Annotated in this window: 395 protein-coding genes, 2 tRNA genes, 17 pseudogenes and 1 other annotated feature (2 of these 415 running past the window's edge); of the genes and pseudogenes, 209 read left to right on the top strand and 205 right to left on the bottom strand. The window is 67.4% G+C overall.

Annotated features, from left to right (window positions below; all coding sequences use genetic code 11):
* Nucleotides 1-1,189 carry the 5' portion of an AlbA family DNA-binding domain-containing protein gene (locus tag V5F59_RS01015; RefSeq protein WP_393979493.1) on the bottom strand. The gene continues 158 nt to the left of window position 1, outside the view, so only the first 1,189 of its 1,347 coding nucleotides appear in the window; its start codon is at nt 1,187-1,189; the stop codon falls past the left edge of the window.
* Between the two features lie 384 nt (nt 1,190-1,573).
* Nucleotides 1,574-2,389, bottom strand: coding sequence for a 2-keto-4-pentenoate hydratase (locus tag V5F59_RS01020; RefSeq protein ID WP_393979495.1), 816 nt, complete (start codon nt 2,387-2,389; stop codon nt 1,574-1,576).
* Nucleotides 2,390-2,434: 45 nt separating this feature from the next.
* Between V5F59_RS01020 and V5F59_RS01025 the strand changes: the two genes are divergently transcribed.
* Both V5F59_RS01025 and V5F59_RS01030 read left to right on the top strand, forming a co-directional pair.
* Nucleotides 2,435-2,584, top strand: a complete 150-nt coding sequence (locus V5F59_RS01025) for a hypothetical protein (RefSeq protein ID WP_393979775.1) — start codon at nt 2,435-2,437, stop codon at nt 2,582-2,584.
* Nucleotides 2,585-2,596: 12 nt separating this feature from the next.
* A pseudogene (locus V5F59_RS01030) lies at nt 2,597-3,822 on the top strand (IS3 family transposase).
* Nucleotides 2,880-2,991, top strand: a sequence feature (AL1L pseudoknot). It overlaps the preceding pseudogene by 112 nt.
* A 1-nt stretch (nt 3,823) precedes the next feature.
* On the opposite strand, the gene V5F59_RS01035 reads toward V5F59_RS01030, so the two are convergent.
* The 6 genes from V5F59_RS01035 to V5F59_RS01060 form a co-directional block, all read right to left on the bottom strand.
* A complete protein-coding gene (locus V5F59_RS01035; RefSeq protein ID WP_393979497.1) occupies nt 3,824-4,024 on the bottom strand; it encodes a hypothetical protein in 201 nt (66 codons plus the stop codon).
* A gap of 219 nt (nt 4,025-4,243) precedes the next feature.
* Nucleotides 4,244-5,116, bottom strand: a complete 873-nt coding sequence (locus V5F59_RS01040; RefSeq protein WP_393979499.1) for a hypothetical protein — start codon at nt 5,114-5,116, stop codon at nt 4,244-4,246.
* Entirely contained in the window at nt 5,109-5,990 is an 882-nt protein-coding gene (locus tag V5F59_RS01045; RefSeq protein WP_393979501.1) for a DUF6895 family protein, read from the bottom strand. Before V5F59_RS01045 ends, V5F59_RS01040 begins: the two co-directional genes overlap by 8 nt.
* Before the next feature lie 581 nt (nt 5,991-6,571).
* The gene (locus V5F59_RS01050; protein ID WP_393979503.1) at nt 6,572-6,787 is read right to left on the bottom strand and encodes a hypothetical protein; all 216 of its coding nucleotides are present in this window, start codon (nt 6,785-6,787) and stop codon (nt 6,572-6,574) included.
* A gap of 202 nt (nt 6,788-6,989) precedes the next feature.
* Nucleotides 6,990-7,607: a hypothetical protein gene (locus tag V5F59_RS01055; protein ID WP_393979505.1), complete on the bottom strand. Its 618-nt coding sequence runs from the start codon at nt 7,605-7,607 to the stop codon at nt 6,990-6,992.
* Nucleotides 7,594-8,229: a papain-like cysteine protease family protein gene (locus tag V5F59_RS01060; protein ID WP_393979507.1), complete on the bottom strand. Its 636-nt coding sequence runs from the start codon at nt 8,227-8,229 to the stop codon at nt 7,594-7,596. The genes V5F59_RS01055 and V5F59_RS01060 overlap by 14 nt, the downstream gene beginning before the upstream one ends.
* 247 nt (nt 8,230-8,476) lie before the next feature.
* Here V5F59_RS01060 and V5F59_RS01065 point away from each other — a divergent pair, with 247 nt between their 5' ends.
* On the top strand, nt 8,477-8,608 hold the full coding sequence (locus tag V5F59_RS01065) for a DUF2274 domain-containing protein (protein ID WP_393979509.1): 132 nt from the start codon (nt 8,477-8,479) through the stop codon (nt 8,606-8,608).
* A 355-nt stretch (nt 8,609-8,963) separates the two neighbouring features.
* On the opposite strand, the gene V5F59_RS01070 is transcribed toward V5F59_RS01065, so the two are convergent.
* Together V5F59_RS01070 and V5F59_RS01075 are read right to left on the bottom strand one after the other, a co-directional pair.
* Entirely contained in the window at nt 8,964-9,785 is an 822-nt protein-coding gene (locus V5F59_RS01070) for a class I SAM-dependent methyltransferase (RefSeq protein WP_393979511.1), read from the bottom strand.
* Between the two features lie 336 nt (nt 9,786-10,121).
* The gene (locus V5F59_RS01075; RefSeq protein WP_393979513.1) at nt 10,122-10,307 is read right to left on the bottom strand and encodes a hypothetical protein; all 186 of its coding nucleotides are present in this window, start codon (nt 10,305-10,307) and stop codon (nt 10,122-10,124) included.
* Here V5F59_RS01075 and V5F59_RS01080 point away from each other — a divergent pair.
* The gene (locus V5F59_RS01080; RefSeq protein ID WP_393979515.1) at nt 10,299-10,472 is read left to right on the top strand and encodes an SDR family oxidoreductase; all 174 of its coding nucleotides are present in this window, start codon (nt 10,299-10,301) and stop codon (nt 10,470-10,472) included. The genes V5F59_RS01075 and V5F59_RS01080 overlap by 9 nt on opposite strands.
* Before the next feature lie 22 nt (nt 10,473-10,494).
* On the opposite strand, the gene V5F59_RS01085 is transcribed toward V5F59_RS01080, so the two are convergent.
* Nucleotides 10,495-12,030 carry a winged helix-turn-helix domain-containing protein gene (locus tag V5F59_RS01085; protein WP_393979517.1) on the bottom strand — a complete coding sequence of 512 codons (1,536 nt, stop codon included), beginning with the start codon at nt 12,028-12,030 and terminating at the stop codon, nt 10,495-10,497.
* Between the two features lie 125 nt (nt 12,031-12,155).
* Here V5F59_RS01085 and V5F59_RS01090 point away from each other — a divergent pair, with 125 nt between their 5' ends.
* The 12 genes and pseudogenes from V5F59_RS01090 (at nt 12,156) to V5F59_RS01145 (ending at nt 26,371) form a co-directional block, all read left to right on the top strand.
* Nucleotides 12,156-13,166 carry an ABC transporter substrate-binding protein gene (locus V5F59_RS01090; RefSeq protein WP_393979519.1) on the top strand — a complete coding sequence of 337 codons (1,011 nt, stop codon included), beginning with the start codon at nt 12,156-12,158 and terminating at the stop codon, nt 13,164-13,166.
* 177 nt (nt 13,167-13,343) lie between these two features.
* A pseudogene (locus V5F59_RS01095) lies at nt 13,344-13,481 on the top strand (replication initiator protein A); the annotation flags it as partial.
* A gap of 473 nt (nt 13,482-13,954) precedes the next feature.
* Nucleotides 13,955-14,449, top strand: a complete 495-nt coding sequence (locus V5F59_RS01100; RefSeq protein ID WP_393979521.1) for a DUF2840 domain-containing protein — start codon at nt 13,955-13,957, stop codon at nt 14,447-14,449.
* Nucleotides 14,446-15,006: a S26 family signal peptidase gene (locus tag V5F59_RS01105; protein ID WP_393979523.1), complete on the top strand. Its 561-nt coding sequence runs from the start codon at nt 14,446-14,448 to the stop codon at nt 15,004-15,006. Before V5F59_RS01100 ends, V5F59_RS01105 begins: the two co-directional genes overlap by 4 nt.
* Nucleotides 15,007-15,042: 36 nt before the next feature.
* On the top strand, nt 15,043-15,369 hold the full coding sequence (locus V5F59_RS01110; protein ID WP_393979525.1) for a DUF736 domain-containing protein: 327 nt from the start codon (nt 15,043-15,045) through the stop codon (nt 15,367-15,369).
* A gap of 5 nt (nt 15,370-15,374) precedes the next feature.
* Nucleotides 15,375-16,367 (top strand): lytic transglycosylase domain-containing protein, encoded by a 993-nt coding sequence (locus tag V5F59_RS01115; RefSeq protein ID WP_393979527.1) that lies wholly within the window; start codon nt 15,375-15,377, stop codon nt 16,365-16,367.
* A 241-nt stretch (nt 16,368-16,608) separates the two neighbouring features.
* A complete protein-coding gene (locus V5F59_RS01120; protein WP_393979529.1) occupies nt 16,609-18,345 on the top strand; it encodes a relaxase/mobilization nuclease domain-containing protein in 1,737 nt (578 codons plus the stop codon).
* A gap of 751 nt (nt 18,346-19,096) precedes the next feature.
* Nucleotides 19,097-21,307 (top strand): multicopper oxidase domain-containing protein, encoded by a 2,211-nt coding sequence (locus tag V5F59_RS01125; protein ID WP_393979531.1) that lies wholly within the window; start codon nt 19,097-19,099, stop codon nt 21,305-21,307.
* Nucleotides 21,308-21,526: 219 nt separating this feature from the next.
* On the top strand, nt 21,527-21,940 hold the full coding sequence (locus V5F59_RS01130) for a PIN domain-containing protein (RefSeq protein WP_393979533.1): 414 nt from the start codon (nt 21,527-21,529) through the stop codon (nt 21,938-21,940).
* Nucleotides 21,941-22,084: 144 nt separating this feature from the next.
* On the top strand, nt 22,085-24,100 hold the full coding sequence (locus V5F59_RS01135; protein WP_393979535.1) for a conjugal transfer protein TraG: 2,016 nt from the start codon (nt 22,085-22,087) through the stop codon (nt 24,098-24,100).
* Nucleotides 24,101-24,103: 3 nt separating this feature from the next.
* Nucleotides 24,104-24,547 carry a ribbon-helix-helix protein, CopG family gene (locus tag V5F59_RS01140; protein WP_393979537.1) on the top strand — a complete coding sequence of 148 codons (444 nt, stop codon included), beginning with the start codon at nt 24,104-24,106 and terminating at the stop codon, nt 24,545-24,547.
* A gap of 816 nt (nt 24,548-25,363) precedes the next feature.
* On the top strand, nt 25,364-26,371 hold the full coding sequence (locus V5F59_RS01145; RefSeq protein ID WP_393979539.1) for a helix-turn-helix domain-containing protein: 1,008 nt from the start codon (nt 25,364-25,366) through the stop codon (nt 26,369-26,371).
* A 1,334-nt stretch (nt 26,372-27,705) separates the two neighbouring features.
* On the opposite strand, the gene V5F59_RS01150 is transcribed toward V5F59_RS01145, so the two are convergent.
* Nucleotides 27,706-27,864, bottom strand: a complete 159-nt coding sequence (locus tag V5F59_RS01150; RefSeq protein ID WP_393979541.1) for a hypothetical protein — start codon at nt 27,862-27,864, stop codon at nt 27,706-27,708.
* 270 nt (nt 27,865-28,134) lie between these two features.
* Between V5F59_RS01150 and V5F59_RS01155 the strand changes: the two genes are divergently transcribed.
* The 4 genes from V5F59_RS01155 to V5F59_RS01170 all read left to right on the top strand — a co-directional run bounded on the left by V5F59_RS01155 (nt 28,135) and on the right by V5F59_RS01170 (nt 33,938).
* On the top strand, nt 28,135-29,151 hold the full coding sequence (locus V5F59_RS01155) for an AraC family transcriptional regulator ligand-binding domain-containing protein (protein WP_393979543.1): 1,017 nt from the start codon (nt 28,135-28,137) through the stop codon (nt 29,149-29,151).
* Nucleotides 29,152-29,506: 355 nt separating this feature from the next.
* Entirely contained in the window at nt 29,507-31,573 is a 2,067-nt protein-coding gene (locus V5F59_RS01160) for a hypothetical protein (protein WP_393979545.1), read from the top strand.
* 9 nt (nt 31,574-31,582) lie between these two features.
* Entirely contained in the window at nt 31,583-32,293 is a 711-nt protein-coding gene (locus V5F59_RS01165) for a hypothetical protein (RefSeq protein WP_393979547.1), read from the top strand.
* A 613-nt stretch (nt 32,294-32,906) separates the two neighbouring features.
* Nucleotides 32,907-33,938 (top strand): response regulator, encoded by a 1,032-nt coding sequence (locus tag V5F59_RS01170; protein ID WP_393979549.1) that lies wholly within the window; start codon nt 32,907-32,909, stop codon nt 33,936-33,938.
* Between the two features lie 506 nt (nt 33,939-34,444).
* Here the strand turns inward: V5F59_RS01170 and V5F59_RS01175 are convergent.
* The 3 genes from V5F59_RS01175 to V5F59_RS01185 form a co-directional block, all read right to left on the bottom strand.
* Complete coding sequence (locus V5F59_RS01175) at nt 34,445-35,092, bottom strand: FABP family protein (RefSeq protein WP_393979551.1); 648 nt, start codon at nt 35,090-35,092, stop codon at nt 34,445-34,447.
* A gap of 379 nt (nt 35,093-35,471) precedes the next feature.
* Nucleotides 35,472-36,560 carry an Acg family FMN-binding oxidoreductase gene (locus tag V5F59_RS01180; RefSeq protein ID WP_393979553.1) on the bottom strand — a complete coding sequence of 363 codons (1,089 nt, stop codon included), beginning with the start codon at nt 36,558-36,560 and terminating at the stop codon, nt 35,472-35,474.
* 485 nt (nt 36,561-37,045) lie between these two features.
* Nucleotides 37,046-39,079 carry a DUF6600 domain-containing protein gene (locus V5F59_RS01185; RefSeq protein ID WP_509211154.1) on the bottom strand — a complete coding sequence of 678 codons (2,034 nt, stop codon included), beginning with the start codon at nt 39,077-39,079 and terminating at the stop codon, nt 37,046-37,048.
* Between the two features lie 1,309 nt (nt 39,080-40,388).
* Here V5F59_RS01185 and V5F59_RS01190 point away from each other — a divergent pair.
* From V5F59_RS01190 to V5F59_RS01250, 13 genes are all read left to right on the top strand, one after another.
* Nucleotides 40,389-40,646: a hypothetical protein gene (locus tag V5F59_RS01190; protein ID WP_393979557.1), complete on the top strand. Its 258-nt coding sequence runs from the start codon at nt 40,389-40,391 to the stop codon at nt 40,644-40,646.
* A 370-nt stretch (nt 40,647-41,016) separates the two neighbouring features.
* Nucleotides 41,017-41,904, top strand: a complete 888-nt coding sequence (locus tag V5F59_RS01195; RefSeq protein ID WP_393979559.1) for a LysR family transcriptional regulator — start codon at nt 41,017-41,019, stop codon at nt 41,902-41,904.
* Nucleotides 41,905-42,132: 228 nt separating this feature from the next.
* Nucleotides 42,133-43,089, top strand: coding sequence for a P-type conjugative transfer ATPase TrbB (trbB, locus tag V5F59_RS01200; protein ID WP_393979561.1), 957 nt, complete (start codon nt 42,133-42,135; stop codon nt 43,087-43,089).
* 50 nt (nt 43,090-43,139) lie between these two features.
* On the top strand, nt 43,140-43,421 hold the full coding sequence (locus tag V5F59_RS01205) for a TrbC/VirB2 family type IV secretion system protein (RefSeq protein ID WP_445329487.1): 282 nt from the start codon (nt 43,140-43,142) through the stop codon (nt 43,419-43,421).
* Nucleotides 43,421-43,684, top strand: coding sequence for a VirB3 family type IV secretion system protein (locus tag V5F59_RS01210; RefSeq protein ID WP_393979563.1), 264 nt, complete (start codon nt 43,421-43,423; stop codon nt 43,682-43,684). Before V5F59_RS01205 ends, V5F59_RS01210 begins: the two co-directional genes overlap by 1 nt.
* Before the next feature lie 8 nt (nt 43,685-43,692).
* A complete protein-coding gene (trbE, locus tag V5F59_RS01215) occupies nt 43,693-46,152 on the top strand; it encodes a conjugal transfer protein TrbE (RefSeq protein WP_393979565.1) in 2,460 nt (819 codons plus the stop codon).
* Complete coding sequence (gene trbJ, locus V5F59_RS01220; RefSeq protein WP_393979567.1) at nt 46,149-46,886, top strand: P-type conjugative transfer protein TrbJ; 738 nt, start codon at nt 46,149-46,151, stop codon at nt 46,884-46,886. Before trbE ends, trbJ begins: the two co-directional genes overlap by 4 nt.
* A 10-nt stretch (nt 46,887-46,896) precedes the next feature.
* Nucleotides 46,897-47,166 carry a putative entry exclusion protein TrbK-alt gene (gene trbK-alt, locus V5F59_RS01225; protein ID WP_393979569.1) on the top strand — a complete coding sequence of 90 codons (270 nt, stop codon included), beginning with the start codon at nt 46,897-46,899 and terminating at the stop codon, nt 47,164-47,166.
* Nucleotides 47,163-48,542 (top strand): P-type conjugative transfer protein TrbL, encoded by a 1,380-nt coding sequence (gene trbL, locus V5F59_RS01230; RefSeq protein ID WP_393979571.1) that lies wholly within the window; start codon nt 47,163-47,165, stop codon nt 48,540-48,542. Before trbK-alt ends, trbL begins: the two co-directional genes overlap by 4 nt.
* Nucleotides 48,539-49,228 (top strand): conjugal transfer protein TrbF, encoded by a 690-nt coding sequence (gene trbF, locus V5F59_RS01235; protein WP_393979573.1) that lies wholly within the window; start codon nt 48,539-48,541, stop codon nt 49,226-49,228. Before trbL ends, trbF begins: the two co-directional genes overlap by 4 nt.
* A complete protein-coding gene (gene trbG, locus V5F59_RS01240; protein ID WP_393979575.1) occupies nt 49,225-50,247 on the top strand; it encodes a P-type conjugative transfer protein TrbG in 1,023 nt (340 codons plus the stop codon). Before trbF ends, trbG begins: the two co-directional genes overlap by 4 nt.
* The gene (locus tag V5F59_RS01245) at nt 50,244-51,443 is read left to right on the top strand and encodes a TraB/TrbI/VirB10 family type IV secretion system protein (protein ID WP_393979577.1); all 1,200 of its coding nucleotides are present in this window, start codon (nt 50,244-50,246) and stop codon (nt 51,441-51,443) included. Before trbG ends, V5F59_RS01245 begins: the two co-directional genes overlap by 4 nt.
* Nucleotides 51,440-51,673 (top strand): DUF2274 domain-containing protein, encoded by a 234-nt coding sequence (locus V5F59_RS01250; RefSeq protein ID WP_393979579.1) that lies wholly within the window; start codon nt 51,440-51,442, stop codon nt 51,671-51,673. Before V5F59_RS01245 ends, V5F59_RS01250 begins: the two co-directional genes overlap by 4 nt.
* Before the next feature lie 6 nt (nt 51,674-51,679).
* Here the strand turns inward: V5F59_RS01250 and V5F59_RS01255 are convergent, their stop codons facing one another.
* From V5F59_RS01255 to V5F59_RS01275, 5 genes are all read right to left on the bottom strand, one after another.
* On the bottom strand, nt 51,680-52,867 hold the full coding sequence (locus V5F59_RS01255; protein ID WP_393979581.1) for a Fic family protein: 1,188 nt from the start codon (nt 52,865-52,867) through the stop codon (nt 51,680-51,682).
* Nucleotides 52,868-53,178: 311 nt separating this feature from the next.
* Nucleotides 53,179-54,468 carry an integrase gene (locus V5F59_RS01260; protein WP_393979583.1) on the bottom strand — a complete coding sequence of 430 codons (1,290 nt, stop codon included), beginning with the start codon at nt 54,466-54,468 and terminating at the stop codon, nt 53,179-53,181.
* Nucleotides 54,469-55,297: 829 nt separating this feature from the next.
* On the bottom strand, nt 55,298-55,912 hold the full coding sequence (locus tag V5F59_RS01265; RefSeq protein ID WP_393979585.1) for a hypothetical protein: 615 nt from the start codon (nt 55,910-55,912) through the stop codon (nt 55,298-55,300).
* A gap of 929 nt (nt 55,913-56,841) precedes the next feature.
* The gene (locus tag V5F59_RS01270) at nt 56,842-57,924 is read right to left on the bottom strand and encodes an acyltransferase family protein (RefSeq protein ID WP_393979587.1); all 1,083 of its coding nucleotides are present in this window, start codon (nt 57,922-57,924) and stop codon (nt 56,842-56,844) included.
* Between the two features lie 38 nt (nt 57,925-57,962).
* On the bottom strand, nt 57,963-58,697 hold the full coding sequence (locus V5F59_RS01275; RefSeq protein WP_393979589.1) for an SGNH/GDSL hydrolase family protein: 735 nt from the start codon (nt 58,695-58,697) through the stop codon (nt 57,963-57,965).
* A 328-nt stretch (nt 58,698-59,025) separates the two neighbouring features.
* Here V5F59_RS01275 and V5F59_RS01280 point away from each other — a divergent pair, with 328 nt between their 5' ends.
* The 4 genes from V5F59_RS01280 to V5F59_RS01295 are packed head-to-tail and all read left to right on the top strand — an operon-like array spanning nt 59,026 to nt 62,730.
* A complete protein-coding gene (locus V5F59_RS01280; protein WP_393979591.1) occupies nt 59,026-60,036 on the top strand; it encodes a succinylglutamate desuccinylase/aspartoacylase family protein in 1,011 nt (336 codons plus the stop codon).
* A gap of 4 nt (nt 60,037-60,040) precedes the next feature.
* Nucleotides 60,041-61,432, top strand: coding sequence for an MFS transporter (locus V5F59_RS01285; RefSeq protein WP_393979593.1), 1,392 nt, complete (start codon nt 60,041-60,043; stop codon nt 61,430-61,432).
* Entirely contained in the window at nt 61,429-61,812 is a 384-nt protein-coding gene (locus V5F59_RS01290; RefSeq protein WP_393979595.1) for a RidA family protein, read from the top strand. Before V5F59_RS01285 ends, V5F59_RS01290 begins: the two co-directional genes overlap by 4 nt.
* A 45-nt stretch (nt 61,813-61,857) precedes the next feature.
* The gene (locus V5F59_RS01295) at nt 61,858-62,730 is read left to right on the top strand and encodes an MBL fold metallo-hydrolase (RefSeq protein WP_393979597.1); all 873 of its coding nucleotides are present in this window, start codon (nt 61,858-61,860) and stop codon (nt 62,728-62,730) included.
* A 25-nt stretch (nt 62,731-62,755) separates the two neighbouring features.
* Here V5F59_RS01295 and V5F59_RS01300 read toward each other — a convergent pair whose 3' ends face one another.
* Nucleotides 62,756-63,634, bottom strand: coding sequence for a LysR family transcriptional regulator (locus V5F59_RS01300; protein WP_393979599.1), 879 nt, complete (start codon nt 63,632-63,634; stop codon nt 62,756-62,758).
* A 173-nt stretch (nt 63,635-63,807) separates the two neighbouring features.
* Nucleotides 63,808-64,641, bottom strand: a complete 834-nt coding sequence (locus V5F59_RS01305; protein WP_393979601.1) for a GntR family transcriptional regulator — start codon at nt 64,639-64,641, stop codon at nt 63,808-63,810.
* Between the two features lie 288 nt (nt 64,642-64,929).
* Here V5F59_RS01305 and V5F59_RS01310 point away from each other — a divergent pair, with 288 nt between their 5' ends.
* The 9 genes from V5F59_RS01310 (at nt 64,930) to V5F59_RS01350 (ending at nt 75,268) form a co-directional block, all read left to right on the top strand.
* The gene (locus V5F59_RS01310) at nt 64,930-66,207 is read left to right on the top strand and encodes a 3-isopropylmalate dehydratase large subunit (RefSeq protein WP_393979603.1); all 1,278 of its coding nucleotides are present in this window, start codon (nt 64,930-64,932) and stop codon (nt 66,205-66,207) included.
* Between the two features lie 11 nt (nt 66,208-66,218).
* Nucleotides 66,219-66,701, top strand: coding sequence for a LeuD/DmdB family oxidoreductase small subunit (locus tag V5F59_RS01315; RefSeq protein ID WP_393979605.1), 483 nt, complete (start codon nt 66,219-66,221; stop codon nt 66,699-66,701).
* Entirely contained in the window at nt 66,694-67,563 is an 870-nt protein-coding gene (locus tag V5F59_RS01320; protein WP_393979607.1) for an isocitrate lyase/PEP mutase family protein, read from the top strand. The genes V5F59_RS01315 and V5F59_RS01320 overlap by 8 nt, the downstream gene beginning before the upstream one ends.
* 93 nt (nt 67,564-67,656) lie before the next feature.
* Nucleotides 67,657-68,451: an SDR family NAD(P)-dependent oxidoreductase gene (locus tag V5F59_RS01325; protein ID WP_393979609.1), complete on the top strand. Its 795-nt coding sequence runs from the start codon at nt 67,657-67,659 to the stop codon at nt 68,449-68,451.
* 37 nt (nt 68,452-68,488) lie between these two features.
* On the top strand, nt 68,489-70,525 hold the full coding sequence (locus V5F59_RS01330; RefSeq protein WP_393979611.1) for a hydantoinase/oxoprolinase family protein: 2,037 nt from the start codon (nt 68,489-68,491) through the stop codon (nt 70,523-70,525).
* A 1-nt stretch (nt 70,526) separates the two neighbouring features.
* The gene (locus tag V5F59_RS01335; RefSeq protein ID WP_393979613.1) at nt 70,527-72,275 is read left to right on the top strand and encodes a hydantoinase B/oxoprolinase family protein; all 1,749 of its coding nucleotides are present in this window, start codon (nt 70,527-70,529) and stop codon (nt 72,273-72,275) included.
* Between the two features lie 62 nt (nt 72,276-72,337).
* Nucleotides 72,338-73,324 carry an NAD-dependent epimerase/dehydratase family protein gene (locus V5F59_RS01340; RefSeq protein WP_393979615.1) on the top strand — a complete coding sequence of 329 codons (987 nt, stop codon included), beginning with the start codon at nt 72,338-72,340 and terminating at the stop codon, nt 73,322-73,324.
* A gap of 49 nt (nt 73,325-73,373) precedes the next feature.
* Nucleotides 73,374-74,603, top strand: coding sequence for an ABC transporter substrate-binding protein (locus V5F59_RS01345; protein WP_393979617.1), 1,230 nt, complete (start codon nt 73,374-73,376; stop codon nt 74,601-74,603).
* 83 nt (nt 74,604-74,686) lie between these two features.
* Nucleotides 74,687-75,268, top strand: coding sequence for a cysteine hydrolase family protein (locus V5F59_RS01350; protein ID WP_393979619.1), 582 nt, complete (start codon nt 74,687-74,689; stop codon nt 75,266-75,268).
* A gap of 186 nt (nt 75,269-75,454) precedes the next feature.
* On the opposite strand, the gene V5F59_RS01355 is transcribed toward V5F59_RS01350, so the two are convergent.
* The 12 genes from V5F59_RS01355 to V5F59_RS01410 all read right to left on the bottom strand — a co-directional run bounded on the left by V5F59_RS01355 (nt 75,455) and on the right by V5F59_RS01410 (nt 89,315).
* Nucleotides 75,455-76,801: an ABC transporter ATP-binding protein gene (locus tag V5F59_RS01355; RefSeq protein WP_393979621.1), complete on the bottom strand. Its 1,347-nt coding sequence runs from the start codon at nt 76,799-76,801 to the stop codon at nt 75,455-75,457.
* 11 nt (nt 76,802-76,812) lie between these two features.
* Nucleotides 76,813-78,549, bottom strand: coding sequence for an ABC transporter permease (locus tag V5F59_RS01360; RefSeq protein ID WP_393979623.1), 1,737 nt, complete (start codon nt 78,547-78,549; stop codon nt 76,813-76,815).
* A gap of 675 nt (nt 78,550-79,224) precedes the next feature.
* The gene (locus tag V5F59_RS01365) at nt 79,225-80,457 is read right to left on the bottom strand and encodes a S1 family peptidase (RefSeq protein WP_393979625.1); all 1,233 of its coding nucleotides are present in this window, start codon (nt 80,455-80,457) and stop codon (nt 79,225-79,227) included.
* On the bottom strand, nt 80,454-80,873 hold the full coding sequence (locus V5F59_RS01370) for a hypothetical protein (RefSeq protein WP_393979627.1): 420 nt from the start codon (nt 80,871-80,873) through the stop codon (nt 80,454-80,456). Before V5F59_RS01370 ends, V5F59_RS01365 begins: the two co-directional genes overlap by 4 nt.
* A gap of 170 nt (nt 80,874-81,043) precedes the next feature.
* Entirely contained in the window at nt 81,044-81,781 is a 738-nt protein-coding gene (locus V5F59_RS01375; RefSeq protein ID WP_393979629.1) for a TetR/AcrR family transcriptional regulator, read from the bottom strand.
* Nucleotides 81,782-81,825: 44 nt separating this feature from the next.
* Nucleotides 81,826-82,728 (bottom strand): sugar phosphate isomerase/epimerase family protein, encoded by a 903-nt coding sequence (locus V5F59_RS01380; protein WP_393979631.1) that lies wholly within the window; start codon nt 82,726-82,728, stop codon nt 81,826-81,828.
* 3 nt (nt 82,729-82,731) lie between these two features.
* Nucleotides 82,732-83,925 carry a dihydrodipicolinate synthase family protein gene (locus V5F59_RS01385; protein ID WP_393979632.1) on the bottom strand — a complete coding sequence of 398 codons (1,194 nt, stop codon included), beginning with the start codon at nt 83,923-83,925 and terminating at the stop codon, nt 82,732-82,734.
* 8 nt (nt 83,926-83,933) lie between these two features.
* A complete protein-coding gene (locus V5F59_RS01390) occupies nt 83,934-85,118 on the bottom strand; it encodes a Gfo/Idh/MocA family protein (RefSeq protein ID WP_393979634.1) in 1,185 nt (394 codons plus the stop codon).
* Nucleotides 85,115-86,530 carry an enolase gene (locus V5F59_RS01395; protein ID WP_393979636.1) on the bottom strand — a complete coding sequence of 472 codons (1,416 nt, stop codon included), beginning with the start codon at nt 86,528-86,530 and terminating at the stop codon, nt 85,115-85,117. The genes V5F59_RS01390 and V5F59_RS01395 overlap by 4 nt, the downstream gene beginning before the upstream one ends.
* A gap of 16 nt (nt 86,531-86,546) precedes the next feature.
* Entirely contained in the window at nt 86,547-87,371 is an 825-nt protein-coding gene (locus tag V5F59_RS01400; protein WP_393979638.1) for an ABC transporter ATP-binding protein, read from the bottom strand.
* A 46-nt stretch (nt 87,372-87,417) separates the two neighbouring features.
* On the bottom strand, nt 87,418-88,419 hold the full coding sequence (locus V5F59_RS01405; RefSeq protein ID WP_393979640.1) for an ABC transporter substrate-binding protein: 1,002 nt from the start codon (nt 88,417-88,419) through the stop codon (nt 87,418-87,420).
* Between the two features lie 86 nt (nt 88,420-88,505).
* Complete coding sequence (locus V5F59_RS01410) at nt 88,506-89,315, bottom strand: ABC transporter permease (protein WP_393979642.1); 810 nt, start codon at nt 89,313-89,315, stop codon at nt 88,506-88,508.
* Between the two features lie 437 nt (nt 89,316-89,752).
* Between V5F59_RS01410 and V5F59_RS01415 the strand changes: the two genes are divergently transcribed.
* The 4 genes from V5F59_RS01415 (at nt 89,753) to cydC (ending at nt 95,350) form a co-directional block, all read left to right on the top strand.
* Entirely contained in the window at nt 89,753-90,484 is a 732-nt protein-coding gene (locus tag V5F59_RS01415; protein WP_393979644.1) for a thioesterase II family protein, read from the top strand.
* Complete coding sequence (locus tag V5F59_RS01420; protein WP_393979646.1) at nt 90,481-91,206, top strand: 4'-phosphopantetheinyl transferase family protein; 726 nt, start codon at nt 90,481-90,483, stop codon at nt 91,204-91,206. The genes V5F59_RS01415 and V5F59_RS01420 overlap by 4 nt, the downstream gene beginning before the upstream one ends.
* Before the next feature lie 680 nt (nt 91,207-91,886).
* Nucleotides 91,887-93,650: a thiol reductant ABC exporter subunit CydD gene (cydD, locus tag V5F59_RS01425; protein WP_393979648.1), complete on the top strand. Its 1,764-nt coding sequence runs from the start codon at nt 91,887-91,889 to the stop codon at nt 93,648-93,650.
* Nucleotides 93,647-95,350, top strand: a complete 1,704-nt coding sequence (cydC, locus tag V5F59_RS01430; protein ID WP_393979650.1) for a thiol reductant ABC exporter subunit CydC — start codon at nt 93,647-93,649, stop codon at nt 95,348-95,350. The genes cydD and cydC overlap by 4 nt, the downstream gene beginning before the upstream one ends.
* A gap of 12 nt (nt 95,351-95,362) precedes the next feature.
* On the opposite strand, the gene clcA is transcribed toward cydC, so the two are convergent.
* From clcA to V5F59_RS01450, 4 genes are all read right to left on the bottom strand, one after another.
* Nucleotides 95,363-96,787: a H(+)/Cl(-) exchange transporter ClcA gene (gene clcA / locus V5F59_RS01435; protein WP_393979652.1), complete on the bottom strand. Its 1,425-nt coding sequence runs from the start codon at nt 96,785-96,787 to the stop codon at nt 95,363-95,365.
* Between the two features lie 95 nt (nt 96,788-96,882).
* Entirely contained in the window at nt 96,883-98,631 is a 1,749-nt protein-coding gene (locus tag V5F59_RS01440; RefSeq protein ID WP_393979654.1) for an ABC transporter ATP-binding protein/permease, read from the bottom strand.
* A gap of 594 nt (nt 98,632-99,225) precedes the next feature.
* On the bottom strand, nt 99,226-99,438 hold the full coding sequence (locus V5F59_RS01445; RefSeq protein WP_393979656.1) for an alkylphosphonate utilization protein: 213 nt from the start codon (nt 99,436-99,438) through the stop codon (nt 99,226-99,228).
* Entirely contained in the window at nt 99,439-101,067 is a 1,629-nt protein-coding gene (locus V5F59_RS01450; protein WP_393979658.1) for an acyl-CoA synthetase, read from the bottom strand. It abuts the gene before it with no gap.
* 298 nt (nt 101,068-101,365) lie between these two features.
* Here V5F59_RS01450 and V5F59_RS01455 point away from each other — a divergent pair, with 298 nt between their 5' ends.
* Complete coding sequence (locus V5F59_RS01455; RefSeq protein WP_393979660.1) at nt 101,366-103,282, top strand: propionyl-CoA synthetase; 1,917 nt, start codon at nt 101,366-101,368, stop codon at nt 103,280-103,282.
* 269 nt (nt 103,283-103,551) lie between these two features.
* On the opposite strand, the gene V5F59_RS01460 is transcribed toward V5F59_RS01455, so the two are convergent.
* Both V5F59_RS01460 and V5F59_RS01465 read right to left on the bottom strand, forming a co-directional pair.
* Nucleotides 103,552-103,863 carry a cyclin family protein gene (locus V5F59_RS01460; RefSeq protein ID WP_393979662.1) on the bottom strand — a complete coding sequence of 104 codons (312 nt, stop codon included), beginning with the start codon at nt 103,861-103,863 and terminating at the stop codon, nt 103,552-103,554.
* Between the two features lie 94 nt (nt 103,864-103,957).
* Nucleotides 103,958-104,278, bottom strand: coding sequence for a hypothetical protein (locus tag V5F59_RS01465; RefSeq protein WP_393979663.1), 321 nt, complete (start codon nt 104,276-104,278; stop codon nt 103,958-103,960).
* A gap of 342 nt (nt 104,279-104,620) precedes the next feature.
* Between V5F59_RS01465 and V5F59_RS01470 the strand changes: the two genes are divergently transcribed.
* From V5F59_RS01470 to V5F59_RS01480, 3 genes are all read left to right on the top strand, one after another.
* Entirely contained in the window at nt 104,621-105,322 is a 702-nt protein-coding gene (locus tag V5F59_RS01470; RefSeq protein ID WP_393979665.1) for an outer membrane protein, read from the top strand.
* 168 nt (nt 105,323-105,490) lie between these two features.
* Nucleotides 105,491-106,405 (top strand): MBL fold metallo-hydrolase, encoded by a 915-nt coding sequence (locus V5F59_RS01475; RefSeq protein ID WP_393979667.1) that lies wholly within the window; start codon nt 105,491-105,493, stop codon nt 106,403-106,405.
* Nucleotides 106,406-106,436: 31 nt separating this feature from the next.
* Nucleotides 106,437-107,195 carry an SOS response-associated peptidase gene (locus tag V5F59_RS01480; RefSeq protein WP_393979669.1) on the top strand — a complete coding sequence of 253 codons (759 nt, stop codon included), beginning with the start codon at nt 106,437-106,439 and terminating at the stop codon, nt 107,193-107,195.
* On the opposite strand, the gene V5F59_RS01485 is transcribed toward V5F59_RS01480, so the two are convergent.
* Nucleotides 107,170-107,949 carry a DUF1499 domain-containing protein gene (locus V5F59_RS01485; RefSeq protein WP_393979671.1) on the bottom strand — a complete coding sequence of 260 codons (780 nt, stop codon included), beginning with the start codon at nt 107,947-107,949 and terminating at the stop codon, nt 107,170-107,172. The genes V5F59_RS01480 and V5F59_RS01485 overlap by 26 nt on opposite strands.
* Before the next feature lie 30 nt (nt 107,950-107,979).
* Nucleotides 107,980-108,732, bottom strand: a complete 753-nt coding sequence (locus tag V5F59_RS01490) for an HAD family hydrolase (RefSeq protein ID WP_393979673.1) — start codon at nt 108,730-108,732, stop codon at nt 107,980-107,982.
* Between the two features lie 243 nt (nt 108,733-108,975).
* On the opposite strand from V5F59_RS01490, the gene V5F59_RS01495 reads away from it, so the two are divergent.
* The gene (locus V5F59_RS01495) at nt 108,976-110,199 is read left to right on the top strand and encodes an extensin family protein (protein ID WP_509211155.1); all 1,224 of its coding nucleotides are present in this window, start codon (nt 108,976-108,978) and stop codon (nt 110,197-110,199) included.
* Between the two features lie 401 nt (nt 110,200-110,600).
* Here the strand turns inward: V5F59_RS01495 and V5F59_RS01500 are convergent, their stop codons facing one another.
* Nucleotides 110,601-111,203, bottom strand: a complete 603-nt coding sequence (locus V5F59_RS01500) for a L,D-transpeptidase (protein ID WP_393979677.1) — start codon at nt 111,201-111,203, stop codon at nt 110,601-110,603.
* 318 nt (nt 111,204-111,521) lie between these two features.
* Here V5F59_RS01500 and V5F59_RS01505 point away from each other — a divergent pair, with 318 nt between their 5' ends.
* Together V5F59_RS01505 and V5F59_RS01510 are read left to right on the top strand one after the other, a co-directional pair.
* A complete protein-coding gene (locus V5F59_RS01505; protein ID WP_393979679.1) occupies nt 111,522-111,731 on the top strand; it encodes a hypothetical protein in 210 nt (69 codons plus the stop codon).
* Between the two features lie 291 nt (nt 111,732-112,022).
* Nucleotides 112,023-112,997, top strand: coding sequence for a magnesium transporter CorA family protein (locus V5F59_RS01510; protein ID WP_393979681.1), 975 nt, complete (start codon nt 112,023-112,025; stop codon nt 112,995-112,997).
* A gap of 35 nt (nt 112,998-113,032) precedes the next feature.
* On the opposite strand, the gene V5F59_RS01515 is transcribed toward V5F59_RS01510, so the two are convergent.
* Together V5F59_RS01515 and pdxH are read right to left on the bottom strand one after the other, a co-directional pair.
* Nucleotides 113,033-113,782, bottom strand: a complete 750-nt coding sequence (locus V5F59_RS01515; protein WP_393979683.1) for an SDR family NAD(P)-dependent oxidoreductase — start codon at nt 113,780-113,782, stop codon at nt 113,033-113,035.
* 102 nt (nt 113,783-113,884) lie between these two features.
* Complete coding sequence (gene pdxH, locus V5F59_RS01520; RefSeq protein WP_393979685.1) at nt 113,885-114,526, bottom strand: pyridoxamine 5'-phosphate oxidase; 642 nt, start codon at nt 114,524-114,526, stop codon at nt 113,885-113,887.
* Nucleotides 114,527-114,609: 83 nt separating this feature from the next.
* Here pdxH and V5F59_RS01525 point away from each other — a divergent pair, with 83 nt between their 5' ends.
* Nucleotides 114,610-115,053 (top strand): RT0821/Lpp0805 family surface protein, encoded by a 444-nt coding sequence (locus tag V5F59_RS01525; protein ID WP_393979687.1) that lies wholly within the window; start codon nt 114,610-114,612, stop codon nt 115,051-115,053.
* 154 nt (nt 115,054-115,207) lie between these two features.
* Nucleotides 115,208-116,170 carry a DnaJ C-terminal domain-containing protein gene (locus tag V5F59_RS01530; protein ID WP_393979689.1) on the top strand — a complete coding sequence of 321 codons (963 nt, stop codon included), beginning with the start codon at nt 115,208-115,210 and terminating at the stop codon, nt 116,168-116,170.
* Between the two features lie 114 nt (nt 116,171-116,284).
* On the opposite strand, the gene V5F59_RS01535 is transcribed toward V5F59_RS01530, so the two are convergent.
* Nucleotides 116,285-116,359: transfer RNA gene (locus V5F59_RS01535), tRNA-Thr, on the bottom strand.
* Between the two features lie 502 nt (nt 116,360-116,861).
* Here V5F59_RS01535 and V5F59_RS01540 point away from each other — a divergent pair.
* Genes V5F59_RS01540 through V5F59_RS01550 form a run of 3 tightly spaced genes read left to right on the top strand, consistent with a single transcriptional unit; the run spans nt 116,862 to nt 119,794 of the window.
* On the top strand, nt 116,862-118,028 hold the full coding sequence (locus V5F59_RS01540; protein ID WP_393979691.1) for an ABC transporter ATP-binding protein: 1,167 nt from the start codon (nt 116,862-116,864) through the stop codon (nt 118,026-118,028).
* 10 nt (nt 118,029-118,038) lie between these two features.
* On the top strand, nt 118,039-118,956 hold the full coding sequence (locus tag V5F59_RS01545; RefSeq protein ID WP_393979693.1) for an ABC transporter permease subunit: 918 nt from the start codon (nt 118,039-118,041) through the stop codon (nt 118,954-118,956).
* 22 nt (nt 118,957-118,978) lie between these two features.
* A complete protein-coding gene (locus V5F59_RS01550; RefSeq protein WP_393979695.1) occupies nt 118,979-119,794 on the top strand; it encodes an ABC transporter permease in 816 nt (271 codons plus the stop codon).
* Nucleotides 119,795-119,836: 42 nt separating this feature from the next.
* Here V5F59_RS01550 and V5F59_RS01555 read toward each other — a convergent pair whose 3' ends face one another.
* Genes V5F59_RS01555 through V5F59_RS01575 form a run of 5 tightly spaced genes read right to left on the bottom strand, consistent with a single transcriptional unit; the run spans nt 119,837 to nt 127,224 of the window.
* Nucleotides 119,837-120,328: an META domain-containing protein gene (locus tag V5F59_RS01555; protein WP_393979697.1), complete on the bottom strand. Its 492-nt coding sequence runs from the start codon at nt 120,326-120,328 to the stop codon at nt 119,837-119,839.
* On the bottom strand, nt 120,325-122,391 hold the full coding sequence (locus tag V5F59_RS01560; RefSeq protein ID WP_393979699.1) for a hypothetical protein: 2,067 nt from the start codon (nt 122,389-122,391) through the stop codon (nt 120,325-120,327). The genes V5F59_RS01555 and V5F59_RS01560 overlap by 4 nt, the downstream gene beginning before the upstream one ends.
* A gap of 28 nt (nt 122,392-122,419) precedes the next feature.
* Nucleotides 122,420-125,266, bottom strand: a complete 2,847-nt coding sequence (locus V5F59_RS01565) for a DUF4159 domain-containing protein (RefSeq protein ID WP_393979701.1) — start codon at nt 125,264-125,266, stop codon at nt 122,420-122,422.
* Nucleotides 125,266-126,201: a DUF58 domain-containing protein gene (locus V5F59_RS01570; protein ID WP_393979703.1), complete on the bottom strand. Its 936-nt coding sequence runs from the start codon at nt 126,199-126,201 to the stop codon at nt 125,266-125,268. Before V5F59_RS01570 ends, V5F59_RS01565 begins: the two co-directional genes overlap by 1 nt.
* A gap of 21 nt (nt 126,202-126,222) precedes the next feature.
* Entirely contained in the window at nt 126,223-127,224 is a 1,002-nt protein-coding gene (locus tag V5F59_RS01575) for an AAA family ATPase (RefSeq protein WP_393979705.1), read from the bottom strand.
* Between the two features lie 238 nt (nt 127,225-127,462).
* Between V5F59_RS01575 and V5F59_RS01580 the strand changes: the two genes are divergently transcribed.
* The 4 genes from V5F59_RS01580 to V5F59_RS01595 are packed head-to-tail and all read left to right on the top strand — an operon-like array spanning nt 127,463 to nt 130,318.
* Complete coding sequence (locus V5F59_RS01580; RefSeq protein ID WP_393979707.1) at nt 127,463-128,134, top strand: DUF1285 domain-containing protein; 672 nt, start codon at nt 127,463-127,465, stop codon at nt 128,132-128,134.
* The gene (locus tag V5F59_RS01585; RefSeq protein WP_393979709.1) at nt 128,131-128,826 is read left to right on the top strand and encodes a CoA pyrophosphatase; all 696 of its coding nucleotides are present in this window, start codon (nt 128,131-128,133) and stop codon (nt 128,824-128,826) included. Before V5F59_RS01580 ends, V5F59_RS01585 begins: the two co-directional genes overlap by 4 nt.
* On the top strand, nt 128,826-129,086 hold the full coding sequence (locus V5F59_RS01590; protein WP_393979711.1) for a DUF6111 family protein: 261 nt from the start codon (nt 128,826-128,828) through the stop codon (nt 129,084-129,086). The genes V5F59_RS01585 and V5F59_RS01590 overlap by 1 nt, the downstream gene beginning before the upstream one ends.
* Complete coding sequence (locus tag V5F59_RS01595) at nt 129,083-130,318, top strand: CCA tRNA nucleotidyltransferase (protein ID WP_393979713.1); 1,236 nt, start codon at nt 129,083-129,085, stop codon at nt 130,316-130,318. The genes V5F59_RS01590 and V5F59_RS01595 overlap by 4 nt, the downstream gene beginning before the upstream one ends.
* Nucleotides 130,319-130,456: 138 nt before the next feature.
* On the opposite strand, the gene V5F59_RS01600 is transcribed toward V5F59_RS01595, so the two are convergent.
* The 3 genes from V5F59_RS01600 to V5F59_RS01610 all read right to left on the bottom strand — a co-directional run bounded on the left by V5F59_RS01600 (nt 130,457) and on the right by V5F59_RS01610 (nt 132,273).
* Complete coding sequence (locus V5F59_RS01600; protein ID WP_393979715.1) at nt 130,457-130,675, bottom strand: DUF2158 domain-containing protein; 219 nt, start codon at nt 130,673-130,675, stop codon at nt 130,457-130,459.
* Between the two features lie 138 nt (nt 130,676-130,813).
* Entirely contained in the window at nt 130,814-131,749 is a 936-nt protein-coding gene (gene hemF, locus V5F59_RS01605) for an oxygen-dependent coproporphyrinogen oxidase (RefSeq protein ID WP_393979717.1), read from the bottom strand.
* A 62-nt stretch (nt 131,750-131,811) separates the two neighbouring features.
* Nucleotides 131,812-132,273 carry a tRNA (cytidine(34)-2'-O)-methyltransferase gene (locus tag V5F59_RS01610; RefSeq protein WP_393979719.1) on the bottom strand — a complete coding sequence of 154 codons (462 nt, stop codon included), beginning with the start codon at nt 132,271-132,273 and terminating at the stop codon, nt 131,812-131,814.
* Nucleotides 132,274-132,732: 459 nt separating this feature from the next.
* On the opposite strand from V5F59_RS01610, the gene petA reads away from it, so the two are divergent.
* The 4 genes from petA to V5F59_RS01630 all read left to right on the top strand — a co-directional run bounded on the left by petA (nt 132,733) and on the right by V5F59_RS01630 (nt 136,133).
* Nucleotides 132,733-133,260, top strand: coding sequence for a ubiquinol-cytochrome c reductase iron-sulfur subunit (gene petA / locus V5F59_RS01615; RefSeq protein ID WP_393979721.1), 528 nt, complete (start codon nt 132,733-132,735; stop codon nt 133,258-133,260).
* A gap of 37 nt (nt 133,261-133,297) precedes the next feature.
* Nucleotides 133,298-134,572 (top strand): cytochrome b, encoded by a 1,275-nt coding sequence (locus tag V5F59_RS01620; protein ID WP_393979723.1) that lies wholly within the window; start codon nt 133,298-133,300, stop codon nt 134,570-134,572.
* Between the two features lie 22 nt (nt 134,573-134,594).
* A complete protein-coding gene (locus tag V5F59_RS01625; protein ID WP_393979725.1) occupies nt 134,595-135,437 on the top strand; it encodes a cytochrome c1 in 843 nt (280 codons plus the stop codon).
* Nucleotides 135,438-135,596: 159 nt separating this feature from the next.
* Nucleotides 135,597-136,133, top strand: coding sequence for an adenine phosphoribosyltransferase (locus tag V5F59_RS01630; RefSeq protein ID WP_393979727.1), 537 nt, complete (start codon nt 135,597-135,599; stop codon nt 136,131-136,133).
* Between the two features lie 175 nt (nt 136,134-136,308).
* On the opposite strand, the gene V5F59_RS01635 is transcribed toward V5F59_RS01630, so the two are convergent.
* Together V5F59_RS01635 and V5F59_RS01640 are read right to left on the bottom strand one after the other, a co-directional pair.
* A complete protein-coding gene (locus V5F59_RS01635) occupies nt 136,309-137,268 on the bottom strand; it encodes an NAD(P)H-dependent flavin oxidoreductase (protein WP_393979729.1) in 960 nt (319 codons plus the stop codon).
* A 121-nt stretch (nt 137,269-137,389) separates the two neighbouring features.
* The gene (locus V5F59_RS01640; protein ID WP_393979731.1) at nt 137,390-138,304 is read right to left on the bottom strand and encodes a diacylglycerol/lipid kinase family protein; all 915 of its coding nucleotides are present in this window, start codon (nt 138,302-138,304) and stop codon (nt 137,390-137,392) included.
* A 106-nt stretch (nt 138,305-138,410) separates the two neighbouring features.
* Between V5F59_RS01640 and V5F59_RS01645 the strand changes: the two genes are divergently transcribed.
* From V5F59_RS01645 to V5F59_RS01665, 5 genes are all read left to right on the top strand, one after another.
* Nucleotides 138,411-138,812, top strand: a complete 402-nt coding sequence (locus V5F59_RS01645; protein ID WP_393979733.1) for a hypothetical protein — start codon at nt 138,411-138,413, stop codon at nt 138,810-138,812.
* Between the two features lie 199 nt (nt 138,813-139,011).
* A complete protein-coding gene (locus tag V5F59_RS01650) occupies nt 139,012-140,232 on the top strand; it encodes a GGDEF domain-containing protein (protein ID WP_393979735.1) in 1,221 nt (406 codons plus the stop codon).
* A gap of 276 nt (nt 140,233-140,508) precedes the next feature.
* Nucleotides 140,509-141,030: a hypothetical protein gene (locus V5F59_RS01655; protein ID WP_509211156.1), complete on the top strand. Its 522-nt coding sequence runs from the start codon at nt 140,509-140,511 to the stop codon at nt 141,028-141,030.
* 17 nt (nt 141,031-141,047) lie between these two features.
* Complete coding sequence (locus V5F59_RS01660; protein ID WP_509211157.1) at nt 141,048-141,647, top strand: hypothetical protein; 600 nt, start codon at nt 141,048-141,050, stop codon at nt 141,645-141,647.
* A 38-nt stretch (nt 141,648-141,685) separates the two neighbouring features.
* The gene (locus V5F59_RS01665; protein WP_393981793.1) at nt 141,686-142,315 is read left to right on the top strand and encodes a YcgN family cysteine cluster protein; all 630 of its coding nucleotides are present in this window, start codon (nt 141,686-141,688) and stop codon (nt 142,313-142,315) included.
* A gap of 172 nt (nt 142,316-142,487) precedes the next feature.
* Here V5F59_RS01665 and V5F59_RS01670 read toward each other — a convergent pair whose 3' ends face one another.
* The 4 genes from V5F59_RS01670 to V5F59_RS01685 form a co-directional block, all read right to left on the bottom strand.
* Nucleotides 142,488-145,331, bottom strand: coding sequence for an EAL domain-containing protein (locus V5F59_RS01670; RefSeq protein ID WP_393982120.1), 2,844 nt, complete (start codon nt 145,329-145,331; stop codon nt 142,488-142,490).
* Nucleotides 145,332-145,750: 419 nt separating this feature from the next.
* Nucleotides 145,751-146,356, bottom strand: coding sequence for a hypothetical protein (locus tag V5F59_RS01675; RefSeq protein WP_393981795.1), 606 nt, complete (start codon nt 146,354-146,356; stop codon nt 145,751-145,753).
* Between the two features lie 151 nt (nt 146,357-146,507).
* The gene (locus V5F59_RS01680) at nt 146,508-147,890 is read right to left on the bottom strand and encodes a PP2C family protein-serine/threonine phosphatase (protein WP_393981797.1); all 1,383 of its coding nucleotides are present in this window, start codon (nt 147,888-147,890) and stop codon (nt 146,508-146,510) included.
* Between the two features lie 47 nt (nt 147,891-147,937).
* The gene (locus V5F59_RS01685) at nt 147,938-148,372 is read right to left on the bottom strand and encodes an ion channel (protein ID WP_393981799.1); all 435 of its coding nucleotides are present in this window, start codon (nt 148,370-148,372) and stop codon (nt 147,938-147,940) included.
* A 237-nt stretch (nt 148,373-148,609) separates the two neighbouring features.
* Between V5F59_RS01685 and typA the strand changes: the two genes are divergently transcribed.
* Nucleotides 148,610-150,439, top strand: coding sequence for a translational GTPase TypA (gene typA, locus V5F59_RS01690; RefSeq protein ID WP_393981801.1), 1,830 nt, complete (start codon nt 148,610-148,612; stop codon nt 150,437-150,439).
* A 70-nt stretch (nt 150,440-150,509) separates the two neighbouring features.
* Here the strand turns inward: typA and V5F59_RS01695 are convergent, their stop codons facing one another.
* The gene (locus V5F59_RS01695) at nt 150,510-151,616 is read right to left on the bottom strand and encodes an NAD(P)/FAD-dependent oxidoreductase (RefSeq protein ID WP_393981803.1); all 1,107 of its coding nucleotides are present in this window, start codon (nt 151,614-151,616) and stop codon (nt 150,510-150,512) included.
* A gap of 143 nt (nt 151,617-151,759) precedes the next feature.
* Between V5F59_RS01695 and V5F59_RS01700 the strand changes: the two genes are divergently transcribed.
* The 4 genes from V5F59_RS01700 to V5F59_RS01715 are packed head-to-tail and all read left to right on the top strand — an operon-like array spanning nt 151,760 to nt 155,118.
* On the top strand, nt 151,760-152,137 hold the full coding sequence (locus V5F59_RS01700) for a gamma-butyrobetaine hydroxylase-like domain-containing protein (protein WP_393981805.1): 378 nt from the start codon (nt 151,760-151,762) through the stop codon (nt 152,135-152,137).
* Complete coding sequence (locus V5F59_RS01705) at nt 152,134-153,870, top strand: fumarate reductase/succinate dehydrogenase flavoprotein subunit (protein WP_393981807.1); 1,737 nt, start codon at nt 152,134-152,136, stop codon at nt 153,868-153,870. Before V5F59_RS01700 ends, V5F59_RS01705 begins: the two co-directional genes overlap by 4 nt.
* A 31-nt stretch (nt 153,871-153,901) precedes the next feature.
* Nucleotides 153,902-154,135 (top strand): 4Fe-4S dicluster domain-containing protein, encoded by a 234-nt coding sequence (locus tag V5F59_RS01710; RefSeq protein WP_393981809.1) that lies wholly within the window; start codon nt 153,902-153,904, stop codon nt 154,133-154,135.
* A gap of 8 nt (nt 154,136-154,143) precedes the next feature.
* Nucleotides 154,144-155,118 (top strand): HEAT repeat domain-containing protein, encoded by a 975-nt coding sequence (locus V5F59_RS01715; protein ID WP_393981811.1) that lies wholly within the window; start codon nt 154,144-154,146, stop codon nt 155,116-155,118.
* A 90-nt stretch (nt 155,119-155,208) separates the two neighbouring features.
* Here V5F59_RS01715 and V5F59_RS01720 read toward each other — a convergent pair whose 3' ends face one another.
* Entirely contained in the window at nt 155,209-156,228 is a 1,020-nt protein-coding gene (locus V5F59_RS01720) for a TRAP transporter substrate-binding protein (protein WP_393981813.1), read from the bottom strand.
* Nucleotides 156,229-156,473: 245 nt separating this feature from the next.
* Between V5F59_RS01720 and V5F59_RS01725 the strand changes: the two genes are divergently transcribed.
* The 6 genes from V5F59_RS01725 (at nt 156,474) to glpK (ending at nt 163,912) form a co-directional block, all read left to right on the top strand.
* Nucleotides 156,474-157,340 (top strand): IclR family transcriptional regulator, encoded by an 867-nt coding sequence (locus tag V5F59_RS01725; RefSeq protein ID WP_393982121.1) that lies wholly within the window; start codon nt 156,474-156,476, stop codon nt 157,338-157,340.
* A gap of 77 nt (nt 157,341-157,417) precedes the next feature.
* A complete protein-coding gene (locus V5F59_RS01730; protein ID WP_393981815.1) occupies nt 157,418-159,067 on the top strand; it encodes an acyl-CoA synthetase in 1,650 nt (549 codons plus the stop codon).
* 120 nt (nt 159,068-159,187) lie between these two features.
* Nucleotides 159,188-159,949 (top strand): SDR family NAD(P)-dependent oxidoreductase, encoded by a 762-nt coding sequence (locus V5F59_RS01735; protein ID WP_393981817.1) that lies wholly within the window; start codon nt 159,188-159,190, stop codon nt 159,947-159,949.
* A 32-nt stretch (nt 159,950-159,981) separates the two neighbouring features.
* Entirely contained in the window at nt 159,982-160,743 is a 762-nt protein-coding gene (locus tag V5F59_RS01740) for an SDR family NAD(P)-dependent oxidoreductase (protein WP_393981819.1), read from the top strand.
* A 153-nt stretch (nt 160,744-160,896) separates the two neighbouring features.
* The gene (glpD, locus tag V5F59_RS01745; protein ID WP_393981821.1) at nt 160,897-162,402 is read left to right on the top strand and encodes a glycerol-3-phosphate dehydrogenase; all 1,506 of its coding nucleotides are present in this window, start codon (nt 160,897-160,899) and stop codon (nt 162,400-162,402) included.
* A 22-nt stretch (nt 162,403-162,424) separates the two neighbouring features.
* Complete coding sequence (glpK, locus tag V5F59_RS01750) at nt 162,425-163,912, top strand: glycerol kinase GlpK (RefSeq protein WP_393981823.1); 1,488 nt, start codon at nt 162,425-162,427, stop codon at nt 163,910-163,912.
* 138 nt (nt 163,913-164,050) lie between these two features.
* Here glpK and V5F59_RS01755 read toward each other — a convergent pair whose 3' ends face one another.
* Nucleotides 164,051-165,934, bottom strand: a complete 1,884-nt coding sequence (locus tag V5F59_RS01755; RefSeq protein ID WP_393981825.1) for a TRAP transporter large permease — start codon at nt 165,932-165,934, stop codon at nt 164,051-164,053.
* Nucleotides 165,935-166,407: 473 nt separating this feature from the next.
* Between V5F59_RS01755 and V5F59_RS01760 the strand changes: the two genes are divergently transcribed.
* The gene (locus V5F59_RS01760) at nt 166,408-167,112 is read left to right on the top strand and encodes an SDR family oxidoreductase (RefSeq protein WP_393981827.1); all 705 of its coding nucleotides are present in this window, start codon (nt 166,408-166,410) and stop codon (nt 167,110-167,112) included.
* A 344-nt stretch (nt 167,113-167,456) separates the two neighbouring features.
* On the opposite strand, the gene V5F59_RS01765 is transcribed toward V5F59_RS01760, so the two are convergent.
* The 11 genes from V5F59_RS01765 to pcaF (V5F59_RS01815) form a co-directional block, all read right to left on the bottom strand.
* Nucleotides 167,457-168,764: a dicarboxylate/amino acid:cation symporter gene (locus V5F59_RS01765; RefSeq protein ID WP_393981829.1), complete on the bottom strand. Its 1,308-nt coding sequence runs from the start codon at nt 168,762-168,764 to the stop codon at nt 167,457-167,459.
* A gap of 55 nt (nt 168,765-168,819) precedes the next feature.
* Entirely contained in the window at nt 168,820-169,629 is an 810-nt protein-coding gene (locus tag V5F59_RS01770; RefSeq protein ID WP_393981831.1) for a bestrophin-like domain, read from the bottom strand.
* A 167-nt stretch (nt 169,630-169,796) separates the two neighbouring features.
* Nucleotides 169,797-170,594 (bottom strand): 3-oxoadipate enol-lactonase, encoded by a 798-nt coding sequence (pcaD, locus tag V5F59_RS01775; RefSeq protein ID WP_393981833.1) that lies wholly within the window; start codon nt 170,592-170,594, stop codon nt 169,797-169,799.
* Between the two features lie 35 nt (nt 170,595-170,629).
* Nucleotides 170,630-171,664: a cyclase family protein gene (locus V5F59_RS01780; protein WP_393981835.1), complete on the bottom strand. Its 1,035-nt coding sequence runs from the start codon at nt 171,662-171,664 to the stop codon at nt 170,630-170,632.
* A gap of 142 nt (nt 171,665-171,806) precedes the next feature.
* Complete coding sequence (locus V5F59_RS01785; protein ID WP_393981837.1) at nt 171,807-172,532, bottom strand: SDR family NAD(P)-dependent oxidoreductase; 726 nt, start codon at nt 172,530-172,532, stop codon at nt 171,807-171,809.
* Nucleotides 172,529-172,831, bottom strand: coding sequence for a YciI family protein (locus tag V5F59_RS01790; protein ID WP_393982122.1), 303 nt, complete (start codon nt 172,829-172,831; stop codon nt 172,529-172,531). The genes V5F59_RS01785 and V5F59_RS01790 overlap by 4 nt, the downstream gene beginning before the upstream one ends.
* A gap of 163 nt (nt 172,832-172,994) precedes the next feature.
* On the bottom strand, nt 172,995-173,654 hold the full coding sequence (locus V5F59_RS01795; protein ID WP_393981839.1) for a 3-oxoacid CoA-transferase subunit B: 660 nt from the start codon (nt 173,652-173,654) through the stop codon (nt 172,995-172,997).
* Complete coding sequence (locus V5F59_RS01800; RefSeq protein WP_445329489.1) at nt 173,651-174,325, bottom strand: 3-oxoacid CoA-transferase subunit A; 675 nt, start codon at nt 174,323-174,325, stop codon at nt 173,651-173,653. Before V5F59_RS01800 ends, V5F59_RS01795 begins: the two co-directional genes overlap by 4 nt.
* 31 nt (nt 174,326-174,356) lie before the next feature.
* Nucleotides 174,357-174,632, bottom strand: coding sequence for a muconolactone Delta-isomerase (catC, locus tag V5F59_RS01805; protein WP_393981843.1), 276 nt, complete (start codon nt 174,630-174,632; stop codon nt 174,357-174,359).
* A 149-nt stretch (nt 174,633-174,781) separates the two neighbouring features.
* A complete protein-coding gene (locus V5F59_RS01810) occupies nt 174,782-175,951 on the bottom strand; it encodes an ABC transporter substrate-binding protein (protein ID WP_393982123.1) in 1,170 nt (389 codons plus the stop codon).
* A gap of 126 nt (nt 175,952-176,077) precedes the next feature.
* Complete coding sequence (gene pcaF / locus V5F59_RS01815; protein WP_393981845.1) at nt 176,078-177,283, bottom strand: 3-oxoadipyl-CoA thiolase; 1,206 nt, start codon at nt 177,281-177,283, stop codon at nt 176,078-176,080.
* Nucleotides 177,284-177,544: 261 nt separating this feature from the next.
* On the opposite strand from pcaF (V5F59_RS01815), the gene V5F59_RS01820 reads away from it, so the two are divergent.
* Complete coding sequence (locus tag V5F59_RS01820) at nt 177,545-178,564, top strand: 3-hydroxyacyl-CoA dehydrogenase (protein ID WP_393981847.1); 1,020 nt, start codon at nt 177,545-177,547, stop codon at nt 178,562-178,564.
* Nucleotides 178,561-179,337, top strand: coding sequence for an IclR family transcriptional regulator (locus V5F59_RS01825; RefSeq protein ID WP_393981849.1), 777 nt, complete (start codon nt 178,561-178,563; stop codon nt 179,335-179,337). Before V5F59_RS01820 ends, V5F59_RS01825 begins: the two co-directional genes overlap by 4 nt.
* Before the next feature lie 8 nt (nt 179,338-179,345).
* Here the strand turns inward: V5F59_RS01825 and V5F59_RS01830 are convergent, their stop codons facing one another.
* From V5F59_RS01830 to V5F59_RS01875, 10 genes are all read right to left on the bottom strand, one after another.
* The gene (locus V5F59_RS01830) at nt 179,346-180,353 is read right to left on the bottom strand and encodes an ABC transporter substrate-binding protein (protein WP_393981851.1); all 1,008 of its coding nucleotides are present in this window, start codon (nt 180,351-180,353) and stop codon (nt 179,346-179,348) included.
* A 135-nt stretch (nt 180,354-180,488) separates the two neighbouring features.
* Nucleotides 180,489-182,153 carry a thiamine pyrophosphate-binding protein gene (locus V5F59_RS01835; RefSeq protein ID WP_393981853.1) on the bottom strand — a complete coding sequence of 555 codons (1,665 nt, stop codon included), beginning with the start codon at nt 182,151-182,153 and terminating at the stop codon, nt 180,489-180,491.
* A complete protein-coding gene (locus V5F59_RS01840) occupies nt 182,150-183,880 on the bottom strand; it encodes an L-aspartate oxidase (RefSeq protein WP_393981855.1) in 1,731 nt (576 codons plus the stop codon). The genes V5F59_RS01835 and V5F59_RS01840 overlap by 4 nt, the downstream gene beginning before the upstream one ends.
* Complete coding sequence (locus tag V5F59_RS01845) at nt 183,877-184,488, bottom strand: fumarate hydratase C-terminal domain-containing protein (RefSeq protein WP_393981857.1); 612 nt, start codon at nt 184,486-184,488, stop codon at nt 183,877-183,879. The genes V5F59_RS01840 and V5F59_RS01845 overlap by 4 nt, the downstream gene beginning before the upstream one ends.
* A gap of 13 nt (nt 184,489-184,501) precedes the next feature.
* On the bottom strand, nt 184,502-185,374 hold the full coding sequence (locus tag V5F59_RS01850) for a fumarate hydratase (protein ID WP_393981859.1): 873 nt from the start codon (nt 185,372-185,374) through the stop codon (nt 184,502-184,504).
* Nucleotides 185,375-185,383: 9 nt separating this feature from the next.
* Complete coding sequence (locus V5F59_RS01855) at nt 185,384-186,115, bottom strand: sulfite exporter TauE/SafE family protein (RefSeq protein ID WP_393981861.1); 732 nt, start codon at nt 186,113-186,115, stop codon at nt 185,384-185,386.
* A gap of 2 nt (nt 186,116-186,117) precedes the next feature.
* On the bottom strand, nt 186,118-186,492 hold the full coding sequence (locus V5F59_RS01860) for a succinate dehydrogenase, cytochrome b556 subunit (RefSeq protein ID WP_393981863.1): 375 nt from the start codon (nt 186,490-186,492) through the stop codon (nt 186,118-186,120).
* Nucleotides 186,489-186,833 carry a succinate dehydrogenase/fumarate reductase transmembrane subunit gene (locus V5F59_RS01865; RefSeq protein WP_393981865.1) on the bottom strand — a complete coding sequence of 115 codons (345 nt, stop codon included), beginning with the start codon at nt 186,831-186,833 and terminating at the stop codon, nt 186,489-186,491. Before V5F59_RS01865 ends, V5F59_RS01860 begins: the two co-directional genes overlap by 4 nt.
* The gene (locus tag V5F59_RS01870) at nt 186,830-187,615 is read right to left on the bottom strand and encodes a succinate dehydrogenase/fumarate reductase iron-sulfur subunit (RefSeq protein ID WP_393981867.1); all 786 of its coding nucleotides are present in this window, start codon (nt 187,613-187,615) and stop codon (nt 186,830-186,832) included. The genes V5F59_RS01865 and V5F59_RS01870 overlap by 4 nt, the downstream gene beginning before the upstream one ends.
* Nucleotides 187,616-187,796: 181 nt before the next feature.
* Nucleotides 187,797-188,810 carry an ABC transporter substrate-binding protein gene (locus V5F59_RS01875; protein ID WP_393981869.1) on the bottom strand — a complete coding sequence of 338 codons (1,014 nt, stop codon included), beginning with the start codon at nt 188,808-188,810 and terminating at the stop codon, nt 187,797-187,799.
* A 219-nt stretch (nt 188,811-189,029) separates the two neighbouring features.
* On the opposite strand from V5F59_RS01875, the gene V5F59_RS01880 reads away from it, so the two are divergent.
* On the top strand, nt 189,030-189,782 hold the full coding sequence (locus V5F59_RS01880; protein ID WP_393981871.1) for a GntR family transcriptional regulator: 753 nt from the start codon (nt 189,030-189,032) through the stop codon (nt 189,780-189,782).
* A gap of 35 nt (nt 189,783-189,817) precedes the next feature.
* Here V5F59_RS01880 and V5F59_RS01885 read toward each other — a convergent pair whose 3' ends face one another.
* The 3 genes from V5F59_RS01885 to V5F59_RS01895 form a co-directional block, all read right to left on the bottom strand.
* The gene (locus V5F59_RS01885) at nt 189,818-190,711 is read right to left on the bottom strand and encodes an ABC transporter permease (RefSeq protein ID WP_393981873.1); all 894 of its coding nucleotides are present in this window, start codon (nt 190,709-190,711) and stop codon (nt 189,818-189,820) included.
* Entirely contained in the window at nt 190,704-191,474 is a 771-nt protein-coding gene (locus tag V5F59_RS01890) for an ABC transporter ATP-binding protein (RefSeq protein WP_393981875.1), read from the bottom strand. Before V5F59_RS01890 ends, V5F59_RS01885 begins: the two co-directional genes overlap by 8 nt.
* Before the next feature lie 558 nt (nt 191,475-192,032).
* Nucleotides 192,033-192,830 carry a GntR family transcriptional regulator gene (locus V5F59_RS01895; RefSeq protein WP_393981877.1) on the bottom strand — a complete coding sequence of 266 codons (798 nt, stop codon included), beginning with the start codon at nt 192,828-192,830 and terminating at the stop codon, nt 192,033-192,035.
* A gap of 174 nt (nt 192,831-193,004) precedes the next feature.
* Between V5F59_RS01895 and V5F59_RS01900 the strand changes: the two genes are divergently transcribed.
* Complete coding sequence (locus V5F59_RS01900) at nt 193,005-193,940, top strand: hydroxyacid dehydrogenase (protein ID WP_393981879.1); 936 nt, start codon at nt 193,005-193,007, stop codon at nt 193,938-193,940.
* Nucleotides 193,937-194,953: an Ldh family oxidoreductase gene (locus V5F59_RS01905; protein WP_393981881.1), complete on the top strand. Its 1,017-nt coding sequence runs from the start codon at nt 193,937-193,939 to the stop codon at nt 194,951-194,953. Before V5F59_RS01900 ends, V5F59_RS01905 begins: the two co-directional genes overlap by 4 nt.
* A 468-nt stretch (nt 194,954-195,421) precedes the next feature.
* Here the strand turns inward: V5F59_RS01905 and V5F59_RS01910 are convergent, their stop codons facing one another.
* From V5F59_RS01910 to V5F59_RS01950, 9 genes are all read right to left on the bottom strand, one after another.
* On the bottom strand, nt 195,422-196,702 hold the full coding sequence (locus tag V5F59_RS01910) for a UxaA family hydrolase (RefSeq protein ID WP_393981883.1): 1,281 nt from the start codon (nt 196,700-196,702) through the stop codon (nt 195,422-195,424).
* Nucleotides 196,703-196,710: 8 nt separating this feature from the next.
* Nucleotides 196,711-196,998 carry a UxaA family hydrolase gene (locus tag V5F59_RS01915; RefSeq protein WP_393981885.1) on the bottom strand — a complete coding sequence of 96 codons (288 nt, stop codon included), beginning with the start codon at nt 196,996-196,998 and terminating at the stop codon, nt 196,711-196,713.
* Between the two features lie 524 nt (nt 196,999-197,522).
* A complete protein-coding gene (locus V5F59_RS01920; protein ID WP_393981887.1) occupies nt 197,523-198,518 on the bottom strand; it encodes an alcohol dehydrogenase catalytic domain-containing protein in 996 nt (331 codons plus the stop codon).
* Between the two features lie 21 nt (nt 198,519-198,539).
* The gene (locus V5F59_RS01925) at nt 198,540-199,301 is read right to left on the bottom strand and encodes an SDR family NAD(P)-dependent oxidoreductase (RefSeq protein WP_393981889.1); all 762 of its coding nucleotides are present in this window, start codon (nt 199,299-199,301) and stop codon (nt 198,540-198,542) included.
* A 3-nt stretch (nt 199,302-199,304) separates the two neighbouring features.
* On the bottom strand, nt 199,305-200,618 hold the full coding sequence (gene hpsN / locus V5F59_RS01930) for a sulfopropanediol 3-dehydrogenase (protein WP_393981891.1): 1,314 nt from the start codon (nt 200,616-200,618) through the stop codon (nt 199,305-199,307).
* Between the two features lie 47 nt (nt 200,619-200,665).
* Nucleotides 200,666-201,772: an ABC transporter substrate-binding protein gene (locus tag V5F59_RS01935; RefSeq protein WP_393981893.1), complete on the bottom strand. Its 1,107-nt coding sequence runs from the start codon at nt 201,770-201,772 to the stop codon at nt 200,666-200,668.
* A gap of 114 nt (nt 201,773-201,886) precedes the next feature.
* Nucleotides 201,887-202,678: an ABC transporter ATP-binding protein gene (locus V5F59_RS01940; protein ID WP_393981895.1), complete on the bottom strand. Its 792-nt coding sequence runs from the start codon at nt 202,676-202,678 to the stop codon at nt 201,887-201,889.
* A 9-nt stretch (nt 202,679-202,687) separates the two neighbouring features.
* Nucleotides 202,688-203,470 carry an ABC transporter permease gene (locus V5F59_RS01945; protein WP_393981897.1) on the bottom strand — a complete coding sequence of 261 codons (783 nt, stop codon included), beginning with the start codon at nt 203,468-203,470 and terminating at the stop codon, nt 202,688-202,690.
* The gene (locus tag V5F59_RS01950) at nt 203,467-204,252 is read right to left on the bottom strand and encodes an ABC transporter permease (RefSeq protein WP_393981899.1); all 786 of its coding nucleotides are present in this window, start codon (nt 204,250-204,252) and stop codon (nt 203,467-203,469) included. Before V5F59_RS01950 ends, V5F59_RS01945 begins: the two co-directional genes overlap by 4 nt.
* A gap of 243 nt (nt 204,253-204,495) precedes the next feature.
* On the opposite strand from V5F59_RS01950, the gene V5F59_RS01955 reads away from it, so the two are divergent.
* Nucleotides 204,496-205,524: a LacI family DNA-binding transcriptional regulator gene (locus tag V5F59_RS01955; RefSeq protein WP_393981901.1), complete on the top strand. Its 1,029-nt coding sequence runs from the start codon at nt 204,496-204,498 to the stop codon at nt 205,522-205,524.
* A 208-nt stretch (nt 205,525-205,732) separates the two neighbouring features.
* A complete protein-coding gene (locus V5F59_RS01960) occupies nt 205,733-206,668 on the top strand; it encodes a dihydrodipicolinate synthase family protein (protein ID WP_393981903.1) in 936 nt (311 codons plus the stop codon).
* 75 nt (nt 206,669-206,743) lie between these two features.
* On the opposite strand, the gene V5F59_RS01965 is transcribed toward V5F59_RS01960, so the two are convergent.
* Entirely contained in the window at nt 206,744-207,973 is a 1,230-nt protein-coding gene (locus V5F59_RS01965) for an ABC transporter substrate-binding protein (protein ID WP_393981905.1), read from the bottom strand.
* A gap of 160 nt (nt 207,974-208,133) precedes the next feature.
* Here V5F59_RS01965 and V5F59_RS01970 point away from each other — a divergent pair, with 160 nt between their 5' ends.
* From V5F59_RS01970 to badI, 4 genes are all read left to right on the top strand, one after another.
* The gene (locus V5F59_RS01970; protein ID WP_393981907.1) at nt 208,134-208,568 is read left to right on the top strand and encodes a MaoC family dehydratase; all 435 of its coding nucleotides are present in this window, start codon (nt 208,134-208,136) and stop codon (nt 208,566-208,568) included.
* A 330-nt stretch (nt 208,569-208,898) separates the two neighbouring features.
* Nucleotides 208,899-210,089, top strand: a complete 1,191-nt coding sequence (gene aliB / locus V5F59_RS01975; RefSeq protein ID WP_393981909.1) for a cyclohexanecarboxyl-CoA dehydrogenase — start codon at nt 208,899-208,901, stop codon at nt 210,087-210,089.
* A gap of 52 nt (nt 210,090-210,141) precedes the next feature.
* The gene (locus tag V5F59_RS01980; RefSeq protein WP_393981911.1) at nt 210,142-211,770 is read left to right on the top strand and encodes a cyclohexanecarboxylate-CoA ligase; all 1,629 of its coding nucleotides are present in this window, start codon (nt 210,142-210,144) and stop codon (nt 211,768-211,770) included.
* Between the two features lie 46 nt (nt 211,771-211,816).
* Entirely contained in the window at nt 211,817-212,614 is a 798-nt protein-coding gene (badI, locus tag V5F59_RS01985; RefSeq protein ID WP_393981913.1) for a 2-ketocyclohexanecarboxyl-CoA hydrolase, read from the top strand.
* A gap of 31 nt (nt 212,615-212,645) precedes the next feature.
* On the opposite strand, the gene V5F59_RS01990 is transcribed toward badI, so the two are convergent.
* Entirely contained in the window at nt 212,646-213,119 is a 474-nt protein-coding gene (locus V5F59_RS01990) for a MarR family winged helix-turn-helix transcriptional regulator (protein ID WP_393981915.1), read from the bottom strand.
* 132 nt (nt 213,120-213,251) lie between these two features.
* On the opposite strand from V5F59_RS01990, the gene V5F59_RS01995 reads away from it, so the two are divergent.
* Both V5F59_RS01995 and V5F59_RS02000 read left to right on the top strand, forming a co-directional pair.
* Complete coding sequence (locus tag V5F59_RS01995; protein ID WP_393981917.1) at nt 213,252-214,019, top strand: glucose 1-dehydrogenase; 768 nt, start codon at nt 213,252-213,254, stop codon at nt 214,017-214,019.
* 180 nt (nt 214,020-214,199) lie between these two features.
* Nucleotides 214,200-214,985, top strand: a complete 786-nt coding sequence (locus tag V5F59_RS02000) for an enoyl-CoA hydratase/isomerase family protein (RefSeq protein ID WP_393981919.1) — start codon at nt 214,200-214,202, stop codon at nt 214,983-214,985.
* 79 nt (nt 214,986-215,064) lie between these two features.
* On the opposite strand, the pseudogene V5F59_RS02005 reads toward V5F59_RS02000, so the two are convergent.
* The 3 genes and pseudogenes from V5F59_RS02005 to V5F59_RS02015 form a co-directional block, all read right to left on the bottom strand.
* Nucleotides 215,065-216,209: pseudogene (locus V5F59_RS02005) on the bottom strand (aldehyde dehydrogenase family protein); the annotation flags it as partial.
* Between the two features lie 594 nt (nt 216,210-216,803).
* The gene (locus V5F59_RS02010; RefSeq protein ID WP_393981921.1) at nt 216,804-218,450 is read right to left on the bottom strand and encodes a PEP/pyruvate-binding domain-containing protein; all 1,647 of its coding nucleotides are present in this window, start codon (nt 218,448-218,450) and stop codon (nt 216,804-216,806) included.
* Nucleotides 218,447-220,384 (bottom strand): hypothetical protein, encoded by a 1,938-nt coding sequence (locus V5F59_RS02015; RefSeq protein ID WP_393981923.1) that lies wholly within the window; start codon nt 220,382-220,384, stop codon nt 218,447-218,449. Before V5F59_RS02015 ends, V5F59_RS02010 begins: the two co-directional genes overlap by 4 nt.
* Nucleotides 220,385-220,601: 217 nt before the next feature.
* Between V5F59_RS02015 and V5F59_RS02020 the strand changes: the two genes are divergently transcribed.
* From V5F59_RS02020 to V5F59_RS02050, 7 genes are all read left to right on the top strand, one after another.
* Nucleotides 220,602-220,964, top strand: coding sequence for an ArsR/SmtB family transcription factor (locus tag V5F59_RS02020; protein ID WP_393981925.1), 363 nt, complete (start codon nt 220,602-220,604; stop codon nt 220,962-220,964).
* The gene (locus tag V5F59_RS02025) at nt 220,957-221,508 is read left to right on the top strand and encodes an arsenate reductase ArsC (protein ID WP_393981927.1); all 552 of its coding nucleotides are present in this window, start codon (nt 220,957-220,959) and stop codon (nt 221,506-221,508) included. The genes V5F59_RS02020 and V5F59_RS02025 overlap by 8 nt, the downstream gene beginning before the upstream one ends.
* An 8-nt stretch (nt 221,509-221,516) precedes the next feature.
* A complete protein-coding gene (gene arsC / locus V5F59_RS02030; protein ID WP_393981929.1) occupies nt 221,517-221,939 on the top strand; it encodes an arsenate reductase (glutaredoxin) in 423 nt (140 codons plus the stop codon).
* Between the two features lie 27 nt (nt 221,940-221,966).
* A complete protein-coding gene (arsB, locus tag V5F59_RS02035; RefSeq protein ID WP_393981931.1) occupies nt 221,967-223,022 on the top strand; it encodes an ACR3 family arsenite efflux transporter in 1,056 nt (351 codons plus the stop codon).
* A complete protein-coding gene (gene arsH, locus V5F59_RS02040; protein WP_393981933.1) occupies nt 223,019-223,738 on the top strand; it encodes an arsenical resistance protein ArsH in 720 nt (239 codons plus the stop codon). The genes arsB and arsH overlap by 4 nt, the downstream gene beginning before the upstream one ends.
* A gap of 14 nt (nt 223,739-223,752) precedes the next feature.
* Complete coding sequence (locus V5F59_RS02045; RefSeq protein WP_393982124.1) at nt 223,753-224,952, top strand: MFS transporter; 1,200 nt, start codon at nt 223,753-223,755, stop codon at nt 224,950-224,952.
* 223 nt (nt 224,953-225,175) lie between these two features.
* Nucleotides 225,176-227,260: a c-type cytochrome gene (locus V5F59_RS02050; RefSeq protein ID WP_393981935.1), complete on the top strand. Its 2,085-nt coding sequence runs from the start codon at nt 225,176-225,178 to the stop codon at nt 227,258-227,260.
* 279 nt (nt 227,261-227,539) lie between these two features.
* Here the strand turns inward: V5F59_RS02050 and V5F59_RS02055 are convergent, their stop codons facing one another.
* From V5F59_RS02055 to dsbD, 3 genes are read right to left on the bottom strand one after another with little or no spacing between them, the layout of a single operon-like run.
* The gene (locus V5F59_RS02055; protein ID WP_393981937.1) at nt 227,540-228,238 is read right to left on the bottom strand and encodes a L,D-transpeptidase; all 699 of its coding nucleotides are present in this window, start codon (nt 228,236-228,238) and stop codon (nt 227,540-227,542) included.
* Complete coding sequence (locus V5F59_RS02060; protein ID WP_393981939.1) at nt 228,235-228,897, bottom strand: DsbA family protein; 663 nt, start codon at nt 228,895-228,897, stop codon at nt 228,235-228,237. The genes V5F59_RS02055 and V5F59_RS02060 overlap by 4 nt, the downstream gene beginning before the upstream one ends.
* A 26-nt stretch (nt 228,898-228,923) precedes the next feature.
* Complete coding sequence (gene dsbD / locus V5F59_RS02065) at nt 228,924-230,861, bottom strand: protein-disulfide reductase DsbD (protein WP_393981941.1); 1,938 nt, start codon at nt 230,859-230,861, stop codon at nt 228,924-228,926.
* Nucleotides 230,862-230,966: 105 nt separating this feature from the next.
* Here dsbD and V5F59_RS02070 point away from each other — a divergent pair, with 105 nt between their 5' ends.
* A complete protein-coding gene (locus tag V5F59_RS02070) occupies nt 230,967-231,629 on the top strand; it encodes a response regulator (RefSeq protein ID WP_393981943.1) in 663 nt (220 codons plus the stop codon).
* On the top strand, nt 231,626-232,933 hold the full coding sequence (locus V5F59_RS02075) for an ATP-binding protein (RefSeq protein ID WP_393981945.1): 1,308 nt from the start codon (nt 231,626-231,628) through the stop codon (nt 232,931-232,933). Before V5F59_RS02070 ends, V5F59_RS02075 begins: the two co-directional genes overlap by 4 nt.
* 32 nt (nt 232,934-232,965) lie before the next feature.
* Here V5F59_RS02075 and V5F59_RS02080 read toward each other — a convergent pair whose 3' ends face one another.
* The 5 genes from V5F59_RS02080 to V5F59_RS02100 all read right to left on the bottom strand — a co-directional run bounded on the left by V5F59_RS02080 (nt 232,966) and on the right by V5F59_RS02100 (nt 236,538).
* A complete protein-coding gene (locus tag V5F59_RS02080; protein WP_393981947.1) occupies nt 232,966-233,346 on the bottom strand; it encodes an alpha-isopropylmalate synthase regulatory domain-containing protein in 381 nt (126 codons plus the stop codon).
* Nucleotides 233,347-233,378: 32 nt separating this feature from the next.
* Nucleotides 233,379-234,074: a nitroreductase gene (locus V5F59_RS02085; protein WP_393981949.1), complete on the bottom strand. Its 696-nt coding sequence runs from the start codon at nt 234,072-234,074 to the stop codon at nt 233,379-233,381.
* Complete coding sequence (locus V5F59_RS02090) at nt 234,071-235,372, bottom strand: RsmB/NOP family class I SAM-dependent RNA methyltransferase (RefSeq protein ID WP_393981951.1); 1,302 nt, start codon at nt 235,370-235,372, stop codon at nt 234,071-234,073. Before V5F59_RS02090 ends, V5F59_RS02085 begins: the two co-directional genes overlap by 4 nt.
* 22 nt (nt 235,373-235,394) lie before the next feature.
* On the bottom strand, nt 235,395-236,069 hold the full coding sequence (locus V5F59_RS02095; RefSeq protein ID WP_393981953.1) for a 5'-methylthioadenosine/S-adenosylhomocysteine nucleosidase: 675 nt from the start codon (nt 236,067-236,069) through the stop codon (nt 235,395-235,397).
* A 124-nt stretch (nt 236,070-236,193) separates the two neighbouring features.
* A complete protein-coding gene (locus tag V5F59_RS02100; protein ID WP_393981955.1) occupies nt 236,194-236,538 on the bottom strand; it encodes a hypothetical protein in 345 nt (114 codons plus the stop codon).
* A 171-nt stretch (nt 236,539-236,709) separates the two neighbouring features.
* On the opposite strand from V5F59_RS02100, the gene V5F59_RS02105 reads away from it, so the two are divergent.
* Nucleotides 236,710-237,306 (top strand): low affinity iron permease family protein, encoded by a 597-nt coding sequence (locus V5F59_RS02105; RefSeq protein WP_393982125.1) that lies wholly within the window; start codon nt 236,710-236,712, stop codon nt 237,304-237,306.
* Here the strand turns inward: V5F59_RS02105 and V5F59_RS02110 are convergent.
* A complete protein-coding gene (locus tag V5F59_RS02110; protein ID WP_509211158.1) occupies nt 237,189-238,907 on the bottom strand; it encodes an O-linked N-acetylglucosamine transferase family protein in 1,719 nt (572 codons plus the stop codon). The two genes, V5F59_RS02105 and V5F59_RS02110, sit on opposite strands and share 118 nt — an antisense overlap.
* Nucleotides 238,908-239,343: 436 nt before the next feature.
* On the bottom strand, nt 239,344-241,041 hold the full coding sequence (locus V5F59_RS02115) for an O-linked N-acetylglucosamine transferase family protein (RefSeq protein ID WP_509211159.1): 1,698 nt from the start codon (nt 241,039-241,041) through the stop codon (nt 239,344-239,346).
* A gap of 245 nt (nt 241,042-241,286) precedes the next feature.
* On the opposite strand from V5F59_RS02115, the gene V5F59_RS02120 reads away from it, so the two are divergent.
* A complete protein-coding gene (locus V5F59_RS02120; RefSeq protein WP_393981957.1) occupies nt 241,287-241,817 on the top strand; it encodes a gamma carbonic anhydrase family protein in 531 nt (176 codons plus the stop codon).
* Nucleotides 241,818-242,119: 302 nt separating this feature from the next.
* Here the strand turns inward: V5F59_RS02120 and V5F59_RS02125 are convergent, their stop codons facing one another.
* The gene (locus V5F59_RS02125) at nt 242,120-242,791 is read right to left on the bottom strand and encodes a transglutaminase-like cysteine peptidase (protein ID WP_393981958.1); all 672 of its coding nucleotides are present in this window, start codon (nt 242,789-242,791) and stop codon (nt 242,120-242,122) included.
* A 197-nt stretch (nt 242,792-242,988) separates the two neighbouring features.
* On the opposite strand from V5F59_RS02125, the gene V5F59_RS02130 reads away from it, so the two are divergent.
* From V5F59_RS02130 to V5F59_RS02140, 3 genes are all read left to right on the top strand, one after another.
* Entirely contained in the window at nt 242,989-243,339 is a 351-nt protein-coding gene (locus tag V5F59_RS02130) for a hypothetical protein (RefSeq protein WP_393981959.1), read from the top strand.
* A gap of 70 nt (nt 243,340-243,409) precedes the next feature.
* Entirely contained in the window at nt 243,410-244,165 is a 756-nt protein-coding gene (locus tag V5F59_RS02135; protein WP_393981960.1) for a rhomboid family intramembrane serine protease, read from the top strand.
* 225 nt (nt 244,166-244,390) lie between these two features.
* Nucleotides 244,391-244,822 carry a CBS domain-containing protein gene (locus tag V5F59_RS02140; protein ID WP_393981961.1) on the top strand — a complete coding sequence of 144 codons (432 nt, stop codon included), beginning with the start codon at nt 244,391-244,393 and terminating at the stop codon, nt 244,820-244,822.
* 155 nt (nt 244,823-244,977) lie between these two features.
* Here V5F59_RS02140 and V5F59_RS02145 read toward each other — a convergent pair whose 3' ends face one another.
* The 3 genes from V5F59_RS02145 to V5F59_RS02155 form a co-directional block, all read right to left on the bottom strand.
* Nucleotides 244,978-245,616: a peroxiredoxin gene (locus tag V5F59_RS02145; RefSeq protein WP_393981962.1), complete on the bottom strand. Its 639-nt coding sequence runs from the start codon at nt 245,614-245,616 to the stop codon at nt 244,978-244,980.
* A 368-nt stretch (nt 245,617-245,984) separates the two neighbouring features.
* A complete protein-coding gene (pncB, locus tag V5F59_RS02150) occupies nt 245,985-247,277 on the bottom strand; it encodes a nicotinate phosphoribosyltransferase (RefSeq protein WP_393981963.1) in 1,293 nt (430 codons plus the stop codon).
* Between the two features lie 150 nt (nt 247,278-247,427).
* Nucleotides 247,428-247,715, bottom strand: a complete 288-nt coding sequence (locus V5F59_RS02155; protein ID WP_393981964.1) for a YARHG domain-containing protein — start codon at nt 247,713-247,715, stop codon at nt 247,428-247,430.
* A 179-nt stretch (nt 247,716-247,894) separates the two neighbouring features.
* Between V5F59_RS02155 and gcl the strand changes: the two genes are divergently transcribed.
* From gcl to V5F59_RS02180, 5 genes are all read left to right on the top strand, one after another.
* Nucleotides 247,895-249,670 (top strand): glyoxylate carboligase, encoded by a 1,776-nt coding sequence (gcl, locus tag V5F59_RS02160; RefSeq protein ID WP_393981965.1) that lies wholly within the window; start codon nt 247,895-247,897, stop codon nt 249,668-249,670.
* A gap of 159 nt (nt 249,671-249,829) precedes the next feature.
* Nucleotides 249,830-250,609, top strand: coding sequence for a hydroxypyruvate isomerase (hyi, locus tag V5F59_RS02165; protein WP_393981966.1), 780 nt, complete (start codon nt 249,830-249,832; stop codon nt 250,607-250,609).
* An 86-nt stretch (nt 250,610-250,695) separates the two neighbouring features.
* Nucleotides 250,696-251,574: a 2-hydroxy-3-oxopropionate reductase gene (glxR, locus tag V5F59_RS02170; RefSeq protein ID WP_393981967.1), complete on the top strand. Its 879-nt coding sequence runs from the start codon at nt 250,696-250,698 to the stop codon at nt 251,572-251,574.
* A 279-nt stretch (nt 251,575-251,853) separates the two neighbouring features.
* Nucleotides 251,854-253,371, top strand: a complete 1,518-nt coding sequence (gene pyk, locus V5F59_RS02175; RefSeq protein ID WP_393981968.1) for a pyruvate kinase — start codon at nt 251,854-251,856, stop codon at nt 253,369-253,371.
* 175 nt (nt 253,372-253,546) lie between these two features.
* The gene (locus V5F59_RS02180; RefSeq protein WP_393981969.1) at nt 253,547-254,014 is read left to right on the top strand and encodes a CYTH domain-containing protein; all 468 of its coding nucleotides are present in this window, start codon (nt 253,547-253,549) and stop codon (nt 254,012-254,014) included.
* Nucleotides 254,015-254,108: 94 nt separating this feature from the next.
* Here V5F59_RS02180 and V5F59_RS02185 read toward each other — a convergent pair whose 3' ends face one another.
* Nucleotides 254,109-254,999, bottom strand: coding sequence for a uracil-DNA glycosylase (locus V5F59_RS02185; protein WP_393981970.1), 891 nt, complete (start codon nt 254,997-254,999; stop codon nt 254,109-254,111).
* Nucleotides 255,000-255,109: 110 nt separating this feature from the next.
* Nucleotides 255,110-255,490, bottom strand: a complete 381-nt coding sequence (locus V5F59_RS02190; protein ID WP_393981971.1) for an ester cyclase — start codon at nt 255,488-255,490, stop codon at nt 255,110-255,112.
* A 277-nt stretch (nt 255,491-255,767) separates the two neighbouring features.
* Here V5F59_RS02190 and V5F59_RS02195 point away from each other — a divergent pair, with 277 nt between their 5' ends.
* Nucleotides 255,768-257,441, top strand: coding sequence for a 4Fe-4S dicluster domain-containing protein (locus V5F59_RS02195; protein ID WP_509211160.1), 1,674 nt, complete (start codon nt 255,768-255,770; stop codon nt 257,439-257,441).
* Between the two features lie 41 nt (nt 257,442-257,482).
* Here V5F59_RS02195 and rsmA read toward each other — a convergent pair whose 3' ends face one another.
* The 8 genes from rsmA to msrB all read right to left on the bottom strand — a co-directional run bounded on the left by rsmA (nt 257,483) and on the right by msrB (nt 268,207).
* Nucleotides 257,483-258,337 carry a 16S rRNA (adenine(1518)-N(6)/adenine(1519)-N(6))-dimethyltransferase RsmA gene (gene rsmA, locus V5F59_RS02200; protein WP_393983021.1) on the bottom strand — a complete coding sequence of 285 codons (855 nt, stop codon included), beginning with the start codon at nt 258,335-258,337 and terminating at the stop codon, nt 257,483-257,485.
* Complete coding sequence (gene pdxA / locus V5F59_RS02205) at nt 258,334-259,410, bottom strand: 4-hydroxythreonine-4-phosphate dehydrogenase PdxA (protein WP_393983020.1); 1,077 nt, start codon at nt 259,408-259,410, stop codon at nt 258,334-258,336. The genes rsmA and pdxA overlap by 4 nt, the downstream gene beginning before the upstream one ends.
* Nucleotides 259,410-260,315 carry a SurA N-terminal domain-containing protein gene (locus V5F59_RS02210; protein ID WP_393983019.1) on the bottom strand — a complete coding sequence of 302 codons (906 nt, stop codon included), beginning with the start codon at nt 260,313-260,315 and terminating at the stop codon, nt 259,410-259,412. The genes pdxA and V5F59_RS02210 overlap by 1 nt, the downstream gene beginning before the upstream one ends.
* Nucleotides 260,316-260,711: 396 nt before the next feature.
* Nucleotides 260,712-263,186, bottom strand: coding sequence for an LPS-assembly protein LptD (locus V5F59_RS02215; RefSeq protein ID WP_393983018.1), 2,475 nt, complete (start codon nt 263,184-263,186; stop codon nt 260,712-260,714).
* Nucleotides 263,187-263,260: 74 nt separating this feature from the next.
* Nucleotides 263,261-264,358, bottom strand: coding sequence for an LPS export ABC transporter permease LptG (lptG, locus tag V5F59_RS02220; protein ID WP_393983017.1), 1,098 nt, complete (start codon nt 264,356-264,358; stop codon nt 263,261-263,263).
* Nucleotides 264,355-265,524 carry an LPS export ABC transporter permease LptF gene (gene lptF, locus V5F59_RS02225; protein ID WP_393983016.1) on the bottom strand — a complete coding sequence of 390 codons (1,170 nt, stop codon included), beginning with the start codon at nt 265,522-265,524 and terminating at the stop codon, nt 264,355-264,357. Before lptF ends, lptG begins: the two co-directional genes overlap by 4 nt.
* 132 nt (nt 265,525-265,656) lie before the next feature.
* The gene (locus tag V5F59_RS02230) at nt 265,657-267,753 is read right to left on the bottom strand and encodes a S9 family peptidase (RefSeq protein ID WP_393983015.1); all 2,097 of its coding nucleotides are present in this window, start codon (nt 267,751-267,753) and stop codon (nt 265,657-265,659) included.
* Nucleotides 267,743-268,207, bottom strand: coding sequence for a peptide-methionine (R)-S-oxide reductase MsrB (gene msrB / locus V5F59_RS02235; protein ID WP_393983014.1), 465 nt, complete (start codon nt 268,205-268,207; stop codon nt 267,743-267,745). The genes V5F59_RS02230 and msrB overlap by 11 nt, the downstream gene beginning before the upstream one ends.
* 486 nt (nt 268,208-268,693) lie before the next feature.
* On the opposite strand from msrB, the gene V5F59_RS02240 reads away from it, so the two are divergent.
* Nucleotides 268,694-269,110 carry a Ros/MucR family transcriptional regulator gene (locus V5F59_RS02240; protein ID WP_393983013.1) on the top strand — a complete coding sequence of 139 codons (417 nt, stop codon included), beginning with the start codon at nt 268,694-268,696 and terminating at the stop codon, nt 269,108-269,110.
* Nucleotides 269,111-269,187: 77 nt separating this feature from the next.
* Here the strand turns inward: V5F59_RS02240 and V5F59_RS02245 are convergent, their stop codons facing one another.
* Complete coding sequence (locus V5F59_RS02245; RefSeq protein WP_393983012.1) at nt 269,188-270,801, bottom strand: phosphoenolpyruvate carboxykinase; 1,614 nt, start codon at nt 270,799-270,801, stop codon at nt 269,188-269,190.
* 211 nt (nt 270,802-271,012) lie between these two features.
* A complete protein-coding gene (locus tag V5F59_RS02250; protein ID WP_393983011.1) occupies nt 271,013-271,732 on the bottom strand; it encodes a HugZ family pyridoxamine 5'-phosphate oxidase in 720 nt (239 codons plus the stop codon).
* Between the two features lie 432 nt (nt 271,733-272,164).
* Between V5F59_RS02250 and V5F59_RS02255 the strand changes: the two genes are divergently transcribed.
* The 6 genes and pseudogenes from V5F59_RS02255 (at nt 272,165) to V5F59_RS02280 (ending at nt 274,466) form a co-directional block, all read left to right on the top strand.
* Nucleotides 272,165-272,241: transfer RNA gene (locus tag V5F59_RS02255), tRNA-Arg, on the top strand.
* Between the two features lie 238 nt (nt 272,242-272,479).
* Nucleotides 272,480-272,760 (top strand): annotated as a pseudogene (locus V5F59_RS02260) (IS3 family transposase); the annotation flags it as partial.
* 59 nt (nt 272,761-272,819) lie between these two features.
* Nucleotides 272,820-272,897, top strand: a pseudogene (locus V5F59_RS02265) (hypothetical protein); the annotation flags it as partial.
* Between the two features lie 63 nt (nt 272,898-272,960).
* Nucleotides 272,961-273,380, top strand: a pseudogene (locus V5F59_RS02270) (DDE-type integrase/transposase/recombinase); the annotation flags it as partial.
* A 44-nt stretch (nt 273,381-273,424) separates the two neighbouring features.
* Nucleotides 273,425-273,628 (top strand): annotated as a pseudogene (locus tag V5F59_RS02275) (integrase); the annotation flags it as partial.
* 80 nt (nt 273,629-273,708) lie between these two features.
* A pseudogene (locus tag V5F59_RS02280) lies at nt 273,709-274,466 on the top strand (IS5 family transposase).
* A gap of 588 nt (nt 274,467-275,054) precedes the next feature.
* Here the strand turns inward: V5F59_RS02280 and V5F59_RS02285 are convergent.
* The 4 genes from V5F59_RS02285 to V5F59_RS02300 are packed head-to-tail and all read right to left on the bottom strand — an operon-like array spanning nt 275,055 to nt 278,838.
* On the bottom strand, nt 275,055-275,978 hold the full coding sequence (locus V5F59_RS02285) for an IclR family transcriptional regulator (RefSeq protein WP_393983009.1): 924 nt from the start codon (nt 275,976-275,978) through the stop codon (nt 275,055-275,057).
* 44 nt (nt 275,979-276,022) lie between these two features.
* Complete coding sequence (locus V5F59_RS02290) at nt 276,023-277,213, bottom strand: acyl-CoA dehydrogenase family protein (RefSeq protein ID WP_393983008.1); 1,191 nt, start codon at nt 277,211-277,213, stop codon at nt 276,023-276,025.
* A 51-nt stretch (nt 277,214-277,264) separates the two neighbouring features.
* Nucleotides 277,265-278,044, bottom strand: coding sequence for an SDR family NAD(P)-dependent oxidoreductase (locus V5F59_RS02295; RefSeq protein WP_393983007.1), 780 nt, complete (start codon nt 278,042-278,044; stop codon nt 277,265-277,267).
* Complete coding sequence (locus tag V5F59_RS02300; RefSeq protein WP_393983006.1) at nt 278,044-278,838, bottom strand: enoyl-CoA hydratase-related protein; 795 nt, start codon at nt 278,836-278,838, stop codon at nt 278,044-278,046. Before V5F59_RS02300 ends, V5F59_RS02295 begins: the two co-directional genes overlap by 1 nt.
* A 114-nt stretch (nt 278,839-278,952) precedes the next feature.
* Here V5F59_RS02300 and V5F59_RS02305 point away from each other — a divergent pair, with 114 nt between their 5' ends.
* Genes V5F59_RS02305 through V5F59_RS02375 form a run of 15 tightly spaced genes read left to right on the top strand, consistent with a single transcriptional unit; the run spans nt 278,953 to nt 297,707 of the window.
* A complete protein-coding gene (locus V5F59_RS02305; RefSeq protein WP_393983005.1) occupies nt 278,953-280,170 on the top strand; it encodes an ABC transporter substrate-binding protein in 1,218 nt (405 codons plus the stop codon).
* 40 nt (nt 280,171-280,210) lie between these two features.
* On the top strand, nt 280,211-281,089 hold the full coding sequence (locus tag V5F59_RS02310; protein WP_509211161.1) for an ABC transporter permease subunit: 879 nt from the start codon (nt 280,211-280,213) through the stop codon (nt 281,087-281,089).
* A gap of 28 nt (nt 281,090-281,117) precedes the next feature.
* On the top strand, nt 281,118-282,104 hold the full coding sequence (locus V5F59_RS02315) for a branched-chain amino acid ABC transporter permease (RefSeq protein ID WP_393983003.1): 987 nt from the start codon (nt 281,118-281,120) through the stop codon (nt 282,102-282,104).
* Between the two features lie 5 nt (nt 282,105-282,109).
* Complete coding sequence (locus tag V5F59_RS02320) at nt 282,110-282,847, top strand: ABC transporter ATP-binding protein (RefSeq protein WP_393983028.1); 738 nt, start codon at nt 282,110-282,112, stop codon at nt 282,845-282,847.
* Entirely contained in the window at nt 282,840-283,574 is a 735-nt protein-coding gene (locus V5F59_RS02325; protein WP_393983002.1) for an ABC transporter ATP-binding protein, read from the top strand. The genes V5F59_RS02320 and V5F59_RS02325 overlap by 8 nt, the downstream gene beginning before the upstream one ends.
* Nucleotides 283,571-284,392 (top strand): alpha/beta fold hydrolase, encoded by an 822-nt coding sequence (locus V5F59_RS02330; RefSeq protein WP_393983001.1) that lies wholly within the window; start codon nt 283,571-283,573, stop codon nt 284,390-284,392. The genes V5F59_RS02325 and V5F59_RS02330 overlap by 4 nt, the downstream gene beginning before the upstream one ends.
* A complete protein-coding gene (locus V5F59_RS02335; protein ID WP_393983000.1) occupies nt 284,389-285,174 on the top strand; it encodes an enoyl-CoA hydratase/isomerase family protein in 786 nt (261 codons plus the stop codon). The genes V5F59_RS02330 and V5F59_RS02335 overlap by 4 nt, the downstream gene beginning before the upstream one ends.
* Nucleotides 285,175-285,176: 2 nt before the next feature.
* Nucleotides 285,177-286,352, top strand: a complete 1,176-nt coding sequence (locus V5F59_RS02340) for a CaiB/BaiF CoA transferase family protein (RefSeq protein ID WP_393982999.1) — start codon at nt 285,177-285,179, stop codon at nt 286,350-286,352.
* Nucleotides 286,353-286,361: 9 nt separating this feature from the next.
* Nucleotides 286,362-287,531 carry an acyl-CoA dehydrogenase family protein gene (locus V5F59_RS02345; protein WP_393982998.1) on the top strand — a complete coding sequence of 390 codons (1,170 nt, stop codon included), beginning with the start codon at nt 286,362-286,364 and terminating at the stop codon, nt 287,529-287,531.
* On the top strand, nt 287,528-289,636 hold the full coding sequence (locus tag V5F59_RS02350; RefSeq protein WP_393982997.1) for an acetate--CoA ligase family protein: 2,109 nt from the start codon (nt 287,528-287,530) through the stop codon (nt 289,634-289,636). The genes V5F59_RS02345 and V5F59_RS02350 overlap by 4 nt, the downstream gene beginning before the upstream one ends.
* Nucleotides 289,626-290,996 (top strand): MmgE/PrpD family protein, encoded by a 1,371-nt coding sequence (locus V5F59_RS02355; protein ID WP_393982996.1) that lies wholly within the window; start codon nt 289,626-289,628, stop codon nt 290,994-290,996. The genes V5F59_RS02350 and V5F59_RS02355 overlap by 11 nt, the downstream gene beginning before the upstream one ends.
* A gap of 36 nt (nt 290,997-291,032) precedes the next feature.
* Nucleotides 291,033-292,160 (top strand): NADH:flavin oxidoreductase/NADH oxidase, encoded by a 1,128-nt coding sequence (locus tag V5F59_RS02360; protein ID WP_393982995.1) that lies wholly within the window; start codon nt 291,033-291,035, stop codon nt 292,158-292,160.
* A 6-nt stretch (nt 292,161-292,166) separates the two neighbouring features.
* On the top strand, nt 292,167-293,564 hold the full coding sequence (locus V5F59_RS02365; RefSeq protein WP_393982994.1) for an MmgE/PrpD family protein: 1,398 nt from the start codon (nt 292,167-292,169) through the stop codon (nt 293,562-293,564).
* The gene (locus V5F59_RS02370; protein ID WP_393982993.1) at nt 293,564-295,687 is read left to right on the top strand and encodes a 3-hydroxyacyl-CoA dehydrogenase NAD-binding domain-containing protein; all 2,124 of its coding nucleotides are present in this window, start codon (nt 293,564-293,566) and stop codon (nt 295,685-295,687) included. The genes V5F59_RS02365 and V5F59_RS02370 overlap by 1 nt, the downstream gene beginning before the upstream one ends.
* Before the next feature lie 46 nt (nt 295,688-295,733).
* On the top strand, nt 295,734-297,707 hold the full coding sequence (locus tag V5F59_RS02375) for a CoA transferase (RefSeq protein WP_393982992.1): 1,974 nt from the start codon (nt 295,734-295,736) through the stop codon (nt 297,705-297,707).
* A 654-nt stretch (nt 297,708-298,361) separates the two neighbouring features.
* Here the strand turns inward: V5F59_RS02375 and V5F59_RS02380 are convergent.
* From V5F59_RS02380 to V5F59_RS02405, 6 genes are all read right to left on the bottom strand, one after another.
* Nucleotides 298,362-299,201, bottom strand: coding sequence for a universal stress protein (locus V5F59_RS02380; RefSeq protein WP_393982991.1), 840 nt, complete (start codon nt 299,199-299,201; stop codon nt 298,362-298,364).
* Between the two features lie 44 nt (nt 299,202-299,245).
* A complete protein-coding gene (locus tag V5F59_RS02385; RefSeq protein WP_393982990.1) occupies nt 299,246-300,472 on the bottom strand; it encodes a multidrug effflux MFS transporter in 1,227 nt (408 codons plus the stop codon).
* 76 nt (nt 300,473-300,548) lie between these two features.
* Nucleotides 300,549-301,508, bottom strand: coding sequence for an efflux RND transporter periplasmic adaptor subunit (locus tag V5F59_RS02390; RefSeq protein WP_393982989.1), 960 nt, complete (start codon nt 301,506-301,508; stop codon nt 300,549-300,551).
* Nucleotides 301,508-301,714 (bottom strand): DUF1656 domain-containing protein, encoded by a 207-nt coding sequence (locus V5F59_RS02395; protein WP_393982988.1) that lies wholly within the window; start codon nt 301,712-301,714, stop codon nt 301,508-301,510. The genes V5F59_RS02390 and V5F59_RS02395 overlap by 1 nt, the downstream gene beginning before the upstream one ends.
* Before the next feature lie 19 nt (nt 301,715-301,733).
* A complete protein-coding gene (locus V5F59_RS02400; RefSeq protein WP_393982987.1) occupies nt 301,734-303,797 on the bottom strand; it encodes an FUSC family protein in 2,064 nt (687 codons plus the stop codon).
* Nucleotides 303,794-304,279 carry a MarR family winged helix-turn-helix transcriptional regulator gene (locus V5F59_RS02405; protein WP_393982986.1) on the bottom strand — a complete coding sequence of 162 codons (486 nt, stop codon included), beginning with the start codon at nt 304,277-304,279 and terminating at the stop codon, nt 303,794-303,796. The genes V5F59_RS02400 and V5F59_RS02405 overlap by 4 nt, the downstream gene beginning before the upstream one ends.
* 225 nt (nt 304,280-304,504) lie before the next feature.
* Here V5F59_RS02405 and V5F59_RS02410 point away from each other — a divergent pair, with 225 nt between their 5' ends.
* Nucleotides 304,505-305,512: an MBL fold metallo-hydrolase gene (locus V5F59_RS02410; RefSeq protein ID WP_393982985.1), complete on the top strand. Its 1,008-nt coding sequence runs from the start codon at nt 304,505-304,507 to the stop codon at nt 305,510-305,512.
* A gap of 125 nt (nt 305,513-305,637) precedes the next feature.
* On the opposite strand, the gene V5F59_RS02415 is transcribed toward V5F59_RS02410, so the two are convergent.
* The 3 genes from V5F59_RS02415 to V5F59_RS02425 all read right to left on the bottom strand — a co-directional run bounded on the left by V5F59_RS02415 (nt 305,638) and on the right by V5F59_RS02425 (nt 307,932).
* On the bottom strand, nt 305,638-306,297 hold the full coding sequence (locus V5F59_RS02415) for a TetR/AcrR family transcriptional regulator (protein WP_393982984.1): 660 nt from the start codon (nt 306,295-306,297) through the stop codon (nt 305,638-305,640).
* A 70-nt stretch (nt 306,298-306,367) separates the two neighbouring features.
* The gene (locus V5F59_RS02420; protein ID WP_393982983.1) at nt 306,368-306,754 is read right to left on the bottom strand and encodes a Zn-ribbon domain-containing OB-fold protein; all 387 of its coding nucleotides are present in this window, start codon (nt 306,752-306,754) and stop codon (nt 306,368-306,370) included.
* Nucleotides 306,751-307,932, bottom strand: coding sequence for a thiolase family protein (locus tag V5F59_RS02425; RefSeq protein ID WP_393982982.1), 1,182 nt, complete (start codon nt 307,930-307,932; stop codon nt 306,751-306,753). Before V5F59_RS02425 ends, V5F59_RS02420 begins: the two co-directional genes overlap by 4 nt.
* 130 nt (nt 307,933-308,062) lie before the next feature.
* Between V5F59_RS02425 and V5F59_RS02430 the strand changes: the two genes are divergently transcribed.
* On the top strand, nt 308,063-308,914 hold the full coding sequence (locus V5F59_RS02430; protein ID WP_393982981.1) for an alpha/beta fold hydrolase: 852 nt from the start codon (nt 308,063-308,065) through the stop codon (nt 308,912-308,914).
* Nucleotides 308,915-308,988: 74 nt separating this feature from the next.
* Nucleotides 308,989-310,143 (top strand): acyl-CoA dehydrogenase family protein, encoded by a 1,155-nt coding sequence (locus tag V5F59_RS02435; RefSeq protein WP_393983027.1) that lies wholly within the window; start codon nt 308,989-308,991, stop codon nt 310,141-310,143.
* 139 nt (nt 310,144-310,282) lie between these two features.
* Here V5F59_RS02435 and V5F59_RS02440 read toward each other — a convergent pair whose 3' ends face one another.
* Both V5F59_RS02440 and V5F59_RS02445 read right to left on the bottom strand, forming a co-directional pair.
* Complete coding sequence (locus V5F59_RS02440; RefSeq protein WP_393982980.1) at nt 310,283-311,131, bottom strand: HpcH/HpaI aldolase/citrate lyase family protein; 849 nt, start codon at nt 311,129-311,131, stop codon at nt 310,283-310,285.
* A gap of 9 nt (nt 311,132-311,140) precedes the next feature.
* Nucleotides 311,141-312,424, bottom strand: coding sequence for an acetyl-CoA hydrolase/transferase family protein (locus V5F59_RS02445; protein ID WP_393982979.1), 1,284 nt, complete (start codon nt 312,422-312,424; stop codon nt 311,141-311,143).
* A 198-nt stretch (nt 312,425-312,622) separates the two neighbouring features.
* On the opposite strand from V5F59_RS02445, the gene kce reads away from it, so the two are divergent.
* The 4 genes from kce (at nt 312,623) to V5F59_RS02465 (ending at nt 319,077) form a co-directional block, all read left to right on the top strand.
* Complete coding sequence (gene kce / locus V5F59_RS02450) at nt 312,623-313,552, top strand: 3,5-dioxohexanoate:acetyl-CoA acetone transferase (protein ID WP_393982978.1); 930 nt, start codon at nt 312,623-312,625, stop codon at nt 313,550-313,552.
* Between the two features lie 233 nt (nt 313,553-313,785).
* Nucleotides 313,786-315,603 (top strand): flavin-containing monooxygenase, encoded by a 1,818-nt coding sequence (locus V5F59_RS02455; RefSeq protein ID WP_393982977.1) that lies wholly within the window; start codon nt 313,786-313,788, stop codon nt 315,601-315,603.
* A gap of 437 nt (nt 315,604-316,040) precedes the next feature.
* The gene (locus tag V5F59_RS02460) at nt 316,041-317,504 is read left to right on the top strand and encodes a porin (RefSeq protein ID WP_393982976.1); all 1,464 of its coding nucleotides are present in this window, start codon (nt 316,041-316,043) and stop codon (nt 317,502-317,504) included.
* Between the two features lie 325 nt (nt 317,505-317,829).
* Nucleotides 317,830-319,077: an ABC transporter substrate-binding protein gene (locus V5F59_RS02465; RefSeq protein WP_393982975.1), complete on the top strand. Its 1,248-nt coding sequence runs from the start codon at nt 317,830-317,832 to the stop codon at nt 319,075-319,077.
* A 73-nt stretch (nt 319,078-319,150) separates the two neighbouring features.
* On the opposite strand, the gene V5F59_RS02470 is transcribed toward V5F59_RS02465, so the two are convergent.
* Entirely contained in the window at nt 319,151-320,023 is an 873-nt protein-coding gene (locus V5F59_RS02470; RefSeq protein ID WP_393982974.1) for a cyclase family protein, read from the bottom strand.
* Between the two features lie 186 nt (nt 320,024-320,209).
* Between V5F59_RS02470 and V5F59_RS02475 the strand changes: the two genes are divergently transcribed.
* The 12 genes from V5F59_RS02475 (at nt 320,210) to bktB (ending at nt 334,433) form a co-directional block, all read left to right on the top strand.
* Entirely contained in the window at nt 320,210-321,040 is an 831-nt protein-coding gene (locus V5F59_RS02475) for an enoyl-CoA hydratase/isomerase family protein (protein WP_393982973.1), read from the top strand.
* Nucleotides 321,037-322,026, top strand: a complete 990-nt coding sequence (locus V5F59_RS02480) for a hydroxymethylglutaryl-CoA lyase-like TIM-barrel protein (RefSeq protein ID WP_393982972.1) — start codon at nt 321,037-321,039, stop codon at nt 322,024-322,026. Before V5F59_RS02475 ends, V5F59_RS02480 begins: the two co-directional genes overlap by 4 nt.
* The gene (locus tag V5F59_RS02485) at nt 322,001-322,759 is read left to right on the top strand and encodes an enoyl-CoA hydratase/isomerase family protein (protein WP_393982971.1); all 759 of its coding nucleotides are present in this window, start codon (nt 322,001-322,003) and stop codon (nt 322,757-322,759) included. Before V5F59_RS02480 ends, V5F59_RS02485 begins: the two co-directional genes overlap by 26 nt.
* Before the next feature lie 80 nt (nt 322,760-322,839).
* Nucleotides 322,840-323,907 (top strand): CoA transferase, encoded by a 1,068-nt coding sequence (locus tag V5F59_RS02490; protein WP_509211239.1) that lies wholly within the window; start codon nt 322,840-322,842, stop codon nt 323,905-323,907.
* Nucleotides 323,908-323,923: 16 nt separating this feature from the next.
* Nucleotides 323,924-325,573: an AMP-binding protein gene (locus V5F59_RS02495; RefSeq protein WP_393982970.1), complete on the top strand. Its 1,650-nt coding sequence runs from the start codon at nt 323,924-323,926 to the stop codon at nt 325,571-325,573.
* Nucleotides 325,574-325,826: 253 nt separating this feature from the next.
* Nucleotides 325,827-327,356 carry a class I adenylate-forming enzyme family protein gene (locus tag V5F59_RS02500; protein WP_393983025.1) on the top strand — a complete coding sequence of 510 codons (1,530 nt, stop codon included), beginning with the start codon at nt 325,827-325,829 and terminating at the stop codon, nt 327,354-327,356.
* Between the two features lie 218 nt (nt 327,357-327,574).
* Nucleotides 327,575-329,596 carry an ABC transporter permease subunit gene (locus tag V5F59_RS02505; RefSeq protein WP_509211162.1) on the top strand — a complete coding sequence of 674 codons (2,022 nt, stop codon included), beginning with the start codon at nt 327,575-327,577 and terminating at the stop codon, nt 329,594-329,596.
* Nucleotides 329,596-330,363 carry an ABC transporter ATP-binding protein gene (locus V5F59_RS02510; protein ID WP_393982968.1) on the top strand — a complete coding sequence of 256 codons (768 nt, stop codon included), beginning with the start codon at nt 329,596-329,598 and terminating at the stop codon, nt 330,361-330,363. The genes V5F59_RS02505 and V5F59_RS02510 overlap by 1 nt, the downstream gene beginning before the upstream one ends.
* Nucleotides 330,356-331,054, top strand: a complete 699-nt coding sequence (locus V5F59_RS02515) for an ABC transporter ATP-binding protein (protein WP_393982967.1) — start codon at nt 330,356-330,358, stop codon at nt 331,052-331,054. Before V5F59_RS02510 ends, V5F59_RS02515 begins: the two co-directional genes overlap by 8 nt.
* A gap of 159 nt (nt 331,055-331,213) precedes the next feature.
* On the top strand, nt 331,214-331,981 hold the full coding sequence (locus V5F59_RS02520) for an SDR family NAD(P)-dependent oxidoreductase (protein ID WP_393983024.1): 768 nt from the start codon (nt 331,214-331,216) through the stop codon (nt 331,979-331,981).
* Nucleotides 331,982-332,107: 126 nt separating this feature from the next.
* Nucleotides 332,108-333,190: a 3-hydroxyacyl-CoA dehydrogenase gene (locus tag V5F59_RS02525; protein ID WP_393982966.1), complete on the top strand. Its 1,083-nt coding sequence runs from the start codon at nt 332,108-332,110 to the stop codon at nt 333,188-333,190.
* Nucleotides 333,191-333,248: 58 nt separating this feature from the next.
* Entirely contained in the window at nt 333,249-334,433 is a 1,185-nt protein-coding gene (gene bktB / locus V5F59_RS02530; RefSeq protein WP_393982965.1) for a beta-ketothiolase BktB, read from the top strand.
* 48 nt (nt 334,434-334,481) lie between these two features.
* Here bktB and V5F59_RS02535 read toward each other — a convergent pair whose 3' ends face one another.
* Entirely contained in the window at nt 334,482-336,767 is a 2,286-nt protein-coding gene (locus V5F59_RS02535; protein ID WP_393982964.1) for an FAD-dependent oxidoreductase, read from the bottom strand.
* Between the two features lie 223 nt (nt 336,768-336,990).
* On the opposite strand from V5F59_RS02535, the gene V5F59_RS02540 reads away from it, so the two are divergent.
* Genes V5F59_RS02540 through V5F59_RS02555 form a run of 4 tightly spaced genes read left to right on the top strand, consistent with a single transcriptional unit; the run spans nt 336,991 to nt 339,840 of the window.
* Nucleotides 336,991-338,043 carry an AI-2E family transporter gene (locus V5F59_RS02540; RefSeq protein WP_393982963.1) on the top strand — a complete coding sequence of 351 codons (1,053 nt, stop codon included), beginning with the start codon at nt 336,991-336,993 and terminating at the stop codon, nt 338,041-338,043.
* Between the two features lie 15 nt (nt 338,044-338,058).
* Complete coding sequence (locus V5F59_RS02545) at nt 338,059-338,754, top strand: DUF1538 domain-containing protein (RefSeq protein WP_393982962.1); 696 nt, start codon at nt 338,059-338,061, stop codon at nt 338,752-338,754.
* Nucleotides 338,751-339,560, top strand: coding sequence for a DUF1538 domain-containing protein (locus V5F59_RS02550; protein WP_393982961.1), 810 nt, complete (start codon nt 338,751-338,753; stop codon nt 339,558-339,560). Before V5F59_RS02545 ends, V5F59_RS02550 begins: the two co-directional genes overlap by 4 nt.
* Nucleotides 339,511-339,840, top strand: a complete 330-nt coding sequence (locus tag V5F59_RS02555; protein ID WP_393982960.1) for a P-II family nitrogen regulator — start codon at nt 339,511-339,513, stop codon at nt 339,838-339,840. Before V5F59_RS02550 ends, V5F59_RS02555 begins: the two co-directional genes overlap by 50 nt.
* On the opposite strand, the gene V5F59_RS02560 is transcribed toward V5F59_RS02555, so the two are convergent.
* Nucleotides 339,813-340,772 carry a universal stress protein gene (locus V5F59_RS02560; RefSeq protein ID WP_393982959.1) on the bottom strand — a complete coding sequence of 320 codons (960 nt, stop codon included), beginning with the start codon at nt 340,770-340,772 and terminating at the stop codon, nt 339,813-339,815. The two genes, V5F59_RS02555 and V5F59_RS02560, sit on opposite strands and share 28 nt — an antisense overlap.
* Nucleotides 340,773-340,974: 202 nt before the next feature.
* On the opposite strand from V5F59_RS02560, the gene V5F59_RS02565 reads away from it, so the two are divergent.
* On the top strand, nt 340,975-343,797 hold the full coding sequence (locus V5F59_RS02565) for a cation-translocating P-type ATPase (protein ID WP_393982958.1): 2,823 nt from the start codon (nt 340,975-340,977) through the stop codon (nt 343,795-343,797).
* 187 nt (nt 343,798-343,984) lie between these two features.
* Nucleotides 343,985-344,344, top strand: a complete 360-nt coding sequence (locus V5F59_RS02570) for a DUF5615 family PIN-like protein (protein WP_393982957.1) — start codon at nt 343,985-343,987, stop codon at nt 344,342-344,344.
* A gap of 36 nt (nt 344,345-344,380) precedes the next feature.
* Here the strand turns inward: V5F59_RS02570 and V5F59_RS02575 are convergent, their stop codons facing one another.
* On the bottom strand, nt 344,381-344,539 hold the full coding sequence (locus tag V5F59_RS02575; protein WP_393982956.1) for a hypothetical protein: 159 nt from the start codon (nt 344,537-344,539) through the stop codon (nt 344,381-344,383).
* Nucleotides 344,540-344,783: 244 nt separating this feature from the next.
* On the opposite strand from V5F59_RS02575, the gene V5F59_RS02580 reads away from it, so the two are divergent.
* From V5F59_RS02580 to V5F59_RS02590, 3 genes and pseudogenes are all read left to right on the top strand, one after another.
* Nucleotides 344,784-345,272, top strand: a complete 489-nt coding sequence (locus V5F59_RS02580) for a hypothetical protein (protein WP_393982955.1) — start codon at nt 344,784-344,786, stop codon at nt 345,270-345,272.
* A 94-nt stretch (nt 345,273-345,366) separates the two neighbouring features.
* Nucleotides 345,367-346,449 (top strand): annotated as a pseudogene (locus V5F59_RS02585) (helix-turn-helix domain-containing protein).
* Nucleotides 346,450-346,494: 45 nt separating this feature from the next.
* Nucleotides 346,495-347,386 (top strand): annotated as a pseudogene (locus V5F59_RS02590) (IS1 family transposase).
* A 71-nt stretch (nt 347,387-347,457) separates the two neighbouring features.
* Here the strand turns inward: V5F59_RS02590 and V5F59_RS02595 are convergent.
* The 7 genes from V5F59_RS02595 to V5F59_RS02625 all read right to left on the bottom strand — a co-directional run bounded on the left by V5F59_RS02595 (nt 347,458) and on the right by V5F59_RS02625 (nt 354,137).
* Nucleotides 347,458-349,125, bottom strand: coding sequence for an amidohydrolase (locus V5F59_RS02595; RefSeq protein WP_393982954.1), 1,668 nt, complete (start codon nt 349,123-349,125; stop codon nt 347,458-347,460).
* 68 nt (nt 349,126-349,193) lie between these two features.
* Entirely contained in the window at nt 349,194-350,438 is a 1,245-nt protein-coding gene (locus V5F59_RS02600; protein ID WP_393982953.1) for an ABC transporter substrate-binding protein, read from the bottom strand.
* 31 nt (nt 350,439-350,469) lie between these two features.
* On the bottom strand, nt 350,470-350,760 hold the full coding sequence (locus V5F59_RS02605; protein WP_393982952.1) for a DUF3303 domain-containing protein: 291 nt from the start codon (nt 350,758-350,760) through the stop codon (nt 350,470-350,472).
* 17 nt (nt 350,761-350,777) lie between these two features.
* The gene (locus V5F59_RS02610) at nt 350,778-351,749 is read right to left on the bottom strand and encodes a branched-chain amino acid ABC transporter permease (RefSeq protein ID WP_393982951.1); all 972 of its coding nucleotides are present in this window, start codon (nt 351,747-351,749) and stop codon (nt 350,778-350,780) included.
* 4 nt (nt 351,750-351,753) lie between these two features.
* Entirely contained in the window at nt 351,754-352,641 is an 888-nt protein-coding gene (locus V5F59_RS02615) for a branched-chain amino acid ABC transporter permease (protein ID WP_393982950.1), read from the bottom strand.
* A gap of 7 nt (nt 352,642-352,648) precedes the next feature.
* Nucleotides 352,649-353,353, bottom strand: a complete 705-nt coding sequence (locus V5F59_RS02620) for an ABC transporter ATP-binding protein (RefSeq protein WP_393982949.1) — start codon at nt 353,351-353,353, stop codon at nt 352,649-352,651.
* Nucleotides 353,346-354,137: an ABC transporter ATP-binding protein gene (locus V5F59_RS02625; protein ID WP_393982948.1), complete on the bottom strand. Its 792-nt coding sequence runs from the start codon at nt 354,135-354,137 to the stop codon at nt 353,346-353,348. Before V5F59_RS02625 ends, V5F59_RS02620 begins: the two co-directional genes overlap by 8 nt.
* Before the next feature lie 170 nt (nt 354,138-354,307).
* On the opposite strand from V5F59_RS02625, the gene V5F59_RS02630 reads away from it, so the two are divergent.
* A complete protein-coding gene (locus tag V5F59_RS02630) occupies nt 354,308-355,102 on the top strand; it encodes an IclR family transcriptional regulator (protein WP_393982947.1) in 795 nt (264 codons plus the stop codon).
* A gap of 75 nt (nt 355,103-355,177) precedes the next feature.
* Here the strand turns inward: V5F59_RS02630 and V5F59_RS02635 are convergent, their stop codons facing one another.
* The 3 genes from V5F59_RS02635 to V5F59_RS02645 are packed head-to-tail and all read right to left on the bottom strand — an operon-like array spanning nt 355,178 to nt 357,543.
* Entirely contained in the window at nt 355,178-356,695 is a 1,518-nt protein-coding gene (locus tag V5F59_RS02635) for an aldehyde dehydrogenase family protein (RefSeq protein ID WP_393982946.1), read from the bottom strand.
* 8 nt (nt 356,696-356,703) lie between these two features.
* Nucleotides 356,704-357,015, bottom strand: a complete 312-nt coding sequence (locus V5F59_RS02640; RefSeq protein ID WP_393982945.1) for an EthD family reductase — start codon at nt 357,013-357,015, stop codon at nt 356,704-356,706.
* A gap of 3 nt (nt 357,016-357,018) precedes the next feature.
* Nucleotides 357,019-357,543: a flavin reductase family protein gene (locus tag V5F59_RS02645; protein ID WP_393982944.1), complete on the bottom strand. Its 525-nt coding sequence runs from the start codon at nt 357,541-357,543 to the stop codon at nt 357,019-357,021.
* Nucleotides 357,544-357,817: 274 nt separating this feature from the next.
* Between V5F59_RS02645 and V5F59_RS02650 the strand changes: the two genes are divergently transcribed.
* A complete protein-coding gene (locus V5F59_RS02650) occupies nt 357,818-358,852 on the top strand; it encodes an Lrp/AsnC family transcriptional regulator (protein ID WP_393982943.1) in 1,035 nt (344 codons plus the stop codon).
* Nucleotides 358,853-358,882: 30 nt separating this feature from the next.
* On the opposite strand, the gene V5F59_RS02655 is transcribed toward V5F59_RS02650, so the two are convergent.
* From V5F59_RS02655 to V5F59_RS02665, 3 genes are read right to left on the bottom strand one after another with little or no spacing between them, the layout of a single operon-like run.
* Nucleotides 358,883-360,313, bottom strand: coding sequence for a cytosine permease (locus V5F59_RS02655; RefSeq protein WP_393982942.1), 1,431 nt, complete (start codon nt 360,311-360,313; stop codon nt 358,883-358,885).
* The gene (locus V5F59_RS02660; RefSeq protein WP_393982941.1) at nt 360,310-360,468 is read right to left on the bottom strand and encodes a hypothetical protein; all 159 of its coding nucleotides are present in this window, start codon (nt 360,466-360,468) and stop codon (nt 360,310-360,312) included. The genes V5F59_RS02655 and V5F59_RS02660 overlap by 4 nt, the downstream gene beginning before the upstream one ends.
* A 33-nt stretch (nt 360,469-360,501) precedes the next feature.
* The gene (locus tag V5F59_RS02665; RefSeq protein WP_393982940.1) at nt 360,502-361,578 is read right to left on the bottom strand and encodes an LLM class flavin-dependent oxidoreductase; all 1,077 of its coding nucleotides are present in this window, start codon (nt 361,576-361,578) and stop codon (nt 360,502-360,504) included.
* A 283-nt stretch (nt 361,579-361,861) separates the two neighbouring features.
* Between V5F59_RS02665 and V5F59_RS02670 the strand changes: the two are divergent.
* Together V5F59_RS02670 and V5F59_RS02675 are read left to right on the top strand one after the other, a co-directional pair.
* Nucleotides 361,862-362,111 (top strand): annotated as a pseudogene (locus V5F59_RS02670) (IS3 family transposase); the annotation flags it as partial.
* A 320-nt stretch (nt 362,112-362,431) separates the two neighbouring features.
* Entirely contained in the window at nt 362,432-364,624 is a 2,193-nt protein-coding gene (locus tag V5F59_RS02675; protein WP_393982939.1) for a multicopper oxidase domain-containing protein, read from the top strand.
* A 581-nt stretch (nt 364,625-365,205) separates the two neighbouring features.
* On the opposite strand, the gene V5F59_RS02680 is transcribed toward V5F59_RS02675, so the two are convergent.
* From V5F59_RS02680 to V5F59_RS02705, 6 genes are all read right to left on the bottom strand, one after another.
* Entirely contained in the window at nt 365,206-366,210 is a 1,005-nt protein-coding gene (locus tag V5F59_RS02680) for an LLM class flavin-dependent oxidoreductase (protein ID WP_393982938.1), read from the bottom strand.
* Nucleotides 366,207-367,223: an ABC transporter substrate-binding protein gene (locus V5F59_RS02685; protein ID WP_393982937.1), complete on the bottom strand. Its 1,017-nt coding sequence runs from the start codon at nt 367,221-367,223 to the stop codon at nt 366,207-366,209. The genes V5F59_RS02680 and V5F59_RS02685 overlap by 4 nt, the downstream gene beginning before the upstream one ends.
* Complete coding sequence (locus V5F59_RS02690; protein ID WP_393982936.1) at nt 367,202-368,026, bottom strand: ABC transporter ATP-binding protein; 825 nt, start codon at nt 368,024-368,026, stop codon at nt 367,202-367,204. Before V5F59_RS02690 ends, V5F59_RS02685 begins: the two co-directional genes overlap by 22 nt.
* Nucleotides 368,026-369,087, bottom strand: a complete 1,062-nt coding sequence (locus V5F59_RS02695; protein ID WP_393982935.1) for a FecCD family ABC transporter permease — start codon at nt 369,085-369,087, stop codon at nt 368,026-368,028. The genes V5F59_RS02690 and V5F59_RS02695 overlap by 1 nt, the downstream gene beginning before the upstream one ends.
* Nucleotides 369,088-369,901: 814 nt before the next feature.
* Nucleotides 369,902-370,651 (bottom strand): SDR family oxidoreductase, encoded by a 750-nt coding sequence (locus V5F59_RS02700; RefSeq protein ID WP_393982934.1) that lies wholly within the window; start codon nt 370,649-370,651, stop codon nt 369,902-369,904.
* A 114-nt stretch (nt 370,652-370,765) separates the two neighbouring features.
* Nucleotides 370,766-371,683 carry an AraC family transcriptional regulator gene (locus tag V5F59_RS02705; RefSeq protein ID WP_393983023.1) on the bottom strand — a complete coding sequence of 306 codons (918 nt, stop codon included), beginning with the start codon at nt 371,681-371,683 and terminating at the stop codon, nt 370,766-370,768.
* 153 nt (nt 371,684-371,836) lie between these two features.
* On the opposite strand from V5F59_RS02705, the gene V5F59_RS02710 reads away from it, so the two are divergent.
* The gene (locus tag V5F59_RS02710) at nt 371,837-373,222 is read left to right on the top strand and encodes a transposase (protein ID WP_509211163.1); all 1,386 of its coding nucleotides are present in this window, start codon (nt 371,837-371,839) and stop codon (nt 373,220-373,222) included.
* 145 nt (nt 373,223-373,367) lie between these two features.
* Here V5F59_RS02710 and V5F59_RS02715 read toward each other — a convergent pair whose 3' ends face one another.
* The 3 genes from V5F59_RS02715 to mhpA form a co-directional block, all read right to left on the bottom strand.
* A complete protein-coding gene (locus V5F59_RS02715) occupies nt 373,368-374,195 on the bottom strand; it encodes a DNA-binding transcriptional regulator (RefSeq protein ID WP_509211164.1) in 828 nt (275 codons plus the stop codon).
* 149 nt (nt 374,196-374,344) lie between these two features.
* Nucleotides 374,345-375,190, bottom strand: coding sequence for a fumarylacetoacetate hydrolase family protein (locus tag V5F59_RS02720; protein ID WP_509211165.1), 846 nt, complete (start codon nt 375,188-375,190; stop codon nt 374,345-374,347).
* 74 nt (nt 375,191-375,264) lie between these two features.
* Nucleotides 375,265-376,794, bottom strand: coding sequence for a bifunctional 3-(3-hydroxy-phenyl)propionate/3-hydroxycinnamic acid hydroxylase (mhpA, locus tag V5F59_RS02725; protein WP_509211166.1), 1,530 nt, complete (start codon nt 376,792-376,794; stop codon nt 375,265-375,267).
* A gap of 168 nt (nt 376,795-376,962) precedes the next feature.
* Between mhpA and V5F59_RS02730 the strand changes: the two genes are divergently transcribed.
* Nucleotides 376,963-377,790 carry a 3-keto-5-aminohexanoate cleavage protein gene (locus V5F59_RS02730; RefSeq protein WP_509211167.1) on the top strand — a complete coding sequence of 276 codons (828 nt, stop codon included), beginning with the start codon at nt 376,963-376,965 and terminating at the stop codon, nt 377,788-377,790.
* Nucleotides 377,791-377,875: 85 nt separating this feature from the next.
* Here the strand turns inward: V5F59_RS02730 and V5F59_RS02735 are convergent, their stop codons facing one another.
* Complete coding sequence (locus tag V5F59_RS02735) at nt 377,876-378,844, bottom strand: VOC family protein (protein ID WP_509211168.1); 969 nt, start codon at nt 378,842-378,844, stop codon at nt 377,876-377,878.
* Nucleotides 378,845-378,937: 93 nt separating this feature from the next.
* Nucleotides 378,938-380,266 carry an MFS transporter gene (locus V5F59_RS02740; RefSeq protein ID WP_509211169.1) on the bottom strand — a complete coding sequence of 443 codons (1,329 nt, stop codon included), beginning with the start codon at nt 380,264-380,266 and terminating at the stop codon, nt 378,938-378,940.
* Nucleotides 380,267-381,300: 1,034 nt separating this feature from the next.
* On the opposite strand from V5F59_RS02740, the gene V5F59_RS02745 reads away from it, so the two are divergent.
* The 7 genes and pseudogenes from V5F59_RS02745 to V5F59_RS02775 form a co-directional block, all read left to right on the top strand.
* A complete protein-coding gene (locus V5F59_RS02745) occupies nt 381,301-381,930 on the top strand; it encodes an NAD(P)H-dependent oxidoreductase (protein ID WP_509211170.1) in 630 nt (209 codons plus the stop codon).
* Between the two features lie 40 nt (nt 381,931-381,970).
* Entirely contained in the window at nt 381,971-383,335 is a 1,365-nt protein-coding gene (locus V5F59_RS02750) for a glutamine synthetase (protein ID WP_509211171.1), read from the top strand.
* 76 nt (nt 383,336-383,411) lie between these two features.
* Nucleotides 383,412-384,131 carry a creatininase family protein gene (locus V5F59_RS02755; RefSeq protein WP_509211172.1) on the top strand — a complete coding sequence of 240 codons (720 nt, stop codon included), beginning with the start codon at nt 383,412-383,414 and terminating at the stop codon, nt 384,129-384,131.
* A gap of 13 nt (nt 384,132-384,144) precedes the next feature.
* Complete coding sequence (locus V5F59_RS02760; protein WP_509211173.1) at nt 384,145-384,750, top strand: TetR family transcriptional regulator; 606 nt, start codon at nt 384,145-384,147, stop codon at nt 384,748-384,750.
* A 149-nt stretch (nt 384,751-384,899) separates the two neighbouring features.
* Entirely contained in the window at nt 384,900-386,003 is a 1,104-nt protein-coding gene (locus V5F59_RS02765) for a putative urea ABC transporter substrate-binding protein (protein ID WP_393982397.1), read from the top strand.
* 219 nt (nt 386,004-386,222) lie between these two features.
* A complete protein-coding gene (locus V5F59_RS02770) occupies nt 386,223-387,035 on the top strand; it encodes an ABC transporter permease (protein WP_393982396.1) in 813 nt (270 codons plus the stop codon).
* A pseudogene (locus V5F59_RS02775) lies at nt 387,032-387,763 on the top strand (ABC transporter ATP-binding protein); the annotation flags it as partial. The gene V5F59_RS02770 and the pseudogene V5F59_RS02775, both read left to right, overlap by 4 nt.
* A gap of 294 nt (nt 387,764-388,057) precedes the next feature.
* Here the strand turns inward: V5F59_RS02775 and V5F59_RS02780 are convergent.
* Complete coding sequence (locus V5F59_RS02780; RefSeq protein WP_509211174.1) at nt 388,058-388,939, bottom strand: GyrI-like domain-containing protein; 882 nt, start codon at nt 388,937-388,939, stop codon at nt 388,058-388,060.
* A 44-nt stretch (nt 388,940-388,983) separates the two neighbouring features.
* Complete coding sequence (locus V5F59_RS02785; RefSeq protein ID WP_509211175.1) at nt 388,984-389,772, bottom strand: alpha/beta fold hydrolase; 789 nt, start codon at nt 389,770-389,772, stop codon at nt 388,984-388,986.
* Nucleotides 389,773-390,303: 531 nt separating this feature from the next.
* On the opposite strand from V5F59_RS02785, the gene V5F59_RS02790 reads away from it, so the two are divergent.
* The 3 genes and pseudogenes from V5F59_RS02790 to V5F59_RS02800 all read left to right on the top strand — a co-directional run bounded on the left by V5F59_RS02790 (nt 390,304) and on the right by V5F59_RS02800 (nt 391,295).
* On the top strand, nt 390,304-390,435 hold the full coding sequence (locus V5F59_RS02790) for a hypothetical protein (protein ID WP_509211176.1): 132 nt from the start codon (nt 390,304-390,306) through the stop codon (nt 390,433-390,435).
* Between the two features lie 45 nt (nt 390,436-390,480).
* Nucleotides 390,481-390,621, top strand: a pseudogene (locus V5F59_RS02795) (transposase); the annotation flags it as partial.
* Between the two features lie 215 nt (nt 390,622-390,836).
* Entirely contained in the window at nt 390,837-391,295 is a 459-nt protein-coding gene (locus V5F59_RS02800; protein WP_509211177.1) for a winged helix-turn-helix transcriptional regulator, read from the top strand.
* Nucleotides 391,296-391,628: 333 nt separating this feature from the next.
* Here V5F59_RS02800 and panB read toward each other — a convergent pair.
* From panB to V5F59_RS02885, 17 genes and pseudogenes are all read right to left on the bottom strand, one after another.
* Nucleotides 391,629-392,450 (bottom strand): annotated as a pseudogene (gene panB, locus V5F59_RS02805) (3-methyl-2-oxobutanoate hydroxymethyltransferase).
* 168 nt (nt 392,451-392,618) lie between these two features.
* Complete coding sequence (locus tag V5F59_RS02810) at nt 392,619-393,611, bottom strand: ABC transporter permease subunit (protein ID WP_509211178.1); 993 nt, start codon at nt 393,609-393,611, stop codon at nt 392,619-392,621.
* A gap of 21 nt (nt 393,612-393,632) precedes the next feature.
* Nucleotides 393,633-394,514, bottom strand: a complete 882-nt coding sequence (locus V5F59_RS02815) for an ABC transporter permease subunit (protein ID WP_509211179.1) — start codon at nt 394,512-394,514, stop codon at nt 393,633-393,635.
* A 9-nt stretch (nt 394,515-394,523) separates the two neighbouring features.
* On the bottom strand, nt 394,524-395,237 hold the full coding sequence (locus V5F59_RS02820; protein WP_393981769.1) for an ABC transporter ATP-binding protein: 714 nt from the start codon (nt 395,235-395,237) through the stop codon (nt 394,524-394,526).
* Nucleotides 395,238-395,239: 2 nt separating this feature from the next.
* Entirely contained in the window at nt 395,240-396,022 is a 783-nt protein-coding gene (locus tag V5F59_RS02825) for an ABC transporter ATP-binding protein (RefSeq protein ID WP_393981767.1), read from the bottom strand.
* A 27-nt stretch (nt 396,023-396,049) separates the two neighbouring features.
* The gene (gene pcaF, locus V5F59_RS02830; protein ID WP_393981765.1) at nt 396,050-397,255 is read right to left on the bottom strand and encodes a 3-oxoadipyl-CoA thiolase; all 1,206 of its coding nucleotides are present in this window, start codon (nt 397,253-397,255) and stop codon (nt 396,050-396,052) included.
* Nucleotides 397,256-397,327: 72 nt separating this feature from the next.
* Entirely contained in the window at nt 397,328-398,794 is a 1,467-nt protein-coding gene (paaH, locus tag V5F59_RS02835) for a 3-hydroxyacyl-CoA dehydrogenase PaaH (RefSeq protein ID WP_509211180.1), read from the bottom strand.
* A 50-nt stretch (nt 398,795-398,844) separates the two neighbouring features.
* Entirely contained in the window at nt 398,845-399,843 is a 999-nt protein-coding gene (locus tag V5F59_RS02840) for an NADPH:quinone oxidoreductase family protein (protein WP_393983172.1), read from the bottom strand.
* Nucleotides 399,844-399,853: 10 nt separating this feature from the next.
* Nucleotides 399,854-400,969, bottom strand: coding sequence for a CaiB/BaiF CoA transferase family protein (locus tag V5F59_RS02845; protein WP_393983173.1), 1,116 nt, complete (start codon nt 400,967-400,969; stop codon nt 399,854-399,856).
* A 2-nt stretch (nt 400,970-400,971) separates the two neighbouring features.
* The gene (locus V5F59_RS02850) at nt 400,972-401,625 is read right to left on the bottom strand and encodes a 3-hydroxyacyl-CoA dehydrogenase family protein (RefSeq protein WP_393983174.1); all 654 of its coding nucleotides are present in this window, start codon (nt 401,623-401,625) and stop codon (nt 400,972-400,974) included.
* A gap of 4 nt (nt 401,626-401,629) precedes the next feature.
* Nucleotides 401,630-402,505, bottom strand: coding sequence for a 3-hydroxyacyl-CoA dehydrogenase family protein (locus V5F59_RS02855; RefSeq protein ID WP_393983175.1), 876 nt, complete (start codon nt 402,503-402,505; stop codon nt 401,630-401,632).
* An 8-nt stretch (nt 402,506-402,513) separates the two neighbouring features.
* Nucleotides 402,514-403,680: an acyl-CoA dehydrogenase family protein gene (locus V5F59_RS02860; RefSeq protein ID WP_393983176.1), complete on the bottom strand. Its 1,167-nt coding sequence runs from the start codon at nt 403,678-403,680 to the stop codon at nt 402,514-402,516.
* Nucleotides 403,681-403,688: 8 nt separating this feature from the next.
* Nucleotides 403,689-404,432, bottom strand: coding sequence for an SDR family NAD(P)-dependent oxidoreductase (locus V5F59_RS02865; protein ID WP_393983177.1), 744 nt, complete (start codon nt 404,430-404,432; stop codon nt 403,689-403,691).
* Nucleotide 404,433: 1 nt separating this feature from the next.
* On the bottom strand, nt 404,434-405,198 hold the full coding sequence (locus tag V5F59_RS02870) for an enoyl-CoA hydratase/isomerase family protein (protein ID WP_393983178.1): 765 nt from the start codon (nt 405,196-405,198) through the stop codon (nt 404,434-404,436).
* A 1-nt stretch (nt 405,199) separates the two neighbouring features.
* Nucleotides 405,200-406,885, bottom strand: a complete 1,686-nt coding sequence (locus tag V5F59_RS02875; RefSeq protein ID WP_393983179.1) for a class I adenylate-forming enzyme family protein — start codon at nt 406,883-406,885, stop codon at nt 405,200-405,202.
* 10 nt (nt 406,886-406,895) lie between these two features.
* Complete coding sequence (locus V5F59_RS02880; RefSeq protein ID WP_393983180.1) at nt 406,896-407,675, bottom strand: enoyl-CoA hydratase-related protein; 780 nt, start codon at nt 407,673-407,675, stop codon at nt 406,896-406,898.
* A gap of 54 nt (nt 407,676-407,729) precedes the next feature.
* Nucleotides 407,730-408,986 (bottom strand): CoA transferase, encoded by a 1,257-nt coding sequence (locus V5F59_RS02885; RefSeq protein WP_509211181.1) that lies wholly within the window; start codon nt 408,984-408,986, stop codon nt 407,730-407,732.
* Nucleotides 408,987-409,156: 170 nt separating this feature from the next.
* Between V5F59_RS02885 and V5F59_RS02890 the strand changes: the two genes are divergently transcribed.
* Nucleotides 409,157-410,791, top strand: a complete 1,635-nt coding sequence (locus V5F59_RS02890) for a sigma 54-interacting transcriptional regulator (protein ID WP_509211182.1) — start codon at nt 409,157-409,159, stop codon at nt 410,789-410,791.
* A 69-nt stretch (nt 410,792-410,860) separates the two neighbouring features.
* Here V5F59_RS02890 and V5F59_RS02895 read toward each other — a convergent pair whose 3' ends face one another.
* Nucleotides 410,861-412,078: an ABC transporter substrate-binding protein gene (locus tag V5F59_RS02895; RefSeq protein ID WP_393983204.1), complete on the bottom strand. Its 1,218-nt coding sequence runs from the start codon at nt 412,076-412,078 to the stop codon at nt 410,861-410,863.
* 482 nt (nt 412,079-412,560) lie between these two features.
* On the opposite strand from V5F59_RS02895, the gene V5F59_RS02900 reads away from it, so the two are divergent.
* The 11 genes from V5F59_RS02900 to V5F59_RS02950 all read left to right on the top strand — a co-directional run bounded on the left by V5F59_RS02900 (nt 412,561) and on the right by V5F59_RS02950 (nt 426,347).
* Nucleotides 412,561-413,781, top strand: a complete 1,221-nt coding sequence (locus tag V5F59_RS02900; RefSeq protein ID WP_393983183.1) for an ABC transporter substrate-binding protein — start codon at nt 412,561-412,563, stop codon at nt 413,779-413,781.
* A 93-nt stretch (nt 413,782-413,874) separates the two neighbouring features.
* Nucleotides 413,875-414,840 carry an NADPH:quinone oxidoreductase family protein gene (locus V5F59_RS02905; protein WP_393983184.1) on the top strand — a complete coding sequence of 322 codons (966 nt, stop codon included), beginning with the start codon at nt 413,875-413,877 and terminating at the stop codon, nt 414,838-414,840.
* Nucleotides 414,837-415,631 carry an enoyl-CoA hydratase/isomerase family protein gene (locus V5F59_RS02910; protein ID WP_393983185.1) on the top strand — a complete coding sequence of 265 codons (795 nt, stop codon included), beginning with the start codon at nt 414,837-414,839 and terminating at the stop codon, nt 415,629-415,631. The genes V5F59_RS02905 and V5F59_RS02910 overlap by 4 nt, the downstream gene beginning before the upstream one ends.
* Nucleotides 415,632-415,800: 169 nt before the next feature.
* Entirely contained in the window at nt 415,801-417,009 is a 1,209-nt protein-coding gene (locus V5F59_RS02915; RefSeq protein WP_393983186.1) for an ABC transporter substrate-binding protein, read from the top strand.
* An 88-nt stretch (nt 417,010-417,097) separates the two neighbouring features.
* Nucleotides 417,098-418,306, top strand: coding sequence for an ABC transporter substrate-binding protein (locus V5F59_RS02920; protein WP_393983187.1), 1,209 nt, complete (start codon nt 417,098-417,100; stop codon nt 418,304-418,306).
* A 68-nt stretch (nt 418,307-418,374) separates the two neighbouring features.
* Nucleotides 418,375-420,069: a class I adenylate-forming enzyme family protein gene (locus tag V5F59_RS02925; protein WP_393983188.1), complete on the top strand. Its 1,695-nt coding sequence runs from the start codon at nt 418,375-418,377 to the stop codon at nt 420,067-420,069.
* A 14-nt stretch (nt 420,070-420,083) separates the two neighbouring features.
* Nucleotides 420,084-420,860: a glucose 1-dehydrogenase gene (locus V5F59_RS02930; protein ID WP_393983189.1), complete on the top strand. Its 777-nt coding sequence runs from the start codon at nt 420,084-420,086 to the stop codon at nt 420,858-420,860.
* 22 nt (nt 420,861-420,882) lie between these two features.
* The gene (locus V5F59_RS02935; RefSeq protein WP_393983190.1) at nt 420,883-421,758 is read left to right on the top strand and encodes a MaoC family dehydratase; all 876 of its coding nucleotides are present in this window, start codon (nt 420,883-420,885) and stop codon (nt 421,756-421,758) included.
* A gap of 39 nt (nt 421,759-421,797) precedes the next feature.
* Nucleotides 421,798-423,762, top strand: a complete 1,965-nt coding sequence (locus V5F59_RS02940) for an AMP-binding protein (protein ID WP_393983191.1) — start codon at nt 421,798-421,800, stop codon at nt 423,760-423,762.
* 47 nt (nt 423,763-423,809) lie between these two features.
* Entirely contained in the window at nt 423,810-425,021 is a 1,212-nt protein-coding gene (locus V5F59_RS02945) for an ABC transporter substrate-binding protein (RefSeq protein ID WP_393983192.1), read from the top strand.
* Between the two features lie 174 nt (nt 425,022-425,195).
* Nucleotides 425,196-426,347: a benzoate/H(+) symporter BenE family transporter gene (locus V5F59_RS02950; protein WP_393983205.1), complete on the top strand. Its 1,152-nt coding sequence runs from the start codon at nt 425,196-425,198 to the stop codon at nt 426,345-426,347.
* Nucleotides 426,348-426,662: 315 nt separating this feature from the next.
* On the opposite strand, the gene V5F59_RS02955 is transcribed toward V5F59_RS02950, so the two are convergent.
* From V5F59_RS02955 to V5F59_RS02975, 5 genes are all read right to left on the bottom strand, one after another.
* Nucleotides 426,663-427,373: an ABC transporter ATP-binding protein gene (locus V5F59_RS02955; RefSeq protein ID WP_393983193.1), complete on the bottom strand. Its 711-nt coding sequence runs from the start codon at nt 427,371-427,373 to the stop codon at nt 426,663-426,665.
* Nucleotides 427,366-428,121 carry an ABC transporter ATP-binding protein gene (locus V5F59_RS02960; protein WP_393983194.1) on the bottom strand — a complete coding sequence of 252 codons (756 nt, stop codon included), beginning with the start codon at nt 428,119-428,121 and terminating at the stop codon, nt 427,366-427,368. Before V5F59_RS02960 ends, V5F59_RS02955 begins: the two co-directional genes overlap by 8 nt.
* Nucleotides 428,121-429,164, bottom strand: a complete 1,044-nt coding sequence (locus tag V5F59_RS02965; RefSeq protein WP_393983195.1) for a branched-chain amino acid ABC transporter permease — start codon at nt 429,162-429,164, stop codon at nt 428,121-428,123. The genes V5F59_RS02960 and V5F59_RS02965 overlap by 1 nt, the downstream gene beginning before the upstream one ends.
* Nucleotides 429,165-429,357: 193 nt before the next feature.
* The gene (locus tag V5F59_RS02970; RefSeq protein ID WP_393983196.1) at nt 429,358-430,242 is read right to left on the bottom strand and encodes a branched-chain amino acid ABC transporter permease; all 885 of its coding nucleotides are present in this window, start codon (nt 430,240-430,242) and stop codon (nt 429,358-429,360) included.
* A 30-nt stretch (nt 430,243-430,272) separates the two neighbouring features.
* Nucleotides 430,273-431,574, bottom strand: a complete 1,302-nt coding sequence (locus tag V5F59_RS02975) for an ABC transporter substrate-binding protein (RefSeq protein ID WP_393983197.1) — start codon at nt 431,572-431,574, stop codon at nt 430,273-430,275.
* Between the two features lie 364 nt (nt 431,575-431,938).
* Between V5F59_RS02975 and V5F59_RS02980 the strand changes: the two genes are divergently transcribed.
* The 6 genes from V5F59_RS02980 to V5F59_RS03005 all read left to right on the top strand — a co-directional run bounded on the left by V5F59_RS02980 (nt 431,939) and on the right by V5F59_RS03005 (nt 438,070).
* A complete protein-coding gene (locus V5F59_RS02980) occupies nt 431,939-432,811 on the top strand; it encodes a MaoC/PaaZ C-terminal domain-containing protein (RefSeq protein WP_393983198.1) in 873 nt (290 codons plus the stop codon).
* Nucleotides 432,812-432,851: 40 nt separating this feature from the next.
* A complete protein-coding gene (locus tag V5F59_RS02985) occupies nt 432,852-434,498 on the top strand; it encodes a class I adenylate-forming enzyme family protein (RefSeq protein ID WP_393983199.1) in 1,647 nt (548 codons plus the stop codon).
* Between the two features lie 149 nt (nt 434,499-434,647).
* A complete protein-coding gene (phbB, locus tag V5F59_RS02990; protein WP_393983200.1) occupies nt 434,648-435,367 on the top strand; it encodes an acetoacetyl-CoA reductase in 720 nt (239 codons plus the stop codon).
* Between the two features lie 49 nt (nt 435,368-435,416).
* On the top strand, nt 435,417-436,409 hold the full coding sequence (locus V5F59_RS02995; RefSeq protein ID WP_393983201.1) for an NADPH:quinone oxidoreductase family protein: 993 nt from the start codon (nt 435,417-435,419) through the stop codon (nt 436,407-436,409).
* A 69-nt stretch (nt 436,410-436,478) separates the two neighbouring features.
* On the top strand, nt 436,479-437,393 hold the full coding sequence (locus V5F59_RS03000) for an NAD-dependent epimerase/dehydratase family protein (RefSeq protein WP_393983202.1): 915 nt from the start codon (nt 436,479-436,481) through the stop codon (nt 437,391-437,393).
* A gap of 188 nt (nt 437,394-437,581) precedes the next feature.
* Nucleotides 437,582-438,070: a type II 3-dehydroquinate dehydratase gene (locus tag V5F59_RS03005; RefSeq protein WP_393983203.1), complete on the top strand. Its 489-nt coding sequence runs from the start codon at nt 437,582-437,584 to the stop codon at nt 438,068-438,070.
* Between the two features lie 188 nt (nt 438,071-438,258).
* On the opposite strand, the pseudogene V5F59_RS03010 reads toward V5F59_RS03005, so the two are convergent.
* The 4 genes and pseudogenes from V5F59_RS03010 to sucC form a co-directional block, all read right to left on the bottom strand.
* Nucleotides 438,259-439,704: pseudogene (locus tag V5F59_RS03010) on the bottom strand (NAD(P)(+) transhydrogenase (Re/Si-specific) subunit beta).
* Between the two features lie 10 nt (nt 439,705-439,714).
* Complete coding sequence (locus tag V5F59_RS03015; protein WP_393983206.1) at nt 439,715-441,289, bottom strand: Re/Si-specific NAD(P)(+) transhydrogenase subunit alpha; 1,575 nt, start codon at nt 441,287-441,289, stop codon at nt 439,715-439,717.
* Between the two features lie 497 nt (nt 441,290-441,786).
* Entirely contained in the window at nt 441,787-442,668 is an 882-nt protein-coding gene (gene sucD, locus V5F59_RS03020) for a succinate--CoA ligase subunit alpha (RefSeq protein WP_509211183.1), read from the bottom strand.
* Nucleotides 442,668-443,141, bottom strand: a pseudogene (gene sucC / locus V5F59_RS03025) (succinate--CoA ligase subunit beta); the annotation flags it as partial. The gene sucD and the pseudogene sucC, both read right to left, overlap by 1 nt.
* 23 nt (nt 443,142-443,164) lie before the next feature.
* Here sucC and V5F59_RS03030 point away from each other — a divergent pair.
* The 3 genes and pseudogenes from V5F59_RS03030 to tcuA all read left to right on the top strand — a co-directional run bounded on the left by V5F59_RS03030 (nt 443,165) and on the right by tcuA (nt 446,763).
* Nucleotides 443,165-443,809 (top strand): hypothetical protein, encoded by a 645-nt coding sequence (locus tag V5F59_RS03030; protein ID WP_393983207.1) that lies wholly within the window; start codon nt 443,165-443,167, stop codon nt 443,807-443,809.
* A 58-nt stretch (nt 443,810-443,867) separates the two neighbouring features.
* Nucleotides 443,868-444,663, top strand: a pseudogene (locus V5F59_RS03035) (SDR family NAD(P)-dependent oxidoreductase).
* 699 nt (nt 444,664-445,362) lie between these two features.
* Nucleotides 445,363-446,763 carry an FAD-dependent tricarballylate dehydrogenase TcuA gene (tcuA, locus tag V5F59_RS03040; protein ID WP_393983208.1) on the top strand — a complete coding sequence of 467 codons (1,401 nt, stop codon included), beginning with the start codon at nt 445,363-445,365 and terminating at the stop codon, nt 446,761-446,763.
* A 28-nt stretch (nt 446,764-446,791) separates the two neighbouring features.
* On the opposite strand, the gene V5F59_RS03045 is transcribed toward tcuA, so the two are convergent.
* Nucleotides 446,792-447,472: a GntR family transcriptional regulator gene (locus V5F59_RS03045; protein WP_393983209.1), complete on the bottom strand. Its 681-nt coding sequence runs from the start codon at nt 447,470-447,472 to the stop codon at nt 446,792-446,794.
* 86 nt (nt 447,473-447,558) lie between these two features.
* Between V5F59_RS03045 and tcuB the strand changes: the two genes are divergently transcribed.
* Entirely contained in the window at nt 447,559-448,677 is a 1,119-nt protein-coding gene (tcuB, locus tag V5F59_RS03050) for a tricarballylate utilization 4Fe-4S protein TcuB (RefSeq protein WP_393983210.1), read from the top strand.
* A 13-nt stretch (nt 448,678-448,690) separates the two neighbouring features.
* Complete coding sequence (locus V5F59_RS03055) at nt 448,691-449,665, top strand: quinone oxidoreductase family protein (protein ID WP_393983211.1); 975 nt, start codon at nt 448,691-448,693, stop codon at nt 449,663-449,665.
* A gap of 18 nt (nt 449,666-449,683) precedes the next feature.
* Here the strand turns inward: V5F59_RS03055 and V5F59_RS03060 are convergent, their stop codons facing one another.
* The 5 genes in view from V5F59_RS03060 to V5F59_RS03080 are tightly spaced (at most 33 nt apart) and all read right to left on the bottom strand, a layout consistent with a single transcriptional unit that may run on beyond the window.
* Nucleotides 449,684-450,340: a glutathione S-transferase family protein gene (locus tag V5F59_RS03060; RefSeq protein WP_393983212.1), complete on the bottom strand. Its 657-nt coding sequence runs from the start codon at nt 450,338-450,340 to the stop codon at nt 449,684-449,686.
* A 6-nt stretch (nt 450,341-450,346) separates the two neighbouring features.
* Nucleotides 450,347-450,640 (bottom strand): putative quinol monooxygenase, encoded by a 294-nt coding sequence (locus V5F59_RS03065; protein WP_393983213.1) that lies wholly within the window; start codon nt 450,638-450,640, stop codon nt 450,347-450,349.
* 33 nt (nt 450,641-450,673) lie between these two features.
* Nucleotides 450,674-451,570 (bottom strand): NAD(P)-dependent oxidoreductase, encoded by an 897-nt coding sequence (locus tag V5F59_RS03070; protein ID WP_393983214.1) that lies wholly within the window; start codon nt 451,568-451,570, stop codon nt 450,674-450,676.
* Nucleotides 451,563-452,396 (bottom strand): sugar phosphate isomerase/epimerase family protein, encoded by an 834-nt coding sequence (locus tag V5F59_RS03075; protein ID WP_393983215.1) that lies wholly within the window; start codon nt 452,394-452,396, stop codon nt 451,563-451,565. The genes V5F59_RS03070 and V5F59_RS03075 overlap by 8 nt, the downstream gene beginning before the upstream one ends.
* Before the next feature lie 32 nt (nt 452,397-452,428).
* Nucleotides 452,429-453,265: the 3' portion of an NAD-dependent epimerase/dehydratase family protein gene (locus V5F59_RS03080; RefSeq protein ID WP_393983216.1), read on the bottom strand. Its footprint extends 45 nt past the window's final position; 837 of the gene's 882 nt are visible here — the last part of the coding sequence; its start codon lies off the right edge, out of view; the stop codon is at nt 452,429-452,431.

Below are 453,265 nucleotides of genomic sequence, written 5' to 3' on the forward strand. Positions count from 1 at the left end.
CAAGGGTGTCCTGGTGGGAGACGTAGCCTTCGTCAATCAGTCGACGCCCTTCGACGTTGGTTAGGCTGCGCCCCGCCAGGCCGCTCCACTTCACAGAGAACACGATTTCTGCGTCAGGCCGGCCGATAGCCGCCGCAAACCTGGCGGCCTGAAGGAGGCAGTCACCGATGCGCCAGACCGGCAAGGTGACATCGAACACCGTGCCGGGCTTCATGCGCTCGGGGTAGCTGTCCTCATCGAACCCCCGGATCAGCACCGCTTCGCCGATGGGGCTCACCCGCCAGAAGTCGGCATGGGCCGGGTCGTCCACCATGCGCCGGGCGTCTTCGGCGGCGATAAAACATTCGACCGCCCCGTCCTTCACATAGGGCTTGATACCGTCGCGAGTCGGTACCCAGAACGGCGACCAGCCTGTATGCCGCGTAGTCGCGCTGTTGATAGCCTCCAGCAGATCAGAGGCTTCGATGGGAGTGGTCTGACCGACGAGCTTGTATGCCACCCGGTAGAAGCCTGGTGGGAGGAGCTTCTCCATCGTCGGCGAGATGGGCGCCCGCGCGATCCAGCGCTCCAGGCCGTCATCGGCCCAGGCGGCGAGCTGCGCTTCTTCGCTAGGCGGCAGCGGGAGGCTTTGCATCTCGCGCCCGTCAAGGATGCCACGAATGGCGTCTAGGAGATCATCGCGACTTGCTCGTACGCATCGGTCGATCAGTTCGCGCCATTCCGCCGCCGTTCCGGGTTCGGCGCTCTCCGGCTTAGGCCGCCGGATGTAGACACGCCCAACCAACAGCGTCTTTTGATCCGGGCTGCCCTTCTTAGCTTGGATAGGCGTTCGATGACCGCCGGGGACTTGGACGACGGGGTACACACCTGCGCCGCCATTAACTTGGTAGACCGCGACTTGAATGGCCGGCTCGGCGTAGGTGGCGGCGATGCCGGCGATGATGTCCTGCTTGTAGCCCGCCAAGATGACCGGGCGACCTGGCGCCTCCTCGAACTTGCCGGCCTCGGTCTCTCGCATCCCGAGGATGATGAACCCGCCGCCATGGTTGGCTAGGGCGATGATGGTCGTTGCCAGGGTGGCGCAGTCGCCCTTGTTCGTGAGGTCCAGCCACGACTTTATCTCGACGCCCAGGTCTTCCCTGGGCGAAGTGACAAGCGCCTCCAGCTGTGCAGTCAGCGGTTCGGCCACGGGTCCCACCTTGTTTGGTTTCGCCATCTTATAGCGAGTCGGCTGTCAGGTGAGCCGCTGGCGGGTGGAGTTGCCGAGGTTTTCTGCCGAAGAGTAAGACCAACACGGTTTCGCTTGGCAGGGCGTCATGCGCGAAGCGTCGCCGCGGGCCAACCCAAATTCAGTACTTAAGTAGAAAACCAAATTCGGCATTTCGGCTTGGCGCCAATGTCTGCAAAAGGCGCTGAGCATACAAGGGTCGAACTGCTTGCGACCCGCATTTGTGACATCTAGCCTAAGTGTCACGTCACCCCGTATCTGCGCTTGACACGGGTCGCTGGAGGATGGTGGAAGGCCTGAGCTTGGATTGCTTCCGCATCGACGAGAGTGGTCTTTGTCATCCCGTTAGCTAAATCTAATGGAGATTTCTTCGAGCGGAATACCTAGAGCCATTGTAGTCCAGCATTCTCTGGGATTGATCGGCATCGCCAAGGTCAACGTTCCGGTCGAAATACTCTCGCCTGCGCGCAATGGCGGGTTATGTAGATCATTCGCGAGCAATTCAACGAGATGACGCAGCGCCACAAGCGGACTGCCGAGCACCAGCGCGCCACCGCCGCTCTGCATCAGTTTGTTATTGCAATATAGGTCAACCTCGAATTTGGTCAGTTCGCGTTGCCACTCCGCTTTGCGCGGCGCGATTGCGTGGCGCTTTCCAATCAGTAAGGCCCCATGCAGGCCGTTCGCAGCGACTGTGTCTGCAGCCGCGAACGTCCAAGAAGGAAAAATCGACTGCACAATCTCATAACCAAGAGCCACCCACTCAACACAATCGACCAGCGCGCTGTCGCTCATAGCGGGCGTTGGCGCCGCCTTCAGGCCAAACATAATCTCAGGTTCAATGCGGGGCTCGGAAAACTCACTCAGGGATAAAACCTGCATGTCCGCGAGTTCGAACGTCGTTCGGCTAGTGGTGTATCCCCAAATTGGGGATCTAATTCCGAATTCCGTCCACATCTTGCGGTTTGTAAAGCCGACTTTTCGACCAGTTATTCTTTCACCGTCGGCTTCGAAGGCCGCGCGGAGCAGTGGAGTAACCAGATAGGCTTGCTCTATCGTGAATCCGCCCGGCCGGGACGAAAAAGTCCGAATTTGAGAATGGTTGGACAGAGAGGCGATGACCTCTTTGGCAACCACTTCGATGTCGGTTTGCGCCGTCATCGGAGAACTTTATATCATGGAACGTATCTGCGGGAGACCCAGGAGATGGTGTTCGACGCCGATGATCGGGCCTTCGCCTTCTTCAACAGCTCCCGGCCGCTCCAAACACGCAGCAGCCCTGACCCGTTAGAGAACGGTGAGGTGGTCCCGATTGAACTGAACCGTCCCGGCTTTGCCGGAGGCCCCAACTCCTGAGAGGATGGGGCTATGACGAGCAAGACGACGAACAAGTTCTCGCCCGAGGTGCGCGAGCGGACTGTGCGGCTGGTGCTGGAGCACGAGGTTGAACACCCTTCGCGTTGGTAGGCGATCGTGTCGATTGCGGCGAAGATCGGCTGCTCGGCGCACTCACTGAACGAGTGGGTGAAGAAATCCGGGTCGATGCCGGCAAGCGGGCCGGCGTATCGACGGACATGGCGGCGAGGCTGGAGGCCCTCGAGCGCGAGAACCGCGAGCTGCGGCAGGCGAACGAGGTCCTGCGCAAGGCATCCGCGTATTTCGCCCTGGTGGAGCACGGCCGCCGGTCGAAGACATGATCGCGTTCATTGACGATCATCGCGGCGCGTATGGGGGCGATCTGCAAACTGCTGCCGATCGCCCCATCGACCTACCATGCTCATGTCGCCCAGCGGCTCGATCCGTCAAAGCTGTCGGCACGAGTGAAGCGGGACGAGGCCTTGCGGCCGGTGGTGGCTCGGGTCTTTGCCGGGAACTTCGAGGTCTATGGTGCGCGCAAAGTCTGGCGACAGATGATGCGCGAGGGGTTCGACGTGGCTCGCTGCACGGTCGAACGGTTGATGCGGGGCATGGGTCTTGCCGGCGTGATCCGGGGTAAGCCGGTCCGTACGACTATGCTGGACAAGGTGGCACCGTGCCCGTTCGACCATGTGAACCGGGTTTTCCATGCCCCGGCGCCGAACAGGCTGTGGCTGTCGGACTTCAACTATGTCAGCACCTGGTCTGGCTTCGTCTACGTCGCATTCGTGATCGATGCCTACGCCCGCCTCATCGTCTGCTAGCGGGTGAGCGGGACGGCTCATGCCGGCTTCGTGCTGGATGCTCTTGGGCAGGCGCTTCACGAGCGACGGCTCGTTCATCGCGGCGCTCTGGTGCACCATAGCCACCGCGGCTCGCAATATGTCAGCATCCGCTACACCGAGCGCCTGGCCGAAGCCGGTATCGAGCCTTCCGTCGGCAGTGTCGGCGACAGCTACGACAACGCCCTCGCCGAGACGATCAACGGCCTCTACAAGGCCGAGCTTATCCCTCGGCGTGGTCCCTGGCGCTCCTTCGAGGCCGTGGAGTTCGCGACACTCACCTGGGTCGATTGGTTCAACCATCGCCGGCTGCTGGAGCCCATCGGCAACATTCCGCCGGCTGAAGCCGAGGAGCGCTACTACGCCATGCTCGAGGAGCAGGAAATGGCGGTGTGACTTAAACCAAATGACCTCCGGTGAAGCCGGGCGGTTCAGTGTGGTCGATCACGGCGATCTGCGCATTGTCAAGGATCACCGGGAGATCCTCCGGCAAGACGTTCGGGTCGCGGTGCACGGTCAAGGGCGGATCACCAGCACGGTGGAGGCGCTCCATGACGTCCGCAAGGATCGGGCTGGCATCGACAAAAACGGCACGCATGCGACGCTCCCCTGAAGCCAACAGGCTCGATATAGCCAGGCGGGAAGGTATGTAACCATGGAGATCCGCGCGACCAAAAATAACCGGAGCGGGAAGGGGGCCGGACGAAGCGGGAAGGACGGGAAAGGTCCGTTTTCAGCTGATGCTTGAGCACCAGCTTCTGGTTGAGCAGGACTTCCCCGAATACGAAGCGTTGGTTCCCTCCGCGTCCCTTTTCGCTTATCGCAGCAGCGACGGCGCGTTTCGCTGCGAGGGCTTGCCTGCCGATCCGGACGGAGGCACCACGTCCATGAACAAGCGATAAGGTGTGCTGACCTCAGCGATCGCCCAAAGGCACTCGAACGCCCGTCGTAGCTCGTCTCCGGGGGCTTTCGGATCAGCTCCAAAATGTCCTACCGATTCCTGCCTAGCACAGATGGCATCGAACAAGTGATGCACCTCAGCGCTGCCTTCATTCGCAGGCGTGACATAGTTGAGGCAGCGCAGCGCGCGCGCGCTGCTGGCAATATCGTTGCGGGACATGGCGCGGGACGCCCCGGCGTAGAGAAGAGCACGCGGGACCGGGCCGATGTCCGCAGCTCTCATGCCGAATGCCGAATCCCCTTCGATTTGCCCCAGGATCTGCCCGAAATTGCTTGCGTAGTGATCGATCGTGCCGAGATCGAAGGGCGCGCCTGCACTGACATTGAGCTGCCTTCGAATCAGCAGATCAAACGCTGGTACCTGCCAATGAAACAACGCCCCACTATTGATGGCTTCTTCGATGTCAGTGAGGTATTCCATCGCCCTGGCGGCAAGCGGCACACCTTGTCCCTCGATCAGCCGGATCGCTAACGTGAGCTGAATGGGATTGCACTGATACAAGTCGGCATCCGAACAATTTCGGATTGCGTGTGAACACTTCTGCACGATCATTTTGAGAATGTTGCCGTCCGAAGGTGAGATCTTTTCGATCAGCAGCGCCGTGAGCGTACCAAGCAGCATCTGCGGCAGTGGAAATTCCGCGTCTGTTTGAAATAGCGGAACGAGCCAATTGCGAACGCCATGCCACAACCCCGGTAGCCACGCCTGTCGCATATCCGTGTTAGACATGGTGCTGTGCATAGAGGTTGGATGCGATGATACTCACCAGAGTTTGATGATAGTGCCGCTCGAACATGCCCAGTGGGCTGGCGTCCGACTGATCGCTCTTCATCTGGATGCGACGCGGCACATCGATTTCGCCCGATGGACGCTGATGCTGCAAAATCTGTCGCCAGGCGAAATCGCGCATGAGCGAGTGGTCCGCCCCGATGCATTCATAGCCAATGAGAAACTCCCCCGTCAGGTCCCAGTCTCCGTCGATCAGGCAGGCTGCTGTCACGTGATCGAGATATATGGACAGTGGCCTGTGATCCGGCAGTCGTGTGAAAAAGCCGCGATTGTCGCCAAAATCGCCAAAGAAGAAGATTAGATGACTGAGTGCATACAGTTCATGATTTGAGAGGCAATGAATTGGCGGTCTTGAGCCAAGAATCGACCGTAAGTAAAGATCTTCAGAGCTTGGGAGGCTGTGCTGAATGCCACATAGATCCAGAAAATATGTCAGGCTTAGAATGCTCCATGGCGTTTGATCGCGAACATGAAGCATGTCTTGCCTCAATACGCGCATTAAATCGTCCCGAAACCTATCGCTGTTCAGTCCATTGACCTCTAGTGCCGGCGTGACCCCCGAAAGGAACCGTAAGCAGGACGGCAGATCTTCGGTTGGTAGCCTAATTTTGCCGACTGCCGCGTCAAAAGCTGAGAGGATTTCCTGGTAATCCTCCGAACGAGCGAACTGGCCGCTACGCCCGCAGAGCATCAACATCAATCCAATCTCGGCTAAGAGCTTATAACTGCTAACGCGTTTGGTGTCTTGCTGTCGTTCGTCTGCTCGCAAGGCGATGTCTAGCAGATGCTCGGCGTTCGACGAGAGCCAGCGCATGCATCCCGTCGAAAACGACGCGACCGATGCCGTAAGGTCATCGTCATGTGTGAACATGCGAGGTGGTGAAACTATTTTCGGGTGCCCGCACATTGCCGATGCGCCTGGAATGTTACGATTACGCACAACAGGCATCCGTTGCGCGTCGTCGAACTCTCGAAAGAGGCACTTGAGGTAACACCGCTACTGTCGCGCCCCACACGACCGAAAGCCGCCTCCGGACAAGAATGCAGCCCGCGCATTCAATCACGGACTACCTTCATTCCAATTCGCAATTGCGGTGATCAGGTAAAGAACCGAATTTTCGCCCTGTTTTGAATCAAGGCCAAAATCGTTCGCGAAACATTGTGCGCAAGCCCCACGCCAACCGACCAAATATGTGGCTGAGGTTTTTTGAATTCACGAATCTGGAATGATGTGGCTCTCTTGTTTTACTGCGGCGGAACAGCGTGGCTCTGTGGCCCTGTCGATTACACAGGTTGACTTTTCGGCCGCCGATTTACGTGCGGCAGCCGAACGTGTCATGAATTCAGTCGGCCGGCATCATGCATCACAGCGGAGCCGTTCACCGATCCTGCTGGTTAGGATTGTTCTTGGTGGTTATACACGCACCACCGCCCAACGATAGTGCCGGACGAAGCCGCTCCCAAGTCCGGGTCCAGATTGGTGGCCAGATTGGCCGCCTCAAATTCTGCTGGCAGGTTTTTGACAATGCCGTTGGCAAGGCTCTCCAAATCGACAACGCCAGCCTTCACCAATGCAACAAGTACAGCTGTTTTCTTTTCTGCGTCGGTCATAGGTCCCTCCATAACGACAGTTCGTCGCAAATAAGTGAACCACTAAACAAAATGATATCATAGAAACCGATGAACGCAAGGGCAATATCGATCCCGCGACCCGAGATCATTTCCGTTTTGATTGAATCAGAATCGGGCTCCAGCTTCTTGATGATCGCATTTTCTTACTACGAAACCGGCGTCCGGTTCGCTCGAAAACACGCTAGGGCTCGAGGCCTTGAATGGGCGGAAATGTGCGAAGCCGGCGACGAAACTCTGCTGGCGTCAAAAGCTGTTCATTGGCAATGGGTAGCCCGCCAGCCATGGGGGTCACTATGAGTACGCCCGTTAACTCGTCGTCCGCAAAAAGGCCAAGTGCGGTAAGTTGGTAAGCTGGCGCGGTCAATACCCGTACCATCGGCTCACCTGAAACATTGGCGTTGATCCATGCGAGGCCATCGCGAATTCGGCCGGCGATGGCCGAGCTCGACACCGCCGTGATCTGCACGGCCTTGTCGTCACGCCCTGTCCCTGTGGCGTGGCGCACATAAGCGACAGCCTCTTGGGGTGTTGGTGCTCCGCCGGCCGTTTCGCCGTTGCTTGCGCGCGTCTCCACGATGGAAATGGTCTGTCCCGTCGCCCGCAACAACGGTTTCGCGTCGCTATCGCTTTCAGCAGCCACCCACTGCGGCGTGATCAGTTGTTCAGCAATAGAGTTACCAAGAACCATTGGCGCGCCGGGCCCGCCGAGATTCGGCGTTTGCAATTGCAGCAGCAGATGCGCCGCTTCTTCCGCTACCTTTTTCCTCTCATCATCGCTGATGTTGTCAAATTGTACCATCGGAAGGTGTCTCCTGCTGCTTGCGGAGGTCCGTCCAACAATCAAACCACTGGCCCCTGTCGTATGCTGTCTCCAGCTGCGAAAATGGGACGATCACATCTCCCGTATCGGGCCACGGATCGCTGACTCGAACCATTTGCGATTTCATGCTGACGCCCCTCACGAGCGCGACATGCCCACCACCACCAAGCCAGGAGAAGGCCACCTCAACCGGGCAACCAAGTGTTGCGATCTGATCGGCCAGCGTCGCGAAGTCTATTTTTCGCCCCCGATGCTGAGATTGAATGCCGAGGGCCGCGTAAAGCGGACTGACTTGCGAGACCTTGATGGTTTTATTGCAGGGGGTTTGTGCCCAGAAAAACGCGGACCCGCTGTTGGCCGTCGCGCTGTTTTCCGTCGGCGCACCGTCGCAGCATTGTTGAGCTGAGAAGTGCGTCGAAACCAACTGGCAGATCTTTATTGAACTGTTCAGAAGAAAATGCGCCACCATGACCGTACAGGTCGCCCAGCACCAGTTGGAAGCAGGTTGCTGGGCGTAAGGCACGTCGAGGATGCGGTCAGCCGACTCTCCGCTCCCGAGATTGACGCTTGGTAATTCGAATTCGATCGGCTTCTGCGCCATGTGCGCCTCCCTGACCGACGAGGCTGCGAGGACCACCAGCGACAACTATACGAAGTGAGGCTAGCCGACGCCTCTTCCCTAGCACGCTAAAAGATAGAACCTCCGATTGACAGGTGTCAATCTGCGAACTCAGGTTCGTGGGAGGATATTCCGTCGCCTGACGGTTGATCTGGGTGGGCTGGCGCAATTCGAGTATTGTTAGGCGCAGACAGATCACGCTCAGACGAATAATTCCGACCACGAACATATGCTCGGAGAGCCGGCTACCGTCCATCGAGATCTCGGCGCCTACACTGAGATCGTGGCTCGAGGTGGCGGTGACGCCGTGTCGCTTGATCTGGTCAAGCTGACCACGCCTGTGCTCCAGCGGCTCATGTAGGGCGACCGATGGCCTTGTAACCCATTGCCTCTGAGCCGTGGAGGGTTATTCCCACATTGGTTCTTTCAATGTGTTTTTCGTTGAAATGACCATGGCGGGGAGATCTCGGGCGACATAAATCAGATCTACGCCATTCTGCCTCCGCATTGATAAGCGGCGGCGTGGCTTACCCGCCAGCGCCTGGCCCCAGTGCAACGCGTTTTTGCTGATCCAGTCAGCCTATCGCGCTCGGGCCGGAGCGGAGCGATGGAGCTCATTGCGGCCGCCTCTGCCTTCGGCAGGACAGCAACAAGCACCGCGAGCGTGGCGATGGTGCCGAGGGACCCTGTGGCGAGGAAAGGTCGACATCCACTGATCAAGCCTCGCAAACGTAGCTAACCGTGCGGATCCGCCTCTCGCGAAGATTGGCGACCTGATTGCGAGCCATCTCGGCAAAGTCGTCGCCCAGAAATGCCTGGAATGTCACTCCCGGCGCCGTGCCCGCAGCGCGCTGCGCCACCCCCTCGAACCAGCGCTGGCTTTCTTCAGTCGAATCCGTGACCGCAACGATGCCAAATCCAGCATCGCTCAAAAGTCGCGGCATCTCCTCAGGCGTTGCGAGATGGCTGATCGAAGGGGCGCGCGCCCAAGGCACGGGATAGAGGACGTCGCCGCCTTCGCCTTGAAGAATGTCGTAGACGACGAAACGACCACCGGGTTTCAGGACGCGCCGCGCCTCCACATACACATGGTCTTTGCGGGCAATGTTCATGGCCACATGTATGGTCATTGCAGCATCGAAGACGCCGTCATCGAAAGGCAGATGGGTGGCATCGCCCTGGCGGAACTCTACGCGGTCAGCGAGCCTCACCCAGCTACTCATGATCGCGGCGGCATCGCAGAACGCCTCGGTCAGATCTATGCCCGTAACGTGGCACCCATAGGCTTCGGCGACGGTGCGTGCCGGTCCGCCCAACCCGCTGCCAATGTCCAACACGCGAGATCCTGAATTGACGTTCAAAAATGCAGCCAACTCCAGAGTCGCTTTTCTCCCGCGCACATGAAACTCGTCAACGCTCGCGAGGTCCCCTGCAGCAAGTCGCTCAAGATCCTTCCCGGCCGCCCGCAGTCTCTCCGCAATAGCTCGGGCGAGATCCCCACCGGCCACATAGTGACGAGATACCGCATTTGTCGGCATGGCCGGATCCCCAGAGGCGTTTCCCATTATTAAGCATATCAATATTCAACACAGGTCGCATTCCGGACCATGCTCGCACACCACGCTATTTGCACGTGGGCCACGGCCTGCGCGACCCCTGAGGTGGAAATGAAGTGAAGCACTACAGCGGGCGCCCAGGTGTCCCGGGCCGCTGGCCGCTGCCTCAACCAAGTTATGCTCCGGCGTCCGCTCCAGCCCTGACCGGGGCGAACGGGAGCCTGGCGGCTCCCTCCCCGCAGGTTGCCCGGCTCCACCAAAAGGGTATGAAACGACACGCACAAAAGCCTTACCCTTCAAAGCGACGCGCCGCCTGGTTCAGCTCACCGTTCGCATCAGCTTGTCCAGGGCGATTTTCATCGCCTCGGCCCCGGCCTCCATCAGAGGACCGATGTCGCGGATCGCGTCCCACACCTCATCGGCTGGGGCACACGTCAGAATTTCCTTCCGAATCGTTGCAATGAGATACCACCCATCGTTCTCAAGAGTGTTGAAGTGGTCCATTCGCGGAATCGCTCACGCGCGGAGCTGCCGGGCGAGAAGCAACCGAGCCTTCGCATGGCGATGCCGGAGGATGTCGGGTCTCTTGTGCTCTGGCTTACCTATCCGGCGGCCCATAACGTGACGGGCGCGGCGATCCCGATGGACGGTGGCTGGACCTCGCAATAACGAGCATGAGCCCTTGGCAACATCACCTGCGCCAACCGGCCTTCGCCAGTCCCTCCATCAGATGCTCGTGATCGGCTGGGCGGAAATAGGCAGGCGGCTTACCCACATAGGTTGCCAGAGATGGGCCATGGTGTCGTTGCAGCGCCTCAACGACGCGTGCGCCTTCCGCCGTGAGGCCGAGTTGACCAAGCGAGGCCGCCATCCATCGGTAGGCCATCGGTACGGCCGGATAGTCGCGGATCGCCTGCCTGGTCACGCGCAGGGCGTTCTCGTAATCCGTCTCGAAATAAAATGCGGCCGCGAGCTGAGACAATCTGATGGGACGTGCGGGGTCGCGCGGGCTCAATTTCAGGAAGTTTTCCAACGCCGCACGCCCTTCGGGCTGTCTGCCGGAAAACACCAGGGCGGCGCCCTGGACTCCATAGGCATCCGCGCAGTTCGGGGTTGCGACCAAAGCGGCTTCCGTTTCGCCAACAGCTCCCTGGTTGTCGCCTCTCAGGTGCAATACGAGCGCAAGGCGCGCCCGAGCGCTCGCATTGCGGGGATCAGACGCCAGAGCCTTGAGCGTCAGTTGCTCGCTGCGATGACACGCATCCGTGATCGAGGCGCGGCCGAATGCCGAGGCCTCCATCAGATGCGACCAGGCGAGACCATCTAATCCCGGCGAATAGTCCGGCTTGAGAGCCAAGGCTTGCTGGAAGAATTGTCGAGCCGCTATGCAACCCTCCGCCGAATGCCGCAGCATCTGAGCGATGCCGCGCTGGCAGGATTCCCAGATGTTCAGGCTTTCCGGCGGCAGACGTGCGACCCGAGCACGTTCCATTTCGAGAATCGCTGGCGCCAGCTGCAGGACGACGGTCGCCGTGATCTCGTCGAGGACGTCGAGCCCATCTGCGGCAGTACAGTCATATCGCGAAGACCATAGCTGTCGGGCGGTCTTTGCCTCGACTAACCGGCAGGTGACGCGGACGCGACCGTTGCTGCGGCGGGCTCCTCCCTCCAGAACGTAGCTGACGGCGAGGTCGGCGCCGATCGCTCGGATATCGGTAGCGCCGCCCTTGTAGGTGAAGCTCGAATTGCGCGCGATGACCAGAAGCCAGCGCAAGCGCGCCAGTTCGGTCAGGATTTCGTCGGCAAGCGCATCCCCGAAAAAATCCTGGGCAGGATCCCCGGACAGATTCTCAAACGGCAGGACCGCGATCGACGGCAGCTCGCTCGCCACCGCATGCGATCGGGCGGGCTGCGAGCCTTCGACATGCACGTCGCCGACGAAGCGAAAGCCCTTGCGCGGAAACGTTCTGATCCACCGCTGCTGCCGTCCGTCGTCGCCCAGCAGGCTCCGCAGGACGTTGAGCCGTGTCGTGATCGCGGCGTCGCTCACGGCGCGTCCGCTCCAGACGGCAGCAGCGAGATTCTCCTTGGTCACGACTTCATGCCGATGCTCGATCAGATAGGCAAGCAGATCGAGCACCTGAGGCGCCGTTGGCCGGGCCAGTTCCCGGTGGCGAAGCTCATATCGGGCCGTGTCGAACGTAAAGTCGTCGAAGACGTACCGCATCGGCGCACCGCAAGCGTGATATCGTTCATGCTAGGACGACGGCGCGAATATTAGGAAAAGTTAGATCGCGGTGAAGTTGAACCCACTCCGCAGGTCTATCGTTCGACCTTTGCGAGGAGGCTCACATGATCGAACGCCGCCAGTTCATGATCTCTGCGGCCGCGTTTGGCCTGTTGTCTGGTCCCTTACGCGCCCAGGCGCCAGCCAAAGCCATCAAAATCGGGCTTCTCATCAATGGCGGGCCGGGGCCGAGTCCCGGCGGGAAGCCCGTCATCGAGACTTTCCAGTCCGAGTTCGCGAAACTGGGATATGTGGAAGGCTCCAGCTTCGCGCTGGAGCCCCGCTATGCCAGAGGTCAGCTCGACCGATTGCCCGCGCTCGCGACCGAGCTGACGCAACTCGGCGTCGACGTGATCCTCACGCTCGGCGGCCCCGCATCGCGAGCCGCGAAAGACGCGACATCGACGATCCCGATCGTGTTCTCGATCGTCACCAATCCCTTGGCGCTGGGCCTCGTCGCTAGCATGGAGCGGCCGGCCGGCAATGTGACGGGGATCACCAGTCTCGACCCGGAGCAGGCTGACCGCCAAGTGGCACTGTTACGCCGCGTACTTCCGAACCTCACCTGCGTTGGCATTCTGAGCGACGATACCATTCCAGGCGCCGATGCCAGCGGCCTTGCGCCGATCGAGCGCGCGAACGCGGCCGCGGCGCGCAAACTCGGCATCGAGCCGATTGTCCGCAAGGTTGCGGGCGGCCCCTCTCCCGACTATGCCACGGTACTCGACGACATGCAGAAGAACGGGGCAGAAGCACTTCTGGTGCTGGAGGTACCGATGCCCCTGCGTGACGGGAAAATTGTCGCGGAGGCCGCCGCAACGCGGCGAATGCCCACGATCTTTCCTGGCGGCGAATTCCACACCGGGGGATTGATCTCTTATGGAACGAGCGTCCGCAATACATGGCCCCGCATGGTCGAGCTGGCGGACAGGATTCTGAGAGGGACCAAGCCGGGCGAAATTCCCGTCGAAACGGAGTCGCGACGGGTGCTCACCGTGAATCAGAAGACCGCGAGTGCGATCGGGCTCACCATTCCCGACGAACTGCTCAAACAGGCCGATCGGATCATTGATTGAGGATAAGCAATTGGGATATCCGGCAGTTTCGATCAAACAACCGGCTCATCGTGGAGGCGACTCTGCCCATGTGGGGCGGTCCATCACGAAGCGATAGGAGGTCCGTACGTACCACTTCGCGGCGTGAATCGCGCCGATCAACTTGAAGCCGGCGTATCGAAACTAATGTTTGGCTGCTTTCGCTTCGAGTTGCGCGCCATCGTCGAACGCCAGCCGTTGCCCGGCTATCGCCTCGCGCTCATCGACGATCCGGACGGCCGCCGGCGCCTGACCTTCCAGCCAGACGGCCGCAAGCGGACGAGGGCTGCGCCATGATCGCGCCGATGCTTCCGCTCCCCGGCAACGGTGGAAAGGCTGTGGACGGCGCCGTACGATCGGGAACGCGGGAGCCCGTCTTTTCAGGAACACGAACCCCGTACTATCCGGAACGCAAACACCCCGTAAGCATCCGATACGAAAAGCGGAGTCGGCCCCCTCTAACTTACCTAACAAGAATCCTACGGATTCTTCCTAACGCGATCGGCTGCATCGCGGATCTGTTGACGCCTGGTAGGCACCGCCATGCGCTTCGCATGTGTCTTCGCAGAGGCGTGACATCGCATCATGGCGAACCGCGCCGGCGCCTGCCGCGCCCTGATCGCGGATCACGGTCCCTCGACCTGATTCCGCACGAGCTGCCCGCCCTGCCAAACCTCCGGCCGCCGCTCTCTCGGCAGCGAGATCGACGCCGCCATGGCGATGCGAGCGCGGGTGCGTCTCGCCGTGCTTTTCACAGATGGAGCGCCGCAATGACGACACACATGCAAGCCGGGGACACTCCCAGCGTCCACACGCTGGTCCACCTGACCTGGTGCGAGAATCGCATCGAGCATTGGATCCGCTTCGGCCGGATCGCCGGGGAGCAGCGCCTTGACCGCCATCGGCGGATCGTCTCGTTCGCACCGGACAGCATCTTCGCCTGCGTCCGCTGGGCCGGCAACGCGCACGGCACCATCACCTCGCGCATCGACATCGTGCGCGCGCCGGCACCGGGCGAATCCTGCCAGACGCTGGCTTTCGTGCAGCCCGGCGGCGACATTCTCTTGCGCGTCGCAGGCTGGCCGAAGGTCGAGACGGTGCTGGGGGCGATCAATGCCATCGAAGCCCAGGGCATTGCGGCCGCAGACGTCGCGCCCGACCACTGGCGGCACATCCACACCCGCGTCGCCGTCACCGAGCCGTTCCGTACCTATACGCCCGAGCAGCATCGCGCCTGGCTGCGCCGCCGTGGGCTGCGGACTTGACCGGCCGCCGCCTGACGCTCGCCGCCATGATCGCTGGCGTGACCCTCGTCGTCGCGCCGGCCTGGAGCCGGCCCGACATCCGTTTCATCTGGAATGCCTCCGCCAGCGTGCCGATCGGGCTTTACCGGATCGTGTCCGGCGATCCCGTTGGCGTCACCGATCTTGCCGTCGTCATGCCGCCCGAGGGGCTGGCCGCCTTCCTCGACGCGCGTGGCTACCTGCCGCGCGGCCTGCCGCTCATCAAGCGCGTGCTGGCGCTCGGCGGCACCGAGGTCTGCCGTTCCGGCGCGGAGATCATCGCCTATGGCATGGCCTACGGGCAGGCGCGCCTGCGCGACACCCGCGGCCGTCCACTGCCTGTCTGGCAGGGCTGCCGGATGCTGCACGCCGGCGAAGCCTTCCTCATGAACAGGGACAGCCCCGACAGCTTCGACAGCCGGTATTTCGGGCCGCTTCCCCTTTCCACCGTGGTGGGCCGGGCGATCCCGCTCTGGACCCCCCACGACCCCGATCCGGCTACGGACGCCTTCCGCGCGCCGCTCCCCGACGCGCCATGACGGCGTGTGCCTCCAACCTGAGAAAGGCCCCACGACATGCCCCAGATCGGTACTTTCACCCGCAACGGCGACGGCTTCTTCGGCCGCGTCCGCACCCTCACACTTGACGTCGAGGTCGCCATCCTGCCGGCCGATGGATCGGATGCGGAGAATGCCCCCGACCATCGCGTCTTCTTCGACGGGCTGGAGGTCGGCGCCGCCTGGGACCGCACCGGCGAGAAAGCGGGAACCTACCTCTCGATGACCATCGACGATCCCGCCTTCGCCGAGCCGATGCGCGCCCGGCTGTTCGAGTCCGACACGCGGAAAGACACCTGGACCCTGCATTGGTCGCGCCGGACGAAGCGCGACGGCGAGGGGTGACCGGCATGGGCTCCCATCGCTTTCACGACCTCTCAGTTCCAATCCCTTCGATCGGTCGAACGCGGATCAATCCCCTCGACCCGATCACCTGTCGGGCGGCCGTCACGCGCAGGGGAGGTCAAGGGCGGCGGCCTGTTTTCCGGGAGGCGGGCACGTCGTCCGACATGGCCCGTCCGGAAAACGTCAGCCGCCGGCGCAGCCTTGCCCTGGACCGCAGCGCGCATGATGGCAGGCTGGTGGCGCGGCGGGACGGTGGGGCCTGCGCTGCCCGGCCAGTGATCGCGGCACTGCTCGTTGCCTGCGCCATGATCGCGGGCCTGCCGTCCGGCGTGATGGCCGAACCGCCTTCCGGTCGCCCATCGGCAGCCGCAGCATCCTCCGATCCCTGGGCCGTACCCATTGCCGAGGCGGCCGAGCGCTTCGCCATTCCCGAGCGCTGGATCCGCGCCGTGATGGCGGCCGCGAGCGGCGGCGATGCACGGGCGTTGTCGCCTCGGGGCGCCATCGGCCTGATGCAGGTCATGCCCCTCACGTGGGAGGCGCTGCGCACCAAGTACGACCTCGGTGACGACCCCTGGGAGCCCAGCGCCAACATCCTCGCCGGGGCCGCCTTGTTGCGGCAGATGCACGATCGCTATGGCGCCGTCGAGGCGATGCTTGCCGCGTACGATGCGGGCCCGGAGAGCTATGACATGCACCGTAGGACCGGCCAGGCGCTGCCCGCCGAGACCGTTGCCTACCTTGCGAAGGTCATGCCGATGATCGGTGGGGAGACGCCGGATCGACCAGCTTCTGCCCATGGTGAGGAGTTGTCCTGGCAGCGTGCGCCGCTTTTCGTCGTGCGCCCGGCTGTCACCGGTGGTGACCATTCCGCGGACGCCGAGCCACCGTCCGCCCGAGCATCGAACGACCGAGTGATCATCGATCTGTCGGCGCTCATGCCGCCATCCCCTGGCCTGTTCGTGCGCAAGCCGGCAGTGGAAGGGGAGGGGCGATGAAATGCGTGCTTTCCCGCTTTGCATCCAGTGTCGTCGCAAGTCTTGCGGGGAACTGCGGGGCAGCGGAAGAGCCGACCGACGGAGGGCGGGATAAAAAGCCACACATCGCGGCTCGGTCGGTTTGTGGTCGTTCCTGGATTTGCAGGGATTTGCCGCACATTGCAGCTCAGATTTGCGATGTGCGCCCCTTTCGATTTGCGAATGATTTCAGTGAAGCCTGCACATCACGGGCAGAAGCACCGTGAGCGGTGACGACGACTTCCGCGTCCGACCTGGCCGCATCCGCTCCTCGAAGGTGCAGCGGGCCAAGCCCTTCGTCGCCCAGGCGCTCGCCGCCGCGCAGAAAGCCGGCGGGCGCATCTCCCGCTCCGGCAAGATCACCTCCGGCTCAGGCTCCCGCTTCGGGCGCGGCCGTACCGCGAGCGTGCACGCCAACCGCCTTATCACCGGCCGCTCGCGGGGTGCCGTCATCAAGACCCGTGTGGTCCGGCACACCGCCCGGTCTGCGCCGCTCGGCGCCCATCTGAACTACCTGCGGCGCGAGGGGGTCACCCGCAACGGTGAGATGGCCCGCATGTTCGGCTCCGGCACCGACGATGCCGACGTGAAGGACTTCGCCGAGCGCTGCCAAGACGATCGCCACCATTTCCGCTTCATCGTCTCCCCCGACGATGCCGTGGAGATGTCCGACCTCCGGGGCTTCACCCGCGATCTCATGGTGCAGGTGGAGAAGGATCTCGGCACCAGGCTCGATTGGATCGGGGTCGACCACTGGAACACGGAGCACCCCCATGTCCATGTCATCCTGAGCGGCCGTACCGATGACGGCTCCGATCTCGTCATCGCCCGCGACTACATCAAGGAAGGGATGCGCAACCGCGCCCAGGATCTCGTCACCCAGGAGCTCGGCCCCCGCACCGACCGCGACATCCGCCGGTTCCTCGAACGCCAGGTCGACGCCGAGCGCTGGACCCAGCTCGACCGCCAGCTCAAGCACGATGCGGATCGGCATGGACTGCTCGATCTCGCGCCGCTCCCCGACCAGAAGCCGGACGCGTACTTCGCCCTGAAGGTCGGCCGGTTGCGCCAGCTCGAACGTCTCGGCCTCGCCGAGCCCGTCGCCCCCGGCCGGTGGATCATCGCCGAGGAGGCCGAGGCCACCTTGCGCGCGCTGGGCGAGCGCGGCGACATCATCAAGCGCATGCACCGTGCCCTGACCGAGCAAGGCATCGACCGCGGCCTCACCGACTACGTCCTCTCCGGCGAGGCCCATGGCGAGCCGGTCATCGGCCGTCTCGTCGACCGCGGCCTCGACGACGAGCTCGCCGGCACCGCTTTTGCCGTGGTGGATGGCATCGACGGGCGCACCCACCACATCCGCTTTCCCGCCCTCGACGCCGCCGGCGACAGCACCCCCGGCTCCATCGTCGAGCTGCGCCGCTATGAGGATGGCGAGGGCCGCACCCGCACCGCGTTCGCCGTCCGCTCGGACCTCTCCATCACAGCTCAGGTCACGGCGGACGGCGCCACCTGGCTCGACCGCCGGCTCCTCGATCGCGACCCGGTGGTCCTCGGCGGCGGCTTCGGCCAGGAGGTGCGGCAGGCGATGGAGGCCCGCGCCGATCATCTCGTCTCCGAAGGCCTCGCCCGGCGCGACGGCCAGCGCATCGTCTTCGCCCGCAACCTCCTCGCTTCGCTCTGCGAGCGAGAGCTGGACGCCCTCGGTCAGAGGCTCGCAGCCGAGACCGGCACGCCCTTCCAGAAGCCGGCCGCCGGGGATTATGTCGCCGGCACCTACCGCCAGCGCTTCGCGCTCGCTTCCGGTCGCTTCGCGCTGATCGACGACGGGCTCGGCTTCAAGCTCGTGCCGTGGACCCCCTCCGTCGAGCGGCACATGGGCCGGCATATCTCCGGCGTCGCCCGCCCGGACGGCGGCATCGATTGGTCGTTCGGCCGCAAGCGAGGGCTGGGGCTGTAAATGAAATCCGGGTGGCTTTTGCTCCGGAGCTCCTTATCGCCGCAGTGGGCCGGGTGCCGCTCGACGACCATGGCATCGTGTAGCATCCGCGCGACCCCGATCAGCACCGGCGGGGCCAGGCGATAGAGCAGGAAGTTTCGCGGCCGGCGGTGAGCCCCGCCTTCGTGCCCCGCACGGCGACGGCTGTGGCACAGAGGATAGCTGCGCATATGCGCGCCGAGTTCGGGGCGGTCGACACTACCGGCCTTTCGCGGCTTGACGGCGATGTCATGGGTTGGGCGTGAGTGCGCAGTTTGACGATTCTGGGTGAGGATTGCATCAGCCGGTCGGGCAGAGAGGTTCATTTCGGCCATTCTTGTGGGCGCCGTGGGTCCTTGATACACGCACCCGGATATGCAAACTTTGCTGCCACAACCGTGTGCAAAGTCACAGATTTCTGACAAGTCCAGATAAGTTAGCGTGCAGCAACGTTCTCCAAAGGCGTGATGTCGAGCGGCTTTGAACGGAGGGATAGATATGCTCGCGTTTCTGTCTCGCCCGCCAAGGAAGCCGATTTCGCTGCGCACGTAGCCGAAAGGCTGCGGCACGGCGCCGGCAAACTCGCCGCCATCGTCTTCGACCACCCACGGGCATGCTCGCCGGTGGCGCCGATTCCCACGATCTCGATGCCTCACATGAGGCGGCCGTTTTCAAGCCAGCTCAATTGACGTGAAGACCTGTCTCGGTTCCCCGACATAGAGGAACGCCGGCTATGCTGAAATTCATTTACGCAACTATCGCATTGACCTCTCTGGCCATTTGCATCCCGCAGGCGAATGCGGATTCCATCCCGCAGCTGCAGATCTTCGCGAGCCCAAATGACGTTCTTGAGGTAACCCTCGTCGCGGAGCCGCGGGAGGTCATGATCGGCGGCACTCCAGTAACGACGAACCTATTCACCGTATGCTCAGGACGCGGCCTGACCGAGGCGCAATTGTCAGACTGCAAGGCTAATCAACCGAACCCCTATGGCGGCGCAGTTTTCAAGCTGAAGCCCCGGGGGCGGTTCAAGGTCACCCTGATCGATCGCACCAGTGAACCGCTCAACACCCACACGCACGGGCTTTACACCCCGGCTTGGGGCAAGCGCCCGGAGGATCTCCTGCCAGGAGTCCCCTTCTCCGGAAGCTACGGTGATTTCGTCTTCGTTTCTGTCGCCCCCACCGGTGCCGCGCCTGCGGGGCCCGGAGCGATGACGCATCATCCGATGAACACATCGGGCAACTCCCTCGAATACGATATCGAGATTCCGAGCTGGCACCCGCGTGGCATGTTCTGGATCCACCCGCATGTGCACGGGATGAGCGCCCAGCAGGTGTCGGACGGCATGGCGGGGTTGATCGAGATCGGGGATATCGACGAGTACGTCTGCATCAAACCTTCGCCCGACGGAAAATCCTGCCAGAGCGGCGGGGCGCCAAGCGAGGATCACAATCTCGTCGTCCGACAGATCATCCTGAAGGACATGCAATTGGCCATGCAGAACGGGACTCTGCAGCCGCAGCGCAAACAAGATCCCAGCTTCTGCGCGGGCACGGCAGCAGACATCACGGATCACGGGTACTGCGACGGTGCGGGTGGCGGTCGCTGGGTGTTCACGATGAACGGCGTCAACAAGCCGCGCTGGGAGGTCCCCGCTGGCAAGTCGGAAATCTGGCGCATCCAGAATGCTTCGGCGAACATCACCTACAGCCTGTGCCTGACTGCGGACGGATGGCCGACAACCATACAGGTGCCTACACCCGGGGAGGTATGTGCGCACGCAATGCCCTTCCAGGTGCTGTCGCTCGATGGCGTCTCCTTTGGTGACGATGCAGGTGCGGGCACGTTCACAAGCCCCACCCGGCTCCAGCGTCACGCCCTGCTGATGCCGGGAAGTCGAATAGAGATCCTCGTCGCGTGGAGGGACCCGTCCACCTGCGCGAGCGTGGAAACCACCGATACATGCCCGGCATCCGCCCCGTCCTCGGACAAGGTCGTCGTTCTGCAGAACCTGTCCTTCAAGTCGGGTGGTGATGCCTGGCCTCGGATACGGCTCGCCGAGGTGGATTTTCCCAAGTCGGCCACGGCAGGTCCCGGCGTGGTCGCGACGCGCCAGCTGCCGGATCAATCGCGGCGGCTGCTACGGGCGCCCTTCGCGATCCAGCGTGGGCCTCTCGGTCCGCCCCAGCTTTGCCGCAGCGGGACTTTCAAGGCCCTCGCCGATGGCGAGAAGCGGCGCATCTATTTCGGTATCGTCAAGGATAGTGGGGAGGAGGTGTTCCTCCTCGGGCACACGATCATCGACCAGAACGGCGAGCAGCGCGACGAAGCCGGGAATCTTGTGAAGGAACCAATCTTGCGGCCCTTCGGCAGCGCCACGAGCGGCGGCGTGGACCTTGCCGACCTGTGCGTCCCGGCCGAGGCGGTCGAGCAATGGCAGTTGGTGAATCTCTCCGCGGAGGTCCACAACTTCCACATTCACCAGAACAAGTTCTCGGTAGAGCCGTGCACAGCAGGCGACGCGTGTGATGACGCGACCGGAGCCGCGGTCCATTCGATCGATCCCATCGACCACGTCAGCCTGGCCAGCGTCATTGTCGATGCGCCGAAATCACCGAACATCGGGTTCCCGTTGCACGACACGATCATTGTCCCACGGGGGGCCGCGATCGGGTGCGAGACACCTGATGTGGAGCAGAACGGCTTCATCCAGCATGCCGAGGGTTACTCGGCATCCGATCGTAAATACAAATATTTGGACCAGAAAGGCTGTCTGGTCGACGTGAAGAATAAGGATGCCCCTGCGGGTTGGATAAATATCAAGATCCCGTTCGACCGCTCGACCAGCCCGGGGCGCTACGTATTCCACTGCCACATCCTCGAACATGAAGATCGCGGCATGATGGCTTCCATCAGGGTTCTGCGGCCGGATCAGCAATGATCGTGCATCATAGCTACAACGGCGCTCTGCACCGAGCCGTGATTGTTTGCATCCGCTCCCGCGAGGGTCGGAAGTTGGCGCGCAAGGTAAGAGCGGCTTCATTTTAATTCGCCTCATAATGTGCGTATGCGGAGCCCTGACCCGACCTTTCGCCGGCGAGGTTGAGGGGGTGAAGCACATTGGCCGACACAATGTTGGTATCGAGCCGCTACCAACATTGTGTCGGCTGATGCGCCATCCAAGCGACAGGTCGGGTCCGAGGCTTTCGCATCTTGGGTCCGCGCTTACAACGATGCTCTCCATATCTCGGCAGTCACCATCGCCGAGATCGAAGCCGGCATCGCCCATGCCGTTCGCATCGGCGCCGCGACCAATGCAGGACGGTTGCGCAACTGGCTCGATGCGGTTGAGCATCTCTGTGGTGGGCGGATCCTATCCTTCGGCGTTAAGGAGACCCGCGAGGCCGGCGCCATGCTCGACCGGGCGCGCGCCCACGATCCGGGTTTCGAGGACATCGCCATCGCGGCAGTCGCTGCGGTGCGCGGCTTCACGGTCCTCACCGCAAATGAACGGCATTTCGCCTCCCTTGGCGTCCTGTTCATCAATCCATTGAAGCAACTCCCGGCAGGCTGATCCACGCCGATCGACGCCACCGCGTCCCGCAAGTATTTTCCCCCTCTCTTTCGCTCCCCTTCGATTCGTCGCCGACCTGCCATTGCAACCCGTTTGGCCCGGGGTCTTTCTTCGCTCTGTCGCGCATGAAGGAGCCCAGCCGCCGTGTCCGCCAGCCGTGTCCTGTGGGGCCAGATCGCAATCGTGTTCGCGATCATCCTCGCCGCCATCTGGGGTGCGACGCAGTGGACCGCGTGGCGGCTCGGTTTCCAGGTGCAGCTCGGCGCGCCCTGGTTCGAGCTGGCTGGCCTACCGGTCTTCCCGCCGCCAGCCATCTTCTGGTGGTGGTATCTCTACGACGCCTATGCCCCTGGCATCTTCCTGGAGGGCGCGGCCATTGCCGCCTCTGGCGGCCTCCTCGGCGCTGCCATCGCCATCCTCATGTCCATCATGCGGGCGCGGGAGGCGCCGGACGCCCGCACCTTCGGCTCCGCCCGCTGGGCCGGACGGGAGGAGGTCGAAGCCGCGGGCCTCCTCGGCGCCGACGGCGTGGTGCTTGGCCGCTATGAGCACGACTATCTCCGCCACGACGGCGCCGAGCACGTCCTGTGCTTCGCCCCGACCCGGAGCGGCAAGGGCGTCGGCCTCGTCGTGCCCACGCTCCTCACCTGGCCGGGAAGCGCGATCGTCCACGACATCAAGGGCGAGAACTGGGAGCTGACCGCGGGCCTGCGCGCCCGCATCGGCTGCGTGCTCCTGTTCGATCCCACCAACCTGGCCTCCGACGCCTATAATCCGCTCCTTGAGGTGCGCCGGGGCGAAAGCGAGGTGCGGGACGTCCAGAACATCGCCGACGTGTTGGTGGATCCGGAGGGCTCGCTGGAAAAGCGGAACCACTGGGAGAAGACCTCTCACGCCTTGCTCGTCGGCACCATCCTGCATGTGCTCCATGCCGAACCCGACAAGACGCTCGCCGGCGTCGCCGCTTTCCTCTCCGATCCGCGCCGCTCCATCGAGGCGACGCTCAATGCCATGATGGCGACGCCCCATCTCGGCGAGAAGGGACCGCACCCGGTGGTCGCCAGCAGTGCCCGGGAGTTGCTCAACAAGTCCGACAATGAACGGTCAGGCGTCCTGAGCACGGCCATGTCCTTCCTCGGCCTCTATCGCGACCCGGTGGTGGCCGCCGTCACCCGCCGCTGCGACTGGCGCATCGCCGACATCATGTCTGGTGCGACGCCGGCGACGCTCTATCTGGTGGTCCCACCGTCCGACATCTCCCGTACCCGGCCCCTTGTGCGCCTCCTGCTCAATCAGATCGGCCGCCGCCTCACCGAGGACCTCCACGCCAACGACAAGGCCCATCGCCTGCTTTTGATGCTCGACGAGTTCCCGAGCCTCGGCCGGCTGGATTTTTTCGAGAGTGCGCTCGCCTTCCTCGCCGGCTACCGGATCAAGGCGTTCCTCATCTCCCAGTCCCTGAACCAGATCGAACGCTCCTACGGCGCCAACAACGCCATTCTCGACAATTGCCACGTCAGGGTGTGCTTTTCCGCCAACGACGAGCGCACGGCCAAACGGGTGAGCGATGCGTTGGGCACCGCCACCGAGACGCGGACCATGCAGAACTACGCCGGCCACCGCCTCGCCCCCTGGCTCGGCCACCTCATGATCTCGCGCTCGGAGACCGCCCGTCCCCTGCTCACCCCCGGCGAGATCATGCAGCTCCCGCCCGACGAGGAGCTCGTCATGGTGGCCGGCAGCCCGCCGATCCGCGCCAGGAAAGCGCGCTACTATGAGGATGTGCGTTTCCGGGAGCGCCTGCTCCCCGTGCCTGCGGCCCGCAGCGCCGCCATGCCCCCGAAGCCCGATGATTGGTCGGCATTAAAACCCATCACGCCGCCACGGGGCATCGCCTCTACCGCCTCGCCCCTCGATCCTGCCGCTCTCGCCGCGTCGAAGCCCGATGACGATCCGGCCAATTCCGGCCTGCGCCGCGAGCCCGGCCTCGAGCCGCACAAGGACATCGCGCCGGAGCCGTCAGGCGCTCCCGCCAACGAGTTCGATCCCGACGCCGATGCGCCGGAGCGCACCGCTGTTGCCGGCCGCACCGTGGTCCGCACCATGCGGCTCGTGGCGCGGCAGGCCGCCATGGACCCCGGCGACGGCGTGGAGCTGTGAGCCATGAGCGAACGCCCCGACAAAAAGGCCCGGCTGTCCGTCTATCTCGATCCGGACCTCATGCGTCTCCTGGCAGATTTTGCCGACCGGCGCGGCCAGTCCCGCTCCCTGATCGCCGAGGCGGCCATCGCCTCCTTCCTCTCGCCTGATGCCGACGAGCGGCAGGAGGCGGCGCTCGCCAAACGACTCGACCGGATCGACCGCAACCTCCAGCGCCTGGAACGCGACATGGGCATCGCCAACGAGGCCTTCGCCGTGTTCATCCGCGCCTGGCTCACCGCCACCGCGCCGCTGCCGGAGACCGCCCAGGCCGTCGCCCGCGCCAAGGGCGGCGAACGCTACGACAAGTTCATGGAAGCCCTCGGCCGCCGTCTCGCCAAAGGACCGCGGCTTCGGCAGGAAGTACCGGAGGATGTCCGCATACCGATGCCCGGCTCGGAGGAGTGATCGCCAGAGTGTCAAGCGGTGCGGAAACTCAGCATTGCAGCGCTCCAGGGAGACAATATCAACGGCCCTCCTGACGGACCGATGTGCACTCATCCGACCATGACTCTCACCGGGTTTCGCATCGGTATCTCAGTCTAAGTGGGCCCCGACCCCATGACCCGATGGCGATGAGGGCGGCCCACCCGCCACGAATGGCAAGGAACCCCGGTCCCGCAGGGGCGATCGGCTGCTCCGCACTGGTCGCACAGGTTGCAGCCCGCAGTCGGGGGCTCTGACGAAACGTGGCGATGCGACCAGACATTTACGTGATGCGCGGGGTTCCGCGCTCTTGGTCGGGTCAGGGGGTTTGAAGAAGAACATGAAATAGAGATAGTATATCAGACATACGCAGACAGTTGATCGCGGTGTATTATCGCCGAGCTGTCGACCGGCCCGCTCTTGGTCGATTACAAGAAGGAAGGAGAGGAGGCCGCCGACGAGGTTTCTCGCAACCGGCTCCCCACGGGCATGAACCTTCTTCGAAGCGGTATCGCGTGAGTTTGCCTGTTTCGTCGCAGCCAGAGATGCGCCTCGGGGCGAGGACTGCCTCTCTTCAGCGGGTTGGCGCGAAATGGGAAGTTTTCGATTTGGGCAAATGCTAGCGTTTCACGAGAGCCGCGACCAACCGGCTGCCGATGCGATCCAAGGGGAGCCGCCCGAATGAACCTTCTCGGCGAGTAACTCGTCTACCAACGGTTTTCGACAACCTCTTGGAAGCACACGACGCCCGATGACTCAACTGGTTTTAGGACAGGCTCGTTTTAGGACAGTCTCTTAGTGTCAGAAGAAGTGTTTCTATCGACAGATATTGTTGAAAAATCCTTGCGCACAGATATGTGCCGGGAATTGTCGCGGCCATTTTTTGAAGTGATGCCACAGGATAACGGACCACGCCAGCTAGAGCTTTCCCTACGCTCGCACTTGATTGGTCAAACGCTGATCATTTCAACAAACCACAGTCAGCAACGAATTTCACGGGATCGTTGCCATATCATTCTCGGGCTTGACCAGTATTTTGTCTTCCTGATGTTGGGCGGTGTAGTTGATAACGATTTTGAGGGTGGCGCCGTTTCAATAAATTCCGGCGATATTTGCTTTGCTGATCTCAGCCGGTCATTCAGAGGCGAAGTTGGACAGGGCTCTGCACTGTCGCTGATGTTGCCACGAGCCGCACTCGACAAGGCGACAGGAGGTCGGGACCTGCATGGATTCGTTCTCAAGAAAGGCGAGCCGATCACCCAATTTCTAACCGATTTTATGGTCAGTTTCGCCAATCTGCCAGATATTGCCGATGGAACAGAGGCGCAGGCCATCGAGGAAGCCGCCATAGCGCTCATTGGGGCTTGCATATCGCGCCGGGCGCCGCCGCAGGATCCAGCTTTGAATAACGTGCTGCGTCATCGCCTGCTGAGTTTCGTCGAGGAGAATCTGGCGGCGCCGGATCTTGGCCCAGCCCTGCTGATGCAACGCTTTCATGTCTCGCGGGCTCACTTGTACCGGATGTTTGAAGCTGAAGGCGGTGTTGCAACCGTCATACGCGAAAAGCGGCTCGACGCGGCGTTTCGTGCGTTAATTTCCCCCTCAGGTCGCAGTTCGTCCATTGCTCAAGTCGCGTACACCTTCGGTTTTTCGAGCACGCCCCAGTTTCACCGCGCCTTTCAGGCGCGATTTTCCATGACACCGCGCCAAGCGCGCAATGAGGCGTCGTTAGCCTCGTCGAGCGTCCTGCCTCCAGCAATGAATTGGTATGAGTATTGTGCGCGACTGACACGAAAATCGTATTAATCAAAGCCCATTACCCCACTTGCGGCGTCCGCTGAACACGATGCACCAAGGCTGATCGACGAGTCGGTTCTAAGCGAAACGGGAGTGATCGACGAAGTCGTCGCAGAATTGGAAAACACGACTTGAGAGCCGATTGCTGCGCATAAACTGTAGGACATTCTCGACGGGGTTAAGCTCGTGCCATTTCGGAAGTGAGGTGATGGGGTGGACGGCCCCCTCGGTGCAAGGGGCATCTTCAGGGCGATGCGTACTGGTCGGGTGCATCCATATGTTCGGCCTGTTCTCGCAGCACCACATCGCTGTTGGCCCTGATGAATTCCGCAGACCGCATCCCTAATCACGTCATCGCGCTCGAGACGTTCTGCTTCCCTGGGTTCGTGCGATCCTCGGTCTGACCGGTCTGTCATCCCCGCTGAGCTACACTCTACACCCCCCTGCCGATATTCAGTGTGCGGCGAGGACAGCGATCACGCCGCCGCTTAGGCCGCTTGCGCGCCATCACTGCCCGGGCGATCCGCGCTGTCTTATTGGCCCGTGCCACGGTGGGGATCTTCACCGGCTCGCGCGTGAGCAGCTGAGCAGCCCATGGCTGCCGGGCCTTATCCTTGCGTGCCATGCGCATCACCGCCGTGGCGCCGACGACAAGCAAGCAACGTAGGTAGTCACGTCACCAGCAGCGGCAACAAGGTAGTGGGTCTATCAGAAAAGGTACGCACGTACATGTCACATGAGACATGACGTAAAGAAATTTGGGATGCTGCGCTATGCTCTGACTTGGTCACCGCATGCGAGCTTGCCCGTGCAACGCTGTTAAATGGGGGCCGCAAAATAGTGTGATTCATTCGCATTCCCACAAGAACGGGAATCCCTCTTAAGCTGATTTTCAAAACAACATTTAAAGACGAGTATTATTCTATGGAATCCAGTCGACCAGGGGGCGGGGGACGCATCGATGAAGGCCCCTCCGCGGCTATCTTCGGCCTCGTGGCATGCGCCGTGTCCGGCGCAATAATCGGGTTTCTCTTGGCCGGATACGTTCCGCTGGCGGCCGGGGTCTTCGTGGCCTTGCTGTTCGGGCTGGTCTTCGGCTGGTTGATTTGGGGGCGTGGCGGATGACCGCCGCCCGTAGTCCAAAGGGGCAGGCCAAGCCCAGGCTGCCGAGTGGCGCCGCTCACCTTCGATGCGGCTTACATCAGCGTTCTTCAGAAAGGCGGGGCTCAAGCTGAAGGCCGTCGCCGCTATGCCGTTCACCGTGTCCCTCTAGGGGGACTCGGCGGCTTACCTGCGTGTCAGCGCGCTCGCGTTGTAGCGTCGGCCACGGGTGGAACGGCCGATCAATCGCGCCCTGTGCGGGCTTTGCCGATGACCATGACTCTATCCATCCGCCTTCCCATGGAGCGGCGTTTCAAGCGGTTGATGCAGAGGCAGAGGAACGCGCCGAAGACGACGGAAGCCACCGACCACGCAGCTAGGATGTAGGAGAAGGTACTCATGATACCACATCGTCCTTACCGAGGAATAACACGGCGTCGTCGGCCACGTTGATAGGCGAAAGTCCGAAATTGAATGCAGAAATATATGAAAAACAACTGAAATTATATACTAATTTATATGCATGTCTGGATGAATTATTACTTTACGAATCAATAAATAATTACAGATATGCACGGAATTCCGCTTTCAGTGCGAGAAATGCTAGCAGCGCTGGCCATTGAAGCTACCCATTTTGCGCCACGGATGCTGCTTTTCGAGGGCATTACCATATGACCACAATTCCTGTGATCTCTAGCTATGTCTTGAAGGGCTTGCCTGCGTTCGTGCGCCAAGAAATCGGAGAGGTGGCGCTGCAGCGGGCCAATCGCGCCGGAAGGTTCGACGCCGAGATGATCGAGGGCAAGAATTACTTCATCCCTCAGCTGGCAGTGTTAGAATTCGCGAATACCATCGCGAGAGCGGCCGGCGAGCCTAACTTTGGGCTTCTGATTGCCCCCAGCATGGATGCCTCTAGCTATGGCAACTTCGGACGGTATGTGTTCGGAGCCGATACGCTCGGCCATGCCATCGCGCGCAGTATTGCAACCCTTTGCTACCATAGCACGTTCGATAAATTGTCGCTGACGGCCTTGGGTGAGCATATGCGATATGGTTGGACATGCGCGTCGGCTAACTCCGAAGGTTACCCCACTGTTGCATGCGCTGCGGCCGGCGAGATGTTGAGCCTCTTCAAAGCATATTTACCAGCCAGTTGGCGGCCGGTATGCATCGAGCTTAATATCGAAACCCCACACCAGATTTCTCTTTTCGAAGACACATTTCAGTGTCCCGTCCATTTCAATGCATCTGCGGTAGCAATCGTCTTTGAACGACGCCACCTGATGGCCACGTCAACCCGCACATCCCAGCCCATGGTGACCATAGAGGATGTCGTGCGCGACTGGCCTGATGGCGCGCCACGAAGTCTCCTCGCGGTCACCATCGAACAAATCCGCACTCAGGTATTCATTGGCAGCGTGTCGATTGACGATATAGCGTGGTCGATGGACACCAGCGTTCGCACCCTGCAGCGAGAACTTAATCGCGCCGGCACGGACTTTCGAAGCCTCACGAGTGTTGTGAGAATTCAGCGCGCGACCGAGTTGTTGCGACAGACGGGTAGCTCAATCACCCATATTTCGGCGGAGTTGGGATATTCCTCCCCGGCCCATTTTACGCGGGCCTTTCGCAAGATGACGGGCGTAGGACCGCGCGAATTTCGCGCGAGCAAGCAACATGGCGACTGAAGTTGCTGCACGCACAGATGCAATCTGATGCCAACACCTCGCGTCGTCGCTGCGCTACTTCAGGAGTCTGGAATACGCAACAGTGGCGCAAAATGGGTGGTCTCGATATTCGAATCCGGTTCTATCATATGCGACCAATCGCTGGCGAACCGATCTGCAAGTTACTGCCGATCGCTCCATTGGTCTAACAAGCGCATGTTGCCGGGCTGCTTGGTCCGTCGAAGTGTGCCGCAATGGAACTATGTCTGGTGAATTTAGTGCGCGTTTGCGATGCGACGAGCTAACGGACGTTAGCATTAAAGGCGTTTGGCCTCGCGCTTACACATGAATTGTGTATTCGTGGATGGGGGAAAGAATGAAACTCTATACTCGTGTGGCGGCCACTCGAAATTTCGTGTCCGTTTGCAGCGCGCTGGTCATGACCGGTACGGCGCCGGTTCAGTTGGCACTTACCACTGTGAGCGTTGGGGCTCTGAGCGTCGCTCTGCCTTTTTCTGCTTCTGCCGCCACCTGCATCACCAGCGTGACGCCGACTTTCACCGATGTCGTGGCCAGCGTCGATGCGAACAAGGGTAAGGCCATCACAGCCGTCACACCTGGCTTCGGTGATGCGGTGACCGGCGTTACCACCTCCACCACCTCCGGCTCGTTCCTCACCGGAGCGTCGCTGAACAAGCAGACCGGATCGGCCCTGACCGACGTCACCACTACCTCCGGCTCGTTCCTCACCGGAGCGTCGCTGAACAAGCAGACCGGATCGGCCTTGACCGACGTCACCACCACCTCCGGCTCGTTCCTCACCGAAGCGTCGCTGAACAAGCAGACCGGATCGGCCCTGACCGACGTCACCACTACCTCCGGCAGCTTCCTCACCGGAGCATCGCTGAACCAGAAGACGGGAACGGCGGTGACCGACGTCACGTCCACCTCCGGCAGCTTTCTGACCGGAGCGTCGCTGAACCAGAGCACCGGCACCGCCGTCACATCGGTGACGCCTCAGACGACGGACGTCTCGGTGGTGACCAATGCGAGCACGGGAACTGCGCTGGACGCCCTGGACTTCTATCAGGTTGGTGGATCGGACCAAATCAGGCTCAAAAATCCGCCTGGCGTTCTGGAGCAGGCGACGATCCCCGTCATTACCGGGGACCTTTCGACGGCCACCGTCGTGACCAGCGTGGATACCTCCACGGGCAGCTTCCTCACCAGCGACACAACCCTCTCTACCACCTCCAACTCGGCGCTGACCGGCATCGGGAAGACCTCCGGCTCCTTCCTCACCAGCGACACCACCCTCTCTACCACCTCCGACTCGGCGCTGACCGGCATTGGGAAGACCTCCGGCTCCTTCCTCACCAGCGACACCACTCTCTCTACCACCTCCGACTCGGCGCTGACCGGCATCGGGAAGACCTCCGGCACCTTCCTCACCGGCGACACCTCCCTCTCCACCACCTCCGACTCGGCGCTGACCGGTATCAAGAAGACCTCGGGCACCTTCCTCACCGGCGACACCTCCCTCGGCACCACGTCGGACACCGCGCTCACGGGCGCCAGCACGACTACGAAGAGCGGGAAGTTCGTCAACAGCGTTGACACCCAGTCGGGCGATTTCCTGACCAGCCTCTCGTCGTCGAAGGCGTCAGTGGTGAGCAACGTCACCGCGGACAACAGCGGCGCAAGCGCTTCGGCGACCTCGCTGGGCTGTGGTGTCAACGCCACCGCCAACGGCGCCAATTCCACGGCGCTCGGCACCAATGCCAATGCTGGTAATTCTGATAATGCGACGGCCGTGGGCGCGGGTAGCACTGCGGGCACCAACGCCGTGGCTCTCGGTACCAATTCGCGCGCGACGGGCACGGGTTCCACGGCCATTGGCTACGGCGCAAAAGCGGAAGGCGCGAACTCCACCGCCATTGGCAATGGCGCCTCCACCGGCAGCTATACAAACGCCACTGCGATTGGCGCAGGTGCCACGGCGACCCGCAACAATCAGGTGATGATCGGTACCGCCTCCAATACGTACACGGCGCCCGGCATCACCTCCAATGCCAGCCGCGCTGCTCAGAGCGGGCCGCTCCAGGTGGTCACCACGGACGCAGGCGGTAACCTCGCCTCTGACGGGGGCTACATTTTCAACAACCTGAACACACTCAACAACACCGTCTATAATTTGAGCCAGGATATCCGGCGCCTCGATGGCGGCGTCGCTATGGCCATGGCCCTAGGTGGCGTTTACCTCCCGGAACACCAGAACGTGGCGGTGCATGCCAATCTGGGCTTCTATAACGATGCGCTGGCTGTCGCGTTCCAAGGCGTGCTGCGCATCAACGAGACGCTCACGGCCAACGGCGGCATTGCCTTTGACACCAGCGGGCGTGGCGGCGTCGGCGGACGGGTCGGCATCTCTGCAGGCTGGTGATTCCGGCTGATGGCTCGACGACCCATCTTAAATGGCAGGCGGCGCTCTCTGCGCCGCCTCTGTCATTTCATTCTTGCTTTGGCAGGCACGGGGCTGCTGCTCGCGCCATCAACGTTGTCTGCGCAGGTGGTCCCCTCTGGACAGAATGCCCCGGTGCAACTGCCTCCAGCCGCAGCGCTCCCCGAAAAACCACCGCAGATCCCGCCTCCCGAGCAATTAGTTGCTCTCGTGCGAAATGTTCTGCTTTCGGTGAACGACGCCAATCTGACTGGCAACTATTCAGTTCTGCGCGATCTCACTGCGCCGGAATCCCAAAAATTCAATACTGCAGAAAATCTCGCCAGCAGCTTCGGGCCGATCCGCCAGCAGAAGACGGACATCGCGATCGTCGCGGTCGCGACACCGGAATTCAAGCAGTTGCCCACGATCACGCCCAAGGGCCTGTTGCGGGTCAACGGCGAGTTGGTCACTGATCCGCGGGTCACCTTCGATCTATTCTTTCAGAGCGTAGAAGGGCGGTGGCGGCCCTACGCGATCGGAATCGGCGTGGTGCCGGTCCCCCTTGAAACGCCGAAGCCAATGCCCCAGCCCCAACAGGTGTCCAAGCCCGCGCCGCCGAAGAAGCCGCCTTCACAGTCGCAGCAGAAGCCACCCGCCCCCAAGCCACCACCGAAAAAGCCTATTCCGCCACCCGCCGAGAGCCCCCAATCGGAAGAATAGGGGGTGTGGAAGGATTCTGCGCTGTTAAGCTCGAGGAATTCCTTTTTCGTGGCACAGCGAGACGCGACTCGCCAACGCCATCGCTCAGCGGCTGGTCGCCGCAGCTGGCACGTATCCGCTGCCCACGACCAAGCACATCGAGGATGTGGATGGGGAACAAGTCATTTTCAGCCTGCACGGCCGCACAGGCGCCGCCGGCAATTTGGCCCTGATGCCGGTGTCGCAGCTGGCCGGCCGGCTGGCTCGCGAGGGGCAACGCGGCCAGGTATTGGGCCAAATGCCAGAGCTGCGCGCCCTGTGGCAAGCAGCCCGTCAGGCATTGGCGCAACACTCCCCTCCGTGGGTCCGGAGGAAGCGGCCGCGGATTCCATCCTGACCCGGCTCGGCACCCGCTCGGTGTCTTCCGACGACCTCCGACGCGCGATGCAACCTTTGTTGGCCCTGCTGGAACGCAACGAATTGGACCCTGAAGCCCTCGAACGCGTCTGTCTCGCCCTCGAATCGAACCCGTAGCGAAAGGAGGCCTCGCCTTGTGTGCCGCCACTGCGTCTTTCGAGTTTGAACAGGCCCATGCCTTGTTGCAAGCGTTGATGGCCTCCCGGGGAAGCCCGGCATGACGGCCACGGGCCACCTGACCGACGCCAAGCCTACGATATTGGCGGTCGATGACGAGCCTGCCAATCTGCAGGTGCTACGCCACATTCTCCAGCCGAGCTATCGCCTGCTGTTTGCTAGGAGTGGCGCCAGTGCATTGGAGTTGGCGCGGGCCAATCGCCCGGATCTCATCCTGCTGGACATCGTGATGCCCGGGATGTCCGGCTACGAGGTGTGCACAGTCCTCAAGCAAGACCCGCATACGGTCACCATTCCAGTGATCTTCGTGACTGCGCTGACCGAAGCGGGGGATGAACAGCAGGGACTGGAAATGGGCGCGGTCGACTACATCGTCAAGCCTTTCAGCCCTAGCGTGGTCCAGGCCCGCATACGCAATCATTTGCCCTCGGTGCAGGTCGGGCAACTTGAAGAGGCGCATCTGCAGATCATTCGATGCCTGGGTACAGCGGCCAAATACAAGGACAACGAAACCGGCCGACACGTCGTCCGCATGAGCCACGTCGTGAAAATGTTGGCCCTGGCCGCAGGCTATGGCGAGCACGTCGCCAACGAGCTGCTCCATGCGGCACCCATGCATGACGTCGGCAAGATCGGCATTCCCGATGCTATACTTCAAAAGCCCGGCCGCCTCACTGAGGAGGAATGGGCCATCATGCGCCAGCACACCGTCATCGGCGCCCGCATCCTGGGTGACCACCCTTCGGGCCTGCTCCGGTTGGCGGCAACGATCGCGCTGTACCATCATGAAAAATGGGATGGCAGCGGTTACCCTCAGGGACTGACCGGGCAGGCGATTCCCCATGCGGCCCGCATTGTCGCGCTGGCAGACGTCTTCGATGCCCTGATCAGTGTGCGTCCATACAAGAAGGCCTGGACAGCCGAACGGGCGCTGAACCTGATCCGCAGCGAGAGCGGCAAGCATTTCGACCCAGACCTTGCACGTTTGTTCATCGACTGCACGCCTGAGATCGTACGCATCTACGAAACATGGGCCGATGCTCAGCAAACTGCCGGGCAGCCCCTCCGATGAGGGCCTAGACGATTGCAAGTCCGGAATACACCGCCTTGCCAAATCAGAAGGTGTGAAGATGGCGACTGGGAGTGGGAAACTGCACTCCGAATATCGAGCCCTGGGGTTGTCCTGCGGTGAATTCAACAACGGGTTGTTTCTGCAGGTCGGCTTTGCAGCTTCAATACCAGAAACAAACCCGGCACCACTTTGAGGTTGGGTCACAGCGCGGTGAGGATATGCCAGGAAAGGAGAACCCACCGGCAGCAGCGCGCAAATCCAGAAGTCCGAGCCTTGTCGGCCACGAAGATGCCTGCTGAGCCGAACAATGGATTGATGGTGCGCAGAAATCCACCATGAGCACCGCTCCGTCTCTATCATGAGCGCGGAAGAGATGATCCGTAGAGCGCGTCCGTTGACACGGTGAGCGGGTCTCTCGCCGGAGGCTTTTGATCGGCGGGCTATCGATAACATTCCCGTGGCGGCGGTAGGAGCCACCGTCACGGAAGCGTTTATTCCATCTTACTTTATTTTCCGGTTTTCAGCAGACTGACGAGCGGATTCGACACAGGCGGGGCGACCCGCCGCAAGGTATTGGTGTCGGTGTGATTGAATGGCGGTGTTTTGCCGTGGACCGCCAGATCTATGCGCGTCACATAGGTCCAGCTGCCGTCGTCGTTGAAGGTGATGTCGATGCGGTAATAGTCGGTACGAAACGCTTCTTCGAGGAACGTGGTCGAGCAAATCCCGAAGCGAGTGTCACCGCGCTTGGCTTCCACCGAAATGCATTTATCGTCGGCGGCGGCCATCCCCCCCGCCAGCACAACCTGGCCACGCGGAATGGCGATGGTCTGCATGATCAATCCGGTGGCCGGTTCCCAAAGCCAATACCCGACCTGATCGTGGAAGGTGATCGCTTCCTCCGGGGTGTTGATATGGATGTGGTATCTCAGCCCGTAGAGGAGTTGGGGACCATTGGTCTGAGGGTCGATCGGATCCATCTGGATGCGTTCGCGGAACACGCGCCGCTCTGGGCCAGCTGCTTTTGGGTTGATGTCCACTCCTTCATCGGACTGCCACACACCAGCCAAGTGTCGCAGTGGTCCCAGATTTTGCAGCGTATCCGGCGAAAAATCACTAGGTTCGGTAAAGATGTCGTCTGGAATATTCGACATTGGCTCCTCATATGGCAACCATTTGAAGCATGTATGCTCCGTAGCAAATCCCGTAGCTTACCGGAGCGGCCGGTCATGGCTAGCGTTTAGAGCGAATTCAGCCTGGATAAAAATTGTGCAACATCAGGCCGTCGCGTGCCGGGAGATCGACGAGGTGCTCGAATTTTTCCTTCAAGAAGTGACTCAAAGAATGCTCCTCCTCGCTTATGGCCGGATCGTCGCGCCGTCAACGGCTCTGAATTTGCCAACAATGGTGAGAGCGTTCGGCGCAAGGTGCTCGCGGGAGTAGACTATCTGATGTGAGCCGGTGGAGCTGTGTCTCATCGCACCGTTCATGGCCCGGCCGATTCAGCAATCGATCAGCGCGGACGTCGATGGATCAGAGCAGAACGGCTCTGACCGGCCGGCGCAGTGAGAAAGGGGTCACGGGTCCATAACCGAACCGCATCACGAGATCGGGGCGCTTGCCTGATGCGCCGACGATTTCGGCCAGTTCCGGCCGAAACCTGGCGACTTCGACCGGCTGATTGACGAAGGAACAGCGCAGTCCGAGGCTGGTTGCGGCAAGGGCGAAACGCTGGCAGGCACGGCCTACCGCAATCCAATGGGTCTTGTCCTCGCGATCGCCGACAAAGACGGCGATGCCTGCTGAGCTGTCGATCCAGCGTCGATATTTGTTGTTCTCGGCATTTGCCGTGAAGACCAGATCAAAGGCGCGGCTGCCCAGCGCGTCGGGCAGAACGGGATTGCCGCTTGAGGCGGAGAAAAGCCCGTCTCCCGATGCCATTGCGGTTCTCGGATTGAAGCGCAGCCAGTGCTTCAGCTCTGCCAGGTAAGCGCGGTCGGCCATCTGCGCGTCGTTCCCGGCAACGACAAGATCACGAATCCTGTCGAGCTGCGGGCGCTCGGTGATGAGGACCAGACCTGTTCCGGGCACGGCTGCGGCCCGTGCCAGGGTTTCGAGATCGGCCGCCAGGACAGGGCGCCTATCATAGTCGGTGCGGGTGGATTGCCGCCTGGGAATCGCAGCAAACATCGGGCCCGGCCGAGGCATGCCGCTTGAGAAAACATAGCTCGCAGCACCTGTTTCCTCGACGTTCACGTCTCCCGGCCGTCCCGTGGCTTCGGCGGCAATACGCAGGGTCTCGATGGCACAGCCGAGACTGACGAAAAGATGGTGGTTGTCAGGGTCGACAGCTGGTGTTGACCGGGAGAAGTCTGGGAGAAGGCCGATCGAATTTTTGCCGACAGCGCACCGCCAGGGCTGGGTGTTGTGACTGTTTGGCGCGAGTGTCGCATAGCGGATGAGATCGTGGAGGGGCGGATCTTGTGGCAGATCTGTCCTCTGTGCTGCTGCGTAACGGGTGTATTCGCTCATAGACCCGGTTGACGCGCGCCAGCCCCAGATGCCGATGCCGCCGAGTGCCACCCCGCCAATCATTCCCGCCACGAAGCTGCGCCTGTTCATGCCGCCCCCTTTCTGAGCGATGAAACCTCTTCTCCTGTTCGAGCGGATTGACAGCGATCAAGGTGGTGAAGCCGTTGTCTCAATCCTGAGTGCCGGAGGCCGAACAGACCCAGAAAACGGACGGCAAGGACGGGAAGCGGCGCACCCCTGGCGGCTTCGATGAGAAGGAGAGCTACAAGCACGCCACAGGAGATTGCGGCGCCTGGATGCCGTGGCGCCTCGCCCTGCCGGTTGCGTCGCCTCTGGCCACTGCCTGTTCGCTGACCGCCCGTTTCTCGGCCCGACTCCGGTGCGTCTTGGACGCCCACCATCTTTTTCCAGCACCGCCACCGGCACATTGGTCCATCAGCGGAAGGCCGGGCTCTCTGCCGCTGGCGGGAGCCCTCCTGCTCTCCCCGCCCTCCGCCATCTCCCCGCCCTCCGCCATCTCCCTGCGGCCGCAGGATGTTCGCAGGAGCGCGGCGCCCACCCTGCGGCCGCTCGGGTCATTGCTGCTGGCCTTGAGCCGGATGTTCCGGGTGGGCGGGCCGCTCGGGGCGTTCCGGCCGCTCGGGGCGCTGCTGCTGTTGGCCTTGGGCCGGATGTTCCGGCTGAGCGGGCCGCTCCGGCTGGGCCGGCCGCTCGAGTCGCTCCGGGCGCTCGACCTGTGGCTGCTGCGGCCGGGGTGCCTGGCTCTGAGGCCGCTCGGGCGCGGTGCCCTGCGGGCGAGGCGCTTCCGGACGGGCTTCGCCGGGGCGCGGGGCATCGGCTGGTGGCGCACCTGCGGGCGGAGCGGCGGGTGCCGGCCGTGCCGCGGGCGGGGTGGCCGGGGTGGCAGGTGTCGCCTCGGACCGTGGGGCAGGGGGCGCGCCCGGAGCCGTGCCCTGCGGGCGGGGTGCCTCTGGACGAGCCTCTCCGGGCCGCGGCGCAGCGGCCGGCGGCGCACCTGCGGGCGGCGTGGCGGGTGCCGGCCGCGCCGTGGGCGGCGTGGCGGGTGTCGCCGGGGCCGTCTCGGGCCGTGGGGCAGGGGGTGTACCCGGAGCCTGCCCGGGAGCGGTGCCCTGCGGGCGGGGTGCCTCTGGACGAGCCTCTCCGGACCGCGGCGCAGCGGCCGGCGGCGCGCCTGCGGGGGGAGCGGCGGGTACCGGCCGCGCCGCGGGCGGGGTGGCCGGGGTGGCAGGCGTCGCCTCGGGCCGTGGGGCAGGGGGCGTGCTCGGAGCCTGCCCCGGAGCGGTGCCCTGCGGGCGGGGTGCCTCTGGACGGGCCTCGCCGGGGCGCGGTGCAGCGGCTGGCGGAGCGCCCGCAGGCGGAGTCGCAGGGGCCGGCCGTGCGGCTGGGGGTGTGGCGGGTGCAGGGGGCGTCGCTTCAGGCCGTGCGGCAGGGGGCGGTGCCGGCGGCTGTCCCGGTGCGGTGCCCTGCGGGCGGGTTTCACCCGGCCGCGGTGCGCCAGCGGGCGGTGCACCCGGAGGCGGCGTCGGCACCGCGGTTCCTGCGGGCGTGCCCGCCGGGCCGCCCGGAACGGTCGGCCGGGTATCGGCCGGCGGCTGCGGGGTGGGCACGGCGCCGGGGCGTTCGCGCTCGATGCGATCGATCACCTGCTGCGCCCGCTGTTCACGCCGTTCCAGGGTTTGGCGCAGCATCTGCTCGCGCAGGCGGATCGCTTCCAGGCGGCGCTGCTGGAGTTCGCGCTCGTTGCGCGCGGCGTCCTGGACCTCGCGGGCGATGCGGTCGCGCTCGCGCTCGCGCAGCATCTCGATCTCGCTGCGGTAGGCTGCCTCGTCCCCCGACCAGCGTCGCTCATAGAGGTCGCGCCGCTGGTCGGCGCCGAGCACGGCGAGCAGGGCGGCGGACGGCGCCAGGAGACCGGCGACGGGCTCGCGCACATAGTCCTGGATGACCACCCGGCGGGAGCTGTCCACCTCGCGCACATAGCCCCTGGGCGGCGGAATGTCCCTGCCTGCGGCGATAGAGGGACGGTAGACGCCGATGCGAGAGCCGCGGTCGTCGTCGAATTCCTGGTCGTAGTCGTCCACGAACACCATGCGGCGCGTGGTGATCCGGGTTTCGACCACGGGATCGAACGCGCGCCGATCCACGAACCGGGTCTCCATCACGCCGTCGCGGTAGACCGGATCGTATTCGGGCGGGGCGGAGCGCAGCCACACGGAGATTTCAGGCACGGGCCGCACGCGCACGGCGAGGTCCTCGGCCGCGACATAGCGGTCCTCCACGAACACCCAGCTCTCCGCCACGGGCACCTGGTAGTGGCGCGGCGCGCCATAGGCATAGCCACGCTGGTCCGGGGCGATGGGGGCCCAGCCCGTATGGCCGCTGCCGCGGCGCCATTTCACCCAGGCGGGGGCCCAGGTGTCACCCGGAACCCAGAACCAGCCGTAACCGGGATCGTAGCCCCAGCGGCCGTAGTGATAGACCGCCCAGGCGAATGGCTCACCCGATTCCCAATACCAGCCATATTCGTCGGTCCAGACCCACCGGCCTTCCTGATAGGGGCGCCAGCTCGCGTCGAGGCCGGACGGCACCCAGACATACTGATAGTCGGGATGCTGGACCCAGGTGCCGTGCCGAGCTAGGGAATCATAGAAGACGTTGACGTCGACTCGAGCGCCCGGGCCGGTCTGCCGCGCCTGCGCGTATTGGGTCGGCCGGGTTTGCGCGACCTGAACGGGGCGGGGGCGTGCAGGGTGGTCGGCATCACGTGCAAGGGGGGCAGGAGCGGCGGGTTCCGCAGCGGCGGGGGTAGGAGCCGCAGGAGCCGGAGCCACGGGAGCCGGAGCAACTGCGGGGCTGCCAGGATCACTGGCGAAGCTAGCAGACTCACCTGTCGGGTTGCCAGGATTGCTCATCAGCTTGCCAAACCCAATGGCGCCAATGGCACCCGTGGCGACAAAGCTGACCGCCAGTCCCGCAACTAGAAACGGCTTCTTCAAAGACATCGACGTCGCCTCACGTGACCGATTTCGTACCAGAGCTGATTCAAGTAAGCCAAGGCTCCTTGGCAGGAATTTGGAAAATATCGATGCAACCCACGAAGTTATTGTGTCGCTGATGGTCATGTTGCGGCAATTTCGTGGCACGTCACTGCGGACGGTGCGGTGCCCAATGTGGTGGCCAGTAAGATGCATATGTCGTGACAGAATGTCAGGCTTGGCACTTTCACCGAAGTGCCGATTGAGGAATAAGTTGGCCCAATCGTCGATAAATCGAGCATTAGGAAAAGGGATTATCTAAAAATAATAGTTAATAATTTATTCATAAGAAGTTTGAGCGTGGAAGTTTGTCCACGTTACACTAGGTCGTATCCTCCTCGATGACAAGGCCCTGGCTCCCTGTTCTGATCGCATAAAGGCGGAGAGCCCCTGCAGGACATGGGCCTTGAGGTCCCGGGAGGTGCGGCTAAGTGTCGATGCTTCCTGAATGCGGGATCCGTGGCGTAAAATGGGTAGTTTCGATTACTGCTGCTGCTTAGCTAGCCACAAAATGCTTGCTGGCGGGCCGGAGGCGGGGGCGTGTCGAAATCATTGTTTGAACGCCTTTATCAGAAGACGTGTCAAACGAAAACGAGTCATTACACGACCTTGCGGAATGTATCGCTCATTTTATGGTATTCGATCGACATTATCTGAATTTTTTGTAGATATTCTAATATTTGTGTCGCCAATGGCGTTAATTTTGTCGCTGCATTTTGGATCCCAGAGCGACTCTTCGCCGTTTCTATTGATGTGAATGGTACAATATTATTGAATAAATATGGAATTTAGCCTTTCTGAATTTGACGTTTCTCCAGAGGTTTCGGCATGATAGTCATATATAAAGATGCGATATAGAGTCATGAGTGTAGATATGCCGGCCATGCCGGCTGCATCACTTCTGTCGCGACGGGCGCGCAAAATTCTGTTGAGCGGCCGACTCGCGCAGAAGGGGGGTAGAACCTCCGCCCAGCGCGCCCGTAACATCGCTCTGATCGCCAGTGCGTACACCCGTGAAGAATTGGCGCAGGAGATCGGTATCGGCCCGGTAATGCTCGTAGAAATCGAGACCTGGCTGACCACCGGCGGGCTGAGATTCCGGAAATCGACGGAGTTTTAGAGATATTTCCCAATAATTTGGTTCAGGGATTGTCAATCGGCACAGAAAACTAACCCTATATCGGTGCCGAATATCCACTCCCGGTCTGGGACATTGAACCCATTGCCGCGGAGTGTTGGTGTGGCGCAGCGGCGGTGGAGTTAACGGGTGATGCGGTCAGGCGCGATTCTTGACGCGCCAACTCCGATCAGGCCATTCGGGGCTCCGATCCGCGGCATCGCGGCAAGGCTCTGCATCCAATCGGCTGGGGTATCCCCTGTCTTCTGGTTGCGAAGGCGGATCGTTCCCGTGATTGACATCATTGCCCACGATCCAAGCTTGAAGCGGCAGACCTTCGTCTCGTCGCTGTTCCTGATGGAGATGGAAGCAAGTGGACCTACGCCATCTCCGCTACATCGTCGCCAGCGCCCGCAACGGCAGCTTCAGCGCAGCCGCGCAGGAACTCAACGTCCGCCAGCCCATCGTCAGCCGGCGCATCAAAGAAGTCGAAGACGAGCTTGAGGTGAGCCTGTTCGACCGCTCCAAGGCGGGCGCGCGCCTGACCCCTACGGGTGAAGCCTTCGTCATTTCCGCGCGGCGTATCCTCTGCGACGTGGACAGGCTCGCCGAGCAGGCGAAGGCCCGAGGAGCCGGTATTCTCGGCCGTGTCGTCGTCGGCTTCTACAAGTCGCTCTCCTCGGGCCAGTTCCGTGCCGGCTTGCGCGACTTCCGCCAACGCTATCCAGGCATCGAAGTGGAGCTGATCGAGTCGCCGTTCGTCGAATTGAAGGCCGGCGTGCTCGCCGGAGCGATCGATACCGCCATCGTCCTCGGCGATGCCGGCACCTGCGACGTCCTCTCAGCGCTGGAACTCTGGTCGGAGCGCCTTGTTGTTGCTCTGCCGCAGGACCATCCCTTGGCTGACAGGGCGTTCATCTATTGGCCGGAGCTCAAGGGTAAACGCTTCCTCCTGAGCCATCACGATCCCGGCCCTGACATGCGCAACATCCTTTTGCGACACCTCGCGGCGCCGTCCGACCAGCCCGAAATTGTTACGAGGCATCTGAGCCGGGAGAGCATCCTGAGCGAGGTGGCCGAGGGTCAGGGCATCACCCTTCAGTGCGAGTCCGCTGAGGGGCTGGCTGGCCTTGGCGTGATCTTCCGGCCGGTTCATGACGGTAGTGGGGCGACCCGCCTCGGTTATGTCGCCTGCTGGCGCCCAGACAACATCAACCCTGCGCTCGAGAGCTTTCTCGACGTCCTGAAGCCGCGCGGGTGATGCCGCCCGGATCGGCGATGCTGCGCCGTTCGGCACACCGCGAACCTCAAGTATTTTTTCGCTCCCCTACGACCGGCTACCAAAACCGGAACAATGATGTTGCCCGCCCGCAAATCCTGCCTTTCTTGATTGTCCCCGTTGCCATCCCACCGTTGTGCGGATGGCCTGAACGGGGGCAGAATGTCAGCACATCATCCACATGGGGAAGGTCTGTCGCGCGGTGCGCGGATGCTGCGCACGGCGCTCGGCCCGGCCATTGCCGGATGGCTTGAAGACCCCGGTGTCGTCGAGGTGATGCTCAATCCCGATGGCCGGCTCTGGATTGATCGGCTGCGCGAGGGCCTGGTCGACACCGGGGAATGGCTCCTGTCGGCGGACGGCGAACGCATCGTCCGCCTGGTCGCGCATCATGTGGGTGCCGAAGTCCACGCCGGCGCGCCGCGCGTCTCCGCCGAATTGCCGGGCACTGGGGAGCGCTTCGAGGGCCTGCTGCCGCCTCTCGTGACCGCGCCGGCCTTCGCCATCCGCAAGCCGGCGGTGGCGGTCTTCACCCTCGCTGATTATGTCGCAGCCGGCATCATGACCGAGGCTCAGGCCGAGGTACTGCGGCTCGCCGTCGAGAAGCACAGGAACATCCTGGTCGCCGGCGGCACCTCCACCGGCAAGACAACGCTTGCCAATGCGCTTCTCGCCGAGGTGGCGAGAACCTCCGACCGCGTGGTGCTGATCGAGGACACCCGTGAGCTGCAATGCGCCGCGCCCAACCTCGTGGCGCTACGCACCAAGGACGGTGTCGCCTCGCTCTCCGATCTCGTGAAGTCGTCGCTGCGCCTGCGGCCCGACCGCATCCCAATCGGCGAGGTGCGCGGCGCCGAGGCCCTCGACTTGTTGAAAGCCTGGTCCACCGGCCATCCCGGCGGCATCGGCACCATCCATGCGAACTCGGCCCTCGGCGCGCTGCGACGGCTGGAGCAACTGGTGCAGGAGGCTGTGGTCACGGTGCCGCGCGCCCTCATCGCCGAGACCATCGACATCATCGCCGTGCTCTCGGGGCGTGGCACCGCCCGCCGCCTCGCCGAGATCGCCTTGGTGGACGGGCTCGATCCCGCCACCGGTGACTACCGGACCATCCGCGCCCAACTCGACCTCGACCCCCAATCCCTTACGGAAGGAGAAGCTCTGTGACCCTGTCTGTCCTCCACCGCCTTCGCCACGGCTTCGCCCGTGCGGCCACTCTGGCCACCGTCTCCATCCTCATGGCTGCCCCGGCCCATGCCTCCGGCTCATCCATGCCGTGGGAGGAGCCGCTGCAGAAGATCCTCGAATCCATTGAGGGGCCGGTCGCCAAGATCGTCGCGGTGATCATCATCATCACCACCGGTCTCGCGCTTGCCTTTGGCGACACCTCCGGCGGCTTCCGCAAGCTGATCCAGATCGTATTCGGCCTGTCGATCGCCTTCGCTGCCAGCTCCTTCTTCCTCTCCTTCTTCTCCTTCGGCGGCGGGGCGCTGGTCTGATGGAAGAGGAGGTCTACGGCTTCTTCGCGCCGGTGCGCCGCTCGCTCACCCAACAGATCCTGCTTGGCGGCGCACCCCGTGCCGTCGCCATCGCCAACGGCACGCTGGCCGGCGCGGTCGGTCTCGGCCTGCGCTTGTGGATCGCTGGCGTCGCTTTGTGGGCCGTCGGCCACTTCGCAGCGGTGTGGGCGGCGCGGCGCGACGCACAGTTCGTCGACGTGGTGCGCCGGCATCTGCGCTACCCCGCACACATGGGCGTCTGAGGCATGTCATGCTGAACCTCGCCGAATATCGCAAGACGAGCGCGCGTCTCGCCGACGTCCTGCCCTGGGCCGCTTTGGTGGCGCCGGGGGTGGTACTCAACAAGGACGGGTCGTTCCAGAGGACGGCGCGTTTCCGTGGCCCCGACCTCGACAGCGCCACCTCCGCCGAGCTGGTGGGCGCCGCGGCCCGCCTCAACAACGCCCTGCGGCGCCTCGGCTCCGGCTGGGCGCTGTTCGTCGAGGCGCAGCGCAATCCTGCCACCTTCTATCCCGACAGCCGGTTCCCCGATCCGGCTTCGGCCCTCGTCGACATGGAGCGGCGCGCGCAGTTCGAGGACAGCGGTGCCCTGTTCGAGTCGCGCTATTTTCTCACCTTCGTCTGGATGCCGCCGGCCGAGGACGCCGCGCGCCTGGAAGGCTGGCTCTATGAGGGACGGGAGCGGAGCGGCGTCGATCCCCATGAGCTGCTGAAGGGCTTCGTCGACCGCACCGACCGGGTGCTCAATCTCGTCGATGGCTTCGTGCCCGAGTCCGCCTGGCTCGACGACGCCGAGACCCTGACCTACCTGCATTCCACCGTCTCGACCCGGCGTCATGGCGTGCGCGTGCCCGAGGTGCCGGTCTATCTCGACGCCCTGCTCGCCGATCAGCCGCTCACCGGCGGGTTGGAGCCGCGCCTCGGGGATTTCCACCTGCGCACCCTCACCGTCATCGGGTTTCCCACCGCCACCTTCCCCGGGATCCTGGACGATCTCAACCGGCTGGCCTTCCTCTATCGCTGGTCGACGCGCGCGATCCTGCTGGATAAGACGGACGCCACGCGCCTCGTCACGAAGATCCGCCGACAATGGTTTGCCAAGCGCAAGTCGGTCGGCGCCATTCTCAAGGAGGTGATGACCAACGAGCAATCGGTCCTCCTCGACAGCGACGCCGCCAACCAGGCGGCCGATGCCGACGCGGCGCTGCAGGAGCTGGGTTCCGATGAGGTGGGCGCGGCCTATGTCACCGCCACGGTGACGGTCTGGGATGCCGACCCCGCCATCGCCGACGAGAAGCTGCTGCTCGCCGAGAAGGTGATCCAGTCCCGCGACTTCACCTGCATCACCGAGGGCGTCAACGCCGTCGAGGCGTGGCTCGGCGGTATCCCCGGCCACATCTACGCCAATGTCCGCCAGCCGCCGGTCTCCACCCTCAACCTCGCCCACATGATCCCGCTCTCGGCCATCTGGGCCGGGCCGGAGACCGACGTGCACCTTAATGCCCCGCCGCTGTTCCATGCGAAGACGGAAGGCGCGACCCCGTTCCGCTTCGGCCTCCATGTCGGCGACGTCGGCCACACCATGATCGTGGGGCCGACCGGAGCGGGGAAAAGCGTGCTCCTGGCCCTGATGGCCCTGCAGTTCGGCCGCTACGCCGGTTCCCAGGTTTTCGTCTTCGACTTCGGTGGCTCGATCCGCGCCGCCACCCTCGCCATGGGCGGCGACTGGCAGGATCTCGGCGGATCGCTCTCCGACGATGAAGCCTCCAATTCCGTCGCGCTCCAGCCCCTCGCCGGCATTCCCCACCCGCGGGAGCGAGCCTGGGCGGCCGACTGGCTGGTGGACATCCTCGTCCGCCAGGGCATCTCCATCACCCCGGACGTGAAGGAGCACCTGTGGACCGCGCTGACCTCGCTCGCCTCCGCCCCGGTGGAGGAGCGTACGCTCACCGGCCTCGCCGTGCTGCTGCAATCATCAAGCCTCAAGCAGGCTCTCGGTCCCTATTGCATCGGCGGTGCCCACGGCCGGCTGCTCGATGCCGAGCGCGAGCACCTGGGCGCGGCCGACGTGCAGGCGTTCGAGACCGAGGGGCTGGTGGGCACCGGCGCCGCGTCCGCCGTCCTCGCCTATCTGTTCCACCGCATCGAGGCGCGCTTCGACAGCCGCCCGACCTTGCTCGTCATCGACGAGGGCTGGCGCGCACTCGATGACGGCGGCTTCGCCGGCAAGATCAAGGAGTGGCTGAAGACGCTGCGCAAGAAGAACGTCTCGGTGGTTTTCTCCTCGCAGTCGCTCGCCGATATCGAGGCGTCCCCCATCGCACCCGTTCTGGTCGAGAGCTGCCCGACCCGCATCTTCCTCGCCAACGAGCGCGCCCTCGAGCCGCAGATCGCCGCCATCTACCGCAAGTTCGGCCTGAACGGGCGCCAGATCGAGATCATCGCCCGGGCCACGCCCAAGCGCGACTATTACGGCCAGTCGCGGCGCGGCAACCGCCTGTTCGAGCTGGGCCTTGGTCCTATCGCGCTGGCGCTGTGCGCCGCCTCCGACAAGGCCGCCCACGCTCGCATCGACGAGGTGCTGAGCGCCGGGGCAGGGGGACATTTTCTCGACGTCTGGCTGCGCAGCGGTGGGCTCGACTGGGCGGCCGACCTCATCCCCGACCTCGACACCGTCGTCGATCCGTCCGTAGAGGAGGTCTCCCCATGAAGTCCCGTCCTGCCCGTCTGCGCCTGGGGCTCGCCGTTGGCGCGCTCGTCACCATGCTCTCCACGGCACCGACAACGGCGCAGATCGTGTTCGATCCGAATAATTATGCGCAGAACGTCCTGACCGCCGCCCGGGCCCTCCAGCAGATCAACAACCAGATCACCTCGCTCGCCAACGAGGCGCAGATGCTGCTCAACCAGGCGAAGCACCTCGCGAGCCTGCCGACCTCGGTGCTCTCCCGGATCGAGGACAATTTCGCCGAGATGAAGCGGCTGATGGGCGAGGCCGACAAGCTCGCCTACAGCGTCGAGGACATCGAGCGGCGCTTCACTGCCTCCTATCGGGATTTTGCCTCCGGCAAGACCGGCGCCCAGCAAGCTGCCGCGGCACGCGAGCGCTGGCAGCAGTCGTTGTCGGCCTACGAGCACGCTCTGAAGGCTGGCGCGGTCGCCGTCGGCAACATCGACGGCACACACGCGCAAGCCTCCACCATGGTTGAGGCAAGCCAGTCGGCGGTGGGTGCGCTGCAGGCCGCCCAGGCCGGCAACCAGCTCCTGGCTGTGCAGGCCCGCCAGATGGCCGACCTCACCGCGCTGCTGGCCGCGCAAGGCCGGGCCGAGGCGCTGGAGAAGTCGCGGCAGGCCGCCGCGCAGGAGCAGGCCCGCGAACAGCTCGGCCGCTTCCTCTCCGGCACCGGCTACAGCCCGTCCACCGTCCGCATGTTCCATGACTGAGGAGCCGGTCATGGACCTGAAGATCGCCGCCCGGATGCTGGCCGTCCTCGTCTTCGCTGCCGCCGTGGCCTTTGCCGCCGCGGCGCTGCGCGAGGACGGAACGGAGGAGCCAACCCCCAGCCCTGTCCTCCGCCACCCGGGCGGCGAGCCCATGTCCGGCGAGCTGGCCCACTGCCGCGACCTCGGCCTGGCCGCGGCCGGCGATGCCACCTGTCAGGCCGCCTGGGCCGAGAACCGCCGCCGTTTCCTCGGCCTTGGCGCGGAGGCCCCGCGCCCATGAACACTGTCGGCATCATCGACCGCTTCCTGGAGACCTTCACCTCCTACATCGACTCCGGCTTCGGCCTGCTGGGCGGGGAGGTGGCTTTCCTCACCTCCACTTTGATCGCCATCGACATCGTGCTCGCCGGCCTGTTCTGGGCCTGGGGCGCCGGTGAGGACATGCTCCAGCGCCTCATCAGGAAGACGCTCTATGTGGGCTTCTTCGCCTTTGTCATCGGCAACTTCAATTCCCTCGCGAACATCGTTTTCCGGTCCTTCAGCGGCCTCGGCCTGAAGGCGGGCGGCTCCACACTCTCCGCCTCCGGGCTGCTTCAGCCCGGCCGGGTGGCGCAGGTCGGCATCGACGCCGGCACGCCCATCCTGAACGCCGCCGGCGAGCTGATGGGCTACATCTCCTTCTTCGAGAACTTCGTGCAGATCGCCGTGCTCATGATCGCCTGGGCGATCGTGCTCGTCGCCTTCTTCCTGCTGGCCGTCCAGATCTTCATCACCCTGATCGAGTTCAAGCTGACGGTGCTGGCCGGCTTCGTTCTCCTGCCGTTTGCGCTGTTCAACAAGACGTCCTTCCTCGCCGAGAAGGTGCTGGGTAACGTGGTCGCCTCCGGCGTCAAGATCCTGGTGCTCGCCGTCATCGTCGGCATCGGCTCCGGGCTGTTCGGCGAGTTCACCGCCGGCTTCTCGGACCAGCCCACCATCACCGACGCGCTCTCTTTGGGCCTCGGCGCGCTGGCGCTCATGGGGCTCTCCATCTTCGGCCCCGGCATCGCCACCGGCCTCGTCTCCGGCGCCCCGCAGCTCGGCGCGGGGGCGGCCGTGGGCACCGGCCTTGCCGCCGCCGGCCTCGGCGTCGCCGGCGCCGCGGGCGCGCGGGCTGGATTGGGTGGTGCCGCGGGTGCGATCGGGGTCAGCGGCCGCATGACCGCCGCTGCGGCGCGCGGAGGTCTCCAGCTCGCCGGGGGCGCCTCTGCGGCCTATGGCCTTGCCGCCTCGACGTCTGGGCAGAGCGGCGCGGGCGCCATCGCTGCAGGGCTTGGTGGTGTGGGCAAGGCCGGAGCAGCCGCGGCCGTCGCACCGGTCAAGCGCGTGGTGTCGGGGGCCGCAGACGCCCTGCGCACCTCCTATGGTGCCGGGCAGGCCGAGTCGTGGACCGTCACCGGAGGCCAGTCATCTGTCGCCGGCATGGGAGCTACCACTGGCCCCGCTATCGCCGCTGGCAGGGCCTCCGCATCTGCGGCAACCCCAGCCTGGGCTGCCCGTATGAGGCGCAACCAGGCCATGAGCCATGGCGCCAGCGCTGCCACCCACGCGGTCCGCTCCGGCGACCATGGCGGCGGCTTCATGTCCGTGTCCCTCGATCAGGATGACCGCCGATGAGCGTCTTCAAGCGACCGTCCGTCCACTATGGGCGTACGCCCGAGCCGGAAACCCCGTACCAGAAGGCGGCCCAGGTCTGGGACGAACGCATCGGCTCCGCCCGCGTGCAGGCACGAAACTGGCGGCTGATGGCCTTTGCCTCACTCACGCTCGCTGGCGGCTTCGCGACCGCCCTGGTCTGGCAGTCGACCAAGGGCACCGCGGTCCCCTGGGTGGTGCAGGTGGACCGCTTCGGTGAGGCCCAGGCCGTGGCCTCGGCCATCGTCGACTACCGGCCCACGGATCCGCAGGTCGCCTGGCACCTCGCCCGCTTCATCGAGCAGGTCCGCGCCATCCCCGCCGATCCGGTCATCGTCCGCCAGAACTGGCTCCGGGCCTACGACTACGCCACCGATCGCGGCGCACGGGCGCTCAACGATTTCGCGCGGTCGAGCGATCCCTTTGCGAAGGTGGGCCGCCAGCAGGTGGCGGTCGACATCTCTTCGGTCATCCGCGCCTCGCCGGATAGCTTCCGCATCGCGTGGACTGAGCGGCGCTACGACAATGCCAGCCTCGCCGCCACCGAGCGTTGGACCGCCATCCTCACCGTCGTGATCCAGCCCCAGCGCACCGCCGAGAAGCTGCGCGCCAATCCGCTGGGCGTGTTCGTGGACGCCGTCAACTGGTCGAAGGAATTGGGCTCATGAAAGGGGCGAAAAGGAACGGAGCGTCGCTGCTCGCCGCGGTGTTGCTGTCGGCGACGATGCTGGCCGGCTGCGCGCAGAAATACATCCCACCGGAGATCGACTATGATGATGCCGCACCCGCTGTGCGAGCGCCCGATCCGGTCGGCCCGGTGAAGGTGGTGGAGTTGCCGAAACCCCTGCCGCTGCCCGGGCAGTTGAAGCCCGTAGACGGCGGGAAGGCGAAGGCCGAGCCGGTGGACCCGAAGGAGCGTGTCAGCAAGGCGAACGAGGCGGCCCGCATCCAGCCGGTACGCAACGGCTTTATCAATGCGGTGCAGGTCTATCCGTTCTCGGCCGGAGCCCTCTATCAGGTCTATGCCGCCCCTGGTCAGGTGACCGACATCGCGCTTCAGCCGGGCGAGCAACTCGTCGGCTCAGGCCCCGTGGCTGCCGGCGATACGGTGCGCTGGATCGTCGGCGACACCGAGAGCGGGGCAGGGGAGGGCAGGCAGGTCCATATTCTGGTGAAGCCCACCCGGCCGGACCTTGAGACCAACCTCGTCATCAACACGACCCTGCGCACCTATCACATGGAGCTGCGCTCCACCGAGAAGACCTATATGGCATCGGTGTCGTGGCAATATCCTCATGACGAGCTGATTGCCCTGCACCGGCAAAACGCGCGGGCCGAGGCGATCCAGCCCGTCGCTGCCGGCGTCGACATCTCCCGGCTCAATTTTCGCTACGCCATCGAAGGCGACGATATGCCGTGGCGACCGCTGCGCGCCTTCGACGACGGAGCCAAGGTCTATATCGAGTTTCCGTCCGGGATCGCCCAGGGCGAGATGCCGCCGCTGTTCGTCATCGGCCCGTCGGGTGGCTCCGAGCTGGTCAACTACCGCGCCCGGCAGAACTACTATGTGGTTGACCGGCTGTTTGCCGCTGCCGAACTGCGCCTCGGTGACAAGGACAGCGAGAGGCGGGTGCGCATCATCCGCACCGACGGCCGGCCGGCACGCAGCGCGGGACTGTTCCGATGACGGAATCCCCCGACATCCGCACCGAGCTGCGCCTGCGGCCGGAGCCGCCGCGTGTTACCCGACTCTCCCGCAGGGTGCTGATCGGTCTCGGCGGGACCGGTGCCATCGCCATCCTCGGTGCTTTGGTCTGGGCGCTGGATTCGAGTCGCCGCGGAGCGCCGCTTCGGACGGAATTGTACAGCACCGACAACCGCGCCACTGCCGACGGACTCGCCAGCCTGCCCAAGGACTATACCGAGGTTCCGAAGCTCGGCCCGGCGCTGCCGGGCGACCTCGGTCGGCCGATCCTGCGCGCACAGGAGGAAGGCCGTCCCATCGTCCCGCCCGCCGTCCAGGCCCCGCGCGCGGATCCGGAGGAGCAGCGCCGCCTCGCCGAGATCGAGGCCGCCCGTGTTGCCAAGGTCTTCACCGAGAGCCGGGGCGTGCGGACCGCGGAGAACCCGGCCGCGAGAACCGGAGCTGGTGGTGCCGATCCTGCGACCGGCCTACCCCTGCCGTTCGAGCCACCGCCGCTCGATCCTGGCGCTGCCCAGAACATGCAGGATCGCAAGCTTTCCTTCGTCAATGCCGCCACCGATCGCCGCACCGTCAGTCCCGACCGGGTGCAGGAGAAGGCATCGCCCTATATCGTGCAGGCTGGCACCGTCATTCCTGCCGCCCTCGTTACCGGCATCCGCTCCGATCTGCCGGGGCAGGTCACCGCCCAGGTTACAGAGCACGTCTACGACAGCCCGACTGGCACCCATCTGCTGATCCCGCAGGGTACCCGGCTCATCGGACGCTACGACAGCCAGGTCGCCTTCGGCCAGTCGCGGGTGCTGCTGGTCTGGACTCGGTTCGTCATGCCCGACGGCTCCTCCATCGTGCTGGAGCACCTGCAAGGTACCGACACTCAGGGCTTCTCCGGCCTCGAGGACGAGGTGGACTACCACTGGGGCCAGCTCGTCCGCGCAGGCCTGCTCTCGACCCTGCTCGGCATCGGCACCGAGATCGGTGCCGGCGACAATGAGAATGCGATCGCCAAGGCGATCCGCAAAAGCGCACAGGACTCGGTCACTGACGTCGGCCAGGAGATCGTCCGCCGCCAGCTCAATGTCCAGCCAACCCTCACCGTCCGTCCGGGCTTTCCTGTCCGCGTCATCGTCAACCACGACCTGGTGATGAAGCCCTACGGCGCCGCAAAGGAGCGCTCATGACCAAGCTCAGGCTCTCCGCCATCCCCGACGACAAACCGGTGAAGATTACCGTCGAGCTGCCCGCCGCCGTCCATCACGACCTCGTCGCCTATGCCGAGATCCTGGCCCGGGCTTCGGGAGAAGCGACGCCGCCCGATCCGGGCAAGCTCATCGCGCCGATGATCCAGCGGTTCATGGCGACGGACAAGGCGTTCCGGAAAGCGAAACGGGCAGGCGCACCCACGCCATAGAGCGCCCTATGTTTCCGGGAACAGCTTAGGAAACAGCACATCCAGTGCGTCCGAGGGAAAGCGTAGCGAGACCGGCCCTTTGGGGGTGTCGGAAGCGAGCAGGCCGAGTGAAATCACATCATTCAGCACCCGTCGCGCCGTCCGTTCCGGCAAACCCGTGATGCGTGCGGCTTCGCCCCGCTCCAGCTCGCCCCGCATCAAGGCCTCGTCCAAAAGGCGTGTGGCCTCGGACTTCAGACCGTTGCGCTCTACGTGGGTGTGCAACCGCCGCACCAGCGTGCCGAGATCGAACAGGCTGGACATGAATGTCACCTGATCGACGCAGACACGCAGAAACCACAATGTGAAATCCACGAGTGCGCGCTGTGAGAGATTCCCGCGTCCGTCGAGATCCCCCTGACGTGGCATATCGGCGTGATCCATCATGTTTTTGTAGTCTTTCCGGCTTTCCAGGCCGCGCGCCAGACCTCGCGAGATCGACCACAGGCCATGAGCCGCGATACCCGCCTCATGCGCCATTGCGTGACTCATCAGACGGCTGACGCGCCCGTTGCCGTCCGGGAACGGATGGATGTAGTTGAAACGGTGATGGGCGGCGGGAATGGCGAGCACTCGGCCCGCCTTGCCCAACTTCTCGAATCGGTACCGCCGTTCGAAATACGTCATGAAATCCTTGACCCGCTCGCTTGAGGGCGGCATGTGACGACCAACGGCGACATCATGCTCGGGCTTGGAACGCCATTCTCCTGGGGTCATCAGGAAATCCCGCCCGCCGCCTGTGATGCGCAGCATGGGTTCCTCGGCGTCGCGGTAGAACTCGGCGTGCAACCACAGAATAAAATCGACGGATGCAGGCTCGGGCAACCGACCCTGCACGGCCATCCGGTCGATCTCGGCCTGAAGCCGGACATGGGCTGCCGCCTCGACCTGCAAATTGCGCCGCTTCTCGTCCCTGTCGAAACTGCCTGCCAGGGCGCGCTCAATATCCCGCGGCCTTGTATCGTGCCCTTCGATCAGGTTGCTGTAGTATGTGTTGATGATCCGCACGAGATCCGCCAGATTGGCGGCCGTGCGCGGATTGAGGCTGCTCCCCAACGTGGCGGATTTGGCCGACAGATCGGCCAGTGCGTCCGAGATGCTCTCGGGCACCTCCTCCAGGCGGGCCGGTTCAATCCGCTGAACGCTTTCCTTCATCCGTTTGGCCGATCTTCGATTGCCATAAATGATAGAATATAAATATAAAATTTAATTTCTTTAGCGCAACTGGCCGACCTTTTGGCCGATCTTCCGACCTGTCTCCCCAAGGCGCAGCGTTCCACGCCAGGTCGCGAGCTCGGCTGCGCTGTTGGTCGAAAATGCCGGGCGCCTTTCGGGCTGCCACTTGCAGCCGCTTGTCGTTTGTCCGGAGTTCCGGACGACGTCGCCCAAGAGAGCAGGCGGCGCACGCCCAGGCATTGACGTGCCAAATGCGCTGAAATGGGGCCGTAGCGACGAATACCGAGGGTTCATGCCGCCGTTTTCAAGCCGTCCTCAGGCAGGACCGGCAGGACGTCCACCTTTGCTTGCTGCAGCCAAGCCAAGGCCCGCCCATCCGTCTTGCCCTTGGCGCCGTCGATGATGACTTTCGAGATGCGCTCCTGCTGCTTCCGCAGGTGGTTCCTCAGCAAGCTGTCCCGCGTGATGTAGCCCGCGTTCACGCCGGGCAGGGAATGGTTCATCAGCAGGTGGACGTCGAGTTCCGACACGCCGGCCGCTTGTGCGAGGGTTCTGTAGCTCTGGCGCAGATCGTTGCCCCATTTCGACAGGACGTCACGGTCTTCCTTGTGCTCGACCATATGCCCGCTGTCACTGTCGGCAGGGAACAGCCAGAACTCGGCCTGGTCGGGATGGAGGATGCGCGCGGCCCGCATGGTTCGCAGGAGGCAGCGGATCATCGGCCGCGACAGCGGGGTGGCGAATGCCTTCTTCGCGCCGCCCTTTGGCTTGCGGATATGCAGGAGCCGGCTGCGGAAGTCGATGTGCTCGATCCGGACGTTCTTCAAGGCGGTCGGCCGCGAACCGCTCAGCAGCGTCATGAGATGGAATTCTCGGCGGATGGGGTTTGTCAGCGCTGTCAACTCGGCAAACCAGGGCGCCATGTCGGCGCCACCCATGCCGGTGTTGCGCCGTTCTTCGGGATTCCAGTCGATCGCCGCCACCGGGTTCATCGGCGGAAGATCGGTATTCGTCTTTCGCGCATGATTGTAGACGGCGCGCAGGGTACGCATCGCGCCGTTGGCCATATAGGGGCCATTCTCCTCGCTGATCTTGTCGTGTCGGTCCGCGACCAGCTTCGGCTGCCGCCCGAGGCGAGCGAGTGGTGCATCCAGCCAATCGGCAAACAGCCTTTCAATATGGTCGCGATAGCCCTCGATCGTCTTGGCGCTGCGGCCTTTGCGGATCAAATGGCCGTCGCGGTATCGTTCCCATGCCGTGCGAAGCGTGGTCGCACCCGGCTTGATCTTTTGCCTCTCACCCGGCCGTTCGCCGCGTGCGATCGCCGCGAGGATGTCTTTTGCTTTGCTCCGGGCTTCGCGCGACGTCATCTCGCCGACCTCGCCGATCTTCTTGCGAGCAGCGAATTCCCGCGCACCGTCGCGCCAGAATGCCCCCTCTGCCGCAAACGTCTTCGTCCGCTTGCCGACAACCACCAGGAAGCCCTTCAGCTCGGTGTCATGGACCTTGTACTGGCCGATGTCTGCGTAGGGCAACCGGGCTAGCAGCTTGTCGGCGATGAGGAGGGTTTGATCGGCCATGGGGCATCCCCCGATTTTTAGTCTGCGATTAGTCTGCGGAACTCCATCGCGGAAATTTTTCAGGCTGAGCTACGAACCCATACGATGAAACACTAAATACTATAATAATATCAGATTATTATGAAAATAGCAATCGCACCTTGACGCAGTGCGTCGAAGCGCCGATAAGGTCTAAAATCTGACTCTTAATCAGCGGGTCCTAGGTTCGAGCCCTAGTGCGCCCACCAAATACCCCCTTGAAATGAAAATGGAATTTGGTGGACACCTCTCGGTGTGAGAGGGGTTGGCTAGTTTCGGTCACCACCCGGTCACCTGGCGAGGGAAGGCCGGCGACTGCTGCCCTGATGGTTGGGGATCCCCCGGCGCGCGTGCGCTCTTCGTGGCCTGCGGTGGACAGAAGAGGGATTTGCCGGGCTCAGGTGGGATGGTTTCGCCCAGTGGCAGCCTGCTCGCTTTCCATCCTTTGCGCTCACCATCTCACCCTGTGAATGGCGCATGCGGGCTTGGCCTCTCCCTCCTTGCCGAACCACACGAGGCCCCCACGCTGCGTCTCGCAGCATCGTCGACTTCGTGCGTGGATGGACCTCTATGGTTCCTCACCTGCGAGCCAAGCGAGCCTGTCGCCACATTCACCCTCAGGCGGGGCCTATGGTGTTCGAGAAGCCGGAGAGACGAGATCCGGATGCTGGCGTCTTGGGATGAAGGGAAGGCGCAACAGCGCGCGGTGCCGGCCGGAACACTCAAAGTCGTGGCGGGGAGAGCGGAATGACGAAAGTGTCCTCCGCTCTCGCCGCCTTTGGAGCGCGGAACTCAAGTACCCCCGAGAGGCTCACTTCACCGGTATCATCAAATGCTCGTATGGCGTGTCCGGCCACATCACGTAGGGCTTGGTCGGGTCTGGGTCGAGCGTGCGAGGATAGCCTGCCATCATCTTGACGCTCGGGCCCAGGATCATGACGTGTGGTCCTGTCTTGACCCAGTGATTGTCCGGCGTCGGCCCTGTGGCGCCCGGTGCCACGTTACTGGTCCCGTTGTCGCCGGCGAGCATATACATGAAGCCGACCTTGTCCGGCGGGGCGGTCTTGGTCAACACGGCGTGCACCCAAGCCATTCCAGCCGGGTCCGTGCACATCGGCACGTCGTCGGGCATGATCATGCAGGTCCATTCATTGGAGCCCTTTTGCAGGATGCGCATGGCGCCGCCATCCATGGCGGCGACGACGGTGGCGCCTTTGGCGACCGCCTCGGGCGCAGCGGTCATCGCTTTGGCCATATAATCGGCGTCGCTTAGCTTCTGAGCATGGACGGACGTCGCGAGCGCGATTATCGCGGCGGCCGAAAGCAGTCCGCTCAATTCGGTTCTCATGGCTTTATCCTCCATGATGCGCCGCCCTTGGATATTTTGCGGGGGCGCAACAACGGATCTGCCCTCGGATGAGGGCATGGCGCACGCTCTCCTCGACGCCACTGCAAGCCGTCCGGCTGTTCCACGCCGAATGCGTGTCAGGCGTGAAGCCGAGTGCACAATGCCAAAGGCGTCACCACCAAACTGCGTTCGACCGCGGTTTTGGTAGGGGGCGCCGTACGATGTAAAAGTAATTATGGAGAAAAACGGAAATTGTGCCAATGTAAAAATTAATTGACACGGCGATGTGAACTGGCGCCGGACTGGTATCCGGTGGCCGATTTTAGATCAATTGAACCTACCTTCAAGGTCGATGCTTGCGGCGGCGATGGGCCGAAACTCGCCACAGAACGAAGGTCCGCAGTCGAGAGGAGCATTGGTCCCGCGAGCAGGGCGTGGCGGGTGGGGCGAGCCTCAGGCATGGGCGCCTCCCTGGCCAAGCGCTCCACTTCCTTTCGGAGCCCAGGATAGCCCCCTTCCTGCCAGGCGATCTTGTCGGAGGCAGGTCGAAGCGGCGCGATCGGTCCAAGCGTCCCCGTCCGAGGCCGGCCTATATGCACGAGGCCGCGCCCTAACGGATCCGAAGAGGCGCGAGCCCTGATCGTTGGCGAGCATGCGGCAGCCAAGGCTTCGGCCGCCGCTTTGCCAGAGCGCGCGCCGGGGCCGCATCGGCTCCACTCTTCCGGTTGACCGCAAGGCGGCTGGGGCCGTCTCTGCGTCTGACGGGGTTGGCACTGCTCGACAGCCGCTGCCGCTGTCCGCGGCGCACCTGCAGCAGTGCCTGGCTCCCGGACCTTGGCCGGCCGGCGACCGAAGGCCAGGAGGCCACGCGGGCGACACGGGGCAGGGGGGTGGTGAGGCCGGAGAGGTGGCCGGCTTCTCTGCAAAAAGTGCTGGGACGCGAGGACGCGTTCCAGCCGAGCTCTCCCCCTCGAGCCGGGCGCCTAAACACTTGCGCGGGTAGGCTTCTAGGAGAATCTTTTCTTCAAGCCGAGGGCGGGCTTTTCCACGAGGATCCAAGACAGTGTGGCGATCGCCAGCGTCGCGGCGGCGGCGGTAAGGGTCAGTGAGACGGAATTCAGATGGTAGTAGATGAAAAGGTTTCCTATGGGCATATGATATATATACACACCATAGGAAACATCGTTTCCATGCAGGATAGATTGCGACAGGGCTGGAAGCGTGTAGGCGCACCCAATAGTGACAACGCTCAACAGGAGCGTATGGAGCGCGGGAAGATCAACGATCGCCGCCCTGGCGATGCCGGACGGTTCGATCGCCAGGATAAGAATAAGTCCAAGAGAGACGGGTAAAAAATTCCGACTTAATAAGATGGCGTCTGTTCTGAAATAGAATGCAATCATGCCGAATCCGAAACGCCAAAAGTGGGCGGCGATGGAATTGTATAATATCTTCTCCATGAGTCCGCCGCGCTGCGCGCAATACAAATATACGGCATAGGATAGCGCGGAAAGAATGACGACAATGAGTGTCTTCCAGAGTCTGCTGATGCCGAACGCAAATTTGGAAAAATAGAAGACGACGACGTAGAAGGTGATCTCCACCGGGATCGTCCAGAGCGAGCCGTTGATCACGCCTGTCGCGAAATCCCGGAAATAATCCGGATTGATGAACTGGAAAATGGTGACCTGCTGGAACAGCCACAGCAGGAGGGAGGGCAGGGGAACATCCGCAAGCTGGCCGATCACGCCCAGGCTGATCGCGGTCAGGCCCGTGCACACCCACAGCGCTGGGAATATCCGGAGGGCGCGGCTGACGAAATACTTCCGAGGGGTTGCGACGTTCGATTCCGCGCTGGCGGTGACGAGATATCCGCTGATGAAGAAAAAAACCGAAACGCCCGGGAATACCGCGATGGCCTGATGCAGAAGCGAGAATGAGTCTATCTGGATTAGGCCGAAGTGGCGTATATAATGGTCCGCAACCACCTGAAGCGCCGCGATTAGACGCAATATATCGAAATTGTTCTCATGTGTTAAGCCTTTTTGGATTGCGCCTCTTTCGGGTTTTTTCTCAATGAATTGTAGCATGATGCCCCGCGTCCCAAATCCAGAAAAATGACGATCGCTTAGTCTTGTATGGACGCGCGCAGGGACCTGCCGACAGACTGGTAGCCGCTCGGCGTCAGATGAATGCCGTCCTTTACGTAGAAGTCGCACTCGCCCTCCTCGGGGCAGCGCGCTGCGGCGTCGAGGTTGACGTACATGAAGTGTTTTTCCTGGGCGATCTGCCTGATCTGGTCGTTGACCAGCATCCGGTCCTCGTCCCGGAAGCGCGACTTCGCCGGAAAGATGCCGAGGGCATAGACTGCCGCATCCGGCCAGAGTTCCCGGATGCGGGATGCGATCGCCTCATAGGCCGTGGCGATATGGCAGGGGGTGTCGCGACCGACGAGGATGTTGTTGGTGCCGATCCACACCAGCACTCTTTTGGGGCTGGCCGTCTTCATCTGGTCAGACGAGAGCTGCCATAGAAGATTTTGCGTCATGCTGCCGCCTACGCCCATGTTGAGGATCTTCCCCGTGGGTATGACTTGGCGGAGCTCTGGCCCCGGCCACGCGTGCACCAGGGAATCCCCCAGCAAAATCGTTTCTGCCGAGGGGTTGAACGCTTGGGAGATCTTGTTCTGGCGCTCCATCGCCTCGGTGTTTGAATAGGCGCGCGGGATCGCGGCAGCGGGTGGGCTGCTTTCGGCGGCGCATGACAGCGGGTGGCCATCGCCGACGGCGGAAACATCCGTGCCGATCACCAGCATGGCCGCGAAAATGGCTAACCAGATACCCGCAAACGCAAATCGCCGCATGGGATGCCCTCGCGATCTTTGAACCGAAAAAGCATACCGCACATGGTTGTAAAAGGCTGTTGCGCAGGCGCAACGCTGCGTCACCCCCCGTCTTGGGGGCGCTGGGGGAGTGCTTCCGGAAGGCAGGACATCCAGGCCCGTTTCCGGCCCCTGTTGCCGGCGCCTTCCTCCGTGCTCCTGTGGCGCGCTCCGGGCTCATGATGCCTTTAAGGCATCGTTGGCCATATAAATCGGCATTTGCCGGCATCGTCCGGATTTCTGAAGCTGGCATCCTTGGCAACGCTTCCGCAGGGAGCGCTCAACGAGCGCCAACGCGCCAGAGGGCATGATGTCGGACAAGAATTCGCGGATCACCGCAACCATAGACCTGGATGCGCCGGGGTACCGGACCGGCGTATTGAAGATACCATATTCGCACAATCGGTCCGCCTACGGGCATATTCCGGTTCCCGTCGCGGTTGTCTCGCGGGGCGAGGGGCCGACCCTCCTGCTGACCGGCGGGGTCCATGGGGACGAATACGAAGGGCCGGTCGCCCTGATGAAGCTGCTCGGCCGCCTGCCGGATCTTCAGGTCAACGGCCGGATCATCGTGGTGCCCGCGATCAATCTGCCGGCCTTCCTGGCCGGAACACGCAATTCGCCCATTGATGCCGGCAACCTGAACCGCCTGTTCCCCGGCAAGCGGGACGGCGGCATCACCGAGATGATCGCGCATTTCATCGAGACCGAGCTCCTGCCGCGTGCCGACGTGGCCTTCGATTTCCACGCTGGGGGCGCGTCGTTCCATCACCTGCCCACCATGCTCGCGGCGCCGCCCCGGGATCCGGCCCGGCGAGCCGACTATCTGAAGCTCGTGGAGGCCGTGGGCGCTCCCGTGACCATGGTCATGGATCTCCTCGGCGAGGACCGCACCTTTGCCGCGGCGGCGGAACGGCGAGGCATTCCCTTCCTGTGCGGCGAATTCGGCGGCGCCGCCTCGTGCAACCCGGACAACCTCGCTTTGGTCGAGGCGGGCCTCGACCGGGTCCTCGCGACCCTCGGCATCGTCTCCGGGCAGCCCCTGACGCCGCCTGGCGCCACGCGCTTCATGAAGGTGGAGGGGGCGCAGCATTATCTCTACGCGCCCCGGGCCGGCATCCATGAGCCGTGCTTCCGCCTGGGTGACGAGGTGGAGGCCGGCCAGTTGGCCGTGCGCCTGTTCGACCCCCACGCTCCCCATCTTCCTCCCATCGAGCTCCGCTTCGCGGCAGCCGGAAAGGTCGTCTGCGCCCGCACTTTCGCGGCCGTCGAGCCCGGCGACTGCATCGCGCTGTGCGCGTCGGACCATGTGTGGAGCTGAGCCGATGTCGCAGACCGCCGCGCCCGGCTTGGAGCCGGCTTCCGAAGGCCGCCACGGTCATGTGGTCGCCCTGTTCTTCCTCTGCTTCGCCTGCTCCTATGCGGACCGGCAGATCGTCAGCATTCTCGTCCAGCCGCTGAAGGAGGCGCTGTCGCTGAGCGACACGCAGATCGGCCTCGTCCAGGGCTTTGCCTTCACCATCTGCTACGCCACGGCCGGCCTGTTCGTCGCCCGCCTGGTGGATGTCTCCAACCGGGTCGCCGTCAGCGCCGTCTGCGTCCTGGTCTGGTCCCTGGCGACGATGATGTGCGGAACCGCGACGGGCCTTCTGACCCTGGTGTTCTGGCGCGCCAGCACCGCCATCGCGGAAGCGGGCCTGAGCCCGGCCGCATCCTCGGTCTTCAGCGATCTCTATCCCCCGCGCAAGGTGGCGCGGGCGACCAGCATCTTCATGCTCGGCCCCTATTTCGGTGGCGGGCTCGCGCTGCTTGGCGGCGGCACGCTGCTCGGCTGGCTGAACGAGCCCGAACGGCTTGCCGCGCTCGCCACGCATGGACTGGCGCCGTGGCAGGTATGCTTCTTCGTCCTGGGGGCCCCCGGGGCGATCCTGGCGGGCCTTCTCTACTTCACCGTGGCGGAGCCGGCCCGCCACCGTTTCGCGCGGCAGGGGGCATCGGCTAGGGCCGGCGCCGACGATGCAGTCCCCGGCCTGCGGGACCTGCTCGACGCCCTCTTCCGCCAGAACCGGTTCTGCCTGCCGTTCTTCGCCGCCTACATCTTCCTGATCGTGGTGTTCTATGCCCATACGGCCTGGTTCCCCACGCTGCTGAGCCGGCAGTTCGGGGTCTCCGCGAGCACGGTCGGACAGTTCGCCGGGCCGGTGTTCACGGTCGGCGGGACCTTCGGTGTCCTCGTTGCGGGTTTCCTCGCCAGCCGGGGGGACGATGCCCACACGCTGCGGCGGGTTCTTCTCATCGCCGGATGCGCCGCCGCGGTCCTGGTGCCGCTGGCGCTTGCGGCACCGCTGGCAGGCCATTTCAGCCTGTCGCTGGGCTTGTTCGGGTTATGCGCTTTCGCCATGAGCATGGTGCAGGCTCTGGCGCCGGTGCCGATCCAGGTGGCGATCCCGAACCGCATGCGCGGCCGGGCCATTGCGCTCCTGGTCTTCCTCACCAATGCCATCGCCGGCAGCCTCGGGCCGCTCGCCGTGGGCGCGGGCGCGGACTGGACGGCGCGCGTCGATCCCTCCCTGCACGGCCTCGGGCTCGGTCTTGCGGCGGTGGGCGCGGTCTCGGCGGCGGCGAGCGCGGCCCTTTACTTCCTGGCGGCGCGGCGCACGCACACGTCCGTCGTCGACATCGACACGGCGCCGCTCACCGGTGAGGCACGGCTATGACCGACGACATCGCAGGGGCCAGGGCCATGGATCAGGACTTGCGCAGGATCGGCGTCGGCGCGCGGCTCAGCCGGGCGGTCATCTTCGGCGGCAGCGTTCACCTCTCGGGGCAGGTGCCGGACCGCGCCCTGGTCGGCATCGAGGCGCAGGCGAGGGACGTGCTCGCCGCCATCGACCGGCTGCTCGCGGAGGCGGGGACAGGCAGGGCCCGCCTTGTCTACACGCAGATCTGGCTCGCGGACATGCGGGACTTCGCGAGGATGAACGCGGTGTGGGAAGAATGGCTCGACGGCTTGCCACCCCCCGCCCGGGCCTGCACGCAGGCGCCGCTCGCGGATCCGGCCTACCGGATCGAGATCCAGGCCGTCGCGGCGCTCTGATGCCGCGGCAGGCCGATACGCCGCTTCAAAAGGGAACATGCGATCATGCCGGATTGCGAGAGGACGTACCGGATCGGAGATGCCGCGATCACGCGCATCGTGGAGACCGTGCTGGGAGATTTTCCGCCTGCCGAGCTCTTTCCGGGGTGGGGGGAGGCCCGCCCCGGACACGCTGAGGCCAGCACGGACGCCTCGTCCGCGCCGGTGCGGTCCGTCACCCTCAACGTGAACATCTGGGTGGTGCGCTTCGCCGGCGAGGTGCTCCTCGTGGATACCGGGGTCGGCAATCACAAGGATCGCCCGTTCAACGCGGCCTTTCATCACCTGAGCACGCCCTTCCTCGAGCGCCTGGCGGCGCTCGGCGTGCGTCCCGCGGATGTGACCCACGTGCTTCACACCCATCTTCACACGGACCATGTGGGCTGGAACACGCGGCTGGAGGCCGGCGCATGGGTGCCCACCTTCCCGGCGGCGACCCATGTCATGCCCGAGGCGGAACGGGCCTTCTACGAGACGCCGGCGGCGGCCGGGCGGCGCATGGTGTTCGACGATTCCATCGCCCCCGTTCTCGCGCGGGAGCGGGGAGAATTCATCGGGCCGGCCGGCGGCGACTGGCGGGAGGGCCTGACCTTCCTGCCGACGCCCGGACACAGCCCGGGCCACATGTCCATCCGCCTGAGGTCGGCGGGCCAGGAGGCGATTTTCACCGGCGACGTGTTCCATGCGCCGCTTCAGGCCGCCCGGCCGGAGCTGAACTCCATCTTCTGCGCGGCGGGCGAGGCGGCCCGGGTCTCGCGCCTGAGGGTCCTCGACGCCGCCGCGCGGCAGGGCGCGCTGCTCCTCACCGCCCATTTCCCCAATACCGGCGCCGGGCGCGTCACCGTCGGCGACGGCGGCTTCGCCTGGCAATATGCGTGAGACGGCTCCCTTGGGGGGGGCGCCGTCAGCGGTCGAGGGCTGAGAGGAAGCGGGCCAGCAGCGGGTCGTCGTTTCCGGCCCGGTGGACGAACGCGAGCGGCAGGCGGATCGACAGATCGGTGAGCCTTGAAAAGGTGGCGCGCGCCACCGGACGGCTCAGGTTCGCCGCATTGACGATGGCCGCGCCGACCCCGGAGCAGACCAGCGCGAGAATCGCAGTCTCGGTATTTTCCTCCTGGACCACGTTCAGGGTGACGTCGATGCGGCGGCACGCCTCGATCATGAGATCGTGGTAGGCGGGATAGACGGCGCGGGGAAACAGGATGAACGGCTGGTCCGCGAGGTCGCGCAGCGCCGCGGCGCTACCGTTCCGGATCCCCCAGGAGCGCGGCGCGGCGAGCACGACGCCCTGCTCGATCAGGGGGATGGCCACAAGCTCCGCCGGCAGGGCTCCAATCTCATAGATGAACCCGCCGTCGAGGTCTCCCGAGAGGATGTCGTCGATCTGGTGAGGGCTGTTTTGCGGGCGCAGCTCAAGATCGACGTCCGGGGCGATCTCCTGGAAGCGGGCGAAGGCGTCGGGCACCAGTCCATCCCAGCCGGCATTCTCCACGAAGCCGATGCGCAATTGCCCGATCAGCCCCTTCGCGAGGCGCCGGCCGGACTTGGCCGCGGCATCGAGCCGGGCGAGCGCAAGGCGCGCCTCCTCGAGATAGCTGCGCCCGGCGGGGGTCAGGACGAGGCGGTTGCGCTGCCGCTCGAACAGCAGGAAGCCGAGCTCCGTCTCAAGGTCCTGGATCTGCCGGGAGATGGCGGGCTGGGTCACGTGGATCCGCTGCGCTGCGAGGCGGATGCTCTCGTGTTCGGCGACGGCGATGAAATAGCGCAGATGTCGGAGTTCCATGGCGGCGTCCCGGCAGGGGAAGAGTCCCGGCGTCTTCGGTAAAGAGGGGGAGGTCACCGGTCCCGGGAGGGTTTCGCCACCCCGCCGCCGACGCCCGGGTTTATTGAATGCGGTCCCGGCGCCAGCCAGAACATCTCAGGCGGACCGAGCAACCTTACTGGAGCAATCGGCGATCACCTATTCTTCCGCTCCGCTTCCAATGCCTCGTCGACAGGATCGGATTTTGGCGACCAATACATGGCCTTCGTCCCCTGCTCACGGGACATGGACATGCGATAGACATACCGGTCGGGCCGATACAGGGCCCGAAGGTACTCGAGCGGCCGCTCGTGCTCGTCGAAGACCACGCGCGTGATCGTCAGGAGAGCCTCGCCCACCGAGATGCCGAGCGCGCCGGCCACGTCGGGGTCGGCCAGTTCGGCCGATATGGCCTGCTTCGCATAGTGGGGCGCCGCGCCCGCCCGTTCGAGGAGCACGAGAAGGGGCTGCTCCTTCAGGTCGGCACGGGTGTAGCTGCGTCCGATGTCCTCCGGCACGTAGGTGGTGAGGTGGGAGAACGGGACGCCGCGATGGCTGCGAACGCGGATGACTTTTTGCACCTTGGCGCCGGGGTCCAGATTCAGCGCGTGCGCGATCGATGCCGGGGGCACGGTGAGGCGAAAGTCGAGGACCTCGACCTGGGTTTCAAGTCCCATGGCAATGAGGTTCTCGATCAGGCCGCTCCCCAGGCTGCCGTCGACCTGTGTCGCGACATTCGGGGGGCAGGCGAACGTTCCCCGTCCCTGCTTGCGCCGGATCAGCCCCTCGGCCGCCAGTTCGTCGAGCGCCCGCCGGATCGTGATGCGCGACACGCCATATGCCGCCCCCAGTTCCATTTCATTGGGCATCGGCTTGTCCGGCTCGAACGCCTGCTCGAGGATCTTGCCGCGCAACACCAGATAGACACTGTAATAGAGCGGTACGGACGCGCCTCTCCCCCGCTCATCAGCCTTGGCCGTCACTGTCATCTGCCCGATGCTCCCACGTTGCTTCGGTTTTCTCTGCCGGGTTGCCGCGCGACCGTGAGACGGGCGCGGCGATTTTTTCGATCCATCACCAAGCTGGCCTCGGTCCTAGACGTACCAGTTCGGCGCCTTTCGCAAAAGCCTATTGCCAGATCGTTATAAGGACATTACAACATAACAATAAGGCATCCGGGGGTGCCGTAGCTTGGCGCCGCCGGGCCGCGGTTCCTCCAGGGGGGAGCCCAAGAATGGCGCTGAGACGCCAAATCGTTGCGCGGGAGGGCAAGGAAGATGGCTGGAGCCAGTACGCTCGCCGAGCGTCTCATCGCCCGCGCCGCGGGGCGGGACGTCGTGTCTGCCGGGGAAATCGTGACCTGCAAGGTCGATCTCGCCATGATGCACGATTCCGGGGGCCCCCGCAGGGTCAAGCCGATGCTCGACCGCCTGGGCGCCAAACCCTGGGACCCGAGCCGCGTGGCGGTGGTTGCCGACCATTATGTGCCGGCGACCGACGCCGAAAGCGCCGCCATCGTCGCGCTCACCCGGGAGTGGGCGCGCGCGCACGACATCTCCCATTTCTACGATTCCGAAGGCATCTGCCATGTGGTGCTGCCCGAGCGCGGGCTGATCCGGCCGGGCCTGTTCATCGTCGGAGGGGATAGCCATTCGCCGACGGGCGGGGCGTTCGGCGCCTTCATGGTCGGCATTGGCGCGACCGAGATGCTCGGCGTGCTCGTCAAGGGCGAGATCTGGATCAAGGTGCCGCGCACGCTGCTGCTGAGCTGGCATGGCCGCCTCGCGGCGGGCGTCACGGCGAAGGACATGATGCTGCATCTGTGCGGCACGCTCGGCCAGACGGCGGTCAATTATCGTGCCGTGGAGTTTGCCGGCGAGGCGGTGGCGGCCCTGCCCATGGCCGAGCGCATGACCTTGTGCAACATGACGACCGAACTGGGCGCCAAGGCCGGGCTGATCGCGCCCGATGCCACCACGCTGCGCTATCTCCGCGACGTCGGTGCGCCGGTGGACGAGGCGGAAATAGCGGCCTGGCGGACGGACCCCGCCGCCGACTACGAAATGCAGCTGAGCTACGACGCGGGAGCCCTGTCCCCGCAGGTCGCCGCCCCCCATTCGCCGGAAAACGCCGGTCCCGTCGGTGAGCATGCGGGGGTCGCCATCGGCCGAGCCTATATCGGTGCCTGCACCGGCGCCAAGCTCGCCGACCTGAGGATGGCCGCGGAGATCCTGAAGGGCCGGCGCATCGCGGCGGGAACGCGCCTTGTCGTCGCGCCGGCCTCGACCCGCATCTCGGCGCAGGCGGAAGCCGAGGGCACGCTGGGCGCGCTGGTGGAGGCGGGTGCCGTCCTGCTGCCCACCGGGTGCGGCGCCTGCGCCGGCTACGGGGCCGGGCTGCTGGACGAGGGCGAGGTCTGCATCTCCTCCACCGCGCGCAACTTCAGGGGCCGCATGGGCGCGGCCAGCGCGCAGATCTACCTCGGCTCACCCTACACGGTCGCCGCCGCGGCGGTGGCAGGGCACATCGTCGATCCGCGGGAGCTCCTGTCATGATCGAAGGCACCGTGCACCGCTTCGGCGACAACATCGACACCGATCAGCTCGCGCCGGGCCGCTACATGAAATGCGCGATCTCCGAGATCGCACGCCATTGCCTCGAGGCGGTGGACCCCGGCTTCGCCGGCCGCGTGCGCCCCGGCGACATGATCGTGGCCGGCGACAATTTCGGCGCCGGCTCCTCGCGCGAGCAGGCCGCGGCGGCGCTGCTGGAGCTCGGCATCCGCGCCGTGCTGGCGAAGTCGTTCGCGCGCATCTTCTTCCGCAACGCCTTGAATCTCGGCCTCCCCGTGCTGGTCTGCCCCACCGCGCCGGAGATCGCGGACGGCGCCCGGATCCGGGTCGATCCCATCCTCGGACAGGCAACCGAGACCGCGAGCGGCCGGCAGCACGACTGCGAGCCGTTGCCCGCGCATCTGATGGCGATGGTCCGGGACGGGGGCCTGCTGCCGCATCTGGAAAAGACACTCGGGAAGTCCACCAATGGCTGAGATGAGAACGCTCCTCGACGGGCCTGATCCGGTGATCGCGCCCGGCTGCTACGACGCGCTGTCCGCCCTGCTGATCGAGCGCGCCGGCTTTCCGGCGGCGTATTTTTCCGGCGCGAGCCTCGCCTACACCCGCTTCGGCCGTCCGGACATCGGGCTGGTATCGATGAAGGAGGTCGCCGACAGCGTCAGCGCCATCCGCGAGCGCCTCGACCTGCCGCTGATTGTCGATTGCGATACCGGCTTCGGCAATGCGCTCAACGTGCAGCGGACGGTTCGGCTCATGGAGCGCAGCGGGGCTTCCGCCATCCAGCTGGAGGACCAGCTGATGCCGAAGCGCTGCGGACACCTCGCCGATAAGCGCGTGGTCTCCGGCGGCGAGATGGTGGGCAAGATCAAGGCGGCGCTCGACGCCCGCGCCAGCGACCACACGCTGGTCATCGCCCGCACCGACGCCATCGCCGTGGAAGGCTTCGAGGCCGCCCTGGACCGGGCCGAATCCTATCACCAGGCCGGAGCCGACGTGATCTTCGTGGAAGCGCCCCGCAGCGAGGCCGAGCTGGTCGGCATCGCCGAGCGCTTCCGCACCCGCTCCGCCCTGATGGCCAACATGGTGGAAGGGGGCAGCACCCCCATCAAGGACTGGCGCGATCTCGGCGGCCTCGGGTTTTCCTTGATCATCTATCCCGGGGGCGCGGTGCGCACCCTGGTCCACGCCCTTCAGTCCTTCTTCGCCAGCCTGAAGGCGCAGGGGACGACCGACGCCTGTCGCGATCGCATGCTCGATTTCGCAGCGCTGAACGCCGTCCTGGGAACGCAGGAGATGCTGGAAATCGGCCGCTCCTACGAGTTCGGCGAGACCTGACCGCCGAGGCACCAGCAAGAGTTCGACCAGAAAATCTCTCTGTCGGCCGGCATTTTCATTCGCCCGACGACGCCACTCCAAAGGGAAATCCGCATGAGCGCCCCATCAGGCCGGCTACACAACAAGGTGGTGCTCGTCACCGGGGCGGGCCAGGGGCTTGGCCGAGCCATTGCCGTGGCATCCGCCCGCGCCGGGGCCGCCGTCGGACTGCTGGACCTCAATGCGCAGGCGGCGTCGGAGGTGGAGGCGGAGATCGCCGGCGCGGGCGGCCAGGCCCTGGCGCTGCCCGCGGATGTGTCCCGGCTGGATGATGTGCAGGCGGCCGTCGAGCGCCTGTCCCGCCGCTTCGCGCCGCCCACCATCCTGATCAACAGCGCCGTCTTCGCCCGCTACGCCCCGCTGGCCGAGGTGGAGCCGGACGTGGTGGACCGCATGCTGGCGGTTGGCATCAAGGGCGTGCTGCTGGCGTGCCGCGCCGTCGTGCCGGGAATGATCGCGGCCGGCGGCGGCGCGATCGTCAACCTGTCCTCGGTCGTGGGCCAGCGGGGGATCGGCTACAGCTCCGCCTATGCCGCCCTCAAGGGCGGCGTCGACGCCCTCACGCGGGCCCTGTCGGCGGAGCTCGGACCCGACCGCATCCGCGTCAACGCGGTCGCGCCAAGCGCCATCCCCAGCCCCATGTCGCGCAGCAACCTGGACGAGGCCGGCTGGGAAGAGCGCCGTAGGCGGATCCCGCTGGGCATCAATGGCGGCGAGGAGGATGTGGTTTCGGCTGTGCTGTTCCTCGCCAGCGACGAAGCCAAGTGTCTCACCGGGCTCGTGATGCCGGTCGATGGTGGTTTCACCGCGGCGGGCATCATCCCCGGCGTCGATATCCGCAAGAAGTGATCCGTGAAGAGAACCCGAACATCAGCATAGGCGAGCCATGACTTATCACATTGGCGTCGACATCGGCGGTACGTTCACCGATACGATCTGCATCGATTCGGAAAATGGCGAGGTTCGCCTCAGCAAGGTCCCCTCGACCCCCGAGAACCAGGCGACCGGATTCCTCAACGGCCTTTCCGCCACGCAGATCGCATTTCCCGCCATCTCCTGGCTGGTCCACGGGACCACGGTGGGCACCAACGCCACGCTGGAGCGCAACGGCGCCGATTGTGGCCTGATCACGACGCGCGGCTTCCGCGACATCCTCGAATTGGGCCGGCGCGAGCGTCCGCAGCTCTATGGGCTGTTCGGCGAGTTCGAGCCGCTCATCCCGCGCGACCGCAGGATCGAGATCGGCGGGCGCATGAATGCCAGGGGCGAGATCGTCGAGGACATGGACGACCGCGAGGTCGAGGAGGCGATCCGCGCGCTGCAGGCCCGCGGTTGCGAATCCCTGCTGATCGGCTTCCTCCACTCCTACGCGAACCCGGTTCACGAGGAGCGGGCGGCGGCCATCGCGGCGCGCCTCTGGCACAACCCCTACATCACCACCAGCAGCGACATCCTCGGCGAGTTCCGCGAGGTGGAACGCTTCGGCACGGCCGCCGTCAACGCCTACATCCAGCCCAAGATCCACCGCTACGTCAGCCGCCTGCGGGACAGCCTGCGCGAGGCGGGGGTGCCACGCGACCTCGTCATCATGCAGGCCAACGGTGGGATCATGTCGGTGGATGCCGCCTGCCGCCGCTCGGTCAGCACGGTGCTGTCCGGCCCCGCCGCCGGGGTGATCGCCGCCTCCTACATCTCCGATTTGGCCGGCTACAAGAACGTCATCACCTGCGACATGGGCGGCACCAGCTTCGACGTGGGCATGATCGTCAAGGGCGAGCCGATCGTCACCAGCGACCGCGACCTCGGCTTCGGCCTGCCCATGCGCATTCCGATCATCGACATACATACGATCGGCGCCGGGGGCGGTTCGATCGCGCGCATCGACGAGGCCGGCCTGCTCAAGGTGGGTCCCGCCAGCGCCGGGGCGACGCCCGGCCCCATCGCCTACGGGCGCGGCGGCACGCGGCCCACCGTCACCGACGCCAATGTCATGCTGGGGCGCCTGTCGTCGGAGCGCCTGCTGGCGGTGAACGCCGCCATCGACCGCGAGAAGATCGAGGCCGCGTTCCGGGACGAGATCGGCGCGCCGCTCGGGCTGGCGCCCACGCAGGCCGCGGCCGCGGTCCTGCGCATCGTCAACGACGCCATGGCCGGCGCCATCCGGGCCGTCAGCGTGCAGCGCGGCCTCGACCCGCGTGAGTTCGCCATCTTCGCGTTCGGCGGCGCGGGGCCGCTGCATGGCGTGGCGCTGGCGCGAGAGCTCGGCGTGCCCAAGGTCATCGTGCCATACGTTCCGGGGATCACCTGCGCCCTCGGCTGCATCGTCGCCGATGTCCGGCATGATTTCGTGCAGACGGTGAGCCGCGCGGTCGCCGACCTCTCCGAGCACGAGATCGCGGAGATCCTCGCCCGCCACCGCAGGGCCGGCGAGGACACCCTCCGCCGCGACGAGGTGCCCGTCGAGCGCACCGAGGTCCATCACTTCGCCGACATGCAGTACGAGGGCCAGACCTACACGGTGCGCGTGCCGCTCGACCCCGCGGCGCTGGATGTCGCGAACCTGCACGACCGGCTCGCCAAGGCCTACCAGGACCGTTTCGGGATCACGCTGACCCAGTTCCGGCCCAAGCTGACCAACCTGCGCACCACCGTCATCGGCATCCGCCCCTCGCTCGACCTCAAGCGCATCGTCGCCGCCACGCAGAGGCAGGCAAGCGCCGAGCACGCGGTCATCGGCCATCGCGACGTGTGGTTCGACGACAACTGGGTCAACACGCCGATCTACGACCGCACGAAGCTCCCCATCGGCACGCGCATCGCCGGGCCGGGGATCTTCAACCAGATGGATACGACCACGGTGGTCGAGCCGAATACTGACATCATGGTCGATGACTTCGGCAACCTGATCATCGAGGTGAAGTGACATGGCAAACCTGAGCATCGATCCCGCCACCCTGACGGTGATGGAAAACGCGCTCCGCCAGATCGTCGACGAGATGGACGTGGCGCTGGAGCGGGCCGCCTTCAACCCCGTGATGTCGCAGGCGCGCGATCGCGCCAACGGCATCTACCACAAGGCCACCGGCGAGGTGGTGGCCCAGGGCGATACCGGCCTGCCGATCTTCGTCGGCGTCATGCAATATGCGGTGCAGTCCGCGCTCGAGGCCTTTCCCGACCTCGAGGAGGGCGACGTGGTCATCCTCAACGATCCGTACTGCGGCGGCACCCACCTGATGGACGTGAAGCTGGTCCGCCCGTTCTTCTACAAGGGCCAGCGCTTCGCCTTCCTGGCCAATTGCGGGCACTGGACCGACATCGGCGGCAACGTGCCCGGCGGGTTCGGGGTGCGCGCCACCGAGATCATCCAGGAAGGCGTGCGCATTCCTCCGATCCTCCTGGCCCGCAAGGGCGTCATGCGGGAAGAGATCCTCACGCTGCTGTTCGCCAACATGCGGGTGCCCGAGGAGCGGCGCGGCGACCTGCAGGCGCAGATCGCCGCCCTCAACGTGGGGGCCGCACGCCTGACCAACCTGCTCGACAAATACGGCGACAGCAACGTCGAGCGCTACATCGACGAGCTGCGCGAGCGGTCCGAGCGGCAGATGCGCAGCTACATCAAGGCGATGCCCGATGGCACGTATGTGGCGGAGGCGTTCCTCGATTCCGACGGCATCGACCCGGCGCCGATCCGCGTCGCGCTGTCGATGACGGTGCGCGACGACACGCTGGCGTTCGACTTCACCGGCTCCTCGGCGCCGGTGAAGGGGCCGCTCAACGGCACCTTGTCCGTCACGTTCGCCGCCGTCTTCGTGGCTCTCAAGCACATCTTTCCGGAGGTCCCGATCAACGCGGGCATCTTCCGCCCGGTCACCATCAAGGTGCCCGAGGACACCTTCCTCAACGCGAAATATCCGCGCGCCGTGTCGGGATCTTCGGCCGAGGTCTCCCTGCGGGTCGTGGACGCGGTGTTCGGCTGCCTGGGCCAGGCGGTGCCGGAGCGTGTGCCGGCGAGCTCGTTCGGCTCGGTCGCGAACTTCACCATCAGCGGCTACGACCCCGAGCAGCGCAAGCCCTACATCATGTTCCGCTTCAGCGGCGGGGGATATGGCGGGCACGCGGGCGGGGACGGGCTCACCAACGCCAATTCGCCGATCGGCGCTTCCCGCACCACGCCGATCGAGATCCTCGAGCAGCAATACCCCATCATGTTCGACTATTACCGCATCCGCGAGGGATCGGCCGGCCCCGGCGAGCGGCGCGGCGGCTTCGGCAGCGAATGGCAGATCCGGCTGGTGCGCGGCGATGCCGTGTCGAGCGTGCTGGGCGACCGCGGCCGGTTTCCGCCGGCGGGCCTCCATGGCGGCGGCGAGGCCCTTCCCACCGTTGTCGAGTATCACCGCGCCGGAACACCCTATCGACCCGAGCACCTCACCAAGGACGAGGGCATCGTCCTTCACCCCGGCGACACCGCGCGCGTTGCCATGCCCGGCGGTGGCGGCCTGGGCGATCCGCGCCGGCGCGATCCCCGGAAGGTGCTGACGGACGTTCTTCACGGGCTGATCACCGCGGAAGACGCGAGCGCGCAATACGGCGTCGTGCTGACGTCCGGCCACGGTGGGTGGCTCATCGACGACGTGGCCACCCGCGAAGCCCGCGCCGCCGCTCTTCCCTGACCCGTCGACCGCCCGCGCGCGGTCGATCGAAGACGAAATCTGCCATTTCCGGGAACGACACCATGGTTGAGATTAAAGGACGTGCCTTTCTCATCACGGGGGGCGCCAGCCTGATCGGTTCGCGCATCACCGAACATCTGCTTGACGGCGGCGCGGCGTCCGTCGTCCTGTTCGACAATTACTCCCTCGGCACGCCGGACACCTTGCGCCCCTTCGCGGCCGATCCCCGCGTGAAGATCGTGCGCGGGGACATTTTGCGCGCGAACGAGATCTACGATCATCTGGAAGGGGTGGACGGCGTATTCGCCGTCGCTGCCTACCTCACCCTGCCGCTCACGCACAATCCGTGGCTGGGAATCGACGTGAATGTCAGGGGAATGCAGAACACGCTGGATGCCTGTCGCTATCGGGGCATCAAGAAGATCGTCTTTTCATCGTCCACCGCGACGGTCGGCGACTGCGACGATTTCCCGGTGACGGAAGAGACCCCATTCCACTGGCAGGCGCTGCAGCCGGGCGGAGCCATCTACGGCGCGACGAAGCTCATCGGCGAGAATTTGTGCCGGTGGTATCGGAAAAGCTACGGGCTGGACTACATCGCCCTGCGTTATTCGACCGTCTATGGCGAGCGGCAGCATTATCGCGGCGTCAACTCCCTCTATATCCTGGAGGCGTATGACCGCATCAGGTCCGGCCAGGCCCCCGTGCTGCCCGACGACGGCAATGAAGTGCATGATTACATCTATGTCGGCGATCTCGCCCGCGCCAACATCATGGCGATGGCCAGCGATGTTTCGGGCGAAAGCTTCCTGGCGGTGAGCGGCATCGACACCACGCTCAACCGCATCGTCGAGATTCTGCTGGAGATAAGCGGATCCACGCTCAAGCCCGAATATCGGACCGCGACCGATCACGTGCGCTTCACCGCGAAGTCCCGCATCGGCTTTTCGCGGGAAAAGATCGCCAGAATGCTCGGGTGGGAGCCGCAAGTCGATCTGGAGAGCGGCATTCGCCGCCTGGTCGAATGGCACGACAGCAACCGCGGCTGAGCCGGCGACGCGGCGCCGGCCAATAAACAACGAGCTTTGGGAGAGGGCCATGAGGAGATTGTTTGCATACGTCATAGCCGTGCAGGCAGCGCTGATCGGCTTCGGCGGTTCCGTCCGGATCGCGGCGGCCCAGGTGTCGGACGACGTCGTCAAGATAGGAGTCCTGAACGATCAGGCCGGCTCGGTTGGTGACATCGGCGGAAAGGGGTCGGTGGTGATGGCGCAGCTCGCCATCGAGGACTTCGGCGGCCAGGTGCTGGGCAAGCCCGTGAAACTGATCTTTGCCGATCACCAGAACAAGGCGGACATCGCCAGCGCGATCGCCCGTCGCTGGGTGGATGTGGAGCAGGTCGACGCCATCGTTGACGGCGCGAGCTCATCGGCGGCGCTGACCATCAATGAGGTCACGCGCAATGCCAGGCGTGTCTTCATGTCGTCCGGCGCCGCAACCACCGAGCTGACGGGCGCCAGCTGCTCTCCGACAACAGTCCAGTTCAACTACGATACGTTCATGCTGGCCAATGGCACCGTCAAGGCCATGCTCAATCAGGGCTACGATACGTGGTACCTGCTGACGGCCGATTATGCTTTCGGCTACAGTCTGGAGGCCGATGTTTCCAGGCTCGTGCGGGCGAATGGCGGCAAGATGCTGGGATCTGTTCGGCATCCGCTGAACGCGTCGGATTTTTCCTCCTTCCTTTTGCAGGCGCAGGCGTCGAACGCAAAGGCCATCGGCCTTGCCGACGCGGGCACGGACACCATCAACGCGGTCAAGCAGGCTGCCGAATTCGGCGTCTCCGGACGGCAGCGGCTCGCGGGATTGCTGGTGGAAATTACCGATGTTCATGCTCTCGGTCTTGCGGCGGCTCAGGGCATGCTGGTGACGACCTCGTTCTATTGGGATCTGAACGAGGAGACCCGCGCCCTCACCAGGCGCTTTGCTGCGGCAATGGGGGGCGATCGCGTCCCGACCGCCGTCCAGGCCGGTGTCTACGCCGCTGTGCGGCATTATCTGCGCGCCGTCCAGGTGGCGGGCACCGATGATGCGCTCAAGGTCGTCCAGCAAATGAAGGCGCTGCCGATCGACGATCCCTATAACAAGGGCGTCCAGGTGCGCGAAGACGGGCGTGTCATGCACGACGTCTATCTGATGCAAGTCAAGTCGCCGTCAGAATCCCGCTACCCGTTCGACTACTACAAAGTTGTCCAGAAAATGCGCGGGGAAGACGTGTTCAGGCCGCTCGCTGAAGGCGGGTGCCCGCTTGTGAAGAAGCCGTGAGGACGAGCTGGCGCGGGCGGGCGGATCCGCCAGCATCGCGATGCCGGGGCTCGTCAATCGGAGCGTATAAGGAATGAAATGCCATGAAGTCAGCTTATCTTGTTCTCGATATGCAAAATGAAATTGTCCATGAAGAAGGACCTTATGCAAAGGGGCCCATCGGCGCGGAGGTTCGCGGGCGCGGCGTCCTTGCCAATACGCGGCGCGCGATCGACAAGGCGCGACATGCCGGTGTTCTCGTCATTTTTGTCCGGGTCGGCTTTTCTGCGGATTACAAGGAATGCCCAGCTGGCTCGCCCATGTTCGCGCCCGCCAGGGACAAGAAGCTGTTCCTGCTCGGCTCCTGGGGGACCGAGATCCACGCCGCGCTCGGCCGGCAGGAGAATGAGGCCATCATCACCAAGCATCGGGTCAGCCCCTTCTTCTCGACGGGGCTGGAGGCTCTCCTGCGCGCCCAGGGCGTGGAGCGCATCTTCGTTTCCGGCGTGTCGACCACGGCGGTTGTCCAGGCCGCCGTCCGCGAGGCCCACGACCGCGATTACGCCTGCAGCGTGATCGAAGATGGCTGCGCGGCGGCAAGCGCCGAGGAGCATCGCCAATCGATCGACATGCTGGCGCGATTTGGCTCGGTGACGACAAGTGATCGCGTCGTGTTCGCAGGATAGAGCGGAATTCGGCTCTCGCCCCGCCACAAGGCCAGCGCCGCCGTCATGGACGGTGGATGTCCTTCGTCCGGGCACCGGGAGACAGGCGCGACACGACGCGCCGGTCGGCTGATGCGGGCCCGTTCTTCACGTCCGGACGGGCGGAAGCGCTCGCCTCCGCCCGGCAAATCCGCCGCCTGTGGATCGTCAGGTCGGGTTTTCCAGGTTGAACTGGCGGGTGTGCTCGTCATAGCCGAACAATTCGGCGTAGCGACCCCAGGTGATGAGGGCGCGCAGGGTGGCCTCGGCGAAGTCCTCGGACATGTAGTCCTCCAGTTCTTCGCTGAAGCGCGTGAACGGCGCGCGATGGGTCGGGCGCTCGTCCAGCACCCGGCGGATCAGGCCGGCGAGGGGCACGAACGCCAGAAGGTGCTCCGCGAACAGCCGCTTGCGCGCGTCCACCTCGGACTCGACGAAGCGCCGGCCGGCGTCGGCGAGCGTCACGTCGCCTGCCTCCACGCCGGCGAAGCGCAGCAATTGCAGCGTCTCGACGATGGGGAACAGCTCGTCCACCTCCATCTGCAGGGCGCCGGCGAGGTCCGGCAGGTCCGCCTTGCCCTCGTAGGGCGGGGCGGCCAGCGTCTCCATCAGGCCCGACAGGAGGTTGGTGGAGATGTCCGGCAGCGCCATGCCGATGCCGGTGCCGGGGAAGCCTGCCTCCTCGGGCTTGCGCTCGGCCTTCTCCTGCGGGGTGCGCTGGGTCATGCGCCCGTAGATGTCGTCCACGATGGCCCGGAACACCGGGTCGACGCGCGAGCGCGGGTGCGGCAGCTCGATCCTGATCTCCGCCGCCACCCGGCCCGGGTTGGAGGAGAAGATGAGGATGCGGTCGCACATGAGCACCGCCTCCTCGATGTTGTGCGTGACCATGAGGATGGACTTGATGGGCAGGCGCCCCTCGATCCACAGGTCGATGAGGTCGGTGCGCAGCGTCTCGGCGGTCAGCACGTCAAGGGCGGAGAAGGGCTCGTCCATGAGCATCAGGCGCGGGTGCACCACCAGGGCGCGGGCGAAGCCCACGCGCTGGCGCATGCCGCCGGAAAGCTCCTTGGGATAGGCGCTCTCGAAGCCGTCGAGGCCGATGAGGTCGATGGCCTCGATGGCGCGCCGCCGGCCTTCCGCCGCCGGCACGCCGATGGCGTCGAGCCCCACCTCCACATTCTCCAGCACGGTGAGCCAGGGGAAGAGCGCGAAGCTCTGGAACACCATGGAGAGGCCCTCGCACGGGCCGGTGACGGGCTTGCCGCACCATTCCACGCGCCCGGAGGTGGGCTTCACCAGGCCGGAGATGATGCGCAGGAGCGTGGACTTGCCCGAGCCCGAGCGGCCGAGCAGGCCCACCACCTCGCCCTCATTGATGGTGAGGGCGACGTCGTCCAGCACCACGAGGTCGGCATTCTCGCCCTTGTGGTAGATCTGGCGGACGCCGGAGGCGGAGACGAGGGCTGTCTTCCCGGTGTCGACGGAAGAGGCGGCATGTTCCATCACGGTCATCTTTTCCTCCCTCAGTCGAGCCGCAGGCGACGGCCGGCGAACACATAGAGCGGGCGCCAGAGCAGCCGGTTGAACAGGATCACGAAAATCGACATCACCGCGATGCCGAGCACGATGCGCGGATAGTCGCCGGCGGCGGTGGCATCCGCGATATAGGCGCCGATGCCATGGGCGCGCAGGGTGGTGTCGCCCCAGCTCGCCACCTCGGCGACGATGGAGGCGTTCCACGAGCCTCCGCTCGCGGTGATGGCGCCGGTGACGTAATAGGGGAAGATCCCCGGCAGCATCACCTTCCTCCACCAGCTCCAGCCGCGGATGCGGAAGGTGCCCGCGGCCTCCCTCAGGTCGTTGGGGAAGGCGCTGGCCCCGGCCACCACGTTGAACAGGATGTACCACTGGGTGCCGAGCACCATCAGCGGGGACAGCCAGATGTCCGGGTCGAGGCCGAGCCGGACGATGGCCACCACCGCGAAGGGGAAGACGATGTTGGCCGGGAAGGCGGCGAGGAACTGGGCCAGCGGCTGCACCCGCTCCGCCCAGGCGGGCCGCAGCCCGATCCATACCCCGATGGGCACCCAGATGAGGGTGGCGAGGGCGATCAGCACCACCACCCGCATCATGGTGAGCACCCCGAGGCCGAAGGCCTGCGCCACCTCGGGCAAGGTGAGCTCGGTGGCGACGAAGGCGACGATGGTCCACAGGCAGTAGGCTGCCGTCGCCAGCACGCAGGCCAGCCACACCTTGTCCGCGAGCGGGCTGGAAAAGATGCGGCGCGCCTCCTCCGGCACCGACGCCGGGACGGAGAGGCGCTGGCGCGGCACGGCGGAGAGCGCCGCCCCGAGAGGGAGCAGCAGGCGCTGGAACAGGCGCGTGCGCCGGGCGGCCGAGAGCAGCCAGGAGGAGGGCGCCGTCCCGCTGGCGGAGGTCTCCACGCGGAACTTGTCGGCCCACGCCACCAGCGGCCGGAACAGCAGTTGGTCATAGATGAGGATGACCGCCAGCATGGCCAGCACCGCCCAGCCCACGGCGGGCAGGTTCTGCTCCTTGATGGCGAGCGCCACGTAGGAGCCGACCCCGGGCAGGGTGATGGTGGTGTCGCCCACGGAGATGGCCTCGGACGCCACCACGAAGAACCAGCCCCCCGACATGGACATCATGGTGTTCCACACCAGGCCCGGCATGGAGAAGGGCACCTCCAGCCGCCAGAAGCGCTGCCAGCCGGTGAGGCGGAACGAGCGGGTGGCCTCGTCGAGGTCGCGCGGCACCGTCTTCAGCGACTGGTAGAAGCTGAAGGTCATGTTCCAGGCCTGGCTGGTGAAGATGGCGAAGATGGCCGCCAGCTCCACGCCCAGCACGCGGCCGGGGAACAGCGACATGAACCCCACCACCGTGAAGGAGAGGAAGCCCAGCACCGGCACCGACTGGAGGATGTCCAGCATGGGGATGAGCACCATCTCCGCCCGCCGGCTCTTGGCCGCCAGCGCACCGTAGGCGAAGGTGAAGACCAGCGAGGCGAGGATGGCGGCCAGCATGCGCAGGGTGGTGCGCAGCGCATATTCCGGCAGCATGGCCGGATCGAGCGAGACCGGCGTCTGGTCCAGCGCGGCCAGCGGCACGAGGGTGCCCTGGCCGCCGTGCACGATGAGGATCAGCGCGCCGAACAGCAGGCCGAAGGCCAGCGCATCCCACAGGTTCGGCGCGTAGCGCCGCCGGCGGCCCGCTTCCAGGGCCGGGTGATGCATCGTCATGACGAGAAACCCGAATTCGGGGTGGATACCGGGGGCGACACCAGAGGCCGCGCCGGTCAGGCTGCATCGCAGCCGGATCGGATCACGGGTTCTCTTGTTTGGCCTGGGGAGGCGATCTTCCGGGCAAAGGCGTTCAGTTCGCCCGGATCGCGCTCTCGCGGCCGGCATGGCAGCACGGCCGCGCGACGCCGCCGTGACGGCGGCGTGCCGGATCAGGGCGCGCGGCACCGACTTCGATCGCCATCCCCATCGGGGCGACGGAACGGGCTTCTTCTGCGGAAGGGGAGCGTCCGCATGGTTCACCTCTCATCCCAGAGCCTGCCGGCGGGACGGGGAACCGGACGCCAAGGGTCAGGTCCGCGCGGCCGCGGGCGGGCTCGAGCTAGATCGACTGGAACTGTCCATCACTCGTTTGCTTTCGAGGAAATCCGGCAGGCCTGGGGGTGGAGGCGGAAGGTCCGGCGGGGCGCGCGGACCGGGCGGATCCATCTCCAGGGTGTCCGGTGTCGCCGGCTATCGCGCCGGGCGCGGGGAAGGTCAAGGGGAAATTTCGCAGTGCGGCGAAGCGGTCCCGAGGACCGCAGGGGAAGGTGGGCCACGCCCCGCCTTCCCGCCGGGTCTTCGGGGAAACAGGATCGCCGCCCTGAGGGCATCTCCATGGGACCGGATCGCGCTCTAGCGGCACTCCACGAACACGGTGAAGGCCTTGGCCTTCTCGGCGATGGTGGCCGCGTCCGGGGCCGGCGTGGTGCCCGGCGCGGGCGGGGTGATGCCGTTGCCGTCCAGGAAGGTCAGCGCCACCGAGCCCTTGATGGCGAAGTTGACGTTCTGCGCCAGGTCCTTCGTGACCGAGGCGAGGCGCAGCGCGTTGAGCTTGGAGACCACCACGCCCACCACGTTGCCGGACTGGTCCATCAGCGGGCCGCCGCTGTTGCCCGGCTGGACCGGCGCGGAAATCTGCACCATGCGGCTGTCATCGTTGAGGCCCGAGGTGGCGGTGACGTTGCCGATGGTGAAGTTGCCGCCGCTGGACAGGAGCCCGGCCAGCGGGAAGCCGTAGACATAGATGCTGTCGCCGATGCGGGTGCGCGAGCCGATGGCCGGCACCGCTGCGGGGCCGGTCGCAGCCTTCAGCAGGGCGAGGTCGTTGGTCTGGTCCCGGGCGATCACCACCACCTTCTCGGCGACGGAGCCGGGGCGGGTGATCTCCACGACCTTGCAGCCCTCGATGACGTGAAAGTTGGTGAGCACATGGCCGCTGTCGCTCACGAAGAAGCCGGTGCCAGAGCTGGTGCCGCCCTCCTGCTGGCCGCCGCCGCCTCCCCCCTTGGCCTGGGCGGGCGGCTGGCGCCGCGGCTCGGTGCCGCGGGCGTTCAGCTCCTTCTGGCAGTCGATCACCGCATCGAGCGCCGCCATGGACCCGGAGAGGGAGAGCCGCGTGATGCTCTTGCCCTGGAAGCGCACGTCGAGGGCGCCGGCCCGGGCGATGTCGACCATGAACTCCTTCTTCAGGTTGGTGGCGACGAGGCTCCTCTCCCCGTCCGCCTCCCCGCCGGCGAAGGTGCCGTGCCAGCGGCCGGCATTGGTGGCGACGAGGTGGATCTCGTAGGAGCGCCCGCTCTCGATGGATTTCCAGCGCGGGTTGGAGAGGCCGAAGAACAGCTTCTTGTCGTCCCCGCCGAAGCCGAACCAGACGGTGGTCTTGTCCTCGTAGCGGGCCTTGGCGAGGCAGCCGGCGACGGCGGTGTTGATGCCGATGTCCCAGCCGCGCACCGTGTCCACCCGCTCGTCGAGGGCCAGCAATGTCTCGGCAGCGGCGCCCGGCGCGCCGAGGAGGGCCGTGGCGAGGAGCAGCCCGGCGAGGCCGGCGGCGACCCCGGCGAGGTGTCGGAGGGCAAGCCGTATCATGGCTTGGCCGCGACGGGCGTGGGGTCCGGCGCCGCGGCGGGCGTCCGGGCCACGGAGGCGAAGGGATCGTCGTTCGCCGCGGCGGAGGTGGATGCGGCGGCGGCCGATGGGGTGGACTGGCCGTCGCCCGTGGCCATCTTCGCCGTCGCGGCCTTGCCCGTGTCTTTCCGGGAGGCGGTCCCGGACGTCGTCCTGGGCTTGGCCGGGCGGGGTGTCGCGGCCTTTGCCCGGTGCGCCCCGGCCACGGCGCCGATGACGGCGGCGCCCAGCACGACGCCCGCGGCGACGCCCAGCGCCGTGCGGGCCCCGGCCCGGGCGGGGTGTGGCGTCAGGAGCGTCGGCACGGCGAGGCTCGCCGCCAGAATGAGACAGGTGGCGTGCCGGCCCCGGCATGCCCCGCGCAGAGTGATCGTCATCCCAGCCCCCGGTCCGACCCGATCATCGCCCTGCCGGAAGCGCCCCCCGACGCCGCCCGGCTGCCCTCCGGGTGATCCGAGACCCGGCAGGTTGCATATCCGCACGGTAGCTCTCGCGCCGTGCCCTTACAAGCGCGGCCTCGGGTCCGGGCGGCGGGTTGGGCAGGGCGTCAGGGCCGGGGCGGTACGGGGCAGCGCCCGTCGGCGATGAGGGCGTTCACCACCAGGTCGGCCACATGGGCGCGGCGGCGCTGCAGCTCCTCCTCCCCCTGCAGGTCGCGCCCGAGGATGACCGAGAGGGTGAAGATGTTGGAGAAGTAGAAATAGGAGAGGCCGGCGATGGAGATCCACAATTCGGCCGGGTCCTGGCCGGCGCGAAAGATGCCCTCCTTCACCCCCCGGTCGAGGATGGTGGAGATCACGCCGATGAGCGGGGAGTGCATCTCCTTCACCCGCTCGGAATCCTTCAGGTGCCGCGCCTGATGCAGGTTTTCGCTGTTGAGCAGGTTGATGAAGGTGCGGTTGCCGATGAAGCTGTCGAAGGTGAAGGTCACGAGGCGCCGCATGGCCTCCTCGGGGGCGAGGCGCTCCAGGTCCAGCTTCAGCTCGGCGGTGCGGGCGCGCTCGTAGGCGGCCTCCAGCACGGCCAGCCACAGGCCGCGCTTGGAGCCGAAATAATGGTAGATCATCCGCCGGTTGGCGCCCGAGCGGGAGGCGATGGCATCGATGCCGGCCCCGGCGAAGCCGCGGGCGGAGAATTCCGCCGTGGCGGCGGCGAGGATGCTGGCCCTGGTGCGCTCGGGATCGCGGGTGCGGCCGGTGCGCGCGTCCTCCCCGGCGGCGGGCTGCGCCGCGCGGGCCCGGCCCTTCCGGCCGGCGGGTGAAACGCCACCGCCACTCTGCTCCATGCCCCTCGACTCCAAGTCTCGCGCCGGTTGCCGCACCGCACCGCTTATACGACGGAGCGGTGACGGGAGATACAGGTGGAGAGCACCTCCGCCATGGGCAGGGACCACCAGTGGTCGGAGAAGATCTCCACCTCGCAGAAGCCCGCGAAGCCCTGCGCCTCCACCTGCGCGCGGATGCCCTTCAGGTCGATGACGCCGTCGCCCATCATGCCGCGGTCGTTCAGCATGTCCCTGGTCGGGGCGAGCCAGTCGCACACATGGTAGGCGAGGAGGCGGTCGCCCCCCGCGCGGACGATCTGGGCCGACAGCTCCGGGTCCCACCACACGTGGTAGACGTCGAGGGCGACGCCCAGCAGGCCGGTGCGGTCCGGATCGAGCCGGTCGCAGATGTCGAGGGACTGGCGCAGCGTGTTCACGCAGGCCCGCTCGGCCGCGTACATGGGGTGCAGCGGCTCGATGGCGAGGGGCATGCGGGCGGCCCGCGCATGGTCGAGCAGGGCGCCGATGCCGTCCTCCACCATGGCGCGGGCGCCGGCGATGTCGTTCGAGGGCGCGGAGCCGGGCCGCGAGAACTGGGGCAGGCCGCCCACCACCAGCACCAGGCAGGGCGCGCCGAGGGCCGCCGCCTCGTCCACCGCGCGGCGGTTGTCGTCCATGACCTCCGCCAGACGGGCCGGATCGGCCGGGAACATGCCGCCCCGGCAATAGCCGGAGAGCTTCAGCCCGGTGTCCTTCACCAGCGCCACCGCGCGGTCGAGGCCGATGGCCGCCACCTGGTCGCGCCACGGCGAGATGGCGGGGATCTCAGCCCTCGCGCAGGCCGCGATGATGGCGGCGAGGTCGCCCTGCCGACGCACCGTCGCGGTATTCAGCGACAGCAGGCGGTGATCGCGGGAAAGGTCGCGGAGCGCCGGGGTGACGCTCGCGGGGGAGACGCGGTCCTGCATGGCTCAGCCTTCCACGCCGCGCACGGCGAGCACCGCCTTCATGCGCTTCACCGCGAGGTCCGGGTCGGCGAGGAGGCCGGCCGCGTCGGCGAGGCGGAACAGCTCGGCGAGGTGCAGGGTGGAGCGCGTGCTCTCCTGCCCGCCCACCATGGTGAAGTGGTCCTGGTGGCCGTTGAGGTAGGCCATGAAGACCACCCCCGTCTTGTAGAAGCGGGTCGGCGCCCGGAAGATGTGCCGCGACAGCGGGACGGTGGGCCCGAGGATGTCGTGGAAGCGCCGGGTGTCGCCCGACGCCAGGGCGGCGAGGGCGGCGGAGGCGGCCGGCGCGATGGCGTCGAAGATGCCGAGCAGCGCGTGGGAATAGCCCATCTCGTCGCCGGCGATCAGCTCCGCATAGTTGAAGTCGTCGCCCGTATACATGCGCACCGCCGGATAGAGCCGGCGGCGCATGGCGATCTCCTTGTCCTTGTCGAGGAGGGAGATCTTCACGCCGTCGATCCTGGCGGCGTTGGCGTTGAGGATCTCCACCGCCGTGTCCATGGCGGCGTCGAGGTCGCGCGTGCCCCAGTAGCCGGCCAGCGCCGGATCGAACATGTCGCCGAGCCAGTGGATGATCACCGGCGCCTTCACCTGGGAGAGGACGCGGCCGTAGACCGTGGCGTAGTCGTCCGCAGACTTCGCCACGCGGGCGAGCGCGCGGGACGCCATCAGGATGATGCGGCCGCCCACGGCCTCCACCGCCGCCACCTGCTCCTCATAGGCGCGGATCACGTCGTCGATGGAGCGGGCCGCCTCGGGGGCAAGATGGTCGGTGCCGGCGCCGGAGAAGACGAGCGCCTCCGGCCCATGGGCCTTCGCGGCCTCCACCGAGCGGCGGATCAGCTCCAGCGAGGTCGGCCAGTCGAGGCCCATGCCGCGCTGGGCGGTGTCCATGGCCTCCGCCACGCCGAGGCCGAGGTCCCACAGCCGGGCGCGGTAGGCGATGGTGCGGTCCCAGTCGATGGCGGCCTCAAGCCACGGGTCGCAGTCCTTCAACGGGTCGGCGACCACGTGCGCGGCCGAGAAGGCGATGCGGTTCATGGGGCCGGAGGCGCGCGCGGGATAGTCCCGCGGCGCCGACAGGCGGAAGGCCTCCACGCCGCCGCCCGCCACGGGCAGGCGGATGGAGAGGGCGGTGGCTTTCGCGATCTCGTTCATCGCCACCCTCACTCCGCCGCCTGGAGGACGGCCTTCTCGGAGGCTTCGAGGGAGGGCACGTCGATCCAGCGGCGCTCCTTCCAGCTCTCCAGCGCGCATTCCACCAGCTGCACGCCCTTGGCGCCCTCGCGCAGGGTGTAGCGGTAGGGCTCGTTCTCCACCACGTGGCGGATGAACATCTCCCACTGCACCTTGAAGCCGTTGTCGTAGGGGATGGTGTCCGGCACCTTCTGCCAGTCGTTGTAAAAGTCCATGGTCTGCTTCTGGTCCGGGTTCCACACCGGCCGCGGGGTGCCGACGCGGGACTGGAACACGCAGTCCGAGAGCCCGGCCACCGCCGAGCCCAGCGTGCCGTCCACCTGGAAGGTCACGAGGTCGTCGCGATAGACGCGCGTGCACCAGGACATGTTGATGTGGGCGATGACGCCGTCGGCGAGCTCGAAGGTGGCATAAGCGGCGTCATCGGCGGTGGCCTTGTAGGCGTGGCCCTGCTCGTCCACCCGCTCGGGAATGTGGGTGGAGCCGATGCAGGAGACCGACTTCACCTCGCCGAACACGTTGTCGAGCACGTAGCGCCAGTGGCAGACCATGTCGAGGATCATGCCGCCGCCGTCCTCGGCCCGGTAGTTCCACGAGGGGCGCTGGGCCGGCTGGCCCCAGTCGCCCTCGAACACCCAGTAGCCGAACTCGCCGCGCACCGAGAGCATGCGGCCGAAGAAGCCGGAATCGCGCAGCAGGCGCAGCTTCTGCAGGCCGGGCAGGAACAATTTGTCCTGCACCACGCCGTTCTTCACGCCCTTCTCCTCGGCGAGGCGGCAGATGCGGATGGCCTCGGGCAGGTTGGTGGCGATGGGCTTCTCGCAATAGACGTGCTTGCCGGCGCGGATGGCCTTCTCCAGCAGGATGGGGCGCATCTGGGTGGTGGCGGCGTCGAAGAAGATCTCGTTCGAAGGATCGGCCAGCGCGGCGTCGAGGTCGGTGCCCCAGCGCTCGATGCCGTACTGCTTCGCGAGGCCCTCCACCTTCTCGGCGTTGCGGCCGACGAGGATGGGGTCGAGCTGCACCTTCGAGCCGTCCGAGAGGGTGACGCCGCCCTGGGCGCGGATGGCGACCACGGAGCGGATGAGGTGCTGGTTGAGCCCCATGCGTCCGGTGATGCCGTTCATGATGAGGCCGAGGCGCCGCTGGCTCATGCTGGGGTCTCCTGCAAAGTCGGGTCTGTGACGGGGGTGAGGGGAATGGGGTCGAGGCTCGCCCATTCGGGTTCGGCCCGCCGGGCGAAGCCGGGGGCGGAAAGGAGGGACTGGGTGGGAATGAGCCCGCGCGACACGTCGAGCGCGACCCGCCCGTCCCGCACGGCGTAGAGCAGCGGGTGCGCCTGGGCGAAGGCATGGGCCTCCGTGTCCGGCGCCGGGCCGAAGCCGTCCACGTAATGGTGGCCGTTGCGCTCGCCATGGGTGAGGCCCAGCGCCGCGACGAGGGCGGTGTCCTGCTCGATGGCGAGGCCTGCCTGGCAGGTGAGATCCTCGGCGGAGATGAGGAAGGGCGCGCGCGGGCCGTTGGCGTTCCAGCCCTTCACCCGGGCGGCGTTGAGGAGGGACTTGTACAGTCCCTTGCAGGCCTTGGACGACACGCCGCGATAGCCCAGCGCGGACGCGCGCACGAAGCTCTCGTAGGCGTCGTCCGCCTCGTCGACGATGATGGGGAGGCCGGCAAGGGCCGGCGCCAGCGGCGCGGCGAAGGTCTCGCGCCGGTCGAACGGCTGCTCCACATAGAGCAGGCGCGCCTTGAAGGGCGCGAGGGCGGGGGTGCCCAGCGCGGCGTAGAGCTGCTCCAGCCGGTCGGGGTCGTACTGCTCGTTGGCGTCCAGCGTCGCGGCGAAGCCCGGGGCGTGGGCGGCGAGGATGGCGGCGATCTCCGCGAGGCGGTCCATGTCGGCCGGGACGTCGCCGCCGATCTTGATCTTGAAGAAGGAGAGGTTCGCCGCCGCGATCTCCGTGGCGAGGCCGTGCGGGCCGTCGAGGGGATCCAGCAGCCCCACCGTGTGGCGCAGGGCCACGGCGGGTGCGGCGGAGAGGCCGGCGAGGAAGGCATCGACCTGCCCGGGGGCGAGGTCCGGGGCGAGGCGCGCGTCGAGGCCCATCACGTTGCGCTTCAATCCGCCCATGAAGCCGAGGCCGAGGGCGGAGAGCAGGCCGTCCAGCACAGCCTTGTCGAGGAGCGCGGGACCGAAGCCGGCGGCGAGCGGGGGAACGCCTTCCCGCTGCGCCCAGGCGAGCTGGGCGGGGCGCGCCGCGGCTGAAAGGGCGAAGGCGGTCTCCCCCGCCGCATGGGCGTAGAGGCCCGCGGCGTTGACGAGGCCGCGGCGCAGGTCGTCCACCGTGTCGCCCGGGCTCTTCTGCGGGGTCTTGTCGAACCACTTGGGCATCATCATCTCGGCCGACGCGCCGGTGGCGGCGCCCGCGCCCTCCACCTCCACGGTCACCCGCACGAACGCCTGCGGCGCCGCCTCGACCACGGAGGGGCCGAAGCGGAAGGGCCGCACGAACGGCATCAGCCGCTCGAAGACCTCGACCGAGGCGACGTGAAGGCGGGGGGCGTCCATGGCTTTCGGTCCGGGCTCAGTCGATGTGGCCGCGGGCGTAGAAATGCGCCCGGATGGTCTGCGCCAGCTCGGAGAAGGCGGGGGTGCCCATCATCTCCAGCGCGCGCGGGCGCGGCAGCGGAACGTCATAGATGGCGGCCACCGAGCCGGGACGGTCGGTCATCACCACCACCCGGTCGCCCAGGAAGATGGCCTCGGGAATGGAGTGGGTGATGAGGAAGATGGTCTTCTTCGTCTCGAAATGGATGCGCTGGAGCTCGAGATTCATCTTCTCGCGCGTCATGGCGTCGAGGGCGCCGAAGGGCTCGTCCATGAGCACGATCTTGGGGTCGTGCACCAGAGCGCGGCAGATGGCGGTGCGCTGCTGCATGCCGCCGGAGAGCTGCCAGGGATACTTGTTCTCGAAATCCGTCAGCCCGGCCGTGGCCAGGAGCTGGCGGGCGCGCTGAAGGTGCGTGGCGCGGTCGAGCCCGCGCACCTCTACCGGCATCATCACGTTGCGCAGCACCGTGCGCCAGGCCAGCAGCACCGGGCTCTGGAACACGATGCCCACATCGTCCGGCGGGCCCTTCACGGGCTTGCCCTCGATGAGGATCTCGCCGGAGGAGGCGGGGATGAGCCCCGCCAGCAGCTTCAGCAGGGTGGACTTGCCGCAGCCCGAGGGGCCGACGACGGAGATGAACTCCCCGTCGTGGATGTCGAGGTCCACCGGCTTCAGGGAGGGCACGTCGCCGTCGCGGGTGCGGTAGGTCTTGGTGAGGCCGCGGATCTCGATGAGCCGCTGGCGCACGCTTGGGCTCTCCTCCCGCGCGATGACGCGCAATGCGTTGGTCCCCGCCATGTGCTTCCCTTCCGTCATCGGTGTCTGATGCTTGCCGCCGGCCGGCTCAATTGCCGGCCGCGGGCAGGAAGTCCCGCGTGTAGAAGTCCTTCGTCGCCGCCTTGGCGGAGGCGTCGAGGCCGCCGTACTCGATGAGCAGGTCCACGGTGGAGGCCATGTTGGCGTCGGTCACCTGGAACGGCGCCTTGCCCTTGGTCTCCTCGGTCCGGTAGAGCGGCTTGGTGATCTCGAAGCCTTCCAGCAGGGTCTCGCGCTTGCCGGCCTTGGGCAGGTCCACGAGGATGGCGTCCACCGCCGCGCCGGGGTCTTTCTCGGCGCCGAGGAAGGCCTTGGTGGTGGCGCTCATGAAGCGGCGCACCAGGTCCGGGTTGGACTTCAGCAGGTCCTTCGAGGTGATGATGCCCGACGACACCATCTGGATCCCGTAGTCGGCGAACATGATGGGGTGGACGTCCTTGCCGGTGGCGTCCTTGATCTTCATGCTCTGGTCCATGGCGTAGCCCAGCAGCAGGTCGGCGCGGCCGTTGATGACGGCGTTGAGCTTGGTCTGGCCGTCGCCGGACACCACCTGGAAGTCGCCGGCCTTGAGGCCGGTCTGCTTCAGGAACAGCGGCCAGATCTGCGACATGGAATCGCCCGGCGTGGTGGCAACGATCTTGCCCTTGATGTCTTCCGGCTTGCGGATGTTCTTGTCGGCGAAGCCCATCACCGACATGGGGCTCTTCTGCAGGGCCACGCCCACGGCCACCACCGGCGCGCCCTTGGCGGCGGCGCGGATCATGGTGGGCACGTCCGCATAGCCGAACTGCGCCGTGCCGGCCGCCACCGCCTGGATGGTCACCGCCGAGCCGCGGCCTTCCTGGATATCGAGGTCGATGCCCTCGGCGGCGTAGAGGCCCTTGGCCTTGCCGTAATAGAACGGCGCGTGCTCGCCGTAGACGTACCAGTTGAGCAGCAGCGTCACCTTGTCGGCGGCGTGCGCGGGCAGCGCGGTGGAGACGGCGAGCGCAGCGGCGAGCGCGACGCCGAGGCGGCGGACGATCTTCATGCTTTCCTCCCTGTGCCGGCCTTGTCTGTGCGGCAGGTCACGAAGTGCTGTCGGGGAACGCGGATGACTTCACGCAGGTACTGGCGTCACGCGGTGACGTAGACGTCCTGGCGCTGGCTGGCGTGCCAGGGAACGGTGAGGCGCTCCACCACGTCCACGATCCAGAACAGGATCACGCCGATGAGCGCGAGCAGGATGAGCGCGGCGAACATGGTGGGCAGCTCGAAATTGCCGATGGAGCGCTGGAGCACGAAGCCCAGGCCCGAGTTCGCGCCCACGAACTCGCCCACCACCGCGCCCACCACCGCCAGCGTCACCGAGACCTTCAGGCCGGCGAAGATGGCGGGCAAGGCATGGGGCAGGCTCACCATGGCGAAGGTCTGCAGCGGCGAGGCCTTCATGGAGCGCGCGAGGTCGCGCATGTCGCTTTCCACCGACTTGAAGCCCTGCACCCCCGCCACCACCACCGGGAACACCGCGAGCAGGAAGGCGGAGATCACCTTCGGCACCATGCCGAAGCCGAACCACACCACGAACAGCGGCGCGATGGCCACCTTCGGGATGGACTGGGAGAAGACGAGGAGCGGGTAGACATAGGCCTCCACCGTCCGCGAGCCGGCGATCAGCATGGCAAGCGGGATGCCGATGAGCACCGACAGGGCGAAGCCCGACACGGTGGCGATGGTGGTGGGCACGGATTCCTGAAGCAGCATCGCCCCCTCGCTGCGGAAGGCGAGGAACACGTCGTAGGGCGTGGGGATGAGATAGGCCGGGATGCGGAAGATCCGCACCGTCAGCTCCCACAGCACGATCATGATGACGAGCAGGCCGAGGGGCTTCGCCCAGGGGGCCTCCACGAGGGCGCGCACAAGGGTGCGCTGGCGCTGGGACGCCATGGCGGTCTCCTCCACTTGATGTTGGCCCCGGCCTCTGTGTGCCGGTTGTAACTAACCGGTGAATTACATGTCGGCCTCCCCATCTTGTCAAGCAGCTTTCGCCAGCCGTCCCATGGCCGGGCGCGGGGCGTCTCCCCGCCATCCCCCGGCCGGCGTCGTGAAGCGCCGGACTGCCGCGCTCTGCCCCCGCGAGGCGGTGACCGCCGGCCGCAGCGGGCGGCGGGCCGGGTCCGGGAGGGCCGGGTGGCACCGCGGTAGCGAATCGCCGGCTTTCCGCTCCGCCTGCGGGTGCAATGCAGCGGAAAGCCTTGAGGGGCCTGCCTCTTCCTGTTTATCCTCGGCTGGAGGGGCGGTTCATGCACGACATCCGGGATTCCAGGGGCGGCTTCTGCCGGGCGGAAGCGTTCGCCGCCGCGGCCCGCGGAGGGGTGTAGGCGATGCGCCTGGTCTGCCTGCCCCATGCCGGCGGCGCGGCCGCGCTCTACCGGCCGTGGAAGCTGAAGCTCTCCGGCATCGCCACGGTGGAGAGCCCCGAGCTGCCGGGCCGCGGCACGCGGTTCGGCGCCCCCCATGCCACATCCCTGACGGCGCTCGCGTCCGACCTCGCGGTGCCGCTCGCCCATCGCATCGGCCCCCTGGTGCTCTATGGCCATTCCATGGGCGCGCTCCTCGCCTATGAGATGGCGCGGGACCTCATGCGCCACGGCGTGCCGGTGGCGGGGCTGGTGCTGGCGGGACGCGGCGCGCCCCACCTTGCCGGCCCGCCGCAGGCTCGCCATCTGCTGGCCGATGCGGACCTTGCCGCCGAGCTCCACCGCTTCGGCGGCACGGCGGCGGAGGTGATGGCCCTGCCGGAGCTCAGGGCGCTCGCCCTTGCCCAGGTGCGCGCCGACTTCCGGCTGGTGGACACCTATGTGTTCCAGCCCGGCGCGCCCTTGCCGATGCCGGCGGTGATCCTCGGCGGGGCGGACGATCCCGCCACCTCGCCCGCCACGCTCGCGGCCTGGTCGGAGCTGATCGGCGGCCCCCTCAGCGTGGAGATCTGGCCCGGCGGCCATTTCTTCGTGCGAGACCACGAGGCGCGCCTCATCGACCTCGTCCGCCGCGCGCTGGCGACCTGGCGCGCCGGCCCGGCGGCGATCCCGCCTGCACCGGGGCTCGGGGCTTGACCCCCCTCGCCCTTCCGGCGCTCGCGCCGGGAGAGAGCCTCGTCGCCGTGGCGCGGGTGGAGGACATGGCGGACTGCGCCGTGCCGCTGACGGCGGAGGACGAGGCCCGCATCGCCCGGCTCGTGCAGGCGCGGGACCGGGCCGCGCGCGGGGCGGCGTGGCGGCTGGCGCGCCTGTGCCTCGGCAGCGTGCTGGGGCGTGCGCCCGATGCGGTGGCCGTGCGGCGGGGGACCAATGGACGGCCGGCGCTGGCGGAGGCGGGGGACCTCGATTTCAACCTCAGCCACACCACGGGCTGGGTGGCCGTGGGCTTGATGCGCGGCGGGCGGATCGGGGTGGACGTGGAGCGGGCGCGATCGCTCTCCACCTGGGGCCACATCGCTCCGGAATTTCTTGCCGCCGCCCCCCTTGCCGCCTGGGAGGCGCTGGCCGAGGCGCGGCGCGGCGCGGCCGCCTTGTCCGCCTGGTGCCGCAAGGAGGCGGTGCTGAAGGCCACCGGCGAGGGCCTCGCCCAGGACGCCCGCACCGTGGAGGTGCCGCTTGGCGGCGGCCTCGCCACCCTCGACCGCGCCGGGCGGCGCCTCACGGTCGCCACCCTCGCCACCCCGGCCCCCGATCCGCAGGAGGCCTGTCTTGCGGTGGCGGTGGAAGCCGGCCGCCTGCCGCTGCTCCTCTCCCGCGCCGCCGGCGGCTGGTCCCTCGCGCCCGCCCGGGCGGACTGACACGGTCGCGTCCGGGCAAGGCGGCCGCGCGGCGGCCGGTCCGTTTGAAAAGAGGCGCCTTCACGCGCTCTCCCGCTTGTGGGGGAGGGAAGAGGGCGGAGCGCGGAAGGGTCAGGCTCCTTCCGCCTGATGGGTGAGAGCCGGAGGAGGCGCCCCTGTTCGCCCTTTCCGCCTTTCCCCGCATGGGGGGCACCAAATCCAGTGGCCGCGGATTTCAGGCGAAGCCGCCACTGCGCGGCGTCTCGTTCACGCGCTCTGCCGCTTGTGGGGGCGGAGCGCGGAAGGGGCAGGCCCCTTCGCCTGATGGGCGGGAGCGGGAGGAGGCACCCCTGCGCCCTTTCCGCCCTTCCCCGCATGGGGGGCAGCAAATCCGGCGGCTGTGGATTTCAGGCGAACCCGCCACTGCGCGGCGTCTCGTTCACGCGCTCTGCCGCTTGCGGGGGAGGGGAGAGGGCGGAGCGCGGGACGGGCAGGCCCCTTCCGCCTGATGGGTGGGAGCGGGAGGAGGCGCCCCTGTTCGCCCTTTCCGCCTTTCCCCGCAGGGGGCGCCAAATCCGGCGGCCGCGGATTTCAGGCGAAGCCGCCACTGCGCGGCGTCTCGTCCCTGCGCCCGATGCGCGCGGCGCGTGGGCGGGGCCGGCGCCCCGTGCTATCCCCGCGCAGGGCATGGGAAACGGGGAGTGTGCGCCATCGCCGCCGATCGCAAGCGCCTGTCCGGCTTTCTCGGCCGCTTCCGTGCCACGGCGCGGCACGCGCTGACACGCGCCTATGCCTTCTCCTTCGCCGCCGGCCTGCTGGTCATCGCCCAGGCGGCGCTGGTCGCCCGGCTGATGGACCAGGTGCTGTTCCGCAAGCAGCCGCTGACCGAGGCGGGCACCGAGATCGTCGCCCTTCTCGCCGTGGTGCTGGCCCGCGCGGCCTCCAGCGTCCTGGCCGAGCGGGCGGGCTTTTCCGCCGCCGTCGCGGTGATGCGGACCCTGCGGGCCGAGCTGCTGGACCATGTGGAGCGCCTCGGCCCAGTGGGGCTTGCCGGGCAGAAGACCGGGGAGCTGGTGGCCGCCATCTCCTCGGGCGTGCGGGCGGTGGAGCCTTACTACACGCGCTACCTGCCCGCCTCGGCGATGGCGGTGGCGTTGCCGCTCGCCATCCTCGCGGTGGTGTTTCCGCTCGACTGGGTGTCGGGACTGATCTTCCTCGTCACCGCCCCGCTCATCCCGGTGTTCATGATCCTCATCGGCAAGGGGGCGGAGGCGCTGAACCAGCGCCAGTGGCGCCAGCTTGCCCGCATGTCCGGCTACCTCCTGGATGCGGTGCAGGGCCTCGCCACGCTGAAGGCCTTCGGCGCGGCCCGGCGCATGACGGTCCGCGTCGCGCAGGTGGCGGACGCCTACCGGCGCGACACCATGGCGGTGCTGCGCGTGGCCTTCCTCTCCTCGCTGGTGCTGGAATTCTTCGCCACCGTGTCCATCGCCATGGCCGCCATCTTCATCGGCTTCCGCCTGCTGTGGGGCGGCATGGATTTCTTCGACGGCCTGTTCATCCTCCTGCTGGCGCCCGAATTCTACCAGCCGCTCCGGGCCATGGGCACCGCCTACCATGCGCGGATGGAGGCCATCGGCGCGGCCGAGCGGCTCCTTGCCCTTGCCGATTTGCCGGGCCTTGCCGAGCCGGGCGGAACCCGGGCGGTGCCGCACCCCAAGGCCATCGCCCTGCGGTTCGAGGATGTCTGTCTCGCCTATCCCGACGGCCGGCAGGCGCTGGCGGGCGTGACGCTCGATGTGCCGGCCGGCGCCAGGGTGGCGCTGGTGGGCGCCTCCGGGGCGGGCAAGTCCTCCCTCCTCGCTCTGGTGCTGGGCTTCGTGCGGCCCTCCGCCGGCCGGGTGCTGGTGAACGGCGTGCCGCTGGGCGATCTGGACATGGCCGAATGGCGCGGGCACCTGGCTTATGCCGCGCAGCGCCCGCGCCTGCTCTCCGGCACGCTGGCGGAGAACATCGCCCCCGGCGAGGCGGAGCCGGATGCCGCGCGCCTCGCGGCGGCGGTGGAGGCCTCGGGCCTCTCCGCCGTGGGCGCGCGCCTGCCGGGCGGGCTTACCGGGCGGGTGGGGGAGGGCGGCGCCGGCCTTTCCGGCGGCGAGGCCCACCGCCTCGCGCTCGCCCGGGCCTTCTATCGCGACGCGCCCCTGGTGGTGCTGGACGAGCCCACGGCCCATCTCGATCCGGACACGGAGCAGCAGGTGGATGCGGCCCTCGCCCGCCTGCTGGAGGGGCGCACCGCGCTCATCGCCGTCCATCGCCTGTCCCAGGCCATGGCGGCCGACCTCGTGGCGGTGCTCGACGGCGGCCGCATCGTCGAGGCCGGGCCGCCGCAGGTGCTGGCGGCCGGGAACGGGCCCTTCGCGGCGCTGCGCGCCGCCGCCCGCGGGCGGGAGGAGGTGGTGTCATGAGGGATGTCCTGCGCCTCCTCTGCCTCATGCGGCCCCAGGCGGGGTGGATGGCGCTGGCCGTCCTGCTCTCCGCCGCCGCCAGCCTCTCCCATGCGGCGCTGATGGCGGCCTCCGGCTGGTTCATCACCGCCATGGCGCTGGCCGGCGTCGCGGGCGCGGCCATGAACACCTTCACCGCCTCCGCCGGCATCCGCGCCTTCGCCCTGCTGCGCACGGTGGGGCGCTACGGGGAGCGCATCGTCGGCCATGAGGCGACCCTGCGCTTCGTGGCGCGCCTGCGGCCCTGGTTCTTCGCCCGCCTCGTGCCGCTTGCCCCCGCGGCGCTGGAGGACCAGCGGTCCGGCGACCTGCTGGCGCGGCTGAAGAGCGACATCGACCGGCTGGAATTCGCCTTCCTGCGCATCCTGTCCCCCCTCCTCGCCGCCCTTGTGGTGGGCGGGGCGGCGGTGGGCTTCGCCGCCGCCTATGACGGCACCATCGCGCTGGCCGTCCTTGGCCTGATGCTGGTCGCCGGGGTGGGGCTGCCGGCGCTGGCGCACCGGATCGGCGCCGGGCCGGCGCGGCGGATCGCCGACGGCACCGGCGCCTTCGAGGCGGGGCTGGTGGACCATCTGGAGGGGCGGGCGGACCTCGCCGTCTATGATCCCCGGGGCCGCCACCGGGCGCGGCTGGACGCGGCGAGCGCGGCGCTTCTCGCCGATGAGGGCCGCCTCGCCGGCCTTGCCGCCGCCACCGCGGCCGGCGTCGGCCTCTGCGCGCAGGCGGCGCTGGTGGCCGTGCTCCTCATCGGCGCGCCACGGGTGCTGGCGGGCACGCTCGGGGGCGCCGACTGGCCCATGCTCGCCTTGTTCGCCCTCGCCGCCTTCGATGCGGTGGCGCCCCTGCCCCTCGCCTTCCAGACCCTGCCCGCCACCCTCGCCAGCGCCCGCCGCCTGTTCGCCTTGGTGGATCGTCCGCCTCCGGTGCCGGAGGCGGGGGCCTTCCGCCCCCTCCCGGCCGAGGGAGGGCTGGCCTTCGCAGGCGTCGGCCTCACCTATCCCGGCGCGGCCCGGCCGGCCCTGTCGGACATCCACCTGACGCTCAGTCCCGGGCGCCATGTGGCGGTGGTGGGGCCGAGCGGGTCCGGCAAGTCGAGCCTCGTGGCATTGGCCTTGCGCTTCCGCGCGCCGGATGCGGGCACGATCACCTATGGCGGGATGCCGGTGGCGGAGATGGAGCCCGACGCCCTGCGCCGCCGGGTGGCGGTGCTGGGGCAGAAGGACCACCTGTTCTCGGATACCATCCTCGACAATCTGCGCGTCGCCGACGCCTCCGCCTCGCCCGATCGCTGCGCCGCGGCATGCGCCACCGCCGGCATCCTGCCCTTTGTCGAATCGCAGCTTGAGGGGTTCGACACCTTCGTCGGCGCGCACGGGGCGCGCCTGTCGGGCGGGGAGGCGCGGCGCCTCGGTTTGTCGCGCACGCTGCTGAAGGACGCGCCGATCCTGATTCTCGACGAACCCACCGAAGGTCTGGATGCGGTGACCGAGCAGGTGGTGATGGATCAGGTGCTCGATGCGGCGCGCCATCAGGCCGTCCTGCTCATCACCCACCGCCGGGCAGGGCTGGAGCGGATGGACGAGATCGTGCTGCTGGAAGGGGGCCGCATCGCCGCCCGCGGCACCCCGGCGCAGATGCTCCCGCTTCTGCCGCAGGCCTGAGGCCGCCCCGCATCAGCGCTCGGGCCGACGCTCCCGCTCGTCCCAGCCGCCGATCGCCTCGGCCGAGGATGGCTCATCCTCGTGCGGGGGGCGGACGGGCGTGCCGGCGAGGCGCAGGGTGCGGTCCAGCAGCATCTCGTAGATCGGCTTCCCGCCCAGTGCCTCGGCCACCAGGTTGGCGGTGACGCAGGTGAAGATCACCGGCACCAGCAAGTCGTAGGCGCCGGTCAGCTCCGCCACCAGAACCATGCCGACGAGCGGGGCGCGGACGGTCGCGGAGAACAGCCCGCCCATGGCGGCGATGCCGAAGGCGCCGATGGCCCCCGCGGGCAGGTGGAAGGCGGTGTCGAGCACCGTGCCGAACAGCACGCCCACCGCGGTCGAGAGGGCGAGGATGGGGGCGAAGATGCCGCCGGGACTGCCCGTTGAATAGCTCGCCATGGTCATGGTGAAACGGATGAGGACGATGCCCGCCAGCGTCAGCGCGGGAAGGCCCATCCCGGGCAGGGACACGGCGAGCATCTCGCCCCCGGAAGTCGCCTCGGGGCGCAGCACGTAGAGCGGGCCCACCGCGGCGCCCACCACCACCGGCAGGAGATAGGGCGACACCTTCAGGGCCACCGTGCGGGCGCCGTCGAGGGCGGCGATGAGCGCGAGGTTGAAGGCGACCCCCACCACGCCGAGGATGCCGCCCAGCACGAGGAAGGCGGGCAGCCAGACCAGCGGCATCGCCGGCACGGCGAGGCGCATGTCCGGCCCGACGCCGGCGATGGCCTCGGTGATGACGGCGCCAGCGGCGGAGCAGATGATGACGGCGCTGTAGGTGCGCAGGCCGTAGGGAAACTGGCGGCGCGTCTCCTCGATGACGAAGAGGATGGCGGCAAGCGGGGCGTTGAAGGCGGCGGCAAGGCCTGCGGCGGCGCCGGCGGCGAGCAGGCCGCGCCCGTCCCGCTCGCTGAGGCCGAAGAACTCCCACGCCGCCTTGGCCACCGAGGCGCCCATGTGGATGGTCGGCCCCTCCCGCCCCGCCACGAGACCGGAGCCGAGGGCGAGGACGCCGCCGAAGAACTTCACCGGCAGCACCCGCTTCCAGCGCAGGACGCGCAGGCCCTCCATGGCGCCCTCGATCTCCTGCACGCCCGAGCCCGCCGCCTCCGGGGCGAAGACGCGCACCAGCGCCACCGCCACCACCACCATTGCCGCCGAGAGGGCGGCGAGGGAGAGATGCAGCGGCAGGCCGGAGAGATAGGGCAGCACCAGCTCCGGCCATTTGCCGGCCCGGTCGGTGAGCAGGTGGAAGATGGTGCCGATGAAGCCCGCCACCGCGCCGACGACGGCCGCGATGGCGTAATAGGCGGCGTCGCTACGCACGCGGGGGGCGGCCTTCGCGTCGCTGGCCGCGGTGCTGTCCGCGTCGATGCTTGTCTGGGACGTCACGCGGGGCCTCTGGGCTGGCGGGACGGCGAAGCCGTTCGCCCCAGCCTTAGCGGAGGAGGGACCGGCGGAGCAAGGACATCTGCCGCGGCGGGGCTTCAGGCCGACACGAACATGGGGGCTGTCGCCGGGCGCAGCGTGCGCGGGGTTTCCTCGCCGGTGAGGTGGAGAACCCGGTCGTGGTGCTCCATCAGCGTCGAGCGATGGCCGATGGAGACGAGGGTGGCTGCGGGCAGGCGCGTGCGGATCAGGCCGTAGAGCGCCGCCTCGGAGGCCTCGTCGAGGGCGGATGTGGCCTCGTCCAGCAGGAGCACGTCCGGCATCTCCAGCAAGGCGCGGGCGAAGGACAGGCGCTGCTGCTCGCCCATGGAAAGCACATGCGGCCACTGCTCCTCCGCCTCCAGCCGCCCGACGAGGGCGCCGAGGCCGACCGCTTCCAGCACCTCCACGAGGCGCTCCTTTGGCAGGCTCTCCGGTGCATGGGGGTAGGCGAGCGCGGCATCGAGCCGGCCGACGGGCACATAGGGCTTCTGCGGCAGCACCATCAGGCGGTGGCCATCCTTGAGCGCCACGCTGCCCGATCCGAACGGCCAGATGCCGGCGATGGCACGCAGCAGGGTCGTCTTGCCGGTGCCGGAGGGACCGGTGAAGAGCACGCGCTCGCCGTGGCCGATGTCGAGCGTCTCCATGGCGATGAGGGCTTCCCCGCCCGGCAGGCGCACATCGAGGCCGCGCAGCGCCACCGCCGGCCCTTCGGCATGGGCGGTGCCGGCGAAGGAGGGCGCGTCCGCGTCGGCCTTTGCCGCCGCCATGGCGGCTTCGAAGCCGGTGAGGCGGTTCACCACCGAGGCCCATTCGGCCAGCGTCACGTAGCTCGACACGAAGAAGGAGAAGGAGCCCTGCACGGACGAGAAGGCGGAGGCCGTCTGCATCAGCTGGCCGAGCTGGATCTGTCCGGCGAAAAAGGCGGGCGAGACCACCACGAAGGGAAAGATGGTGGAGATCTGATTGTAGCCGGCCGTGAACCAGGTGAGGCGTTTCTGCGCCTTCATGAGGTCGAAGAAATTGCCCCAGATGCGGGAGAAGCGGCCTTCGAGCTTGCGATCCTCGGCGGGGCCGCCGTCGAGCAGGGCGATCTGCTCGCCATTCTCGCGCACGCGGACGAGATCGACGCGGAAGTCGGCCTCGTAGCGTTGCTGATCGAAGTTCAGCTTCGTCAGGGGCCGCCCGATGTAATGGGCGAGCAGGGTGCCGAGGGCCGAATAGATCAGCGCCGCCCAAAAGAGGTAGCCGGGGATGTTGATCTCATGCCCGAACAGGGGAATGGCGAGCGGGCCGGACAGGGTCCACAGGATGACGCTGAAGGACACCAGCGACACCACCGTTCCGAGCAGGCCCACTCCGACGCCGATGGTGCGGGCGACGAAGAGCTGCACGTCCTCGGAAATGCGCTGGTCGGGGTTGTCGGCCATGTCGCCGGCCAGGCGCAGGCGGTAGTGCACATTGTCGGAGAGCCAGGCGTCGAGATAGCGGCGGGTGAGCCAGCGCCGCCAGCGGATCTCCAGCCACTGCTTCAGGTAGATCTGGTACACCGCCACGATGATGGCGCCCGCCGCGATGCCGCAGAAGACGAGCAGCTGCGTCTTGAAGGCGGCGAAGTCCTTCTCCTGGAGCGCGTTGTAGAAGGCGACGTTCCACTCGTTCAGCATCACGGTGGCGCCGACCCAGGCGAGCTCGAGGCCGATCACCGCGCCGAGCAGGCCCATGGCGCTCCATCGCTCCTCGCTGCGGAAATACGGCATGGACAGCCGGTAGATGTCGCCGAGAAGCTTGCTGAGGGCGCGCACGTGGGTCTCTCCAGACACGGATGCACGCAGCTTTGGCGCTGTCCGCATGGCGGAACCATGGCCGGCGCATGAACAATTGGAAAGGTGCCGATGGGGAACGGCGGGGGCCCGGTTACAGACAGGGTCGCGGAAGAGGTCTGGAATCCTGAAGCCCATCCCCCCTGCCGCTTTAGGCGGAGCGGGTCCAGAAGGTGACGCGGTGGCGGAGTGCCCCGCGCCGCTTTATCGGCGGGAAATCAAGGGCGTGGCCTATATCGACGCCAAGAGGTCCGCTGGCGTGATGCGGCGTGGTCTGTTCCTGGGACGGGCGGACGATCCGGTCACGATCGCGCGCGTCGGGCGATCGAACAGGAGAATGGCACCGTCAGGGTGCGCCCGGCCGCCGTTTCCACCCTCCGCCGGGCCGGCCTCCCATCGCCCGCGACGGTACTCGCGCGGGTTCTCGACGTGCTGGGGGCGGCGGACCCGTCCGCCTTGTCCGATGCCTTCGAGGCCGCTCGCGCACAGGGCTCCGCCGGAGGGAAGCGCCCGGCGGAGCGCTCCCTCACGGAACTCGGGCCGACGCCCGACGACCTGACCGCCTGAGGCGCCGCCTCAGGCCTTCTTCACGAACTCGGTGCGCAGCACCAGGCCCTTCACCTTCTCGACCTTGCAGTCGATCTCGTCCGGGTTCTCGGTGAGGCGGATGCCCTTCACCAGCGTCCCGCGCTTCAGCGTCACGGAGGTGCCCTTCACCTTCAGGTCCTTGATGAGGGTGACGTTGTCCCCGTCCTTCAGCTCAGCGCCGTTGGCGTCCCTGACTTCCACTCAGACCTCCTTCGCCATGTCCCTGAGGCGGAACTTCTGGATCTTGCCGGTGGAGGTCTTGGGAATCTCCTCGAACACCACGTGGCGCGGGCACTTATAGGCCGCCAGGTGTGTCCGGCAATGGGCGATGATCTCCTCCGCGGTGGCGGTCATGCCCTCGCGCAGCTCCACGAAGGCGACCGGGGTCTCGCCCCATTTCTCGTCGGGCTTGGCCACCACGGCCGCCGCGCTCACCGCCGGATGCTTGTAGAGGGCATCCTCCACCTCGATGGAGGAGATGTTCTCGCCGCCGGAGATGATGATGTCCTTGGAGCGGTCCTTCAGCTGGATGTAGCCGTCGGGATGCTTTACCCCGAGGTCGCCCGAATGGAACCAGCCGCCCTCGAACGCCTTGTCGGTGGCGGTGGGGTTCTTCAGGTAGCCCTTCATCACCACGTTGCCGCGGAACATGACCTCGCCCATGGTCTCGCCGTCGGCGGGCACCGGGACCATGGTCTCCGGGTCCATCACGTCGAGGGCATCCAGCGCGCTGTAGCGCACGCCCTGGCGCGCCTTCCGGATGGCGCGCTCCTGCGCGGGCAGGGCGTCCCATTCGGCATGCCAGTCGTTGACCACCGCCGGGCCGTAGACCTCGGTCAGGCCGTAGACGTGGACCACGTTGAAGCCGGCCTCCTGCATGGCGGCCAGCACCGCCTCCGGCGGCGGGGCGGCGGCGGTGATGAACTCCACCTTGTGGGGCAGGGGGCGCTTGTCCGCGTCGGGGGCGTTGAGCAGCGTGGACATCACGATGGGGGCGCCGCACATGTGCGTCACCTTGTGGTCGGCGATGGCGTCGAACATGGCCTTGGCCCGCACCTGCCGCAGGCACACATGGGTGCCCGCCACCAAGGTAATGGACCAGGGGAAGCACCAGCCGTTGCAGTGGAACATGGGCAGCGTCCACAGATAGACGGGATGCTTGCCGAGGGCGCAGGTGACCACGTTGCCCACGGCCAGCAGGTGCGCCCCGCGGTGGTGGTAGACGACGCCCTTGGGGTCGCCCGTGGTGCCGGAGGTATAGTTGAGGGCGATGGCGTCCCACTCGTCGTCCGGCGCCCTCCAGGCGAAGTCCGCGTCGCCGGTGGCGAGGAAGTCCTCATATTCCAGGGTGCCGATGCGGTCGCCCTTGCCGGTGAATTCCGGGTCGTCATAGTCGATGACGATGGGCTTGCGGGTGGCCATGGCGAGCGCGGCCTTCATCACCGGCGAGAACTCGCGGTCGGTGATCAGCACCTTCGCCTCGCCGTGGTCGATGGTGAAGGCGAGGATGGCGGCGTCGAGCCGGGTGTTCAGGGAGTTGAGCACCGCGCCGGTCATGGGCACGCCGTAGTGGGCTTCCAGCATGGCCGGGGCGTTGGGCAGCATCACCGCCACCGTGTCCCCCTTGCCGATGCCCAGCTTCGACAGGGCCGAGGCGAGGCGCCGGCTGCGGGCGTAGAAATCGCGGTACGTCCGCCGGAGGCTGCCGTGGACGATGGCCGTATGGTTCGGGAAGACGCTGGCGGCGCGCTCCAGGAAGCCGATGGGGTGCAGGGGCTGGTAATTGGCCGGATTGCGATCGAGGTGCAGGTCGTAGATGCTGCCGGTCATCTTGTCCCCCCGTATGGAGCCTTGTAGCGTCGCCGGAATTCCGGTCGAATTCGGCGGCGAACGTAGCCGAGCCCGGCGATGGCGCGCAATCGGCCTGGTGGGCGACGAAAGTCTCACGTGCACACGATTCTGCAGGCCTGTAGGGCGCGATCCGATCAAATTGGATCAATTTGATCGGTGAATCGTCCTCTAACTCCAAGATAGAGCACGACAAAGGTCTTACGCATTTGTGCGAGGTTGCGTTGTAAAATGGCGGCCGGCACTACCGGCGACAAGAAAAGCGACGAGGGAGACGTCCATGTCTGATGTCGGCACGAGCCCATATGCTGCGACCTATGCCAGCTGGCGGGCCGATCCGTCGGCCTTCTGGGGCAAGGCGGCCGAAGGCATCGATTGGGTGAAGGCCCCCGGGCAGATCTTCGATCCGGAAGCGGGCGTCTACGGCCGCTGGTTCCCCGATGCGGTCGGCAACATCTGCTTCAATGCCGTCGATCGCCACGTGGCGGCGGGGCGCGGCGACCAGGCGGCGCTCATCTACGACAGCCCCGTCACCGGCCGCAAGCGCACCCTCACCTATGCGCAGATGCTGGCGGAGGTCAGCGTCCTCGGCGCGGTGCTGCAGGATCTCGGCGTCGGCAAGGGCGACCGCGTCCTCATCTACATGCCCATGGTGCCGGAGGCGATCTGCGCCATGCTCGCCTGCGCGCGCATCGGCGCCATTCATTCGGTGGTGTTCGGCGGCTTCGCCGCGAAGGAGCTCGCCACCCGCATCGAGGATGCCGAGCCGAAGGTGATCCTCGCCGCCTCCTGCGGCATCGAGCCGAACCGCGTGGTGGCCTACAAGCCGCTGCTGGACCTCGCCATCTCCATGTCGGCCATGAAGCCGGAAGCCTGCCTCGTGCTGCAGCGCGAGGAGGGGCCCGGCGCCCTGACCGAGGGCCGCGACCTCGACTGGGCGGCGACGGCCGCCGCCGCCGCGGCCGCCGGCAAGGCGGCGCCCTGCGCCGAGATGAAGGCCACCGATCCGCTCTATATCCTCTACACCTCCGGCACCACCGGGAAGCCCAAGGGCGTGGTGCGCGACATCGGCGGCTACATGGTGGCGCTCGACTGGAGCATGAAGAACCTCTACGGCATCAGGCCCGGCGAGGTGTTCTGGACCGCCTCCGACATCGGCTGGGTGGTGGGCCATTCCTATATCGTCTACGGCCCGCTGATCCTCGGCGCGACCACGCTGGTCTACGAGGGCAAGCCGGTGGGCACGCCCGATCCCGGCGCCTTCTGGCGGGTGATCGAGGAGCACAAGGTGGTGGCGCTCTTCACCGCCCCCACGGCCCTGCGCGCCATCAAGAAGGAAGATCCGGACTGCACCCTGAAGCAGGGGCGCGACCTGTCCGGCTTCCGCACCTTGTTCCTGGCCGGCGAGCGGGCCGACCCCGACACGGTGGTGTGGGCGCAGCAGCAGCTCGGCGTGCCGGTGGTGGACCACTGGTGGCAGACGGAGACCGGCTGGGCCATCGCCGCCAACCCCGTGGGGCTCGACCTTCTGCCGGTGAAGCTGGGCTCGCCCACCGTCGCCATGCCCGGCTACGACCTGCAGATCGTGGACGAGGCGGCCAAGCCCGTTCCGGCCGGCACCATGGGCTCCATCGTGGTGAAGCTGCCGCTGCCTCCCGGCTGCCTGCCCACCCTGTGGCAGCAGGACGACCGGTTCGCGGAGAGCTACCTCGCGGAGTATCCCGGCTTCTACAAGACGTCGGACGCGGGCTATCTCGACGACGACGGCTACGTCTTCGTCATGGGCCGCACCGACGACATCATCAACGTCGCCGGCCACCGCCTGTCCACCGGCGGCATGGAGGAGGTGCTGGCCTCCCATCCGGACGTCGCCGAATGCGCGGTGATCGGCGTCAAGGACGAGCTGAAGGGCGAGGTGCCCTGCGGCTTCGTGGTGCTCAAGGCGGGCGAGCGCCGCGCGCCGGCCGTGATCGAGAAGGAACTGGTGGGCCTGGTGCGCGACCGAATCGGCCCGGTGGCCGCCTTCAAGCTCGCGGTGACCGTCAATCGCCTGCCCAAGACCCGCTCCGGCAAGATCCTGCGCGGCACCATGAAGAAGATCGCCGACCACGACGCGTGGTCGGTGCCGGCGACCATCGACGATCCGGGGGTGCTGGAGGAGATCGAGGGCGTGCTGAAGGAGCGTGGCATCGCCTGAGGCGGGCCGGAACGTCCCGGAGTTCGCTCCGCAATCCATCGGGCCCGCCGGCGCTGCCGGCGGGCCCGATCGCGTCTGGGAAGGGCTGGCGGGCATCCCCGCGACGGGCCAGTCGGCGCCGGGCCGCTTCCGGCCGGCCCCTGCCGCAAACCGATGGGCTCCGGTCCTGACGCCGAGACCGGTCACTCGCCCGCTGGCCTATCGAACAGCGGCGGATCAACGGCCTCTCGCGAATCGATCATGCGATTCGCCCCGGGGCGGATCCGGCTCTAGTTGCGCCCGCCGCCGCGGAACGGTTCGAAGCAGGTGTAGCCGATGAAGCACTGGGGGTTGTCCCGGGTCGGCACCCACTCGGGCCGGGTGTCCTGGTCGTACACGCAGAAGCTGCGGTCGCGCACATAGCGATCATAAAGGGTGCGCGAGGTGGCGAACACGGCCTGCCCCTGCTTCTGGATGATGCCGGCGGCCTGCGCACACGTAAGCGTGATGCTCGGCGTCTGGGCGGCGACGGGACCGGCGGCCGCGAGAAGCGCCTCTCCCGCCAGCAGAACGGCACCGGTGAGCACGGCGATTTTCCTCATTGCGACCTCCTTCGGCCCGATGCGGCCCCAGCTGCGTCTTCATTTCGGGCGTTCTGCAGGCGCGGGCAAGGGGATGCGGCGGCACGCAGCACGATCACCGGCTGTTCTGGTCCCGCGTCGGCACGTAGCAGGTGTAGCCCACAAAGCACTGCGGATTATCCCGCGTCTTCACCCATTCCGGCTTAAGCTGCTCGAATCCCGAGCAGAATCTCAGCTGGCTCACGTAGCGGTCGTAAATGTCCGGCCCGGTTCCCAGCACGATGGCTCCGTGCGTGGTGACCAGAGCCGCGGCCTCGCTGCAGGACATGGCGCGCGTGTCCGGGCGCGCGTGCCCGGTGGCGGGGACAGCAAGCGACACCGCCAGGGCGAGCGCTCCGGTGGCGCCACAATCGGCGGCGAATCGAAAAAGTTGCATTGGGGATCTCCTCGTTTTTCGCGGCGCGCCCGCCCCGGAAGCATCCGCCAAGGCTCCGAAGTGATATCGGAAGCGTCTGAATTTACTATCTATTTACCTTTCGGCCGCGTCCCGCTTGCATTTTAGGGGGGCATTCCGGGCAAAGGGGGCGAGGTGGTGGTAGCGCGATAGCAAGGCGGCGTCAGGTTGTGCGGATTCGAGTCCAGTGTGGCAAGAATGTTACGGCATTTGGGCCGGACCCCTGCTAGATAGATCCCACTGGACGAAACAACTCTTGTCTAGCGTTCTGCGTACCCAAAAGACTTCGCCCAAACACGTTATACCCAAGCAAGGGGGTTGGTCATGAAGCGGTTCCTTCTCGCCACTGTCGCGCTCGCGGCGCTCTCGGCTCCGGCCGCGGCTGCTGACCTGGCGACGAAGTACCCGGTCAAGGCAGTGCCGGTTCCGGTGTTCTCTTGGACCGGTTTCTACATCGGCGCCAACGTCGGTTACGGCGGTGACTCGTTCAACTACGACGTCAACTACTTCGGCGCTCCGGTTGCCAATCTCGGCCTGACCTCTTCCGGCTTCTTCGTCGGCGGCCAGATCGGCTACAACTACCAGTTCGCCAACAACGTCGTGCTCGGCCTCGAGACCGACCTGCAGTGGTCGGACATCTCTGGCACCGTGGACGCCAACGTCCTCGCCCTGCCGGTCCTCTCCGCTGGCTCCTCGATCGACTACTTCGGCACGATCCGCGCCCGCCTCGGCTACGCGATCGACCGGTTCCTGCCCTACATCACCGGTGGTGTGGCGTACGGCAAGTCCTCGACCGACGTGACCCTCCTGGGCGTCCCGCTGTTCTCCGAGTCCTCCACCAACTGGGGCTGGACCATCGGCGCCGGCGGCGAGTTCGCTGTCACCAACAACTGGACGTTCAAGGCCGAGTACCTGTACGTCGACCTCGGCTCGTCCGACCTGACGGTCGCCCCCCTCGCGGGCCTGACCATCAACCAGGACAACAAGTTCCACACCTTCAAGGCTGGTGTGAACTACAAGTTCTGATCTCGAAGCTTCGCTTCGTGACGAGCCCGCTGCTTCGGCAGCGGGCTTTTTTCGTTTTGGGACCTCGTCATCCGGCGGCCACCCGGTGGAGGTCTTCTGATTGCCCTCCGGTCGCCGCTCGGGGATACCCTGTCGCGCCGGCTCGCAAGCTGGGCTAGTTTGGAACGCATGAGCGACGACATCGCCTTCAATCGCAATTTCGATGCGCCGGCGGGGCGGGCGGACGCGGTATCCCCGCTGGTCCGGCGCATCGTCGCGCCAAATCCCTCGGCCTTCACCTTCACAGGCACCTGCTCCTACATCGTCGGTCGCGGCAAGGTCGCGATTCTCGATCCGGGACCGGATGATCCCGCCCATATCGCCGCGGTGCTGGAGGCGGTGAAGGGCGAGGAGGTGACGCACATCTTCGTCACCCATACCCATCGCGACCACTCCCCGGCCGCGCGCGCCGTGCAGGCGGCCACGGGCGCCGTGACCGTGGCCGAGGGCCCGCACCGCCCCTCGCGCGCCCTGGCCATCGGCGAGCTCAATCCGCTGGATGCGAGCGCGGACACGGACTTCGTGCCGGACATCGCCCTTCCGGATGGCGAGACCATCGCCGGGGCGGGCTGGACCATGACCGCGGTGGCGACGCCGGGCCATACGGCGAACCATTTCGCCTTCGCGCTCAAGGAAGACGCGCTGTTGTTCTCCGGCGACCATGTGATGGCCTGGGCGACCTCCATCGTCGCTCCGCCGGATGGCGCCATGGGGGATTACATCCGCTCGCTGGAAATCCTGGCGCGGCGGCCCGAGCAGATCTACCTCCCCGGCCACGGCGGTCCGGTGACGGACGCTCCCGCCTTCGTCCGCGACTATCTCGGCCATCGCCACGCCCGCGAGGCGGCCATCCTGCGCGCCCTCGACCGGGAGGTGGAGACGATCCCGGATCTCGTCCGCGGCATCTATATCGGCCTCGATCCACGGCTCGTGGGGGCGGCATCGCTCACGGTGCTCGCCCATCTCGAGCATCTGGTGGAGCGTGGCGCGGTGCTGACCGAGGGACTGGCTTCCATCGACGGGCGCTTCCGCCGTGCCGACTGACGCGGCGTGGCCGCCGGCGGGCTGAGCGCCCATGTGCGGGCGGTTTGTCCAGCATCAGGCGCCCGTCGTCTATGCGGAGCATTTCGGGGTGGACCCGCTCACGGCGCCGCTCCCCAATGCGCCGGCCCGCTACAATGCCGCGCCGACGCAGGATCTGATGGCGGTGCGGCGTCACCCCGCGACGGGGCTGCGCCACCTCTCGCTGCTGCGCTGGGGGCTCGTGCCCTCCTTCTCGAAGGATGCCTCGGGCGGCGCGCGCATGATCAATGCGCGCTGCGAATCCGTCGCCGAGAAGCCGGCCTTCCGCAGCGCCTGGGCAGCGCGGCGGCGCTGCATCGTGCCGGCGGAGGGCTTTTATGAGTGGCGGGCCACGGACAGCGGGCGCCAGCCCTTCTTCATCCGGCGGGCGGATGGCGCGCCGTTGGCATTGGCAGGCCTTTGGGAGGGCTGGAAGGATCCGGCCACCGGCATTTGGCTGCGCACCTTCACCCTTCTCACCTGCGCGGCCAACGCCCGCCTCGCCCCGCTGCACGAGCGCATGCCGGTGATCCTGCCCGAGGTCGACATCACCGCCTATCTGGAGGAGCCGGACCCCCGTGCCCTGCTGCGGCCGCTGCCCGGGGCCGCGCTCGAGCTCTGGCCGGTGTCGCGGAAGGTCAATTCGGTACGCAACGACGCGGCGAGCCTGATGGCGCCGCTCGAAGGCGAGGAGGGACGGGCCGCCCTGCGCCTGCTGGGCGGGGAGGCCGAGGGCCCGCGTGAGCTCAGCGCCGGCGGCGTTCGGCCGTGAGGTCGGTCATCAGCGATTCGATGCGCTGCGCATTGGTGCCGAGGTCATGGCCCCCGTATCGGGCTGCCGACCGTGCATCCACCCTCGCGCCCTTGGGCGTGGGCCGGATGCGGATGACCACATCGCTGCGGAAGCCCATGAGCGGGGAGATGGCGACGGCCTCGATCTGCCCGTCGCGCCGTGTGCCGCGCGGGGGAACGGCATCGAGGATGTGCCACTTGCGCTTCTGGATCAAGGCGAGCACGGCATTGAACGCCTCGTCGGGCGTGGCCGAAAGGTCCACCGGCTTGATGACGGGATAGGCGAGGTGCTGGAGGCCCGCGGCATCGGCGCCGGGATAGGCGAGAGGATTGGCATCGCGCGGGTGGGCGAAGGTGAGCGCGCGAAATCGCGGCGGGTCGGCGGGGTCGGTGGTGATGTCGGTGAGGCGCGGCAGCATCATGCCGCGCGCCAGCACGGCGGCTGGCCCCGCGAGCACGAGGGCGGCGATGGCCACGGCGGCCATGGCCCGCCCGATGCCGAGCCAGCCGGTCTCCCAGGTGACGAAGAAGGCCACGGTGCCCAGCACGCCGGCCAGCAGGGCGAGGCCGAGGCCTGCGCCGAGCGTCGCCATGGCGGGCTGGAAATCCAAAAGCCCGGTGCGGTAAAGCACGGCCGAAAGCGCCACCACCGGCAGCGAAAACAACGCGAGGCGAAAGCTCCACCGTGCCAGCGGCGAAAAGCGCTCCTCGGTATAGAGACGGCGTCTGATCATGAAACTCGCCTGCCGGCTGCCCGCACGTGTTTAGACCGCGTTTTCCGGCTGCTGGAAAGAGGGGGCGGCCGCCTCGCCCGTGGTGGAGAGAAGGCGCGCGGGGAGGTCGTCCACGCTGTCGACCACCAGGTCGGCCTCCTCAAGCAGGGAGGCGACGGGGATCGGGCCGCTGCGCACCAGGATGAAGCGGGCCCCCGCCGCGCGCGCCGCGTGGAAATCGTGGGCCGTGTCGCCCACCACGGCGACGGCCTCGGGCCGGTGCCCGAAGCGCTCCGCATAGGCCGTGATCATGCCGGGCTGAGGCTTGGATCCGAAGCCGGAATCATAGCCGTGGATTGCGGTGAGAAGGCCGCGGAGACCAAGCACCTCCGCCTGCTCGCGGGCGCTCGCCTCAGCGTCGTTGGTGACGATGCCGAGGTCGAGCCCCGCAGCCTTCAGCCGCTCCAGCGCCGCGCGCGGCCGGCCGATGGGCGTCAGATGCCGCAGCCCCTCCTGCGCGAACAGGCGGTCCATGAGGGAGAAGAACGCGCTTGTCGCCGGGCGGCCGAGCACCTCCGCCCACAGCGGGCCGTAGTGAATCGAGGAGCCGGACACCAAAGGCGAGGTGTGCAGGAATCGCTGTTCCGCCTCCACATAGTGGCTGACGGCGGCCAGCCGGGCGAACGCGGCCTCGTCGCCGGCCGCCAGGGTGCGCATCACCGCTCCGGCCGCCGGCCCCCAGGTGCGGTCGAAATCGACGAGGGTGCCGTCCTTGTCGAAGAGCAGCGCCGTGAGGTTTTTCATCAGGAGTACCGCCGGTTCAGGGGGCAGGGGCGTCGTGCGCCCGGCGTGTCGACCTTGGGTCGATGTCTCTTTACTATCACGATCATCATGCTCTCGCGACGACCTGCGCCGCCCCCCTTCGCCGTCCCTCCTCCGAAGGAGCCCGGACGGCCCCCGTCCACGCGCCCCGCGGCGTGGAAGCCGTGGCCGCGTCCTGCCTGCTGGCGGTCGCTGGGGGTGTTGCTTCTGCTGGGCGCGCCTGGGGTGGCTGCGGCGGCCGCCCCCCTGCCGCCGCAGCGGCCGGCGGCCCTCGCGGCGGCTCCGGTGTCGCCCTCCGCTCGCCGTCCCGCGCTGCGGACCGCGCCGCTTCCCCCGCCGCGTCCGGCCGAGATCGAGGCTTTGCGTGCCAGTGAGGAGGAGGCCGAGCAGGAGGTGGCCCCCGCAGCCGCGCCGCCGGAGCCGCAGTTCGCGGCCCGCAGCGCGCCGGCGACCCCGTTTTTCAATCCGTTCGCCCCGGCCACCGCGCCCGAACCGGAGGAGGTCGCCCCTCCGGCACCCTCAGGCACGGAGGGGTCGGCCGGTGTCGTTGCTCCGGGGGCCCTGCCGCCGGCCTGTGCCGCCCTGGTGGCGGACGGGGCGATGATCGCGGTGGCGGAAAAGCCGATTTCCACCGTCGGGAGCTGTGGTGTCGCCCACCCGGTGCGGCTTTCCGCCGTGCGCATCGGCGAGGGGCGGATGGCCGCCATGAAGCCGGAGGCGGTGATCACCTGCGAGGTGGCGGCTGCGGTTGCCGACTGGGTGCGGGAAGATCTCGCCCCGGCGGTGCGGGCACTCGGCTCCGAGATCGAGACGGTGCGGGTCGCCGCATCCTACGACTGCCGCGGGCGCAACCGGATCGCCGGCGCGCGCATGAGCGAGCACGGCCTCGGCAAGGCATTGGACGTGGGCGGCTTCGAGCTTGCCGACCGGCGCGTGATCCTGGTGGAGAAGGGCGGCCTGCCCCGCGACCTGCGGGGGCGCATGAAGGACAGCGCCTGCCTGCGCTTCGCCACCGTGCTCGGCCCCGGCTCGGATGGCTATCATGAGGACCACATCCACGTGGATCTCGCCGAGCGGAAGAGGGATTTCAAGCTGTGCCGCTGGAACCTCGATGCCCCAACCCTGATCGCCGGCAAGAAGTCTGGCGCCAGGGAGGGGGCGGACAGGGCGAGCCCGGCCGAGGGGGCGCCCGTGTCCGTTGCCTCGGAGGGGAAGGCGGGAGGCGGGGAAAAGCCCGCGGATGGCAAACCGGTGCATGCCAAGCCCGCGGCGGGATCGGCGGGCGCGAAATCCGGGGCGACGGCCACGTCCAACGGGAAGCCGCCCGGCACCGGCGCCAAGCCCTCTCCCAAGCCGTCTCCCAAGTCCCCTTCCAAGCCGCCGCCCGCGTCGCCCTCAAGGCCTGACCGCAAGTCCCCGCCGCCGGCCGGTGATGCGGCGGACGAATGACGCGACGGACAAGGGATGAGATTGGCAGGTGACGCGCTGGCGGCTCGGAGGCCCGGCGCATGCGCCGGGCTACCGTTCGGCCCCGGCTGAGGGTGGGCTCGCGGGAGGCGGGGCGTCGGCCCCGCAGGGCATGAATCCGCATGAGGGTGACGCGACTCTCGGGCCATGGCCATGACGGCCTACAGGGCGCCGCGTCAAGAAAGGCTCCAGCAACCGCGGCGGGAGCGCGGTCCGCGTGCTCAGAGCTGGAAGGCGGTTCACGGAGCAAAGGGATGCAGGGTGCTCGAATCCCGCTTTCGCCGAGCCGGAAGGCTTCCGCCACCCGGGGCAAAGGGCACAAACGAAAAAGGCGCGGCCAAGCCGCGCCTTTCGTGTTTCCGGGATGCGGCGTCAAAGGCCGATCAGAGCACCACCACCTCGGAGCCGACCGGAACGCGGCTGTAGAGATCGATGACATCCTCGTTCAGCATGCGGATGCAGCCGGAGGAAATCGCCTGCCCGATATATTCGGGCTGGTTGGTGCCGTGGATGCGGAAGAGGGTGTCGGTGCTACCCTGGTAGAGGTAGAGCGCGCGTGCACCCATCGGGTTGTGCGGACCGGGCGCCACGTAGGACGGAAGACCAGCGATGCGCTGGTGAATTTCCGCCGTAGGGGTCCAGCTCGGCCATTCGGTCTTGCGGCCGACCTTGGCCTGGCCACGGAATGCGAGGCTTTCCTCGCCCACGGTCACGCCGTAGCGGATCGCCTTGCCGTTGCCTTCCACATAGTAAAGGAACTTGTTCGGCGTATCGACGACTATGGTACCCGCCTTCTTGCTGGTCGGATACTCGACGACATGCCGCGCGTACTGACCCGAAGGCTGCACATTCGGGTAAGGCTTGTTTGCCAGGAGTTGCTTGTCCTTCGCCGTCATCGCCGTCGAAGGCGCCGGCGCAATGGTTTCAGACATGCAGCCGCTGAGCATCAAACCCGCCAGCAGTGCTCCGACCGCCCGCCACATCATGGTTGCCTCTTTATTTCCTCTGCCTTGTCGCACAAGGAGGATTCGAACCCGCACAATCTGAATTAACTGAATGTACGCCACGCTTGAAGGGTCGACGAACGCCTGACCGCTCACTTGTGCGAAAGCGTTGCAGAAATGCCTCACCAACTCACGTTTCGTCAGGCCGTTCGTAGTTTCGCAAGCATTTGGGCGCGTACTCGAGACATCACCTTGGAGAAGTCGCATCCATTGCACAGTTTCGACGCAGTTGATGCCCATCTCTGTAGGGGTCAAGCGAAGGTGCCGCAGCGTCATAAGGGTACCGAACAGGAGTAGGACATGTCTGCCGAACAACCGTCTCAGGGGCTCAGCACCCGAGTGGAATCGGATCTGAAGCGTACCGCCCAGAGCCAGCAGTGGAGGGACATCGGGATTTCCGCCGTCGCCGCTGCGGCCCAGCAGGCCAGCGACAAGCGCGCCACCGAGGCGAAGGCCGCCGAGGCCAATCGCATCGTGACGCTCAAGGACATCGACTTCCTCGCAGCCTGAGGGCGCAAGGCAGCCACCCGGACACCGGCGCGGGGGCCGGTCCGGTGTGACGCATCCGGGATCCGAGCGGATCCCGCTTCCCCCTTCTGCGACGAGAATCGAGCAGGGCTCATTCCCGGCGGGGCCTAGCGGCCGCGCCGGCGGGAGAGGCACGCGCCCCTCTCGGGAAGCGTTCTTCGAAGCCCTCTGTACTTGCCGCTGAAAAACGCGTTGTGTGCGCCCCCGGCGGGGATGGTCATGCATGCGGTCGCGTGCGGGCCCCACTGGCCGGTTCATCGCCGAGGGAGCCGCATGATCGTCGCTTATGTCGTCGCCGAGGGAGGGCTGAAAGCCGTTCCCGTCTCCGCGGGTGGCGTGCCCTCCGAAGCGGTCTGGCTTGATCTCATCTCCCCCGACGAGGCGGACGACCGCATGGCGGAGACGCTGGCTGGCATCTCGATACCAACCCGCGAGGAGATGGGCGAGATCGAGCAGTCGAGCCGCCTCTATACGGAGAACGGCGCGCGCTACATGACCGCCTCCATCCTGTGCGGGGCCGACACCGAAACCCCGGCCATGGTGGCGGTCACCTTCATTCTTTCCGGCGGGCGTCTCATCACCGTCCGCTATGGCGAGCCACGGGCCTTCCCCACCGTGGCGGGGCGCCTGGCCAAGGGGTGCCCGGCCGCCCTGACGGGCGAGGCCCTGCTGGTCGAGCTCCTGGAGGCGGTGGTGGATCGCTCCGCCGACGTGCTGGAGCAGATCGGAGCCGACGTGGAGCGCATCTCCCGCCGCATCTTCGAGCGGGACCGGGACGGGGAGAATGCCAATCGGCGCTACCGCGCCATCCTCACCCATGTCGGCCGCAAGGAAGGCCTCGTCTCCTACGCCCGTGAGAGTCTCGCCTCGCTTCAGCGCCTGTTCTCCTTCCTCGGCACGGAAACGAACGGCTCGGCGGTGCGCAAGGAGTCCCGGGCGTCCATCAAGTCCATGAGCCGTGACGTGTCGGGCCTCGCCGACTATGCGGCCTTCCTCGGCGACAAGCTGCAGTTCCTGCTGGACGCCACCATCGGCATGGTCGGGCTGGAACAGAACAACATCATCAAGATCTTCGCGGTGCTGTCCGTGGTGCTGATGCCGCCCACGCTCATCGCCTCCATCTACGGCATGAACTTCCAGCACATGCCGGAGCTGGCGGAGACCTACGGCTATCCCCTGGCCCTCGTCGCCATGGTGGTGTCGGGCATCCTGCCCTACCTCTTCTTCAAGTGGCGCAGGTGGCTCTGACGTAAGGGTGGCTGGCCCGGCCGCGCGGGCGACGCTCAGACGTGCTGGCCGCCGTTGATGAGGATCTCCGCCCCGTTGAGGTAGGAAGAGGTATCCGTGCACAGCACGTAGATGATCTTCGCCACCTCGTCCGGCGTGCCGAGCCGCTGCATGGGGATCTGGGCGACGATCTTGTCGGTCCCCGGCGAGAGGATGGCGGTGTCGATCTCTCCCGGCGCGATGGCGTTGACGCGGATGCCCCTCCGGCCGAAATCGGAGGCCATCTCCCGCGTCAGCGCCGCCAGGGCCGCCTTGGACGTGCCGTAGGCCGCCCCGGCGAAGGGGTGCACCCGCGAGCCGGCGATGGAGGTGACGTTCACCACCGAGCCCTGCGCCTTCTCCAGTTCCGCCGCGAGCCCGCGGGCGAGGATGATGGGGGCGAAGAAGTTCACCTGGAACACGTCCACCCAGGTCTCCAGGTCCGTATCGAGCGTGCCGAGCCGGCTGCCGCCCTCGCCCTTGGGAGAGATGGCGGCGTTGTTGACGAGGGCGTCGAGCCGGCCGTCCGGCAGGCGGCGCTTCACCTCGGCGATGGCCGCCTTGGTGCTGGTGGGGCTGGCGAGGTCCACCTGGATGTGGTCCTCCGGCCCGGCCCCCCAGGGGCACTTCTCCGGGAAGGCGTGGCGCGAGCAGGAGATGACGCGCCAGCCGGCGGCGGAGAATCGCTTGACCGTCGCATGGCCGATGCCGCGCGACGCCCCGGTGAGGAGCATGATGCGGGGCGTCTCTTCGGGGGCGGCGGTCATCTGCGCGGCTTTCTGGCTTCCGGGCTCTTGCCCTCGACTTGCGCACCGGGCTGCCACGAGGTCAAGCGGGGAGCACCCCGGGCCCGGCGTCCGAGGGCGCGCTCACGGGAAAAGGTGGCTCTTGGCCCAGGCGGCGGCCTCGCTCTCGCGCCGGAACTGCAGCCGGTCGTGCAGGCGGAAGGGGCGATCGTGCCAGAATTCCATGGCCACCGGCAGCACGCGGAAGCCCGTCCAGTGCGGCGGCCGCGGCACGGTGCCGAGGGCGTATCTCGCCGTGGCCGAGGCCACCGCCGCCTCGAGCGCGAATCGGCCTTCCAGCGGGCGTGACTGGCTGGAGGCCCAGGCGCCGATCTGCGACAGGCGCGGCCGGGTGGCGAAATAGGCGTCGGCCTCCGCGTCGCTCACCTGTTCCACCGGCCCGCGTACCCGCACCTGCCGGCGCAGCGACTTCCAGTGGAAGACGAGGGCGGCCTTGGGCGTGGCCGCGAGCTCGCGGCCCTTGGCGCTCCCGGTATTGGTGAAGAAGACGAAGCCGCGGGCGTCGAGCCCCTTCAGCAGCACCATGCGCGCATCCGGCAGGCCATCCGAATCGACGGTGGCGAGCGTCATGGCATTGGGGTCGTTGGGCTCAGTCTTCTCGGCGTCGGCGAGCCAGTCGGCGAACAGCGCGAAGGGCTCCGAGGCTTCCGTAAAATCACCTGATGTTAAGGGGTTCTGGGCTTCCATGGGTGTGCTCGATGTCATGTGGGAGCCCCTCGTGTCCTGCCGCATTTTCCTGCTCCGCATCCGCGGGCCGCAGCTTCCCTCTATATAGAAGTGTAATCGGCATGCGCGAAGGCCTCCGCCTTGTGCCCGGAGCATGGCTGCTCGCCGCGTGTCTGGCCGCCGGCCTCGCCGGTTGCTCGACGCTACCGAGCCTGGAGGAGGACGGCCTCGTCACCGGCTCCATCCGGCCGACCCCGGCGAGCCTGAAGCTGCCCGAGGGGGCCGCGCCCAAGGGGGTCGCGGCCGGCGACTGGGTCCAGGCCAAGGCGGCCCTCGACCAGGCCCTTGCCGCCCGGGACAAGGATGTCTCCATTCCCTGGGAGAACCGCGACACGGGCGCGCACGGCACCGCCACCCCTATCGGCGCGCAGCGGACGGGCGGGTGCCGCGACTTCATGATTTCCCTGGTGGACGGCAAGACCACCGACCGCTGGATCCAGGGCGAGGCGTGCAAGGCCACCTCGGGCCTCGTGCTCCAGCAGGTGCGCATCCTCGGCCGGGCCTGACGGCGACATCCGCCAGCCCTGCGGGAAAGGAGCGGATGCGGCATCATTCGCTTCAGCGCAATTCGTGGCAGCGCGGGCGTTGCATTTTCCGCGCCATGAACCACATCTTCGGTGCGGCCGGCCGCCTGAGCGCCGGCCGGCGAGGTGAATGTTCATGCGTGATCCCTACGACGTCCTCGGCATTTCCAAGACCGCTGACGAGGCAGAGATCAAGCGCGCCTACCGGAAGCTGGCGAAGAAGCTGCATCCGGATGCCAATGCGTCGGACCCCAAGGCGCAGGATCGCTTCGCGGAGCTGAACACCGCGCACGAGATCCTGGCCGACAAGGAGAAGCGCGGCCAGTACGACCGCGGCGAGATCGACGCGGAGGGCAAGCCGCGCGCTCCCGATTTCTCCGGCTTCGGCGGGGGCGGGCCCCGGCGTGGCCCCGGCGGCTTCTCCGGCTTCGACGGCGACACCATTTTCGAGAGCTTCTCCTTCGGTCCCGAAGGCATGCGCCGCTCGTCCGCCCGCGGCGGCGGCGGGCGTGGCTTCGAGGATGTGGGTGACATTTTCGGGTTCGGCCGGCAACGGCGCTCCGCGGGTGGCGGCTTCCAGCCCCAGCCCGGCGCCGACATGGAGATCAGCCTGCCGGTCTCCTATGAGGAGGCGACCCAGGGCGCGTCCAAGCGCGTGGGCCTGCCCAACGGCAAGCAGATCGACATCAAGATCGCCGCGGGCACCCGCGAAGGCCACCGCATGCGCCTGAAGGGGCAGGGCGAGGCGAGCCCCATGGGCGGCCCGGCCGGCGACGCCTATGTCACCATCTCCTACGCCCCGCATCCGAGCTTCGAGCGGGATGGCGACGATTTGCGTCACGCGGTGGACGTGCCGCTGGCCGATGCGGTGCTGGGCGGGAAGATGCGCGTGCCGACCCTGACCGGGGTGGCGGAGCTTGCCATTCCCGCCTGGACTTCCGGCGGGCGCACCTTCCGCCTGCGCGGCAAGGGCCTGCCCAACGCCACCGGCGGCCACGGCGACCTTCTGGTGCGCGCCAACATCGTCCTGCCGAAGGAAAAGGACGAGGCGCTGGAGGCCCTGATGAAGAAGCTGCGCGAGGACGCCGCGTCTGCCTGACGCCGCGTCTTCCGTCCCCTTCCCGCCCCCGGTCGCAATGCGCCTGCGCGCGACAGGGGCCCGCGACACGAGCGGGACGCTGATTCGGAGATGCAGAAGAAGGCGATCCGAGGCTGGTGCTGCGAGAGAGGATTGAACTCTCGACCTCTCCCTTACCAAGGGAGTGCTCTACCACTGAGCTACCGCAGCGCGCCGGTGGACCGTGGCAGCAAGCCACCGGCCCGGAAGGCGACGGACTGTTGCCGTCGTCAGGCGGCCTCGTGTGCCACAAGCAGGCGGGCGGCGCAAGGGGGGATGGGGCCGCCGCCGGGTCATCCACACCGAAGGCGCCGACACTGCAGTCGCGGGCGCGGGCCGCCTGTGAAAAACGCGGCGACGCATGCGGAGGCCCGGCCCCTCCCGGCGGATGTCGCCGCCCGTCGTCCGCCGGGAAGGGGCGGCGCTTCATCCTTATGCCCGATATCCCTTTCGGCGCCCGGGCCTGCCGCGCCCCGTCGCGCGGGGGCTGCGCGGCCGCGGCCTGACCGTGCCGGCCGGATGGAGCGGGGCCGGCTGCGCGCGGGCGGGCAGGAAAAAAGGGGCGTGCCCTGCCGCTGGGCGGTGCGCGATGCAATTTTGCGCTTGCACACGTCTTGAGCGTTTTGCCGGACCCGGCTAGCCTCCTTCAGCGAGGCCATGACGGGGTATCGGAATGGGTGCGGAGAAGGCGCGCAAGGAAACCATCGGCGCCGTGCGGCGCACGTTCGCCCCGTGGGCGGACCCGACCCAGAAGCCCCTGATCCGTTTCGAGAATGTGGTGAAGCGCTTCGGCGATTTCACCGCCGTCGATCATGTGAGCCTCGATATCTACGAGCGCGAGTTCTTCGCGCTGCTCGGCCCCTCGGGCTGCGGCAAGACCACCCTCATGCGCATGCTCGCCGGCTTCGAGGAGCCGAGCGAGGGACGGCTGACCCTCGCCGGGGAGGACCTGGCGGGCGTGCCGCCCTACCGGCGGCCGGTGAACATGATGTTCCAGTCCTACGCTCTGTTCCCGCACATGAACGTTCAGGACAACATCGCCTTCGGCCTGAAGCAGGACAAGATGTCGAAGGGCGACATCGACGCCCGCGTCGAGGAGTTGCTGAAGCTCGTCAAGCTGGACAAGTTCGCCAAGCGCAAGCCCCACCAGCTTTCCGGCGGCCAGCGCCAGCGCGTGGCGCTGGCCCGCTCGCTGGCCAAGCGGCCGAAGGTGCTGCTGCTGGACGAGCCGCTCGGCGCCCTCGACAAGAAATTGCGGGAGGAGACCCAGTTCGAGCTCATGGACCTGCAGATGAAGCTCGGCATGACCTTCCTGATCGTGACCCACGACCAGGAGGAGGCCATGACGGTGGCCGACCGCATCGCCGTGATGAACCAGGGCGTGCTGGTGCAGGTGGCGCCGCCGGCGGTGATCTACGAGCAGCCGGCCACCCGCTACGTGGCCGACTTCATCGGCGAGGTGAACCTCATCGAGGGGCAGGTGACGGCCTGCGACGGCGAGACCACGCGCATGGCCTCGCCGGTCACGCCGTGCCCGCTGGTGGTGGCCCAGCATGTGGAGGCGAAGCCCGGCGACAGCGCCTGCATCGCCATCCGCCCCGAGAAGCTGCGCATCTCGCTGGATCCGCCGGCGGAGCAGGGGGAGAACTGCTTCGAGGGCGAAATCTGGGACATCGGCTATCTAGGGGATCTCTCCATCTATCACGTGGAGCTCGCCTGCGGGCAGCGCATCAAGGTTTCGCAGCCGAACCTGTCGCGCCTCGTGGCCCGGCCCATCACCTGGGAAGACAAGGTGTGGGTGACCTTCGCGCCCCACGCGGGCGTTGTCCTCACCCGCTAAGGAGACGCCCATGCCCATGGCCGGGGAGAAGGGACGGGGCCGCTGGTTCGTGATCGCGGTTCCGTATCTGTGGCTGCTGGCGCTGTTCCTGGCGCCGTTCCTCATCGTCTTCAAGATCTCGCTGTCGCAGGACGTGGTCGCCCAGCCGCCCTATGCGCCGACGCTGGACCTCGCCCAGGGCTTCGCGGGCTTCAAGGCGTTCCTCTCCCAGCTGTCCCTTGCCAATTACGGCTATGTGCTCGACTTCTCGAACGAGTTCATCCAGGCCTACGGGTCGAGCCTCATCATCGCCTCCATCTCCACCATCCTGCTGCTGCTGGTGGGCTATCCCATCGCCTACGGCATGGCGCGGGCGCCGCGCTCCCTCCAGCCGACGCTGCTGATGCTGGTGATCCTGCCGTTCTGGACCTCCTTCCTGATCCGGGTCTACGCGTGGATCGGCATCCTCTCGCCGGAAGGGCTGCTCAACCAGGGCCTGATGGCGCTGGGAGTGATCGACACGCCGCTGGAGATCCTGAACACCAACACCGCCGTCTACATCGGCATCGTCTATTCCTATCTGCCCTTCATGGTGCTGCCGCTCTACTCCGCGCTGGAGAAGCTGGACCTCACCCTGCTCGAGGCCGCCGCCGACCTCGGCTGCCCGCCGGTGAAGGCGTTCTGGACGATCACCTTCCCCTTGTCCCTGCCCGGTGTCGCGGCGGGTGCGCTGCTGTGCTTCATCCCGGCGGTGGGCGAGTTCGTGATCCCGGACCTGCTCGGCGGGTCGGACACCATCATGATCGGCAAGTCGCTGTGGACGGAATTCACCGTGAACCGCTCCTGGACGGTGTCCTCGGCGGTGGCGGTGCTGCTGCTCCTCGTCCTGGTGATACCCATCGTCATCTACCAGAACATCCAGCAGCGCGAGCTGGAGGCGGGACGATGAGACGCAAGCCGGAGGCGGTGAAATGAAAAAAGGCCTCACCTGGTTCAACGTCACGTCCATCGTGCTGGGCTTCGCCTTCCTCTACATCCCGATCCTCCTTCTGGTGGTCTATTCCTTCAACGCCTCGCGGCTCGTCACCGTGTGGGCGGGCTTCTCCACGCAGTGGTACTGGGCCTTGCTGGAGAACGAGCAGCTCATGGACGCGGCGTGGGTGACGCTGCGCATCGCCTTCTTCTCCTCCCTTGTCTCCACCGTGCTGGGCACCATGGCGGCGCTCGCCCTCACGCGCTACGGGCGGTTTTCCGGGCGGACCCTGTTTTCGGGCATGATCTACGCGCCGCTCGTCATGCCGGAGGTGATCACCGGCCTGTCGCTGCTGCTCCTGTTCGTGGCGGTGGACTTCGACCGCGGCTTCTGGACGGTGCTGCTGGCGCACATCACCTTCACCATGTGCTTCGTGGCGGTGGTGGTGCAGTCGCGCCTCGTCACCTTCGACCGCACGCTGGAGGAGGCGGCCCTCGACCTTGGCTGCCCGCCGTTCCAGACCTTCTTCAAGATCACGCTGCCGCTCATCCTGCCGGCGGTGGTGTCCGGCTTCATGCTGGCCTTCACGCTCTCCCTGGATGACCTCGTGATCGCGAGCTTCACCACCGGCCCGGGCGCGACCACCCTGCCCATGCGCATCTATTCGCAGGTGCGCCTCGGGGTGACGCCGGAGATCAACGCCATCTGCACCATCCTCATCGCCATCGTGACGGTGGTGGTCATCGTCGCGTCGATCGTGACCAAGCGGGCGGAGAGTCAGCGCCAGGCGGAAGAGCGGGCGGCGATGCAATAAGCCGGCGCCACCGGCCCGGGGTGGCCGGAGGCGCCGCGGGCCTCACAGTCCGGAGAAGCGCACCACGGGCGTGCCGGTGAGATCCAGCAGGAAGAGCTTCCGCGTCGCCGGATCGACGCGGAAGGCGCGCACCACCGTCAGGGCGGAGAAGAACTTCTGCTCCTGCTCCATCACCGCTGGCGTGCAGGCCATGCGCGTGGTTGCCAGCGGGCCGAAGCTGATCCGCGCACCGGCGATGGTCGCCGTGCCGGTGTAATGGTTGCAGCCGCCCGAGCCGGAGACGGTTCCGTCCGCGGCGATGGAGAGGGTGGTCTGCATGCGGTCCACCACCCCGCGGCCGCGGATGTCCTCCGCCAGCCAGTCGCCGGCGGGGGTGAGGGGGGCTTCCGCCGCCACGGCCCTCGGCTGCGGCAGGAACGGGCCGGACGCCGTGACCATGCCCGCCATGACGATGCTGGCCAGGACCACGCGGGCAAAGGCCACGCGGGCAAGGCGACGCCGGCCCAGGGCCGGCTCGGCCGGGGATCTCATCATCGTCCCTCCCGCACCCAGGCGGCGGTCAGCACGCCGAGAAGCAGCAGCAGGCCGGACAGGCCGGCGAATACCGGGAACAGGCCGATGGAGCGCACCACCGATACGTCGCGGGTCTTCAGCCCCATCCAGTCCTCCCCGGCCAGCCGGTCGGAGGCGGAGACCTGCACCACCCGCGGCACCGCGCCGTCCAGCTCGGAGAGCCGCCACACGCCGCCGCCGGTTGCGGTGGCGAGGGGGGCCACCACGTCCCGGGTGCTGGTGACTTCCGCGAACTCCCTGGGGTTCAGCGGGCCGATGTTGGCCAGCGCCGTGAGCGGCCCGTTGGCGGCGCGCCACAGGCCGAGCTCGTCGGCGGGGGTGGAGGCGCGCCACAGGCCGGGCTTGGCTTCGGCGAGGGTCAGGGTGCGCACCCGCCCCGAGGGGGTGGTGACGCTGGCTTGCGGCACGCGGTCCGCCATGGTCTGGCGCTCCACCACCAGGTCGCGGCCGGAGACGGTGAGCTTCAGGCGCTCCTCCTCCAGGTCCGGCTCCTTCATGAGCCAGTGGGAGAGGCGGCGCAGCAGGTCGATGTGCGGGCCGCCGCCCTCGTAGCCGCGGGCCCACAGCCAGATGTGGTCGGACAGCAGCAGCGCCACGCGCCCCTCGCCCACCCGGTCCACCAGCAGCACGGGCTTGTCCCCCGGCGCGCTCATGAGGCTGGTGCCGGAGCGGGCGGTGGCGTCGATGACACGGAAGAAGCGGCTCCAGCTGGGCGGGGTGGTCTCCGAGCCCGGCAGGTCGCGCGTCACCGGGTGGCGCTTGCCGGGGCTGGTGAGCTCGGCGCGGTAGGGCGCCTCGGTGGCCTCGCCCTTGGGCACGCCGGGCAGGATCTCCTCCAGCGGCGTGTTGATGAGGGAGCCCATGTCGATGAAGTCGGTGCCCGCCGCCACCAGCACCGCGCCGCCCTGGCGCACGTAGCGCACGATGTTGTCGAAATAGATCTGCGGCAGCACGCCCTGCTGGGCGTAGCGGTCGAAGATGATCAGGTCGAAATCCTTGATCTTGGTCTGGAACAGCTCGCGCGTGGGGAAGGCGATGAGCGAGAGCTCGTTGATGGGCGTGCCGTCCTGCTTCTCCGGCGGGCGCAGGATGGTGAAGTGGACGAGGTCCACGTTGGCGTCGCTCTTGAGCAGGTTGCGCCAGGTGCGCTCGCCCACGTTGGGCTCGCCGGAGACGAGCAGCACCCGCAGCTTGTCGCGCACGCCGTCGATGGAGACGGCGGTGCGGTTGTTCACCACCGTCAGCTCGTCCGGAAGCGGCGGCACCTCGAACTCGACGATGTTGGGCCCGGCGTGGGTGATGTCCACGTCGACGCTGGCGCTGCGGCCGGCGGTGACGGTGGGCCTCGCGATCACCTCGCCGTCGCGGCGGATGGTGACGGGCACGCGGGCGCCGGCGGGGACGCCCTCGTCGGTCACCTTGAAGGTCAGGGTCTGCTTCTGGCCGACGATGCCGAAGCGCGGCGTCTTCTCCAGCGCCACGCGGCGGTCCTTCTCGCCGGGATGGCCGGTGATGAGGGCGTGGATGGGAGCGGAGAAGCCGAGCGCCTGCGGCTTGTCGGGGGTGTCGTGCACCCGCCCGTCGGTGATGAGGATGGCCCCCGCCACCCGTTCCGGCGGCACGTCGGCGAGGCCCGCGGACAGGGCCGAGAACAGGCGCGTGCCGTCCGCATCCGCGGTGCCGGCGTCGGCCTCGATGGTGCGCACCTCCACGCCGGGCAGCTTGCCCAGCCGCTCGGCCAGCTGCGCCCGGGCGGCTTCCGTCTGCTGGGTGCGCTCGCCGAAGGATTGGCTCGGGCTCTTGTCCACCACCATGGCCACCACCGAGGTGAGCGGCTCGCGCTCCTCCTGGGTGAAGGAGGGGTTGGCGAGGGCGATGAGCCCCACCGCCAGCGCCAGGGCGCGCAGCACCGCGCCGCGGGTGCGGGCGGCGAGGAGCAGCCCGGCGAGCACCAGCGCCACCACGGCGATGGCGAGCAGCGCCGGCAGCGGCAGGAAGGGGGAGAAGGTGAGGCCGTAGCTCATGGCCGGCCCGCCGCGGCGCGATGCGCGCTCATTGCCCCAGCCTTTCCAGCAAAGCGGGGACGTGCACCTGGTCCGCCTTGTAGTTGCCCGTCAGCACGTACATCACCATGTTGGCGCCGGCCCGGAAGGCGAACTCCCGCTGGCGCGGCTCGCCGGGGGTGAGGGGCAGGATGGGATCGCCGCCCCTGGTCACCGCCCAGGCCCCCGCGAGGTCGTTGGCGCTGATGATGATGGGCGAGACGCCGTCTCCCGCCCGCGCCGGGCGGTCGGCATCGTCGGTGGCGGCGGGCAGCGCCTCCACCCAGGTGGTGCCGCCGGTGAAGCGGCCGGGGAAGTCCTTGAGCAGATAGAAGGCCTTGGTGAGCACGTGGTCGCGCGGCACCGGCTCCAGCTCGGGAATGTCGAGGCGGGAGAGGATGTCCTTCAGCCGCACGCCCGCGGCGGAGAGGGAGCCGCCGGGCGCGCCCTGGGTCTCCAGCGCGTCGCGGGTGTCGAAGATCACCGTGCCGCCCTGCTTCATGTAGGCGTCGATGCGCGCCAGTGTCGCCGCCGAGGGCATGGGGGCGTCGGGCTGGATCGGCCAGTAGAGCAGCGGGAAGAAGGCGAGCTCGTCCTTCGAGATGTCCACCCCCATGGCCTCCCCCGCCTGGAGGGCGGTGCGCTGGGAGAGGAAGGCGGAGAGCCCGTCGAGCCCGGAGCGGGAGATGTCGTCCACCTCCTGGTCGCCGGTGATCACATATGCGAAGCGGGTCTGGGTGGTGGCCTTCAGGGCGAAGGCGTCGTCCTCGGCGGCCCGCGCCGGGGCGGGCAGGGTGCCGAGGCCGGCCACCCCGAGGGCGAGGGCCAGGGTGAGCGCCGCCGCCGCGCCACGCTTTGCGCCGCCCCTGGCGCTTCCCCCGCCCAGCCGGCCGAGGCCGCCGGACAGGAGCAGCACGGCCAGCGCATCGAGCAGCAGCAGCAGCATGGCGGCCACCAGCACGGGGCCGCGCAGGTCGCGCGGGGCGCTGTCCTTCAGGGGCTCGATGGTGCCGCCCACCACGGAGAGGTCGAGGGGCTTCGGCCTGTCGTCGGGCAGGAGGGCGTTCACCGCCAGCAGGCCGTCCGGCGGGCCGTAGAAGCCGGGGGGATGGTCCGCCGTGGCGCGGTCCGCATAGGTCGCCGGCAGCGCATGCACGGTGGGGCCGGCGGGGTGGAAGGCGCCGAAGCCGTCGAGGACGCGGGCGGGGGGCAGCGCCGCCACGTCGGGGCGGTCCGCCGCGTGGGCGGTCGCGGCCGGCGGGGCGTCGGCGGGGGGCGGGGCGTCGGACAGGGCGATCACGCGGCGCAGCATCTCCACGAAGGTGCCGGACAGGGGAAGGTTGGACCAGGAGGTGTCGCCGGTGACGTGGAACAGCACCAGCGCCCCCTTGCCCCGCCGCACGCCGGTGACGAGGGGCGTGCCGTCCGCCAGCGTCGCCCAGGTGCGGTCGCCCAGGGTGCCGTCGGGCTCGGCCAGCACCTGGCGGTTCACGGTCACGTCGTCGGGCAGGCGCACGTCGCGGAAGGGGCCGTCCGGGGTGAGCGCACCGAGCCGCTGGGGGGTCTCCCAGGACAGGGAGCCGCCGAGCACGCGTCCGCCGCGGCGCAGCTTCACCGGCAGGAGGTCGTCCTGGGCATTGGCGAGGCGCGGGCCGGCGAAGCGGATCAGCACGCCGCCCTCCTCCACGAAGCGGGCGAGGCGGGTGCGTGTGGCGGGGGGAATGGTGCCCACGTCGGTCAGCACCAGCACGGGCAGGCGCTGCTCCAGGAAGCGGTTGATGTTCTCCGTGGCCGAGCCGGTCTCCGCCACGCGGATGTCGGCGAAGGGCGCGAGCGCGCGGGACAGGTAATAGGTGGGCGCGAGCAGGGGCTGGCCGGTGTCCGTGCTGGTGCCGGAGACGATGCCCACCGCCCGGCGGCGCCACCGCTTGTCCAGCAGCTGCACCGCGCCGGCGGAGCGCTCGCCGGTGATGTCGAGGCGCGCCACCTCGTTGCGGATCTCCACCGGCAGCTCGAAGCGCGTTTCGGTCTCGCTTGCGCCCTCGGGCAGGGTGAACGGCGCCTCGCCGATCGCGAGGCCGCGGGAATCCTTGGCCGCGACCACCCCGGCGCGGGGCGGGCCGCCCTCGGGACGCAGCACCTTCACGGTGAGGGCGTCGGCCTCGTTCAGCGCGCCGGCGAGGGCCAGAGGCGGGGCCACGCCGCCGCTGACCACCAGCCGGCGGGCCGAGGGGCCGAGGGCGGCGAAGCCCTGCGCCAGCTCCGTGTCGGCCCCCAGGTCCACCCCGTCGGACAGGAAGACGACGCCGGCCTCCGCCACGCCCGAGGTCACCTTCGCGGCCAGCGCCAGCGCCTCGCGCCGGGCCGGAGCGTAGGGCACGGGCTCCAGCGAGCGCAGGCGGTCGCGGGCGGCGGCGGGGGTGGCGAGCGTCGCCTCGCGCGGCACCTCGCCGGTGGGGATGAGGGCGATGCCGCGCCCGTTCGCCTCCGCCTCGTCGATGAGGGCGGATGCGGCGGCGCGGCGGGCCTCCCAGCTGGCGGCGGCGGGCCAGCCCTGGTCGATGATCAGCACCAGCGGCCCGCCCTGCGCGGGCGCGACGGCCGGCGGGTTCCAGATGGGGCCGGCGGCGGCGAGGATGATCAGCGCCGCCAGCAGCAGCCGCAGCAGGGTGAGCCACCAGGGCGTGCGCGCCGCGCTCTCCTCCTTCGGCGTGATGGAGAGCAGCAGCCGCAGGGGCGGGAAGGCCATCTCCCGCGGCTTCGGCGGCACCACGCGCAGCAGGAACCACAGCAGCGGAAGCGCGAGGAAGGCGGTGAGCAGCAGCGGCGCGGAGAAGGCGAGGGGGAGGCCGAGCATCAGGCGGGCCCTCCCGAGACATAGGGATGCCCGCCCCCGCGCGGGGTCAGGGCCCCGCCGCCGGCGCCCATGCGGGTATGGAGGGCGAGCAGCAGCTCGCTGGCCGGCCGGTCGGTGCGGTGAAGGGCGAAGGACCAGCCCAGCCGCTCGGCGGCGACGCGGATGCGGGCGCGGTGCTCCACCAGCTTCAGCTCATATTCCGCGCGCCAGCTCTCCGCGCGGCCCACGGTGAGGCGCTGCCCGCCCTCGGGCTCGCGGAACTCGATGCGGCCGGAGAAGGGGAAGGTCTCCTCCGCCGGGTCCACCACCTGCACCACATGGCCGTGGGCGCCGGAGGCGGCGAGCTGCTCGATGCGCGCGGCCACCTCCTCCGCCGGGCTCCAGAAATCGCCGATGAGGACGATTTCCGAAAGCGGCGAGGGGCTGAAGGGGGGCGGCAGGCTCGCCGGCCGCTCCGGCGCCAGCACCACGGCTTCCGCCATGCGCTCGGCGATGCGGCGGTTGGCGGAGGGGCGCATCATCTGCGGCATGCCCACCCGTTCCCCGCCCTTCACCAGGAGCTCGGCGAGGGCGAAGGCGACGATGAGGGCGCGCTCGCGCTTGGGGGCCTGCCCGCGGGAGAAATAGTCCATGGAAGGCGACAGGTCCGGCCAGATCCACACGGTGTGGGCGGCCTCCCACTCGCGCTCGCGCACATAGAGATGGTCGTCGCGGGCGGAGCGGCGCCAGTCCACGCGGCTGGCGGGCTCGCCATCGACGAAGCGGCGATATTGCCAGAAATTCTCGCCGGTGCCGGCGCGGCGGCGCCCGTGCAGGCCGTGCTGCACCGTCATGGCGATGCGGCGCGCCTCCAGCACGAGCCGGGGCATGGACGCGGCAAGGTCCGCCGCTGCAAGCGCGGCGGTCTCGACGGTCTGTTGCGCGTCAGCGGCCAATGGCGTGTCACCCACTCCGGCTCACCCCAGCCGCTCGGCGAGGCGGCGGATGATGTGCGAGACGTTCTCCCCATCGGCGCGGGCGGCGAAGGTGAGGGCCATGCGGTGCTTCAATACCGGCTCGGCCAGCGCCACCACATCGTCCACCGAGGGGGCGTAGCGGCCGTCCAGCAGGGCGCGGGCGCGCACCGCCAGCATCAGCGCCTGGCTGGCGCGCGGGCCGGGGCCCCAGGCGATGTAGCGCTGCTCCGGCCCTTCCGCGCCGGGACGGGCCGAGCGCACGAGGGTGAGGATGGCCTCCACCACCGAATCGCCCGCCGGCAGGCGCCGCACCAGGCGCTGGGCGGCGACGAGGTCGTCCACGCTCATGGCGGGCCGCGCCTTCTGCTCCTCGGCGGAGGTGGTCTCGAACAGGATGCGGCGTTCCGCGTCGCGGTCCGGATAGTCCACGTCGATTTCCATCAGGAAGCGGTCGAGCTGGGCCTCGGGGAGGGGATAGGTGCCTTCCTGCTCCAGCGGATTCTGGGTGGCGAGCACGTGGAAGGGCTTGGGCAGGTCGTGCCGCTCGCCGGCGACGGTGACGTGATATTCCTGCATGGCCTGGAGCAGGGCCGACTGGGTGCGCGGCGAGGCGCGGTTGATCTCGTCCGCCATCAGCAGCTGGGCGAAGATGGGCCCCTTGATGAAGCGGAAGGCACGCCGGCCGCCGGCCGTCTCCTCCAGCACTTCCGAGCCGAGGATGTCGGAGGGCATGAGGTCCGGCGTGAACTGGACGCGGCGGGCATCGAGGCCCAGCACCGTGCCCATGGTTTCCACCAGCTTGGTCTTGGCGAGGCCGGGCACGCCCACGAGCAGCGCATGGCCGCCGGAGAGGATGGTGATGAGCGCCCGCTCCACCACCGTCTCCTGGCCGAAGATCACCGAGGAGATGGCGGCGCGCGCCGCCTTCACATGGGCTGCGGCGGTCTCCGCATTGCGGATGATCATCTGGTCGAGGTCGAAGGTCTCGCCGGCAGCCGACATGTGCCTCTCCTATACGCCACGCGCCCTCGGGACAGGCTTGCCGCGAAAAGCGGCAACAAAACGCCCCGTGCGCGCATCCGGACAACGCCCCCGGATGGGATATTGCAAACGTCGCGCCACCCGGACACAGAGCTTACGATAAGATTGCGCTGCGTCTAACCCCGCTGGAAGGCGGCGGCGTGGACGGCGCGCTCACGTCATCGCGAGACGTGCGGCGTGCGCTGCGCGGGAGGTGCACATGCCAGAGGCCAAAGCCGCCACCCCTGTTTCCCCGGCCGCCGGCCGGCTCGACGCGCTGATGGCGGCGGCGAAGGCGGCCGGCGGCCGGGGGCCCGCGCCGGTGGACAAATGGGACCCGCCCGACTGCGGCGATCTCGATATCCGCATCAAGGCCGACGGCACCTGGCTCTACATGGGCACGCCCATCGGCCGGCAGCCGCTGGTGCGCCTGTTCGCTTCCGTGCTGGCGCGCGAGGGCGCGCGCTACGTGCTGAAGACGCCCGCGGAGAAGGTGGGGATCACCGTCGAGGACGTGCCCTTCCTCGCGGTGGAGATGGCGGTGGAGGATGCGGCGGAGAGCCGCACCCCGGATGCGCGCGGCCACGAGAGGGGCGCCGGGGATGGCCGTACCCTCGTGTTCCGCACCAACATGGACGACCTGGTGCGCTGCGGCCCCGGCCACGACCTGCGCTTCGCCCGCGGCGCCGGGGCGGGCGAGGTGGTGCCCTATCTCCACGTGCGCCACGGGCTGGAGGCGCGCCTCACCCGCGCGGCGCATTTCGACCTGATGGAGCAGGGGGAGGTGCGGGACGAAGCGGGCGTCCCCATGTTCGGGGTCATGTCCGCCGGCCTCTTCTATCCCATCCTGCCGGCGGCCGAGCTCGGCCTCGAAGCGGAACACGGCGCATGACCCACTTGTCCGAAGACCCGCCGGAGGATCCGCCGGAAGAGCGCGCGCAGGACGAGGTGGTCGGCCTTGCCGCCTTCCTCGACCGGGCGCGGGCCCGCCTCTCGCGCACGCCGCCGGCCTTCTATTCGGAGGCGGCCTATCCCGGCCTTGCCGGCGACCATGCCCTGCAGCCGGAAAAGATGTCGCTCCTTCCGGCAAAGCCACCGCGTCATGCCGCCGTGCTGGTGCCGGTGGTGGCGCGGCCGGAGCCGACCATCCTCCTCACCCTGCGCTCGCCGCACCTGTCCCAGCATGCGGGGCAGGTCGCCTTCCCCGGCGGGCGGGTGGACCCCGGCGACAAGGACGAGCTGGACGCGGCGCTGCGCGAGGCGCGGGAAGAGGTGGGACTCGCCTCCCGCCTCGTGGAGCCGCTCGGCTATCTCGACGGCTATCTCTCCGGCACCGGCTTCTGGATCGTGCCGGTGGTGGGGCTGGTGGATCCGGCCTATGAGCTGACCCTCAACCCCTCCGAGGTGGCGGAGGCGTTCGAGGTGCCGCTCGCTTTCCTCATGAGCCCGCGCAACCACGAGCGCCAGTCGCGCGAGTGGAAGGGCACCCTGCGCCACTTCTATGCGATGCCCTTCGAGGGGCGGAACATCTGGGGCGCCACCGCCGGCATGCTGCGCATGCTGTATGAGAGGATCTACGCCTGATGGTGCGCAGCCTGCTCCTGGAGCTCGGCCTGTTCCTCACTCCCTTCGTGCTCTACGGCGCGCTGCTGCTCGCCACCAAGGGCTCGGTGGTGCCCGAGCACTGGTCGCTCCGCGCGCTGGCGGGGGTGGTGGCGGCGGCGGTGGCCCTCGTGGTCCTCGGGCTGTTCCTGTTCGAGCACGGCCATGTGGCCCCGCCCGGCAGCCACTACGTGCCGGCGCAGACCAAGGACGGCGTGTTCGTGCCGGGGCATTCCGAATGAGCGCGTCGGTTGCCGGCGCCGATTTCTGGGCGACCCCCGGCCTCACGGAGGTGCTGCGCCTTCTCAATCGCGACGGCGAGGAGGCCCGCGTGGTGGGGGGCGCGGTGCGCAACACCCTTTTGGGGCTGCCCGTGACGGACGTGGACATCGCCACCACCGCCTTGCCGCAGGAGGTGGCCGCCCGCGCGGCGGCCGCCGGGCTGAAGCCGGTGCCCACGGGCATTGCCCACGGGACGGTGACGGTGGTGGCGCATCACCATGCCTTCGAGGTCACGTCCCTGCGGGAGGATACGGAGACGGACGGGCGGCGCGCCGTGGTGCGCTTCGGCCGCAGCTGGCTGCACGACGCGCAGCGGCGCGACTTCACCCTCAATGCCCTCTACGCCAAGCCGACGGGGGAGGTGGTGGACCTCGTGGGCGGGCTGGAGGACCTCAGGGCGCGGCGGGTGCGCTTCATCGGCGATGCGCAGGCGCGCATCCGCGAGGATTACCTGCGCATCCTGCGCCTGTTCCGTTTCCATGCCGCCTATGGCGCGGGGGAGGTGGACAAGGCTGCCCTCACCGCCTGCGAGCGCCTGCGCGCCGGCCTTCTCGGCCTGTCGCGGGAGCGGGTGCGGGCGGAGATGATGAAGCTGCTGCTCGCCCCCCGCGCCGCGCCGACCCTGGCCACCATGGCGGACACGGGTCTGCTGCAGATGCTGCTGGCGGGGGTGGGCGCCGTGCCCGCCTTCACGCGGCTTGCCGCCCTGGAGGCGGAGACGGGCGTCGCGCCCGCGGCGGTGCGGCGGTTGGCGGCGCTGGCGCTGTGGGGAAAGGACGACGTGGAACGGCTGCGGGATCGCCTGCGCCTCTCCAATGGGGAGAAGGCCCGGTTGCGGGCGCTGGCGGGGCCGGTGCCGCTGTTGCCGGACAGCCGCGCGGTGCGGGGCTTCCTCTATGGGGTGGGGGTGGAGGCGGGGCTCGACCGCGTGCTCCTCGCAGCCGCCCGGCGGAGGGACGGCATATCCTCCGCCATCGCCACGGGGGTGGCCGAGGTCGCCCGCTCCTGGACGGTGCCGAAGGTGCCGTTCGGTGCCGCCGACCTCATGGCGCTGGGCATGAGCCCGGGGCCGAAGCTGGGCGCGGCGCTGACGCGGGCCGAGGAAGCCTGGGCCCGCGCCGATTTTCCCGATGATGCGCCGTCCGTCGCCGCTCTGGTGCAGGCGGCGGCGCGGAGCGGCGCGGACGGCTGAAAGCCGGGCGGGGCCCGATGGCAGGGCGCCGGGGCGCGTCGTGTGCCCCGCGCGTGAGCCTGCCTCAGGGGGTGCCCAAGCCCGCGCCGGGCTCGGGCCCATCCGCCCGGGATCGGTCGAGGACCGGGACCGAGAAGTTCAGTCCTCGTCCTCGTCTTCCTCGTCTTCCTCTTCATCGTCGTCGAAATCGGCAACCTCGAGCTTTTCGAGGGCGACGGCCGGCAGGATGTGGGTGCGGAACTCGCTCACCTCTTCCGCGTACCATAATACCGAAACGTCTTCCCCCGTCACCGACACGACGGCGAGGGCGGGGCTGCCGGACTTGAGCTGCACGATGTCACCGGGTTCGAAGGCCATGGTCTCACGTCTCCCCGCTGGGCGCGACGACTGCGCCCGGAGAGGCTTAGACGTCGACCATGACGATCCTGTCACAGCCTGCCGGGCATGGAACGGCAGGCCGGGCGGGATGTTCCGCCTGCGCCCGCTTCCCCCTGCTCACGGCCACTTCACCACCGGCGGCATGGAGGAGAGGATGGATTCCACGTTGCCGCCGGTCTTCAGGCCGAAGATGGTGCCGCGGTCATAGAGCAGGTTGAACTCCACATAGCGGCCGCGGCGCACCAGCTGCTCTTCCCGGTCCTCCTCGGTCCAGGGCGTGGCCATGTTGGCGCGGACCAGCTTCGGGTAGATGTCGAGGAAGGCGAGGCCCACGTCGCGGGTGAAGGCGAAGTCCTCCTCCCAGGTGCCCTCGCCCGTCGAGGCGCTGTCCAGATAGTCGTAGAAGATGCCGCCGATGCCGCGCATCTCGTCCCGGTGCTTCAGGAAGAAATAGTCGTCGCACCACGCCTTGTAGCGCTCGTAGTCCGCCACCGGGTGGGCGGTGCAGGCCTCCTGCATGGCCCCGTGGAACGCCTGCGTGTCCGCATCCTCCTGGGTGCGCCGGCGGTCGAGCACGGGGGTGAGGTCCGCCCCGCCGCCGAACCACGCCTTGGTGGTGACGACGAAGCGCGTGTTCATGTGCACCGCCGGCACGTGCGGACTGGCCATGTGGGCGATCAGCGAGATGCCCGAGGCCCAGAAGCGCGGGTCCTCGGCCGCGCCGGGGATCTGGCCACGGAACTCGGGGGCGAACTCGCCGAACACGGTGGAGGTGTGCACCCCCACCTTCTCGAACAGGCGGCCGCGCATGAGCGCCATGGTGCCGCCGCCGCCGGGCGCGCCGGTATGGTCGGTGCGGGCCCAGGGGGTGCGGGCAAAGCGGCCCGCCGCGCCGGCGTGGAGCGCCGGGTCGGCCTCGTCCTCCAGCGCCTCGAAGGCGGCGATGATCCGGCCCTGCAGCTCCTCGAACCAGGCGCGGGCCGCGGCGCGGCGCGCATCGAGCGCGCCGTCGCCCGGCGCATGGGGAGACGTGGTTCCGTCGGATTGCGACATGGGGCGCTCCTCTTCTTGTGCGGGCCTTCTACGCCGCCCGGGCGCGCGGCGGAAGCGGGCCGTCAGCCGGGCGGGAAGCCGCCGGTCTGCCGCAGCGCCTCGGCAAGGGCGATGCCGGCGCTCACCGCCACGTTGAGCGAGCGCAGGCCGGCCCGCACGGGAATGCGCACCCGCGCATCCGCCGCCGCATGCACCTCCTCCGGCACGCCGGCCGATTCCCGGCCGAACAGCAGCACGTCGCCGGGCTGGAAGCGGAAGGCGGGCAGCGGCTCGGCCGCCCTGGTGGTGAACAGGACCAGCCGGCGCCCCTCGGCCCGGCGCTCCGCGTCGAAGGCGGCGAAGGAGGCGTGCCGCCGCCACGTGACCTGGTCGATATAATCCATGCCGGCGCGGCGGAAGCCCGCATCTCCCACCGGAAAGCCCGCCGGCTCGATGATGTGCACCTCCACGCCGAAGCAGGCGCCGGTGCGCAGGATGGTGCCGGCGTTCTGCGCGATGTCGGGGCAATAGAGGGCGATGCGCACGGGCCGGCGTCTCGGGCGTGGGGGGGGGGATAAGGCGGCGGCAGGGACACCAGAAAACCGCATCCGGCGCAAGCCTTTGCCGCCCGGTGTGAAGGCCGGGGCGTGCCGGGGCCGGGCATGGCAGCTGCGAGGGGGAGGGCGGGGATGGCCAACCCGCCGGCGGCAGGCCGGGCCGCCGAGGCCCGGCGTCCGGTGAAAACGCGAGCGTGGCGGCGGGCGCGGGTGCGCGGGGTGCGACATCGAAGTGTCGCAGGAGAGGACCGCGTGCCGCATCGCCATGATCTGGACAAGATGAGGCGAGGGTGCAATTAGAGGCGCTTGAAAGTGGCGGCTCGCGTGTGCACGCGGTCGCCGCGTATGCGTGCGGCTTGAAATCCAGGGGTGTGCAGCCTGCGAAAAGCGGGCGGCTCAGGGGCGAAGGACGCGCGCAGCGACGACAACAGGATCGGGGACTGCGCCGTGGCACATACGGAGACGTCGGACACGACGACGCGTCGGGACTTCCTCTACATCGCGACCGGCGCCGTGGGCGCTGTCGGGGCCGCCGCCATGGTGTGGCCCTTCGTTTCCCAGATGCAGCCCGACGCCTCGGTGCTCGCGCTCTCCACCACGGAGGTGGACCTTTCTCCCATCGCCGAGGGGCAGATCGTCACCGTGCAGTGGCGCGGCAAGCCGATCTTCATCTCCCACCGCACCGCGGCGGAGATCAAGTCGGCCCAGGACGTGCCGCTTTCCGCGCTGCCCGACCCCCAGCCTGACTCGGCCCGCGTGAAGCCCGGCAAGGACCAGTGGCTCGTGCTGATCGGCATCTGCACCCATCTGGGCTGCATCCCGCTCGGCCATCAGGGCCCGTACAACGGCTGGTTCTGCCCCTGCCACGGCTCGGTCTATGACACCTCCGGCCGCATCCGGCAGGGACCGGCGCCGCTCAACCTCGCGCTCCCGCCCTACGCCTTCACCACCGACACCAAGATCGTGATCGGCTGACGCGCGCTTCGTCGCCGCTTTCAAAAAGGTTGGACCCATGGAAGGACATTCCACCTACCAGCCCAAGGGGAAGATTGCGCAGTGGTTCGAGAGCCGCTTGCCGATCGTTGGGTTGATTCATTCCTCGGCCATCGCCTATCCGGTGCCGAAGAATCTCAATTACATGTGGACCTTCGGCGCCATCCTGAGCCTGATGCTGGTCGTCCAGATCGTCTCCGGCGTCGTTCTGGCCATGCATTATGTGGCCTACGCGCCGGTGTCCTTCGCCCGCGTCGAGCACATCATGCGCGACGTGAGCTACGGCTGGCTGATCCGCTACATCCACGCCAACGGCGCCTCGATGTTCTTCATCGCGGTGTATATCCACATCTTCCGCGGCATGTACTACGGCTCGTACAAGGCCCCGCGCGAGGTGTTGTGGATCCTCGGCGTGATCATCTATTTGCTCATGATGGCCACCGGCTTCATGGGCTACGTGCTGCCCTGGGGCCAGATGTCCTTCTGGGGCGCCACCGTGATCACCAACCTGTTCTCGGCCATCCCGCTGGTGGGCGAGACCATCGTGCAGTGGCTGTGGGGCGGCTATTCGGTGGGTGATCCCACGCTGAACCGCTTCTTCTCCCTGCACTATCTCCTGCCGTTCATGATCGCCGGCGTGGTCGGGCTGCACATCTGGGCGCTCCACCATGTGGGCCAGAACAACCCGGACGGCATCGACATCAAGAGCGTGGCCAAGGACACGGTGCCCTTCACCCCCTATGCCACCATCAAGGACACCTTCGCCATGGTGGTGTTCCTGATCTTCTTCTCCTGGTTCATCTTCTACATCCCGAACTATCTCGGCCACTCGGACAATTACATTCCGGCCAACCCGCTCTCGACCCCGGCGCATATCGTGCCTGAATGGTACTACCTGCCGTTCTACGCGATCCTGCGGTCGATCCCGGACAAGCTGGGCGGCGTGGTGGCCATGTTCGGTGCCATCGTGGTGCTGGCCTTCCTGCCCTGGCTCGACACCTCCAAGGTGCGCTCGGCCAAGTACCGCCCGCTGTACCGCCAGTTCTTCTGGGTCTTCGTGGTGGTGGCGGTGGGCCTCGGCTACCTCGGCTCGCAGCCGGCTGAAGGCGGCTACGTGATCGTCTCGCGGATCTTCACCGCCTATTACTTCATCCACTTCCTCATCATCCTGCCGCTGCTCGGCCTGTTCGAGCGTCCCAAGCCCCTGCCGGCCTCCATCGCGGATGCCGTGCTTGCCAAGGGCGCGAAGGGCGGTGCGGCGGTCGCCGGGGCCTCCGGCCCCGGGACCCACTGAGCCGGGCACGGAGAGAACAGCAATGAAGATCCGTAGCAGTCTCTTCGGTGCCGTCGCGGCGGCGCTCGTCCTGGTCGGCGCGCCCGCGTTCGCCGCGGAAAGCGGCGGCCACGACGGCCGGCCGTCGCGCGAATCCTGGTCGTTCGCCGGGCCGTTCGGCATGTACGATCCCGCCCAGCTCCAGCGCGGCTTCAAGGTGTTCAAGGAAGTGTGCAGCGCCTGCCACTCCGCGAACTACCTGTACTTCCGCAACCTCGCCCAGACCGGCGGCCCCGGCTTCACCGAGGCGCAGGCCAAGCAGGTGGCGAGCGAGTACCAGATCACCGACGGGCCGAACGACGCGGGCGACATGTTCCAGCGTCCGGGCCGCCTGTCCGACCACTGGCCGGCGCCGTTCCCGAACGACAACGCCGCCCGCGCCGCCAATGGCGGCGCCCTGCCGCCGGACTTCTCGGTGCTGGCCAAGGCCCGCTCCTACCACGTGGGCTTCCCGGGCTTCATCACGGACGCCTTCATCCAGTACCAGGAGCACGGCGTGGACTATATCCACGCGCTGCTCACCGGCTACACGGATGCGCCGTCGGGCGTGCACATGCAGCCGGGCCTGAACTACAACAAGTATTTCCCCGGCAACCAGATCGCCATGCCGAAGCCGCTCAGCGACGGCCAGGTGGAATATTCCGACGGTTCGCCGCAGACCGTCGACCAGTATTCGCAGGACGTCTCCGCCTTCATGATGTGGGTGGCCGAGCCGCACCTCGACGCGCGCAAGCGCATCGGCTTCCAGGTGATGATCTTCCTCATCGTCCTGTCGGGCCTGCTCTACTTCACCAAGAAGAAGATCTGGTCGAAGATCGCCCATTGATCGGGCCGGACCGCACGCGATGAAGGGCCCTCCGGGGCCCTTTTTCGTGTCCGGACCTGCCCGGGAGCAGGAGGGAAGGGGCGGGCGCGCTCGCACCAACGTGCTTTTACTTCATCCGCCGCGACCCTATTGAAGCGGAACCTTCGCCCGGAGCCCCCGATGACCCCCGCCGATTTCGCTGCCTCGATCCGCACCATCCCGGACTATCCCAAGCCCGGCATCCTGTTCCGCGACATCACCACCCTGCTGGGCGACGCGCGGGCCTTCCGCCGGGCGGTGGACGAGCTGGTGCAGCCGTGGGCGGGGGCCAAGATCGACAAGGTGGCGGGCATCGAGGCGCGCGGCTTCATCCTCGGCGGGGCGGTGGCGCACCAGCTCTCCGCCGGTTTCGTGCCGATCCGCAAGAAGGGCAAGCTGCCCCACCAGACCGTGCGCATGGCCTACGCCCTCGAATATGGCGAGGACGAGATCGAGATGCACGTGGATGCCATCGCCCCCGGCCAGCGGGTGCTGCTGGTGGACGACCTCATTGCCACCGGCGGCACCGCCACCGGCGCGGTGAGGCTGCTGAAGACCTGCGGGGCCGTGGTGGAGGCCGCCTGCTTCATCGTCGACCTGCCGGACCTCGGTGGCGCCGAGAAGCTGCGCCAGGCCGGCGTCGCGGTGCGCACCCTCGTCGCCTTCCCCGGCCACTGACCCCCCGGGCCGGCGGGGCTCTTTCCACGGGCCCTTTGGTCAAGCCACGGCGTCCGGCTCATGCCGTCTGATCCGGCACGCCACGTGCCGCAAACCCAGAGAACGCCCGGGAAGCCGTGTGAGCCTGCCCGGCGCTGGTCGAGGACCGGGGCAGGGGCATGAGGCGCGGGCCTCCTCACCCCGCCGCGGCGAGAGCGCGGGGCGCCAGGCGGGCCGCAGCGGCGGCGAGGGCGGCGTCATATTCGCGGGCGAGGCGGGCGCACAGCTCCGCGGCCGCCGGGATGTCGGCGATGGCGCCCACCCCGTGCCCGGCCGACCACACGTCCCGCCAGGCCTTGGCCTCGCTGGCCATGTCGAGGTCGCCGTGGCGCTTGAGGTTGGCGGGGTCCAGCCCGGCGCGCACCAGCGAGGGCCGGAGGAAATTGGCGTTCACGCCGGAAATGGCGTCGGTGTAGAGCACGTCGTCGGCGGCGGAGGCCACCAGCATCTCCTTGAAGGCCTCGGGGGCGAGGCTCTCGCGGGTGGCGATGAAGCGGGTGCCGAGATAGGCGAGGTCGGCTCCCATCACCTGTGCGGCGGCGATGTGCGCGCCGGTGGAGATGGCGCCGGAGAGCACCAGCGTGCCCGCGAAGAAGCGCCGGATCTCGCCCAGCAGGGCGAACGGGCTCAGCGTGCCCGCATGGCCGCCCGCCCCGGCGCAGACGGCGATGATGCCGTCCACCCCGGCCTCCAGCGCCTTCTCCGCATGCCGCCGGCTGATGACGTCGTGAAAGACCAGCCCGCCATAGGCATGCACCGCCTCCACCACCTCGCGCACCGCGCCCAGGGAGGTGATGACGAGCGGCACCTTCTTCGCCACCGTCACGCCGAGGTCGGCGGCAAGGCGCGCGTTGGATTTGTGGACGATGAGGTTGACGCCGAAGGGGGCGGCCCCCGGAGCGGCGGAGAGGCGGCCGGCGATCTCGTCCAGCCAGCCGGCATAAGCTTCCGTGGAGCGGGCATTGAGGGCCGGGAAGGTGCCGAGGATGCCGCCGCGGCTCGTCTCCACCACCAGGTCGGGCCCGGAGACCAGGAACATGGGGGCGGCGATGGCGGGCACGGCAAGACGCCCCGAAAGAGCGGGGGGCAAGGGCATGGCGTCTCCTCTCGCGGCGCGGGCCGATCGCTGCGGCGACCGGACGCCTGTTGTCCGGGACAGTTGAACGCGCCCCGCCGCTGCTGTCAATCAAGTGCCCTAAGCGTCAGACAGGGGATGGTTACGTCACATCTTCGATGGCGTATCGCCGCCACTGGAGCGCCTGGGGCGGCACCAGCAGGTTCAGCGCGCCGGGCGCGATGGCATAGCGCAGGGGCAATTGCTCGCGGTGCACCTCCCCGTCCGTCGCCACCCAGGCCCGGCGGCGCCGGGCGTGGATGGTGACGCGCCGCGCCTGGAAGGCGTGGATGCCGGGCTTGCCGCGCCAGCTGTCGATGAGCACGTCGGCGCCCGTCTTCAGCCGGGCCAGGGTGCCGCGATCCTCCGCCACCAGCACCTCCAGCAGGCCGCCGTCGAGGCGCGAGCGGTGCCAGCCCGGCGCGTCGAAGGCGTTGACGGTGACGAGGGCGGCATAGGCCTCGATGGGCTCGCGCGCCCCGGCCACCTCCACCTCCAGCGAGAAGCGGCCGGAGCGCAGCAGCGCCCGTCCCAGCGCCTGGAGCCAGCCGATGATGCGACCGCGCTGGTTGCGCAGCTGCTCGCGGGCCAGGGCCATCTGGCTGAAGAAGCCGACCCCCGAGACGCCGTGGAACGGCCGCCCGTTCACCGTGCCGAGGTCCACCCGCATGGGCCGCGCGCGGTGCAGCGCCTCCAGCGCGCCGGCAAGGTCGCGGGGCAGGCCGATGTCGTAGGCGAGCATGTTCATGGTGCCGAGCGGCAGCACGCCCAGCACCGTGTCCGTATTGGCGAACACGGAGGCGGCATAGGAAACGGTGCCGTCCCCCGCGCCCACCACCACCGTGTCGCAGGCGTCCCGGGGGGCGGTGGCGATGGCGCGCATCAGGTCCTCGCCCTCCGCCACGATCACCTCCACGTCCAGGTCATGGCGTGTGAGGGCGTCATCCACAGTCTTGCGGATCCGGTCGGCCCCAAGGTCACCGACCGTTCCCGCTTTGGCATTGAGTACAACCCGCATTCGCCGCATGGTGGCTCCTCCAGACCGGCACAAGCGCCGCGCGCCCGGGAGGTTCCCTCCGCCGGGCCGCCGCTTCGCCCCGCCGACGCACACGAGGACCTCCACCATGGCGACGACGCCCTCCCCCGCCAAGCGCTCTTCCATCCTGCGTCTCCGGGCGGGCCTGCTGCTGCTCCTGGCCTTCCTCGTCCTGTGCGGCACCGGCGGTCATTTCGTGGCGCGGCAGTTCGGCCTCGGGCTCGGCTGGGCCATCCTCCTCGCCATCCTCATCTGGGTGGGCCTGGGCATGGTCATCGCCCGGCTGGACAGCCGCCTCTACTACGGGGCCGCCGTGGCTGTGACGGCGCTGCTCGCCTATCTCGTCTACGACTTCAGCACGTCCGCGCTCGACTGGCCGCATTGGGTCTCGCTGGCGCTCGCGGCCGTCGCAGTGCTGCTCCTGGGCTTCACCTTCCACGATTTCCGCAGGTTGAAGAACGAGTTGCGCGTCTGGGCCTATCGCCGCTAACACATGCGTGCGAGGTGCGGGCGCCGCCGTGATGGCAATGGAGCGAGCTTGACATTCCCGCCGCCGCGCCTGAATGAGGCAACCGTATGGTTGGCACCTCGGGGGGCGTGCTACCTGAAGGTGGCCATCTGCGCAGGCATGGCACGCCGGAAGTGGTGGAGAGGGGAGAAGGACAGGCAAGGGGGCTTCCGGACCGAGCATGACCGAAGGACGTCTCTATATTTTCGCCGGTCCTGCCGTGTCGCTCATCATCGCCGTGGTGTTCCTGCTGGTGTGGATCTACCAGCGCGAGCGGCGCTACGTCCTCTATTTCGCCATTGCCTTCTTCGCCTACGCGCTGGCGCTTCTCTCCCAGGTCCTCTCCGTCCCGCGGGATGTGGGGCAGAACACCATCGTCTCGGCCATCATCTACACCTTTGCCATCTTCAGCCTGGTGGAAGGGGTGCTGGCGCGCTTCGGCAAGACGGCGGGGCCGATCCTGTTCATCATCGCCGGCGGCATCCTCGCCCTGCTCTATTACTTCTTCTATTTCGACCGGAACCTGGTTGCCCGCATCTATGTGCAGAACTTCGGCTACGGGCTGCTGTTCCTGGTCGCGGCGGGGCAGATCGGGGTGGTGCGGCAGCGGCGGCTGCGTGACCAGCTGCTGTTCTGGGCGTTTGCCTTGTTCGGCGTCCAGTTCTTCGTGCGGACGGTGGCCACCATGTCGGTCTCCGATGCGCTCTACGAGATCGACCGGCTGCGCGAGCGCGGGGTGGACCCGCAGCTGATCGCCACCGCGTTCCGCGAGAGCGCCTTCTGGCAGGTGCTCAACTTCACCATTCTCATCAGCGCATTCCTCATCGCGCTGATCCTGCTCGCCACCGTCGCCTTCGACATGATCGACGAGATGCGCCGGGAGCGGGAGGTGGACCCCCTCACCGGCATGGCCAGCCGCGACGGGCTGCGCCGGCGCGCGGCGGAGCTGTTCACCGAGCCGGCCGGCGCGCCCGTGTGCGTGGTCTATTGCTCCATCGACCATCTCAAGGCCATCAGCGACACCTACGGCCCGGTTCCCGGCGACCGGGTGCTCCAGGCCTTCAGCCGGCTGCTCGTCGCCGAGGCGAGTTCCGGCGACGTGGCGGCGCGCCTGGGCGGGGATGCCTTCGCCTTGCTGCTCACCCGCACCAACAAGGTGGGCGCGGAACTGGTGGCCGAGCGGGTGCACGCGGAGATGGGCCTCACCCGCTTCTCCCTGCTGCCGGCGCACGTGACGGTGACCGCCAGCTTCGGCGTGGCCGAGCGCCGGCCGGGGGAGGAACTGCTCGACCTGCTGGAGCGTGCCGCCGGCCTTGCCGCCAATGTCCGAATGGCCGGCGGCGACGGGGTGGTGACGGAGCGCGACGGCGCGCAGCCCGCCCGGGACGATGAGGAGGATTGATCGAGATCAACGTCCCGGCTCGGGGGGCCGCCTAGCTTTTCCCAAAACATCAGGGGAGCTGGAAATGCCTGCCGAGACCGCCATCGTCATCGCCGGTGTGCTCATTGCCTTCGCCGGCTTCGCCGTGATCCTCGCCTGGGCCGACCACTACGCCAGCGGCGCGCCCAAGTCCTGACCGGAGAGGGCCTCCGGCGCCCCCCGGGGGGCTTGCCCCAGCGTCATCCCGCCGTATCCTGACCACGCGCGGATCAGGCCGCGCGGGGGGGGGGGGGGGCCATGATATCCATCCGTTCGGACGGTTGGTTCCGCGCCACGCCGCCGTGGCGGGGCCTTCGGTGCAGGGGACTCCGGTGCTGGGGATTTGCGGCGCTGCTTCTCGCGGCTGCCGCCGCGCCGGCCGGGGCCACCGGCAGCTTCAGCTGCAATGCCGAGGATTCAGGCCTGTCCTTCACCGCCGAAGCGGCCTTCTCCCATGGCATGGGGGAGGCGTTGAGCAATTTCCGGGCGGAGCTGACCCTCAAGGCGAAGGGGCCGGGCAAGGCCCTCGGCCCGCTGCCGCTGGATGGCGCGGCGCTGGCGCAGCATTGGCTGAACGGCGGCGACCTCCGCCTGCGCCTCTATCACGAGGGGGAAGGGGAGCGCGCCGTCGCCATCGACCTGGTGGTGGAGACGCGCCGCCGCATATCCGACGAGACCACCTTCGCCGGCCGTTATCGCCTCACCCTCTCCGGCCCCGGCGCGGGCGGCGGCGGCGGGGATCGCATCCTGAAGGGACGGGTGACGTGCTCCGTGGGCTGAGGCCCGCGGGAGCCGCCGTGCTTCTCGCCGTCGCATCCTCGGCCCCGACAGCTCCGGCGGGATCGGCGCCGCCGGCCGGCGGGCCGAGAAGCGGGCTGCCGCCGTTCGATTGCGGCGGGCCTTTCACCGCGCAGATGAGCCATGCCACGCTCGTCAGGCGCTTCGGCACGGGGAACGTGGTGTTCAGGACCGTCAACGCCGCCGAGGGCGAGCGGGCGAAGGCCTCCATCGTCTTCCCGGGCGACCCGGCCCGGCGGGTGGAGATCATCTGGCTCGATGAAAAGCGCCGGCGCCGCCCCGCCCAGGTCTCGGTCTCCGACCCGGGCGCCTGGCGGACGCCGGAGGGGACCGGCGTGGGCGACAGCCTGAAGGCGGTGGAGGCGGCGAACGGCAGGCCCTTCGTCCTGTATGGATTCGGCTGGGACTATGGCGGCACCGTCGTCGACTGGGAGGGCGGCCGGCTCGCGCGCACGGGCTGCCGGCTGCTGCTGCGCCTGACGCCACGGCCGGGCCCCTATGCCGGGGAGGCGGACGGCGAGCGGGCGTTCCGCTCCGACAGTGCGGTGATGGGGGCCATCGACCCCGTGGTCTACGAGATGCTGCTGACCTTCGAATGAGCGGACGCGCCATGCCCCGGCGTGCTAAAGGGCGGGCCATGACACCGCCCGCCCGCCGCCCCGCCCGCCCGAAGGCTGCCAGCTCCGCTTCCTCTCCTGCCGCGGCCCCCGCTGCGGAGCCGTTCTGGCGCACCACGCCGCTGTCCGCCATGAACGCGGCGCAGTGGGAGAGCCTGTGCGACGGCTGCGGGCGCTGCTGCCTGGTGAAGCTGGAGGACGAGGACAGCGGCGCCATCGCCTATACGGATGTCGCCTGCCAGCTGTTCGACGCCGGAAGCTGCCGCTGCGCCGATTATGCCAACCGCTCGGAGCGGGTGGCGGACTGCGTGCGCCTCACGCCCGAGGCGGTGGAGGACATCGGCTGGCTGCCGCCCACCTGCGCCTACCGCCTGGTGCGCGACGGGCAGGACCTGCCCTTCTGGCATCCCCTCGTCTCCGGCGATCCGCAGAGCGTGGTGCGGGCGGGCGTCTCGGTGATGGGCAAGGTGTCGGGGCTGGAAAGCGAGTTCGGCCTGTTCGAGCTGGTGGACCACATCGTCGCGTGGCCGGCCCGCTGGCCGCGCGGGGCCAAGGGGGCCGTGAAGGGCGCGGCCAAGGCTCCCGCGAAGGTTCCTGCCAAGACCCCGCCGCGGCGGCGGGCGAAGGCCGGGCCGGAGGCGTCCGAATAGGGGCTGGGCTTCACCGGGGCGGCTCCGGCCAGCTCCGGCTCACCGGCGCGGCGTCAGCCATCCGTTCTTCGGCCCGTGCGGACACAAGAGCGCTCTGCGCGAGCTTTTCTGCGCGAGCGTTCCTCCACGCGGGCTCGTCCCTGGAGTTCGCGGACGGACCCGGCTCCGGGCCCTATCCGGCGGTGCCGGAGCGCTTCTTGCCGCGGGTCTCGGCCGGCGGGGGCTCGATGAGGGCGCGGCATTCGTCAGCGGTGAGCGGCTCGCCGAAGACCACGCCCTGCCCGTATTCGCAGCCGAAGCGGGTCATCTCCGAGGCCTCGGCCTCCTTCTCCAGGCCCTCGGCCATCACGTCCATGCCGAGGTCGTGGGCGAGGTCGATCATGGCGCCGACGATCACCGGGCGGGCGGCGCGGGCGGGGCCCTTGGCGGTGTCGCGGACGAAGCGCGGGTCGATCTTCACGCTGTCGAAGGGGAAACGCTGGAGATAGGCGAGGGAGGAATAGCCGGTGCCGAAATCGTCGAGGCACAGGCCCGCCCCCAGCTCCCGCATGCGGCCGAGCACCACGGCGGCATATTCCGGGTTTTCCATAACGAGGCCCTCGGTCACCTCCAGCTTCAGCGAGCCGGGGGCCACCGTGTTGCGGGCGAGCACGGATTTCAGGTCCTGGATCAGATCGTGGCGCAGCAGCTGGCGCGACGAGACGTTCACATGCATGAACAGGGGCGGATCCACGCGCAGCAGGCGCTGCCACTGGCCGAGCTGGCGCGCCGCGCGGTCCAGCACGAACAGGCCGAGGTCGAGGATGAGCCCGGTCTCCTCCGCCAGCAGGATGAACTCGGAGGCGGCGAGCTCGCCGAGGCGCGGGTGGTTCCAGCGCATGTAGGCCTCGAAGCCGCCGATGGCCCGGTCGCCGAGGCGCACGATGGGCTGGTAGCGCACCGAGATCTGGTCCTTGTCGAGGGCCTCGCGCAGCTCCTGCTCCAGCACCACGCGGTCGATCTTCTGCTGGCGCATGGCGGGGCGGAACACCTCGATGCGGTCGCCGCCGATGCGCTTGGCGTAATACATGGCGAGCTCGGCATCCTTCAGCACCTCGTCGCGCTTGGTCATGTCCGCGCCGGACAGGACGAGGCCGATGGAGGCGGTGACGAACACCTCCCGGTCGGCGAAGGCGATGGGCGCGCGCAGCGAGCGGCGCAGGGTGTCGGCGAAGGTGGTGATGCGCTCGGGGTCGCGCTCGGACATGAGGATCATGCCGAACTGGTCGCCGGAGATGCGGGCCAGCGTGTCCTGCGGCTTCAGCAGGCGCATGAGGCGGCGGGCGACGGTGAGCAGGATGGAATCGGCCACCGCCATGCCCACCTGCACGTTCAGCTGCTTGAAGCGGTCGAGGTCGATGACCATCACCGTCGGCTTCACCTTGTCGTCGAGCCGCGCCATGGTGAGGGCCTGGGACAGGCGGTCGAGGAACAGTTCGCGGTTGGGCAGGCCGGTGAGGTTGTCGCGCACCGCGTCGTGCAGCAGGCGCTCGGCGGCGATGCGCTCGCCGGTCACGTCGGTGAGGGTGCCGATGCAGCGCACCACCTCGCCGTCGGTGCCCACCACGGGGCGCGCCTTCAGGTTGAAGGTGAGGTAGTGGCCGTCGATGGCCCTCAGGCGGAAGTCCTGGTCGATGCGGCCGCGGCGCTGGTCGATGATGCCGTCCAGCGTGGCGCGGAAGCGGTCGCGGTCGGCGGGGTGCAGCACCTCCAGCCAGCCGGCGGCCTCGGTCTCCAGCGAGTGGCGCTTGAGGCCCAGGGCCTCCTCCGCTTCGGGGGAGGTGTAGATGCGGTCCGTGTCCACATCCCAGTCCCACACGATGAGGCCGGAGCCGGCCAGCGCCAGCGCCCGGCGCTCCAGCTCGGAGGTGGAGCCCTGGATGCCGCCGATGCCGGCGAAGGCGTGCTGCATCACCGTGAAGCCGATGAGCATGACGATCAGCACCAGGCCGCCGGACAGCGCCGGGGCGGCAAGGTCGTTGGTGACGAAGCCGCCCACCGTCAGGCCGGCCATGAGCACCCACACCAGCAGCAGCGCCCAGGTGGGAATGATGAGCACGGCCCGGTCGAAGCCGTGCTGGGACAGCCAGATCACCACGCCGAAGCCGGCCACCGCTACCGCCAGCAGCGACAGGCGGGCGATGCCGGCGGCCACCGGCGCGTCGAGCAGCGCCACCACCACGAGGGCGGCGAGGAAGGTGAGCCAGCCGGCGGCCACGTGCACGTAGCGCACGTGCCAGCGGTTGAGATTGAGATAGGCGAACAGGAAGACCAGCAGGGTCGCGGTGAGGATGGCCTCGCCCGCCGCCCGCCAGAACTGCTCGGCGATGGGGGAGAGGCCGAACACCTTGGACCAGAAGGCGAAGTCGAGGCCGATATAGCCGAGCACCGCCCAGGCCAGCGCCGCCGCCGCCGGGAACATCACCGAGCCCTTCACCACGAACAGGATGGTGAGGAACAGGGCCAGCAGGCCGGCGATGCCGATGACGATGCCGTGGTAGAGGGTGAAGGCGTTCACCCGGTCCTTGTAGGCGTCGGGCTCCCACAGCTGCAGCTGGGGCAGGCTGGGGGTGCCGAGCTCGGCCACGAAGGAGACGGTGGAGCCGGGGTCGATGGTGATGAGGAAGACGTCCGCGTCGGGCGCGTTCTGCCGTTCCGGCTTGAAGCCCTGGCTAGCGGTGATGTTGATGATGCGCCGGTTGCCGAGGTCGGGCCAGAACAGGCCGGAGCCGGACATGCGGTAGTGCGGCGCGACGATCAGGCGGTCCACCTGCTCGTCGGTGTTGTTGGTGAGGGCGAAGGCGATCCAGTCCGCGTGCTGGCGCCCGTCGGAGGTCGGCACCTCGATGCGCCGCACCACGCCTTCCGCGTCGGGCGCGGCGGATAGCTGGAACCGCCCGTCCTGCGTGGTCTGCGGCTCCACGGCGGGGAGCAGGTCCGTGACCTTGGCGTCGAGGCGCAGGGCGATCGCCTCCATGCCCCGCGCGCTGTCGCCCGGCACGAGCACGGCGAGGAGGAGGGCCACCGACAGGGCGAGGACGCCAGCGAGGAACGACCGCAAATTCAGGTCTCCGCACCCGGTGCGATGCCGGGCCGAGGTTCGACGACGAAAGCACGATGCCGCGCGCGCAGGATCCGGAAAGGTGCGACGCAGGAAAGAGACGGCATCGAGCTCAAGCTTATCCGATCACGCCGCGCGCGTGAATCCTCGGCGCGGCCGGTCGCAATCGAAATTGTGTAGCCAAGCGGTGCGGCGGGAGCAAGGCGCGTGCCTGGGCGCCAGGCCGCATCCCCCATGGGAAAGCGGGGGCGCCCCAAAATGCAGGCACCGCCCCGGCCGGGCCGGAGCGGTGTCTGGAACGCCTCTGATCTTCCGGGCCGAACCGGCCGGCCGCCTCAGAAGAAGCGGCGGGCGGGGTCGCGCTCCTCGCCGGCCAGCGGCGCGGGCTCGCGGGTGAGGCGGGCGGCCTCCTCGCGGCGGACATATTCGGAGAAGGGGTCGAGGGCCTCTTCCTCCACCTGGGCCACCACTTCCTCGAGCGCGGCGGTGGCCACGTGGGAAGCAGGGTGGGAGACCGGCTGCGGCGCCAGCTGCGGGGCGGGGCGGGCGACCGGCGGGCGGGCCTCCTCGACCGGCACGGCGCGCTCGGAATCGGTGGTGCGCGAGGCCTTGGCGTCGAGCCACGGCAGCGGATAGGGCGAGGCGATGTAGGCGACGCCGTCGTCCTGCTCCCAGGCGATCATGTGCACCGCCTCCTCGGCGGGCATGCCGGGCAGGGAGAACATCTGGGGCAGATCGCGGGCCGTCCCGGTCCAGCCGATGGTGTGGGCGAGCTGGAAGGCCTCGTCCAGAAACGCGGCGACGGCCGCGAGACGATCCGCCCGCAGCGACTGGGCAAAATCGACGTCGAGAAGGCGGCGGAGATAGGACTCCACGCTGTCGCCGGCGGACCACTGGGAGCCGTTGGCGAACTGATAGACGTACACGCGCGGATTTTCCATCACGCAGCTCCACTACACGTCACAGAGAGCGGTCCTCTTAGCAAAAAGGACGGAGAAACACAAAAGCCCGCCACAGCTTCCCTCGCAAACACTTAAACGTTCGTCACCGGCACGCCGCCGGAGCCGTCCGCGGCCGCCCGCAGCGCCGGCATCACGGCACCGGCGCCTCTGCCGTAGCGGCACCGCTGAAGCTGACGGCCAGCGCCGTCATGTCGTCGAACTGGGGGGCGGTGCCGGAATAGGCGGCGATGGCGTCCAGCAGGTCCGGCACGAAGCTGGCAACGGGCGCGGCGCGCACCTCCCCCACCGCCGCGTCGAGCCGGGCCTCGCCGAACTGGACCTCGGCCGGGTCCACCGCATCGGTGAGGCCGTCGGAGAACAGGAACAGGCGGTCGCCCGGGGCAAGGCGCGTCGTGGCCGCGCGGGTCCGGGCCCCCTCCATGATGGCGAGGGCGATGCCGGTGGCGGCCGGCCGGTCGATGCTGCCGTCGGCGCGCAGGATCATGCAGTCCGTGTGGCCGCAGTTGCAGTAGGCCATCTCCCCGGTGTCGAGGTCGATGACGGCGCAGAACAGGGTGACGAACATGTCCTCGCTGTTGGTGGCGCACAGAAGGTCGTTCACCGCGGCGACGGCGCGGGCGAGGTCCGGCTCGGAACGCAGCACCATGCGCAGGGCGGTCTGGGTGGCGCTCATGAACAGGGCGGCGGGCGTGCCCTTGCCGGCCACGTCGCCGAGGCTCACCACCAGGCGGCGCGGGTCGATGAGGAAATAATCGTAGAAGTCGCCGCCCACGTCCTTGGCCGGGCGCATCTCGGCGCAGATCTCGGCCCGGCCGGCCAGCGCCTCGGCCGGCAGGGGGTGGGGCAGCATAGCGCGCTGGATGGCGGCGGCGTTCGCCATCTCCCGCCGCTCGGCGGCGCGCGTCATGATGGCCTCGGCGAGCCGGCGGAAGGAGTGGGAGAAGTCCACCAGCTCGGGCAGGGGATTGCGCAGCTCGTCCAGCAGCTTCAGGTCGAACTCGCGGCGTTCCAGCGCGTTGAGGGCGTTGGCGTAGAAGCCGAAGGCGCGGTTAAAGGTCTCGAACCGGTGGCCGAACTGGCGCATCACCGCCTGGAGCAGGTCCGGATTGGCGCGCCCCGCCGCCTTGAGCGCCGCGCCCGACAGGCGGACGGCCCGGAGCGGGGTGAGGGCATCCACATGGGCGGTGCGGGCGACGCCGGTGAAGGCGGCGATCTCGCCGATCACCGCCGGGGCGGCAAGGGTTGCGAGCTCCACATGGGCATAGGGCGTGTCGATGGCGACGACGGCGGTGCCGTCCACCACCAGGAGGGCGAAGGTGTCGCGGTCACCCCGGCGGATGAGCCGGGTGCCGGCCTCCACTTCCACCATCTGGCCGGCGGCCACCAGCACGGCCAGGTCCGCCTCGTCGAACTCCGCGAAATAGGGGTGGGCGGCCATGACCCGCGCGAAGGCGGCGGCCTCCTCCGGGCCGAGGGCGGGCGTCTCCTCCTGTCGATACGTCAACGGCGTCATGGGTTTCCTCGCGGCGGCGCCACTATAGCGCGGGCCGGCCGCCCCGCTTACTGCAAATGCAGGATGCGCAGCGCCCGCGACAGCACCGCGAACAGCACGGCGGTGGACCAGCCGAACAGCAGCATGCCGTTCGCCGCCGTGATGGGGCCGAGCACCCGCCAGGGCGGCGCGGGCAGGATGTCGCCGTAGCCCAGCGTCGTGAAGTTCACGAAGGCGAAGTAATAGGCGTCCGTTTCCTTGATGACCCCGAGCAGGGCGTACATGAAGGCCCAGACCGCCACCTCGAGGAAATGCGCGAGGGTCAGCGTCACGCCGGCCACGCCCATGACGATGATGAGCGTGATGATCTTGCGCCGGGGCGAGAAATGGCGCGCCGAGATGCGGCCGAACTTGACCACCGCCACGGTTGCCAGCGCCTGGATGGCGATGGTCGTCATGCTGATGAGGGCCCCCACCAGGAACTCGCCGTCCAGAAACCACACCGCCGCGTTCTCCCGCTGGAGCCTGTCCCGTCCTGCCGCCACCGTTCGCCCAACCCGGACGCAGGTGCAAGCGGACGCTGCGGAATGTGCGCGCCGGCGAGGGGCGCGGACGGGGCCGGCTTCGCGTGATTTGCGCGGCGCGCATTGATCTTGATCGGTTTGTGTGTATTTTGCGCCGCAAAATCCCATTCCGGCGGGCCCGAGGTATTCGGACCCGCGTTTTTGTGCTGGACCCCCATGAAGCTGCGCAACATCGCCATCATCGCCCACGTCGACCACGGCAAGACCACCCTGGTGGACGAGCTGCTGAAGCAGTCGGGGTCCTACCGCGAGAACCAGCGCGTGGCCGAGCGCGTGATGGATTCCAACGACCTGGAAAAGGAGCGTGGCATCACCATCCTCGCCAAGGCCACCTCGGTGGTCTGGAAGGACACGCGCATCAACATCGTCGACACCCCCGGCCACGCCGACTTCGGCGGCGAGGTGGAGCGCATCCTGAACATGGTGGACGGCGCCATCGTGCTCGTGGACGCCGCCGAGGGCCCCATGCCGCAGACCAAGTTCGTGGTCGGCAAGGCGCTCAAGATCGGCCTCAAGCCCATCGTCGCCATCAACAAGGTGGACCGCTCCGACGCCCGGCCGACCGAGGTCATCAACGAGGTGTTCGACCTGTTCGCGGCGCTCGACGCCACCGACGAGCAGCTCGATTTCCCGATCCTCTACGGCTCCGGCCGCAGCGGCTGGATGGCCGATAGCCCCGAGGGTCCGCAGGACCAGGGCATGGCGCCCCTGTTCGATCTGGTCCTGAAGCACGTCCCCGCGCCGACCGTGAATGACGGCCCGTTCCGCATGATCGGCACGCTGCTGGAGGCGAACCCCTTCCTCGGCCGCATGATCACCGGGCGCATCACCTCCGGCACCCTGAAACCGAACCAGGCGATCAAGGTGCTGGCGCAGGACGGCTCCCTGGTGGAGCAGGGCCGCGTGTCCAAGATCCTCGCCTTCCGCGGCCTCGAGCGCCAGCCCATCGAGGAAGGCGTGGCGGGTGACATCGTCGCCATCGCCGGCCTCTCCAAGGGCACGGTGGCCGACACCTTCTGCGCGCCCGAGGTGACCGAGCCGATGGCGGCCCAGCCCATCGACCCGCCCACCGTGACCATGACGTTCATCGTCAACGATTCGCCGCTCGCCGGCACCGAGGGCGACAAGGTGACGAGCCGCGTCATCCGCGACCGCCTGCTGCGCGAGGCCGAAGGCAACGTGGCGCTCAAGATCGAGGAATCCTCCGAGAAGGACTCCTTCTTCGTGTCCGGCCGCGGCGAGCTCCAACTCGCGGTGCTGATCGAGACCATGCGCCGCGAGGGCTTCGAACTCGCCGTGTCGCGGCCGCGCGTGGTGTTCCAGAAGGACGAGGCCACCGGCCAGACCCTGGAGCCCATCGAGGAAGTCCTCATCGACGTGGACGAGGAATATTCCGGCACCGTGGTGCAGAAGATGAGCGAGCGCCGCGCCGAGATGGTGGAGATGCGCCCCTCCGGCGGCAACCGCCAGCGCCTGGTGTTCTACGCCCCCACCCGCGGCCTCATCGGCTACCAGTCGGAGCTGCTCACCGACACCCGCGGCACCGCCATCATGAACCGCCTGTTCCACGACTATGCCCCGTACAAGGGCGAGATCGCCGGCCGGGTGAACGGCGTGCTGATCGCCAACGAGCAGGGCGAGGCGGTGGCCTATGCCCTGTGGAACCTGGAAGACCGCGGGCCGATGATCATCGAGCCGGGCTGGAAGGTGTACCAGGGCATGCTGGTGGGCATCCACAACCGGGACAACGATCTCGAAGTGAATGTCTTGAAGGGCAAGAAGCTCACGAACATCCGCACCACCTCGAAGGACGAGGCGGTGCGCCTCACCCCGCCGATCCGCATGACGCTGGAGCGCGCGCTGGCCTGGATCCAGGACGACGAACTGGTTGAGGTCACGCCGAAATCCATCCGCCTGCGCAAGCGCTACCTCGATCCCAACGAGCGCAAGCGCAAGGAGCGCGAGCGCGAGAGCGAGATGGCCTGATTCAAGGCTTTTTCAGCTGACATCGTCCAACGTCAGGGCCGCCCGCAAGGCGGCCCTTTCGCTTTTCCGCTCACCCTTTGTCCACCACCTCCAGCACCTTGTCGGCGATGGCGAGGCAGGAGGTGAGGCCCGGCGATTCGATGCCGAACAGGTTCACGAGCCCTGCCACGCCATGGGTTTCCGGCCCCTGGATGGCGAAGTCCGGCGCCCTGCCGTCCACCCCCGGGATCTTGGGGCGGATGCCGGCATATCCCGGGGACAGATCCGCTTCCTCCACGTCCGGCCAGTAGCGGCGGATCGACGCCATCATGGCGGCCTTGCGGGTGGGGTCGACCTGGTAGTTCTGCACCGTCACCCATTCCACGTCTGGTCCGAACCGGCCCTGTCCGGCGAGGTCGAGGGTGAGGTGGGTGCCGAGCCCGCCCGCCTCCGGCACCGGGTAGATGAGACGGGAGAAGGGCACCTTGCGGGAGCAGGTGAAGTAATTGCCCTTCGCCATGGTCTCCTCGGGGATGAGGTGGGGAGGCATCCCGTTGATTTTCCTTGCCAATGCGGGGGCGTCGAGGCCGGCGGAATTCACCAGGAGACGGCAGGAGAGGGCGAGCGGCTCCGCTCCGCCGGTGCGTATTTCGATGCCGCCGGAGACCGCATCCGCCCTTTCGAGCGGCGCATTCAGCGCCAGCATGCCGCCGGCCGCCTCCATGTCTCCCAGCAGCGCCAGCATGAGGCCGTGGGAATCGACGATGCCCGTGGAGGGGGAGAGCAAGGCGGCATGGACGTCGAGCGCCGGCTCCAGCGCCTTCGCCGCAGCTCGATCCAGCAGCCTCAAGTCATTGACACCATTTGTGTCTCCGGTCTTCGCGAGCTTCTCGAGATAGGCGGCTTCGGTGTCCGTCCCGGCGACGATGAGCTTACCGATGGCCTTGTGGGCGACCCCATGGCCGGCGCAGAAGGCATAGAGCGCGTGCCGGCCCTTCACGCACAGCTCCGCCTTGAGGGAGCCCGGCTCGTAATAGATGCCGGCGTGGATCACCTCCGAATTGCGGGACGAAGTGCCGGTGCCGATGGCGTCCGCCTGCTCGATCAGCACCACCTCCCGCCCTTGCAGCGCAAGGGCCCGGGCCACGGCGAGGCCCACCACCCCGGCCCCGACCACGATGCATTCCGCCTGTTCCATGGGTCCGTCCGCCTCTCCGTCCGCGCGGGACGATAGTGCGCCCGCGCGCGGCTGCGTAGCGGTTTGCGCGACGGGTTCTGGAAGTGCTCCAGCCAGCAACTAGTTGCTATCGGCCCCGGGCGGCGCGATGTCCAATCGGCTCCATGATGACGTCCGCCCCGACAGCAGACCCCGTGGACCCCGTCCCGCAGATCGAGGAAATCCGCCTCGGCAAGGACCGGCGCAGCCTCGATATTGCCTTTTCCTGCGGGCCGGCGCCCGCCTTCCGGGCCAGATTGTCGGCGGCGACGTTGCGCGCCGCATGCCGCTGCGCCCCGTGCACCGCCGCCCGGGCGCAGGGCTGGTTCGAGGCCGACGTCTCCGGCATCACCCTCGCCGACATCGCGCCCTTCGGGGCGCACGGTCTCAACCTGACCTTCTCCGACGGCCACGCGCGGGGGGTCTTTCCCTTCGCCTATCTCGCCGCGCTCGCGGCGACCGGCGCGGCCGGCGCAACCGGGATTCCAGAGGTGACCCTATGAGCGACATCAAGACCGAGATCGTCGAAACCGACATCCTTGTCATCGGCGGCGGCACCGGCGGGCCCATGGCGGCCATCAAGGCCAAGGAGAAGAACCCCTCCCTCAAGGTCGTGCTGATGGAGAAGGCCAATGTGAAGCGCTCCGGCGCAGTCTCCATGGGCATGGACGGGCTGAACAACGCCGTCATCCCCGGCTACGCCACGCCCGAGCAGTATGTGAAGGAGATCACCGTCGCCAACGACGGCATCGTCCACCAGAAGGCGGTGATGGCCTATGCCACCGGCTCCTACCCGATGATCCAGTATCTGGATTCCATCGGCGTGAAGTTCGAGAAGGACGGCTCCGGCGAGTACAACGTGCGCAAGGTGCACCACATGGGCACCTATGTGCTGCCCATGCCGGAGGGCCACCACGTCAAGAAGGCGCTCTACCGCCAGCTGCGCAAGCACCAGGTGCTGGTGACCAACCGCTACATGGCGACCCGCCTCCTCACCGCGCCGGACGGCCGCATCGCCGGCGCCATCGGGGTGAACACCCGCACCGGGGAGTTCCTGGTCATCCGCGCGAAAGCCGTGGTGCTGGCCTGCGGCGCCGCCGGCCGCCTCGGCCTGCCGGCCTCGGGCTATCTGTTCGGCACCTATGAGAATCCGGCCAACTGCGGCGACGGCTATGCCATGGCCTATCACGCGGGGGCGGGCCTCGCGAACCTCGAGTGCTACCAGATCAACCCGCTGATCAAGGACTATAACGGCCCGGCCTGCGCCTACGTCACCGGCCCGTTCGGCGGCTACACCGCCAACAACAAGGGCGAGCGCTTCATCGAGTGCGACTACTGGTCGGGCCAGATGATGAAGGAGTTCTATTCCGAGCTGCAGAGCGGCAATGGCCCGGTCTTCCTCAACATGACCCACCTCGCCGAGGAGACCATCTCCGAGATCGAGACCATCCTGCACTCCAACGAGCGGCCCTCGCGCGGGCGCTTCCACGAGAAGCGCGGCACCAACTACCGCGAGAAGATGGTGGAGATGCACATCTCGGAAATCGGCTTCTGCTCGGGCCACTCGGCGTCCGGCGTGTGGGTGGACGAGAACGCCCGCACCACCGTCTCCGGCCTCTATGCCGCCGGCGACATGGCGAGCGTGCCGCACAATTACATGCTCGGCGCCTTCGTGAACGGCGGCATCGCCGGCCAGGACGCGGCGGACTATTGCGCGGCGACAGACCTCCCCGCCTACGACCCGGCGGACATCGCCCGCGAGCAGGAGCGCGTGATGGCGCCCACCCGCCGCGACGACGGCCTGACCCCGTTCGAGATGGAATACAAGGCCCGGCGCCTGGTGAACGACTATCTCCAGCCGCCGAAGGTGACGGCCAAGTACAGGATCGGCCAGGCCCGCCTCGCCGAGGTGCGCGACGACCTCTCCGCGCTGTGCGTGAAGGACCCGCATGAGCTGATGCGGGCGCTGGAGCTGCAATCCATCCTCGACTGCGCCGACATGGCGGCGGCCGCCTCGCTCTACCGCACGGAGAGCCGCTGGGGCCTCTACCACTGGCGCGTCGACCACCCGGCCACCGACAACGAGAACTGGTTCTGCCACACCCTCCTCTACAAGGACGAGCTCGGCCGCATGGCGCACAGGAAGCGCGCCGTGGACCCTTATGTGGTCGAGATCGATGCGGACGAGATGGGCGCCTACCACCAGCTGCGCACTCCGGCCATCGCCGCCGAGTGAGCCCTCCCGCCAGACATTCCGGAGCTGCCCCATGCCTTTCGCCAACCACATGACCTCGGTGCCCGTGACCGTCGATGACGACAAGTGCATCGCCGAGAAGGGCTGCCGCGTCTGCATCGACGTGTGCCCCCTTGACGTGCTCGCCATCAACCCCGCCTCGGGCAAGGCGCACATGAAGTACGACGAGTGCTGGTACTGCATGCCGTGCGAGGTGGACTGCCCCACCGGCGCGGTGAAGGTCGAAATCCCCTACCTGCTGCGGTGAGGCGCGCCATGCCCATCTTCGACGATTTCGACGACGACCTCGATGCGGTGGCGGAGCGCGCGCGCGACGCCGATCCCGGCATCCGCCGCGTCGCCATGCTGGGGCTGGCGGAAAGCGTGGACCCCGGCGCGGCGGACCTGCTGCTCGCCGGGTTGAAGGACGCGGATGCCGGCGTCCGCGAGGCGGCGGCCAAGTCCCTCGACGAGCATTCCGGCCTTCCCGTCGCGCTCGGCCTCATCGCGGCGCTGGATGACGCGGTGGAGGCGGTGCGCCTCGCCGCCGCCGAGAGCCTCGCCGACAAGAAGGAGCCGGCCTCGGCTCCGCGCCTCATCGAGCGGGCGCAGGAGACGGGCGGCCCCCTGAGCGCCTTCGTGCGGGCCTCATCGCTCAGGGCCCTGCGCGACATGCAGGACGCTTCCGCCATGCCGGTGGCGCTCGCCGCGCTCACCGATCCGGACATGGGGGTGCGCCGCGAGGCGCTCGGCGTGCTCGGCTATCTGAAGGCCGATGCGGCGCTGCCGGCTCTGCTGCTCGCCGCCACCGATCCCGAGCCGGCGGTGCGACGCGCTGTGATGGCGGCCCTCGTCTTCGTGCGGAGCGGCACGGCCGGCGTGCCCGCGCTCATCGCCGGCCTCGCCGACGGCCACTGGCAGGTGCGCGAGGAGGCGGCCTTCTCCATCGGCAAGGCGAAGATCCTGGAGGCGGTGGACCCGCTGATGGCCGCGGCCAACGACGATGCCTGGCAGGTGCAGGCCAAGGCGGTGAACGCCCTCGGCAAATTGAAGGCGCGCGCCGCGGTGCCGGTGGTGGCGGAGGCGCTCGGCCACACGCTTTCCAACGTGCGGAAGGAGGCAGCCGCAGCACTGGGCGAGATCGCCGACCCGGCCGCCGTGGGCGCGTTGGAGGCGGCCTATGACGATCCGGATCCCGACGTGCGCAAGCTGGTCCGCTGGGCCCTCGATCGCTGCCGCGCCGCGGCCTGAGCGATACCGCACAAAGAAAATCCCGGCCATCGGACGACGATGGCCGGGATTTCGTGTTTCTGCGGTTTCCCGGTTTTCCCGGGGAATGGCTCAGGAAAGCGGGCCGGTGTACTTCTCGAGCGTGGCCCAGGCCTCGTCGCCATACTTGCCCTTCCACTCGGCGTAGAAGCCGGCCTTGCGCAGCTGCTCGCGGAAGCTGTCCACCTTCGGCTCGTTGAAGGCGAGGCCCTTCTCCGAAAGCTCCTTGCGCAGGGTGTTGTTGAGGGCGAACACGTCGTCGCGCTGCTTCAAGCCCGCCGCGTTGATGTTGTCGGCGACGATGGTGCGCAGATCCTCCGGCAGCGCCTGGAAGGCCCGCCGGTTGGCGAGGAACCAGAAGCCGTCCCACATGTGGTTGGTGAGCGAGCAGTACTTCTGCACCTCGTACAGCTTCGCCGTGGAGATGATGGCGAGGGGATTTTCCTGGGCGTCCACCGTGCGGGTCTGCAGGGCGGTGTAGACCTCGGCGAAGTTGAGGCTCGCCGGGGCGCTGTCGAACGCCTTGAACATGGAGGTCCACAGCGGGGAGACCGGCACGCGGATCTTCAGGCCCTTGAGGTCGGCCGCGGTCTCGATGGGCTTGGTCGAGGTGGTGATCTGGCGGAACCCGTTGTCCCAGATCTTGTCCATGGCGATGATGCCGGCCTTGGCGATCTGCCCGCGCACGTAGGCGCCGAGCTCTCCGTCCATGGCCTTCCACACGCTCGCATAGTCCGGGAAGGCGAAGCCGATGCCGCTGATGGAGGCGTTGGGCACGAGGGTGGAGAGGATCAGCGGCGAGAGGGTGAAGAATTCGATGCCGCCCGAGCGCAGCTGGCTCAGCATGTCCGTGTCGCCGCCGAGCTGGCTCGAGGGGAAGATCTTGATCTCCACCCGGCCCTTGGTCTCGGCCTTGATCTTCTCGGCCATCTCCTGCGCGCGCACGTTCATGGGATGCGTGACGGGCAGGTTGTTGGCGTATTTGTAGGAGAATTCGGCGCTCTGGGCCCGCGCGACGAACGGCGCGAACACGCCCCCCGCCAGCGCGGTGGCGGCGCTCGCCTGCAAAAGGGTGCGACGGGTCAGCGACATCCTCGATGCTCCTCCTTGTGCGGTCCTGCGGACCTGTTTCCGATTGGGTCCAATATGTGGACCTCTTTTCCCAGGCCCATGCTGGCCCGCTTGTGGGATTTTCGCAAGAGCATTATGGTCCCGCCAGACGCTGCGTTGCGGCGATCTCAACGAAATCAACATCTAGGTCCATATACTGGATCATGGGAGAGAGCGTGGGACGGCACCCGAAGCCCCCGCATGCCCGCGTCGGCACCCGGCCCGAGATGGTGTCCGAGGCTGTCGCCGACGCTGCGGCCGGGGGGACGCAGAGCATCGAGCGCGCCATCGCGCTGCTCCTGATGGTGGGGCGCGCCGCTCCCGCAGGGGCGCGGCTGGCGGATCTCGTGGCGCAGTCGGCCCTGCCCAAGCCCACCGTACGGCGCGTGCTGCTCGCCCTCGTGCGCACGGGCCTTGTCGACCAGGACGAGGTGACCCGGCGCTATCACATCGGGCCCGAGGCCTATGTGCTGGGCACCCTCGCCGGCACGCGATTCGGCATCCACGCGCTGGCCCTGGACGGCCTCGCCCGCATCGCCCGCACGAGCGGCGATTGCGCCTTCCTCTCCGTGCCGCGCGGTGCTTTCTCGGTCTGCCTGCACCGGGAGGAGGGGACGTTTCCCATCCGCACCCATGTTCTTCAGGCCGGCGACCGGCATCCCCTCGGCATCGGCGCGGGCGGCCTCGCCCTGCTGGCGGCCCTGCCGGATGAGGAGGTGGAGCAGATGCTCGCGGCCAATGCGGAGGCACTGGAGACCCAGTATCCCGGCTATTCCGTCGCGATGCTGCGCGACGCCGTCGCCGACACGCGGGCGCGGGGGTATGCGCTCAATCCCGGGCTCTATGTGGCCGGTTCCTGGGGCATCGGCATGGTCGTGCTGGGGCCGGATCGGCGCCCGGTGGGGGCCTTGTCGCTCGCCGCCATCGAGAGCCGGCTGACGACGGAGCGGCAGGCGGAGCTCGTGCCGTTGCTGAAGCGCGAGGCCGAGGCGCTGGAGGCGCATCTGCGCCGCCCTCCGGTCGAGAAGGCCGTCACCGCACGACCCTCGCTGCCACGCGCTGCCGGCCGGGCCGTCGCCAAGGCCGATCCCTGATGCGGTCCCGGCCGCGCTCCTTTCAAACCGAAGCCTTCGCCGCGCCCCTCGGCCGGCCGTCCCGTCCGGAGTGATCCATGTCCGTCGCCAAGCCTTCCCCCGCCTCCGCCGCGCCGAAGGGCGGTGTCGCCCGCTCCAGCCGGCGGGTGATGAACCTGTCCCATTTCCTGCGTCAGGCGGCGCGGCGCCTGCCTGAGCACATCGCCTTCGTCGAGGGCGCGCGCACCCTCACCTGGGCGCAGATGGACGCGCGGGTGGATGCCATGGCGGCGGAGCTCGTTGCGCGCGGCATCGCCAAGGGCGACCGCATCCTCGTGCAGTCCAAGAATTGCCTCGAGATGTTCGAGAGCATGTTCGCCACCTTCCGCATCGGTGCGGTGTGGGTGCCCACCAACTTCCGCCAGACGCCCTCCGAGGTCGCCTATCTCGCCTCTGCCTCCGGTGCGACGGCCATGATCTGCCACCGGGACTTTCCCGAGCACGTCGTCGCCGCGCGGGCCGAGGCGCCCGCCATCTCCACCGTGATCGCCATCGGCGCTGCCGACTTCGGGCCGGACTACGACGCCCTCGTGGCGGCCCGCCTCGGCGAGAAGGTGCGGGTGGCGGATGTGGAGCACGACGACCCGTGCTGGTTCTTCTTCACCTCCGGCACCACGGGGCGCCCGAAGGCGGCGGTGCTGACCCACGGCCAGATGGCCTTCGTCATCACCAATCATCTGTGCGACCTGATGCCCGGCACCACCGAGGCGGACGCCGCCCTGGTGGTGGCGCCGCTTTCCCACGGGGCGGGCGTGCACCAGCTGGTGCAGGTGGCGCGGGGCGTGAAGACCGTCCTCCTGCCCTCCGAGCGGTTCGACGCGGCGGAGGCCTGGCAGCTGATCGAGACATGGCGCGTGACCAACATGTTCACGGTGCCCACCATCACCAAGCTGCTTACCGAGCACCCGTCCGTGGACCAGTTCGACCATTCCTCCCTGCGCTACGTGATCTATGCCGGCGCGCCCATGTACCGGGAGGACCAGAAGTTCGCCTTGAAGAAGCTCGGGAAGGTCTTGGTGCAGTATTTCGGCCTCGGCGAGGTCACCGGCAACATCACGGTGCTGCCGCCCCGCCTGCACGAGGCCGAGGACGGCCCGAACGTGAGGATCGGCACCTGCGGCTTCGAGCGCACGGGCATCGAGGTGCAGATCCAGAACGACGCGGGCGAGGAGGTCCAGCCCTTCGAGACGGGCGAGATCTGCGTCTGCGGCCCGGCCGTGTTCGCGGGCTATTACGACAATCCGGAGGCCAACGCCAAGTCGTTCCGTGACGGCTGGTTCCGCACCGGCGACCTCGGCCACATGGACAATGAGGGCTTCGTCTACATCACCGGCCGGGCCTCGGACATGTACATCTCCGGTGGCTCGAACGTCTATCCGCGCGAGGTGGAGGAGAAGGTCCTCACCCATCCGGCGGTGGCCGAGGTGGCCATCCTGGGCGTGCCCGATGCCATGTGGGGCGAGGTCGGCGTCGCCGTGTGCGTGCTGCGCGAGGGGGCGAGCCTCACGGAAGAGGAGCTGGTGGCCTTTCTCGACGGCAAGGTCGCCCGCTACAAGCTGCCCCGGCGCGTGCATTTCTGGGAGGCGCTGCCCCGCAGCGCCTACGGCAAGATCACCAAGAAGATGGTGCGGGAGGCGCTTTCCGAGCGCGGGCTCATCGACACCCCGCCGCCCGCCCGCTCCGCCTGAGTACCGTGCCGGATCTCCGCGATCCGGACGGCGGATCTGCACCTCAGTCTCTGAAATAAAACGTCGCCCGAACGTCCGGCTGGGCCGGTCGATCGGAGCGTGTCCCAAGGGAGAAGCGTCGTGAGCAAGACCGGCAGCGTCATCGTGACGGGAGGGGCCTCCGGCATCGGCCTCGCGGTGGTGGAGGAACTGCTGAACGAAGGCTGGCGCGTGGTCGCCGCCGATGTGGTGCCGGCCAATATCGAGACGGCCCGCGCCGCGCTTTCCGCCTTCGGCGACAGGGTGAGCTTCGAGCTGATGGACGTCTCCGACGAGGCGCAGGTGAGCGATGTGGTCGCCCGTGCCGCCCGCGATTCCGGTCCGCTGAAGGGCGTGGTGAACTCCGCCGGCATCGCCCGCGACATCCCCGCCCTCGAGACCTCGGCGGAGGTGTTCCGGAAGATCCTCGACGTGAACCTCATCGGCACCTTCCTGGTGGCGCGCGAGGCGGCGAAGGTGATGAAGGAGACGGGCGGCGGCTCCATCGTCAACATCGCCTCCGTGTCCGGCCTGCTCGGCAACCTCGGGCGTTCCGCCTATGGTTCGTCCAAGGGCGGCGTGGTGATGCTCACCAAGATCCTGGCGGTGGAGTTCGCGGCCTTCAACATCCGCGTCAATGCCATCGCCCCCGGCCCGGTGGAGACGCCGCTGGTGAAGGCGGTGCACACTGACGAGGCCCGCGCGGTCTGGACCGACCGCGTCCCCCTGCGCCGCTATGCCCAGCCTTCCGAGATGGCCGGCGCCATCGCCTTCCTGCTGGACGAGGCCAAATCCTCCTATGTGACCGGCCAGACCATCGCGGTGGACGGCGGCTTCACCGCCGGCGGGCTGATCGGCCTGTGACGGACCGGAGCGAAACGGGGGCGGAGGGGGCCGTGGCGCAGACGGGCAGCGTGATCGTGACGGGCGGGGCATCGGGCATCGGCTTCGCGGTGGCGGAGGACCTGCTGCGGCAGGGCTGGCGCGTGGTGGTGGTGGATCTGCTCGCGGAGAACCTCTCCCGTGCCGGCGCCGCGCTTTCAGCCCATGGCGATGGCGTGCGCCTCCAGCAGGCGGACATTGCCGACGAGCCCCGGGTGGAAGCCCTGGTCGCCCGCATCGCCGCGACCTTCGGCCCTCTCAAGGGCGTCGTGAACTGCGCCGGCATCGCCCGCGACGTGCCGGCGCTGGAGACCTCGGTGGCGTTGTTCCGGAAGATCCTCGACGTGAACCTCATCGGCACCTTCCTGGTGGCGCGGGAGGCGGCGAAGGCCATGAAGGAGACGGGCGGCGGCTCCATCGTCAACATCGCATCCATCTCCGGGCTCAAGGGCAACCTGGGGCGGTCGGCCTATGGCGCGTCCAAGGGCGGGGTGGTGATGCTCACCCGGATCCTTGCCGTGGAGCTCGCGCCCTTCGGCATCCGCGTGAATGATGTCGCTCCCGGCCCGGTGGAGACGCCCCTGGTGCGCGAGCTGCTCACGCCCGAGACCCGCGCGGGCTGGATGAGGACCGTGCCCCTGCGCCGCACCGCCGCGCCGGATGAGATCTGCGGCGCCGTCGCCTTCCTCCTCGACGAAGCCCGGTCCTCCTATGTGACCGGCCAGACCATTGCGGTGGACGGTGGCTTCACCGCCGGCGGGCTGATCGGGCTCTGAAGGCGGCTGCGCAAAGCGCGTTGACGTTGCCGCAGGGCAAGGCATCGTCAGCATCGGAGGACGCGCTGATTCCCGGTCGCGGCCCCGGAGCGTGATCCGGGCAAATTGAATCCGTTTGCCCGGTGAAACGCCCTCCAACCCTGAGAGGCGGCGATGGGGGACAACGCGCGCGTCTTCGACCTCGCCGTGATCGGCGGCGGCATCAACGGTTGTGGCATCACGCGGGATGCGGCGGGGCGCGGCCTGTCCGTGGTGCTGTTCGAGAAGGCGGACCTGGCGTCGGGCACCTCCTCTGCATCCACCAAGCTCATCCATGGCGGGCTGCGCTATCTTGAATATTGCGAGTTCCGCCTGGTGCGGGAGGCGCTGGCCGAGCGGGAGGTGCTGTGGGGCATCGCCCCCCACATCGTCTGGCCATTGCGCTTCGTGCTGCCGCACCATCCGGGCCTGCGCCCGGCGTGGCTGCTGCGCCTCGGCCTGTTCATCTACGACCATCTCGGCGGCCGCCGCCTGCTGCCGCCCACCCGCACGCTGGATTTGCGGCGTGATCCGGCCGGGGCGCCACTGAAGCCGGAACTGGTGCGAGGCTTTGAATATTCCGATTGCTGGGTGGAGGATTCCCGCCTCGTGGCGCTCAACGCCCGGGACGCGGCGGAGCGCGGGGCCGACATCCGCACGCGCACGCAGGTGGTGGACGCCCGGAGGGCGGAGGGCTGCTGGGTCATCACGTCCGAGGTGGCGGGGCGCCGGGAGGAGGTGCGGGCCCGCGTCCTGGTGGATGCCGCCGGGCCCTGGGCGGGGGACGTGCTCGACGTGCTGAAGGTGAAGGCGGCGGCGCACGTGCGGCTGGTGCAGGGCAGCCACATCGTGGTGCGGCGGCTTTATGCCCATGACCGTTGCTACATCTTCCAGAACGGGGACGGGCGCATCATCTTCGCCATTCCGTACGAGACCGACTTCACCCTCATCGGCACCACCGACCGGGACTATTCCGGCCGGCCGGAGGACGTGGCGGCGAGCCCCGAGGAGGTGGCCTATCTGTGCGCGGCGGCGAGCGAATACTTCGCCGCCCACATCACGCCGGCGCAGGTGGTGTGGACCTATTCCGGGGTGCGCGCCCTCTATGACGACGGCGCCCCGGCGGCGCAGGCGGCGACCCGCGACTATGTGCTCGCCCTCGACGCGCCGGAGGGCGGGGCGCCCTTGCTGTCCGTCTTCGGCGGCAAGATCACCACCTATCGCCGGCTGGCGGAAGCAGCCCTGGAGCGCCTGGCGCCGCATCTGCCGGCCATGGGCGAGCCCTTCACCGGATCGGCGCCGCTGCCCGGCGGCGGGTTCCCCCGCCAGGGCTTCGAGCATCTGGTGAAGGCCTTGCGCACCGCCTTTCCGGCGCTCGACCCGGCGTTGCTCAAGCGTCTTGCCCGGGCCTACGGCACCTGCGCCTTCCACCTGCTCGACGGGGTGCGGGAGGAGGAGGATCTGGGCGACTGGTTCGGCGCCCATCTGTGCGCGCGGGAGGTGGACTGGCTCATGGACCGGGAATGGGCCATGACCGCCGAGGACGTGCTCTGGCGCCGCTCGAAACTCGGATTGCGCACGGCCCCGCAGGAGGCGGCGGTCCTCGACGCTTATATGGCCGCCCGCCGCGCCGGAGGCTGAACAAGAACAACGGGAGGGACCATTGGCCGCCTATATCCTCGCCATCGACCAGGGCACCACCTCCTCGCGGGCGCTGCTGGTGCGGCCGGACGGCTCCGTCGCCGCCTCGGCGCAGCAGGAGCTGCCGCAGCATTTCCCCGCCTCGGGCCAGGTGGAGCAGGAGGCGGAGGACATCTTCGGTACGGTCCTTTCCTGCTGCCGGCAGGCGCTGGACAAGGCGGGTGCCGCGGCCGCCGACATCGCCGCCATCGGCATCACCAACCAGCGCGAGACCACGCTGGTGTGGGAGCGGGCGACGGGCCGCGCCATCCATCGCGCCATTGTCTGGCAGGACCGGCGCACGGCGGATGCCTGCGCCCGCCTCGAGGCGGACGGCCATGGCGCGCTGGTACGCGCACGCACCGGGCTCGTCATCGACCCGTATTTCTCCGCCACCAAGATCGCCCACATCCTCGACGCCGTTCCGGGCGCGCGGGCGCGGGCGGAGCGGGGGGACCTCGCCTTCGGCACGGTGGACAGCTTCCTGCTGTTCCGCCTCACCGGCGGCCGTGTGCACGCCACCGATGCCACCAACGCGGCCCGCACCCTGCTGTTCGACATCCACACGGGGGCGTGGGACGCGGACCTCCTCGCCGTGTTCGGCGTGCCGGCGGCCCTGCTGCCGGAGGTGCGCGACTGCGCGGCGGATTTCGGCGTGACCGATCCGGCGCTGTTCGGCGGGCCCATCGTGGTGCGGGGCATGGCGGGGGACCAGCAGGCGGCGATGGTGGGGCAGGCGTGCTTCGCCCCCGGCATGGTGAAGTCCACCTACGGCACCGGCTGCTTCGCCCTCCTGAACACGGGGGAGACGCCGGTCGCCTCCCGCAATCGCCTGCTCACCACCATCGCCTACCAGATCGGCGGCAAGCGCACCTATGCGCTGGAAGGCTCCATCTTCGTCGCCGGCGCGGCGGTGCAGTGGCTGCGCGACGGGCTGAGGATCATCGCGCAGGCGGGTGACAGCGACCGCCTCGCGGCGGGGGCGGACGAGACGCAGGACGTGATCCTGGTGCCGGCCTTTGTGGGGCTCGGCGCGCCGTATTGGCGGCCGGAGGTGCGGGGCGCGCTGTTCGGCCTCACCCGCGGCACCGGGCCGGCGGAGCTCGCCCGCGCGGCGCTGGAGAGCGTGTGCTTCCAGACCTGCGATCTCATCGACGCCATGCATGCCGACTGGCCCGGCGCCGGCGCCGCGACGGTGCTGCGGGTGGACGGGGGCATGACCGCCTCGGATTACACCATGCAGCGGCTCGCCGATCTCATCGGCGCGCCGGTGGACCGGCCGGCGGAGAAGGAGACCACGGTGATGGGCGCGGCCTATCTCGCCGGGCTGTCGTGCGGCTTCTTCCCGCCGCCGGAGGCATTCGCGGCGCGCTGGCGGCTGGACCGCAGGTTCGCTCCCGCCATGACGGGGGAGGCGCGGCAGGCCCGCCTCGCAGCCTGGCGCGACGCGGTGGGCCGGCTGACGGCCTGATCCCCGGCGGCGATGCGTGCGGGCATGGTGTCGGCCGGTGAGCTTGGCTCATCGGCCGTTGGTCAAGCCCGCGCGGCGCTTGAGCGGTTCACGGCGCGGATGCGCCGGCCTCCGCGCGCCCTGGGAGATCGCCGTCGCCTACCTCAGGAAACCGATGGAGATCCACGGCACGGCGGCGACGACGATGGTGCCGATGAGGAGCGCCAGCATGTAGGCGAGGATGGGCTTCATGCCCTCCGCCGGTTCCACCCGGCCGATGACGCAGGCGGCGTAATAGCCCACCCCGAAGGGCGGGGCGAACAGGCCGATGCCCATGGCCAGGATGACCACCATCGCGTAGTGCACCTCGTGGATGCCCACGGCGCGGGCGATGGGGAACAGCAGCGGCCCGAACAGCACGATGGCGGGAATGCCCTCCAGCACCGAGCCGAGGATCACGAAGGCGACGATGGACACCGCCATGAAGGTAACGGCGCCGCCCGGCAGGCCCTTCATGGCTTCCGCCAGCGCGTGAGAGAAGCCCGACTGGGTGAGGCCCCAGGCCATGCCGGTGGCGGTGCCGATGATGAGCAGGATGGCGCCCGAGAGGCAGGCCGTGTCCACCAGCATGGGCTTGAGGCGCCGCCAGTCGAACTGGCGGTAGACGATGAGGCCCACGGCGATGGAATAGAAGATGCCGATGGTGGACACTTCCGTCGCGGTGGCGACGCCCTCCACCACCGCGGCGCGGATCACGAACGGCAGGGCCAGCGCCGGAAAGGCGATGACGAGGGTGCGGCGGATCTCGGCGCCGGTGGCCTTGCGCACGCCGGAGAGGTCTTCCCCCCGGTAGCGGTGCCACACCACGAAGCCGAGCGTGAGGGCGAGCACCGCGCCCGGCAGGAGCCCGCCGGTGAACAGAGCGGCGATGGACACGCCGGTGACCGAGCCGATGGTGATCAGCACGAGGGAGGGAGGGATGGTCTCGGTCTGCGCGCCGGTGGCGGAAAGCAGAGCGACGAGGTCGCCGGGCTTGGCGCCGCGCGCCTTCATCTCCGGGAACAGCACGGGGGCGACCGCCGCCATGTCGGCCGCCTTGGCGCCGGAGATGCCGGAGACCAGGTACATGGCGCCGATGAGCACATAGTGCAGGCCACCGCGCACATGGCCGAGCAGGCTGGCGAGGAAGCCCACCATGGCCTTGGCCATGCCCGTCATCTCGATGAGCAGGCCGAGGAAGACGAACAGCGGCACGGCAAGCAGGATGATGTGGCTCATGCCCTCGTCCATGCGGCCCACCAGCACCATCAGCGGCGTGCGGGTGGTCAGCGCCAGATAGCCGAAGATGGAGAGGCCGAACGCGAAGGCGATGGGGATTCCCGCCAGCACGCAGGCCGCCACGATGCCCACGAAGAAGATGAGCAGATTGTAGTTGCCGAGCTGGCGGAACACCGGCTCCAGCGCCCAGAAGGCGGCACACAGCGCCGCCACCGTGGCGAGCGCGGCCAGTGTGTTCGCGGGCGACTTCATCCGCACCAGGCGCAGCACCGCGAAGGCGATCATGAGCCCGAGGCCCACCGGCAGCGCCGCGGCGCGCCAGATGTTGGGGATCTCCAGCGCCGGGGTGGTGATGAAGATCTCCTCATGGGCGTATTCCGCCGCCGACGGCAGCAGGAAAATGAGGAACGCCAAGGCCGCGCCGATGGCCGCCACGTCCAGGAAGGCGCGTATGCGCGGCGGGGCGCTGCCCACGAGGGCGGTCATGCGCATGTGCTCGTTGCGGCGCAGGGCCACCACGGCGCCCAGCATGGCAAGCCAGAGGAACAGGATGGAGGCGAGCTCGTCCGACCACACCAGCGGCCGGTGCACGACGAAACGGGCGATCACGCCGGCGAACAGGATCACCACCTCGGCGGCCACGAGCAGCGCCACCGCGACTTCCACGATGGTGCCGAGCACGGCGTCGATGCCGGCGGCGATCCGGTTGAGGAGGCCGCGGGGCAGGTCCGCGTCGGCATCGGCGGGCCGGTCCAGGGCGATCATGCGCGGCTCCTCGCCTCGGGGCGGATGGGGGCCGCGGCGCCGGCCATGACAGGTGCGGCGGGGATCCAGCCGGCTGCGAGCCGGCTGCCGTGAGCCGTTTCCATAAGCGCCCTCCGGGAACCTGCGGTTCCGTACGTTTCCAATATAAGGTCCATATGGTGGACCGTGTTTGTTTTCTGGACCCTGCCGCGGGGGTGAGGCGGGGTCTTGCCGGGCCCCGGCCTGCGACCGGCATCTGTCCTTAATGAGCGAATTCCGGCAGGGGTTGTCAACCGCTGTCCCGGCCCGCCGCGCCGCCGGCGCCGTCAGTCCACATCATGGAACATTCCCCCCGTTCGCCCCGGGCGGCCCCCGGGAGTGACGTTGCGTCGCGCGGTGGATTTCCGCGGCGAAATATGCGGAAACCGGTGGGCGCGCGCGCCGGCCCGTCCCGGCCTTCCGGGCGATGCCGCCAGAAAGCACAGGGAACGCCAATGATACAGGACAAGGTCGCGGTGGTGACAGCGGGCGGATCGGGCATGGGCGCCGCCTCGGCCCGGCGCCTGGCGCGGGACGGCTACAAGGTGGCCATCCTCTCCTCCTCCGGCAAGGGCGAGGCGCTGGCGCAAGAGCTTGGCGGCATTGGCTTTACCGGCTCCAACCAGTCCCCGGACGACCTCGCCGCGCTGGTGGACACGGTGATGGCCCGCTGGGGCCGCATCGATGTGCTGGTGAACAGCGCCGGGCACGGGCCGCGGGATTCTATCCTCGCCATCACCGACGATCAGTGGCACCAGGGGATGGACACCTACCTGCTCAACGTGATCCGGCCGACCCGGCTCGTCACTCCCGTCATGGTGGCGCAGAAGGGCGGGGCGATCGTGAACATCTCCTCCGCCTGGGCGTTCGAGCCCACCGCGCTGTTCCCCACCTCGGCGGTGTTCCGGGCGGGGCTCGCGGCCTTCACCAAGATCTTCGCCGACACCTACGCCGCCGAAAACGTGCGCATGAACAACGTGTTGCCCGGATGGATCGACAGCCTGCCGGCGACCGGGGAGCGCCGCGACGCCGTGCCGATGCAGCGCTACGGCACCAGCGAAGAGATCGCCGCCACCGTCGCCTTTCTCGCTTCCGAGGGCGCCGGCTACATCACCGGCCAGAATCTCAAGGTGGATGGCGGGCTGATGCGCTCGGTCTGATCGCTTCGGGAGGTTCGGCGGTTTCGGCGCCTTCGGCATCAGGAGGCGCCGGCGTCCGCCCGCGCCGCCGCGGGAGCGAAATCCGGGCGCCGGCAAAGGCTTGGCCGCTCTCGCCTCGGTCCCGCTCCGGCGTCGGCTTTGAGGCCTTCGCCTGAAGGGCATCAACCTGCCGTTCCCGGTCGCGCCGGAACGGTGCATTTAACGCGCGATATACGTGAAATGTGCCGCTCTGCGAGGCCTTGCTCAGGCCGAAGCAGCATCGTCGTCGCAGTGGTATCGGGCGGCTCCGGCGGGTGCGCAGGCCGGACGGGGCCGCCCGCGACCGGGCACCTCCGCCGGCCACCTCACACCACGGGAGGCGGCGCGTGGGGAAGCCCCGCCGCCTGCTCCTCCTCCGCCGCGGTCCGGTCCAGCACCGCCGTGAGCCGCGCCAGGTCGAGCTGCCCCTCCCAGCGGGCGACGACGAGGGTCGCCACCGCATTGCCGACGAAGTTGGTGAGGGAGCGGCACTCGGACATGAAGCGGTCGATGCCCAGCAGCAGGGCGATGCCGGCGAGCGGGATGTCCGGCACCACCTGCAGCGTCGCGGCGAGGGTGATGAAGCCACCGCCCGCGACGGCGCCCGCCCCCTTGGAGGTGAGCATGGCCACCGCGAGGATGGTCAGCTCCTGCTGGAGGCTCAGTGGGGTGTTCGTCGCCTGGGCGATGAACAGGGTGGACAGCGTCATGTAGATGTTGGTGCCGTCCAGGTTGAAGGAATAGCCGGTGGGCACCACGAGGCCGACGACGGATTTCGGCGCGCCCGCCGCCTCCAGCTTGCGCATCAGGGCCGGCAGGGCGCTCTCCGAGCTGGAGGTGCCGAGCACGATCAGGAGCTCCTCGCGGATGTAGCGCAGCAGCTTGAAGATGTTGAACCCCACCACCCGCGCGATGGTGCCGAGCACCACCACCACGAACAGGATGGCGGTGAGGTAGAAGGTGGCGATCAGCTCGGCGAGGTTGCCGATGGATTTGAGCCCGTAGGCGCCGATGGTGTAGGCCATGGCGCCGAACGCTCCCACCGGCGCTACTCGCATGACGATGGCGACGATGCCGAAGACCAGCTTCTCCGCTTTGCGCACGGCCCTGAGGATGGGCTCGCCCTCCTCGCCGAGGGCATTGAGGGCGAAGCCGGCGAGGACCGACACCAGCAGCACCTGCAGGATCTCCCCGCTGGTCAGGGCGCTCACCAGCGTCTCCGGCACGATGCGCAGGATGAAATCCGTGGTGGAGGAATGGGCGGCCTGGGAGGCGAAGCTGCTCACCGCCTTGGTGTCGAGGGTCGCCGGGTCCACGTTGAAGCCGTCGCCGGGGCGCAGGGTCCGCCCGACGATGAGGCCGACGAGGAGGGCGAAGGTGGAGACCACCTCGAAATAGAGCAGCGCCTTGCCCCCCACGAGGCCGACGCGCTTCACGTCGCCCATGGCGGCGATGCCCGCCACCACGGTGCAGAACACCACGGGCGCGATGATCATCTTCACCAGCTTGATGAAGCCGTCGCCGAGCGGCTTCATCGCCTCGCCGAGGTGCGGGTAGACGACGCCGAGCACGACGCCCGCCGCCACCGCGCACAGCACCTGAACGTAGAGCACCTTGTAGAACGGCTTGCGCATCGTGCATCCCTCCCGCGTCTTGCGGTTCTGTCTCCCTCGGCGGCGGCCCGGGGCGTCAGCCGGGGCGGGCGGGCGCCGGGGGCGCGGGGACGGCGGGGCAGGGCTCCGCCGCCATGCGCTGCAGCAGCCGGACCACCGGGCCGGGCGGCACCCGGATGGGGCCGGCGAAGGGCTCGCCCATCTCCGCCACCAGGAAGATGGCGGCGGAAATGCCGGCCATGGCAAGCACGTGCCCCGCCATCACCAGCGGATTGCGCGGGGCGAAGACGCCCACATAGAGAAAGATAAGCGTGAACCAGCAGATCACCACCACGATGAAGGCGACGGGCGTGGCCGTGCGGGCGACGCCGGAGACCTTCCAGCGGAACTCCACCAGCTGCTGGGACAGGGACAGGAGGCTGCCGCGCAGCTGCTTCTCATCGTCGGTGGCGGGCGCCAGCGCCCGCAGCGCGCCGTCGAAGCGCAGCAGCACCTTCAATGCCGGGTCCGCGCCGCCGGCGGGCGAGAGGCCGGGGTCTTCGGACCAGGTCTCGGCGATGAGCCGCCTGCCGTAGTCCTGCAGGGTGAGGCGGGCCGGGCAGGCAGGGGCGCCGAAGCTCAACAGCTCCAGGTCGGTCATCTGGAGGGCCGCGGCGTACTTCTGGACGTCGGAATAGGCCTCGCTGAAATTGTAGCGGGCGGAATTCACCATCAGGCCAAGGAGCAGGGAGGACATGGTGGCGACCAGGGCCATGCCCGCCTTCAGGCTCTTGACCGATCCCTCGGCGAGCCACGCCTCGGGCAGGCGCCGCGCCAGCAGCATGCCGACCGCCCCGGCCGTGACCATCGCCACGAAGGCCGCCAGCGTGGGAATCCAGGCGTTCATGCTGCTGCGTCCCGCGCTGCCGGCGCTCCATGGCTGGAGCGCGCTCCGATCAGATTGCCCCAATCTGATCGGATGACCAGTTGTCTAGCGCGCCCGCGGCCGCCCGCCAAGCTCCGGACCGGGCGGCGGGCCGCCTTTGCCGGTCTGCCGCAAGGGCAGGTGCGGCATCAGCCCGCCAGATGCGCGAGGAGGAGGCGGGCCAGGGTCTCCGGCTGCTCCACGCAGGGAATGTGGGAGGCGTCGGCGATCACCGCGAGGCGGGCGCCGGGGATGGCGGCGGCCAGCGCCTCGGCGGCGGCGGGGGGCGTGGAGGGGTCCTTGTCGCCCACCACCACGAGGGTCGGCGCTTTGATGCCCGCGGCCGAGCCGGTGAGGTCCGCGTCGCGCACCGCCAGGGCGCAGCCGACATAGCCCTCCAGCGTGGTGCGGGCCACCATGTTGGCGTAGCCGCGCACGATGTGCGGCACCCGCTCGCGGAAGCCGTCGGTGAACCAGCGCGCCATCACCCCCGGGGCGATGGCGGGAAGGCCGTCGCGGCGGATGCCGGCGATGCGCTCGTTCCACACGGAGGCGGGGCCGATCCGCATGGCGGTGTCGCACAGCACCAGCCGGTCCACCCGCGCCGGCGCATGGGCCGCCAGATGCTGGGCCACCATGCCGCCGATGGAGAGGCCGCACACATGGGCCTTGCCGATGCCGAGGGCGTCGAGCAGCGCCAGCGCGTTTCCGGCGAGGCCGGCGATGGAATAGCCGGTGGCCTCGTCGGGCAGCGGGGCGGCGTCGGAGAGGCCGTGGCCGGGCATGTCGTAGCGCAGCACGCGGAAGCGGGAGGTGAGCGCCGGCATCACCGCGTCCCACACCGGGAAGCTGGTGCCGAGCGAGTTGGCGAGGAGGAGGACCGGCGCGTCCGCCGCCCCTTCCAGGGCATAGTGGGTGGTGCGGCCGTCAAGGGCGAGGAAGGGCATCCGGGTCTCCGGGGAGAGAGGTCGCGCGCCGCGCGTCACACGGTGGCGATGGGGGTGACAGGAGAGCCCACCGCGCCGGGCAGGCGCAAGGGCGGAGCGGTGAGGAGGAAGCGGCTGCGGCCCGCCGCGCGCAGATGGGCGGCCAGATCCGTGAGCCACCACAATTCGCCCAGCGGCAGGCCGAGCTTGAACAGGCAGTGGTGGTGCAGCGGCATCACCGCATGCTCGGGCCGCGCCGCCGGCCGGGCGGGCAGGGCTTCCACGGCATAATTGTCGGCGGCGAGGGCGGCGATGCCGCTGTCGCTGATCCACTGGAGGAGGCGCTCGTCCCGCCCGTCGAGCACGCCGCAGGCATTGGCGAGCACGTCCGGGTCCGGCGCGCCGTCCGCGCGCATCACCACGGCGGCGAAGCCGGTATGGAGGCACAGGATGTCGCCCGTCTCCACCGCGACGCGGTCGGCCTCCAGGACGTGCATGAGGTCGTCATGGCCGACGATCCGCCGCGCCTCGCCGAAATGGTGGGCGAGATCGACGAGCACGCCGCGGCCCTGCACGCCGTGCACCGCCTGCGTCTCGATGCCGAGCTTGCGCGCCCCGACCGGGATGCCGCGCATGGCCGCCTCGCGCGGGCCGATGGTGTCGATGCCGGCGCGGAAGCCGTTGTAATAGACCGGCTCGGCCACCCCGTCGCCGTCGGCGTCGAACATGGCGCCCACATGGGCCAGCGAATCCCACTGGGTGGAATACTGGAGGGTGATCTCCACCTTGTCGTCGCTCACCACGTCCAGCAGCCCGGCCTCGTCGTGGCAGAGGCACTGGTTGTAGCGGGGCTTCTCCGCCGGGCCGGTGGCGGCGAGCACGGGCGGGCCGCGGCGCGGGTTCAGCGCCTTGCCGCCCGGCCGGTCGAGGGGCAGGGAGAGGCAGAAGGTCCGGCCCTCGCGCACCTCGGCGATGCCCTGGCGCACCTTCTCGGGGGTGACGAGGTTCAGCCGGCCGAGCTGGTCGTCCGGGCCGAAGTCGCCCCAGGTGGAGCCTTCGGGGCGCTGCACCCAGCGGGGATTCTGGCTCATGCTGCGGTCCTCACGCTGCATCCGGCTCGCGGGCCGTGGTGATCCTGCTGGTGGATGTCGCCTTCATGGGCCGGGACATGCTCCGGGCATGTCGGCCAGGGAACCTTCGGATGTGCAGGGCCATGCAGGTCCATGGCCGCCTCTACACCGCGCCCTTGCCCACCGTGATGCCGCCGCACACCGGCAGGGTCTGCCCGGTGATGAAGCCGGAGGCATCCGACAGGAAGAAGGCCACCGCCTCCGCCACGTCCTCCGGCGTGCCCATGCGGCCCACCGGGATGGCCTCCACGATGGCGCGGGTGCGCGGCGCGTCGGGCGGGTTGGCGGCGGTGAAGAGGGGGGTGGCGATGGGGCCGGGGGCGACCGCATTGACCGTGATGCCGTCCTTGCCCAGCTCGAGCGCCCAGGTGCGGGTGGCGCCCAGCAGCCCTGCCTTGCTGGATGCGTAGGCGGTGCGCAGCTCCTTGCCGTAGGCGGCGCGGCTCGACACGTTGACGACCCGTCCGAAGCGCGCCGCCCGCATGCCCTTGAGCAGCGCCTGCGTCGCCTGGATGGCGACGCCGAGGTTGAGGCGCATGACGGCGGCGAAGTCCTCCGGGGTGGTGTCGTCCAGCGTCGCCGGGCGCACCATGCCCACGTTGTTGACGAGACGGGTAACGGGGCCTTCGGCGAGCGCCTCCGCGAGGGCGGCGGCGGTGGCGGCCTCGTCCATCAGGTTCACTGCGATGACGCGGGCGGTAAGGTCCGCCGGCGGCGCCTCGCGGTCGAGCACGATCACGGCGCGGCCCGCCGCGATCTCCCGGCGCGCCACGGCAAGGCCGATGCCGCCGGCCCCGCCGGTGACGAGGGTGCGGGCAGGCGCGCTCATCGGCCGGCCTCCGGCAGGTAGCACACGCCGTCCACATAGGCCTTGCGCCAGCGGTTGATCACCACGCGCTCGAACAGGCCGGCCTTGAAGAAGGGGTCGGCGGCGATGAACGCGGCCGCCTCCGCCCGCGTCTCCAGCGCCACCACATAGAGCCCGCCGCCCGCGGCATTGCCGTCGTCGTCGAGCTTGGCGCCGCAGGCCAGCAGCAGGGCCTTGTGCGCGTCGAGGAAGGCGAGGTGCGCGTCGCGGGTCGCCGCGCGCAGGTCGAGCGTGCCCGGCTTGTCGAAGGTCTCGATCATGTAGGGCAAGGCGGGTCTCCCTTCAGAGAAACGGTGCGGGCTGTCTCATGCCGCGCCCGAAGGCCGGGCGCCAGCCCCGCCGCAGGGTGGATCCCCCGGACGAGCCGGGGATGACGGCGTGAAAAGGCCGCGGAGGCCGGCGCGTGACGGCCTCCGGCCGCTCTCAGGCCGCGTGGATCTCGATGCCGGCGCGGCGCTTCAGCTCGTCGAGGGTGAGGCCGGGCGCAAGGCGGCGGGCGACGAAGCCGTCCGGGCCGATGTCGATCACCGCATGGTCGGTGTAGATGCGCGAGACGCAGGCCACCCCCGTGAGCGGGTAGGTGCAGCGGTGCACCAGCTTCGACTCGCCCTTCTTGGTGAGCATCTCCATCATCACGAACACGTTGCGGGCGCCCACCGCCAGGTCCATGGCGCCGCCCACGGCGGGGATGGCGTTGGGGTCGTTGGTGGCCCAGTTGGCGAGGTCGCCGTTCTCCGCCACCTGGAAGGCGCCGAGGATGGCGATGTCGAGATGGCCGCCGCGCATCATGGTGAAGGAGAGGGTGTGGTCGAAGATCGCCCCGCCTTCCAGCAGCGTCACCGGCTGCTTGCCGGCGTTGATGAGGTCCCAGTCGATCTCGTTGGCGCCGGGCGTCGGCCCCATGCCGAGCAGGCCGTTCTCGCTCTGCAGCAGGATTTCCTTGTCCCGAGGCAGGTGGTCGGCCACCAGCTCGGGCATGCCGATGCCGATGTTCACCACCGCCCCTTCCGGGATGTCGGCGGCGATCAGCTGCGCCATCTCGGCGCGGGTCCAGAGCTTCACCTCAGTCGCGACGTCGCTCATCGCGCGCCTCCCGTCCCCACGGCCACCACCCGGCTCACGAACGCGCCGGGGGTGACGATCACCTCCGGGTCGAGGCTGCCGAGGGGCACGATCTCCTCCACCTGCGCCACCGTCACCTTCGCGGCGGTGGCCATCACCGGCCCGAAGTTGCGGGCGGTCTTGCGGAACACGAGGTTGCCCCAGCGGTCGCCCTGCCGCGCCTTGATCAGCGCGAAGTCGCCCTTGATGGGATATTCGAGCACATAGCCGCGCCCGTCGATCACCCGCGTCTCCTTGCCCTCGGCGAGGGGCGTGCCGTAGCCGGTGGGGGTGAAGAAGGCGCCGATGCCGGAGCCGCCGGCGCGCAGGCGCTCCACGAGGTTGCCCTGCGGCACCAGCTCCAGCTCCAGCTTGCCCGAGCGGTAGAGGCCGTCGAACACGTGGGAATCCGCCTGCCGGGGGAAGGAGCACACCACCTTGCGGACGAGGCCGGCGGCGAGCAGGGCGGCAAGGCCCGCCGTGCCGTTGCCGGCATTGTTGGAGACGATGGTGAGGTCCCTCGGCGCGCGCGCGATCAGCGCGTCGATCAGCTCGTGGGGCATGCCGGCGCCGCCGAAGCCGCCCACGAGGATGGTCGCGCCATCGGGGATGTCGGCGACGCAGCTCGCCGTGTCGGGTCTGGTCTTGTCGATCATGGGCGGGGCTCGTCCGGTGGCGGGCGCGTCAGATGGCGGAGGGGTGGCGCGCCAGCGGCGTCACGGTGATGTCCATGAAGGGGAAGAGGGGCAGGGAGGAGAGCAGGGTGTGCAGCTCGTCCACGCTCTCCACGTCGAAGATGGAGACGTTGGCGTAGCGCCCGGCGATGCGCCACAGGTGCACCCACTTGCCCTGCCGCTGGAGGTCCTGCGCGTAGGCCTTCTCCGCCGCCTTGACGGCGTCCGCCTTCTCGGCCGGGAAGTCGTGGGGGATGTTCACCTGCATCTCGACATGGAACAGCATGGGCTTCGCCTTCGTGGCAGCGTCCTCCGGCGGGTGTCCGGACGGCGCGGGGATGCGTCGGAAAAAAAGACCCCGGGCGCCCCGCGCCGGATGCGCGTGAGCGCCCGAGGGCGCGCCGGACAGGGGAGGACGGCCCGGCGCGCTTGAGACTACTTCTTCACCAGCGGGCAGGCGCTCTCGCTGAGCGGCTGGAACGCCTCGTCGCCGGGGATCACGCGGACGATGTCGTAATAGTCCCACGGACCCTTCGAGTCCTTCGGCGCCTTCACCTTGGCGAGGTACATGTCGTGCACCATGCGGCCGTCCTCGCGGATCTTGCCGTTCTTGGCGAACATGTCGTCGATGGGCAGCTCGCGCATCTTGGCGATCACCTTCACGCCCTCGTCGGTGCCGGCGGCCTCGGCGGACTTCAGATAGTGCAGCACGGAGGAATAGACGCCGGCCTGCACCATGGTGGGCATCTTGCCCTTCATGCGCTCGGCGAAGCGCTTGGAGAAGGCGCGGGTCTTGTCGTCCGTGTCCCAGTAGAAGCCGGTGGTCAGCGCCATGCCCTGGGCGGCGTCGAGGCCCACCGAATGGATGTCGGTGAGGAACAGCAGCAGGGCGGCCAGCGTCTGCCCGCCCTGGGTGATGCCGAACTCGCGGGCCTGCTTGATGGTGTTGATGGTGTCGGAGCCGGCGTTGGCCATGGCGATGATCTTGGCGCCGGAGGCCTGGGCCTGGAGCAAATAGGACGACACGTCCGAGGAGCCGAAGGGATGGGCCACGGAGCCCTTCACGGTGCCGCCCTTCTCCTTCACGATCTTCGCCACCTGGTTCTCCAGATCGTGGCCGAAGGTGTAGTCGGCGGTGATGAAGTACCAGGTCTTGAAGCCCTCGCTCACCAGCGCGTTGCCGGTGCCGGCGGCCAGCGAATAGACGTCGTAGGTCCAGTGCAGGCCGGTGGGCGAGCAGGCCTTGTTGGTGAGCGCCATGGAGGCGGCGCCGGAATTGATGTCGACCTTGCCCTTCTCCTTCGCCACCTCGCGCACGGCGAGGGCCGCCACCGAGCCGTTGATGTCGAAGATGGCGTCCACGTCCTGCGTGTCGTACCACTTGCGGGCGGTGGCGGAGGCCACGTCCGCCTTGTTCTGGTGGTCGGCGGAGACGAGCTCCACCGGCTTGCCGTTGATGGGCTTGCCGAAGTCCTCGATGGCCATCTTCGCCGCCTCGACCGAGCCGGCGCCGGCGAGGTCCGAATAGGCGCCGGACATGTCGGTGAGCACGCCGACCTTCACGCCGCCGCCGGCATACTGGGCGGCCGCCGGCGCGACCATCATCGCGCTGGCGAGGAGCGCGGCGCTGAGGGCGCAGGTGGTCTTTACAGCGGTCTTTACAGCGCTCCTGGCAGCGATCTTGGCCTTGATCTTCACGTCTTCCTCCTGGGGGAACGGTTCGCGGCGCGCTCAGACGCGCTCGATGACGACGGCGATGCCCTGGCCCACGCCGATGCACATGGTGGCGAGCGCGTAGCGGCCGCCGGTGCGGTGAAGCTGGTGCATCGCGGTGCCCACGAGCCGCGCGCCCGACATGCCGAGCGGGTGGCCCAGCGCGATGGCGCCGCCGTTGAGGTTCACATGGGCCGCATCGTCCGGCAGGCCGAGGTCGGACAGCACGGCGAGACCCTGGGCGGCGAACGCCTCGTTGAGCTCGATCACGTCCATGTCGGAGAGCTTCAGGCCCACCTTCTCCAGCACCTTGCGGGTGGCCGGCGCCGGGCCCATGCCCATGATGCGCGGCGGCACGCCGGCGGTGGCCATGCCGAGCACGCGGGCTCTGGGGGTGAGGCCGTGCTGCGCCGCCGCCGCTTCCGAGGCGATGAGCAGGGCCGCCGCCCCGTCATTGACGCCCGAGGCGTTGCCGGCGGTCACCGTGCCGTCCGGCTTGACCACGCCCTTGAGGCGGGCGAGGTCCGAGAGGGTGGTGTCGGGGCGCATGTGCTCGTCGCGGTCGAACAGCTTGGGGTCGCCCTTGCGCTGGGGCACCGGCACCGGGACGATCTCGTCGGCGAAGCGGCCCTCGGCCCAGGCGGCCGCGGCGCGGCGCTGGCTCTCCAGCGCGAAGGCGTCCTGCCGGGCGCGGGAGATCTGGAAGTCTTCCGCCACGTTCTCCGCCGTCTCCGGCATGGAGTCCGTGCCGTGCAGCGCCTTCATGGCCGGATTGACGAAGCGCCAGCCGATGGTGGTGTCCTCGATCTTCGCGGCGCGGGAGAAGGCGCTGTCCGCCTTGCCCATCACGAAGGGCGCGCGGCTCATGCTCTCGACGCCGCCGGCGATCAGGAGATCCGCCTCGCCTGCCTTGATGGCGCGGGCGGCGGTGCCCACCGCATCCATGCCCGAGCCGCACAGGCGGTTGATGGTGGAGCCGGGCACCTCGATGGGCAGGCCCGAGAGCAGCGCGCCCATGCGGGCCACGTTGCGGTTGTCCTCGCCGGCCTGGTTGGCGCAGCCGAAGATCACGTCTTCAACCCGGGCGGCGTCCAGCCTGGGGCTGCGCGCCGCCAGCGCACGGATGACATGGGCGGCGAGGTCGTCGGGCCGGATCGAGGAGAGGCCGCCGGCGTAGCGCCCGATGGGGGTGCGCACGGCATCACAGATGAAGGCGTCCGTCATGGGATCTGTCTGGCGCTTTCTGGTGTGCGAATAGCGAACATTTATGCGCAATTTGGTACGGCCGTGGCGCGGCGGTCGTCAAGCAGATTCGATGCTGCACCTGCGTAATGAAGGCTTGGAATTAAACAAGCTTCATGCAGGCGCATGAAATATCGTGTGTTTCCGATGCTGCGAGCGAGGGGCCCCAAATTGGATGGCTTGCCTTTCAGTTTTGTTCGCATTACGAACATAAAATATCAAATTCGCACAAAGGCGGCCGGAATGAGCGAAGGACAGGACGGCGGCGTCGCCCTCGTGGGGGGTGGCAGCATGGGGGTGGGCTGGGCCATCGTGTTCGCCCGCGCGGGGCTGACCGTGCGGGTCCACGACGCCTCCGCCGCGGTGCGCCGGGCGGTCCTGCCCGCCGTGGCCGAGCGCCTCGCCGCGCTCGCCGCCCATGGCCTCCTCGCCGAGGTCCCGCGCGAGGTGATGGCGCGGGTCAGCGTGGCCGACAGCCTCGCCGCCGCCCTCGACGGCGCCGTCCATGTGCAGGAGAACGTGCCCGAGCGGCTCGACCTGAAGACCTCGCTGTTCCGCGCCATGGACGAGCTGGCGCGGCCCGATGCGGTGCTCGCCAGCTCCACCTCCTCGCTGCCGGCGTCGGAATTCGCCGGCGACCTTCCGGGGCGGGCCCGCTGCCTCGTCGCCCACCCGGCCAATCCGCCCCATCTGCTGCCCATCGTGGAGATCGTGCCCGCCCCCTTCACCGATCCCGAGGTGGCGGAGCGCACCCGCGCCCTCATGGCCCGCGTCGGCCAGGCGCCGGTGGTGCTGAAGCGCGAGGTGAACGGCTTCATCTACAATCGCCTGCAGGGCGCCGTGCTGCGCGAGGCGTACTGGATGCTGAAGGAAGGCATCGCCGACGTGGCCGACATCGACCGGGTGATGACCTCCGGCCTGGGGCTGCGCTGGTCCATCGTCGGCCCGTTCGAGACGGCCGACCTCAACTATCGCGGCGGCCTGGAGGAGCATGCCCGCCGCATGGGCGAGCGCTATCGCCAGATGGGCGCCGAGCACGGCCAGCCGGACGAATGGGACGACGCCCTCGTGGCCCGCGCCGCCGCCGAGCGCCGGGCGCTGCTGCCCCTCGAGGAGTGGGACGCGCGGGTGGCCTGGCGAGACGCGCGCCTCATGGCCGCCAGCGCGGCTGCGGCTGGGCACGCCGGGCCGGCCCCCTATAATGCGCCGGCGCAGGAGGGGGCGCCGGATTCGGCGCGCCGCGGGACCGGGGAGGGGGCATGAGGACGGGCGAGGCGGGCGAGGACAAGGACTATGTCCAGTCCCTCGTGCGCGGGCTGGAGGTCATTCGCGCCTTCAGCCCGTACAAGCCCCGCATGACGCTGAGCGAGGTGGCCCAGCACACGGGCCTGACCCGCGCGGCGGCGCGGCGCTTCCTGCTCACCCTGGTGCGCGAGGGCTATGCGGAGACGGACGGCAAGCTTTTCGCCCTGCGCCCCAAGGTGCTGGATCTCGGCTTCGCCTATCTCTCCTCCCTTCCCATGTGGGAGGTGGCCCAGCCGGTGATGCGCGACGTGGTGAACACCCTCCAGGAATCCTGCTCCCTCTCGGTGCTGGACGGGGAGGACATCGTCTATGTGGCGCGCGTGCCCACCGCGCGGGTGATGACCATCGGCCTGTCCATCGGCTCGCGGCTGCCGGCCTATTGCAGCTCCATGGGGCGGGTGCTGCTCGCCGGCCTGCCGCCGGCGGAGCTCGCGGTCTTCTATGACCGGGTGAAGATCGAGAAGCGCACGCCGCGCACCGTCGGCACCATGGTCGCCCTGAAGGAGGCGGTGGAAGGCGCGCGCCGGCAGGGCTGGGCGCTGGTGGACCAGGAGCTGGAGCTGGGGCTGCGCTCCATCGCCGTGCCGGTGCGCAACCGCCGGGGCGAGGTGCTGGCGGCGCTCAACGTCTCCACCCACGAGGGGCGCACCTCCCTCGACACCATGAAGACGGGCTTCCTGCCGGTCCTGCTGGATGCCGCCCAGCGCATCTCGGCGGCGCTGCCGCAATAGGCGGCGCCTCAGCTGCCGGGCTTGTCGTGCACGGCGGGCAGGAACAAATCCTTCCAGCTGTCGGCCTTGGCGGCGATGGCGCCGGTGCGGGCCATGAAGTCCACATACTTGCCGATGGCCTCGGGCGTGGTGGTGAAGCGCACCTGAGGGTCGTTGAGAATGCCTTCGATGAGCGCCACGTCGCTGGCGTCGCCGGCGAGGCGCACATAGTCCCGCGCGGCGGCGGCCTTGTCGGCGTTGATGAGGGCGATGGCCTCCTCCAGCGCGGCGAAGAAGGCGCCGGTGACTTTCGGATTGTCCCCGGCGAAGCGCGTGGTGGTCCACACCACGTTGAAGGTGGAGGGCTGGCCGAGGATGTCATAGGTGTTCAGCACCGTGCGCACGCCGGGCTTCCTGAGTTCCAGCTCCTGCACCGGGGCGGCGGTGAAGTGGGCCGTCACCTCGTTGCCGGCGAGGAGCGCCGCCATCCCGTCCGTGTGGGAGAGGGTGACGGTCAGCTTGTCGAGGGCGTTGCGCTGCGCCGCGCCCAGCTCCTTCTCGGCGGCCATCTGCAGGAACATGGCCTGCACCGACACCTTCACCGCCGGCAGGGCGATCTTGTCCTTTTCGGTGAAGTCCTTCAGCGACTTCACATTGGGATTGGAGGTGTTGAGCCACAACGGCATGGAGTTCATGGCCGAGACGGCCTTCACGGGATTGCCGCTGTCCCTGGTCTTCGACCACAGCAGCACCAGCGGCGGCACGCCCCCGGCGGCGAACTGGATGGCGCCGGAGAGCAGCCCGTCGTTCATGGCCGCGCCGCCGGCGAGCTTGATGTAGCGCGCCTTCAGGTTCGGCACGCCGCGGGCGGCGGCGGCCTTCTCCAGCAGGCCGCGGTCCTCCATGATCATCAGCGGCAGGTGGCCGAGGCTCGGCTGGCGGGCGATGGTGACGCTGTCCACCTCCGCCCTGGTGCCGGCGGTGGTGGCGGCCAGCAGCGCGAGCGCGGCCAGGGCCTTCCATTTGAATGCGATCATCGATCCCTCCCTTGGCGTTTCCCCGGTCGTCTCGAGGCGTCCGGGTCTGTGCCCGGATCGTCCGTGGGTGTGGCGCCGGCCCGGCTCCTGGGCCGGCGCCACACGGGCCTGCTTCCGTGCCGCTCGGGTGCGGCGTCAGCCGCGCCGGATGACGGGCGCGGGGGCGCCCTCGATCATCACGTTGATCAGCGCGGGCCGGCCGCTCGCGTGGGCCGCCGCCAGCGCGGCGGGCAGGTCGGCCGGATCGGTGACGAGGGCGCCGAAGCCGCCCAGGGCCTCCGCCACCGCGTCGTAGCGGGTGGGCAGCAGGCCGCAGTAGCGGGCCCGTTCCGCCCCGTAGCTGCGCAGCTGGATCTGGTGTTCGGCATTCCAGCGGGCATCGTTGCCCACCACGGCGATGAAGGGCGCGCCGCAGCGCACGGCGGTGTCGAACTCCGCCATGTGAAAGCCGCAGGTGCCGTCGCCCAGCACCGCCACCACCGGCGCATCGGGCCGGGCCAGCCTGGCGGCGATGGCGAAGGGAAGGGAGGCGCCGATGGTGCCGGACACGCCGTTGATGAGGCGCTGGTCGGTCTTCACGATGGCCTGCGGCCACTGGCCGATCTCGCCGCCGTCGCACACCAGCGTCGCGCCGGGATGGCCGGCGAGGAAGTCGCGAACCGCGGTGCACAGCTCCACCGGATGCACCCGCCCTTCGGCGCGGGCGCCGGCCCAGGCGGGGGGCAGGAAGGCGAGGGCCTCCCGCACCTTTGCCCGCCAGGCGGCGTGGGCCGGGGCCGGGGCCGGCGGTGAGGCGGCGAGGGCGTCGATCACCGCGCCCGCGTCTGCCTGCGCCCGCGCCGCCAGCAGGTGCCCCTTGGCCTTGGCCGCGCGGGCGAGGAGGGCTTCGTCCGGGTCCACCACCACGAAGCGGCAGCCAGCGGCCACCGCAGGCGGCGCGCCGAACTTCAGGGTGAAGTCCAGCGCCTTGCCCATGAGCACGAGGAGGTCGGCAGCCGCCAGCATCTCGGCGAAGGCGCCGAGGCCGGGATCGTTCACCCCGCGCGGGCTTTCCATGCCGATCACCGGCACGCCCGTGGCCGCTTCCAGCGCCGCGAGGCGAGGGCGTCCATGGGGGGTGCAGAAGGCGGGACTGGCGAGGATGAGGGGCTGCTCCGCCGCCGCGAGCTGCGCCGCCACGCCGGCCGCGACGGCGACGGCATCGGGTGCGGGCTCAAGGGGGAGAGGCGCGGCGGCCGTGGCGTCGGGCAGGCGCTGCTCCAGCAGGTCCACCGGCAGGCTGAGGTGGACGGGACCGGGCCGCCCCTCCCTGGCGATGCGGATGGCTTTCCCGATGTCGGGGCCGAGGTCGGCCCCGCGCGCCACCATCCACGAGGCCTTGGCCATGGGCCGGGCGATGGCGGCCTGGTCCAGCTCCTGAAAGGCGCCGCGTCCCAGCTCGCCGAGGCCGGCATGGCCGGACAGCAGCAGCACGGGGGATTCCGCCGCCAGCGCCGTGAACAAGGCGGCGGCGGCATTGGACTGGCCTTGCCCGCCGGTGACGAGGGCGACCCCCACCTCACCGGTCAGGCGGGCGTGGGCGTCCGCCATGTGCACGGCCGCCGCCTCCTGGCGCACGTGGATCAGGTCGATGCCCGTCTCCAGCAAGGCGTCATAAACGGGCATGATGTGGTTGCCCGACAGCGAGAAGATGCGCCGGACCCCGTGCGCCTCCAGCGTGCGGACGAGGAGGTCCGCCCCGCGCGGGGCGGCAGCGTCCGGCGCAACGGGGACCTCGGCGGTTGCGGGGGCGGGGCTCATGCGACCTCCTTCAGAAGGGTCTGGCCGGGGGCGACACGGGTGAAGGCGACCGGGGCGGTGGAGATGTCAAGCTGAGCGCCCTCCTTGCGCACCAGCGTGTAGCACGAGGTCGCAAGGTCCGAGGTCTCCGGAAAGTCCTCGCGGAAGTGGGCGCCGCGGCTGTCCTCGCGGGCCAGCGCCGCGGTGCAGATGGCCGCGCTCACCAGGACGAGGTTCTCCAGGTTCAGCCGGTCCATCCAGGTGAGGTTGTAGCGCCGGTCGCCGTCCGGCGCGCCGGAGCGGGCGACCGCCTCCGCCAGCGTGCCGAGGGTGCCCTGCGCGCGCTTGAGGCCGTCGGCCGTGCGCAGGATGCCCACGTCGTCCCACATGGCGGCGTAGAGCGCCTCGCGGATGGCCGGCAGGTCGCGCGCGTCCTGGCCGAGGGGCGAGAAGGCGCGGTCGAGGGCCTTTTCCATGGCGGCGGGATCGGGATCGGCGAGGGCGCGCCCGCGCTCCAGCTCCCGCGCCATGGCCCGGCCGGCGATGCCGCCGAACACGGTGGAATTGGCCACCCCGTTGCCGCCGAGCCGGTTGGCGCCGTGCACGCCGCCGGTGTCCTCGCCCGCCGCGTAGAGTCGGGGCATGGCGGTGCCGCAATTTCCGCCGAACACCACGCCGCCCATCATGTAATGGGCGGTGGGGATGACCTCCACCTGCCCGCCGGCGAGGTCGAAGCCGCAGTCGGCGCAGCGTTCCGCCATGCCCTTGAAGGTCTTCTTCACATGGTCGGGGCCGAGGTGGCGCATCTCGATATGGACGCCGCCATGCGCGGTGGCATAGCCGTCGCGGATGCGGCGCATGATGGAGCGGGAGACGATGTCGCGCGTCGCCCGCTCGCCGCGCGGGTCGTAGAGATGCATGAAGCGCTCGCCCGTGCGGTCGGTGAGCCAGCCGCCGGCGCCGCGCAGGCCCTCCTCCAGCACGGTGCCGGTCATGCGCGTGCCCGGCCCGGCGAGGAGGCCGGTGGGATGGAACTGCACCATCTCCATGTCGCGCAGCGCGAGCCCCGCCCGCAGCGCCATGGCGAGCCCGTCGCAGGACTTGTCGCCGGAGGGGGTGTGGTACTTGTACATGGTGGGCCCGCCGCCGGTGGCGAGCAGCACCGCGCGGGCCTGCACCAGCACCGGCGCGCCGGTGCGCATGTCCAGCATCAGCACGCCGGCAAGGCCGGAGCCGTCCGCCGCCGGGATGAGGTCGAGGGCGCGGTGGTCCTCCATGCGGTGCACGGCACGCCGCCACACCTGCTCCATCAGGCGGTTGATGATCTCGATGCCGGTGAGGTCGCCCTTGTGCACCGTGCGGTCGAAGGTCTGGCCGGCGAAGGCCTTCTGGTGCACCGAGCCGTCCGGGTTGCGGTCGAAGAAGCAGCCGAGCTCGGTCTCCAGCTCGCGGATGCGCACCTGCGCCTCGGTCACCAGCGTCCAGGCGAGGTCCTGGTCGTTGAGCCACTTGCCGCCTTCCACGGTGTCCATGAAGTGGCGCTCGACGCTGTCGCCCGGCGCCAAGGCGACGTTGTAGCCGCCCTGCACCATGCGGGTGCAGCCGCACTTGCCGAGGAGGCCCTTCACCGCCACCGTCACGTCGAGGTCCGGCGCGGTCTTCTTGGCGTGGAGGGCGGCGAACAGGCCGGCGCCCCCCGAGCCGAGGATGAGGATGTCGGTCTCGCGCCGCGTGATGGAGGGGGTCATTCGCCGGCTCCGATGCTGGCGAGCACCGCGTCGCGGCGGGCGGCCACGTCCGCCTGTACCTGCGCGAAGAGGGAGCCGCCGTGGGAATCCATGCCCACCAGCAGCGGGCCGAAGTCGCGGATGCGGAACTTCCACAGGCTCTCGGGATGGAGGTCGTCCATGTCCACGTCCTCGATCTGTTCGATCCAGGTGGTCTCCAGCGCCGCCGCTCCGCCGACGATGGCGAGATAGGCGCCGCCGAGGTCGCGGAAGGCGTCCAGCGTCGCCGGCCCCATGCCGCCCTTGCCGACGATGAGGCGCACGCCCTCCCGCTCCATCAGCTGCCGCGTGAAGCGCTCCATGCGCATGGAGGTGGTGGTGCCGATGCAGAAGGGCGTGTAGCCGGCCGGCGCCGCGGGGGATTTCTCCACCCGGTGGACGTTGGGCGCGGTGTGGATCACCGCGTGGCCCTTCAGGTCGAGCCGGGTGGCGCGGCCGCGGTCGAACATGTGGATGAGGGTGGCGTCGCGGATGCCGAAGAGCGTGCGCCGGAGCGTCACCGTATCGCCGATGCGCAGCGCCCGCGCCTGGTCGGCGTCGATGGGCATGTCGAGGACGTGGTGGGCCATGGGGCGCTCCGGATCAGGAGAAGGCGATGCCGCCGGGGGTGAGGGTGGCCCGCGCGCGGCGGGCGGAATGGCACTGGATGTTCACGGCCACCGGGTTCTGGGTGATGTGGGTGGCGGCCACCTCCACATGCACGGCGAACGCCGTGGAGCGCCCGCCGAGGCCCTGCGGGCCGATGCCCAGCGCGTTCACTGCCTGGGACAGCTCCGCCTCGATCCGCGCGCCTTCCTCATCGGCGCAGGTCGTGCGCAGCGGGCGCGTCGCGGCAATCTTGGCGAGGTGCATGCACAGGTCCGAGGTGCCGCCGATGCCCACGCCGACGATGGTGGGCGGGCACACCCGGCCGCCCAGCTCGATCACCCGGTCGATGACGAAGCGCTTCACCGCGGTGATGCCGTCCGAGGGCAGGAGCATCTTGAGGAAGGAGCCGTTCTCCGAGCCCGAGCCCTTGGGGATCATCTCGATGGAGACGGTCTCCTCCCGGTCGTCGAAGTCCACGTGGATCACCGGCACGCGGATGCCGCAGGAATTCTGGTCGTTCCTGCGGGTGATGGGGTGCACCACCGAGGAGCGCAGGGAGTTCTCCTTCGTGGAGCGGGCGCAGCCGCGGCGGATGGCCTCCTTCAGCGCGGCGCCGTCGAAGGCCACGTTGCGGCCGATGGTGACGTTGTAGATGGGGATGCCCGTGTCCTGGCACAGGATGTTGCGGGTGCGCTCGGCCACGGCGATGTTCTCCACCATGGTGCCGAGGATGGCGCGGCCGGTGGCGTCGGTCTCCGTGTCCTGCAGCCGGGAAAAGCCCGCCTTGATGTCCGGCGGCAAGAGCTGGAGGGCGCGCAGGTAGAGGTCGGCGCAGACCTTTTCCACTTCGTCGAGATTGAGGTCCATGGGAAGCTCCTAGAAGATCAGCGCCAGGCCGGAGAGCAGGATCATGAGCGACAGCATCTGCTTGAATTTCCGCTCGTCGAGCCGCCCGTAGATCTTGAGGCCGAGGAAGGCGCCCAGCGCCAGCGGCGGCAAGGCGAGACCGATGAGCAGCCAGGAGCGCCCGTCGATGCCCACCACGCCCACCGCCGCCAGCGTGACGATGTGGGCGAACAGGATGAAGGGCTGGTAGACCCCGCGCGCCACCTCCTTCGGCCAGCCGCGCAGCTGGGTCCAGATGGTGGGGACGACGCCCGAATAACCCCCCAGCCCGCCGAGGATGCCGCCCACGAAGCCGATGCCCGCATTGGCGAAATGGCCGCCGCCGGTGAGCACCGGCAGGCGCGGGGCGAGGAGCGCATAGGTGGCGTAGGCCGCCATGCCGAGCCCCAGGGCGAGCTTGAGCGGGCTCGGGTTCATGGCGGTGAGCACCATGACGCCGAGCGGCACGCCCACCAGGGCGCCGATGAGGAAGGGCGCGAGCCGTCCGCCGTCGATGGAACGGCGGATGGGCCACACCAGCGTCACGTGCAGAAGGCTGCCGCAGGCGACGATGAGCGCCGTCGTCTGGATCGGGTCGATGGCGTGCAGCCAGATGGCCGAGGCGGCCAGCGCGAAGGCGAAGCCCGCCCCGCCCGCCGCCAGCGCGCCGAGGAAGGCGCCGGCCCAGAGCACGGAGAGGGTGGCGAGCGGAATGCCGAGCACGGCTACCACCCGCTCAGCAGGAACAGGAGGCCGATGGCGAGCCCCGCCGCCACGCAGCCGCCCACCACCCCCGCCGTGTGGCCGCGGAAGGCGAGCCACTCGATGGCGAGCACGCGCAGCCCCAGCGCCATGTGCACGGCGAGCGCGCTCACCATGCCCCATTCGGCGATCTTCACCACCGGGTTGTGGGTGAGGGAAAGGAAGCTGTCCAGCGCGCCGGCACCGGCCAGCGCCGTGCCCAGGGCGATGAAGTGCAGCGGCAGGAACACCGCCAGGGCGACGCCGGAGAGCCGGTGCAGCAGCGCCGCCAGGAACCCTGGCTTGAGGTGGGAGGCCTCGCGCAGGGACGGCCGCGCGGCGAGGGCGGAGGACTTCATGGCAGCATCCCTCCGGGATGGTACACCGCCAGCGCCGCGCGCAGGCCGAGGCCCGCGATCGCCACCGCGAAGGCGAGCGTAGCGAGGTCCAGGGAGCGGGAGCGCCACCCCGTCCACTCGCGGACGACGCTGCGCAGGCCGATGGGGGCATGCACGGCGGCGGCGAGGACGAACACGCAGTAGAATGCGAGGAACCAGCCGTTGCCCGTGGTGCGCGCCAGGATCTCGCCGGCGGTGAGCCCGCCGCGCACGGCATGGACCATGGTGGCGAGATGCACCGCCACCGCCAGCGCCAGCACCGCGGCCGAGCCGCGCTGGGCGACGTAGAGAAGGGGAGTCATGGCTTCACCAGCAAGGCGAGGAGGCGGGAGAGCGGCGAGGGCGCGGCGGTCGCGGTGGCGCGCTTGAGGCCGGCGATGGCGTAGGTGGGCGCGAGGTCCTTGGGGCAGAATTCGGTGCAGCTCATGTGGCTGTGGCAGGAGTGGCAGCCCACGTCTCCCGACACGGCGGCGAGCCGCGCCGCGTTGCCCGTGTCGCGCTCGTCGTTGGCGAGGGTCCAGGCGCGGTTGAGGGCGGCGGGGCCGAGATAGTCCCTGTTCCAGGCCACCACGTCGCAGGCGGAGTAGCACACCCCGCAATTGATGCATTCGATGCCCGCGTCGGCGGCTTTGCGCTTCGGGCTGTCGGGGCGCACCCGGGCGAAGTCGTCGGGCGGGGCCTCGCCCGGCTCGAAATAGCCGTGGGCGTCGCGCCACTTCTCGAAGAAGGGCGCCATGTCCACCGTCAGGTCCTTGACGATGGGCAGGTTGCGCAGGGGCTCGAGGACGAGGCTGTCGCCGTCGATGGCGTCTGAGACGCGGGTGCGGCAGGTCCAGCGCGGGCGGCCGTTCACCACCATGGCGCAGGAGCCGCACATGCCCACCCGGCAGGCGAAGCGATAGGAGAGGGTCGGGTCCTGCGTGCGCTGGATCTCGGTGACCACGTCGAGCACGGTCTGGCTGGCGCGGCGGGGGACGCGGAAGTCCTCGAAGGCACCCTCCGCATGGCCGCGCCACACGCGGACAAGAAGGGTCCCTTCGGCCGGCGCCTCCGCCGGCCGCTCGCTTTGGCTGGTCTTGGTCATGTCATCCGTCCCGCAGGCGCCCGCCCATGGGCAAGGCGCGTCAACGCGATCATCTGGAGGGGCCCCGGCGCCGGCGATGCTGCGCCGGCGCCGGGGGATGGCCCGCAGGGGGAGGCGCGGGCCGTGGTTTCATCATCGCCCCGGCGTGCGACCGGCGCCGGGGGCCTGTCGCCAGGCGGCCTCAGCTGCCCGAGGCGCCGTGGATGGCGGGGAAGAAGATGTCCCGCCAGTCCTTGGTGGTGGCGCCCACGAGGCCGGCGCGATGCATGTAGTCGAGATAGGCCAGCACCTTCTTCGGCGTGGTGGTCCACTCGTTCTCCGGCGCCTTGATGATGGCCACCGCCTCGTCCACGCTCATCTTGGCGCCCTCGGCCTTGATCCACAGCGCCGCCATGGCGGCGGGGTCCTTGCGGATCAAGGCGTTCGCCTCCTCCAGCGCGGCGAGCACGGCGGCGAGGGCCTTGGGGTTCTCGGTGGCGAACTTCTCGGTGGCCCAGATGACGTTGAAGGTGTGCGGTCCGCCGAGCACCTGGTAGCTGTCCAGCACCTTGCGGGCGCGCGGGTCCTTCAGCTCCATCTCCTGGAAGGGGGAGGAGCCGAAATGGGCGGTGACCTCGGACTTGCCGCCCATCATGGCGAGCTGGGCGTCCGGATGGCCCATGGAGACCGTGAGGGAATCGAGCTTGTTCTGCTGGCCCTGGCCGAAGGCCTGCTCCGCCGCCATCTGCAGCGTCACCGCCTGGATGGAGGTCTTCACCGCCGGCAGGGCGATCTTGTCGCCGGCGGCGAAGTCCTTCAGCGTCTTCACGTTGGGGTTCACGGAGACGAGGTAGAGCGGCATCGCGTTCAGCGCGGCGATGCCCTTCACCTTCAGGTTGGTGCGGGTGCGGGCCCAGATGGTGAGCATGGGCCCGACACCGCCCGCCGCCACGTCCAGATTGCCGGAGATGAGGGCCTCGTTCATGCCCGAGCCGCCGGTGAAGCGCAACCACTCGGTCTTCAGCTCGAAGCCCTTGGCGGCCGCCTGCTTCTCGATGAGCTTCATCTCCTCCATCACCGTCATCGGCAGGTAGGAGATGCCGAACTGCTTGGCGAGGCGGACGGTCGTCGTTTCCGCGTGCGCCGCGAAGGACACCGGCGCGAGCATCAGCGCGGCGACCGCGGCGGCGGCCGCGCGTTTGAAGAGGAAACCCATGGCGTTCTCCCAGGCACACCCGCCCGCCGACGCGCCGCGGGATGCTTCCCCGCAGCCGCGCCGCACGGATCGTGCGGTCTCGTTGTCGTTTCGGAGGCGGGGCCGTCGAGGGCTTGCCCTTTCGGGTCCGGCTCCGGCGCGCGACCATTTTCTCATTGTGTGTCGGCCGGGTCAGAGTAGCCTTGGCCAGACAGGTGTCAATAGTCTTAGGTCATATATATGACATTTGATAAGATCGCCCCCACGGCCTCCGGCTCCTCGCCCATCGAGGCGCGGCCGCTCTACCAGCAGACCCGCGACCTGCTCGTGCGGCGCATCATCGACGGCGTGTGGAAGCCCGGCACATACCTGCCCAGCGAGCAGCAGCTGTGCTCCGAGCTCGGGGTGTCCATCGGCACCATGCGCAAGGCCACCGAGGAGCTGGTGATCCAGGGCCTGCTGGAGCGCCAGCACGGGCGTGGCACGCGGGTGGTGCCCCATTCCAGCGCCAGCTCCCGCTTCCGCTTCCTGCGCTTCGTGCATGCGGACGGCCGCCCGCTCGATCCGGTGGCGCATCTCCTCGCCCAGGGTGTGCGTGCGGCGAGCGCGGAGGAGCGCCGGCAGCTGGACCTCGATCCGGGCGGCAAGGTGCTCGCCCTGACGCGCATCCGCAGCGAGAAGGACCAGCCGCTGGTCTACGAGCGCCTGGCGCTGCCGGCGCAGACCTTCGCGGCGCTGGGGCTGGCCACCGGCGAGGACATCGTGGAGGAGGTGTACGTCTTCTACCAGGAGCGCTGCGGCGTCACCATCATGCGCACCGTGGACGAGGTGGGCATCGCCGCCGCGGACGCGGCCATGGCGCGGCACCTGGGCATCGCGGAGGGCGAGAGCGTGCTGCAGGTGCGCCGCCTCGCCTTCGCCCTGGACGGGCGGCGGGTGGAGTATCGCGAGAGCTTCACCGCCCACTTGAAATACCGGACCGCCCTGGAGTGAGGGCGGCCCGTGCTGCCGGAGGGTGGGGGGTGGGCTCAGGCCTGCATGCCCCAGCGCTGGATGGTGCGGCGCTCGATGGTCTGGAAGATCAGGTTTTCCACCACCAGGCCGATGATGATCACCGTCAGGAGGCCGGCGAACACGTTGGCGATGTCCAGCATGTTCTTGTTCTCGAAGATGAACCAGCCGAGGCCGCCGGAGCCGGAGGAGACGCCGAACACCAGCTCCGCCGCGATCAGCGTGCGCCAGGCAAACGCCCAGCCGATCTTCAGCCCGGTGAGGATGGAGGGGAAGGCCGCCGGGATGAGGATGGTGGCGATGAAGCGCGGCCCCTTCAGCCCGTAGTTGCGGCCCACCATCTTCAGCGTCCGGCTGACCGAGAGAAAGCCCGAATGGGTGTTGAGGGCGATCGCCCATGTCACCGAATGCACCAGCACGAAGACGAGGCTCCCCGTGCCGAGCCCGAACCAGATCAGCGCCAGCGGCAGCAGCGCGATGGCCGGCAGCGGATTGAACATGGAGGTCATGGTTTCCAGGAAGTCCGTGCCGATGCGCGAGGCGATGGCGAGCGCGGTGAGCACCGCCGCCAGCGTGATGCCGATGGCGTAGCCCATGAGCAGCACGCGCAGCGACCCCCACGCCCGCTCCGGCAGCACGCCGTTCATCACGTTGGCGAAGAAGGCGGAGACGGTGGCGCTGAAGGTGGGGAACAAAAGGTCGTTGTTGAGGATGCGCCCGTAGATCTCCCACGCCAGCGCCAGCGCGGCGAGGATGATGAGCTTGCGGAAGAAGCCCCAGTTGTAGAGCAGCTCCCAGGTGGAGAGCGGTTTCTCCACCACGGTGATGGTGTCGGCGGGCGAGTCCTCGCGGTAGATCTCCGGCCGGGGCTCGATGGCGGGGACCATCTTCAGGGTGGCGGTCTCAGGCATCGATGATCTCCTTCGCCTCGTCGGCGAACAGCATGTGCTGGATGCGCTGCTCCAGGATGGCCGCGTCTTTCGGATCGGTGGTGCTGTTGAGCTCCGCCTTCACCCGCCCCGGATGGGGCGAGAGCAGGAGGATGCGGTTGCCGACCTTGATGGCCTCGGCGATGGAATGGGTGACGAACAGCACCGTGAAGCGCGTATCCGCCCACAATTGCAGCAGCTCGTCCTGCATCTTGCGGCGGGTGAGCGCGTCGAGCGCGGCGAACGGCTCGTCCATCAAAAGGATGTCCGGCTCCATGGCCATGCCGCGGGCGATGGCGACGCGCTGCTTCATGCCGCCGGACAGCATGTGCGGATAGGTGTCCGCGAACTTCGAGAGGTTGACCTTCTCGATGTAGTGCATGGCCCGGTCATCGGCCTCCTTCCGGCCCAGCCGGCGGGCGGCGGTGAGGGCGAAGGCCACGTTCTGGCGCACCGTCTTCCAGGGCAGGAGCTGGTCGAACTCCTGGAACACCATCATGCGGTCGGGGCCGGGGGCGCGGATCTGCTGCCCCTTCAGGCGCATCTCGCCCTCGGTGGGGGTGATGTAGCCGCCCACCGCCTTCTGCAGGGTGGATTTCCCGCAGCCGGACGGTCCCAGCAGAATGAAGCGGTCTCCCTCGAAGACGTTGAAGTCCACGCGGTAGGTGGCGGTGACGAGTAGATTCGGCGTCTTGTACTGCAGCGTTACGCCACTCACCTCCAGAAGAGGCTTCTGCGAACCCATGCATCCCTCCCTTGGGACCTGTCGCCGTGGCCTTTATTGGCCGTTCTGGCGAGGCGTCGTTTCTGCTCCCGGTCGATGTTTCAGGTGCCGGCCCGCCCGCATGGCGGGCGGCCGGTGGAGGGAGTCTCGCGCTCCCTGGAAACGGAGCCGACCGGGGCGATCCGATCGGCGCGTGCGCTTGTGTCTTGTCGGGATCCTGTCGTCGGTGCGGGGCAAGGCTGTGGCGCATCTGCGCCCCGCGGTCTTCCGGCTGTTCCCGCATCCGGCCCGGACTGGTGCCGCGCCGCCGCAGGTTTCATGACGATAGCCAAGCCCGGTAGGTGTGTAAAGCCATCTGCTATCATATATAAGACATAAGTTGGATGGCGGGGCCTGTCCGGGGAGGGCGCCTCCCCGCGCGCCCTTGGCCCTCCGCGAACCCGCCGGCGGGTGGGCCCCCTTGCCCGGCCTGAAGCTGCCATGACCGGACCTCATCCGGCGGTCATCCGCCGGCTCGTTCGCGAGATGACGGGGCAGGCGAGATCGGCTGCCTGCAAGGGCGCGGGTTCGGGACAGGCCCTACGTCAGATCGGACAGATAGTGGAAGCTCGAGGTGAGGCAGGAGCTGACCCGCCATTCCACCGGCGTGCCGTCGAGGGAAAAGGCGAGCCGGTCGACGAGCAGCACCGGGGCGCCGGGCGCCACCTGCAGCATGGCGGCGGTGTCCGCGTCGGCGCCCACGGCCTTGAGCTGCTCGCGCGCCCGGGACACGGTGATGCCGTAGCGCTGGGCGTAGAGGCCGTAGAGATTGTTCGGCACCGGCGCGTCGGCGAGGCCCGGGAACATCTGGTCCGGCAGGGTCAGGGTCTCGATGATGAGCGGCGCCCCGTCGAACGTGCGCAGGCGGCGGATGCGCAGCACCCGGCCGTTGCGGGGCAAGGCGAGGGCGGCGCATTCGGCCGCCGTGCCCCTGGCCTTCTCGATGCCCAGCACGCGGCTTTCCGGGAAGTGCCGCTCGCCGTCGTCGCCCACCAGCTTGAAGAACTGGAAGAGGATGCGCTCCTCGTCGTGCCGGGCCACGAAGGTGCCGCGGCCCTGGCGGCGCACCACGATGTTCTCGGCGGCCATCTCGTCCAGCGCCTTGCGCACGGTGCCCTGGCTGACGCCGAGCTCGGCGGCGAGCTGGATCTCGCTCGGCAGCGGCTCGCCGGGGGCCCACACGCCATCCACCATGCGGCGGATCAGGGTCTCGCGCACCTGGCGGTAGAGCGGCTTCGATTCGAGCCCCTCGCCCTCGCTCCGCTGCGGCGCGGCCGGTGGAGCCTTGTCCTGCGCCCTGCGGGGCTCGGCCCCTGCGGTCATGTTCGGCTTGCTCACGGTCGTCTCCGCCCCCTCTGCCCGGCGCCTTATATTTGCGAATTTCGCGTCCGGCGACAGCCCTCGTGAAGCTTGCAAGGCTTCACGCTCTCATATCTTATATATGATAACGGAATTGAGGCGTGCGCAATGACCTCCTTCCGTGCCCAGGCAGAACGATAACCGGAAACGCTCATGCCCGACATCGTCGTCACCGAGTTCATGGACGAGGCGGCGCTCGACGCGCTGCGCGCCCGCCACGAGGTCCATTACGATCCGGCGCTGGTGGACCAGCCCGACGCGCTCCTTGAAATGCTCGCCGGCGCCCGCGCCCTCATCGTGCGCAACCGCACCCAGGTGCGCGGCGCCCTGCTCGCCGCGGCCCCCCGCCTGGAGGTGGTGGGCCGCCTCGGGGTCGGGCTGGACAATATCGACGTGGAGGCGTGCCGCGCCCGGGGCATCGCCGTGTGCCCGGCCACCGGCGCCAACGATCTCGCGGTGGCCGAATATGTGGTCTGCGGGGTCATGATGCTGCTGCGCGGCGCCTACCACGCCAGCCCCGAGGTGGCGGGCGGCGCCTGGCCGCGCACCCGCCTCATGGGCCGCGAGACCTCCGGCCGCACGCTGGGGCTGGTGGGGTTCGGCGCCATCGCCCGGCAGGCGGCGCGGCGCGCCGTGGCGCTGGGCATGCGGGTGATAGCCCACGACCCGTTCCTGAATGACGCGGATCCCGCCTTCGCCGCCCACGAGGCGCGGCCGGTGGCGCTCGACGATCTCCTCGCCCAGTCGGACGCGGTGAGCCTGCATGTGCCGCTCACCGCGGCGACGCGCGGCCTCATCGGCGCGGAGGCCCTCGCCCGCATGCGCCCGGATGCCGTGCTCGTCAACGCCGCGCGCGGCGGCGTGGTGGACGAGGCGGCGCTCGCCGCGGCCCTGAGGGCGGGACGTCTCGCCGGCGCCATGCTGGACGTGTTCGAGACCGAGCCGCTGCCCGGCGGCGGTCCGCTTCAGGGCGCGCCCAATCTCATCCTCACGCCACACATCGCCGGTGTTACGGTGGAGTCCAACGTGCGGGTCAGCCACGCGGTGGCGCAGGCCGTGGCACGGGTGCTTCAGGAGAAGGCGGCATGAGCGAGCAACTCTCCCTTCACGCGGCGCGGTCCCTGGCCCGCTCCGTGCTGATCGCCGCCGGCGCGAGCCGGCAGGCGGCGGACGCCACCGCCGATGCCCTGGTGGCTGCGGACGCCGACGGCATCGCCAGCCACGGCCTCTCGCGCCTGCCGGCCTATGCGGACCAGATCCGCTCCGGCAAGGTGAAGGGGCAGGCGGTGCCGGCCCTCGAGTGGACCTCCGTGTCCACCCTCCGCGTGGACGCGCGGGAGGGCCTCGCCTTTCCCGCCATCGCCGCCGGGCTCGACGCGGCGACCGCACGCACGCGGGAGAGCGGCCGGGAAAGCGGCATCGTTGCCGTCTCCGTCTTCGCCTCCCATCATGCGGGGGTGATGGGCCGCCATGTGGAGACGCTGGCGGAGCGCGGGCTCGCGGCGCTGGCCTTCTCCAATTCGCCCCAGGCCATCGCGCCCTGGGGCGGGCGGGCCGGCGTGTTCGGCACCAATCCCATCGCCTTCGCCACGCCGCGTCGCGGGGCGCCGCCCCTCGTCATCGATGCCTCGCTGAGCAAGGTGGCGCGCGGCAAGATCATGGTGGCCGCCCAGCGCGGCAACCCGATCCCCGACGACTGGGCGCTGGATGCGGAAGGCAACCCCACCACGGACCCCAAGGCGGCGCTCGCCGGCACCATGCTGCCCATCGGCGATGCCAAGGGCGCGGCGCTGGCGCTGATGGTGGAGATCCTCGCCGCGGCGCTCACCGGCGGGCAGTTCGGCTTCGAGGCCGCCTCCTTCTTCACGGCGGACGGCCCCTCTCCCGCCATCGGCCATCTCTTCCTGGTGATGGACCCGGTGCGCCTCGGCGGGCCGGACTACCTCGTGCGGCTGGAGACGCTGCTTGGCGCCATCCTCGCCCAGGAGGGCGTGCGCCTGCCCGGCGAGCGGCGCCTGAAGGCGCGGGCGGCGAGCGCCGCCGAGGGCATCTCCGTCCCCGCCGACCTGCTGGAGGACCTGCAGCGCCGCTCCGCCGCCTGAGGCGGAGCGAAAGCTCGCCCGGAGGCAGCGGTCCACCGCAAGAGTGATTGCCGGGGGCTTCGTAACCTCCTCACCCCTCACCCCTCACCCCCTGTCACGGCCGGGCTTGTCCGGAAGGCGGCTGTTGGCGAGGAGGGGACGACACATTGGGTGTCGTCATGCCCCGGCTTGTCCGGGGCATCCACCGTGCCACCAGCCCCGCGCTGGGCAAGGCGGCGGAGTGGGTGCCCCGGACAAGCCGGGGGATGACAGGTGGTGAGGGGCGCGGAGGTCGGGAGCCTCCGCTCGTTCCTCCTCGCCAACAGCCGCCTTCCGCCACAAGCCGGGGCATGACGACGCGAGAAATGCCAGCGGCTTCAGATCGCAGGTGGTCGATCGCCTCCACGCAAAAGGGCCGCCGGCATGTCCTGCCGGCGGCCCTTTTCTTGTCCGCAAGGGGGAGGCGGCCGGCGACGGCCGCCCCGCGCCTCACGCGCTGCGGTACAGCTTGGTCATCACGAACTCGCGGTGGCCGAGGGATTCCGCCGCCGTGAGGCGGCCGTTGGCGGTGCGCACGATCATGTCGATGAGCGCGTCGCCGGCCTCCGGGATGGTCATCTCGCGGCGCAGGACGCCGGACACGTCCACGTCGATGTGCTCGCCCATGGTGCGGATGGTGCGCGGGTTGCCGGAGATCTTGATGACCGGGACGATGGGGTTGCCGATCACGTTGCCCTGCCCGGTGGGGAAGGTGTGGATCACGTAGCCCGCCGCCGCCATCAGCGTCACGCATTCGGCCGCCGCGGACGAGGTGTCCATGTAATAGAGGCCGGGGCCCTTGGCCGGGGCCTCGGCGGGCTCCAGCGCGTCGATGTAGCGGCAGGCGCGGCCGATCTTCTCCAGGTTGCCGAGCGCCTTCTCCTCGATGGTGGTGAGGCCGCCGGCGATGTTGCCCTTGGTGGGCTGGCTGTCGGAGAGGTCATCGGTCTTGTGGGCCTCGATGACGTCGTCCTGGTAGGACTTCCACATCTTGAACCACTTCTCGGCGATCTCCGGCGACGCCGCGCGGTCCTTGCACAGGTGCTCGGCGCCGGTGATCTCCGAGGTCTCGCCGAACACGCCGTAGATGCCGTGCGGGATCAGCTTGTCGTACATGTTGCCCACCGTGGGGCAGGAGCTGAGGCCGGTGGTGGTGTCGCTCTCGCCGCACTTGGTGGAGATCCACAGGTCGGAGAGGGGGCAGTCTTCCTGCGGCAGCTCGTTGGCCCACTGCACGAAGCGCTTGGCCTCGTAGGAGGCCTTGGCCACGGTGGCGATGTCGCCGTTGAGCTCGATGCCGAAGCCCACCACCGGCTTGCCGGTCCTGGCGATGCCTTCCACCACGCGGTTGGTCCACTGGTCCTCGATGCCGATCACCACCACGGCGGCGACGTTCGGGTTGGAGCCGATGCCGATGAGGGTGCGGAAGTGGATTTCCAGGTCCTCGCCGAACTGCAGGCGGCCGTAGGCATGGGGCAGGGCCATGGTGCCCTTCACATGGGCGGCCACCGCCTCGCAGGCGGCGTTGGAGAGGTCGTCGAGGGGCAGGATGACCACGTGGTTGCGCACGCCCACCCGGCCGTTCTCGCGGCGCCAGCCGCGGACGGTGGCGTTGGCATAGTCGGCCGAGGCGAGGGCCGTGGGGGTCGCCTTGGTGATGAGCTGGTCGGGCGCGCCGCCGCGGAAGGGGTTGGGCGCGGTCTGGGCGTGGAACATGGCGATGTTGGACATTTCTTGCCTCACCAGCGCTTGGTCTTGGCGTTGTGGACGTGGACGTGCTCGCCCGTGGCGATGTCGGCCTTGGCGATGCCGATGTCCTGGCCGTACTTCCAGATGGTGTCGCCGGCCTTGATGTCCGTCAGGGCGACCTTGTGGCCGATCGGGACGTCCATCTTGGATGTCAGGTGGAACGCCGAATTGTCGTGCGTCACCACGCACAGCATGTCGGTGCCGGCCTTCAGGCCCTCCACCACGACGACACCCACGGTGTCCTTCTTCTCGTGAACCAACAGTTGCGGCGCACTCACGCTTGCCTCCTCGCTTCCCTCTTGGCCGGCGGGTGTCGGCCAAGTCTTATATAAGATATAGTACATAAAACTGCAAACAAAACCGTGTCAAGCCGCCCATCCGAAGCTGGAGATTTTTCAATCCGGGGGGCTCGGCCCGGCCCCGAGCGGGCGCCTTTTGCGGGGGAGGCCGCGGACACCACGACCTCGTGCCCCGGACAAGCGAAGGCGGAGCCTGAGCGCTGATCCGGGGCCCAGGGGAAAATCCTGCGCAGCAGGCGATATCTTCAGGGGCGGTCCGGCAGGAGCCACCTTCGGCGCACTCTTGCGCTGGGCCCCGGCTCTTCTTCCACTGCGTTGCGCTCCGTTCCAGTCGGCCGGGGCACGCAGGGTCGTTTTGACGGATCGCTTTGCCTGCGCCCCGGCGCCGACGGCCTTCCGGAAGACGCATGTTCGCGGGTTCCGTGCCCACGGGTGGCCGTCGGCGGCAGCCGGCTTCCGGGGCCGGCCGGGTCAATCCGCCGGCGTGCCGGCCTCGCAGCCCCTCAGAGCCGCAGGACGATCTTGGCCGCGCCGGTGCGGCCGGCGTCGATGTCGTCGAAGGCGCGGATGCCCTCCTCGAAGCCGCGCTCCTCGATCCAGCCGAAGGAGCCGAGCCGCCCGGAGGCGAGGGCGTCCACCGTCGCGCGGAAGTCCGCGGGCGTGTAGCAATAGGTGCCGGAGACGATGATCTCCTGCAGCGTGATGCGGCGGATGTCGAGGCCCTCCGTCCCCGGCAGCAGGCCGGCATGGACGATGACGCCCCCCGGCCGCACCAGCCGGCAGGCCGCCGCGCGGGTCTGCACGGCGCCCACGGCATCGACCACGAGATCGATGCTGCTGTCCGCGGGCTCGCCCGTCTCCCCCGGCGCATAGCAGCGGAAGGGGCCCGACGCCTCCACCGTGGCGCGCCGCGCGGCGTTGGGCTCGGCGACGAAGATCTCCGCCGCCCCCTGCATGGCCAGCACGAGCGCCGCCGCAAGGCCGATGGCCCCGCCGCCGAGCACGAGGCAGCGCGCGGCGGAGAGCGGCATGGCGAGCAGCCGCGCGCCCTGGTTCACCGCGTGGTAGCTCACCGCCACCGGCTCGGCGAGGGCGGCGTGGGCGACGGGGAAGTCGTCCGGGATCGGCACGAGGTTGCGCTCGGGCACGCGCACCAGCTCGGCGAAGGCGCCGGGGCGCGGCGGCATGGAGAGGATCTGCCGGTCCGGGCACAGATGCGCGCGTCCGGCCTCGCAGGCCGGGCAGACGCCGCACGTCACCAGCGGATTGACGGTGACGCGCTGCCCCGCCCGCGGCCCGGAGGCGATGCGCCCCGCCGCCTCGTGCCCCAGCACCAGCGGCGCCGGGCGGCGCGTGTCGTGGCCGTGGTAGGCGTGCATGTCGGAGCCGCAGATGCCCACCGCCTCCACCCGCACCAGAACCTCGTCATTGGCGGGGGTGGGCTCCGGCTCGCTGCGGAACTCGAGCCGGTTGGGGCCGGTATAGACCAGGGCTTTCATGGCAAAGGCTCGCTATGCTCGCTATTTCGCGGTGAAGCCGCCGTCCACCGCCAGGATCTGGCCGGTGACGTAGGCGGCGGCGTCGGACGCGAGGAAGACGGCGGGGCCCACCAGGTCCTCCAGCCGTCCGTTGCGGCCGATGGCGGTCTGCGCCGCATTGTGCGCGGCGCGGTCCGCATCCTCGAACACCGCCTGGGTCAGCGCCGTGGGGAAGAAGCCGGGGGCGATGGCATTGGCGGTGATGCCATGCCGCGACCATTCCTCCGCCATGGCCCGGGTGAGCTGGGCGACGGCCCCCTTCGCCGCGCCGTAGGGCGCGGAATTGGGGAAGGCGCGGAAGGACTGCAGCGAGGCGATGTTGAGGATGCGCCCCCATCCGCGCGTCGCCATGGCGGGGGCGAGCCTCTGTGCCAGCACGAAGGGCGCGCGTACATGCACGGCCATGTGCAGGTCGAAGGCCGCGCGCGTCACCTCCCCGAAGGGCTGGCGCAAATTCATGCCGGCGGCGTTGACGACGATGTCGATGCCGTCGCCGGCCGCGTCCGCCAGCCGCTCGGGGCCGTCGGGCGCGGCGAGGTCGGCGACGATGGCGCGGGCCGCGATGCCCTGCCGGGCGAGGTCCGCCACCGCCGCATCCAGCTCCGCCGGGCGCCGGGCGGCGAGGACGAGGGAGGCCCCGGCCTGCCCGAGGCCGGTGGCGATGGCGAGCCCGATGCCGGAGCTGCCGCCCGTCACCAGCGCGGTCCGGCCGGAAAGGTCGAAGAGGGATGCGAGCTTGAACATGGCTCAGGCGTCCACCGGCACGCCCATGTCGAAGTTGTGGCCGGGGAAATACTTGGCGAGGCGATAGTCGCCGGTGCGCGCATGCGCCTCCATTCCCTCCAGCCGCGAGATGCGGGCGGTGGCCTGGGCGATGGTCTTGCAGGCCTCCCGCGACATCTGCTGCCAGGTGAGCGGCTTCAGGAACTTGTGCACCGAGAGCCCGGCCGAATAGCGCGCCGCGAACTTGGTGGGCAGGATGTGGTTGGGGCCGGAGGTCTTGTCGCCGAAGGCCACCGTCGTCTCCTCGCCGAGGAAGAGCGAGCCGTAGTTGGTGAGGGCGTCGCGCCACCAGTCGAGGTCGGCGGCATGCACCTCCAGATGCTCCGAGGCGTAGCGGTCGGAGACCTCCACCAGCTCGGCGCGGGTGTCGCAGACGATCACCTCGCCATAGTCGCGCCAGGCGGCCGCGGCGGCGTCGCGGGCGGTGGGCGGCAGGTCGGCGATGAGGCCGGGCACGAGCCGCATCACCTCGTCCGCCAGCGGGCGGGAGGAGGTGAAGAGCCAGGCCGGGCTTTCGTGGCCGTGCTCGGCCTGCCCCACCAGGTCAACCGCCACCATCATCGGGTCGGCGGTCTCGTCGGCGATCACCGCCACCTCGGAGGGGCCGGCGAACACGTCGATGCCCACCTTGCCGAACAGCATGCGCTTGGCCTCGGCCACGAACTTGTTGCCGGGACCGACGATGATGTCCGCCGGCTTGCCGGTGAACAGGCCGTAGGCCATGGCGGCGATGGCCTGCACGCCGCCCAGCGTCAGCACCACGTCGGCGCCCGCCACCTGCATGGCGTAGAGCACGTAGGGGTGGATGCCGCCGCCGCGGAACGGGGTGGAGCAGGCCACCACCGTGCCCACGCCCGCCGCCTTGGCGGTGGCGATGGACATGTAGGCGGAGGCGATGTGGGCATAGCGACCGGTGGGCACGTAGCAGCCGGCCACGTTGCACGGCACGAGCTTCTGTCCGGCGGTGAGGCCGGGCAGGAGCTCCACGGAGAAGTCCTTGACGCTCTCGCGCTGGGCGTCGGCGAAGCGGCGGACCTGGTCGGCGGCGAAGGCGATGTCGCGGCGGACGCTCTCCGGCACCTCTTTGGCGCGGCGTTCCATCTCCTCGCGGGTGACGAGGATGGGGCCGTCCCACTTGTCGAGCTTCAGGGCATAGTCGCGGACCGCCTCCTCGCCCCGGCGCTCGATCTCGCCGAGCATGGTGGTGACGACCTCGCGGGCCGTCCCCGTCTCGGTCTCGGGGGTCTTGGTCGCGCGCTTCAGATAGTCGATGGCCATTTCAATGCTCCATGCGCCGGGGGAAGATGCCTGTCTCTGGCCCGGCCTCAGTTGGTCTTGTCGAATTCGGTGGCGAAGGCCTTCAGCTTGGGGTCGGCGGCGACCGTCTTCATGAAGCTCTCGTCCACGTAGCTCTTGGCCTCGGGCGCGGCGGGAATGGTGCCCACCTCCGCCATGAAGCCGCCGATGCGGCCCAGCCAGCCGTCGAGCTCGGAGGCGCCCTTCGCGCGGTCCATCAGCTTCACCTGCTCGGTGAGGCCGAAGGTCGGGCGCAGGGCGAATTCCTGGTCGATGGCGCTGTCGGAGGCTTCCACGCCGCCGGCCGCATAGAAGGCCTTGGTCATGGCGCGGGCCTCCTTGGGATGGGCCTTGGCCCAGCTCCAGCCGCGCAGGTAGACGGCGAGCGCCTTGGCCACGAGGTCCGGATGCTCCTTGGCGAAGGCGGGCCGCACCACCAGCGCGCCGGGCACCATGGCGCCCGCGTCCGCGCCGGAGCACAGCACCTTGGCGCCGGCCTTTTCTTCCAGCGTGTAGGTGAAGGGCGCCCACACGCCCACCACGTCGGACGTGTTGGCCATCACCGCGGAGATGATCTGCGCCTGGCCGAGGTTCACGAACTGCATGTCGGAGGATTTCAGGCCCCATTTGGCGAGGCAGTTGCGCGCCGCGAAGTCCGCCGTGGAATTGGTGGTGAGCAGCAGCTTCTGGCCCTTCAGCGCGGCGGGGTCCTTCTGGATGGCGGCGACCTTGTCGGCGCGCGTCATCATGGCGTTGGTCTTGGATTCGTCGTTGGTGATGCCCACGGTCAGCAGGCCGAAGCGCGCCGCGCCCAGCACCGCCGGCACGGAGCCGGTGCCGCCCACGTCCCAGGAGCCCGCCTGCGCCGCCGCCACCTGCGGCGCGCCCGCCGGGAAGGTGACGAAGGAGGCGTCGAGCCCCACGTCCTTCCACCAGCCCTTCTCGGCGGCGATGTAGAAGGGCAGCGCCCAGTAGAGCGAGGGTTGGTAGGAGATGTTGATCTTGGTCAGCGCCTGCGCCTGCGCCGCCGCGGGGGGTAAGGCGAGGCCGGCGGACAAAGCGGCGGCGAGCGCCGCGGCGATGAAGGCATGCGCGCGCGGCTTGCGCTGGAAGGGCGTGTCCTTGGCGGTGGTCATGCGTGTCTCTCCCTGGTGATGCCGGTGGTCCGGCTTGTCGTGGAGCGCGCGCCGTCCGGCCCGCTCCCGTTGAAAGGCGGATTTCTGTTTTCGGCTTGTGCTTTCAGGCGGCCGTCAGTGCTCGGCGCCGCTCTTCTCCTCGCGGAGCGATTTCCAGATGTGGGTGCGCAGGTGGACGAAGGATTCCAGGTCCATCACGTCCTCGATGCGGCTCAATTTTTCCCAGCCCTCGGCCTCGCGCACCGACTTCACGTCGATGATCTCCTTGATGCGGCCGGGGCGCCGCGTCATGACCGCCACCCGGTCGGCGAGATAGACCGCCTCCTCCACGCCATGGGTGATGAACAGCACGGTGCGCGGGTTGCGCCGGGCGAGGCGCACCAGCTCCTCCTGCATCACCACGCGGGTCTGGGCGTCGAGGGCGCCGAAGGGCTCGTCCATGAGCAGGACCTGCGGGTCCAGCACATAGGCGCGGGCGATGGCGACGCGCTGCTGCATGCCGCCGGACAGCTGGTGGGGATAGGCCTCCTCGTAGCCCTTCAGGCCGATCATGCCCACCGCCTCGGCGACGCGGGCGCGCCGCTCCGCCCGGGGGACGTTCTTGTTGCGCAGGCCGAGCTCGATGTTCTCGGCTACCGTCTTCCACGGGAACAGGGCGAACTGCTGGAACACCACGGCCCGGTCGGGGCCCGGCTCCTTCACCTCGCTGTTGCCCACCAGCACGCGGCCGGAGGAGGGGAACTCGAAGCCGGCGGCGAGCCTCAGGCACGTGGTCTTGCCGCAGCCGGAGGGGCCGACGATGGCCATGAACTCCTTGTCGGCGATGGCAAGGTCGATGTCGTCCAGCGCCTTCACCTGGCCGCCGCCGAACGTCTTGTTCACGGCATCGAAGCGGATGCTGCTCATCTTGTCCTCTCAGGCCCTGCCGAGGCGGTTGTGGATGCGCGCCTCGAGGGCCCGCAGGACGACGTCGATGAGGACGCCGACGAGACCGATGGCGGCCATGCCGACCATCACGGTTGCGGTGGAGACGCCGCTCTGCGCCTGCACCATCATGTAGCCGACGCCCGTGGAGGCGACGATGAGCTCCGCGCCCACCAGCGACTGCCAGCCGAGGCCGGCGCCGATCCTGAGGCCCGCCACGATGGAGGGCACGGAGGCCGGCAGCAGCACCTCCAGGATGAGGCGATGGCTCGGCGTGCCCAGCATCTCCGCCGCCTCGATGTAGCGCGGGTCCACATGGCGGGCGCCGCGATAGGCGTTGAGCAGGCACGGCGGGAAGGCGCCGGAGAAGATGATGAGCACCGGCCCGCCGAAGCCCGTGCCGAACCACAGGGCCGCGAACGGCACCCAGGCGATGGGGGCGATGAAGCGCAGGGCGTCGAACAGCGGGGAGACGATGTCGTCCAGCAGGCGGAAGCGCCCCATCAGGAGGCCCAGCGGCACGCCCACCGCCGCCGCCAGCAGATAGCCCGCCGCGAAGCGCTGGAGGCTGGAGCCGAGGTGCACCAGCAGCGTGCCGCCGGCGAACGAGGTATGGAGCAGGGTGACGAGGCGCGCCGCCACGTCGAGCGGGCCGGGCAGGAAGGCCTTGCCCACCAGCCCGCTTGCCGCCAGCCCCGCCCACAGGCCGAAGAAGCCGGCGAGGCCGAGGGCGCCGAGCAGGGCGCGCCGCATGGGGTCGAGGGTGCCGGTCATGCCGCCTCTCCCTTGATGCGGACCCAGGTGAGGCTGCGCCGCTCCACCACCCCGAGGAGGGCCGTGGTGAGGGCGCCGAAGATGGCCACGGAGATCATTCCGACGAGGATCATGCCGGGATAGAGGTCCTGCTGGGCGAGGTTGAGGAGGTGGCCGAGGCCGGCCAGCGCGCCCACCAGCTCGGCGGCCACCAGCGTGGTCCAGCTCGCCTGCAGGGACAGGCGCAGGCCGGTGAAGATCATGGGCGCGGCGCCGGGCACCACCACCTCGCGGATGAAGCGCCCGCGCGGGGTGCCGAGCATGCGCGCCGCCTCGATCAGCGGCCGGTCGATGGTGCGCACGCCGGCATGGGTGTTGATGACCGAGGGCACGAAGGCGGCGAAGAAGATGACCATGATCTTGGCCGTGTCCCCGAGCCCGAACCACAGGATGGCGAGCGGGATCCAGGCCAGCGGCGGAATGGGCCGCAGCAGCATGAACACCGGGTTCAGCACCGCCTCGGCGGTGAGGCTCGTGCCCATGAGCAGGCCGAGCGGCACGCCCACGCACACCGAGACCGCGAAGCCCAGCGCCACCAGCTTCAGCGACTGGAGCACGTGGATGAGAAGGGTCGCGTCCCCGTAGCCGCGCACCGTGGCCTGCGCGGCGGCGGCCCAGGTGTCGGCTGGCGTCGGGAAGCGTCCCGGCGAGATGAGCCCGGTGGCGCTGGTCGCGAGGAACCAGGCGGCAGCCAGCAGGGCGAGCGTCGTCAGGCCGATGGCGGACCTGCGCCCGAGCGGCATTCTTCTCCTCCCGTCTTTGCATGCTCCATCTGCGGGAGCCTTGGCGCAGTGCATGGCGTCGCCCGTCGGGCCACCAATGAAAGCGCTTACATGAAGGCTATCATCCGAAGGGAGGGTGTCAAGCCGCATTGTCCGGATCTCATTGAATTAGCGTGCTGCACTGCGGCATCCTTTGCCGACGGCATCGGGATGAAAGCGCGTTCATCCCTGTTCATCCGCGCGCGCTGCTGGCATGATGGCGCCATGAATCGCAAGGCGAAGGCGACCCTTCAGGACGTGGCGCGGCTGGCCGGTGTCTCCACCGCCACCGTCTCGCGCGCCCTGTCGCAGCCGGACCTGGTGCAGCAGGAGACGCTGGAGCGGGTGCGCGACGCCATCGCCCGGCTCAACTACGTGCCCGGCGGCGCCGCCCGGGCGCTGGCCTCCGGCCGCACGCTGACCATCGGCGCGGTGGTGCCCACCCTCGACCATGCCATCTTCGCCCGCGCCATCCAGGCCATGCAGACCGAGCTGGCGGAGAACGGCTACCAGCTGCTGGTCGCCGCGCACGATTATGCCCCGGCGCTGGAGGCGGCGGCGGTGCGGGCCATGCTGGCGCGCGGGGTCGATGCCCTCATGGTGGTGGGCGCGGACCATCTGGAGGAGACGTGGTCGCTCCTCACCGCCGCGGCCGTGCCGGTGGTGCTCAGCTGGTCGTTCGATCCGCGCCTGCCCTCCATCGGCTTCGACAATGAGAAGGCGGGGCGCCTGATCGCCGATCATCTGCTGGACCTCGGCCATCGCCGCTTCGGCATGATCTCCGGCTTCGTCCATGCCAACGACCGCGCCCGCGCCCGCGTCGCCGGGGTGCGCGGCGCGCTGGCGGCCCGCGGGCTCGATCTCGCCTCCTCCTGCGTGGTGGAGGCGCCCTTCACGCTGGCCGGCGGCCGCGCCGGGCTCGCCGAGCTGCTCGCCCGGGCGGAGCCGCCCACCGCCATCGTCTGCGGCAACGATCTCCTGGCGGCCGGCGCTTTGTTCGAGGCGCAGGCGAGCGGGCTGGCGGTGCCCGAGGCCGTCTCCATCGGCGGCATCGACAATCTGGAGATCGCCGCGCACCTCACCCCGCCGCTCACCACCGTGCACCTGCCCACCACGGAGCTCGGGCGCACGGTGGCGCGCCATCTGCTCGCCCGCCTGAAGGGAGAGGCGCAGCCCCAGCGGATGGAGCTGCCCATCGAGCTCGTGGTCCGCCGCTCCGCCGCCGCCCCCGCTCTCGCCGCCGCCTGCGCCTGAGCGGTGGGCCCGCCGTTGGCCCTCGCGCGCGGTTGCGGGCAGGACGAAAGCAAAACTATCTTCTGAAGCAACCGTCATCCCGGTTTCGCCCGCGCGCCGGACGCGGCACTCTGGCTCGCCCGCGCGTCCGCACCGCGTTTCCGGCAGGGGAGCGCCCCCGGTGCCGGATGCTCCGCGTCCGCGCCGGGGACTTTGCCAAGGACCTGCCATGCTTCTCGATCCCACCGCCGCCGGCCTGTTCCCCATCGCCCCCACCCCCTTCACGCCGGACGGGCGGATCGACGACGCATCGGTGGACACGCTGATCGCGCGCTATCTCGAGGCCGGGGCCACCGGCATCACCGTGCTCGGCATCATGGGCGAGGCACCGAAGCTGGAGCCGGAGGAATCGCTGGCCATCACCGCCCGCTTCATCGCCGGCTTCGGCAAGCTGCCGGTGATCGTCGGCGTCTCGGCGCCGGGGCTCGCCGCCATGCGCTGGCTGGCGCGCGCCGCCATGGACAAGGGGGCGGCCGGCGTGATGATCGCCCCGCCGCCAAGCCTGCGCACGGACGACCAGATCACCGGCTACTATCGCCAGGCCATCGAGGCCATCGGCGCCGACATCCCCTTCGTGATCCAGGATTATCCGCTCACCCTCACGGTGCAGATGACGCCGAAGGTGATCCGCCAGATCGTCGAGGAGAACCCCTCCTGCGTGATGCTGAAGCACGAGGACTGGCCGGGGCTGGAGAAGATCTCGGCGCTGCGTGCCTTCCAGAGGGAAGGCTCCATGCGGCCCATCTCCATCCTCACCGGCAACGGCGGGCTGTTCCTCGACTTCGAGATGGAGCGCGGGGCCGACGGCGCCATGACCGGCTATGCCTTCCCGGAGATGCTGGCGGACGTGGTGCGCCTCTCGAAGGCGGGCCGGCGCGAGGAGGCCCATGACCTCTTCGACGCCCATCTGCCGCTGCTGCGCTATGAGCAGCAGCAGGGGGTCGGCCTCGCCGTGCGCAAATATGTGCTGATGAAGCGCGGCTTCATCGCCTCCGACGCCCAGCGCAAGCCCGGCTCGGCGCTCACCCCGGCGGCGCGGGCGGAGGTGGACTATCTCCTTGCCCGGCTTGCGGCCCGGGACGCGCGCGCCCGCCTCGCCGCCTGAGCGGAGCTCGGCGGGCGGACCCCCGGGACGCACCCCGCGTCCCGGCCACGGCCCGCCGCGCCAACCCCCGGCGCGTTACTGCACCAGCGGGCAATTGCCCTGGGAGAGGGGGCGGAAGGCCTCCGCCGCCGGAATGGTGGCGAGAGTCTCGTAGAGGTCCCATTCGCCCTTCGACTGCTCCGGCGCCTTCACCCGGAACAGGAACATGTCATGCACCGCGCGCCCGTCGACGCGCACCTCGCCCTTGCCGAACAGGGCATCGTCGATGGGCTGGGCGCGCATCCTGGCGAGCACGGTCGTCGTGTCCTTGGTGCCGGCCGCCTCCACCGCCTTCAGATAGTGTAGGATGGAGGAATAGACGCCGGCGTGGACCTGGGTGGGCATCTTGCCGCCGAAGGCCGCCGCGAAGCGCTTCGAGAAGGCGCGGCTCGCCTCGTCGCGGTCCCAGTAGAAGGCCTCGGTCAGCACCAGCCCCTGCGCCAGCTTCAGGCCGAGGGCGTGGATGTCGGTGATGAAGGTGAACAGGCCGGCGATGGACTGGCCGCCCTGCACGATGCCGAATTCGGAGGCCTGCTTGATGGCGTTCACCATGTCCTCGCCGCCGCTGGCGAGGCCCACCACCTTGGCGCCGGAGGTCTGGGCGCGCAGCAGGTAGGAGGAGAAGTCGCTGGTGCCGAGGGGATGCTTGGCCGAGCCGAGCACCTGCCCGCCGGCGGCCTTCACCACGGCGGCGGTGTCGCGCTCCATGGTCTGGCCGGAGACCTGGTCGACGGCGATGAAGAACCAGCTGCGGCCCCCGCGCTCCACCATGGCCCGGCCGGTGCCGTTGGCATTGGCCCAGGTGTCGTAGGTCCAGTGGATGGTGTTGGGCGTGCACTTCGATCCGGTGAGGTCGGCGGTGGCGGCGCCGGCATTCAGCTGGATCTTGTTCTTGTCCTTCACGATCTGGCTCACCGCCAGCGCGACCGGGGAGCCGGTGACGTCGGCGATCACGTCCACCCCGTCCTGGTCGATCCAGGAGCGGGCGACGACCGAGCCGATGTCCGCCTTGTTCTGGTGGTTGCCGGACAGGATGTCGACGGTGATGCCCTTCTGCGCCGCCTTGAAATCCTCCACCGCCATCCGTGCGGCCACCACCGATCCGGGGCCGGCTAGATCGGAATAGGGGCCGGACATGTCGCTGAGGACACCGATCCTCACCCGGGTTTCGGCCCCGGCGGCTCCGGTCCAGACGGCCAGGCCGGCCACAAGGCCGTAAAGGCACGCGCGCGTGCCGGTGCGCGCGCCCATCAAAGCGCCCATCATTGTTTCCTCCCTGATCGCGCCGGTTGCTGTTGTTCTCGGCGTCGATATATATCAATCACATGATATAAATTATGTCTAGCTATTGTCATTTAAGTCGGCGCCCCTAGGCTGCACGGCCCGGCGCCGTGCGGCGGCGCCGGGCGCATGAGGGGAGGGGCCGATGGCGGGAGTGAAGGTACAGGTCGGGGAGGTGACCACCTTCGCCAAGACGGTGGGCGAGAGCGACATCTATCTGTTCGCGGGCATCACCGGGGATTTCGCCCCGAACCACATCAACCAGGCCTTCATGGCGCGCTCGCGCTTCGGGCGCATCCAGGCGCATGGGGCGCTGATCGTGGGCTTCATGTCCACGGTGGCGGGCATGGTGGCCATCCGCACCAGCGCCCCGCCGGAAATCGCCGTTTCCGTGGGCTACGACCGCATCCGCTTCACCGCGCCGGTGTTCGTGGGCGACACGATCACGGTGACGTACCGCATCGTCGGGGTGGAGGAGGCGCGCCGCCGGGCCACCGCGGACATCGAGGTGACCAACGAGGATGGGACGCTGGTGGCCGTGGCGCGGCACATTCTGGGCTGGATCGACGAAGCTGGCTGAGCGGGCCGCTGCGGGCTTTCCCATGGCGGGTGATCGCGCGGCGTCGCAATCACCCGCCGGCACCATGCAGCAAAGGATTGACAAGAAAATTGGCCAGCCATAAGGTGCCGGAAAATATAACAATGCATTTATATATTATGGAAGGTGGGTGCAGGAGGGGAACCGGTCCATCCGCCACCGCCCGGGTGCCGGAGGCGGCCGGGTGGAGCCCTTGCGAACCGCGCCCCGCCTCCACCGGGATGAACGCGAACGCGCGTGCCGAGCCGCTTCCCTGCAAGCCGGCCGGCGCGTGCTCCAGGTGCTCTTGAGGAAACGGCTGAAGGCTTGCCCATGAACGACCACGCAATCCCCTCCGCCCAGGCCGGCGCCCCGCCTGCCTTCGGCCTCACCCCGGACCAGGCGGCCTTCGCGGAGACCACCCGGCGCTTCGCCGCCGAGGTGCTCGCCACCGGCTATAAGGCGCGCGAGCAGAGCGGCGTCGTGTCGCTGGAACTGCGGCGGCAGATGGGCGCGCTCGGGCTCATCGGCGTCGAGTTCCCCGCGGAATTCGGCGGCCTCGGCGCCGACCACGTGACCTCCGGCGCGGTGCTGGAGGCCATCTGCGAGGGCGACTTCAACGTGGGCTACATCCAGCTCCTGTCGTCCCTCTGCGGGGCCATCGTGGCGCGCCATGCGTCGCCGGAGATCGCGGCGGACATCCTGCCCAAGGTCGTGTCCGGCGACCTGCTTCTCGCCCTCGCCCTCACCGAGCCGCGCGGCGGCTCGGACGCCGCCTCCCTCGCCCTGAAGGCGACGCGCGACGGCGAGACCTACGTGCTCGACGGGGAGAAGACCTCCATCTCCATGGCCGACCAGGCCGACCAGGCGGTGGTCTTCGCCCGCACCGGCACCGTGGAGCAGCGCGCCCACGGCGTCTCGGCCTTCCTGGTGGATCTGACCCTGCCCGGCATCAGCCGCACCCGCTTCACCGACCTCGGCGAGCATGCCATCGGCCGCGGCTCCATCTTCTTCGATCAGGTGCGCGTGCCGGCCACCCATCGCCTCGGGGCGGAGGGATCGGGCTTCGTGCAGGTGATGCAGGGCTTCGACTTCTCCCGCGCCCTCATCGGCCTGCAATGCCTCGCCATCGCCCGGGTGTCGCTGGCCGAGACCTGGGCCTATGTGCGCGACCGCAAGGCCTTCGGCAAGCCGCTCGCGGACAACCAGGGCGTCACCTTCCCCCTCGCCGAGGCGGAGACCATGGTGGAGGCGGCGCGGCTGCTCTGCTACCGCACCCTGGCGGCCAAGGACGCCGGCGTTCCCCACACCAAGGAGGCCGCCATGTGCAAATGGTGGGCGCCCAAGCTCGCGTTCGAGGTGGTGCACACCTGCCTGCTCATGCACGGCCACGCCGGCTATTCGGTGGAGCTGCCGTTCGAGCAGCGCCTGCGCGACGTGCTGGGCCTGCAGATCGGCGACGGCACCGCGCAGATCATGAAGATGATCATCGCCCGCGAGGCGCTGAAAGCCGTTTCCCAGTGAACCGCCTCACCTGAACCGACAAGGCGAAAAAGCCACCGCCGAGGAAGCGCCCATGACCTTCGATTTGACCGCGAGCGCGCGCCGCGACGCCATGATCTCGTCCGGCCTGTGGCGGGACGAGACGCTGCTCGACTTCTTCCGCCGCCATGTGGCGGCGCACCCCGAGAAGTGTGCCGTCATCGCCCACCGGGCGGATACGGGCGCGGAGACGCGCCTCACCTATGCCGAGCTCGACGCCGTGTCCGACCGGCTCGCCATCGGCCTCGCCCGCCTCGGGGTGCAGGACGGGGACGTGGTGTCCTTCCAGCTGCCCAACTGGTGGCAGGTGCCGGTGCTGCACCTCGCCTGCCTGAAGCTGGGCGCGGTGTCGAACCCGCTCATGGCCATCTTCCGCGAGCGGGAGCTGACCTTCATGCTGGGCCTCGCCGCCGCGCAGGTGCTCATCGTGCCGGCGCGCTTCCGCAACGTGGACCATCGCGCCATCGCCTTGAACGTGAAGGCGCAGCTGCCCTCCCTCGCCCATGTGGTGGTGGTGGACGGGGCGGAGGACGAGGCCTTCGACCGCCTCCTCGTCGCCGACGTGCGCGACGAGGAGCGCGCCGCCCTCGCCGCGCGCCGGCTCTCGCCGGATGCGGTGATCGAGCTGCTCTACACCTCCGGCACCACGGGCGAGCCGAAGGGGGTGAGCCACACCTCCAACACCATGCTCGCCAACCTCGTCCCCTTCGCCGACCGCCTCCACCTCGGGGCGGGCGACGTGATCCACATGCCCTCGCCCATGGCCCACCAGCTGGGCTTCATGTACGGCCTGGTGCTGCCGCTCATGCTCGGGGCGACGGCGGTGCTGCAGGACATCTTCGTGGCCGAGACCATGGCCCGGCAGATCACCGACGAGGGCGCGACCTTCACCATGGGGGCGACGCCCTTCCTCAACGACCTCGCGGACCACTGCCTCGCCACCGGAACGAAGACCCCGACGCTGCGCGTCTTCGTCTCCGCCGGCGCGCCCATCCCCCGCCCGCTGGTGGCCAAGGCGCGGGAGGCGCTGGGGGCCGCCATCATCTCCGCCTGGGGCATGTCGGAGAACGGCGCCGTCACCACCGCGCGGATCGAGGATCCCGAGGACAAGGTGACGGGCACCGACGGCTGCCCCCTGCCCGGCATGGAGGTGCGGGTGGTGGACCCCGCCGGCACCGTGCTGGAGGCCGGCGAGGAAGGGCAGCTGCAGGTGCGCGGCTGCTCCAACTTCGTGGGCTATCTGAAGCGGCCCGGCCTCGCCCAGATGGATGCCGACGGCTGGTTCGACACCGGCGACATCGCCCGCATGGACGAGGACGGCTATATCCGCATCGCCGGCCGCTCCAAGGACATCATCATCCGCGGCGGCGAGAACATCCCGGTGGTGGAGGTGGAGAACCTGCTGTTCAAGCACCCGGCGGTCTCGGCGGTGGCCATCGTCGGCTATCCCGATCAACGCCTCGGCGAGCGGGCCTGCGCCTTCGTCATCCCCAAGGCGGGCCGCACCCTCTCCTTCCAGGAGATGGTGGACTATCTGAAGGCCCAGCAGATGGCCGTCCAGTACATTCCCGAGCGGCTCGAGGTGGTGGAGGCGCTGCCGCAGACCCCCTCGGGCAAGATCCAGAAGTTCCGCCTGCGCGAGATGGCCCGGCAGAGCGCATGACGAGGGGCCGAGGCCGGCCCCGACGCCTTTCTTCGGAGAAGACCAGATGAGCTACGAGGACATCCTCTACGAGGTGCGGCCGGCGGGCGTCGCCCGCATCACCATCAACCGGCCGGACAAGTACAACGCCTTCCGCGGCCAGACGGTGGAGGAGCTGATCCATGCCTTCCAGACCGCCGGCTGGGACCGCTCCATCGGCGTCATCGTGTTCACCGGGGCGGGCGACAAGGCCTTCTGCACCGGCGGCGACCAGAGCGCCCATGATGGCCAGTACGACGGGCGCGGCACCATCGGCCTGCCCATCGACGAATTGCAGAGCCTGATCCGCGACGTGCCGAAGCCGGTGATCGCGCGGGTGAACGGCTTCGCCATCGGCGGCGGCAACGTGCTCGCCACCGTGTGCGATCTCACCATCGCCTCGGACAAGGCGCAGCTCGGCCAGGTGGGCCCCAAGGTGGGCTCGGTGGATCCCGGCTTCGGCACCGCCTATCTCGCCCGCATCGTCGGCGAGAAGAAGGCGCGGGAGATCTGGTACCTGTGCAAGCGCTACACCGCCGCCGAGGCGCTCGCCATGGGCCTCGTCAACGCCGTGGTGCCCCACGAGGAGCTGGATGCCGAGGTGGACCGCTGGTGCGCGGAGCTGATCGAGCGCAGCCCCACGGCGCTGGCGCTGGCCAAGCGCTCCTTCAACGCGGACACGGAGAGCATCCGCGGCATCTCCTCCATGGGGATGGCGGCGCTGAGCCTCTATTACGACACCGACGAATCCAAGGAAGGCGGCGTCGCCTTCCGCGAGAAGCGCAAGCCCGACTTCCGCCGCCATGTGGTGAAGAAGAAGGACTGAGCGCCCGCCCGCTTCGTGCGCAGGGACGGCCTCACGCCTCGCTGAGGCCGTCCCGCAGCCGGTCGAGCAACTGGTAGATCTGCACCTGCTCGGCCTCGCTCAGGGGCTTCAGCGCCTTGGTGTAGAAGGTCTCGATGGCCTCCTGCATCTCGTTCCAGATGCGATTGCCCTCGGCGGTGAGGCGGATGAGGCGGCTGCGGCCATCCTCCGGGTCCTTCACCCGCTCCACCCAGTCGCGGGCCTCCAGGCGGTCGAGCACGGCGGTGAGGTTCTGCCGGCTGAGCATGAGGAAGGCGATGAGGTCCTTCACGCTCATGCCCTTCTCGTGCACCAGCGGCCGCGCCAGGGCGCCCAGCACCGCCCATTGCTGGGTGGTGGCGCCGAACGCGCCGATGGAGCGCGTGCCGTTCTTATGCAGCAGGTTCGAGCATTGGTAGAGCCGGAAGAACAGCCGGTTCGCAACCTCGAACTGGCCGGGCTCAAGGCTCGATCTGCGGCGGGACATGGCGAAACACCTTTCTCTTTCGTCGGTTATGGGGATGGCCCGCGCCGACGCAACATAAATTTATATCAATGAATTGACATAATGAAGCGCCGCCGCATAATGGCGGCACAGATCCGGGAGCATGTGTCGGCCGTGAAAGACTTCGACAATAAAGTGATCGTCATCACCGGCGCCGGTGGTGGTATCGGCGGCGCAACCGCGCGTCGCTTCGCCGTAATGGGCGGCCACGTGGCGGTTCTCGACCGCGATATGGAGGCCGCGCGCCGCACGGTTACGCAGATCGAGGCCGAGGGGGGCGTCGCGCGCGCCTATTCCTGCGACATCACCGATCGCGGCGCCGTCGAGGCGGCCATTTCCGCTGTGGAAACGGAGCTCGGCCCCATCCATGTGCTGGTGAACAATGCGGGCTGGGACGTGTTCCGCCCCTTCCTCCAGACCTCGCCGGAGGACTGGGAGCGCCTGATCGCCATCAACCTCACCGGCGCGCTGCACATGCACCATGTGGTGCTGCCGCTGATGGTGGGGCGCAAGGCGGGGCGGGTGGTGAACATCGCCTCCGACGCCGCCCGCGTCGGCTCCAGCGGGGAGGCGGTCTATGCCGCCTGCAAGGCCGCCCTTGTCGCCCTCTCCAAGACCCTGGCGCGCGAGCATGCCCGCGACGGCATCACCTTCAACGTGGTCTGCCCGGGCCCGACCCAGACGGCCCTGTTCGAGGACTACAAGAAGGGCGCCGGCAACGCGGAGAAGCTGGCCGAGGCGTTCCGCCGCTCCATTCCCCTCGGCCGCATCGGTGAGCCGGAGGACCTGCCCGGCGCCATCACCTTCTTCGCCTCCGACGCCGCCGGCTATGTGACGGGGCAGGTGCTGTCCGTCTCCGGCGGCCTCTCCATGGTGGGCTGACCCCCTCGGCGCCGGGTCTTGGCCCGGTGCCGCGCGGGTTCGCCCGGGGAGCCGCGCAGGCTTTCGGCCCAGGAGCCACCCGTCGCCGGCCCGTGCGGGGGCCGGCGACGGGCGCGGGGCTGGCCGCGGCTTTTCCCGCCTTTCCCGATCCGCCGGCGCGCGGTTTTCAACGGAGCTCCCGTGACCCTGCATACCTCTGCCATCGGCGCCGGCCGCCTCACCCTCGCGGTGGAGGGGGCGGTCGCCACCCTCACCCTGGTGCGGGAGCCGGTGAACGCCATCGACGACGCCATGCTCGATGCGCTCTTCGAGGCCTTTGCGCAGGTGGCGGCGGACCCGGCCATCGCCGTGCTGCGCATCCGCAGCGCCGGCAAGCTGTTCTGCGCCGGCGCCGATCTGGCGCTGGTGGGCACGCGCCTCGACAGCCCGGCGGGCGCCGACGACATGGTGCGCACCGTGCGCCGCTTCCATGAGGTCTACGACCGTCTCGCGGCCTTGCCGGCGGTGACGCTGGCGGAGATCGAGGGCCACGCCCTGGGCGGCGGGCTGGAGCTGGCGCTCGCCTGCGACCTCAGGATCGCCGCCCACGAGGCCCGGCTTGGCCTGCCGGAGGCGAAGGTGGGCCTCCTGCCCGGCGCCGGGGGCACCCAGCGCCTCACCCGCCTGTGCGGGCCCGGCGTCGCCGCCCGCATCATCCTCACCGGGGAGCTGGTGGGCGGGGCGGAGGCGGAACGGCTCGGCCTCGTGCAGTGGGCGGTGCCCGCCGCCGAGGTGCGGGGCGCGGCGGATGCGGTCGTCGCCCGCACGGCGGCCCTGTCCGCCGCCGCGATCCGGACGGCGAAGGGCTGCATCGGCCTTGTCGCGGCCCTGCCGGAGGCGGGGGCGCGGGCCGAGATCGACGGCATCGGCGCTCTGATGCGGGAGCCGGACACGCACCGGCGCGTCTCGGCCTTCCTCGGGCGCTGAGGGCGGGTCCCTCCTGCCCACGCGCCGCCCCCGGCGGGATCGCGCGGCCTGGCGACAATCCCGGCCGGGGCTGCCGGCCTCAGTCGAGGCGCGGCTGCTCGGACGTGCCCTTGTCCCCGTCGAAGGGCTTGTCCTCGGTGGAGACCATCACCGATTTCACGTCGAAATGGTCGTTGAAGCTCTCGACGCCGAATTCCCGGCCGATGTCGCTGTCGTCCATGCCGCCCCGGGCCGCCCCGGGGGGAGGCCGGGTCGAGGCGGTGGTGGTCGTTGATCCAGACAATGCCGGCCTTCACCTGCGCCGCCACCCGGCGGGCGTGGTGCACGTCGCGGGTGCGGATGGCGGCGGCAAGGCCACGGGCTGTCGTCGGCGATGGCGAGGGCGTCCTCCTCGGTGTCGAAGGGGATGACGACGGTGAACGGTCCGAGCACCTCCTCGCGGGCGATGCGCATGTGCGGCGCCACGTCGGCGAACACCGTGGGCTCGACGGAGAAGCCGTTCTCGTGGCCCTCGACGATGCGGCGCTGACCACCGGCGACCAGGCGCACGCCGTCGTCATGGCCGGCCTTCACGACGGACAGCACGCGGTCGAGCTGGCGCTGCGACGCCACCGGGCCGAGCTGGGTGCCGGGATCGTGCGGGTCGCCGATGCGGATGGCCTTGGCCTTGGCCTTGGCGGCGAGCCGTTCCACGCATTCATCATGAACGCCGCGCTGGACGATGTGCCGCGCCGCGCAGACGCAGGTCTGGCCGGCGCCGACGAAGGCGCCGAAGGCGGCATAGTTCACCGCCTGCTTCACGTCATGGTCGTCGAACACCATCACCGGCGTCTTGCCGCCCAATTCCAGGGTCTGGTGGCGAACACGCGGGCGGCGGCCGAGCGGCGATGCGCCCGGCCTCGGTGCCGCCGGTGAGCACCAGCTTGTTGATGTCGGGATGCTCGGCGAGGAAGCGGCCGGAGCTGGCGCCCACCCCGTTCATCCCGTTGAACACGCCCGTCGGCAGGCCGTTGTCGGTCATGAGCTGGGCGAGGCGCAGGGTGGTCAAGGGCGTGTATTCGGAAGGTTTCACCACCATGGTGCAGCCGGAGGCGAGCACGGCCGCCAGCGACTTGCACAGGATCATCAGCGGGGGGTGAACGGCGTGCAATTGGCCACCACGCCGATGGGCGTGCGGCGGGTGTAGGTGAGATAGGGTCCCTCCACCGGGATCACGTCGTCGCGCGGCGGCGCGGCCTTCAGCGAGGACGGGCGCGGGGCTTTTCGCTTCACGGCGGGGAGGGCGGCGGAAGCGGGCCTCGAAGCCATCGCCGACACGGCCATGCGCCGCCGGTTCCCGCCGCAGATGGCGGACAAGGTGCCGGAGCGGGTCGCCGAGCGCCGCGCCGCCTTCGTCGCCACCGATCCGGACGTGTTCGCCGCGGCCTGCGGCATCCTCGCCACGCTGGACCTGCGGGCCGAGGGGCCTCGCGGTGCCGCCCTTCGCCTGCGCCGGCGCGCTGGACGAGGCGACGCCCCCGGCCATGGCGCAGGAGCTGGCGCGCCTCGTGCCCCGGGGCGCCTATGCCGTGATCGCGGATTGCGCCCATGTGCCGATGCAGCAGGCCCCGCGGGAGGTGGAGCGCCTGCTGCGCGGCTTCGCCGGAGCACACGCGGCCGACGATGCGCCGGCGGCGACGCTGGTGCGGGGACAGGGCCGTTTCGCGCCAACCGGGGACGGGGCGCGGGAAGGCAGGCTCCATCGCCGGCCCGCTCTTTCAGGAGTCCGGAGGCGGCCCCGCCGGCCGGGGGCGCCGGATCCGGTTCCGGACGCGCGCCTCAGCCGCCCGCGGCGGCGCGCCAGCCTTCCACGATGGCGAGCTCGGTTTCCGGCCGCTCCAGCACCACGTCGCGCCGGCCAAGGAAGACGGAGCCCTCCTCGCCGTCGAGGGAGAGCCACTCGCCCTCCCGGACCTCCGCGGTGTCGAGACGGGCGCGGCGGCCGTCGCCGTCGATGACCAGCGCCGCGCAGCCGACGATGCACACCCGCCCGAGCTGGCGGGCCACCACCGCGGCATGGGCGGTGCGCCCGCCCACCGAGGTGAGGATGCCGGCGGCCAGCGCGAGGCCGGCGATGTCGTCGGTGGCCACGTCGGGCCGCACCAGGATCACCGGGTCCCCCGCCTCGGACAGGCGGCGGGCGGCCGGCGTGTCGAAGGCGACGCGGCCGGCGACCGTGCCGGGGGAAGCGGCCACCCCACGGGCCACCGGCTCCGCCGTGTCGGCGAAGCGGGAGGTGGCGACGGCGCCGAGGTCCACCCCGTCCAGCAGCGCGAGGCCTTCGGCGGGCGTGCGCGCCCCTTCGGCCACGAGGTCCACGGCGATCTTCAGGGCGGCGCGCGGCGTGCGCTTGGCAGCGCGGGTCTGGAGGAAGAACAGGTGCCCCTCCTCGATGGTGAACTCCACGTCCTGCACGTCGCCATAGGCGGCCTCCAGCGCCGCGACGCCGGCGGTCAGCTCGGCGGCCACCTCAGGCATGCGCGCTTCCAGCCGGGTGAGGCCCACGGGCTGGCGGCGGCCGGAGACCACGTCCTCCCCCTGCGCCTCGAACAGCATGTCTGCGTAGAGCGCCCTGGCGCCGGTCGCGGGATCACGGGAGAAGGCGACGCCCGAGCCCGAGCGCGCGCCGGCATTGCCGAACACCATGGCCTGCACCGTCACGGCGGTGCCGGTGAGGCCTTCCAAATGGTTCAGCCTGCGATAATCCTGCGCCTTGGGCGCGTTCCAGGAGCGGAACACGGCCTCCACCGCATCGGCCAGCTGGCGCTCGGGCGCCATGGGGACGTCGGTGCCGAAGCGGTTGCGGGCAAGGTCCAGGTAGGTGGCGGCGAGGCGCTCCAGCGCGTCCGGGTCGAGGCTGCGCTCGTCGGGCGCGCCCTCGGCGGCGAGAAGGTCCTTCAGCGCCGCCTCGAACGGGCCGCGCGGCAGGCCGGCGACCACCTCGCAATAGCCTTCGAGGAAGCGGCGCCAGCAATCGAACGCGAGGCGCGGATTGCCGGTGAGGCGCATCAGGCCGCGCGCGGTCTCGGCGGTCGCGCCCACGTCGAGCACGGTCTCCAGCATGCCGGGCATGGATTTCTCGGCGCCAGAGCGCACCGAGACGAGGAGCGGGCGACGGCGGTCGCCGAACCGCCGGCCGGTGGCCTGCTCCAGATACGCGATGCCCTCTTCCACGAGGCGGTCGACGACCCTGGGCGCGCGGTCGGCGCCGCACAGCGCGGTGGAGAGCACGAAGGCGGGCGGCACGTTCAGCCCCAGCGCGCTCATGCGCCAGAGCTGGGCGGCCTTGGAGCCGAAGTCGCGGGCGGCCAGCGGCGCGCCGTCGCCGCGCGGGCCGATGAAGGCGATACGGCGGGGGTGCGCCGCGTGGTGGTGCGCGTGTTCGCGCGCGGGGGCATGGGCAGCGGTGGCGAGCGTGGCGGTCACGGCGTGGTCTCCTCCAGCACGCTGGCCCGCAGCGCCAGGGCGGCGCGCGCCAGATGGTCGGTCCCGGTCTCGATGGCGCGGGACAGCTCCGCCACCGCGAACACGGCCTGTGCCGCGGCGGCCGGAGCGAAGGCGGCGGCGAGCACCGCGCGCTGGGCCCGGTCGGCCCGGCGTTCGCCCTCGATCACTGCCTCGATGGCCTCCAGCGCCTCGGTCACGTCTTCCCGCAGGCCAGCGGGTCCCTCGCAGGCGGCCGCGACGGCGCGGACCAGATCGCTGCAGCAGTCGACGGCGCAGGCGGCGAGCGTGAGCAGAGGCGCGCCGGTGGGCGCGCCGGCCTCGGGCCGGTGCGCCACGCCGAGCAGGAAGGCCGCCTCCTCCAGGCAGTCGATGGCGTCCTCCACGGATTCGATCACCGGCAGGAAGCGCCGGCCCCGCGCATAGGGCCCGCTCGCCTGGTCCCGGGCGGCGAGCACCTGGCGGTCGGCCTTTTCCTCCAGGCTCTTGGCGCCGAGGGCGAGGCGTTCGCGCTCGGCGTCGGAGAGGTCGGGGCCGGCGTCCAGCGCCTCGGCGAGGCCGGCTGCGAGCATCCGGGCGAGGCCCAGCTGGCGCAGGGCGTGGGCGAGGATCTCCTGCTCCGCCGAGCCGAAGCGGCGGGACAGCTCGGCCCGCACCTCGTCGCGGATGAGGCGGACCGAGCGCTGGCCGAGCAGGCCTTCGGCGGTGAGGCGGAGCACCTGCGCCAGCAGGCCGGAGACCGCGGGGACCCCCAGCGCCCGGTCGAGCCGCGCGCCGTAGGGCACGCGGCCTTCCGCGCTGTGGCGCACGGCCTCGAACACCAGCTCCGCCCCGCCCAGCTCCAGGAAGGCGCGGTGGCCCAGCCGGGCGCGCGCGGCCTCGTCCAGCAGGCGGATGGCCGCGGCCTTGTCCACGAAGGTCTGCAGCTGCTTGCGCGCCTTGTTCCAGTCGATGAGGAAGGGCAGGTGGGCGCCCACCCCTTCGAGGAAGGCGTCGAGGTCCGCGGCGTCGCGCCCCTTGAAGCGGCCGGTGACGAGATAGAAGGGGGCGCCCTCCGCGAGGCCGCGGGCGGTGCGCTCGGCGAGCGGCGTCCATTCGGCGGAAAAATCGCGGAACAGGCCGATGAAGAACTTGGCGCGGGAGCGATGCACGTCGGTGTAGGTGACGGTGGCGTCGAGGCCTTCCACCGTGACGATGATCACGTGCGCGTCGGTGGTCCCGATGTCGTTCTGCAGCACCAGGCGCGGGCCGGAGCGGCTGGCGGTGGTGGCCAGGCCGGGATGGCCGAACACCAAAGCGCGGGTGGCGTCGAGCCCGCGCATGAAGGCGGCGATGCGCGGATGATCGTCCGCCGTCACCCCCAGGGCATGGGCGCCGGCGATGGTCTCCACCGCGATGCCGGCGGCGAGCTGGTTGATGGCCTTGTGCAGGTCCATGACCAGCAGGTGCGCGCTGTCCGCCCCGCCGCGGCGGGCGGAGGTGACGGCCGCCAGCAGCGGCTCGCCCACCACGTCGCCGTCGGGGCGCGGCAGGCCGGCGCGCAGGGCGGCCCGGCGGGTGGCGAGGGCGGCGGCGCCTTCGGTCCGGGCGGCGTCCAGCGGCGCGGCCATGTGGTCGATGTCGTCGAGGATGGCGTCCACCAGCCGCGCCGCGCCGGGAATGGCGCAGGTCCCGCCATCAAGCGCGCGGGCGCCGGCGACGAGGGGATCGAGGCCATCGTCCTCAACCCCCGCGGCCCGCGCCTCGGCGGCCATGGGCCGCATCGCCCGCGCCGGTGTCCGGGCATGAGCCACGGCCTCCTGCAGGGCGGTCATGCGCAGCTTCGCACGGTCGTTGGCGGCGAGCGCGTCCTCAATCAGGCCGGGGAGCAGGAGCCCTGCTTCCCCGAGTTCCTCGACGATCTGTGTCTTGTTCATTCCAAGCCATCCGCCGTCCCGGGCGGGGCAGGACCCGGGGCCGGACACCCCTGTTCGGCGATCCAGCCCAAGTGCTAAGGCCGGAAGCTGACAGAACGACGACAGCGTGGCCGGAAGACGGCCGCAGGTCGTCGCACGAGGTCGCCGCACAAGGCCGTTGCCATCGGCCGCGGCGATATTTATAACACCTCAACATCTCAAGAGTTATTGAAATAAAATGGAAGAGCCCCAGGCCCTCGCCGCCTTCGCCGCCCTCTCGCAGGAAACGCGCCTGCGCATGGTCCGCCTGCTGGTGCAGGCGGGGCCGGAGGGCCTGCCCGCAGGCGCCATCGGCGCGGCCATGGACGGCGCATCCTCCTCGCGCATGTCCTTCCACCTGGGCCAGCTGGAGCAGGCGGGGCTGGTGACGTCGCGGCGCGAGGGGCGCTCCATCCGCTACAGCGCCGCCTATCCCGCCCTTTCGGCGCTCGTCGCCTTCCTGATGCGCGACTGCTGCCAGGGCCACCCGGAGGTGTGCACCCCGGTGGTGGCCGCCCTGTCCTGTGCCTGTGACCCCAAGAGCGAGACCCCCCATGCCTGACGTGACACCTGACGCCCCGGCCGGGCACGTCTTCAACGTGCTGTTCCTGTGCACCGGCAATTCCGCCCGCTCCCTCCTCGCCGAGAGCATCCTCGCGAAGGACGGGCAGGGGCGGTTCCACGCCTTCTCCGCCGGCAGCCAGCCCAAGGGCGTGCCGAACCCGTTCGCGCTCAAGGTCCTCGAGGCCTTCGACTATCCCACGCAGGGGCTGCGCTCGAAGAGCTGGCTGGAGTTCGCCGAGCCCAGGGCGCCGGTGATGGATTTCGTCTTCACCGTCTGCGACAACGCCGCCGGCGAGGCCTGCCCGGTGTGGCCGGGCCAGCCCATGACCGCCCATTGGGGCATCGAGGACCCCGCCGCGGTGGAGGGCACGGACATCGCCAAGGAGGCGGCCTTCGTCGCCGCCTTCCGCTATCTGAAGAACCGCATCTCGGTGTTCACGGCCCTGCCCGTCGCCAGGCTGGACCGCCTCGCGCTCGGCGCCAAGCTGCGCGAGATCGGCCGGCTGGACGGCGCCAGCGCGCCCCGGCCGGATGTGGCATGAGGCCCGCCATGGACGTGATCATCTACCACAATCCCGATTGCGGCACCTCGCGCAACACCCTCGCCATGATCCGCAACGCCGGCATCGAGCCGCACGTGATCGAATATCTGAAGACGCCGCCCGCCCGTGCGCTGCTGAAGGATCTCATCGCCCGCGCCGGCCTGACGGTGCGCGCGGCGCTCCGGGAGAAGGGCACGCCCTATGCCGAGCTCGGCCTTGCCGATCCCGCGCTCACCGACGACGACCTGCTGGATGCCATGATGGCCCATCCCATCCTCATCAACCGGCCCCTCGTGGTCTCGCCCAGGGGCGTGCGCTTGTGCCGGCCGTCCGAACTGGCGCTGGACCTGCTGCCGCCCCAGCAGGGCGCCTTCGCCAAGGAAGACGGCGAGCGGGTGGTGGACGAAGCCGGCCGCCGCATCACCGGCTGACACCTCGCAGAATTCCCGGAGAACCCCATGTCCACCTTCGAACGGTATCTCACCGTGTGGGTCGGCCTGTGCATCGTTGCGGGCGTGCTTCTCGGCCATCTGGCGCCGGCGGTCTTCCAGGCCATCGGCGGCATCGAGGTGGCGCAGGTGAACCTGCCCGTCGCCGTGCTCATCTGGCTCATGATCGTGCCCATGCTGCTCAAAATCGACTTCGCCGCCCTCGGCGCGGTCGGCAGGCACTGGCGCGGCATCGGCGTCACGCTCTTCATCAACTGGGCGGTGAAGCCCTTCTCCATGGCGCTGCTCGGCTGGCTGTTCATCGGCTGGCTGTTCCGCCCGCTGCTGCCGGCCGACCAGATCGACAGCTACATCGCCGGCCTCATCATCCTTGCCGCCGCGCCCTGCACCGCCATGGTTTTCGTGTGGTCGAACCTGACCCGGGGCGAGCCGCACTTCACCCTCTCCCAGGTGGCCCTCAACGACGCCATCATGGTGGTGGCCTTCGCCCCCATCGTCGCGCTGCTGCTCGGCCTCTCCGCCATCACCGTGCCGTGGGGCACGCTGGTGCTGTCGGTGGTGCTCTACATCGTCATCCCGGTGATCGTGGCGCAGGCGGTGCGGCGCCGGCTGCTGGCGGCTGGCGGACCGCGGGCGCTGGAGCAGCTCCTCGCGCGGCTCGGGCCCCTCTCGCTGGTGGCCCTGCTGGCGACGCTGGTGCTGCTGTTCGGCTTCCAGGGCGAAGCGATCATTGCCCAGCCGCTGGTGATCGCGCTCCTCGCGGTACCGATCCTCATCCAGGTCTATTTCAACGCCGGCCTCGCTTATGTGCTGAACCGCATCGCCGGGGAAGAGCATTGCGTCGCCGGGCCCTCCGCCCTTATCGGCGCCTCCAATTTCTTCGAGCTGGCGGTGGCGGCGGCCATCTCCCTGTTCGGCTTCACCTCCGGCGCGGCGCTCGCCACCGTGGTGGGCGTGCTGATCGAGGTGCCGGTGATGCTCTCGGTGGTGTGGATCGTGAACCGCTCCAAAGGCTGGTACGAACGCGGAGCTGCCGCCCGCGACGCGGCGAGGAGCGTCCCGTGACCGACGACACCCTGCCCAATGTGGACGAGCGTCTTCTCGCCATCCCCTCCCTCGACCGGCTGATCCCCGCGACGCCCTCCCGCCATCCGCCGCGCATCCTCCTGCTCTACGGCTCGCTGCGGGGGCGGTCCTATTCCCGCCTGCTGACGCTGGAGGCGGAACGCCTGCTCCGCCACTTCGGGGCCGAGACGCGCATTTTCCATGCGGACGGCCTGCCGCTGCCGGACGGGGCGCCGGCGGAGCATCCGAAGGTGCAGGAGCTGCGCGACCTCGCCCAGTGGTCCGAGGGGCAGGTGTGGTGCAGTCCGGAGCGGCACGGCGCCATGAGCGCGGTGATGAAGGCGCAGATCGACTGGATCCCCCTCGCCCTCGGCGCCATCCGCCCCACCCAGGGGCGCACGCTGGCTCTGATGCAGGTGTGCGGCGGCTCGCAATCCTTCAACGCGGTGAACCAGATGCGCATCCTGGGGCGGTGGATGCGCATGCTCACCATCCCCAACCAGTCCTCCGTGGCGAAGGCCTACCAGGAGTTCGACGAGGCCGGGCGGATGCGGCCCTCGGCCTATTATGACCGGGTGGTGGACGTGATGGAGGAGCTCGTGAAGTTCACCCTCCTCACCCGGGATATCGCACCCCACCTCACCGACCGCTACAGCGAGCGCAAGGAAGAGGCGGCCAAGGCGGAGGCGCGGCACGCGCTCGGGGCCATCCGGTGAGCGCAGGGGGCGGGGTGGCGCCGGCGCCTTCCCCGGCTTCCTCGGTCGGCGCGCGGGGGCTCATCGCCGCGCTGGGCGTGGTGCAGATCCTCGCCTGGGGCTCGTCCTATTACCTGCTGGCGGTCCTCGCCGCCCCCATCGCCGCCGACACCGGCTGGCCGCTGCAATGGGTGGTGGGCAGCCTGTCGCTGGGACTTCTGGTGGCGGGGCTGGCTTCGCCGAGGGTGGGGGCGCTCATCGGTGCGCGGGGCGGCCGGCCGGTGCTGATGGCGGGCTGCGGGCTGCTCGCCCTCGGCCTCGTCCTGCTGGCCTCGGCGCAGAGCCTGCCGGTGTTCGCCCTCGGCTGGTGCGTGATGGGCGCCGGCATGGCGGCGAGCCTCTATGACGCGGCCTTCGCCGCCCTCGGCCGCCTGCATGGCGCCGGCGCGCGCCGGCCCATCACCTTGCTCACGCTCTGGGGCGGCTTCGCCAGCACCGTGTGCTGGCCCCTCTCCGCCTTCCTCGTCGCCCATCTCGGCTGGCGCGGGGCCTGCCTCACCTATGCGCTGGTGCAGGCGGGCGTGTGCGTGCCGCTCATCGCCGCGATGATGCCCCGCGCGGGCCTCGTCCCGGCGGCCGCTTCCGCCGGGGGCGCCGCGCGGGCGGCTGTCCTGCGGCCGGGGGAGGGGCCGGCCTTCCGCCTCGTCGCCGCCATCGTCACGCTGGCGGGCACCATCGCCGCCATCATCTCGGTGGAGCTGCTGGCGCTGCTGCAGGCGCAGGGGCTGGGCCTCGCGGCGGCGGTGGCGGCGGGCACGGTCATCGGCCCGTCCCAGGTCTTCGCCCGGGTCATCGAGCAGGTGAGCGGCGGCCGCCATCATCCCTTGTGGACCATGACCTGGGCGGTAAGCCTCATGGCCGGCGGCCTCGCCCTCCTTGCCGCGGGCTTCCCGCTGATGGCCGCGACGCTCGCCGCCTATGGGGCCGGCAACGGCCTGTTCTCCATCGCCAAGGGGGCGGTGCCCCTCGCCCTGTTCGGGGCGGAGCGCTATCCCGCCCTCATGGGGCGCCTCGCCCGGCCGGCCCTGATCGCCCAGGCGGCGGCTCCGCTTGCCGCCGCCTTCGTCCTGGCCGGGGCCGGCGCGCCGGCGGTGCTCGCCAGCCTCGCGGCGCTGGGCGTGGCGAACGTGGGGCTCGTCGCCGTCCTCTGGCGACGGCAGCGGCGGATGGCCTGAGGGCTGCCGGAGCGGCGCGGTCGACTGCAACCGCCGGGACCCCGCCACGCATTGTACAGTTGAGAAATGTCAATGCGGCGCAGCATGCGCCGTCCCAACCTGCCGGCGCGGGACGAAGGAAGACGGCGGGGAACGGGGCATGGCGCGCCGGGTCGCGTGGGGGCATGCGCCCTTGCGAGGGCGGCGGGCCGGCTGCTTTCCGCCGTGAGCGGGAGGTCGTTCGATGAACGACGAAGGAACGGCGAGACCCGGGTCCAGATGGCGGACTCTGGGAACGCTGGCGGCTGCGGCGGCCGTGGTGGGGGCGGGGGTCTTCTGGTGGGTCGTCACCCCGCCGCGGGTGAAGGAGGCGGGGCGCGCCTTGCCGGAGGTGGCCGACCCGGCCCTCATCGCCCGCGGCAAGTACATGGCGGAGCTGGGCGACTGCGTCGCCTGCCACACCGCGCCGGGCGGCACGCCCATGGCCGGCGGACGGCCCCTGGAGACGCCGTTCGGCGTGCTCTATTCCACCAACATCACCCCGGACGCGAAGACCGGCATCGGCGGCTACAGCTTCGGCGCCTTCGACCGGGCCATGCGCCAGGGCGTGACGGCGGACGGCACGCACATGTATCCCGCCATGCCCTATCCCTCCTATGCCAAGGTGTCGCCGGAGGACATGTTCGCCCTCTACGCCTACCTCATGCGGGGCGTGGCGCCGGCGGACCGTGCCAACACGCCGTCCGGCATCGGCTTTCCCTTCAACCAGCGCTGGACGCTGGCCTTCTGGAACGCCCTGTTCCACGACGCCCGCCCCTTCGCGGCGGATGCGGGCAAGGACGCGGTGTGGAACCGCGGCGCTTATCTGGTGCAGGGCCTCGGCCACTGCGGCGCCTGCCACACGCCGCGGGGCATCGGCTTCGAGGAGCGCGCCTTGTCCGAGAAGGATGGCGACGCCTTCCTCTCCGGCTCCAGGGTGGAGGAATGGAATGCCATCAACCTGCGCAATCTGTGGACCGTCGCGGACACGGTGGAGCTGCTGAAGACCGGGCAGAACCGCTATGCCACCGTCTCCGGCTCCATGACCGAGGTGATCCACAACTCCACCCAGAACTTCACCGATGACGACCTCGTGGCCATCGCCACCTATCTGAAGTCCCTGCCGTCCGACCATCCCTATGCGGGGCGCCCGCCTTCGGCCGGCGAGGACGTGCCGGCGGACATGTTCACCACCCGTGGCGGCCTCGCCTACGCCCAGTTCTGCGCCGATTGCCACCGCCTGAGCGGGGCCGGCGTCGCCAAGGTGTTCCCGCCCTTGTCGGGCAACCCCACGGTGGCGGCGAAGGATCCCTCCACGCTGGTGCACATCACCCTGACCGGCTGGACCACGGCGCAGACGCAGGCCCATGCGCGGGTCTTCACCATGCCCGGCTTCGCCCGGCTCTCCGATGAGGAGATCGCCGAGATCCTCACCTTCGTGCGGGCCAATTGGGGCGCCGATGCCCCGGCGGTGACGCCGGCGCAGGTGAAGGCGGCCCGCGCCGCCCTCGATCCCAAGGTGGACACCCGCCCCTTCGACACGCCGCGCATCGCCGACGTGCTGAAGGAGGCCGATGCCGACCAGCTGGTGCGCGGCATGCGCCTCAACACGGAGACCCACACCCTGCTGCCGAAGAACGTGGGCAATGTGCTGAACTGCACCTCCTGCCACCTCAATGGCGGCACGGTGGCGGACGGCTCGCCTTATGTGGGCGTCTCCGCCTTCTTCCCCAGCTACGCGCCGCGGGCCGGCCGGGAGATCACGCTGGAGGACCGCATCAACGGCTGCTTCCTGCGCTCCATGAACGGCAAGCCGCTGGCGAAGGACGGCGACGACATGAAGGCCATGGTCGCCTATTTCGACTGGATGAAGCGCGAGACCAAGCCGGAGGACAAGGTGGAGGGCCGTGGCGTCGGCAAGATCGACCCGAAGATCAAGCCGGATCCCGAGAACGGCGCCAGGGTCTACGCCGCCCAGTGCGCGGTCTGCCACGGGGCGGACGGCGAGGGGCTGAAGGATGCGAAGGGCCAGGTGGTCTACCCGCCCCTGTGGGGGGACCAGTCCTTCAACATCGGCGCCGGCATGGCCCGCACCTATACGGCGGCGGCCTTCGTGAAGCGCAACATGCCCATCGGCTTCCACGCGGGCTTCCCGCTGGGCCAGGGCGGCCTCTCCGACCAGGAGGCGGTGGACGTGGCGGAATACTTCAGCCACATGCCCCGCCCGGACTTCGCGGCCAAGGTGAATGACTGGCCGAAGGACAAGAAGCCGGCGGACGCCCGGTATTGAGCGCGATCCGATGAGGAGCGGCCGTCACTCCCTGGGGGTGACGGCCGTGCGGAGGAGCCGCCCCCGCGCCCCGGCCCGGCGCTCGGCCCGGAACGGGCCTGGCCCGCTCCGGTCTCGGGAGCCGACCGTCCGGACAGGCGTGGCCCATGGCCGTTGCTGGTCCGGGAAGCGGCGCCTTCCCGCCGCCGTGGCGCGGCGTGCTGATGAACGAACGCCCGGGCCGCAAGGCCCGGGCGTTCGCATATCCCCCCGTCGCGGGACGATAGACGGGCGGGATAATCAGACCGGCAGCACCACCACCTTCGCCCCGTCCGGCACGCGGCGATAAAGGTCGATGACGTCCTGGTTCATCATGCGGATGCAGCCGGAGGACACGGCCTCGCCGATCGTCCACGGCTCGGTGGTGCCGTGGATGCGGTAGAGCGTGTCCTTGCCGTCCTTGAACAGATAGAGCGCGCGGGCGCCGAGCGGGTTGCCCGCCCCGCCGGCCATGCCGCCGGCCCAGGGGCGGTACTTCGCCGGCTCGCGGGCGATCATGGCGTCGGTGGGCCGCCAGCCCGGCCATTCGCGCTTGGTGCCCACGGTGGCGGTGCCGGAGAATTCCAGCCCCTCGCGGCCGACCCCCACGCCGTAACGCAGGGCCTTGCCGTTCTCCTGCACCAGGTAGAGGAAGCGGTGCTTGGGATCCACCACCAGCGTGCCGGGCATCTGGCCGGTGGGGTCGTTCACCTGCTGGCGCACGTTGCGGGGCTTGATCTCGTCCGGATCGACGGCGGGGATGGAGAAACCGCCGTCCTCCAGCGCGCCGTAGCGGGCGGCATCGGCCGGGGCGATGCGCGGCGCCTTCACCACCGCCGTGTCGGGCTGGGTGGTGACGCAGGCGCCGAGGGCCAGCGGCAGCAGCAGCGTTGAAAGCAGCGCGCGGCGGGTGGGCGCCGGGCCGTGGCGCAGGGCGGCGAAGGGGGCGGGCCGCCTCACTGCGCCGCCGCCTGTTCCGCCGCCTGCCGCCGCCGGGCCTCGGCGATAGCGCGCCTGAAGCTCGCATAATCGAGGGTGGAGGCGAGCAGCGGGCCCACCAGATAGGTGGGCGTGCCTTGCAGGCCGAGGGACTCCGCCTGGGTGGCGTTGCGCTTCAGCAGCGCGCCGATCTCGCCGATATGGGCTTTCAGGTCCGCCATCAGCCGGTCGAGGTCGACGCCGGATGCGGCCACCGCCTTCAGCATCTCCTCCTCGGGGATGCGCCGGCCGGGGATGCGCATCAGCGCGTCGTGCACCTCGCCATACCTGCCCTGGTATTTCGCCGCGAGCGCCAGCTGCGCGCCGTAGACCGAGGCCTCGGTGAGGATGGGCCAGTCCTTGTAGACAAGGCGGATGCGCCCATCCTCCTTCACCACGCGGGCGAGGTCCGGGGCGGACGTCTTGCAGAAGGGGCAATTGTAGTCGAGGAAGGCGACGATGGTGACGTCCCCCTCCGGATTGCCCGCCCCCGGCGCCTGCGGGTCGCGGAGGATCGCTTCCACGTCGATGGCCGGCGCCTGTGGCGCGCCTTGCGCTCCCGCCCGCCCCGCGCCTGCCGCCAGCAGCGCCGGCGGAAGGAGGGACAGGGCGGCGAGGCGGATGAGATCCCTGCGTCGCATATGGTCTCCGGGGAAGGTGGGAGGGGTCACAGGCCGGCCTCGGCCATGAGGCGGTCCAGATCCGCGGGGGTGAGGGCGCCGATGCGGCGCGAGCCGTCACGCTCGCGCCCGGCGCCGTCCATGAGGAAGAGGGTGGGCGGGCCCACCACCGAGAAGCGGGCCATGAGGGCCCGGGCGCCCTCGCCATAGTCGGTCACGTCCGCGGTGACGCGCGGCAGGCGGGCGAGGCGTGGGGCAAGGGCGGGGTCGGCCATCACCTGTTCGTTGGAGCGGCACACGGTGCACCAGCCGGCGGTGAAGGAGACCAGCACCGGCCGCCCGCCGGCGGTGGCCGCCGCCACGGCGGCTTCGAGGGCCGCGGGGGTGGCGACGCGCACCTCCGGTGCCGCCGGCATGGCGCGCGGCGCTTCGGCAAGGCCGGCGAGGGGGCGCAGGGGATCGTCCGCACCGGCGGCGGCGCCCACCACCAGCGCGCCGCCATAGACCAGCGCCACCAGCCCCGCCGCCTTGGCGAGGCGCGCGGCGGGGGCGCGGCCGGCCCGCTCCAGCGCGCCGAGGAACACGCCGAGGCCCATGGCCAGCGCTCCCCACAGGGCGACGCCCGCCGGCCCCGGCAGCAGCCGCGCGGCGAGGAGGGCGGCGACCGCCAGGAAGACCACGCCGCAGGCCTGGCGGATGCGCAGCAGCCAGGGCCCCGAGCGCGGCAGCGCCTGCGCGCCGAAGGTGCCCACCAGCACCAAAGGCAGGCTCATGCCGAGGCCGAGCATGAACAGCGCCGCCCCGCCGCGCGCGGCATCCCCCGTCTGCGCGGCATAGAGCATGGCGGCGGCGAGCGGCGGCGTCACGCACGGGCCCACCACCAGCGCCGAGGCGAAGCCGAGCCCGGCTGCGCCGGCCAGCGAGCCGTTGCCGAGGCGCGGCAGCCGCGCTCCCAGCGCCGCCGGCAGGGCCAGCTCGAACAGGCCGAACATGGACAGGGCGAGGGCGACGAACACCGCCGCCAGCAGCCCGAGGGCGAGGGGCGTCTGCACCGCCGCCTGCAGGTTCGCCCCCGACCAGCCGGCGGCGACGCCGAGCACCCCGTAGGCCGCCGCCATGGCGAGGCCGTAGGCGGCGGAGAGGGCGAAGCCCCGTCCCGGCGTCGGCCGCACCCCGCCTCCGGCGAGGATGCCGGAGAGGATGGGCAGCATGGGGAACACGCAGGGGGTGAAGGCGAGCACCAGCCCGAAGCCGAGGAAGGCCGCCAGCAGCGCGCGGAGGCTGGCGTCGAAGAGCGCCGCGCCCGTCTGCGAGGCGGCGGCGTCGGAAGGGGCGGGCACGGCGGCGGCGCCATCCCCGGCGGACGCGGGCGCCGCGGCGTCGCGGCGGGCGGGACCGAAGGGCATGGAGGCGCCGCCGCCCTGCGGGGCGGAACTGGCCGCATCGCCGCCCGGCGGCGGGGAGCTGGCGGCGCGCAGGGCCGCGGCCGGTCCGGGGCCGGGCATCTCCACCTTCAGGGAGGCGAGGTCGACGCGCCGCGTCACCACCGGATAGCAGATGCCCGCCTCGGCGCAGCCCTGGAAGGAGACCTCGAGGCCGCCGCCGGCGGGAAGGCCCGGGGCGGTGGCCTGGGTGGCGTGGTGATAGACGTCCACTGGCCCGAAGTTGGGATCGTCCTTCGCCTCGCCGGCAGGGGTGGCGAGGGCGACGGGGGTGCCCGCCAGCTCCGCCTTCAGGCTGTCGCGGTAGAGATAGGTGCCCGGCGCGATCTGCCAGGACAGGGTCAGGGTGCCGTCTGCCGTGCGCGCGGCGGCGAGGCGGAAGGCCTCGTCCGCCTTCAGCGGCTGCGGCGCGCCGGCGGTTGCCGCGGCCGGCGCGAGAAGGGCGAGGAGAAGGGCCATAAGGAGGGCCGGATGGCGGCCGGGGGCCGAGCCGAGGGGCCCCCGCAGGGGCATCGTCGCGGCGCGGGGAGGGGGGCTCGTCACGGGCAATCTCATGGCCCGCTGCCTCGGCCGCCCACCTTAAGCCAGCCTTAAGCTCGCGGTAGAGACTGGTCACGGACAGGAGAGGACGGGGGCAGAAGGACGGTCATGCGCATTCTCGTCGTCGAGGACGATCCGGTCCTCATGGACGGGCTGAAGGTTGGGCTCGCCCTCGCGGGGGCGACGGTGGACGGCGTGATGCGCTGTGCCGACGCGCGCGCGGCGCTCGCCGCCAGCCGCTTCGACGCCGTGGTGCTGGACCTGATGCTGCCGGACGGCTCGGGCCTCGACCTTCTCGCCGGCCTGCGCGCCGGCAACGACGCCACCCCGGTGCTGCTGCTCACCGCCCTCGACGAGACCTCCGACCGCATCCGCGGCCTCGATGCCGGGGCCGACGATTATCTCGGCAAGCCCTTCGACCTTGACGAGCTGGCGGCCCGCGTGCGCGCCATCGCCCGGCGCGGGCAGGGGCGGGCCGGGCCCATGCTGAAGGCGGGGGCGCTGGTGCTCGATCCCGCCACCCTCGCCGCCACCGTGGAGGGTCGCCCGGTCGCCCTGTCGCGGCGCGAGTTCGCCGTGCTCGCCGCCCTCATGGAGCGGCCGGGGGTGATCCGCTCCCGGGGCGAGATCGAGGAGCGGCTCTACGGCTGGCAGGAGGAGGTGGAGAGCAACACGGTGGAGGTCCACATCCACAACCTCAGGGCCAAGGTGGGGCGGGACGCCATCGAGACGGTGCGGGGCCTGGGCTATCGCGTGCGGGGTGCGCCATGACCTCGCTGCGGCGCCGCCTGTTCCTCATCCTCATCGCCGCCACGGGGGCCATCTGGCTGAGCGCGGTGGCATGGATCTATCTCTCCAGCCGTGCCGAGCTGGAGCACGTGCTGGACACCCGGCTCCAGGAAGCCGCGCGCATGGTCCATTCGCTGGTGGCGGGGGGCAACATCGCCGCCGCGGCGGCGGCCTCCCCGTTCCAGGAGACGGGCTACGAGCGCCAGCTCTCGTGCCAGATCTGGTCGCTGGACGGCAGGCTGGTCGCCCGCTCCTCCGGCGCGCCGCAGGAGGCGCTGGCCGGCCCTGCGGAAGGCTATTCCCGGCGCACGGTGAACGGCGAGCCGTGGCGGGTCTACACCATCCTCGACCAGGACAAGGGCGTGCGGGTGATGGTGGGGGACCGCATCGGCCTGCGCGACCGGCTGGTGCGCGACCTGGTGGCGGGCCTTCTGGCGCCGGTGGTGCTCATCGTGCCATTGCTGGGGCTGCTCATCTGGGTCAGCCTCGGGCGCGGCCTGGCGCCGCTCCATGCGGTGGCCCGGGACATCGCCGCCCGCGACGCGGAGGACATGCGCGCGGTCTCCCCCGCGCATGCGCCGGACGAGATCCGCCCGCTGCTCGAGGCCCTGAACGGCCTGTTCGGCAAGGTGGAGGCGGCGCGCCGGCACGAGCGGGAGGTGACCGCCTTCGCCGCCCACGAGCTGCGCACGCCGCTGGCCGGCCTGAAGACCCAGGCGCAGATCGCCCTTGCCGCCGGCGAGGGGGCGACGCGGGAAGGGGCGCTCAAGCAGATCCTGGTCTCGGTGGACCGCACCACCCGCCTCGTGCGGCAATTGCTGGTGCTGGCGAAGCTGGAGGCGGAGCCGTCGCAGGCGGCCGCCGAGACGGTGGATGCCGGCAGCCTGCTGCGGGAGATCGTGCACCAGTCGCCGGCGCGGGCGGGGGTGAGCGTCGCCCTCGATGCCGCCTTGAACGGCCTGCCGCTGAAGGGCGACCGCGAGGCCCTGCACCTGGCGCTGCGCAACCTGCATGAGAATGCGGTGGAGCACATGGCGGGGCCGGGCGCGGTCAGCTGGCGGCGCACCCCGGACGGCCTGTGCGTGGAGGACGAGGGGCCGGGCATACCCGGCGAGGAGCTCCCGCGGGTGGCCGAGCGCTTCTATCGCGGCCGGCACCGCAGCGCCTCCGGCAGCGGGCTCGGCCTCACCATCGCCACGCTGGCGGCGGCGCGGGCCGGGGCGCGGCTCGTGCTGGAGAACCGCGCCGACCGGACCGGCCTCATCGCCCGCCTGATCTGGCGCTGAGGCGTGCGGGGGGCTGGCCCCGCACGGTATTCTCAGGCGTGGCGCACCCCGCCGGCGGCGCCGAGCACCGCCGTGAGGGCGGCGGCCACGTCCGTACCGATGCCCACCCCGAAGGCGCGGCCGCCGTCCGCCGTGGCGCATTCCGCACAGGCCACCGCCTGCGCGTCGGCGCGCTGGCGCAAGGCATGCTGCTGGAAGCCCACGACCTCCGGCGCGATGCCGAAATGCTCCGCCATGGCCGCCACCGCCGCCGCGACGAGACCGTTGCCCCCGCCCGGCCACCGGCACCGCGCGCCCCTGATGGCGGATGCGCCCGGCGAACCGGCGCGTGCCGCCTGCCGCTCCCCGCCGAACACCATCCGGCGGAACAAGGGGGCGGTGGCGTTGCAGAGGGGCCGCGCGGGCTTCTTCAAAGGCCGGTGGTTACGTCCACCGGCCCTTGGCGTCAGTCGAGCCGGTCCACGAAGCGGGTGAAGGTGGAGACGGGTGCGCGCTCGGTCTCGAAGCGGTTCTCCGGGGCGTCCGGGTCGGCGAAGCCCAGCGCCATGCCGCACACCAGCGTCTCCGTGTCGGGGATGGCGAGGCGGCGGGCGATCTCCTCGGCATAGGTGATGAACGCCGCCTGGGGGCAGGTGTCGAGCCCGAAGCCGCGGGCGGCGATCATGATGTTCTCGAGGAACATCCCGTAGTCGAGCCAGGAGCCCAGCTCCATGTCCCGGTCGATGGTGAACAGGAGGCCCACCGGCGCATCGAAGAACAGGAAGTTGCGGGCAGTCTGGGCGCGCATGCGGTCGGTGTCGCGGCGGGAGATGCCCAGCGCCCCGTAGAGGTCCCAGCCCACCTTGCGCCGCCGGGCAAGATAGGGCTCGCGCCAGGCCTTGGGATAATAGGTATAGGCGTCTGAGCCGGGGTCGCCCGCGAGCGCGAGGGCGTGGAGCCCGGCGGTGAGCGCGGCGAGCGGCGCGCCGGTGAGCACCGTCACCTTCCACGGCTGGATGTTGGAGCCGGAGGGCGCGCGGGCGGCGACCTCGAGGATCGCCTCCACCGTGGCGCGCGGCACCTCCCGGGGGAGGAAGGAGCGGATGGAGCGCCGGCCGGCGATGGCGTCGAGCACGCCGAGGGGAGTGGCAAGGTCCGTCATGGGGCGCGCCTCAACACGCTGATGAAGAAGCCGTCCGTTCCGGTGCGGCGCGGGCTCAGGGTGAGGCCCTCGCGACTGGTGAGCGCCGCCGCCGCCAGCGCCGGGCCGGTGGCGCCGAGGGCGAGCACGGTTTCGGCGGGAGGCACGGGGGAGAAGTCGGGGTGCTTGGCGATGAGGGCGCGCACCTGCGCCCCGTTCTCCTCGTCCAGCAGCGAGCAGGTGACATAAGCGAGCCGCCCGCCCGGCCGCACGTAACGGACGGCCTCATCCAGGATCTTCGCCTGCTCGGCGGTGCGCTGGGCCAGCGCGCCGGGGCGCACCCGCCACTTGGCGTCCGGGTTGCGGCGCCAGGTGCCGGTGCCGGTGCAGGGGGCGTCCACCAGCACCAGGTCCATGCGGCCTTCGAGGTCGTGGAGCACGTCCTCGGCGCCGCGCGGGCTCCGCACCTGCACGTTGCGCACGCCGGCGCGGGCGAGGCGCTCGTGCATGGGCTTCAGGCGGCGGATGTCGCTGTCATGGGCATAGAGCTGGCCCTTGTTGTCCATGAGGGCGGCGAACTCCAGCGTCTTGCCGCCGGCGCCCGCGCACAGGTCCAGCACCTGGGAGCCGGGCACCGGGCGGGCGAGGATGGCGGCGAGCTGGGAGCCCTCGTCCTGCACCTCCACCTCGCCGCGGATGAAGGCGGGCTCGGCGGAGACGGGCGGGGCCTTGCCCTCGGAATCGAGGCGGATGCGCAGGGCCAGCGGCGAGAAGCGGCCGGGCTCGGGATGGAGGTGGGCGAGAGCGGCGCGCACCGCCTCCGGCTCGCCCTTCAGGGTGTTGATGCGCAGGTCGAGGGGCGCGCGGGTGGCGAGCGCCTCGCCCTCGGCCACCACCTCCTCGCCGAACACATGGCGCAGGGAGGCGTGGAGCCACTGGGGATAGTCCCCGCGCACGAACGGCGGGGCGGTGGAGAGGTCGGGATCGGCAAGGCGGGCGCGCTCGTCCTCCGACAAAGGGGAGGGCGCGAAGCGGCCGCCGTCCGCCAGCATGGCGATGGCCTCCATGTCGAGGCCGCGCATGAGCGCCAGCATGCCGAGCACCAGGGCGCGCGGCTCCTCCGATCCCATCACATGAGCGGCGGAGGCGCGCCGGCGCAGGGTGTCGTAGACGAGGCCGGCGATGGCCGCGCGGTCGCCGGAGCCGGCGAAGCGGTGGGAAAGGCCCCAGTCCTTGAGGGCATCGCCGGCGGGGCGGCGGCGGGCGTTGAGATCCGCAAGCACCTCGATGGCGGCGGACAGGCGGGCGGCGGGGGTCATTCTCGTTCCGTCATGAGGCCCGTCAGGGGGTGGGAGCCGCGGCGGGCGGATGGGCGGCAAGGCCTTCCGTTTCCATCTGCCGGGCGAAGAGGTCGAGCGCCTGGGCGAGCTTCTCGTCGATCACGTGGAGATATTCGGTCCAGTCGCCGTAGCCGGTGAGCTCCGCCTTGCCGTCGGAGATGCCGCGCAGGCCCATGAGCGGCAGGCGGAAGCGGCGGGCGGCGCGCAGCACGGCGAAGCTTTCCATGTCCACCATGTCCTCGGCGATGGCCTCGTAGGCGGCGCCGGAGACGATGTTGCCGCCGGTGGAGAGCGAGGCCTCCGGCACGCCCCTGATGCGGTGGGGCAGGTCGATCACCGCCGGCTCGTCGACGAAGGGGGTGCGGCCCTTCTCGAAGCCCAGCGCCGAGGCGTCCATGTCGCGGTAGGCGACGCGGGAGACCTGGTAGACCTCCGCATGGTCGAGCCGGCGCGAGCCGGCCGAGCCGAGGGTGAAGACGAGGTCCGGCAGCCGCCCGGCGTGGGCCAGCACGGCCAGCGCCCGCGCCGTCTCCACCGCCGCCTCAACCGGGCCGACGCCGGTGATGAGCGGGTCGATGCGGGATTGGAGGTGCGGCCCGTATTCCTGGCTTGTGGCCATCACGAACAGGACGCTGTGGCCGCCGACGGGCAGGACATGGCGGGCGGGGTCATCCATCGGTGCACCTTGGGCGGGGCAAAGGGGGCGAAAAATGCACTCCTCCGCCGCCGGGGCGGTCCTGTCAACCGCCCTGCCGCTCACAAGGCGGCAAGGGGGCGGGCCGCGAGCGCCTGCCCGGCGCTCAGATGTTGAGCAGGACGGCGAGGATGAAGATGGCCCACATCACCGCCAGCAGGGCGATGGAGATGCCGTCGAGGCTGACGCGCCCGCGGGCCCTTGCGGACAGGATCTCCGGGAAGACGGCGGCGACGCGCAGCGCCACGAACACCCAGGCGAGCAGCACGAACAGCACGTCCGCCTTGCGGGTGAACAGGGAGAGGGCGGTGAGGGCATAGAACAGCAGCGCCGCGAGGGCGCCGCGCACGCTCTCCACCGTCACCTCGCCGCCCTTCAGCCCCTTCAGCAGAACGGCGAACACCAGCACCACGTGGACGAACAGGGGAAGCAGGATCATCTGCACCGTCATCTTCGCTCTCCATCGGCTGTCCGGGACGGCGGGCGCGGGCACGCCAAGCTTCAGCCTCGCCTGGAGCGGAACCACGGGCGCGGCGGTTCGTTCCCTCCGCGAACGCAGAACCGGCCACGACGGAGCAGAAGGCGACGGCGGGGACCGGGCAGGATGTCCCTTTCCCCGCCGATGCCACCGTGGCGGAGCGGCGGGCGCAGGTGGAGCGGGCGCAGGTGGAGCGGGGGCCGGGCGAAGCGCCCGCCGCTCGGCTGCAACGATGCCTGGCAGCTCACCATCGACACCTCCACCACCACCATCGTCACCGTCCTGATGGTGTTCCTGATCCGGAACAGCCGGAACCGCGACACCGCAGATCAAGACGACGAGATGATCGCCCGCCTCGACGGCCCCGCGCCTTGTTGCTGGACCTGGAGAACCTCGACGCGGAGACGCTGGAGCGCCTGCGCCTGGGATATGCCCTCCTTCGCCGACAGGGCCCGGACGCCCCGTGGGGCCGGGGCGCGGCCGCAGAGGGGGCCCCCGAGCCGGCGACGAGGTCGGGGAGGCGCCTTGGCGGAAACGGGAAGGGCATCGCCGCCGTTTCCTCCGGCCCGGATCGGCGCTCCGGCTGCGCCGTGGCCTGTCCGGGGAACAGGGGGGGCATCGCCTCACCCCCGCGGCAATGCCTCCACCGCGAAGGCGTCCGGCGGCAGGCCGGCGCGGAAGCGGGCGACCATGGTCTCGCAGGCGGCCTCCATGTGCCGGGCGAACCGCGCCGTGTCGTAGAGGGGGGAGGTGGCGCGGGCGGCGTCGAGCCGCGCCTTCGCCGCGCCGAGGGCGGCGGGGTCGCGGGCGAGGGCCACGGCCTTCGCCTCGAAGGCGCGGAGGTCTGCCGTCACCAGGTCGTCGAGCCCCACCTGATGGAGCAGGGAGGCCGCCACCCGCGAGGCGAAGGTGCGCCCGGTTCGGGTGACGAGGGGCACGCCCATGCGCAGGGCGTCGCTGGCGGTGGTGTGGGCGGTGTAGGGGAAGGTGTCGAGGAACAGGTCCGCCAGCGCCAGGCGGGCGAGGTGCTCCTCCAGCGGCACCAGCGGCGCGAACACCAGCCGGGCCGGGTCGACGCCCCGCCGGGCCGCCTCGGCGCGCAGGGTGTCGGCGCCGCCCTCCCGGCCCTCCAGCATCCACAGCACGGCGCCGGGCACCTGATCGAGGATGCGGCAGAAGGCGGAGAAGGTGTTGGCATCGAGCTTCGCCGCCCCGTTGAAGCACACGAGGACGAAGGCGTCCTCCGGCAGGCCGCAGGCGGCGCGGGTGGGGCGGGGGGCGATCCTCAGCTCCGGGTCGTTGGGCTGGTAGCAGTCCGGCAGGTGGACGATCTTCTCCGTGTAGAAGCCGGCATCCGCGAAGGGCAGGGCGATCTTGTCGGCGATCACGTAATCGAAGAAGGGCGCGCCGCTGGTGCCGGGATAGCCGAGGAAGCCCGCCTGCACCGGCGCCGGGCGATGGGCGAAGACCTCCATGCGCTCGCCCTTGGTGTGGCCCATGAGGTCGATGAGCACGTCGATGCCCAGCCCCGCCACCTCGCGGGCGATGTCCTCGGCGCTCGCCTTCTCGAGGTCGAGGAAGCGGTCCACCGCATCCATGACGCCTTGCCGCTGCCAGGACCCGTCGTCCGGGCCGATGGAGATGGCGGTGACCTCGAAGCGGCTGCGGTCGTGCAGCTTCAGCAGCCTGGAGATGAGGTGGGTGGTCGGGTGGCGGCGGAAGTCGGCGGAGAGATAGGCGAGCCGGATGGGGCCCGTCGCCGCGCGCCGCGCCCCATGGTCGAACGAGAGGCGCTGGGCCGGGGTCTTCTCCGCCTCCACCATCCGCCGGGCGGCGGCGAGGTGCAGGGCCGGCTCGTCCGCATACAGGGTGAGGAAGGGCAGAGCGGGCGCGCTCTGGCCCATGGCGCCGGCGCGCAGGTTGGCGAACAGGCGGTCGTGGTCGCGCCAGTCCCAGCAGGCGCGACGCGCGGGAAACAGCACGTTGGCGGCGAGCGGCAGCGACGGGTCGCGGGCGAACGCCTGCTCCATGGTGGCCACCGATTCCCGCTCGCGGGTGAGCGCGCCATAGGCGAGGGCGAGGTTGTAGAGCACCTTGGCGTCGCCGGGGGTGCGGGCGAGCACCTTCAGGTAGAGGTCGATGGCCTCTTCCTCCCGGCTCTGGCGGGCGCGCACGATGCCCAGCAGGTGCAGCACGTCCAATTGGTCCGGGACGGCCTTGAGGATCTTGCGGTAGAGCCGCGCCGCCTCCTCATACTGGCCGCGCAGCTGGAGCTGGTAGCCGTCATAGAGCAGCTTCTGGAGCGCCGGGGTCAGGGGCTGCGGGGGCGGGGCGGGCGGCATGGCGGGTCGCGGCGGTTCCGGTGATGGGGCGGGCCCGTTCAAGCAGAACGGGCGGGGCTTGGCGAATCGCGCCTTGCAGGCGGCATGGGTCCCTGCATAAGCGGTGCGGTCCCGATCGCAAGATGGACCGTCCCTGACCCGGGCGCGCGGCACCGGCAATGCCTGGATCGAGGCCGCGCCGAAGGGGTCGCGGGCCCCCGCGCCGGCCGATGGCGCCGTTCACCGTGGCCGCGCCTGGGCGGAGGGCATCGCTGGCGCGAAGGCGGCCATCGTCCCCCTCCCGGCCTGCGACGCGGCCCCCGGGCGGCGGAATGACCCTGCCGGCACCTTGTCGCTCGGTCATCGAAGGGGCGGGCGGTGGAGGATGGCGGCGTCCATCCCACCATGCCCATTCTCCCGTCCTGCGCATCGGGCGCTGGCGGCGGTCGACCGGCCCTCAGGCGTTGGGGGCGGGGGGCACCACGATGTGGTCCGGCGCCGCGCCGGAGAGGACGCGCGCCACCATGGTCTCGTAGGCCGCCTCCAGGTGGCGGCGGTAGCGGTCGATATCGAACACGGGAGAGCGGGCGAGCCCGTCCACGAGCTTCGCCCTGATGGCGGCGCGCCGCGCCGGATCCTGGGCCAGGGCGAGGGCCAGCGCCTCATAGTCCTGCGGCGAGGCGGCGATGAGCTCCGCCGCGCCCGACAGCTCCACCAGCCGCGCCGCCACCCGCGAGGCGAAGGTGCGCCCGGTTCGGGTGACGAGGGGCACGCCCATGCGCAGGGCGTCGCTGGCGGTGGTGTGGGCGGTGTAGGGGAAGGTGTCGAGGAACAGGTCCGCCAGCGCCAGGCGGGCGAGGTGCTCCTCCAGCGGCAGGGGCGGCGCGAACACCAGGCGCTCGGCCCCGATGCCGCGCGCCTCGGCCTCCCTGACGAGGTTGGCGCGGGCGGCGTCCCCGGCGATGAGCCACAGGACGCTCCCGGGCACGGCGGACAGCAGCCGCATCCAGATGGCGAAGGTGTCCGGATCGACCTTGCGCAAATTGTTGAAGGCGCAGAAGACCACGCCCTCCTCCGGCAGGCCGCAGTCGGCGCGGGTGGGGCGCGGGCCGGGCGCAAGGGTGGGGTCGTTGGGCTGGTAGGCGTCGGGCAGCTGCGCCACCTTCTCCGCGAAGGTGCGGGCCTCGGCGAGGGGCAGCACGGCGGGATCGGCGATCACGTAATCCATGAAGGGCGCGCCCGTGGTGCCCGGATAGCCGAGGAAGGCCGCCTGCACCGGGGCGCCACGGTGGGCGAAGACCTCGATGCGGTTGCCGTCGGTATGGCCCATCAGGTCCACCAGCACGTCGATGTTCAGCGCCCGGGCGCGGCCGGCTGTGGCCTCGGGGGTGGGATCGGCGGCGCAGTCCACGAAACGGTCGACGCTGCGCTCGATGCGCTTGCGATAGTCCGAGCCGTCATCGGGGCCGATGGAGAAGGCGGTGATCTCGAAGCGCTCCCGGTCGTGCAGCTCCAGGAGGCGGGCCAGGAGGTGCGTGGTCGGGTGCCGGCGGAAGTCGGCCGAGACGTAGCCGATGCGCAGCCGCCCCGGGGCGCGCCCGGCGGGCAGGGGGCGGGGCGTGATGCCGGCGCAGCGGCGCGCCACCACCTGGCGCGCCGCCCTCAACTGCACGTCCGGATCGTCGAGCCAGAGGGTGAAGAAGGCCGGGACCTCCGGCTGGCCGGGAGTGCCCGCCCGGGCGAGGCCGGCGCGGAGGGCGTCGTCGTCCCGCCAGTCGCACACGGCGCGGCGGGCCGAGAACAGCATGCCGAGGCCCTCCGGCAAGGACGGGTCGAGGGAGAGCGCGCGGGCGAACGCCGCGGCGGCCTCCGCATTGCGCTCCACCCCGCCGAGGGCGAGGCCGTAATTGTGCCAGAGCTTGGCGTCCTGCGGCTTCAGCGCGGCGGCGTCGCCATAGAGGGCCAGCGCCTCGTCGGTCCGGCCCTGGCGGGCGCGCACCATGGCGAGCAGGTGCATCACGTCCGCGTGCTTCGGCAGGCGCCGCAGGACCCGGCGGTAGCAGTTCGCCGCCTCCTCGTAGCGGCCACGCAGCTGGAACTGGTAGCCGTCGTAGATCTGCTGCGCGAGATCGGGAGGGAGCTGGGGGCTGGACACGGGGTTCTGACGCTCTCCGGGCGGCGGGTCGCCGGCGAAGGTCCGCCCCACCTTCCGGCGGGGTGCTCTAGCATGCGCGCCGGGGCCGGTATAGTGACGCGCCATCCGCCGCTGGAGCGCGATCCGGACGAGCGCAATCCGTTTGCCCGGCCCGTCGCTCTCCAGCACAGGGACGAACACCGCGCATGCCGTCCAGCTCGCGATGCGAGCCGGGCGGCGCGTGCTCTTGTGGACCGGAGAGAACGATGCCCCTCTATTCCCTCGACGGGGTTGCCCCCGAGCTTCCCGCATCCGGCAACTGCTGGATCGCGCCCACCGCCGTCCTCATCGGCCGGGTGATCGTGAAGGAGGGGGCCAGCGTGTGGTTCGGCTCCGTCATCCGCGGCGACAACGAGCCGATCGTCATCGGCGAGGGCACGAACATCCAGGAAAACTGCGTGCTCCACACCGATCCGGGCTTCCCCATGGTGCTCGGCGCCAACGTGACCGTGGGCCACATGGCGACGCTGCACGGCTGCACCGTGGGCGACGGCAGCCTCATCGGCATGGGCGCCACCGTGCTCAACGGCGCGAAGATCGCCGCGAGCTGCCTCGTCGGCTCCAAGGCGCTGGTGACGGAAGGCAAGGTGTTCGAGGAATTCTCCCTCATCGTCGGCGCCCCGGCGAAGGTGGCCCGGCAGCTCGATGCGGAGACGGCGGCGCGCCTCAAGGGCACGGCGGAACACTACCAGCACAATTTCCAGCGCTTCGCCAAGGGCCTCGTGCGCATCGACTGAGATCGCGCGGCGACGCCCCGGCGCCGCCACGGGCCCGGGCTGAGGGCCCGGACCGCGACGCTGGCCGCCTGAATTGCGAACGGGCCGGAACCGCGGCGTCGGTTCCGGCCCGTTGCTGTCTCGCGCCCCTTGCGGCGGCGCGGGATGGGAGTGGATGCGCGCGCACCGGCATATCGGAGCCCGCGCGGTGCCCGGTTCCTGCTGTCGCGGGAGCCGGTCTCAAAGACCCGCCATGCGGGAGCCCCGAGGTGCGGGGCGCACCCGCGCGGTTCCGGTCGCTGGCCGGGACCGCTGATCCAGGCTCAGTGCCCGGTGCCGGCCACGGCGGGCGGCACCGCGGTCTCGCCGAGGGACACCCAGGCGGACGGCCCATTCTGCGCCTGGCGCTTCACGAAGCGGTAACCCGTGTCCTTCCAGTTGAGGATCCTGGCTTCCTGGTTGTCGAGGATCAGGTCGCCCTTGTCGGTGATGACGGTGAGCACGGCATGGCCGTCACCCTCGTGGTCGCGCACCACGGTGATGAGCAGCACGGAGCTCGGCCAGCCGAGGTTGATGAGCCGGCGGCGCTTCTCCAGCACATAGTCCTCGCAGTCGCCCTTGCCGTCGTCGGGGTAGGCCCAGCGCTCGGTCTCGCCGTAATGCTCCAGGTCGGTCTCCGGCTGGACGGTCTCGTTCACCGTGCGGTTGACGCGCTCCAGCTGGGCATTGTGCTCGGCATCGAGCCGGAGGATCTGCACCGCCGGGCCCATGGCGTCGCATTCGTGGGGGTTCTCGGCGCAGAAGCGCACATAGCCCATGGGCGCAGAGGTGTTGCGCCCGTCCATCAGGTGGCGGGGGGCGAAGGCGGGCGACAGGTTCGCGAAGCGTGTCTCGTTGCGGGCTTCCTGGGCTCCGACGCCAGAGACGCCGGCGGCGAGCAGCAGCACGGCGGCGAGGGCGGACAGAAGGCGCGTGGACAGGGTGCGCGGCGACATGGCGGGGGATCCGACCGAGGTTAATGAAAGGATAATGCCCGAAGCCCGCCGCAATTGCGCCGTCAACCTTCTATTAACCTTAACGCCATTGGCCTTTGGCTACCTCCTGCGTCTGCGGCTTTTTGTCGAGCCGGAAGGCGGGCGGAGGCGGTTGCGCCCCGCTATCCTTTGCGCCGCTGCGGCAGGGGAGGGCTGGCATGGCGGCTCGCATCGCGCCCTATCTGGTCTATCTGGTCGCCGCCTGTTTCCTCGTCGGGTCCGTTCATTCCGGCGCCTTGTGGAGCCTCGGCCGGCGGCTCGCGACGCTGGATCCGGAGGAATGGACCCGCTTCGGCGCGCCCGACGTGCGGGCGTTCCGGCTCCAGCAGGGTCCACGCTACGAGTGGGGGCAGTTTCGGGCGCGGCTGCGGCTGGGGCTGTGGGCGTTCACCTCCGCCCCGCGCCGGCTGGGCAACCGGAAGCTGGACCTCCTCGTCGCCCTGTTCCGGGTCTCGACGGTGCTCACCTACGGGGGCGCGCTGGCGTTGCTCTGGCTGTTCCTGCAGTGAGGCGGCCCGCGGCCGCGCGGGCATCTGCTTTTTCCTTGCCGCCCCGCCTGGGGCTGCCTATGTGCAGGGCGTGCCCTATCGCCCTTCCGATCCCGGCCTGCGCCGCGAGCCCATCTTCAACGTGCCTGGCGCCGTTGCGATGCTGTCACTGGTGCTCATCGGCGTGCATGCCCTGCGCGAGCTGGTGCTCTCGCCCGATGCCGATCTGGAGGTGCTGACCTATTTCGCCTTCATCCCGGCCCGCTACACCTTGCCGGACACCATCTTCTACCTGCCCGGCGGCCTCGGCCCGAAGGTGTGGACGACGGTGAGCTATGGCCTGCTCCACGCCAACTGGATGCATGTGATCGTCAACGTGGTGTGGCTGCTGGCCTTCGGCACGCCGGTGGCGCGCCGCTTCGGCTCGGGGCGCTTCATCCTGTTCTGCGCGGTGACGGCGGCGGCGGGCGCGGGCGCGCATTATCTCACCCATCCCGATGCTCTGGTGCCGCTCATCGGCGCCTCGGCGGCGGTGTCGGGCACCATGGCGGCGGCGGTGCGCTTCGCCTTCGCCCCCGGGGCCGCGCTGTCCGGCTACCGCTCCATCTTCGCCGACCACCAGCCCGCCGGCTCGCTCCTGGAGACTTTCCGCGACGGGCGGGTGCTGGTGTTCGTGGGGGCCTGGTTCGCCCTCAACCTCCTGTTCGCCGTGGGCGTCTCCATGCCCGGCGCGGACGGGGCCGAGATCGCCTGGCAGGCCCATGTGGGCGGCTTCCTCGCCGGGCTGCTGCTGTTCTCCCTGTTCGACCCGGTGCCCCGCCGGCGCCCCGCCGCGCGGCCGGACTGACGAAGCGGCAGGCCGCCGGCCCCGCCCTGGACGGCGCCGGTTCGGCAGCATGGGACGTTTGCAGGATCCCTGCGCTCTTGCGCCGCAGCGCGATGCGAGGGATCATTCCAATCCCGGAAGTGTTCGAAAGAAGTCCTGCCGCTCGCTGAGCCCCGAGGCGCGCCAGAGCCGGACCAGGAACACGGGCCAAATGCCCCGACCGCAAACCACAGGGAGTGTACGCCAATGACCGTCAGCGTCATCCTCGCCCACAAGGGAAAAGACATCGTCACCATCCAGCCGGAGGGCACCCTGGGCGCCGCCGTGGCCAGCCTCGCGGAGCATCGCATCGGCGCCATCGTGGTGGTGGATTCGCACATGGCCGTGGAAGGCATCATCTCGGAGCGCGACGTGGTGCGCCTCATCGGCGAGCGCGGCGTCGAGGCGCTTGCCGCGCCGCTCGCCTCGGTCATGACCCGCTCGGTGGTGACCTGCACCCCCGACGAGACCATCCCTGTCATCATGGAGCGGATGACCCGCGGCCGCTTCCGCCACGTGCCCGTGGTGTCGGGCGACAAGCTGGTGGGCATCATCTCCATCGGCGACGTGGTGAAGTTCCGCGTGGAGGAGATGGAGCGCGAGAGCGCGCAGCTGCGCGACTACATCATGTCGGCCTGACACGAGGATCCGGCCGGCATGGCGCCGGCCGGATACGGGATCCGCATGCGGTCCGGAGGGGCGGGGAGCAGGGGCCGGCTCCGGCCGTCGCGCCAGCGGGACGCAGGCATGCCGCGTCCCCCTGAGCGCTGCCCCGCAGGAGCGCCCCGCGCCGGTCAGGCGCCCGGCTGGCGCACCACGCGCAGATAGGGCTTCACCGTCTTCCAGCCATCGGGGAACTTCTCCTTCGCCGCATCGTCGGAGAGGGAGGGGACGATGATCACGTCGTCGCCGTGCGTCCAGTCCACCGGGGTGGCCACCGAATGCTTGGCGGTGAGCTGCAGGCTGTCCACCACGCGCAGGATTTCCGCGAAGTTGCGGCCCGTGGAGGCGGGGTAGGTGAGCGACAGCTTGAGCTTCTTGTCCGGGCCGATGATGAACACCGAGCGCACGGTCAGCGTGTCGTTCGCATTGGGGTGGATGAGATCGTAGAGGTCCGACACCTTGCGGTCGGCGTCCGCGATCAGCGGAAAATTCAGGGTGGCGCCGGTGGCGTCCTTGATGTCGCCCACCCAGGCCGGGTGGTTCTCGATGGTGTCCACCGACAGGCCGATCACCTTCACCCCGCGCTTGTCGAACTCGCCCTTGAGGTGCGCCACCTGGCCGAGCTCGGTGGTGCAGACGGGGGTGAAGTTCTTCGGGTGCGAGAACAGGATGCCCCAGCTGTCGCCGAGCCACTCATGGAACTTGATGGGGCCTTCGGTGGTCTGGGCCTCGAAATCGGGAACCACGTCTCCAAGTCGCAGGGTCGCCATGTTCCTCTCCAAACTTCCCGTTCAAAATACACACAAATGATGTATATAATTTCATTATACCACATGTTCTATGGATAAGAAGACGATTCACGCGACCTTTCGCAAGGGCAGCCGGCGGCGGCGTCAGCGGGAGCGTCGGTTGATGTCGAAGGTCGGCTGACGTCGGCGAACCTGCCGAAGGTCAGGACCCGCCCCGCCGGCGGTCGCGGCCGCGGCGGACCGGCGCCGGCCGGCCGCCGGGATTCAGCCGGAACCGTCGAAGCCTTGAGGGGATGAGGCGGGCCGGTCCAGCGCGGGCAAGCCTTTCCCGCGCCGGCCATGCGATGCGGAAGGCGGCGAAGGTGGCGGACCTCCCGAAGCGGGGGGCGTCAGACCAGGGTGCGCCGCGCCACCTGCTCGCCCACCTCGAACACGGTCTTGTAGCGCTCGATCTCGGCGGCCGGGCCCATGGCCTTGGTGGGGTTGTCGGAGAGCTTCACCGCCGGCCGGCCATTGGCCGAAATCACCTTGCAGACGATGGAGATGGGATCGAGCCCGCCATCCGGCGCAAGGCCGCGGAAGTCGTTGGTGAGCAGCGTTCCCCAGCCGAAGCCGAGGCGCATCCGGCCCTTGAAGGCATTGTGGATGCGGGCCACCTCCTCCACGTCCAGCCCGTCCGAGAAGATGGCGAGCTTGTCCCTGGGGTCCTGCCCCCGGGTCCGCCACCAGGCGATCGCCTCCTCGCCGCCCTCGATCGGCTCCTTGCTGTCGATTCTTATGCCAGTCCAGTGGGTTACCCAGTCCGGCGCATGGGCGAGGAAGCCGGTGGTGCCATAGGTGTCGGGCAGGATGACACGCAGGTTGCCGTCATAGTCGTCCTGCCAGTCGGCCAGCACCTGGTAGGGCGCCCAGCGCAGCTCCTGCTCGTTGCGAGCGAGGGCGGCGTAAACCATTGGCAATTCATGGGCATTCGTGCCGGTCGCCTCCACCTCCCGGCGCATGGCGATGAGGCAGTTGGAGGTGCCGAGGAAGCCCTCGCCCAGCCCCTCCATGAGGGCCTGGACGCACCAGTCCTGCCACAGGAAGCCATGGCGGCGGCGGGTGCCGAAATCGGCGATGTTGATGGGGGCCAGGTCCTTGAGGAACTGCACCTTTTCCCACACCCGCGCCATCGCCCGCGCATAGAGGATCTGCAGCTCGAACTTGCCCATGCCCTTGAGCACGGCCCGCGAGCGCAGCTCGTTGATGATGGCGAGCGCCGGGATCTCCCACATGGTGGTCTCGACCCACGGCCCCTCGAAGGTCAGCTCATACTGCCCGTCCACCTTCTCCAGGTGATAGGCGGGGAAGCGGAAGCCCTCCAGCCAGGCCACATAGTCCGGCGAGAACATCTGCCGCTTGCCGTAGAACATGTTGCCGCGCAGCCACGTGCTCTCGCCCCGGGTGAGGGAGAGCGAGCGCACATGGTCCAGCTGCTCGCGCAGGGCGCCGATGTCGATGATGTCCGCCAGCCGCACGTGGGTGGAGCGGTTGTGGATGCCGAAGGTGACCCGCGTCGCCCGGTGGCGATTGAAAATCGTCTGCCCCATCAGCAGCTTGTAAAAGTCCGTGTCGAGCACGGAGCGCACGATGGGGTCGATCTTCCAAGTGTGGTTGTAGACGCGCGTGGCGATGTCGGTCATGGGCGCAGTGTCACGGGCCAGCGGCCGTGTCCTAGGGGGCATCCAGAGGGGCGTTCCGGATGGGCGTCCGGCGCGGACGTCCCCGGTGGGGCGGGCGATCACCTATAGCATGTCGCCACGCGTTGCGATCCATTCGCAGCGAATTTGCGCTCAGCGGCAACCCTTGCGCGCTTCCCAGGCCTTCACCTGATCCACGTAGCGCTGCTGCGCCGGGGTCAGCTGGCCATAAGGCGGGAAGCAGCGCTCACCGAAGGTGGCGATGGCGTCCTTGGTCTTGAAGCAGTAGCCCTGCTCCGCATAGACCGCATTGCGCCGGTACCACAGCGCGCGGCAGGACAATTCGCCCAGTTCCTGCGCCGCCGCCGGCTGCGCGCCGCCGCCTCCAGCCGCCACCAGCGCCGCGAACAGCAGGCCCCGAAGGGCCGCTCCACCTGTCATTCCCGCCTCCCCAGACTTCGGGGACGCACCCTAGCACCTGCGACGGAAGGGGAGAATGACCTGCGCCGTGAACGATTGTTTCCTCCAGGGCATCAATGTCATTCCTTTTCTTCCCATAGAAGCGAAAACGACGCGGGGGTATCCAATATTCAAAGGCAATAACACCAAGGGAGGATGCCATGGCCCGCATGCGCGCCGTCGACGCCGCCGTCCGCGTTCTGGAGAAGGAAGGAATCCACTGCGCCTTCGGCGTTCCGGGTGCGGCCATCAATCCGCTCTACTCGGCGATGAAGGCGCGCGGCTCCATCCGCCACGTCCTCGCCCGGCACGTGGAGGGCGCCTCCCACATGGCCGAGGGCTACACCCGTGCGGTGGCCGGCAACATCGGCGTGTGCATCGGCACCTCCGGCCCCGCCGGCACCGACATGATCACCGGCCTTTACTCCGCCTCCGCGGATTCCATCCCGATCCTGTGCATCACCGGCCAGGCGCCGCGCGCCCGGCTCTACAAGGAAGACTTCCAGGCGGTGGACATCGAATCCATCGCCAAGCCTGTCACCAAGTGGGCGGTGACGGTGCGCGAGCCGGCGCTGGTGCCCATGGTGTTCCAGCAGGCCTTCCATGTCATGCGTTCCGGCCGTCCCGGCCCGGTGCTCATCGACCTGCCCATCGACGTCCAGCTGGCCGAGATCGAGTTCGACGAGGAGACCTACACGCCGCTCCCGGTCTACAAGCCGACCGCGACCCGTGCGCAGATCGACAAGGCCATGGGGATGATCCTGGGCGCGCAGAAGCCCCTGATCGTCGCCGGCGGCGGCATCATCAACGCGGATGCCTCGGACCTCCTGGTGGAATTTGCGGAGATCACCGGCATGCCGGTTATCCCCACCCTCATGGGCTGGGGTGCGATCCCGGACGACCACCCGCTGATGGCCGGCATGTGCGGCCTGCAGACCTCGCACCGCTATGGCAATGCGAACCTGCTCGCCTCGGACTTCGTGGTCGGCATCGGCAACCGCTGGGCCAACCGCCACACCGGCTCCGTCGATGTCTACACGCAGGGCCGCAAGTTCATTCACGTGGACATCGAGCCGACCCAGATCGGCCGTGTCTTCGGCCCGGACTTCGGCATCGTCTCCGATGCGGGAGCCGCCCTCGCGCTGTTCGTCGCCGCGGCCAAGGAGCTGAAGGCGGCGGGCAAGCTGCCGGACTGGTCGGCATGGGCGCAGGAGTGCCTCGGCCGCAAGCGGACCATGCTGCGCAAGTCGCATTTCGACAACGTGCCGCTGAAGCCGCAGCGGGTCTATGAGGAGATGAACGAGGCGTTGGGCCGCGACACGGTCTATGTCTCCACCATCGGCCTGTCGCAGATCGCCGGCGCGCAGTTCCTGCACGTCTACAATCCGCGCCACTGGATCAATTGCGGCCAGGCCGGCCCGCTGGGCTGGACCCTGCCGGCGGCTCTCGGCGTGCGCGCGGCGCGCCCCGACGCGAAGATCGTGGCGCTCTCCGGCGACTACGACTTCCAGTTCCTCATCGAGGAGCTGGCGGTGGGCGCCCAGCACAAGCTGCCCTATCTCCACGTGGTGGTGAACAACTCCTACCTCGGCCTCATCCGCCAGGCCCAGCGCGGCTTCAACATGGACTTCGAGGTGAGCCTCGCCTTCGACAACGTGAATTCGGAGGAGGCCGGCGGCTACGGCGTGGACCATGTGGCGGTGGCCGAAGGCCTCGGCTGCAAGGCAATCCGGGTGCGCACCCCGAACGAGTTCAAGGATGCCTTCGCCAAGGCGGAGGCCCTCATGGCCGAGCATCAGGTGCCGGTGGTCCTGGAGTTCATCCTGGAGCGCGTCACCAACATCGCCATGGGCGTGGAGATCAACGCCGTCAACGAGTTCGAGGAGGTGCTCGACATCCCCCTCGACCAGGTGCGCGCCCTCGAGCCGGCGGAGTGAGGGGCATTCTGCCTCCACCACGGACCCGACCTTTCATAACGATTTAAAAAGGCCTGGATGCCCCGGCCCGACCGGGGCATGACAGGGAAGGCCGGGGGAGCGCCTCTCCCGGCCCCATCATAACGGCACATCACGAAGGCTCAGCCCGCGGAGAGACGCATGCCCAAGTTCGCCGCCAATCTCACCATGCTGTGGAACGAGATCGACTTCCTCGACCGGTTCGGCAAGGCGGCCGACGCCGGTTTCAAGGGGGTCGAGTATCTCTTCCCTTACCCCTATGCGAAGGAGCAGCTGGCGGAGAAGCTGGCCAAGCACGGCCTCGTCCAGGCGCTGCACAACCTGCCGGCGGGCGATTGGGCGGCGGGCGAGCGCGGCATCGCCTGCCTGCCGGGCCGCGAGGGCGAGTTCCAGGACAGCGTGGGCAAGGGCATCGAATATGCGAAGGCCCTCGGCACCAAGGCCATCAACTGCCTCGCCGGCATCACGCCGAAGGACGTGCCGGCCGAGAAGGTGCACGAAACGCTGATCAAGAACCTGAAGTTCGCCGCCACCGAGCTGAAGAAGGCAGGCATTCCCTTCGTGGTGGAAGCCATCAACACCCGTGACATCCCGGGCTTCCACATCAACAACACGAAGCAGACGCTCGCCATCCTCGACGAGGTGGGCGCCGACGACATCTTCTTCCAGTACGACATCTATCACATGCAGATCATGGAAGGGGACCTCACCCCCACGATCCGCGCCAACATCGCGCGCATCAAGCACATCCAGCTCGCCGACAACCCCGGCCGGGGCGAGCCGGGCACGGGCGAGATCAACTATCCCTTCCTGTTCAAGGCCATCGACGACACCGGCTACGACGGCTGGATCGGCTGCGAATACAAGCCGAAGACCACCACCGACGAAGGCCTCGGCTGGTTCGCCCCCTACAAGGGCTGAGGCATCTCCCCTCTCCTGCCCGCGGGGGAGGGAACTGACGTCCGGCGCGGCCGGAAAGCAACAACACCTCTTCAGGAGAAACGCACATGAACGTCGGTTTCATCGGCCTTGGCATCATGGGCAGCCCTATGGCCGGGCACCTCATCGACGCCGGCCACACCCTGTTCGTCTACGACGTGGTCCGCATTCCCGATGAGCTGAAGGCGAAGGGCGCGACCGTCTGCGCGTCCTCCGCCGAGGTGGCGAAGAACGCCGACATCATCATCACCATGGTGCCCGACACCCCCCACGTGGAGGAGGCCCTGTTCGGCAAGGGCGGCGTCGCCGAGGGTCTGTCCGCCGGCAAGATCGTGGTGGACATGAGCTCCATCTCGCCGGTCGCCACCAAGGGCTTCGCCCAGAAGATCAACGCGCTCGGCTGCGACTATCTCGACGCCCCGGTTTCCGGCGGCGAGGTGGGCGCCAAGGCGGCTTCCCTCACCATCATGGTGGGCGGGCCCGAGGGCGCGTTCGAGACCGTGAGGCCCCTGTTCGAGAAGATGGGCAAGAACATCACCCTGGTCGGCGGCAATGGTGACGGCCAGACCACCAAGGTCGCCAACCAGATCATCGTGGCCCTCACCATCGAGGCGGTGGGCGAGGCCCTGCTGTTCGCCTCCAAGGCGGGCGCGGACCCGGCCAAGGTGCGCCAGGCGCTGATGGGCGGCTTCGCCTCGTCGAAGATCCTCGAGGTGCACGGCGAGCGCATGGTGAAGCGGACCTTCGAGCCCGGCTTCCGCATCGAGCTGCACCAGAAGGACCTCAATCTCGCCCTGCAGAGCGCCAAGGCGCTGGGCGTCAGCCTGCCCAACACCGCCACCTGCCAGGAGCTGTTCAACGCCTGCGCCGCGCACGGCGGCTCCAAGTGGGATCACTCGGCCATGGTGAAGGCCCTGGAGCTGATGGCCAACCACGAGGTGGCCTGACCTCGGTCAGGCCTCCCGTCCCGGTCCCCCGGCCGTTCCCCCGGGGGACCGGTCGAGATCGCGCCCATCCGCCGCACGTCGCCGGCGGGTGGGTCCACTTTGCGCCCCTGCTGCGGGGGCTGCCCGCCGAAACAGGCTCAGGGCCGTTGCGCGAGGCCCGATCCGGCAGTCCTGCTGCCGCTTATGCGACTTTATGCGTACACGAAGCGCGCGCATGATGCCCCTAAAGACGCGAACAACCCGAGCGTGACAAACGCGGGAGCACCCGGAGGACAAGCCATGCCCACGAAGCGCCACCCGACCCTGAAGCGCGACCGCGCCACCAAGATCGTCGCCACGGTCGGGCCTGCCTCCAACAGCGAGGAGAAGCTGAAGGCGCTTTTCGTCGCTGGCGTCGACGTGTTCCGCCTCAATTTCTCCCACGGCACCCAGGCGGACCATGGCGAGGTGCTCGCGCGCATCCGCCGGCTGGAGAAGGAGATGAACCGGCCCATCGGCGTCATCGCCGACATGCAGGGCCCGAAGCTGCGCATCGGCCGCTTCAAGGACGGGGCCATCGCTCTCAAGGCGGGCGACGTGCTGCATTTCGATGCCAATGTGGATGTGCCCGGCGACGAGAGGCGCGTGCCGATCCCCCATCCGGACATCCTCGCCGCGCTGAACGTGGGGTCCACGGTGCTGTGCGACGACGGCAAGGTGCGTCTCAAGGTCATCAAGAAGGGCGACGGCTTCCTCGAGGCTCAGGTGGTGGCGGGCACCAGGCTCTCCAACAACAAGGGCTTCAACATCCCGGACGTGGTGCTGCCGCTCTCGCCCCTCACCGAGAAGGACCGCAAGGACCTGGAATTCGCCTGCGAGGCGGGGGTGGAGTGGATCGCCCTGTCCTTCGTGCAGCGCCCGGAGGACATCCACGAGGCCCGCGCCCTCATCAAGGACCGCGCGGCCGTGATGCTGAAGATGGAGAAGCCGGCGGCGGTGGAGCATCTCACCGAGCTGGTGGAGCTCTCCGACGCCATCATGGTGGCGCGCGGCGACCTCGGCGTGGAAATGTCGCTGGCCGAGGTCCCCGCCCTGCAGAAGCGCATGATCGCCGAATCCCGCAAATACGGCCGCCCGGTGATCGTGGCGACGCAGATGCTGGAATCCATGATCACCGCGCCCGTCCCCACCCGGGCCGAGGTGTCGGACGTGGCCACCGCCGTCTATGAGGGGGCGGACTGCGTCATGCTCTCGGCGGAGACGGCGGCGGGGCAGTTCCCCGTGGAGGCCGTGACCTTCATGGACGACATCATCCGCCACGTGGAGTGCGACCCCTCCTACCGGCAGGCGCTGGACGTCACGCAGGCGGAATGGGGCAAGACCATCGGCGACGCCGTGACCAAGGCCACCTATCAGGCGGCCATCGCGGTGGATGCGGCGGCCTTCGTCGCCTTCACCCTGTCCGGCACCACGGGGTTGCGGGCCGCCCGCGAGCGGCCGCGGATCGCCATCCTCGGCCTGACGCCGAAGATCGAGACGGCTCGCCGCCTCGCCTTGTCCTATGGCGTGCACGCGGTGCACATGAAGGAGGACATCCACTCCTTCGGCGACATGGTGGACACCGCGGTGCGCACCGCCGTGAAGAACGGCCTCGGCAAGGCGGGCGACCGGCTGGCCATCACCGCCGGCGTGCCCTTCGCCAAGCCCGGCACCACCAACATCATGCGCATCACCACCATCGGCGCGGACGATCCGCCGTCCCGCTACGATGTGGACACGGAAGCGGAGAAGGCACCCAAGGCCAAGGTTCACGCCTGACTGCGTGCCCTGCCGGCGGAGCCCCGCCGGTAGGGCGCTGCTGCCTGTTGACGCATTTCGTTCGTGAAATCGTTTCCCGGTGGATTTACGGTATTATGCAACCTACCTCGGACTCGACTCGGACCGGGGGAATGGGGCTAGACTGCGCGCGCAACGGAGCCGGGGCGTCTCCTCCATGGCCGTCGAGATCGAGCGCAAGTTCCTGGTGACGTCGGGGCAGTGGCGTGTGGGTGCGCGGGCCTGCAACATCCGGCAGGGCTATCTGTGCCTGGGCATGGGGGCAACCGTGCGCATCCGCATTACCGACGGGACAGCCTTCATCACCGTCAAGAGCAAGACGGAAGGCCTCGCGCGGGCAGAGTTCGAATATCCGATCCCGCTTCCGGATGCGGAGGCGATGCTGGAAAACCTGTGCGCCCGCCCGCTCATCGAGAAGACCCGCTACGCCGTCGAGCACGCCGGCAAGGTGTGGACCATCGACGTCTTCGAGGGCGAGAACGACGGGCTCGTCATGGCCGAGGTGGAGCTGAACGGGCCGGAGGAGACGGTGGACCTGCCTGACTGGGTGGGCGAGGAAGTCACCTACGATCCGCGCTACCGCAACTCCTCTTTGGTGAACGCTCCCCTCGGCAACGGCATGTGATGCCGCCTCTCCACGGCGATGGCCTTACGTTCCGGCATCGGCCGAAGGCCTCGTCGGCAACACTGGGATCTGTAGCGTTGTCCCGCTTGGCAGCTCAGGCGCGTTCCGTCCTCAGGGCTGCCTCCACCGCCAGCATGTCCCGCCAGGCGAGACGCTTGCCGATGGGCGTGCGCAACAGGTAGGCGGGATGGAATGTGGCGATCGCCCGGATGGAGCGGCTGCCCGTGTCATAATTCATGAAGCGGCCCCGCAGCTTGGTGATGCCTTCCGTGGTGGCGAGCAGCGCCTGCGCCGAAGGCCCGCCGAGGCAGACCAGGATGTCCGGGTTGGCGAGCTCGATCTGCCGGGCGATGAAGGGTAGGCACACCGCGGTTTCCTGCGGCGTCGGGGTGCGGTTGCCCGGCGGGCGCCAGGGGATGACGTTGGCGATGTAGGCGCTGGTGCGGTCGAGCCCGATGGCGGCGAGCATCAGGTCCAGGAGCTTGCCCGAGCGCCCGACGAACGGCAGGCCCTGCTGGTCCTCGTCCCGGCCCGGCGCCTCGCCGACAAACATCACCCGCGCCTTCGGGTTGCCGTCGGCGAACACCAGCCGGCTGGCGGTGCGCTTGAGGGCGCAGCCCTCGAACCCTTCCATGATCGCGCGCAGCTCCGCGAGGCTGCCGGCGCCGCGCGCCAACTCGCGAGCGGACATCACCGCCTCATCGGGGGCCTGGGTGATAAGGGCGCTGCTGGCGACCTGCGAAGCGGGCGGGGCCGCGCGGGGCGCCGCGGCCGCCGGCCGCTGGGGGGTGGGGCCACGGGGAGGCGCCACGGCCTGCGCGGGCTCGGCCTGCGTGCGCTCGGGCAGCTGCGGCCGGGGGCGCGCCGCCTCCTGAGCGCTCTCGGCGAAGCGGTTCATCGGGGCCTCGTCCACGGCCACGTCCACCCCTGCTTCCAGGTGGAAGGCGAGGATGTCCGCAAGGTCGATGGGCCGCTGATCGATCATGGCCGCATTCTAGAGCGCGATCCGCCCGAACGGAAACGCACAGGTCCGCCGCGCGCGGGCGGTCTTGCCCGGAGCGCGGTGCGGCCGGGGTGAAAGCCGCGCCGCATCAATCACTCGGGATGCTGCCGGTAGTCGAAATCGGCGTCCGACAACAGCCAGAACGCGCTGATGAGGCCGTCGCGCAGATGGTAGAAATAGGTCACCTCGGTGGTGAAGGCGGTTCCGGCCTTCTTGAGGGTGCAGGTGAAGAGGAAGCGGATCGCGAACTTGTCCTCGTCGGCCACGATGTCGCGGATGTCGTAGGCTGAATCCCCGAAATTCTGGACGTCCCACTGAAGCCGGCTGCGCACGTCGTCGAGGGTCAGGACCTGCGCGCGGTGATGGCCGATCATGTCGGGATGATAGAAGCGCTCAAGCGCGGTATGGTCGTAGGGCTCCCACACCTCCCGCATGAGCTTCTGGGCGAACGCGCGCACTTCATTGGGAGGCATGGACGGCGCTCCGTGGACCGAGGTGGGGGCTGCGAGGTCGGGACTGCGAGGCGGGGACCACGAGGGAGGAACCGCGCCTGCGGGCCGCAGGCTAGTGGCAACGGCGCGGCCGGTAAACGTCGCGCCCCCGAGGTCCGGGCCGTGGGCGCCGGTGCGGTCATTTCGCACCACGATAGGGCAACAGCTTGTCGCAACCGGCACGCGCCGCATTGTCATTGCGGCGCAACCGTGGAAAAAGTCCAAGCAACAGCCGATGACGCAGACGGGAGCACGGGGAATGAGCACGGCGGACCTGCCAGAGCGCGAGGGGATGGATTACGACGTTGTGGTGGTTGGCGCGGGTCCGGCCGGGCTTGCCACCGCCATCCGCCTGAAGCAGCAGGCGGCGGAGCGCGGCTCCGACGTCTCCGTCGTGGTGGTGGAGAAGGGCTCGGAAGTCGGGGCCCACATCCTCTCCGGCGCCGTCATCGATCCGGTCGGCCTCGACGCCCTCGTGCCCGGCTGGCGGGAGGAGGCGGACACCCCCCTCACCGTGCAGGTGACCGACGACGCCTTCTACCTGCTCGGCCCCGCCGGCGGCTTCCGCCTGCCCAATTTCGCCATGCCGCCGCTGATGAACAACCACGGCAATTTCGTCGGCTCGCTCGGCAACGTCTGCCGCTTCCTGGCGCAGAAGGCCGAGGCGCTGGGCGTGGAGATCTATCCCGGATTTGCCGCCGACGAGATCCTCTATGACGACACCGGCGCGGTCACCGGCATCGCCACCGGCGACATGGGCGTGGACAAGAGCGGCGCCCAGAAGCCTGAATTCACCCGCGGCATGGAATTGCGCGGCCGCTACACCGTGTTCGCCGAGGGGGCGCGCGGCCACCTCACCAAGCAGCTCATCGCCAAATACGGCCTCGACGCCGGCCGGGACGTGCCGAAGTTCGGCATCGGCCTGAAGGAGCTGTGGAAGGTGAAGCCGGAGAAGCACAAGCCCGGCCTCGTCCAGCACGCCTTCGGCTGGCCGCTGGACTCGAAGACCGGCGGCGGCGCCTTCCTCTACCATATCGACGACGAGCAGGTGGTGGTGGGCTTCGTGGTCCACCTCAACTACCAGAACCCCTGGCTGTCGCCGTTCGACGAGTTCCAGCGCTTCAAGACCCACCCCTTCTTCCGCGACACGTTCGAGGGCGGCAAGCGCATCTCCTACGGCGCACGCGCCATCACCGAGGGCGGCTACCAGAGCGTGCCGAAGCTCTCCTTCCCCGGCGGCGTGCTGGTGGGCTGCGCGGCCGGCTTCGTGAACGTGCCCCGCATCAAGGGCAGCCACAATGCGGTGCTCTCGGGCATCCTGGCCGCCGACCACCTGCTCGACGCGCTCTCGGCCGAGCGCAGCCATGACGAGCTTGCGAGCTACGAGGCGGCGTGGCGCGCCTCGGCCATCGGCGCGGACCTGAAGAAGGTGCGCAACATGAAGCCGCTGTGGTCGCGCTTCGGCACCTTCATCGGCATCCCGCTCGGCGCGCTGGACATGTGGACCAACACCTTCGGCTTCTCGCTGTTCGGCACGCTGAAGCACGGCAAGACCGATGCCGCCTCGCTGAAGCCGGCCAAGGACTGCGAGAAGATCGCCTATCCCAGGCCCGACGGCGTCCTCACCTTCGACAAGCTCTCCTCAGTGTTCCTGTCCAACACCAACCACGAGGAGAACCAGCAGGTGCACCTGGTGGTGAAGGACATGGCCCTGCAGAAGGCGTCCGAGCACGACGTCTTTGCCGGTCCGTCCAACCGCTATTGCCCGGCGGGCGTCTACGAATGGGTGGAGGAGGGGGCGGACGCGCCGCGCTTCCAGATCAACGCGCAGAACTGCGTCCACTGCAAGACCTGCGACATCAAGGACCCCAACCAGAACATCACCTGGACCGCTCCCGAGGGCGGCGGCGGGCCCAACTATCCAAACATGTGAGGGACCGGCCGGCGCCCTGCGGCGCCGGTTTCTTCATATGGTCAGCGGCTGGCGCGCAGGGCGTCGAGCGCGTTCGAAAGGGCAACGAAGCCCTTCACGTCGATCTCTTCGGCGCGGGCGGTTTCCTCGACCTGCGCCGCCGCCAGCAGGGCGCCTGCGTCCACGCCCAGCGACTTCAGGCTCTGCCGGAGCATCTTGCGCCTTTGGCCGAAGGCGGCTTCCGTCACCTTCTCCAAGGTCGAGAGGGCGCAGGGCAAAGGCACCGCCCGCGGCACGAGATGCACCACGGAGGACGTGACCTTCGGCGGTGGGACGAAGGCGGAAGGGGCCACATCGAAGGCGATGCGGGCGGTGGTCCGCCAGCCCGCCAGCACCGCAAGGCGCCCGTAGGCCTTCGAGCCCGGCGCCGCGACGATGCGCTCCGCCACTTCCTTCTGGAACATGAGGGTGAGCGAGGAAAACCAGGGCGGCCACGGGTCCGTCGAGAGCCAGCCCACCAGCAGCAGCGTCGCTACATTGTAGGGCAGGTTCGCCACCACCCGCGCGGGACCCTCGCCCAGCAGGGGGCGTACGTCCACCTTCAGCGCGTCGCCGGAGATGACCTCCAGCCGGCCCGGATAATAAGCGGAAATCTCCGCCAGCGCCTCAAGGCAGCGAGGGTCGCGCTCGATGGCGATGACCCGTCCCGCCCCCAGAGCCAGCAGGGCGCGGGTGAGGCCGCCGGGGCCGGGGCCCACCTCCACCACGGTCGCACCCTCCAGCGCCCCGGAGGCGCGGGCGATGCGGCCGGTGAGGTTGAGATCCAGAAGGAAGTTCTGGCCCAGCGACTTCTGGGCGGAGAGGCCGTGCCGGCGGATGACATCACGCAGGGGCGGCAGGTCGTCGAGGGCGCTCACGCGCGCATGGCTCCAGGCGTCTCGGCGGCGGCCTGCCCCGCCGGGTGGCGATCCGCGCCGGCCTTGCAGGCGGCCTCCGCGTCGGCCAGCCGCCGGGCGAGTCTCAGGGCGGCCATCAGGCTCGAAGGGTTCGCAGTGCCGGTGCCGGCGATGGCGAAGGCGGTGCCGTGGTCGGGCGAGGTACGGATGAAGGGCAGGCCGAGGGTCACGTTCACCCCGTCGTGGAAGGCGAGAGTCTTGGCGGGAATGAGCACCTGATCGTGATACATGCCCACCGCCACGTCATAGCCCGCCCGGGCCTCGGCATGGAACAGGGTATCGGCCGGCAGCGGGCCTGCGGCATCGATGCCTTCGCGGCGCAGAGCGGCCACAGCCGGGCGTACCACCGCCTCGTCCTCGGTACCCAGCGTCCCGTCCTCCCCCGCATGGGGATTGAGGCCGCAGAAGGCTAGGCGCGGCCGGGCCACGCCGAACCGGTGGGCCATGTCGCGGGCGATGATGCGGCCGGTCTCCACCAGCAGGTCGCAGGTGAGGCGGGCCGGCACGTCGCGATAAGGGATGTGAATGGTGGCGGGCACCACCGCCAGGGCGGGCGACCAGATCATCATCACCGGCCGCGGCGCCGGCTGCCCCGGCGCGGCCGCTTTGGCGGCGAGATATTCGGTGTGGCCGGGAAAGGGAAAGCCGGCGCCATACATGACCGACTTCGCCAGCGGATTGGTGACGATGGCCGCCGCACGGCCGGATGCCACGAGATCGAGGGCGGCTTCCAGGCTCGCAAGCACGCAGGCCGCGGAGCTCCTGTCCGGCGTGCCGGGCGTGCCGGTGAAGGCGGGGCCGGCGGGCCAGACCGGCAGCGCCGTGCCGAAGCAGGCCGCAGCCTCTTCCGGCGTCGTTTCCGCGAGGGGCACGGCAAGGCCGAGCCTGCGGGCGCGCGCGGCGATCGCCGCCGGGTCCCCGGTCACGATGAAGGGGGGCAGGCCCGCCTGCTCCCGCCGTGTCCAGGCGCCGAGGGTGATGTCCGGCCCGATGCCGGCGGGATCGCCGAGGGAGACGGCGAGGGGCGCGGCCATCAGCGGCGATATTCGATGAGCGCCTGCTTCCTCAGCTCCCCCAGGAAGCGCTTGGAGTCGGCGGTGAATTGGGCGGTGGTCAGCTCGTCCTTCACCTCGCGCTTCTGCGAGCTTTCGCCACGCACCTCGCGCTTGCCGCACATGGCGAAGGTCTCCACGCCCGACTGGCTGACCTCGGGCGGCGTGAGGCGGCCCACCTCGGTCTTGTCCAGCACCTGCCGCAGCGCCGTCGGTATCTCGGAGGAGAGGCGGGAAACAGGCTGCTTCACCACCACTTCCTTCAGCGCCTTCGCAGCGGGAAGGCCTTCCTCGCAGCTGGTGAAGCGGCCCTTGAAGGCGTTCGCCTCCGCGAGGCGGCTGCCGTGGGTGTTGGCATTGCGCGGCACCACGAAGACGATGGGCACCAGCGTGTATTCGGTGGAAATAAGCGTGGTCTCGCCCCGCTTTTGCAACGCCGCGAACACGTCCGCATCGCGCACGTTCACATTGTTGGAACGGGAGCGCACATATTGGCCCCACACATAATCGGCGAGCAGCTTCTGCTTGAAGGTGCGGTCGTCCAGGCCCTGCTGCTTGAAGCTCGCGCTCAGCTGCTCCGCCGTGCGGCCCGAGCGCTCGGCGACCTGCGCGAACAGCTTGTCGACGTCCTTCTGGTCCACGTCCATCTTGAGCCGGTTCGCCTGCTGGATCTTGATCCGCTCGTCAATCAGGCTCTCCAGGGATTCCTTGGCGGTGATGGACTTGCGTTCCACCAGCTCGTGCAGCTTCTGCCGCTGCGCGACGTCGTAGGTGGTGATGGGGTCGCCGTTCACGATGACGATGATCTGCTGGGCCCGGGCGGGAACGCAGGCACCGAACGCGCCGAGGGCGAGCGTGGCGAGAAGGAGCAAATGGCGAAAGGGCATGATCCTGTCCAAAGGTCGCGGAACGACTTGTGTTCGCCTCCTGTGGCGGGATTGCGGCTTGTGCCAATGCCGCACGCCATATCAGCGGCTTGCGCGACGCGCCCCGCTTGCCCGGCAGGGCGATCCTGCGGGCACCCTCTGGAGGGAAGGGCGCAAGACCATAGCCCGGAGCCGGCCTGCGGGCCAAGCCCCGCGAACGCGCCTCCTCGCGTCGTGGTGCCCGCGCAGGAGGCGCGCGCAGGAAGCGGAGCCTCGGGGGCCGGCCTCTACCGGGTAGGGCGCCCCCCGCGCGGCTTCCGGTGATCCTGCCGGCGCGCGCGTTCAGGGGGATGTGCGGCCCGTCGATCAGGCCCGGAGGGAGGCGTCACGATAGCGCGACACCCGCCGCAGCACGGCCTAGTTCGAGGATTCCGAGCCGAAGCTGGTGGAGAAGCCGCCCTCGCCCAGCGTCCTGAGGCCGATGCGGAACATCACCTTGTTCACCGGCGCGGCGTTGGGGCCGTTGAGGGTGTAGTCGGAGATGTAGTTGAGGGCGAGAGTGAAGCAATCGTCGATATAGCTCAGGCCGAGCAGGGTGTAGTCGATATCCCCCGCTGCGAAGTCGTAGCGGATGGCGCCGCGCACGGCCCAGTTGTCGGTGAGCTTGTAGGACGCGTTGGTGTAGATGCCTTCGCGCGTGTCGTAGAAACCGAGCAGCGGCTGCGGCTCGTAGCGGCCGTAGGTGACGGCGATGTTGAACCGGTCGATCTCCGCGCGGCCCTGCAGCTCAAAGCGCTGCAGGGAAAAATTCGCCTCGTCGAAGCGGAAGCGGGTCACGATTTCAAAGTTCTTGGTGGGCGAGTAGCCGAGCTTGGCGATGTAGTCGGACGCGGTGGTCTCCAGGCCCGATTCGAGGCCGGTATTGGCCATGTCGCCGTAGGCGAACGAGTTCTTGCCGAACAGGCTGTAGGACTGCCCCAGCATTGCGGTGAACAGGCCCGCACCGTTGATGGCGGCGGAATAGGTCACGCCATAGTTGACGCGGGAGCCGCCCTCGACCCGGTCATAGCCGGAATATTTGTTGATCTCGAAGAGGTTGGTGTCGTCAAACACCAGGCTCTGCGCATCCTCGTTCGGGAACTTGCCGATGTCGGTCTCGTTCGGCCGGAGGATGACCTGGACCCGGGGCTCGATGGTCTGCGTGCCCCAGCTCTCCGCCGAGATGAAGGGATACTTGTAGTCGACGCCCACGGCCGGCATGGCGCGGATCAGATCGTCGCTGCCGGACTGGAGCGGGTTCTGGCCGGGGAAGGTGGGGCCGAAGGTGTAGCTGGAAGGCAGCGCGTCCACGTTCACCGAGGCGACATCCACCCGGGCGGTGACGAAGGGCGTCCACTGCTGGCCGATGGTGTCGGTGATCGTCTTCTTCCAGTAGAGGTCTCCCGACAGGCGCGTGTAGTCGCCCGGCATGCCGCGCAGCAGGCATTCCTTCGCGGTCGGGTTCAGCAGGGTGCAGGCGCCGGTGGGCACGCCCACGGAGCCCACCGCAGAGGTAACTTCCGAGGTGCCGATGAAGTCGGCCTGGTCGCGGCTGAGGGTGTTGAGGTTGACCTTCAGGCCGACCTCGCCGCCGAACAGCGGCTTGTCCCAGACCTTGTTGTAGTTGACCGTGCCGACGATGGGCTGAAGGTTCTGGTTGTCGGTGACGCCGAGGCCGAGGAAGTAGAGCGCCCGGGCATCGAAGAAGGACCGGTCGCCCTGGCCCGTCAGGTAGACGGTGGAGGTCTTGGTGGTGACGGTGTCGCCGATCAGGTTGTAGTCGCGCAGGAAGGCGCGGTCCGAGGCGATGGTGCCGTCCCAGCCGAAGGTCCAGAACTGGTTGAGGGCGAACGCGCCTGTGGACTGGATCGCGCCGCGGTCGTCGCGATAGCCGGGCAGGACCGACGTCACCCCGTTGGAGGTGGTGATGAAGTCGTCCTTGTTCTCCTGCATGATGCCGGCGGCGCTGATGGTGTAGCTGCCGTTGGCGAGGCGCTGGCGCCACTCGCCCTGCATCAGCACGCCCTGCTGGGTCACGAACGCCGGGGTGAGCGTCAGGTCACGATCGGGCGCGATGTTCCAGAAGAACGGGGTCGCGACCGCGTAGCCGATCTGGCTCGAGGAGAAGAACTCCGGCATCAGGAAGCCGGTCTTGCGCTTCACCGTCGGGTCGGGCGACGACAGGTACGGGAAATAGGCCACCGGGAAGCCGAAGAACTCCACCCAGGCATCCTGGTAGTAGACCATCTGCTGGTCTTCGTTGTGGATGATCTTCTTGGCCTTGATCTGCCAGAGCGGGGGCTTCGACGGGTCGTCCTTGCACGGCTCGCAGGCCGTGTAGACGCCGTTCTGGAACACCGTGACGTTGCCGTCCTGGCGATCCGCGCGGGTGGCGGCGAAGTGGGTCTTGTCCGGCGTGTCGAGCCGCAGGGAATCGATGAAGCCCTGCTTGAAGTCCTGCGTCAGCTGCAGGTTGTCGGCCGTGACGATCTTGCCGTCCTTGTCCTTCAGGCGGACGTTGCCGGTGGCGACCAGGGTGTTCGCCTTGCGGTCGAGCACCACCCGGTTCGCCTCCAGGGCCGAGCCGTCATAATAGATCTGGACGTTGCCGACGGCGGCGACCGTTTCCTTCTGGTAGTCGTATTCAAGCTGGTCGGCGGTCACCAGCATCTTCTGGTTCGGGTCGAGCTTGCGGGCGTTCAGCACGTTGGAGCCGAACGCGCCCGAAGGCTGCGCACCGAAGGTGCCCGCATTCTGCGAGCCGACGACGCCGGAGTTTTGCGCTGCAGCAGGCGCCACGCCCGCGACAGCTGCCACGAGGCCGGCGAGAAGGAGCAGGGCGGCCGTGGACATGGACCGACCGTTCCCGCGCACACCAGTGCGCAGGGTCCGGGGCGTCCTGCCCTTGGCGGGGGTAAGCCCGACCGTCATCCATCCTCCCGGTGCAACAGAATGAGGACCCCCAACAAAATGCCCGTCACCGCAGGAAACCATGCTGCCGCAACAGGATGAACGATTCCTGCCTCCCCGAGATCCTCGGCGAGCTTCGTCCCCACATAAAGCAGAAAGCCCGCGAGCACGCCACCGAGAATCGTCTGCCCCACACCCCCGAAGCGGAACACCTTGAGGCCCACAACCGCGGCAATGAGCACCATTGCGACCAGCAGAAACGGTCGCGCCAGAAGGCTCTGGAGCTGGAGGCGATATTTTTCCGCGCCGAAGCCCGATTGTTCTGCACTGCGAATAGCTGCGGGAAGTTGCCAAAACGACACGGTTTCGGTGGCGATCAGTGTCTCCTGGACCTGCTTGGGATCCAGATTCGTGGCCACGAGGTAGGTATTATAGGACTGCACATCGAGGCCGGGGATCAGCACGCGGGCGTCGGTAAGAAACCATGCACCATCGCCCAAAGTTGCGGTTTTCGCCTCTACTCGCTCCACGAGCTTGTCGTTCTTGTCGAACTCGAACACCACCACGCCGGAGAGGGTCCTGCCCCCCTGGCGGGAGGCCTGGGCCTGGATGATGGACTGGCCGTCCAGGCTCTGCTGGCGCACCCAGAATTCCTTCTTTCCCTGCGTCAGGCCGGGCGTGCCGCCGCCGGTGGCGAAGATCTCGCCCTCCATCTGGTTCGCCCGCTCCTTGAAGTCGGCGGAGACGGGATTGAACACCGTGGTCGCGAAGACGCCGATCAGGAAGGCCACCAGCACCGGTGGCGTGATGAACTGCCAGACCGACAGGCCCACGGCGCGGGCCACCACCAGCTCCAGCCGGCGCGACAGCAGCACGAAGGTGGCGATGGCGCCGAACAGCACGGCGAACGGCAGCAGCTGCTCGGTGAAGGTGGGCGTGCGATAGATGGTGATGAGCGCCACGGTGGCCGCCGTCACCTGGTCGCGGTCAGCCGTCCGCCGCGCCATCTCCAGGAAGTCCACCACCATGATGAGGGTGACGCAGGAGAGGAAGATGACGGCCACCGCGCTGGCGAAGCGCCGCGCGAAATAGAAGCCGAGGATGCGTCCGATCATGGGCGTGAGGCCGCCGGCCGCCGGGTGAGGCGCTGCTTGATGGCACTCGCCCATGCGCCGAGGAAGGCCGGCGGCGCGATGCGGATCCAGCCCTGAAGCACCATGGCGCAGACGAGGATGACGGCGATCGGCAGCGCATAGATGGCCGGCACGGCCCAGGCCTGCGCCTTCAGCTGGCCGGCGATGGCGAAGTTGGCGATTTGCACGGCGCCCATGGCGGGAATGATGGAGGTGAGCGCCGCGCCGCGGCTCTGGCGCGTGGTGCGCGGGCGGGCCAGGGCGCAGGCGGCGATGGCGAAGAAGGCCAGCGGATAGAGCCCGGCCGACAGGCGCTTGTGCAATTCCTCCCGGTAGCGGCCCGGGAAGAAGCGCACGTAGAGGTCGTTGGCGGGCGGATTCATCACATAGGAGAGTGGACGCTCCATGGGCTTGATGTCCTGGCCCTTGCTCTCCGGTGCGAGGGAGGAGAGGTCGAAGGCATAGCGCTGAAATTCCACCACGGACGAGTTGTTCGCCTTGTTGTCCCCGCCGCGCCGGTGGATCGAGCCGTTCTCCAGCACCAGGAAGATGCCGGCGTCGCTCTCGATGATCTGGCCGCGGTCGGCGATGTAGGTGGAAACCTCCTTCTCGCGCGCGTCATTGATGAAGATGCCGCGCATTACGCCGTTGGCGGCCCGCTCGCGCACATGGAAGACGAGGCCCTGGGACAGGTTCACGAACCGCCCCGGCTGGGCGACGAAAGAGACCACGTCCGCGCGGACCTTCGTCACCTGCTCGCGGAAGGTGGCAAGGCTCGACGGCACGATCTGCACGGCGAGCGCGGCGCAGAAGGCCGAGACGAGCAGCGCCAGGAGGATCAGCGGCCGCAGCAGGCGCCAGTGGCCCATGCCAGCGGCCGCCATCACCACGATCTCGCTGTCGCCGTTGAGCTTCAGGAGGGTGTAGGTGGTGGCGATGAAGAGTCCGGCGGGGGCGATCACCAGCACCAGCGTCGGCATGGTGAGGCTGGTGATGGCGACGAAAGCGAGGATGGTCTGGCCCTGGCTGGTCACGAGATCCAGTTGGCGCAGGGCCTGGGTTGCCCAGATCATGCCCGCGAGCACCACGACGACACCCACGAAGGCGATCGCTGCAGTGGAAAAGATGTAGCGATCCAGACGGCCCATCAAAGATGCCTCAATGCGCGGAGCCGCCCCTCACGTTCGCATGCCCTCCGACGAGGGCGGCGCACTGGATAGCCGGAAGCGGGGCGGCGCGCAAATGGCCCTTGCGGAGCCCCGCCGCCCGGTCGCCTGCATTCAGGCACCCAGACCCACCGTCCTCAGGGCGAAGAGGTATATGAGTGCGACCTCGTCGAGCCGGTCGAAGCGCCCCGCGGCGCCGCCGTGCCCCGCATCCATGTTGGTGCGCAGGAGGATCGGCCGCCCGCCGCGGTCCGCCGCCCGAAGGCGCGCCACCCATTTCGCCGGTTCCCAGTAGGTGACCCGCGGGTCGGTCAGGCCGGCGAGGGCGAGGATGGAAGGATAGGCCTGTGGTCGCACGTTATCGACCGGTGAATAGGCGCGAATCCGTTGGAACGCGTCCACATCGGCGATGGGATTGCCCCATTCGGGCCATTCCGGCGGGGTCAGCGGCAGGGTGTCGTCCAGCATGGTGGTGAGCACGTCCACGAACGGCACTTCCGCCACGATGCCGGCGAACAGGTCCGGCCGCATGTTCGCGATGGCCCCCATGAGCATGCCGCCCGCCGAGCCGCCATGGGCGACGATTCGGTCGGCCCGCGTGTATCCTTCCGCGACCAGGTGTTCCGCCGCGGCGATGAAGTCGGTGAAGGTGTTGGTCTTCTTCGCAAGCTTGCCGTCGGCGTACCAGCGCCAGCCCTTGTCCGTGCCGCCGCGGATGTGGGCGATGGCATAGATGAAGCCCCGGTCCACCAGCGACAGGCGGTTGGTGGCGAAGCCGGCTGGTATGGTGATGCCGTAGGCGCCGTAGCCATAGAGCAGCAGCGGCGCGGACCCGTCGAGCGGTGTTCCTTCCCGGTAGAGGAGGGAGACCGGCACGCTTTCCCCGTCCGGCGCGGAGGCGAAGACGCGGCGCGTCACATAGTTCGCGGGGATGTGTCCGGAGGGCACCTCCTGCCGCTTCAGCAGGGTGCGCGCCCGGCTGGCCATGTCGTAGTCCCACACCTCGGACGGGGTGGTCATGGAGGCGTAGGTGAAGCGCACCTGCGTGGTGTCGAAGGCGAAGCCGGGGCTGAGGCTGAGGGCATAGGCCTCCTCGTCGAAGGCGATGGCATGCTCGTCGCCCGAGGCGAGATCGCGGACGATGATGCGCGGCAGCCCCGATTCGCGCTCCAGCCGGGCCATGTGTCCGGAGAAGACGCTGTGGCTGAGGATCATCCGACCGGCCTGGTGGGGTACCAGATCCTGCCAGTTGGCCCGTCCCGGCGCCGCGGTGGGGGCGGTGACAATCTTGAAGTCCTCCGCCCCGTCCGCATTGGTGAGCAGCAGCAGGGTATCCGCCCCGAGAAAAGCGGGGTGGTGCTCCACCTCGTAGCGCACGCCGGTGGCGCGGGGCGAGACGATACGCGGGGCGGCCTGCGGATCCGCGAGGTCGAGGAGATGCACCTCGCTGGTTTCGTGGTCGCCGCAGGAGATGAGGCCGAAGGCGTGGGACTGGGTCTCGCCCAGGGAGACGAAGAACCCCTTGTCCGGCTCCTCATAGATCAGCACATCCGAGGCCGGGTCGGTGCCCACCACGTGGCGGAAGACCTTGGAGGGGCGGTGCTCCGCATCACGGCGAATATAATAGAGTGTGCCGCCGTCGGCGCTCCACAGAAGGTCGCCGGTGGTTTCCTCGATCTGGTCGGGCAGGTCGGCGCCGGTGTCCAGGTCGCGGATGCGGATGGAATAAAGCTCGGCGCCGGAGGTGTCCGCCGAGAAGGCGAGCCGCCGGTGATCGCGGCTGTGGCGCCAGCCGCCGAACGTGAAATAGGCCTTGCCCTGCGCTTCCCGGTCGCCGTCCAGAAGGATGGCTTCGGGGCCCCCGGGCAGCAGCTTGCGGCAGGCGAGGGGATGCTGCCCCCCGTCGCGGTGCCGCGAGAAATAAGCGAAGGGCCCATCCGGTGCGGGGACGCTGGAGTCATCCTCCTTGATGCGCCCGCGCATCTCCGCCACCAGCCTCTGCCGCGCCTCCGCCATCGGGGCGAAGGCGGCATCGGCATAAGCGTTCTCCGCCTCCAGATACGCGCGGATGTCACCGTCCAGCACCGACGGGTCACGCATGACCTCGCGCCAATTGTCGGCGCGGAGCCAGGCGTAGTCGTCGGCAAGGGAGATGCCGTGGACGGAGCGCTCGGTGGGCCGACGCGGCGCGCGCGGAGTCTCACACGCCACGGGGCTGGCTCTCGTCCGGGCTCAGGAAAAGGGCGGTGCCGTTCATGCAGAAGCGCAGTCCTGTTGGTGCCGGGCCATCCGGGAAGACATGCCCGAGATGGCTGTCGCAGCTGGCGCAGCGCACCTCGATGCGGCGCATGCCGTGGGAGGTGTCTTCGTGAGTCACCACGGCGTCCGGGGAGACGGGGGAGAAGAAGCTCGGCCAACCGGTCCCCGAATCATACTTGGCTTCGGAGCGGAAGAGCGGCGTGCCGCAGGCGACGCAGGAGTAAAGGCCGGGCCGCTTCTCGTCCCAATAGGGGCCGGTGAAGGCCCGCTCGGTGCCATGCTCCCGGGCGATCCTGAATTGTTCGGGGGTCAGGCAGGAGCGCCATTCGCTCTCGCTCTTCACCACCTTGGTCTGTTCGTGCTGACCGGCGTCGTCATGTCCGGCGAGGGGGGCAGGGTCCGGCATGGAGGGCTCCCGAGGATCGTTTCCGCAAGAAGTAGGTACTCCGCCCGGCAACGGCAAGGCGGCGGAGCCCGCCCGCAGCCCACAACCCGAGCCGCGTCGGCGGCGGGACGATCAAGTTGTCGTCAGGCATGGGCTCCGCCACAGGGCACGCCGGCCGCCTTCCCGTCGCTCCAAGAGCTGTCAAGAAGAGGCCTCGTGACGCCAAAATACAGGTTGCAAAGCCGCGCAGCGGAAACTAACACGATCCAAGCACCGCCGCCGCTGATGTGCTGGGAGGCAAATGTTCGGTGGCGTGCAACGGTTCTCGGTGTCTGGAAGCCGGGTTTTTCGCCGTGACAAGGGCTGCAACCGGTCAGGTGGCGAAGTCTCCGGCTCCCCTTCGGAAAGATGGCGCGTTTGCACCGCCGGCCGGCTGGCCCGGGGGCGTGGACGCAGTGTCTGTTCCGCACCGCCGTCCTGGCATCTCAACTCCAGCGAAGCAGTCCCATGAGCGAAAACACGGAAACGACCGCCTTCATCGAGCTCGCGACGGACATCGTTTCGGCCTATGTGAGCAACAATTCGGTTGCCGCGGCTGAGCTGCCCGCGCTCATCAGCGACGTTTATGCCGCGCTGCAGCGCCTCTCCACGGGAGCGGCCGAGCCGCCGGCGGAACCGCTCCGGCCTGCGGTGCCGGTGAAGAAGTCCGTCACCCCGGACTTCATCATCTGCCTGGAGGACGGCAAGAAGTTCAAGTCGCTGAAGCGCCATCTGCGCACGCAATATGACATGACGCCGGAGCAGTACCGGGAGAAGTGGGGCCTGCCGGCCGACTATCCCATGGTGGCCCCCAACTACGCGGCCGCCCGCTCCGATCTCGCGCGGCAGATGGGCCTCGGCCAGCAGCGCCGGCGGGCGAGCTGAGCGGACCTCTTTCGCAAAGGGCAGGCCCGGTGCGATCCACCGGGCCTTTTTGCTTTTACCGGAGCCTTTGAGGGGCTTCACTCCGCGGCGATGCGCACCTGGGGCTGGGCGTCGCGGACGGCAGCGTCCACGTGGTTCTCGAAACGCGTGAAATTTTCCTGGAACATGCCCACCAGCCGGCGTGCCATGGCATCGAATTCCGCCTTGTCCGCCCAGGTCTTGGAGGGATAGAGGATGTGCGGCTCGATCCCCGGCACCGAGGTCGGCACCTCGAAGCCGAAATAGGGATCGATGCGGAAGGAGGCGTCCTTCAACGAGCCGTCGAGCACGGCGGTGAGCAGCGTGCGCGTGACCTTGATGGGCATGCGCCGGCCCACGCCGAACTTGCCGCCGGTCCACCCCGTGTTCACCAGCCAGCAGTCCACCTCGTGCCGCGCGATGAGATCACGCAGGAGATTGCCGTAGACGGAGGGGTGGCGCGGCATGAAGGGGGCGCCGAAGCAGGTGGAGAAGGTGGCCTCTGGGTCCTTCACCCCCTTCTCCGTGCCCGCCACCTTCGCCGTATAGCCGGAAATGAAGTGGTACATGGCCTGCGCCGGGGTGAGCCGGGCGATGGGCGGCATCACCCCGAAGGCGTCGCAGGTGAGCATCACCAGGTTCTTCGGCTGGCCCGCGCGCCCCGTGGGGCTGGCATTGGGAATGAAGGCGAGCGGGTAGCAGGAGCGGGTGTTCTCGGTGAGGCTGCCGTCGTCGAAATCCGGCACGCGCGTCACCGGGTCGAGCACCACATTCTCCAGCACCGTGCCGAAGCGATTGGAAGCGGCGAAGATCTCCGGCTCCGCCTCGGCGGAGAGGCGGATGGTCTTGGCGTAGCAGCCGCCCTCGAAATTGAAGACGCCATTCTCGCCCCAGCCGTGCTCGTCATCGCCCAGAAGGGTGCGGTTGGGGTCGGCGGACAGGGTGGTCTTGCCCGTGCCGGAGAGGCCGAAGAACAGGCAGACGTCCCCGTCCTTGCCGGCATTGGCCGAGCAGTGCATGGGCATGATGCCGGTCTGCGGCAGGATGTAGTTGAGGGCGGTGAACACCGACTTCTTCATCTCGCCCGCGTAGGACGAGTTGCCGATGAGCACGATGCCGCGGGTGAAGTTGACGGCGATCACCGTGTCCGAGCGCACGCCGTGCCGCGCCGGATCGGCCTTGAAGGACGGCAGGTCGATGATGGTCATCTGCGGCACGAAGCCGTCGAGCTCGGCGCGCTCGGGCCGGCGCAGCATGGTGCGGATGAACAGGGAGTGCCAGGCGAACTCGGTATAGACGCGGACCTTGATCTGCGCCGCCGGGTCGGCTCCGCCGTAAAGGTCCTGGGCGAACAGGGTCTTGTCCTCGGCCGCCGCCAGGAAGTCCCGGTAGAGCGTCTCGAACTGCTCCGGCGAGATGGCGCCGTTGTTGTCCCACCACACCTCGGCCTCGGTGGCGTCGTCGCGAACGACGAACTTGTCCTTGGGGCTGCGGCCGGTGTGGGCGCCGGTCTCCGCCACGAGCGCCCCGCCGGAGGACAGGTGCGCCTCCTTGTGCGCCAGCGCGTGCTCGTAGAGCTCGGGTTCGAGCAGGTTCCAGTGGACGGCAGTGAGATGCTTGAGGCCGAAGCTGTCGGCGCCGCAGGCGCTGTTCCGGTGACCGGTTTCGAGCACGGAGTTCCTCCCGAATGTTCCCGCCGGCGGAGCGCCGGCCCAAGACGTGCGCACCCAAGACGTGCGCACCCAGGACGTGCGCACCCGCCGGAGGCCTCGCCACCGGCCGGCACGTCCAAGCGGAGCGCCGGGCGTCTTTCCGCGCCCGTGTCGTCCGCGATCAGGCTAGAGGCAGACGCTCCTCAAGGAAACACTGCCTAAACGTTTAAAATCACGCTGCGGTTTCCTGTCGTGCCTTTTGTACGAGGGCGACAAGTTCCTTTCGCACTGCGGAAAGACCTGTAATGCGCTGCGAAAAATCCAGCCGGCGCACCAGATCACCGGTGCAAACTTCGATTCCGTCCGGGTCGAGGGAGGCCATCTTCCAGTCGCCGGCAGGGGCTCCGAGGAGAACCGTCGCATAGAGGGCGATGGCATCGGCGTGGTCGGTGTTCATGTGGGCGATGACGCCGGCCTGGCCGGCGGCAAGCTCCTGCGCGTCATCCCACGACGTGAGCAGGGCCGCGCCTGGCACGTCCACGATGCGACCGAAGCCTTCGACCAGGTGAGCGTGGTCGATTTCCATGCGGTAGAAACCGAAATCGGCGAAGTCCGCATATCCGGCTGCTGCGTCATGGCGAGCAAGGTAGCGGACGCGCACCTCCTCTTCCGGCGCGGGGGCGATGCGGCCGACGAGGCTGGCGCGCGGCGAGTCGAGGGGATCAGCCGCGCCCGCCGCCGACACGAGGAGGGAGATGCGCCCGTCGTTGGCGATGTTGCGCGTGTGGCGGGCAAGGCGGGAGATGAGGAAGGTGGGCCGGCCTTCCGGATCCGTGCCGATGGCCACCAGGGAAGCATAGGGCCCGCCTTCGTGCTCCAGCGTCGCGAGCGCGCCGAAGCGGGCTTCGCGGATGAGATGGCGGACGGCTGTGGCGGCAGAGGTATCGGTCATCGCTTCGTGTTCCAGTTCGTGTGGCCGCAGGACTGCGCCCAGGGGGCGTTGGCTTGGCGATGACCGCCCGGCTGTGTGCGGGCGGATCTGGCTGGCGGCGGGCAGGATGACGCCAGAGCCACGGGAGAGGCAAGTATGCCGGCCTGCGGCCTTGATGCAGGGCGTTTCAGGCCGGGGGATCGCCGGACCGTGGCCGCAGATGGGGGCAAATGTGCTTGACGGGAGGACCCGGCCCCCGCTGGCGAAGGGCTGGTGCGGCGGCGGCGCCCCATGCCGGGCAAAGCGCGCTCAAGCCTCGTTCGCCGGGCCGGGCGGGAATGGGAGCGGAGCGATTTGCCCTCCGGCTGGCGCGGAGACCTTTTGGATAGCGGATCGAATTTTAGGGGATGCCGTTGACCTCGGCGGGTGTCTCGGGATAGGCAAGTGCTGGAAGCACCCGTAGCTCAGCTGGATAGAGCGCCGCCCTCCGAAGGCGGAGGCCACACGTTCGAATCGTGTCGGGTGCGCCATTGCAATCAAAGATTGTGGTTCGAGTTAGCCTCCCATAATCTGAATCGTTGTTGGCGCATCGAGAACTACGAATCTGGGGGTCGGGAGTTCGAATCTTCCCCGGCGCGCCACCTAATATGCTGAAATAACAATCATTTTCAGGCGGTCTGCCTGCGGGGGCGGCTGAATTTTCTGAATTCAGCCGGTTTTTCAGCCGGCTTTGGAAGGATGGATACCCCTTCGCACCCTATAGGGGTTATCCGCCTGGTTCATGCGGAGAGCAGCGGGACCTATGATGTACCGCGGATCCATGCGGTCCTGCGGGGGCACGGCCGGCGCGTGGGCCGCTCCCGGATCGAGCGGCTGATGCGCCCATCCGGGGTCTGGCGGCCTTGCCACGGCGCGCCCGGACGACTGACGGCCGACATTCCTATCCGATCGTTCCCAACCGGCTCGCCCGCAACTTTGCGACCCAGGCCCCGAACCAGGTCTGGCTGGCGGACCTCACCTATATCCCCACAGGCGCGGGCTGGCTCTACTGAACCGCCCCTGATTCCTGGACGCCTTCTTCCCTAAATTTTGAGGCAAGGAGGCCCCGATGGGCAAAGCGAACTTCGCCGAGGACTTCAAGCGCGACACGGTCCTTCAGATCACCGAACGGGGCTATCCAGTTGCGGAGGTGGCTGCGCGGCTGGGGATCAGCAAATACTCGCTCTACGAGTGGAGGAGGCGGTACGGCATCCGTACCGACGAGGGCTTCGCCTATGTGGCGGTCGTGATCGACCTCTTCTCCCCGCATCGTCGGGGGGGGGCCATCAAGGCCCGGCAGACGACCGACGTCGTGCTTCAGGCGCGGCTGGCCGCCGTCTGGCGCCGCAAGCCGAAGGGCCGTGTGCTGGTGCATTCGGACCAGGGGAGCCAGTTCACGAGCATGGAGTGGGCTTCGTTCCTGAAACACCACGACCTGCAGCCCTTGATGACCCGTCGCGGCCACTGCCACGACAATGCCGTGGCCGAGAGCGTCTTCAACCTGCTCAAGCGCGAACGTATCCGCTGCAAGGTCTATCAGACGCGCGACGAGGCACGCCGGGACGTGTTCGATTACATCGAGATGTTCTACAATTCCACTTGGAAGCACGCGCGCAACGGGATGCTGTAGCCCATCGAGTTCGAACGGCAGCACAAAGCGAAAGCCGAAGGCGGCTGGAAAACGCGGGGCGGTTCATCGGCGCAAAGCCGCCATTGAAACCCAAGCACATTTGGGCGCTTCGCACCCGGCTGCAGATTGGCAATCGGTTGCGCGATCTCGCGATGTTCAATCTCGCAATCGATAGCAAGCTACGTGGTTCCGATCTCGTTGTCCTGAAAGTCGGAAATGTCTTCTCCGGCAGCAGTGTCCGCTCTAGGCCCGATCGACATTCAGGATTCCCAAGGCTGGAGAATGCTGATTCATAAGGTTCCGTGTTTTTGGAGCACGGGGCCCTGCGATGGCGGCGAAACGATACGAGTTGAGCGACGCCCAATGGGCGAAGATCGCGCCGCTGCTGGCGGGCAAAGCCACAGATCCGGGCCGGACCGGCTCGGATAACCGCGTGTTCGTGAACGGCTGTCTGTGGGTTCTGCGCTCCGGCGCCCATTGGTGCGACCTGCCCGAGCGCTATGGCCGCTGGAAGAGCGTTCACAAGCGCTTCAGCCGGTGGTGCCACGCAGGGGTGTGGGAACGGGTGTTCGAGGCCCTGACCGCCGATCACGACAACCCGTATCTGATGATCGACAGCACGATTGTCCGGGCTCATCAGCAGGCCGCGAGCGGAAAAGGGGGGCCAAGGATCAGGCGCTGGGGCGTTCCCGAGGCGGACTGACCACCAAGGTCCACATGCTGGCTGACGCGCTGGGCCGACCTGTGCGCTTCATCATCACGGCCGGCCAGGTGGGCGTCGTCACCGCCGCTCCAGCCCTGGTCGAAGGTCTGACCGGCGGAGCCGTGCTTGCCGACAAGGCCTATGACAGTAATGCTTTCCGACAGCGCGTGACCGACATTGGCGCGGCAGCGGTGATCCCATCCAACCGGACCCGGAAGATCCTCATCCCGCACGATGCCACGGCCTACAAGCACCGCAACCGCATCGAGCGCTGCTTCAATCGCCTAAAGCACTTCCGCCGCTTCGCAACGCGCTACGACCGCCGGGCGATCCACTTCGCAGGGTTCGTCCTCATCGCCGCAGCCATGATCTGGCTTCGATGAATGTCGATCCGGCCTAGGTCGGTCGTCATCCAGCACAAGACCGGGCAGCCTGTCTCCTTTGAGATCATCCCCTGCGACCCGATCGGAGCCCGGCATCAAGATCCCAACGAGCCAGTTGGACTGACTGAGCTCGATAGAAGTAAAATATGCTGGGCGGGAACCGTCGACAGATGTCATGGCGACCTCCTTGCAGAGGCCGCGGTCGACACGAGGCCGCCGCTCACATAGTATCTACAACGAGGATCGGCCGCATGGGGCCATCGACCATAAGCCGCCGATCACGTTGCAGAACTCCGGCGGCGCCCCCAGCCCTCCGCCGTGAGCAAGGCCGGAAACTCCAACTTCCGGCGGTCCAACGAATGGTCTCGGATCAACCTTCATGCAAGATCGCGAGCATTCTCATGCATTCCGATCCGTGTCTCAGCCCTAGAAGTCCCTCTTGGCCAGTCTCCATAGCCAAGACATCAAAATCTGACAGGTTCTCGTCCGCTCCGCAGCTCGGTCGCGGGTGTTGCTCAGGCATCCAGCCGTGCCCGCCGGATGGGACATCAACCCCATCGGTTTGCTTTAATCAAAAATATGAAACACTTAGGTCGCAGCCCTGCGGCCGTCCCTCTTAACGTGGCTTTTTCGCGAGCTCTTGGGAGACGCCTCAACATCTCCAAGGGTCAGCAGATCGTGCGCGAGCACGCCGGCCGGCTTGGACGCCCGCTTCCGCACGGGGCGAGACGGCGCCGCTTCCATGCTTTCAAGCTCGGCTTGCAGCGGGGGCGCCTTGGTAATCCTGGAGGTTCCCATCATCGCCGAAATCGAGGCGCCGGCCTCGATCAGGATCTTCTTGAAGTCCTTCAGCCGCGACTCCATCCGGATGCTGGGGCCGGTGACCGACAGGGAATAGTGCACCTCGTCGTTGATGTCGAAGATCGGCACCGAGATGGCGGTGACGCCCGGAATGCGCTGGCCGGACGTGCAGGCATAGCCCTTGGCCCGGATCTCTGCGAGCGAAGCCTTCAATGCGGGCACATCGAGTTTTTCGGAGCCCGGTGTCTGGGCGATGACATCGTCGATTTCCGTCTCGCCTGCATACGCGAGAAGGAGGCGGGCGGTCGCCCCGTGGATGAGGCTCACATGCTCGCCCGGCCGCACGATGGTCATCAGGGGAGACGGGGTGTCCACCACGTCGATGCAGATGCGTTCGAGGCCGGACCGGATGTTCAGCGTCACGGTCTCGCCCGTCAGCCTGCAGACCTCCGCCATGGTGGGGCGCGTCGCCTCGCGGATGCCCAGCGTGCTCTTCACCAGCCCGGCGAGGCGCAGGATCTTCAACGACAGGCAATAGCGCTGGTTCTCCAGCCGCACCAGGAAGCCGCCGTTCTGGAGGGTATTGACGAGCCGGAACGTGGTGGCCTTGGGCATGCCGATCCGGTCGCCGATCTCCTGAAGGGAGAGGCTCTGATGTTGCGTGTCGAAGGCATCGAAGATGGCGAGCGCCCGTTCAACAGCCCGAATCATGTCATCCCCCTCGCCTGGATATCCTCACGCCACGCCCGCCATCCTCATTCCGCCGCCCGCTGCGCAGGCCGCCGCGCCTCTGGCCGCAGCGCGTTGAGGCCGGTCAGCTCGCGCCCGAGGATCAAGGTCAGGATCTCGTTCGTTCCGTCGGGGATCGGCAGCATGCGCACATCCCGATAGAGCTGCTCCAATCCTGTCTCCTCCGCCACCCCCATGGCGCCATGCACCTGCATCGCCAGGGAGACAGCTTCCGCGCATGCGTTCGTGGCATACCTCTTGGCCATGGCCGCGGTGCCGTCGGCACGCGCGCCATCGTCGATCAGCGACAGGGCGTGATAGCAGAGGAGGCGGCTGGTTGTCACAGCGGTTGCAATATCCGCCAGCCGCGCCTGCACGAGCTGCTTCTGGCCGATGACCTCGCCGAACTGCCGGCGCACGCCGGCATAGGCGACCGCCATGTCGAGGGCGCGCTGCGCCATGTGGACGGCGCACAGGCCGAACAGCGGGCGGTTGCCGACCCAGGTTCCCTGGAGAATCCGTGCCGCATCGCCGCCGCTGCCGAGAACGTTCTGCCTGGGCACCCGGCAATCGTCGAGGACGATCTCCGACAAGTGCCCCTGACGAAGGCCCAGCACGGCGATCTCGTGCGCCTGATAGGGCGACGTGTCGCGCTCGATCAGGACGCGCTGCATCACCGCGGCGCCGTTCTCCGCCCGGCCGGCGACGCAGGTGGCGATCATGACGTCGCTGATCGTGCCGTTGGTGATCCACATCTTGGTGCCGGAAACGCTCCATTCGTCGCCGAGGTCGGTGAGCCGCGTGGCGATGCCGCGGGGGTCCGAGCCGGTGTTGGGCTCGGTGGAGCCGGTGCAGCAGATCTTGCGGCCGGCGATCAGGTCGGGAAGGAGGGTCCGGGCGTGCGCCGCCCCGCCTTCCGCATGGATGCGGGCAATGGTGCATTCGTGGGAGATGAGCGAGATGGCGATCACCGGCGGCAGCTGCTCGAAGGCGATGCCGTAGTCCAGCATGCGCATCTCGCCGCCTCCGGCCGAGGCGGGCAGGCGGGGGGCGGTGAGGCCCATGTCGGCCAGCGCCGCATAGATCTCCAGCATCACCGCCTTGGGCAGGGGCCGGTCGGGATGGTTCGCCTTGAGGCGGGGCTCGATCTGGGAGCGCACCATGCGGCGGACCGCGTCGCGCAGCATCTCCTGATCTTCGTTCAGCTTGAAGTCCATGTCTGTCCGTCCCGAACTGTTTCTTCCCGATTTGATCTCGTCGCCGCCCTTTCAGGGCATCACGAAGCCGCCGTTGACGCTCAGCACCTGGCCGGTGATCCAGGAGGCCTCGTCGCTGCAGAGGAACGCGATGGCGGATGCGATGTCCTTCGGCTCGCCGATGCGGCCGGCGGGATAGAGCTTCAGCACGCTTTGCACCCGGCGGGCGTACTTCTCCTCGCCCATCTGCGCACGCAGGCCCGCCTCGCGGTCGATGCGCAGCGGTGTGTTGGTGGCGCCGGGGGAGACCACGTTCAGGGTCACGCCGCCGCGCCCCACTTCCTGCGCCACCGACTTGACCAGCGCGATGACCCCGGCCTTGGCCGCGGCGTAATAGGACAGGCGGGCCTGGCCGATGCGGGCGGAATCGGACGCGAGGCAGACGACGCGGCCCCGGCCGCGCGCCACCATGCCCGGCAGCACGGCGCGCAGGCCGAGCATGGGGCCATTGAGGCACACGCCGAGCATGCGCGCCCAGTCGGCCGGCGAGGAGTCGAGGAACAGCTTGTCGTCCAGCACGGCCGCGCTGTTGATGAAGACGTCCAGCGGCCCGAGCGTGCGCTCGGCCTGGTCCACCATGTGGCGGACCTCGTCCTCGCGCGTGATGTTGCAGGCGATGCCGATGGCGCCCGGCAAGGCGGCCGCAGCCTCCGCCGCAGCCTTCCCGTCGATGTCGGCGAGCGCCAGCCGGCCGCCTTCCGCGGCGATGCGCTGGGCCGCCGCAAATCCGATCCCGCGCGCCCCGCCGGTGATGAGGGCGACGCGCCCCTCGAAGCGTCCATGATCGCCCATCACAGCGCCCTCCGGAACCGGCGGAAGTCGGGCTTGCGCTTTTCCAGGAAGGCGGTGATGCCTTCCATGTTTTCCTCGTTCCCGTAGATCGAGGCGAGCAGCTCGGCGCTCGGGAAGAACGCCGAATAGAAGTCGCGATCGGAGCCCGCGTTGAGGGCGAGCTTGGCGATCCGCAGGCTCTGCGGGCTTTTGTCGAGGATGTCGGAGCAGAGGGCGTCGACGGTGGCGTCGAGAGCCTCGGCGGGTACCACCTGGTTGATGAGGCCCATGGCGAGCGCCTCCTGGGCGGTGTAGAGGCGGCAGGTGAACACCATTTCCCGCGCCTTGCGCTCGCCGACGAAACGGGCCAGCAGCTGGCAGGCGCCCCAGACGGGAATGCTGCCGACGCGCGGGCCGGTCTGGCCGAACTTGGCGTCCTCGCTCGCCACCGTCATGTCGCAGAACAGGTTGATCTCGTTTCCGCCGCCCACGCAGAAGCCGCGCACCTTGGCGATGACGGGCTTGTCCATTGCCCGCATCACGCTCGACAGGTTGAACAGGCGGCGCATGTGGGCGCGTCCCACCGGGGGCACGCGCTTCGACTGGTCGCGGATGTCGCCGCCGGAGCAGAACGCTTTATCCCCGGCGCCGGAGAGCACGACGACGCCGACTTCCGGATCGTCGGCGGCGCGCGCCATGGCGTGGGTCAGCTCCTCATAGGTCCGCGGCCGCACCGCGTTGCGTACATCCGCGCGGTTGATGGTGATCCGGGCGATGCCGCCCTCCGCGTCATACAGAACGTCCTCGTAGGCCACCTGCTTCTCCCCGCATATTTCTGACCAGATTCCGCTAGACGGACCCAGTTTCAAATTGATATACCCATCTCAATGCCGACGAGCAACTCAAGATCGGCGCTCAGGGAGAAAAGCATGAAACGTCTTTCCTCAGGCGGGATCCTCGCGTGCCTTGCGGTGGCCGCCGCCTTCGCCGTGACGCCCGCGCGGGCCGAAGAGACCATCAGGATCGGCGTGCCGATGGAGCTGAGCGGGCGCTTCGTCGCCTATGGCGCGTCCGGAAAGCGCGGCGCCGAGTTCGCTGCGGAAGTCTATGGCGGCAAGGTCGCCGGCAAGAAGATCGAGCTCTTGGTCCGGGATGTTCAGTCGGAATCCCAAGCCACCATCTCGGTATTCAACGAGCTCGTCACCAAGGAGAAGGTAAACTACATTATCGGCCCCATCGGCAGCCCGACCGTGGCGGCGGCGATTCCCGCCTGGCGGCAGGGCAAGCCCGTCTGGCTCGTGCCCGGGTCCAGCAGCACGAAGCTGGAAGAGGAAGTCGGCGGAGATCCGGAATTCTTCCACACCTTTCCCTACGCCTACAACTATCATGCCAGCGTTGCCGCTGCGCTCAAGGCTCGGCTGGCGCCCGGACAGAAGATCGCGATCGTCTATACGGACGACAACTATGGCCGGACGCATTATCCCTACGCTAAGAAGTATTTGACGGGTGCCGGCTTCGAGATCGTCGCCGAGGAGATCGTGCGCACCAATGCGGCGGACATGAACCCGCTGCTCACCAAGATCGCCCGCGCCAAGCCCGACGTGATCGTCGGCCTGCTCCAGACCACCGATGCGGTGACGCTGGCGAAGCAGATCTACACCCGTAAGATGCCAGTCCCCTATCTGATCGGCACCGCGGCGACCCAGCTCGACGAGTGGCAGAAGGCGGTGGGGCCCGCCCAGGAGGGATGGGTGGGCGTGACCACCTATCTTCCCGGCCTCAACCGCCCCGGCAACAAGGACTATCCCAAGCTGTTCCCGCCGAGCGACGAATGGGAGGCGGCATTCATCAAGAAATACGGCCAGGAGCCCGATTTCGAGGATGCGGGCGGCTACGTCAGCGCCATGCTGCTGTTCCTCGCCATCGAGAGGGCCGGCGGCGACGACAAGGAGAAGGTGGCCGCCGAGCTCCGCAAGATGAACATTCCCGACACGCTGCTCGGCACCGCCAAATTCGTCGAGACGCCGTCCGGCACGAAGCAGCAGGCCTTCACCGAGATGGTGGTGTTCCAGCGCGAGAACGGCAAGAACGTGCTGCTTTATCCGCCGGGGCCGGCCACCGGCCGCCTTCAGCCCGTCAAGTATTGACATCCGCCATTCCGGGTTCTGGCCCGTTCATCGGAGACGGATGATGGAATTTATTCCGCAGCTGATCGTGGATGCCCTCCTTCTGGGCGGCATCTACACCTTGATGGTCATCGGCCTTGCCTTGAGCTTCGGGGTGACGCGGGTCATCAATTTCGCCCATGGCGAGGCCGTCATGCTTGGAGCCTACGGCGCCTACACGGTGTTCGTTGTCTTTGGCGTCGATCCGCTCCTCGCCATGCCGTTCCTCATGGTGGCCGGCTGCCTGCTCGGCATGGGGCTGTTCCACATCTCCATCGAGCGCGTCCTCGCTGCGCCGCATGTGAACCAGATCCTGCTGACCTTCGGCATCGGCCTCGTGCTGCAGAACGCCGCGCTCATCGGCTGGAAGGCGAACGAGCGCTCGGTGGTGCCCTCCTATGCCTACACGTCCTTCGGGTTCGGCGAGGTGATCGTGCCGGGCGGCCGCCTGATCGGCTTCGCCGTCGCCCTCGCGCTGGTGCTTGCGCTGTTCTTCTGGCTGAAGCGCACCGAGTTCGGCCGCGCCACCCGGGCGCTGGCCGAGAACCGCGAGGCCACCGTGCTCATGGGCATCAACGTGCCGCAGATGTACGCCCTCGCCTTCGGGCTCAGCGTGTCGCTCGGCGTCGCCAGCGGCGTCATCATGAGCTTCCTCGGCGCGATCTCCCCTTTCATGGGTTTCCATATCCTGGTGAAAGGCTTCGCCATCATCGTGCTGGGCGGGCTCGGCAGCATCGCCGGCGCGGTGATCGGGGCGTTCCTGCTCGCCTTCGCCGAGACCGCGGTGAGCTACTACGTGCCCAACGGCACCGGCTGGGCCGAGGCCGTCGCCTTCGCAACCCTCTTTCTCGTCCTGGTGCTGCGCCCGCGCGGCATCATCGGCCAAGCGGTGGCGGAGTGAAGCCATGACACGAGCCACGACACGGGCCATGACACGCCACGCACGCATCATGAGCGGTCTCGGCGTCCTCGCCGCGCTCCTGCTCGTCGCCTCCAGCTTCTGGGACGCGCCGCAGATCAACAACTGGCTGTTCCGCATCTCGACGCTCATCATGCTGGCGACGAGCTGGAACCTCATGGCCAATGCCGGCCTCGTCTCGCTGGGGCATTCCGCCTTCTGGGGCGTGGGCAGCTACACCGCGATCCTCGCGGCCAACGCCTGGAGCGGCTCGGTCTTCGCCACGGTGGCGGTGGCCTGCCTCGTGGGCGCGGTCATGGGGGCGCTGCTCGCCTTTGTCACCGGCTCGCTGAAGGGCATCTTCTTCGCGATCGCCACCCTCGCGCTGTCGGAGGGCCTGCGCATCTCCGCGCTCATGGTGCCCGAGGTGACGGGCGGCGCGGTGGGCCTGTTCCTGAAGCAGGACCTGCGGCCGAGCCAGCATGCGCTCTATCTGTTCGGCGCGCTGGCCGCGGTGGCGAGCGTCGGCGTCGCCATTCTGATCTCGTGCTCGAAGCTCCAGTTCGCCTCCCGCGCCATGCGCGACAACGAGGCCGCGGCGCAGATGCTGGGCATCGCGCCGCGCCGCCAGCGGCTCGTCATCGTCGCCATCTCCGGCGCCATGGCGTCCGCGGCGGGAGCCATCAACGCGTGGTACGGCGGCTATCTCGATCCCGAGGTGGCCTTCACCCTGCACAACACCATCCTGGCGCAGATCGCCCCCATCCTCGGCGGCATCCATACCCTCGCCGGGCCGGTGATCGGCTCGGTCGCCATCATCGTGCTGTCGGAGGCGACGCGGATCTGGTTCGGCAGCGTCGAAGGCGTCAGCCAGCTCACCTTCGGCCTGGTGCTGATCGTCTGCATCCTGTTCCTGCCGAAGGGCATCGAGGGGCTGATGCGGAACCGGCGTGCGCGCCGGAAGGCGGAGCATGCCCCCGCGCTCCCGGTCCGCTCCATGCGGGGGATCGAGCCGTGAGCGCGCTGCTGTCGGTCTCCGGCCTCCACGCCGGCTATGGCGAATCCACCGTGCTGCACGGGCTCGACTTCGAGCTCCACCGCGGCGAGGTGATCTGCCTCCTCGGCGCCAACGGCGCCGGCAAGACCACCACGATGGGGGTCCTGTCCGGCCTCGTGGCGGCAAGCGCGGGGCGCATCCGCTACGACGGCGCGGACCTGCTCGCCATGCCGTCCCACGAGCGGGTGATGGCCGGAGTGGCGCTGTCGCCGGAGGGGCGCAAGGTGTTCCCCAACCTCACGGTGGAGGAGAACCTCGTCCTCGGCTCCTTCAACGTGAACGCGCGCGCCCAGCGCAAGCGCAAGCTCGACGAGGTCTACGACCTGTTCCCGCGCCTCGCGGAACGGCGGCGCCAGAGCTCCGGCCTGATGTCCGGCGGCGAGCAGCAGATGCTGGCGCTCGGGCGCGCGCTGATGGCCAACCCGCGCCTGCTGCTGCTCGACGAGCCGTCCCTGGGCCTTGCCCCCAAGGTGGTGCAGACGATGTTCGCGGCGATCCGCACCATCGCCGCCACCGACATCACCATCCTCCTGGTGGAGCAGAACACCCATGCCGCGCTGTCCGTCGCGACGCGCGGCTACGTGATGGCGGCGGGCCGCATCGTGCATGCCGGCGACACGACGGAGCTGCGCGCGTCGCCGGAGGTTCGCGAAGCCTTCATCGGCGGCAAGTCCGCCCGCGCCGCGGAGGCGAGCCATGCTTGAGGTCCGTGATCTCTCGAAATCCTTCGGCGGCCTCAAGGCGGTCGGCAACCTCTCGATCCGGGTGGGGCAGGGCGAGTTCGTCGGCGTCATCGGCCCCAACGGCGCCGGCAAGACCACGCTGATGAACCTCGTCACCGGCTACATGCAGCCCACCTCGGGCGACATCCTGTTCGAGGGGCGCTCCATCGTCGGCCTGAAGCCCTACCAGATCTCCCATCGCGGCGTCGGGCGCACCTTCCAGGTGGTGCGGCCGTTCTCGGAGATGTCGGTCGAGGACAACGTGATGACCGGGGCGCTGTTCTCGGGCGCGAAGACCAGCAGCCTGGCGAAGGCCCGCAAGGCCGCCGAGCTGCCCATGGAGCTGACCGGCCTCGCCGCCAAGCGGCACATGCACGCGGGTGCGCTCACGCTCGGCGAGAAGAAGAAGCTCGAGCTGGCCCGCGCCCTCGCGACCGCGCCGCGCCTGCTGCTGCTGGACGAGGTCATGGGCGGCGTCACCCGCGGCGAGGTGGACGATCTCATGGTGGTGCTCCAGCGCATCCATGCCTCGGGTGTGACCATCGTGATGATCGAGCATCTGGTTGAGGTCATCATGGCATTGTCGAAGCGCGTGGTGGTGCTGAACTTCGGCCAGAAACTGCACGAGGGCAGTCCGAGGGAGGTGGTGGAGCATCCCGCCGTCATCGAATCCTATCTCGGGCGGCCACTCGACGCGGAGGTGGCATGAACGCGCTGCTGCTTCACCCCGCCGCGCCCGCTCCCGAGCTTGTGGGAACGCTCGCCGTGCGCCGCTTCGGCGCCGGGGCACCGCTGGTGCTGGTCCATGGCGGAGTGGGGTCCTGGACCCACTGGATCGCCAATGTGGAGGCGCTGTCCCGCAGCTTCGCGGTGACCGCCGTGGACCTGCCGGGCTACGGCGATGCGCCCGCGCCGCAGGCGAGCGCGCCGGAGGCCTATCTCGACGCCATCGCCGCGGATCTGTCGCGGGCGATGGCGGATGCCCCGTCCTTCGGCCTCGTCGGCTTCAGCTTCGGCGCGGTGATCGCCGCCGCCGTCGCCCGCCGCCTCGGTGGGAAGGTGAACGCCCTCTCCCTGCTCGGCCCGGGCGGCTTCGGCGTGCCGCTGGGACGCAAGGTGGCGCTGGTCCCGGTGCCGGCGGCGGAGGAGGACCTGAAGGGGCACCGCGTGGCGGTGGCCCACAATCTCGGCCAGTTCATGATGTCCCGGCCCCCCGCTCCGGAGGATCCGGTGGTGGACCTGCAGAGCGCGAACATCGCGCGGCTGCGCTTCGACAGCCGCAAGGTCAGCCATCGTGACTGCCTGGTGGACGACGTCGGACGGCTCACCGCGCCATTGCAGATCATCTGGGGGGCTGAAGACCATCTGCCCGTCCCTTCCATCGCCGCGCGGGCGGAGCGGGTCAGCGCGGCCCGCCCCGACGCGGAAATCCACATCGTCCCCGATGCGGGGCACTGGGTGCAGTACGAGGCGCCGCGGGCGGTCGAGGCGTTGCTAAGCGACTTTCACAATCGGGTGTCGAGATGAGTGAATACGAGACCATCCGCGTCGAGCGCCAGGGTCCGGCGCTGGTGTTGAACCTCCATCGGCCGGACCGCCGCAACGCGGTCAGCCTGAAGATGATGGCCGAGATCATCGCCGCCGTCGCCGTCGCGGAGGACGATGCGGAAAGCCGCACCATCATCCTCTACGGCGGCCGGGACTATTTCTCGGCCGGCGCCGATCTGACCGAGGCGGTGCAGGTGAAGACGGCCACCGACGGCACGCGCTACTTCAACCAGTGGCATGCGCTGAACTCGGCCCTGGAGCATGCCTCCAAGCCGGTCATCGCCGCCATCGAGGGCTTCTGCATGACCGGGGGGCTGGAGCTGGCGCTCGCGGCCGACCTGCGCGTCGCCGGCGAGGGATCGAGCTTCGCCATCACCAGCGCGCGCATCGGCACTGTGGCAGGCGCTGGCGGCACGCAGCGCCTGCCGCGCGTGGTCGGCATGGCCAACGCCCTCGACATGCTGTTCGCCGCCGAGCCCATCGACGCCGCGGAGGCCCTGCGGATCGGGCTCGTCAACCGCCTCACCGAACGGGGCGGCGCTCTGGCCAAAGCGCAGGAGATGGCCGAGCTGTACGCGACCCGGGCGCCGCTCAGCCTCGCCTTCGTCAAGCGCGCTGTGCATCGCGGCATGCAGATGGACCTCGCCTCGGCCATCGAGTTCGAGACCTTCCTCGTCACCACCGTCTATGGCACCCGCGACAAGCAGGAGGGCATCGGCGCCTTCCTGGAGAAGCGGCCCGCGCGCTTCGTGGGAGCCTGAAGATGCAGACCGCGAAGACCGACGCGAAGCTGCCGCTCGCCGGCATCAAGGTGGCCGACTTCAGCCGCCTTCTGCCCGGCCCCTGGTGCACGCAGATGCTGGCCGATCTCGGCGCCGAGGTGATCAAGGTGGAGCGCCCGGACGGTGATCCGAGCCGTCACAACGCGCCGCTGTACAAGCAGGAAAGCGTCTATTTCTGCTCCGTGAACGGCGGCAAGCGCTCGCTCACGCTGGACCTCTCCGATCCCGCGGGGCAAGTCGAGGCGCACCGGCTCATCGCCGAGGCGGACGTGCTGGTGGAATCCTTCGGCCGCGGCGGCGCCGAGAAGCTGGAGGTCCACTGGGAACGGGCCCGGACGCTGAACCCGCGCCTCGTCTATTGCAGCATCACCGGCTTCGGCCAGACCGGCACGCTCGCGCCGATCGCCGGCCACGACCTCGCCATCCAGGCCGCCACCGGCCTCCTCTCGCTCTCGGACGCGCCGGCCCCGGCCTTCCAGGCCGGTGACTATGCCGCCGCCAGCATGGCCGTGATCGGCATCCTGGGCGGGCTGCGCAACCGCGACCGGGACGGCGTCGGCGCCTATCTCGACGTGGCCATGTTCGACGCCCTGTTCGGCATGGGCAATATCGGCCTTGCCAGCGCCCTCGGGCGGCTCGCCGGCGGCTCCGGCACGCCGGCCATGGAGGTCTGGGGCGGCAATCCGCGCTACACCACCTACCCGACGCGCGACGGCAGGAAGATCGCGGTCTGCCTGCTGGAGGCCAAGATCTGGCGGCGCTTCTGCGAGGCCATCGGCCGGCCCGATCTGGTGTTCGACGAGGATCCCAAGGCCCGCCTGTCCAGCCACGGCGACCGCTCGGAGCTGTTCCGGCAGGCGCTGTCCGACTACTGCCTCGCCCACGACCGCGACGAGATCGGCGCCCGCATGGTCGCGCTCTGCCTGCCGGTCATCCCGGTGCTCACTCCGGACGAGGCGGTGGCGAGCGAGCATGTGCGCAGCCGCGGCCTGGTGGAGGCCGTGGACCATCCCACGGAAGGACGCACCTTCACGCTGCGCAGCGGGCTCATGGGCGCCGGCATCACCCGCCGCAGCCGCGCGCCGGCGCCGCGGATCGGCGATGCGGGGCCGGCATCCCATCCGATTTCGATCCGTTCCGCTTCGACGGCGGGCTAGGGGGCTTCCATGGATTTCAACCTCACCGAGGAGCAGACCCTGTTCCGGGATTCCGTCCGCGCCTTCGCCGAGAAGCACCTGGCGGCCGGAGCGCTGGCGCGCGCCCACAGCGACGACTACCCCTGGCAGGTGGCGGAGCTGATGGCGCAGCAGGGCCTGCTCGGCATCACCGCCAGCGAGGACAGCGGCGGCGCGGGCGGCACGCTGATGGATGCCGTGATCGCCATCCAGGAAATCGCGCGCGCCTGCCCGCGCTCGGCCGACGTGGTCCAGGCCGGCAATTTCGGCGCCATCCGGGTGCTGATGCAGTATGGGACGCCCGAGCAGAAGGAGCGCTACCTGAAGCCCCTGCTCGCCGGCCGGGGCCTGATCTCGGTGGCCATGACGGAGCCCAACGCAGGCTCCGCCGTCACCGAACTCACGACCTCGGTGAAGCCGGACGGGGACGGATTTCGCCTGAACGGCAGCAAGGTGTTCACCACCCACGGCACCCACGCCACCGTGTTCCTGGTCTACGTCCGCTTCGGGCCCGGCGTCGGCAATATCGGCTCGGTGCTGGTGGAGCGCGGCGCCGAGGGCTTCAGCTTCGGCAAGCAGGTGCGCTTCCTCTCCCGCGAGGAGTGGAACCCCTTGTTCTTCGACAACGTCTATGTCCCGCGGGAAAACGTGCTGCTCGGCCCGGGCGGCTTCAAGAAGCAGATCTCCGGCTTCAATGTCGAGCGCATCGGCAATTCCTCCCGCGCCCTCGCGCTCGGCCGCTACGCCTACGAGGTGGCGCGCGACCATGTGCTGACGCGGCGCCAGTTCGGGCGCAGCTTGGCCGACTTCCAGGGCATGCAGTGGAAGTTCGCCGAGATGAAGATTCAGCTCGACGCCGCCCAATTGCTGCTCTACCGCGCGGCGGCCAGCGCGGACCGGGGCTTTCCGTCGGCAGAAGAGACCGCCATCGCCAAGGTGGCCTGCAACCGGGCGGGCTTCAACGTGGCCAACGAGGCCATGCAGGCCATGGGCGGGGCCGGCTACAGCCAGGATTCCCTTGTCGAATACTGCTTCCGCCGCACCCGCGGCTGGATGATCGCCGGCGGCACCGTCGAGATCCTGCTCAACCGCATCGCCGAGCACGTGTTCGACCGGAGCTTCCCGCAGCGGCTGAAGCCTCTTGCGCAGGAGGCCGTATGACCGCCGCTTCCACATCGATCGCGGACGCGCTGTTCCGGCCCCGAAGCATCGCCCTCGTCGGCGCCTCCGGGGACGAGAACAAGCACGCTTCGCTGCCGCACCAGTATCTGCGCCGGCACGGCTATGGCGGCGAGATCTTTCCCATCAACGCCAACCGGGACTCCGTGTTCGGGGAGCGCGCCTTCAAGAGCGTGTTCCAGGTGGGCAAGCCGGTGGACCATGCCTTCATCATGCTGCCCACGGACGCGGTGCTCGGGGCGGTGTCGGACTGCTGCAAGGCGGGCGTGCGCTGCGCCACCATCCTCAGCAACGGCTTCGCCGAGAGCGGGGAGGAGGGCCGGCGGCGCCAGGCCGACCTCCTCGGCATGGCACGCACGAGCGGGCTGCGCCTGCTCGGCCCCAACAGCCTCGGCATCATCAACCTGCCGGACCACGTGGCGCTCTCCGCCAACGAGATCCTTTCCCTGCCCGAGCTGCGGCCCGGCCGCTACAGCCTGATCTCCCAGAGCGGCAGCCTGATCGGCGCGGTGCTCTCGCGCGGCCAGGCGCGGGGCATCGGATTCGCCAAGATGATCTCGGTGGGCAACGAGGCGGACCTCGGTGTCGCCGAGATGGGCGGGATGCTGGTGGACGACCCTGGCACCGACGCCATCCTGCTGTTCCTGGAAACGGTGCGCAACGCTGACGGCCTCGCCGCCATGGCGCGCAGCGCCTTCGCCGCGGGCAAGCCGGTCATCGCCTTCCGCGTCGGCCGCTCGGAGGTGGGCGAGCAGCTCGCCGCCACCCATACCGGGGCGATGGTCGGCAGCGGCGCCGCCATGGACGCATTCCTGAGCGATATCGGCATCGTCAGGGTCGAGACCATGGATGCCTTTCTGGAGGTCGCGCCGCTGGTGCAGGGCCACCGGCCGCCCGGGGGGCGGCGCGTCTCCGTCGTGAGCACGACGGGCGGCGGCGGCACGCTGGTGATCGACGCCATCGAGCGGCACGACATCGAGATCGTGCCGCCGTCCGAGGCCGCGGTGGAGCGGCTGGCGGCGCAGGGCATCGCCATCGCCCGCACGCCGCTCATCGACCTGACCCTGGCCGGCACCAACCCCCGGACGTACGGCGCGGTGCTGCGCGAGCTCATGGCGGCGCCCGATTGCGACCTCGTGATGTCGGTGGTGGGCTCGTCGTCCCAGTTCCGGCCCGACCGGGCCGTGCTGCCCATCACCGCCGCCACCCGGGAGAACCCCGGCAAGCCGGTGGGCGTGTTCCTCACGCCCCACGCGGAGACCTCGCTCGGGCTCCTCTCCGAGGCGGGCCTCGCGGCGTTCCGGACGCCGGAATCCTGCGCCGACGCGCTCAGGGCCTTCTTCGACTGGAGGGCGCCCCGCGCCGAGGAGCCACACCCGGTGCCCCGCGCCGCGGCCGCGGCTCTGGCTGCGACGGAAGATCCCCTGGATGCCGGCGCGGCGGCGCGGGTGTTCGAGCGTCTCGGGGTTCCGGTGGCGGCCGAGCGCGTGCTTCCCGCCGATATGGGCGCCATCGAGGCCGAGGCGCTGGACGATCTTGCGTACCCCGTCGTCGCCAAGATCCTGTCGCCCGACATCGCCCACAAGACCGAGGTGGGCGGCGTGGTGATCGGCTGCCCGACGCCCGCCGCGCTGAAGGCCGCTTGCCGGCGCATCCTGGCAAGCGTCGCCGAAGCGGCGCCGCAGGCGCGGCTCGCCGGCATCCAGGTGCAGCCGATGCTGGAGGGCATCGGGGAGGCGCTGCTCGGCTATCACCGCGATCCCTCCGTGGGGCCGGTCGTCACCCTGGGGGTCGGCGGCGTGCTCGCCGAGATCTACCGCGACGTCTGCGTGCGCCGGGCGCCGGTGGATGAGGCCGCCGCGCGCGGGATGATCGACGCGGTGCGCGGCCTCGCGCCCCTGCGCGGCTACCGCGGCCTGCAAAAGGGCGATCTCGACGCCCTCGCCCAATGCATCGCCGCCTTCTCCCGCCTCGCGCTGCTGGATGTGGAGGAGGCGGAGATCAACCCGGTCCTGATCCGGCCGGAAGGACAGGGCGTGGTCGCGCTCGACACGCTGCTGGTCAAGGGAGGTCCCCATGCGAGCTGAGACACCTCGGGCCGGCGCCACCGCGCGCCTCGCCGATTTCTGCGCGGCCCTGGGCTTCGGGCAGCTGGACGATGCCGCCGTGCGGGCGGTGCGCCGGCATCTGCTCGACACGCTGGGCGCGGCGATCGCCGGATCGCAGCGCCAGCCCGCACGCATCGCCGCGACGACCCTGGCGGAGATCGAGACCGGGGGCGAGATGGCGGTGCCCGGCATCGCCGGCCGCTGGAGCCGGCTGAGCGCGGCCTATCTGATGGGCGCCAGCGCCCACGGCCTGGAGCTGGACGACGGCTACCGCGCCGGCTCGGTGCATCCCGGCGCGCCGGTCGTTCCGGCCGTGCTGGCGGCGGCCTGGGGCAACCGGGTGGACGGCGCGCGCGCGGCAGCCGCCATTGCGGCAGGCTACGAGGTGGTGACGCGCGTGGCAGAGACGATCCACCCCGCCTCGCGCCGGCGGGGCTTCCACAACACGCCCGTCGCCGGCGTGCTGGGGGCGGCGGCGGCGGCGGCGTCGATCCTCCGGCTCGACGGCGCGCGCACCGCCCACGCGCTGGGGATCGCCGCCAGCTCGGCGGCCGGCCTCTTCGCCTTCCTGCACGGCGGCGGTGAGATCAAGCGGCTGCACCCGGGCTTCGCCGCCCGCGAAGGCCTGTTCGCCGCGCTGCTGGCGCGCAACGGCATGACCGGCCCGGCCGGGGTGCTGGAGATCGAGGACGGCCTCCTGCAAGCCTTCGGCGACGGCGCCGACCCGGAAAAGCTCGTCGCAGGCCTCGGTGCTGGCTTCAACGTGTCACGCTGCTACATCAAGCCTTACGCCTGCTGCCGGCACCTGCACCCGGCCCTCGATGCGGTGATCGCGGTGGCGCGCGAGGAGGGGGTGGCGGCTTCCGACATCGCCTCTGTCGCGGTGGGCACCTATGCCATCGCCGCGGGCCATGCCCAAGGCGGCTGGGAGGACATGGCGTCCGCCCAGATGAACTATCGCTTTTGCACCGCGCTTGCCGCCAGCGCCGGGCGCGTGGGCATTGCCGATTTCGATGCGGCGAGCCTTGCCGACGCCCGGCTCGCCGATCTTGCCGCGCGTGTCACGGTCACGGTCGACCCCGCCTGTGAGGCTGACTACCCGCGGCTTCGGTCCGCCAACGTCACCGTGCGCACCAGATCGGGCGCCACGTTCCATCGCTATGTGGACGAGCCGCTGGGGTCCGCCCGCCATCCGCTCGACGACACCGCGCTGGTGCGCAAGTTTGAGAACCTCGCGACCCCCGTCCTCGGCGCCGTCGAAACGGCTCGGCTGCGCGCATCGGTGCTCGTGCTCGAAACGCTGGACGACGTGGACACGCTTCTGAAGGTCCCGGCCTGATCTGGCCTCAAAAAAAACTGCAAGGGAAAAACGGAAATGCCCAGAACCGTGCTCTTTTCTCCGATATCCCTGCGTTCGGTGACATTCGACAACCGCATTGTCGTCTCGCCCATGGGCCAGTATTCGGCGGATGAGGACGGCCTCGCCACCGCCTGGCACCTGATGCATCTCGGCCACCTGGCGCTGTCTGGCGCCGGCCTCCTCTTCACCGAGGCGACGGCGGTGGAGCCGCGCGGGCGCGTCAGCGGGCGGTGCCTCGGCATCTGGTCCGATGCCCACGTGGCGGCGCTGGCACCCGTGATCGATTTCTGCCGCCGACATGGCGGCGCCAAGCTCGGGATGCAGCTGGCCCATTCCGGCCGCAAGGGCTCGGTGACGGTGCCCTGGGAAAAGCAGGTCGGCATGGCCGGCGGGGCCGGCGGCTGGCTGCTGGCGAGCCCGTCCGCGGAGCCTTATCCCGGACGCCCCGTTCCCGAGGCGCTGGATGCCGAAGGCCTCGCCCGGGTGCGGGATGCCTTCGCCGCGGCCGCGGCGCGCGCCGACCGCGCCGGGTTCGACATGATCGAGATCCACAACGCCCACGGTTATCTGCTGCATTCCTTCCTCTCGCCTCACGCCAACCTGCGGACTGATGCCTATGGCGGCAGCCGCGAGAACCGCATGCGCTTTCCCCTTGAAGTGTTCGAGGCGGTGCGCGCGGCATGGCCCGATCACAAGCCGTTGGGCGTGCGCGTGTCGGCGACCGACTGGACCGAGCAGGGGTGGACGCCCGACGATACCGTCGCCTTCGCCAGCGAGCTGAAGGCACGGGGCTGTGACTATGTCTGCGCCTCCAGCGGCGGCAGCTCGCCCCATCAGAAGATCCCCGTGGCGCCTGGCTATCAGGTGCCGTTCGCGGAGCAGATCCGGCGCGAGGCGGGCATCCCCACCATGGCGGTCGGCCTCATCACGCAGCCCCAGCAGGCCGAGGACATCCTGAGCGGCCAGCAGGCGGATTTCGTCGCGCTGGGCCGCGGCATTCTCTACGAGCCGCGCTGGCCGTGGCATGCGGCGGAGCATTTCGGGGAAGAGGTGTTCTTCCCGCCGCAGTACGAACGCTCGCACCCCTCCATGCGCCCGGGCGACTTCCTGAAGCCGTTCCGCGACCGGCTCGCGGCGGAGTAGGCCGTGATGGAACCGTGCGCTATCGACTACACCCGCGCTTTCGCCGCCGAGCTTGTCGCCATGGACGGCGCGGCCCTGACCGGGCGCGATCTCGCGCAACTCGATCGGTTGCTGCTGGATTATTGCGGCGTTGCGTTTGGCGGTGCCGCGCGCCCCTGGATCGCAGCGCTCCATGGCTGGGCACAGCGATATCGAGGGTGCGGGCCGGCACGCATCATAGCGTCGGACCTCGAAGTGCCGGCGGAGGTTGCCGCCTTCGTCAATGGCGCGGCTGGCCACAGCTTCGAGCTGGACGACACACACGACAGCTCCATGAGCCATCCCGGAGCGGTGGTGATCCCCGCCTCGCTCGCGGTCGCAAGCGACGTCGGGGCCGACGGCCCGCAGGTGCTGGCGGCCATCGCCGCCGGCTACGAGACCATGGCCCGCATCGGTATCACCGTGCGGGCCGGCCGTGTGATTGCCGCCGGCTTCCACCCTACGGCGGTGCTCGGCGTGTTCGGCGCCGCCACCGCGGCAGCGAAGCTCCTGGGGTTCGATGCCGGGCAATTGTGCACCGCGTGGGGGCATGCGCTGTCGCTGGCGGCGGGCTCCATGCAGTTCTCCCAGGAGCCCGCCGGCGCCGAGGTGAAGCGGCTGCACGCCGGCTACGCCGCCCGCAGCGGCGTCACCGCCGCGCAGATGGCGCAGGCCGGCATCTCCGCCCCCACCCGGAGCCTCGACGGACGCTACGGCTTCCTCGCGCTCTACGGCTGCGACCCGGATCCCGCGGCCCTGCTCGCGCCCGGCGCGCGGGGACTGGCCATCCACGACATCAGCATCAAGCCCTATGCCTGCTGCCGCCTGCTGCATTCCATGATTGACGGCCTGAGGGACGCGACCGATGGCTTCACCAGGGGGGCGGAGATCTCCCACATCCTGGTGCGGGGACCACAGAAGCTGGCGGACCAGCACATGGTGGTCCGTCCCATGACGCCGATGGCCGCGCAATACAGCCTGCCGTTCGCGGCCGGGGCGGCGCTCGCCTACGGTCCGGACCGCTTCGACGTGTTCGAGGACCCCTACCTCGCCGACCCGGACATCCTCGGCTTCGCCGACCGGGTCGAGGTGGCCAGCGACACGGAGCTGGAGCGGACCTATCCGGCGCATTTCGGCACCGAGGTGGAGGTGTCGTTCGCGGATGGGCAGGTGCGCGTGCGGCGGGTGCTGGACAGCATCGGCACGCCTCTCAGCCCGCTGCCGGCGGATCGTCTGGCGGCCAAGGCTCGGGCGCTGGTGGCGCAGAACCGGGCGGACGCGGATTTCGGCCGCATCGAAGATGCGGTGAGGGCGCTGGCGCGAGCGGGCAGCGTCGTATCGCTCCAGGCCGCCTTGTCCCTGCCGCCGGGCTCCGGGATCGGATGATGTCATCATTCCTAGAGGACACGCACCTTTCGGCGATATCGCCGTCATCCTCCTTCAGCGACACGGTCCGGTTGGAGCGCGAGGGGCGGCTGGCGGTGGTCGTCATCGACAACCCGCCGGTCAACGCCGGATCGGCCTCGGTGCGCAGCGGCATTCATGCCGCCGTCGCGCACGTCGCGGCCGATCCGGACATCGATGCCTGTGTGCTGATGGGCGCGGGCGGCTCGTTCATCGCCGGCTCGGACATTCGTGAATTCGACCAGCCCCTCGCCGATCCGCAGCTGCCCGCGGTGATCGCTGCCATCGAGGCCTGCCCCAAGCCCGTGGTCGCCGCGCTCGACGGCGCCGCCTTGGGCGGCGGGTTCGAAGTGGCGCTGGGATGCGACGCGCGGATTGGCACGCCCCACCTCGTGGTCGGCCTGCCGGAGGTGCAGCTCGGCATCATTCCCGGAGCGGGGGGCACCCAGCGCCTGCCCCGCCTCGTAGGGATGAGCGCGGCGATCGAAATGATCTGCTCGGGCCGCCGGGTGAAGGCGGAGGAGGCGCTGCGCCTCGGTATCCTCGACGCGGTGACGGAGGGGGATCTGCGCGGCGCCGCATTGGACCATGCGAGCTCGCTCGGTGGCGCCAAGCGCCGCGTGAGGGACGCCCCCCTTCCTGCGGATCCGGTGGCGCGGGTCGAGAAGGCCAGGCAAGACGCCCTGCGGCAGGGCCGCGGGCGCCCGGTGCGGGATGCCATCGAGGCGGTCGGCTGGGCCGGAATGCTGGGCTTCGACGATGCCCTGGCGAAGGAGCGCGAGCTGTTCCAGCGCCTCAGGACCGGTGAGGCGGCGGCGGCGCTGCGCCATCTGTTTTTTGCCGAGCGGGAGGCGCTGAAGTTTCCCGGGCTCAAGGATGCGGCCGCCCACCCGCTCGGGCGGATCGGCGTGCTCGGGGCGGGCACCATGGGGTCCGGCATCGCATCCGCAGTGCTCGCCGCCGGCTATCAGGTCGTGCTGATCGATCCGGTTCCCGCGGCGCTGGAGGCCGGGCTAGGCCGCATCCGCGAGAGCGAGGCGCGCCACGTCGCCGCCGGCCGGCTCACTGTCGAGCAGTCGCGGCATCATCTCGACCGCCTGACGGCGGCCGGCACCGTGGCCGCGCTGGCCGATGCGGCGCGGCCCGCGGTCGACATGGTGATCGAGGCGGTGTTCGAGGACATGCAGGTGAAGACCGAGGTGATGCGCCAGCTCGGGGCGACGCTGCCCGGGAGCGCCATCATCGCCTCGAACACATCGTATCTCGACCTCGACGCGCTCGCCGAGGCGAGTGGCTCGCCCGAGCGCGTGGTCGGCCTCCATTTCTTCGCGCCGGCCACGCTCATGCGCCTGCTTGAGGTGGTGAAAGGTCGGGCCACCGGGCTCGATGTCCTGAGGACCGCGCGCGACTTCGCCCGCACCCTCGGAAAGATCCCGGTGATTTCGGGGGTGGGCGACGGCTTCATCGGCAATCGCATCTATTCCGCCTATCGCGCCCAATGCGAGTTCATGGTGGAAGAGGGTGCTATGCCGCAGGAGGTGGACGCAGCCATGGAAGCGTTCGGCTTCGCGTTGGGGCCGTTTGCCGTTGGTGACCTGTCCGGCCTCGACATCGCCTGGAAAAATCGCCGGCGGCTCGCGGCGACCCGCGATCCCGGGGCGCGCTACTGCGCCATTCCCGACCGGCTCTGCGAAGCCGGCCGGCTGGGCCGTAAGACCGGCGCCGGCTGGTATCGCCACAGCGCCGACGGCCGCACCCGCGCGCCGGACCCGGAGGTCTTGCAGCTCATCGAGGAGGCTCGGGCGGCGGCGGGGGTCGTTCCGCGCGCCTTCAGCCCGGAGGACATCCAGATGCGGGCGCTGGCGGCCATCGTCAACGAGGGCATCCTTGTGCTGGAAGCCGGGATCGCCCAGCGGGCTTCCGACATCGATCTCGTGCTGGTACACGGCTACGGCTTCCCGGCAGATCGCGGCGGCCCCCTGTTCTGGGCGGGCCGCCAGCCCAAGGCGCGCATCCTTGCCGCTGCGGCAAATCTCGCGGCGAAGGCCGGACCCGGCTTTCGACCGGCGGACCTCGGCCGGTGGCCGCTTTTTTCGCCGACCTGATCTCGCGGGCCGGCGAGGCCGGAACGCTGCGAAAGGACCCCGATCCATGACGTTCACCACGCCCTTTTCGGACATCGTCGTCGTCGAATGCGGGCGGCGCACGGCGGTTCGAGCGTGCGGAAACCTTCTTGCCGAGATGGGGGCGAAGGTCTTCACCGCGACTGGTCCCGAAACGGAGGCGTCGTTTTCCCGGTTCAAGACCGAGCTTACCCCTGCTGCTCTGGCGCTGCAGGCCGGGCGGGCGAGCGTAATCCTCCACAGCTCCGACCGTGACGACAACATCGTCTTTCCCGCGCAGCGCCCGGACCAGATCGTGTGCGACATCGTCGTGGATGCCGATCCTGCGGTGAAGGGCCGGGGCATGTGGAGCGATCCGCTGCTTCAGGCGCAGATCGGGCTTGCCGACCTCACTGGCACGGCCAACAGCGATCCGACCATCTGCGATGCGCCTATCGTCGAGGCCCAGACCGCCCTGTTCGCGGCATCGGGCATCCTCGCGGCATGGCGGCACCGGGCGGCGAACGGCCGGGGCCTGAGCTTCCGCATTTCGCTGCTCGACTGCGGCCTGAACAACCTGTCCACCTTCCTGCCGCTGCTGTACGGCTCGAAGGTGCCGAGGCGGTCGGGCAACCGCCACCCCATGGCCGTGCCCTGGAACAGCTACCGGGCGAGAGACGGATGGGTGCTGCTCTGCTCGGCGACCGACGAGCATTGGGGCCGGCTGTGCGAGGTGATGGGGCGGGAGGATCTGAGGTCCGGCGCCTTCGAGAAGCTCGCAGATCGCGTGGCCGCCTGCGACGCGGTCGATGCCGTGGTGGAGGCCTGGACGGCATCCCTCACGGTGAACGAGTGCATTGCCAGACTGGGCGCGGCTGGGCTTGCCGCCGGGCCGATCGCCACGCTTAAAGACCTCCGTGACGAGCCCAATCTGCGCCATCGTGGCACGATATCGGGCGAGCCCGGCGCTCTGCCGCAATCCTTCGCCAAGACGGCCTTTTCTTCCGGCGCGGTCCCAGTAGCCCATCCGCTCCCGGCGCCTGCGTCGTCGGCAGCGGATACGCTGCCGCTTCACGGCATTCGGGTGATCGAAATCGGCCAGTACACGACCGCCCCGGTTGCCGCAAAGCATCTTGCGCTCCTGGGCGCGGAAGTCATCAAGATCGAGCCGCCGTCCGGCGAGGCCTCGCGCGCTTGGCCGCCCCATCAGGACGGGCAGGGGTATTTTTTCACCATGAACAATACCAACAAGCAGAGTTGCATGTTGGATCTTCGAATCGAGAGCGACCAGGACGGGTTCCGACGTCTGCTGGAGACGGCGGATGTCCTGATTGAGAACCTCAAGCCGGGCTCTCTCGCCCGACTGGGGTTCGGCACCGATGTGCTCGCAGCTCTCAATCCCGGGCTGGTCTATTGTGCGATCTCCGGCTTTGGCCAGAGCTCCGCCTATCCCGGGCGTCCGGCGTTCGACACGGTGGTCCAGGCCATGTCCGGCCTCATGGACCTGACGAAGGTCAACGGTGTTCCCACGAAGCTCGGCACGTCGGTGGCGGACGTTACGGGCGGCATCGCTGGGCTCTTCTGTCTTCTCGCGGGCCTCGAACAGCGTCGTCGGACCGGACGGGGCCTCATGATCGACCTTGCCATGCAGGACGTCGCTGTGTGGCTCACGCAGGCCGTCTGGAATGGGAACGCCCCCGAGCCCCATGCGGTGGTTCGCTGCGTCGAAGGGTTCGTAGTCATCGATCGACCCGATCTGGAGATCGCCGGGCAGGCCGCACATTTGACACGTGAAGCCGTTCTTGCCCTATGCGCGGCTGCCGGCATCAAGGCCGCAGAAGTTCGCACACTGGCAGAAATTGGCGCAGACTCCGGGGTGGTCGGACGAGGCGCCGTAGTGCTCTTCCGTGGTCGTGATGGATGCGAATGGCCGCTGTTTCGTCCTTTGCTCCGGTTTGCCGGCATCCCGCCTGTTGCGCTCGTGCCCATTGGGGAACTTGGTGAGTTCAACGCGCATTTGTGAGGGATTCCGAGCTTGTTATTTGGCGGTTCCCAACCCTCAGGCTGCGATCGCGCGCGGCCACCGGCAATGAGATTCACGGTTCGTCTAGAATTCTGAAGTATAGAAGCGTCTAAACATCCAGGCCCGTTCGATCGAGAGCATTCTCAGCACATTTATATCGTGTTCCACAAGCAAAGATGGCAGAATGGGTTGGCATACGGTTTTCGAGCCGCGTCGTCGAGGCGACAAGAGGTGGAGGGTCGACGCCTAGGCGCTGCATTGTTTGAACCAAGCCTCGGGCACGCGCTTTGGGTGCCTGTGGGACGCTTCGGATGAGTGCCGCTGGAACATCGGTTGCCACCCAATGCTGTGTCAATGCAGCCGTGAGGAGCCCGGTCAGCAGCGGGATCAGAACCTCACGATTGGCATGTCGATCCAGGTCCCGGCGGAAACGGATACCCCTGCGCACCAGATCGCAGCGTGGCGCATGTCCCGAGGGCCGGACGACCAGAGAAGCTGGGCTTGATCCGGCCACCATCATGCTGGTCCGCTTCCGCCCGAAGGATCGGCTCGGCCAGCAGAGCCACCGGTTCGCGAGCGGTGGATGACGCGCGCAGGCTCGGATCACGAGCTCGGCGGGGTCTCACGCGCACCGCTCCGGATCCCCCAAATTGTTCAATGGGAGATGAGCAACGGGACCGGCGACAGTCTCAGGAGCGAACGCGTCACCCCGCCGAGCACGATCTCCCGGGCGCGGGCGTGGCTGTAGGCGCCAAGAACGATCAGGTCGTGGGCGTTCGACGCGGCATATTCAAGAATGACGTCCGGGATCGCCCGCCCGTGCGACGGCACGGGATCAACGGTCAGGCGAACCCCGTGGCGCAACAGGAACATCGCCACGTCTACCCCTGGCTCTTCCCCCGCAGGGATGTTTGCCTGCGGGTCCACGATCAGCACGGTTACCGATGAGGCGAGCGCGAGCAGAGGCAAGGCGTCGCCGATGGCCCGGCGCGACTCCCGGCTTGCATTCCAGCCGATGAGAATGCGCTGCGGCGGTTCCATATTGTGCCAGTTCTCCGGCACAAGCAGAAAGGGGACGCCGGTTGCCAGTTGCACGACGTCGGCTGGGGCCCCGTCATCGAACCATGAATCCTTGGGCGGTGCGGCGACCACGAGATCCGCGTGCAGGGCGCCGATGCGGCGTTCATCTTCTCCATGGGGCGTGTGGACACGGAACTCGCAATGCACATCCTGCCGGGCGGCGTGCTTTTCGAAGACATCCCGCGCTTGTTTGATCGTCTCGTCCTTGCGGACCTGCTGATGGTGCAGAAGGTCGGCGATCGCCGCCTGCCCGCGGACATGGGAGGCGGCAGCGCGGCCGTCGAGGTCCGGGGGAAGCAGGAAGATGCCGATGAGATGGGCGCCGTGGCGCCGCGCGAGATGGATCGCGTAGTCGATCCGTGTTTCGCGCGACGGGCTGGTATCAATGAGAACAGCGATCGTCTTGATGTCCATGGCTCTTACCCTGTGATGCCTGTTGGTCGCATCGTGTGCCGGCTCTACGGGACCATGCGTTTTGATCGCCCGGCCATCCAGAAGGCCGCCTGGGCGATGATGCCGGAGCCGGCCAGCACGAGAGCGGCGGCCAAGGCGGGGTCGGATCCGATGCCGGCCAAGGTCGTGCACAAGGCGCCGACCGCCATCTGCATGGCGCCGTAGAGACCCGATGCGGAGCCGCCGACGCGGGGATTGATGCTAAGGGCCTCGGTCAGCGCGGCGGGCGCCGCGGTGCCCACGCCGACGGAGAATGTGAACACCGTGCCGATGGCGAGCGGCACGGTGAGCCGATCCAGGAGCACGACGGCGAGCAGGATGAAGGCGGCGGCCACGCTGACCCCATTGGCGCCGACCAGCAGGCGGCCGACGGAAACGTGGGCGATGAGCCGGCTGGCCAGTACGCTGCCCACCCACACGCCCAGGACCAGGAGGGCGATGTAGCTCCCGACGCGGGCTGCCGGCTGGTGCAGCTCGCCGATGAAGATGAAGGGAGCCGCCGCGACGAAGCCATAGAGGGAGGTGGTGGCGCAGCCGCCGCCCACCGCATAGGCCCAGAAGGCGGGGGCCCGCAGCAGCTGGCCATAGCTCTCCATCAGGCCGATGGCGTCGCCCTCAGTTGTCCGTCCGGTCTCCGGCAGGAGACGCCAGGTGAGCAGGAGGTTGACCAGGCCGAGCAGGGTCATGGCGAGAAAGATGGAGCGCCATCCCGCCGCATCGGCGAGAAGGCCGCCCACCAGCGGCGCCAGGCCCGGGCCGACGGTGATCATGAGATTCATCAAGGCGAGGCGCCGGGTGGTGTCGGCTGGCGCCGAGGTGTCGCGCACGATGGCCCGGGCGAGCACGAGGCCGGAGCACCCGCCCAGCGCCTGGAGCAGCCGGGCGGCGATGAGGGCATCGACGCTCGGCGCGAGGGCCGCGGCGAGGCTGGCCGCGGTGTAGAGCGAGAGGCCCGCCATCAGAACCGGCCGGCGCCCGAACCGGTCGGCCAGAGGCCCGTAGACGAGCTGCCCGCCGGCGAGGCCGAGGATGTAGAGGCTGATGGTGAGCTGCATGGCGGCCGTGCGGGCGCCAAGATCGGCCTGGGCACGGGGCAGCGCCGGCACGAAGATGTGCATGGCAAGGGTGCCGGAAAAGGCCACCAGCGCCAGTACCCAGAGCGGCACCGTCCGGCGGGGCGGCGTGCCCCCCTTGTGCTCTGGTGCCAGCGGGGCACTCACAGGAGCATTCATGGCAGCTCATCCCGGTGCCGCAGCTGAAGGGGGAGCGGCCCTGGCGGCCGCCGGCCTGACGCGCGGCGCATCGTTCTCACCGGATCGGCCGGGAGGCATGCGCCGATGAGGCGTGCATGGATCCGGCATCCGGCGGGTCCGCAAGCGCGCTCTTCCCGGCGGCGGCGCCCGGCTGGATCTCCACGGTGGCGGTCAGGCCGGCAACGAGGCGGATGTCGGACGGCACCTCCTCCAGGGCGATGCGCACGGGCACGCGCTGGGCGAGGCGCACCCAGTTGAAGGTGGGGTTGATGTTGGCGAGGAGGCCGGTGCCGACGACGCGCTCGCGGTCCTCGATGGCCGCTGCGACGCTCTGCACGCGGCCGCGCAGCAGGGTTGGCTCCCCCATCAGCCGGATGGTGACGGCATCGCCCACATGGATGCGCGGCAGCTTGGTTTCCTCGAAATAGCCCTCGACCCGGAGCGAATCCGTATCCACCAGCGCCACCACCGCCTTGCCGGTGGAGACATAATCACCCCGCCGCAGCTCCAGATTGGTGACGATGCCGTTGGCCGGTGCCTTGATCTCCGAGCGCTCGAGATTGAGCCGGGCGATGTCGCGCTCGCTCACCGCCTGCTGGTAGGCGGCGTCGGCCTGGGTCAGGGTGGTCTGGGCCTGCTCGGCATTCTGCGGCGAGACCACCTGCCGCTCGCGCAGCTGGGCGTAGCGCGCGAGGTCGCGCTTCGCCTGTTCCAGCGTCGCGGCTCGGCCCTCGACCGCGGCCTCCGCCTGCTTCAGGGCCAGGGCGAAGCGCTCGCGATCCACCCGGAACAGGATGTCGCCCTTCTTCACGGGAGCGTTGTCCTGCACCAGGACCTCGCTCACCAACCCCGAGACGTCCGGGGCGATGCCGACCACGTCGGCGCGCACGCGCGCGTCCCGCGTCCAGGGGGCGTTCATGTAGGTGTCCCAGAGCGCGTGGCCCACGAGGACCGCGCCCGCGAGCACGCCGAGGGTGACGCAGGCGCGGCCCCACTTCGCGACGTCGATCTCCATTATGTGATCCGTTCAAGAAGGAAGTAGCCGGCACCGGTGACGAGGATGAACACGGCGAGGTCGAACAGCGCCCGGTGCCAGATGAGCCGGCCGAGCCCGGCGCGGGTGAGGCCGCGGGAGATGAGCCGCGTGACCGCCATGGCGACGAGGGCGAGGAGGAGAATGGTCGGCAGATAGACGCCGAAAATGTCGATTTCCGCGGGCATCGTGGTCTCCTGCATCCTCTCACTCGGCTGCGAGCAAGGGCGGGGCGCCGGCGGCTGCCACCGGCGGGAGGATGGGCGCTGTCGCACGGGGGAACAGGGCCTGCCTGAGCCCCACCAGCGCCTGGAGGGCATTGTCCGCGGCCAGCCCCTCCCGCCGCGCCAGCACGGCGGCGATGGCGTGGTCCACCTGATCCAGCAGCGGATGAGGCGGGGGCAGTGCGGCGCCAGCCGTGGCCTGCGCGCGGAAATGCCCGGCCACTCCGGCGAGGACGGCATTGAGGGCATCCTTCGCGGCCCCCGGCAGGGCCCGGCGATCGCGTTGGAGGTCGAGGACGTTGTAGCCGATGCGCAGGTCCCTCAGCCCGTCCGTGGCGAGTTCGTTGTCGATGGCTCCTGCCGCGAGGCGAGGCACCAATTGGCCGAGATGGTCGAAGATGCGGCTCACCAGCACGCGATGGTCCTGCAGACGGGTGCCGGCGGAACAGGCGGCAAGGTCCACCCAGCCGGAGCGCACGAGGCGGCGGGCGGCAATCTCAGCGCCGAAGGGCTTGGTCGCCAACGCCCAGACCCAGGCGAACAGGAGGCCGCCGACGACCGCGAGCCCTTCGTTCACATAAAGGGTGAAGTCCGCATTGTAGTGGCTTTGGACCGAAAGGGAGCCGGCCCCGTTGGCTGCGAGCAGAAGGGTCACGAGGCCAAGCTCCGGGCGGGGTATTAAGGCGCCCACCAAAAGGAATGGCGGCGCGAGCACCACGGCGAGCGTCGCGAAGTCGTGCACCTGAGGGATCACCGCGAACAGCAGGATGCCCGCGATCACCTGAGCCATAGCGCACCAGACAACCATCATCCAGATGAACGGAGCTGGCCGGTCCTGGGCACCGAAGAAGCAGCAGGCGACGGTGGCCATGGCGACGAAATTGGCGCCGCCCGGCCATCCGCTTATGATCCAGATCAGGCTCGCCGTCAGGGTCGCGAGCGCGGCGGAGGCGGTGGAGAAGAGCAGCAGGCCGTGATCGTGGTGGCGTGCGGTGCCGATGATGGGCCGGTGGTGCAGCACTGGCGCCCAGTGTCCCGCTGCAGGATCCCCAGCCACCTGCTGGCGCAAGGCGAGGCAGTCCTGCCAGAGATCGACCAGCTTCTTGAGGCGCGCGCACAGGTTGGCGCGCAGCAGACCCGCCCAGTCCTCAATAGCGCCGGGATCCGGCGTCAGGGCCGCGACCCGCGCGCGCAGCCGGTCCGGCGTGTCGGGCGTGCCGGTGATCCAGTCCGCGATCTCGCGGGCGAGAGCGGTCAGATCGTCCCGCGCGCTGCCCATCGCCTCCTCACGGCTGATGGCGCGCATCCGGTCGTTGAGGGAGGACAGCACCGGGAGCAACAGCAGCAGGCGCCCGCGCAGTTCTCCGGCGCCGCGGGCGAAGGGGCGCGCTTCGGGATCGTGCGCCAGCTGCGTGATGAGCGCGTCGAGCGCCGCGACGTCCGCGGCAAGCTTCTGCCGGACCAGGGGCACCGCCTCGCCCGTCACCTCGCCGCGCAGCACCTCGCCGGCCCAGGCTCCGGCATCGCGCAGCCAGCCGCCGACCCGCGTGGCGAAGGCCGGCCCGACGCTCACCGGGAACACGATCGCGCCCACGAGGCTCGCGCACAGGATCCCGAGGAGGATCTCCTCGCTGCGGGCGAGCGCCACGTCGAAGATGGTCTCGGGCGCCGTGACCGCAGGCAGGGCGATGATGGGCAGGGTGTAGGCCGCCAGCATGAACACGTAGCTGCGGGGCGTGCGGTCGAGGAGGGAGAGGTAGAGCAGGACGCCGACCCAGAGCGCGACGGTAAGGCTCAGAAGCTCGGGCGCGGTCACGAACGTCGGCACCAGCGCCACCGCGCCGCTGGCGCCGATGAGGGTGCCCAGCGCGCGGTAGAGGGCCTTGGAGGTGGTGGCGCCGGTGAGCGGGTTGGCCACCACGTAGACCGTAGTCATGGCCCAGTAGGGACGCGGCAGGTCCATGGCCAGGGCCACGTAGAGCGCCAGCATGGCGGCGGTGAAGGCCTTGGCGGAGAAAAGCCAGTCGCGCCCAGAGGGAAGTTTCACCGGCCCATCGCCGGAAGCGCCTCCAGAAAGGTGGGATCCTGCTGCAGGCGGGCGTGGGCTCGCTCGATGGTGTCCAGCACCCGCAGGGTCGCCTCGACGTCTGCGTCGCTCACCTCGTCGAGGATGCGGGAGCGCAGCCTGGCGATGGTGCGTTCGATGCGCCCCGCAAGCTGCTCTCCCGCCTCGGTGAGCCACAGGGTCTTGGCGCGGCGGTCCTCCGGATCGTCCCGGCGCACCACCAGACCGGCTTCACAGAGCTGGTCCAGCAGGCGGACAAGGGAGGTCCCTTCGATGCCCACATGGGCCGCGAGTGTCACCTGCCGTACACCGCCGCCGAGCCGCCGCAGCCAGACGAGCGGAGAGGCACAGGCTTCTGAAATATCGTCGGCCGCGAGCGCGGCTTCAGCCAGCCGCCGCCACTGCCGGCCCGCCTGCAAAAGCCCGGAGGTGAGGCGCCGACGGTTTGCTTGCGGGTTGTTCATGAGCACATAATGTGTCAGAAATTAATTCTGATGCAATTAATTTGGTTGCGAGGCGGGAACGACGACCAGATCTGCGCCGGAGACGGTTCGGCCGCTGGAGCCCGCGCAGGCAGAACCTGCGTGGGATGTCTGTCCGTGCGGACCCGGTCTTGCCGGACGTTGCCGATGGTAGGACTCTCCCGCCTCGGTTCAGGGATGGGAAAGGATGCGGCATGAGGAACGAGCATGACCATCGGGCTGTGTGACGCCGTCGCGGACAATCTAAGCGAGGTTTCGCCGGGGCTTCTGCGCGTGCGCGTGCCGCTGCCTTTTCCACCGAGTGAGGTCAACGCCTGGCTGCTCTCGGGGCCGGACGGATGGACCTTGATCGATTCCGGTATCGACGACGAGCCGACGCGGGCGCTTTTCGCGCGGGCGCTGGCCGACACCCGGCTCGGCGGACAGCCGGTGGCGCGGCTCCTCGTGACCCATTTCCATCCGGACCATGTGGGGCTCGCCGGCTGGCTCCACGCCCGCACCGGCGCCGACATCCACATGAGCCGCGTGGAATGGATGCAGGCGCGCCTGCTCCTCAATGAGGATCCCGCAGAGGTGGTCCCCCAGCTCGTGGCTCACAACCGGCTGTGCGGCGCGCCCGCGCCGTTCCTGGACCTGGTGGAGCGCCGGGGGATGCTCTATCCCAAATGGGTCGGACCGCTGCCCCGGCGCTACCTGCGTGTAAAGGAAGGCGACGAGCTGATGCTCGGCGGCAGCGCGTGGCGGGTGATGATCGGCGAAGGCCATGCGCCGGAGATGATCTGCCTCTATTGCGCGGAGAGAGGCCTGCTGATTGCGGCGGACCAGATTCTCGGGCGCATTTCTCCGCACATCGGTACGCACCCCTCGGATCCCCTCGCCGATCCTCTGGGTATGTTCCTGAACTCGCTCGAGCAGTTCGAGGCGTTGCCCGGGGACACGCTGGTGTTGCCGTCCCATGGCGAGCCGTTTCACGGTCTTCACAGGCGCATCGAGGCGCTCCGGGAACATCATGACGAGCGACTGGAGCGGCTCTCGTCGTTCTGTATCGAGCCACGGACGGTGATGGACACGCTGGACGTCCTGTTCCGTCCCCTGCCGCTGGAGCAGATCGGCTTCGGCCTCAGCGAGGCGCTGGCGCACCTGCGCTATCTAGTGGGCCGCGGCGAGCTGCACCTGGGCCTTGAGGGTGGGCGGTGGGCTTTCGTGCGGCGATAAAAACAACGAAGACCATTTACGGCAGGTCAGCCGCCGAGAGAAGCAAGGACGCCATCGAAAGGCTGTAGCCTGACAGTGCAATAAAGGCTTTCTGGCACATTTCCCGAGGCAGTCGCTGGCGTTGGTCAACGCTTGCGCTTTTTCGCGGCGAGGCCGTTCAAGATCATATCGGCAAAGCCCTCGCCGATGTCTTCGGCAGCCAGCGGGCCCCCCGGCTTGTACCAGCGGTGAGCCCAGTTGACAGTGCCGAGGACACCGAGCGTGACTAGGCCAACGGACAGGGGCAAGTGAAAGGTGCCTTCGTCGGCGCCCTGCTGGATGATCGAACGGATGGCCACGTAATAGCGCTGGGCCCAACCACGTGCCTCCGCACCCCAATCATCTTTGCTCTCGGAGATCGTTGGAAAATTTTCTTGTAGAAAAACATGCATGTAGGGATATGACGAATTGTAGCTCCCCATGACGGAGCGGAAAGCTTCGACCAGCTTGAGCTTCGCAGGAATGTCCTTCTTTGCGATGGCCTCGGCTTCCTCAATGGTTTTTTGCGCTGCTTCGCGCACTATTTCACGAAAAAGCTCCTGCTTCGCGCCAAAATAGTAATACAGGCTGGCTCGATCAGTATTCAGCTTTTCTGCTATCATGCCCAAGGTTGCAGCTTCATAGCCGCGTTCCTGGAATACTTCTGCTGCGGCATCAATGATTGCCTTGCGCCGCTCCTGATAAAACTCGCTGCTGGCATCCGCATTCGCTTCGCGGCGCTTGCCGATCCCTGTCCGTGCTGCCATCGATGTCGCCCCTTGGTCGCCAACAGATGACCATAGTAAGCTTGCCCCCGTTGACAAGCCCTGCGACCACTCATCGCTCCGGGACGTCGAAAATCCAATGGGCGGTGTCTCCGATCCGGTCGAGACTGAGTTGAACCGGCATCCCGATTCGCACCTCGCCTCCTGAGCCGGGGCGCTGGAGGCAAACAAGACGGACGCCGGCCACGACGTCCACAAGACCGGTAACGTAGGGGACGTCAGTCACGGCCTCTCGAGCGAAGAGGCGATGCACACGGGTCCAACTATAAAGGGTGCCCTGTGGCGATACCTTGGTCCACTCTTGGACCGATGATCCACAATTACGGCAACGCGGCAATGGATACCAGTTCCAGCTCCCGCACTGTCGGCAGCGCGGGAAGCGCAGTTCACCGGCGTGGATTGCAGCTTCCCAGCCAGCAAAGAGTCCCCCGTCTCTCATGGGTCGATCCGCTCCAAGATCAGTGCGCTGTACTGGCGTCCCGGCCCCGCGGCCAAAAATCCTTTGCGGGCGCGCGCGACCTGACGCTTCCCAGCCGTGCCCCGGAGTTGAATGACCATTTCGGCGGCATGGTTGGCCCCGAGCAGATAGCCATGCCCGAGAAGGCCGCCGTGCGTGTTCGTCGGCAGGGTTCCGTCATGGCGCAGCCCGCCCGCGCGCACCGCATTGGCAGCGCCACCCTTGCGGCAGAAGCCGGCGGCCTCGAGCTGCATGGCCACGGCTATGGAAAAGCAGTCGTATATACCTCGAACGTCGATATCCGCAGGGGTCAGTCCGGCGGCCGCGAATGCCGTCGCCGACGCGCGCTCGGCGGCAGGCAGGGAAGGTAGCCATGGACTCTGAGTATAGAAATCGGCATCGCTGATGGGATCGGCCGCATAAGCCCAGGAGGCAAGGCCGGCTTCCGGGCGGACCCGGCGAATGCGGTCCCTGCGCGTCACGACCAGGGCAACAGCTCCGTCGCTCAGCAAGGAGCAGTCGGCTTGCCGGAGCGGCTCGGCGATCATGGGGCTGGCGCCGTAAATGGCTTCGTCCACCGTCGTCCCCGCCTGCGCCTCGGGATGGAGCGCTGCGTTGGCCCGCGTGGCCGCGACAATGTCGAACAGCATCTGCGACATCTGCAGGTCGCTCAGCCCGTATTCGTGCTGATATCGCTTGGCTGCCACGGCGAAGTAGAGCGGTGGTCCGCTGAAGCCCGCAGGCTCCTCGACCACGTGCTTGGCCTGCATCTTCGAGTGATAGGAGGTTGGCCCGTCCATGGCAGACCCCCAACCCGTCGCGAACCAGGTCAGGGCGCTTTCAACCTCGCCGCGCTCGACCATGTCCACCGCCATGGCGAGGGCCGCCAGGATCCCCGCGCCGACCGGTGTCGACTGCATCGTGCGCTTCAGGCCCGTCAACCGTGCTGCCGGGACGATCCGATCGAGCGGCGTTGCCGCCGGACACAGCACGCTTTCGGTGACGACCGCCTCGATTTCCCTCGGATGCAGGTTCGCGTCTTCAAGCGCGCGCTCGATCGCCTGCAGGGCAAGTTCCTCGACATTGCTGGACGAACGGCGCACGGGGCCGGTGCCACCAACTCCATCGATCACCGCTGCGCGCCGGTTCGTCAGTGTCACGTTTCGCCTTTATCGATTGTCTCGCTGGATCTTCAGTACGCTATCGGTGCATATCGGGCTCGTCAACAATTACGTTGACGATCGGCATCGAATGGTGAACTAGTGTCGCAACAAGACATGGCGAGGAAACATGACCGGGAGAGAGCGCTCGACATTCGTCGTCTCGGACGGATTGAAGATCGCCGCCGACGTGGCTGGGCCGAAGGGCGGCAGGCCCGTCCTGCTGCTGCACGGCGGCGGGCAGACGCGTGGAAGCTGGCGGGATACCATTGATATCCTCGCTGCGAACGGGCACCGGGCCTATGCACTCGATGCCCGGGGCCACGGAGAAAGTGACTGGAGCCCAAATGGCGAATACACGCCGGAAAGCTTTTCCCGCGATTTGCGAGATGTAATCCGGCAGATCGGGGACGAAATCGTGGTGATCGGCGCCTCTCTTGGCGGCATCATCGGGCTTCTCGTTGCGGGAGAAGGTGGCCCCCTGGCCGTCAGCAGCCTCGTCCTGGTGGATGTCGCAGTCCGCACTAATCCCTACGGGGTTAAGCGCATCCAGAGCTTCATGCAGGCCAATCCCGGGGGATTTGCCAGTCTTGACGAGGCGGCCGACGCCGTTGCGGCTTATGCCGTCGATCGCCCCCGTCCCAAGTCAAACGACGGGCTTCTCCGCAACCTCAGGCAGATCGACGGCCGGTATTATTGGCATTGGGATCCCCGTTTCCTGGAAAGTTGGCACCCCAGCCATGCTGCGGCCATGGATCGACTGGAAGCGGCGGCGCGGGGGCTGAAAATCCCTGTCCTTTTGATTCACGCGTCCCGCAGCGACGTGATGGGGGAGGAAGAAGTCGCTCATCTCAGGGCCCTTGCGCCGCAGGCAGAATATGCGCGTGTAGAAAGCGCTGGACATATGGTTGTTGGCGACAAGAATAGTGTCTTTAATAAGGAAATTACTCAATTTCTTTCCCAAGGCGCTGATGTTGATTAGGGCCCTTGGTGGGTTGAGGGTCTATTTGGAGAGGAGGCTTGCCTGTGCTTGAATTTGAGCCGTCTGGTCTGGAGATGACGGAAGAGCGCCGCCAGATCAGGGAGGCGATCAAAGCATTGTGCGCCCGCTTCGACGACCGTTATTGGTCGGAGAAGGACGTGAAGCACGAATTCCCGCACGAATTCCGCTCCGCTGTCGTCCAGGAAGGATGGCTGGGTATAACCGCGCCGCAGGAATACGGAGGTGCAGGCCTCGGCGTCACCGAGGCCGCACTGATGATGCAGACCGTCGCGCAGTCGGCGGGTGCGATCTCGGCCTGCTCGACCTTCCACATCAATCTGTTCGGCCCCCATCCCGTTGTCCTCTATGGAACCGAGGAGCAGCGCCAGCGCATCATCCCGCCGCTGGTTGCCGGGACCGATGTCGTCGCCTTTGGCGTCACCGAGCCGGATGCTGGGCTTGACACCACCTCCATCACAACCCGGGCCGTCCGCGACGGGGACCGATACATCGTCAATGGCCAGAAGGTGTGGACGACGACGGCGCAGGAAGCAAACAAGATCCTCCTGCTCACGCGGACGACACCCCGCGAGGAAGCCAAAACCCGCACCGGCGGCCTGACACTGTTTTATACCGATCTCGACCGCCGCTACGTGGAGGTCCAGGCCATCGACAAGCTCGGCCGGAATGCGGTGGATTCCAACGCCACTTACTATCGGGATTTTCCCATTCCGGTGGAGCATCGCATCGGCGAGGAAGGCGAAGGCTTCAGGATGTTGCTGGACAGCCTGAATCCGGAACGGATCCTCGTTGCTGCCGAATGCGTCGGCGTCGGCAGGCGGGCACTGGCGAAAGCGGCCGCATATGCCAACGAGCGCCGTGTCTTCAACCGGTTCATCGGACAAAATCAAAGTATTCAGCATCCCCTGGCGGCGAGCTGGATGGCCCTCGAGGCCGCTGACCTCATGGTCTGGAAGGCTGCAGCCCTCTACGATGCCGGAAAACCGTGTGGAGCAGAGGCGAATGCGGCAAAGTTCCTGGCGGCAGATGCCGCGTTCGATGCCTGTGACCGAGCCGTGAGGACCCATGGCGGGTTTGGCTATGCGCGTGAGTTCCACGTGGAGCGCTACCTGCGGGAAATCATGCTGCCAAGGATCGCCCCCGTCAGCCGGGAGATGATCATGAATTTCATTTCCGAGCGCGTGCTTGGACTTCCCAAATCCTACTGAGTTCGATCCTTCCGAAGTTTCTTCGGTTTGAACGGCCAAAGCGGCAGAACAGTCGGACTGTTCTGCCGCTTCCTTCAATATAAAGGGCGCATGACGGAGCACGAGTAGGCCGTGTGCTTTGTCCGTCTTGCGCATCCAGCTACGGCGCCTCCCGTGCGTCGGCAGCTTCAGCTGCACCGATGATCAGGCGCGCACGACGCAGCATCGGCTCGTCCACCATCTCTCCCTCGAACAAGAACGCACCTTGGCCAGCCGCCGCGGCCAGCATTCTGCGGCTACGTTCCACCTCGGATTGGCGTGGCAGATAGGCATTGCGGATGACAGGCACCTGCGCGGGATGAATGGCGAACTTGCCGCGAAAGCCGAGCAGCGCCCCGTCCCCCGCATCCCGTTCCACCACAGCGGGATCGTTGAGCTCGGAGGTGACGGTGTCGAGCGCGATCTTCCTCGCAGCCGCAGCCGCGAAAACCAGACTATTGCGGGCGTGCACCAGCGGCGGCAGGAGATCGCCGGCGGCCGCCCGGACCGCACGCAGCCCGAGATCGGCCGCAAGATCGTAGGGTCCCCAGCTGACAGCCACCACCCGGGGATGGGCGACGATGCGGTCCACCGCCAGAAGCCCACGCGCCGTCTCGATGCTGGCGATGAAGGCGCAGTCCGCGATCTCGGCCAGCGCATCGAGTTCTTCCGTTCCCTGCGTCTTGGGCAGGAGCAGGAGCTTGACGCCTGCCGTGTGGACGGCGACAGCATCGGCTTGCCCCTCCGCGGAGGCCGGATTGTTGATCCGGACCGCGAGGCGGTTGGGGCCACGGGCGAGCAGATAGTTCGCGACGAGTTCTCTCGCCTGCGCTTTCGCGGTCGCCGCGACGCCGTCCTCCAGGTCGAGCACCGCGACATCGGCGGCTGCCAGGGCCTTGTCGAAGCGCTCGGGTCGATCGCCAGGACAGAACAGAAGCGCCGGCCCGAGGGAAGGAGGCATGGGGGTCATCACTATGTCCTAGCGGAGGGCGAAGGCAGCCTTTTCGAGCTCTTCGCGATGATCGGGATGGGAAATGGCGGCGAGCGCCTGGGCGCGCTCCCCCACTGTGCGGTTTCGGAGATCCACGCTGCCGAATTCGGTCACCACGAACTGCACAAGACTGCGCGGCACGGTGACCGGGCCTGGGGCGAGGATCGGGACGATACGGGATTTTCCTTTGTTGGTGACGGAGTTGATGGCGATGATCGAGCGATTTCCTTCGAGCTGCGCAGCGAGGGCGAAGTCCATGCTTCCGCCGATCGCTCCCGCTTGGCGGCCGTCCAGCCATTCGGAATTGATCTGCCCGAGCAAGTCGATCTCGAGGGCGGAATTGACCGAGACGAAGCGCTCGCGTGCCGCGAAGCTTTCCGGGCTGTGAGTCGCCAAGGCGTCCGTCATGTGGAGGTCGCGATTGCCATTGCTCCAGGCGTACAGCTCGCGCGAGCCCAGGACTTCGCCGACAAGGGCCTTGGGGGCACCCTCGACGCAGCATCCGGCCTCGATCAGCTCGCGGGCGGGGTCGGTGACTTGAGACAGGATGCGCAAACCCCGCCGGCCGAGAGCGATCAGGCCCTTCAGCATCGCCCCGGGGATCGAGCCGATCCCGAACTGGACCCAGCTTCCATCGGGGATCATTTCGGCAACCCGGCGGCCGATGAGGAGCTCGGCCTCCCCCGGCGCGCGGTTGGGAAAGGGAAGGAGGTCGTGGTCGCCACGCACGAGAATGTCGATTTGCGACTGGTGGATGAGGGAATCTCCACATGTGCGTGGCATGGCGCTGTTGACCTCGGCGATGACCCGCCGCGCGCCGTCCACCATCGCGCGATGCTGGCCCACCGAGATGCCGAGGCTGTGATATCCATCGACGTCGGCGTCGCTGACCTGAACAATGGCAGTGTCGACAATGCCGGAACGCAGATAGCGGGCCGTCTGCGTCCAGTTCAGAGGCAAATATTCAGCAACGACCTCCCGCATGCTTCCGCTCATCAGCGTGCCGGGCATGAACCAGGTCTTCAGGCGAAACGGGTTGTTCGGGATGCCAAGGAAGCCGTAGCCGGTGACCATCATTCCCGAAAGGAGAGTCACATCCCGCAGCCGGTACGCCCGGGTCCATAGCTCCTGCGTCAGCGTCACCGGCTCGGCTCCGAGGTGGCCAAGCGCCACGACGCTCCCGGATTCGACGATGTCGACCGCATCGGCGGCCGAACGCCACTTGCCGGGCCCCGACGCGTCGGGATGCTTGCATTGGGCGGGTTTGTTCATGGCTGATGCTCCTTTGCGCCTCGACGCCGCGGACCGACGGGCGCCCCGCCAGCTCCAACCTTCGACATGCGGAAGCGGGATGTCAACGTTGATGTTGACGGAGGCGGATCAGGCTCCTAGCTTCGGCCTCGCACGTTCTGTGGCCCGTCTTCGGGCCGCCCGATGCTTGCACGAGCCGATAGAAGCGGAAAGACGACCATGTCGCGGCAGAAGACGATCATCACATGCGCGATCACGGGCGCAATACACACTCCGACCATGTCGGACGCCTTGCCGTATTTGCCCGATGACATTGCCAGCCAGGCGATCGAGGCGGCGCAAGCCGGCGCCGCGATCCTGCACCTGCACGCGCGTGATCCGCGCGACGGCTCGATCTCGATGAAGCCCGAGGATTTTGCGCGCTTCCTTCCGGTCATCAAGCAAGCAACCTCCGCTGTGGTGAACATCTCCACGGGAGGCAGCATGACGAGCACGATCAGCGATCGCCTCGCCCCGGCCATGGCCGCGCGCCCGGAAATGTGCTCACTCAACATGGGCAGCATGAACTTTTCTTTCCACCCTTTGGCCGAGCGATATGAGACGTGGAAATTCGACTGGGAGAAAGCTTACGTCGCCAACAGCAATGGCTACATATTCAGGAATACATTTTCTGATATCGAAGAAGTTGCGCAGACGCTTTCACCGCATGACGTGAAGTTTGAGCACGAAATATATGATGTTGGGCATCTTTATAATTTGAAATATTGTATAGATATCGGGTTGTTCAAGGCGCCAATATTCCTCCAGTTTGTGATGGGTATCCTGGGTGGTATCGGCGCCGAGCTCGATAATCTGGTTTTTCTGAAGCGCACGGCGGATCGGCTGTTCGGCGACACCTACCGCTGGTCTGTGCTCGGCGCAGGTGCCGCGCAGATGCCTCTGGCCTCGGCGGCGGTCCAGCTTGGCGGACACGTGCGGGTGGGGCTGGAGGATTCTCTCTATATCTCCCGGGGCAAGCTGGCGGTGTCCAATGCAGAGCAGGTCACGAAAGTCCGCCGAATTCTCGAGGATCTCGGCCACGACATCGCAACTCCCGATGAGGCCAGGGCAATGCTCGGCTTGAAGGGGGGCGATCGCGTGAGCTTTTGAGCGTCACGGCAAACGGGCCGCCGACGCAGGGACATGGCCTTTCAGAATAAGAAGGTCTTCGCCCCGTCGAGACGCGGCGCAATCTGGGACCGTCCGGCCCTCTCCGCGGAATGACACCTCTACAGTCAACATATGTGTTGACTGTAGAGGTGTATAAATATAGCTTGGTTCCATGCCCCGATGACAGAACGCATGACGGCGGCCGCTCGGCCCGGGTGCGCAAGGAGCTTTCCATGACGGTAATGGATCCCGTATTGGCACCCAACGCGGGCGCTATTTTCCGGTCCTGGTTGACCAGATTCGGTGCCGCGCTGGAGCGGCGCGATAGCGCGGCCTTGGCCGGCATGTTCGATGCCGGTGGTTACTGGAAGGACTACCTGTCGTTCTCGTGGGAGCACCGGGTTTTTTCTGGGCCGCCGGAAATTCGCGACGCCTTCGCCGCCAGCCTTCCGGTGTTCAGGCCGCGCGCTGTGCGGGAGGCGGAGGGGCGGAGTGCCCCGAAGTTGCTACGCCGTTCCGCACGAAAGGTCATCGAGGGATTTTTCGATTTCGATGTCGAGATGGGGCGCGGAACGGCTTTCGTCCGGCTGCTGTTCGATGACCTCTCGCCGGATGATCCGAAGATCTGGCTGATGCTCACCTCGCTTCAAGAATTGCGCGGCTTTGAGGAGAAGATTGGCGGACGGCGCCCCTCGGGCGACGAATACGCCATGAACACGACGCCCAACAACTGGCGGGACGACCGCGAATCGCGTCGCACCTTCTCGGAGCGCGATCCGCAGGTCATCGTCGTGGGAGCGGGACATGCTGGGCTCATCCTTGCCGCGCGGCTCCGCCAGATGGGCGTGGAAGCGCTCGTGGTGGAAAAGAATCCGCGCGTCGGCGACGTCTGGCGCAACAGATACCATTCGCTGACACTGCATAACGAAAGTACCGCCAACCACATGCCTTACCTGCCATTCCCGCAGACATGGCCGGTCTGGCTGCCGAAGGACCAGCTCGCGGGATGGCTCGAAGCCTATGCCGAGGCGATGGAGCTCAACGTGTGGACCGACACCGCCGTGTCCGGCGCGGTCTATGACGATGCCAGTGGAACCTGGACCGTTCGATTGCGGCAGGGGGGCGAGGAGCGAGCTTTGAAGTGCAAGCACCTCGTCCTCGCCACCGGCGTCAGCGGCTCGATTCCGAATATCCCGGATGTCCCCGGCCTGTCCGAATTCAAGGGCGAGGTTCGCCACTCCGGCGCATACAGCCGTGGGGCGGCCTACGAGGGCAAGCGCGCGCTGGTCATCGGCACCGGCAACAGCGCGCATGACATTGCGCAGGATCTCCATGTCAGCGGAGCGGCGCAGGTCGCGCTCTACCAGCGCAGCCCGACTTGCGTGGTCAGCCTGGTTCCGAGCGCGGCCATGGTCTTCAAGATCTACAACGAAGGCCCTGTCGACGAAATCGACCTTGTCACCTCCGCGATTCCGTTTCCCGTCCTTGAAGATACGTACAAGTTTATGACGAAGCGGGCTGGAGAGGCGGACAAGGAGTTGCTGGGCGGGTTGAACAAGGCAGGGTTCGAAACCTTTTTCGGCGATGATGAAACCGGGTTTCATATGATGTACCTGCGGGGTGAAGGCGGGTATTACATAAATGTAGGCTGTTCGGACCTGATCATCGATGGCAAGGTCGGGGTCATCCAGGCGCGCAACGCCGACCGCTTCGTGGCGGAAGGCCTGCGGATGAAGGATGGCACCGTTGTGCCGCTCGATCTCGTGGTTCTAGCGACGGGCTTCCGGAACATGCAGGAGGGCATCCGCCGGATGCTGGGCGACGAGATTGCCGATGCGCTGGGTCCCGTCTGGGGCTTTGACCAGGACTATCAGATGCGGAATATGTGGCGGCGCACCGTCAGGGATGGCTTGTGGATCATGGGTGGCGCGCTGATTGATGCGCGGCTGTACTCGCGCTTTCTCGCACTCGAGATCAAAGCATCGTTGGAAGGGCTGCTGCCGGAGCGGGCGTCCATGCCAATCGTGCCCCGCAGCCAAAGCGCCACGTGATCTTGCCTCGGTTGACCCTCGGGCTCGACCTAGGCTGGAAGCAGTAGAGTTCGGGGAAGAGACAGGTGTTGCGCTCGGAGGACGTGCCGACACATCCAATCGCCCGGGCTTACCGTTGCCAACACCCGAAGCCCCCGATGTGCCCGTCCCGGGTCCAAGCTGCGATTGCAAGTGAGCTTGGGAAGGGGTCCGATGGATCGGACCCTTGAGGGACGGGTGCACTCGGCGAGCTAAATCTGGTGAGGGCGAAAGTCCTGCCTCTGAGTCCTTTCGGGAGGTGGCGGCGTCCTGAAAAGTGGGCGAAATAACTGTCAACTTATATGTTGACAATGATGCCGTTGAATATAGCATCGATTCCGCGCTGCTCGAAAATTCCAAAAAAATATAGAAGCGTCAAATGGCGCAAATTAAAACGACAATCTTGGGGAGGTTTGACGATGAGGGGAGTGCGCTATGTCCTATGGGTCGGAGCAGGGGTCATTTCGGGTAGCGCATGCGCTGCAGATCTCCCCGTCAAGGCGAAGTCTGTCGAGTATCTGAAGGTCTGTGCGGCCTATGGCGCGGGATACTTTTATATTCCCGGGACGGATACCTGCATCAAGATCGGCGGGCTCGCGCGTTTCGATGCTTATGTCAATGCTGTCGGCACGTTCATTCCGGAAATCGTGTCTCCGTCGGCGGCAACCGCGTTCAATGGCCCCGGCGTCGGAGTGTTCGGATATCCCTTCCGCGATGATGACGATCCACAATATTTGACCCGGGCCCGTCTTGTCACGGAATTCGATGCGCGGACGCAGACCGATTACGGCACCCTGCGGTCTTATGTTCGTTTTGGAGCGGAGTGGAACTCGCAGGCGGGAGCTGGCCTGGGGGCGGGAAGTGCGCTCTACTTCGAGCGTGCCTTCATCCAATTTTCTGGATTTACATTCGGGTATACACAGTCATTTTTTGATCCTGGTTTGGATTATATGATGACCGTGCCGTTCACAGGCTCATATAATTGGACAACCCTGGCAGCCTATACCGCGCAGTTCGGAGGAGGCCTTTCGGCCACCTTGTCGGTTGAAGACGCGGCAAATCGAACGACGGGCGTGCAATTGACTGGTTCAACCGCGCAGCCGGTCTTTAATGTTAATGCGGCCACGACGGGGCTTTCATATACGAACTTCCAGGCGGGCCAACAGGTGCCGGACTTGGTGGCCAACATTCGCCTCGATCAAACTTGGGGGGCGGCTCAGCTTTCCGGGGCATTGCATCAGGTCGCGGCGACATCGCCTCTTTATGCAGGCTTTGTTCCTGGCGTGGCTTCTTCGGACAAATGGGGCTGGGCGGTCGGCGCGCATGTCGAGGTCAAGCTGCCCATGATCAGCGCTGGCGATAGCGTCTTCGTTCAGGCGAGCTATGAGCAGGGCGGCGCTAATTTCCTCGGTCTGTCGGGTGCCGGCCAAGCGCGCTCGGTTGCCGTGGGCGCCCTTGACCTCCAGCAGGTCGGCGGGGTGCTGACCACCTCCGGGGCCTTCTACAATATCGCGGACGCGGTTGCGACTAACCTCTTCGGCGACTATAGCCTCACCTCCGGGTGGGCCCTTCAGGCGCAGTATCGACATTTCTGGACGCCGGGGCTGCGCTCCTCATTTTCGTTGGGTTATGTATCCTACCAGGTTCCGCAGAATATTGTCGCTGCTTTCGACTTCAATCTATACCAAGCTGTATTTAATACAATCTGGTCGCCTGTGAAAAATATAGATATCGGGTTTGAAGTGCTCTATACGAAGGTCGACGGATCCGTGCCTCTTGGTAACTATGCCGCGGTCGGCCCAACCGGGGCGATGCAGGGCTCTCTGGTCGGCGGGTCGACTGACATTTGGTCCGGCGGCGTTCGGGTTCAGCGCGCGTTCTGATCGGCTCCTCCAAGGCCGGTTCCTGTAGCCTCGGCAGTTTGCTGCCGGGGCTCTTTTTCTTGAGGGCACCTCTTGAGCGCTGTCTCTGCGTTTTCTGCGGTGTCCACCTCGGCGCGGCTAGGTCGCGCGATGGCGGCGTTGTTGCCCGCCAGTGCACATATCGCACGCGACGGGTAGCGTCCCACATGCGGGGGCGGTAGCGTGGCCGATGATCAACGAATATGTTGACCGGTGGATAGGATTTGATACTTTTTGCCGAAAAGACAATAGAAAGTATATCGTCAATTAAAATCGACTCTGTCAAAAATAAAAGGAGGAAATAAAAATGTTTCTCAACAGGCGCCAGGTTTCTGTCGGTCTCGCGTCCGCGATGTTCGGCTCGATGGCCGTTCCGGGCACGGGGCGCGCGCAGGCGAAGCCGATACGGATCGGCGTTATCACATCCCTCACGGGGTTTGCGCAGATTTACGGCGATGCGAACCGCATCGGTGCTGAGATCGCGGCGGAGAGGATCAATGCCGCTGGCGGCGTGGGGGGCCGTAAGATCGAGATCGTGTTGCGCGACGACAAGGCGTCTTCGGACAGCACTGTGGCCGCCTATCGGGATCTGGCCAGCCAGGGCGTCCATTTTTTTCTAGCCGGCCCGATCTCGGCCACCGCGGTCGCCTTGGCTCCCTTGTTTAAGGATACGGATAACATTCTGATCGCCGCCGGACCGAATAATCTGTCCATTACCCACGAGCTGTTTAATAAGAACGTATTCCGGGCCCAGCTCACTTCGGTTCCTGTTTTTGCGGGGCTCGGAAAGGTGGTGGCGGACAAGGCGCCGGATATACGCGACTGGATCGCCATCAGCTCCGACCAGCAGGCGAATATTGATCTTTCGAATATCTTTCTGGCTTCTTTGAAGAAGGCGCATGCGGCGAAGGGCGTGGACGTCACCGTCCGCGAGATGGTGCTGACCAAAGCTGGTGCGGGTGATTTTCGCGCGCAGATTGCGTCGCTGATGAATTCCGGCGCGACCGGCGTGCTGAACTCGCTCGTGGGGTCCGACAGCCTTACCTTCTACAAGCAGGCGAAGTCGCTCGGCTTGGAGCGCAAAATCAAGGTCTTCGGTGATGTCGGCGCTAACCTGAACTCCATGAAGACGATTGCCAGCGCAGTTCCGCAGTCGGTATGGACCCCTTATTATTGGTATGCGCAGGGTGATGGCAACCCGGTGTCGCAGGAGCTGTACAAAATTGCCGTTGAGCGCACCGGTACTCCTTTTCCCTATGGCTTCATCGGGCTGGCCCATGACGCCGTCATCGCCCTCGCGGATGCCATCAAGAGGGCCGGCTCCGACAACACAGCGGATGTGATCGCAGCGCTTGAGGCGGGACGTCCGCTGGGAGCCGCGGGGCCGGTTGTCTTCCGGAAGGAAGATCACACTTATACCGGCGAGATGACCTTCATCAATTTCGGAGCCGCCCCGGGAAAGCCCGAAGGGTTGGAGGTAAACGACGTCGTCCGGCTTTCATCGCTCGACTATATCGAGCCCGCGACGCCGGGACAGCCCTACATCCTGAAATAGCCGGAAGGACGACGCTGGGCAGGTCGCCCGGCGTCGTCTGCTGGATGGTCCCGCGGGCGCCTCGCCTGGCGCTTCAAATGAGAAGCATCGGCGCGACCGGGCTTGCCGTACCGCCGACGATCTTCAGGGGGCTGATGGTGAGCATGGCCGCGAAGGTGCGCCCGGCCAGGGCCTCAAGGTCGAGGAGCTCGACGAACAGAACGCCTTCTCCCTGCATCAGGCGCGCGTGAAGTGGCGTCGCCCACCCTGGGACGCCCGACGGTATCACCTCGACCGCCATATTGTCCGCGCCCAGGATCGCAATCTTGCGTTCCTTGACCCAGTCCGCGCAGTCCGCGCCGAGGCCGGGTGAGGAACGCTCGTGGGATTCGCCCGCGTAATATGCCTTTAGCGATCCCGTTCGGACGAATAAGGCATCACCCGGCAGGCATTCGAGGCCCGCGGTAGCAATGAGCTCGTCGAGCCGCTGGGCCGGGATGGCCTCTCCCGGCGAGAGCCAGGCGCGCCCTTCCGGGACAGCATCCACCACGATCACCCGCGTTGCGATGGGGGGGATCGTTTCTGCTCCCAGCTGTCTGGCGCCGAAGCTGCTGACCTCGGTCGCGGGAATGCCGCCGAACATGTGCCCGCCGCAGAAGACGTGGCACAGGGCGTCTATATGCGTGGTGCCGTGGGTGGACAACATGATTACGTCGTCGGAAAAGCCGAAGCCTTCCACCTCGGCGCGTGCACCGGTCGCATAGTCTCCTCCATCCCGGCGCATGAAATGCTGCGTGGGCGTTCGCAGTGGAGCAATGGGGCCGCCGCCATCGACGATCCGCATGCCGACCGATAGCGACTTGTATTCTTTCACCGAGGAAATTCCTCTCGCGACGGCCGCCGCGTCGATGAATCGCAAAGCTCCGCTTCCGGTCGTGGGCGCGCCGGAATACCTCAATTTATTCACGAAAATGCTCCGAATGATGAATGCTGCATGGTTCTAAGAGGAGAATGCATGCAGCATCGCGATGCAGCGCAAATGACTGCCGATGTCTGCCAGAGATATTGTTGATTCACGGCATCGTTGTCAACGCATGCGTTGACTATGATGCATCGGTTCCCCTAATCTGTAAACAACGATCTGGAGGAGCTATTGACCACGATTCAACGACCCGCTGCATCGTCGGCCGCGCCCCTCGCGGGTGGCTTCGTCGTCCTCGATCGGCGGCGCGACCATGCCGTATTGCGGATCAATCGCCCGGAACAGAGGAACGCTTTGTCGAATGAGGTCCTGGCGGGCCTGCGCGCCGGCGTCGCGGAGGTTAAGGCCGACCCGGCGGTACGGGTGCTGATTCTCGCTGGAACGGGAGACGAAGCCTTTTGTGCCGGCGGCAACCTTCGCCAGATGGGTGACGCGGGCGCCGATGCCTACGAGGCGCATCGCGGGCGGAGCCAGCTGGCGGCGCTGTTCCGCGACCTTTGGGAGTTGGGCAAGCCTACTGTCGCGCGTGTGCCGGGATATGCCTTGGCGGGTGGCTTTGGCCTTGCCGCCGCCTGCGACTTCATCGTCGCCAGCGAGCGGGCGGTCTTCGGCATCCCGGAAATTTCCATCGGCCTGTGGCCTTACATGATTTCGGTGCCTCTTCTCTATGCTATGGCACCGAAACAGGCCCTCAAGCTGATGATGACCGGAGAGCGCATCGGGGCGGCGGAAGGGGTGCGTCTCGGCTTCGTGACGGAGCTGGCGCCGCACGGCGATCTCGATGCGGTGCTGGAGAAGTTTGTCGCCCGGCTCGCTGAGGCTTCCCCGCAGTCCATGGCTCTTGGCCGAATGGCTTTCTACACTGTGCTCAACCACGACGTCGACGCTCGGCTTCGCATGCTTGAGGCGCTGCTCACCGTCAATCTGTCGATGCCGGATGCGGTGGAGGGGCTTGCGGCTTTCGTTGAGAAGCGGACGGCCTCCTGGAAGAAGGGCGCATGATGTCCAATCCAGAGTGCGCTTCTTCTGCAGCCGGCCCGCGCGTTTCGGTTTGCGAAGTTTGGCTGCGGGACGGCATCCAGGGCTGGCCCGCTTTCATCGAGACGTCGGACAAGATCCGGGTGCTGGACGCCATCACAGCTACCGGTATCGGCGAGGTGGATGTCACATCGTTCGTCTCGCGCCGCCTGGTGCCGCAGTTCGCGGATGCCGAGCAACTGCTCGCTGCCGCCAACGGGCTGACGCGGACGCGGGTGCTCACGGTAAATGTGGAGGGAGCCCGGCGCATCGTGGACCTCCATCGGCGCACCGGGGCCATCGCCCGGTGCGGGATGCCCTTCTCGGTCAGCGAAGCGCACAACATTGCCAATCTCCGGCGCACCCACAGCGAGCATCGCGAGCAACTCGCGCGCATCTTCGACATGCTCGCGGAGGCCGGCATCGAGCCGCTTCTGGGGGTGGTCACGGCATTCGGATGCCCCATCAGCGGCGCCGTTGATCCCGAAGACGCGCTCGCCATCGCCCGGTGGGGCTACGGCCGCGGCGTCACCGCCATCATGTTCGGCGACACCACGGGCATGGCGAACCCGCACGGCGTCGCGCAGCTTTTCAGCGGCGCGCGCGCCATTGGGCCCGAGATCGAGCTGATCGCCCATTTTCACGACAACCGCGGATGTGGCATCGCCAACTCCCTCGCGGCCATCGCGAGCGGTGCGCATACTGTGGATTCCTGCCTCGGCGGCATAGGCGGAGAGCCCAGGGGGGTAGAGCTCGGTGTCGCCGGCGACCAGGGCAATACCACGACCGAGGACCTCGTCGCGGTCCTTTCCGAGATGGGGATCGACACCGGCATAGACCTTGATGGTCTGATGGCGGCCGGCGCCCTCGCGGAGGAGGTTCTCGGCCGTCCTCTGCTCAGCCGAGTCCAGCGTGCAGGGCTCGTCGCCAAGGTGGGAGGAGCGAATGGGGCAGGTAACTCTCAGCGTTAACGATCGGGTCGCGGTCATAACCCTGGATAATCCGGCAAGCCACAATGCCGTGGATGAGCCCATGCGCACCGCTCTCGCCGAGGCCTATGACAGGATCGAGACCGACGAGCACATCCGCGTTGCCATTATCCGCGGCAGCGAGGGCGGCTCATTCTGTTCCGGCGGCTCGATCGACGGATATCTAGAGATCAATGCCTTCGGGCCGGACGGCTGTGGTCCGCCGAAGATTCCGCGGCCCTATCCCGCGCGCAAGCCCTTCATCGCGGCGATAACGGGCTATGCCCTGGGGGGTGGCTTCAGCCTCGCCGTCAGCTGCGATCTGCGCGTTGCAGGGGCGAGCGCGCAGATGGGGCCGACGGGGCTCAAGCTCGGCGCGGTTCAAGGCGCCCAGACGATCAGCCGTCTGACACGGCTTGTCGGTGTCAGCGAGGCGCTCGGGATCCTTCTCCTGTCCAAGCGCCTTGGCGCGGAGGAGGCCGAGCGCATCGGCCTCGTGCATGCCGTCGCCGAGGATGCAGCGGTCTTCGAGACGGCCTTGTCCTGGGCGACGACCATTGCGCAGTTCGATCCTTGGGCCGTGCAGATGACCAAGCAACTCGTCTACGAGGCGCAGCACCTGCCTCTAGCCGAGGCCGTGGTGTGGGAGGACGAGGTGGCTGCCGAAGGCTACCGCCGCCCCGAGGCACTGGCCGGTTTCCTGGCATTCAGGAACCGGCGGAGACATGCATCCTGATGGCGAATGATAAATCCGGCCCCCTCGCGGGCATCAAGGTGGTGCATCTCGCGTCGCTCGGGCCTGGTCCCTACGCGACCATGCTTCTGGCGGATATGGGATGCGACGTGGTTATCGTCGACAGGGCGTCGGCGATGCAGGTCTCGGTGCAGCCTGCTGCCGATCCTCGCAGGCGCGGCCAGCGCAGCATCGTGCTCGATCTGAAGAATGCGGAAGCGCGCGCCATCCTGCTGGATCTCGTCCGACAAGCCGACGTGCTGATCGAGGGAATGCGGCCGGGGGTGGCCGAGCGCCTCGGGGTGGGGCCGGAAATTTGTCTGGGGCTCAATCCGAAGCTGATCTATGCGCGCGTAACCGGCTGGGGTCAAACCGGCCCGCTGGCCGACCGGGCCGGACACGACATCAATTATATCGCGCTCAGCGGCGCCCTGCTCGCCATGGGGCCGCCGGACGCGCCCCCTCCCGTTCCGCTCAATTTGCTGGGGGACTATGCCGGCGGCGGAGCATTCGTGGCGCTCGGAATCGTCGCGGCGCTCCTCGATCGCGAGCGAACCGGAAAAGGCCGGACGCTCGACGCCGCGATCATCGACGGGGTCGCATCGCTCACCGCCGCGACCCTGGGCATGCTGGCCGAAGGCCGGTGGGGACCGCGCGGCACCAACGCATTCGACGGCTCCGCGCCCTGGTACCGGACCTATGCCACCCGCGATGGAGGCTTCGTCGCGGTGGGGGCGATCGAGCCGCCTTTCTACGACGCTTTGGTCAAGGGATTGGGCCTCGATCCCCAGCTGTGCACGCGCGATGACCGCAGCCGCTGGCCGAAGATCGCGGAAGCCTTCGCCTCAACCTTTCGCCGGCATGATCGTGCCTATTGGCAGGCGGTCTTCGCCGGCACGGACGCCTGCGTCTCCCCGGTGCTCAGCTTCGAGGAAGCCTTCGCGCACCCCCATCACGTGGCGCGGGGAACCTACATGGGCTTGCCCGGTACCGCCCAGCCCGCCCGGGCACCGCGCTTCGACGGCCGCGAAACGTCCATCGGCCCAGAACCTGCGCCCGTGCCCGGAGCGCATACCGATGAGGTGTTGCGCAACCTTGGGCGGACCGAGGCGGAAATCTCAAGAATGCGCGCCGAAGGCGCCGTGGCCTGATGCCGGAGGAAGCCCCATGGACTATCTGAACGAAATCGCACCAGCCGACACCATGGTGCACGTCCTCCTGGAGCGCCGGGCCGCGGTGGCGCCCGACGCCACCTTCTTCAGCTTCGGCGAAGACGTGCACACGCTGGGAGATTTCAATCGCGCGGCGAACCGGTTGGCTCGCAACCTCGAGGCCTCCGGCATCACGACCGGCACCCACGTGGCCATCCTCATGGAAACGTCGGTCGATTACTTGCGCCTCTGGCTCGCCCTCTCGAAGCTCGGCGCAGTGGAGATTCCAGTCAATACTGCCTTCCGCGGCGATCTCCTGAAGCATGTTCTTGTGACGTGCGGCGCCACGGCCTGCATCGTCGATGAGAAGTTTACGGATGTGCTTCGAGAGGCCTATCCGCGGGGCGCACCCTTCGAGGTGATGTTCTGCCGGTCGGAGGGGGCGGCGGCGCCCGCCCCGGAATTCCGTGACTTTCGTGTGCTGCTTGAACCCGCTGACGACAGCGATCTTCGCAGGCCTTTGCGGCACGACGCCATTGCGAGCATCATCTTCACCTCCGGCACGACCGGTCCGTCGAAGGGCGTGATGCTTTCGCATCACTATCTCTGTGCCTACGGGCTGATGTATGCAGAAATCAACGGGCTTCGGGACGATGATGTCATCCTGAACTTTCTGCCGTTCTTCCATATCGCCGCCAAGTTTCTTACCATCGCCACCCTCGTGTGCTGCGGGCGCATGCGCCTCCAGAAGCGCCTCAGCATCTCGACCTTCTGGGAGGAGGTGCGGACGCACGGGGTGACGAATTTCGTCGGGGTCGGCGGCATCTGCAACATGCTGATCTCCCGCCCCGAGAGTCCGGAGGACACCAGCTCGACGATCAGGACCATCTACGCGGTGCCGGATCCCGCCGATATCCACCGGGAGATCGAGCGCCGGTTCGGTTGCAAGCTAACGACCGTCTACGGCTCGACGGAGGTGGGCCTCCCTTTGCGCCGCAGCGTGCACGACGACTACCGGCCGGGCTCCTGCGGCCGGGTCAGTCCGTATTACGATGTCCAGATCGTGGACGAGAACGATCAGCCGGTCGGTGTGGGCGAGACCGGCGAGATCGTGGTGCGACCGAAGAGGCCTTTCCTGATCGGCTCCGGATACGTTTCCATGCCGGACCGGACCATCAATGCTTGGCGCAATCTCTGGCTGCATTCCGGAGACCGTGGCCACCGCGATGCGGACGGATGGTATTATTTCGACGACCGCGCGACGGATTCCATCCGCCGCCGGGGCGAAAACATCTCGTCCTTCGAGGTCGAGATCCTCGTGGCGAAGCATCCGGCCGTGGCCGAGGCGGTTGCGGTGGCGACCCCTTCGGAAATTGGCGAGGACGAGGTCTGGGTTTTGGTGATCCTGCGGGAAAACCACGACCTCACGCCGGAAGACCTGCTGCAGCATTGCTCCCGGCACATGCCTTACTTCATGGTGCCCAGATATATCGACATTGTCGATGAGGTGCCAAGAACATCCACTGCGAAGGTAGAAAAGTACAAGATCCGGGCAGCGGGTCCGGGCTCTTCCACCTGGGATCGCGAGGCGGCGGGATGGATGATCACCCGCGATGGCGTCTTTCCGCCCGGCACCCGCGTGGTTCCCAAGGCGGGCGCCCGCTAGGGCGCGATCCAATCATACGGCACCTCTGCGCGGCGTCGTATGATTGGCCAGCCGTCCCCAAATACTTGGATAGAGCCACTTAGCTCGGATCGGACGCTGACCGGAACACTCTCCAGCGCCCCAGGGTACTAAACAGCCCGGAATGCCTCATCGCGTAGTGATATATAGTCAACGCATGTGTTGACATTTTAGGTCGATCAGCCTACATCATGATCGATAACAATTAATCTGACGGGAGGCTCATTTGATCAATGTGCGTGATGCGATGCGACGCGCTGCCGAATGGCATGAGAGCCGGATCGCGGTGATCAGTGGCGAGCGCACGCTCACGTTCGGCGAAGCCTGGAGGCGTGGCATCAGGCTGGCCAACGGCCTGCGCGCCATGGGCCTGAACCCGCAGGACCGCATAGCAGTTCTCGAAGACAATTGCATAGAAGCGTCCGACTTCTTCCTGGCCGCAGCCATCGGGAATTTCGTTCGTGTTCCGCTCTACAAGCGCAATTCGCCGGAGGCCCATGCGCACATGATCGGTCACACGGACTGCCGGGCCGTGGTGGTATCGGAGAGCTATGCCCATGAAATCGCGCATGCTCGGGACACGCTCACCTGCATTGATCGTGTCATCGTCCGCGATCACGACTACGAGGCTTGGCTGGCGGAGCAATCGGATGCCGATCCCGATCCGTCCATCGATCTCGACGATCTTTACATCATCCGCCATTCGGGCGGGACGACGGGGCTGCCGAAGGGAATGGCCTTTTCCCACCGGCAATGGATGAACATGACGCGTGACTGGACATTGCGTCCGCCCACCATAGAGGCTGGCGACGCATGCGTTCATGTCGCGCCGATCTCCCACGGTTCCGGCTATCTCTTCATTCCGGTCTGGATGGCGGGTGGCTACAATGTTCTCGAGCCCAAGTTCGACGCACCCAAGGTTCTGAAGTTACTTGCGAGGCACGGGGGATACTTCTTCACGGTCCCCACCATGGTCAGCGATCTGGTGAGCGCGCGCGCGGACGCGCGTGACCTGACTTTCGACAAGCTCAAAGCCATGGTTGTCGGCGGATCGCCGATCATGCCGTCTACGGCGCTGGCCGCACGAGACATCTTCGGCCATCGCCTGCATCAAATGTACGGGGAGACCGAAGCTACGCCAGCCGCCTGGATGACGCCGAACGAATGGTTCGCCGAGGTGGCGGGCTCGGAACCGCTGCTGGCGGCTGGCAAGGTGATGCCCTTCGCTTATCTGGAGATCAGGGATGAGGCCGGCCAGAAGCTGCCGGTCGGGGAGGTCGGAGTCGTCACCATCAAGAACGACGGACAGATCAAGGAGATCTGGAACGAGCCGGAACTCACCAAACAGCGCCTCGTCGACGGCTGGCTGGTGACTGGCGACGTCGGTAGGCTCGACGCCAATGGCTATCTCTACCTCGTCGACCGCAAGGACGACATGATCATCTCCGGCGGCTTCAATATCTGGCCGGCCGAACTGGAGCTAGCCATTTCCACCATGTCCGAGGTCCGCGAGGTCGCGGTGGTTCGGGCTCCCCACGAGCGCTGGGGAGAAACGCCGGTCGCCATCGTCGTTCTGCATGACGGCCAGGTGTTGACGGAGGACCAGGTGATCGAATGCTGCAAGGATCGTCTGGGTGCCTTGAAACGCCCGACCAAGGTTGTGTTCCGTGACGAGCCCCTGCCGCGCACGCCAGTGGGCAAGATCCAGCGGAAGGCCTTGCGCATGGCGTTCTGGGAGAAGGAAGGCGCGCTGCAGGGCTCCTGATGCTTTCCACGCCTGCTCGGCGCGGCGGTCCGGGGCAATGCTGGAACGCGCGGGCCGCTGCATGAGCGCGATGGCTGGACCTGACGGTTCGGCCTTCGAATAACGTCTCGTCCCGTTCCAGGTGGCCAGCCTTCACCTGGAAGGGGTGTTGTTGATATCGCCAACTCATCGGATTTGCGGCACCGGAGGTGAGCCTTCGTGCGTCGCGCAGGAGCCGAATGATGCTCGAGTCAGGTCTGTTCCTTATTGCGAACGGAATATCCATTGGGATAACGCTCTTCATCGCTGCATCTGGACTTGCGATACTTTTCGGCATTCTCAAGATGCTGAATTTCGCCCATGGCAGTTTCATCATGGTCGGCGCCTATCTCGCGAGCACGTTGTTGAGCGCCGTTCCGGGCTATGGGGTTGTCGCTTTTCTTGCGGTCGCTGCCGTCGCCGGCATCCTGGTCGGGCTCATGGGTTTGGTGGTAAACCGCGTCATATTCCGGCGTCTTCAAGGCTTGGACGAGGCAGTCGCGCTCATTGCAACATTCGCACTGATGCTGGTGGTTGATGGCGGCGCGGAACTGATCTGGGGAGCTCACTATATTTCCGTCGATGTCCCCCAGGGCCTGGACAGCGCGATTTTCCTCGGTCCGCTCGCGATCCCTTCGTTCTCCGTGCTTCTTCTTGCTGTTGGCGTGGTGCTGTTCCTGCTTATCGATCTTTTTCTGACCCGGTCCTGGGGTGGAAAGATGCTGCAGGCCGTTTCCGACGACCGCTGGATCATGGACATTCTCGGGCACAATCCCCGAAAGCTTGAGCTTCTCGCCGTATTCCTCGCCTTTTTCCTCGCGGGCTTTTCGGGGGCGGTCCTTGCGCCGAATCAGGTCCTTGCGCCGGATCTTGGCCGTCACATGATCATCCAGGCTTTTGCCGTCGTCGTCGTGGGCGGTCTGGGCAGCGTCCGGGGGGCCTTGCTGGCGGCAATGCTGCTCGGGATAGCCGAAAGCTTCGGCTCCACGATCATGCCCAGCCTGTCGCTGTATCTCGGGATGATTGTGATCCTCATCCTTCGGCCGCAGGGACTGGTCGCGCGGCGGATCGCGCCGCGGCCGGGCTCTTGGTCGTTGTCCTGGCTCTGGGAAGGAATTGGGGGTGCGGGTTCGCGGAGAGCGACTGCGGCTGCCCATGTCGTCAAGCCAACCTCGCCGGGCACAGCAGCTGCCGGGCCGGCCTCGGCCCGGCCGGGTGCGTCTTCTGTTGCCGGCACGGCTTGCCTGATCGTTCTTGCTCTGGGGCTGCTGTCGGTTCCGTTCTGGGCCGGAGGCGGGCTCGTGTTCGTCATCGGTCTGGGCCTGATTTCTGTCGTCTTTTCGATGTCGTGGAATCTGATGTTCGGCTTCGGTGGGCTGGCCAGCTTCGGACACGCCGCCTTCTTCGCCATCGGCGCCTACCTGTCGGCTTACGCGCTCAAGTACGCACCGGGGGGGGCCTTCGGGTTCGTTCTGGCAGGCGCGTTCGCCCTCGGGGGGCTCGTGGCGGCACCGGTAGGAATTCTGGCCTTGCGTCGCGCCACCGGTGTTCAACTCGCCATCCTGACCCTGGCGCTGGCCGAGGTTCTGCGTGTGCTCATCAGCTATGCGCCGAATCTTGGTCGCGACGAGGGATTGAGTGCGATTCCTCGGCCGAGCATCGGCTTCGGCAGCTGGTCCGTGTCTCTCGCGTCGGATGCCTATTACTACTTGTTCCTATGCGCCGCCTGCGGGGTGATGATCTTGGTCCTGCGTAATGTCTGTCGCAGTAGCTTCGGGCGCACGCTGCGCGCCATCCGGCAGGACGCCGAGCGCGCGATGTTCCTCGGGATCAACGTCGACCGCTTCCGGCTTCAGGCGTTCGTGCTGGCCGCCGCCGTTGCCGCCTATGCGGGAGCTCTGTCGGCGCCCTTGAGCCAGATCGTGACTCCGCAAGCAGCAGGCATAACCAGGTCGACCGAGCCCATGCTGCACACGCTGCTCGGTGGTGCGGGATCGTTCTGGGGCCCCGCCCTCGGCACCGCAATCTTCACTGCCATAGACTACGGAACCCGGACGCTTGCCGGCTTGTCGGAATTCATAATGGGAGTGACTCTGCTCCTCGTGGTCCTGGCGGCGCCGTCGGGTGCGGAGGGCCTTTTCCGAAAAGTCCTTTGCCGCATACGGTCGGGGGACGCCAGGCGTACCGCCGCGGTGCAAAATCCGGCGGCGGAGCGACTGTGATGTCTGCTCTTCTCAAGGTGGAAGGCCTAAGCAAGACATACGGCGGGTTTCAGGCCCTGAAGAATGTCTCGTTCGAAGTCATTGCGGGGGAGACTCTCGCGATTATCGGACCGAATGGGGCCGGGAAGACCACACTTTTCAAGATGATGACGGGTGAAGTCGCGAGGACTGGAGGCCGTATCCTTCTCCGAGATATCGACATTACGCGCACCTCGGCGGAATTGAGGACCAGGATGGGGCTGGGCCGGACCTTCCAGATCGTGCGGGTCTTTCCCGAGTTCAGCCTCTTGGAAAACCTCATCGTCGCCATTGAGGCACGCCAGCGTGCCGAAGGCCGCCGGCACGGGATCCTGAAGGTACGGCCGTCGCAGGCGGTCTCCGACGAGGCCCACCACCGGCTCGCCGCGATGGGGATCGCCAGGTTGCATCGAACAGAGGCGCGGCACATTTCCCTGGGGGACCGGAAGCGCCTGGAGCTGGCCATGACGCTGGCCATGGAACCGGCAGTCCTGATGTTGGACGAGCCCACCGCGGGCATGTCCCCGTCCGAGCGGATCGCCATCATCGACCTCATACAGCGCACGAAGGAAGAGCAGGGGCTTACGATCTTGTTCACCGAGCACGACATGGATTTCGTGTTCCAACTGGCGCAGCACCTCATGGTGATGAATCAGGGGGAGCGCATTTTTTTCGGGCCGCCGGAGGCCGTCAAAGCCAGCGCGCTGGTCCAGGAAATCTATCTCGGCAAGGAACTCGCAAATGCTTGAGGTGAAGGGGCTCCATGCCTTCTATGGAGAGAGCCACGTTCTGCACGACCTCAACCTCACGGTGCCGGCCGGCGGACGTGTCGCCCTCATCGGGCGGAACGGGGCTGGCAAGAGCACGCTGCTGAAGAGCTTGATGGGGGCCGGCCCGACGATTCAGGGCGATATCCGGTGGGAAGGACGCAGCCTAGGGACAATAGCGCCATATGCCCGCGCCCGGCTCGGTATCGCCTTCGTGCCAGAGGACCGGCGCATTCTCGGGAACCTGACGGTCTTCGAGAATCTGAAGATCGCCCGCAACCACGCATTGTCACGCCCCATGGCAACCCCAGAGGAGACACTGGAGCAATTTCCTCTGCTCGGACCATTGAAGGATCGCCTCGGCGGCGTGTTGAGCGGAGGCCAGCAGCAGTTGCTCGCCTTGGCTCGTGCCGCGATCTCCAATCCCCGGCTCCTGCTGCTCGACGAACCCACGGAAGGTCTGGCGCCGGTAATCGTCGAGGGCATGGTGGACGATGTGCAACGCATTTGCGGGAGCGGATGCGCCCTTCTCCTGTGCGAGCAGAGTCTCTGGTTTTCCCGCCGATGCACTGACTGCGTGCATGTTATTGACAGCGGGCGCCTCGTATTCTCCGGGGCTTGGAAAGAATTCGATGCCGCGAAAGGCATCAGGGAAAGGCATATAGGAATTTAGGTGCCGGCGCCTTCATCTTCAGAGCGGCTTCGATGCCGCATGTGTTTGAAGGAGCGCCCAGTGCAGGACGCGGCATGGCGCGTGCTGGCTGAACCCCGCAGCATTCAGGAAGCGGAAGCGGCTGAGACGCAGACGGCCGGGAGCTTCGGAGATTTTGGGATGGGCTTTAGCGGAATACTTGATGGAAGTATCGCCCTCGTCACCGGCGGCTCGCAGGGGTTGGGCGCCTTTTTCGCCGAGACCATCGCCGCGGCCGGCGGCCGGGTGGCCGTGGCGGCCCGCACGCAGGACGCCTGCACCGCGGTGGCGGACCGCATCGCTGCGGCCGGCGGGGAGGCGATGGGGCTCGCCCTCGACGTCACCAGCCCGGCTTCGGCCGATGCCGCGGTGGCGGCCGTGACAGAGAGATGGGGCCGCCTCGACATCCTGGTGTCGAATGCGGGCGTGACGGTCACGACTCCCCTCCTCGACCTCGATGAACGCACCTGGGATCGCATCCTCGACACGAACCTCAAGGGGGCGTTCCTTGTCGGGCAGGCCGCGGCGCGCGCGATGGTGGGGAACGCCGCAGGCGGCGCGATCGTCAACGTAGCCTCCATCCTCGGCCTGCGGGTCGCCGGTCAGGTCTCCGCCTATGCCGCCTCCAAGGCCGGGCTCGTACAGCTGACCCGCTCCATGGCGCTCGAATGGGCCCGCTATGGCATCCGGGCCAACGCGCTGTGCCCGGGCTATGTCGAGACCGACCTCAATCGCTCGTTCTTCGCCAGCGATGCCGGCAAGGCTCTCATCCGCCGTATTCCTTGCCGCCGCCTCGGCACATTGGAAGACCTTGTCGGGCCGCTCCTGTTCCTGTGCTCGGACGCTTCCGCCTACGTGACGGGCACTGCGCTGGCGGTGGACGGCGGTCACCTCATTTCGTCCCTCTAGAGGGCTTTCGAGCGAACCAATATCCGCTTCGCTTGAAAATGCTTCGGGCCGCGCGGGGCCTCCGCGATGCGGGCGGACGTTCACCTGCCGTCCCGGCTCGCCGGAACGGAAATCGGGAGAAGCAGAATGAGCATCACGCAGTTGGCCGTCGTCGGCGCCGGCCTGATGGGCGGCGGCATCGCGCTCGATGCGGCCCGGCACGGGCTGGCCGTCAAGGTCCATGACAGCCGGCCGGACGGTGTGGCAGGGCTCCGCGAGCGGGCCGCCGGCGTCTATGCCCGCTGGGTGAGGAACGGACGGATGCGCCCGGAGGAGGCCGAGGCGGCCCTCGCCCGCCTGCTTCCCGCACCCGCTTTGTCCGACCTCGCCGATGCCGATCTCATCATCGAGGCGGTGTTCGAGGACCTGGCGGTGAAGCGCGATCTGCTTGCCACTCTCGCGCCTCATCTCGGCGCGGACACGGTGGTCGCCACCAATACCAGTGCGCTCGAGGTGAAGGCGCTGTCCGCCGGCTTCGGCTTCGCCGACCGCTTCCTCGGCCTGCACTATTTCAGTCCCGCAGAGGTCTCGCCCCTGGTGGAGGTGGTGCGCGCGGATACGACGTCGCAGGCCACATTGGCGCGTGCGCTCGATTTCCTGAGTGCGACACGGCGCACGCCCCTGCCGTGTCTCGACCGGCCGGGCTTTGCCATCAACCGCTTCTTCTGCCCCTACTACAACGAGGCGACGCGACTTCTGGAGGAGGGTGTCGCCGGGCCGGCCGACGTGGATGGCGTTGCCCGCGACCGTCTCGGGGCTGCGGCCGGCCCATTCGCGGTGATGAACCTCATCCGCCCTGCGGTCGCGGCTCATGCCATGGCGAACCTTTCACGCCTTGGCCCCTTCTATGAACCGAGCACTGCGCTCCGCGCCCAGGCGGAGCGAGGGATGGACTGGCCGGTGGGGGACAGTCGGCCGGGGGCCGACCTCGACGCAGTGGAACAGCGTCTGCTTGGCGCGCTGGCATTGCCCGCCGTTGAGCTCGCCGCTGAGGGCGTCGCCGATCCCGATGCCGTGGACCGCGGCGCCGTCCTGGCGCTGAAGTTCAGCGCCGGCCCGTTCGCCCTCATGCGGCGCTATGCGGCCGAAACTGTGGAGCGGGCCGTCGCGTCCCTCTGCCTCCGCGATGGCCACCCCTTGCCCCGCGCTTCCCTTGCCGCGCAAGGATGATAAGCGCGACATCATCCTCCATTCCGCGGCAGCGTCGCGGCTAGAAAGCGAATAGGCCATGAGCACCACCGAAGTCTTCTTCCTTTCCGCCGCCCGCACCGCCATCGGCGATTTCGGCGGTGCCCTGAAGGAGGTTCCGCCCGCCGCGCTGGGCGCCCACGTCGCGAAAGCGGCCATCGCGCGCGCGGGCATCGACGCTGCCGACATTCAGCACGCCGTTGTCGGCAACGTGATCCATACGGAGGCGCGGGACATGTACGTCTCCCGCGTGGTGGCCATGGAGGCGGGCGTGCCGAAGGAAGCCCCCGCCTTGACCGTGAACCGCCTGTGCGGCTCGGGCCTGCAGGCTATCCTCACGGCAGCACAGATGATCAAGCTCGGCGACGGCGAGATGGCGCTCGCCGGCGGCACGGAGAGCATGAGCCGCGGCGGCTATCTGCTGCCGGCCGCCCGCTGGGGCCAGAGGATGGGCGGTGCGGCGGCGGTGGACATGATGGTCGGCGTGCTCACCGATCCCTTCGGCCACGGCCACATGGGCGTGACAGCCGAGAACGTCTCGGAGCGCTACGGCGTTTCCCGCGAGGAGCAGGACACCGCTGCGGTGGAGAGCCATCACCGGGCGGCACGCGCCATCGCTGCCGGTCATTTCAAGGAGCAGATCGTCCCGTTCGAGATCGCGACCCGAAAAGGCATCGTCCTGTTCGAGACTGACGAGCACGTGCGCGGAGATGCCTCCGTCGCCGACATGGCGAAGCTCAAGGCCGTCTTCAAGAAGGGCGGCTCGGTGACTGCCGGCAATGCGTCGGGCATCAATGACGGGGCGGCAGCGGTTGTGCTCGCTTCCGGCGAGGCGGTGACGCGGAAGGGCCTCACGCCCTTGGCCCGCCTCGTGTCCTGGGGCCTGGCCGGCGTCGATCCATCACAGATGGGCATGGGGCCGGTGCCAGCGGTGACGGTCGCCCTTGCGCGCGCCGGCCTGACGGTGGGGGACTTGGACGTGATTGAGTCCAATGAGGCCTTCGCTGCGCAAGCCTGCGCCGTAGGCAAGGCGCTCGACTTCGATCCGGGTAAGGTGAACCCCAACGGCGGGGCCATCGCTCTGGGCCATCCCGTGGGCGCCACCGGCGCGATCCTCGCAGTGAAGACCATCTACGAGCTGCGCCGGATCGGCGGTCGATATGGCCTCGTCACCATGTGCATCGGCGGCGGGCAAGGCATCGCCATGGTGATCGAGCGGGTATGAGAAGCTGATTTCTGGTCGTGATTGCTGATGTGGAAGGTGGCGCCCGGCTCAGGCCTTGCCCAGCGCCGTCTTCGCCACCTTGTAGCCCTCGGCCTGGTTGGCCCTGATGGCCACGTCGGAGAAGTCGTAGTCGCGGGAGGAATGCTCTCCGACCTCGCCAGAGCGCACGAGCCTCGTGATGGTGGTCGTCGCCGCATCCCCCATGAGCTGGATATAGGCCGGCAAGCGCTTGATCCGCGCGCTCTGGGCCGGCTCGATCTGCGCCAGGATATGCGCAATGAGCCGACGATAAGTCTCCACCGTCGCCTGATGGTGCAGGTCGGAGCGCACCCGCTCCGCATAGACGATCTCGTCGCGCCGCGCGAGCACCTCCATCATGTTGGTGGGCAGGTCCCGGCGGCCGGAGAACAGGTCGACGATGAACACGCGCTTGCCGTCCGGCCCGCAGCGGTCAATCACCAGATCGAGCGGCGAATTGCTGATGATGCCGCCATCCCAATAGGCCTTGCCGCCGACTGTGGTCCAGGGAAAGCCCGGCGGCAGGCTGCCACTCGCGAGAATGTGGTCGGGGGTCAGGTCGTCCACATAGCTGTCGAACACCTCAAGGGTCGCCGTCGTCACGTCGACTGCGCTGACGAGGAGGCGCACCGGGCTGTCCTTGAGGCTGGCGAAGTCGACATACTTCGCCAGCAGCGCTTTCATGGGCGCGGTGTCGTAGAAGCTGGTCCAGTTGGTGAGCCAGTCTTGTGGGCGAAGGGGCGGCGCCATCCAGCGCGGGGTGAAGAAGTTGGGCACACCCAGCGCCAGGATCCGCGCTGTGGCCGTGGCGCGGCGCAGGTCGTCGGATGGCAACTGCGGCGTCGCCACCGCGAGGTCGGCCCAGAACGCCTCCAGCGCCGCGGTGGCGTGGCGCGGATTGCCGGCGATCACGGCGCCGTTCAGCGCGCCGATGGAGATGCCGGCGACGATGTCGGGAAAGATGCCCTCCTCCTCCAGCGCCTTCACCACGCCGCATTCGAACGCGCCCAGGGCGCCACCGCCCTGGAGGATAAGTGCCGTCTGGGTCGGGATATAGTCGAGGACGAACGTCTCCTCATTGAGGCGCTCCCGCATCTCGCCGAGGCCGACCCGGTAGCGGATCAGGCCCTCGGCTACGCGAGTCTCGTCCGGCGGGCGCCCTACCGAGAACAAAGCGCGCGGCACGTCGCCCTTCAGGTAGAAGAGTGCGAAGGAGCCCTCATCGAGCTTGCCGCGCGCGATCCAGGCGTCGGTCTCCTCGGTCGCGCCCAGCACGTTGAAGCCGATGTCGCCTACCTCGCAGAAGAAATACGAAACCTCGTCGTAGCGCAGCCGGCGGCCCAGCATGTTGCGCGCGGCGAGCCGCCCCTGCTTCACCGCATTGTCCCAATGCTCGATGTGGCGGCGGCGGGCGAACACCGGGTCGTAGAAGGTGGTGACGTCGCCGGCGGCGAAGACGTTCGGCGCACTCGTGCGCAGCAAAGCGTCGACCACCACGTAGCCGTCCTCGATGGCGATGCCGCTGCCGGCGAGAAAGTCGGTGGCGGGAGCGACGCCGATGCTGACCACCACGAGGTTGGCCGGCACGCTGCGGCCGCCCGCCGTCTCCACCGCCTCCACCCGTTCGCGGCCATGGAGGGCGGCTGCGCTGTCGTTCAGGATCACGCTGGCGCCGCGGGCCTCTGCATGGCGCTCGAAGTAGCGCGAGAGGGCAGGGGCCTCGAGATGGCGCAGCAGCACCGGCCCCTGTTCGATGACCGTCACCTTCAGCCCGGCGTCCAGAAGCGACATGGCGATCTCCATGCCGAGGAAGCTGCCGCCGAGCACAACGGCGGTTTTCGCCTCAGCGACCGCGGCGCGGATGGCGTCGGCGTCGGCCTTGCGGCGCAGGCTGAAGACGCCGGGTAGCGCGGCGCCGGGGATATCGAGCGGCTTCGGCGTCGCGCCAGTGGCGACGAGGAGCTGGCCATAGCCAAACGTCTTGCCACGGGCCGTGGATACGTGCTGCCTGACCGTATCCACGCCGACCACCCGCTCGCTGAGGCCAAGCTCGATTCCATGCTCGGCGTAGAAGGGCTCGGGGTGGACGAAGATTCGTTCCTCGCCCTCGGTCCCGGTCAACAGATGCTTGGAGAGCGGGGGGTGATGATAGGGCGGCACGTCCTCCGCCGAGAGGATCAGGATCGACCCCGTGGCGCCCTCGGCGCGCAGCGTTTGCGCCGCCACCGCGCTCGCGAGCCCGCCGCCCACCAGCAGGAAATCCACATGCCGCGGCGCGGAGCCGTCGCTTTCGCCATCCCCTCCTGTCTGCGTCATCGCATGCTCCTCGACCGGGCGCCGGCCGGTTCGAAACGTCCACGCCCTGGCGGCGCTCCCGAATGATCGATTATACCTTCACCCACACCGAGCCGGTGGCCATGATAGGGTTCGTGTCCGTTCGGGTGCCGGTCTTTCCGGCGCCGGGCGCGGGGGGGGGGGGGGGGCCTGCCGACACCGCTCAGAAAAGGACACCCGCAACCATGGAGGCAAGTCGGACCTGATGCCGCGGCCGACGATCCAGGAGCTCAGCTTTCTCGCCGCCGTCGCCCTGGTGACCGCAGCCTTCGTCTGGATCCTCCTGCCCTATTACGGCGCCATCCTGTGGGCCGTCATTCTCGCCATCCTGTTCCATCCGTTGCAACGCATGCTCGAGCAGCGGCTGGGCGGCCGCCGCACCGTTTCGGCGCTGCTCAGCGTTCTGGCCTCGATCTGCATCGTCGTCATTCCCGGCGCGCTGATCCTTGCCTCCCTCGCCCAGGAGGCCACCGCGCTCTACACCCGCATCAGCACGCGCCAGTTCGATCCCGGCGCGCTGCTTGCCCAGGTCCAGGGCGCGCTGCCGCCCGTCGTCCTCGACGCGCTCTCGGCCCTCGGCCTCGGCAGCACCGTGGAGATCCAGGCGAAGCTGACGTCCTTCCTGCTCCAGGCCAGCCAGGCCATCGCCACCGGGGCGGTCGCCGTCGGACAGAACACCGCCCAGCTGCTCGTCAGCCTCGGCGTGATGCTGTACCTGCTCTTCTTCCTGTTCCGCGACGGCGAAGGCCTTGCTGCCGTGATCCGCAGGGCGAGCCCCCTCGGCGAGCGCCACACGGATCACATCCTCGGCACCTTCACCGCGGCGGTGAAGGCGACGGTCAAGGGCAACGTCATCATCGCGACCATCCAGGGCGCCATCGGCGGGGTCGCCTTCTGGGCGCTGGGCATCGAGGCCGCGCTGCTGTGGGGCGTGCTCATGGCGGTCCTCTCGCTCCTTCCCGCGATCGGCGCGGGGCTGGTCTGGGTGCCCGCCGCCTGTTACCTGCTGCTCTCGGGGGCCTATCTGAAAGGTGCGATCCTGCTCGCCATCGGCATGCTGGTGATCAGCACCATCGACAACCTCCTGCGGCCGACCCTGGTGGGCAAGGGCACCCTGCTGCCGGACTACCTCATCCTGGTCTCGACCGTCGGCGGCCTCTCGCTGATCGGCATGAACGGCTTCGTCATCGGCCCGCTGATCGCGGCCCTGTTCGTCGCCGTCTGGTCGCTCTTCACCGGCGACAAGCAGCAGCCCTGAACGGATGGAGACACCATGTGGACATTGCTGAAAGACAAGCTCGCCGAGGTGATCAAGGCGGTCCTGCCGCTGGTGGGGCTGGTCTCGGTCCTGCAGATCGCCGTGGTGCGGGCGCCCGCTGAGCTGTTCCTGCAGTTCCTGGCGGGCTCGGTCCTCGCCGTCTTCGGCATGCTGCTGCTGTTCGTGGGCATCGAGCTCGGCATCCTGCCCATGGGCAGGTTCGTCGGCGCGGAGATGCCGAAGAAGGGATCGATCGCCCTGATCCTCGCCGTGGCCTTCGCCCTCGCCTTCGCCACCACGGTGGCGGAACCGGACGTGCTGGTGCTGGCGGGGCAGGTGGACGCCGTCTCCGGCGGCGCCCTGTCCGGCCGGGCGATCCTCGTCCTCGTGGCCCTCGGCGTGGCGGTCTTCACCGCCTTGGCCATCGGGCGCATCGTCCTCGGTGGCTCCATGCGCGTCATGCTGGCGCTCGTCTACGCCCTCGTCGTCGCGCTCGCCTTTGCCGCTCCGGCGGCGATCACGCCGCTCGCCTTCGACGCCGGGAGCGTGACCACCGGGGTGCTCTCGGCGCCCGTCATCATCGCCCTCGCCATGGGCCTGAGCTCGGTGCTGGCGGGCCGCTCGGCCGTCTCCGACGGGTTCGGGCTGCTCGGCTTCGCCTCCGTCGGGCCGATCATCGTGCTGCTGCTGGCGGGGATCGTGCTGTCGTGACCGACGGATGGCTCGCGGAGATCGAGAGCACCGCCTTGAGCGTGGCGATCGCGGTGGTGCCGCTCGCCGTGCTCTTCCTCCTGTTCCAGGTCTTCCTGCTCCGCCTGCCGCTCCAGCAGGTCGCGGACATCCTGAAGGGCTCCGCCATCGCCGCCGCGGGCCTGTTCCTGTTCCTGCTCGGCGTCGGCATCGGCTTCCTGCCCTTCGGCCGGGCGGTGGGCGAGGCGCTCGGGGGGCTCGAGGAAACCTGGCTCTTCGTGCTCGCCGGCATGCTGCTGGGATTGTTCACGGCCTGGGGAGAGCCCGCGGTGCGCATCCTCTCGGACCAGGTGGAGGAGGCGTCCAGCGGGTCCATCCGCGGCGTGCTGGTGCTCTACGCTGTCGCGATCGGGGTGGCGGTCTGGGTCGGCCTCGGCATGCTGCGGATCGCCTACGGCATCCCCCTTCTCTATCTGCTGGTGCCGGGCTATCTGCTGGTCATCGCACTCATGTGGTTCAGCGACAGGGATTTCGTCATGATTGCCGTGGATGCCGGAGGGGTTGCGACCGGGCCGCTCGCCAACAGCTTCCTGCTGGTGCTCGCGCTCGGAGCCTCCGCGACCATGGGCGATCAGGACCCCATCCTTCACGGCTTCGGCTTCGTGGCGCTCATCGCCATCGCGCCGATCACCTCGGTGATGGCGCTCGGATGTCTCGTCCGGCTGAAAGGGCGCGCCTCGGGGCGCCTCGGCCAGGATCCAGGTCAGGAGAACTCAGATGCTCAATCCGTGCCTGATCGTCAGCGTCGTTCGCAAGGGCTGGGGTGACACCGTCCTCAAGGCCTCCATGGAAGCCGGCGCCCATGGCGGCACGGTCATGTTCGGCCGCGGCATCGGGCGCAACGAGCAGCAGCGCGTCTTCGGCATCCAGATCGAGCCGGAGAAGGAGATCGTCCTGACCCTGGTGCCGCGGGAGATGCAGGACGTCATCCTTCAGGAGATCGTGCGCGCCGCCGAGCTGACGGCGCCGGGCCACGGCCTCGCCTTCGTTGTTCCGGTGGAGCAGTTCGCCGGTATCGCTCACCTCGTGGAGGCGCCGCCCTCCTGAGGCGCCGCCCCGGCAGCGACGGCCGGCCCGTCGTCCGCTCCCGCCGCCACCTGCGGATCGCGGACGATGAGGACGTCGCACGTCACTTCGTCCAGGATCGCCTTGGCGACGGAGCCGATCAGCATCTCGATGAGCGCGCTGCGCCCGTGGGTGCCGAGCACGAGGAGCTCGATGCCCATGTCCCGGACCCCCTGGCGGAGCACGTTGGCCGGCGCGCCATATTCGACGAAGGAGCGCACCCGCCCCCGCGCGGCGCCCCCGGCATCCACCGCGGCGAGGAACGCGGCGCAGTCCTGCAGGGCGACCTCCCGCCACTGGCGCCGAAGCGCATCCGAGTCGGGTGCCAATCCGCCGAGCGGGCTCTCATAAGCGTGGAAAACGGTCAGGGGATCCGCCGGAAAAATGCGGATCGCCATCTCGAAGGCATAGCGCGACGCAGCGGAGAAATCCGCCGCCACCGCGATCTCCCGATAATCGTGCCGCGCGCGGTTGCGCACCACCAGCAGCGGCAGAGGCGAGCGGCGCAGCAGCCGGTCCACCGTGGTGCCCAGCAGGACGCGTCCGAACAGCTCGTCCCGCGCGATGCCGGTCACGATGAGGTCGCAGCCTTTCTCCGCGGCGACGCGCGCCACCTCGTCGGCGGGGTCGCCTTCGCCAATCACGATCTCGGCCTTGTCCACGGCCACGCCCACATCCGCCAGCAGCTGCCTGTGGGCGACGCTCGCAGGGTCCGGCGGCCGCCGCCAGGACGGCACCCGCCAGTCGCTCTCGGCCCCCTGTGCCCCTTCCAGCACGTGGAGGACCACCAGACTCGCCTGCCATTGCTGCGACAGCAGCAAGGCCCGATCGAGCGCGCGATCGCAGCGCGGGCTGAGATCGGTGGCGAGCAGGATGGACTTCGGCGCCCCCTGCGCTGCGCTGGTCCCGGTCATGTGCACTCCTCCTCGGGTTTCGACATCGGCTTCAAGACGCGATCGTCGGCATGCGCCCCTCGTGCCGCCACAGGATTTCCGGCCTCGTGGACAAGGCGCGCCCGGGGGCGGCCTTCCCAATTCGACCGGTCGCGTGGACGGAGCGCGGCAGGTTTGAGATGGATCACCGCATGAGCTGATCAATAGATGTTAACCTTACGGCATGGCAACCATACCCGCCGAAGCTTTCGCCAACGATCCCTATCGCGCCCCGCCCGAGGCGGTGCTCGATGCCTTGCGCACGTCCGCCCGTTCCGGCCTGAGCCGGGCCGAGGCGGAGCGCCGCCTGGCGCAAGGCGGCCGCAACGAGCTGGAGGCGGCGCCGGCCCGTCCGGAATGGCTGAAATTCCTCGACCAGTTCGCCGACGTGCTGGTGCTCCTGCTGATCGTGGCGGCGCTGGTCTCCGGCGCCGTGTGGCTTCACGAGCGCGATTCGGCGCTGCCCTACGAGGCGCTGGCCATCCTCGCCATCGTGATCCTCAACGCCCTAATGGGCTACATCCAGGAGGCGCGGGCGGAGCGGGCCGCGGCGGCCCTGCGGCAATTGTCCGCCCTCCACGCGCACGTCCTGCGCGCGGGCGCGCGCATGGACATCGACGCCGCCGATCTGGTGCCGGGCGACATCGTCTTCGTCGCCGAGGGCGACACCGTTCCGGCCGATGCCCGGCTCATTAAGTCCACCGCCCTCCAGGTGGTGGAGGCCGCGCTCACCGGGGAGAGCGTGCCGACCGCCAAGGAGGTCGCCGCCATCCCCGGCGAGGCCGGGCTCGGCGATCGCAGCAACATGCTGTTCAGCGGCACCACAGCGGTCTACGGGCACGGTATCGCGGTGGTCACGGCCACCGGCATGCGGACCATGATGGGACGCATCGCCGGCCTGCTGCAGAAGGCGCCGGACGAGCTGACGCCGCTGCAGAGGGAGCTCGCCCGCGTCGGCCGCGCGCTGGCGGTCACGGTGGTCGTCATCGCCATCGCGATGATCGGGGCCATCTTCCTGCTGGGCGAGGTCCGCAGCGCGGCGCAGGCGTTCGACGTGCTCATCCTCGGCGTCGCGCTCGCCGTGGCCGCGGTGCCGGAGGGCCTGCCGGCGGTGGTCACCGCGGTCCTGTCCATCGGCATGCAGCGCATGGCGCGGAAGAAGGCCATCATCCGCCGCCTCTCCGCGGTGGAGACGCTCGGCTCGGCCACTGTCATCGCCTCCGACAAGACCGGCACGCTGACCCGGAACGAGATGACGGTGCGCCGGGTGGTGACCGCCAGCGGCTGGGCGCAGCTCACCGGCGCCGGATATGCGCCCGACGGCGAGGTGGAGCTCGTCGGCGCGCAGACGTCCCTGGCGGCGCTCCGGCGCGAGGTCGACCGCGCCCTCACCGCCGCCGAGCGCACCAATAACGCCGTGCTGCGCGAAAGCGACACGGGCTGGGTGGTGCAGGGCGATCCCACCGAGGGGGCGCTCATCGTCGCGGCGCGCAAGGCGGGCCTGCTGCCGGAGGCGCTCGACGCCCGCTTCCGGCGGATCGGCGAGGTGCCGTTCTCCTCCGGACGCAAGCTGATGAGCACGATCCACACCGATACGGAACGGCCCGAGCGCCTCCTCCTGATGACGAAGGGCGCCCCCGACGTGCTGCTCGCCCGCTGCACCCACGAGCTGGTCGGCGACCACGCGGTCGCCCTCATCGGGGCCCGCCGGGCCGCCATCCTGGCGGGCAACGAGGCGCTCGCCGGGCAGGCGCTGCGCACCCTCGGCGTCGCCTACCGCTCCCTGCCGGGCGAGCGCCCGGAGGGCGACGCGTTCGAGGAGGCAGAGCGCGAGCTCGTCTTCGTCGGCCTGATCGGGATGATCGATCCGCCGCGGCCGGAGGCGCGCGCGGCGGTGGCGCGGGCGCATGCCGCCGGCATCCGCTCCCTCATGATCACCGGCGACCACCCCGCCACCGCGGCGGCCATCGCCGCCGAGCTCGGCATCTGCGCGGATGGGCGAACCGTCACCGGCGCCGAGCTCGAGGCCATGACCGAGGCGGAGCTCGACCGCACGGTGGAGGCGGTGTCGGTCTATGCCCGGGTCGATCCCGAGCACAAGCTCAGGATCGTGAAGGCGCTCCAGCGCGCCGGCGAGACGGTGGCCATGACCGGCGACGGCGTCAACGACGCGCCGGCGCTGAAGGCGGCCGACATCGGCATCGCCATGGGGCTTACCGGCACCGACGTCTCCAAGGAGGCGGCCGACATGGTGCTGGTGGACGACAATTTCGCCACCATCGTCGCCGCCGTGGAGGAGGGCCGCGCGATCTTCGCCAACATCCGCAAGTTCCTGCGCTACCTGCTCTCCTCGAACATCGGCGAGGTGATGACCATGTTCTTCGGCATCGTCCTCGCCCAGGCCATCGGGCTCTCCGCGGCGGCGGCGGGCGCGGTGGCGCTGCCCCTGGTGGCGACGCAGATCCTGTGGATCAACCTCGTCACGGACGGCGCCCCGGCGCTCGCCATCGGCGTCGATCCGGCCGATATGGACGTGATGCGTCAGCCGCCGCGACCGCGTGGCGAAGGGGTCATCACCGGGCGGATGTGGGCCGGGATCTTCTTCGTGGGCGCGATCATGGCGGTGGGCACGCTGCTGGTGCTCGACGCCGCGCTTCCCGGCGGGCTGATCGAGGGCGCGGGCAGCATGGCCTATGGCCAGACCATGGCCTTCACCACGCTGGTGATGTTCCAGCTCTTCAACGTCTTCAACGCCCGCTCGGACGAGGCGAGCGCCTTCCGCGGGCTGCTGCGGAACCGGTGGCTGTGGATCGCCGTCGTCGGCTCGCTCCTGCTGCACGCCGCGGTGATCTACATCCCCGTCCTGCAGGATGCGTTCTCGGTGGTCGGCCTCGGCGCGGGCGACTGGCTCATCTGCGTGGCGGTGGCGAGCTCGGTGCTCTGGCTGCGCGAGCTGAGCAAGATCGTGGTGCGCCGTGCCGTCCCGGATCGCGCGCCGGCGAGGTGAGCGTGTTCAGGACCATCGAAGCGTCACCCGGGCGGGTCCGGCGGGACCTTGCCGCAATCTGGGCGGCCGCGCATCCGGCCCGCAGGAGGCCGAAGACGCTTCATGGGCAGGGACTGTGGCCGCAGTCCGCGCAGCATCTGGAGCTCAAGGGTGATCCGCAGCGGCGCCGACCGGGCGCGGCCGGATAATGTTTCTGATCGACGCGTATCTGCGCACATCTCTCGTCGTGGTGGCTCAGGCTCGCGGCCACCAGGCCAATCATGTGACCTGCCTTGGCCTCGGCGACGATACAGGCTGTGATCTCATGCCCCGGATCGTCGCTGGCGACTTCACCTTCGCGACCAACGATGCGCGGGACTTCCACAAGCTTTACGCCAGGGAGGAGATCCACGTAGGTCTTGTGATCATCGTGCCGCAGGTACTTCCGGCGCGTCAGTGCGTGCTTTTCGACGCGGTTTCGATCGAAGCGGCGCTTGTCAACGAGGTGATTGAGATCGTCGAGGACACCGGCGAGGCGATCCTGTTGAGGTGTTCGCTTCCCATTTGAACCGACGGGGAAGCTGTGGAGAAAAGGAGGGAGGGGTTACCCTCCCTCCGCCTCGTTGCGGGTCTGAGCGACCGCCGCGAGTAGATTCTCGATGCGCTGGAGCGCGTCGGCGCGCTCTTTGCGAGTGAGGAGGCAGGCAGAGAGCTCAGCGCGCAACTCGGCGATTTCGGTGTGGATGTCGATGAAGTCGGTCATGGGAACCTCCGTTGTCTTGATGACGGAGACGGGTGACCGGGTGCTGGAGGGCCGGGTCAGGGATCGCGCAGCGATCGGCAGCGCCGGCGGGTGGGGGAGCCGATTTTCTGGTTCAGCCGCAGGCCAGGGAGGAAAATCGGGGGAACCGGGTAGTGTCTCAGTTTGAAATCCGGCATCCTTGACCGGGGTGTCGCCACCGCGCCCAGCTACTTATATGCTTAGCGGGAAGCATGGAGGGCGCGCTATGATCCAATGGGCGGTCGATCTGGGCTTTGAGCGACTCGTCAAAAGTGATCAGTGGCCGTTTGATTGCCGGTGGACCCATTTCGAGAGGCCTACGGGACGTTACTTGGATATTCTTCCATCCCACTCAGTTATAACAATTAGCCAAGTGGCCGATCCAAAGAAACAGCCACATGATGTGTGCTTTCGCGCTAATAAGAGACTGAATAGTCAGGGATGGCTAGTTGGGCTTCCGAATCCAGAAGAAGCTCCGACCACAGGCGGGGCGCCGCATGTTCTTCTCATCCATGGCCATCAATCACTGAATTTCGCGGATCTCGGCATTCCGCGCGAGGACCATCAGAAGGGTTACCACTACCGCACCGGAAATTTGATGCTGATGCCTCATGCCGTTGTTGCCCCGGAGGATTCGGTTGAGGATACGGACATAGAGGCGGTGATGTCCCTCAAGGAAGAAATCGATAAGTGGCGTAAAGACAATGCCTCCTGATAACATTTTTAGCTTTCCAAAAGCCGCTCGCGCAGTTCAGCCCGAGCGGCTTTTGATTCCAACTAGGCTCCGGGATGCGCGGAAGGCCGCACGCTTGTCTCAGGCAGACCTAGGGGATCTTGTCGGCGTGACGCGGCAGGCGATTTCTGCCTACGAACGCGGAGACAAATCGCCTGAGCCAGCGACGTTTGCCAGGATTTCAGAAGCATTGTCACAACCAGCGATCTTTTTCACCGGCGCCGATGCCCCGTCTTTTGGACAACAAAGCACTCGTTTTTTCCGTAAAACTGGAGCCGACACCGTTAGGCGAAATGAGGCCTGCGCGGTTCTGGGTGATTGGCTCGTACATATTGCAAAATATTTTGATGATCTAGTCAACTATCCAGACGTAAATATTCCAGAATTTGCGCCTACGTCAAATGACGGTAGGTATTCATATGAAGAGATTGACGAGATAGCTTCAGACGTGAGGCGTCATTGGGGGTTGGGCTCGGGACCACTCTCAAATGTGCTTTCATTGGTCGAAAGCAAAGGTGTTGTTGTTTGCCGCTACGAAATGGAAAAGGAGAATGTGGAAGCCTTTTCGTTCTGGAGCGGAAATCGCCCATTCATTTTTATGGCGACCGAAAAGGAGGCGGGCGTCCGCAGGAGATATGACGTTGCCCATGAGCTTGGCCATTTGATTCTACATAGATGGGTTGAGTAATCCGAGATCGAAAACAAAGAGACGCTTAAAATCATTGAGTCTGAGGCAAATAGATTTGCCGGCCCATTTTTGCTCCCGAAGAAGTCGTTCCAAAATGAGATTTACACGACAAAACTTGACGCATTTATTACTCTGAAAGAGAGGTGGAAGGTATCAATACAATGTATGATTTATAGATGTAAGGATTTTGATATTATAGATGACGATCAATATCTAAATTTGTATAAGAAAATTTCTTTTAGGAAATGGAGAAAATCAGAGCCGTTAGATGATCCAGGCAGGATTGCAATCGAGCAGCCACAGCTTTTAAAAAGGGCTGTCAGGCTTGTATTGGAGCATGGGCGAAAGCATCCAGACGACATCATCCAACAGCTAAGATTTAATGCTAGCTTGATAGAGTCATTTTGCGGGCTGTCAGCGGGGACATTGGACCGCAAAGCATTGGAGGGAGTGACTCCGACTTTGAAATGAACTTTCTAATTTACGCTAAGCATGAAAGTTCATATCATGCCTCGCATGAACAAGCTGCCTCTCGCCAAGCGCGTCCAAATCCTCTCCATGCTCTGCGAGGGGTCGTCCATGCGGTCGATCTCCCGCGTTGCGGACGTGAGCATCAACACAGTGTCCAAGATGCTGGTGGATGCCGGCAAGGCGTGCGCGGCCTTCCACGATGAGCAGGTGCGCGGTGTGAAGGCGCGGCGGGTGCAGGTCGATGAGATTTGGTCGTTCACCTACGCGAAACAGAAGAACGTAGCGACAGCCAAGGCGGCCCCGGAAGAGGCGGGCGATACATGGACGTGGACCGCCATCGATGCCGAGTCCAAGCTCATCGTGTCTTGGCTGGTGGGCGGTCGCGACAGCGAATATGCGATGGCCTTCATGGACGATCTGGCAGGCCGTCTCGCGAACCGAGTGCAGCTCACCTCAGACGGTCACAAGGCGTACCTTGAGGCAGCCGAGGGCGCGTTCGGCGGGGACGTGGATTATGCGATGCTGGTGAAGCTGTATGGCACGGCACCGGAAAGCGCCCGTGGCCGCTACAGCCCTGCGGAGTGCATCGGCGCCCGCAAGGAGCGCATTGAGGGCTCCCCCGATCCCGAAGCACGTCAGCACGTCCTATGCCGAACGCCAGAACCTCACCATGCGGATGCAGATGCGCCGGTTCACCCGCCTGACGAACGGCTTCTCGAAGAAGTTCGAGAACCACATGCACATGGTCGCCATCTACACGGTGTTCTACAACTTCATGAAGCTGCATAAGGCGCACAAGGTGACGCCTGCGATGGCGGCGGGTGTCGCGGATCGGCTTTGGTCCATGGAAGACCTTGCCGTCATGCTGGACGAAGCCGGCCCGAAGCCCGGAAAGCGCGGCCCCTACAAAAAGCGCGGCGAAGAAATTTCAAACTGAGACACTACCCTCGCTCGACTGGAGGCGGGCGGTCGCGCCCGCCTTCCTGTCCCGGACCTAAGGCGGGACAATCACACGGCGGCGATCTCCTGTCTGACGGTACGCCCGAGGGACATGACATAGTCCACTTGGATCGACCGCAGTTCGTCAACGTCCACCGTGAAGGGATCGCGGTCGAGGGCGATGATGTCGGCGTACTTGCCGGGCGCCAACGAACCACACACGTCGTCCTCACCCATGGTGAGGGCGGCATCCAGCGTGTGCATGCGCAGCGCCTCCTCCAGGGTGATGGTTTCGTGGGGATCGATGAACTTGCCCGAATAGGTCTGACGCTTCAGGCAGTTCCAGATGGAGAAGAAGGGGTTGGTGGCCTCCCGCTCGGAGCCGATCCACACGTCCGAGCTGCCGGAGAGGCGCCAGCCCTGGTCAAGCAGGGTGCGAAACGGGAAGCGGCCGCGGGTGCCGTATTCGCCCAGATAGTCCTCGAAATATTCGCCGAAGGTGTAGATGAAGACCGGCTGCGGCACCGGCAGCACGCCTGCCTCGGCCCACAGGTCCGCGGTACGTGTACGCGGCATCAGATTGCCGGCATGCTCGATGCGCATGCGGGTGCGGCCGGAGGTGGCGCCGCCCATCTTGATGACCGTCTCGCTGAGCCAGTCCTGGGCTCGATCGCCGTTGGCATGGACCGACAATTGCAGCCCCCGCTCCTGGCTGAGGCGGTAGGCACGACGGAAGAAATACTTCTGGAAGGCGATGGAGCCCGAGAAGCCGGGGTGCCCCACATAGCAGCAGTTCACGGCCGCAGAGCGGGCGGAGAAGCCCCCGTCCGAGAACAGCTTGATGCCTTGCACCCGCAACTGGCGCTCGGACGCACCAAGATGGAAATGGTCCTGCCAATTCAGGGCCTTGTCCAGCTCCAGCATGCCCGGCGCCCATAGATAGAGCCGCATGGAGAGCGGCAGGCGGCCGTCAGTGGCGAGATCGTCGAGGCATTGGGTGCCGAGCACGGTCTCGGAGATCTCGCCGATGGTGGTGACGCCGTAGCGGGTGAAATAGGAGTTCAGCCCCTCGTCCAGCGCCTGGGCCAATGTCTCGTGGGTCAGCTGTGGCAGCGGCAGGATGGTATCCATCTCCTTCACCACGCCGGTGGGATTGCCGTCGGCGTCGCGCTCCACGAATGGCGGGCCGGTGATGGAGAAGGCCGGCGCCACATAGTCCCGATCGATCTTCGCCACCTCCAGCGCCTTGGTATTGAGCACCGTGATGTGCCCCCCAGCCCTGAGCGCCACAGGCCGGTCGCGGCTCACCCGATCCAGCTCGGCACGGGTAGGCAGGCGCCCCTCCTTCAGCTTGCGGTCGAAGAACAGGTTCGCCTGGCCGACGATCCAGGGGGTAACATCCGCAGGCACACATTGGCTGGTCAGGGCATCGAGAACGTCCTCGATGGTCCCGCATTCGGGGGCGCGGCAATCGACGGTATTGTGGCCGGTGCGGCACACCACCTCGGCGTGGGCATGCACGTCCACGAAGCCCGGCATCAGCGTGCGCGCGCCGAGGTCGATGACCTCGGCCCCGGCAGCGGCGTGCTCGGCCGCGTCGGCGCGCCGGATCAGGCGGATGATGCGCGCGCCGCGGACCACCACGCCCTCGAAGGCCTCGGAGGCGCCGGGCTGCATGGTGATGACCCGCCCGCCGAGCAAGACGATGTCACGCGAGGATGGGGAGGATGTGGACATGATGCCTCTTGGACGTCTTGGATGCACGCATGGCGCACCGCCGGACAGAGCCCGGCGGTGCGAAAGAGTCACGGCTTCTTGACGAGCGGACAGCGGGATTCCGACAGCTTCAGGAACGCCTCATCGCCAGGGATGGTCGCGATGAGCTTGTAATAATCCCATGGATATTTGGATTCCTCGGGTGTCTTCACCTGGAACAGGTAGAGATCGCGGATCATACGCCCGTCCTCGCGGATATGACCGTTCTTCACGAAGAAGTCGTTGATGGGCATTTCCTTCATCTTGGCCATCACGGCGGAAGCCTCGTCGGTGCCTGCGGCCTCGATGGCTTTCAGGTAATGCATTGTAGTGGAATAGACGCCGGCCTGGGACATATTTGGCATTTTCTGCATCTTCTCGAAGTAGCGTTTGGAGAAGGCGCGGGTCTCCTCGTTCATGTCCCAGTAGAACGCGGAGGTGAGCAGCATGCCCTGCGCCGTCTTGAGCCCCAGAGCATTGATCTCGTTGATGTAGACGAGGAGCCCCACCAGCTTCTGGCCGTTCTGCCCCATGCCGAACTCGGACGCCTGCTTAATGGCGTTGGCAGTGTCGGCACCGGCGGTGGCGAAGGCGATCACGTCCGCACCGGAGCTCTGGGCCTGCAGCAGGAAGGAGGAATAGTCGAGAGCGCCGAGCGGCACCCGGACCGAGCCGAGCACCTTCCCGCCACTGGCCTTCACGGTATTGGCAGCGTCGCGTTCAAAGTCGTGGCCGAAGGCGTAGTCCACCGTCACGAAGTACCAGTTCTTGCCCCCGCGCTGCACCACCGCCTTGGCCGTGGAATTGGCCAGCGCATAGGTGTCGTACACGTAATGGACGGTATTGGCGTTGCAGTCCTCGTTGGTGAAGCGGGGTGAGCCGGAAATATTGATGACGAGGATCTTGTTTTTTTCCTTCGCCAGGGCGCTCACGGCAAGGCCGGCGGAGGACATGTTGCTGTCCACGATGGCATCGACGCCGTCCTTGTCAAACCATTCGCGGGCACGGGCCACCGCGATGTCCACCTTGTTCTGCATGTCGGTGAAGACCACCTCCACCGGCTTGCCGAGGACCTTGCCGCCGAAATCCTCCACCGCCATGCGCGCGGCGGTGACGGAGCCGAGGCCCGCCACCTCGGAATAATTGCCCGACATGTCCATGAGCAGGCCGATCTTGACCTTGTCATCGGAAACGGCGCCGGGAGCGGCGGTTTTCTGCGTCGTCTGCGCCAAAGCGGGGGCCGCGGCGCAGAAGATGCCGGCGGCGAGCGCCAGTCCTTTCAAAGTCGTCGTCATGGTTACGGTTCCCCTCTCGTTATCCGCTAAATCAGGCGGCGCGGGCGTCGGGTTCGTCCGCGGCCAAAGCGTCGGATGCCTCGGCCCCGGTGACGACCGGCACCACCTCGAAGCTGCACAGGTCGGCCCAGCGCGCGACCCAGCGCTGGATCAGCGTCACGTCCTCGCACTCGAACACCTGGAACGAGCGCGTGAGGTCCGCCGTGGCCCAGGAGGACTTGAAGGTCATCCCCTCGGGGATCAGCCGCCCGTCCTCGCGCATGCGCCGGTAGACGGCCGCACCATCCTGATTGCGAAAGCCGGTGATGATCATGAAGTGCATGGCAGGTCCTCTCGGATTCAACGCTTGTTCCGGCGCGCGAGCCGGTATTCGATCTCGCCGACGATGCCGCGCCGGAACAGCATCACGCAGGCGACGAAGCAGGCCCCGATGAGCACCGGGGCCGGGATGCTGGTGGCGCCCAGCTGGTGCTCCAGCACGGTAACAAGGGTGGCCCCCACCACCGGCCCGAGCAGCGTGCCGATGCCACCGAGCAGGGTCATCAGGATCACCTCGCCCGACATCTGCCAGGTCACGTCCACCAGCGTGGCGAGCTGGAAGGCGAGCGCCTTGGTGGCACCGGCGAGCCCGGCAAGGGCGGCCGACATGACGAAGGCGGTGAGCTTGTAGCGGTTCACCTCGTAGCCCAGCGAAATGGCGCGCGGCTCGTTCTCGCGGATCGCCTTCAGCACGTTGCCGAACGGCGAGTTGACCACACGCCAGATGAAGACGAGCCCCAGAACGAAGATCGTGGCGACGGTGTAATAGAGCGCCAGTGGCCGCGAGAGATCGACGAGGCCAAACAAATGGCCCTGCGGCACTTGCTGGATGCCGTCCTCACTATGGGTGAAGGGTGCCTGGAGAAAGATAAAATAGACCATCTGCGACAGCGCCAGCGTCACCATGGCGAAGTAGATACCCTGGCGGCGGATGGCGAGCATGCCCATGCCCAGCCCAAGCGCTGCGGCGAAGACAACGCCGGCCAACAGCCCCAGCTCCGGCGGGAGGCCCCAGATTTTCACCGAGTGGGCGGTGATGTAGGCGGCGCCGCCGAAGAAGGCGGCGTGGCCGAAGGAGAGCAGGCCCGCATAGCCGAGCAGCAGATTGAAGGCTGCCGCGAACAGCGCGAAGCACAGGATCTTGATCAGGAACGCCGGGTAGAGCACCAGCGGCGCCACCGCGAGCAGGGCCACTGCCGCCAGCACCCAGGTCCATCGCGGAACGGCGAGGGTGAAGGCGAGGCGCCGGGCAGGAGAAGGCACAAGCGTCATCTATTCAGGCCTCCCGTCCGAACAGGCCGGCGGGCCGCACCAACAGCACCGCGGCCATGACCACGAAGATCACGATGGAAGAGGCCTCCGAGTAGAACACCTTGGTGAGGCCTTCGAGCAACCCCAGCGCATAGCCGGTGACGATGGCGCCGAGAATGGAGCCCATGCCGCCCACCACCACCACGGCGAACACGATGATGATGAGGTTCGTGCCCATGAGTGGGCTGACTTGGTAGATGGGCGCCGCCAGCACCCCCGCGAGCGCGGCAAGTCCCGCCCCGAGCATGTAGGTGAAGGTGAGCAGCCGCGGGACGTTGACGCCGAAGGTCTCCACCAGCCCGGCATTTTCCGTGGCCGCGCGCAGATAGGCGCCGAGCTTGGTGCGCTCGATGACGAGCCACACCGAAAGGCACGCCACCAGCGAGGCCACCACCACGAAGCCGCGATAGATGGGCAGCACCATGAAGCCCAGATTCACGAAGCCGGTGAGGCTGGCGGGCACGGCATAGGGCCGCCCTGCAGCATCGAAGCCGTCGCGCATCAGCCCCTCGATCATCAAGGCGAGGCCGAAGGTGAGCAGCAAGCCGTAGAGGTGGTCGAGGCCGTAGAGGTGGCGCAGAAACAGCTTCTCGATGACGAACGCCGCCGCCGCCACTATGAGCGGAGCGAGCAGCAGCGACGGCCAGAAGCCGAAGCCGAACACTGACAATAGCAGATAGGCCGAGAAGGCGCCGAGCATGTACTGCGTGCCGTGGGCGAAGTTGATGACCCGGAGCAGGCCGAAGATGACCGCCAGCCCAAGGCTGAGCATGGCGTAGAACGAGCCGTTGATGAGACCGATGAGAAGCTGGCCGAACAGCGCCTGCACCGGGATTCCGAAGAGGGTCGCCATGACCGCCTCACACGCCAAGATAGGATTGAAGGGAGGCGATGCGCACACCCGCGTCGCGGGTCGTCACCTGATCCACGATCCGGCCGTGCTCCATCACATAGAAGCGGTCGGCGAGCCGGCGGGCGAAGCGGAAATTCTGCTCCACCAGCAGGATGGTCATACCCGCGGCCTTCAATGCCTTGAGCACCTCGCCGATGCGCTGCACCACCACGGGGGCGAGGCCCTCGGTGGGCTCGTCGAGTAGCAGCAGCCGGGCGCCGTTGCGCAGCACCCGCGCCATGGCGAGCATCTGCTGCTCGCCGCCGGAAAGCTTGGTGCCGGGGCTCGAGGCGCGCTCCTCCAGGTTCGGGAACAGGCGGTAGATTTCCGTCAGGCTCATGCCGCCCTCTGCCAACACTGGCGGCAGCGTCAGGTTCTCCTTCACGGTGAGCGCAGCGAAGATCCCGCGCTCCTCCGGCACGTAGGCGATACCGGCACGCGCTGCGGCATAAGCCGGCAGGCCGATGAGCTCACGGCCGTGCAGCCGGATCTCGCCGGTGCGGCGCTTCAGGAGCCCCGTGATGGCCCGCAGCGTCGTGGTCTTTCCGGCCCCGTTGCGGCCGATGAGGGTGACGGTCTCGCCCTCCGGCACCTCCAGGTCCACGCCGTGAAGCACGTGGCTTTCGCCATACCAGCCGTTGAGGCCGCGTAGAGAGAGATGCGGCTCAGTCATCGGCCGGCTCGCTGCCGAGGTAGGCCTCGCGCACCCGCGGGTCGCGGCTCACCTCGTCATAATTGCCTTCGGCAAGGATCTCGCCGCGCGCCAGCACCGTGATGGTGTCGCACAATTGCGAGACCACGTTCAGATTGTGCTCCACCATGAGCACCGTGCGGTTCTGCGCCACACGGCGGATCAGGTCGGCGATATGGCCCACGTCCTCATGTCCCATGCCGGCCATGGGCTCGTCCAGCAGCAGCATCTCCGGGTCCAGGGCGAGGGTCGTTGCCACCTCAAGCGCCCGCTTGCGGCCGTAGGACAGCTCGGCCGCCGTCACATGGGCGTGGTCGGCGAGCTGCACCGCGTCGAGCAGCTCCATGGCGCGGGCGTTGAGGGTGTCGAGCGCCGTCACCGAGCGCCACCACTGGGTGGCGAGATAACGCGGTCGCTGGAGCGCCACTCTCACATTGTCGAGCAGCGTCAGGTGCGGGAATACAGCGGAGATCTGGAACGAGCGCACCAGCCCCATCCGCGCCACCCGCGCCGCGCCGGCCCGGGTGATGTCCTCGCCGCGGTAGATGATCCGGCCCCGGGTCGGCTGGAGGAACTTGGTCAGCAGGTTGAAGACAGTGGTCTTGCCCGCGCCATTGGGGCCGATGAGGGCGTGCACGCTGCCCTCGCGGATGCGCAGATCGACATTTTTGACCGCGGTGAAGCCGCTGAAATCCTTGGTGAGGCCCTCCGCGCACAGGATCACGTTCCCCGCGCGGCCGGGCGCGGCCGACAGGCTGGCTTGCATGTTTGGCACCTCTGGAAAGTTTTGTTTTTCGAAACTTGTCTCGATTTACAGATCATGGTAGACAGCTTTTACTGACTGTCAATCGAGTTTCCTCGACATCGCGACAGCGCGATGTGCTGGACGCTGGCGTGGCCGTCGACGTAAGGCTGCCCCGTCAGGGACGAGACCACATGGCCGAAGACCACAAGCTGCTGCCGCTGGAGCGCTATTTCCGCATCCTGGAAATTCTCAACGCCTATCCGGACGGGCTGTCACTGATGGAGGTGGCGCGCGTGCTCGGCCTGCCCAAGGGCACCGCCCACCGGCTGCTGGCTGGCCTGCAGAAATGCAACCTGGTGGGGCTCACCGCCTCCGGCTCTGCCTATGTCATAGGCGAGCGGGTACGCCGCCTCGCGCTGCTCAGCACCGACGACGCGTTCGTGGAGAGCCATACCAGCGTGCTGCTGCGCGACCTGAGCACCCAGATCGGCGAGACCTGCTACGTGGCGCGGATCGAGGGCGTCCAGGTGCGCTCCATCGTGATGGAATCGCCGGACGCGCCCTGGCGTGGCTTCGTGCTCCCCGGCAAGACCATGCAGCCCAACGCCACCGCCTGCTCCAAGGCCATCCTCGCCTTCCAGAGCGAGGAGGTGGTGGACCGGGCGTTGTCTGGCCGCATCATGCGCCTCACGGACAAGACCAAGGTCGATCCGGCCGCCATCAAAGCAGAGCTGGCGCAGGTGCGCGAGCGGGGGTTCGCCACTTGCATCGGCGAGGTGGACGAAGCGCTGGCTGCGGTGGCGGTCCCCATCGAGGTGCCGCCGGCCGGGGTCGTCTACAGCCTGGGCGTGGTGGGGCCGCTGCCGCGCATCACCAGGCTCATTGCCGACGGCATTCCCAAGCGCATGCAGGTGGTCGCGAAGGCCATCGCCACGGCGCTCACCAAGGGCGGCAGGGGCGGTGCCCCGGCCACGCTGGCGGGCTGAGGGGACCGATGAGCGCGTGGCCGGGGCGAGGCCGAGGCGGTTGCAGCGCCGCCTCGGATCAGGGGTCGGCGCGGGTCAGGCGAGCGCCGTCCAGACCGTCTTGGTCTGGAGATACTTCTCCAGGCTCTCCGCGCCGTTGTCGCGCCCGTAGCCGGATTGCTTGAAGCCGCCCCAGGGGGCGGTCGCGTCAAACTGCCCATAGGTATTGATCCACACCGTACCGGCCTGGAGCGCGGCGGCGGTGGCGTGGGCCTTCTTCACGTCGCGCGTCCACACCCCCGCCGAGAGGCCGAAGCTGGTGGCATTGGCGCGGGCCTTCAGTTCGCCGAGGGTGTCGAAAGGCTGCACCACCAGCACCGGGCCGAAGATTTCCTCGCGCGTCACCTCGGCAGTGTCGTCGGCATCCACCAGCACCGTGGGCGCGTGGAAGAAGCCGCCCGCCAGCGCGCCCTGCGGCGCCGTCCCGGCCTGGGCGACGCGCACCCCGCTTTCGGCGGCGCGGGAGACGAAGCCGGACACCCGCTGGAGCTGCTGGGCGGACACCAGCGGCCCCATGAAGGTATCTCCGGACAAGCCATGCCCCAGCTTCAGCTTGCCGGCCTCGGCGATCACCGTCTCCACCACCCGGTCGTAGATCGGCCGCTCCACCATGAGGCGCGAGCCGGCGGCGCAGACCTGGCCCGAATAGAAGAAGATGGCGATGGCGGCCACGGCGGCGGCGGCCTCCACATCGGCATCCGCGAAGATGACGTTGGGGTTCTTGCCGCCCAGCTCCAGCGACACGTGCTTCAGGCTGTCGGCGGCCGAGCGGGCGATGTGCTTGCCGGTCCGCTCCGACCCGGTGAAGGCGATCTTGGCTACCCCCGGATGGCTGATGAGCGCTTGCCCGGTGGTGGCGCCGAAGCCGGGCAGCACGTTCAGCACGCCCGGCGGCAGGCCCGCCTCCAAAGCGAGGCGACCGAGATAGAGGGCGGAAAGCGGGGTCTGCTCCGCCGGCTTCAGCACCACCGTGCAGCCGGCGGCAAGCGCCGGGGCGAGCTTGAAGCAGGCCTGGCAGAGGGGAAAGTTCCAGGGCACGATGGCGGCCACCACGCCCACTGGCTCGCGGCGGGTGTAGACATGCATATCCGGCACCGAGACCGGCAAAGTGCGTCCCTCGATCTTGGTGACCCAACCGGCATTGTAACTGAGCGCGCCGACACCGAGGGCGATGTCCACCGCCTTGATCTGGGAGGCGGGCTTCCCGCTGTCGAGGGCTTCGATCTGGGCGAGGTCGTCGGCATGGCCCTCCACCAGAGCTGCGAAGCGGCGCAGCACCGCCTCCCGCTCCGCTGGCAAAAGCCGCGCCCACGACCCCTCCAGGGCGCGGGCCGCCGCGCGCACCGCGCGGTCCACGTCCTCGGCCCCGGCGTGGGCCACGTCGGCGATCTTGCGGCCGGTGGCGGGATCGAAGCTCTCAAAGGTTGCGCCCGAGGCGGCATCCACGAACACGCCGTCGATAAGGAGCCGGTGGCGCTCGCCGAGGAAGGCGCGCACGCCGGGGCGCAGCAGCGCGTCGGTGTCGAAAACGGCGGGGTTGCCCTGAAGTCCCATGGCGCGCCTCACAGAACGCTGTTGCTGTCGATAGTGAGAAGGGTGGCGCCGCCGGTGGCGAAATTCGCCACGTCCGCCACTGCCGCCTGCCCTTCCGGCGAGGCAAGCGAGGCGTCGAGATCGGCCGCGCTGGCATAGGACAGGATCGCCACGAGATGGACCGGCGCGCCGCCGCCCGCCGCCGCAACCGGCCCGCAGCTCACCTCGAACCCCTTGAGATGGGGCATCTTCCGGGTCAGCGGAATGTGCACCCCGGCATAGTGCCGGTCGAAGGCGGCCGGGTCGCGCGGCACGCCATAGATCACGATCACCTGCTTCATGGCTCAGGCCTCCCGCGGCTGCGGCAGCGCGTGGAAGGCGCGCCGGTGATAGAGCATGACGCCGCGCACGGCATCGTGGCTGATGTCCCGCACCGCGCCGGTGACGATCACATGGTCGCCGCCAGGCAGGTGCGCCGCCACCTCGCAGGCGATCACCGTCTGGCAGCCGGGAAGCTGCGGCATGCCCAGGAGCCCCTTCTCCCAGGCCACCTGGGCGAACTTGTCGCCCTTGCCCGCAAACACGGCGGCGAGGTCGTCCTGCCCGGCCGCGAGCACATGGATGAGGAAACCCCGCCCCACGCCGAGGGCGCCGAGGGTGCGCGAATCCCGATGGAAACAGGCCAGCATCAAGGGCGGGTCCAGCGACAGCGACGACACCGCCGAGAGGGTGCTGCCGGCCGGCGAACCGTCCGTGTTCCAGCCGGTGATAACGGTGACGGCGCTCGGCATCTCCGCCATGGCGGCACGCAGAGGGGCGTCGTCGAAAGCGACAGGCACGGACGACAAGGCGGGGGAGGCTGCGGGCATGGCTGTTCTCTGCTGTGACTGAGGAAGGAGCCGACGGCGTGGCATTCCGCTTTCCGCGCGCACACGCCGCCCATAGTTCGCTTTTCGCTAAATCCTAGTTATATTATCCGTATTTCACTAATAATTTGGATAGTCAATTCCGTATTTCGCTATTTTTCCATCCCGAACGCCGAAATCCGCAGCCACGCCCGGGCATTGGGCGACCTTCCGCGCTTGACCCGAGCGAAGGAAGCTTGGTAAGCGCGGACGCAGAGTCAGGGAGGCGAAACGATCCATGGCGAAGAAGCCGTCGGCCGTCGGCCGCGAGCCCTACGGCACGGCAATCGAGGCCGCACCCAAAGCGGTGCCCGTGCGGCGCAATCCTCTCGCCCAATGGCACCTGACGGACAGCGACCGTGCCATCATCGCCCACCTGCAGGAAGATGGGCGCCGGCCGTTCGTGGCCATCGCCCGCGATGTTGGGCTTTCCGAAAAGACCGTGCGGGCGCGGGTGCACCAGCTTATCGAGGCGAATGTCATCCAGATCGTCGCTTTGGCGAGCCCCACCGCGCTCGGCTACAACGCCGGCGCGCTCCTGGGCATCACCACCGATCCGGCGGCCCCCTCCTCCCGCATCGCCCGTGCCCTCACCGACATCCACGACATCGACTACGTGGCCCTCACCACCGGCCGCTACGGCATCTTCGCCGAGATCATCGCCGAGGATTTCCCAGCCATGCAGCGGGTGATCGAGCAGGAGGTGGGGGCAATCGAGGGCATCCGCTCGGTGGAGGTCTTCCCCTATGCGAGCGTCTACTATCAGAAGGCCAAGTTCTTCAGCCGCGACGACAATGACACCCCCGGCGGCGTGAAGCAGAAGAAGCTCGACCTTGCCGACCGCGAGATCATCCTGGAATTGAGCCGCGACGGGCGGGCCCCGCTCAACACCATCGCCGCCAAGCTCGGCGTCTCCGAGACGATGGTGCGCACGCGCATCGCCGCCCTGCTCGGCTCGGGGCAGATGAGCATCCTCGCCCTGCTCAACCCCATGAACCTCGCCGACCGCACCCTCGCCTGGCTCGGCATCCGCCTCGATCCGGCGGCCGACCCTCATGCGGTGGCGGAAGCGGTGTCCTCGGTCAAGAACGTCTCCTACATCGCCATCTGCTCGGGTCGGTACGATCTGTTCGTGGAGCTGGTGTGCCCGTCCCACGAGGACATCGTCGTCACCGCGCGCCGCCAGATCGGCCGTATCGCCGAGGTCACGCATCTCGAGGCGTTCCTGTATGTGGATCTGCATTACAAGTCGCTGGTTCCCACCGGCCGCTGAACCGCGCCGCGGCCGGTGGGAGAGCAGGCGTCAGGCCCCGTAGCCGCCCTTGCCGGCGGGCATGACCAGAAGACGCGTCACCAGGTAATAGACGAGCCCGGCCATCACCACAGTCGGCAACGATGCCGAGATGTACTCGTAGGGAAAGCGAGACTCATAGGTGATCGGGTTCAGCAGGTAGATGTAGGTGCAGAACCCGGCCGCCATGCCCGCGATCGCCGCCGGGTTCACCCCACCCCAGAAGCGATAAGCGGTGCCTTCACGCCCGTCGAAGATGGCGCGCACACTGATGTGCCCTTTGCGCAGGATGTAATAGTCCACAATCTGCATGCCGCAGATGGGTGCGAAGGTGATGGCGATGAACGCCAGGAAGGTGCCGAAATTGGCGAAGAACAGCTCCGGCACCAACACCCCCACCAGCGCCACCGGGGCGATGGTGACGGCCAACAGGACCGACCACGGCAACTTCTCCGCGAAGCTGTAGTTTCTGAGCCCGATGGCCGAGCAATAGATGCCTGCGACCGTGGTGCCGAGGTTGGCCGCCGTGACGAAGGCGAGCGCAACGATGGCATAGGTGGTGCCGCCCACCGTGCGCAGCCATTCCGCCGGGTCGGACACCTGCAGCACCAGGATGCCCGCCACCCCCATGATAGACAACAGGGCCACCGAGGCCCCGAGGCCGAGCATGCTCGGCACCGCGGCCGCGCGCCCATTGGGCGCCATCCGCACCATGGCGCCGATATAGGGCCACCAGGAGAGCGCCGGCGCGATGCCCAGCTCGATGCCGGTCATGAAGTTCCACAACGGGTTTGCGTTGGCATAGGCCGGCACCGCGGCAGCGAGCTCCGCCGAGCGGCCGGTGACCAGGATGTAGAGCATCCAAAGGCCCACCAGCACGTGGGCCACCAGGATCTTGGATACCCGGTCCACACCCGTCGCGCCGCTCAGCAGAAACACGAACACGAGCGCGGAGGCAAGCAGTGTGGCGCTCGGCACCACGAGATGGGCGGCCGAGGTGTCCACCAGCCCTAGCGCCACCAGGAACTGGGACGCCGACTTGCCGAAAAAGATGAGCAGCAGGCAGTTCCAGCCCATGATAGACAGGAATTGCAACGTTGCCGGGATGGCCCACGCCCTGGAGCCGAACTGCGGCCGTGACGCGGCGATGGAATCGATGCCGAATTTGGAACAGGTGGGCACCGCCGCCAGGGTGGAGAGCAACATGCCGAACATGCTGCCGGCGATCAGGGTGGCGATGCCCTGCGTGAAGTTAAGGTAGTAGCCGACATATTCGCCGATGATGTAGCACCATGTGGCCGCCCCGGCCGTGGTCAGGGCGATGAGGAGCTGCCAGGAGCTCCAGGTGCGCTCGGCTGGCACCAGCGGCCAGGCGTTCTGGTCGGCGGCGCCGTGGTTGACGGCGGGGGCAGCGGCCCCGGCAGGCGAGGCGATGTCGCTCATGACACCCCCCACACCACCGCGGCCGCCGGCACCACGATGCCAAGCATCACGAGCCAGAACCAGGTCCTGCCGTCGAAATCCGCGCCCTGCTGGGCGGGGTCCTCGAGCACGCGGATGCGCGCCTCCAGCTCAGGAGGCAATACGATCGGATACATTCCCCTCTCCTCGTTCCGGAAGGTTGTCTCTGGTCAGGCCGCTTTATTTTTCTGGTCCTGCACGTTCGGGATGACTTCCGCCCCGATCAGCTCGATGGAGCGCATGATGTGCTCGTGCGGCACACCGTCGATGCGCAGCAACACCTCGTCCACACCCATGGCCTCAAGCCGCTTCAGCCGCGCGACGAAATCGTCCGGCGTGCCGATCATGGCCGAAGGGGTCTCGTTGACGAGGAAGTCGATGTCGTTCTCATGCTCCAGCAGGCGCGTCATCTTCGCGTCCAGGTACTGGTACGACTGGCGCTTGCCGAGCGGGATGTAGAGATCGAGGATGAACTTGAAATAGCCGAGCGCCACCTCGCGGGCGACCTCCACCGCCTCATTGCGGGTCTGCGCGCAGAAGGCGGTGGCCACGTAGAGCCCGGCGTGCTCGGTGCGGCGCGGGGCCATCTGCCTGCCCTCGGCGAGGCCGGCGCGGTAGGCGTCCATGCACTCCTGGAGATAGTCGAAGCCGAAGTAATTCTCGAAGGTGAGCACGCCGATGCCGCGCTCACCGGCATTGCGATGGGTCTCCACCGAGGAGGCAGCGACGAACAGCGGCGGATGGGGCGCCTGCACCGGCTTCGGCACGATGGTGCGCGGCGGGATGTTCCAAACCGGGCCGTGATGCTCCAGGACCTCGTCGCTCATGGCCTTGATGAGTACATCAAGGGAGTCTTCCCATTGCGTGCGGGTAGCAGAGGGATCAACCCCGAATACTTCAAGTGTGGACAGGTTGTTGGAACGCGCGGTGCCGATCTCGGCCCGGCCACCGGAGACGATATCGAGGGTGGCGAGGCGCTCGGCCACCAGAATCGGGTGGTTCCACGACAGCATCACCGCGCACATGATGCGCAGCTTGATGTTCTTGGTGTGCCGCGCGATGGCGGCATAGAGCACTTCCGGCGCCGACACGGTGAAGCGTGGGGGCGAGAAGTGCTGCTCGGAGGTTCCCCATGCCGAAAAGCCGAGGCGGTCGGCTAGCGTGACCTCCTGGATCATCTCCTCGTACCGCTGCGCCACCGAGACGCCGGCAGCCGGCTCGCCTTCCTGAAGCAATCCAATCTTCATATTATTTGTTCCGTTTTTCGCTGTTTTTTGGCATACACATGATTGTTTCCGCGTTTTTTGACATGTGTCAATATGGGGTCCGCGCAATTTTTTGAGCTGCTACTTCCGGAACCCGCGAATACATCAGGCATGCGTTCCGCTTTCCGTGACAAGGCGGCAGATCGAGGGCATCTTCAGCTGATCGCCATGCCCAACCGGCAATCGGCGAGATCGGTCGCGACGATCACGATGGGACGGCCACCTATGCTTCGGCCGCGAGGAAGCCTTTGGCGATACCGAAGCCAAGACCGAGCTCGTCCGCACGGCATGGCGCGACATGCAGCAAGGTCTACGGGTATCGCAAGCTCCACGACGACCTGATGGACGACGACCTGATGGACATGAGCGAGAGCTGTTGCCCGAACCGGGTGGCGCACCTTGGGCGGCGCGCCGGGATTCAGGCTCACATCGGCTATAAACGTCGGCCCGGCCAGTATGGCGGCAAGCCGTCCCTGGCCATCGACAATACTCTTGATCGCCGGTTCGACGTGGACACGCAAGCAGCACGGAATGGCATGCCGTCACCCGTCGAGTTCGGACGGCAGCACAAAAAGTAAGCCGAGGGCATCTAGAAAACTCGGGGCGGTTCACACCTCGGATGTCACCGTGATCCTGCGCACCAGCGAAAGCTATACCGAGATCAAGCGGGCGCTTTGACGAAGTGGCTGATGAAGGGGCTCCGCTCCGAAAGCGGAGCCCCTGGCGCCAGGAGCAGCCGTTGGAGCGAAGCCAAAGAGCGGATGCTCTCATCAATGAATAACGCCTCAGAAGGCCGGCATTGTAGTAAGATGGCCCCTAGAGCAACAATCTAGGTATGATACAATCCGATCTAAATTGCAGGGGGCTTGCGATGAAATTGGCGGCTGGAATTGGACAAACTTCAGGGGCTGTCGCCTTGGCGATGATGCTTGGTATTTCAGCTGGCGTCGCGCAGGGGAGTGGTGGCGCACCTATGAAAGAAATACCAGTTCTAGCTCTTAAAAGTGGCAGCCAAACCAAGATAGATGCCGAGAATGGAATTCTAAAACTGACGGGCTATGCTCCAATTTCCGGCATGGCATTCTACAGCGTGAATGGTGCGCCAGCCAGTTTGACGCCACCGATACTGGCGGTCCCCCGCGCAAATATGGATGCCTTCACGATGAAGTTGCGCATCCAGAACAATTTAGGTTGTTCTTATGGAATCTATGCTTCCGCCTCTGAAGGTCCAGATCATGCCCGTCCGTCCGACCTAAATACGCACACCCATGGACTGCAGGTGTCTCCCCATTCGCCTGCGCCTTTCGGCCATTGGCATGGCGCTCCGGGTACGACACCGCCTAATGGGGTCTATGGTGATTTCGTAGGTGTCCAGATGTCACCCGCAAAATGCCAAAACGGCAACATCAAAGACTTTATGGAGCATGAAATCATTGTTCCAAAAAATCATGTAAGCGGCCAATTCTGGGTACACCCGCACGTTCACGGTTTTTCAGGTACGCAGGTTTCCCGTGGTCTATCAACATTGCTGACGATTGGCGGATTAGAAAACTATCCCGATTTCCAAGACCGAACTGCGAAAAATATAATGCTCAAAGACTTCCAGATTTCGCGAATGCCGTCGGGTTCGTCATGGTCATTCAATGATTTATTTGATCCACTTCTCTGCTCGAACTCTCCAACCAGGAAGATCTTGAGCGGTCGCTGCTGGAATTCAGCAGCTCCTAACAAGCGCTGGCTCTTTACCGTCAACGGCGATTTGTTCCCCAAAGCCACGATCGCTGATCTCAAGGGACAAGCCATTTGGCGCATCGCCAATGTGAGCGCAAATGTCACGCATCGCGTTCAGTTCGAGGTGATGGACAACAAGACCGGGAAATTCTCGGGCAAATGCATGTTTGTTCGCGTGCTGGGAGTCGATGGTGTGCCGGTCAAAGCTGATTCCACTTTAGATGGTCCGGCTAGTATCTGCGACAAGATTAACACACCGGGAGCGCCGCCGGTCGGCGACGGAAAATCAATCGTTATGATGCCAGCTGGGCGCGCTGATATCTTTCTAAGTAAGGGTAACGCTTGCAACGCGATCGGCCTCGCGGGCGCAGCCTGTGACGCCGCTTCTCTGACGGTACGAATGCAGACAGCCGGGCTGTTCACTGGTTCCGCTGCCGGTGTTGGCGACGAATGGCCTGCGATGAATCTTGCGACAGTCGTCTTCAATCCTACGACTGGCGCAGCTCCAGGAGCCATCGCCGCTCGTACCGCTATGGGCGCTCCAGCCGCCCGAGCAGCGTTGTTCGCTGCTGTTACTCCGCAGCAGTGCATTGATGGATCGGGTAAGGCCATGACGGCCGATACCCTGTCTGCGGTCGACAGGTCTGCAAATACCGGCACTTATCGGTGGATCGGACTGAACATCGTTGCATCGCCAGCGGGCTTATTCGCAGGCAAGTCTGACTTCAGGATGTTTACCAGCTCCGTTCCGCGTCAAGTCAGCGCGTTCTCTACCGACGCGGCCTTTTTTGGGCCCGCAGGCATTTCAGAAAGCGATTACAAAAATTTCGACCACATGAGGATTGATGCGTGTGTTGGCGCGAAATTCGGCCACGACCCGATCGAGGGTCGCGACGTGTATGAAGAGGACTGGGTTGTATTCAATGCGAGCGATGAACTTCATAACTTCCACATTCATCAAACCAAATTTTCGATCATAAGTGTCTGGAATCCTGAATACAACCTTCCCGGGAACGCCGCATTCCGGAACTCCTCAATGACGCCGGGCGTCGGATTCCATGATACCTTCCCTGTCCCGATCCACGGAGCGGTTCACATCAAACTTAGATTCTATCCGGAGTCCGTTGGCACCTTCGTGTATCATTGTCACATTCTAGAACACGAAGATGGCTCTCTCTTCCTCGCTGCCGGAGCGCCCACGAACAGTCGCAATCCGGCGCACTACGCGCGTGGCGGAGGAATGATGTCCGTTATCGAAGTTAAAGACCTTGGCAAGCCAACCGGTGCGGTCCACTGATCGGCCGAATGCCCTGCTGCATTCGGTTGCGAATTGTCTCGTCACCAACGACGCTCTCTCGCTACCTCGGCGACGCCTATGCTGGTACATAGATCTTGATTTTTGAATGAGCCATTGACCCCGTGAGTGCTGTGCCCAGATGCCGCTGCTTCCGTGAGGTTGGCGCCGGCAGGTGGCGTTCGATCTCACGCCGGAAGCGGTCATCAATTCCCGAATTGGTTGACGCCCTTGTTCAGCAAAAGTCCGTGGTACCGAGACCATGTCCAGATACAGGCTCGAATCCCGCGCGGCCCACCGTATAGAGCGGACACATCCGAGTAGGACCTGCCACTTCACGCCGACCTCAGTGTGTAGCCCAAAGCGGTGGAGGGCTTCTTCGCCCTCCTGACGCGAAGGCGGCTCAAACACCGCATCTTCCGATCCGTCGTCAATCTTCCGGCTGTCATCCATCGCTTCATCGGCGAACACGACCAGACCTCGCGGTGTTTCACCTGGCGAACCGATCCCAATTCCATTGCCGTCCGAAATCGAGGGTTCCAAGCGTTGGCGCCATTCCCGTGAGCCAAGGGCAGGTCTTGCTCCTACATGCCGATCCGCGGGCGTACCTCCGTGGCGAGCAGCTCCAGCGAGCGCCGCAGCAGCTCCAGCGGCAGGTGGCCGAAAAAGGCGCTGAGCGCGTTGACATAACCGAGCCCGAATTCCCCAGCGAGGGCAGAGATGCGCGCTGCGCAGGTCGCGGGGCTGCCGGCGATCACCATCTCTTCCAAATAACGTTCCGGCTCCAGCTCGGCCTCTGTGATGATGTTCGGCCGGCGGAACAGGCCGGCGGCGCGCATGCGGCCTGTGAGGTTCACTACCGTGGGAAGCAGTTCCCGCCGCGCGCTCTCGTCGGTCTCGGAGACATAGATGAAGCGGCCGAACGGCATTTCCCGCGTGTCGCCGCCGGCGTCCCGGAAAGCGCCGACGATGGGGCGCAGGTTCGCCAGGGAATTGATGCCGTGGCAGATCATTTTAAGGCCACTGCGCGCCGCCCAGGCGGCGGTGTCCGCGGTGTAGGTCGCCATGTAGAGGGGCGGGTGCGGGCGCTGCGCCGGCTTCGGCTCCACCGGCAGCGCCTCGCCGCCGAAATCCACCATCGGCTCGGTCCAGGCCCGGCGGATGAAATCGAGCCCGGCCTCGAAGCGCGGCGCGATCTCCTCCGGCTTCAGTCCGTAGGCCGCAAGGTATTTGGGATTGGTGCCGCGGGAGATGCCGAGGTCGACCCGCCCGCCGGAGAGGACATCGAGCGTGGCGATGTCCTCGGCGAGCCGCAGCGGATGGTGCAGTGGCAGGACGATCACCGAGAAGCCGATGCGGATGCGCCGGGTGCGGGCCGCGAGCGCGGTGGCGACAACGATGGGCGAGAGGCAGCGGCGCCCTTCCTCGGGATTGGTGCCACCCTGGAAATGCTCCTCGTTGATCCACAGGCATTCGTAGCCGAGATCGTCGGCCAGCGCCGCGAGCTCGAACAGGCCCTGGTCCGAGATGGTCTCGAGCCCGCCGCCGCATCCCGAAAGCCCGATGCGGAAGGGCGTCGCCGCGCTCACAGCGTGCCGCTCAGGATCTCGGCGACCTGGGCGTCGCTGAGGTCGTGGCCGAAGAAGCGCTGATAGAAGGCCTTGGTCTCCTGTGCCACGTCCACGTCCATGAACAGCTCGGGATGGATGAGGCGCGCGGCCCACAGCACGGTGAGCGGCTGCTCGATGGTGCGGTTGCCCCAGCGATGCGCGCCCGTGGGCACCACATGGACCCGGCCGGCCTTGGCCGCACGCAGCTCCTTCATCACCGGATGGTCGAAGAAGGTCTTTCGGTCGGCGGGGGTGGCGAGAAAGATCACGTCCGGGTCCCAGGCGAGGAGCTGCTCCAGGGTGAAGGGCAGCGCCTCCGCCTGCCGCGCCCCTGCGGTCACGCTGGAGCCGCCCGCGGCGTCGATCCACCATTCGGCGATGAGGTGGGGCTGGCTCAGGGTCTTGGCGTCCATGTAGAGGACCTTCGGCCGCGTACCCTGCGGCGCCTTGGCGAGCCGGTCGCGGACGGAGGCGAGGGTCGTGTCGAAATAGGTGTTGTAGGCGGCCGCCTGCGCCTTCCGGTCGAGCACATCGCCGAGCAGCGCCATCACGGCCTTGACGTCCTCCGGCTCGCGCCAGGCGAGGAACAGGGTGGGCACGCCGTTCGTCGCCAGCGGCTCCACCGAGGTGCGGTCGAGGGTGATGGCGAGGTCCGGCCGGGCCTTCAGCACCGCCTCCACGTTCGGCGCGCGGTTGGCGTCCTGCACCTGCGGCAGGTCGGCGATCTGCGGGGCGAACACGAGCTGATACTTCCAGCCCGGGCGCCGCGCGAACTCGGGCAGGCCGCTGACGATCTCTCTGGCGTCGCCGAGGGCGAAGACGAAGCTGTTGATCACCGGCACGGAGCCGATGGTGACGATGCGCTCCACCGGGTCCCGGACGGCGACAGCGCGTCCCGCCATGTCGGTGAAGGTGCGCTCCGCTGCCCCAGCCGTCCCGCCGAGGAGGCAGGCGGAAAGGCAGGAGGCGACTAGCAGACGGATGGGTCGCATGGCTTGTCTCGCGGTGGGACCGGATGGTCGGGAAAGGGGATGAGGACCTTGCGGGCATGGCTGCCGGTCCCGTGCGCGACCACGGCGACGGGCGCGCCGTAGAGGTCGCTCATGCGCTGCGAGGTCAGGACATCCTGCACCGGGCCGAAGGCGATCAGCCGCGCCTCCTTCAGGAGGGCCGCCTTGCCGCCCAGGAACAGCGCGTGGTCCGGCGCATGGGTGGCGCAGAGCACGCCATGGCCGTCCGCCACCGCGCTCCGGATGGCGCCGAGCACCTTGAGCTGGTTGCCGTAGTCGAGGCTGGCGGTGGGCTCGTCCAGCAGGAGGATCCGCGCCTCCTGCGCGAGGGCGCGGGCGATGAGCACGATCTGCCGCTCCCCGCCGCTGATGGCGGTGACCGGCCGTTCCGCGAGATGCGCCACGCCGAGTCGTTCCAGGGCGGAAAAGGCCATGGCGCGATCTTCGGCTCCGGGCATGGCGAGAAGGCCGAGATGGGCCGTGCGCCCCATGAGAACGAGATCGCGGACCTTGAGGGGCTCGGTGTTCTGCGTCGCCTGCGGCACGTAGGCGACGAGGCGCGCGGCGGCGCGGCGGGACAGGCGCGCCACGTCCTCCCCGTCGATGCGCACCCGGCCCGCCTGCGGCCGCAGAAAGCCGAGGATCGCGCGCAGGAGCGTGGTCTTGCCGGCGCCGTTGGGTCCGAGCAGCGACACCACCTCGCCGCCGGCGAGGGAGAAGTTGACGCCGTCGAGCACCGGCGCGCCACGCCTGCGCCGGAAGGTGAGGTCCTCGACCCGCAGCATCACGCGATGTCCTCCCGCTCGCGGTAGAGCAGAAGGGCGAACAGCGGCGCGCCGACGAGGGCGGTGACAATGCTGAGCGGCACCTCCATGGCGTCTGCACTGCGGCAGATGTCGTCCACCACGAGGAGGAACAGCGCGCCGAGGAGCGCCGCCACGGGCAGCGTCCGGTCGAAGCCGCCTCCGGCGACAAGCCGCGCCATGTGCGGCACGATGAGGCCGACCCAGCCCACCGTTCCCGCAAGGCCCACGGCCGCCGCGGTCATCAGCGTGGCGGCGAGCACGAGGGCGAACTGCACGAGCCCGATGCGCACCCCCATGGCCCGCGCCTCCTCGGCACCCGATGCCAGGACCGTCACCTGCCACCGCAGGACCGCCATCACCGCCAAGGATGCCAGTATCAGGCCGAACGCCGGCGGAATGGCGCCGGGCGTGACGCGGTTGAGGCCGCCGAGCAGCCAGAAGGTGATGACGGGCAGCACATCCACTGGATCCGCAACGATCTTCAGGATGGAGAGGAGCGCGTTGAAGCAGGCCGCCACGATGATGCCCGACAGCACCAGCATGACCATGGACTGCTGCCGGATCAGCGTGCCAAGAGCGAAGCATAGGCCGACCGCGAGGAGCCCGGAGGCGAAGGCGAAGGCCTGAACCGCGAGCGGCCCGAGCCCGAGCAGGAGCGCGAGCGAGGCGCCGAAGCCGGAGCCTGCTGTCACCCCGAGGATGTCCGGCGCCGCGAGAGGATTGCGGAACAGGCTCTGATAGGAGGCCCCGGCCACCGCGAGCGCCGCCCCCACCAGCATCGCGGCGAGAACACGGGGGCCGCGCACGTTGAGCACGGCAAGCTCCTCGTAGCGGGTCCAGCGAATCTCGCCGGCCCAGACCTGCGACAGGAGGATGTCCGCCACGCTCTTGGCCGGAACGGGGAAGCGCCCGAGCGTCAGCGAGAACAGGGCGGCGGCGGCGAGAAGCCCCACGAGGCCTGCGATCAGGGAGAGGCGCCGGACGGAAACCGCGCCGCCGCGACCGCTCCCCCACGCTGGATAGCACTCGTCGCGCTCCATCCGCCGTCCCCCACGCTGACGCGGCGTGACTATAGAAAGCTGTATATGAATGGCAATAGCTTAGCGGGCCGCGTTTCTCCTGGCTCGTGCGGCGCTCCAGGCCTTCCTGGCAGGTGTGGGACCCAACGTCTGGCCCGCGGATGCGCTTCGCCTCCTTGCCGCTCACCTCGACATACTTGGTGCCGAAATGGTCGGCGCGCAGGCTCACTGAGCTGATGGGGTGGATGCGATAAGGACGCGGCCGCTGCTTTCGCGAGCCCATCGTCACGCTCGACGAGGACAGATGATACCGCGTCTGGGCACCAGAGAGCCCGTTCCTGATGCACTATAACGGCTCAGCCCAGGTCTTCGCGCGCGGGCCGCTCACCTGCAATGTCCGGACGGCCGACTTCCTTTCCGACCAGCCCGCGAATGCGGCCGCCCCCCCCCCCCCGATGGGGCCGGGGCGCAGGCGATGAAGTCCGCGCTCGACCGGCTGTCCGGGAAAGTCTGGCTGATGCCGCCGGAAGACCGGAACCGCCGACCTCCCACGTCAAGCAAGCCCGGTGCGACGCGGCCCCCCTGCGCCAGCAGCGGCCATTGCCGCCGCTTCGCGTTCTGGTGTCAACGCAATCGCTTGCGCTCCCGTAAGAACAGCTCACCGATCCAAGTTCTAGAACGCAGACCCTCTATTGGTGCCAAGCACGCGAAGCCACTCGACCTCAGGCGAAGCGTAGCACGTGCTTACCTGGACCAAAGGGCTCCACGCCGTAAAGAGAGGCTTCCCAGGCCGGCATCGCCTTGCGCGGTTCGAGCGGAAGGCCGCCTGCCGAACTCAGCCGAAACGCGATCGATGGAGCGCAACCGCATCCTCTCCGGCCGGAAAGCGCAGCCGGTCGGAGGTGTCGTGGACGCTCATCCACACGACCTCGGCGACATCGCCCGGCGTCGTCGTCAGCGCCGGGTTGGCGAAGCTCGCGAAGATCGGGTCCGCGAAATCGGCATAGGCCGGCGGAATGAGATCCTCGATCCGCACGCCAGAGTTCTGCGCGAAGCGGGTCGTGGGACCGTATCCGGGCTCCACCAGCTTCGCGCGGATGCCGAAATGACCGAGTTCGTGCGCGAGCGAGCCGGTGAACCCCTCGATGGCCTGCTTGCTGGCGGTGTAGGCTGCTGCCAGAGGCATCGCCGCCAGCGTGACACTCGACGTCACGTTGACGATGACGCCGGAGCGGCGTTCGCGCATCTGAGGGATCACGGCCTGGCACATGGCCATCACACCGAAGGTGTTGGTGTCGAACACCTTTCGGATGTGGGCCATTGGGGTGGCCTCGAACGCGCCGACAACGCCGATGCCGGCATTGTTGACCAGTGCGTCGACCGGACCGGCAGCCTCGACGGCGGCGACGATACTCTCCTCGCTTGTCACGTCGAGCGGCAGGATGCACAGGCGCGGGGAACGCGGCAGCAGATCCGCATCGGGCGTGCGCATGGTGGCGATGACGTTCCAGCCCCTGGCGAGGAAATAACGGGCCGTCTCAAGGCCATAGCCGGACGACGTGCCGGTGATCAGGATCGTTTGCATGGGACATCCCTTCGTTTCGGATGGCCCCTTGATAGGCGGGCGAGCCTGGACGAACCATAATTTTGTGTCCAATATTTATGTTCAATCGTCCGACTTTGGCGCTTATCGGCCGGCTTACGCGCCGACGCCGGCCTCGCCGCCGGTCCGCGCAAACTTTCCCGGCGGGCAGCCCAAGCGCTTCCGGAACGCCGTGCTGAAGGCGCTGGCCGATTCGTAGCCGATCTCGTCGGCGATGCAGTCGAGGGTCTTCGCGCCGCGGATCAGTGCGTCCTTCGCCAGCGCCATGCGCCAGCGCGCGAGATATTCGATCGCGCCGCAGCCCAGCACCTCGGCGAAGCGCGCCGCGAATGCCGACCGGGAGAGCCCGGCGACCTTCGCCAGCCCGGCCACCGTCCAGCCGGTCCGCACGTCCGCATGCATGGCCCGCAGGGCACGGGCGAGGGCCGGATCGCGCAAGCCGTTGAGGAGGCCGGCCCGGACGTCATCGACGGCGATGTCGCGCCGGCGCAGCGCCTCGACAAGCAGCACCTCGAGCATGCGCTGGAGGACCATCTCCCTGCCGGGCTCCTCGTCCGTGCACTCCTCCACGATGAGCGCGATCACGCGGCTCAGCCGTCCGGCCCGCCCCTCGGAGGCGGGGATGTGGATCATGCGCGGAAGCAGCGAGAGCAGCAACGGCGCGTTCACCGGCTCGATATGGAAGGTGCCGCCCAGCGATTCGAATTCCGCCTCGCCCTCCGGGTCGCCGTGCCGGACGGGCACGTCCGTCGGCTTGCGCGGCTCACAGGCAACGCCCGGGTGGCTGCTCAGCGTGAATGCCGGCGTGGACGGCAGAAGCAGGAAGTCCCCGGCGCTCAACCTCAGGGCCTCCCGGCCCTCGAAGGAAATCCAGCACACGCCCTTCAGGATGATAGTGAAACCGGGCGCGTCATGAGCCGCGTAGCGCACGCCCCAGCGGCCCCGCCCGGTAATGGGCTTGGAGATGGCCGTGTTCGGCCGAAGCAGCGCAATGATGTCGCTCAGCGGATCCATGTCGGACAGATCGTAATCGATATAACCATTTCGCTTATAAATGGCCCAACCCGTCCTTTGCCATCCCCATTGCGCCGATGTCGTTGAAAAATCCGGTGTTTCCGCGGGGATGAAGTCCTGATTCAGTTCTCCTTGTAGGGGGAGGACAGACCGATGATGGGCGAGCGGGTGGTGATGCAGGAGGCACTGTTCTACGAGTTCAGCCTCGAACGCCACGTGCCTGCCGGCCACCTCGTTCGGGCTATCGACAGGTTCGTCGACCTCTCCGCCATTCGAGTACACCTCAAGCCCTTCTACAGCGAGACTGGCCGCCCCTCGATCGATCCCGAGCTGATGATCCGGATGCTCCTGATCGGCTATTGCTTTGGCATCCGTTCGGAGCGGCGGCTGTGCGAAGAGGTCCATCTCAACCTTGCCTATCGGTGGTTCTGCCGGCTCGGCCTCGAAGGCGCCGTGCCGGACCACTCCACCTTCTCCAAGAACCGCCACGGACGCTTCCGCGACAGTGACCTGCTGCGGGAGCTGTTCGAAACCACGGTGCGGTGTTGCATCGAAGAGGGGCTGGTCGGCGGCGAGGGTTTTGCCGTCGATGCCAGCCTGATCAAGGCCGATGCCAACAAGCAGCGGTCCGCCGCCGCCTCGGAACAGGTGGACTGGGAGGGGCTCGCCGAGAGCCGCCGTTCGGTCCGGGAATATCTCGACACGCTCGAAGAGGCCGCCTGGGGCGCAGCCAGCGAGGTGAAGCCGAAGTTCGTCTCCAGGTCGGATCCGGCGGCGCAATGGACCAGCGCCTTGAAAGGCCATGCCTTCTTCGCCTATGCGACCAACTATCTGATCGACCTCGACCATGCCGTCATCGTCGATGTGGAGGCCTGCCGCGCGATCCGGCAGGCGGAAGTCGGAGCCGCGCGCACCATGATCGAGCGCACCCAGGATTGCTTCGGCCTGTGGCCGGCGCGTCTTGCTGCCGACAGCGCCTACGGCTCGGCCGAGAACCTCGCCTGGCTGGTCCACGAGCGCGGGATCGAGCCGCACATCCCGGTGTTCGACAAATCCGACCGGCAGGACGGCACCTTAAGCCGGTCGGACTTCACCTGCGATCGCGATGCGGATGCCTATATCTGTCCGGTCGGCAAGCCGTTGCGGCAGCGGCAGAAGGCATACCGGATGCCGCGTCCGCTTGTCGACGATGACGGCATGATGCGGTACCGCGCCAGCAAACTGGACTGTGAGGCTTGCGCATTGAAGCCGAAGTGTTGTCCCAATACGCCCGCCCGCAAAATCCCGCGTTCGATCCACGAAGGGGCCCGCGACATGGCGCGGGACATCGCTGCTACCGACGACTATGTCAGCTCACGCCGGCAGCGGAAGAAGGTTGAGATGCTCTTCGTTCACCTCAAGCGCATCTTGAGACTCGACCGCCTGCGACTACGCGGGCCTAACGGTGCCCAGGACGAGTTCCATCTCGCGGCCGCCGCTCAGAACCTCAGGAAGCTCGCAAGGCTGTTGCCCAATGGGCCAAGAGTGGCGACGGCGTGAGGACGGAGGTGCATGCCCAACACCAACGCTCATGTCACCGGGCCTCCAGCGCCGACTTTTTCAACGACATCGGCGCGCTGGTGCAGATTGAGCACGTTGCAGAAGCGCATCCGACTCACTTGCGCGCCAGCGACAGTCGGCAAGGCTATTCTGCAACACCCACTTTCTGTTGCGCAGAGATATCACGCGCAATGGCCGTCGCTATGCACAGCAACGCCTCGGAATGCGCAGAAAGGGCATCACTCAAAGAAAGCGCCGATCGGATCCAGATCATTGATACAACCGCCTCGACGCGGTCGCCGATCATGACGGGAACGGCAATGCTGGATGTCTTCGGCCTGAATTCGCCCCCGACGCGCACGGCAATGGCGCGCCGCCGCGTATCCTCGATCATGTGTCTAAGCCATGCCTCGTCGAGGAACGGGCAGTCCTCGGGATCGTGGATGCGGCGCAGATGATCCAAGATCATTGCCCGCTCCTCCTCCCTGCAAAAGGCAAGGTAAGCACGACCGGCCGAGGTGCGTAGCATGGGTAAGCGATAGCCGATCATGCCTCGATCGATGGAGAGGGGGCTGCGCGTGTGTGTGGTCTCATGGATCACCATGGCGGCGTTCTCATAGACCGTCAGGTCGAGCGGCCAGACCAGACGCCGGCCGTATTCGCCCAACACCGGGGCTGCCACCTGGCAAACGCGGGAATGCGCGGCATAGCCGTCACCAAGACTAGCGGAGAGGCGCGTGACCCGTACCTGCGTCGAGGAGGCGGAAAAGGCGACGTAGCCTTCCTCCTCCAGGGTTTGCAGCAGGCGGTAGACAGTGGGGCGCGGGATATCGAGGGAGCGAGCGATGGCCGCGGCATTGGTGCTGCCCACCGCGTTGATGTAGCGCAGCACGGCGAGCCCACGGCGCAACGCGCGCACGCTGTCGCTGCGGTCCTGCGTCGCCGCTCGCTCGTCAGCCAGTCGCTGGCCCATGGTCCGACCCAATCCTCGGCGTTCCCCAATCCAGCCGGACGATCCGGTCTTTTGGTTCGCATGGTATACATAATGAACATGCCGTGCCCAGCTTTGCTCGGGCCGGCATGCTTCAACAGTCCCTGATGAAATGAGCTACGGCGAGACTGTCAGGCAAGCTCTGCGACGACGGGGTTGCGCAGCACGCCGATGCCGCTCACCTCGACTTCGACCACGTCGCCATCCTTCATGAACAGCTTGGGTGTCCGCCGCGCTCCCACTCCTCCTGGCGTGCCGGAGACGATCACATCGCCCGGCAAAAGCGGCAGGATGGTCGACGCGTAGGCGATCAACGTCGGGATGGGCGTGATCATCAGGTCCACGGTGGTCTGCTGCACCTGCTCGCCGTTGAGGCGTGTGGCGAGGCTCAGCCGGGTGGGGTCGGGGATCACGTCGGCGCTCACCATCCAGGGGCCGAAGGCGCCTGTGGCGGCGAAGGTCTTGCCGGGCATGAACTGGCTGGTATGGCGCTGCCAGTCGCGGACGCTGGCGTCGTTGTAGCAGGCATAGCCGGCCACGTGGGACAGCGCGTCGGCCTCGGAAATGCGCCGCCCGGCCTTGCCGATGATGACGGCGAGCTCACCCTCATAGTCGAACTCGTCGGATTCCAGCGGCTTCACCAGGGCAGAGCCGGCGCCGACCTGGCTTCCCGCGTAGCGGGCGAACAGCATGGGATTGGGGGTGACGGTGCGTCCCGTCTCGGTCACGTGGTCATGATAGTTGAGGCCGACGCACACGATCTTGTCCGGGTCGGGAATGACGGGGGCGAGAATCACTTCGGACAGGGCGAAATCCGCCGGCGCACCGGCGAAGGCGGCGGCGCGATCGAGCCCGCCGGCAATGAAGGCGCGCAGCGTGGGCGCCTCGGGGAAGCGGCGGGAGAGATCGACGATCCCTTGGTCCGCCACGAGGCCGTAGCCGGCGCTGCCGGCATGGGTGAAGGAAGCAAACTTCATCGGGGCAAGCCTTTTCCTTAAGCGTCTTCTTGGTGGTGGGAAGGGCGCGCGTTCGCGCCGTCCGTGCGCCCGGCTCAGGCGGCGGAGGCGTGGTGCGGCAGGTAGGGGGCAAGCCAGTCCGCCAATGCAGCAAGGCCCGCTTCGTCTCGCGCGGCTCCGGCCAGGTAGCGGTCGGGCCGGACGAGGAGCGCGGGGGCACCGGCCTCGTCAAGCAAGGGGGCAAGGTCGGGACAGTCCGCCACGGTCACGACAGGAATGCCGGCCGCCTCAAAGCGCAACCGCACGCTCTCGCTCGCCCCGCGCCAGATGGGGTCGGTCGCCAGGAGCGCGAACGAATAGCCGACCACGTCGTCGAGCGGGCGGCCGTCGCCGAGACGCGGCTGAGCGAAGCGGCTTCCGGAGAGATCGGCACGGCCGATGGCGAGGCCGGGCCCCAGCTGCGGCAGGCGGCTACGCAGCCGCACGACGCCGTCCGCGTCGCGGAAGGCAGCATTCAGCGCGGCTTCCGTGCCGCACGTATTGATGAGCCCGCCGAGGCGCACCGCCGTCTCGATATAGGCGCGTGCGTCGGGTGCGCGCTCGCTCTGGTAGGTGTCCAGAAGCCTGTCGCTGGCCCGCCCCGTCACCACCGCAGCGAGCTTCCAGGCGAGGTTGGCCACGTCGCGAATGCCGGAGCACATGCCCTGGCCCATGAAAGGCGGGGTCTGGTGCGCCGCATCGCCCGCCAGCAGCAGCCCGCCGGAATGCCAGAGGCGGGCGACCGCCGAGTGGAAGGTGTAGACCGCCGCCCGCTCGAGTTCCGCTTCCTCGGGTGCGAGCCATGGCGCGAGCAGCGACCAGACCTTCTGCGGGTGCACCATCGCGCGGCTATCTTCCTCCGGCAGGACGGTGATCTCCCAGCGCCGGCGGTCACCCGGCCCGCGCACATAGGTGGCCGGTCGCGCCGGGTCGCAATATTGGATGGTGTGGTCGCCCAGGGCCGGCTTGGGCCGGCGGAGGACCACGTCCACCACCAGCCAGCGCTCGTGGAAGCCGAGATCCTCCATCGACGCACCGATGAAGCGGCGCACCAGCGAGCGTGCGCCGTCGCAGCCGACCACGTAGCGGGTCCGGGCCTGCCGCAGGTGGCCGGTGTCGAGGTCCTCGTAGCGTACAGTGACGGCGTCCCCATCCCCTTCGAAGGCGAAGGCATCGCACCGAGTCTGCACCCGGACGCAGGCGAATCGCTTCAGGCCGTCGCGCAGGACCCGCTCGAGGTCTGGCTGGTGGAAGCGATAGCTGGCGTGCCAGCCGAGCGGGCTCACCTCCTGCGGGCGCGGCCAGTCCATCAGCAGGGCGCCGTCGGCGTCGATGAAGCGCATGCCCGGGTTGATGCGGGTGCAGGGCGCTATTTCATCCGCGAGACCGATGGTCTGGAAAACGCGCATCACCTCGTCGTCGAAGTGAACCGCGCGCGGCAGGTGATAGGCCTCTGTCTCGCGTTCGAGGATAAGGGTGGATATCCCCTGGAGGCCAAGCAGATTGGCCAGCGTCGCCCCGACCGGACCGAGGCCAACGATGACGATGTCGAACTGATCCGCGGCCGTGCCGGCTGCCTCGGGCATGGCTTCCCCCGTGTTATTTGGCATTTGTGGGAGTGACTGATCTCAGAGCGGGCCTCAGCCAGCAATCAGGCCGGCGCGGGCGTCCGCCTGGTGGACAGAGACGCCGGGGCGCACTCGTCCTTGATGCAGGCCATTAGAAGGGCGGGGCAATCAATCGGGGAAACGTTCATGCGACCCATATTGGTCATGTCCGCCATTAACGGCGCCCACCGCACCAAGGCGGACCATGCCGCCTTGCCCATGTCGGCGGGCGAGATCGCGGCGGAGAGCCGGCGCTGCGCGGCTGCGGGAGCCGCGGCGATCCACTTGCACGTGCGCGACGACACCGGGCGGCACTGTCTCGATGCAGGCCGCTATAGCGAAGCCATCGCCGAGATCCGCCGGCAGGCCGGCGACGACCTCGTCATTCAGATCACCACCGAAGCGGTCGGGATGTATCGACCACAGGAGCAGATGGCGCTGGTGGAGGCCCTTCGGCCGGAGGCCTTCTCCGTCGCCGTGCGCGAACTGTTCAGCGATGCCGCGCTCTCGGGTGCCATGGCCGCGTTCCTCGCCGGCTGCGCGGAGGGCAGGGTGGCCGTGCAGTACATCCTCTACGATGCGGATGACGTGCGGCGCTTCGATGCGCTGCTCGATGCCGGCGTGATCCCCCGGTCGAATGCCACGCAGCTGTTCGTGCTCGGCCGATACGGGGATGGGCCGCCCTCCGCGCCGCCGGCGATCCTTGGCTTCCTTGCGGCCCGTCGGCATCTGCTCGACTGGTCCATCTGTGCCTTCGGTCCCACCGAGGCCGCCTGTTGCCTTTCCGCGGTGCTGCTTGGCGGCGACGTGCGCATGGGGTTCGAGAACAATCTCCACCTGCCAGATGGGCGGGTGGCGCCCGACAATGCGGCGCTGGTTGAATGCTTCACTGACCTGGCGGGCGGGCTAGGCCTATCGACGCTGTCGTCCGGCGAGGCTCGGCGCCGGCTGGGATTGGCACCGGCACGGTCCTGAAATGGAACAGCCCATGCCGGAGAGCGGATGCCCGCTCCGGCATGGGCGATGGCTGCGCTCGCGTTCGGTTGCGGAACCGACGCAATCAGCCGGCCAGCCGGCTGTAGAGCCACGGGCAGTCCACCACCTCGGGCGCCCTGAGGCCGTGCGCGGCCGCTTCCAGGCGCATGTTGCGCAGGCGCGCGCGGGGTTCCTCGGGCAGGTAGAGGCGCTCGTGGCCCCAGAAGCTCGGCCCGGCGAAGGTCTCATGCGGCTCCCAGGTAGCCGGATCGATCACCCGTCCGCCCCAGCCATTCTCCACGAAGAAGCCGGAGGGAGAGTTGGCGTAGAAGGACGTCATGTAATCGTTGGTGTGGCGGCCGAGCGTGTAGGCCAGCCGGCCTTCCTGCAGACCAGCGAGATCGTAGCCCTGGCCCACATCGTCCAGGTTGTTGAACTCGACCATGAAGTGATGGAAGCCGACCTGTCCCGAGCCGACCATTGCGAGACTGTGGTGGCGGCCGTTCACGTGGAAGAAATACAGTGGATAGGGCGTGAGCCCGTAATCGCTGACACGGAAGTCCAGAAGGTCACGATAGAAGGGCAGGAGCGCATCGATGCGCACGGCGTGCAGCACGGCATGTCCCATGCCGAGCGGGCCGGTGCGGAAACCCGAGATGGGACGGCCCGGCACGAACGGCTCGCTTGCCCGCATGGGATTGAAGAACAGCTCGACCCGGTTGCCATCAGGATCGGCGAAGGTGATGAGGTCCTCGACGAAGCGCTGGTCGGCGAGCGCGCGCGTCCCCCGCTGGACCGCCACACCGGCATCTTCGAGACGGGAGGCGAAACGGTCGAGGTCGCCCTTCTCCTCGACCTCCCAGCCGATCGCCGCCAGCATCGGGCCGTGCTCGTTCACCACGAACAGGCGCTGGCGCTGGTCATCCATGCGGAACGTGGCCTGGGATCTCGTCGCGTCCACCGCCTGCATGGCCAGCAGTCCCGAGGCGAAAGCGTGCCAGTCGTCCATCCTGTCCGAGCGGATGCCGAGATAACCGAGCGCAATGACACCCATGGCGTGCTCCTCATTGTTGTACGGGGCGCTGTGTCTTGGGAGTTTCGGGGCGGCGCGCCTGTATCCCGGGAACAGTCTCGGGCCGGGGCTGCCCTAGCGCTCCAGGGTCGCCCGGGCAGCTTCCGGCACCGCCGCCGCTGCCGCCCGTCCGGGGATGAGGAAGCTGCACCAGAGGCTCACCGCCGCGCACAGGGCGATATAGAGCGCGGGCGCGGCGTCCATCCGTGTATGCTCGATCAGCATCGTGGCCGCGAGCGGAGCGAAGCCCGAGAGAAGGGTGACGCTCATGTTGTAGGACAGGGCGAGGCCGGTGAAGCGGACCTGCGTCGGGAACATGCCAGCGAGGATGCTCGGCCAGATGCCGCTCGCCAGCGAGAACACCAGAGAGAGCAGGGCCAGCACAAGGACGATGCTGGCCGAGTGGTTCGCCATGAGCACGAAGAGCGGAACCACGACGATCAGCATCGTGAACGAACCTGCCCGCAGGATGAGGCGTCCGGGCACGAAGTCACCCGCCCAGCCCGCAATGATGAGGCCGGTCGAGCTGACCACCAGCGCGACGGTCATCGCCAGCGCCACCTCGGGGGCCGAATAATGCAGCGTCTTCACCAGGAAGGCGGGCACGAAGCCGTACAGCATGCCGTTGAACCCGGCGATGATGGCAGCGACGCCGGCGGCCACCAGTACCGAGCGGCCGTGATTGCGCATCAGCTCGCCTAGCGGATGCTTGGCGGCCTTGCCATGGAGGTTCACGAACTCCGGTGATTCCTCCAGCTTGCGGCGGAGGGCGAAGCTGACCAGGCCGATGACGCCGCCGAACAGGAAGGCGATGCGCCAGCCGTATTCGGCGACGTCTTGCGGCGGAAGCGCATGCTGGATGCCGAGATTGACGAGGGTGGCGATGAGCACGCCCACATTCACGCAGAAGATGATGAAGCCGCACGCAAGGCCTGCGCGCCGCGGCGCTGCCTCCACCGCGTAAGTAACCGCGCCCGGCAACTCGCCGCCGAGGCAGATGCCCTGCACGAGGCGGAAGGCCACCAGCAGCACCGGCGCCGCGATGCCCAATGACTGGTAGTTCGGGAGGAGGCCGATCGCGATGGTCGCCAGCGTGGTCAGGGCGAGGGAGGCGATGAAGACCGGCCTGCGCCCATATCGGTCGCCGAGCGTGCCGAGCACCGCGCCACCGAACGGCCGCGCCAGAAAGCCCAGGGCCAGGACCGAGAAGGACAGGATCAGCGATACGTAGGGATCGTCGGCCGGAAAGAACTGGGCCGATATGTATTGGACGAAAATGCCGTAGATGATGAAGTCGTAGAACTCGAGCGAGCCGCCGAGGCTTGCGAGAAATATGATGCGCCATTGCCCTTTGTTGAGGCCGGGGGCCGTATGTCCTGAAACGGAATAGGTGGCGTGGGTCATTGATCCTCGGGGCCTCCATATTATTGGCTGTGTTTACGCAACAAGATGTGCGCCGCGCCATGGGTCCCCCGCCGCTTCTGCGCAAGCGAAAGCCGACACCGTCTGGACGAGTCCAGGGCGCAATTTTTTAAATGTCTCGACAGAAGGCGCTTGCGCGCGTGCCGCACTTAGGTTCGGAACGTGCGCGGCTTTTCGGCAAATGGCAGGTCGCCGGTGCCATCAATCATGTCATCCTCCCATGATATTTTTCTTTTCTTGGGTTAGGATGATGGGTGGCCCTGCAACAGCGGATTATCTCGAATGTCCGCGTGCCGGACATGCCGCGTCATGGCGACGTCTATAAGCTCCCTCCCTGGCTGCGGCTCCTCGGTATCGTCGATGCAATGCCAGCGTCGAGAACGAGGCGGTAAATCCATCGCAGGTGCGACCCAGTTTCTGGCCTTTCGGTCGATAAGGCCGGGATAACGACTTCAGACCTCCAAATGTGTGCAGGGCGGCTAAGGACCACAGCCGCGAGGCGGTGCCTGAAGCGCGGACAGGAAGAGGCTTGGTTTGGTCCAGAGCGAGTACGGACCTGATGAAGGGATCAACGAAGTGATCGCAGTTGGTGGGAAGGAGGACGTCCAGAAACGGGCGGGAGCTTAGAGGCCGCATCTGGCGCGGGGCGGTAACGACGCCCAAGACCCATTCGACATCGCGGCTCGCGGCGCATCCGTGTGGCATAGCAGCGGCGAGCAACCAGCATGGGTCGTTGCGCCTTGCCCTCCCTGGCCCGAGGCGGAGCTGCGCGCGGACGCCGGGGGCCGTCACGCCCTCCGCATCAGCTTGTCCAGGGCGGCCTTCACCGCCTCGGCCCCGTCTGCCATCAGAGGACCGACCACGGCTGCGGCGTCATCGGGCAGAAAGTCCGCCGTCCATCCCCTCCCCGAAGCGCAGGGGGATCCCTCGCGATTATTTTGATTGACTAGCCAATCAAATTGCATCTTCATGTGAACCATGCTGATGCAGGAGCCGGCCAAGCCGGAAACGCTTCCATGAAGGTTCTGATCCTGAGTTCAAGCCCACGACGGGACGGCAACTCCGCGACCCTCGCCCGAGCCGCCGCGCAAGGCCTCAACGATGCGGGTCACAACACGGAGCTGGTCTTCGCGTCGGAGATCATCGCGCACTTCCTACGTGACTGCCGCATCTGCCGGAATGCCGCCGGCGAATGCTCGATCCACGACGGGTTCGAGGCGACATTTCTCAATACCTACCTGCCCGCCGACGGCTTCATCGCGGCCACGCCGATCTACTGGTACGGCATGTCCGCGCAGTTGAAGGCCTTCTTCGATCGCATGTTCTGCAATGTGGCCGCCTCCTCCGCGCGTTCGGCGCAGGTCGTCGCGGGCATGCAGGGCAAGAGGATCGGGCTCCTGCTGAGCTCGGAAGAGAATTTCCCCACGGTTTCGGCGGGCATCGTCCACCAGATCCAGGAATTCGCGCGCTACACGGCCTCGTCGTTCGCGGGAGTCGTCCACGGCATCGGCAATGCGCGCGGAGACGTGGGCAAGGATCCGGCAACCCCCGTCGCACGCGCCGAGCACTTCGGCCGGACGTTCTTCGAGCAATACGCGGTCGACTACCGCATCGATACGCCGCGACCCGGGCGCGTCTGGGGCTGAACCTCCACAGATCAGGCTTTCAACAATGGACCTTGAAACAATGTCGCCATCTCCGAACACCCTTTCCGAGAGTCTGAAGGACCAGGGCGTCGAATATTGCTATGTCACCTACGTGGATATCCACGGGGTCTCCAAGACCAAATGCGTGCCCGTGAGCCATCTGGAGGCCATGGCAAAGGGCTCGGAGCTGTTCACCGTCGGGGCGCTGGATGGAATGGGCCTTGTCGGCCCTCATTATGACGAGTGCGCAGCCGTGCCCGACCTTGACAGCGTGACGATCCTGCCATGGGACCGCCGCTACTGCTGGTTCGCCGCTGACCTGCATTTCCACGGCGCTCCCTATCCGAACTGCAGCCGTGTCATTCTCAAGACCGCGCTCGCCCACGCCGCCAGCGCCGGCTTCACCTTCAATCTCGGGATCGAGCCGGAATTCTACGTCTATCGGGAAACGGAGCACGGGCTGCAACCGCTCCAGAAGAAGCCCTTCGGCGGACCGACTCCGGCCTACGATCTGCACCAGATGGTCCAGGCCCAGCCCCTGCTGAGCGAGCTCGCCGGTTATGTCGATCAGCTCGGCTGGGGGCTCTATTCCTTCGACCAGGAAGGCGGGCACGGCCAGTTCGAGATCGATTTCGGCTATGCCGACGCCCTGCGCACCGCGGACCGGCTCACCTTCTTCCGCTTCATGGTGAAGGTGGTGGCCGAGCGGCACGGCGCCGTGGCGAGCTTCATGCCGAAACCGTTCAGCGACGACTTCCGGTCCGGCGCGCACTACAACATGTCGCTGGCGCGGCTCGATACCGGGGCGAACGTGTTTGACGTGCGCGCCGCCGGTCCCGGCGCTCTGGCGGCACAGCATGGCCTGGAGGCAACCGACGCCAGCCTCCATTTCACCGGCGGGCTGCTGGAGCACGCCGACGCCCTCTGCGCGATCACCTGCCCCACCTACAATTCCTACAAGGGCCTCATCGCCCGCGGGGACATGCCGGACATGTCGTGGGCTCCGGTGCTGCGCGCCTACGGTCGCAACAACCGCTCCGCCATGCTCCGGCTGCCGGTGAACAGACCCTGCATCGAGAACCGCGCGCCGGACATGAGCACCAATTTCTACCTCGCCGCAGCCTTCAGCCTTCGTGCAGGCATGGACGGGATCGAACGGCGGCTCGATCCGGGCACGCCCCTCAACGACAATCTCTATCTCGAGCCGGCGGGCCGCAATGGCCTGCGACGGCTGCCGCGCACCCTCCTGGAAGCCGTGGAGGCGCTCGACGGCAGCGCCTTCGCCCGGCAGGCCCTGGGCGAGACGTTCGTCGACCTGTTCGTGCGGCAGAAGCAGCGCGAATGGGACATGAATTTCTACGCCGTATTCTCGTCCGAGCGTGAAAGGTTCCTCACCTTTGCCTGAGAAGCCTCATCCCCCGACCCGCTGGTCGAGCGCGACCAGCCCCGTCATCGCCGCGACGATGGCGACCGGGCGGCGAATGGCGGTTCTGCCCATCGGCGCGACTGAGCAGCACGGCCCGCATTTGCCGACCGGCACCGATACGGCGCTGGTGGAGGCCGTCTGTGCGGCGGCCTGCGCGGCGGCGGACGTGCTGATGCTCCCGCCCCTCCCGTATGGCTGCTCGCACGGCCATACCGCCCGCTGGGCCGGCACCTTGTCTTTGTCCCCGCGCGTGCTGGCCCAGGTGATCGAGGAACTCGCCACCTGGGCGATCCGATCGGGCGTGGATCGCCTTCTGATCGTCTCGGGCCATGCCACCAATGGTCCGTCCATCGAATCCGCCATCCTGCAGCTCCGCCACGATCATCCGCATGTGCGGTTCGCCGCGCGCGGGCTCTGGGAGCTTTCCGCCGCGGCGCGGAAGATCTACACGGAAGATGGCGCCGATGTTCACGCCAATCTGGCGGAAACGGCCATGCTGCTGGCTCTGTGTCCTGAGGAGGTGGACATGGCTGAAGCCCGTGACACCGATGACCTCACCATCGGGCGCATCTGGAGATACGACATGCCGGCGGTGACCGAGACGGGCGTCGTCGGACATCCGAAAGGTGCCACGGCCGAGCGCGGCCGGGGGATGCGTGACCAGCTGATCCACGATCTAACCGCACTGCTCGCCTGCGCGGCGGCGGAGGATTGGCCTGATCCAGCACCCGGTGCCACCTTCGAAGGGCATCCGCGGCCCGGCGAGACGACATAAGACGAGGCATGTGATGCGAAAGAGCAGCCCCCGCGGCGGTCAACCCGCCAAGGCATCCGAAGAGACCCGGCGCTCGGGGGACGACCGGCGGGAAGCGATCGCCGCGGCGGCGTTGCAGCTGTTCGCCGAGGTCGGATACGACAATGTGACGAACAAGGACCTCGGTCGCGCGGCAAATATCGCCCCGGGGCTCATATATTACTACTTCAAGGACAAGGATGACCTGTTCCGCTATGTCCTGCGTAAATCACTACAGGACATGCTGGCCCGCTATGCTGAGCTGAAGGGGGAGCGCAGCGGGGAAGACCTCGACGCCTGGATCGCCAGCAACCTCTCGCTGTCACGACCGACGTCCGGCTTCCTCAAGATCATTCTCGATTACGCCATGTCGAGCCGACGCAGCGCCGAGACGGACATGGCCATTCGCGAGTTCTACACCCATGAAACGACCATCCTGGTGAAAGCCTTGGGTCGGCGCGCGAATGCGGCGCAGCTCGCCATCTTGATCTCGGTGTTCCTCGACGGGCTGATCGCAAGCCGGATCGTCCGGCCGGAGCTCGACGCCGAAAGCCTTGTGGATCTGCTGCAGACCCTGATCGGAACCAGGACGCGTCGGTGAAGCATCCGTGCGCTGGTCCGCACGCTGCCAGCCTGGATGATCGGAACACGCCGTCGAGCGTGGCATGAGCGCCGGCGGAGGTTTCCGGCGCAGGCCGGCGGCTGTTCCCACGCTCCCTGCAATGTCAACGACAAGCCAAGGGGAATTACATGCGCACTCTGTTCTCGTTCAAAGCCCAGCGCCTCAAGTCGTTCTTTGCCCACACGCTCGGCGCTGCCGCCGTGGCGGGGCTTGCGCTTGCGGCGCAGCCGGCGCTGGCCGCTCCGAAGAAGGAATTCAAGGTGGCGTGGTCCATCTATGTGGGCTGGATGCCCTGGGGCTACGCCGCGGACACCGGCATCGTGAAGAAGTGGGCCGACAAGTACGGCATCAAGATCGATGTGGTGCAGTTCAACGACTATGTGGAGAGCATCAACCAGTACACGGCCGGCGCCTTCGACGCGCTGACCGTCACCAACATGGATGCCCTCTCCGTGCCCGCCGCCGGCGGCGTGGACACCACCGCCGTCATCGTCGGCGACTTCTCCAACGGCAACGACGCCGTGATCCTGAAGGGCAAGAAGGAGCTCTCGGCCATCAAGGGCCAGAAGGTGAACCTGGTCGAGTTCTCCGTCTCCCACTATTTGCTGGCCCGCGCGCTTGAGAGCATCAAGCTGAAGGAGCGCGACGTGAAGGTGGTGAACACCTCCGACGCCGACATGGTCGCCGCCTACAAGACCAAGGACGTGACCTCCGTCGTCACCTGGAACCCGCTGGTCTCCGAGATCCTTACCGACAAGACCGCGCACAGCGTGTTCGACTCGTCCAAGATCCCCGGCGAGATCATGGACCTGATGGTGGCCAACACCGACACCCTCAAGGACAATCCGGACTTCGCCAAGGCGCTGGTGGGCATCTGGTACGAGACGACCGCGCTCTTCACCGCCGACACGGACGCCGGCAAGGCCGCCCGCGCCGCCATGGGCAAGGCCTCGGGCACCGATCTCGCCGGGTTCGACAGCCAGCTCGCCGCCACCAGGCTGTTCGCCAAGGCCCCCGACGCGGTGGCCTTCGTGCGCTCGCCGGACGTGGGCACCACCATGGACCGGGTGCGCACCTTCCTGTTCGAGAAGAACCTCCTCGGCTCCAACGCCAAGTCGGCGGACGCGGTGGGCATCGAGCTGCCGGGCGGCAAGGTTCTGGGCGACGCCAAGAACGTGAAGCTGCGCTTCACCGACACCTGGATGGCCATGGTCGCCGACGGGAAGCTCTGAGCGGCTAGCGCCTCCCTCGCGTCCCGGACAGGCCTGAGCGCTGATCCGGGACGCGAGGGGAAAGCCCTGCGGAGCAGGCCCTGTCCCGCCGGCGCTGCTGGCAGGAGCCGCCTTCGGCGAGCTCTCGCACCGGGCTCCGGACTGACCGGAGGGCCCATTCCAGGGCCGGGCGGCCGGATCGGGTCCGCCCCGCCTTCATCATCTTCGGGAGCAGCGCGGATGCGCCTCATCAATGTCAGGCCGGATCGGGGAACGGCGCTGTTCCTCGCCATCCTGCCGTTTGCCCTGGTCGTCCTCGCCTATCTCCTCGGATCCGCCGAGCGCCTCGCCGCGAACCCCGACGACAAGCTCCTGCCGAGCCTCTCCAGCCTCGGCGCCGCCATCGTGAAGATGGCCTTCACCGCCGACCCGCGCACCGGCGATTATTTGTTGTGGTCGGACACGCTGGCCAGCCTGGAGCGGCTCCTCGCCGCCCTCGGCCTGTCCACCGCCATCGCCCTGACGGTGGGCGTGCTCATCGGCATGCTGCCCCTCGTGCGGGCCCTGCTCGCGCCGTTCGTCGCCATGGTCTCCATGGTGCCGCCGCTGGCGCTCCTGCCCATCCTCTTCATCGTCATGGGGCTGGGGGAGGAATCCAAGATCGCCCTCATCACCATCGGCATCACGCCCTATCTCGTCCGCGACCTCGCCATGCGGGTGGAGGAGCTGCCGCGCGAGCAGATGATCAAGGCGCAGACGCTCGGCGCCTCCACCTGGCAGATGATGCTGCGCGTGGTGCTGCCGCAGATCCTGCCGCGCCTCATGGACGCCCTGCGCCTGTCCCTCGGCCCGGCCTTCCTGTTCCTCATCGCGGCGGAGGCGATCGCCTCCGACAGTGGCCTCGGCTACCGCATCTTCCTGGTGCGGCGCTATCTGGCCATGGACGTGATCCTGCCCTACGTGGCCTGGATCACGCTGATCGCCGTGGCCATGGACCTCGCGCTGGCGCATGCGCGCCGCGTCCTCTTCCCCTGGTTCGGAGGCGCGAAATGACCGCCATCGCCGTCACCCACCTCTGGAAGGAATATGGCGACCAGATCGTGCTGGAGGACATCTCCCTCTCGTTCGCGCCACGCTCCTTCGTCGCCCTCGTCGGCCCCTCCGGCTGCGGCAAGACCACCTTCCTGCGCATCCTCCTCTCCGAGGAAACGGCAACACGCGGCGAGGTGCTGATCGACGGCAGGCCCATCGCCCGTGAGCCGGGGGCGGACCGGGGCGTGGTCTTCCAGCGCTATTCCGTCTTCCCCCACCTCACCGTGCTCGGCAACGTGCTGCTCGCCGCCGAGATGGCGGAGGCCCCGCTCACCGGCCGCCTGTTCGGCGCCCGTCGCCGCGCGGCGCAGGAGGAGGCCCGCGCCCTCGTCGAGGAAGTCGGCCTGAAGGGCGCCGAGGACAAATATCCGGCGGCGCTGTCCGGCGGCATGCAGCAGCGCCTCGCGCTGGCGCAGGCGATCATGCGCAAGCCGAAGATCCTGCTGCTGGACGAGCCCTTCGGCGCGCTCGATCCCGGCATCCGCGCCGACATCCACCAGCTCATGCTGAAGCTGTGGAACACCTGCGAGATGAGCGTGGTGATGGTGACCCACGACCTGAAGGAGGCGTTCACCCTCGCCACCCGCATCATCGCCTTCGAGCGCCGCCGCAACCGCCCGGAAGAAAAAGCCCGCTACGGCGCAACCGTCGCAAAAGACATCGAGGTCTGGCCAAAGAAAATCGCCGGACAGGGAAAGGAGGCGGCGAACGCAGTGGCTTCGTTGTGGTCGACATACGCGGGCGAACTCCGCACTCGAACCTCCGGCCCCACTCTTGAAATCCGTCGAAAGCCGGGAGTTGCGCACCCTGCTGACGAGCCCCGAATTCCCAGTCAACAAGGTGATGGGCCATGAGAATGAGATCCGCTGCACGCTGCGCGCGCATGGGCTCAAAGTGGGGTGGGCCAGGAGCAGCGGCTTTGCCTCAAGAATCCGCGAGCTGGTTTCTTGCGATCAGAAGAAATAGATCACCGTGGGAACGCGCTATTTCAGCGGCAAAAACAGTTCCGCCACTGCCTCACGCTCCGGTACTTCGGCGAAGAATCCCAAGCGCTGGCAATAGAGAGGGAAATCGCGCGTCTCCTCGCCGCTGGCCGGAAGCCAGTCGCGATAAAGGTAGAGTGCGGCGGGCTCCAGATTGTCGGTGTTGCCGATGACGCGCAGTACCGCGCAGCGTCCACCTGGAATCTCTCCGGCTTTGATCTCCTCACCGTTCGCGTTAATCGCTCGGCCGGTCCCGACACAAAGATCCACACTATAATCGGCACGCGACGTAGGACGCCGCTCCGAACGCCAGATATTGAAGGTCGGATTTGTATCGAGGTGCAGGCCAGCGGCCGTGCGCCATGCGATGAACCGCTGGATGGTAGCGCCGAGCGTCACCGGGTCCCCCCGATGCTCCATGATCGCCACCGGCGTGCAGGGTACATCGCAAATTGTCACGTCATCTGCACTAAAAATCTTCTGCGTGAACCTGCTTCTGGCATTGTCGAGAGGTCCGAAAGCTGCAAGCCACGGCTCCCATTCGGGAGACTTCCGGAACGATGAAGGCGATTGCCCGAACCGTTGCCGAAAGGCGCGGGCGAAAGCGTCCGGCGCGTCGTAGCCGGCATCCAGCGCAATGTCCGTGACACTTTGGGCATCCCCGTAGGCCAGCCAGTGCGAAGCGTTTTTCAAACGGGCAAGCTGGACATAGCGATGCAGCGACAAGCCGAAGGTCGCCTTAAACTGTCGGTGGAAATGAAATTTTGAGAAAGCCGCAATGCCGCTCAACGTTTTTAAGCCCAGATCACTGTCAAGGTGGTGATCGATATAGTCCAGAACTCGCTGCATTCGGACATGGTAGTTTCGAAGCGCTGCCTTCATCGCTCCTCCTCTGTGGCGGCTCCAGCCTGTTGTTCGGCCGCTGATTACAACCCAGCGCCCGACCCATCAAGGAATCTCATGGCCGTTGAACTGAATGGAACGTTGGAATCATATATCGGAGCGTGCTCGCCGCCAGGAATAATCCATAACGCCGCATTCGGAATAGAGCGGTACATGTTTACAGCAATTTCAACGGGAAAGAACCTGTCGCGATCAGCATGCACAACAAGCGTGCGAGCTGTAATGATTGACATGTCTTTCTCAGTGAAAATCATATCATCGTTGTTTGCACCCAACGCGTTGAACTGCGCGATAAGTTGATTGACCTGCTCGTCGCCGCGCTTTGCGCACTCCCGATACATTTCTCGAACCGGTTCCGGCATGGTGTCAAGCGAAGCTCTGCGCATGATAACCCTTGCTTGATCGGGGAAATGGGTCGTTGCACTGATTAACACCATCGCATCCAGGCGCTTGGGCTGACGCGTTGCCATGTGTAGTAGCGTCATGCCGCCAGAACTAATCCCCATCGCCGAGAACTGATCAACTCCCAGCTTATCAAGTAAGAAAAACACGTCTCTGGCCGCTTCCCGATGTGTGAACTTGTTCTCGGGATTGGTGGAGCGACCATGGCCACGCAAATCTACGACAATCAATCGATAGTGCTCTGCGAGTTCGGAGGTGAATGGATGCCAGTTCTGCACGCAGCCGCCAAACCCGTGCAAGAGGACCAGAGGCTTTCCGCATCCATACTCCTCACAGTACATCTCAATATTGTTAATAGTATATGTATTGCCGCATGTTGCTCTTTTCTGGGGGGCGTATTTTGTGGTCATGTATTTATCTCAAGTTGGCGTCACGCTGCAGCTCGGACTAAAGGCCCATGGAAATGAACCCAGGATAAGACCGCGGCAGCGCTTGCCCTTTCCTGATCTAGATCAGCGTCAAGGCCTCGACCCAATAGTGTGGCACCCCACTGCATCCAGGCTTGATAGTTTTGAAGCGCCGCCCTCATCGTCCTTCATCGGTGGTGGCTCCATTAGTCGCTAATGGCCACAATGGGCTCGACCGATCTTGCGATTTTGTCGGAAGTCGCAGAACCCTGCAATGTCAATCGATATGGTGGTTCATTTAAAATCGATACACGTCTGCTGACCATTCGGACGTAAGAATGGCTGCCGCGTGGCTGTCGCGGAAGTCCTTATCAACAGGCTGGTTTAGCTATTGCGAGGCGTAATCTAGGCCCTACTCGAGGTTGCCCTGATGGTGGCGGAGGTCCTAGCCCCGTCCTTCATTCTCGGTAACTGTGGGAGCATCCCTTTCGCCCTCGGTCCCTCCTGCTGTTCGACCAGACACCGGGCTTCGCCTTGTCCCTGCCCGTGGTGGTGACCACCACCGCGATGCGCGCAGCCCTGTTCCTGGTGATCCCGGCGGCCGTGGCCCGGGCCCATCGGTGCCTGATCGTGCCCGGCGTGGCAGCCATTGACGTGCTCCCCTGAATTCCTGTCACGGATCGGTTGGGTCCTTCGATCAGGAAAAGGACCATGCGGCGCAGCCGTTTCAGCGAGGAGCGGATCATATTGGCGCTGAAGAAGCTCGAGGTGGGGATGAAGGCCGCCAACATGTGCCGCAAGCACGCCATCTCGGACGCCACCCTCTACAAGTGGAAGGCGAAGTACGGGGGGCATGACGGCCTCCGAGGCGGCCCTCACAGGGCCCGCTGGCGCGCCCCCGCTGAGCTGCTTTCCGCTAAACTCCCTCCTTACGGCAGGGGAGGCGTCGTGAGCGATCTCCTGGAAGTTGCCTAGATATGCCTTATTCGGGGTGATTATTGGTATATCGTTCCACCCTAGCGCACCATCTTGGCATTCTACCCTGCGTCATCGAAGGCGGGCCACCCATGCTCAAACTGGACGAAATCGACCGCCGGATTCTTAGAACTCTCCAGAAAAAGGGCCGAATGCTCAATACTGGCCTCGCCGCGGAGGTTGGCCTCTCACCCTCTCCATGCCTTCGTCGGGTGAAGCTGCTCGAAGAAGCAGATGTCATTCAACGGTGTGTTGCACTACTCCACCCGTCCAAGGCCGGCATGGGAATGACCATTTTCGCACGGATATGGCTGGTCTCCCAGGACTCGAAAACCACGGATCACTTCATTGAGGAAGTGCAGCGCTTGCCGCAAGTCGTTGAATGCCATCTAATGACTGAGGATTGCGATTTTCTGCTGCGTGTCGTGGCGGCCAGCCTTGAGGGCTATCGTCAGTTTCAAATAAAGCACCTGACTCGGAGAACGGGGGCAGAGTGTCAAGAAATAATTACAGATAAATGGAGTAAAATTTACATCAAAATTGCAGTTTAAATTATAAAAAAGTATTGATAGTTATAAAAATTCAAAATATATTATATTATTTATGTATTATTAAATAATTTTTGTAATTTACCATATTTATATATCGCAGATTGCATATGATGCAAATTAATAGATCCGAAAATACTAAGGGCGGACAACAGAAAATAAACAAAACACCTATATCATCAGGGAGAAATTGACATGTTGACAGCGCGTATAGCCGGCCTGAGTTGGTCTCAAGCAGTCTGTCCGTGGCAGACCTCACAATGCTGAGGCTTGCCGGAACCGGCGCAGTACCAAATGAGGAAATAAGCCTATGCGCGTGTGGGCGCGCCAGATGTTTCAGCCGCGGCGCACAGCGTAGGTATGAGCTGTATCCGGAAAGGCCCGCGTCCTCACCTCCACCGCGTAGGTCTCGACTGCCTTTTCAATCTCTGCAGCGAGGTTCGCTTACTTTTTCACAAACTTAGGGGCGCGGTCGTGGAACCACAGCATATCCTGGAGTACCAAAACCTGACCGTCGCAGGCAGAAGAACCTCCGATGCCGATGGTCGGAATGTTTATCTTTTCGGTGATCTCGCGTGCGAGCGGCTCGACAACGGCTTCGAGGACGATCGCAAATGCTCCGGCCTCCGCGACCGCGGATGCGTCAGCTAGGATCCGGCTGGCCTCAGCTTCACTTCGTCCACGTGCTGAGAAGGAGCCTAGGCCATTGATGGCTTGCGGTGTGAGACCGACGTGTCCCATGACCGGAATGCCTCGGTCCACCAGGAACCGAACGGTCTCCGCCATATGTGTGCCGCCCTCGAGCTTCACGGCGCCAGCCCCGGTTTCCTTGAGAATGTGTGCTGCCGTATCGAAGGCATCAGCTGGGCTCTTCTCGTAGCTGCCAAAAGGCAGATCTACGACCACGAGCGCTCGACTGGTGCTCCCAACAACCGCGCGCGCATGTGCGATCATTAAATCAACGGACACCGGCAGCGTCGTTCCAAAGCCATGGATCACCATGCCGAGGCTGTCCCCGACCAGGATAAAATCCACGTGCCGGTCGACAAGCAAAGCTGTGCATGCGTCATATGCGGTGAGCGAGACGATGGGCTCGCTGCCCTTGCGGGCCCGAATGTGTGCAGTCGTGACCCTGGCTTCTTGTTTCTGCGCGGACATAGTGCCTCTCAGGCTGACGATTTAGGGTGTATTCGCCGGTGGCATTGGGCACTCACACCGCAAACGGATAGAAAAATGCGAGCGCTAAACGCTCGCATAGGCTCTGGAGATCATTCGCCTATCGCCTGCCGCGCGCTCATGAGATTTGCCCAGGCGACCGGCATAGGATCACCGGTTTATTTTTCTTGAGTTGTAGTGTTTTGCGACGGCGATGACCTCTCCGACGAAGCCGCGGCGGAACAGGGAGACGGCCAGGACGAAGATGACGCCCTGGATCACCAGCACCCACTCGCCGAGGCCGGCGAGATAGTTCTGCATGGTCACGATCACCGCCGCGCCCACCACCGGGCCGAGGATGGTGCCCATGCCGCCCACCAGGGTCATCAGCACCACCTCGCCGGACATCTGCCAGGCGACGTCGGTGAGGGAGGCGAGCTGGAACACCAGCACCTTGGTGGAGCCGGCCAGCCCTGCCAGCGCCGCCGAGAGCACGAAGGCCAGCAGCTTGTACTGGTTGGCCCGGTAGCCCAGCGAGATGGCGCGGGGCTCGTTCTCGCGGATCGCCTTCAGCACCTGGCCGAAGGGCGAGTGCACCGCCCGGTAGATCACCAGGAAGCCGAACAGGAAGATGGCCAGCACCAGGTAATACAGGTTGATGTCCTTGGAGATGTCGATGAGCCCGAACAGCGGGCGTCGCGGCACCGCCTGCAGGCCGTCCTCGCCGCCGGTGAACTTGGCCTGGAGGCAGAAGAAGAAGAACATCTGCGCCAGCGCCAGCGTCACCATGGCGAAGTAGATGCCCTGGCGGCGGATGGCGAGGAGGCCGGCGAGGAAGCCGAGCACCACCGAGAAGGCGACGCCGGCCAGCAGCCCGACCTCGGGCGTGAAGCCCATCACCTTGATGGTGTGGGCGCACACATAGGCCGACCCGCCGAAGAACATGGCGTGGCCGAACGAGAGCAGGCCGGTGTAGCCGAGCAGCAGGTTGAAGGCGCACGCGAACAGCGCGAAGCACATCACCTTCATCAGGAACACGGGATAGACGCCGAACGGCGCCACCAGCAACGCGGCGACGGCGATGACGCCGAAGACGATGCCGAAGCTGGAGGAGGTCGCGGCCGGCGCCGGGGCGGCGGCGGTGGGGGTGGAGGTGGAGCTCATCTCAGCGCCTCGCTTCTCGGCTCACTTGGCCGTGCCGAACAGGCCGGCGGGCTTCACCATGAGCACGATGGCCATGATGACGAAGATGACGGTGGAGGAGGCCTCCGGGTAGAACACCTTGGTGAGGCCCTCCACCACGCCGAGGCCGAAGCCGGTGACGATGGCGCCCATGATGGAGCCCATGCCGCCGATCACCACCACCGCGAACACCACGATGATGAGGTTGGAGCCCATGGTGGGGCTCACCTGGTAGGCGGGCGCCGCAAGCACGCCGGCCAGCGCGGCGAGGCCGACGCCGAAGCCGTAGGTGAGCGTGATCATGCGCGGCACGTCGATGCCGAACGCCTGCACCAGGTCCGGCCGCTCGGTGGCGGCGCGCAGGTAGGAGCCGAGCTTGGTGCGCTCGATCACGTACCAGGTGGCGATGCAGACCACGAGGGAGGCCACCACCACGAAGGCGCGGTAGTTGGGCAGGAACATGAAGCCGAGGTTGGTGCCGCCCGGCAGGGGATTGTTGTAGGGCAGGCCCGACGAGCCGTACTGCCGCCGGAACAGGCCCTCGATGATGAGGGCGAGGCCGAAGGTCAGCAGCAGGCCGTAGAGATGATCGAGATGGTAGAGCCGTTTGAGCAGCGTCCGCTCGATCACCATGCCGACGATCGCCACAACGATGGGCGAGAGCACGAGCGCCCCCCAGAAGGGGATGCCGGCATAGTTCAGCAGCATCCACGCCCCGAACGCGCCCATCATGTATTGCGCGCCGTGCGTGAAGTTGATCACGTTCAACAGGCCGAAGATCACCGCGAGCCCGAGGCTCAGCATGGCGTAGAAGGCGCCGTTGATCAGGCCCAGAAGCAATTGCCCGAACAGGGCCTGGGGAGGGATTCCAAGAAGTTCGATCATGACAGACCCTCAGACGCCGAGGAACGCTTCGAGACGCGCCGCGTTTTCCGCGATCTTGTCATTTTCCACCATGTCCACCACCCGGCCGTGCTCCACCACGTAGTGGCGATCGGCGATGGTGGAGGCGAAGTGGAAATTCTGTTCCACGAGAAGGACGGTGAAGCCGCGCTGCTTCAGCGTCTTGATGATCTCGCCGATGTGCTGGACGATCACCGGGGCGAGGCCCTCGGACGGCTCGTCGAGCAGCAGCAGCTTGGCGCCGGTGCGCAGGATGCGGGCGATGGCCAGCATCTGCTGCTCGCCGCCCGACAGCTTGGTGCCCTGGCTGTTGCGGCGCTCTTCCAGCCGCGGGAACAGCTCGTGCACCTCGTCCACCGTCAGGCCGCCGGGCAGCACCACGGGGGGCAGCAGCAGGTTCTCGCGCACCGAGAGGGAGGCGAAGATGCCGCGCTCCTCGGGGCAGATGGCGATGCCGAGGCGGGCGATCTTGTTGGGCGCGAGGCCCACCGTCTCGGTGCCCTGGTAGCGGATGGAGCCGGCGCGCTTGCGCAACAGCCCCATGATGGCCCGCATGGTGGTGGTCTTGCCCGCGCCGTTGCGGCCGAGCAGCGTCACCACCTCGCCGGGGTGGACGTCGAAGGTCATGCCGTGCAGCACATGGCTTTCGCCATAGTGGCCGTGCAGGTCCTTCACCTGGAGCAGGGGCGTTCCGTTCGCGGCCATCTTCAGTGCGCTCCGTGCCCGGTGCCCATGTAGGCCTCGATGACCTGCGGGTTCTTCGACACTTCCGAATAGGGCCCCTCGGTGAGGATCTCGCCGCGCGCCAGCACGGTGATGCGGTCCGAGAGGTTGGCCACCACGGAGAGGTTGTGCTCCACCATCAGGATGGTGCGGTTGTCCGACACGCGCTTGATGAGGTCCGCCGTGCGGGCGATGTCCTCGCGGCCCATGCCGGAGGTGGGCTCGTCGAGCAGCAGCATCTCCGGCTCGAGCGCCAGGGTGGTGGCGATCTCCAGCGCGCGCTTGCGGCCGTAGGGCAGCTCCACCGCCAGGTGCCGGGCGTACTGGGTCAGGTCCACGTCGGCGATCAGCTGCATGGCCCGGTCGTTGAGCGCATCCAGGCTCTTTTCCGACTGCCAGAAGTGGAAGGAATTGCCGATGGGGCGCTGCAGCGCGATGCGCACGTTCTCCAGCACCGAGAGGTGCCCGAACGTGGCGGAGATCTGGAACGAGCGCACCATGCCAAGCCGGGCCACGTCCGCCGGCGGCGTGCGCGTGATGTCCCGGCCGTTCAGGCGGATGGTCCCGCGCGTCGGCTCCAGAAACTTGGTGATGAGATTGAAGCAGGTGGTCTTGCCCGCGCCATTCGGCCCGATCAGGGCGTGAATGGTGTGCCGCCGGATCCTGAGGTCAACGTTCTTGACCGCAGCAAATCCTTTGAATTCCTTCGTAAGACCACGGGCGTCGACGATGTCGTCGCCTTTGGTGCGACTTGGTGGAACGTTCATCACTGCCTTCCTGGATCTCTTTTTGCTTCACACGCGTTGGATGATTGTGGCGATGCCCTGTCCGACACCGATGCACATGGTGGCGAGGGCGTAACGGCCGCCGGTCTGTTCGAGCTGATGGAGCGCGGTGGTGACGAGGCGGGCGCCGGACATGCCGAGCGGATGGCCGAGCGCGATCGCTCCGCCGTTGGGGTTCACGTGGTCGGCATCATCAGGCAGGCCGAGCTCGCGCAGCACGGCGACCCCCTGCGAGGCGAATGCCTCGTTGAGCTCGATCACGTCCATGTTGGCGAGGGTGAGGCCGGCGAGGGCCAGCACCTTGCGGGTGGCGGGCGCCGGGCCCATGCCCATGATGCGCGGCGGCACGCCGGCCGTGGCCATGGCGACGATCCGGGCCCGTGGCGTGAGACCATGAGAGCGGGCGGCGGCCTCGGAGGCGAGGATGAGGGCACAGGCGCCGTCGTTGACGCCCGAGGCGTTGCCTGCGGTCACCGAGCCGTCCGGCCGCACCACGCCCTTCAGCTTGGCGAGCTGCTCCAGGGTGGTGTCGGGACGGGGGTGCTCGTCCGCATCGACGATCTTCGGATCGCCCTTCTTCTGCGGGATCGACACCGGCACGATCTCGCGGGCGAAGCGACCGGCGGCCTGGGCCCGGCCGGCGCGTTGCTGGCTGCGCAGGGCGAAGGCGTCCTGGTCGGCACGCGAGACCTGGAAGTCGTCAGCCACGTTCTCCGCCGTCTCCGGCATGGAATCGACGCCGTGCATCGCCTTCATGACGGCGTTCACGAACCGCCAGCCGATGGTGGTGTCCTCGATCTTCGCGGCGCGGGAGAAGGGGCTGTCGGCCTTGCCCATGACGAAGGGCGCGCGGCTCATGCTTTCCACCCCGCCGGCGATCATCAGCGCGGTCTCGCCCGCCTTGATGGCGCGGGCGGCGGTGCCGATGGCATCCATGCCCGAGCCGCACAGCCGGTTGACGGTGGAGCCCGGCACCTCCACCGGCAGCCTGGCGAGCAGCGCCGCCATGCGGGCGACGTTGCGATTGTCCTCGCCGGCCTGGTTGGCACAGCCGAGGATCACGTCGTCGATGGCGCCCCAGTCCACCGAGGGGTTGCGCGCCATCAGGGCCGTGATTGGCACGGCGGCGAGGTCGTCCGCTCGGACAGAGGACAAGGCGCCGCCATAGCGCCCGACGGGCGTGCGGACGGCGGCGCAGATGAAGGCTTCGGTCATGGCATCAGGCCGCGCGCGGCCCCTCCTCGACGGCCTTGCGGGCCGATGGTGGCATGGTCTCAAGCTTCAGCCTCAGCCGGCGAGCGGCCTTCTTGAGGCGACGCGGCGGCGCAGGAACTGGGAGGGCCGGTAGCGATCATCGCCATAGGCCGCCTGCACCGCCTCCAGCACGGCGAGGATGCGCTCCGGCCCCACCGCGTCGGCCCAGGCGAGGGGACCGCGGGGATAGTTCACGCCGAAGGTCATGGCCCGGTCGATGTCGGCGGGGGACGCCACGCCAACCAGCGCCGCTTCCGCAGCCTCGTTGGCCAGCATCGCCACGGTGCGCATCACCACGAGGCCGGGCACGTCGTCGACCGCAGACACCGTCTTGCCAAGGGCCTGGAACAGCCCGGCAGCGGCTTCCGCCGCTCCGGCCGGCGCCTGGTCGGCTTTTGCGATGGCGATGCGACGTGCGCTCGCGTAGTCGAGCGCGAGGTCGAACAGCACGAGATCTGCCGGCGCGCCGGCGGCGACGCGCCCGGTCGCCATGCTCCCGTCGGTCAGGGCAAGGCTCGCACCGTCGATCCGGACAAGGCCCGGACCGTCGGTGCGGGTGACGGCGATGCCGGCCTCGGCGAAGAGGTCGGCAAGAGGCTCTGCGGGTCCAAGATCCCCCTCGATGGTCACCACACCGGGCGCCGGCTGGGGAGCCACCGTGGCGGGCTCGGAAAGCGCGGCCCCTGTCGTGTAGTCGTAGAAGCCGCGCCCGGACTTGCGCCCCAGCCAGCCGGCCGCCACCAGTTCCTGCTGGGTCAGGGACGGCCGGTAGCGCGGATCGCAGAAATAGGACTGGAACACCGAGCTCGTCACGGCGAAGTTCACGTCGTGGCCGATGAGGTCCATGAGCTCGAACGGCCCCATGCGGAAGCCGCCGGCCTCGCGCATCACGGCATCGAGGGTGGCGACGTCCGCCGCGCTCTCTTCCAGGAGGCGCAGGCCCTCGGCATAGAACGGCCGCGCCACGCGGTTGACGATGAAGCCGGGAGTCGAGGTGGCGTGCACCGGCACCTTGCCCCAGGCTTCGGCGGTCGCGAACAGGGTGTCGAGCACGGCGCGATCCGAGGCGAGGCCGGCGACGATCTCCACCAGCTTCATGACCGGCGCCGGATTGAAGAAATGCAGCCCGGCGACCCGCTCCGGATGCTTCAGCCCCGCGGCGATGGCGGTGATGGAGAGCGAGGAGGTGTTGGAGGCCAGGATCGAGTCGGGCGTCACGATCTGCTCCAGCGCCGCGAACACCTGCCGCTTCACCTCCAGCCGCTCGACGATGGCCTCCACCACCAGCCCCGCGCCCGCGAGGGCGTCGAGGGACGGAGCGACCGTGATCCGCGCCGCCAGGGCGTCGCGCTCCTGCGCCGGCAGCTTGCCCTTCGCGACCAGCTTGTCGAGGCCGGCGAGGATGCCGGACCGCCCCTTCTCCGCCGCCCCCTCCATCGCGTCGTAGAGCAGCACCCCATGCCCCGCCTGCGCCGCCACCTGCGCAATCCCAGAACCCATCGCACCTGCGCCAATCACGGCAACCAATTGCGTGGTCGCAAGCGCACCCATCACGCGCCCTCCCCGACACGAACCACGGTCTTGCCCTGCACCTTGCCCTGGGACACGAGGTCCAGCGCCTCGGGTAGCTCGGAGAAGGCAAAGTCGCGCATGATCCGCGGCTTCACAGCGCCAGCCCGCCACAGGTCGAACAGCTCCTGCTGCACCTGCTGGATACGCTCGGGCGTGCGGTCACGGTAATCGCTCCACTGCAGGCCACTGACTGCGATGTTCTTGAGCAGGAGGTAATTGACCTTGAGTGTCGGGATGTCGCCGGCGGCAAACCCGATCACCACGAGGCGGCCGCACCAGGCCACGGCACGCAGCGCACCGGCGAAGAAGTCACCGCCGAGCGGATCGAGCACCACGTCCGCGCCGTGGCCGTCGGTGGCGGCATGCACCTGGGCGCGGATACTTTCGCGCAGGTCCGGCACTGAAAGATCGATCACCGCATCGACGCCCGCTGCCCGCACCACCTCGGCCTCTTCAGGCGAGCGCACGCCGGCCAGCACCTTTGCCCCGAGGCCCTTGGCGATCTGCACCGCGGCCAGCCCGACGCCGCCGGCAGCACCGCCCACCAGGACCGTCTCGCCGCGCTTGTACTGGCCGCGCTCCACCAAGGCGAAATGCGCGGTCTGGTAGACGAGACCCATCGCCGCCGCCGCCTCGAAGGAGAGGCCGTCCGGCAGCTTGTAGGTTTGCTCCGGAGTCACGATCGCCTGTTCGGCGAAGGCCCCGTTCTCCACTTGCGCCATGATGCGGTCGCCGGGGGCATAGCCGTTGACGCCTGCCCCCACCGCCCGCACCACGCCGGCAAGGTCCTTGCCCGGCGTGAACGGCCGGGGCGGCAGGATCTGGTACTTGCCGGACACAACCAGCACGTCAGGGAAATTGATGCCGGCGGCCTTCACGTCCACCACCATCTGCCCCGGACCGGGGACGAGGTCGGGAAGCTCGTCCACCCGCATGGTGGAGGGAGCGCCATGCTCCCAGACACGATAGCTGCGCATTGTGTACCCTTCAGACTTCAAGCAGGGGGTCGACGGTTTCGCCAAGCTGCGGCGCTGTCCCGCGTGTCACATGGGGGCGAAACACGGGCGCGAGCGGCACCGGCAACGCCGGGATCTCTCGGCCACCCGCCTTGAGCGTGTGCGCAAACAGATGGCGGGCTGAAACATGCGCATCCGAGACCGCTTCATCGAGGGTCGCGACAATCGAGCAGCACACGTCCTGGCCGGCGAAGGCTACGCGCCACTGATCAGCCGTGCGGGAGGCGATCCGCTCCGCCACGGCCGCCTTGACGACTTCGACTTCGGCACCAGGATCACGCAGCGGTTCCGGCAGATCAATGATGCGGGTGAAGTTCTCCCAGAACTTGTCCTCGATCGGCGCTGCCGCAAGGTAGCGGTCGTCCGATGTGCGATAGATCTGGTAGCGTGGTGAGCCTCCAGTCACGAGCGACTGTCCGCCGGTCGGCCAGCCATTTCCCGTGAAGCCCTCTCCGAGCGCCCAATAAAGGAAAGTGAAAAGGCTGTCGCCCATCGCCACGTCGAGATAGCTCCCGAGGCCTGTTTGGTCCCGCTGCCTGAGGGCCAGCAGGATGTTGATGACGGCGGGCATGGTGCCGCCTGCCACGTCCGCCGCCAGCACCGGCGGCAGCACGGGCGCGCCGTCCGCGCCCGCCGAAAGCCCGAGCACACCGGTCTCGGCCATGTAGTTGAGGTCGTGCGATGCCACCTGCGCCTTGGGGCCGGTCTGGCCCCAACCGGTGATGGAGCAATAGACGAGCTTCGGATTGAGCTTTCGCACCGCGTCGTAGCCGAGGCCCAGACGCTCCATCACGCCGGGCCGGAACTGCTCGATGATCACGTCCGCGGTCTGAATCAGTGGCTTCAGCCGCTCGACCGCATCCGGCGCCTTCAAGTCGATGGCGATGGACTGCTTGCCACGGTTGAGCATAACGAAGTTGACGCTGTCCGCGCCCAGCTTGGGTTCGTAGCTGCGCATTTCGTCGCCCCGGCCGGGACGTTCGATCTTGACGACGCGGGCGCCGGCCTCGGCGAGGAAGAGGCTCGCCAGCGGCCCCGGCAGGAGGGTGGAGAAATCGAGGACCAGAACGCCTTCCAGTGGACGCATGCTCACCTCCCCTTGAGCTGGCGGGCCTTCGCCACCTGCGCGCGGCGCGCAGGGGCGTAGGCGGGATTGCCGAGCGCCTCGTGGAGCGCCGACGTCACGTCATGGTGCGCGGCGAGCCCGGTGCGCTCCAGAAGCTCGATGGGGCCGTCCGGATAGCCGAGGCCGAGCTTGAGGGTCAGGTCCATGTCGGAGGCGGTGGCGAGCTTCGCGTCGAGCCGGCCGAGGGCGGCGTTGTAGTAGGGCCGCACCAGCCGATCGACGATGCGGCCCGGGAAGTCGCCGCACACCGCGGTCTTCAGGCCGTGAGCCTCGAACAGCGCTCGGGCCGCCGCCAGCGCCTCGGGCGCCGTGCCCGGCTGGCGCACGATCTCGACCAGATCGGAGGGCTTGGCATCGCCGAGGCGGAAGCGGGCGAAGCCGAGCGCGTTGGAGCCTTCATCGCCGCGGCTCTCGCCGGTATGGACGCCGAGGCACTCGGTGCCAAGTTCGATCAGGATCGCGACATACGCGGTCCTGTCGGCGACCTCGGCAAAGGCGCGGCCTGCGCCGGTACCGGCGAGCACGAGCACCTCGCCGGAGGCGGAGGCGCCGTCGATCAGGGGATGGGCTTCGGGGAAGGAGCGGCTGTCGCCGGTCTGGATCACGCGGTAGGACATGGCATCAGGCTCCGAAGATGGCGGCGGTCTCGTAGGAGAGGAAGCCGCGCTTCGTCTTGCGGCCGAGACGGCGAGCGGCGACCATGCGGCGCAGCAGGGGGGGGCAGGAGGCGCGCGGCTCGTTCGTCACGCCATACAGGGCCTCGCAGAGCAGCACCTGGGTGTCGAGGCCTACGAGGTCGAGCAGTTCCATCGGCCCCATGGCGTAGCCGAGCGCGCCCTTGATGGCCTTGTCGATCTCGGCCGGCTCGGCGACCCCCTCCTCCACGAGGCGGATGGCATCGTTGTTGAAGGGCACGAGGAAGTAATTGAGGATGAAGCCGGGTGCGTCCTGCGTCTTCACCGGGCGCTGGCCCATCTCCTCGCAAAGCCTCCACGCCCTCTCGAAGCTCTCGGGCGAGGTGTTGAGGCCGGGCGACATTTCCACCAGCTTCATCAGCTGCGCCGGCAGGCAGAAGTGCATGCCCACGAAACGGTCGTCGCGACCGGACTTGGCGGCGATCTCGGTGATGGAGAGGGTCGAGGTGTTGGAGGCGAACAGCGTCTCCGGCGGGCACACCGCGTCGAGCGCCGAGAACAGCTTCCCCTTGACCTCCAGCTCCTCGAAGATGGCCTCGATGACGAGGCCGCAGGGCGCCATGGCGGCAATGTCGCTGGTGGCGGACACCCGGCCCATGATCTCATCCACCTGGTCCTGGGTGAGCTTGCCGCGCTGCACCGACTTGGCGAAGAACGCCTTCATCTGCCCCACGGCGCCCTCGGCGCGCGCCTGGTCGATGTCGAAAATGATGGTGGGGAAGCCGCCGCGCGCCGCGACGATGGCGATGCCTGTGCCCATGGTGCCCGAGCCGGCGACGCCAATGGTGATCTTGTCGGTCATGGTTGTTCTCAGCGCTCGATGAAGCTGCGGCCGATGAGCTGGCGATGGATCTGGTTCGTGCCTTCCCAGATCTGCGTGATCTTGGCGTCGCGCATCAGGCGCTCGACCTTGTATTCCTTGACGTATCCGTAGCCGCCGTGGAGCTGCACCGCCTCGGTGGCCATGCGCATGGCGAGGTCGGAGGCGCGCATCTTCAAGATGGAGGCCTCGATGCCGATATCGGTGATGCCGGCATCCACCATCCGCCCCACCTGCATCATGAACGAGTCGCACAAGGCAAGCTCGCTCGCGAGGTCAGCCAGCAGGAACTGGATGCCTTGGAACTCGATGATCTTCTTGCCGGACTGCTTGCGGCCGTTGATGTAGCCCGTCGCCTCCTCAAACGCGGCGCGCGCGATGCCGAGCGCGTGGGCGCCCACCGAGGGGCGCGACTTGTTGAGGGAGGCGAGCAGCAGCTTGAGGCCCTCGCCGGGCCCGCGCAGCAGGTTTGCCTTCGGCACGCGGCAATTGTCGAAGGAGAGCGTCGCCGTGGACGAGGCGCGGTGGCCCATCTTGTCCTCGAGGCGCACCACCGAGAGCCCGGGCGTGCCCTTCTCGAGGATCAGGCAGGAGATCGCCTGCTTGGCGTCGGCCGTCTCCGACCACTTGCCGAAGATCACGTAGAGGTCGGCCACGTCACCGTTGGTAATGAAGGTTTTGGAGCCGTTCACCACGATGTCGTCGCCCTCGGGCGTGAACTTCGTGCGCATGCCGGTGGCATCGGAGCCGGCGTCGGGCTCGGTAATGACCAGCGCGGCGAGGCCACCCTCGGCGATACGCGGCAACAGGCGCTGCTTCTGCTCCTCCGTGCCGAAGTCGATCAGCGGCTTTATGGCGTGGAAGTTCGTCGCCCAGATGATGCCGGTGGAGGCGCAGGCCGCCGAGATCTCCCTGACGCAGGCCAGATAGGAGAGGTACGAAAGGCCGGCGCCGCCATAGGCCTCCGGCACGAACATGGCATTGAGCCCGAGGGCGTTGATGCCCTTCACGTTCTCCCAGGGAAATTCCTTGGTCTCGTCATGATGGGCGGCGCGCGGGGCGATCTCGTCGCGGGCGAAATCGCGCACGCTTTGGAGCAGAAGCGCCTCATCCTCGGGAAGGCCGAGCTGGGCGTCCAGGCGGGAGATAACGTTCATCGGCGTCCTCAATGGGCCATGCCCTGACCGCCATCGAGATAGATGGTTTCGCCGGTCAGGAAGGGAATGTTCTCGTCGAACAGGCAGGCAATGAGCCGCCCTACCTCGTCGGCCTTCGCCGGCCCGCCTACGGGGATGCGGGCGGCGAGGAAGGCGCGGGTCTTCTCGGAGGCCAGAAAGTCCTTGTTCAGGTCGGTCTCGATATAGCCGGGGGCCACGGTCATCACGCGGATGCCCTTCTGCGCCCACTCCACCGCCAGGCAGCGGCTGATGGCCGCCACCGCCGCCTTGGAGGCGCAATAGGCGGTGTTGTGCTTCACACCGAGCTTGTCGAAGAACGAGCCCATGTTCACGATCAACCCCCCGCCGGCCGCCACCAGATGCGGATAGGCCTGCTGACACACCGAGAAGGTGGCGGTGGTGTTGGTCCGCAGCACCTCCTCGAACTCGGAAAGCGGCTGGTTCTCGGAGCGGTTAGTGAGGTGGACGCCGGCATTGTTGACGATGCCGTCAATGGAGCCGGCGGTCTTGGCAAACGCCGTCATCGCCTCGGCGATGCTGGCGGCGTCGCCCACGTCGCCCTTCAGCGGCACCAGGCGGGCGCGGATATCGTCCGCGATCTCGACGCCCTCGGGGCCGGTCCCGCGGCGGGAGACGCAGCCGACCCGGTGGCCGCGCCGGGCGAGTTCCAGGGCGGCGACGGCGCCGATGCCACGGCTGGCGCCGGTGAGGAGAATGTTGCGGGGTGTCATCTCAACGATCCTGGAACTGCGGCTTGCGCTTCTCGACGAACGCGGTGAGCCCTTCCACCGCGTCCGCGGTGCGGAAGGCGAGGGTGGAGAGGTCGGCCTCGATGCGCAGGCCCTCGCTGATGGGGGTGCCCAGCGCGCGGCGCACCGCGTCGCGGGCGAAGGTGAGGGCGGGCAAGCCGTGGCCGGTGAACTCGCCGGCGAAGGTCTTCGCCGCTTCCAGCACGTCGCCCTCCGCCAGCCGGTTGACGAGGCCCATGGCGAGCGCCTCCTCGGCGCCGACGGTGCGGCCCGTCATCACCATTTCCAGCGCGCGGGCCTCGCCCACGAGGCGCGGCAGACGCTGGGTTCCGCCGTAGCCGGGAATGAGCCCGAGCTTGATCTCCGGCAGGCCCATCTTTGCCTTCGGGGACGCGACGCGGAACGTGCAGGCCATGGCCAGTTCCAGACCCCCGCCGAAAGCATAGCCGTTGATGGCGGCGATGGATGGCACCTTGAAGGTGTCGAGCTTGGCGAAGGTGCGCTGACCGAGTTCGGCGCCGGCGCGCTCCTCCATCAGCGGGCGGCCCATCAGTTCCTTGATGTCCGCACCCGCGCAGAACGCCTTCTCGCCCGCGCCGGTGAACACCAGGGCCCGGATGTCCCAGCCCGCCGCCTCGTCGATGGCCGCGCTGATGTCGCGGATGATGGCGAAGGACAGCGCGTTCAGCGCCTCCGGCCGGTTGAGGGTGATGATGGCGAGCGCGCCGTCCCTCATGAGGTCGACCATGTCAGGCTCCTTTGGCGAGCGACGCGTCTGGCGCCCGGAAGCGCACGGGAGTCGGCGACAGGGCGCCGACGCGGACCTTCTCGACCATCTCGCGCTTCAGCACCTTGCCGCTGGCGGTGACCGGGAAGGCATCCAGCTCCAGGTAGAATTCCGGCATGTCGTACTTGGAGAGCCCGGCCTCGAAGAGGTGGGCCAGCATCTCCTCGGCCGCGATGCGGGCGCCGTCCTTGGCGATCACCGCCAGGCACACCTTTTCCCCCAGCCGGTCGTCGCGCACCGGAAACGCCGCCACCTTGAAGGCGGACGGGTGGCGGATGGCGAGGTCCTCGATCTGCGAGGGATAGATGTTGTGCCCGCCGCGGATGATGAGGTCCTTGGAGCGGCCCACGATCTCGAGGTTGCCGGCGGCGTCGAGCCGGCCGAGGTCGCCGGACATGAACCAGCCGTCTGCGTTGAAGGACTGCTCGGTGGCGCTCTGGTTGCCGAAATAGCCGAGCATGAGGCAGGCGCCGCGCCCGCCGATCTCGCCCATCTCGCCGGGCGCGGCCTCCAGGTCGTGGTTATCGGCCTTGAAGATCCTGACCTCGTAGGCGGCGCAGGCCTTGCCGCAGGTGCGCACCATGGTCTCCACGTCGTCGTCCGGGAGCGTGTACTGGTGCGAGCCGTTCTCGGTCATGCCGTAGATGTTCTGCGGCTTGACCCCGTAGCCGAGGAAACGCCGCGCCACCTCCATCGGGATGGCCGCGCCCGCGAGGTAGAAGGTCCTCACATTGCCGATGCCGCCGAGACCGCGCCGCTCGATCTCGCCCAGGAGGTCGATGGCGTGGGTAGGGACGCCCATGACGTAGGTGGCCTCGGTCTCGATGATGCGGTCGAGCGGGCTCTGGCCGCGCGGCGCGTCGTTCACCACCAGCTCGGCGCCGGAGACCAGCATCTGCTCCAGCGCTACCGTTGAGATGTGGTGGCTCTGCGGGCTCAGCGAGTAGATCACCGTGTCCGGGCCTACGTTCCAGTCACGGACCATGGCGCGGCCGTTGGAGATGAGCGTGTTGTCGGAATGCATCACGCCCTTGGGCTGGCCGGTGGTGCCCGAGGTGAAGGCGAGATAGGTCACCTTGTCGGGATTCGCTACCGGCTCCGTGCTGGGCGCGGGGCCGTCCGCCGCCGGGAAGTCGGCGATCCGCTCCGCGTGAATCGGCGCGCTGCCGCCCACCGCGTAGAGCCGGCGCATGGCCGGCAGGGCGAGGGCGGCCGCGAATACGTCGTGGCGGTCGGCATCGGCGCCGTGGCCTGGCTGGGCCACCAGCGCGGCGGCGCCGCATCGCTCCATGAGCGTGACGATCTCGCCCACCGTGTGGTTCACGTGGAGCGAGGGCGCACACACGAGGCCGGCCCGAGAGCAGGCCAGCATCACGATCACCGATTCGACCCGGTTCGGCAGCCACACGCCGACCCGGTCGCCGTGCCGGAGGCCGGCGGCAGCGAAGTCGGCGGCGGTGGCGTCTGCCCAGCGGATCAACTCCGCCCAGGTAAGGCGTCGGGAGCCATCGGCGAGGGCGTAGGCGCCCGGCCGCTGCGTGGCATGGGCCGCGGCAAGGCCGTAGAGGGTGTCGTCCTGCCACTGCCCGGAGGCGTAGTACGCCCGGGCGATGGCGGGATCGTGTAGGGTGAGAAGTGTGGGCTGCATGGGGCAGCCCTCACTTGCCGAACTTCGTGGGGTCGGGTTTGCGGCGGTTCGCGAAGGAATCGGCGAGCTCGTGGGACTCGTCGCTATCCAAGTAGCCCCGCAGCAGGAGGTCGTGGGCCATGCGGGCGAGCCCGCCAACGCCCGAATGGCGTGCCGAGAAGGCCGCCTTCAGCGAGGCGATGGCGAACGGGCCGCGATCGGCGATAGCGAGCGCCATCTCACGGGTGGCCTCGGCCAGCTTGTCGTCCGGCACCACCTTGTTGATGAGTCCGTAGGACAGCGCCTGTTGGGCGGTCAGCTTCTCGTTGAGGTACCAGATCTCCTTCGCGCGGCGCTTGCCGACGATGTCCTCCAGGAACCAGGTACCGTAGCCGGCGTCGAACGAGCCCACCATGGGGCCGACCTGCCGGAACACGGCGCTTTCCTTGGCGATGGCGAGGTCGCACACCATCTGGAGCACGTTGCCGCCACCCACCGCGAAGCCGTTGACGGAGGCGATCACCGGCTTCTGGAGGCGCTCGATGGCGTCGTACATCTCCAGCGTCGGCAGCACGCCGGCATAGAGGTTGGTCTTTTCCAGCCCGTCCTTGCGGCCGCCGGTGCAGAAGAACTTGTCGCCGGCGCCGGTGAGCACCACCACGCGGGTGCGGGTCTCGTTGCGGATGGTCTCGATGCAGTCGCGCAACTCGCGGCACATCACGGCGTTGAACATGTTGCCGTCGTCGGGGCGGTTCAGCGCGATGGTGCCGACCGGGCCGTCTTCGCTGTAGAGAATGGTCTCGTACGACATGCGTAAGCGTTCCTTCCTGATAAAATTCTTTTCGGCGCGGGACCGCGATGTGTCTCAGATGACGCCTTTTGCCTGCAGCTCGGTGATGGCCTGTTCGTCATAGCCGAGGAGCTGACCCAATATCTCCTCGCGATGCTCGCCGAGGCGTGGCGGAGGCGAAAAAAAGCCGGCCGGCTTGCCGTCCATGTGAATGCCAAGGGCCACCTGGGGCACGTCGCGGCCGTCCTTCACCACCCGGTAGAAGGTGGAACGCGCCTGGAAGTGCTCGTCCGCCACCACCTCGTCGAGGCGGTAGATGGGGCCGGCGGGCACCTTTGCGGCGGCGAAGCGGCGCAGCCACTCGGAGCGCGGCTGTGTGAGCAGGATCTGCTGGATGCGGGCGACGATCTCGCCCCGGTGCAGGCGGCGGTCGGCATTGGTGGCGAGGTGGACGGCGGCGGCCTCCTCGGGATGCTCCACCGCCTCCCAGAACCGGCGCCAGATGGCGTCGTTGCCGAGGCCCAGGGTCATCGGCAGATCCTGGGTTTCGAAGGTCTGGTAGATGGCGATCACGCTGTCGCGGCCGCCGGTGCGGCGCGACACCTCGCCCGAGCCGAGGTAGGGCAGGATGCGCGGCGACATGAAGCGGATCATGCTCTCGGTCAGCGACACGTCGATGCTGGCGCCATGGCCGGTGGCGGCGCGCCGGTGCAGGGCGGCGAGCACCGCCATGGCGGCGTCGGCGCCGGCCAGCATGTCGGCGGCGGGGGCACCCACCTTCTGCGGCTCGGCGTCGGCCGGGCCGGTCAGGTCCATGACGCCGCTGTAGCCCTCGGCGATGAGGTCGTAGCAGGGCAGGCCGGCGCGCGGGCCGGTGAGGCCGAAGCCGGTGAGCGAGACGTGGATGAGGCGGGAGCGGGACGCGCGCAGGGTGGCGGCATCGAGCCCGAGCTTTTTCTGGACGCTCGAGAGCTGATTGGTCACCACCACGTCCGCGGTGTCGATGAGCTCTGCCAGCACCTGCCGCCCCTCCTCGCCGGAATAGTCGAGGGAGAGGCTCTTCTTGTTGCGGTTCACGGACAGGAACCACAGGGATTCGCCGTCCAGGAAAGGGGGGCCCCAATGGCGGGCGTCGTCGCCGGCCGGCCGTTCCACCTTAATCACCTCGGCGCCGAAATCCGAAAGCAGCATGGTGGCATAGGGGCCGGCGATGGAGGTGGTGAGGTCCACCACCCGGACATTTGAGAGAATCCGAAATGACTCGTTGACGTGCCCCACGGGCAGGTTCGAGCTGGGCAGTTCTTCAGCGGGAAGGGGGGTTATTTTCATCATTGGCACGGTCCTCGCCGCCCCATTGGAGCAAGGCCTATGCCAAGAGTTGGAATCAAACGGAACTCTCCGCATTTGCCGCTTGCGTTCCGCAAAATTTGCCTGCTAGATGTTTCTGATCCAGACACTGAAATACTCTCTGTGTCTTTTAAAACTACAAAATCGAGACTGGGATGGCGACGCCACTAGAGATTGTTATCGTCGACCGCGCCGGGGCGTTGGCTTTCGCCTCTCAACGACTCCAGGCTTCCGGACTTGCGGAGGAGGTTCGCACCCATGTCCGCGGGGTAGCCAAGGGGAGAAGAATTTTTACGCTCCCTTTCGGTGATGCGTCGCACGTGGTCGTCTGCGGCCAAACCGGCGATGGCATGACCGCCGCTCTTGTTCATCCGGAGGACAAGGCGTCCACGCTGGTGGACTTTGTCCTCAGCGTGGACATCGCCTTCGACATCCTGAATCACTTCCTCACCAATCCCTACGAGGGCATCACGGTCGTCGATCGCGACGCGGTGTTGCGCTATGTGAGCCCAGTGCACGAGCGCTTCTTCGGTTTCGAACGCGGTGGCGCGCTGGGTCGTCCGGTGCAAGAGGTGATCCAGAACACCCGGCTGCATGTGGTGGCCCGCACCGGCAATGCCGAGATCGGGCAGGTGCAGGAGATGCGCGATGTCACGCGGGTGGTGAACCGGGTGCCCATCCATCACGACGGCGAATTGGTCGGCGCCATTGGCCGGGTCATGTTCAAGGCGCCGGAGGAGGTGCACGAGCTGTCCCGCCAGATCTCCACGCTGCGCGCCGAGGTGGACTACTACAAGAAGGAGCTGGCGGGCCTGCGCCACCGGACCTTCGGCCTCGACGAAATCGTGGGCGAGAGCGAGTCCATCCGCCGTCTGAAGGAGGAGATCCGCAAGGTGGCGCCCCTCGACGTACCAGTCTTCGTGTCCGGCGAGAGCGGATCGGGGAAGGAGCTCGTGGCCCATGCCATCCACAATTTGAGCCGTCGCATGGAACGACCCATGGTGGTGGTCAATTGCGGCGCGCTGCCGGCCAATTTGGTGGAGAGCGAATTGTTCGGCCACGAGGCCGGCGCCTTCACCGGCGCACGGCGCGAGGGACGTGCGGGCAAGTTCGAGATGGCGGACCGCTCCAGCCTGTTCCTCGACGAGATTGGCGACATGCCGATGGAGACGCAGGTCAAGCTCCTGCGGGTCATTGAGAATGGCGTCTTCGAGCGGGTCGGCTCCAATCGCAGTCGTTCCACCAACTTCCGGCTCGTCAGTGCCACCAACCGCGATCTGAGGCGCCTGATCGCCGAGGAGGCGTTCCGTGCCGACCTCTATTTCCGAATCAACGGCGTGACACTGCGCGTGCCGTCCCTGCGCGAGCGCACCTCTGACATTCCCCTGCTCGTGAAGCATTTTGTGCAGCGCATCGGCCCGCGCATCGACTCGAAGATCCACCGCGTTCATCCCAAGGCATTGGACATGCTCCAGACGCTCCCGTGGCCCGGAAACGTGCGCCAACTTCACCATGAGGTGCGGCGCGCCATGATCTTCGCGGACGGCGGCGAATTGACGTTGGCCAACTTCCGGGACCTCGACGACATGCCGGAGGAGGCGGTGAGCTCCGCCGTCCCGGAGGCGTCGAGCGTGACCACCATCCGCGAGACCGTCGGAAGCATGGAGTATGCGCTGATCCGGGAGGCGCTGGACCGCCACAAGGGCAATAAGAAGAAGGTCGCCGCCGAACTGGGGATCTCTCGTTCTTATCTCTATAAAAAACTGGGCGAGATGTCCTCTCGCCCATAGTTGGGAGTGATCGCTCGGAACGGGCATGGCCGCGCGAGACTTGATGTCCCTTTTTGCGGCTCCACCACTTCAGCCTTTCTTCACCAGCTTGCAGGTGGACTTGTCCAACGGCTGGAAAGCCTCATCGCCGGGGATCGTGCGCAGCACCTTCATCAGGTCCCATTCGTTCTTCGATTCCTCGGGCTTCTTGGCCTCCACCAGATACATGTCGTGCACCATGCGGCCATCGGCCCGGATGACGCCGTCCTTGGCGAAGAAATCGTTGATGTGGTTAGCCTTCATCCAGTCTGTCACCTTCTGCGCATCGTCGGACCCGACGGCCTGGACGCCCTTCAGATAGTGCATGGTGGCGGAATAGGCGCCGGCCTGGACCATGGAGGGCTGGGCCTTCATCCGGGCATAGTATTTCTTCGCGAATGCGCGGCTTTCGTCATCGCGGTCCCAGTAATAGCCGTCCGTGAATTTCAACCCCTGCGCCACCTGAAGGCCAAGAGCCTTAACATCATTGATGAACACCAACATGGCCGCGAGACTTTGGCCACTCTGGGTGATGCCAAACTCGCTGGCTTGCTTGACCGAATTGACGAAGTCGCCGCCCGCATTGGCAAGGCCGATCACCTGCGCCTTGGAGGATTGCGCCTGAAGCAAGTAGGAGGAGAAGTCCGCCGAGGAGAGCGGGGCGCGCACATTGCCCAGCACCTTGCCGCCATTGGCGAGCACGACACGGGACGTGTCGGCCTCGAGCGCATGGCCGAAGGCATAGTCGGCGGTGATGAAGAACCAGTTCTTGCCACCTTCCTTCACAATGGCCGAGCCGGTGCCCGTGGCGAGCGCGTAGGTGTCGTATACATAGTGGATACCATAGGGCATGCAGCCGGCATTGGTGAGGCCGGTCGTCGCGGAGCCGGCTCCAATGATGACGCGTTTCCTCTCTTCGCCGAGGCGGAACAAGGCGAGCGCGGAAGCGCTGTCCGTGGACTCGACGACCATGTCGACCCCTTCAGTATCAAACCAGCGCCGGGCGATGCCCGAGGTAACGTCCACCTTGTTCTGATAATCCGCCGAGACCACCTCGATGGGTTGGCTGTTAACCTTGCCGCCGAAATCCTCGACAGCCATCTTCACTGCCTCGACGACGCCGGGGCCGCCATGGCGCGAGTAAACGCCGGTCATATCGACGATGGCGCCAATCTTCACTGAGCTACCGTTAGTATTTTGCGCAGAGAGTGGGGCTGGAGACGCCGTAACGGCTGCCGCAAGTACAGCTGCGCCGAAGCTGGCGCGGATGGGGGGGAAATTCACTGGCGTCCTCCTTCACTTTCGGCGGCGCACACATTTTGGCGCCGGTGATTGATGAGGTCGCTCACGCAATATTTGGGCCACTATATAAAATATTGTTTTAATTATATTTTTTTCGACATGGAGATTTTTTGTGTAGTCACCGAAGACACCATTTCCAAAAAGTGAGTGGCCTTCCGCAGGCCATCAGCTGCTGGCAATCCTTGGCGCGCGTGGCTCCTTGACCTCGCACCTTGAAGTATCACCTCCGCTGAGATGGCGCCGATTGGGTGTCCCTCGCACAGACAACTGCTGACCGTCACGCCGACAGCCATGGCATGTCGCTTAATACCCTCCTCTCAGAGGAGACGTTGCAAATAAACAATTTTACCCCATGGCACGGCGCTTGCTGGTGGCCAGTCATACCGCTCGCCCCTCACAGGGGAATGCACCAAAAGCACAACTGAGTGGACATCGCGGGAGGAAACGCCATGCGAGTGAAGAAGTTCTTGTTTCTCGTCGGTGCATTGGCCTGTTTTCATGCCCCTCAGGCAATGGCGCAAAACTCGACCGCACGAACAGTGAAGATTGGTGTCCTCAGTGACTTATCGGGGCCCTATGCCGACGTCGGCGGAATGGGGTCTGTCGTCGCCGCGCGCCTGGCGATCGAGGATTCAGGCCTGCCGAAGAAGGGATGGACCATCGAGGTCGTCGCGGCCGACCACCAGAACAAGGCGGACATCGCCGCGAACACCGCGCTGAAATGGTACGATACGGAAGGTGTCGACGCCATCACGGACCTCGTCAATTCGGCGGCGGCCCTGGCCGTCAGCCAGATCAGCCGCGATAAGAACAAGGTCGTCCTCGCCTCCGGCCCGGCGACATCGGACCTGACAGGGAAGGCCTGCTCCCCCAACACCGTCCACTGGACGAGCGATACCTGGGCTTTCGCCAACGGCACCGGCAAGGCGTTGGTGAAGACCGGCGGCGACACGTGGTTCTTCCTGACCGCGGATTACACCTTCGGCCATTCGCTGGAGCGGGACACCGAGAAGGTGGTACTGGAGAGCGGCGGCAAGGTGCTCGGCAAGGTGCGCGCGCCGATCGGTACCTCGGACTTCGCTTCGTTCCTGCTGCAGGCACAGGCCTCCAAAGCCAAGATCGTGGCCCTCGCCAACTCGGGCGCGGACACCATCAACGCTATCAAGCAGGCCGCCGAGTTTGGCCTCGTGGCGGGCGGCCAGCGCATGGCGGGCATGCTGCTCTACATCGTGGACATCCATTCCCTGGGGTTGAGGGCGGCCCAGGGCACGGTGCTGACGTCCCCCTTCTACTGGGACATGAACGACGACACCCGCAGCTTCGCCGCCCGCTTCGCCTCCCAGATGCGCGGCGCGAAGCCCACTATGATCCAGGCCGGCACCTACAGCGCGGTCCTGCATTATCTCAAGGCGGTCGAGGCTCTCGGGGACTCCAAGGACGGGACGCGCGTCGTCGGCACCATGAAGGATATGCCGACCGATGATCCCCTGTTCGGCAAGGGCCGGATCCGGGCCGACGGGCGCAAGATCCATCCCATGTACCTGTTCCAAGTGAAGTCTCCCGAGGAGTCGAAGGGGGACTGGGACTACTACAAGCTGCTCGCGACGATCCCGGCGGAGGAGGCCTTCCGCCCCCTGGACGAGGGCGGATGCCCCCTGGTCGGTAAGTAGGCGCCACGGCCGGTGCGCCTGCACCCTCATTCGGGCGGAGACATCATGAAAGCAGTGCTTGTGCGTGACTTCGGCCCATTCGGGAACGCCCGAATGGAAGACGTGCAGGCCCCTTCGCCCGGGGCGCACGAGGTGGTGGTGGATGTCGAGGCGGCGGAGGTCAACTACCCCGACATCCTGATGATGGAGGGGCGCTACCAAGTGAAGCCGTCGCTGCCCTTCGTGCCGGGTAAGGGCGTGGCGGGGCGGGTGGCCGCCACAGGCAGCGCGGTGGCGGATCTCGTCCCCGGCCAGCGGGTTGCCGTGCAACTGGAGCACGGCGGCTTTGCCGCGCAGGTGCGCGCACCCCGCGCCTGGTGCTACCCGGTGCCGGACGGCATCGACGCGACAACGGCGGCGGCCAGCGTGCTCACCTACCAGACCGCATGGTTCGCCTTCACCGACCGCGCAGCGTTGAAGCCCGGGGAGAGCGTGCTCGTCCTCGGCGCCGGGGGCGGCGTCGGCATCGCCGCCATCCAGCTCGCCAAGGTGCTCGGCGCGGGGTGTGTGATCGGCGGCACCCGCTCGACGGCGAAGGCCGACCTCGTGCTGCGCGCCGGCGCCGACCATGTAGTGGACCTCGCCGCCCCCGATCTGCGGAATAGCCTGCGCGGCCGTGTGCACGAATTGACCGATGGACGCGGCGTCGATGTCATCATCGATCCGGTGGGCGGGGCGGTGTTCGAGCCGGCGCTGCGCGCGTTGGCCTGGCGCGGGCGCCTGGTGGTCATTGGCTTCACCGGAGGTGAGATTCCCGTGGCGCGCGCCAATTATCTGCTGGTGCGCAACATCGCGGTGCTGGGCCTGCAAGGCTCCGATTATCGGGACCGCTGGCCCGAAGCGTGCGCAGAGGCCCAGGCGCGGATCTTCGAATTCATCCGCGCCGGTGCCTTCGCGCCCGAGATCGGCGCCATCTATCCGCTCGCGCATTTCGCGGAGGCGCTCGCCGTGCTCGCAGCCGGCGATGCGCGGGGCAAGATCCTGCTGGCGCCCGGCGCGGAAACGAAGGTGGTGCCATGAGCGAAGGATTGGTGCGGATGGAGGTGCAGGACGGAGTTTGCGTCCTGACCCTGAACAACCCGCCGCTCAACCTCGTCACCCTCGCCCTGACGCGCCGCCTCGACGCGGTGCTGGACCGGGCGCTGGAGCTGGCGCGGGCGGGAGCTCTGCGCGCCCTCGTCGTCACGGGGGCGGGCGAGAAGGCGTTCTGCTGCGGTTCGGACGTGTCCGAGTTTCCGCCCCTGATGGCGCCGGGCAAGGTCGTGCCCGGCAAGCTCGGCCCGGAGAATACTGCGTTCGGGAAGGTGGCCGGGTTCCCCCTGCCGACCATCGCGGCGGTCAACGGCCTCGCGTTCGGCGGGGGGCTGGAGCTTGCCTGCTGCTGTGACCTGATTGTCGCCGATGCGGGCGCCCGGCTCTGCCTGCCGGAGGTCAAGCTCGGGCTGATCCCAGGCAGCGGCGGGACGGTGCGCGTGACGCGGCGGATCGGCGAGGGGCGGGCGCGCGAATTCATGCTCATCGCCGATCCCATCGATGCCGCGACCGGCCTCGGCTGGGGTCTCGTGAACCGCGTGGCTCCGCCGGGAGGCGCGCTGGCCGGCGCGATGGAGTTGGTCGCCCGCCTGGACGGCCGCTCCCGGCACGCCATCGCGCTGTGCAAGCAGGCCATCGACCTTGCCTACGACCGCTCCACCGAGGAGGCGATCCCGGTCGTGCTCGACCTGAGCGACAGGGCCTTCAGCAGCGCCGATGCGCAGGAAGGGCTGAGGGCCTTCCTGGCAAAGGAGGCGCCGCGCTTCGGGCGGCAGTAAACACATGTATTCAAGGAGGACACTATCCACAGATTGTGTGTCTTTTTATACTTACTAAAATATCAGATTATATATATAAAGCAATGCGTTTACTGGATGGCACGAGAGGTGCATTGCGGCTGCAAAATGTCTATTAGCACCGGAACAAAAACACATGGGAGTAAATGCCATGAGGACATGGGCGATTGTCTGTGCGGCCCTGCTAGCGAGTGCTGGGTTAACTGCAGCTCGGGCTGCGGAAGAGATCAAGATCGGCGTTATGTCCGATATGGCCGGTCCGGACAGCGACATGTCGGGAGCAGGATCCGTTCTCGCTGCTCAGATGGCCATTGAAGATTTCGGCGGCAGCGTCGCCGGTCGCAAGATAATCCTGACCTCTGCTGATCATCAGCGCAAAGCGGACGTCGCCGCGTCTCTCGCGGCGCGCTGGTATGACAACGAGGGGGTAGATCTCATCCTCGACGTCGGTTTTTCCTCCGCCGCGCTCGCGGTCCAGGAAATCAGCAAGCAGCGCGGCAAGGTCGCGATCTTCGCCACCGCCGCAACCTCCGATCTCACAGGCAAGGCGTGTTCGCCCACCGGTTTCCATTGGGTCTATGATACGAAGGCCGTCGCTAATGGCACCGCCGCAGCTGTAACCCGCGAAGGCGGGAAGAGCTGGTTCTTCGTGACGTCCGATTACGCCTTCGGACACGCGCTGGAGCGGGACGCGACGGCGGTGATCACCGCCAATGGCGGCACGGTCATCGGTCAGGTCCGCCATCCTGTGTCCACTGGCGACTTCTCCTCCTTCCTGCTGCAGGCGCAAGGCTCCAAAGCGCAGGTGATCGGACTCGCCAATTCAGCCAACGACCTGGCCAACTCGATCCGGCAGGCTAGCGAATTCGGCATCGCGCGAGGTGGGCAGGTCGTCGCAGCGCTTCTCGTTTTCATCACCGACGTGCGCAGTCTTGGTTTGCAGGTAGCGCAAGGCATCCGCCTGACCGAGAGCTTCTACTGGGATCTCGACGAGAAGACGCGCGCCTGGTCGGAACGCTTTGCCAGGCGTCACAACGGCCGCATGCCGACCATGATCCAAGCGGGCATATACAGTGCCACCACTCATTATCTCAAGGCGGTTGCCGCAGTCGACAGCAAAGACGGTCCGGTCGTCGCCAAACAGATGCGCGAAATCCCAGTAACTGACTTCATGACCAAAAATGCAAAGATCTGGCCATCTGGCTGGATCAATCGTGACTTCTATCTGTTCGAGGTCAAGAAGCCCAGCGAGTCCAAGAGTCCTTGGGATTACTACAAATTGGTCGCCACGATTCCTGCCGACGTCGCCCACCCCGTAGGGTCTGATGATGCTTGTCCTCTGATGTCCAGGAACAACTGATCCCCTTCACGCTCGGGATGCCTATCAAGGCGGGCGTGCCCCTCTCCTGAGGGGCGCAGCGTGTTTGAAGAAAGACGAGAGGAAGCTCATGAAGACCTGGATTCTTGCGTGCGCAGCCGCCCTGTTGGTCGGCTGCCTTCATACAGCCGTCGCGGCCGAAGACGTGAAGATCGGGGTGCTGACTGATATGGCCGGCCCGGATAGCGACAATTCGGGGGCCGGCTCGGTGCTTGCCGCCCAGATGGCCGTCGAAGACGCGGGCGGCACAGCCGCCGGCCGAAAGGTCGTGCTGATTTCGGCGGATCATCAACGCAAAGCTGACGTGGCCTCCGCCCTGGCCACCCGATGGTATGACAATGAGGGTGTGGATGTCGTCGTGGATGTCCCGTTGTCGTCGGCGGCGCTGGCGGTGCAGGAGATCGCCCGTCAGAGAAACAGGGTCGTCCTTTTCTCCACCGCGGCGACCTCCGACCTCACCGGCAAGGCGTGTTCACCCACCGGCTTCCACTGGACCTACGATACCGAAGCTGTGGCCAACGGCACGGCGGCGGCTGTCACCAAGGATGGCGGCAAGACCTGGTTCTTCATCACCTCGGACTATGCCTTCGGCCACGCGCTGGAGCGCGACGCCACCAAGGTCATCACCGACAATGGCGGCAAGGTGGTCGGCGGTGTGCGCCACCCCGTGTCCGCCTCCGACTTCTCCGCCTTCCTGCTCCAGGCGCAGTTATCCAAGGCCCAGGTGGTTGGCCTTGCCAATTCCGCCACCGACCTCACCACCACCATCCGCCAGGCCAATGAGTTCGGCATCCAGGCGGGGGGCCAGAAGCTCGCCGCCCTGCTCGCCTTCATCTCCGACGTGCACTCCCTCGGGCTGCCGGTGGCCAAGGGTATCCGCCTCACCGAGAGCTTCTACTGGGACCAGAACGATGAGACCCGCGCCTGGTCCAAGCGCTTCGCCGAACGCAGCGGCGGGCGGGTGCCGACCATGAACCAGGCTGGCGTCTACAGCGCCGTGCGCCATTACCTGAAGGCGGTGGACGCAGCGGGGACCAAGGACGGCCCGGTCGTGGCCGCGAAGATCCATGAAATCCCGGTCAACGACTTCATGAGCAAGAATGTGAAGGTGCTGCCCAACGGCTGGGTGAACCGCGATTTCTATCTGTTCGAGGTGAAGTCCCCGGCCGAGTCCAAGGGGCCCTGGGACTATTACAAGCTGATCGCCACCGTTCCGGCAGATGTCGCGAAGCCCGCTGCGACGCACGATGCCTGCCCGCTGATGAAGAAGGGTGGCTGATACCGGCCGCCGACAAGAGGGCGCCGCCGTCCACGACGGCGGCGCGACAAGACAGCCGGAGCAAACTCGTGACCCCTCCTTTATTGACCTTGCTCAATCCCACCACTGCGCGGGCCTTCTATGACCGCGGCCTGTGGTGCGAGGAAACGCTCTACATGGTCGTGGCCCGCCATGCCGCCGAGCGGCCGGACGCCTATGCGCTCCGGGATCGCCGGCACCGCCTGACCTGGGCACAGCTCAAGACCTGGGTGGACGCGGTGGCCGCCGACCTTCACGCCGCCGGTCTCGCCCAAGGCGACCGGGTGGCCATCTGGCTGCCCAGCCGGGTGGAGACCCTGGTGACCTTCCTCGCCTGCTCCCGCAACGGTTATGTGGGCATCCTCTCGCTCCACCAGAACCATACCGTCAACGAGGTGTCGATCCTGCTGGAGCGCTGCGGGGCGAGGGCGTTCGCCGGCCAGCCCGGCTACGGGGCGGACGCCGCCCAAAACGACATCTTCCTGCGCCTCACCGCGTCCGGCGCTATGCGGCGCATCTATGCGCTCGAGCCCCTCGATCGCCCCGAGGCCCCTCTGCCCGAGGGCGCAGCCGCCTTTCCGCAGCCGGCGTCCGGCGTCGCCCCTCCGCCGGTCGCCACCGACCCGGATAAGGTGGTCTATATCGCTTTCACCTCGGGCACGACCGGCCAGCCGAAAGCCCTGATGCATTCGGACAACACCCTGCTCGCCAACGGTCGCGCCATGGTCGAGGATTGGGGCCACGGCGCCCAGACCATCCTCTATTGCCTCGGCCCGCTCAGCCACCACCTCGCCATCGTCGGCGTCGAGCAGGCCCTGGCGGCAGGCTGCGAGTATGTCACCAACGACTTGCCCAAAGGCACCAGCGCCCTCGACCGGCTGATCGAGACCGGCGCCACCTACGTCATGGGCGTGCCCACCCACGCCATCGACATCCAGCAGGAGGCTACGGCCCGCGGGCTCGACCGGCTCGGAGCCGTGGAGGTGTTCTACATGTCCGGGGCCTCTATCGCGCCCGAAGTGGCGCGGCGCTTTCTCGACTACGGTGTCATTCCGCAGAACACCTACGGCATGACTGAAGGTGGAACCCAGACCACCACTCTGCGCTCGGACAGCTTCGAGACCATGGTGGGCACCGTGGGACAAGGCTGCGGTCGCGCCAACCCCTGCTACGAGCTGAAGGTCTTCAGGGCCGACGACCACGACACTCCGGCGACGCCGGGCGACGTGGGCGAACTCGGCGGGCGCGGCGCGGCGCTGATGCTCGGCTACTTCGCCAACCAGGATGCCACTGAGGCCGCCTTCAACCGGCATGGTTGGCTCATGTCCGGTGACCTCGCCCGCACCGACCAAGCCGGCAACATCGTCATCGTCGGCCGCGCCAAGGACATCATCATCCGCGGCGGCCACAACATCTATCCGGTGGAGATCGAGAGCCTCGTCCTGCGCCACCCCGACGTGGCGAAGGCCGCCGCCTTCCCCATGCCGGACGCACGCCTCGGCGAGAAGGTCTGCCTCGCGGTAATTCCGACGGCCGGCCGCACTGTGAATGGCACACAGTTGCTGGAACACTTGGCGGCCGAAGGACTCTCAAAGTTCGATATGCCCGAATACTTCATGGCGGTGGAGGCTTTGCCCATGACGGCCGGCGGCAAGATCTTGAAGCGGGCCCTGGTCGAGCAGGCCAAGGCCGGCGAGATCGAGGCCGAGCCCGTGCGCTACCGCGCGCCCAACACAGCAGCCTGAGGATGGACATGCACATGGCAAATGCGCGCGCCGCGCGCGTGCTCGCTGGAAAGGTCGCCATCGTCACCGGCGCGGCCTCCGGTATCGGCCGGGCGCAGGCCCGGCTGTTCGCCGCCGCCGGCGCCGCCGTGGTGGCCGTGGACCGCGACGCAGCCGGGGTGGAGGCGGTCGCCGCCGGCATCACGGAGGATGGCGATATCGCCCTCGGCCTTGGCGCCGACCTGACGGACGCCGCCGGCATCGCCCGCGTGGTGGCCGCCGCTACCGCGCGCTTCGGGCGCATCGACATCCTCGGCAACACCGCTGGCCTGCACGACGGCTACATCCGCTCGTTGGAGACCACGGACGAGATCTGGGACCGCGTGTTCGCGGTGAACGTGAAGGCGGTGTTCCGCCTTACCAACGCCGTGCTGCCGGGCATGCTGGCTCAGGGCGGGGGCGTCATCGTCAACATCGCCTCGGTGTCCGCCACCATCGCTGGCGGCGGCGGGCCGGCCTATACGGCCAGCAAGCACGCCGTGCTCGGCTACACTCGCCAGATCGCATACGACTACGGGCGCAAGGGCATCCGCGCCAACGCCTTGTGCCCCGGCATGGTGGAGACCGGCATGACCCGCGACGTGCTCGCCGATCCCACCTCGAAGTTGGTGAAGGCGGTCACGTCCGTTCCCGCCGGCCGATATGGCCAGCCGGAGGACATCGCGGCGGCGGCCCTGTTCCTCGCCTCCGACGCCGCCGCCTTCATGCACGGCGCGGCGATGCTGGTGGACGGCGGCCTGACCGTGAAATGAGGCTCCATCAAGGACGAGCGGCATGAGCATCGACTATTCCGCCCTCAGGAACCGGCCGTTCCCGCCGAAGGCGCACCGCTACGGCCCGAAGGACTGCATCCTCTACGCTCTGGGCGTCGGTGCCGGCATGGACCCGGCAGACGCGGGCGCCCTCGCTTGGCTCTACGAGAAGGACCTGAAGGTGCTGCCGACCATGGCCGTGGTGCTCGGCTATCCCGGCTTCTGGCTGCGCGCGCCGGACAGCGGGCTGGACTGGCAGACGGTGCTGCACCTGGACCAGGAGCTGGTGCTGCACCGTCCGCTCGACACGGCCGGGGAGGTGGTGGGCCATACTCGGATCGAGGAGGTCTACGACCGGGGCGTCGTGGACGGGGTGCCGCGCGGCGCGCTGATGGTGACGCATCGCGACATCCGCGACGCGGGAACGGGGAGGCTTCTCGCCACCGTCCGGCAGACCGAGCTGTGCCGGGGGGAGGGTGGGTTCGGCGGCCCCCCGCCGCCGCCCCGTCCGGCCATCGCCCTGCCGGACCGGATGCCCGACGCCGTGCTCGACCTTCCCACCTCGCCTCAGGCGGCGCTGATCTACCGGCTCTCCGGCGACGACAACCCGTTGCACGTGGACCCGGAGGTGGCCCGACAGGCGGGCTTCGAGCGGCCCATCTTGCACGGCCTCTCCACCTTCGGCATGGCGGGGCGCGCGGTGCTGGCGGCGCTGTGCGGCAACGCCCCCGCCCGGCTGAAGGCGCTGCGCGCCCGCTTCACCGCGCCCGTGCTGCCGGGGCAGACCCTGCGCTTCGAGCTGTGGCGCGAGGCGCCGGGCCGTGGCGCCTTCCGAGCGCTGGCGGACACCGGCCGCCTCGTGCTCGACGGCGGGGCGGCGGAGTTCGACCCCGATTGACGACGGGCGCCCGCGCGCCCTGGAGGACACAGCATATCCATGGAACAGATCGACCCCATCGCCGACGCCGGCCTGATCGCCCGGGCCAGCTGGCACCCCACCGAAGCGCAGAGGCGCGAAGCCAACTGGACGCGCTTCCTCGCCTTCGCCGGCCTTGAGGACTACCCGGCCCTGGAGGCCCGCGCGGCGTCGGACCCCGATTGGTTCTGGCGTCGGATGATCGACTTCCTCGACGTGCGCTTCGAGACGCCGTTCACCGCCGTGCGGGACCTCTCGGCCGGTATCGCCCACGCCCGCTGGTGCGTCGGCGGGCGCATGAACACGACGGCGACGCTGCTCGACCGCCACCTCGCCGCCGGGCGCGGCGACCATCCCGCGCTGGTGTTCGAGGCCGAGGACGGCGCCGTGCGCGAGGTGAGCTATGCCGGCCTCGCGCGGCAGGTGGATGCGCTGGCCGCCGGCCTCGTGCGCAAGGGCGTGCGGCCGGGCGACGTGGTGGGCTTGTTCATGCCCATGATCCCGGAGGCGGTGGTGGCCTTCCTCGCGGTGGCGCGGGCGGGCGGCGTGGTGCTGCCGCTGTTCTCGGGCTTCGGCGCGGCGGCGCTGGCCTCGCGGCTGTCGGACGTGGGCGCGGTGGCGGTCATCACCGCCGAGGGCACGGTGCGGCGCGGCCGCCCGAGCCCCATGAAGGCGACCCTCGACGCCGCGCTGGCGCAGGCTCCGGCCGTGCGGCGCGTGGTGGTGGTGCCCACCGCGCGGACCGCGCCCATGCAGGCCGGCCGCGACCTGTGGTGGGACGAGGTGGCGACCGCGCGGGAGCCGTTCGCGCCGGTGATCGTGGGTGCCGAGCACCCGGTTATGGTCATCCACACCTCGGGCACCACCGGCAAGCCCAAGGGCACGGTCCATACCCATTGCGGCTTCACCGTGAAGACCGGCGAGGACTACCTGCTCGCCTTCGACCTGAAGCCCTCCGACCGCTGGATCTGGATGAGCGACATGGGCTGGCTCATCGGGCCGATCCAAATCGTCGCCACGCTCATGGCCGGCGCCACGCTGCTGCTGGCCGAGGGCGGCCCGGATTATCCTGAGGCCGGCCGCCTGTGGCGCATGGTTCGGGACCACCGGCTCACCATGCTCGGCCTCAGCCCCACCATCGCCCGCCTCATGAAGGCCCATGGCGCCGCCGAGGCGGAGAAGTACGACCTCTCCAGCCTGCGCGCCGTGGCTTCCACCGGCGAGCCGTGGGACCTCGCCTCCTGGGCCTGGATCATGGAGTATGTGCTGAAGGGGCGCGGCCCGCTCATGAACAATGCGGGCGGCACCGAGGTCGGCGGCATCCTCGCCACCAACGTGCTCTTCCCCATCAAGCCCACCAGCTTCCACGGCCCCATCCCCGGCACCGGCGCCGACATCGCCGCCGAGGACGGCTCCAGCGTCCCCGCGGGGGAGGTGGGCGAACTGGTGATGCGCGAGGCGTGCATAGGCCTCACCCGGAGCCTATGGCGGGACGAAGCGCGCTACATGGAGGGCTACTGGAGCAGCTTCCCCGGCGTCTGGACCCATGGCGACTGGGTTTCCCGCGACGCGGACGGCTTCTGGTTCGTCCACGGCCGTTCCGACGACACCATCAAGCTAGCCGGCAAGCGCACCGGGCCGGCGGAGATCGAGGCCCTGCTGCTCGCCACCGGCAAGGTGAAGGACGCCGCCGCAGTGGCCGTGCCCGACCCGGTGAAGGGCGAGGTCGTGGTGTGCGCCGTGGTGCCCGCCGCGGGGGTCGAGGCCGGCGCGGCGCTCGCGGAGCTGCTGTCGCGGGCGGTGACGGGCGGCCTCGGCGCCCCCTTCAAGCCGCAGCGGGTGCTGTTCGTGTCGGACCTGCCGCGCACCCGCAACCTGAAAGTCATGCGGCGCGTGATCCGCGCCGTTCTGACGGGCACCTCGCCCGGCGACCTCGCGGCCCTCGTCAACCCCGAAACGGTGACAGAACTGCGCCGCCTGACGTGATCCACAAATCAGCCGCCCCGGCGGTCATATCTCAAGGGAGGAAAATCGTGTCGCCAACAAAACCTCTCGCTGGCCTGCTCGCGCTCGCGCTCCTGTGCGGGCCCGCAGCAGCAGCCGACAGCGTGATCAAGATTGGTGTGCTCACCGATATGTCCGGTCCGAACTCGGACCTTGCGGGCGCCGGCTCCGTGCTGGCAGCCCGCTTGGCGGCGGAGGACGGGGAACGGCTTTTCCCGGGCAAGAAGATCGAGGTGGTTTCCGCCGATCATCAGAACAAGGCCGACATCGCGTCTTCGATCGCCTCGCGGTGGTTCGACATCGAAGGCGTTGACGTGATTGTCGACGTGCCTTTCTCGTCGGCGGCCCTGGCGGTACAGGAAGTCGCGCGACGGAGGGAGAAGGTCGTGCTGTTCTCAGGCCCGGGCTCTTCGGATCTTACTGGCAAGGCTTGTTCGGCGACGAGCTTCCATTGGGCTTACGATACCCAGGCTGTGGCAAACGGCACCGCGGGTTCAGTCACCAAGGCTGGCGGAGACACATGGTTCTTCCTGACCTCGGACTACGCCTTCGGTCATGCACTGGAGCGCGACGCACGCGCCGTCGTTATAGCGAACGGCGGCAAGGTGCTCGGGTCGGTCCGTCACCCGGTCTATACGCCGGACTTCTCCTCATTCCTGCTCCAGGCGCAGAACTCGAAGGCGAAGGTGATCGGTCTGGCAAATGCTGCCACCGACGCTGTTAACACCATTCGTCAGGCGAGCGAGTTCGGCATCGTGGAGAACGGTCAGCAATTGGCCGGCCTTCTGGTGTTCCTCACCGACGTGCATTCACTGGGTCTTCAGGCAGCGAAAAAACTCCGCCTCACGGAGAGTTTCTATTGGGATCAGAACGATGCCACGCGTGATTGGTCGAAGCGGTTCTCCGACCGTTTCGACGAGCGTAAGCCAACCATGGTGCATGCTGGTGTCTACAGTGCTGTAAACCATTATCTCAAGGCAGTGGCGGATGTCGGCTCCACCGACGGCAAGGCCGTGGCGTCGAAGATGCACGCGACACCCGTCTCCGACTTCATGACAAAGAACGCCAATATCCTTCCAAATGGCTGGGTGGACCGCGACTTCTACTTGTTCGAGGTCAAGTCGCCTTCCGAGTCGAAGGGAGCTTGGGACTACTACAAGCTCGTCGCCACCATACCCGCGGTTCAGGCCAAACCGCGGGTGGCGCTTCAGGACTGCCCGATCTCGGCGCGGGCGCAGTGATGCCCAGGGAGAGCACGTGCAGATCAGTTCGCGCCGCAAGCTGATCGGAGGCCGTGCTCTCCACCTTCAAGCGGAAGGGCGATCACCGGGCGTTGGAAGACAATCATCTTCCTTCTAGGCGACTTGCTTGTGTGCGTACGGCTGAATTCAAGTGCGAAGGGACCGGCATTGAGCGTGTCGCTTATTGTGTCTGCGATTGTCGCAACACTCGTGGGACTGGGAAACACGCTAACTGTCATTCCTGCGGCCGCAGGGGCAATTGGTGCAACTCCCGCAGAAACCTCATCCTGGATCGCTTCAATTTGTATATCTGTGGCGGCCACCAGTGCATTTCTTTCCGTGCGCTATCGCATGCCCATTGTTGCAGCATGGTCGCTCCCCGGCGCGGCAATGGTCGCGAGCTTCGGTCCTGGCGCTGACATGGCCACGGCGTCCGGCGCTTTTGTGGTCGCCGGGGCACTTATGGCTGCCTGCGCGGCCATAAGGCCGCTCGGAACGCTGGTGTCACGCATTCCCGGCACGGTAGCGGCGGCGATGCTGGCTGGGGTGCTGCTGCGCTTTGTTACCGCGCTCGCCGATAACGCAGCGCAGAATCCCCTGCTCATTCTACCAGTGATCGTCATTTACTTTGTGATGCGAAGACTTGCTTCCAATTGGGCTGTCCTGGGTGCCTTTGTCTTTGGAACTCTGGTCTCCCTGGTCCTGAGCGAGGTGGGGCCGATTCCCGCGCCCCAGCTTTCCCCCCTCGTCTGGACCACGCCGCGCTTTGAAGCCTCCACCCTTGTCGGGCTCGGCCTGCCGCTGTTCCTTGTGACGTTCGCCGCGCAGAACTTACCCGGCTTTGCCGTGCTTCGGGCGAGCGGATACGCCCCCCCCATACGGCCCATTCTCGCCACCATGGGGCTCGCGTCGGTCGTAAGCGCGCCTTTCGGGGCGCACGCGACAAATCTCGCAGCCCTCACCGCGGCGCTTTGTACAGGCCGGGACACACACCCGGACCCCAGGAAACGGTGGGTTGTGGGTATCGTGTTTGGAGGCTTCCACCTCGTGCTTGCGGCCGCGGGGGCATCACTGGTCGGTGTCTTTGCTGCATTTCCGCAGTCTTTCGTCGCGACCATCGCCGGCCTCGCCCTGCTGTCTCCGCTATCAGGCTCGCTCACCGCGGCGCTCGCAGAAAACGATCACCGGATAGCCGCCGTCGCAACTTTCGCCACCACGGCATCGGGAATCTCGGTGCTCGGCCTGGGCTCTCCCGTCTGGGGCCTCGGCGCGGGCCTTTTCATCATGCTCATCGATCGCTGGAGGCGGAGCGCATCCTTTCACTAGCAATGTCGACGACATCCATCGGCGACGAAGCACTGGAACATCACAGACATGGGCGGGGCCGGATCGGGGACCGATGGTGAGGAGGGGGCTCGGGACTCGCGCCACTCGGGCCTCGACCCCGCACACTACGGTAGCTGCGTTTCACCGCCACGCGGGTGTGTCGGACAGCAACTGTCCGGCGGTAGGCAGGCGGGTGTGTCGCCGTCGTGTACCGGCCGGCCCGCGGCAGAAGTTGGTCGAGCACCATGCCTACCCCCTCAAGCGCGCGGAGCCGTGCGATCACTCCGTCCTTCCTCGCGCGAATGGACGGAGTGATCAGATCATTAGGTACTTGCGCTTGACGTCGTCGTTCTGCTCAAGCTCATCGAATGTCCCTTCGAAGCGGATACGCCCCTTCTCGATGACGTAGGCCCGGTCGGCAATCGAACCGGCAAAATGAATGTTCTGCTCAGCCAGGAGAATGGTCAGCCCGCCCGCCTTGAGCACTTTGATCTGCCTCGACAGCTCCTGAACGATGATCGGTGCGACCCCCTCCACCGGCTCGTCCAGCAGCAGGAGGTCCGGGTTGCCCATCAGTGTGCGGCCAACTGTGAGCATCTGCTGCTCGCCGCCGGACAGATAGCCGCCGAGCCTATCCTGAAGGCGATGCAGCAAGGGAAACAGTTCGAAGATGCGCTCGATGGTCCAAGGGGGACCATTTCGATTCGGGTTGGCCTTGCGTCCCAAAGCAAGGTTTTCACGCACCGTCAGGTCGGGGAAGATCAGCCGCTCGTCCGGGACGTAGCCGATACCGAGCTGCGCGATCTTGTGGGTCGGCAGGCCTGCCACCTCCTTGCCGCGATAGCGGATGGCGCCCTTCGTCACCTGGGCGAGGCCGACGATGGATTTCAGCGTCGTGGTCTTGCCCGCGCCGTTGCGTCCGAGCAGGCACACCGCCTCGCCCTGGCGCACCTTCAGCGAGAGATCGAACAGGATGCGGCTGGAACCGTATTGCGAGCAGATGCCCGCCATCTCGAAATCAGCCATGAATGCTTTCTCCCAGATAGAGCTTCTGCGCATCTTCGTTGCGGCGGATCTCCTCCGGGGTTCCGGAGACGATCATGGTGCCCCGGCTCAGCAGCGTGATGCGCTCGGCGTATTTGAATACGGCGGCGATGTCGTGCTCGGTGAACACCACGGTGATCCCGAGGTCGCGGTTGAGCGCCGCCACCAGATCCATCGTGCTCTCGGCCTCCTCGCGAGACATTCCGGCGGTCGGTTCGTCGAGCAGCAGCAGCTTCGGTTTGCCCGAGAGCGCCAGTGCGAGCTCGAGCCGCTTCTTGTCGCCCTGGGACAGGCGCCCGGAGACAATCCCCGCCCGGGAGGCAAGGCCGCACTGGTGGATGATCTCGTCCGTCTGGTCGAGGGCGAGCCCCCGGGCAGGCCTGAAGAACTCTAGGCTGAGCCCGGTCTGCGCCTGCACAGCGGTACGCACGTTCTCGAACACCGTCATCCGGTGGAAGATGTTCGAGACCTGGAAGGCGCGGGAGATCCCGAGCTTGACGATGCGCTCGGGTGCGGCGCGGGTAATCTCCTCGCCAGCGAACACGATGGTGCCGGCGTCGGCACGGTGATAGCCGGTGAGCAGGTTGAAGAATGTGCTCTTGCCGGCGCCATTCGGGCCGATGATCGCGTCGAGCGCGCCGCCGCGCACCGCATAGGTCAGGTCGTTGGTGACGTGCAGGCCGCCGAAGCTCTTCTTCAGCCCACGGATGTCGAGGATAGCACCGGTCATCAGTTCACCTCCCCCGGCCGGACCACGGCCTCGTCGGCCCCCGCCTCCCGCTTGCGCCGCCGCGCGAAGCGTTCGCGCAGGGCGCCGAGCCAGCCCATCACCCCGTCGGGCGAGAATAGGACGATGAGGAGAACCACTGTGCCGATGGTCAGCGGCCAGTATTGCGTGAGGCTGGTGACCACCGCATGCAGCACTGTGTAGATGATCGCCCCCAGCATGGGCCCGGCAAAGAATGGGGCCCCCCCGATGAGGGTGATGATCACACCTACGCCCGAATGCTGCCAACCGAGGAGGCTCGGCGAGATGGAGCGGATCAGCGGTCCCCATAGCCCGCCCGCCATGCCGGCGAAGGCGGCGGCGATAACAAAGTTGATCCACATCTGCAGGCGCATGTTGATGCCGAGGAAGCGCGTGCGTCGCGGATTGTCGCGCATCGCACGGAGCGTGTAGCCGAACGGCGAGTGCACGATCAGCCACATCACCACGAGGGCGGCCAGGACGATGGCGAGCGACATATAGAAATAGGCTCGCGGATCGCGCAAAGCCAACGGAGGCAGGAGGCCCTGCATACCGTTGTCGCCGCCGGTGACTGAATAGGACGAGAACACCACGAAGTAGAGGAGTTCGCCGAAGGCCATCGACAGCACGGCGAAGTAGATGCCGGTGAGTCGCACGCACAGCACGCCGACCACCGCCGCTGCGATGGCAGCCACCGGCACCGCAGCCAGCAGCGACAGGAAAAAGCCGACGTAGCCGATATCGCCGTCCACGCTGAAAAAGCGCATGGAAAGCGCGGTGCCGTAGGCGCCCAGGCCAAAATAGGCAGCATGGCCGAAGGAGATTTGCCCCATGTATCCGTAGATCAGATTGAAGCTCATACCAAACAAGCCGAGCAACAGGATCTCATTGGCCACATGGATCCAGAAGTCGCCCGGAAGAATCACTGGAATGCCGGCGGCTACCACGGCGAGGAGGACAATCATGACCAGCGAAAGGGAATCTCCCGGTTGCACCCGGTCACGTGATTTCGAGGGGTTGATCATTGCGTGTGTTCCGTTCTGCGCCTGCGGGACGGGCCCTGCCGGCGGCGGTTGTCCTCTCGCGAGAGGCTTTGCGCGGCGGCCGGCCGCCTTCATCCTTTACAGGCGGCCTGCTGTCGCCAGGGCGCGAGCGCGTCCGCGACCTTGGAGGAGGAGGCGTCCCGCATCCGCAGGCGATGCGGGACGCACGCGGGATCTAGGTTCGCAGCTCCGTGCCGAGCAGGCCCCAGGGGCGGAACACGAGGACCGCGATCACGATCAGGTAGATCATCGCCAAGGCGCCGTCGGGCCAAATGAGGATTGAGAACGCATAGACCGTCCCGACGATGATCGAGGCGATAAAGGTTCCGGCAATGCTGCCAAACCCGCCGATGACCACCACCGCGAAGCATTGGATAATGATGTCGGTGTCCATGCCCAGCGCCACCGGCATCAGCGGCAGGCAGACACCAGCGGCGAAGCCGGCGAAGCCGATGCCCAGACCGAAGACGCCCGCATAAATCCAAGAGATGGGGATGCCCAGGGCGTTCACCATGTCCCGACTGTAGACGGCCGCCCGCACGATGTGTCCATAGCGGGTGAAGCGGAAGAAGCCCCACATGGCAAGACCCGCAACGACGCCGATGCCGATGATCACGAAGTAATAAGGATTCACGAACGTGTCGAGCATCTCCATCGGCTCGATGGCGAGCACGATCTGGCGGTCTGCGGTGCCCCAGATCAACTTTATCAGGTCACCGAGGATCAACACGAGGGCGAAGGTCAGCAGCAACTGCTCCGGCAGCTCGCGATGGTACATGCGCCGGATGAGCACTCTCTCGATAATGCAGCCGAGCACGAACATGCCCACCGAGGTGATGGCGATGGCTGCGGCAAGGGTCCCCATGCCTTCGCCACCCAGGCTCTCGAAGACCGTGTAGGTGATGTAACCGCCCAGCAGCCAGAAAGTGGCATGAGCGAAGTTCAGGATGTTCATCACCCCGAAGATCAGCGACAGTCCCGCCGAGAGAAGAAACAGGACCATCGCCCGCGACAATCCAGCCAGAAGTTGGATCATGATGAAATTCAGATCGAGCGGCATACCACTCCCCATTCCACCTACAGGACAGGTTCAGGCCCGCTTCTTGCGCACCGCCTCTAGCTCGGCGCAGCTGCGCTCCACTTCCTTCGCATCGACCCGAACCAACGTCTTGAGGTCGTAGATGGGGAAGGGGTAGTCCGGCGTATCGGTGATGGTGCCGACGAAGCCGGCCGGAATGGCGAGCTGGTTGCTGCATTCGGCAAAGGCCGCCTGACCGCGACAGGTGTCGATGGTCGCCCCGGTGAGCGCCTTGCGCAGGGATTCGCTGTCGATCTGGCCGCTCTTCTTGGCGGCCTGCTCGATGGCGTAAAGCGCGTCGAGATGCATGCAGGCCCAATCGGTGGGATAGGTCTTCGGGCCGTTGTTCTCTTGGTGGAGCTTGATGTAGCGCTGCATCACCGGCTCGTTCAGCAAGGCGAAGAAAGGCGCGCGGGTCACGCCGATAAGGCCGCGCTCGAGGGTCTTGGTCTGCTGCTGCATGTCGGCGACAGTGATCAGGCCGCCGGGATAGACAACCTTGCGGAACATGCCGTTGGCCTTAGCCTGGAGCATGAACGTCGCGCTGTCCTTGGCAGACATAGCACCGAAGCAGAAGTCGGGCTGGGCGGCCATAATCGCGGCGATATAGGGCGCGAAGTTGGTTTCGCCGAGCTTGAACCAGAACTCTTTGGTCAGCTCGACGCCTGGCGTGCGCTGCGTAAAGACCTCAATGAAGCCCTTTTGCTGCGCGCGCCCCCATTCGTAGTCCTGCCCGATGGTGACGAACCGCTTCCAGTTCTTGTCCTTCGCCATCTGCGCGAGCGTCACCGCGATGGCGGCCGATTCCATCTGGCTGTTGGGGGTAACGAGGAAGGTATAGGGCGAATAATTTTCGGCGATGAGCTGGGAGCTATTTCCGCAGGCCGAGATGTGAAGGACCTTCTGCTCGTAGGCGATCTCCTGTACCGCGAGCGCCGAGGCGCTGCTCCAGGTGCCGATGACCGCATGCACCTTCTGCCGGTCGATCAGGTCGCGGGCCTCGCGGGCGGCGGCTTCCGGCTTGCTCTGTTCATCGCGGAAGATGAGCTCGATGGGATACTTACCGAGCAGGCCCCCGCGCTTGTTGAGTTCGGCCACGCCGTAGGTCACGGCCTGGATCGCACTCTCGCAATAATTGCTGCCCGGGCCGGTGGCGGAAAGGATGAGGCCCAGGCGGAACCGCTCCGCCTCTGCATGAGCGAACCGCGGTGTAAGGGTTGCAACACCAGCGGCCAGGCTGGTCACCAGGAAATGACGCCTGTCGATCGAGCCGACGAACTTGTCCCACTGCATCCTGTATTTGCCGTCCGTCATCTGAGCCTCCCATTATTCTGCTTTTCGCGAAGGTCGCGCTTGCTTGGCACATGAACACCAGCAACGAACGTGCCAACGGCGAATTAAGCCTCCTCAAATGGAAAACAGCTGAAAACCACAGTATCTCGCGATCCAGCTCTGTGTCTCACAAGTACACAACCTTCCCTTCATGTCGCCAGAAAGGACATGATGCATCGCGGCAATTTGTGATTGCATTGCAATATTTTACAGACTCCAACCCTCGGCTAGGCATAACGCTGATTGGCAAGGTAATTGCTTTTTGAGCTTAACATCCCTGAGGAGCCTGAGGCTCCGAAGGCACCAGCCGTTGGGAGTAAGCATGTCTTTAGACGCAGGAGCTCTGTTGGCCAGGACGTTTCCGCCCCTCGAATTCAGCTACGGATCCCGCGAGGCCATCATCTATGCGCTGTGCGCCGGCATGGGCCAGGATCCGCTCGACCGGCGCGAGCTCGACTTCGTCTACGAGCCCCGCCTCAAGCTGCTTCCCACCCTGCTGACCGCCGCCGCCTGGGACTATCGCTTCATCGAGGGGAGCGGCATCGACGAGGTGATGATCCTGCACGGCGCGCAGCGCGTTACCGTGCACGCCCCGCTGCCTCCGGCCGCCACCGTAGTCAACCGCTTTCGCATCGCCGACATCTTCGACAAGGGTCCGGGACGCGGCGCGGTCGTCGTCGCGGAGACGGAACTGCGGGAAAAGGCGAGCGGGCGTCTGCTGTGCACCCATCTGTGGACCTCCTACGCCCGCGGCGAAGGCGGCTTCGGGGGGCCACGCGGGCTGTCCGAACCGCCGGTAACGGTGCCCCACCGCGAGCCGGACGCCGTGGTCGCCGCCGCCACCACCACCTCCTCCTCAACGCTCTACCGCCTGCTCGGGGATGTGAATCCGCTGCACGTGGATCCGGACGTGGCCATCGCGGCCGGCTTCCCGCGCCCCATCCTACACGGGCTCTGCACCTATGCGATCGTCAGCCGCGCCATCGTCGCCGCGGCCTGCGGGTATGCACCAGAGCGGCTCGCGATGTTGGATTGCCGCTTCCTCGCCCCCGCTTTTCCCGGCGACAGCATCGACACCGAAATGTGGGTGGATACCGGTACCGCGACCTTCCGCGCCACCGCGCGCGAGCGCGGCGTGGAGCTTGCCCGCGGTACCGCGCGCCTCGCCGATTCCGCGCCACCGCCTGCGGTCTCCGCGGCGGCGATGACGCCGGCATGACCCTGCCCGACCAATCCCCTTCCATCGCGAGCCGAGGCCGATGAGCCGTTTCCTCACCCTGCACGATCCCGACAACGCCCAGCGGTTCTACGCCGAAGGCCACTGGCGCCCCGAGACCTTCTACGCTTTGCTGCAGCACAACGCGGAATGTACCCCGGACGCCTGCTTCCTCCGCGACAGCTATCGCCGCCTCACCTATGCCGAGGCACTCGCCTGGGTGGAGATACTGGCGGCGCGCTTCGCCGCTGCCGGCCTGCATCGCGGCGAACGAGTCGCCATCTCCGCGCCCAATCGGGTGGAGGTGCCACTAGTGTTCCTCGCCTGCTCGCGCAACGGCTATGCCTGCAATCCTTCGCTGCACCAGAACTACACGACACGCGAAGTTCTGCAGCTGATCGAGCGCATCGGCGCGAGGGCACTGGTGGCGCTGCCCGGCTACGGGGTTGACGGCGCCATCCACGATCGGGCCGACGCCGCCGAAGCCTTAGGTGGCCTGCGCCGGGTGTTCCGCCTCGGGCACGGCGCCGATGCTGGGGAGTTGAGCCCGGACGCCGGCGAGGGCGCCCCGCCCCCACCGCTGCTCAGCCCCGACAAGGTGGTCTATCTGGCCTTCACCTCCGGCACCACGGGCACGCCCAAGGCGGTGATGCACTCCGACAACACGCTGCTCGCCAACGCCCGCCCAATGGTGGCCGACTGGGGCCACGACGCCGGCACCGTGCTGTTCTCCATGAGCCCGCTCAGCCACCACAACGGTTGGGTCGCTCTCGGCCAGGTGCTGGTGTGCGGCGGCGAACTGGTGGTGAACGACCTGCCCTCCAGCCGAGGCGTGCTCGATCGCATTGTGGCGGTGGGGGCCACATACCTGATGGGCGTGCCCACCCACGCCATCGACCTCATCGCCGAGGCGCGCGCCCGGGGCGCCGAGCGCATCGGCCGGGTGAGGACCTGGTACGTCGCCGGGGCGACCATTCCGCCCGACGTCTCGCGCTCCATCGTCAGCCTCGGCGCGCGGCCACAGAACGTCTATGGCATGACGGAGAATTCTTCCCACCAGTATCCCCTGCCGAACGACAGCTTCGAGGTGATGACCACCACCTGCGGCCGGGCCAACGCCGGCTACGAGGTGGCGATCTTCGACCCCGAGAACACCGACCGCATGCTGGGCCCCGGCGAGACCGGGGAGATCGGTGGGCGGGGCGCCTGCCTCATGCTTGGCTATTTCGACAATCAGGGCGCCACCGAGAAGTCGTTCAACTCCGATGGCTGGTTCCTGACCGGGGATCTCGGCCGGTTGGACGCGGACAATTGCCTGTCGATCGTCGGCCGCAGCAAGGACGTCATCATCCGCGGCGGGCACAATATCTATCCGGGGCACATTGAGAACCTGTCGGTGACCCACCCCCTGATCGAGAAGGCTGCAGCTTTCGCGGTGACCGACCCCCGCCTTGGCGAGAAGGTCTGCCTGGCGGTGACATTGAGCGAAAGCGCCGCGCTCTCGCCCGACCAGATCCTGGAGCACCTGCACACCAAGGGGCTCTCCAGATACGACATGCCGGAGTACGTACTACCGCTCGAGGTCATGCCCACCACGGCCAGCGGCAAGATCCTGAAGCGCGAATTGTCCGAGCTGGTGCGCGCGGGCTCCGTCACCCCCACTCCTGTGCGATTCCAGGCGGCGGTCTAGCGCTCGCGCCGATCGGCAAAACGCGGTTCCGATCTTCCAGTCAGAGCGCGATCCCATCGGAGCAGAGTGGTTCGAGGGAAAAGTGTTTCAACGGATATGCCGTCCCGGCGTTCGGCCGCAAACGGGATAGATGACAACGGAGACCTCCCATGAGAGTTGCATTGGTGACTGGCGGCACCCGAGGCATCGGGGCCGCGATCTCCATCGCCCTGCGCGATGCCGGCTACCGGGTGGCGGCCAATTTCGGCAGCAATGCCGCCGCCGCGGAGGCGTTCCATCAGCGCACGTCGATCCCGGCGTTCCAGTGGGACGTGGCGAGCCACGAGGCGTGCCGCGCCGGCGTTGCGGCCGTCACTGAGGCGCTCGGTTCGGTGGACGTGCTGGTGAACAATGCCGGCATCACCCGCGACCGCGCCTTTCACCGCATGTCGGACGACGACTGGTTCGCGGTGATGAACACCAACCTTAATTCGGCGTTCTACATGTGCCGGAGCGTGGTGGCCGGCATGCGAGAGCGCAAGTTCGGCCGCATCGTTAACATCTCGTCCATCAACGGCCAGAAGGGCCAGTTCGGCCAGGCGAACTATTCCACCGCCAAGGCGGGAATGTTCGGCCTCACCAAGGCTCTGGCGCTGGAATACGCCAAGCACGGCATCACCGCCAACGCCATCGCACCCGGCCACGTGGACACGGACATGATCCGCGCCGCCCCGCCCGCCTTGCTCGACCAGATGCGCGCGGACGTTCCCATCGGCCGCCTCGGCACGCCGGAGGAGATCGCCCGCTGCGTCGTATTCCTGGCCGCCGACAACGCCGGCTTCCTGACCGGCTCCACCATCACCGCCAACGGCGGCACCTACCTGACCTGACGCACCCGAAGCCGGATCTTTCCGGTTCGGCCCCATTTACGAGGTTTTCATGCGAGCGCTGCGCGTCCATGCATTCGGCCCCTTCGCCGATGCCACCATCGAGACCGTGCCCGATCCCGTCCCGGGACCGGGCGAGGTGCTGATCGCGGTCAAGGCTGCCGAGACAAACTTTCCCGACATCCTGGTGATGGAGGGCCGCTATCAGGTGAAGCCACCGCTGCCGTTCTCCCCCGGCAAGACCGGAGCGGGCGTCATCGAGGCGATCGGCCCCGGCGTCACCGGATTCGCGGTCGGCGATCGCGTCATGGCCCATGTGGAGCACGGGGCTTTCGCCGAGAAGATGGTTGCGCAGGCTACTGGCTGCTTCGCCCTGCCGGACGGGCTCAGCTTCACCGACGCAGCCGCGCTCGGCCTTACCTACTTCACCGCCTGGTGCGGGCTGAGGGACCGCGCCGAACTGAAGCCGGGCGAAAGCGTGCTCGTGCTTGGCGCTGCGGGGGGCATCGGCATCGCCTCGATCCAGCTCGCTAAGGCCATGGGGGCGAAGACCGTCATCGGTGCCACGCGGGGCACCGCGAAGATGGAGACCGTCTGGCGCGCCGGAGCCGATCATGTGATTGACGCTTCCGGCACCGACGTGCGCGACCGCATGCGTGAGGACGTAAAGGCGATCACCGGCGGCGGCGTCGATATCGTCATGGACCCGGTCGGCGGTGCCTTGACCGACGCCGCCCTGCGGGCGCTGGCCTGGCGGGGGCGCCTGTGCATCCTCGGCTTCGCCAGCGGTACCATTCCCACGATCAAGGCCAACTACCTGCTGGTCAAGAACATCGCCGTCTCCGGGCTGCAGACCTCGGACTATCGCGATGGGCTTCCTGCCGTCCTGGCACAGGCCCAGACCGAGATCTTCTCGTTCTGGAGCCGGGGCCTGCTGCGCCCCATCGTCAGCGACGTGCTGCCCCTCGAAGACTTCGTGACGGCGCTCACCCGCCTTCAGGACAGCGTGGTGGAAGGCAAGATCATTCTGTCCCTCGCCGACTGACAGTGCCCGCCGCCTCGGGATGGCCTGCCGCCCGAGACCTCGATCCTTGCGTATCAAAAAGGAAAAACCATGTTCGAGAAGGTCCTCGTCACGGGAGCCAATGGCCTCCTGGGCGCCGCCGTGGTGCGGGAGATGGCCGGCCGCGCCGCGTTGCGCGGCTTCGACCTGACCCGAGGCAACGCCGATATCGACTGGCAGACCGGCGATCTCACCGACGCTGACGCCGTCGCGCGAGCGGTGGAAGGCCAGGATGCCATCATCCAGATCGCCGCCGTCCCCAACATCTGGTCCGGCGGTGGCGAACGCATCATGCAGGTCAACATCACCGGCCTCTACCTGCTGCTGTCGGCGGCGGAGGCGGCGGGCGTGCGTCGCGTGGTGATCTGCTCGTCCGACTCTGTCCTCGGCTACACCGTGCGCGAGGGCAAGATGCTGCCGCCGCAATACCTGCCGGCCGACATCGCCCATCCCCTCAATCCCACCGACCCCTATGCATTGAGCAAGCTGATGGGCGAGGAGATGGGCCGCAGCTTCGCCAATCGCGGGATGGAGATCGTCGCGCTGAGGCCCGTGTTCATTGCCTATCCGGAGATGTACGGCGAGATTCGCGCCCGCGCGGCGGCGCCCGACAGCTATCGCGGCCGGATGGCCGGCGGACCCTCTTCCGCCGGCGGCGGACCGTGCTGGCACCATGTGGGCCCGCGCGACATCGCCCGCGCCTTCCGCCTAGCGCTCGAGCTTAAGCAGGTGAGTTTCGAGCGCTTCGTCATCAGCGCGAATGTCACGCTGTCGCCGGAGCCGACACTGGAGCGCCTCGCCCGGCTGCTAGGCGGCCGCATGCCTGTGGTGCGTCGACCCGAGGTCTATGCGCGCAATCCGTTTGCACCGCTCTACGACCTCGACCGCTCCCGCGAGGTGCTCGGCTTCGACGCCCAGTTCGATGCCCGCGCCGACTGCGGTCTCGAGCCCATCGCTATCGCTTGAGACACTGCCCAGGTCGGCAGCGGGGTGACGGGCCCGAACCCATCGGGCGCGCTCGCGCTTGACGACAGATGAATGCAGAGACTGGGAGGGCTTGACCCTCAGACACCTCATCTTGGGTGGCCGCAATCTGCCTCTCGGCGGCAGCCACCAGCCTGCTTCTCTCCATGCACATCGAAAAGTCTAGCATCATGATCCGTCTTCTTCTCATCCAAGGTGCCAATATGGAATGGCTGGGCCGCCGGCAGCCCGAACTTTACGGCACGATCACTGCGGCCGAGTTGGACGCAATGTTGCTCACCGAGGCGGAGGCGCGCGGCATCGCCCTCGATACTCGCTATACCAATCTCGAGGGTGAGGCGATTTCCTGGATCTATGCAGCGGCGCGGGAAGAGATAGACGGTATCCTCATCAACCCCGCAGGTTTCCTCTATGCTGGTTATGCCCTGCGTGATTGTCTGCGCGGAGTGACCGTACCGATCATTGAGATACACGTCACCAATATCGAGCGGCGGGGCATGCATTCAGTGACCGCCGAGGCAGCCCTCGGCTATATTGCCGGGTTGGGGCTTAACTCTTATTTTGTTGCCCTCGATGCCATGCTGCGCCACCTCATTCAGTGCACTGGCACTAGGAAATCTGTCAGCGCCGGGCCTGGGCCGGATACTGACGGGGGATGAGCGTCGGCGCCTGCCGGTTATCTTGCTCAGGTGGTTTGGCGCGGCTTCTGTCTGCGCTGGCTACGCTGTGTCCTAGCGAGCGTCGTTGCTTCTGACGCAGGGCAGTCGACGCGGCCGGTCGAGCTGATGGGCTGCGACGATGCCATTCATCACAAACGTCGGGCGACGGCGCGGTCATCGTGATCCGATCAGCCGAACTGATTCAACAATTCCCCCAGCGATTGCTTCGCATCGCCATAGAACATCCGCGTGTTTTCCTTATAGAAGAGCGGATTCTCGATGCCTGAATAGCCAGTGCCCTGTCCCCGCTTGAGCACGATCACAGCTTTCGCCTTCCAGACCTCCAGCGCCGGCATACCGGCAATGGGAGAATTGGGATCGTCCTGGGCGGCGGGATTCACCACGTCATTGGAGCCGATCACGATGGACACGTCGGTCTCCGGAAAATCGTGGTTGATCTCCTCCATTTCGAGCACGATATCGTAGGGCACTTTGGCCTCCGCCAGGAGCACATTCATGTGGCCCGGCAAGCGGCCGGCGACCGGGTGGATGCCGAAGCGCACGTTCTTGCCCTTGGCGCGTAGCCTGCGCACCAGTTCGCTGACCGGCTGCTGCGCCTGCGCCACCGCCATGCCGTAGCCCGGCACGATGATGACGCTGTCGGCATCGTTGAGCGCGGCGGCGACGCCGTCGACGTCGATGGCCACTTGCTCGCCCACGATCTCCTGCGCCGGGCCGGCGACGGATCCGAAACCGCCGAGGATGACCGAGACGAAGCTGCGATTCATCGCCTTGCACATGATGTAGGACAGGATCGCGCCCGAGGAACCGACCAGTGCGCCGGTGACGATCAGCAGATCGTTGCCGAGGGTGAAGCCGATCGCCGCCGCGGCCCAGCCCGAATAGGAGTTGAGCATCGACACCACCACCGGTATGTCGGCGCCACCGATCCCATGATGAGATGCCAGCCAATGAACAGGGCGAGGATCGTTATTACGATGACCGACCAGATGCCGGCGCCGTTGAGGAAGGCGACGAGCAGCGCGAGCGAGAGGATCGCGGCGCCGGCGTTGAGAACGTACCCGCCGGGAAGCTTCGTCCGCCTTGCCGGTGACCTTGCCGGCGAGCTTCCCGAAGGCGACGACCTAGCCGGTGAAAGTCACGGCGCCGATGAATATGCCGAGGAATTCCTCCACCTTTATGATGGCGACCTCGGTCGGCGTCTTGCTAGCCAGCGCGGCCGCGAAGCCGATGAGGGCCCTAAGGCCCTCGGCGTCCCCGGCATGCTGCAGCGCCTCGACATGTGCGTATTCGATCTCGGCATTGAAGCCGATCAGCACGGCGGCCAGCCCGACGAAGGAATGCAGCGCCGCCACGAGCTGCGGCATCTGGGTCATCTCGACGCGTCTTGCGACATAGGCGCCGATCAATCCCCCGATCAGCACCATGACGATGATCAGCGCGTAGTTGCCCGATCCAGGTCCGAAAGCCGTAGCCAGGACCGCCAGCGCCATGCCGACGATGCCGTACCAAACGGCGCGCTTCGCGCTCGCCTGCCCCGACAGGCCACCGAGCGACAGGATGAAGAGAATGGCAGCCGCGATGTAGGCGGCCGAAACAATGCCGAAGGACATGGTCGCCCCCTCACGACTTCTGGAACATGGCGAGCATCCGGCGCGTGACCAGGAAGCCGCCTGCGACATTGATGGACGCGATCAGCACGGAGATCGCCCCGAGCATCAGCACCAGCCAGTTGGCGGATCCGAGCTGCAGCAGGGCGCCGAGGAGGATGATTCCCGAGATCGCGTTGGTCACCGCCATGAGCGGCGTGTGCAGCGCATGGCTGACGTTCCAGATCACCTGGAAGCCGACGAAGCAGGCGAGCGCGAAGACGATCAGGTGGCTCATGAAGCTGGGCGGCGCCACCGCGCCGAGCAGCACGACGATCACGGCGCCCGCCGCCAGCAGGGCGACCTGATAGCGGGTGGCACGTCGGAAGGCGGCCACCTCGGCGGCACGGTTCTCTTCCGGCGTCGGCCCCTTCTCCTTGGCCCGGGGTTTCTGCGCGGCGATCGCCTTCACTTTCGGCGGCGGCGGGGGGAAGGTGATCTCGCCGTCATAGGCGACCGTGGCGCCGCGGATCACGTCGTCCTCCATGTTGTGGACGACGAACCCGTCTTTCTTCGGAGTTAGATCCGCCAGCAGATGGCGGATATTGTTGCCGTAGAGCGTGGAGGCCTGCGTCGCCATGCGGCTGGGATAGTCGGTGTAGCCGATGATGGTGACGCCGTTCTCGGTTACGATCTTCTCGTCGAGCATGGTCAGGTCGCAATTGCCGCCGCGCTCGGCTGCCAGGTCGACGATCAGCGAGCCGGGCTTCATCGCCTCGACCATGTCCTTCAACCATAGCTTGGGCGCCGGGCGCCCCGGGATCAGAGCCGTGGTGATGACGATGTCGATCTCTGGGGCGAGCTGGCGGAACTTCTCGAGTTGCTTGGCCCGGAACTCCGGGCTGGAGGGTGCAGCGTAGCCGCCGGTCGCCGCTCCGTCCTGCTGCGTCTCCTCGAAGTCGAGGAAGACGAATTCTGCGCCCATGCTCTCGATCTGCTCGGCGACCTCGGGGCGCACGTCGAAGGCATAGGTAATGGCGCCGAGGCTGGTGGAGGCACCGATCGCAGCGAGGCCCGCGACGCCGGCGCCGACCACCAACACCTTGGCGGGGGGCACCTTGCCGGCCGCAGTCACCTGGCCGGTGAAGAACCGGCCGAAATTGTTGGCGGCCTCGACCACGGCGCGATAGCCGGCGATGTTCGCCATCGAGGACAGCGCGTCCATCTTCTGCGCGCGGCTGATACGCGGCACCATGTCCATGGCGACGACATTGACGCCGAGTGCGTTGGTCCTCCAGAGTAGATCCTCGTTTTGCGCCGGATAGAAGAACGAGACGAGGGTCTGGCCCTTGCGCATCAAGTCGAGCTCGGACAGCTCGGGTGGGCGCACCTTCACCACGAAATCGACGGCATCGAGGAGCGCGCGCGCATCTGGGAGCACGGTCACGCCGGCGTCCTGGAAGGCCACGTCGGAAAAGCCCGCCGCGGCTCCCGCGCCGGCTTCCACGAAGCATTGATGCCCCAATTTCTGGAGCTGCGCCGCGCTTTCGGGCGTCATGGCGGCGCGCGCCTCACCTCGAAAGATCTCTCTGAGAGCTCCGATTTTCAACTGTTTTATCCCTTGTCGATAGTTAATCAATTCGCCCGTGGCATGCTCGAGAAGAACGCCACATCGAGTGATGAACGTATTTGTTTTGTGCCGTTGTTCCGATGATTGCGGTCATCCCAACCCGCCTGGAAGCTGGGTGCCGATAGCCCAAGATCTACCGAGCAACAAATGGGCCAAACGTGCTGTCGGCGCGTTGGCCCATAAGTTCCTGCGTGGCCTCTCGGCTTTCTCTTTGCTGAGGTGCATTTGTGGCGGACAACTATGTACCTGTAATGGACACTATTCGGGTTTTCGATATGCCCCCGTCTTGAGAAGGCGGCGGCGCCGTTCTCATTGCCAATCACAGCTGAGCGAGGGAGATGTTGTGTGCTGCTGATAAAGCCAGCGCATCTCACTGTCCCACCGGTTGGAGTGTGAAGCTTGGTGACCGCCCTCCTGATCGCCCACTTCCCGTTTTTTGTCCAGGAGGCAACGATGGGTGGATTCTGCAGCCCAACCTACCGGAGGACCTCGACGAGGGTCTTGCCGAGGCGGGCCGGCGAGGGAGACACGCGGATGCCCGCCGCCTCCATGGCCGCGATCTTGTCCTCCGCGCCGCCCTTGCCGCCGGAGATGATGGCGCCCGCATGGCCCATGCGGCGGCCGGGAGGGGCCGTGCGGCCGGCGATGAAGCCCACCATCGGCTTCTTGCGGCCCTTCTTCGCCTCGTCGGCGATGAACTGCGCCGCCTCTTCCTCCGCCGAGCCGCCGATCTCGCCGATCATGATGATCGACGTGGTCTTCGGATCGGCCAGGAACATCTCCAGCACGTCGATGAACTCGGTCCCCTTCACCGGGTCGCCGCCGATGCCTACCGCCGACGTCTGCCCCAGGCCCTCCTGCGAGGTCTGGAACACCGCCTCGTAGGTCAGCGTGCCCGAGCGCGACACCACGCCCACCGAGCCCTTCTTGAAGATGTTCGCCGGCATGATGCCGATCTTCGACTCGCCCGCCGTCACGATGCCCGGGCAGTTCGGCCCGATCAGCCGCGACTTCGAGCCCGACAGCGCCCGCTTCACCTTCACCATGTCCAGCACCGGAATGCCTTCGGTGATGCAGACGATGAGCGGGATCTCGGCGTCGATGGCTTCCAGGATGGCGTCGGCCGCCCCCGGAGGCGGCACGTAGATCACCGAGGCGTCGGCCCCGGTCTTCTCCTTCGCCTCGATCACGGTATCGAACACCGGCAGGCCGAGGTGGGTGGAGCCGCCCTTGCCCGGCGAGGTGCCGCCGACCATCCTGGTCCCGTAGATGATGGCCTGCTCGGCGTGGAACGTGCCGTTCTTGCCGGTGAAGCCCTGGGTGATGACCTTGGTGTTGGCGTCGATCAGCACGGACATCACGCAGCTTCCTTCTTCACAGCGGCCACGATCTTCTGCGCCGCATCATCCAGATCATCGGCCGGGATCACGTTCAGACCCGACTCCCGGATGATCTTCTTGCCTTCTTCCACGTTGGTGCCCTCGAGGCGCACCACCAGCGGCACCTGCAGGCCCACCGCCTTCACCGCCGCCAGCACGCCGCGCGCGATCACGTCGCACTTCATGATGCCGCCGAAGATGTTGACCAGGATGCCCTTCACATTGGGATCCGCGGTGATGATCTTGAAGGCCGCCGTCACCTTCTCCTCGGTGGCGCCGCCGCCCACGTCGAGGAAGTTGGCCGGGCTTTCGCCGTACAGCTTGATGATGTCGAGCGTGGCCATGGCGAGGCCGGCGCCGTTCACCATGCAGCCGATGGTGCCTTCGAGCGCGATGTAGGCGAGGTCGTACTTGGACGCCTCGATCTCCTTCTCGTCCTCTTTAGCCTCGTCACAACAACATATGGAGGAGCGCAATGAGTGGGATCCTCGTTCTTTGGAACGACTGCCTTCCGGGAAGGGAGGTCGTCTATGAAGACTGGTACCAAGAGGAGCACTTTAAGGAAATACTTGGGATGGCAGGGTTTAAAATTGGCCGCCGTTTTGAAGCAGTAGAGGCCGAGCGGCGCTTTTTTACCACTTATGAAGTGCAGTCCCCCGCTGTGCTCGCATCCAAGGTATATTTGGAACGCACCTCAAATCCAACCCCGCGCACCGTCTCGATTATAGAAAGCGGGTTCAGCAAAATGAGCCGCAATATTTGCGAGCGTTTCGACGTGATTGACAGTATCCGAGGGAGCTTTTGCGTCACCGCATCCATCCAAGACATATCAGGGCTATCGCTGCTACGTGAAGTAGGCCTCTCGTTCGCTGAAACTGCCAAGATGCCGCATCGTGAGATTTGGGTCTCCGCCGAAGGGAGGGCTCGAGAGTATGCCGCAGAAGAACAGATTCGCGGACCGGACGATAAAATCGCTGCCTGTCTCGCGCTTGAGTTTCTCCGCGAAGCGTCTGCTCGTGAAGTCGCAGCCAATCTGAGGCGGCGACTTTCCATAGCAAAAGTCGGAGTATTCCGGCTATTGTGCGCTCTGACAACCAGCAAAACGGCCAATAAGGGTTGATGGTTCGGTCAATATAACTGTCATTTGGCGGTAATTCTGAGATGGTGAGGAGCGTAAGATGACTGGACGTCTTGAGGGTAAAGTGGCAATCGTTTCAGGCGCCGGCTCTGTTGGTCCTGGCTGGGGCAACGGCAAGGCAACAGCCGTGCGGTTCGCTCGCGAAGGCGCCATCGTGATTGCTGTTGATGCGAAGCTTGAGGCGGCGCAGGAAACCAAGGCCATCATCGAATCCGAAAGCGGCCCCGAGTGTATGTCCGTTGGGACCGATGTGACGGTGTCCGCTGAGCTTAAGCAGATGGTGGATGCCGTCATTGGTAAGTTTGGTCGCATCGATGTGCTGTTCAACAATGTCGATATCGTCAAGATGGGCGGATCTGTGGATCTGTCGGAAGAAGATGTTGATAATGTTCTTGACGGTAATTTGAATAGCGCATTTATTACATGAAAAATGTCATAAAGTATCTGATTAAACAGAATAAATGCGCTATCGTAAATAATTTATCAACCGCTGACATCCGCTATAAGGTCTTTTCGTGCGTATCTTATTATACGTCGAAGGCGGCTTTGAGCCAATTTACGGTCTCGATCGCACATCAGTATGCGCGGGAAGGTATTCGCGCAAACGCGATTCTTCCCGGGTTCATGGACACGCCGTTCGTTGCGGCTCAGATCAAGAACCCCAATCAGGACGTTTCCGAGATGAAGCGAGCGCGCAATGAAGCTTGCCCCATGGGATGCATGGGGCCGGTTGGGATGTGGCCACCGCAGCGGTTTTCCTGGCGTCGGATGAGGCGCATTTCATTGCGGCCGCTTCCCTGCCGATCGACGGCGGTCTCACAGCTAAGTGTCTCTGAAACGCTGGTAACAGCCCTTTCGGCCTACCATCTGGAAGATTTGCCTCTGCCGAAGTTTTTCTCCGGCCGAGGCGTTGTCACAGCTCTTAGATTGCCTGGCGCGCCAAGAGGCCGCCGAGTGAGCCCCTTGGTATGCCAAAACGGAGATCCGCCTCGGCGCCTGAGCAGCGTCGGCCGGGTGGATGAAGGAGGGGGCCACTCCTTGCTCACGCCTACGTATGCGGAACGGCTGGACCGGCCCTGACATCCCTCGATCGCGTCCAACCAACACCGTTTCAAAGGATTGGCCGCGGGGGTGCGGCTAGACGTTCAATAAACTCTGCGCATGCGCAGGATTGGGGGCTCAGGATGTTCTGAAACGGCGCCGGTACCGGTTCGAGGACCAGGGCGACCTCGACCCCCAAGGTTCGTCTTGATCGACGAGATCGATCTGTCCACAAAAATGGCTCGCTTGGCGCTCATCTCCGGTAGCGCGACAATGGGAAAGCTACGTACCGCTGTACTGATCGACCCATCTGTAGAGCGAAAAGTCATGATCGCGACCACCCAGAACCGATCTCCGCCTTATCGCTTCTCGTAAATCCTGCGTACGCCGATGGGGCCGGGTGGTTTCGGTCGCGCCATCTTGACGGAAGCATGAGCGATGGGTGAATATTGTGCGCGATTGTATACAAACAAATGCAGTGATAGGGAGGACTCATGAACGCCCTGGAGCGGCAGTGGGACGTGCTGGTCGTGGGCGGCGGCAACGCGGCCTTGTGCGCCGCCATCGCTGCGCGGAGGCAAGGGGCCTCGGTGCTGGTGCTGGAAGCGGCGCCCCGCTTTTACCGTGGCGGCAACACGCGTCACACCCGCAACATGCGCTGCGCCCACGACTTCGCCACCGACACCCTGACCGGCCCTTATACGGAGGACGAGTTCTGGGACGACCTGAAGCGCGTCACTCAGGGCCAGACCGACGAGGGGCTGGCGCGCTTCATGATCGCCGAGTCCAAGCCCATGCTCTCCTGGATCACCGAGCAGGGGGTGCGCTTCCAACCCTCCCTTGGCGGCACGCTCAGCCTCGGGCGGACCAATTCCTTCTTTCTCGGTGGCGGACGCTCCATGCTCAACGCCCTTTACCGTACCGCCGAGGCCCTGGGGGTAGAGGTGGCCTACGATGCGGAGGTGGTGGATCTGGAGATCGAGGACGGAATGTTCCTCTCCGCTGACGTCCGCCACGCCGACAACCTGGCTAAGGTGCAGGCGGGCACTCTAGTCGCCGCGGCCGGCGGCTTCGAGGCCAACATCGAATGGCTGAGAGAGCACTGGGGTCCGCCAGCGGAGAACTTCCTCATCCGCGGTACGCCCTACAATCGCGGCACTCTGCTGCGGATGCTGCTGGACAAGGGCGTGAAGGCAGTGGGAGACCCCACCCAGTGCCATGCGGTGGCCATCGACGCCCGCGCTCCCCGCTTCGACGGCGGGATTATCACCCGGCTCGACTGCGTGGTCTTCGGCGTCGTGGTGAACAACAAGGCCGAACGCTTCTATGACGAGGGCGAGGACTTCTGGCCCAAGCGCTACGCCATCTGGGGGCGGCTGGTGGCCCAGCAGCCGGACCAGATCGCTTACATCGTGTTTGATACCAAGTCACTGACATCGTTCATGCCGTCGCTCTACCCACCGATCAGCGCGCCTACCCTGGAGGGCCTCGCCGCCAAGCTCGGCCTCGATGCGCAGAGGTTCGCGGAGACGGTGCGCGGCTTCAACGCCGCCATCGTGCCCGGCGGCAACTTCGACCATACCGTGCTCGACGACTGCCGCACCCGGGATCTCACCCCACCCAAGACCCACTGGGCCCGCCCCATCAATGAGGCGCCCTTCTATGCCTATCCGGTGCGGCCGGGCATCACCTTCACCTATCTCGGCGTGAAGGTGGACCGCGAGGCGCGAATGGAGATGGCGGACGGGACGCGCGCTGCCAACATGTTCGCCGCCGGCGAGATCATGGCCGGCAACGTACTGGGCCGGGGCTATGCCGCCGGCATCGGTATGACCATCGGCAGCGTATTCGGCAAAGTTGCCGGCGAGGGGGCGGCCTGCCGTGTGCTCAACTGAGAGGAGGGGCGGCGCCGCGCGGCCGTGCTCAGAACCGCATCAGGGTAAGGCGGGCTTCCTGCGCCTGCTGGATGTGATGGCGCGCGGCCTGCTCCGCCCGATCTGGGTCGCGTGCCGCGATGGCTTCCACGATTGCGGCATGCTCCTCCACGGCGAGCGGGCCGCGCTCGGGCAGCTGGAATGTGGTGCCCGGCAGCAGCGCCAGGGCGTCGCTCAATTCCTCCAGCATCCGCACGAGATAGCGGTTGTGCGCGGCGTCGAGGATCGCGGCATGGAAGCGGCGGTTGAGATCTGCCAGCCGGATCGCATCGCCGAACGCGTCCGCGAAGGAGGCACCGAGGCGCATCAGTACCGAAACCTCGCTCGGCGCCGCATGCTGGGCGGCGAAGCGGGCCGCCGAGCCTTCGAGCACCTCGCGCATGGCGTAAAGCTCCAGCGTCTGCGCGTGGGAGATGGTGACCACCACGAGGCCATTGGCCGTGACCTCCAGAAGGCCACCCGCCTGCAGGCGGGCGAGCGCCTCGCGCACCGGCGTGCGGCTGACGCCCAGCGCTCGCGCCACGGTTTCCTCACGCACCCGCTCGCCGCGCCGCAGGACGCCGGCCCGGATGTCCTCCTTCAGGCGTTCGTAGACGCGCTGGGCACGCGAAAGGCCGTCATCGGGGGCGCCCTCGCTCCGCGGCGCCGCGGCGGTGTCCTCGTGGTTCACGGCGCTCCTCCAAGGCTCGTGCCCAGCCCCATACGGCTGTCCGCAGCAGCATGCAACACGCCCCCGGCAACAAGGAACCGTTCCAGATGAATGCCCCCGCCTCCCCCTTGGCCGAGGCCGGGCGCCTCATGACGGTGTGCAACTCCTGCCGCTATTGCGAGGGGCTGTGCGCCGTGTTCCCGGCCATGGAGATGCGGCGCGCGTTCTCCGACGGCGACCTCAACTATCTGGCGAACCTCTGCCATTCCTGCGGCGCCTGCTATTACGATTGCCAGTTCTCGCCGCCCCATGCCTTCGACGTGAACGTGCCGCGCACCCTTGCCGTGGTACGCAACGATTCGTACGCGCGCTATGCGTGGCCAGGGCCGCTGGCCGGCCTGTTCCGGCGCAACGGGGTGGCGGTGGCCTTCATCGCCGCGCTGTCGGTGGCCGGCTTCCTCGGCGGCTTCATGGCCCTGAGCGATCCGGCGGTGATGTTCGGCCGGCAGGCGGGGGAGGGCGCCTTCTTCCGCATCATGCCCCACGGCGCCATGGTGGCACTGTTCGGCGCCGTGTTCCTCTATGCCCTCCTCGCTCTCGTCATGGGCCTGCGCGCGTTCTGGCGCGACATGGCGGCGGGGAACCCGCTCCCGCCCGATGCGCCGTCGGTGTGGCAGGCGATGAAGGATGCCGGCCGGCTGCGCTATCTCGATGGCGGCGGCGTCGGCTGCATGAATGCCGACGAGAAACCCACCGACAACCGCCGCCTCTACCACCACCTCACCTTCTACGGCTTCACTCTGTGCTTCGCCGCTACCTCCGTGGCCACGCTCTATGCCTACTTGTTCGGCCGCCATGCGCCTTACCCGTGGTGGGACCTGCCGGTGGTCCTGGGCACGCTGGGCGGCATCGGCCTAACAGTAGGGCCGGCCGGGCTGCTCCTGGCTAAGATGAAGCGCGATCCGGCCATGATGGACGAGACGCGCAAGGGCATGGATGTGGCCTTCCTCGGCATGCTGTTCCTGACCGCGCTGACGGGTCTCGCCTTGCTGGTGCTGCGCGCGACGCCGGCCATGGGCGCCATGCTGGCGGTGCATCTGGGCTTCGTGTTTGGCTTCTTCCTCACTATGCCCTACGGCAAGTTCGTGCACGGCCTCTACCGCTTCGCCGCACTGGTGCGTTACGCCATGGAGCGGCACGCGGAGCTGGCGAAATCCCATTCGTGAGTGGGAGGCGTGGATGGTCACAGCGGTGCGGGTGCATGCTTTCGGCGGGCCGGACGTGCTGGTGCCGGAGAAATTGGACGTCGCAGCCCCGGGGGCTGGCGAAGTGCGGCTGCGGCAGACGGCGTGCGGGGTGAACTTCATTGACATCTACTTCCGCTCGGGCCTCAATCGGCCGCCGGCCTTGCCGTTCATTCCCGGCAACGAGGCGGCAGGCGTGGTGATAGCAGTGGGCGAGGGCGTGACGACGCTCGCGCCGGGAGATCGCGTCGCCTATTCCGCTCCCCTCGGCGGTTATGCGGCCGAGCGGCTGATGCCTGCCCACCAGCTGGTGCGCATCCCCGACGGCATTTCGGACGAGGTGGCGGCGGCGGTACTACTGAAGGGAACTACGGCCTTCTATCTCCTCACCGAGACGTTTCGCGTCGAGCCAGGGATGAGGGTGCTGGTGCAGGCAGCGGCGGGTGGCGTGGGCCTGCTGCTGTGCCAGTGGGCGGCGCACCGCGGTGCGTGGGTCATCGGCACCGTTGGCAGCCGCGAGAAGGCACAACTCGCCCGTGATCACGGCTGCCATGAGATCATTCTCTACCGCGAGGAGGACTTTGCCGAGCGCGTGCGGGCACTGACCGCTGGCCGCCTCTGCGATGTCGCGTATGACGGCGTGGGGCAGGCCACCTTCCCGGCCGTGCTCGACTGCCTGCGTCCGCGCGGTGTGCTGGCGAGCTTCGGCGCGGCCTCGGGGCCGATCCGGGACCTGGAGGTCAATATGCTGGCTCAGAAGGGCTCGCTCTACGTCACGCGCCCCACCGGCGCGCATTATCTTGGCACCCGCCACGAACTGGAGCGGGCGGCACAGGCTGTGTTCGAGGCAGTCCGACACGGTGTGCTGCGGGTGGAAATTTCCGCCCGCTACCCGCTTGCCGCGGCCGCCAGCGCCCATCGTGACCTGGAGAGCCGAGCAACTACCGGCTCCCTTCTGCTGATCCCGTAGTCGGCGCTGCGGGCGCGCTCAGATGAAGCGCACCGGTGCCGTTGCCTGAAGGGATGGACGCTCGCTGATCGTGGCCTCGAAGGAAGCCAACTGCGGGTGATCCGCCCGCCAGTCGAGGTGCGGCAGTCGGAAATCCAAATAGCCGAGGGTGCAGCCCAGCGTCAGGGTGTAGAGGTCGATGTTCGCCCGCTCCTCCGCGGGCAGCGCAGCAAGATGCGCAAGGCCGCGGCAGATCTTGCCCTCCTGTCGCTCTAGCCAGCCCTCCCAGATCTTGTCCTGCGGCCGGCGCATCCGCTCCATCGTGTAGGTGACGGCGGCCTCCATGATGCCGTCCGCGACGGCATGGGCGCGCAGCGCCGCCCACCGCGCCGCGGGCTCCTGCGGTAGCAGCGGGTGCTCGGGTGCGAGCGTGCCGAGCCATTCACAGATGAGGGTGGCGCCGATGATCGCACCCGCGGCGGTGCGCAGGGCTGGCACCTTTCCGAGGGGGTTGTCGCCGGCGATGTCGGTGTCGGGAGCCCAGACGTCGCAGGGCACGATCTCAATGCGGTCGAGGACGCCGAGCTCGTGTGCCACCACCACCACCTTGCGGGCGAAGGGGGAGAGCGGAGCATGGCGCAGCCGGGGCTGGGCGACCTCCGGGGCGGTGAGAGGAGCGGGTTGCGGCAAGGCCATCGGGGTTTAGTCCTCCACGGGTTCCCAGAACCACCAGGTGCGCTCCTCCACCCAGTCCTTTACGTCGGCGCGGAAGGCGAGATAGTGGGGCGAGGCTCGGTGGGCGTCCAGCGCCACCGCGTCAGCATAGTGTTCCACCAGCAAAAATAGCTCCGGCGTCGCCCTCTCCTGGAACAGGTCAAAGCGCAGACACCCAGGCTCCGCCGCAAGGCTGGTGGCGGCGTGACGCTTCAGGCGGTCGCGGAACAGCCCAACGATGTCGGGCCGCACCTTCAGGTGGGCAGTGTGGATCAGCGGCACTGTCGTCCTCCACGTCGGGGCGGCGCCTGGGTATCAACAGGCTGATGCGGGGCGATAGAAGCGGTAGAGGGCAGTGATGTCCTCGCCCGCGTGGCCCTGCGCCACCAGCCAGCGGTTCAGCTCGGTGACAAGGGCGGTGAGAGGCAGCGCGGCGGCCTTGGCGCGGCCCATGCTCTCCACCATGGCCAGGTCCTTCAGGATGCTGGTGACGGTGCTGGTGGGGGCGTAGTCCCCGGCCGCCATGCGTGGCCAGAACAGCTGCAGCAGAACGGAATCCGCCCGACCGCCGGCCAGCGCTTGCGGCAGCGCGGCGACATCGAGCCCGGCACGGGCGGCCAGCCCCTGGGCCTCCGCCACGAGGGCGGTGAGGCCGGCGACGAGGATCTGGTTTACCAACTTCGTCGTCTGTCCTGCGCCGGCTTCGCCCACCAGCGTCGGCCGGCCGAGATGGGCGAGCACCGGCCGCGCCCGCGCGAAGACGGCGGGGCTGCCGCCCACCATGATGGCGAGTGTGCCGGACGCCGCCCCCGACGGCCCGCCGGACACCGGAGCGTCGAGCCAGGCGATGCCGTGATTCCGGTTGAGGTATTCGGCCCAACGCCGGGTGGCATCGGGCGAGACGGTGGACATGTCCACCACCACCAGGCCGGGGCGTGCGCCGTGGACCAAGCCCCGTGTCCCGAACAGCACCTCCTCCACCGCATCGGTGTTGGTGACGCAGGTAAGCACCATGTCGGAAGCCGCGGCCACCTCCGCTGGGTCGGCACACCGTACTGCGCCGGCCGCGAGCACCGGATCGAGCCGGCGCGCGTCGCGCCCGCACACCGATACGGCATGGCCCGCCGCCAGCAGGCGGAGGGCCATGGGGCCTCCCATATTGCCGAGGCCGATGAAGCCGACGGCGGAGAGTTCCGGCTTGGCTTCAGACATAGCCGAGGGCTGCGAGTCGTTCGGCACTGTCGCGCGTGTCGGCGTCGGCATTGCGGGAGATCACCTCCAGCACCGGCATCTGCCGATAGCCGATCTCCTCCAGCACCGGGGGTACGCTGGAGAAGGGCACGTCCCCCAGCCCTACGGGATCGTGGCGGTAGATCGTTCGGCCGGTGTCGGAGAAGTGCACCAGGCCGAGGCGGTCTTTCACCGTGCGCAGGCCCTCGCAGGGGTCCTCGCCAATGAAATGGCCATTGGCCACGTCGTAGATGACGCCGATGTCGTCGTTCCCGTAGTCATCCAGCGCTGCCATGATTTCCTGCGCCCGCGGCAGGAAGGCGAACGGCATGTTCTCCACCAGGATGCGCGTACCGGCCTTCTCGGCGGCCGGGCCCAGCCGGTCCAGCGCTGCGCGGAAGTGGCCGAGCAGCAGGTCACGGGCGGGAGCAAACAGGGGATTGGCCTTGCCCGGCCCGACGATGATCGCGGGGGCGCCCACCTCTCCCGCCACCTCGACGAAGCGGGTGAGCAGCTCGAGGGAGTAGGCGCGCATCTCGTCGGACGCGGCGGCGATATTGATGTCGATGTTGGGCATGTTCACCGAGACCACCGGCAGGCCGGTGGCGTCGAGAGCGCGGCGCACCTCGGTGGCGCTCGCCGTGCCTGTGCCGCCGGGCCACAGATGGCCGGGATACATCATCAGCTCGATGCCGCGGTAACCCTGGTCGGAGAGGTGACGTACGCAGTCCGCGGCGCCCCAGTCGAACGTATAGGAGTAGGTGTTGACGCCGAAGATGTCGGTGCCGGGAGGCGTGGTCTCGGCCATGAGGAAGGCTCCTTTGGTGGGGATGCCGGCCGTCAGGCCGACTTGCGCGCCGCGACGGCCTGGCCGCCGAAATCGCGCCAGGTGAATTGCGGGCGGTAACCGAGCTTCTCGACGGCGTGGGTGATGTCGAACACGCCGGCGGTGGGGTTGGCGGCGTAGATCTCCGGCCGTCGGATCTCGGGCAGGCGGCCGAATCGCTCCATGATCAGTTCCAGCGTGGGGCGGGTGTTGAGGCCGTCGGCGGCGCCAATGAAGAAGCAGTCGTAGCTGCCGTCCTCCAGCGCGAGCGCCAGCTCGAAGCCCTGGGCTACGTCCTGCGGCGCTACATAGCCCCACAAGTGATAGTTCTGGACGTTGGAGCCGCGTTCGCCGAGCTCGGGGTATTCCGGCTCGAACACGATGTGCCCGGGGCGAATAGCGAGGACCTCCAGCTTGCCCCGCACCGCGAACGAGCGGGCGATGCACTCGGTGATCTCCTTGGTGAGGGAGTAGACCTCGCTGGGCCGCATTGCGTGTTGCTCATCCACCGGCAGGTAGAGCGGCGCCCAGTCCTTGGGATTGTAATGCAGGCCGGTGGCAGCATCGCTGGAAGCGACCACCACACGCCGCACCCCGGCGTCCTCCGCCGCCTGGAGGACGCTCCAGGTGCCCACGGTGTTGGTGGTGAAGCATAGTTCCGGACTTGAGGTGCGCGGGTTCGGGACCGCTGCGAGGTGCACGACCGCATCGACATCTGGAAACGCCCGACGCAGCCCCGCAGTGTCGAGGATGCTCACGTCCATGTAGCCGACCTCGGGATCAGCCGGCGGCCGGGTGTCGATCACGCTGAGCCGGTGCTTGCCCTTCAGCCGCTCCACCACGTGCCGGCC

The sequence above is a fragment of the Xanthobacter nonsaccharivorans genome, assembly GCF_043194755.2.
In the GTDB taxonomy this organism is placed as follows: Bacteria; Pseudomonadota; Alphaproteobacteria; order Rhizobiales; family Xanthobacteraceae; genus Xanthobacter; species Xanthobacter autotrophicus_G.

Excerpts from the sequence above, each read along its gene's own strand:
- V5F59_RS01020 (WP_393979495.1), bottom strand. The coding sequence starts at position 2,389 with ATGACGGCGCAAACCGACATCGAAGTGGTTGCCAAAGAGGTCATCGCC.
- V5F59_RS01025 (WP_393979775.1), top strand. The coding sequence starts at position 2,435 with ATGGTGTTCGACGCCGATGATCGGGCCTTCGCCTTCTTCAACAGCTCC.
- V5F59_RS01035 (WP_393979497.1), bottom strand. The coding sequence starts at position 4,024 with ATGCGTGCCGTTTTTGTCGATGCCAGCCCGATCCTTGCGGACGTCATG.
- V5F59_RS01040 (WP_393979499.1), bottom strand. The coding sequence starts at position 5,116 with ATGTCTAACACGGATATGCGACAGGCGTGGCTACCGGGGTTGTGGCAT.
- V5F59_RS01045 (WP_393979501.1), bottom strand. The coding sequence starts at position 5,990 with ATGCGCTGGCTCTCGTCGAACGCCGAGCATCTGCTAGACATCGCCTTG.
- V5F59_RS01050 (WP_393979503.1), bottom strand. The coding sequence starts at position 6,787 with ATGACCGACGCAGAAAAGAAAACAGCTGTACTTGTTGCATTGGTGAAG.
- V5F59_RS01055 (WP_393979505.1), bottom strand. The coding sequence starts at position 7,607 with ATGGTACAATTTGACAACATCAGCGATGATGAGAGGAAAAAGGTAGCG.
- V5F59_RS01060 (WP_393979507.1), bottom strand. The coding sequence starts at position 8,229 with ATGGCGCAGAAGCCGATCGAATTCGAATTACCAAGCGTCAATCTCGGG.
- V5F59_RS01065 (WP_393979509.1), top strand. The coding sequence starts at position 8,477 with ATGCTCGGAGAGCCGGCTACCGTCCATCGAGATCTCGGCGCCTACACT.
- V5F59_RS01070 (WP_393979511.1), bottom strand. The coding sequence starts at position 9,785 with ATGCCGACAAATGCGGTATCTCGTCACTATGTGGCCGGTGGGGATCTC.
- V5F59_RS01075 (WP_393979513.1), bottom strand. The coding sequence starts at position 10,307 with ATGGACCACTTCAACACTCTTGAGAACGATGGGTGGTATCTCATTGCA.
- V5F59_RS01085 (WP_393979517.1), bottom strand. The coding sequence starts at position 12,030 with ATGCGGTACGTCTTCGACGACTTTACGTTCGACACGGCCCGATATGAG.
- V5F59_RS01090 (WP_393979519.1), top strand. The coding sequence starts at position 12,156 with ATGATCGAACGCCGCCAGTTCATGATCTCTGCGGCCGCGTTTGGCCTG.
- V5F59_RS01100 (WP_393979521.1), top strand. The coding sequence starts at position 13,955 with ATGACGACACACATGCAAGCCGGGGACACTCCCAGCGTCCACACGCTG.
- V5F59_RS01110 (WP_393979525.1), top strand. The coding sequence starts at position 15,043 with ATGCCCCAGATCGGTACTTTCACCCGCAACGGCGACGGCTTCTTCGGC.
- V5F59_RS01115 (WP_393979527.1), top strand. The coding sequence starts at position 15,375 with ATGGGCTCCCATCGCTTTCACGACCTCTCAGTTCCAATCCCTTCGATC.
- V5F59_RS01125 (WP_393979531.1), top strand. The coding sequence starts at position 19,097 with ATGCTGAAATTCATTTACGCAACTATCGCATTGACCTCTCTGGCCATT.
- V5F59_RS01140 (WP_393979537.1), top strand. The coding sequence starts at position 24,104 with ATGAGCGAACGCCCCGACAAAAAGGCCCGGCTGTCCGTCTATCTCGAT.
- V5F59_RS01150 (WP_393979541.1), bottom strand. The coding sequence starts at position 27,864 with ATGAGTACCTTCTCCTACATCCTAGCTGCGTGGTCGGTGGCTTCCGTC.
- V5F59_RS01155 (WP_393979543.1), top strand. The coding sequence starts at position 28,135 with ATGACCACAATTCCTGTGATCTCTAGCTATGTCTTGAAGGGCTTGCCT.
- V5F59_RS01160 (WP_393979545.1), top strand. The coding sequence starts at position 29,507 with ATGAAACTCTATACTCGTGTGGCGGCCACTCGAAATTTCGTGTCCGTT.
- V5F59_RS01165 (WP_393979547.1), top strand. The coding sequence starts at position 31,583 with ATGGCTCGACGACCCATCTTAAATGGCAGGCGGCGCTCTCTGCGCCGC.
- V5F59_RS01170 (WP_393979549.1), top strand. The coding sequence starts at position 32,907 with ATGACGGCCACGGGCCACCTGACCGACGCCAAGCCTACGATATTGGCG.
- V5F59_RS01175 (WP_393979551.1), bottom strand. The coding sequence starts at position 35,092 with ATGTCGAATATTCCAGACGACATCTTTACCGAACCTAGTGATTTTTCG.
- V5F59_RS01180 (WP_393979553.1), bottom strand. The coding sequence starts at position 36,560 with ATGAACAGGCGCAGCTTCGTGGCGGGAATGATTGGCGGGGTGGCACTC.
- V5F59_RS01190 (WP_393979557.1), top strand. The coding sequence starts at position 40,389 with ATGAGTGTAGATATGCCGGCCATGCCGGCTGCATCACTTCTGTCGCGA.
- trbB (WP_393979561.1), top strand. The coding sequence starts at position 42,133 with ATGCTGCGCACGGCGCTCGGCCCGGCCATTGCCGGATGGCTTGAAGAC.
- V5F59_RS01210 (WP_393979563.1), top strand. The coding sequence starts at position 43,421 with ATGGAAGAGGAGGTCTACGGCTTCTTCGCGCCGGTGCGCCGCTCGCTC.
- trbE (WP_393979565.1), top strand. The coding sequence starts at position 43,693 with ATGCTGAACCTCGCCGAATATCGCAAGACGAGCGCGCGTCTCGCCGAC.
- trbJ (WP_393979567.1), top strand. The coding sequence starts at position 46,149 with ATGAAGTCCCGTCCTGCCCGTCTGCGCCTGGGGCTCGCCGTTGGCGCG.
- trbK-alt (WP_393979569.1), top strand. The coding sequence starts at position 46,897 with ATGGACCTGAAGATCGCCGCCCGGATGCTGGCCGTCCTCGTCTTCGCT.
- trbL (WP_393979571.1), top strand. The coding sequence starts at position 47,163 with ATGAACACTGTCGGCATCATCGACCGCTTCCTGGAGACCTTCACCTCC.
- trbF (WP_393979573.1), top strand. The coding sequence starts at position 48,539 with ATGAGCGTCTTCAAGCGACCGTCCGTCCACTATGGGCGTACGCCCGAG.
- trbG (WP_393979575.1), top strand. The coding sequence starts at position 49,225 with ATGAAAGGGGCGAAAAGGAACGGAGCGTCGCTGCTCGCCGCGGTGTTG.
- V5F59_RS01245 (WP_393979577.1), top strand. The coding sequence starts at position 50,244 with ATGACGGAATCCCCCGACATCCGCACCGAGCTGCGCCTGCGGCCGGAG.
- V5F59_RS01250 (WP_393979579.1), top strand. The coding sequence starts at position 51,440 with ATGACCAAGCTCAGGCTCTCCGCCATCCCCGACGACAAACCGGTGAAG.
- V5F59_RS01255 (WP_393979581.1), bottom strand. The coding sequence starts at position 52,867 with ATGAAGGAAAGCGTTCAGCGGATTGAACCGGCCCGCCTGGAGGAGGTG.
- V5F59_RS01260 (WP_393979583.1), bottom strand. The coding sequence starts at position 54,468 with ATGGCCGATCAAACCCTCCTCATCGCCGACAAGCTGCTAGCCCGGTTG.
- V5F59_RS01265 (WP_393979585.1), bottom strand. The coding sequence starts at position 55,912 with ATGCCCTCATCCGAGGGCAGATCCGTTGTTGCGCCCCCGCAAAATATC.
- V5F59_RS01270 (WP_393979587.1), bottom strand. The coding sequence starts at position 57,924 with ATGCTACAATTCATTGAGAAAAAACCCGAAAGAGGCGCAATCCAAAAA.
- V5F59_RS01275 (WP_393979589.1), bottom strand. The coding sequence starts at position 58,697 with ATGCGGCGATTTGCGTTTGCGGGTATCTGGTTAGCCATTTTCGCGGCC.
- V5F59_RS01280 (WP_393979591.1), top strand. The coding sequence starts at position 59,026 with ATGTCGGACAAGAATTCGCGGATCACCGCAACCATAGACCTGGATGCG.
- V5F59_RS01285 (WP_393979593.1), top strand. The coding sequence starts at position 60,041 with ATGTCGCAGACCGCCGCGCCCGGCTTGGAGCCGGCTTCCGAAGGCCGC.
- V5F59_RS01290 (WP_393979595.1), top strand. The coding sequence starts at position 61,429 with ATGACCGACGACATCGCAGGGGCCAGGGCCATGGATCAGGACTTGCGC.
- V5F59_RS01295 (WP_393979597.1), top strand. The coding sequence starts at position 61,858 with ATGCCGGATTGCGAGAGGACGTACCGGATCGGAGATGCCGCGATCACG.
- V5F59_RS01300 (WP_393979599.1), bottom strand. The coding sequence starts at position 63,634 with ATGGAACTCCGACATCTGCGCTATTTCATCGCCGTCGCCGAACACGAG.
- V5F59_RS01305 (WP_393979601.1), bottom strand. The coding sequence starts at position 64,641 with ATGACAGTGACGGCCAAGGCTGATGAGCGGGGGAGAGGCGCGTCCGTA.
- V5F59_RS01310 (WP_393979603.1), top strand. The coding sequence starts at position 64,930 with ATGGCTGGAGCCAGTACGCTCGCCGAGCGTCTCATCGCCCGCGCCGCG.
- V5F59_RS01320 (WP_393979607.1), top strand. The coding sequence starts at position 66,694 with ATGGCTGAGATGAGAACGCTCCTCGACGGGCCTGATCCGGTGATCGCG.
- V5F59_RS01325 (WP_393979609.1), top strand. The coding sequence starts at position 67,657 with ATGAGCGCCCCATCAGGCCGGCTACACAACAAGGTGGTGCTCGTCACC.
- V5F59_RS01330 (WP_393979611.1), top strand. The coding sequence starts at position 68,489 with ATGACTTATCACATTGGCGTCGACATCGGCGGTACGTTCACCGATACG.
- V5F59_RS01335 (WP_393979613.1), top strand. The coding sequence starts at position 70,527 with ATGGCAAACCTGAGCATCGATCCCGCCACCCTGACGGTGATGGAAAAC.
- V5F59_RS01340 (WP_393979615.1), top strand. The coding sequence starts at position 72,338 with ATGGTTGAGATTAAAGGACGTGCCTTTCTCATCACGGGGGGCGCCAGC.
- V5F59_RS01345 (WP_393979617.1), top strand. The coding sequence starts at position 73,374 with ATGAGGAGATTGTTTGCATACGTCATAGCCGTGCAGGCAGCGCTGATC.
- V5F59_RS01350 (WP_393979619.1), top strand. The coding sequence starts at position 74,687 with ATGAAGTCAGCTTATCTTGTTCTCGATATGCAAAATGAAATTGTCCAT.
- V5F59_RS01355 (WP_393979621.1), bottom strand. The coding sequence starts at position 76,801 with ATGACCGTGATGGAACATGCCGCCTCTTCCGTCGACACCGGGAAGACA.
- V5F59_RS01360 (WP_393979623.1), bottom strand. The coding sequence starts at position 78,549 with ATGACGATGCATCACCCGGCCCTGGAAGCGGGCCGCCGGCGGCGCTAC.
- V5F59_RS01365 (WP_393979625.1), bottom strand. The coding sequence starts at position 80,457 with ATGATACGGCTTGCCCTCCGACACCTCGCCGGGGTCGCCGCCGGCCTC.
- V5F59_RS01370 (WP_393979627.1), bottom strand. The coding sequence starts at position 80,873 with ATGACGATCACTCTGCGCGGGGCATGCCGGGGCCGGCACGCCACCTGT.
- V5F59_RS01375 (WP_393979629.1), bottom strand. The coding sequence starts at position 81,781 with ATGGAGCAGAGTGGCGGTGGCGTTTCACCCGCCGGCCGGAAGGGCCGG.
- V5F59_RS01380 (WP_393979631.1), bottom strand. The coding sequence starts at position 82,728 with ATGCAGGACCGCGTCTCCCCCGCGAGCGTCACCCCGGCGCTCCGCGAC.
- V5F59_RS01385 (WP_393979632.1), bottom strand. The coding sequence starts at position 83,925 with ATGAACGAGATCGCGAAAGCCACCGCCCTCTCCATCCGCCTGCCCGTG.
- V5F59_RS01390 (WP_393979634.1), bottom strand. The coding sequence starts at position 85,118 with ATGAGCCAGCGGCGCCTCGGCCTCATCATGAACGGCATCACCGGACGC.
- V5F59_RS01395 (WP_393979636.1), bottom strand. The coding sequence starts at position 86,530 with ATGGACGCCCCCCGCCTTCACGTCGCCTCGGTCGAGGTCTTCGAGCGG.
- V5F59_RS01400 (WP_393979638.1), bottom strand. The coding sequence starts at position 87,371 with ATGGCGGGGACCAACGCATTGCGCGTCATCGCGCGGGAGGAGAGCCCA.
- V5F59_RS01405 (WP_393979640.1), bottom strand. The coding sequence starts at position 88,419 with ATGAAGATCGTCCGCCGCCTCGGCGTCGCGCTCGCCGCTGCGCTCGCC.
- V5F59_RS01410 (WP_393979642.1), bottom strand. The coding sequence starts at position 89,315 with ATGGCGTCCCAGCGCCAGCGCACCCTTGTGCGCGCCCTCGTGGAGGCC.
- V5F59_RS01415 (WP_393979644.1), top strand. The coding sequence starts at position 89,753 with ATGCGCCTGGTCTGCCTGCCCCATGCCGGCGGCGCGGCCGCGCTCTAC.
- cydC (WP_393979650.1), top strand. The coding sequence starts at position 93,647 with ATGAGGGATGTCCTGCGCCTCCTCTGCCTCATGCGGCCCCAGGCGGGG.
- V5F59_RS01450 (WP_393979658.1), bottom strand. The coding sequence starts at position 101,067 with ATGACCGGCAGCATCTACGACCTGCACCTCGATCGCAATCCGGCCAAT.
- V5F59_RS01455 (WP_393979660.1), top strand. The coding sequence starts at position 101,366 with ATGTCTGATGTCGGCACGAGCCCATATGCTGCGACCTATGCCAGCTGG.
- V5F59_RS01460 (WP_393979662.1), bottom strand. The coding sequence starts at position 103,863 with ATGAGGAAAATCGCCGTGCTCACCGGTGCCGTTCTGCTGGCGGGAGAG.
- V5F59_RS01465 (WP_393979663.1), bottom strand. The coding sequence starts at position 104,278 with ATGCAACTTTTTCGATTCGCCGCCGATTGTGGCGCCACCGGAGCGCTC.
- V5F59_RS01470 (WP_393979665.1), top strand. The coding sequence starts at position 104,621 with ATGAAGCGGTTCCTTCTCGCCACTGTCGCGCTCGCGGCGCTCTCGGCT.
- V5F59_RS01475 (WP_393979667.1), top strand. The coding sequence starts at position 105,491 with ATGAGCGACGACATCGCCTTCAATCGCAATTTCGATGCGCCGGCGGGG.
- V5F59_RS01480 (WP_393979669.1), top strand. The coding sequence starts at position 106,437 with ATGTGCGGGCGGTTTGTCCAGCATCAGGCGCCCGTCGTCTATGCGGAG.
- V5F59_RS01485 (WP_393979671.1), bottom strand. The coding sequence starts at position 107,949 with ATGATCAGACGCCGTCTCTATACCGAGGAGCGCTTTTCGCCGCTGGCA.
- V5F59_RS01490 (WP_393979673.1), bottom strand. The coding sequence starts at position 108,732 with ATGAAAAACCTCACGGCGCTGCTCTTCGACAAGGACGGCACCCTCGTC.
- V5F59_RS01500 (WP_393979677.1), bottom strand. The coding sequence starts at position 111,203 with ATGATGTGGCGGGCGGTCGGAGCACTGCTGGCGGGTTTGATGCTCAGC.
- V5F59_RS01505 (WP_393979679.1), top strand. The coding sequence starts at position 111,522 with ATGTCTGCCGAACAACCGTCTCAGGGGCTCAGCACCCGAGTGGAATCG.
- V5F59_RS01510 (WP_393979681.1), top strand. The coding sequence starts at position 112,023 with ATGATCGTCGCTTATGTCGTCGCCGAGGGAGGGCTGAAAGCCGTTCCC.
- V5F59_RS01515 (WP_393979683.1), bottom strand. The coding sequence starts at position 113,782 with ATGACCGCCGCCCCCGAAGAGACGCCCCGCATCATGCTCCTCACCGGG.
- pdxH (WP_393979685.1), bottom strand. The coding sequence starts at position 114,526 with ATGACATCGAGCACACCCATGGAAGCCCAGAACCCCTTAACATCAGGT.
- V5F59_RS01525 (WP_393979687.1), top strand. The coding sequence starts at position 114,610 with ATGCGCGAAGGCCTCCGCCTTGTGCCCGGAGCATGGCTGCTCGCCGCG.
- V5F59_RS01530 (WP_393979689.1), top strand. The coding sequence starts at position 115,208 with ATGCGTGATCCCTACGACGTCCTCGGCATTTCCAAGACCGCTGACGAG.
- V5F59_RS01540 (WP_393979691.1), top strand. The coding sequence starts at position 116,862 with ATGGGTGCGGAGAAGGCGCGCAAGGAAACCATCGGCGCCGTGCGGCGC.
- V5F59_RS01545 (WP_393979693.1), top strand. The coding sequence starts at position 118,039 with ATGCCCATGGCCGGGGAGAAGGGACGGGGCCGCTGGTTCGTGATCGCG.
- V5F59_RS01550 (WP_393979695.1), top strand. The coding sequence starts at position 118,979 with ATGAAAAAAGGCCTCACCTGGTTCAACGTCACGTCCATCGTGCTGGGC.
- V5F59_RS01555 (WP_393979697.1), bottom strand. The coding sequence starts at position 120,328 with ATGATGAGATCCCCGGCCGAGCCGGCCCTGGGCCGGCGTCGCCTTGCC.
- V5F59_RS01560 (WP_393979699.1), bottom strand. The coding sequence starts at position 122,391 with ATGAGCTACGGCCTCACCTTCTCCCCCTTCCTGCCGCTGCCGGCGCTG.
- V5F59_RS01565 (WP_393979701.1), bottom strand. The coding sequence starts at position 125,266 with ATGCTCGGCCTCCCCCTCGCCTTCTCCGCGCCGCTGCTGCTCACCGCC.
- V5F59_RS01575 (WP_393979705.1), bottom strand. The coding sequence starts at position 127,224 with ATGTCGGCTGCCGGCGAGACCTTCGACCTCGACCAGATGATCATCCGC.
- V5F59_RS01580 (WP_393979707.1), top strand. The coding sequence starts at position 127,463 with ATGCCAGAGGCCAAAGCCGCCACCCCTGTTTCCCCGGCCGCCGGCCGG.
- V5F59_RS01585 (WP_393979709.1), top strand. The coding sequence starts at position 128,131 with ATGACCCACTTGTCCGAAGACCCGCCGGAGGATCCGCCGGAAGAGCGC.
- V5F59_RS01590 (WP_393979711.1), top strand. The coding sequence starts at position 128,826 with ATGGTGCGCAGCCTGCTCCTGGAGCTCGGCCTGTTCCTCACTCCCTTC.
- V5F59_RS01595 (WP_393979713.1), top strand. The coding sequence starts at position 129,083 with ATGAGCGCGTCGGTTGCCGGCGCCGATTTCTGGGCGACCCCCGGCCTC.
- V5F59_RS01600 (WP_393979715.1), bottom strand. The coding sequence starts at position 130,675 with ATGGCCTTCGAACCCGGTGACATCGTGCAGCTCAAGTCCGGCAGCCCC.
- hemF (WP_393979717.1), bottom strand. The coding sequence starts at position 131,749 with ATGTCGCAATCCGACGGAACCACGTCTCCCCATGCGCCGGGCGACGGC.
- V5F59_RS01620 (WP_393979723.1), top strand. The coding sequence starts at position 133,298 with ATGGAAGGACATTCCACCTACCAGCCCAAGGGGAAGATTGCGCAGTGG.
- V5F59_RS01625 (WP_393979725.1), top strand. The coding sequence starts at position 134,595 with ATGAAGATCCGTAGCAGTCTCTTCGGTGCCGTCGCGGCGGCGCTCGTC.
- V5F59_RS01630 (WP_393979727.1), top strand. The coding sequence starts at position 135,597 with ATGACCCCCGCCGATTTCGCTGCCTCGATCCGCACCATCCCGGACTAT.
- V5F59_RS01635 (WP_393979729.1), bottom strand. The coding sequence starts at position 137,268 with ATGCCCTTGCCCCCCGCTCTTTCGGGGCGTCTTGCCGTGCCCGCCATC.
- V5F59_RS01640 (WP_393979731.1), bottom strand. The coding sequence starts at position 138,304 with ATGCGGGTTGTACTCAATGCCAAAGCGGGAACGGTCGGTGACCTTGGG.
- V5F59_RS01645 (WP_393979733.1), top strand. The coding sequence starts at position 138,411 with ATGGCGACGACGCCCTCCCCCGCCAAGCGCTCTTCCATCCTGCGTCTC.
- V5F59_RS01650 (WP_393979735.1), top strand. The coding sequence starts at position 139,012 with ATGACCGAAGGACGTCTCTATATTTTCGCCGGTCCTGCCGTGTCGCTC.
- V5F59_RS01655 (WP_509211156.1), top strand. The coding sequence starts at position 140,509 with ATGATATCCATCCGTTCGGACGGTTGGTTCCGCGCCACGCCGCCGTGG.
- V5F59_RS01665 (WP_393981793.1), top strand. The coding sequence starts at position 141,686 with ATGACACCGCCCGCCCGCCGCCCCGCCCGCCCGAAGGCTGCCAGCTCC.
- V5F59_RS01670 (WP_393982120.1), bottom strand. The coding sequence starts at position 145,331 with ATGGAGGCGATCGCCCTGCGCCTCGACGCCAAGGTCACGGACCTGCTC.
- V5F59_RS01675 (WP_393981795.1), bottom strand. The coding sequence starts at position 146,356 with ATGGAAAATCCGCGCGTGTACGTCTATCAGTTCGCCAACGGCTCCCAG.
- V5F59_RS01680 (WP_393981797.1), bottom strand. The coding sequence starts at position 147,890 with ATGACGCCGTTGACGTATCGACAGGAGGAGACGCCCGCCCTCGGCCCG.
- typA (WP_393981801.1), top strand. The coding sequence starts at position 148,610 with ATGAAGCTGCGCAACATCGCCATCATCGCCCACGTCGACCACGGCAAG.
- V5F59_RS01695 (WP_393981803.1), bottom strand. The coding sequence starts at position 151,616 with ATGGAACAGGCGGAATGCATCGTGGTCGGGGCCGGGGTGGTGGGCCTC.
- V5F59_RS01700 (WP_393981805.1), top strand. The coding sequence starts at position 151,760 with ATGATGACGTCCGCCCCGACAGCAGACCCCGTGGACCCCGTCCCGCAG.
- V5F59_RS01705 (WP_393981807.1), top strand. The coding sequence starts at position 152,134 with ATGAGCGACATCAAGACCGAGATCGTCGAAACCGACATCCTTGTCATC.
- V5F59_RS01710 (WP_393981809.1), top strand. The coding sequence starts at position 153,902 with ATGCCTTTCGCCAACCACATGACCTCGGTGCCCGTGACCGTCGATGAC.
- V5F59_RS01715 (WP_393981811.1), top strand. The coding sequence starts at position 154,144 with ATGCCCATCTTCGACGATTTCGACGACGACCTCGATGCGGTGGCGGAG.
- V5F59_RS01720 (WP_393981813.1), bottom strand. The coding sequence starts at position 156,228 with ATGTCGCTGACCCGTCGCACCCTTTTGCAGGCGAGCGCCGCCACCGCG.
- V5F59_RS01725 (WP_393982121.1), top strand. The coding sequence starts at position 156,474 with ATGGTGTCCGAGGCTGTCGCCGACGCTGCGGCCGGGGGGACGCAGAGC.
- V5F59_RS01730 (WP_393981815.1), top strand. The coding sequence starts at position 157,418 with ATGTCCGTCGCCAAGCCTTCCCCCGCCTCCGCCGCGCCGAAGGGCGGT.
- glpD (WP_393981821.1), top strand. The coding sequence starts at position 160,897 with ATGGGGGACAACGCGCGCGTCTTCGACCTCGCCGTGATCGGCGGCGGC.
- V5F59_RS01755 (WP_393981825.1), bottom strand. The coding sequence starts at position 165,934 with ATGATCGCCCTGGACCGGCCCGCCGATGCCGACGCGGACCTGCCCCGC.
- V5F59_RS01760 (WP_393981827.1), top strand. The coding sequence starts at position 166,408 with ATGATACAGGACAAGGTCGCGGTGGTGACAGCGGGCGGATCGGGCATG.
- V5F59_RS01765 (WP_393981829.1), bottom strand. The coding sequence starts at position 168,764 with ATGCGCAAGCCGTTCTACAAGGTGCTCTACGTTCAGGTGCTGTGCGCG.
- V5F59_RS01770 (WP_393981831.1), bottom strand. The coding sequence starts at position 169,629 with ATGAACGCCTGGATTCCCACGCTGGCGGCCTTCGTGGCGATGGTCACG.
- pcaD (WP_393981833.1), bottom strand. The coding sequence starts at position 170,594 with ATGCCCTTCCTCGCCCTTGACGGCCGCACCACCCACTATGCCCTGGAA.
- V5F59_RS01780 (WP_393981835.1), bottom strand. The coding sequence starts at position 171,664 with ATGAGCCAGAATCCCCGCTGGGTGCAGCGCCCCGAAGGCTCCACCTGG.
- V5F59_RS01785 (WP_393981837.1), bottom strand. The coding sequence starts at position 172,532 with ATGAGCGCGCCTGCCCGCACCCTCGTCACCGGCGGGGCCGGCGGCATC.
- V5F59_RS01790 (WP_393982122.1), bottom strand. The coding sequence starts at position 172,831 with ATGATCGAGACCTTCGACAAGCCGGGCACGCTCGACCTGCGCGCGGCG.
- V5F59_RS01795 (WP_393981839.1), bottom strand. The coding sequence starts at position 173,654 with ATGAGCGACGTCGCGACTGAGGTGAAGCTCTGGACCCGCGCCGAGATG.
- catC (WP_393981843.1), bottom strand. The coding sequence starts at position 174,632 with ATGCTGTTCCATGTCGAGATGCAGGTGAACATCCCCCACGACTTCCCG.
- V5F59_RS01810 (WP_393982123.1), bottom strand. The coding sequence starts at position 175,951 with ATGATGGTCGCGCCGGCGGCCGCCCAGTATGCCGGCGGCGGCGTGAAG.
- pcaF (WP_393981845.1), bottom strand. The coding sequence starts at position 177,283 with ATGACGGACGCCTTCATCTGTGATGCCGTGCGCACCCCCATCGGGCGC.
- V5F59_RS01820 (WP_393981847.1), top strand. The coding sequence starts at position 177,545 with ATGAGCGAAGGACAGGACGGCGGCGTCGCCCTCGTGGGGGGTGGCAGC.
- V5F59_RS01825 (WP_393981849.1), top strand. The coding sequence starts at position 178,561 with ATGAGGACGGGCGAGGCGGGCGAGGACAAGGACTATGTCCAGTCCCTC.
- V5F59_RS01830 (WP_393981851.1), bottom strand. The coding sequence starts at position 180,353 with ATGATCGCATTCAAATGGAAGGCCCTGGCCGCGCTCGCGCTGCTGGCC.
- V5F59_RS01835 (WP_393981853.1), bottom strand. The coding sequence starts at position 182,153 with ATGAGCCCCGCCCCCGCAACCGCCGAGGTCCCCGTTGCGCCGGACGCT.
- V5F59_RS01840 (WP_393981855.1), bottom strand. The coding sequence starts at position 183,880 with ATGACCCCCTCCATCACGCGGCGCGAGACCGACATCCTCATCCTCGGC.
- V5F59_RS01845 (WP_393981857.1), bottom strand. The coding sequence starts at position 184,488 with ATGGCCCACCACGTCCTCGACATGCCCATCGACGCCGACCAGGCGCGG.
- V5F59_RS01850 (WP_393981859.1), bottom strand. The coding sequence starts at position 185,374 with ATGGACCTCAATCTCGACGAAGTGGAAAAGGTCTGCGCCGACCTCTAC.
- V5F59_RS01860 (WP_393981863.1), bottom strand. The coding sequence starts at position 186,492 with ATGAAGTCCTCCGCCCTCGCCGCGCGGCCGTCCCTGCGCGAGGCCTCC.
- V5F59_RS01865 (WP_393981865.1), bottom strand. The coding sequence starts at position 186,833 with ATGACTCCCCTTCTCTACGTCGCCCAGCGCGGCTCGGCCGCGGTGCTG.
- V5F59_RS01870 (WP_393981867.1), bottom strand. The coding sequence starts at position 187,615 with ATGACCAAGACCAGCCAAAGCGAGCGGCCGGCGGAGGCGCCGGCCGAA.
- V5F59_RS01875 (WP_393981869.1), bottom strand. The coding sequence starts at position 188,810 with ATGGGTTTCCTCTTCAAACGCGCGGCCGCCGCCGCGGTCGCCGCGCTG.
- V5F59_RS01880 (WP_393981871.1), top strand. The coding sequence starts at position 189,030 with ATGACATTTGATAAGATCGCCCCCACGGCCTCCGGCTCCTCGCCCATC.
- V5F59_RS01885 (WP_393981873.1), bottom strand. The coding sequence starts at position 190,711 with ATGCCTGAGACCGCCACCCTGAAGATGGTCCCCGCCATCGAGCCCCGG.
- V5F59_RS01890 (WP_393981875.1), bottom strand. The coding sequence starts at position 191,474 with ATGGGTTCGCAGAAGCCTCTTCTGGAGGTGAGTGGCGTAACGCTGCAG.
- V5F59_RS01900 (WP_393981879.1), top strand. The coding sequence starts at position 193,005 with ATGCCCGACATCGTCGTCACCGAGTTCATGGACGAGGCGGCGCTCGAC.
- V5F59_RS01905 (WP_393981881.1), top strand. The coding sequence starts at position 193,937 with ATGAGCGAGCAACTCTCCCTTCACGCGGCGCGGTCCCTGGCCCGCTCC.
- V5F59_RS01910 (WP_393981883.1), bottom strand. The coding sequence starts at position 196,702 with ATGTCCAACATCGCCATGTTCCACGCCCAGACCGCGCCCAACCCCTTC.
- V5F59_RS01920 (WP_393981887.1), bottom strand. The coding sequence starts at position 198,518 with ATGAAAGCCCTGGTCTATACCGGCCCCAACCGGCTCGAGTTCCGCAGC.
- V5F59_RS01925 (WP_393981889.1), bottom strand. The coding sequence starts at position 199,301 with ATGTTCAAGCTCGCATCCCTCTTCGACCTTTCCGGCCGGACCGCGCTG.
- hpsN (WP_393981891.1), bottom strand. The coding sequence starts at position 200,618 with ATGGCCATCGACTATCTGAAGCGCGCGACCAAGACCCCCGAGACCGAG.
- V5F59_RS01935 (WP_393981893.1), bottom strand. The coding sequence starts at position 201,772 with ATGACCACCGCCAAGGACACGCCCTTCCAGCGCAAGCCGCGCGCGCAT.
- V5F59_RS01940 (WP_393981895.1), bottom strand. The coding sequence starts at position 202,678 with ATGAGCAGCATCCGCTTCGATGCCGTGAACAAGACGTTCGGCGGCGGC.
- V5F59_RS01945 (WP_393981897.1), bottom strand. The coding sequence starts at position 203,470 with ATGACCGGCACCCTCGACCCCATGCGGCGCGCCCTGCTCGGCGCCCTC.
- V5F59_RS01950 (WP_393981899.1), bottom strand. The coding sequence starts at position 204,252 with ATGCCGCTCGGGCGCAGGTCCGCCATCGGCCTGACGACGCTCGCCCTG.
- V5F59_RS01955 (WP_393981901.1), top strand. The coding sequence starts at position 204,496 with ATGAATCGCAAGGCGAAGGCGACCCTTCAGGACGTGGCGCGGCTGGCC.
- V5F59_RS01960 (WP_393981903.1), top strand. The coding sequence starts at position 205,733 with ATGCTTCTCGATCCCACCGCCGCCGGCCTGTTCCCCATCGCCCCCACC.
- V5F59_RS01965 (WP_393981905.1), bottom strand. The coding sequence starts at position 207,973 with ATGATGGGCGCTTTGATGGGCGCGCGCACCGGCACGCGCGCGTGCCTT.
- V5F59_RS01970 (WP_393981907.1), top strand. The coding sequence starts at position 208,134 with ATGGCGGGAGTGAAGGTACAGGTCGGGGAGGTGACCACCTTCGCCAAG.
- aliB (WP_393981909.1), top strand. The coding sequence starts at position 208,899 with ATGAACGACCACGCAATCCCCTCCGCCCAGGCCGGCGCCCCGCCTGCC.
- V5F59_RS01980 (WP_393981911.1), top strand. The coding sequence starts at position 210,142 with ATGACCTTCGATTTGACCGCGAGCGCGCGCCGCGACGCCATGATCTCG.
- badI (WP_393981913.1), top strand. The coding sequence starts at position 211,817 with ATGAGCTACGAGGACATCCTCTACGAGGTGCGGCCGGCGGGCGTCGCC.
- V5F59_RS01990 (WP_393981915.1), bottom strand. The coding sequence starts at position 213,119 with ATGTCCCGCCGCAGATCGAGCCTTGAGCCCGGCCAGTTCGAGGTTGCG.
- V5F59_RS02015 (WP_393981923.1), bottom strand. The coding sequence starts at position 220,384 with ATGAACAAGACACAGATCGTCGAGGAACTCGGGGAAGCAGGGCTCCTG.
- V5F59_RS02020 (WP_393981925.1), top strand. The coding sequence starts at position 220,602 with ATGGAAGAGCCCCAGGCCCTCGCCGCCTTCGCCGCCCTCTCGCAGGAA.
- V5F59_RS02025 (WP_393981927.1), top strand. The coding sequence starts at position 220,957 with ATGCCTGACGTGACACCTGACGCCCCGGCCGGGCACGTCTTCAACGTG.
- arsC (WP_393981929.1), top strand. The coding sequence starts at position 221,517 with ATGGACGTGATCATCTACCACAATCCCGATTGCGGCACCTCGCGCAAC.
- arsB (WP_393981931.1), top strand. The coding sequence starts at position 221,967 with ATGTCCACCTTCGAACGGTATCTCACCGTGTGGGTCGGCCTGTGCATC.
- V5F59_RS02050 (WP_393981935.1), top strand. The coding sequence starts at position 225,176 with ATGAACGACGAAGGAACGGCGAGACCCGGGTCCAGATGGCGGACTCTG.
- V5F59_RS02060 (WP_393981939.1), bottom strand. The coding sequence starts at position 228,897 with ATGCGACGCAGGGATCTCATCCGCCTCGCCGCCCTGTCCCTCCTTCCG.
- V5F59_RS02070 (WP_393981943.1), top strand. The coding sequence starts at position 230,967 with ATGCGCATTCTCGTCGTCGAGGACGATCCGGTCCTCATGGACGGGCTG.
- V5F59_RS02075 (WP_393981945.1), top strand. The coding sequence starts at position 231,626 with ATGACCTCGCTGCGGCGCCGCCTGTTCCTCATCCTCATCGCCGCCACG.
- V5F59_RS02085 (WP_393981949.1), bottom strand. The coding sequence starts at position 234,074 with ATGACGGACCTTGCCACTCCCCTCGGCGTGCTCGACGCCATCGCCGGC.
- V5F59_RS02090 (WP_393981951.1), bottom strand. The coding sequence starts at position 235,372 with ATGACCCCCGCCGCCCGCCTGTCCGCCGCCATCGAGGTGCTTGCGGAT.
- V5F59_RS02095 (WP_393981953.1), bottom strand. The coding sequence starts at position 236,069 with ATGGATGACCCCGCCCGCCATGTCCTGCCCGTCGGCGGCCACAGCGTC.
- V5F59_RS02100 (WP_393981955.1), bottom strand. The coding sequence starts at position 236,538 with ATGACGGTGCAGATGATCCTGCTTCCCCTGTTCGTCCACGTGGTGCTG.
- V5F59_RS02105 (WP_393982125.1), top strand. The coding sequence starts at position 236,710 with ATGCCACCGTGGCGGAGCGGCGGGCGCAGGTGGAGCGGGCGCAGGTGG.
- V5F59_RS02110 (WP_509211158.1), bottom strand. The coding sequence starts at position 238,907 with ATGCCGCCCGCCCCGCCCCCGCAGCCCCTGACCCCGGCGCTCCAGAAG.
- V5F59_RS02120 (WP_393981957.1), top strand. The coding sequence starts at position 241,287 with ATGCCCCTCTATTCCCTCGACGGGGTTGCCCCCGAGCTTCCCGCATCC.
- V5F59_RS02125 (WP_393981958.1), bottom strand. The coding sequence starts at position 242,791 with ATGTCGCCGCGCACCCTGTCCACGCGCCTTCTGTCCGCCCTCGCCGCC.
- V5F59_RS02130 (WP_393981959.1), top strand. The coding sequence starts at position 242,989 with ATGGCGGCTCGCATCGCGCCCTATCTGGTCTATCTGGTCGCCGCCTGT.
- V5F59_RS02140 (WP_393981961.1), top strand. The coding sequence starts at position 244,391 with ATGACCGTCAGCGTCATCCTCGCCCACAAGGGAAAAGACATCGTCACC.
- V5F59_RS02145 (WP_393981962.1), bottom strand. The coding sequence starts at position 245,616 with ATGGCGACCCTGCGACTTGGAGACGTGGTTCCCGATTTCGAGGCCCAG.
- pncB (WP_393981963.1), bottom strand. The coding sequence starts at position 247,277 with ATGACCGACATCGCCACGCGCGTCTACAACCACACTTGGAAGATCGAC.
- V5F59_RS02155 (WP_393981964.1), bottom strand. The coding sequence starts at position 247,715 with ATGACAGGTGGAGCGGCCCTTCGGGGCCTGCTGTTCGCGGCGCTGGTG.
- gcl (WP_393981965.1), top strand. The coding sequence starts at position 247,895 with ATGGCCCGCATGCGCGCCGTCGACGCCGCCGTCCGCGTTCTGGAGAAG.
- hyi (WP_393981966.1), top strand. The coding sequence starts at position 249,830 with ATGCCCAAGTTCGCCGCCAATCTCACCATGCTGTGGAACGAGATCGAC.
- glxR (WP_393981967.1), top strand. The coding sequence starts at position 250,696 with ATGAACGTCGGTTTCATCGGCCTTGGCATCATGGGCAGCCCTATGGCC.
- pyk (WP_393981968.1), top strand. The coding sequence starts at position 251,854 with ATGCCCACGAAGCGCCACCCGACCCTGAAGCGCGACCGCGCCACCAAG.
- V5F59_RS02180 (WP_393981969.1), top strand. The coding sequence starts at position 253,547 with ATGGCCGTCGAGATCGAGCGCAAGTTCCTGGTGACGTCGGGGCAGTGG.
- V5F59_RS02185 (WP_393981970.1), bottom strand. The coding sequence starts at position 254,999 with ATGATCGATCAGCGGCCCATCGACCTTGCGGACATCCTCGCCTTCCAC.
- V5F59_RS02190 (WP_393981971.1), bottom strand. The coding sequence starts at position 255,490 with ATGCCTCCCAATGAAGTGCGCGCGTTCGCCCAGAAGCTCATGCGGGAG.
- V5F59_RS02195 (WP_509211160.1), top strand. The coding sequence starts at position 255,768 with ATGAGCACGGCGGACCTGCCAGAGCGCGAGGGGATGGATTACGACGTT.
- pdxA (WP_393983020.1), bottom strand. The coding sequence starts at position 259,410 with ATGGCCGCGCCCCTCGCCGTCTCCCTCGGCGATCCCGCCGGCATCGGG.
- V5F59_RS02210 (WP_393983019.1), bottom strand. The coding sequence starts at position 260,315 with ATGCCCTTTCGCCATTTGCTCCTTCTCGCCACGCTCGCCCTCGGCGCG.
- V5F59_RS02215 (WP_393983018.1), bottom strand. The coding sequence starts at position 263,186 with ATGTCCACGGCCGCCCTGCTCCTTCTCGCCGGCCTCGTGGCAGCTGTC.
- lptG (WP_393983017.1), bottom strand. The coding sequence starts at position 264,358 with ATGATCGGACGCATCCTCGGCTTCTATTTCGCGCGGCGCTTCGCCAGC.
- lptF (WP_393983016.1), bottom strand. The coding sequence starts at position 265,524 with ATGGGCCGTCTGGATCGCTACATCTTTTCCACTGCAGCGATCGCCTTC.
- msrB (WP_393983014.1), bottom strand. The coding sequence starts at position 268,207 with ATGCCGGACCCTGCCCCCCTCGCCGGACATGACGACGCCGGTCAGCAC.
- V5F59_RS02240 (WP_393983013.1), top strand. The coding sequence starts at position 268,694 with ATGAGCGAAAACACGGAAACGACCGCCTTCATCGAGCTCGCGACGGAC.
- V5F59_RS02250 (WP_393983011.1), bottom strand. The coding sequence starts at position 271,732 with ATGACCGATACCTCTGCCGCCACAGCCGTCCGCCATCTCATCCGCGAA.
- V5F59_RS02285 (WP_393983009.1), bottom strand. The coding sequence starts at position 275,978 with ATGATTCGGGCTGTTGAACGGGCGCTCGCCATCTTCGATGCCTTCGAC.
- V5F59_RS02290 (WP_393983008.1), bottom strand. The coding sequence starts at position 277,213 with ATGGACTTCAAGCTGAACGAAGATCAGGAGATGCTGCGCGACGCGGTC.
- V5F59_RS02295 (WP_393983007.1), bottom strand. The coding sequence starts at position 278,044 with ATGGGCGATCATGGACGCTTCGAGGGGCGCGTCGCCCTCATCACCGGC.
- V5F59_RS02305 (WP_393983005.1), top strand. The coding sequence starts at position 278,953 with ATGAAACGTCTTTCCTCAGGCGGGATCCTCGCGTGCCTTGCGGTGGCC.
- V5F59_RS02310 (WP_509211161.1), top strand. The coding sequence starts at position 280,211 with ATGATGGAATTTATTCCGCAGCTGATCGTGGATGCCCTCCTTCTGGGC.
- V5F59_RS02315 (WP_393983003.1), top strand. The coding sequence starts at position 281,118 with ATGACACGCCACGCACGCATCATGAGCGGTCTCGGCGTCCTCGCCGCG.
- V5F59_RS02325 (WP_393983002.1), top strand. The coding sequence starts at position 282,840 with ATGCTTGAGGTCCGTGATCTCTCGAAATCCTTCGGCGGCCTCAAGGCG.
- V5F59_RS02330 (WP_393983001.1), top strand. The coding sequence starts at position 283,571 with ATGAACGCGCTGCTGCTTCACCCCGCCGCGCCCGCTCCCGAGCTTGTG.
- V5F59_RS02335 (WP_393983000.1), top strand. The coding sequence starts at position 284,389 with ATGAGTGAATACGAGACCATCCGCGTCGAGCGCCAGGGTCCGGCGCTG.
- V5F59_RS02340 (WP_393982999.1), top strand. The coding sequence starts at position 285,177 with ATGCAGACCGCGAAGACCGACGCGAAGCTGCCGCTCGCCGGCATCAAG.
- V5F59_RS02345 (WP_393982998.1), top strand. The coding sequence starts at position 286,362 with ATGGATTTCAACCTCACCGAGGAGCAGACCCTGTTCCGGGATTCCGTC.
- V5F59_RS02350 (WP_393982997.1), top strand. The coding sequence starts at position 287,528 with ATGACCGCCGCTTCCACATCGATCGCGGACGCGCTGTTCCGGCCCCGA.
- V5F59_RS02355 (WP_393982996.1), top strand. The coding sequence starts at position 289,626 with ATGCGAGCTGAGACACCTCGGGCCGGCGCCACCGCGCGCCTCGCCGAT.
- V5F59_RS02360 (WP_393982995.1), top strand. The coding sequence starts at position 291,033 with ATGCCCAGAACCGTGCTCTTTTCTCCGATATCCCTGCGTTCGGTGACA.
- V5F59_RS02365 (WP_393982994.1), top strand. The coding sequence starts at position 292,167 with ATGGAACCGTGCGCTATCGACTACACCCGCGCTTTCGCCGCCGAGCTT.
- V5F59_RS02370 (WP_393982993.1), top strand. The coding sequence starts at position 293,564 with ATGTCATCATTCCTAGAGGACACGCACCTTTCGGCGATATCGCCGTCA.
- V5F59_RS02375 (WP_393982992.1), top strand. The coding sequence starts at position 295,734 with ATGACGTTCACCACGCCCTTTTCGGACATCGTCGTCGTCGAATGCGGG.
- V5F59_RS02380 (WP_393982991.1), bottom strand. The coding sequence starts at position 299,201 with ATGGACATCAAGACGATCGCTGTTCTCATTGATACCAGCCCGTCGCGC.
- V5F59_RS02385 (WP_393982990.1), bottom strand. The coding sequence starts at position 300,472 with ATGAATGCTCCTGTGAGTGCCCCGCTGGCACCAGAGCACAAGGGGGGC.
- V5F59_RS02390 (WP_393982989.1), bottom strand. The coding sequence starts at position 301,508 with ATGGAGATCGACGTCGCGAAGTGGGGCCGCGCCTGCGTCACCCTCGGC.
- V5F59_RS02395 (WP_393982988.1), bottom strand. The coding sequence starts at position 301,714 with ATGCCCGCGGAAATCGACATTTTCGGCGTCTATCTGCCGACCATTCTC.
- V5F59_RS02405 (WP_393982986.1), bottom strand. The coding sequence starts at position 304,279 with ATGAACAACCCGCAAGCAAACCGTCGGCGCCTCACCTCCGGGCTTTTG.
- V5F59_RS02410 (WP_393982985.1), top strand. The coding sequence starts at position 304,505 with ATGACCATCGGGCTGTGTGACGCCGTCGCGGACAATCTAAGCGAGGTT.
- V5F59_RS02415 (WP_393982984.1), bottom strand. The coding sequence starts at position 306,297 with ATGGCAGCACGGACAGGGATCGGCAAGCGCCGCGAAGCGAATGCGGAT.
- V5F59_RS02420 (WP_393982983.1), bottom strand. The coding sequence starts at position 306,754 with ATGAGAGACGGGGGACTCTTTGCTGGCTGGGAAGCTGCAATCCACGCC.
- V5F59_RS02430 (WP_393982981.1), top strand. The coding sequence starts at position 308,063 with ATGACCGGGAGAGAGCGCTCGACATTCGTCGTCTCGGACGGATTGAAG.
- V5F59_RS02435 (WP_393983027.1), top strand. The coding sequence starts at position 308,989 with ATGACGGAAGAGCGCCGCCAGATCAGGGAGGCGATCAAAGCATTGTGC.
- V5F59_RS02440 (WP_393982980.1), bottom strand. The coding sequence starts at position 311,131 with ATGACCCCCATGCCTCCTTCCCTCGGGCCGGCGCTTCTGTTCTGTCCT.
- V5F59_RS02445 (WP_393982979.1), bottom strand. The coding sequence starts at position 312,424 with ATGAACAAACCCGCCCAATGCAAGCATCCCGACGCGTCGGGGCCCGGC.
- kce (WP_393982978.1), top strand. The coding sequence starts at position 312,623 with ATGTCGCGGCAGAAGACGATCATCACATGCGCGATCACGGGCGCAATA.
- V5F59_RS02455 (WP_393982977.1), top strand. The coding sequence starts at position 313,786 with ATGACGGTAATGGATCCCGTATTGGCACCCAACGCGGGCGCTATTTTC.
- V5F59_RS02460 (WP_393982976.1), top strand. The coding sequence starts at position 316,041 with ATGAGGGGAGTGCGCTATGTCCTATGGGTCGGAGCAGGGGTCATTTCG.
- V5F59_RS02465 (WP_393982975.1), top strand. The coding sequence starts at position 317,830 with ATGTTTCTCAACAGGCGCCAGGTTTCTGTCGGTCTCGCGTCCGCGATG.
- V5F59_RS02480 (WP_393982972.1), top strand. The coding sequence starts at position 321,037 with ATGATGTCCAATCCAGAGTGCGCTTCTTCTGCAGCCGGCCCGCGCGTT.
- V5F59_RS02485 (WP_393982971.1), top strand. The coding sequence starts at position 322,001 with ATGGGGCAGGTAACTCTCAGCGTTAACGATCGGGTCGCGGTCATAACC.
- V5F59_RS02490 (WP_509211239.1), top strand. The coding sequence starts at position 322,840 with ATGCTTCTGGCGGATATGGGATGCGACGTGGTTATCGTCGACAGGGCG.
- V5F59_RS02495 (WP_393982970.1), top strand. The coding sequence starts at position 323,924 with ATGGACTATCTGAACGAAATCGCACCAGCCGACACCATGGTGCACGTC.
- V5F59_RS02505 (WP_509211162.1), top strand. The coding sequence starts at position 327,575 with ATGATGCTCGAGTCAGGTCTGTTCCTTATTGCGAACGGAATATCCATT.
- V5F59_RS02510 (WP_393982968.1), top strand. The coding sequence starts at position 329,596 with ATGTCTGCTCTTCTCAAGGTGGAAGGCCTAAGCAAGACATACGGCGGG.
- V5F59_RS02515 (WP_393982967.1), top strand. The coding sequence starts at position 330,356 with ATGCTTGAGGTGAAGGGGCTCCATGCCTTCTATGGAGAGAGCCACGTT.
- V5F59_RS02520 (WP_393983024.1), top strand. The coding sequence starts at position 331,214 with ATGGGCTTTAGCGGAATACTTGATGGAAGTATCGCCCTCGTCACCGGC.
- V5F59_RS02525 (WP_393982966.1), top strand. The coding sequence starts at position 332,108 with ATGAGCATCACGCAGTTGGCCGTCGTCGGCGCCGGCCTGATGGGCGGC.
- bktB (WP_393982965.1), top strand. The coding sequence starts at position 333,249 with ATGAGCACCACCGAAGTCTTCTTCCTTTCCGCCGCCCGCACCGCCATC.
- V5F59_RS02535 (WP_393982964.1), bottom strand. The coding sequence starts at position 336,767 with ATGACGCAGACAGGAGGGGATGGCGAAAGCGACGGCTCCGCGCCGCGG.
- V5F59_RS02540 (WP_393982963.1), top strand. The coding sequence starts at position 336,991 with ATGCCGCGGCCGACGATCCAGGAGCTCAGCTTTCTCGCCGCCGTCGCC.
- V5F59_RS02545 (WP_393982962.1), top strand. The coding sequence starts at position 338,059 with ATGTGGACATTGCTGAAAGACAAGCTCGCCGAGGTGATCAAGGCGGTC.
- V5F59_RS02555 (WP_393982960.1), top strand. The coding sequence starts at position 339,511 with ATGCTCAATCCGTGCCTGATCGTCAGCGTCGTTCGCAAGGGCTGGGGT.
- V5F59_RS02560 (WP_393982959.1), bottom strand. The coding sequence starts at position 340,772 with ATGACCGGGACCAGCGCAGCGCAGGGGGCGCCGAAGTCCATCCTGCTC.
- V5F59_RS02565 (WP_393982958.1), top strand. The coding sequence starts at position 340,975 with ATGGCAACCATACCCGCCGAAGCTTTCGCCAACGATCCCTATCGCGCC.
- V5F59_RS02570 (WP_393982957.1), top strand. The coding sequence starts at position 343,985 with ATGTTTCTGATCGACGCGTATCTGCGCACATCTCTCGTCGTGGTGGCT.
- V5F59_RS02575 (WP_393982956.1), bottom strand. The coding sequence starts at position 344,539 with ATGACCGACTTCATCGACATCCACACCGAAATCGCCGAGTTGCGCGCT.
- V5F59_RS02580 (WP_393982955.1), top strand. The coding sequence starts at position 344,784 with ATGATCCAATGGGCGGTCGATCTGGGCTTTGAGCGACTCGTCAAAAGT.
- V5F59_RS02595 (WP_393982954.1), bottom strand. The coding sequence starts at position 349,125 with ATGTCCACATCCTCCCCATCCTCGCGTGACATCGTCTTGCTCGGCGGG.
- V5F59_RS02600 (WP_393982953.1), bottom strand. The coding sequence starts at position 350,438 with ATGACGACGACTTTGAAAGGACTGGCGCTCGCCGCCGGCATCTTCTGC.
- V5F59_RS02605 (WP_393982952.1), bottom strand. The coding sequence starts at position 350,760 with ATGCACTTCATGATCATCACCGGCTTTCGCAATCAGGATGGTGCGGCC.
- V5F59_RS02610 (WP_393982951.1), bottom strand. The coding sequence starts at position 351,749 with ATGACGCTTGTGCCTTCTCCTGCCCGGCGCCTCGCCTTCACCCTCGCC.
- V5F59_RS02615 (WP_393982950.1), bottom strand. The coding sequence starts at position 352,641 with ATGGCGACCCTCTTCGGAATCCCGGTGCAGGCGCTGTTCGGCCAGCTT.
- V5F59_RS02620 (WP_393982949.1), bottom strand. The coding sequence starts at position 353,353 with ATGACTGAGCCGCATCTCTCTCTACGCGGCCTCAACGGCTGGTATGGC.
- V5F59_RS02625 (WP_393982948.1), bottom strand. The coding sequence starts at position 354,137 with ATGCAAGCCAGCCTGTCGGCCGCGCCCGGCCGCGCGGGGAACGTGATC.
- V5F59_RS02630 (WP_393982947.1), top strand. The coding sequence starts at position 354,308 with ATGGCCGAAGACCACAAGCTGCTGCCGCTGGAGCGCTATTTCCGCATC.
- V5F59_RS02635 (WP_393982946.1), bottom strand. The coding sequence starts at position 356,695 with ATGGGACTTCAGGGCAACCCCGCCGTTTTCGACACCGACGCGCTGCTG.
- V5F59_RS02640 (WP_393982945.1), bottom strand. The coding sequence starts at position 357,015 with ATGAAGCAGGTGATCGTGATCTATGGCGTGCCGCGCGACCCGGCCGCC.
- V5F59_RS02645 (WP_393982944.1), bottom strand. The coding sequence starts at position 357,543 with ATGCCCGCAGCCTCCCCCGCCTTGTCGTCCGTGCCTGTCGCTTTCGAC.
- V5F59_RS02650 (WP_393982943.1), top strand. The coding sequence starts at position 357,818 with ATGGCGAAGAAGCCGTCGGCCGTCGGCCGCGAGCCCTACGGCACGGCA.
- V5F59_RS02655 (WP_393982942.1), bottom strand. The coding sequence starts at position 360,313 with ATGAGCGACATCGCCTCGCCTGCCGGGGCCGCTGCCCCCGCCGTCAAC.
- V5F59_RS02660 (WP_393982941.1), bottom strand. The coding sequence starts at position 360,468 with ATGTATCCGATCGTATTGCCTCCTGAGCTGGAGGCGCGCATCCGCGTG.
- V5F59_RS02665 (WP_393982940.1), bottom strand. The coding sequence starts at position 361,578 with ATGAAGATTGGATTGCTTCAGGAAGGCGAGCCGGCTGCCGGCGTCTCG.
- V5F59_RS02675 (WP_393982939.1), top strand. The coding sequence starts at position 362,432 with ATGATACAATCCGATCTAAATTGCAGGGGGCTTGCGATGAAATTGGCG.
- V5F59_RS02685 (WP_393982937.1), bottom strand. The coding sequence starts at position 367,223 with ATGCGACCCATCCGTCTGCTAGTCGCCTCCTGCCTTTCCGCCTGCCTC.
- V5F59_RS02690 (WP_393982936.1), bottom strand. The coding sequence starts at position 368,026 with ATGCTGCGGGTCGAGGACCTCACCTTCCGGCGCAGGCGTGGCGCGCCG.
- V5F59_RS02695 (WP_393982935.1), bottom strand. The coding sequence starts at position 369,087 with ATGGAGCGCGACGAGTGCTATCCAGCGTGGGGGAGCGGTCGCGGCGGC.
- V5F59_RS02700 (WP_393982934.1), bottom strand. The coding sequence starts at position 370,651 with ATGCAAACGATCCTGATCACCGGCACGTCGTCCGGCTATGGCCTTGAG.
- V5F59_RS02705 (WP_393983023.1), bottom strand. The coding sequence starts at position 371,683 with ATGGATCCGCTGAGCGACATCATTGCGCTGCTTCGGCCGAACACGGCC.
- V5F59_RS02710 (WP_509211163.1), top strand. The coding sequence starts at position 371,837 with ATGATGGGCGAGCGGGTGGTGATGCAGGAGGCACTGTTCTACGAGTTC.
- V5F59_RS02715 (WP_509211164.1), bottom strand. The coding sequence starts at position 374,195 with ATGGGCCAGCGACTGGCTGACGAGCGAGCGGCGACGCAGGACCGCAGC.
- V5F59_RS02720 (WP_509211165.1), bottom strand. The coding sequence starts at position 375,190 with ATGAAGTTTGCTTCCTTCACCCATGCCGGCAGCGCCGGCTACGGCCTC.
- mhpA (WP_509211166.1), bottom strand. The coding sequence starts at position 376,794 with ATGCCCGAGGCAGCCGGCACGGCCGCGGATCAGTTCGACATCGTCATC.
- V5F59_RS02730 (WP_509211167.1), top strand. The coding sequence starts at position 376,963 with ATGCGACCCATATTGGTCATGTCCGCCATTAACGGCGCCCACCGCACC.
- V5F59_RS02735 (WP_509211168.1), bottom strand. The coding sequence starts at position 378,844 with ATGGGTGTCATTGCGCTCGGTTATCTCGGCATCCGCTCGGACAGGATG.
- V5F59_RS02740 (WP_509211169.1), bottom strand. The coding sequence starts at position 380,266 with ATGACCCACGCCACCTATTCCGTTTCAGGACATACGGCCCCCGGCCTC.
- V5F59_RS02745 (WP_509211170.1), top strand. The coding sequence starts at position 381,301 with ATGAAGGTTCTGATCCTGAGTTCAAGCCCACGACGGGACGGCAACTCC.
- V5F59_RS02750 (WP_509211171.1), top strand. The coding sequence starts at position 381,971 with ATGTCGCCATCTCCGAACACCCTTTCCGAGAGTCTGAAGGACCAGGGC.
- V5F59_RS02755 (WP_509211172.1), top strand. The coding sequence starts at position 383,412 with ATGGCGGTTCTGCCCATCGGCGCGACTGAGCAGCACGGCCCGCATTTG.
- V5F59_RS02760 (WP_509211173.1), top strand. The coding sequence starts at position 384,145 with ATGCGAAAGAGCAGCCCCCGCGGCGGTCAACCCGCCAAGGCATCCGAA.
- V5F59_RS02765 (WP_393982397.1), top strand. The coding sequence starts at position 384,900 with ATGCGCACTCTGTTCTCGTTCAAAGCCCAGCGCCTCAAGTCGTTCTTT.
- V5F59_RS02770 (WP_393982396.1), top strand. The coding sequence starts at position 386,223 with ATGCGCCTCATCAATGTCAGGCCGGATCGGGGAACGGCGCTGTTCCTC.
- V5F59_RS02780 (WP_509211174.1), bottom strand. The coding sequence starts at position 388,939 with ATGAAGGCAGCGCTTCGAAACTACCATGTCCGAATGCAGCGAGTTCTG.
- V5F59_RS02785 (WP_509211175.1), bottom strand. The coding sequence starts at position 389,772 with ATGACCACAAAATACGCCCCCCAGAAAAGAGCAACATGCGGCAATACA.
- V5F59_RS02800 (WP_509211177.1), top strand. The coding sequence starts at position 390,837 with ATGCTCAAACTGGACGAAATCGACCGCCGGATTCTTAGAACTCTCCAG.
- V5F59_RS02810 (WP_509211178.1), bottom strand. The coding sequence starts at position 393,611 with ATGAGCTCCACCTCCACCCCCACCGCCGCCGCCCCGGCGCCGGCCGCG.
- V5F59_RS02815 (WP_509211179.1), bottom strand. The coding sequence starts at position 394,514 with ATGATCGAACTTCTTGGAATCCCTCCCCAGGCCCTGTTCGGGCAATTG.
- V5F59_RS02820 (WP_393981769.1), bottom strand. The coding sequence starts at position 395,237 with ATGGCCGCGAACGGAACGCCCCTGCTCCAGGTGAAGGACCTGCACGGC.
- V5F59_RS02825 (WP_393981767.1), bottom strand. The coding sequence starts at position 396,022 with ATGAACGTTCCACCAAGTCGCACCAAAGGCGACGACATCGTCGACGCC.
- pcaF (WP_393981765.1), bottom strand. The coding sequence starts at position 397,255 with ATGACCGAAGCCTTCATCTGCGCCGCCGTCCGCACGCCCGTCGGGCGC.
- paaH (WP_509211180.1), bottom strand. The coding sequence starts at position 398,794 with ATGGGTTCTGGGATTGCGCAGGTGGCGGCGCAGGCGGGGCATGGGGTG.
- V5F59_RS02840 (WP_393983172.1), bottom strand. The coding sequence starts at position 399,843 with ATGCGCAGCTATCGTGTCTGGGAGCATGGCGCTCCCTCCACCATGCGG.
- V5F59_RS02845 (WP_393983173.1), bottom strand. The coding sequence starts at position 400,969 with ATGCGTCCACTGGAAGGCGTTCTGGTCCTCGATTTCTCCACCCTCCTG.
- V5F59_RS02850 (WP_393983174.1), bottom strand. The coding sequence starts at position 401,625 with ATGTCCTACCGCGTGATCCAGACCGGCGACAGCCGCTCCTTCCCCGAA.
- V5F59_RS02855 (WP_393983175.1), bottom strand. The coding sequence starts at position 402,505 with ATGACCGACAAGATCACCATTGGCGTCGCCGGCTCGGGCACCATGGGC.
- V5F59_RS02860 (WP_393983176.1), bottom strand. The coding sequence starts at position 403,680 with ATGAACGTTATCTCCCGCCTGGACGCCCAGCTCGGCCTTCCCGAGGAT.
- V5F59_RS02865 (WP_393983177.1), bottom strand. The coding sequence starts at position 404,432 with ATGACACCCCGCAACATTCTCCTCACCGGCGCCAGCCGTGGCATCGGC.
- V5F59_RS02870 (WP_393983178.1), bottom strand. The coding sequence starts at position 405,198 with ATGGTCGACCTCATGAGGGACGGCGCGCTCGCCATCATCACCCTCAAC.
- V5F59_RS02875 (WP_393983179.1), bottom strand. The coding sequence starts at position 406,885 with ATGCAGCCCACACTTCTCACCCTACACGATCCCGCCATCGCCCGGGCG.
- V5F59_RS02880 (WP_393983180.1), bottom strand. The coding sequence starts at position 407,675 with ATGTCGTACGAGACCATTCTCTACAGCGAAGACGGCCCGGTCGGCACC.
- V5F59_RS02885 (WP_509211181.1), bottom strand. The coding sequence starts at position 408,986 with ATGATGAAAATAACCCCCCTTCCCGCTGAAGAACTGCCCAGCTCGAAC.
- V5F59_RS02890 (WP_509211182.1), top strand. The coding sequence starts at position 409,157 with ATGGCGACGCCACTAGAGATTGTTATCGTCGACCGCGCCGGGGCGTTG.
- V5F59_RS02900 (WP_393983183.1), top strand. The coding sequence starts at position 412,561 with ATGCGAGTGAAGAAGTTCTTGTTTCTCGTCGGTGCATTGGCCTGTTTT.
- V5F59_RS02905 (WP_393983184.1), top strand. The coding sequence starts at position 413,875 with ATGGAAGACGTGCAGGCCCCTTCGCCCGGGGCGCACGAGGTGGTGGTG.
- V5F59_RS02910 (WP_393983185.1), top strand. The coding sequence starts at position 414,837 with ATGAGCGAAGGATTGGTGCGGATGGAGGTGCAGGACGGAGTTTGCGTC.
- V5F59_RS02915 (WP_393983186.1), top strand. The coding sequence starts at position 415,801 with ATGAGGACATGGGCGATTGTCTGTGCGGCCCTGCTAGCGAGTGCTGGG.
- V5F59_RS02920 (WP_393983187.1), top strand. The coding sequence starts at position 417,098 with ATGAAGACCTGGATTCTTGCGTGCGCAGCCGCCCTGTTGGTCGGCTGC.
- V5F59_RS02930 (WP_393983189.1), top strand. The coding sequence starts at position 420,084 with ATGGCAAATGCGCGCGCCGCGCGCGTGCTCGCTGGAAAGGTCGCCATC.
- V5F59_RS02935 (WP_393983190.1), top strand. The coding sequence starts at position 420,883 with ATGAGCATCGACTATTCCGCCCTCAGGAACCGGCCGTTCCCGCCGAAG.
- V5F59_RS02940 (WP_393983191.1), top strand. The coding sequence starts at position 421,798 with ATGGAACAGATCGACCCCATCGCCGACGCCGGCCTGATCGCCCGGGCC.
- V5F59_RS02955 (WP_393983193.1), bottom strand. The coding sequence starts at position 427,373 with ATGGCTGATTTCGAGATGGCGGGCATCTGCTCGCAATACGGTTCCAGC.
- V5F59_RS02960 (WP_393983194.1), bottom strand. The coding sequence starts at position 428,121 with ATGACCGGTGCTATCCTCGACATCCGTGGGCTGAAGAAGAGCTTCGGC.
- V5F59_RS02965 (WP_393983195.1), bottom strand. The coding sequence starts at position 429,164 with ATGATCAACCCCTCGAAATCACGTGACCGGGTGCAACCGGGAGATTCC.
- V5F59_RS02970 (WP_393983196.1), bottom strand. The coding sequence starts at position 430,242 with ATGCCGCTCGATCTGAATTTCATCATGATCCAACTTCTGGCTGGATTG.
- V5F59_RS02975 (WP_393983197.1), bottom strand. The coding sequence starts at position 431,574 with ATGACGGACGGCAAATACAGGATGCAGTGGGACAAGTTCGTCGGCTCG.
- V5F59_RS02985 (WP_393983199.1), top strand. The coding sequence starts at position 432,852 with ATGAGCCGTTTCCTCACCCTGCACGATCCCGACAACGCCCAGCGGTTC.
- phbB (WP_393983200.1), top strand. The coding sequence starts at position 434,648 with ATGAGAGTTGCATTGGTGACTGGCGGCACCCGAGGCATCGGGGCCGCG.
- V5F59_RS02995 (WP_393983201.1), top strand. The coding sequence starts at position 435,417 with ATGCGAGCGCTGCGCGTCCATGCATTCGGCCCCTTCGCCGATGCCACC.
- V5F59_RS03000 (WP_393983202.1), top strand. The coding sequence starts at position 436,479 with ATGTTCGAGAAGGTCCTCGTCACGGGAGCCAATGGCCTCCTGGGCGCC.
- V5F59_RS03005 (WP_393983203.1), top strand. The coding sequence starts at position 437,582 with ATGATCCGTCTTCTTCTCATCCAAGGTGCCAATATGGAATGGCTGGGC.
- sucD (WP_509211183.1), bottom strand. The coding sequence starts at position 442,668 with ATGTCCGTGCTGATCGACGCCAACACCAAGGTCATCACCCAGGGCTTC.
- V5F59_RS03030 (WP_393983207.1), top strand. The coding sequence starts at position 443,165 with ATGAGTGGGATCCTCGTTCTTTGGAACGACTGCCTTCCGGGAAGGGAG.
- tcuA (WP_393983208.1), top strand. The coding sequence starts at position 445,363 with ATGAACGCCCTGGAGCGGCAGTGGGACGTGCTGGTCGTGGGCGGCGGC.
- tcuB (WP_393983210.1), top strand. The coding sequence starts at position 447,559 with ATGAATGCCCCCGCCTCCCCCTTGGCCGAGGCCGGGCGCCTCATGACG.
- V5F59_RS03055 (WP_393983211.1), top strand. The coding sequence starts at position 448,691 with ATGGTCACAGCGGTGCGGGTGCATGCTTTCGGCGGGCCGGACGTGCTG.
- V5F59_RS03060 (WP_393983212.1), bottom strand. The coding sequence starts at position 450,340 with ATGGCCTTGCCGCAACCCGCTCCTCTCACCGCCCCGGAGGTCGCCCAG.
- V5F59_RS03070 (WP_393983214.1), bottom strand. The coding sequence starts at position 451,570 with ATGTCTGAAGCCAAGCCGGAACTCTCCGCCGTCGGCTTCATCGGCCTC.
- V5F59_RS03075 (WP_393983215.1), bottom strand. The coding sequence starts at position 452,396 with ATGGCCGAGACCACGCCTCCCGGCACCGACATCTTCGGCGTCAACACC.